Source organism: Sphingomonas sp. PP-CC-3A-396 (assembly GCF_004343105.1).
Classification (GTDB): Bacteria; Pseudomonadota; Alphaproteobacteria; order Sphingomonadales; family Sphingomonadaceae; genus Sphingomonas.
Genome location: NZ_SLYF01000005.1, coordinates 57,672 through 436,293 on the forward strand (window position 1 = coordinate 57,672; position 378,622 = coordinate 436,293).

The following is a 378,622-nucleotide window of genomic DNA, read 5'->3' on the forward strand; positions in this document are numbered from 1 at the left end:
TGCTCAGCCGAGCAAGGCCGCTCCGCGATCGACCACCGCGCCCTCGCTTTCGGCCTGACGGATCAGGATCATGACGTCCTCGATGATCGATCGGATCGTGGCGCTGGCGGAAGCCGCATCGCGCGCAGCGATCGCCTCGAGCACGGCCTTATGCGCGGGCAGGCTTGCGCTGCGCCCCTTGAACCGGTTGGTGAAGCGGATCGAGGTCCGTAGCGCCGTCGACACAAGATCCTCGAACTGTGCGAAGAATGGGTTGTCGCACGCTCGCAGGATCGCAACGTGGAACACGATGTCGGCCTCGAGCGCATCGTCATCGCCGCGCTCGGCCGCCTCCATGCGCGCATAGCCAGCAGCAATCATCGCGATGCCGGACGGCGTGGCGTGCAGTGCGGCGAGCTGCGCCGCCATCGGCTCGACTGCAAGGCGCAGCTCGTTGAAGCTGCGGAGTAGCGGCAAGGTAAACTGCCGTTCGAGTAGCCAACGCAGCACATCGGTGTCGAAGAGGTTCCAGGTCGAATTTGGCTGGATGATGGTACCCTGCCGCGGACGCGCGGAAAGCAAACCCTTCGCGGTCAGCATTTTGACCGCCTCGCGCGTCACCGACCGGCTCACGCCGTGCTCGATTGCCAGTTCCGCCTCGGTAGGAAAACGCTTTCCGTCGTAATGGCCGGTGACGATCGCGCGACCCACGGCGTCGAGCATACCGTAAGTCAGATTGCGGCCCAGCGCCGTGCGGACCTTCGTGGGCTTGAGTTCGGTCATAGGGCTTGGTCGCCCAAATTCGTGACCGCTACAAGCGTCCCTCTGCATATCGGACGACAGGTACTCACTTTTACGCTGCGAAGATCATGAGCGCGCCAATTGCCTCGCCGGGACTGTATCTCATCCACCCCACACATGGCCTCGGCATCGGCCGAATAGCGCGTCCCCATCACGCTTGTCGGAAGATCGGTGCCGCGCAGTGCTGGGCGATGAAATCCTCGTGCGTGGGCATCGCTTCGGCGGTCATGCCGATCATCTCTCGAATATGGGCCATGAACCGCGTCGCCTCGCCAAGCGGCAACCCGCCCGTCAACGGATCGAAGGACGCCGGCTGCACATTCTGGCCGAGCAACACCGCAATCCAGCTATCGGGGGTGAACAATTCGCCCTGCTCGCGAAACACCCGCGCCTTGCCTCGCCATAACGCGAGTTTGCCCTGCAGCGATTCCGGCAGCGCCATGGTCCGACAATGGTCCCAGAATGGCGAATCCGATCGTTCGGTCGCATGATAATGGAGGATGATGAAATCGCGGACCTGCTCGTATTCGCGGAGCATGACACGGTTGTACTCGTCAATTTCGACCGGATCGAAACCACGATCGGGGAAGAGGGTCATCAGCCGCGCAATCCCCGACTGGATCAAGTGGATGCTGGTCGACTCGAGCGGTTCGAGGAAACCGCCGGACAACCCGATCGCCACGCAATTCCGGTCCCAGAGCCGCTTGCGCCGCCCGGCCTCGAAACGCAACTGGCGGGGTTCGCCCAACGCCGCGCCATCAAGCCCCGCCAGCAGCGCCTGCTTGGCATCGTCGTCGTCGATATGCGCGCTGGAATAGACATAGCCGTTGCCGACCCGGTGCTGGAGCGGAATCCGCCAGCGCCATCCGGCGCTATCCGCGGTCGCCCGCGTATAGGGCGTCAGTGGCCCCTGTCGTTCGCTCGGCACCGCCCACGCCCGGTCGCAGGGCAGCCACTGCTTCCAGCTCGCAAACGGTACACCTAGCGTATCGCCGAGCAGCAGCGACCGGAAACCGCTGCAGTCGATGAACAATTCGCCCTCGATCCGGCGGTCGCCTTCGAGCCGCACCGCCTCGATGAACCCCGTTTCGGCATTCCGATCGACTGCGATCACGCGCCCCTCGACGCGGACCACGCCATCCTGCTCGGCGATGTCGCGCAGGAACGTCGCGTAGAGGCCTGCGTCGAAATGGAACGCGTACGACAAGGTCGACAGCACCGACTGCGGATTGGCGCTCGGCCGAGTGAACCGCCCGCGCCGAGCCGCCACGGAGGACAGGCAATAGTCGCCGATTGGTCCCGGATCGGCGTTGCCCGAGGCAGCCTGCCGGAGCCAGAGCTGGTGAAAGGAAACGCCGTCGATGTCGCGGCCGTGCGTGCCGAACGGGTGCAGATAGGAGTCGCCGAGCCGCGTCCAGTTGCGGAACTCGATCCCCAGCTTGAACGTCGCGCCGGTAGCGCGGACGAACGCGTCCTCGTCGATCCCGAGCATGCGGTTGTAATCGAGCAGCGACGGGATCGTCGCCTCGCCAACACCAACCGTGCCGATCTCCTCGGATTCGACCAAGGTGACCGAAACGCCGCTGGCGACCAGTCGCGACAGAGCCGCCGCGGTCATCCAGCCTGCCGTGCCGCCGCCGACGATCACGACCTTTGTGATCTTCCCGGGCCGGGTGACGGTCACGCTGCGGCCCGCGCGCCAAAGCTGTGGGACTGGGCGTAGGATACCAGATCGCGGTTCGACGGGAGGTTGGCGATCGCATAACGCGCCTGGCGCTGCACCTCCGCGAACGCCCGGCGTGCATCCTCACCGTAGCGAAGCGCGCCGGCCTTGGCGCTCAGGTCGGTCTTCCAGCCCATGCCGTACAGAACATATTGCCAGCTTGCCTCGGTGAAGATGTCGACCTGCCCGTCGATGTCGAGCTCGTTGGGCGGCCGGAACCGCCAGCGATCGAGCATCTCCAGCAGGCGGTCCGGCACCGATGCGTCGGCCACGTTGTCGCGCCAGAACGCGGTGTCGCGGCGTTCCGAGATACAATAATGCAGCTTGATGAAATCGAGCGCACGTTCGTAGCGGCGCAGCATGTTGGCGTTGAACTGGCGCGCGGACGTCTCGTAATCGCCGCCCCAAGGGAACAGGTTAGCGATCATACCGGCGGACACTTCGGCAAACGCTATTCCGGTCGCCTCTAATGGCTCGAAAAAGCCGCTCGACAGCCCGACCGCGACGCAGTTCTTGTACCAGTTCACCTCGCGATAGCCGGCCTCGAACTTGAAATGGCGTACGTCGGCGGTCTCGCCCGCCGCGCCCAGATAGCCGCGCAACACACGCTCGGCAGCATCGTCTTCGCTATGGTCGGACGAATAGACATGGCCGATGCCGCGGCGACGATCGAGCCCGATGTCCCAGATCCAGCCCGCCTCCTGCGCGGTTGAAATCGTGTACGAGGCGATCGGTTCGTCGGGCCGCGTATAGGGTAGTTGCGCGGCGATCGCGCGGTTGCAGAACAGCACGTCGCGGCACGACCGGAACGGGATCTTCATCGCCTTGCCGATCAGCTCAGCGCGAAAGCCGGTGCAGTCGATGTATAGATCGGCGTCGAGTATCCCGTTCCGCTCGGTCCGAACGCCACCGATCGCGCCGTCCGCATCAAGCAGCACTTCGCTCACGGTGTCGGTCAGGTGGCGGACGCCGTTCTTCACGCCCTGCTCGCGCAAAAGGCCGGCAAGCGCGACTGCGTCGAAATGGAAGGCATAGTTCAGCGGCCCGACATAATCGGGATGCGTCGGTAATTTGGGCGCGCGGTGCCGGTCGGCCGCCTTCTTCTGCGGGTTGGAGACCTCGTCCCAATTCTCCGTGCCACCGAGGCCCAGCAGCCAATAGGGCAGCAGGTCGAGACCGTCGCTCGCGTCCGCGACCTGGAAGGGGTGCGAATAATGATCGGTCGCCCCCTGCCCCGGCGCGTGGCGCCAGTGGACGAACTTGGCACCCTGCTTGAACGTCGCGCCGCAGCGTCGGATCAGATCGGCCTCGTCGATCCCGATCGTCGCCAATGTCCGCCGGATCGTCGGGAACGTCCCCTCGCCGACACCCAGAATCCCGATGTCACGCGATTCGACGAGCGTGATCGCGACGCCGCCCGGCAGATCAGCGCCGAGCCGCTTGGCGAGATAGCCTGCGGTCAGCCACCCGGCAGTGCCGCCGCCCACGATCAGGATCCGCTTGGTCATCACAGCCTCGCTTTGCCGCTCGCCGACACGGTGTCGACGAGCGGCGTATCATCGTCAGAAGGCGAGGTTGATACCAGTGCTGATACGACGATCGGCCTGGAACCAGCTACGCCCGACCAGCTTGCCGCCGGGATACCCGCCCATCAGCGTACGCTGCGTCGACGCGGTCAGGTTGGTCCCCTGCACGCCGAACGACAGATAGTCGGTCACCTTGAAGCGGACGCCGGCATCGATCGACCCGTAATTGCCGCCATAGATCGGCAGCGCGATCTGGGTGGAGGCATCGAGGCCGCCATCCTGATTGCTGACGACGCCTGGCGCGCTGTAATAGGGGTACGTGCCGTTCGTGCCGTTGCTGTTGGTCGACAGCAGATATTGCGAGCGCCACGAGTACGCGATCCGCAGCGAGATCGGATTGCGCTCATATAGCAGCGTCGCGTTCAGATTGTGCTTCGACAGACCCACCAGCGGCGCGTCGCTCTTCACCGCGCCGGTAATGTCGCGGTAGACGTCGCCCGGATTGCTGCTCTTGATGAACGTGTAGTTGCCCTCGAACCCGATCCCGGCAAGCGCACCCGGCAGCATGTCGAAGAAGAAGCGTCCGCCGACCTCGACGCCCTTGACGGTCGCCGCCTTGGTCGAGTTGCTGTAGTCGGTGGCCGACGCCGATACATTCTCCGTCGTTCCATCGGTAAACTGGACCGTCACCTGCCGGGTCGTCAGCGCGTAGATCGGCAGGTTGGTCAGCCGCTTGTAGAATGGGGCGATGTGGAACGACGTGCCCGCGCGTCCGTAATATTCGAGCGAGAGATCGAAATTGTTCGACAGCGTCGGCTTGAGCAACGGATTGCCGGTGTCCGCGGTAAAGTTGTTGAACGTCCCGATCCCGCCCGGAGTCTGACTGGGCGTCGTCGCCACGCCGATCGAACCCGAGGCGCGCAGTGCGTTGAAGGTCGGCAAATCCATCGTGATGTTATAGCCGCCGCGCACCTTGATCTTGTCGGTCGGCGCATATTCGAGATTGACCGACGGCAGGACGCGCGTGAAGTCGGCCTTGCCGCCGCGTGCGAGGAAGGTGTTCGCAAGCGTCACCTGAGCGCCATTGCGAATGAAGACGGTCCCGCCATTCTGCTGGATGAAGCCGCTGCCCTCGTTCTCGATGCGCACGACCCGCACGCCGATATTGCCGGAGATGCCGCGCGCGTCGCCCTCGGGGCCGAAACGCACCAGCGCATAGCCTGCGATATTCTTGGTGCGGTTCTCGACCTGATCGCCCGGCAAGACGAAGCCGACCGGCCTGATTGCCAGGGTGCCGTCCGGATTGAACTGGCCGCCATAGCCGGTGACCGGGAGAGGACCTGAGGCCGAACAATCGAACTCACGACCGGTGCAGAAGCCGGCAGGCGGCGCCGTTACCAGCCCGGTGCGGTTGGCGTTAAACCGGTCCGCCAGACTTTCCGACGCGAACATCAGGTTGCCGGGCAGCGTCGTGTTGCCGCGGAAGAAGTCCTTGAACGCGTGGCTGGCGACGTCGCCCGGCGCCGCGTTGGCGTAGGTTAGCTGCGGGTCGCCGTTCCAGCCGCGGCCGAGCGCGGTCCAGTTATAGCCGTTCGACAGGTCGCGCTCGGTCCGCTTGGCATAACGGCCACCAACCTTAACCGACCGGAAGAAGCTGTTGTCGAACTTGTATTCGGCATCGAGCTGCCCTGCGTCGAGACGGCCCTTGTTGCGTTCGTTGTGCGGCATCGACGCCGTCCAGAAATAATTCGCCGGATCCGCGAACGACGCCTGCGTCGCCGGGCTGACGGTGATCTGCGGCAGGTCGCCGGTCAGATCCATGCCGAAGCTCTGGCCGAAGCCGATGTCGCGAAAAATGTCGAGGCGATCGTAGATCTGACGCGAGTTGACGCGCTGCAACGAGCCCTTGAGCGACAAATGGCTATCAACGGGTGCCCAGGCGAACGACAGCGAGTAATCGCGTGTCCGCGTGTTACTCTCCACGAACCCCTTGTTGCCGCTGCTGTTGACCGCGCCGCCGGTGGGCAGGAACGTGGCCGTATCGCGATTGAAGAGCGCGTCGGTCTTCGTCAGCAGGCCGTTGCTGTCGAACGTGCTGCTCGCCGGATCGACCGCCAGCGTCTGCGAATCGAGCTGCGTACCGTAATCGCTCGACTGACTCTTGTAGCGCGACTGGAAGAAGCTGCCGGTGAAGGTCAGTGACTCTGCCGGCTGCCACTGCGCCGCGCCATAGATGCCGTAGCGCTTATACTGGAACGTCTCGTCACCATACGCGAAGCCGCTCGGGACGTACTTGCCGCTGCCATCGCTAAGCGTCGTCTTGAAATACGGGCTGACGCGAATGAACTGCGACAGCGAGCTGAACTGGCTGAACGCGACGTCGCCGAGCAGGCCGATCCGGCCGATCGGCGTATCGAACGAGTCGGTGATCAGCACCGAGCCCGACGGATCCGCCTTGTTCGCCATGTCGCCGAGCGCGAGTTCGCTGGTGCCCGCGATATGGAACTTGCCGTTGAAGTCGAACGGCAGCTTGGTGCGCAGATCGATCTGGCCGCCGGTGCCGCCCTCGATCAGGTCCGCTGTCGATGCCTTGTAGACGTCGACTGCTGACATCAGTTCGGGGGTCACGTCGCTCCACAGGATCGCGCGACCATTGTTCGCGCTGAAGATTTCGCGGCCGTTGAGGCGCGAAGCGACGCCGGTCAGGCCGCGCACCTGCACGCCCGAACCCTGGACCGAATAGTGATCGGGATCGCCGAGCGCGGCAAAGCGCACGATCGACACGCCCGAGACGCGCTGCAGAACTTCTGTGATCGAGTTGTCGGGCAGCTTGCCGGCATCGTCGGCGACGACCGAGTCGACGATCGTCTCGCTGCGCCGCTTGCGTTCGTCGGCAGCCTCGAGTGCGGCGCGGCGACCAGTGACGACGATGTCACCATCCGTCTGGTCCGCTGCGGGCTCGCCGACATTCTGCCCAGGCACGGCGGCCTGAGTCGTGTCGGGGGAGATGCTTTGTGTCTCAGCCTGCGCCCACGCCGTGCCGCTTACCCCAGCGGTCAGCAAAGCGACCAGGGATACACCGGTCCGCATTGCAGCAACGGCTCCGCGGCGCCGATCAACGTCAAGAATATGCGCGCTCATGAAATCCTCCCCCTTTTTTCCGCAGCAGGCTCTTGGCCGTCGCAGTCCCCAACCGGCACCTTATCAGCCTGGTGCTTCGTTCCGTGTTAGCCCTACCATTATTATACGACAATTAATTTCTTTGTCATATTTTACCATTCGAACGCGCGCCGGATGGCCGCCCGGAAACGCTCGGCATCGCTGCGGTCCGGACGGCGCCTTGATCGCGGTCAACACGTTGCTTGTCCGCGATCAACGCCCCAACTCTCCAGCGCAGATAGCCCGGCCGTATGGATTACAGGAGCCGGACCATGACGACGTCGATCAAGAGCCTCGCCCTCGCGGCATGCGCAGTGACTGCGGTCGCACCCCCCGCTTTCGCGCAGGCCGACGCAGCACCGCGACAAGGCATCGCCGCCGGCGACGTACTCGTCCGCGTCCGGGCGATCATGGTAGCGCCGAACGAGACCTCGGGCAGCGTCCTGCCCGCGTTTCCCGGCGAGCATGTACGCGTCAACGACAGCGTCATGCCCGAGGTCGACGTCACCTACATGGCGACCAACCATATCGGCTTCGAGCTGATTGCCGCGACCACCAAGCATCAAGCCGATGGCCGCACCGGCACGACCGGCTCGATCGGCAAGCTCGCCTCGACTTGGGTCCTGCCGCCAACGTTGACCGCACAATATCACCTGAACCCGATGGGCAAGATCCGGCCCTATGTCGGTGCCGGCTTGAACTACACGATCTTCTGGAACGAGAAGGCGTCGTCTGGGCTCGCCGCCGCGGTCGGACCGACCGACGTCCGCATGAAGGACAGTTTCGGCTGGGCGGCACAGGCGGGCGTCGACATCGACATCACGCCGAAGGTCTTCCTCAATCTCGACGTCAAATACATTGACATCGACACGACCGCACGGCTGCGGACGACCGCGGCCGGCACGCAGCGGGTCGCGATCAGCCTCGATCCGCTCGTGTTCGGCCTCGGGCTAGGCATTCGGTTGTGACGCCGCACGCGTTTTGCATCCAGTGCCTCGCATACAAGCCCCGGTTCGCATGACTGGCCACCATGAAGGTGCGCCACATGGAGCATCCTTTCCACGACGACACGGGTAATTTCGGGAGTACCAATTTTGCCTCGGACCGCGTGTTCGGGACGCTCTATCGGCGCGGCGAACGGCTGGTCAAAAACCCGACGGTGTTCAATCTCGGCTATACCGACGTGATCGCGGCCCGGCATCCGTGGGGCGCGCGACGATCGCATCCGAGGCCGGCGCGACCGCGAGTTGTTGATCGCACAGCGCGACCATCGCCGGACGGTGGCTGACCATGATCAGCCCCTGCCCGGTTCTTGCGAGCCGCACGGACAGGCGGTCGGCGACGCGTCGCTCGGTGGCGGTATCGAGTCCCTCGGTCGGTTCGTCGAGCAACAGCCACGGCACCTTGGCGAGATAGGCGCGGGCAAGCGAAAGCCGCCGCCTTTCGCCGCCCGACAAGCGTACGCCGTGCTCGCCGATCCAGCTGTCCAGACCGTTCGGCATGGCCTGGATCACGTCGGTTAGCGCAACGTCGGCGAGCACTGCCCACATCGCCGCATCCTCGGCCAAGGAATCGCCGAGCGCGAGCGTGGCGCGGATCGTGCCCGACAACAAGGCCGCGTCCTGCGGTGCCCAACCGAAGGTCGCGCGGCGGATGGCGAGTGGGATGCTGACAATGTCCTCGCCGTCGACGAACGCCATGCCCGACTCCGCCGAACGAAGACCGAGCAGACTTTCCACGAGCGTGGTCTTCCCCGACCCCGATGCGCCGACCAGCGCGACGCGCGTACCCGCCGGCAGGACCGCGCCGAGCAGAGCGATCGACGGCGCGGTTACGCTCGCGATCGCGGCGTCCGGCTCCACCGCAGCTGGCAGCAGATGATCTAGCCGCGCGACAGCCTCACGCACCGCGCTCCGCTGCGCAAGGCTGCGCAGCACTGGCCCCGCCGCGTCGATCGTCATGACTGCCGCCAGCGCACACAACGCGGCGATCGGTTCACCCGCAGGCGCGGCGAGCAGCAGCGCCGCGAGTCCTGCCATGCCAAGCGCGACCGCCTGGATGAACTCGAACCACCCCGCGACGCCAGCCTGCGCGCGTTGCGATGCCGCCAGACGCAGACTGCAGGCATCGATCGCGGCCATCGCGTTCGCCTCGATTCCGTAGCATCGGAGTTCGGCGGCGGCATCGGCCATGCCGGCAAACGCTTCCTTCAACGCTCCGCTCGCGCGCTGCACGTCGCGTCCCGGTCCTTCCAACCGTCTCGCTAGCGCGGTCGCGATCATCAACAAACCCACCAGGCACAGTACCAACGCCAGCGCAGGCCGCCACCCTCCCAAGGCACACAGGAGCAGGCCGCTCGCCAGCGCAGCGATCATGCCGGGTACCGCGGAGAACCGGACGAACTGCGCCTCGACCACGTTCACGTCCTGGACGATCCGTGCGGTCGCCTCGCCCTGGGTGAGCGCCAGCGCCTGATCCACAGGGCCGCGCGCCAGACCGAGGAACAGCGCGGGGCGAATGCGGGCGAGTGCGCCGAACGCTGCGTCGTGGCTGGCCAGCCGCTCGCCATAGCGCCCGGCGGTGCGCAGGATCGCAAGCAGACGGATGCCAGCACTCGGCAGCATATAGTTGAAGCCCTGCGCGGCGATCGGTCCGGCAAGCCCGGCGACCGCGGCGGCGGTGATGAACCAGCCCGACAGCCCGAGCAGCACGACCGACGCCATTGCGACAATCGCCGCATAACCGCTCGCTCGCCACAGCCCGCGTCGTTGCCGCCGTCGCTCGTCGGTGATCAGCGCTTCGAACGCGGTCACGCCTGCTCTCCCAGGTCGATCACGACATCGGCGATCGCGGCCAGCCGCGCGCTGTGCGTTGCGATGATCGTCGTTCGCCCGACACAAGCCCGCGCGATTGCCTCGATCAGGCGCTCTTCGGAGTCCGCATCCAGATGCGCGGTCGGCTCGTCGAGCAACAATACGGGCGCAGCTTTCAACAGCGCGCGGGCGAGCGCGACCCGGCGTCGTTCTCCCCCCGACAGCCCGCTGCCCCTTGCGTCGATCGCCGCACCCAACCCTCCACGCGCGAGCAGCACCGGCGACAGCCCGGCAATCCGTGCGACCTCCGCGATGCGCTCGGCCGAGGCGCTCGGATCGGCGAGCGCGATGTTCGAGCCGATCGTTCCGGGCAAGATCAAGGGCGATTGCCCCATCCACGCCGCGACGGGCGCGATGCTGCCGATCTCGGCAAGGCTAAGGTCGCCGATCCAAACGCGCCCCTCGGACAAGGGCGTGAGGCCGAGCAACAGATGCAGCAGGCTGCTCTTGCCGCTCCCCGAGGGACCGACCAGCGCCACGACCATGCCGGCCAGAACCTCGAACGAAACGCCCGATACCGCGGCGCGGTCTTGGCCGTCATAGCGGATCGCGACGGACTCGAAGCGGATCGTCGGCGTGGCACTGGACCAGACGGGAACGACCAGCGAAGGCGCCGTCTGGGCCTGCTCGACCGTCGCCAATCGCTCCGCCGCAGTCTCCGCCGCCTGTCGATCATGATAGGCGGCTGCCAGCCGCCGCATTGGCGCATAAAACTCCGGCGCGAGCGCTAGCACGAAGAACGCGCGGCCGATGTCGAATGTCTCGGGCACCGGAAACGGGAGCAGGCCCAACAGGTTGAACCCGGCATACACCGCGACCAGCGCGACCGACAGCGCGGCGAAGAACTCGAGCGCCCCCGACGACAGGAACGCGACGCGCAGCACGCGCATCGTCCGCCGCGCAAGATCCTCCGCAGCGTCGCCCAGCACCGCGGCCTCGCGCCCTTCGCCACGAAAGGCAAGGATGATCGGCAGCGCGCCGATCCGATCCGCGAACAGTCCCGACAACCTGGCGAGCGCCACGAACTGACGGCGCGACGCGTCCGCCGCGGCACCGCCTGCAAGAATCATCGCCGCGAGGAACGGAAAGACCGTCGCCACCAAAATCGCCGCCGCAATCGGGCTAGCGATGGCGGTCGCGGCAAGCACCAACAGCGGCGCGATCGATGCGGCCATCCGCGCGGGCAAGAAGCGCGACACATAGCCATCGATCGCATCGACCTCGTCCACCGCCGCGGTCATCAATGTACCGGTGGTCACGTCGGAGCCCGGCGTGCGGTGCAGCGCCGCGTCGACGATCCGCCGCCGCAACCGCGTCTTCGCCCGGTACGCACCGCTCGCGCCGACGCGCGCCGCCAGCATCGCGCACACGCCACGCCCGATCGCCGAGACACCGGCGAGCACCACCCAGGGCAGCATCGCCGCGACGCCCGCCGAAACCGCGACGACTCCACCCGCCAGCCCTGCCGCGAAGCCGATCGCCGCAACGCTGTCGAGTACCAACAGGCTGGCCGACCCGCGCGCGCCGCCGCCGTCCGCGACCACCGCGCTCAGATACGCTTTCGACGCACGCGCGCGCTGTTTCGAACCGTCGCGTTCGGTAAGGCTGTCCATGCCCGCCGCCATCGAGCCCCAGACCGCGCGCGTCTTTGACCGCGGTCAATGTTCGCGTCGCCGACCGCGGCTAGCCCGGGGTCCAGGCAGCGCCGTCGACGGCCTTGCGGGGAGCATCACCATGGACCTTGGGGTCATCGATCTGTCGCGGCTGCAATTCGCGTTGACCGCCCTGTACCATTTCCTGTTCGTGCCGCTGACGCTCGGGCTGTCGATGATGCTGGTCATCATGGAAGCCGTGTACGTGATGACGAACCGGCCGATCTGGCGCGTGATCACGCGGTTCTGGGGGCGCATTTTCGCGATCAACTTCGTGCTGGGCGTCGCCACCGGCCTGACGATGGAATTCCAGTTCGGTACCAACTGGTCGTATTTCTCGCATTATGTCGGCGACATCTTCGGCGCGCCGCTCGCGATCGAGGGGCTGATGGCGTTCTTCCTCGAGGCGACGTTCGTCGGGCTGATGTTCTTCGGGTGGGACCGCCTGTCGAAGCTTGGCCACCTCTTCGTCACGTTCATGGTCGCGCTCGGCACCAATTTATCGGCGCTGTGGATTCTCGTCGCGAACGGCTGGATGCAGAACCCGACCGGCGCCGAGTTCAACACCGACACGATGCGGATGGAAGTCAGCGATTTCGGCGCGGTGTGTTCAACCCGATCGCACAGGCCAAATTCGTTCACACCGTCAGCGCAGGCTATGTCTGCGCCTCGGTCGTGGTGCTCGGCATCTCCGCCTTCTGGCTGCTGAAAGGCCGATACACTGCAGTCGCTCGCCGATCGATGACGGTAGCCGCGGCGTTCGGTCTCGCCGGCTCGTTGTCGGTCGTCGTGCTTGGCGACGAGAGCGGCTATGCGCTGACCGACAACCAGAAGATGAAGCTCGCCGCGATCGAGGCGGCCTGGCACACCGCCCCTGCCCCCGCCGGCCTGACGCTGTTCGGGATACCCGACGTCGCCTTACGCAAGACCCGCTACGAAGTGCAGGTGCCTTGGGTGCTCGGCCTGATCGCGACGCGCAGCCTCGACAAGGAGGTGACGGGAATGTCCGAACTGGTGCTGAAGGCGCAGGAGCGGATCACCTCGGGAGTCATCGCCTATGACGCGGTTCAGCGCCTCAAGGTCGACAGGACCGATGTCGTCCAACGTGCTCGGTTCGAGGCGCATAAGTGCGACCTCGGCTATGCGCTGCTGCTGAAACGCCACGTCGCCGATCCGCGCATGGCGAGCCGACAGCTGATCGCGGCGACCGCGTGGGACGTCGTGCCGAACGTGCCGCTGATGTTCTGGAGCTTCCGGATCATGGCGTTCATCGGCTTCTTCATGATCGCGCTGTTCGGTGCCGCGTTCGTGCTGACCTCGCTCAGGCTGCACACCCAGACACGCTGGTTCCTCAAGCTCGCCGTCATCGCGATCCCGCTGCCATGGATCGCGATCGAGCTTGGCTGGATGCTGGCCGAGATCGGTCGCCAGCCCTGGGCGATCGAGGGGGTGCTGCCGACGTTCCTTGCCGCCTCGTCGCTGACCCCCGGGGTGCTGTGGGCGACGATCATCGGCTTCACCGCGATCTACGGCACGCTGGCGGTGATCGAGGTGCGGCTGATCCTCGCGACGATCCGCAAAGGGCCTTTCGAGCATGACGAGGATCCACAGCCGGTTTCGGGCCCGATCCTCGAAGCACCAACGCCACCCCTTCCCTTGGCTGCCTGACAGGAGACACGACGATGTTCGAGTATGAAACGCTGCGTCTGATCTGGTGGGCGCTGATGGGAATCCTGCTGATCGGGTTCGCGTTGACCGACGGCTTCGATCTCGGCGTCGCGGCGCTGCTCCCGTTCGTGGGGCGCACCGATGCAGAACGACGCATGGTGATCAATTCGATCGGGCCGACCTGGGAAGGCAACCAGGTGTGGTTTATCCTCGCGGGCGGCGCAATCTTCGCGGCGTGGCCGTTCGTCTACGCGATCAGCTTCTCGGGCTTCTACCTCGCGATGTTCCTTGTCTTGGCGGCGCTGATCCTGCGCCCGGTCGGGTTCAAATACCGCTCGAAACGGCCCGATGCGGCATGGCGCTCGCGCTGGGACTGGGCGTTGTTCGTCGGCGGGTTCGTGCCGGCGCTCGTGTTCGGCGTAGCGGTCGGCAACGTCCTGTCAGGCGCCCCCTTCCGCCTCGATAGCGACCTGCGCGCGTTCTTCGACGGAAGCTTCCTCGGCTTGTTTACGCCGTTCACGTTGCTGTGCGGGCTGCTTTCGGTCGCGATGCTGGTGCTGCACGGCAGCGCGTGGCTGGCGATCAAGGTCGAGCATGGCCCGGTACACGATCGTGCGCGCAAGTTCGGCACGGTCGCTGGAATCGCGTCGCTCGCACTGTTCGCAGCCGGCTGGGCGTTCGTGACCTATGGCGACATCGGCTACCGGATCGTCGGCGCGATCGATCCCTCGGGGCCTTCCAACCCGCTACGCACTACCAGTGAACTCGCGCGTGGTGGCTGGCTCGCCAATTACGGCCTCTACCCGTGGATGATGATCGCCCCCGTCCTCGGCTTCGGCGGCGCGGCGCTCGCGCTGTTCGGCATCCGGCGTGGATCGGAGGCCGCCGCGTTCGCTGGGTCGTCGGCGTCGGCGATAGGAATCATCGCGACGGTCGGGCTGTCGATGTTCCCGTTCATCCTGCCGTCGAGCATCGACTCGCATTCCAGTCTCACCGTCTGGAACGCGTCGTCGAGCGCCAAGACGCTCGGGATCATGCTGTTCGTCACCGCAGTACTGTTGCCGATCGTCGTCGCGTACACCGCCTGGGCGTACAAGGTCATGTTCGGCCGGGTGACCACGCAGGAGGTCGCGACCAACCCCGATTTCTACTGACCCTCGATCACCCAGGACATCTGATCATGTGGTATTTCACCTGGGTTCTCGGCCTTGGACTCGCGGTCGGCTTCGGCATTCTCAACGGCATCTGGCATGAGTTCCATTTGCCGATCGAAGACGATCTGGACGCTCCGGCGAACTCGTAACGGTCGCGTAAAGAATTCGCGCGGATATCGTGCGCCTTCATACTATACTCGATCAATGGCTCACCACGACATCTGCACAGATTGCGCGGTCCGCGACAAGGCGCTGTGCAGCAGCCTGAGCGACGTCGAGCTGGGCGCGCTGAATACGCTCGGCCGTCGTCGTAAGATCGCGCGCGGCCAGACGTTGATCTGGGCGGGCGACGAAAGCATCATATGCGCGAATCTGCTGTCGGGCGTGCTCAAGCTGGTCGCGGCGACGCCCAACGGCCGCGAACAGATCGTCGGACTGCTGTATCCCGCCGATTTCGTCGGCCAGCCCTATGCCGGCCACGCCGACTTCACGATCACCGCATTGACCGAGTCCGAGCTGTGCATCTTCCCGCGCGACGCCTTCGAACGCGTGCTGGAAGATCACGCGCGGATGGAGCGGCTCTTGTTGCAGCGTACGCTGGCGGCGCTCGGCGTCGCCCGGACGCGGATTCTGTCCCTCGCCCGACAGTCGGCGCAGGAGAAGATCGCCGGTTTTCTTCTCGACATGGCGACACGGGCCACGGCGACCGGCTGTCGCGCGACGCCGGACGGACCGATGACGTTCGACCTGCCGCTCACGCGCGGCCAGATCGCCGATCTGCTCGGGCTGACGATCGAGACGGTGAGCCGCCAGATGACCCGGTTGAAAGCTGCCGGCGTGATCGCTCTACCGGGGGGCCGCGCGATCACGATCTCCGACCCGGATGCACTGCAAGGACGCGCCGAGGCGGCCTAGACCACGCTGCGCTCGCAAAGCCCGCGTACCAGCATGCCGCGTGCGCCACGCGTCAGACGTCCGGCGCCGAGCATCAGGATGGCGAGCTGGGTGAAGTCCATCGCCTGCCGGGCCCCGTCGAAAAAGCTCCGCAAGATTATAGCCGAACGCTTCCGCGCAGGGCGTCGTAAAGCCGGACAGCGCGGCGAGAATGTCATCGGCCTGGATCGCCTCGCTCGCATGACGCGCCCGCACGCGCGCCATCACAGCCATCGTGAGGGGATCGCCCAAATCCCGCGCGAACAGCGCGTCGACCACCGCAGTCTCGTCACGCGGTTGGCTGATGACAACCGCGCGCAAGTCTCGGCAGATCGCCTTGGCTTCGGCATCGGACAGCCGCCCCGGCAACGCATCGGCGCACGCCTCCAGCCGATCGCACACGTCGCGCAGCCGGGCATGGGCAGCAACCAGCCCTGCCAGATCGAGCTCGTGGATGACATGCCAGCGCGCCGCGAACGGCACGACGCGCGCGGCAAACTCGTCATGCTCGGTCATCGCGGCTCTCCATGAGCCGCGGTCGCACGCCATTTCGCGCGCGACATTGACGACGGTCAATCAGGCCGTGCGATCCGCCACCTCACGCTCGCGAAGGCGGTCGCGAAACTCCGCCAGCCGCGCGCGATACCCATCGGCATCGCCATATTCGAGGAATGCGTAATAGCGGTGGAGCGGATCGCTGACGCGGAGCGCGTGCTTGATCGGGCACCAATATTGCTCGGTCCGGCTGCTGACCTCGCGGACGAACCCGATCAAGCCGTTGGCATAGGAGCAAAAGGCGCAGTTGAGCGCCTCGAGCCGGTTCAGATAACCGAGATGCGCGCGGTCGAACATGATGTAGTCGCGCCGCCGCACCCGCGCGATCCCGTAGGCGCGGAAGCAGATCGCCTGATACGCGGTGACCCAGAGGTCGACGATGACCAGCGGCACGATCAGCGAATAGATCACCGGCGCGGTGACGATCGAGACCAGGTCGGACCGCGCGACGAACCGCAGCACCGACACTTTCAGCCGCCGCTGCGCATCGAGCACGCCGTGTTCGAACCCGACGATCCGGCCGGTGAGTTCGACGCCGAGTGCCCGCCGCCTGTTCTCGATCTCGCGATCGAGTTCGCCCTGAAGCCGCACGATCTCGTGCGCCAGATCCTGCATCCGCTGGATATCGATCGTCATGCGGTCTCCTCGATGGGCGGAGATCGCCCTTGGGAGGCAGCCTAGCGCGCACCAACCGGCCCGGTAGCGTCGGAAACTACGTGTTTCCCGACGCTGCGGGGACGCGGGCTTTGCGGTTAGCACGACGTGCATCGCCATCGACGGCGCGCAATCGCAAAGGATTTCTCATGGTCGAACTCGTCAGCGAGCGTGCAGCCGCCCCGCGTACACTCCCGGCCCTGTGGTGGAGCGCCGACCTGACGACACGCGACGGTTGCGTCTTCCACGTCCGCCCCGCCTCGCCCGCCGACGAACCCGCGCTCGCGGAATTCTTCGAGCATGTCGACAAGGAGGACCTCCGCTTCCGCTTCCTCAGCGCGATCCACAAGGTCGGTCACGACCAGCTCCGCGCGCTCGTCACCGTCGACCACGAGCATATTGAGAACTTCCTCGCATTCGATCCTGCGACCGGGCGGATCGTCGCGACCGCGATGTTGGCGGCGGACGAGAGCCTGACCCGCGCCGAAGTCGCCGTCGCGATCCGCGCCGATTTCAAGCGCCGCGGGATCAGCTGGACTTTGCTCGATCACGTCGCGGCATTCGCCCGCGCGAAGGGGATCGCGACGCTCGAATCGATCGAGAGCCGCGACAATCACCAGGCAATCGAGCTGGAACGCGAACGCGGCTGGATCGCGTCCGCCTGCCCGGGCGATCCCGCATCGATGATGCTGCGGATGACGCTGTCAGCCTGACGCCGACATCGCCAACGCCTCGGCATACGTGGCGGTGCTGGTCATCGGCCCTAGCCGGCGCGGCCCAGCATCGCGGCCGGTTGCGCGGCCATGCCGCAGAGAATAACGCGCGTATGCGTCATCCCCGCCCGCCGCAGCAGCTCGGCGATCGCCGCGACGCCGCTCGCATCGAGCATCGGCACGCGTTCCAGCCGCAGGATCAGCACGCGCGGCACGCTGCCCAACCGGCGATAGGTATCCATTAATCCGGCCGCGACACCGAAGAAGAATGGCCCGTCGATCCGGAACATTTCGACGCCGGCAGGCAGCGCCGCGCGTTCGGTGGGCGCGTCGTCTTCGGGGCCAATGATCGCGACCGTCTCGCTCATTCGCGCCATGAACAGCAGCGCGGCTAGCGTCACGCCGACGCCGATCGCCACCGTCAGGTCAACCAGCACCGTCAGGCCAAACGTCAGCAGCAACACCGCGCGGTCGCCATTGGGCATCCGCAACAGGCCGACGAAGCGCTCCTGCTCGCTCATCCCCCAGGCGACGACGAACAGGATCGCCGCGAGCGCCGCCATCGGGACGAACGCCATCAGCCGCCCGCCGAACACCACGAACAGCAGGATAAACACCGCGTGGAGCATCCCCGCGACCGGGGTCCGCGCGCGCGCCTTGATCGCGGTCGCGGTGCGCGCGATCGCGCCGGTCGCGGGCAGCCCGCCGAACAGCGCCGACGCGATGTTGGCGATCCCTTGCGCGACCAGTTCCTGGTTCGACCGGTGCCGCGATCCGATCATCCCGTCCGCGACGACCGCGGAGAGCACCGCCTCAATACCGGCAAGAAACGCGATCGTGAACGCCGAGGGCAGCACCGCCTGAAGCTTCGCGAGCGTCCAGACGGGGAAAGCCGGCATCGCTATCCCGTTCGGCATCGCCGGAAAACGCGAGCCGATCGTTGCGACATACGCGCCGCTCGCGATGACGACGACTGAAGCAAGGACGACCGCGACCAGGAACCCCGGCACGCGCGGTGCGATCCGCTTGAGGATCAGGATGACGGCGAGCGCGCCCATGCCGATCGCGACGGTCGGCGCGTCGATGGTCCGGATCGCGCCCGCATAGGCCGCCCATCTCGGCACGAAGTCGGCGGGCACCGAGGCCATGGCCAGCCCGAGGAAGTCACGAACCTGGCTCGACGCGATGATCACCGCGATGCCTGCGGTAAAGCCCGTGACGACGGTATAGGGGATGAACCGGATCATCGCCCCCAACCGGGCATAGCCAGCGACGATCAGGATAATGCCGGCGAGCAACGTCGCCAGGACCAGGCCGTCATAACCGTGCCGCGCGATCACGGTGAACACCACGACCACGAACGCCCCGGTGGGGCCACCGATCTGGACGCGCGATCCGCCGAGCGCCGACACAAGGAAGCCTGCGACGATCGCGGTGATCAGCCCCTTGTCGGGTGAAGCGCCGCTCGCAATGCCAAGCGCCATCGCGAGCGGGAGCGCGACGACCGCGACCGTCGCGCCGGCGATCGCATCGGCGCGCAACGTGGCGAGCGAATAGCCTTCGCGCATCGCCGTGACGATCTTCGGGACGAAGGTGGTCACGCGCGGCGTTGCCATAGCGCAACCACCTGCTTGGTCACTTCGGTGACGACGATCGTCCCGAAGACCGCGACGACACAGAACCGCATCGTCGCAGCCGAGACCGGCGCCGTCCCGAGCACGCTACCGAGCGGCGGCCACAGCATCGCGGTCGCCTGCAACGCCAGCGCGATGCCGACACCGAGCAGCAGCCAGACGTTCGAGAACAGCGGCTCTCGGACAATCGAGCGGCGCTCGCTGCGCATGCACAGCACATAGGCGTTCTGGAACAGTACCGTCATCAGCAGCACAGCATTCTGGATCTCGGCGAGCGGTCGCCCCTCGCCGCGCATCTGCGCCACGAGATACAGCGCGAGCCCAGTCATCAGCAGCGCCGGCGGGATCATCAACGCGATCGCGCTTCGATCGAGGATCGGCGCGCTCGGCGGACGCGGTGGCTGGCGCAGTTCGTCGCCCTCGCCGCGACCAAAGCCCAGCATCACGTCCTGAGCGCCGTTGGTGACAAGGTTGAGCCACAATAGCTGCACCGCGGTCAGCGGCATCGGCAGACCGAGCATTACCGCGCCGATGAACATGCCGATCTCGGCGGCGCCCGTCGCGAGCAGGATAATGACGATTCGCCGGACGTTGGCATAGGTCACACGCCCCTCCTCGACGCCTGCGACGATCGACGCGAAATTGTCGTCGGCGAGCACCAGGTCGGCAGCGCCGCGCGCGACGTCGGTACCGGCGACGCCCATCGCCACGCCAATATGCGCGGCCTGAAGCGCGGGCGCGTCGTTGACGCCGTCGCCGGTGACCGCGACGAGTTCACCGCTGGCGGCCAGGATGCGGACGATCTCGAGCTTCTGCACCGGTTCGATCCGCGCGAACACGCGCCCGCCGAGCACGAGTGCGGCGAGCCGTTCGGGCTGGTTCCCGAGGTCAGTCATTTGCGCACCGGTGACAACCTGCTCGGCCGCGACCTCAAGCCCGAGCCCGCGGGCGATTGTCAACGCGGTGCCGGGATGATCGCCGGTAACCATTCGCACGCCGATCCCAGCCTCGGCACAGCGCGCGATCGCTGCGGGGACCTCGGGGCGAACCGGATCGATCAGCCCAATCCAGCCAAGCAGGACGAGATCGGTCGGCGAGGTCAGGTCGGTGGTCGTCGCACCGTCCGACGCAGCGACCGCGATCACGCGATAGCCTTCGCCGGCCATCGCGGTGGCGGCGGCGAACGCGGCGGGATCGATCGCGCGGCACATCTGCCGGATGATCTCGGGCGCTCCCTTGGCGAACACGCGGACGCCCTGCCCCTCGGACACCGCGACGGTCGAGAATTTGCGGACCGGTTCGTAAGGAAGCGCCGCGGTCCGCACCACCGCATGCAGCGCGGCAAGATCCTCGTCGCCCTCGCCCGCAAACCGCAGCAAAGCGACGTCGACCGAATCCCCAACCGGCACACCATCGGGTCCGATCGACGCCTCGTTGCAGAGCGCGACGGCACGACGCATCTCCGCCAGAGCATCCGCGCCCCAGTCGGCACCCCCGAAAGTTTGCCCGTCGGCGAGCAATATCCTTTCCACAGAGAGGATGTTCCGCGTCAGCGTGCCCGTCTTGTCGCTGGCGATGATCGTGCACGCACCGAGCCCCTCGACCGCAGGCAGCGAGCGGACGATCACGTTCCGCGCCGCCATCCGCCGCGTGCCCGCCGCCAGCGCAACGGTCACCGCGATCGACAGCCCTTCGGGGATCGCCGACACCGCCAGCGCGACGGCGAGCAGCAGGATCTGGTCGCCCGGCCGCCCCTGCACCAGCAGGACGAGCGCGAACGGGATGATCAGCGCAATCGTCGCGAGGCTGATCTGCCGCGCCAGCCGGTCGAGCCGGATCACGAGCGGTGGCGGCGTCGCCTTCGCGGTCCGTAACGACTCATCGATCGCCCCCAGCGCAGTATCCGCGCCGGTCGCGACGACGATGCCGCCACCACGCCCCTGCTCGATCATCGTCCCCGCCAGCACCATCGTCGTCCGCTCGCCCGGCGCGGTCCGCTCGGGCAACAGCGCCGCCTGGTCCTTGGCAACCGCGACGGACTCGCCGGTGAAAGTCGACTGGTCGACGCGCAGCGCGCTGCTCGACGAGAGGCGGATATCGGCGGGCACCGCCATGCCGCTCTCGAGCGCGACGACGTCACCGACAACGAGCGCGCGCGCGTCGACTACCGACACCGCACCGTCACGCAGCACGGTCGCGATCTGGCCGATCATCCGGCCGAGCGCGGCCAGACTGTCGGCCGCCTTGCTCTCCTGCACCGTGCCGATCGCCGCGTTGACGAGCAGAACGACGCCGATGAACCCCGCATCGGTGTGGTGGCCCAGCCCGAGCGAGATCGCCGCCGCCGCGATCAGCAGATAGATCAGCGGACTGTCGAACTGCCGCACGAACAGCCGCAGCATCGATGGGACGGGCGGTGGCGCGAGTGCGTTCGGACCATCATGGACCAGGCGTGCGGCCGCATCGCTCGCGCTCAAGCCGGTTGCACGGGTGTTCAGCAACGCCATCACGCGTGCTGCCGACGTCGCATGCCAGGGTCGCGGAATGAGCGTCGGCGTGTGCGGCTGGTCGATCGGGCGCTCGGCGATCACTGCCCGGTCGCCTCGACAATCGTCACGGGCGTACCGGTGCCCGCGCTCGCCAGCGTCTCGCGCGTCACCAGCAGCGTCGTGCCGGGCGTCGTCACGGTCGTCAATGCTATACGGAAGCGCTCCGGGAGATGCCCTTTGGCGCGGTCCTCGGCGGTCAGTTCGCCGGTTCTCGGATCGCCGGGCAGTGGCAGGCGCAGCCAATGCTCGCCGTCCGCATCGACCGATTGCAGCGTGAACGCCGAGGTCTGCGCGATCGGCGCATCGAACGCGATCGCGCTGGAGCCGATCTCGATACCGTTGCGCAGGACAACCACGCGCCTGTCACGCCCGCTGATCACGATCGAGACCGGCCCCTTGGGCGACAAGGCGGGGTTCCACGCGAAGTCCCCGCCCGCCGATCCCGCCGACGCCAGCATGCCCGGTGTGGCAGCCACCACCGGAACGGTCGCGTCGCGCGTAATGACGACGGTGATCCCAAGCCGGGTGATCCCGAACAGGAGTTTGGCGAACGCCGGCGGCAGGCGGATACAGCCATGCGACGCGGGATAGCCCGGTAGGTTGCCCGCATGCATCGCGATCCCGCCCCAAGTCAGCCGCTGCATGAACGGCATCTGCGCGTCCTTGTAGACGTTCGACACATGATCCGCGTCCTTCTGGAGCACGGTGAAGACCCCGGTCGGCGTCGCATGGCCATCGCTGCCGGTCGACACGGTCGAGACACCGATCGCCACGCCGTTGCGATAGGCATAGGCCTTTTGCGTGGCGAGGCTGACGATCACCGTGACGGGCCCGGCCGGGGCGATCTCGGGCGCCCAGAGATACTCGCCGGGTTTGAGCTGCTCGATCCGGCCGTCGATACTCGGCGGGGCCTGCGCTACCACGGGGCCCGCGAGCGTCATGGCAAGCGGCAGGACAAGTGACCGTGCGGGGCGGATACGGCGCGAGGTTCGGCACGGCATCATGATCTGGTCCGATCCAAAGGGCCTCGCCGAGGCGAGCATTCGACCCGCTGCTATCGATCGAAGTCGCCGGGCATCACCGTCGGAAACTACGCAATCGGGGGCGGATCACCCCGCACGCGCCCAGCTCGAGCATTACCCTCAGATCGGCTCAGGGCGGTGTTCGCCAGCTGCACCCGGCTCGGCGCGGCGATCATCGCGAGACCGTCCCGTTAATTGTGATGGCGCTATAACACGCTGACAATAATGGGTATCTCCGGCGTCGAGTATCACACGACCGGCGCTTCAACGTCGTAGCGGAGTTCGCCCATGCCTGATCGCCTTCACACCATTTGCCTGATGTCATCATCCCTCGACGGCGGTCTCCACGCCAGTCGGTGTACCAAGAGCCCCGACGGCACGTCGAAGGACTGGGCCATGCTCTACGAGGCTCTGCACGATCGGTTGGCGGGAGATGCCTGGCTCGTCGGGCGCGCGACGATGGCGGAAATGGCGAAGGGTGAGGCTAACCCGCTTGCGGCCGTCTCGACGGTCCAGCGGCCACGGCATTTCGCAAAGGGGATTGCCAAGCCGTTCGCGATCACAGTCGATACGCGCGGCGAACTGCACTTCGGTGAGCCGAAGATAGCCGGCGACGACGTCGTGGTGCTGCTCGGCAGAGACGTCTCGGACACGCATCTCGCGGAACTGGCAGCCAGCGGCGTATCTTACATTGTCTCTGCCGAAGAGCAGGTCGATCTCAAGGCAGCGCTTCGCTCCCTGCGCGATGATCTTGGCGTCACGCGTTTGCTGGTGGAGGGCGGTGCCGCAATCATCGGCAGCTTTCTGGCAGAGAGTCTGGTCGACGAATTGAACGTCATCGTCACGCCAACGCTCGACGCGCGTACGGACATGCAGGCATTCGTCTCATATGGCCGAGACGGACTTGCCGGCAAAACCAGTCTGTCGTTGAAAAGCTGCGATCGCCTCGATCACGGCGCCGTCCTGTTATGTTACGACGTCCGTTCGGTTGACGGGCGCTAGGCTCGGACGTTTCATCACCATGGCGCGCCGGCTGGGGACAGCGGTCATACTCTCCGGGCGGTCTGCCGCTGACCGCCCGGCGTAACATGGCGTCGCAACCAGCGTTGGGGAATTGGCAATGCAGAAAATCGGCTTTGGCGGTGGCTGCCACTGGTGCACCGAAGGGGTATTCCAAGCGTTGCTCGGCGTCGTCGAGGTTGAGCAGGGCTTCATTCAGTCTGACGCCCCGTGGGATGCTTGGTCAGAAGGTGTGCTGGTCCATTTCGACCCTGCGATCATCGATCTCGGAACACTCGCCGAGGTCCACCTGAGAACGCATTCGGCGAACGGAACCTACTCCCCCGGCGGACGGTATCGCAGCGCTATCTACGTTTTCGACGCGCATCAGCGTCAGACAGCGGTGCTGATGATTGACCATATCGCGACCGAGTCCGGAGCGCCGGCACGGACGATGGTGCTCCCGTTCGTCGCCTTCAAACCGTCCGAGGCGCGCTACCAGAATTACTACCGCAGCAACCCGGACCGGCCCTTTTGCCGCCGCTATATCGATCCCAAACTGGATTATATCCGGCGCAATTTCGCGGCCATCGCGCGGCCTTGAGAGGCGGGATATCGTACCGAGCGCGTATTGCGCATCGTGCCGTCAGGCGGTGCAGGAGGAATGCCGCAGACGCAGGTTTATGATGTGCGCCGTAGCAACCAGGACGCTACCGGCAACGGTCATGGCGATCTCGGCCGCTCCCTCCTGCAGCGCAAATGCGCCGATCGTCATCAGCACGATCCCGATCAGCCCGAGACCTAGCGGCAACGGGGCCTTGTGGCTGACGTTTCCACCTAGCAGAGCGACCACCGCGACCGGTGCCGCGAACAGCAGCACCCAGCGATGAAAGCTTTCGGGAATCGCGATGATCGCGGACAATGACGGTGCCGCAGCCAGGAGCAACGGCAGTGCCAGACAATGGATCATGCACGCCGCCGATCCCGTCACCGCCACCCGATCGAGCCAGTCTACACCGTAGATACGCGCACTCTTCATCTTGCCGACGTCACATACTTTAGGGTATGATACATCATCTCCTATATTGGGTAAAACACCGATGCACCATATGCGGTCGCAAGAAAGCTTCGACGTTGTTCGGACCAAAATATCGGATCCAGAGTCTCCACGAAGGGCTCCCGCTGCGGAGGCGCGGTGGCTTCGCGCGTTGGACTGTCCTCGAACATCAGACCCGTAATGGCGGGAAAACGGCCCCATGCAACGCAGCTGACACATTCGCGATCCATGATCGACACGTGTCAGCCGGGCTCATCTGTGGTCCGAGGCAGCAGGATGCTCACCCTATGACGCGTTTGATGGTGTCAGCGATGCAAGGCGACCCGGCGTTCACCGCCGATCTCGCCGCGGCCCGACACGAGATCGCGGCGCTCCGACAGGACGGCGGCGCGGCGAAACCCGACACGGCATTCTGCATACCCAACCTCTCTACTGACCGGACATCCATGACCGACACTAGCTCGCGCCTGCTTCTCGATCGCCGCACCCTGATCGGTGCCGCCGCAGCGATGATCGGCGCACCGGCGATCCTGCACGCACAACAGCTGTTCGGCGCCTACCCGTTTCGCCTGGGCATCGCGGCGGGCGATCCGGTCGCGGACGGCTTCGTCATCTGGACGCGGCTCGCCCCCGATCCGCTGGCCGAGCATGGCGGCATGCCGATGCAGCCGGTCGAGGTCGCGTGGCAGGTCGCGACCGATCCGCGCTTCGCGACGTTGGTCGCCGGCGGCAAGGCGCTGGCACGTCCAGAACTCGCGCATTCGGTCCATGTCGAGGTCGAAGGCCTGCTGCCCGATCGCCCCTATTGGTACCGGTTCAGCGTCGGCAGCGAGCGCTCGCCGGCAGGATGTGCCCGGACACTGCCGGTCGCCGGAGCGTCTGTCGAGCGGCTTCGCTTCGCGGTCGCCGGCTGCCAGAACTACGAGGATGGGCTCTATACCGCCTATCGTCACCTCGCGGCGGAAGAGCCGGCGTTCGTCTTCCACTATGGCGACTATATCTACGAAGGCCGAAGCGCGCCGATGCCGGTCGGGTATGACAGCAAGCCGCGACGGTTCGTTCGCGAGCACGCCGGGCAGAAGCTGTTCGACCTAGCCGATTATCGCCGCCGTTACGCCCAATACAAGACCGACCCGGACCTCCAGGCGGCGCATGCGGCGGCGGCGTGGTTCGTGAGTTCGACGATCACGAGGTCGAGAACAACTGGGTCGGCGAGATCGACCAGGAGCATGATCCGCCCGAAGTGTTCGCGCTGCGCCGGGCTGCGGCGTTCCAGGCCTATTACGAGCACATGCCGCTGCGCCGTTCGGCGTTTCCGGGACCGGCCGGCATGCAGATCTACCGTCGCGCGACGATCGGCAATTTGCTCGACCTGCACCTGCTCGACACCCGGCAATTTCGGACCGATCAGCCCTGCGACGATGGCTTCAAGACGCGTTGCAAGGGGTGGGCGGATCCGGCGGCGCAGGTCATGGGACGCGCGCAGGAAGCGTGGCTGGCGACCGCGCTGAAGCAGAAGAAGGCGCGCTGGAACGCGCTGGCGCAGCAGGTGATGATGATGCCGCTCGACCGGCGCACCGGTGACGAGCCTACGCCGATCCGCAATATGGACAGCTGGGGCGGCTATGATGCGCCGCGCGAACGCGTGCTGAAGATGGTCGAAGGACTCGGCAACACCGTCGTCCTGACCGGCGACGAGCATCAGAACTATGCAGGCGTGCTACGTACCGAGGCTGGCCAGGGGGACGCAGTCGCCGTCGAGTTCGTCGGCACGTCGATCACCTCGGGCGGCGATGGCGCGGACCGCCGCGTCGGAGAGGACCGCATCCGAGACCGCAACCCGTTCCTCGCCTGGACCAATGACCGGCGCGGTTACCTGCTCTGCGAGGTGACCGCCGACCAGTGGAAGACCGAGTTCCGCACCGTCGACAGCGTCACACGTCCCGATGCGCCGGTTAAGAGGGCTGGCACCGCGATCATCGAACACGGCCTCGCGGCGGTGACGATGACCGCCTCCGCCTGAAACCCGCGCGTATTGCGCCACGTCAATTTCAGTTTGCGACGACGATGCTAAACACCCTTTTGGACTGTGGCCTGGGGGGAATGACATGGGTATCCCGTGGAACGAGTTGGCGACGCTGATCCGGGTCACCGACCGTACGACCGAAACGGCGGCTAGCCGCGAGATGGTGCAGCAAGGCCCGCTGCACCGCGTGGTGGAGACGGTTGCCGCAATGCCGCCGGACGCGCGTCGCGGCCTGTCGGTATCATTACCCGATCGTCGCGTCCCGCCGCATACGTTCGACCGCCACGCGATCGACGCTCTCATCATCGATCTGCGCCGCACGCGACCGTGACACGTCGACGAACTTGTGCAAATTGATACCGATTCGACAACATCGGCGTTGCGAGGTGGCTGCGCCCGCCTAGCGCGTAACGCCGCACCCAAGAGAACCTGTCCATGACTCCAACCGTCATCACGCCCAGCGGCCCCGGCGCTATGGAAGCCGGCTTGGTCCTCGACGAGGAAGGCAGCCGCTTCGTCGTGCTCACGTTCAAGGAGCCGAACGGCGAGCCGACGCTCGTCACCTTTACGGTCCCGGTTTTCCAGAACTATGTCGAGCATCTGGTGCGGACCGCCAAGGCCGCCAAAGAGGATGCGAACTGGGGTATTCCCGGTTGAACCCTGACGCGGCTCTCACGTCTGCAAGGACGCCAATATGCTGGAGACCTTTGCGCGCAGTTCCGGCTCGCGTGTGATCTCCAGCATGGCACTCAGACTCTTGCGAGTGCCGGCGACGTCGCCGCCGATGAGTTCGAGACGCGCCCGCTCCCACCAGGCATGACCGGAGTCGGGCGCTACGAGAGTCATACGGTGGTAGAGGGTGAGCGCACGGCGCCCCTCCCCTGCCGCTTCCGCCCGCGTCGCCTCGTTCAGCAACAGGCGGACCAGAATCGCCCGGTTCGACATGGTGGCAACGTGGCTGGCCGCAGCGATCCGCCCGGGATCCATCGTTTGTAACAGTACGACGAGTTGATCGCGATCGACGGCCTCGCCTCCGCGAAACGGATCGATCATGACCGGAACCGCTTCTTCGCCGAGCAACACGAGCACATGGCCCGGAACGTCGAGCATGTTCGCCGTCCAACCCAGCCGCCGCGCCGCCGCGACGTAGAGGATCGACAGGCTCACCGGCAGCCCCCGACGGCGTTCGATAACGCGGATCATGTCGGTATTGGCGGGATCGTCATACGTCGTTCGATCGCCGACAAAACCGAACTCGTCGCCAAGGACATTGGCGAGAAGCCGGGCCTGCGACTTGGCGTCACGCGCCTCACCGCCGATTGCGGCCAGCCTGTCCGCGATCGACTGGAACACATTCAGCACGCGATCGGGATCGACATTGGGATGATCGGGCATCGCCAACGCCAGCGCCGCCTCGTCGAGAACGACGTCGTCGTCATTGATAAGGCCGAGACGGATCAAATCATCATGCATCCCGACAACATGGTAGCGCCGCCACCGTCCGCAACGCGTCCGGCACCATGAAACGAATATCTCTTCGCGCGGCGTCGTCCGCACAGTGCAGATTCGTTGGACGAATAGAGTAAGACTTCATGATTCTCGGGTGCGTAGACCGGTTGCGAACTGCGAAGCGGCGTGGCCGAGTTATTCGTACCGCAAGGCTCGCGCAGGCTCGCTGCGCGCGACCCGCCATGCCTGACCGAAGATCGTTGCCGTCGCGATACTCCCGGCAAACACGATTGTCCCCACGAACAGCCAGGGGGATAGCGCGACCCGATCGTCGAACCCGGCCAACCAGCGGGTCATCGCAAGGTATGACACCGGTACGGCGATCACTCCGGCAACGAAGACCGGAACTAGGAACTGCGCGATCAACAGCGTCAGGACGTCGCCGGTCGAGGCCCCGAGCGTCTTGCGGATACCGATCTCCTTGATCCTCCGCGCGGTGTCAAATGCGGCTAGGCCATAGAGACCGATACAGCCGATCGCGACGGCGAGCACTGCTCCGATCATGAACAGGTGCGACCGTTGCGCATCGGCGCGGTAATAGGTGTCGTATAATTGTCGATCCACCGGCAACGCGACAAAGGGTATGGCCGGCGCGATCCGCCGCCAAAGCGTCTCCATTGCAGCCGTCAACTGGCGACCATCGCCGGCATGACGGACGGCTAGGGCGGGGTTCGAAAGGGTCTGATCGCGTTGGTAATAGGCTTGCGGTTCGACCGGATCGCGGGGTGATTTGAACCGCATGTCATCAATGACCCCGACGACGGTGGCGCTATTTTCCGTGCCCGCGTTGCTGGCGTCGCGGACGGTACGGCCGATCGCCGCCTGTGGGGTGGCGAAACCGAGCATTCGCACCGCGGTCCGGTTCAGCACGATCGCGTTCGCACCGGGTACCTTGCGTAGCGCGTCGTCACCGCGATAGCGGTGCGCATCGAGAAATCGTCCGGCGAGCAGATGCGCGCCATAGGTCGCAAAGAACCCCTGCGCGACGTCGGCACGCACGATCATCGGCTCCGTGCCGGTTGCACCCTCGCGGTGCATCGCCGCGATTCCGAAGCTGCCACCGGTCGGTGCCACCGCCGATTGCGCCACCGCCATGACACCGGGTAGTCGCGCAACCGCGGCCATGAACGCCCGCCGCTGACTATCGTCGACGGCCTGGTCCCCGAACATGCGTAGAGCGATCAGCCCTCCACGATCGAATCCGACGTCCGAAGCCTGGAGATGGCGCGTTTGGGCTACCAGCACCGCGGTACCGATCATCAACCCGATCGCGACTCCAAATTGGCCGACTACCATCGCGCGACGCAGCAGCGTTCCCGCACGATGCCCACCCGGCGAACGGACCGACGCAAGCACCGCCGCCGGCTGGAACCGCGCCAGGATGAACGCGGGATAGATGCCGGCGACCAGCCCGACCGCGAGGATCAGTAGCATAAGCGGCGGCACGATCGATCCCGTGCCGATATACGTCATCGACAGCGTCGTACCGCCAGCGACATTGACCAGCGGCAACGCCAGTTCGGCAAGCGCCAGCCCGATCAGCCCAGCCATTGCCGCGGTCACCATCGCCTCGCCGACGAACTGCGCGACGAGCCCTTGGCGGGTCGCGCCGACAACCTTGCGGATTGCGACTTCGCGCGCACGCAACCCGGCGCGGGCGGTGGCCAGATTGACGTAGTTCACGATCGCGATCAGCAGCGCGAGGACGCCGACTGACCCCAAGGCACCGACGACGATCCGGTCGGTCGGGTTCGCCAGATGAACATCGGCTACCGGTACCAAGCTTTGCTTCAGCACGTCGCGCGGCAGGTCCGCGAAATTGAGACCGGGATGGCGGCGTAGGAATGCCGGAAACATCGCAGCCCTTCGCGCCCCGGCCTGTGCATCGGCAAAGCGGAGGAAGGTGACCACGCCCGACCCGCCTGCCAAGCCGACATCCACGCTTGGCAAGGCGATGTAAACGGAGTGGCGGTACGTCATCGCAGCCGGCGGTTCGGCGATCACCGCTCCGACCTGGAACGGCGTCGCCTTGCCATCGACTATCAGCATCAGCGTGCGTCCGATCGCAGGTCCCTTGCCGAAGTAGGTTTCGGCGATCCGCTGCGTGACCACCGCGCCATCGGGGGTCGCGAGTGTTGCATGGGGGTTTCCGGCGATCGCTGACAGGGGAAACAGTGTAAAATAGGCCGGGTCTACGCGGGCCACCTTTTCCTTGGTGAGCATAGTGCCGGTCTGCACCGGCATCGAGTCCTCCAGCAACCGCGCGCCGTCGACCTCTGGCCAGTCGCTCTCGATTTGGCCGAGCAGCGGCATCGGCGAGGGAATGGCCATTTCCGGAGACCCTGGAAACTGCATCGTCTGCTTGACGACGCGGACCCGCTCCCATCCCGGCAACACGCGGTCGTAGCCGGTTTCGAAGCGGACGAAGAGGAACAGCACCAGGAACACCGCGATGCCGAGCGCGAGCCCGCCGATGTTGAGCACCGCATATAGCCGATGCCGGGTAAGCGAACGGTACAGCGTCAGGAAGGCTGAGGACATCGATCTGCCCCTATTCGTGGCGCAGCGCGCGGGCGGGCTCGGCACGGGCGACGCGCCAGGCCTGCCCGAAGACCGTGCCGCTCGCGATCAGCACCGCGGCGAGCGAGGCACCGACGAAGAACAGCGGCGACAGCGCGATCCGGTCGTCGAACCCGCCGAGCCAGCGCTGCATCGCGACATAAGCGAGCGGCCACGCGACGAGGTTGGCGAGGATCACGGGTCGCAGGAACTGCCCGATCAGCAGCCGCAGCACCTCGGCGGTCGAAGCACCGAGCGTCTTGCGGATACCGATCTCCTTCACGCGCCGCGCAGTGTCGAACGCCGCCAGGCCGTAAAGCCCGATGCAACCGATCAGGACCGCCAGCACCGCGCCGATCGTGAACAGTCGAGAGCGTTGCGCGTCGGCCTTGTAATAGCGCTGGTACAGATTGTCCTCGACCGAGCGCGCCTCGAACGGAACGCCGGGAACGACGCGTTTCCACGCCGCCTCGAGCGCCGTCATCATCGTCTTCGCATCGCTGCCGGCATAGCGCACCGCCGCAAACGGCGAGAGGATATCGACCGTGTTGTAGGTGTAGGCGACCGGCGTGACGGCATCGCGCGGGCTCCTGAAGCGCAGGTCGTCGACCACGCCGATGATCGTCGCGTCCCGCTCGCCATCGTTGATCGCCTGTCCCAGTGCCGCGGCCGGCGACGCGAAGCCCAATGCGGTCACCGCGGTCCGGTTGATCACCACGTTGGGCCCTGCCCGCTTGCGTTCGGCCGTCGTCAACAGGCCGCGGTCGTCGGCATGCGCGGCGTCGAACAGGCGCCCCGCGACGAGACGCGCGCCGTACACGCGGAAATAGTCGCGACCGGTACCGACATCCATCAACGATATCTTGCCGCCGGACGTGCCTGCGCGGCTGTACCCCGAGAAATTGGTCGTGCTCTGGTCGCCCGGGGCATTGTTGGCGACGGTGACGCCGACGACGCCGGGCGCCGCCGCGAGGCTGCGCAGGATCGCAGCGCGCTGTGGGGAGTCGATCCCGCCGGTCATCAGCGAGCGGACGATCATCAAGCCGTCGCGACGAAAACCGAGATCGGCGTCACGGATATGCTCGGTCTGTTTGAGCATGACGCCGGTGGCGATGGCGAATGCGATCGCGATCGCGAACTGTACGACCACCAGCGCGCTTCGCAGCCTCGTGCCGCTACGCCCACCACCGGGCGCGCGCGTCGAGGCGAGCACCGCCGCCGGGCGAAACCCCGACAGTACGAACGCGGGATACAGCCCCGCGACCAGTGCTATGCCCAGGACCAGCAGGACCAGCGGCAGGACGACGCCGTCCCAACCGACGTAGCGGATCGCCAGCGACGTTCCGCCAAGCGCGTTGACGAACGGCAGCGCGATCTCGGCAAGCGCGAGCCCGATCAGCGCCGCCACCGCGACGGTCGCCAGCGCCTCGACCAGGAACTGGCGGATGAGCGACCGCCGCGTGCCGCCCAGCACCTTGCGCATCGCCACTTCGCGCGCGCGCAACCCGGCACGCGCGGTGGCCAGATTGACGTAGTTCACGATCGCGATCAGCAGCGTCAGCAGCCCGACCGCCCCCAAGGTCGTGACGATCGCGCGATCGCCCGGACTATACAGATGCATCGCGGTCAGCGGTCGCAGCGACTGGAAATACTCGCCTTTCTTGAGATTGTGGTCGGCATAGGCGTGGCGATCGAGAAAGGCTGGCAATTGCGCCTCGAACGCCCGCGCTGCCACCGCATCGGGAAACCGCAGGAATGTGGTGAGCGACGCGCTGCCCCAATGCTCCCACCATTCGTTACCGAAGCGAGTCCGTGAGATTTGCGCGAACATCTCGCTCTTGAAGGTTACGTCGTCGGGCATGTCGCGCAGCACCGCCCCGACCTTATAGGGATAGGTCGTCCCATCGATCGACAGTTGCAGCGTTCGGCCGATCGCCGACTGGCTCCCAAAATATTTCAGCGCGGTCTTCTGCGTAACCACCAGGCCGTTCGGATCGGCGAGCGTTGCTGCCGGATCGCCCTCGATCGCGGGAAAGCGCATGAGATCGAAGAAGTTCGGGTCGACCGTGCCCAAATCCTCGGCGGTCGCCTGCCCGCCCTGCTGCACCGTCGCCGCCATGTTCATGTAGCGCGTGCCGACCAGCTGCGGATAGTCCGCCTGCAGGATCTTGAGCTCGCTGCCCATCGTGTTCGGATTGGTGTCCGCCGGATAGCCCGGCATCACATAGCGTTCCTCCATCACCCACAACCGGTCTTGTTGCGGCAATACGCGGTCGTACCCGGTCTCGAATTGCACGAAGAGGAACAGGACGAGGAACGTCGCGATCCCGAGCGCGAGACCGCCAATGTTGAGCAGCGCGAACAACCGGTGATGCGCGAGCGAGCGATAGAGACTGGTGAGCGCGGACATGGCGGTTCCTTCAGGCGTCGCTTGCGGGCTTGGAGTTGGGCTTGCCCCCGGGCTTGGTCGCAGCGAGGTGGCGGACGAGGACCACCACGAGCAGCATCAGCACGATCATCTGGAGCGAGCGGCGCATCAGGCGGCGCGCCGTGCGGACGACAGGATGCGGCCGTCGAGCATGTGCACCGTCCGCTTGGCGATGTCGGCGTGCGACGGGCTGTGCGTGACCATCACGATCGTCGCGCCCTCCGCATTCAGCTGGCCGAGGATGTCCATCACCTGTGCGCCGTTCTCGGTATCCAGATTGCCGGTCGGCTCGTCGGCGAGGATCAGCCGCGGCTCGCCGACGATCGCGCGGGCGATCGCGGCGCGCTGTTGCTGGCCGCCCGACAATTGGTGCGGGTGGTGACGCTGGCGGTGGGCGATGCCGACCCGGTCCATCGCTGCCGCCACGCGGTCTTTCTTCTCGCGCGCGGGCATCGTCCGATAGGCGAGCCCCAGCGCGACGTTCTCGGCGATCGTCAGCTCGTCGATCAGGTTGAAGCTCTGGAACACGAAGCCCAGCCGGTCGCGGCGCAGGCGGGCGAGCTCGGCTTCGGGTGCGCGTGCGATATCGGCGCCTTCGAACAGATAGCGCCCGTCGGTCGGCCGGTCGATCGTGCCGATGATGTTGAGCAAGGTCGACTTGCCGCACCCCGACGGCCCCATGATCGCGACGAACTCCCCGGCCTCGACGAGCAGGTCGATACCGCCGAGCGCGGTCGTCTCGATCTCGTCCGAGGCATAGGTGCGGCTGAGGTCCTGTAGCTGGATCATATCGAATCCTATCGGATGAGGAGGGTCTGGAAGGGGGTGTAGGTGCCGAGCGCGGTGGTCACGATCCGCTCGCCGGGGGCGAGGCCGGAGACGATCTCGACCTGGTCGGGATTGCGCCGACCGGTGACGATCGCGCGCCTGACGGCCTTCTTGTCGCCGTCGAGCACGAACGCGGTGGTTCCGCCCGCATCGAGCCAGCCGCCAGAGGGCGCGACCACCGCGGGCCGGTCCGCGCCGAGCACGAGGCGGACGTCGAGCGTCTGGCCGCGGTTCAGTCCCGTGGGTGCAGCCCCACGAAAACCAAGCTCGACGCGAAACCGGCCTTCGGTCACCTGTGGCAGGATCTTGATGACGGACATCGGATAGCTGCGTCCGTCGATATCCGCGGTCGCCGCCAGCCCGGCCCGGACGCGTCCGAGGTAGAATTGATCGACATCGGCGGTCAGCTTCCACTGTCCTTCGGAGTCGATCTGCCCGACCGGGTCGCCGGCCTTGAGCGTCTGGCCGGGTTGCAACGTGAAGGCGGTCAGCCGTCCCGCGACCGGCGCACGCAGCACCAGCGCGGACAGGCTCGCGCGGACCATCGCCAGGCTTTCGCGCAACTGCCGCGCGGTCGCGGCGATCCCCGAGGACTGATCCGCCAGCGTCGCGCCCGCCTCGGCAGTCCCGCGATCGAGCGCCGAAACACGCGCCTGCTGATAGCCGACATCCTCGCGCACCGGATCAATCGCAGCGCGCGTGATGATCCCCCGATCGAACAGCACCTGCTTCTGCGCGAGCAACGTCCGCGCCTTGGACAGCGCGTTGCGTGCCTCGGCCAGATCGCGTGCGCCATCCTGCCTGGTGTTCTGGACCGACAGCCGCTGGCCGCTGATCGCGCTCAATTGCCCGACGATATCGGCCGAGCGGCTGGCGACGTCGAGTTCGAGCGATGGATTGGACAGGCGCGCGAGCGGCGTGCCGGCCGCGACCATCGCGCCGTCGCTTGCGGCGAGTTCGGCGACCTGTCCGCCCGAGATCGCGGTGACGAACACGGTCCGCAACGGCGCCACCTCGGCGCGGAGTGGCACGAAATCGCGGAACGGTGCGCGCACCACATCGCCGGTGCGGATCGCCGCGGCATCGACGGTCAGCGCATTGGCGCCGGGCATCAACACCCACAGCAGCACCGCCACAGCCAGCACGGCGAGTAGAAGCGCACCGCGCACGATCCGCTTGCGCCGCCGGGCGTGCGGACGCTCGATACGCCGGTCCATCGCGGCACCGGTTCCTGTAGGGGTCGTCTCCGTCATGCGGACAGTGTACGGGATCGAACGAAGCGAACCTAAACCGCTGTTATTAGGCAGCTTTCTTGAGGACAGCACCGGAGCAGTCACTGCTACTGTACCAACTGTCCGTTTCCGGACACTATGCCGGTCATGTCAACCGAATCGCATATCCTGGTCATTGACGACGATCCCGACATCGCCAAGGCGGCGCGGTTGTTGCTCGAGCGGCACGGGATGCGCGTGTCGACCGCGGCGAACCCGGAGGCGGCCTGGGTCTTGCTCACGGGCGAACCGATCGACGTCATCCTGCTCGATCTGAATTTCGCGCGCGGGCGGACCACCGGCGAAGAGGGCTTCACGATGCTCGACCGGCTGATCGCCGCGGACGCGCGCGCGGTCGTGATCGTCGTCACCGGGCATAGCGGGATCGCGGTGGCAGTGCGAGCGATGCGCAGCGGCGCGACCGATTTCGTGATCAAGCCCTGGAACAACGAACGGCTGCTGACCACGGTCGAGCGCGGTCTGGCGCTGCGCCGCGCGAGGCCGGAGACCGCCGCGACACCGCCTGTCCATGACGGCATCCTGCTCGGCGAAAGCGCCGGGATCGCGCGCGCGCGCGACCTGATCGCCCGCGTCGCGCCGACCACCGCGCCGATCCTCGTCCACGGCGCTGCGGGCACCGGCAAGACGCTGATCGCCCGGCTGATCCATCAGGCCTCGCCGCATGCCCATTTGCCGCTCGTCACACTGGATGCCGAGGCGGCGGACGCCGCGGCTATCGCCGAACGCACTGCGGCCGCAGCTGGTGGGATGCTGGTGATCGACCATATCGACCGACTGCCTCGCGCGCTCAACGGCGTTCTGCTGGCTGCGTTAGATGGCATTCGCGTCATAGCGACCGCGCGGCTGGATCGCATCGGGATCCGGGCGGCGATCGGCGAAGACGTGCTCGACCGGGTCGCCACGATCGAGATCCCGTTGTCCCCACTCGTCGATCGCGTCGGCGACGCGGTGGTGCTCGCCCGCCATTTCCTGGCGCTGTTCGCGTACCGCCATGGCCGGCCGACCATAGCGCTCGACGAAGATGCGGCGCGCGCGATCGCCGCGGATCGCTGGCCCGACAACGTCCGCGGTCTGCGCCAGACGATCGAACGCGCGGTACTGCTCGGCAATGGCGACCTCATGCTGTCACCCGCCACCGCCGAGCCCGCGGCGTTCGCACCCGACCTGTCGCTGGCACGTAACGAAGAGTCCCTGATCACCGCAGCGCTCGAACGCCATGCCTTCAACGTCAGCCGTGCCGCCGCCCAGCTCGGTCTGACGCGCGCCGCGTTGTATCGACGGATGGCGCGCTATGGCCTCTGACCAGGCGCGCGCGATGTTGCGCGCATTGGTGATCGCCGCGGCCGGTGCAGGCGGCGCGGTTGCCGCCATGCGCGGCCTGTACGCCACCGCATTGCTTGCCGCGCTGATCACGGTCTGGATCGCCGCGCTCGACCTGGTCGATCGCGGTCCTCGACGGCCGCCGGCACCCCCGCCCCCCGCGCCCGTTTTCCCCGGAGAAGAGGAACGGCGCCGCCTGAACGCCTATCTCGATCTGTCGCCCGCCCCCCTGGTCGCGCTTGACGACGGTCGGCTGCGCGTCGTCAACCGCGCCGCGCGGCGCTTGCTCGGCGCGAGCGATCTGGTCGCCGATCCACCCGAGGGGCTCGTCGCGGCGCTGTCGGAGACCCGCCCCGGACGGACCGTCACGATCGACATCGGCCAAGACGCCGACGTCCGCAGCTTCGCGCTCGCCACCGGCGATCTCGCGCTGACCGGCCGGATGACGCGGATCGGCGCGCTGATCGACATCGACGCCGAACTGAAGGCGGCCGAGGCTGCCGCATTGCGCGATCTCGTCCAGGTGCTGAGCCATGAGATCGTCAACGCGCTGACCCCGATCGCCTCGCTCGCCGAGACCGCGGTGGCGATGCTCGACGATCCCGAGCCCGCGCTGCCCAAAATCCGCGAGGCGATCGAGACGGTCGCGCGCCGCGCCGCCAGCCTGCATCGTTTCGGCGAAAGCTACCGTACGCTCGCAAAGCTGCCCTTGCCGATCCCCGCGCGGATCCCGCTCACGGGATTTGTGAACGACCTTACGGCGTTGTTCACGATCAGATGGCCCCACATCGCCTTCACCGCCGATCTTGAGGAGGCGCCGGCGTTTCTGCTGGCCGATCCCGATCAATTGACCGCCGCAATTTGGGCGGTGCTGCAAAACGCAGCGGAGGCGTTGGACGCCACGCCCACTCCTCACGTCACGCTGGCTGTCCAGGCCCGCGTCGGCGAAACGCGCATAACCATGACGGACAACGGACCCGGTATTCCTGCTGAGAACCTGAAGGACATCTTCCGACCCTTTTTCACGACGAAACAGGCGGGCAGCGGAATAGGGCTGGCCCTCGCTCGCCAGATCGTTCGCGGCCATAGCGGCGACCTTACGCTCACCCATTCCCTCGCGGGGCAAACCCGGTTTGAAGGCATCCTTCCGTCGGTCGTGGCGCCGTGATGGCAACGCCGTCGAAGCCGTTGTACCGCAATCACGCTTGGCTTGCGCTTGCGTGTTACCGCTCCCACTAATACTGCATGCGCAACGCTCGCCGGCCCCGACGTGATGATCCGGCGGGCATCGACTGACCTGGAGAATTGATATGGACGGCACCTTCCCGATCGGCGCGCGCGCCGTGAGCAGCGACGTCACCTTCCTCGCGATCGACCCGTCGACGGATGCGAAGATCGAGCCCGCGTTCGCCGTGTCGAGCGAGGCCGATGTCGCCGAGGCGTGCACGCTCGCCGCAGCCGCGTTCGACATTTTCCGCGAGATCGATCCCGAGGCTCGCGCGGTATTTCTCGAGACGATCGCCGACGAGATCGAGGAGATCCACGAGCCGCTCGTCGCGCGCGCGATCCAGGAAAGCGGCCTGCCCCGCCCACGTCTCGAGGGTGAGCGCGGTCGTACCACCGGCCAGCTTCGCCTGTTCGCCAAGCATCTGCGCGCCGGCACCTGGGCGTCGGTCGTAATCGACGAGGCACAGCCCGACCGCAAGCCGATGCCGCGGTCCGATCTGCGCCAGCGCCGGATCGCGGTCGGCCCAGTCGCTGTGTTCGGGGCGTCGAACTTCCCGCTCGCCTTCTCGGTCGCGGGTGGCGACACCGCGTCGGCACTCGCCGCCGGTTGCCCGGTCGTGGTCAAGGGTCACCCCGCGCATCCCGGCACGTCGGTGATGGTCGGCAAGGCGATCCAGGCCGCGGTCGCCAAGTGCGGCTTGCCCGAGGGCGTGTTCTCGCTGGTGCAGGGTCCGGCGAACGAACTCGGTGCGGCGCTCGTCACCGATCCGCGGATCAAGGCGGTCGGCTTTACCGGGTCGCGTGGCGGTGGCCTCGCGCTGGTCAAGCTCGCCGCAGCGCGTCCCGAGCCGATCCCGGTCTATGCCGAGATGAGCAGCATCAACCCGGTCATCCTGTTCCCCGCCGCGCTCGCGGCGCGCGGCGAGGCGCTCGGCAAGGCGTATGTCGGGTCGCTGACGATGGGGTCGGGTCAGTTCTGCACCAACCCCGGCATCGTCGTCGCGGTCGATAGCCCCGATCTCGACGTGTTCGTCGAGGCAGCGGCTGCCGCCCTGGGTGAGGCCGCGCCGCAAGTGATGCTCACGCCCGGCATCCATGCCAGCTACGAACAGGGCGTATCGGCGCTTGCCGGGCACGACTCGATCGAGACTCTCGCGCGTGGCACCGAGGCCGAGGGCGCAAACCGCGGTCGCGCCGCGCTGTTCTCGACCACGGGCAAGGCGTTCGTCGCCGATCCGGCGCTGTCGCACGAAGTGTTCGGGGCGGCCTCGATCATCGTCCGCTGCGCCGATCTCGCCGAGGTCCACAGCGTTCTCGAAAAGATCGAGGGTCAGCTGACAATCACGCTGCAGATCGACGAGGGCGACTATGCCGACGCCGCCGCGCTGGTGCCGGTGCTCGAGCGCAAGGCTGGGCGCATCCTCGCCAACGGTTGGCCGACGGGTGTCGAGGTTGCGCCGGCGATGGTGCATGGCGGCCCCTTCCCGGCGACGTCGGATCCGCGCACGACGTCGGTCGGCACCGCGGCGATCGAGCGCTTCCTGCGCCCGGTCTGCTATCAGGACCTGCCGGATGCGCTGCTGCCCAAGGCAGTCAAGCACGGCAACCCGCTGGGCCTGCCGCGCACCGAGGGCTGATCGACTCGAAGTGATAGGGAAGAGGGCGCTGCCGTACGGAAGCGCCCTCTTGGGTTCTGCCGGTGGTGCGGTGTCCGGCGGAAGCTGCTGCGCCCGACGCATTCAAACGCCGTCACCCCAGCGAAAGCTGGGGTATCAGGCTTGGCGCAAGGATCGCTCGTCACGGGGATACCCCAGCTTTCGCTGGGGTGACGGGTGTCTGGATACGGCGCATGCCACCCCCTAACCACGCGAATTCATTGACACGCGTGCGCCGCATACGCACTAGTCCGGCATGACAACCCCAGTCGCGTCGCGCACCATTTCCCTGCCAGACGACCTTGCAGGCTATATCGACGATCTCGCCGCCGCCGGCCACGGCGACGCCACCACGATTCTCCGCACCGCGCTCGAACGGATGCGCGACGGCGAAGCGACATCGTCGAGCGAAAGCCTGATCGGTGGCGGCGAATGCGGCATGCTGGTCCGCCAGCGCGACTGGAGCGCGACCTCGCTCGGCCCGATCGACTCATGGCCCGCCGAGCTCCGCGTCACGCTCGCCAACATCCTCAACTCGCCGGTCGCCAAGGTCGTGATGTGGGGTCCCGAGCACATCATGCTCTACAACGACAGCTACCGTGCCGTCGCCGGCGACCGCCATCCCGCCGCGCTCGGCAGCCCGGTCGCGACCGCGTTCCCCGAAGTCTGGGACTGGAACCGCGCCGTCCTCGAAGCCGGCTTTCGCGGCGAGACCGTCGCCTATCGTGACCAGCCGATCCTGTTCCAGCGCCACGACGGACCCGAGACGCTGACGCTCGACCTGTTCTACACGCCCGTCTACCGCCCGCATGCCGGCGTCGGCGGCGTGCTCTGCACGATGGTCGACAATACCGGCCGGGTCGAAGCCGAGCACCGTCTCGCCGCCAGCGAAGCCGAACTGCGCCGGATCACCGATGCGGTGCCCATGCTGATCTCGTACATCGACCGCGATCACGTCTACCGCCTGGCGAATGCGCAGTACGAGGAGTGGCTGGGCGCCAACCCCGAAGCCATGATCGGCAGACCCGTCCGCGACGTCCTCGGCGACGCGGTCTATCAGGATCGCCGCCCCTCATTCGACCGGGCGCTGGCCGGCGAAAGCTTCACCGCGCAGACCGTCTTTCCGCACCGCGACGGTCGCGCGCGCCGTGCCGAATTTCGTTACGTGCCACACATCGCGGCGGATGGCGCGATCCCTGGCATCTACGTGCTCGGCATCGACGTCGAGGAGCGCGCCGAGCGCGAAGCGGCGATCGGCATCAGCAACGGTCGCTTCCGCACCGCGATGGACGCGGTCCACGGCGTACTCTGGACCAACAGCCCGGATGGCCGGATGATCGGCGAACAGCCCGGTTGGGCGGCGCTGACCGGCCAGTCGATCGACGAATACCAGAATTTCGGCTGGGCCGACGCGATCCACCCGGACGATGTCGCGTCGACGATCAAGGCGTGGACTGCCGCCGTCCTCAGCAAGTCGATGTTCGTTTTCGAGCACCGCGTCCGTCGGCACTGCGGGACGTGGCGCACTTTCGCGGTACGCGGCCTGCCGATGTTCGACCACGCCGGCGAAATCCTCGAATGGGTCGGCGTCCACACCGACATCACGCATCAGCGCGCTGCCGAGGCCGCCTTGCGCGAACAGGCCGAGGCGCTCTCGCGGCAAGTCCGCCACCGCGAGCGCGCCGAGGATCAGCTCCGCCAGCTCAACGAGACGCTCGAAGCGCGCGTCATCCGCGAGATCGACGAACGTCGCCAGGCCGAAGCCAAGCTCGCCCAGTCGCAGAAGATGGAGACCGTCGGCAAGCTCACCGGCGGCGTCGCGCATGATTTCAACAACCTGCTCCAGGTCGTCTCGGGCAACCTCCAGCTGCTCGGCAAGAACCTCGCGGGCAACGCGCGCGCAGAGCGCTGGGTCGAGAACGCGATGGCCGGCGTCTCGCGCGGGTCGAAGCTCGCCGCGCAGCTGCTCGCGTTCGGGCGTCGCCAGGCGCTCGAGCCCAAGGTCGTCAACGTCACGCGGTTCGTGCGCGGGATGGACGACATGCTCCGTCGCGCGATCGGCGAAGGCATCGAGATCGAGACGGTGGTCGGCGGTGGCCTGTGGAACACCTTCATCGACCCCGCGCAGATCGAGAATGCGCTCCTCAACCTCGCGATCAACGCGCGCGACGCGATGGAGGGCCAGGGCAAGCTGACGATCGAGCTCGGCAACGCGCACCTCGACGACAGTTATGCACAGGGTCATGACGAGGTCGAGGCAGGACAATACGTCATGCTCGCCGTGTCCGACACCGGCACCGGCATGAGCCCGGAGATCATCGAAAAGGTCTTCGAACCGTTCTTCTCGACCAAGAGCGAGGGCAAGGGCTCCGGCCTCGGCCTGTCGATGGTCTATGGCTTCGTCAAACAGTCTGGCGGCCATGTGAAGATCTATTCCGAGGTCGGCGAAGGCACCACGATCAAGCTCTATCTGCCACGCGCGATGGAGAGCGAGGACGTCGAGGTCGTCGCCGATGCCAGCCCGATCTCCGGCGGCACCGAGACCGTGCTGGTGGTCGAGGATGACGACGAGGTGCGCGGCACCGTCGTCGAGCTGCTCACCGATCTCGGCTACAGCGTGCTGAAGGCAGTCGACGCGGCCAGCGCGCTGAACGTGGTCGAGAGCGGCGTGCCGATCGATATCCTGTTCACCGACGTCGTGATGCCCGGCACGCTGAAAAGTCCTGAACTCGCGCGGAAGGCCAAGGAACGCCTGCCCGATCTCGCGGTGCTGTTCACGTCTGGCTATACCGAGAACTCGATCGTTCATGGCGGCAAGCTCGATGCGGGTCTCGAGCTGTTGTCGAAGCCATACACGCGGGAAGCCCTTGCGCGGAAATTCCGCCAGGTGCTCGCCAATCGCCAGCGCTCGGGCAGCCCCGCCGCCAAGGCCGCGCGCGACGCACGGATCGAGGCCGATCGTCGGCTCGACACGCCTGCCCGCCGCACCGTGCTGCTGGTCGAGGACGACGCGCTGATCCGCGCCAACACCGCCGAGATGTTGCAGGGCAGCGGCTTCGTGGTGGTCGACGCGGCGAGCGCGGAGGACGCGATGACCGCGCTCCAGACCGTGCCGATCGATGCGCTGGTCACCGACGTAAACCTGCCGGGCGTGTCCGGACCGGACTTTGCACGGACCGCGCGGGCGTTGCGGCCGGGCGTCGGCATCGTCTTCGCGACGGGGGATACGGCGTCGGTCGCGGACGAAACCGATGCGATCATGCTGGAGAAGCCTTACGGCCTAGACGCGCTGGCGGCCGCGGTGCTGGCATCGCTCGGCGAAACGATCCTTGCGGATCCGCTCCAGGCCGCAACACCGACGGTTCGCCTGACCGACGCAGAATAGAACGCCAGTCGATCCTCCCCCGCCAGGGGGAGGATCGAGATGTTATCGGTCCGCGGTGACTCACATCAATTGCGCCCTCGCTCTCCCGCCCCATATTCTGGTCGAAGGTCGCGCCCAGCGACTGAAGGATGTGATTTGACCGAAGACCGCGGCAGCAAAGCCAGCGCAGGACGCGCGATCCCCAGTGGCCGTCTCGCCCGTATCGGGGTCTTCGGACGTCTCGCCGGTGGTGTCGCCGGCGGGGTCGTTGCCGAAGGTGCACGGCGGCTCGCCAGTGGCGAACGTCCGAGCATGGGCGACCTGCTGCTGACCCCCGCGAACGCCACGCGCGTCGCCGATCAGCTCTCGCACCTGCGCGGCGCGGCGATGAAGCTCGGTCAGATGATCTCGATGGACGCGGGCGACATGCTCCCGCCCGAACTCGCGACGATCCTCGCCAAGCTCCGCAACAATGCGCACCACATGCCGCCACAACAGCTCGACCGCGTGCTTGCCACCGAATGGGGCAAGGACTGGCGGCGTCGCTTCGCGCATTTCCAGGCGCACCCGGTCGCCGCCGCGTCGATCGGCCAGGTCCATCGCGCGCGCCTGCCCGACGGATCCGAACTGGCGATCAAGGTCCAGTATCCCGGCGTGAAGGACAGCATCGACGCCGATGTCGACAACGTCGCCACGCTGCTCCGCGTGTCGGGGCTGTTGCCCAAGTCGCTTGACATCGCCCCGCTGCTGAACGAGGCGAAGCGCCAGCTCCACGAGGAGGCCGACTATCTGCGCGAGGCGACGATGCTCGCGCGCTACGGCGAACTCCTGGCGGGCGAGAGCGCGTTTGTGGTGCCGTCGCTGGTCGCCGACCTGACGACACCGCGCGTGCTGGCGATGAGCTTCGTCACCGGCGTGCCTGTCGAGTCGCTCGAAACCGCCCCGCAGGCGGTGCGCGACCGGGTAATGCATGATCTGATCTCGCTGGTCCTTCGAGAATTGTTCGACTGGCGGTTGATGCAGACCGATCCGAACTTCGCCAATTACCGCTGGCAGCCCGATACCGAAAAGCTCGTCCTGCTCGATTTCGGTGCGGCGCGCCCGCTGCCTGCGGAAACCGGCGAAGGCTATCGCCGCCTGCTCGCCGCCGCACTGGCTGGCGACCGCGATGCGGTTCGCGAGGCCGCCATCGCTGCGGGTTTCCTCGGCGAGGCGGCGGTGGTCCGGCATCGAGCCTTGGTCGACCGGATGATCGACGTGATCCTCGGCGAGCTCGCCAAGCCCGGCCCGTTCGACTTTGGCGACCGCGCGTTCGTCGGCGTGCTCCGCGAGCAGGGCACCGAAATCGCGCGCGATCGCGAGACCTGGCACCTCCCGCCGATCGACACGCTGTTCGTCCAGCGCAAGATCAGCGGCACGGCGTTGTTGGCTGCTCGACTGAAGGCGAAGGTCGATATCCGGACGATGGTCGCCGCCTATTGCGGCGCACCGCCGGTCGACTGACTGGATCTACTCGACAAACGCCGACGTTGCGCGCTGAAGCGCAGCGGCAAGTTCGCCCATCGAATACGGCTTCCGCAACAAATCGAATCCGTGCGAGCCCTCGCGCGAAATGACCTCGCTATACCCGCTGGTCAGCAGGATCGCGGTCTCGGGATAGCGCCGGCGGATCTCACGCCCGAGCTCGATCCCGGTCATGCCCGGCATCATCACGTCTGAAAAAACGACATCGAACCTCGTGGTTTGCCCGTCGAGCACGTCGAGCGCTTCCTCGGCATCGCGCGCGAAAACGATGGCATGACCCAGATCGGCAAGCGCCGAGATCGCAAAATTGCCGACATCGGGATTGTCCTCGACCACGAGAATACGCAGCGAGACCTGCTCGGGACAGATGGCCGGCTCCGGATCGGTGATGATCGGGGTCATATTACGCTCGCGCGGGAGGTACAGCGCGAACGTCGCGCCTTCGCCCGGGACGCTGTCGACGATCACTTCACCGCCCGATTGCTTGACGAACCCGAAGACCTGGGACAGCCCAAGTCCGGTGCCGTGGCCGACCGCTTTGGACGTGAAGAACGGTTCGAAGATGTGCTCGATATGCGCAGGGTCGATGCCCGTGCCGGTATCGCGGATCGCGATCCTGACGAAATCCCCATCCTGTGCCGCGTGACCGCGGACCGCAGGAATACGCTGCGCGGCATCGACGTCGATCGTCAGGCGGCCGCGCTGGTGCATCGCATCCCGCGCATTGACCGCCAGGTTGACGATCGCGGTCTCGAGCTGGCTGGCGTCGGCGTTGACCAGGCAAGGCTCGTCGGGAAGCCGCATCGACACCTCGATAAAGGCGCCCGACAGCGTCGCGATCATGTCGGTCATCCCGTGCAGGATCGTCCGCGCATCGACGATGGTCGGCGTCAGCGACGATCGCCTGGCGAACGCGAGCAGCTGGTTCGTCAATTTGGTCGCGCGGTCGGCGGTATCGGCGATCGCGGCGATATAGCGCGTCCGGCGATCCTCGGTCAGGTCGGGGCGCTTGAGCAGATCGGCCGATCCGCGGATGACCGTCAGCAGGTTATTGAAATCATGCGCGATCCCGCCGGTCAGCTGGCCCAGCGTCTCCATTTTCTGGGCCTGGCGAAGCGCTTCGTGCGCCTCGGTCAACTCCAGCGTACGCTCGACGACGCGCTGCTCCAGCGTGTCGTTGACGTCCTGCACCGCCTTGAACAGCCGTGCATTGTCGATCGCGATCGCCGCCTGCGCCGCGACCCCGACCAGCAGCCGTTCGTGCCGCTCGGTGAACCGCCCAACCGCCGAATGCCCGAACAGCAATCCGCCGAGCACGGCCCCCGATCGCGACGTCACCGGCACCGACAGATAGCTGCGGACCGGCAGGTGCCCCTTCGGCATTCCGTAATGCGGCGCGCTGCGGCCATAGCGCGGATCGGCGAGAATATCGTCCGAGCGGATCACGCCTTCGTTGCGGAAGGTCGGGCCGAACACCGCGGTCGCCCGCGGGCGCCCGAGCGTTTCGAACGCCGCGCGCTCGGCGCCGGCCAGCGTGAACAGATGCAGCTTCTCGCCCGTCTCATCCATCAGGTTGTGGAAATAGGCACCGAACTGCGCACCGGTCAGCTTGACGCCCGCATCGGTCACCATCTGGATCAGCGGCTCGAGCTCCAGTTCGGCCGCCAGCGCCGCGCCGGTGAGGTTGAGCGTCTCGAGCGTGTGCGTCTCTCCCCGCAGCCCGCGCTCGGCGAGCACCGCGTCGGTCGTCTCGACGACGACGGCGAGCACCCCGCCGGGCACGCCGTCATGATCGAGCACCGGCGAGTAATTGAGATCGAGAAAGACCGCGTGATCGTGTGTCGGAAAATATTGCGACATCTCCTGTCGCGCGAACGACAGCGTTTCGCCGGCCAGGCAGACGCGCAGGACATGCTCGTTGAACGTCCGCGCCTCGGGCCATGCATCGTGGACCGTAGCCCCCAAACCCGCGGGGTGCCGGGCGCCGACGATGGCGGCATAGGCGTCGTTGTAGATCATGACGCCGTCGCTTCCCCACAGCAACGCCATCGGCACCGGCGCCCGCAGGATGATCGAGGTCGCGGTCTTGAGGTATTGCGGCCAGCCGTCGATCGGTCCGAGCGGGGTTGATGCCCAGTCCGTCTCGCCGATCAGCGTCGCCAGTCGCCCGCCGTCGCCCAAGAACGCGAATTCCTTCGACACCATTCCGCCTTTTCCACGCCGACCGCCCCGCGTCTCTGTCGGGGCCCGCTCAACAATACAAGATTGTTTTCCGCATGTTGGCGCGCGGGTAACTCAGGATCGGCACAACTACCCGCCGCCTAGCGACGTCTTTGAAACACAAGGATCGTGCTGTCTCGCCGCCCCTCAAATCCATCATACGCCACCGCGCCCGCGATAGCCCCTCAGTCTGAGCGCTTTACAACGGCAATACACTTGATAGGTTGCGCCTTCGAAACGAACGGGGATTCCACATGCTCGATCTGGTCAATGTCACGCATGTCTATGCCAATGGCACGCGCGCGCTGGATGATGTGACGCTGAGCATCCCCAATGGCATGTTCGGACTGCTGGGTCCCAATGGCGCGGGCAAGTCGACGCTGATGCGGACGGTGGCGACGTTGCAGACCCCCACCTCGGGGACGATCCGGTTCGGCGATATCGACGTAGTCGCCAACCCGGAGGCGTTGCGCGAGACGCTCGGCTATCTCCCGCAGGATTTTGGCGTGTATCCGCGCGTGTCGGCCTACGACATGCTCGATCACATGGCAGTGCTCAAAGGGATCGCCTCGGCGCGCGAACGCAAGGAGACGGTCGAGACGCTGCTCAACCAGACCAACCTCTGGTCCGTCCGCAAGAAGGCGATCGCCGGCTTCTCGGGCGGCATGCGCCAGCGTTTCGGAATCGCGCAGGCGCTGATCGGCAACCCCGGTCTCATCATCGTCGACGAACCGACCGCCGGGCTCGACCCGGAGGAACGCAACCGCTTCCTCAACCTGCTGGCCGAGATCGGCGAGAGCGTCGTGGTGATCCTGTCGACGCACATCGTCGAGGACGTCGCCGATCTGTGCCCGCGGATGGCAGTGCTGGCGGGCGGGCGGATCCAGCTCGAAGGCGCCCCCCTCGACCTGATCGAGCGGACCCGCGGCCAGGTCTGGGCGAAGACGATCGGCAGGGACGAACTCGACGAGGCCAAGCTGCGCTACGAGGTGATCTCGACACGGTTGTTCGCTGGCCGGACGATCATTCACATCCTGTCGCCCGACGATCCCGGCGAAGGCTTTGCCGCAGCACATGGCGGGCTCGAGGATGTCTATTTCTCGACGCTCGCTAGGTCGCGGCGAATACCGGCAGCAGCATCCGACCAGTTCGTCGCTGCCTGATGTTCGGCCAGATCGCCCGCTTCGAACTGCGCTATCAGCTGCGCAACCCGGTCTTCTGGACCGTCGCGATCCTGTTCTTCCTGCTCAGCTTCGGATCGATGACGATCGAGCAGATCCAGATCGGCAGCGGCGCCAACATCCACAAGAATGCACCGGTCGCGATCGCCCAGGTCCACCTGATCATGTCGCTGTTCTTCATGTTCGTGACGACCGCGTTCGTCGCCAACGTGATCGTCCGCGACGACGAGAGCGGGTTCGGGCCGATGGTCCGGTCGACGCGCGTCAGCAAGTTCGACTATCTGACCGCACGGTTCCTTGGCGCGTTCGGTGCCGCGGCATTGGCGTTCGTCGCGATCCCGTTGGCAATCTGGCTGGGGTCGATGATGCCATGGGTCGATGCCGAACGGCTCGGACCCAATCGTCTGGGCGACTATGCCTATGCCTATTTCCTGCTGGCGCTGCCGAGCGTGTTCATGACCTCCGCGATCTTCTTCGCGGTGGCGACGATGACGCGGTCGATGATGTACAGCTATCTCGGCGTGATCGTCTTCCTGGTCCTGTACCTGGCGATCAACGCGGTGCTGCGGGCGAAACCGGAATGGCGCGCGGTCGGCAGCTACCTCGAACCGTTCGGGCTTGGCGCCTTTGCGAGCACCACGCGCTATTTCACCGCCAGCGAGGCGAATGCCGGGCTGCCCGCCTTTACCGGCGTGCTGGTCTGGAACCGGCTGTTCGCGATCCTGATCGGCTTCGTCGCGATCGGCATCGCCTATGTCCGCTTTTCGTTCGCCGAGCGCGGCGTCTCGAAACGGGCGCTTCGCCGGCAACGCCGGACGACCGCAAAGCTCGCCGCCACCCCGCCGCTGCTGGTCGACCAGCTCCCCGCCGCGCGCCCCGCCGCCGCAGGCTGGACCCGCCTTCGCGAGCGCTGCCGGTTCGAGATGGCGCTCGTGTTCCGCAGTCCCGCATTTCTCGTGCTGATGCTGATCGGCATCTTCAACGCGCTGGCCGCGTTGCTCTCGTCCAACGAAATGTACGGTACCGCGATCCGCCCGCTGACCTTTGCGGTGATCGGGACGCTGGAGGGTGCGTTCAGCATCATCCCGCTGATCATCGCGATCTATTATTCGGGCGAACTCGTCTGGCGCGACCGCGAGCGCGGGATGCACGAGATCGTCGACGCCACCCCGCTCCCCAATTGGGCGTATCTCGTGCCGAAAGTCCTGGCGATCACCGGCGTGCTGTTCGCGACCTCCGTGGTGGCGGTCGTCACTGCGTGCGTCGTCCAGCTTTCGCGCGGCCAGACTGATCTGGCGCTCGGCCATTATATCGCGTGGTGGGTGCTGCCGATGACCGTCGATGCCGTGATCCTCGCGGTGCTGGCGGTATTCGTCCAGGCGCTCAGTCCGAACAAATATATCGGTTGGGCGATCATGGTCCTCTACCTCGTCGGCACGATCACGCTGACCAACATGGGCTTCGAACACCCACTCTACCAATATGGCACGGTCGGCACCGTCACGCTGTCGGACATGAACGGCGCACAGATCGGTGGCGCGCGGGCATGGTGGTTGCGGCTGTACTGGGGCGCGATTGCGCTGGGCCTGTGCGTGTTCGCGCATCTGCTCTGGCGGCGCGGCACCGAAACCCGGCTGCGGGTGCGGCTTGTGCAGGTGCCACGTCGTCTGATCGGCACGCCCGGCGCGGTCCTGGCCGGTGCGCTCATCATGGCCACTGCGACCGGCGTCTTCCTGTACTACCAGATGGACGTTCTGAGCGTCTATCGCACCAAGCAGGATGGCGAGGCGCGTCAGGCGCTCTACGAGAAAAAATATCTACGCTATCTCGGCGTAAAGCAGCCTTCGGTCACGGATATCCGGCTGAACGTCGCGCTCTATCCCGACCAACGCCGGCTCGAGACCGACGGCACCTACGCGTTCGTCAACGATAGCGGTGCGCCGGTACGCGACCTTCACGTTCGCCTGCCCGACGACAGGACCCGGCTGGGGGCGGTCTCCATTCCCGGCGCTGTGCTGGTGATGGACGATTCCGACCTGCAATACCGTATCTACCGGTTCGCAACTCCGCTTGCGCCCGGCGCGCATGGCACGCTGACGTTCCACACGACCCGCTGGCAACGCGGCCTCGTCGCTACGGGCGACGACACGCGCGTGGTGGCCAACGGTACGTTTCTGGAGAATCGCGAATTCGCGCCGCAGATCGGCATGAGCAAGGATGGCCTGCTCGAGGAGCGTTCGAAACGGCGCAAATACGGCCTGACGCCCGAACTCCGTCCTGCCAAGCTCGAGGATCGCACTGCACAGGACCGCAACCTGCTGGGCAACGCACCATGGGTTCGTTCCGACATCACCGTCTCGACGCTCGCCAGCCAGATCCCGATCGCGCCGGGTCGGAAAGTCTCGGACGCCATCGCTGGCGGGCGGCGCACTGCCCGGTTCGTGTCGACCGTTCCGATCCTCGCCTTCTTCTCGGTCCAGTCAGCGGCGTACGCGCAGAAAAACGGTACCGCCGACGGCACTGCACTGACGGTGTATTACGATCCGCAGCACGCCTTCAACGTCGATCGGATGCTCGACGCGATGCAGCGTTCGCTCCGCTATTACCGCACCAATTTCGGGCCTTATCAGTTCGATTATGCCCGCATCCTCGAATATCCGGGCTATGCGAGCTACGCGCAGGCGTTCGCTGGCACGATCCCTTATTCGGAACGGCTCGGCTTCATTGCCGACAACCGCGATCCGGCCAAGGTCGACTATATCAGCTACATCACCGCACACGAGCTAGGCCACCAATATTGGGGTCATCAACTGGTCAGCGCGGACATGCAGGGCGGCTCGATGCTGATCGAGACGATGGCACAATATTCGGCGCTGATGGTGATGAAACATCAATATGGCGACGACAAGATTCGCCGCTTCCTGAAGTATGAACTCGACAGCTATCTGCGTTCGCGTGGTAGCGAGGTCGTCGAAGAAGTCCCGCTCGACCGGGTCGAGGGCCAGGGGTACATCCACTACCGCAAGGGGTCGCTGGTGATGTATCTTCTCCAGGATCGGCTTGGCGAGGCGCGGGTCAACGCGATGCTGCGCGGCCTGCTTGCGCGGTATAGGTTCAAGGGCAAGCCATATCCGCGCTCGCTCGATCTGGTCGACGGGTTCCTGTCGTTGGCGCGAACCCCGGCGGAAAGAGAACTCGTGCTCGACCTGCTCGACCGGATCACCGTGTACGACCTCAAGACGACCGCGGCCGTTACGCGCAGGCGATCCGACGGCCGTTTCGAAACGCTGCTGACGATCAAAGCCACCAAGTCTCATGCAAATGGTGCAGGCGTCGAAACCGAAGCACCGTTGTCGGATATGATCGACGTCGGCGTGTTCGATCAGCGTCCCGGGCTTGGCAGCTTTGCGACAAAGGACGTCATCCTGAAGGAACGCCGCCCGATCCGCTCTGGCGAACAGGTCATCCGCATCGTCACGACGCGCAAGCCCGCATTCGCCGGGGTCGATCCCTATAATTTCTACGTAGACCGCAACGGCGACGACAATGTCGCCGCGGTGACCGGCGGATGACGGTCAGGACGGCCGGCAATGCGACGAGGTGGCGACGAGGTACCGGCACCGATCACGGCACTTGACAGGCTCCGTCCACGACCGATGCTGAGCGAATGAAAGCCGTCCTGCCCGCAGCCGCTCGCCCGCTCCTCGAACCCCATCTCCCCATGACGCTCGACGTCGCCTGGTTTTCGACGCCGGACGATGCGAAGGCGATGATCGCGGATGCCGACATCGCCTGGGTCGACATGCAGCCGACCCATCTCGTTGCCGAGGCGATTCGGGCGGCGGGGCCCCGATTGACGTGGGTATCGACGATCTATGCTGGGCTGGACGCGTTCCCCCTCGAACACCTCAAGGCCAATCACGTCACGCTGACCAACGGCGCGGGGATCAATGCGGTGACGGTGGCGGAATATGCCGTGATGGGCGTGCTGGTCGCGGCCAAGCGCTTCGATACGGTCTTGCGGGCGTACGACCGCCACGAATGGCTCAAGGACGCGCCGGGCAAGATCGAGCTCGAGGGGACGAAGGCGCTGGTCATCGGCTATGGCACGATCGGCCGGTTGATCGGCGACCGGCTTGCCGGGTTTGGCGTCGCGGTGACGGGCGTCTCGCGGACCGGCCGCGATGGCACGATCACGGCGGATGCCTGGCGCGACCGGCTCGGCGCGTTCGATTGGATCATTCTCGCCGCACCGTCGACCGGCGCGACGCAGGCGATGATCGGCCATGCCGAACTCCAGCAGATGAAAAGTTCGGCGTGGTTGATCAACATCGCCCGCGGCGACATGATTGACGACGAAGCCTTATGCAGTGCGCTGGCGGACGGAACGATCGGCGGCGCGTTTCTCGACCCTACCCAGCCCGAACCCCTGCCTGCTGGCCACCCACTCTGGTCCGCGCCGAATGCGATCGTGACGATGCACTTGTCGGGCAGGAGCCAGACGACGATGTTCCAACGCGGGGCGACGATGTTCCTCCAAAATCTTGCCGCGTTTCTCGCCGGTACACCGATGAAGAACGTCGCCGATCTCGACGAGGGCTATTGACCGTTCGAGCGGATGCTGAGGGGGTCGGTGCGTTGCTGGCGGTTGTAGCTCTTGACGCCGCGCCGACGCAGCTTGGTTGCGCGGCGACGACGGGCAAAGACCAACAGCATAGGCACGCCGACCACGATGACGCCGGCGATGATTGAAAACGCGATCATGACACGCAAAGGGATATCCATACGCGGCTAATGCCGAAGGGACAGCGGTTGCGCCATTCCCAATCGTCTCAGCTACGACAAAAATGGTCAAACCGGGCGCTTTCAAGGGCCTACCCTCTCTATGGTGGCCTAGCAACGGCACATGCTTGAGCCGCACAAGCTTTACTTCATTGCGCGAAAAGGCGTTTTCGCGCATGGCCAGCCGCACAATTCACCATCCGGACGACATGATATGGCCGCGAACTGGGCCCCCGACAGCTGGACGCGTCACGAAGCACGACAGCTCCCCACCTATCCCGACGCGGCTGCACTGACCGCCGCGACTGACCAGCTGGCGACCTTCCCGCCGCTCGTCTTTGCCGGCGAGGCCCGCAACCTGACCGCGTCGCTCGCCGAAGTCGCCGCCGGCAAGGCGTTTCTGCTCCAGGGCGGCGATTGCGCCGAGAGCTTTGCCGAGCATAACGCGAACAACATCCGCGACACGTTCCGCGTCATCCTGCAGATGGCGGTCGTCCTGACGTTCGCGTCGAAGCTCCCGGTGGTGAAGCTTGGCCGCATGGCGGGTCAGTTCGCCAAGCCGCGCTCGACCGATACCGAGACGATCGGCGGCGTCGAGCTGCCCTCGTACCGCGGCGACAACGTCAACGACATCGCCTTCACCGCTGAGGCACGCGCGCCCGATCCGCAGCGGATGATCCGTGCCTATTCGCAGTCGGCCGCGACGCTCAACCTGCTGCGGGCGTTCGCGCAAGGTGGCTACGCGAACCTCCACCAGGTCCACCGCTGGACGCACGACTTTATGGGCCGCAGCCCCTGGTCGAAGAAATACGCCGAGACCGCGGACCGGATCGGCGAGGCGCTCGAGTTCATGGCGGCGTGCGGGATCGATCCCGAGACAGTGCCGCAGCTAGCGCAGACGCATTTCTATACCAGCCACGAGGCATTGCTGCTCCAGTACGAGCAGGCGCTGACCCGCCAGGATTCGCTGACCGGCGACTGGTACGACACGAGCGCGCATTTCCTCTGGATCGGCGATCGCACGCGGTTCGAGGGCTCCAGCCACGTCGAATACCTGCGCGGCATCGGCAACCCGATCGGCATCAAATGCGGGCCTAGCTTGGAGCCCGATGCCCTGCTGAGGATGCTCGACACGCTTAACCCCGGCCGCGTGCCCGGCCGGATGACGCTGATCACGCGCTATGGGTATGACAAGATCGAGGCCAACCTGCCCCGCCTGGTCCGTGCCGTGACGCGCGAAGGCCACCCGGTGGTGTGGAGCTGCGACCCGATGCACGGCAACGTCGTCAAGGCCGCCAACGGCTACAAGACGCGGCCGTTCGACCGCATCCTCGCCGAAGTGCGCGGCTTCTTCGCGGTCCACCGCGCCGAGGGCACGCACGCCGGCGGCATCCACGCCGAGATGACCGGTCAGAACGTGACGGAGTGCACCGGCGGCGCGGTCGACGTGACCGAGCAGAGCCTCGCCGATCGCTATCACACGCACTGCGACCCGCGCCTCAACGCCAGCCAGAGCCTCGAGCTCGCATTCCTGCTGGCCGAGATGCTCAACGAGGAAATGGCCGAACGCAAGAAGGTCGCTGCCTGATAAAATACGCGGGCGTCGCAAGAATTGTCGGTAACCGTCTTGACGGCTACCGACCCATTCCGTAGACGCCCGCTTCTGCTACACGGCCCCTTCGTCTAGCGGTTAGGACGACGCCCTCTCACGGCGTAAGCACGAGTTCGATTCTCGTAGGGGTCACCATTCCCGACTAACCCTCGGAAATGCGCGGATTTACGCCTCTTTTACCCGTCATGTGTACAGAACATGGGTACAGAAGAACGTGAAGAAGACCAGCATGGCGTCCCCTTTCGCCGATCCCCGGACCGGGCAACTCTACTTCAGACGGGCGGTCCCGGAAGCGCTTCGCCCGGCCTTCGACGGCAAGGCCGTTATCAAGGTATCGCTCCGGACCAAGGACACCGCCGAAGCCAAGATCGGCTTTGCGCGCGAGAACGCCGAATTCGAGACGAAGCTCGCCGAAGCGCGCCGCCGGTTCGCGGAAGGAACGTTGGTCCCAACCCCCGGCGCCCTGGTGAGGCGCTGGTGCGAGGGTCCCGCTACCGGCACCGGGCTGTCCGGTCAGCAGCGTCTAATCGTGACCTTCATGGAACTGGACGCCGCCGCGGGCTCGCGGAAGTCGATCGGCGTGGACGACGTCTACCCCCCCGCCATCATGGGCCCGCCGTCCAACACCGCCTGGGACCTTGTCTGCGCGGACAAGAGCCGCTTCGAGGGGCTGGTTGCCGATGCCTATGGCGGGGACGCCGAGCAGACCGGTACGAACTGGATCCGGCTGCGTTGGCATCACGCCGAATCAATTTGGCGTCCCTGCCTCGCCGGTCCGGCCGCCCGACTAAGGGCGTTCGACCCGGGTGCCGCGCGCTTCTCGGATGATGAGATCGCCAAGGCGCTTCTGGAAGTCGTCGATGAGAAGCGCAACGGCGACGAGGAGCTCAACCGGGTACGCCTTACCCGTCACCGGCCGCGCGTTCCGAATTCGAGGCGGCGTCCGAACCTGCGTCTCAAGGCGCTATTTCGCGAATGGAAGGCCGGCAACGCCCCACGTCCCCAGACGGCTGGCGAGTACGAGGCCGCGATCGACGACTTCATCGATTTCGCAGGCGATCCGACCATATCGATGATCGACGCCGACATGCTGTACGACTTCCGCGACGAGGCCGCGAAGCTTCCCGCATCGATGCCGAGGGCGGATCGCGCCCTGCCCTTCACCGCCCGCGTCGCGAAGCACAAGGACGCCATCCCCAAGTGCGCGCCTCCTACGCTCAAGAAGCGCGTGGGCGCTCTCCAGGCGCTACTCACCTACGCATTCCATCAACGCTGGACCCCCGTGAACATCGGAAGCGGCATCAAGATCGTCGGCTACACCAAGAAACGACGCACGCGCCGCAGCTTCGAGGACCACGAGCTCGCGACCCTGTGCGCGAGCCCGCTTTTCGTTGATCCCGCGAACTGGGAAACCAGATCGCATATCAGCGACGTCACCGTCTTCTGGCTCTTCCTGCTTTCGATAACGACCGGTGCGCGGCTGGAGGAGGTCGGACAGGTCGCTCTCACGGACGTCTACTCCGATGGGGACATCGTGTATCTCGACATCGATGAATATGTCGAGGACGAGGACGGCGAGGACAAGAGCGTCAAGACGGACGACTCGATCAGACTCGTTCCGGTGCACGACAAGCTCGTCGAACTGGGGTTCTCCGACTACGTGGATGCGCTCACCGAGCTCGGCCATACGCAGCTCTTTCCCGACCTGAGGGAGAACAGCGTGGGCAAGCGCACGAAGGAGGCCAGCCAGAAGATAAACCGCATCATCGATCGTCACGTCTCCGACGACCGACGCCTGGTCTTCCACTCCCTCCGCCACGCGTTCAAGGCCAAGGGCAACGATGCGCGTCTAACCGATCGCACCCTGGATCAAATCTGCGGTCACGCACCCGTGAGCACGGGTAGCCGTTACGGGTCGGAGCCACGGATCAGGACGATCCACCGGGAACTTCACCAGATCGACTTCTCGTGCATCGACTGGGCACGGATCGCAATCGGCATCAAGAAGGTGAGCTGGAAGACACTCTTGAAGGCAGCGGACGCCTTCAAGTCCAAGAGACAGAACGAAAGCGCATCTTCGCTCGGACGATCCCGCGACCCCGGACATTGAGTGGCTTGGCCACGCGATCCGATTAATCAGGATCGTCGGAATCCTGAAGGACACGCGGCACGCAACGGGGCGAGGCCGTCAGTCGCCACCGCGAACGGTCGCAGGCGGAGCGTAGCCCCGCCTGCGTACGGCCGGTTTGTGATCGAGCCGATACGAGCGTCGCCTTCATAACGCACCGAGGCCGCAGCAACGGAACCGGAAGCTGTGGGACTATCGCAGTGCGATGATCGACGCGGTCTACTGCGCACCGGCGTGACCGTCTCGGCGGCTAAGACGGCTCGCGCAGGGCATGCGGCGACCAACCGCGTAGGCCTAGGGCCTCAGGGGCGCAGCAGTACTGGCGGTGCGAAAACGCGAAACCATCGACCGTATGGATGTGGCCACCCCAGCTCGCGTACCGGGACCGCACACTCATACGATTAGACCTGGATGGCGTGATCGCGCTCAATAAGGACGAACGCCCCGTCGGCGATCGCGCGCGCCCTCCACTCGACCATGGTCGGCCCGGCACACGCTTCGGCGGGAGAACCAGGTTTCTGGCTGGAGGTTCGCCGCATCCATCGGTCAGCAGCGATCTTGAGCATCTTTGATCGAAGATCATCAGGAAGGGGAAAACTTCTTGAAGGCTTCATCCATCGGAACCTCGCGCCCGCAGGGCGCAACGGAAGGACTCACCATGAGCAGCACATTCGACTCGCAAGGCATCAACGACGTGACCGTGGCCGTATGCCAAGAGATGACCTCGCGCAGCCGTCGCCGGAATTGCGACGTCGACACGGTCTTCCTGGGCGGCCCCCCGCCATCCCATGCCGACGAGGTCGAACTGGCGAAATTCGGTCGGAGCAAGAACTATCGAATGATCTTCGTATCATTCGACCCGTCCAAGCCCCACGATGGCCCCTGCGGGTTCCACGCGGTCTTGACCGACGGCCTTACGCAGGCGCTCGCAATCGGGGACGGTCGCCTTTGGAAGCGCGACAGCCGGAGCCCCGCGGTTCTGCTTTTCCCGGCGCTCAGAGCCATGCTGAAACTCGACTCTGAAGGTTGCCTGATCTTCCACGACATGGCCGGCGACTACCCGGAGTCGGGCTTCGACCTCGCGCGCACGGCCGTCCTCGCGCGGGCGGCACGCAACCCCGGCACGGCTCCCCTAGTGTCGCCGATCGGGGCGCTCATGACCGTGCTCGATGTCGACACGATGTCCGCCGTGCTCGCACAGGCCGGATAACCCCTCGGATCGGCAGCTCGAACCGGCTGCCGATCCGCCCCCGGTAACGAAATGTTAACATCCGGCTCGGTACAGGCGGAGCCGCGGGGCCGCAGCCCTCGCTATTTTCCCCTCTACCCTAACTTTCAAATCGCATATTCCAATCGGGAAGGCCGTTGCACGGCCTCCCGGACCGGCGTGAAATGTTTTCGGACATGCCGCTGTCCATTCGCACCTGGACGCTTGCGCGTGGAGGCGAGCGAGCAAACCTACGCGTTGATCGAGATGGTCGAGGCCGAGCACCCCGCTCGCTTGCGACGTACCGAGCCGACTCCCATCAAAAATCGAGCCATGCGCTGCGTCGGCTTCGGCCGGTTGAGCCCGACAAAGCTCGGGCAATAGACGCGAGCATCGTCCATCACACCACGAGAACACCAGCCGATCGCCGGGCAGCGCCAACGATCAGACGCGACGACGCCTGACATATCCAAGCGCGGCGCACGACGGCCTCGTCGGCGTCCTGCACCGGGGGCGCGCGCAAGTACGCGCGTCAAATCCCGCAAGCAGGCTGTCCTGGATCGCATCCTACGGCGATCCCCCGGGTCATTACCGACAGCCGACGCGGCATTCGCGTTCACCGATCCGAGATCGCAACCTGGAGATACCATGATCGAACTTATACTCGCAAGTACGCTCGCGTCACTCCCACTCCCCTTCGGCGACGCGTATCAATCAGCCGATGCTGTAGTACGCCTTCCGGGAGACCTCATGACGTTGCGCTGGTACTGGACGAGTGCCTCTCGAACCCTGATCTGGCTGAGACGCAAGGTACGGGCGACGTTCGACATCGACCCGGTCTCGACGAAGAGTTCGTGAACGGCGGCCTGTTGCGGCGTGATCAGCGATCTTTGCGGCTTCGCGTTCATAGCGGGCACGCGCAGTGCGGCAGTCCGGAGACGCCGCGCGTTCGACCTTCACCACTGCGGTGCGTCGGCAACGGTGGATGGTCGCGGAAACGGCCGACGTCCTGCCGTTCGCAAACAGCGCGGATCATGAGTTCGCCCGGCGCCTGATTGCCGATGATAGGCGACGGACCGGGAAACGGGACAAGGCTTGGTGATCGAGCGGACCGCCACTGCGGCGCATCAGGCGCATCGACCTCGACCCACACCGGAATGCCGATCGTCATGCCGCGATACACCTGAATCTATAGTCCAGTCCCTGACGCGACTCCGGCGGCTTCGCGTAGCGAGCCTTGGACGGCATTCGTCAGTGCCGCCCGCGGCCGGCACGAACCTTCGGGCTCGTAGCGGCGACCTCCCGATATGGAAGGAGGATCGCGAACGTCGTCCTCGCCGGCTCATAGACGCGCACGAACTGCCCCCGCAGAGCCGACACCATGTCAATCGCGCGCATCATCGCCGCGGTTGCGGAAGCCGACGCGACCGGATGGACGCCTCCATTCGCTACGAGACCCACGACCAGATGACTGCCGTCCACTCCAACCGCGAGCTGGAGGTCGACCGGACCCGCGTAAATTGCACCGCCTCCCGCGTGGTACATGAGTTCGCAAATAGCGACCGCCAGCCCGCGGCCAGCGAGCGGTGCGAGGTCCACCGCATGAATGCTCGTCTGGAGAACGTTCAGCGACGGGATGGCCATGTGCTGCAAACTGACCGCCCTGGTCAGGTAGGCGGCACAGTTGACGCTCGCTCCCAGGTCGCTCGTCAGCACGTCCTCAAGAATTTGGGAAGCCACCCGCTCCGGGTCGGACTCGTCGATCGCAGTCGGTCCGCACGATACCGCCGGCGACGGGATCGCCGAACGTCCCCGGCGCGCCACGCTCGCCTGGAAGAGCAGGCGCTCTATCCGCATCGCGTCGGTTTCTGGTCTTCCAGAATGTTCGTATCGCTTTTTCATGACGTTAGAACTATGCACATGTGCATATGTTCCGAGCATCGCTCTCGTCTGCCGCCGGAGCGCTTCGTTTCGCTACCGGCATCGATCCCACGCGGTATCCCAAACGCATCGGTGGCACCAATCACCAGCGGATAGAGTGCCTTCATTCATGGGATTCGACCACACGAAAACGCCATCGAACACGGCTGCAAAGGGGAAAATCATGACGGAAGAAACCGCATGAACCCCATTGCTCGCGTTATGCCGGTTCATCAATGGTGGCGTCTTCAAACGGTCGAGATCGCTTCATTGGCGATACGATCCGAGCGCTTTACAGTCCGATGGCGGCGAAACCTCGCGGCGTGGTCTGGTTTGCCATGGGATGGCATATCAACGCTTCCCACCGGGGACGACGTGGTGACGGGAGAGGACGTCCAAAAGCTACTTGCGCAACTGAAGTTGGCAACCGAGCGATTAGCTCTTCCTCGAGTGACGGCGCCTACACCAGCCGACGTTCGAGTGACTTCCGCCGGTCTAGCAGAACGAGAGACCCTGACGGTCGACTTCGATCTCATCGATTTCATACTGCCGATCGGCATTGAAACGAGCGCGATCGCCGGTGGTCCGGCAGCGTTCGCTTCAGCTGTCGAAGGTGTGATCAAACAGTTAGAGGCAGCCGTACGAAGTCGGAAAGCGATTGCACGACGCGAAGTAGCTTTACGTCGGGCCGTGGAGCAGACTTCGGCGCGGATCGGCAACGGATGTACACCGCTGTGGCTGCGCATGGACCCCGTCCCCGGTGCTGAACAACCGAGTCGTCTTCTTTCGCGTCACTACAAGGTCGTTACGACGCTCCTCGACGATTCGCTTTCAACCTCTCCAAGTCCGGCGGAGCCAGTCTGGACCGTCGCGGACGTAAGGGACCACGCGAGACTCCATCGCCAGACGCAACGGCAGAGGGCGGCAGCGCTGCTCGCGCACCTATCGGCCGGCTCGATCGGCGATTTCACGGAGGTCTCGCTGGCACTCATACGCGCCGCGAAGCTGGAGCCTTTCGCGACCCTGCAGGCGGCGCATGCGGCCCGTGTCGATGATCAGTGTGGCGATCTGCGATTCCGAATGTGGGGGTGTTTGAACATTCTAACCTGGATCGACGGGGTGCTTCGAACCTCCATCGAATTCGAACATGGCCGATATGATGACGGCCAACTGATCCTGACCGGCGACTATCCGGCATCGTTGGCTCTGGCGTCCAAGGGCCGACCGCTAGCCGCCATTCTGGACCATCCAGCGTTTCGGGCCATAGCCGTCACAGTTGCGAGCGGCGAATACTTCGACGACGCGTTAGGCCTCTATCACGAGAATAGAGTTATCCAGATGGAGCAGCGGCACCTCGTAGAGACAGCGCTAGCAAGAGTTCAGGCGAAAGACTGAACTCTGATGCGATTGCTAGACCAGCCGGCGACTTTGAGCTGACTTACCGCGCATAATCATGGACACCGCCACATCCGAGCGACGCTGCATGCGCACCGACATAGACTCCAGCAGCAGGGCCATTCCCTGCATTCTGCATCCGCCTTCGCCTCATGCCCCCTTCCCCGAACCTGACCTTGCGACGGTGCGCGATACGCCGCTGGCCCCGCAGGACCTTCGCACCAGGGAACTGTTGATTGAGCCAGTGCGCCTCGGCAGCCGAATACGCTTTCGCTCGGCATACCTTATCTCCTGGAAAACAATGACGCCCGAGGTGTCAGGATCGTTGATCAGGAGCAGGATCTGCCGCAGATCGTACCCGCTTTCCTCGCCCTCCGAATACAGCATCACCGGTCACCCCGTTGGATCAGCCGCGCGGCCTGACGGCGGCAAAGTACGCCGCTGTCGCCCCATCGAAAATCAACGAACGAATTCAACTTCGACGTGCGAGGTGACCAGCCGAGAACGACACCCTCGCTTATGCCCTCTTTTCGAGCGATCTGCACGTCCAAGGGAACACACAGTCCGCGCGAACACCCAACTTTGCGGCTCGTTCCCGAACGTGGTGCGTCAAGGCGACAAATAGCGGCTTTGGGCGCACCGGAACCAAACCACTTGCGTTATAGTATGCACATGTGCATACTTCAGCTAGGAGGTGTCCATGATCCGACAAGACTCAATCGAATGCCCGTGTGTCGAAGCCGTATACGCCAAGGAGCTTTCGCATCGTGCGGCAAATGCACTTCAGCAGGCTATCGCCGCGGTTCATCTCAGCAAGCGTGGAGCCGTCGATCTCGATGACGTCATGGTGCGCCTGCACGCGACCGCCGCCCTGCATCACGTCCTCCGCCGGTCCAGCGGCGGTCTTGTGAACGCCGCGGACGAGATCAATGACGTATGCGCGGCATCTGTTGCTGCGGCAGGCGCCGGCGACAACGTCACGATCGCAGTCGACCTCGATGCCGTACTAGCGGATAGGGCGGTTGTCCGCCCGGTCCTGATGATGGTCGCGGAATTGGTCTCCAATGCCGTCAGACACGCCTTCCCTAATAATACCGGAACGGTTTATCTCGAGATGCGACATTCCGGCATGACGACCTTCGTCGTGGTTGAGGACGACGGTGTGTGTGGCGGATGGCATCGCCCCGGCGGTCAAGGCGGCGACATCATCGACGGGCTGGCGCGCAGCGCGGGCGGCCGGGTCGTCCGATCCCTGACGCCCGGAGGGTCATCCCGGGTCGAAGTGATCCTGCCGAGTCTGGCCGTTGCCGCTGCGTCCCCCGTGGGCCACGCGTGACCCCGGTGACACCAGCGATTTCCGGCGCGATGATCCGTGACCTGCTGCTATGTGAGCGCAAGGCCGCACTCGACATTCACGGTGATCCCGTGCTGCGCGAAGCGGTGTCCGCCTTCACCCGAATGTTGTGGCGCGAAGGGCTCGCCCACGAGACGAAAGTATTGAGCGGCTTCGGCGAGGGTCTGGCCGATCTACGCGGCCTTACTCGATCGGAGCGGGAAAGCGGCACCCTCAGCACGATCGAAGCTCGGCTGCCCGTCATCCTCGGGGCCGTGATTCGGCACAACAACATGATCGGCATGCCGGATGTACTGCGGTGGACGCCGTCGGGATATGTGGCGTCGGAGGTGAGGAGCGGCGCGGCCCTCGAACGCGCCAAACGTAACTACAAGCAGGGTTATCTCGTTCAGGTTGCGCACTATGCCCACATTCTGGGGGCGTCGTGTCTGGAACGCACCGACGGCGCGGGCATCGTTGACCGCACAGGTTCCGAAACCCTTCATGATCTATCGCTCCCATTGGGACGCGAACGCATCTCGGGAACCGATCTGCGTCTGCGACTGCTGGACCGTGCCCGACAAGTGCGTGCGAATGCCGACGTGACGAGGGGTGCGCTCTCGGCGATCTGCTCGATGTGCGAATGGACGACCTTCTGCCGCAAGGAGCTTACCGCCGCCGACGTTCTCAAGCGCATCGCCGGCTTGGGGCGGGCGGTGCGTGGGTCCCTCGAGAAACTGGGCGATAGCGTCGGCGCTCTTGCGAACCTCGACACGACACTGCTCGACCCCCTTCCCGGCGTGGGCGCTGATCGACTGCAGCGCTTCCTCGAGCGCGCACGGTTCATCGCAGACCTCTGCGCCGGTCCCGTCGTACGTGCGCCTCTGGCCCTTACGAGGCCTGCGCATGCGATCGACTTCGACGTGGAGGCCGATCCGATCCGTGGACTGATCTATCTGCACGGGTTCTGGCACGTCATCGAGGGCAAGGAATGCTTCGTGCACTTCTTCGCGGAGACAGCGGACGAGGCTGGTGAGCGCGGGGCATTCGCCGAGGCGATCGATCACTTCCGTCAGTATCGGGACGCTCACTGGTTCCACTACTCGGCGTATGAACGGACCGCCTACCGAGGGCTGCAGCGCCGCCATCCCGAGGTCTGCGGCGAAGATAAGATCGATATCGTCTTTGCGCCCGAACGCTGCACCGACATCTATGCGATCATCGCGATAAAGAGCATCGCGAAAGCCTGCGGGTTTGGATGGGAGAATGTCGACCCCGGCGGTGCGAACAGCATCGAGTGGTACGACCGGTTCGTCGAAACAGGTGATAACAAACTACGAAACCGCATCGTGGCCTACAATCGCGACGACGTGATCGCCAGCCATATCGTCAGGGACGCGCTGGCCGAACTCGATACAACCGGCGTGATCGCGGCTTTCCGAAGGCCTGCCATATGACGGCCGCGCTGCGAGACTGGCTGCTCACGTGCCCCGAGGTCAAATGGATCTCCGCCGTGGCGCTTGAAGCCGCCGAAGCCGGCCTCTTCGACCTCCATTCAGAGATGGCGAAGGCGATCTCCGGCGGTGTTAGGATGGCCAGCCTGGGTGAGTCCCTACGCGTACAGCCCCGAGCTTACTATCAGCGTTCAGCGCGCATGCTGGCTCATCGGCGGAAAGGCTGCTCCCTCTCGCTCGTCTCGGACACGCTCGTTCTCACTGGTTCGATCTTTCAAGGCGTCGCAATATCGGAGTCGAGAGACTCTACGGTCCTCTATGTCCGTCAGGCGGTTCCGGAGATCGCCGCCATGGCATTGGTTGGACGAAACCTTGACGATCTGATTCGTATCGGCCGCTTCGAATTTTCAGGTTATCGGATCACCGAAGCGGAGCGGGACGAATGGGGGCTCGCCGTATGGTTCGACGTGCCACGCCTCGCCTTCAAGCACTTCATCTAACAATCGCTCCTTCATACGCGATTTCTGGGTTCGATGAGATCCGGATCTGGAACGATACCCAAAAGAAGCTCGTCCATCGTTACCCCGAGCGCGATCGCCAAGCGCGCCAGAGTCTCCACGGTCAGGTTCTGCCCGGTTTTCTCGATGCGGAACATCGAACTGACGTCGATGCCAGCACCGCGCGCGCATTCCGCCTGCCCGATGCCCAACCCCTTGCGAACCAAACGAATGCGTTGGCCCACGTCCGCGTGCAAAGTCTCCCTGGCACCGTGCGCAACGGCCTTACTGGGCCCCTTATCCCTGGTATCGTTCGATCGGCTCATCACAGTGATTGTATGATGGTGATCGCCATACCAGAAGCGACTTTTGTAAATTACATGGCGATGGTGAGAACTTTCACGGCTTACGACCGTGCGGATCGATATCCAGCCCTTGGGCCGCCACCATCTCGGACTGCCGGTAAAGCGGCAGATGATGGTCGAACTTCGAGACGACGACATGCGCCAACGTTGCAAATGTCGCCTTCCCACGGGCGACCGCCTTCACCGGGGCAGCCGCCTGGACGATTCTGTCACACGTCCGGCAGCTGTATTTCGGTCGGACGTTCCGCACCACGCGCCAGTGCACCGGCAGGACATCGAGCATTTCATGGGCGTCCTGCCCGAGGCGGCGTAGCGCACCGCCGCAGTCCGGGCGTGTGCAGGCGCCGGAGGCGGGTTCGTGGACGACCTCCTCGCGTGGCAGGTGGTCGGGCAACGCACGGACTGGTGCCGGTCGCCCGGGCGTGTCTGACAAGGCCGCGCCGATCTCCGGGACTGCGCTCTCGGTTTCCAGCTTCTCGAGCGCGAGTTCGAGCTGAGCGATCTCGCGCGTCAGCTTCTCGGAGGATACGCCGAACTGCATCCGCCGCATCCGGGCGATCTGCCCACGCAGTGTTTCGAAGAACAAGTCGCGGGCGGCGAGTGCTGCATTAGCTCGGGCGAGCGAGGCCTCCAGCACGGCGATCCGGGCCTCGGCATCAGATGGGGCAAGAGAGGCTTGCGACACCTCATTATCGTAGCAGTTCTCGCGCTCTCACACGAGCAAAAATGGCGGAAAAGCTCTGTTTTTAGCCTGCCAATGTTGGTGCTCATGTCCGCTCTGGACGTCGCCAGTCGATGCCCTCCAGAAGCATCGACATTTGCGCCGATGTCAGCGCCACAGTGCCGGTCGCGGTCGCCGGCCAGACGAAACGCCCCCGGTCCAGCGCATAGGCGTGAGCTGCGATCAGGAGCTCGTTGGCGCCGATCGGTTTGCCAGCGGCTTCAAGCTCAGCGCGGATCCCGCCATATTCGGCGTCGGCCGGGACATCGAGTGGAAGGATCTCGAGCCCGCCCAGAATGGCTTCGACTTGCCTCAATCGAATGGCATGGCCGAGGCGTTCGTTCGCACTCTCAAGCGCGATTATGCCCGTGTAAACCCCAGGCCGAATGCGCAGAGCGTGATCGACCAACTGCCCGGCTGGTTCGCCCATTATAACGAAGTGCATCCGCACCGCGCTTTGCGCTATCAATCACCCCGCGAGTTCATCGCGCAAACCTGCGAGGCCCTTTCAGGCCTTTAGGGGGCAACAACAGCGCCGGCCGCCTACCTTTACGAGGTGGGCTTTGGCGACCGGACGTAGGGGTGTGCCCCACGCACGATCTCAACAGCCTGCTCGATCGCCGCTAATTCAGCCGACTTGGCCTTCGGAGCGACCGTCCAATTCGATCGCGGATGCAAGACGATCGGGAGTGCAGTCACTGGACCGATAAGCTCTTTCCAGTGGCCCTCCGTTTTGCCGGCGACGTTCGCCAGGAAGTGCGCGAGCAGGCTTTGAATGTCATCGACACTCTTGGGCGCGTCGTGGTTTGTCAGGACGCTAATCCATTTTCCGCACAGCCGATCAACTGTCCGCCCGGCCGTAAGCCTCGCGGGGGTGGTCATGTGTTGGACCGGACGCGATCACAGCGGCGAAAAAGTCGGCCATCTGTTCGCTAGTCAACCTGACGGTATCAGACCAATCGTCAGGAAAATGTTCGCCTGGCTTAAACCCCTGATAAAAAAGGTCGGGTCGCACCTCCCAGAGCGTGAGCATTTTCTCCTTCGAGTTGTGCTTCACGAGATTGACCAGTCGACGAAGGTGATCGACCTCCGGTGTGACCACGATGTTGATTTCAGCCAAAGCGGCCCCGAGCTTAGTGTGGTTGTGCTTGGAAGATGTAAGCCCTGTTAGCTTTCTGACGACACGCTCCCAGGCATGGTAAAGCGCTATCATCATGCTCTTGCGCACCTCCATCTGGGTGCTCTCAATGTCCATGAAGTCGTAGTGATAGCCCTCGTTTGGATCGTTTAGAAGGTCACCGTCGGAATCGAACGTAGCTCCTTCAACCTCCCCGGCTGCAATCCTGCGATTGTTTTCTGCCATTTCGGCAGCGACGCGCTCCTCGTCCTCCTGCATCGCTCGCTCTGCAGCCTGCAAACCGCGCCGTACTAGGCCCACCGCAGTCTCGAGGTCATATGCGTAAGGGTTAAACTTCAGCCAGTTCATCGCTGGGTGATGCTTGACGGTCGACTGTTGGGTCAATCCGGCAACCGACAAAGTGGGTGAGATTCTGACAAAGGTGGTGAGACAGTCTCAGCCACTTTCCGCCGATTACCGTTTTACGATCGGATCGTAGGCACAGGCGTGATTGTGGCATGCCCCCGACGCCGGCAGCCCGTACACACGAGGCGCATGACTTTCTTTGCCACGTCACCCGCAAATCTGAATCGTTTGACAATCTTCTCCGAAGGGATGTTGATCGTCCGGCCGCACATGCAGACGATCCGCATATCGGACCGATCGCCGGCCCACTGCGCGAGCGTCACGTAACTCGTCTCTGCCTTGCCCGGCATTCAGCTTATGCTCGCTTGGCTGTTCATGGTGGTGTTACTTCCTCGTAGCAGCCTGCGCGCCGGAGCTGGCGGACAATCCCGTTGAACGCGGCAGTGACGCCCTGGGCGCGCCCTATCTCGTTCGTTTGCGACCCCGAATCCCAGTAGAGGGCCAACGGCCATTTCTCGGGGCAGTGCGGCAACAGACACCGCAACGCGAGCCGTACCTCCGGAACATCGACACGGGCGTCCGAGTATCGCGTGACGCCGGTGCGCAGGATATGCACGGACAGCGCGATTACGACGCGCTGATGTCGCGGCAGCTTCGACATGGATCAATGGAAGTCGTGCGACTTGAACCGCACAACCTCCTCCGGGTCCTTACCGTCCGCGTGGGGTGGCCAGTATTGATTGCGCGGCTCCGGTTGCCAGCCCTTGTCTCCGCGATCGGGCGAGCCCGGATGTTGCGCGGCATCGCCGCGTCCGGTCCGGTGCGGGAACGACATATCGCCAACGCGGTGGAGGAGGTCGCCGTGGTCGACGATCCGGCTGCAGATCACATGGATGATCTCGCCTTCCTTCTGCACCTGCCCCTTCATGCCGACCATCGACGCCGACATGATCGTTCGGCGTTGTGCCTCGAAACGATCGGGCCAGAGGATCCCATTAGCGATCCCAGTTTCGTCCTCGATCGTTATGAACAGCACGCCCTTGGCGGAACCGGGCTTCTGACGGACCAGGACAATGCCGGCGACCTCGACGTATCGGCCATCCCGAATGTTGGCGAGATCGGCGCATTTGGTGACGCCGCGCCTAGTCAACTCGTCGCGCACGAACGTCAGCGGATGCGCGCGAAGCGAGAGCTGCAGCGCCCGGTAATCTTCGATCACTTCTCGGCCGTCGGACAGCGGCCGCAGTGCGACGTCTGGCTCGAGGCCTTCCGCGCTGAAGGTTTCGGCCGATCGATCAGCTGCCGCGAAAAGCGGTAGCGGAGCCTCGCCGAGTCCCCTTACCTTCCAAAGTCCTTGCCGACGATCGACGCTGAAGCCGTGGAAGGCATCGCCGTCAGCCAGCTTTTCGATCGCGGCGCGCTGCACGCCAGACCGTCGCCAGACGTTCTCGACGCTCTCGAAGGGTGTGATCGTACGCGCGCCAACGATCTTCGCGCCATCAGCGTTCGACAGGCCGCGGATTTGGCGAAGGCCGAGCCGCACGGCAAGGTAGCGCCCGCCTGTCTTCTCCAGCGTGCAGTCCCAGCGGCTGGCGTTGACGCATGGCGGCCGCACCTCGACGCCGTGGTCGCGCGCGTCGCGCACGATTTGCGCCGGCGCGTAAAAGCCCATCGGCTGCGCGTTCATCAGCGCGGCGCAGAACACGTCGGGGTGATGATGCTTCATCCACGATGACGCGTAGGAGATCTTGGCGAATGAAGCAGCGTGGCTTTCGGGGAAGCCGTAGCTGCCGAAGCCCTCGAGCTGGCGGAACGTCCGCTCGGCGAACTCCCGCGGGTAGCCGCGTTCGACCATGCCCTCGATCAGCTTCTCGCTGAAGTGCGAGACACCTCCAGTGAACTTGAACGTCGCCATGGCGCGGCGCAGCTGGTCCGCCTCGGCCGCGGTAAAGCCCGCGCCGACGATCGCGACCTTCATCGCTTGTTCCTGGAAAAGAGGAACACCAAGCGTCTTCTCGAGCACCGCGCGCAGCTCTGGCCGGGGATATTCCGGCTTCTCGAGTCCCTCGCGCCGGCGAAGGTACGGATGGACCATGTCGCCTTGGATCGGTCCTGGCCGGACGATCGCCACCTGGATCACGAGGTCGTAGAAGCGCCGTGGTTTCATCCGTGGCAGCATCGACATCTGCGCGCGGCTTTCGATTTGGAAGGTCCCAAGCGTGTCCGCCTTCGAGATCATCGCATAGACGTCCGGGTCGTCGTCCTGCAGGTCCGCCAGCCCGACGCGTAGCCCCTTGTCCGCCTCGAGCATGTTGAAGGCGCGGTTCATGCAGCCGAGCATGCCCAGGCCGAGAACGTCGACCTTCATGAATTTCAGCGCATCGATGTCGTCCTTGTCCCATTCGATGATCTGCCGGTCTTCCATCGCGGCTGGCTCGATCGGCACCAGGTCATCAAGACGATCATGGGTCAGAACAAACCCGCCCGGGTGCTGGGACATGTGCCGCGGCACACCGATCAGTTTTCGGGCAAGCTCAAGCGTAAGGCGGAGCCGGCGATCGCCAATGTCGAGGTTGAGCTCCTCGACTTGCTTCTCGCCTACGCCGTCGGCCGACCAGCCCCAGACAAGCCCCGCCAATGACGAGGTAAGATCCTCCGGCAGACCAAGCACCTTGCCGACGTCCCGCACCGCACCCCGCGCGCGGTAGCGCGTCACGACGGCCGTCAGCGCGGAGTGGTTGCGACCGTAGGTTTCGTAGATCCACTGAATGATCTCTTCGCGGCGCTCATGCTCGAAGTCGACGTCGATGTCGGGTGGCTCGCGGCGCTCCCCTGACACAAACCTTTCGAACAGCAGCTCATGCTTGATCGGATCGATCGAGGTCACGCCAAGCACGAAACAGACGCACGAGTTGGCAGCCGATCCGCGCCCCTGACACAGGATCCCGCGCCGACGGGCTTCCCGCACAATCGCGTAGACGGTCAGGAAGTACGGCGCGTAGCCAAGCTCGCCAATCAGCCGCATTTCGTGCGTTATCTGGTCCGTATAAGCCTGCGGCACGTCGCCATCGAACATCCGCTCGACCGCTTCTGTGGCGAGCTTCTGGAGCGCTTCCTGGGCCGTCAGACCGTCGATCAGCTTCTCATGCGGGTACTGATACTGAAGCTCGCCAAGATTGAAGGTGCAGATCCGCGCGATGTCGACGCTGGCCTGCAACGCGTCGGGGTAGGCGCGGATCAACCGCGTCGAGCGGCTCTGTGTGCGGCGCCACCATTTGAAACTGCTCGAGCCCCATGCCGGGATCGATGCGCTCGATCCGCAGCTTCAGCAGCCGCAGGAGGTGAGAGACTTCCCGGGTTGGTCGAGACGTGCCCACCGCCACGATTTGCTCAGTGCCATCTACGCGCATTCCCGTCAGGCGGAGCGAACGTGCGCCAACGCCCTTCGCCTGCAGCAGCACGACGAGATCGCCCAAGAGGTCACCCATGACCTGTTCGATCGCCTCGGCCGTGCTGATCGGCTCCAGTAGCCGTCGTTCGACCGCCGGGACCTCGATGTCCTCCCGCGGTGTAATTGGCTCTGCGACACCGCCCAGGGCTTGATCCAAGCGCGTTATGGTTGGCAGTCCGAGCCGGCGCGCGAGGGGCCCGCGTGCGACCGGCAGGAGGTCCGCGATCCGCTCGAAGCCAAATTTGCGCGCAGCGGTCAACGCCGTGGGCGTCAGGCGCAGCGCGGCGATCGGCAACGGGCTGAGTGCCTCGACTGTGCCGTGCGGCTCGACGCGAGTAAGATCGGCTTTGCCGAAACGGGCCAGCGCGTGGGCGGCCCCCGGAGTATCGGCGACCGCGACGCGCGCGGTGAAGCCTGCACGACGGCAAAAGGCGAGCAGACGACGGCAGAACCGCTCTTCTCCACCGTGGAGGTGGTCGCAGCCAGCAAGATCAAGCCAAAGGCCATCAGCCGGAGTGACAGCCGCAATCGGCGACCAGCGCCGTACCGCCAGCAAAGCGAGGCGATCGAGGAGTGCTGCATTGGCTTCCGGCTCGAACGGACGAAAGTCGAGATCGGACACCAGCGCGCGGGCGTGGGTGGCGGCCATACCGGGATGGATGCCGAGCGCCTGCGCACCGGTGCAGGCAGCGACGACCTCCTCCCGCCGGCCGACCTTGCCGACGAGAGCAAGCGGCGCATGCTGGACTGGTACTACGATGGGTGGGACGACCAGCAGCGTGGGCATTTGCGCCTTGTACGGGTGGCTTGCCGCTTCCGATCGCCGGCCAAGCTCGCGCATGGGCGGCTTTGCGTGAACTGGAAGCGACGCGATCTGCGCCTCGACCTCTTCTCGCGACTGCGCGTTGGTCCGCGCCCACCTGGCACCAGGCCGCCAACCGCCGCCCCGCGGCACCGAACAGGCACCCGGGTCGTCGTCGACTGGCAGTTGCAAGGCGGGCCGCTCAGGCGGCCGCGTAGCGGGCCGTTCCAACCGTCTCAGCCGCTCGATGGCCAAGTTCGGCAGGAACAGCGAGACGACCCGTCTCATCGCTGCCCTCCAGTATAAGGGAAAAGCCCTCACCGCCGCGTTGCCGCGCTAGTTCGACCATCCATCTCGCGCGGCCTACACCCGCGACCTCCAGCCGCGCCGAAGGCGCGGAGCCGATCCGCCAGCGTGTCCACGCGGCGGATGGTTCCGAGAAAGGATCCTGGTTAAGGCCACGTCGGCGACGCAGCAAGAACACCGGCATATCGGCTTCCGCCGCCACTAGCTGCAGGCGGCGGGTTGCAACCATCGACACCTTGTTGGCTTCCGCCATGATCGCCGAGGGCGTCCCGTCTCGAACCGCGTCCTCGATTACGGCAAGTAACGCCGCGTCATCATAGGGCTGAGCATAGATGACATCTGATGAGGAAAGGCCTGCCTGAGCCAAAGCCGGTGCGTAGAGGTCGGTGCGGCACGTGGCCCACAAAACAGGACCGCTGGCATTGGCCGCCTCGCGCGCCGCAATACCGGCAAGGAACAGTGTCGTTGCGGCATCATCTACCAGTGATCCGCTACGCGCCGTCGCCTCGTGAAGCGCGCCAGCACGCAAGCCCCCGGCCGCAAGTCTTCTATCGATCTCGGTTACGCCAAACGGCAGCACGCGGTAGTCCGTGACCGGCGTGGCAATCGTCCGCAGATGGGCAAGGCTGGTTGCAAGGGACTCGGGGGCGGGGGAAATCATGGTCTAAGACTCTGCTCGTTCCCTTTATGTTCCGTTGCCAAGTCGTACATTGCAAGCACTTTGATCGTCCCGATCCGGGCTGATGACCTGCCTTCCCCCTCGGCGTACGAAGGGGAACAAAAAAAATACGAAGCGGCAACAAATGGCGAATTATTCGCTTTCGTTTGCCCGGTGGGTGACTCATAGAATCATCATGCCGATCCGCCCCGAGAACCGCTGGCTCTACCCGATCGACTGGCGGCAGCTGTCGCAGACGGTTCGGTTCGATCGCGCCGGGGCCAAGTGCGAGGGATGTGGTCGGCCGCATCTGCGCCGTGTGGTCCATCTCGGCGACGGACGCTGGTGGGATGCCGATGTCCGGTGCTGGCGGTCGGATCGCGGCAAGCGTATTTCCATGAAGACCGGGGTCGTGCTGGCGTCGATTCGGGTGACCTATGTCGTCCTGGCCTGCGCGCATCTCGATCACGATCCGGGCAACAGCGCCTCTTCGAACCTAAAGGCGCTATGTCAGCGCTGCCACATGATCCATGATGCAGCCGAGCATCGCTGGCAGCGCTGGTGGAATGTCTTTCGGCTCCGTGCGAGCCGCGATCTTTACGAGGATCCTCGCGTCACGCGCGAACGTGTCGCCAGCCACCAGAGATCGATGTTTCGGGCACGCATCGCTTCGGCTGCAAGGTCGGCGATCGGCCCCTGCCCTGAGGTGGCCTCATAGACTTCGGCTACATCGTGATCGGCAAGCTTATTCAGCATCAGCCGCACAGCCGCGACGCTGGCGTCATCCAGTACTGTCTTTTTCTCGTCGTTCGCCATGGCTAAGGTTCCGCCAATGTTTCCAATGGAGAACGATTAGCATGAACGTAAGTGACCTGGCCAAAGGCGTCGCGGAGGCGACCGGTTCGAACGAAGCCGATGCAAAGAAGGCGATCACCGCCGTATTCGACCAGATCGCAGCCGCCGCCGTGAAGGGCGAGGAAGTTTCGATTCCAGGGTTCGGCAAGTTCACGGTCAAGGACCGTCCGGAGCGCGAAGGCCGTAACCCCGGCACCGGTGAGGCGATCACGATCGCGGCTTCCAAGAAGGTTGCGTTCACAGCCGCCAAGGGGCTGAAGGACAAGCTGTAAGACGTGCGCGCCGACGAGTAACCTCGTCGGCGCCAACTTGAGGGATACGCTTCGTGTGCAACCGGTATCGTATGACGGCAAAAGACGTCGACCTCGCGGTCGCCTTCGGTATCCGGCCTCCATATGAAAAGGACGTGGAATACCCCGTCGGTGATATCTTCCCGACCGGCAAGAAGACCCCGTTCTACGGCAAGGTAATCGTGCAGGACGCCGCGGAACGTAAGCTCGAGCGGATGGAATGGGGTGTACCAACGCAGGTCCCCAGCGCGCGCGACCCTGCGGTTAAGTTAACGAAGTACGTGACGAACGTGCGGAACCTGAACTCCAGCTTCTGGCGATCGATGCTGACGACACCGGCGCGACGCTGTCTCGTCCCGGTCACCGCCTTTTCTGAATATGGGTTGGCACCTGGCGAGGACGGGAAGAAGCCCTTGCACTGGTTTGACGTGCCCAGCCGCCCAATCTTCGCCTTTGCTGGCATCTGGCGTCCGACCGAGCGCGGTGACGCCTATGGTTTCCTGACGACCGAGCCGAACGCGATCGTGGCGCCTATCCACCCCAAGGCCATGCCGGTCATCCTCCACGACGAGAATTACGAACGTTGGCTGACAGCGCCCTGGGATGAACTGAAGGAGCTTGTGGCACCGTACCCATCACAGCTCATGCGGTTGGACCGCGTTGCCCGATCACCTTAAGTCGCATGCTGGCTCAAATAAATGAACCGGTCCTCCCCTTGCTCACGTTGGTCACCCTATGCGCGTCTCAGGCCGCTCATTTGCTGATCGGGACTGTAGCGAGGTCGCGGTCGATCGCCGCCAGCACCGCGTCGGTGAACTGGGCTGGCAGGTACGTTTGCAACGCAAAAAGCGTCAGGCCTCGCGCCTTGCCCATCTGGGGGCTCAACAACACCGGCATGTGTTTCGAGAGGACCGCGCGAGCCTGTGCGTTGTCGAGCAGCTGCCCGATCGGAGTGGTCATCGTGGTGTAGTGCCCAGATGCCTTGGCTGCGGCTATCCTCTGACTCGCCTGCTCGATTTCCGCGCCCCACGGATCACGAGTAACCACCGTCCGTCCGTCCGTGGCAAAATCGGCGATCGTATCGTTGGCGTGAGTGTAGCGCGGCCATTGCGGTTGGCCGGAGCCGTTCGGATCACCGGCCTTCACGAAATTGGCCAGGTAGGTGCTGATCGCCTCGCCGGTCATCGCATCGCGTTTGGTTGTTTCTGCCCCGTACTTGATGCGGGTGTTGTCAAAGAAATACGGGATGTCGGCCGCATGCTGCGCGCCCGGCTCCTTCACCGACTCCGCGACATAGGAGAAGCGATAGCCCCAGATGGGCACGCCCTTCTCGGCGAGCAGCCCAGACGCCTCGCGCGCGCCAGCGATCATGAATCCGCTCTTGCCGCCGATGTCGGCGCTGGTCGCGCCTATTATCATCGGCATTCGGGCGAAACGGTTCTCCTCGTACGCCTTGCGGACGTCGACCACGACTTTGCCGTCAATGAACGGGCCGGAATTGGTCGGCGGCTCACCCGCGCGACCTTCCATGCCGGCCAAGCTGAGTCCGTCGGTCACCTCCTCAGCCGAGAGCGCGCGCAGCTGCTTCAGCGCTTCGGGAGCGCCAGGATCTATGCCCTTGGTGCGCGCGAAGTTTCCGCCGATCTTTTCGACGTCTTGAAGCGTGTTAGCGGTGTAAGTGCGAGCGTCGCCGCCCGACATTACCACGCCGCGGTTGAACAGACCTTTCGCCTGGGGCGAGGTTACGAGCGCGTGAACCGAAATCCCGCCCGCGCTTTCGCCGGCGACGGTGACGTTCGCTGGATCGCCGCCGAACGCGGCGATGTTGCGCTTCACCCATTGGAGGGCAGCGATCTGATCCATGATCCCGTAATTGCCCAACCGCCCTCCATCGGCGTTCGCTGCAGTCAACTGCGGTAGCGCGAAGGTGCCAAAGCGCCCGACGCGATAGTTGAAGCTCACGAACATGATGCCCTTTTTCGCGATGTTCGCACCCGCGTAGGTGGGCGGAGAGGCGCCGCCATTCACGAAGCCGCCGCCGTAGATCCACACCAGCACCGGCAGCTTCGCCTTCGCTCCCGCCGGTTTCCAGACGTTGACGTAGAGGCAATCCTCAGCGGGTGTGGTGCCGAGTGGCGCCGCATCGCTCGGGAACGGCTTCTGCATGCAGTCCGAACTATACTGCGAGGCATCGCGCACGCCGGTCCACTTGGTGGCGGGCTGCGGCGCACGCCAGCGTAGCGGGCCGATTGGCGGGGCGGCGAAGGGAATGCCCTTCCAACTATCGATCTTATCAGCGCTCCGCCCGCGCAGTGCGCCGGTATCGATATGGACTGTAGGTCCGGCCTTCTGGGCAACGGCGGGGGAACCGGCGGCGAGCGCAGCGGCAACGACGATAGTGCGGCGAATGATCATCGGGATCGGCTCCTTGGTGGCGGTCGATGCGGCAGGGTTGGGTGAAGGAAGCCTGGGAACGTGATGAATTGCTTTCGCAAGCACGCTGGCAAGAATGGTCAACGCAGTCGTCGCGGCACGGTGGACCGAGGGACTGCCTTGGTTATGGGCAGACGAGACTGGTATGGATCAGTATGGGGCGAAAGATCTCATCCGGTCGCCACAGAACCCGAACTGGCGCGGAAGATGGAGGCTACCTCGTTGCGTACCTGTTTGCCGCTCGAGAGCAGCGCTTCGCAGAGACGAAGTCCAGCCCCTGTCATCACGTGAGTGCCGCCAGCTTGCCAAACAGGGACCGCCCCACAGGGATCATCGTACCATGGTTCGCCCCGGCGGGAATCTGGATGCGGTCGGACACGTCGCGCCATGCCTGGCCGTCTCGAGACGCGACCGCCCCCCACTGCTTGTCTCTGTAGCGGTCGAAGAACATCCGCATTTCACCATCTACCTCAATTGCCGTTGGTCCCTCACTCCAGGCAGGCGTGATTGGCTCGGAAAGCGGCCCAAAACGCGGGATTGGGGATAGGGTGGCTTCGCACCATTGAATAACTTTTCGCAGCGGCTTGGTGCGTTCGTCTTTTACGAACATGATCGTGCGGCCATTGCGGGATAGGAAGGTCGCATCAATTACGCTGAAACCGGGATCGAAGAATTTGGTTGTTGGGGTGAACGACCGGAAATCGCGGGTTGTAGTGGCGTAGAGGCGATGATCGTTATACCCCACCGCGCCGACTGTACTTGCCCAGACGATGAGAAAGCAGCGTGCCGCATCGTTCCACGTCAGTTCCGGAGCCCAGCTGTTCTTGGTACCTGGAAACGCCGCCATCACTGGAACCGCTTGCTGTGCAGACCAGTGGACCAAGTCTCGCGACGAGGCATGCCCGATCGTCACTCCGGTCCAGCCCGTCGTCCACACCATGTGGTAGAGACCCGTCAACGGGTCGCGCGCGATCGACGGGTCACGCATAAGCTTGTTCTCCCCGACGGTCGGCACCAGCATGGGTAGGCCTCCACGCACTGGCCGAAACCGCCACCCATCATCGCTGATCGCCAAGCGCATCCCCGCGCCGCCATTGTCGGCGTTTTGGAAGTAGCTGAAAGCGAACCTGTCAGCAGATGATGCGGCGGGGGCTACGCGGGCCAGCGCTGGCATGGCCATGCTGGTCGCCAACGCAGCACAGAGATCGCGTCGGTTCATATTCTTAGCTCCTTCAACCTTTAATGGGGTAAGTCCAGGCCGCAAGTAGCCATCCGTACCGACGACGCGGGTCGGGACGTCTGTTAAACGACGGTCAGACGGGCCTTCTTCAAGTTAACCGTACTGTTACCCGCGAAAATCGTGAATGCGCCAGGTTCGACCGCCCACTTCATATCGGCGTTCCAAAAGGCAAGCGCGTCCGCATCCAGCTGGAAGGACAACGTCATCTTTTCGCCCTTCGCCAGTGAAACGCGCCGGAAAGCGCGAAGCTCTAACGTCGGTCGAGGAACGGACGAAACCATGTCGCGGATATATATCTGCACTACCTCATCCCCGTCGCGAGCTCCCGTGTTCGTGACGTCGACCTTGATGGTCACCGAATCGCCTACTTTGATACTGGCTGTATCGAGCCGAGGCTCCGATACCTCGAACGTCGTGTAGCTTAATCCGAACCCGAACGGGAAAAGCGGTGTCCGCTTACCTTCGACATACGGCACCTTGTCGGCCGACGGATGACGTCCGTACCAGCCTGGCAACTCGCCAGAGTTGCGGGGAAAGGCAACCGGAAGCTTGCCGCCAGGAGAGACCTTGCCGAACAAGGTCTGTGCGATGGCGTGACCTCCCTGTTCGCCGGGATACCACGCTTCGATCAGCGCATTGGCGCTGTCGGCCAGGCGAGTGACCGCAAGAGGACGCCCGTTGATGAGCACCGCAACGATTGGTTTTCCGCAGCTCAAAAGCGCCTCGACCAGAGCATCCTGATCACCGAACAGATTTAAAGTGCTCCGGTCGCCCGGCAGTGACGCCGCCACGGCCTCCCTTGTGACGCTCTCATTGTCGCCAACGCAAAGGACGATGACGTCCGATCTTGTAGCCAGCTCAACGGCCTGCGCGATGCGCTGACGATTGTCTGCAGCGGGAACTGACTTGATCGGCGTCACCTCGGGTCGCGTACCCACCGCCCCCGGCTGGGTGATCCAGGCACCATCTGCTTGCTCGATGACGACGTTTGGTCCCGCGGCCGCGCGCAGTCCCTCCAGAACGCCGACAGCCTTGATGGGCTCTCCTGCGTAGCCGCCACGCATCGGTTGAACACCATTGGGACCGATGACCGCCAGCCGCATCTCGCGCTGGGGATCCAGCGGCAGGATACCATCATTCTTTAGCAGTACGAGGCTCTTCACCGCGAGCGTTAGGGCTAGTGCAGAACCTGACGGCTCTTGCAGGACCCGAGCAGCTCTACGGGGATCGACGTAGGGATGTTCGAATAGACCGGCCTCGAACTTCAGTGCCAGTACACGCGAAACGGCCGCATCGACGACCGCCTGTTCGACCCTGCCGGCCCGAACCAGACCCACCAGTCTGGCGTAGGTGAAGCCTTCAGGCATATCGACGTCGACGCCTGCGTTAATCGCCAAAATCGCGGCTTCATCCTGATCAGCGGCCATCGCGTGGAGACTCGCGAGCTCTCCCACGCCGCCATAATCGCTGAAGTAGGCGCCCTTGAAGCCCAGCAAGTCGCGTCCCGATACCTGCAGAAGCTCCCGGTTGGCATGCGCTGGCACGCCCGCAACTTCGTTGTAGGAGGGCATCACGATCGCAGCTCCGGCTTGTATCGAGCGCTTGAACGATGGGAAGTAGACTTCGCGCAGCATCCGTTCGGACATATCCGACGGGCCTACGTTGAGGCCGTTTTGCGGCGTACCATGGATGAAGTGTTTCAACGTCGCAAAAATCCGATCGGGCGCGAGCGGTCTGCTACGGCCCTGTAGACCGCGCACCGCTGCGGCACCCATCTGCGAGACATGAAACGGATCCTCGCCGAAGAACTCCTCGCTGCGCCCCCAGCGCGGGTCACGGAGGACGTCGACAACGGGGCTCAGTCCGACGGTGATGCCGCGAATGCGCGCTTGCCGGGCAACAAGGGTAAAGGCCTCCTCGATCAGTTCCGGCTCCCAGGTGCTGCCGAGGGCTGTGGGAATCGGCAACATGGTTGCGCCTTTGATCGCTACGCCGTGCGCCGTCTCCTCATGAAACAGCAATGGTATGCCTAGCCGGATATGCTCGACAGCGAAGCGCTGCGCGTCGTTCATGAATTCGACCGCGTCTTCGGGCGATCGGAACGACTGGCTGCTGTACCTGCTCGTACCCGCCGTATCGGACGGCCGGGCTATCTGTCCGACGCCATTGGGGAACGCCGCTTTGGCCTTATCAATGGAAACGGCCCCCGTAGCGTTATCGATCAGCTTTCCCTTGGTGAACCAAATGCACTGAAGCTGCGCAACCTTCTCCTCGAGCGTCATTCGTGAGAGCAGATCGGCGACCCGCTTGCTGATGGGGACGTGCGCATCCCGATAGGTCGGCAGATTGGCTGCACGGAGCGGTGAGCAGAAGACTGAAAGTACCGACGCCGACGTCAGCAACGCGCGCCTAGACAATTGCATAACGTCTCTCCCAATGACACCATCGCCGCCACGTAATGAACTGATGACCTAGTGCCGCATCGTCAGGCGACCAGTCACACAAGAGCACCCGTAGCCGTCTGAAGGTTCTGCTGAGTACGGGTTGTTGACGTCCGGACAGAACCGCTTCGTTATTTTGCCGTTTGCGCTCGCGTCGACTTAAGAGCCTTCGATGGGCCGGACGGTCCCCTTTGTGATCCCACGTTCGTTCACGGCGTCGACGGCATAAAAGTAGCCGATCCCCTTTGTGAGACTCCCTACGTTCAGTTCGGTCCGACCATCGTAAACCTGATAGTTCTGGCTCAGAAGGTCAGGAGTGACGCCAATCCGGACAATATAGAATTGTGCATTGTCAGAGGGATTCCAACGTATCATCGCCCGACGCGGATCGCTCGTGTCACGAACCGCAGAAATTGGAGATGTGGTTCCCGGCAAAGGGTCGTCGCTTTGACCGAAAACCCTTAAATCGGACAGAGAAAACTTGCCGTTATCCGGCGAGTGCAGGTTCCGTATCTTAATGTACCGGACCCGATCCGCCTTCTTCAAGACCTGATAGTCATGTGGCGCATCGCGTCCCGTTCTATTTGCCGCCACAAGGCTATGCCACCGCTTGCCGTCGGCCGAACCTTCTACGACGTAACGGTATGCATCCGTACTGATACCTTTGCCTTCACTGTCCTGGTCCGCGAAGTTAATCTGCAGTGCCTCTACCCGCTTTACAGCCTCCAGATCGATCTGAAGCCATTCACCTGCGTCGCCAGTGCGCGCCGACCACCATGTACGGACCTCCTCGTCCACGGCGCGTTCTGGCAGCATTCCTTCCAGCGAAGAAGATGCCGTCACCGGTTTTCCGCGAGATAGCAGCATCCATCCGGTCAGGGCTCGGGTACCATTGACGTAGTGGGGATAGTCCCCGAGGTAGGTATCAGCAAAGATCTCGCCCCTCGAATTGAACCCGGCCGGGAACAAGCCGATCCGCCGCTCGTAGGGATGTCGACGCGCAATGCTCATCGTCGACACATGCCACCAATCCGGTCCCGACGCGTGTACCGTACTACCGTGCCCAGCGCCCGCTATGAAACCGGTCGGCTTGAACGAGAACGGGCTATAGGCTTGATAGACGAATGGACCCATAGGGTTGTCCGAGACTAAGACGCCGTCGGCGTAGGTCTTGTACTCGGTACCTGGAGCTGCATACTGCAGATAGTATCGCCCCTTGTACTTCGTCATCCAAGAGCCTTCGGTGTAGGTCGGCTTAGTTACGCGCTGATTATTATCACCCGTGACTTCCCAACCTCGTGTCTCCTTAGACTGCGCCTCTTTGATGAGGCTTTCACGTATTGGTAAGAACGTCTTTCGATCCAACTCAACGACCCGAAGTGGATTCGTCGCGCTGAGCCCTTCGTAGACATAGAGACGCCCGTCATCGTCCAGGAACAAGCAAGGGTCGCCATATCCCGATATATCCCCCGCCTCACGCCAGGTCCCCTTGATCGGATCTTCGGCTACCCATATCTTTTTAACGTTCTCACTCGTCGCTAGGTAAAGTTTACCATCCATCTCGAATACCGTCGGGGCATACTTATCGACGTCGAACCCGGTGGGTTGAACGAATGTCCAGTTCAAAAGATCGCGCGAGTACCAGTAGCCTTTCGAGTGCGACGCAAATAACCAGTATAGACCGTGGAAACGAATGAGTGTCGGATCGGCTGCTTCCCGATATGCTCGCTTCTGGGGCTGGTAGCGATACGGCAGGTTGACCGGGTTCGCATATGTTTGAAGACGACTGCCACCACTCAACGGGTCTTTCGCGATCGCCGTGCCCGATTGCGTCGAAGCCATACCCATCGCGAGTAGAAGAACGCTGTACTTCATCTGTATTTCTCCGGTCATCGGCTTATGTGGCCACCTGAAACCAAAAGGCAGCGCATGTACGAACTACTCGCGGGCTTGCCGGCTCTCCCCTGACCGTCGGCGATGTCACGAGGAGAGCCGTGCTAGCCATTAGCCAATCCTGCTCGGATGGCGCGATGGCGAGCGTACATTCAAGTCAAAGTGCAACTGACCACCAGCTAAGCCATCCCAACGAGAACCTACCTGCTGCCGAACGAGAACCGAACGCTGAGGCCCGCCTCGAATGGAGGCGTATAGGTCACCTCCGCATAGCCGCTGCTGCCAAATGTCGTTGCATTCTGCCCGCCATCCCCAATGTTTGCCGGCTCCCGGCTTAGCAGGACACCTGCATTGAGCAGGTTTCGTGCAAATATCCCGACGTCCCAAGCTGAATTTTCAGCTCGCAGTCCCGCGTAGAGGTTCACCAGCGTATAATTGGGCACTCTGTAGCCGATATTCCGTCGAGGGTTCTCCGGATAATATGAGGCCAGCCCTCTCAGGTACAGTTCAGACTGCCCCACGGGATAGCGTATCTCGGACTGTGCCGTTGCACTCCAGATAGGATCGCGTGAGACCGATTGTCTTGTTAAACACTGGGCGATGAATACGTTTGCTGCGCGGAACTGAGCGATAGTTGGCACACCGGTATCCGGTTTTCCATCAAAGTTGCTGTCGCGGCAGGGTACGAGGTCATTGTCCACCTTGCCGTCCGCGTAGCTCCCCGTCACACCGAAGCTCCACAATGGCGTGATCGCGAAATTGACGTCGGCGTCGAATCCCTTCACGACCGCATCCGCCGCGACGTTGATGGCCGCCGCCCCCACGTTGACGTTAGCAGCGCTGCTTGCCAGGTACGGTACAGCCTGCGTCAGGAAGTTAAGATTTTTGAACTTTTGATAAAAACCAGCGACATTCAACCGGAGCCGTCGGTCAAAGAAGTTGGTCTTTATACCCACCTCGTAGGAGGTGGAGGTCTCATTTGGCAAAAACAACAGTGCGTTGAGTGAGGGGGCGTTTTCGCCGTTCGTTATGAAGAAGTTATTACCGCCACGCCGCCATGAGCTACCAACTGTTGCGTAGGCTAGAATTTCGTCATTCAAGCGATGAGATAGCGATGCACTGTAAACAATTGGGGTGTTACGATCGCTACTTGCCCCGCCGCCCGCGGGCGTATTCAAGTTCAACGGAACGTTGCAGAAGCCTGCATAAGGAGAGCTTGCAAGGCCGGCCAGAGCGCAAGGCACCGGCACGGCCGCTGCTACGACCCCCGACGTCAGAAGCACACCGATGTTGGCGTCCTGCTTCGAAATGATATACCGAACGCCGCCCGTCAGCTCGGTTTTCGATCCGATCTTAAGAGTGGCATTTCCGTAAAAAGAGTCTTCGACATTCTTTGATCGACTCGTGAGCCCCACGCCGAGAATGTATGTCGGATCGAAAAGTTGAGGGTTTGGAGCGTCGGCCGGCGACCCGTAGGCCCCTGGCAGATAGGATCCGATCGTAGTCCCATTCAACCCAACCTTGCTGAACGAGTGAAAGTAACCGACGGCATAACTGAAGATTGAACTCTTGTTATCGGACGCCAGCCGTAATTCGTGTGATTGAACCTTGGAGATGGCAGGCAGGATCTGGAACGCGTCTCCCCTCACCAAGTTCTCAGAGTCGACAGTGTTGCGTGCCACGCCGTCAGTTTTGGAATAGCCGCCAATATAGGACAGCGTGTGACCGGGTAGAGACAGGTTCGCCCCACCCGTAATTTGGTGGGTGCGCTGATTGTTGAAGAAGGGAGTTTCGGCAGCACCTAAGCGATCGCCGCCTCGTATCACTGGACCGTTATAGCCTGCCGGAGCGGTTGGGACAAAGCCCCCAACGGCGCCATTACCGGCTGCCTGCAGATACTGCCGGCTGCTCGTATGCGTATACTGATAGACGACATTTGCATCGAATCCATCGAAGGGTGCGATCGCAACGCTTGCGCGACCGCTCTCAGTATTCCGGAATGGATCAACTCCGCTGTTGACGCTCTTAACAAAATTACCCGGTGATTGATCCACAACGCCCGAAAGACGAATCGCGAGGCGATCTGAGATAATGGGCACGTTTACAGCCGCTTGACCGTTTATCGCGCCTTTTTGCGTGCCCAGCATGCTGACATAGCCACCGACCTCATTTAGATCCGGCTTCAGGCTAGATAGCAGGATGGCTCCAGACGGAGCGGTTCGCCCGCGCGAGGTACCTTGCGGACCACGCAGAACCTCTACGCCCCCCACATCGTACAAAGCCTGAAATACCAGAGATGCGCTGGTCGGAACCTCATTAAAGTAGATATCGACCGTGGGTGATGGTGAAGATCCGGCATCGTAGCTGACGCCACGAATGGACGGAGCTGGTGCTCCTCCGCTATTATAGTTTCCGGTATTCAACGTGAGGCCAGGAACAACCGCAGCAACGTCTTGAAACTGCGTGAAGTTCAACTTCTTGATAGTATCACCGCTGATCGCCTGGACCGTTGCAGGAACGTTCTGCAGGCTTTCGTTCTGTCGCCGGGCCGTGACGACGATGTCGCCGGGAGCACCGTCGGTGACGCCTGTCGAGTCCGTTTGCGTGCCGCTGTCTTGACCGGGGGCCGACGGAGTTTGCGTCTGGTCAGAATTAGCTGCCGCTGCGGCGCTACCCGGCGCGGGGACCGCTTGCTGAGCCTCAGCGGCGCTTGCACCGACGATGGTCGCTGCACCGCAAAGCAAAGTATACATCAAGCGCTTCATTCTTACCCCTCCTGACACGGCCGAATTAATCTCGACAAGCCAATCGAACGCTGGCGTTCCTTTTGCTAAGCTAAATAGCACGCAGCCGTCAACGAATCTTTTCGTCATGGCTAGATAAGGGGCCTCGGGTCGCGGCTAGACCTACTATGAGGTCCTACCTCCACGGTAGCGGTGTCGCGTTGGACAGCAAAGCGCAGGCCTCGCCAATTGCACCGGCAAAGCATCCGCTGGGAATCATAGAGCAACCTGCAAAAACGCTTTGGACCGACCGACTCCGCCCAACGTCATCGATGATGGCCTGACCAGCGAGCAGGCATGTCTCTGCTCGCGGCTTCGCCAAAATGGGTTCATCAAGTGGGGGATGCCGAAGTCGGGCGGGCGCGTGCCTCACTAGAGCGGTTTCTGATCAGTCTGCATCGTAACCAGCGGCTGCGAAATAGTTCGAGCATTCCTGGGGCGAGTAGAGGTCGACGATACGGCCGATGGCATCCCACAGGCCGTGGATGGTCCGCTCGGCCGCTTTTCGCAGATGGGCCTTCAGCTTGGAGAAGGCCATCTCGATAGGGTTGAAGTCCGGGCTGTAGGGCGGAAGGAACAGGAGCCTGGCACCTGCCTTTTCGATGGCGGCGCGTACGGCTTGGGCTTTGTGGCTCGATAGATTGTCCATGATGACGATGTCGCCGGGTGACAGTTCAGGCACAAGGACGCGGGCGACGTAGGTGGTGAAGGCGTCCCCATTCATAGGCCCGTCAAGCACCCAGGGTGCGACCATGCCGGAGCGACGCAGCCCGGCTGTGAAGGTGGTGGCCTTCCAATGTCCGTGCGGCACGCCGGCGCGCAGCCGCTCGCCGCGTAGAGACCTGCCATAGCGACGCGCCATGTTGGTTGAGGCCCAGGTTTCGTCGATAAAGACCAGTCGTTCGGGATCGAGATCGAGCTGGCTGTCGAACCACTCCTCGCGCCGCTTCAGGATGTCGGGGCGGTCCTGCTCGGTCGCGTGCGCCGTCTTTTTTTACGCGTGATCCCGCGGCGCGCGAAGAACCGCCATATCGTGCCGAGCGCAACCTCGGTGCCGTGGTCGGCCAGCAGCGCCTGCAACTCTGCCAGTGTGATGTCGGGTGTCGTCTCGACCGTACCCAGGATCAGGTCCGCATGCGCCTCGATCTTACCCGAACGCCGATCGCCACCCTGCTGCTGAGGCTCCGGCGTCCCGTGCAGCATCACGCGCTGCTGCCAGCGGATCGCGCTTGCCGCGCTGACACCGAACCGATCCGCCGCCTGTCTGCGCGACAGGCCGCCCGCAATCGCCGCCACTACCCTGTTCCGAAGATCCGCTGATAATGCTCGTGCCATCCATGCTGGCCTCCAGCACCAGCAAGGATCGTGAATCAGAAAAGCGCCTCCGTGGGAATCCCCTACGATTCAGCAAGGTGAGAAACCGCTCTAGTGGTCGAAGAAATAAGCGCCAACAAGAGGTCTGCGGCCTTACCGTCCGATCGGGCGGGGCATCGTCCGTAATTGTTCTAGAACGCCGCCCGACCACCTGTGAGGACCGCGATTAGACGTGCTAAGTAGACTTCGCCGTCCTTTTTCGGGATGTCAGCATAGCCCAGATGAGCCCACCAGCCTGTAAGAGCGCTAACGAATATTAGCGCCGCGCCTCGAGCATCCGTCGTGGGCCATCCGCCTTCTTTGCTAAAACGCTCTATCTCATTGGTTAATTCGTCAACGAGCCTGTCGTGAGAGTCCTTTCGAAAGTCCTCTGCGAGTTCCGGAAAGTGGCGACTCTCACTGAAAAGGAGGTGCGAGAACGCTTGGACCTCTTTGTCTCGGAAGGCCTCGATAATCAGAGATCCGCGCCGGTAAAGAAGGTCGAAAAGATTGGCATCTGGCTGCTCGGCGATGCCAGGCGCCTTGTCCTCCCAAGCTTGCAGGCGCTCGGCAATGAGCTGGCGGAACAACTCATTCTTTGATGAGAAGCGGGTATAGAGCGTGCCTTTTGATATGCCAGCGTCAGTGGCTATCGCCTCCATTGACGTCATTGCATACCCCTCTGATAGAAAGCGGCGCTGGGCAGCACGCAAGATATGCTCTTGAATGGCTTTCGCCTGCGCAACAGACGGTCGCCCGATTTTGGGAATATAGCTCTGTTCGCCCCCCTGCGGGCGCGTTGTAATTGGCTTTCCGGGCACTCTGTCGGTTTCCTAATGCGATCGAATAAACGGCGTATAGCCGTTTAAACCCATCTCACCAGACGGCGGTGATACCGCGGAGCGCCTTCGCGCCCGATTGCCGCGTCGTTATAACGCGGCAATCGGGCCAACGCTTTACTTCTTGGACGGCAACTTCGCGAGATCGGCGTCGACGCTGGCCAGGAGCTGATCGGTCAGCGTGTCCGAGGCATAGGCCGAAACTTCCTTGAGCGTCATCGAGCGGGCTTGGTTGATCTGCTCGCTTTTGAACATCTCTGGGATATGCTTGTTCAGCACCGCCATCGATGCGGGATCGTCCATCAACGTACCCAAATCCGTGTCGGAGGTTGTGTAGTGCGTTGGCGCGACGGCCGACGGCGCCGGGGTCGCCGTCGGAGCGGTCTGCGCTGCGACTGGCGCGGCAACAGCTAGCAAAGAGCCGACAATAATAGCTTTGATCGTCATTTCGTTCATCCTCTCGAACGTTAAACCTACGCAGTTCTTAAGTCTATCAAACGATACTGCACCGTTCGATATATTGCGCCATTGGCTGGTGGTCAATGTTTGCCTTTAAAGTCGTGACTTACCCCGGCTGAACTAACGCTGAGCGAAGGTACCGGTTAGCGGCAGCACGCTGGATGAAGGACCGACTCGGACGCCGTATTGCCCCTTTGGCTGTTTCCATCGACGTGCCTTTTCGTCGTATACCGACAGCGCGAGCTTCTCGAAGGTAACCGTAACCGTCTTACTCTCGCGAGGTTTAAGCGGAACGGTCGCCCAACCGACAAGGCGGGCCGGTGACTTACCGGCACTTGGCGGCAAGGTCGCATAAACCTGGGCTGTTTCCGTCCCTGCACGCTCACCAGTATTTGTCACAGTGAACGTTGCACCGGCCCCCGTCACCTTCAGCGAACCGTACTCGTAACTGGTGTAGGAAAGGCCGTGCCCGAATGGGAAGAGCGGCACCTTCCCCTGATTCTGGTACCACTTGTAGCCGACTAAGGCACCTTCTGGATAGGGAATGTCAAAATCTGGTATGCTCCACCGGCGACGACCGTTCGGCAGAGTAGGATCCACCACCGGTATCATCTTGAGGCCGGCCCCACGTATCGCCGGGTTCGGCAGATCAGCTTCGGATTTTGGGAAAGAAAGCGGAAGCTTCCCTGAGAAGTTCACCTCCCCCAGCAGCAGACGTGCGATCGCCTCGCCCCCTCGAGCGCCCGGATACCAGGCAGCGATCACGCCGCCAACCTTGCCGATCCACGGCATCGTGACCGGGCCGCCTGTCTCGAGCACAACCACCGTTTTCTTCGCCGCTGATGCGACAGCATCAATCAGAGTATCCTGATTATGCGGCAGCGCGAGCGTTGGCCGATCGCTACCTTCGCTCGCGGGCTGAGCAGCGAAAACGATCGCGAAGTCCGCACCCGCAGCAACCTGCGCGGCGCGCCCGGGATCTGATCCATCGTCGTAGACGAAACGCGTATTTGGCGCAGCTGCCTTGAGAGCCTTGAAGGGAGACGAGGGGAACCACACCGCTTGCGACAGCGGATCGTCACTGATCTTTACCGCGCTGCCGCCCGGCGGATCGACTTGTCCAGACCCACCACCAGTCAGAACACCGGCATCGGCATAGCCGCCAATCACTGCCACCGTGCCGGTCTTAGCAAGAGGGAGAACATTATCATTCTTGAGGAGAACGATACCCGCCTCTGCAACGCGTTGGGCAGATTCCAATCCTGCAAAGACATCGGGCACCTGACGGCGGGGTGGGCTATCCACAATCCCGGTTGCGAACATCGTGTACAAGATCCGGCGCACTGCATCGTCCAGACGGGACTGCGGTACCGTGCCCGCTGCGATCGCATCGCGCAAAGGCCGGCCGAAAAACTTCTCGGGACCAGGCTCTTCGTGATCCAGTCCCGAGTTGATTGCGGCGACCGTACTATGAGTTGCTGCCCAATCGGAAACGACGAAGCCCTTGAAGCCCCATTCGTTCTTTAACGTGCGCTGCAACAATTCTGAATTCTCGCATGCGTGCTCGCCATTCACCTTGTTGTATGCACACATAACCATGCCGGGCTTGCCGTCACGAATACCGATCTCAAACGCAAGGAGGTCGCTTTCACGGGCCGCGCCATAGTTGATGACGACATTGCCATTATCGCGCCCGGTTTCCTGATCATTCAGAGCGTAATGTTTGATGTCCCCGATGACCTTCTGCGCTTGAAGCCCCGAAATTGCCTGCCCGACCATCTTCCCGCTTAGGACAGGGTCCTCGCCGCGGTATTCAAAGGTCCGTCCAGCGCGCGGCTCTCGTGTAAGGTTCACGCCACCAGCCAAGCTCGCATTGTACCCTTGCGCTCGCAGCTCTCGACCGATCAGCGCTCCGTACTCGTAAGCAAGTTCGGGTTGCCAGGTCGACGCCTCCGCAATCGTCGAGGGCATGAGGGTCGAGTAGCGGCTGCTCAGACCCCCGAGGGTCACACCTACCGTTGAGTCCGCCATGTCGATATTTGGAAGCCGCAGTCTCTTGATCCCGGGAACGAAGCCTGCGCCACCGCTTGAGCTGCCCCCGCGCGCCGGATCGCCAAGCATACCCGAACCGTGCACCAGTTGCAGCTTTTCGTCCTGCGTCATCTGCGCCAGCGCCAACGCCGCGCGCTCATCCGGGGTTCGCTTAGCGTCAAGCCAAGGAGTATCGGGTGAGGCAGCGGAGCCGCCCTTAGCCGACAGCGGCGCCACGGTGGGGGGAATTATCGCTTGCGCGGATGTCGGCGTTGGCAGAGCCAGCAATGGCCCGTGCGCTATTGCTGCAAGTACCAGCGTTCGGCGGATCGTCATGAAAGCCCCTCCTTTTGATCATCTTGTTTGGCCAAACGGTAATCGACTGCAAGGCGGAACGCAATAAATTAGGTCGGCATCGTTCTATTAAAGATGACTTGCAGCATTTTGTCGCCAATCCCTGCGACTGACAGCCGCACCCCGCATAAATCCGTGTGGAATCATGCAAAGCCATGCCCGGTGGTAGAATGCGTCGAAAGTCTGCGGGCGCACATTTGCAAAAGCCCTATGAAAGAGAACGAATGCGTTCTATTGAGGCGAAAATGCCGACATTAGTCGGTCAGTCGACCTGTGCGTCCATGTGGCAAAGCGGGCAATGGAGGGGAACAAGATGGATGCGCCAATATATTCGCCAGCTGCCGCTTTCGAACAGCCGAAGCCAGTTCCAACACCGCTTACGGTAAGCTCCGTTTCTCTTGCTGAGCTGATGTCGGCACCAGCGGCTTGGGCGGTCGTTTTGAAGCACGCGCCGGTTTTTAAGGTGATCGTCACCAGCAAGCAGATCCAACCCTTCATAACCAACATGATGATCGAAAGCTTCATCATTTACGGTGGGATTGTGACGCCTGCTCAAATCGCTGCCATTAACGCCGACCTTGCCAGCCTTCCCTCCAGCGAAGGGCCAAAAACATGAGCGCCTTGGTAATGAACATTGATCGACGGGGCTTTATCGCAGGCGCATCTGCTGCCCTGCTTTCTGTTCCTGCCTTCGCGGCAGATAAAGATACTCGTGCTCTGTCCGGGCGCAGCAGTCTATTCGATAACGGCTGGCGCTTCCGCAGAGGCGAAGGTGCGGGATACGAAAACGTTGGTTTCGACGACAGCAGCTGGCGATCCGTCGATCTGCCGCACGATTGGAGCATCGAAGACCTGCAGGTCGAAGCGAGCCAGAGTGGGGAGGCGTCAGCGGTCGTTGGGCCATTTAGCCGTAAGGCTGTTGGAGGCGTCGCCACTGGGTTCACAATGGGTGGCGAGGGGTGGTACCGGAAGACGTTCGCTGTCGAACCAGCACCTGACCAGCAGCTCGAAGTACTGTTCGACGGTATCTACGCGAACAGCGATATCTGGATAAACGGCCATCTTCTGGGTCATCATCCTAATGGCTATACGCCTGTATCTTTCGACCTTACCCCTCACCTATCGCCTACCGGCCGCAACGTATTAGCTGTGCGTGTCCGAAATCTCGGTGAGAACAGCCGGTGGTACTCGGGATCGGGCATCTATCGCCACGTCTGGCTTGATCGGAAGCCGAACGCATCGCGGATCGCGCGTTGGGGCATAGGCGTCACTACAAGGCGCTTGGAAGGTTCAAAGGCGAACCTCGAAATCGAGACGCGGCTCGAACACATGCTTGAGGACACCAGCATCAGCTCGCGGATCCGGGATGCGAACGGGCGTATCGTTTGGCAATCGGAGACCAGCGGCACGGCGACGGTGCGGCAGGAGGCCACTATTCCGGCCGTGCGCCCTTGGACGCCGGACGCTCCGTACCTCTACGTCTTGGAGACCACCGCTCGGCTGGGAGGACGGATCATCGACCGAACCGAAACGCCATTCGGTGTTCGTATCGTTGCTTTCGTTCCGGGTCACGGCTTGACGCTGAACGGCAAGTCGCTGAAGCTACGCGGTGGTTGCATACACCATGATAACGGCCTGCTCGGCGCGATGGCGTTTGACGCCGCGGAAGAACGCAAGGTTCGCATTATGAAGGCGCGGGGTTTCAATGCCGTTCGCGCTTCGCACAACCCGTTCAGCCCCGCGTTTCTCGACGCGTGTGATCGCCTCGGGCTTATGGTCATCGCAGAAGCGTTCGATATGTGGCGTTGGCCCAAGAACCCGCAGGACTATTCCGTGGATTTCGACGCCAATTGGCGTTCCGACCTCACGAAGATGGTGCTGTCGGAACGCAACCATCCAAGTGTAATCATGTGGAGTATCGGCAACGAGATTCCCCACCGCAACGAGCCCGCCGGGGTGAAGCTTCAGTGGGAATTGGCGAATGCTGTCCACGCGCTAGATCCCAGCCGACCCGTGACGGCCGCCATCAACGACTTCCAGGGCCGACAGGTCATTCCGTCGCAAGCAACGGCGCGAAGTGGTCGGGCCGGAAAGCCTGATCAAGCGAGCACGGTATTCCTGGACGTGGCGGGATACAACTACAAGGTCAGCATCTACGAGCGTGAGCATGCCGCTTATCCGGAGAGGATCATATACGGGTCGGAAAGCTTCTCGAAGGACATGTTCCAAACGTGGGAAATCGCTGATCGGTCGACTTGGTTGATTGGCGACTTCGTCTGGACGGCGATCGACTATTTGGGTGAGGCCGGGCTTGGCGGAAGTGCCTATGCGTCTGCCAAATACCCTAACGCTCCCGCCGCTCCGGCGGGCTGGCCCTGGGTGGTCGCGGCCTGCGGGGAAACCGACCTTATCGGACACCAGAAGGGAGCGTCGCTGGCGCGTGACGTCGTTTGGGGACTGAGCCCCGTTGAAATTGCCGTGCAGAAGCCCGTTCCGGCGGGCAAAGTCGAAGTACCGCGTTTGTGGGGCTGGCTTGATGAGCGAGCGAACTGGACGTGGGCGGGCGCGGAAGGAATGCCGCTCGGCGTTGCTGTCTATACTCGTGGTGATAGCGTCCAACTGCGCCTGAACGGTACGACGGTCGAACAAAAGGCCGTCCCGCGCGGAGCCACCCGGGTGGGATTCACCGTACCGTATGCGCCGGGGACCTTGGAAGCGGTCGCGTTCGCAGGCGGGCGGGAAATAGGACGTCGAAGCCTTACTAGCGCCGGCAAGCCGGCAGAAATCCGCATGGCCGCAGAACAAACGAAGCTTAGGGCTGATACTAGCGCCATTGCTTATTTTCCACTCGAGATCGTCGATGCCGGCGGTCGCCGAGTGGGCGATCTGCAAACCAAGGTGCAGATAAGCATAGATGGGCCAGCCGTGCTGATTGCGCTTGGAAGCGCAATCCCGACGGCCACTGGAAGCTTCCAGCAGCCGGCTGCGCAGACCTGGGATGGCCGGGCGCTCGCGATCATCCGGTCAACAGGTAAATCCGGCCTCATTCGCATCCGCGCAAACGGCGACGGCTTGCAAGCGGCCGTAGCCACGATCCGAGCGATCTGATTATGAGAACTGTTATGACGCACACGTTTGCGGGAAAATCGATCATCGTCACCGGTGCTGCTTCGGGCATCGGTCGTGCAACGGCGTTGCAGTTCGCGAAGAAAGGCGGCCTCGTAATCGCGATCGATCGCGATGCCGAGAAGCTAGCGATGTTGAAGCAGGATGCCGAAGATCACATCAAATTAATCCACGGGGACATCACAGAGCCGTCGTTTGCCGCCAGAGTTGTAGCTGATGCAGGCGGCCGGATTGACGTCCTTGCCAACGTCGCCGGTATCATGGACTTCTTTCTGCCATCTGCCGAAGTTGATGACGAACTCTGGGACCGGGTGATTGCGATCAATCTCACTGCCGCACAGCGTTTTATGAAAGCAGTGCTGCCCGGAATGATTGCCGCGGGGGGTGGAGCAATCATTAATGTAGCATCGGAGGCAGGCCTTCGCGGCGGCTGTGCCGGCGCAGCCTACACGGCGTCAAAGCACGGTTTGATCGGGCTAACCAAGAACACCGCTTTCATTTATGCGAAAAGCGGCATCCGGGCGAACGTCGTTGCGCCTGGACCAGTAGACACCGGCATCCAAGCGAGTTTTCAATCCACACTGGCGGCAGAGCGTGTCACTCCCTTTCTAACCGCTACGATCGGCGCAATCGGCCAACCTGGCGATCTCGCGTCTGCCATCCTTTGGCTTGCAGGCACCGAAAGCAGTTTTGTCAACGGCGCCGTGCTTGCGGTAGACGGCGGCTGGTCTGCAATTTGAGCTTTCAGATATCCAAACGGCGGGTATTCGGCGAACCATGATACAACTACTGTCTCGATACTCACACCAGATGTGACATATTGAACCGTTTAATCTATATTTGCTTGCTTGGACAGGCCAAGCGATGGCTGTGCAAGCAAATATCAACGATTTAGTAAAGTACCGCCTTAGGTATGATGCCGATATATAAGGGCTCGCCGATGCCCTTAACCTATGTCTGACAGACGTGGTAAGAGACTACGATAGCGTCGATGCCCAAAATACCTAGATCGGCGCGTGATCGGTTAAGTGAGACGCCTTGGCCAAGCACACGCTGCTGCCGGGGAGAAGGACGCTAGCCAGACTCTCGACAGGTGCCGTGCTACCGGCGTCAGGTCTCCAGTTTCTAGTGCTTATCACAGGCCTGTTTATCGGTCGCGGCCCAGGCGATCGCGTTTTCCAGCAGCGCGGCGTAGTGGGGATCATTATAGGTTTCGGGCAAGTGGCCAATCGCAGCGTAGAACATCCGACCCTTACCAAGGCAGTTGGTCCAGGCGATCGGGTGGTCGCCCATCCTTAGGTTCTGGCCCATAGGTCCGTCGGGTTTGTAAGAGCTCTCGTCGAGGCTCAGCACCACCTGCGCGCCAATAGTGCGAGGGTTGGTTCGGAAGGAGTACCACTCGTCCTTCATCGTCCATTCCGCGGGCAGCCCCCGGGCGAGCGGATGAGCGCCGTTGACCGCAATCCGCGCAGGCTGGAACTGTGGGTTCATCGGGTGGCCGATGAACCGCGCACCTAGCAAAGCGTCGGGGTACCAGTCCCAGAAATAGACTGGGTCGCCGGCTGAGCTGTGAACCCCGATGAAGGCTCCACCAGCGTTCAGCCAGCGCTGGAAGGCCCTGCGCTGGGACAGGGTCAGCACATCGCCCGACACGTTGTTCCAGATCACTGCGTCGAACTGGCGCAATGTGCGGGGGTTGAACGTTCCGGCGCTCTCGGTTGAGACGATCGCCCAACCATTGCGTTCGGCCATTGCTAGAATTGCGGCGTGGGCGGCATTGACCGAAGGGACGTCTTTGAAACCGTTGATTTTTTCGAAGAGCAAAAGGTGCGGCTTGCCGGCGGTCAAGGTGAATGCCGGCACGTCGTTGTCGTAGCGGGCACAGCGAGCTACGCGGTCCGCGGCGGTAACCGGCAGCTTGCGTAGTTCGACGTCGATCGCAGCGATCGCGTCGGGTTTTATGCCCGTGAAGTACGAGACTTCCTTCAAAGTCAGGATCGCCATGAAGGTTGGTGCTGTAGTGCCCGCGCTATTCGATGGCAAAGGGGCGCCCATCTTGCCTGGCATCGCCTTGGCCAGAACTGCGCTTGCGGCTGGGCTTAACATCAGATCGATCATCGGCGAGTTCGCGCTGAACGGCGTGTTGCGGTTAGGGCAATCGATGACTGGCTTGGCGACCGCGGCGAGCGGTGCGCAGGCGGCGGCTAGGGCCGCTGCAACAACGGTCAGCTTGTTCATTACGATAGCCTTCCTCGTGTGATTTCTCAGAATATTTGACCCGCACCAAACTGCCGGGCCGGACGACATTGCTCATCGCGTTATCGCTGTAGCTGAAGGTCGGCAGCGGCGTGGCACCGTCCTTCAAGCAGTCGCCTGCGATTCACCTCAAGTTCGAACAAGCCGCGCCTCGTCTTCCTCAATTGGTGCGTCGTCTTGGGCCGTGCGCGGCGTTATCAATCGGCCGAGCCTTGGCCGCAGCCATGCCTCGAACCCATCAACCAATTCGTAGACAACCGGCACAAGGAGCAGCGACAGCAGAGTCGAGCTCGCGAGGCCTCCAATGACTGCTATGGCCATCGGCTGACGGAAGGAAGACCCTTCGCCAATGCCGATTGCCGTTGGCAGCATGCCAGCTGCCATAGCGACCGTTGTCATAACGATCGGCCGCGCACGCTCACGGCAGGCGTTTAGTATTGCCTCCCGCCGCCCTTGCCCTGCACGTTCGTCCTCAATCGCGAACTCGACAATCAGGATCGAGTTCTTGGCAGCAAGCCCGAGCAACATTAACATTCCGATCAAAACCGGCAGAGTGATCGGTAGGCCACTGATTTTAAGGGCCATAAACGCTCCGAGGAACGTCAACGGCAGCGCTGAAAGAATCGTAATTGGTTTGAAAAAGCTTCGAAACAGCAGAACCATGACGAAATAGATCATCAGAATGCCTGATCCCATTGCCACGACAATACTCACCATCAAATCACCTAAAGCTTCTGAATCTCCCGTACGCGCTTCGTGGACACCAGGTGGCAATTTACGCATGATCGGTAGCGCCTCGATCTCCGCACGGGCCTGACCGAGGGTAGCGCCGGCGAGATCAGCCTGAACCGACACGCGTCGTTCGCGGTCGTAGCGAACGATTTGGCTAGGGCCCTCTTGGACCGACAGGCGCGCCACCGAAGTGAGAGGGGTTGTCTTGCCTTGCAACGTCGCAACCCGAAGATTGCCGATGCTCATGAGATCTGCGCGCGACGCGTCGTCGATGCGGACGCGGATTGGCAGCCGCTGGCGCCCGGCAGAGTATTTGGCAACGTTGGCATCGATGTCGCCGATTGTCGCCACGCGTACTGCACTCGCGATAGATTGCGTCGAGACGTTTAGACGAGCGGCGGCCTGCGGGTCGGGTTTAATAATGAGTTCTGGTGCCGACGGGGGCGGCGACAGACGAGGGTCTGACACAGTCGTGGCACCGCGCATCTGCTTTAGTAGCATTAGTTGTGCCTGCTCAAGTGCCCGAGCGTCGTCACCGGCAAGCACAACCTCGAAACCGGCTGCACCGAACGCGCCTTGGTTCGAAATGCGGACATTCGGCACCGCTCGCAGCATTGATCCAAGTGAACGCTGGAACTCATCGGTGGTTAATTCACGATCATGGCGCAGAACCACTGTGATAGTCCCGGATCCGACCGTTGATCCCCCACCACCTCCCAAACCGCCCCCACCAGTAGATCCGACTTGCGCAAACACTGTAGCAACGTCGCGCCTGGTAAGGAGATCGCGTGTTACCTGGCGTACGGCCCGTTCCATGTCCTCGCGTGCCGCGCCCGCGGTTCCTTGCATCTGCAGATACAGGGTGCCGGGATCCCCGGTGGGCTGGAACCCGATTGGAATGTTGGCCGCCACTAGGATCGCCGCGACGAGCGCTGCACCGCCCCCAGCGACGGAGAACCAGGGATGAGCCAGACACCAGTCGAGCGTGCGCGAGTACCGCCCCGAGCGTGAGGGCTCAGACTCTCTATGTGCCAGAGGTTTGAGAAAGTAGGCCGCTAGTAGGGGCGTGACCAAGCGAGCTATAACGAGCGAAAAGATAACCGCCATCGCTACCGTTAAGCCGAACTCGCGGAAGAACGGACCAATCTGTCCACCCATGAACGATACTGGCGTAAAAACCACAACGATCGTTGCCGTGGTTGCGATCACCGCGAGCCCGATAGCATCCGCACCGATGAGCGCCGCTCGGTAGGGCGTAGCGCCAGCTTCAATCCGTTTTTCGATGTTTTCGATCTCGACGATCGCGTCATCGACAAGGATGCCGATAACCAGCGTGAGACCCAGCAGCGTGATGGTATTCAGGCTGAACCCAAACATCTGCATGGCGGTGAAAGTTGGGATTAGCGACAAGGGCATCGCCAACGCTGCAATGAGAGTTGCGCGCCAGTTCCGAAGAAAGAGGAAGACTACCAACGCCGCCAGGACCATTCCCTCAACGAGGACATGCGTCGTCGCCTTGTAGCTTTCACGCGTCTCGGTGACCGTCGACACTATCTTGTCGATTCGGACGCCATTACCGCGGGCATTAAGTTGGGCCACTGCGGCGTCCACCGCTCGCTCGACGGTTACGTCGCTGGCGTTCGTGGTTTTACTGACCTGGAACGCGACCGCGGGCCTGCCGTTCAAACGTGCGAAACCGCGTTGTTCCCCGCGGCCGTCTGCCACCGTGGCGATGTCCGACAAGCGTATGTAGCGGCTCGCACTGACCGGGATGTTCAGGTCCCCCAACGCAGCAACCGTCTGCGCTGAGCCTAGAACGCGGATCGTCTGCTCACGCGCGCCAAGATCCGCGCGACCGCCACTGTCGTCTCGATTGAACGCAGCCAGTGCGGCGTTGACTGCGCTTGCGGTGACACCGTAGGCGTTCATCCGATTGGCATCGAGCAGTACGTTAATTTCGCGATCTACGCCGCCGATGCGGCTGACCTGCGCCACACCGGGCGCGGCCTGCACTGCGCGTGAGACGGTGTCATCCACATACCATGACAACTGGACTGCAGTCAGTCGGGGAGCGCTGACTGCATAGGTTATGATTGGCGCACTGGCGATATCAAGGCGACGTGTGCTGGGCGGATCGATGCCTTGCGGAAGGATGCTTCGCGTCTGCTCGACAGCCGTGCGTACGTCATCCACCGCTTTCTGCATGTCGGTGCCGATCTCGAACGTGGCACTTGTCGTTGAGGCACCAAGCGAGACGTCCGACTGCACATGCCGCAGGCCCGAGATGCCACTTAGGCTGTTCTCGATCGGACGAGTGATCTGCTCCTCCACCTCAGTCGGTGCCGCACCGTTCTGCGTCACTGTGACGATAACGATCGGAAACTCGACGTTGGGCAGCTGCTTTACTGGGAGCATGAGGTACGAAACGATACCCGCAAGGGTCAGCCCGACAACCAGCACGACAACTGGGATTGGATTGCGGATCGCCCATGCTGAAATGCGCATCCTACTTAGCCTCTGATTGGGCGGGCGTAGGACGCATCGGAACCGGCTGAACTTTGTCGCCAGGCAGTACAAAATCCTGCGATCCAGTAAGCACACGCGTGCCAGCGGGCGGGCCGGAAACAATCTCGGCCATGCCGCTCGCACGGCGACCGACCTTGACGGACACTTGTTTCACCCGATTTTCAGCGCCAATCGTAGTGACGAATGTCCCGTCGGCACTGTACGTAATTGCTGCATCCGGAAGCACTAAAACCGGCGCCCCGTCCCCAAGGAATGTCACTTCCGCAAAACCACCTGGACGAAGGTCCGAGCGTACGGGCAAGGTCACGCGAGCACGCCCCAGTCGCGTATCGGCATCAACTTGGGCCGATACTAAACGCACCCGACCCTCCACGACGGCGCCTGACGGCAAGGTGACACGCGCACCCTGCCCCACGTGGACAAGGCCCAGCCGCTGCTCTGGTATCTCGGCGTCAAGTTCTACAACTTGGCCCGCGGCAATGGTAAACATAATTGCGCTGGGCGAGGCCACATCGCCTGGACGGACCGTTCGAGTAAGGACACGCCCGTTCATCGGTGCACGGACAACCATAAGCGATTGGCGGACCGTCTGAGCTGTTAACTGGGCCCGCGCAGATCCAAGCTGGGCCCCCGCAGTGCGTGCAGCGAGACGCCGTTCGGCAATCGCTTCGTCGGACAAGACGCCAGTCTTGTCGAGTGAGGCGACACGCTCTGCTTCCTGGCCCGCGCGTTCGGAAGCGACCTGGGCCTGCACGAGATTAGCACGCTGCTGAGCGATATCCGCCCTGAGCAACGTATCGTCGAGCGTTGCCATGGGTTGACCGCGTTTAACGAGATCGCCCTGATCTACCAACACCTGCCTGACCTGGAAGCCCGAGAGTTGGCTGGCAACTGCCGCCTCTTCTCGAGAAACTAATCGTCCAGAAACGGTCAAGCCATTTCCCAAAGGACGGGAGACAATGCGTACATAGTCGACCGCGCGCGTTTCGTCTGGCTGTCGGGTAGAAACTTCTGATGACGAGCAACCGCTCGTCAGCGTTGCTATTATCAAAGAGCAATGAAATATTGATGACCGTCTTTTCATTGCGGTATTGTCCTCAAAGCTGACGAATCGTCCGAGTTCACATTTTTCGGAACCGCTTCGTTCGCCACTATCGTGCTAGCCCGCCATCCACCCCCAAGTGCGCGAAAGACATTTACAGCATCTATCAGGGCTGTTGCTCGTAAATCCGACAGGGTGGACAGGTTGGCACGCCAAATCCTCTCGGCCTGAAGCAGCGTGGTCAGGTCGACGACACCAGCGCGGTATCCAGCCCGTTGGGCTCCAAAAGCAAAACGGGCACGTTCTTCCGCTTGCTCGACTGATACCAACTGCCGCTGATCCGCGGCGTACTGAGCCAGCGTATTCTGCGCCTCGCCAAACGCTGTCTGCACAGTATTTTCATAGGCTATTACAGCTTGCTCGGTACGGGCCCGTTGACCTCGAACTTGTGCAAGCAAACGCCGACGATCGAATAGAGGAATCCCAATAGCTGGGCCAAACGACGAAGTTCGTGTCGTGTATCCACCAGCTCCGATGATTGGTACCAATCCCAAAGCAGCCGAGAGGTTGACCGAGGGCAATAAGGCAAGGGCATCTAACTTGAGGTTACCAGCGGCGGACCGCAATTGTGCCTCTGCCTGTCGGATATCTGGCCGCCGGACAAGCAAGGTAGCCGGTGTCGCGGGAGGCACAGGAGGTGGTCGACCCAAGTTCGGGGCGATTGGCAAAGCCTCCAACGCTTGCGTACCTCTGCCAAGCAGGACGAGTAAAGTTCTGCGTGCTACCTCAAGCTGGACCTCAAACGACTGTACCGCCGCCACTGCGCTCGCTTCGTCGGCCTGAAGGCTGGCCGCGTCGGCGCGGGAACCGATCCCGACCGATACACGTCGTTCGCCAACGCGAGCGAGTTCGGCCGATAATCGAAGTGTCTGGCGCGCCTGCACCAGCCGAAGAGCCACGCCTCTCGCCTCGAACAACGATGCAGCGACGTTGCTCGTCAAGCTCTGACGAGTGCCTTCATAGGCAAATCGCGCTGCATCGATGTCACCGTCAAGCGACCTCCGTAGAGCGGCGCTCCGACCGAATAGACCGAGTTCCCATGACGGTGAGAACGCGCCCGTGAATACACCCTGGGTCGTATCTGCCGTCCGCGATACGCTCGTATTTCGGGCATCCGCGCCAAGGCTCAAACCACCCTGCGGCTGATACTGAGTCGAAGCCGCGTCCCGCACAGCCCTTGCCTCATCGAGCACAGCAGCGGCAGTTTTCGCGGTAGGGGCATTGACCAAAGCTTCGGTAATAAGGCTGTTGAGTTGTTCGTCTCCAAACAAGACCCACCACTGTTCAAGCGCTGCATTGCTACCTACGGCTGGATAGGGCGTAAATGCTGTCGGCACCGCAAGCTCAGGTCGCCGGTAATCAGCCGATACGCACGACGATAGCGAGGCGACTAACGCCAGCGAGCTCAGCGCGCCGCTCAGTTTCCAACTCTCCATTCCCAACCTTATAGAACGATGTCGTTCGGTTTAAAGAAGTTTCTTATTGCTCGGTTTTGTAGAGAAACCCCTGCATGATCCGGGCCCAACGGAAGCGGAAACTGCCGCGCCTGAGTGTCGCCGACCACCCGGCAGCCATTCCGGCAGCGCCGGGCATAATGACGATTTTAATCCGCTTCCGCCCGGCATCGAAAGGGAGTTACCTTGAGCATCAGTTCGCCATTTCGGGTTCTAGTCCGCATACCAGCTAGCTGCCCCGACGTGACTGGTAACAATTACGTCGGGGACCGAGCTAGATCGTTAGAAAAGCCTTCGGACTATTCGCGGTACAAGTTATCGATCCGCAATTGCATGGTCAGCTCGAGTCCACTGCCGGTCTACCTGCTTCCGAACGCAAACCGCACACTAAGGCCCGCCTCGAATGGCGGCGTGTAACTAGCTTCGTTGTAACCGCTGTCTCCAAACGTCGTTGCGTTCTGACCACCCACACCAATACTTGCGGGCTCCCGACTGAGAAGAACACCCTTGTTAAAAAGGTTACGGGCGAACACCCCAACGTCCCATCTTGATGTCTCATCCCGCAGCCCGGCGTAGAGGTTAATGAGGGTATAGGCTGGCACACGATAGCCAATGCTTCGACGGGGGTTGGCTGGATTGTACGCGGCCAATCCACGTAGGTAGAGCTCCGACGAGCCGACAGGATACCGGACCTCGGACTGCGCTGTAGCACTCCAAATAGGATCCCGCGACACTGACTGGTTTGTTACGCACTGCGAAATATAAAGATTCGCTGCACGAAACTGGGCGATCGTCGGCGTTCCGGTATCAGGTTTGCCATCGAGATTACCATCCCGGCAGGGGACGAGATCGTTGTCTACCTTGCCGTCGGCGTAGCTCGCGGTGACACCAAGGCTCCATAATGGCGTGATTGCAAAGCTAGCGTCCGCATCGAAGCCCCTCACCGTCGCATCGGCCGCTACATTGTACGCCGCCGAACCTACGGAGACCGCAGCGGCATCAACGGATAAGTACGGTATCGACTGAGTAGTGAAGTTTAGATTTTTGAATTTCTGATAAAAGCCAGCTACATTCAATCGTAACCGCCGGTCAAAGAAGTTCGTCTTTAGTCCGGCTTCGTAAGAAGTAGAAGTTTCATTCTGTAGAAATGTTAACGCGTTCAGCGAGGGCGCGTTCTCACCATTTCGTGCAAAAAAGTTATTTCCACCGCGGCGCCATGAGCTTCCAACCGTCGCATAGGCTAGGATCGCATCGTTGAAACGATGTGACAGCGATGCGCTGTATACGATCGGAGTATCCCGTTCGTCACTTATTCCACCGCCAGCCGGAGCATTTAGATTAAGCTCGATGTTACAGTAGCCGGGATATGGTGCCGATGCGAGACCGGCTAGCGCGCAGGGCACAGGCACCGCGGCTGCTAACGTGCCAGACGTCACAACGACGTTAGTAATCGCGTTTTGCTTAGAAATAATGTAGCGGATACCACCCGTTAGCTCTGTGGTTGATCCCAGTTTAAGGGTGGCGGTCCCATAAAACGAGTCTTCCGTATACCTCCCACGGTTCTCGATCCCAACACCGAGGGTGTATGTTTGATTATAGAGTTGAGGATTCGGAATGCTATCCGGTGATCCGAAGGCACCTGGCAGATATGAGCCAATTGTCGTTCCATTTAGATTATTTTTGCTGAACGAGTGAAAATAACCAGCAGCATAACTGAGTATGGAATCTTTATTATCGGATGCCAGCCGTATCTCGTGAGATTGACTTTCGCCCTTGCCGGGCAAAACCTGGAAATAATCCCCCTTATAAGAATTATCAGCGTCGAGGGTGTTACGTGCCAGAGTGTTTGTTTTTACGTAGCCCCCGACGTAAGACAGCCTATGTCCAAGAATTGATAAATTGGCCGCGCCCGTAATCTGATGTGAGCGCTGATTGTTAAAGAAAGGAACCTCGCTCGCGCTCAATCGATCACCGCCCCGGATCACGGGTCCGTTATAACCCTTCGGGGCGGTCGCGACTAAGCCTCCCACGGCCCCATCTCCTGCAACTTGAAGATATTGGCGGCTCCGTGTGTTCGTATACTGATATACAATATTAGCGTCGAACCCGTCGAAAGGTGCAACCGCCAAGCTTGCGCGGGCACTCTCGGTGTTTCTGAAGGGGGAAACGCCACCGTTGGCACTCTTCACGAAGTTGCCTTGCCCCTGGTCTACGACACCGGAGAGCCGGATAGCCAGTCGATCTGCAATAAGCGGCACGTTCACGGCGGCCTGTCCGTTAATTGACCCTTTCTGAGTGCCGAGCATGCTAATATAACCCCCAGTATCGGCAAGATCTGGTTTGCGGCTAGAAATCAGAATAGCCCCAGAAGGCGCCGTTCGACCACGTGAAGTACCCTGCGGGCCGCGTAACACTTCGATTCCTCCAACGTCGTAAAGCGCCTGGAAAACCAGACTAGCGTTAGTTGGAATTTCGTTAAAATAAATATCAACTGTCGGCGATGGTGACGATACCGCGTCGTAACTTACGCCTCTGATCGACGGTGCGGGTGCACCGCCGCTAGCGTAGCTGCCATTGTTTAACGTCAGGCCAGGAACGACGGCTGCGATGTCTTGAAACTGAGTGAAGTTCAGCTTTTTGAGCGACTCTCCGCTAATCGCTTGAACCGTCGACGGCACATTCTGCAGGCTTTCGTTCTGACGACGCGCCGTAACGACAATGTCGGCCACGCTGGCAGAGGTGACACCTGTCGTGTCTGATTGGGTTACGTCATTTGGCACTGCGAGTATCGTATTCGACGTTGAGGCCGAAGAGGGAGGTTGCGAAACGCTACTGGGAGGGGGCGCAATCTGTCGAGCTTGAGCCGCCTGTGAGCCAACGAATGTGGCCGCACCGCAAAGCAAGGTATTCACCAAACGCTTCATTATTTCCCCCTCCAGACACGTGACGTTATTTTCAGTCCACCAATCGAACGTCGGCGTTCTTTTAGATATGTCAGGTTGAGTAATTTCGTCAATGAGTCATTTCGGTGGCGATCTGCTCTCCGCTTTTGAAGCCGTAAGAGTCGGAGCAACTTCTTCCATTTTGCCCTCTGAGAAGCGATTTCGGTGTCCCCCGGCATCGGCCATCATCGATACTCGTAGAATCTCTCTCTCTTACGACAGGTAGCCGTAAAAGCGGACACAGACTGACGTTAACTTTTCGAGTGAGGCTGCGTCCTAAATCGCGCGTATGGTTAACACAAAAGGGCTAATATAGCAGCTGGCGGGATATCTAGAACATTGGATCGTTTGTAGTAACTCTCGGGCCCGGCAGGTTCGTGATCGTTTCTCGACGTGCGACGTCATCTTTATTGGTGGATATGGTATGGATTATGGTCGGCGATTTAGTCATGCTTTTTTTTTGGAGGGGCGGGGCGGCACCCAAAATCGGTAGGGCTGGGTCGTGCATCTGCTCAATCTTCGAAAGCCTCGACAGTCTGGCGACGTCCGCGCAAATAAGCATCCGCAACGAGCTGCAGCGGCCGCACGTCCACCTCGCTAACCCGTCCGTCGATCAGCGCTGCGAACCGGGCATAGAGACCTGAATATTCCCTGTCCTCGGCATACAGTTCGCCTGTTGGGAGCGTCAGCACGGCACCGCCCTTGGAGAGGCTCAACGTACCCGCGGTGGTTTCGATAGCGATGTCCCAACTTTGCGGACCAGTCTGCCGCCAATCGAGGTCCATCGTGATCGGAGCACCCGTCGTGTCCCGAAAGCTTAGTTCGGCAGCGATCGGCGCTTTCCGGTTGGCAGGGGTCCAAAGCGTGGCCGCCGAAAGGAAGAACGCGTTCGGCAGGATCTCTGTAGCTATTGACAGTGCGTTGATGCCGGGATCGAACACGCCGAGCCCGCCCGGCTCCCAGATCCACGCCTGCCCTGGATGCCAAACGCGCACATCCTCGCGCCATACGATCGAAACCCGCTCGATCCGCTTGTCCGCCAGCCAAACTTTAGCTGGTGCAACGCCCGCCGCGAAGCGCGAATGCCACCCGGCGAACAACGTCGCACCATTCTCGGCCGCTGCCTGCTCTAGCAGGGCGACTTCGGTAAGCGTGGCGCCCGGCGGCTTCTCCAGGAAGACATGCAGACCACGTTCCAGCGCTGCGACCGCGAGGTCGAAACGCACCTGGGGCGGCGTACAGAGCGCGATTGCATCGACCTCAGGCCCGCTGGCCAGCAGCGCGCTCAAGGTCTGGTGATGCGTGATACCTGTCACGCCGTGATCGTCGGGGCTGACCGTCGCCGCGAGCTCGAACACCGGATCACTCTGGATGGCCGGCAGATGTTGGTCGCGTGCGATCTTACCCAGCCCGACGACGCCGACCCTGATAACGGTCATCGTCACAGTATCCGCACGGCAACGCTCGTGGCAGCCGCCTTCTCGAGCCGATTGCGAAGCGGCAATGTGAAGGGCGCTCCTTCGATCTCGAACACGTCACCCTCCTGCGTGGTCACGCCATCAGCGAACGACAACGTCGCTGTCCCGAAGAAATGCACGTGCACGTCTCCGGGACGACGGAAGACGTCGTATTTGAAATGATGAGCTTCGAGATTGGCTAGCGTGTGCGACATGTTCGCTTCGCCGGACAGGAAGGGCTTCTCCCAGAGCGTTGCGCCGTTTCGGATAATGCGGCTTACGCCCTCGATATGGTCGGGCGGGGTGCCGACCAAGAGTTCGGGGCCGATCGATGCCTGGCGGAGTTTCGAATGCGCGAGCCACAGGTAGTTGTGCCGCTCGGTCACGTGATCGCTGAATTCGTTGGCGAGGCATAACCCGATCCGGAACGGTGTGCCGTCGGGGCTAATCAAATATATGCCTGCAAGCTCGGGTTCCTCACCGCCGTCCTTGGCAAATTCAGGCATTGTCAGAGGCGCGCCCGGTGCGACGAGGCCTGACCCGTCACCCTTGTAGAACCATTCCGGCTGCTGCCCCACCTCGCCGGGGCCGGGCTTGCCGCCCTCGACGCCTTCGAGGAACATGCGCATTGAATCGGTCTGCTTCTCGGCAGCATCCGCTGCTGCACGGTGCATCTTGTCCCGCCCTTCGGCCGAGCCAAGATGCGTCAGGCCAGTACCCGTCATAATCAGATGCGCGTCGTCGCCATGATCGATCGGCGACAGGATCCGGCCCGCCGCAAGTTCGGCGGTAATATCAATCGCAGCACCCAGGCCACAGGCTGCAATGGCGGCCGCCAGATCGCTGCCGCTAGCGATCGCTTGGGAGGCCAGCGCACGGACGCTGTCTACACCCGCCACGATATTAGCTGCATTGGCGGTCGCAGCGATTACCGATCGCGTACCGTCAGGCGCACGATGCTGCAGGAGGCGCAAAGTCATGGGTCTTACTCCTTAGTGCCGACGCCGCTAGTACGGGTCGTCATCAATTGTCTTTTGTTAAACGGTGAAGACGCCGTCGATTAGCCGCGGGGCATCAGTGTCGTCCCGGATTACCGCTGGCAACAACGCTTCGCTTATATTCTGGTAGGATACCGGTCTCAGGAAACGGTTGATCGCCAAGCTGCCGACCGAAGTCGTGCGTCCGTCTGACGTTGCGGGGAATGGGCCACCATGCACCATCGCATGCGCCACTTCGACACCGGTTGGCCAGCCATTGGCAAGGATGCGTCCAGCTTTGCGCTCTAGCGTTGGGATCAATCGCGCGGCGAGATCAGTGTCGCCTCCATCCATGTGTATCGTCGCGGTCAGTTGCCCCTCAGCGGCGACGAGCACGGTGCGAAGTTCCGACTCGTTGCGGCAGCGCACAAGCAGCGAGGAGGCGCCGAACACCTCATCACCCAGCGCCGGGTCATTTAAAAACTGCGCCGCACTAGTTTCGAACAATGCCGCTTGCCCCTGCGCGATGCCTTCGCCGACCTTTCCCCGCGCAATGGTATTTACTGCGTCGTGGGAAGATAGCGAGGCGACGCCCCCTTCATACGCAGCGTGAATGCCACCGGTAAGCATTGTCGATGCATCGGCATCCGTCATTGCCTTCGCGGCGGACGCAACAAACGCGTTAAGCCCCTCGCCTTCAATTGCTAATACGAGACCCGGGTTGGTGCAAAACTGGCCCGCCCCCATGGTCAGCGAGGCAACGAATGCCGTGCCCAATGCGTCGGCGCGCGCCTTCAGCGCCTCCGGCAGCAGCAGCACGGGATTGATGCTCGACATCTCGGCATAGACGGGAATCGGCACTTTGCGGGCCTGCGCCAGCTTAATTAGCGCAAGACCACCCCTCCGAGATCCGGTGAACCCAACCGCCGCAATGCGCGTATCCTCGACAAGCGCCGCACCAAGCGCGTTGTCAGGACCGACCAAATGCCCGAACACACCGTCCGGCATACCCGAAACCCTTGCCGCAGTCAGGATAGCATTGGCCACTAGCGCCCCCGTCGCCGGATGCGCCGGGTGGCCCTTCACCACGACAGGGCACCCTGCCGCTAACGCCGATGCAGTGTCTCCACCGGCGGTCGAGAAGGCGAGCGGGAAGTTGCTCGCGCCGAACACCGCGACCGGGCCGAGCGGGACCATTCGTAAGCGCAGATCGGGACGCGGTAGCGGCGCCCGGTCCGGCTGCGCAGGATCGATCCGCACGCCCATCCATCCGCCACGGCGCACGACATCGGCGAACAGCTTCAACTGACCGACTGTGCGGCTGCGCTCGCCTTCTAGCCGCGCGCGCGGTAGGCCGCTCTCGCGCATTGCGGTGACGATCAACTCGTCGCCGATCGCGACGATCGCGTCCCCAATGGCCTCAAGAAATGAAGCACGTGCGTCGTTGTTAATCGCCCGATAAGCGTCGAATGCGGCTTCGGCTGAAGCACATGTCGCCTCAACGTCGGCAACGCTATGTACAGGGAAGACTTCGCCGCTTGGCTTACCGGTGCCAGCATCTATGGATCGAAACCCAGAAACACCCGAAAACTGATCGTAATTTTCTGCGTCAGTCATGACATTTGCTTCCTATTACTCAGACACATATATTTGGGCAAAGTTTGGCAATCTTGGTAGTTCTTCAATTGAGGAACGACCGTTACGCCTCTGCCTAGGAGTACGGACTATGAGCGACACGGAGATGAGCCCGGATACGATTCTACCGGAAACCGTTGAGCGTACGCCCCGCGGTACTGGGCGTCGTTTGCATGGCGCAATCGCGTACAAGCTCGGAACGGCGATCCTTTCAGGTAAATATGCCCCTGGCGATACGTTGTCAGGTGAAGTCGCATCTGCCGAGGCACTCGGTGTCTCGCGGAGTGCATATCGCGAGGCAGTGCAGGTACTTTCCGCAAAGGGATTGGTTGAAAGCCGACCGAAAGCCGGCACGCGTGTACTCCAACGCAACCGCTGGAATCTTCTCGACTCAGACGTTCTTTCTTGGGCATTTGTAAGCGAACCCGACATCATTTTTGTGCGCGGACTATTTGAATTGCGAGCCATCATCGAACCTGCTGCGGCAGCGCTTGCGGCGGAGCGTCATGATCGCGCCGCCCTTCAGATCATTAGAAATGCACTCGATGCGATGCGCCGCCATACGCTGGCGACCGAAGCAGGCCGTGCTGCAGACCGCGACTTTCACGGCGCTGTACTGAGCGCGACACGCAACGATACCCTTGTGGTATTGAGCGCGAGCATCGGCGCGGCAGTGAACTGGACAACGCAATTTAAACAGCGCGCCCGCACGCTGCCGCGCGATCCGATTCCCGATCATGTCCGTGTCTATGACGCGATCGCGTCGGGCGACCCTGCCGCCGCCAGAACTGCGATGAGCACCTTGGTAGATCTGGCATTCGAGGATACGCAAATCGCGATGCAGCATTAGCGCTTGTTACCCCTGACAAAGGCTGGCCTCCCACCAACCGGTTAAGTAGAAAGAAGTAGTCCTAACCAATACCGGGGTCCCAGCTTGAAACTTAAATTACATCTTGTTGCGGAAGCGCATTTGTTACCCGCGATCCCCAGAGCGCATAGAAAAGAACATAAAGCTCGCACGCTGCGGTGAGCAGGAACGACGTCTGCAACCCATAAGTATCGGCGAGCCACCCCTGCACGATTACAAGCGCACCGCCTGCGATCGCCATGATCAGCAACCCCGATCCCTCCTCGGTGAGCGGACCTAGACCGCGAATGCCAAGCGTGAAGATCGTGGGGAACATAATCGAGTGGAACAGGCCGACCGAAATCAGCGCCCACATCGCCACGTGACCGGTCGTGAACGTAGCTATGAGCATCACCAGACAGGCGCCGATACTGGCGAACGCCAGCACGCGCTCAGCGGGGATCGTGCGCATCACGACACTGCCAATCAAACGGCCTACCATCATGCCGCCCCAAAGGATGAATAGGTAATGTGATGCCTGTTCATGGCTGAGGTTGCCGATCTGGGGCTGGCTGACGAAGTTGATGAAGAGGTTCGCGACGCCGATCTCAGCAATCAGGTAGATAAATATTGCGGGAATGCCGAACACGAGGTTGCGGTGCGCCCAAAGCGACTGGCCCTTGCGTGCCTCCTTGGCAGAGCGCTGCGTCGCCGTGCCCATTGCGGGCAGAGGAAAACGCGCGATGACTATCGCGAGCACAACCAGCACGGCCGCGACAATCAGATAAGGTAGAACAACAGACTGCGCGTCGGCAATCCGCTCAGCCTGCGTCAGTACCGAAGTCGATCCAGCCGCGGCAGTACCGGAAGTCGAACGTCCCAGGATTAGGTAACCGCCGAACAAGGGCGCAAGCGTCGCCCCCGCGGAATTAAATGCTTGTACGAGGTTCAGGCGTGACGATGCAGTTTCGGGCGGCCCAACGACGGCCACGTAGGGGTTCGCCGCAACTTGTAGCAACGTTATGCCGCTCGCGATCACGAACAGCGCGAACAACGTGACGCCGTACGACGGCAACCGTGCAGCCGGCACCATTATCAATGCTCCGACCGCCATCAAGGCAAGGCCGAACACCATCGCACGCTGATAGCCCACCCGCTCAATCAACTTCGCCGACGGGATCGACGCGAAAAAGTAGGCGATGAACCAGACGCTCTCGATCAGCGTCGTCTGCGTATAACTTAGGTCGAATACGCTACGCAGATGTGGCAGCAGTGTGTTGTTGATTACGGTGATAAAGCCCCACATGAAGAAGAGGCTTGCGAGTAGCGTCAGCGCAGAGCGATAACTGCTCCCGCGGGCCGATGCGGCAGATCCAGTCGATAGATTGGTAGTCTGTATCGGCATTGGCATGCGGTCACCCTCTGTCCTCACAAGGCTTCGCAGTGCGAATGGTTTAAACCCCTATTCGCGCCGTTTGCCGGAATTCGTTTTGTCGGACTATATAGGGCCATAAAGCCCGTCAATGTTGGAATCCGTAAACCGAACGGATTCGTTCGAAAAGTGGAATCTTTTCTGTTACGGTTAGTCAGCCGAGACGCCGCGGCTTGGGTCAATCACGGTAAGTCCTATTTCTACCGCTTGATCGACCCGGGTTTCCGTCGCGCCCTAGCGTCGACCCTTATCTTCCAGAAAGCCTCGTATGACCGACATGCCCACGCTTCCCCAGCCACTTAGAAGCCGCGCGTGGTTCGACAACCCCGAGAACATCGACATGACCGCGCTCTATCTCGAGCGCTATCTGAACTTCGGGCTGTCTTTGGAGGAACTGCGCTCGGGCAAGCCGATCATCGGTATCGCCCAGACCGGCAGCGACCTGAGCCCGTGCAACCGCCATCACCTCGTCCTCGCCGAACGCTTGCGCGAAGGCATCCGTGAAGCCGGCGGCATCGCGCTCGAATTCCCGGTCCACCCGATTCAGGAAACCGGCAAGCGCCCGACCGCCGGGCTCGACCGCAACCTCGCCTATCTGGCGCTGGTCGAGGTGCTCTACGGCTATCCGCTCGACGGCGTCGTGCTGACGATCGGCTGCGACAAGACAACGCCCGCCTGCCTGATGGCGGCGGCGACCGTCAACATCCCGGCGATCGCGCTGTCGGTGGGCCCAATGCTCAACGGCTGGCACAAGGGCGAGCGGACTGGTTCGGGAACGATTGTCTGGAAGGCGCGCGAGCTGCTCGCGACCGGCGCGATCGACGACGAGGGCTTCATCAAGCTCGTCGCGTCGTCGGCGCCATCGACCGGCTATTGCAACACGATGGGCACCGCGACGACGATGAACAGCCTTGCCGAAGCGCTCGGCATGCAGTTGCCCGGGTCGGCCGCGATCCCCGCGCCGTATCGTGATCGCCAGGAGGTCGCGTACAAGACCGGCAAGCGGATCGTCGATATGGTGTCGGAAGATCTGAAGCCGTCCGACATCCTGACCAAGAAGGCGTTCCACAACGCGATCGTCGTCAATTCCGCAATCGGCGGCTCGACCAACGCACCAATTCATCTCGCCGCGATCGCGCGCCACATCGGTGTCGACCTGCCGATCGACGACTGGCAGACGCATGGCCACAAGGTGCCGCTGATGGTCAACCTCCAGCCCGCCGGCGAATATCTCGGCGAGGATTATTATCATGCGGGCGGCGTCCCCGCTGTGGTCGCCGAGCTGATGAAGCAGGGCCTGATCCACGAAGACGCGATGACCGCGAACGGCAAGTCGATCGGCGACAATTGCCGGACCGCGACGATCGAGGACGAGCGCGTCATCCGCCCGTTCGCGACGCCGTTGCTCGAGGATGCCGGCTTCATCGTGCTGCGCGGCAATTTGTTCGACTCGGCGATCATGAAAACCAGCGTCATCTCGCCGGAGTTCCGCGAGCGCTATCTGTCCAACCCGGACGATCTCGAAGCGTTCGAGGGTCCCGCGGTCGTGTTCGACGGTCCTGAGGATTATCACCACCGGATCGACGATCCTTCGCTCGGGATCACGACCGACACGTTGCTGTTCATGCGTGGCGCAGGGCCGATCGGCTATCCGGGTGCGGCCGAGGTCGTGAACATGCGGCCGCCGGCGTATCTGATCCGCGAGGGCGTCCACGCCCTCCCCTGCATCGGCGATGGTCGCCAGTCGGGCACGTCGGGCTCGCCCTCGATCCTGAACGCCTCCCCCGAAGCTGCGGCGATGGGTGGGCTTGCGTTGATCCGCACCGGCGACCGTGTCCGCATCGACCTTGCCAAGGGCAGCGCCAACGTCCTGATCTCGGACAAGGACCTCGCGGAGCGCCGCGGTGCGCTGACCGAGGCCGGGGGTTACGCCTATCCGCGTTCGCAGACGCCTTGGCAGGAAATCCAGCGGGCTACCGTCGGCCAGATGGAGACCGGTGCGATCCTCGAAGGTGCCGAGAAGTACCAGCGGATAGCACAAACGATGGGGCTCCCACGTGACAACCATTAACCCCCGGATCTGGGTGAACAAGTTGCAAGAGACTATGCCGCAGTAGACAGAAAGTCGTCGCGTCCAAGATCGTAAAACGATGGACGGCGGGTTTGGAGAGGAAAGTAATGATGTCGGACCATTCGGAGATATTTGTAAGTTCGTCCTACGTTGATACGGTGGCGAACTTTGACCTACGTAATGCCTTGTCATTGCTAGCCATGAATGAACTCGGTGGCATTAACGTTGCCGAGATCTGCTGCATGAGGCACATTAGGGACGATAACCGTATCGCGCTGCGTCATCGTTGCCCTGACGGTAGCACCCGCAATTGGACTTTCGCCGAACTCGACGACGCCTCGTCGTCTTTCGCAGCCGTACTTCACGATCTGGGAGTTGAGAAAGGCGACCGCGTAGCTGGCCTTCTTCCGCGGACGCCAGAACTACTTGTCACGGCTCTTGCGGCATGGCGCATTGGTGCAGTGTATCAGCCCCTTTTTACCGCTTTCGGCCCTAAGGCGATCGAGCACAGGCTGTCCCTTGGCGAGACGCGCGTCGTCGTAACCGACATGGCGAACCGGCTGAAGCTTGCTGAGACCAAGACCATCGCTTCGATCGTGACGGTCGGAGTAACGGCCGACAGCACAGACGTGGATTTCTGGCCGGAAATCCAACTTAAGTCTGCCACCGTCACGCCGGTTGCGCTGGGCCTCGACGATCCGTTCCTGATGATGTTCACGTCCGGCACCACGGGGCCCGCGAAGCCTCTGCTCGTCCCAAACCGGGCAATCGCTGGCTTTGTCGGCTATGTTCATCATGCCCTCGGTCTGCGATCAGGGGATCGGTTCTGGAACATTGCCGATCCAGGCTGGGCATACGGCCTCTATTTCGGCGTTGTCGGTCCGCTGGCGATGGGCGTCACCATAACCTTTCACGAAGGTGCCTTTGACATCGAGTCAACGTACGAAACGATCCTTGAGTACGGTATCGTTAATCTAGCAGGGTCGCCAACCGCTTACCGCCAGTTGGTAGCCGCAGGCCCTGAAAGGGCCGCACGTATAAAGGGTCAGCTTCGAGCAGTCAGCAGTGCCGGCGAGCCGCTCAATCCGGAAGTGATCCGCTGGTTCGCCCAGTATCTCGGTGTTACGATTCATGACCATTATGGGCAGACCGAACTGGGCATGTTCGTGTGCAATCACCACGGCCTGAAGCATCCGGTTCGCCTTGGATCGGCGGGTTATGCGGTGCCAGGCCACCGAGCCGTCGTTCTCTCTGCGGACAACCGTGAACTCGGCGTCGGCGTGCCAGGGGAACTGGCCATTGATCGGAGGCAGTCGCCACTCATGTGGTTCACCGGCTATCATAAGCGTGAAACCCCCTCACTTACCGACGCATACTTTCGTACGGGTGACACTGTGGAACTGAACGAGGATGGCAGCATCTCGTTCGTCGGCCGCGCGGATGACGTCATTACAACGTCGGGCTACCGCGTCGGGCCCTATGATGTAGAGAGCGCCCTTCTGGAGCACTCGGCCGTGATAGAGGCGGCAGCGATCGGCAAGCCGGACCCCGAACGTACGGAGATCATCAAGGCTTTCGTGGTACTCGCGCCGGGATACGACGCCAGCACCGCACTGGCCGAAGAATTGCGTCTGCATGTTCGTTCGCGGTTGTCGGCACATGCCTATCCGCGAGAGATTGCCTTCGTTATCGATCTTCCCAAGACGCCTAGCGGCAAGGTGCAGCGTTTCCTTCTACGCCAGCAGGAGGCATGCGCCGCGGATACGAACGCATGACCAAGGATCGGATCGATCAAGATCTGCACGTGTCGGCCTTCGACGCTGTCGCAGGGCGACGTTCGATCCGCCAATTTCTCCCAAACCCCGTTTCTAAGGCCACGATCGATCATGTTCTGAGCTCAGCGTCGCGGGCGCCGTCTGGTCAGAATATGCAGCCTTGGTCGATGCACGTCGTCACCGGCGCCACCCGCGCGCGGCTATGCGACGAGGTGGTTGCAGCAGTGCGCGCTGACGAGCGTAGCGACGAATATGCCTACTTCCCGACCGAGATACGTCCGCCCTACCGCGCGCGCCGACGCAAGGTGGGGTTCGACCTATTTGATATCTACGGCGTCGCTCAAGCCGATCCGGCGGGACGAATGGAGGCGCTACTCCGCAACTTCGACTTCTTCGGTGCCCCGGTTGGTCTGTTCTTCACCATGGAGCGGGACTGGGGGTACGGCGCATGGATCGACATTGGAAACGTCATGACGAACGTTATGACGCTGGCGCCGGCATTTGGACTCGCAACTTGTCCGCAGCAGGTGTGGGCCGAGTACGGCGCTGCAGTGCGCCGAGTCCTGCCGTTATCGGATAATCACGTGCTGGTTTCCGGCATGGCGCTGGGCACCCCCGATCCTCACGCCGCAGTCAATCGCCTAATAACCGAGCGCGTCTCAACGGACGATTTTGTCCAATACCATGACTAGACTAGTCCGCACCAAGTGCAACCTTGCGTCTTCAAGAACTCGATCCAGAAATCGGATCATGCGCATCAAAGGATCCTATTCGATGTTTAGACAGAAACACAAATTCATCGTTTGTACATCGATAGCGCGGGTGTCGCCGACGCAGGCCGTCTGCTAGGATGTCTAGACTCCTACAAGCTTACCGCAACCGACTCATGACGGCCGACGCTGCGGTTGCCGCCATCCCGAACGGCGCGCGTATCTGCATGGCTTTGGGCGTAGCCCAGCCCCCGGCGGTGCTCGATGCACTTGCGCGACGTGCCGCGGCCGGCGGTATCGACGGTGCAAGTCTCTACTATCTGCTATCCACCGCGATGGCGGGACAAAGCGTTTTGCGGCGGGAGCTCAGCACTCGATTGCGCCCGATGAGTTTGTTTCACAGTTCGATAGAGCGCACACTCGATCTGCAGTCGATCGAGGCAGGGCAAGCACCGGTCGACTTGATTCCGGTTTCCTTCAGCCGCGTACCAGGGGTCCTATGCAAAGACATTGGGATCGACACGCTTGTGACGCAGGTCGCTCCGCTCGACGCCAATGGCGAATTCAGCCTGGGAACCAATATCGACTATGCTCATGCAGCAGCGCGCCACTGCCAGCGCGTTATCGTCGAGGTGAACCATCATATGCCCCGGACGAGTGGACGAAACACAATTCCGTTGTCCGCAGTCACCGCGATCGTCGAGCATGATCGGCCACTTACCGAGGTACCGGCCATATCGCGCCGGGCCGCGGACGAAAGGATCGGCGCGATCATCGCCGGACTGATCGACGACGGTGCCTGCCTGCAAATGGGCATCGGTGCGGTACCCGAAGCGGTCTGCGCAGCGCTTCACGATCACCGAAGTCTTGGCATCCATACCGAACTGATGACACCGGGCCTGGCGGCGCTCATGCGTTCGGGGGTCGCCGATAATAGTCGCAAGACCATTCATCCCGGAAAGTCCGTGTTTACCTTCGCGATGGGCGATCGCGACTTTTACGACTTCATGGATGGGAATGCCGACCTCGAAGGCCATCCGGTAGAATACGTGAACGAGCCATCGGTGATCGCACGCAACGAGAAGATGGTCTCCGTGAACGCGACGCTCGAGATCGATCTGGAGGGCGCTTGCAACTCCGAGGCGATGCACGGCCGCCAGTACAGTGCAGCCGGCGGGCAACTGGATTTCGTCCGTGGTGCCTCGGCTTCATCGGGGGGAAAATCGATTATCGCTTGTCATTCCACGGCTGCCGGTGGCGGTGTCTCACGCATTGTTCACCGCTTGAGTGGACCTGTCACCACGCCGCGGAACGATGTTCACTTCGTCGTTACCGAACACGGCTTCGCCGACTTGCGCGGCAAGTCCATTGCAGAGCGTGCAAAAGCATTGATCGCGATAGCGGATCCTCGATTTCGCGAGGAGCTCGCAGTCCATTGCCGATGAGGACATGATCGGACCCAAGCCGCCATCAGACTAACCGGATTTCAATAGGTCGAGGTATTCGAAACCGAATTAATCGGCAAGAGGGCTAGGTCCAAGCACGATAAAATGGGCAGCAGAAACGTAGTTTTATAGATTTACGAAGCCGTTTGACGAGGCGGAGAAAACATTAGATTATCCGTTTCGACAAAGTATTCACGGCTAATGCACCGACCCGAAACCGGGTAAAGCACGCGTATACAGACTGAGCTTATAGAAAGATTAGTTTATTACAGATATCGAATCGGGTTGGATGCTGCTTCGTTCTGTAGCTTGAGGCAGCATCCAATTTACGGTGATGTGAGCATCGCAGCGGATAGCTCGATGACCTGGGCTAAGAGAGTAAGGCGGTACATTCCGCTTTCCAAGGATCACGTAATGCTACCCGGACATCAGAGTATGCCTGCCCGACGGCCCGTCTCACCGATCTTTAGCATGCGTCGATCCGAAGGTGGGCAGCTCCAATTCGCCGCATCCTTCACATCGCCACGGCCATTGTAGCGTGCCATTTCTGGGAACTTGCACAGCAGCTGGGTCCAGTTCGGATACTTGAGCGCACTGGCCTTGGCGAAGCCGGGCCAGAACTGGCGGTCCTTTACGCTTGTCCGCAAAGCATCCGGTGCCGTGCCCCTCTCGACCCAGTTCTCCAGCGCGCCGAGAGCATCGAAGCTGTTGGGCGCGATCCCGCTTGCGCTGCAATGCGTAGTTCCTGGTAGAAGGAACAAGCGAGCCTTGTCCTGAAGCTTCCTATAGCCACCATTGCGCGCCGCGAGCTGCTTATAGTAGTTGACAGACATATATGGTGAAAGCGCTTCGTCGCTAAGATTGTGCCACATGAGCAGCTTCGTCCGGCTCCGCATTAGACGGTCTGCGTTTTCGGGGAAGTGACCGATTCCTGTCCTGAGCGCGGCGCGCGCGAGCTGGACTTCCGTTGAAGGAACGACAGACCGGAACGCGGTGATCGGGCCGGGGCCGCCGGCGCGCAGTTGGTAAATGGATTTCAGGGAGAATGCTGGATCATTCCGGTGCACGAATACTTTTTGCACGGCCGCGCCGATGCCCGGTACGGGGGAAGTGGCACTAAGTTCGCTGACAGAATAACCCGGTTGGATTACAGTACCGCGGTCATCGGTCACAGCGCTAAGCATGACGCTGGCCGTCTCCACCTGGGCCTTGGTGAAACATTGTCCGCCGGTCTTATCGTTGGCGCACTTGGGCAGGTCGCCCTCCGGATTAAAGTGACACGCAGCGGGGTTCTGGATGATGCCATCCTTGACACCGTCGAGACCATCGCACTGGGCCTTGACCAGTCTGTCCATGGTCGACAGCAAGGCGGGAGAAAGAGACGCATTGGGTCTGCTTTGAGCGAGTTCGATGCCGGCGTTTTGGTACGCTAGACCGACCGGATTGTAGGCCGAGCCGGCTATGATCCCGTCAAATTCCTCAGGAAAATAGGATGCCGCAACAAGTGCGTCTCGTCCGCCGCCGGAGCAGCCGTTGAAATACGAGCGGGCGATAGCCCGGGAGGTTCCACTTGCTTTGGCGTAAAAAGCTACAGTCAGGTCTTTGCCCGCGCGAACCAACACACGATCGGCACGAAACAACCAATCGTCGATCGAATCCTGATCTACTGTGCCGTCGGGGCGTACCGCCCAAGAGGCGAACTCTGGGCCTTCATGGCCCTCATCCGTGGCGAAGTGAGCATAGCCTCGCTGGATGATGTCGCCCGGTTCGCCCTGCGCCGGTCCGCTAATCGTTGGGGCCGCAGGATTATTAATGATGAAAAAGCCGCAGTGGCCACCGCACCCGGACTGCAGGTACTTGCCGTTCCAGTTCGCCGGAAAGGTCGCAAGAAAATTGGCGGTCTTCCCTGTCTTGGGATTGGTTACGAAGGTACCGGTGAATTGGCAGAAAGCCGGCATTCTGTCGGTCGCAGCTACAAAGCTTGTTGCGGACTTGAAGGGGCCGTTGCCCACTGCCTTGACCACGATTCTGTTGGCAGGGAGCGACGAGGCGATCTGCTGAGCGCCGTCGGCCGTGCACATCGCCTGCAACTGGCCGCTTGTTACCTCTACGGAACGTGAGGTCTGAGCGATTCCACCTGTGGACGCAATTCCGACTATTATGGCGACTCCGCCCGTTGCGAGCCCGAGCTGCGCAAAATGCCGCATCTTAATTTTAATGTTCATACGATCCCCTCTTAGTCACGACATGGTAGGACCCTGCTCAGCCCGGCTCGAATGCCGTCGCAGGCATGGCACCCCGCGCTGCCGCACCAACCGCAAAGCAACTTTATGAGACGCTCGTCGCACAGGCGCTGCCTGTTCTCGTCTGCCAGCCCCTACTCACGAGCACCTCGACCCCCGTCAACGGGCGGAACTTCCGCCCGTTGTTCAGATGATTAGCGTACTCCCGCGCGCCGACCAGTTTCGCCGATCGTCAGCATACGTCGATCCGAAGGCGAGCAGCTCCAGTTTGCCGCATCCTTCACATCGCCGCGGCCGCTAAAGCGTGCCATCTCCGGGAACTTGCACAGCAGTTGCGTCGAGTTCGGATACTTGAGGGCGGCAGCCTTCGCCGCGCCGGGATAAGGTTGCAGGTCCATGACGCTGGCTCGCAGGGCGTCCGGTGCCGCACCGTGCTCCACCCAGTTCTCCATCGCGCCTAGACCATCTAAAAGGTTGGGTGCGATTCCGCTCGCGCTGCAATGCGTGGTTCCAGGAAGTAGGAACAGTCGCGCCTTGCTTTGTAGCTTGCCGTAGCCGCCATGACGCGCTGCTAGCTGCTTGTAGTAGTTGATGGACATGTACGGCGAGAGCGCCTCGTCGCTCAGATTATGCCACATAAGCAGCTTAGTCCGGCTCCGCATTAGACGGTCGGCATTCTCAGGAAAGTGGCCGGTTCCTGTACCAAGGGCGGCGCGAGCAAGGCGGACTTCCGCGGAGGGTACGACAGACCGGAATGCAGTGATGGCACCAGGGCCGCCGGCGCGCAGTTGATAGATGGAATTGGCCGAGAAGGCCGGGTCATTCCGGTGTACGAAAGCTTTCTGTATAGCCGCTCCGCTGCCTGGAAGAGGGAAGGCTGCACTTAGCTCACTGACCGAATAGCCCGGCTGAACCACATTGCCGCGTTCATCGGTCACGGCGCTGAGCATGACGCTGGCCGTCTCGACCTGTGCCTTGGTGAAACATTGTCCACCTGGTTTGTCGTCGGCACATTTCGGTAGGTCGCGCTCCGGATTGAAATTGCAGGCGGCTGGGTTCTGAATGATGCCATCCTTAACGCCGTCGAGGCCATCGCACTGAGCTTTGACCAGTCTGTCCATGTTCAACAGAAGGGCGGGGGAAAGCGATGCGTTGGGTCTGCTTTTTGCAAGCTCGATACCAGTGCTCTGGTATGTGAGACCGATCGGGTTGTAGGCAGAGCCGGCGATGATCCCGTCGAACTCTTCGGGGAAATAGGACGCGGCAACGAGTGCTTCGCGTCCGCCGCCAGAGCAGCCGGCGAAGTACGAGCGGGCGATCGGCCGCGGCGTTCCGCTAGCCTTCGCATAGAAAGCGACGGTCATTTCCTTGCCGGCGCGAACCAACACGCGGTCGGCACGAATCAGCCAATCGTTGATCGGATCTTGGTCGACTGTGCCGTCGGAGCGTATCGCCCAGGAGGTCATATCCATGCCTTCATGGCCCTGATCCGTGGCGAAGTGAGCATAGCCGCGTTCAATGATGCGTTCGGCCACGCCCCTGATGTACGGGTTGGCCGGATTGTTGGGGAGAAAATAGCCGCAGTGCCCGCCGCACCCTGATTGGAGATACTTGCCGTTCCAGTTCGCCGGAAAGGTTGCGAGGAAATTGGCAGTCTTCCCTGTTTTGGGGTTGGTCACAAAAGTGCCGGTAAATTGGCAAAAAGCTGGGATCTCTTTGTTCGCAGCGACGAAGCTCGTTGCGGCCTTAAACGGACCGTTGCCTACCGCCCTGACCGTAATCTTGGTTCCAGTCAGCGACGATGCGATCTGCTGAGCGGCGCCAGCCGTGCACATGCTCTGCAATTGCTCGCTCGAAACTTTTATAGGTCGGGCGTTCCGCGTAACTCCACTAGCTGAAGTCGCCACCGCCACCGCCACGCAGATTCCACCTGTAAGGAGCCCCAGCTTAGCAAAGCGCGAAATCATGATTCCGGTCTTCATATAATCCCCTCCTGCCCGCAAATCGGATCGTATTTATTTTTTGGAAGTGCTCATTCACGCTGACGAAGTCGTAAACCGCCGCTTTCATCGGCCAGTTCAGCGCGCTTTATAAAGCAGCGCTCGAACAGCCCTGAAATTAGAGTTTATTAACTCAGTAGCGCATAATAGAACGGACTAGTTCTGTTTTCAAACCCTTTTTTGGTAGCGTGGTCGTGGAGTTGCCCTTGGCATAACATGAGGCTGTGCGGGGGCTGTCGTAGATGGTAATCAAGAGGATGACGGGCCGTTCAAGGCTAAGCTTAAATGCCGGCATCATCAGATTTATCGCCCCATACCGATCAGATGATTTGAATCTGACATGAGGTAGCGGTACAGTGGCGGGCCGGTAAAGATGCGTCACGTCCAAACAAATCTGCTTCAACGGGCATTACTTCAGATCTCCTTATGAAACTAGCCATGACCTGAACAAACAAATACGCCGTTACACTCTTTATTTACTTCTCACTGCACGATGAACCTATTCTGAGCCGCTGCAGCAATTAAAGCCATAAAATACAGTAATATCCTTGGGCTGTGACCTTCACTATCGTTGCCGATATCGTTCGGTATTTAAGGAGAGCCAGTTTTGGATACTGGCACGCGAGCGCAATGCACCATCAAAAGAGGTTTGGGTTGTACTGTAGCTTCACCAAGATCGCGCCCGGCGCTTGACTGTTCCTCTGAGCGCGTCCGTGCCGAGAGGCATGAGATACTCCACCTCTCGCTTAGCTCGTCAAGTTGCTAATCAATCAGCGCAGCCAAAGCAGACTGCCTCGCTACTGTCGTATCGCAAAGAACCGAGCGCTAAGATGCCCTCATGCGAACCGCTCCGCGGCATGGTCGCGAAACGCCTCCTGATCGCGGACATATTCGCTGAGCATCTCGAGCGACTTGTGCCGGCTATGCTCCTTCATCTTGAACAGGTTGGCGCCCTGTCGCCCGGCTTCGGTCAGGAAGCCCGCGCGCAAACTGTGGCCGGCGAAGAGGGCGGGATCATAGCCCGCCACGGCTGCGCGCGCCTTGACGACCAGTGCCACGGTCTGGGGACTGAGGCCATGCGCGGTCAAACGACCATGCGGAGTCAGTCGTCGGAAGAGCGGCCCGCTGCTGATCCCCGCGGCCTCAAGCCAGGCGCGGTAATGCCGCACCGGCTCCATCCGCCGACCATCGAGAATGGCGACCGACTGCCCCCTGCCCTCCTGGTCGCCCTTCGACACCGGGATATGGATGATCAACCCGCGTGGATCCTCGCTGACATGCGCGACGTCGATCGCCACCAGCTCGGACCGCCGGAACGCCCCCATCATACCCAAACTGAGCAAGGCCCGGTCGCGATAATCCTGCAGACTGACGCCAGTGATCGTGCGAACCATATCGCGCAGGACATCGCCGTCGGCGGGTCGCTTCTTGGCGGGCCGCTCGCCGCGTTTGGTATTGCGGATACCGCGCATGACCTTCTCAAGCGCCGCAGCGCCAGCCTGTGTCGTGGGCGGTTCAACCCGCTGCTCACCGCGGAAGAGATTATGGCGATGCAACGGACCTACTTAGAACCCGTGGCCGGATGTTCGCAACGCCTTCCCGGATCCCTGACCGCCTCTCGCGCAGCTGTCGGCATGCGCGCTACACCCATGTGATGGAACCGATGGCGCGCCGTCCCCGCCTTGGATATAGCCGTGGGGATGAGCTCTTCCCCACGTGTGTTGCACCGTCTCGTTGTTGCCGTTGTCTTGCCGTTGCTGGCGGCACCGTTCCCTGTCAGCGGGGCAACGGTTCGTAAAGTGAGGCCGCGCGCCTCGGTGCCTGCGCCGGTTACGGCGAGCAATGCCATCATTGCACTGCCTTTGAATCCGGTAGTGCCAACGGGGCAGCGACTGTGTTCGGCACGGACGCCTTCCGGGCTGGGATATACGATGCTGCGCCCTGGATCTGGCGCGAAGCCCACCCAAGGTGATGTCGCGCTAGTGAATTACATCGGCTATCTGGCGACGACTGGGGCGGTGTTCGACCAGGGGATGCGGTCGCCGTTGCCTGTCAACGGCGTGATCCAGGGCTTCTCTCAAGGATTGCAGATGTTAGCCAAATCGGGCGTTGCGCGGTTCTGTATCCCCGCGACCATGGGCTATGGGTCGCAAGCGTCAGGCCCGATCCCTGCCAACTCTGATCTCGTGTTTCAAGTCGAGCTGGTAGACTTCAAGACGGCCGCTGAGGTGGAGGGCATGAACAGGGCGCAAGCAGCCGAACCGTCTGCACGGAAGGACGCCGCCCCACAGCCATAGAAGGACAGTTCGTTTGAAATCGATATGTTTGGCGCTGTTGAGTTCGCACCTTCGCTGAGCGGAGATTTGACTATCGCACAGCAGTAGGTGAAATGTTCGGCCGGCTACCGCGGCGATAGGAAGAATGATGGCAACCCAAACCTCAGGTGGCTCGATCGTCGCCTGCCCGGTCTGCGCCACCCTGAACCGCGTACCGCGTGACAAGCTGGGCACCGGCGGGACCTGTGGCAAATGCAAGAACGCCCTGTTCTCGGCCAGGCCGATCACCATCACGGCGGCCAACTTCGACGCGCACGCGTCACGATCCGACCTGCCACTGCTCGTCGATTTCTGGGCATCCTGGTGCGGCCCCTGCCGTCAGATGGCGCCGGCATTCGAAGCTGCGGCTAAACAGCTTGAGCCATGGGTCCGCCTGGGTAAGCTCGACACCGAGGCGGAGCGGGCGATTGCCGGACGCTATAATATCCGATCGATCCCGACGATGATCCTGTTTCGCAAGGGCCGCGAGATTGCGCGGCAGGCGGGCGCCATGCCGGAGCGCACGATCGTCGATTGGGCGCGCAGCGCAGCGCATTGACCTCGCGCCAGTGGCCATCCGGTGACGCTCGATGGCCGCTAGTTCGTAGTCCGCGGTCGCCTGTGGCGGATGGCGACCCCGGCGCGGGTGCAAGATCGCTAACGTCTGGTGCGCGATTTGATGCACCCGCGCCGCACCGTGGGTGACGCGTTAGCAGAGCATGAGAAGCGCGCACGCGAGCACGCAACATCCGACAGCTTTTCGGAAAGCCAATCCAAGCCGATTAATCGAGATAGCTTACCGTCCTGCCAATGTTGAGTTGACCCTGCTATCGATCGGCTATGCTCAAATCACGGATCAAGCGGCGTGCTGCCGTAGGCGAGCGCGCGGTCGATCGCCGCGCTGACATCGAGGCAGCGGTTGCTGCACTCGAGGACGAGGACCTCCTCGATCTGGCGGATATCTTCTCGGGCGACACGGTGACGCCCTTGAAGGAAATGGCGTCCACCGAAATGGCAAAACGGAACATCAGCCTGTGACCGTACGCCGCCAGGCGGAGGCGGCCAGCTATCGTGTAACGCCCGCCTTGTCTAACACGATGGCAGACATGGATAAGCTGGCGTCTGCTTTGGAACATATTGTCACCTGATGTTTACCAGCACTAAGTCGACATTGCTCGTTTATCGTCGCAATCCAGTGGTGACATCCGCGTCGACAATCCCGGGTTAGCTAACGCTCTTTGACCCACAAGACGACATTCAGCAGTCGTTATGCGCTTCCCAACTTCAGACATTCGTTCATCCCCGCGCGACCTGATATTGGCGAACGATCGTCCGTCAGGGATGTCGTGAATGGGAAGGAAAGCGGACCGGCGGCTATTGGGAATGCATGTGGCGTTAGCGGACGTCGCCTGACGGTGCGGCCTTTCGTGCCAAGGATCGGCTTTTGAGAATTTTCGGTGCCGGTGAATTAAGGGTCGTTGCAATCGGCCGGCCGTTAGGCCGGCAAGCACGTTTCATTGGGCTACGGCACTTGCCACCCCTTCTACGCCGGCCAAAAACGCAGGTGTAAGTTTCGGGGCGATGGCGACGAGATCATAGCGCAGCACGAGTTGTCGCCATGCCGCCGGTATTTCCTGAGCCGGGATGTCTCGAAGCTGCCGCAGGTCAAGTAGGATCCAATCGGATGAAGCCGCCTGTCTCGGCCGGCCAGCGAGCGCGCTGGCGAACCAAGGATAATCTCCGTCGGCGATCGGTGTGTAAGGTTCAACTTTAACCTGCCGACCAAACCCGTTGTAAGCGCCCAAGCTGCCTTCCTTGCCCATCACTAGTATATGCAGCGACGAGGCACCTCGCCCTTCGGCGTATTCGGTGACGAAGTTGCCAAGGTCGCGTTGCCTAAGGCTGTTGAAACCTTTGGCCACATGAACGTCACCGAACTTCACAAGCACGCGACTGTTGGCAGGTACGCCCCACAGGTAACTGCTCATCGTGCGCTTGATGAGCCGTGCTCGCCGGCCATTCGGGTCTCCGATACCGCTACTCGACGCCAGAAAGATTGCCCGCGTTTCGGCCAATTCGTCGAATAGTTGTAGAGCGCGACTGCCCCCGTCCTTGACGATTGCAGTTCGTGCCGCACTCATCTGCGCATCGCCGATCGTGTAGATCAGAAGCTTACCAGGTGATCCTGAACTCACCGCCCCGGCTGTGGACCGTCGATCAAGCTCTCTCAATCGTGCGATTGCCTCTTTCGCGGCAGGCCCTTGAGCGGCAGCGGCCATCTCTTCCAGCATAAATCCGCTGGCACCAAAGAACTCTTGATCCAATCCCCAAAGCTGGAACGCATCGCCAGCTTCACGTGCGCAATCGGCGGACATCGCGCTTTCCGCTATGTTGTTTTGGAATGCCATCGCATCCGGATGAGCTCGCATGAATGCTGACAGCCGGGATGTTCTGTCGGAACGGCGAAGGTCGTTGTTGAGGAGGCGAACGGCCTCAGGCCCTGTCTCCACCGCCATGGCACGAAGCCCCTTACGAGCCATCTGGTGGCACAAGGAGACGGTGAAACGCGGTATTTCCTGCGAAAAGTGTGCTTCGCCGACCAAGACATATTGTGCGCCGTCCATCGCGGCGCCGAGAATAGCCGCCCCTGGGCCTTGAAGCCCCGGCGAACCAAGTTGAAATACAGTTTCAGCCTGCATGACCCGAGCCGGGAAGTTAGTACTAGGTGAAGGTATCGCCTGCGCAATGGCGAGACTTGGAACGGCGCCAAGAAGCGCCAAAACCTGCCTGATCGTCAATTTCCACCCCCGTTTTGAACCCGTTGCATGACCGGTTCCAACCACGGGCGCAAGGGATCTACACCGGCCAAAATCTCGCTTTTTCACATGCCCGCCGACTAGGCTGCGAATCTCCGATTTTCGCTTATGAGACCCCATAGCGGGACAATAGCCCGCGCGTTCTCCGAGAGTTGATCCGGGCCTGCCCTTTCCCAAAAGTCTGCCGGTGAAAGCTCTTTCCCGAATTGGCGGACCAGAGACAAAAAAGGGGAAGGATCGTGCTTAACGAATGGCCGCTATCGGAAGCCCGGGTCTCCAGCATGAACGTCCGGGTGTGGGCGTGAGCGGAATGGCCGGAATGGGAAGGAAAGCAGACGGTCTGCTTACGGGACCGGGGGCGTCTTCCTTACTTGCTGGTCACCAAGGGCGTACCGTGGTACGTTCAAATCATCCCGTTCCGTATAATTTTGTTGTCAAAAATCCGTCCTGCCACATGGCCCGCAGGATTGGCTCATGATCTTCATCATATGGACAATCGTCATATCCCAATTTTTCGCTACTGGCGGCGTTAGCGCCAGCCGTTCGGGCTCTTTCGAATTTCGAAACGTGATCTGCCATATATACACCCCCTTGTATAAAAGGACTATATGACAACGACTTAGTCTCTGTTCTGATCCCACCTTTCCACTTTGATGAGCGAACTTCTGCAATCGGAAGCGGGGTGAAGACCTTTGAATGTCTAGGTTTGGGCAATCCCAGTCGTTGGCGACGATGATCATGGTTGCGTCCAAAGAGATCGACACTTTTCTAGTTTCGGCCGGAACGACGGTCACATGATATGCGCTTGGACTCAGCGCATAAGGAGTTAATTATGATAAAAAAGATTCTCATCGCTACGGTTTCAATCGCGGGCCTTGGTTCCCCCGCCTTTGCAGATATGCCAGGCAAAAACTGGATCAGCAGCGCCAAGGTGAAGGCCATGCTTTCCAAGCGAGGCTATCGGGTCACGAAGCTGGAAGCCGACGATGGCCATTGGGAAGGCGAAGCCCGCAAAGCCAGGGTAAACTACGAGTTTCACGTCGATCCGCATTCAGGTGCCATCACAAAAATGGAGCGTGATCACTCTTAGTCGTGCGGACACGACGCGCGCTACGCCCACGTTGGACTTGGCGCCTTCGTGTCATAATTCGACTATCAAAAGACCGCTGGTTTAAGCCGGTTTGTGTTTTACGAGCGGTGGACGATCGCCAAAGATCTAGGCGACGTTAGGTAGTTCCTGTGCAAACTTCATCAGCACCGCACGAAGTTCGCTATTTCTTAAACCTCCAATCGCTGTGTTGATGGGCATCCAGCATCGTTGTCGCTGGTGCATTTCCGGCCAGCTTTTGTTTTCCTGGCGAACCAGCATCGGAAACGCCTGAACAGCTACCATCTCTGCTTGGCCGTCGTCTTGAGTTTTCAACTGATGGTAGGTCCCAATAAATAGGGCGCTAATAGTGCCTGTAACGCGCGCTTCCTCAAACGCCTCACGAGCGGCAGCTCGGTGCGCTGGCATTCCCTGCTTTACCTTACCCCTGGGCAATACCCACCTTGCTAGCCACAACCCGATTAGAAGTAAATTGATGGCTAGCATTAGCGGTGAACCCTCGACCCATCATTCAAAGGTCGCAATGATGAAAACGGCCAGCATCAGTATTTTGGCGATTGCTCAAGCAGGCACATAAACCACCTCTTCGTCCTCATGCTTTGCTGAGACAGGACACCCTTCGACCTTTCCGCCAGCACGCTACCTACCGATATGTAAGATTAAATGGATGACCGGTCGTAGGCAGATTATAAGTCGCGCAGAGTGTCTGCAATCGGCGCTTTGAGCTATACGACTAGATCGAAATTTCGTATGTTGGCAGCCAGAATTCGGCCATCCGCATATAAAATCGGGGGCTTAATCATGTGCTTCTTCGATGTGAAGTAAAGAGGTCTCCAATCTGGTTGACACCAGACTGTAGGTTCATAAAGGTCTTCCCCAAGCCCAGGTGGCTCAAGCTGTCTCGCCTTCAATGGATAGAGCGTCAATCGCCACTGATATCCAGGCACCAACAACTTTGATTTCAAGATCATACGCAAGTTTCAAGGCCTGCTTAAGCTTGTCTTTTAAATTACCTAACGATTCATCCATGATTTATCTCTGTCTATTTCGGAGTTGTAGTGCCTGAATCGACGTCGGGATCATTTAGCCTCAGCGCATAACCCGGCGAAGGTTTGATCGAACTCGGCGCCACCGTCAGCTATGGCCCCCATCCTCGCGGTCTTCGCGTAAAAGAAGCGACGGAAGGCCTGCCCCGCCCCAGGCTGTACCTGTCCGCAAACAACCTGATGCCTAGAATTCGAGCCGATCACCTCACGCAATCGGGCATCCGCCGGCAAGGCAAGCGCGCGCAGTATGACGGGCCTGTCAGAGCCCATCCAATCAGACCGTGCTGGGCCTCGGGCGACAAGTCCGGCGGATACGTTGCTGCCTGAGGCATGACCGCCAACTGCCGGGACCGATACCACGCGTACACTGTCAGGCTGGAGCCCGACCGGGGGCGGCGAATAAAACACGAATACGGCGACGAGCAGTGCGGTACAGGTGCCAACAGCCAACAGGCCCCACCACAAATGACGCGACCGCGCCATCGTGAGATCATGCATCTTAGGGTCGCTGGATATTGCTGAGGACGCCGAGCCATCCGGGTGCCGCGTTGCTCAGTTCACCGTTTTTAGCGAACGCGGCCGGCCCATCGGCCGCTCCCTGCAACTTCCACATGAACCAGGCGGTGGGATATCCGAGCAAGGGATAAACACCGAGATTGCACGACGCCGGGATACCGCCGCTCGCGCAACCAGGATTGCCCTCGATCTCGGTATGCCCGCCCAGCGCGATCATCCCCATCGCCTTGTCGACCGCATCAGACGTCGGCCCGTAATAGCCCAGATTGGTCGGCAGGCTTGAGATCACATCGACGTCGCCACCGACATAGAAAATGGAACCACGGGTAACCTTTGACAGCGCGCCAAGGTCGATCGAGCAGTTCGCGACCACGCAGACCGCGCGTAGTGGGGTTTCGATCGGCACATAGGTCTTGAACGCAGGATCGTTCCGCGAGAACAGCAACGCCGCGGTCGCCGCACCCTGCGAATGGCCTGCCAGACCGATATTGTCGGCGTCCACCTTCCCGTAGAAGACACTCCCCGGATCGCGGGACTGAGCGAGTAGGAAGTCCTTCGCGTCGGTGACCGTTTCGCCCTGCCCCGTCGAGCCATCGCGCGATCGAATGACGATGAAGCCCCAGCTCGCGAGATGGCGCAGGAAATAGGCATTCTTCTCCGCCGGGACCGTATCCGCCGTGCCGTTGGCGAAGACAATCACAGGATGACGAAAGCCGCTGGTCCGCCCCTTGAGAGGGTTGGCGCCGAGGTCAGTCGGATACCAGATGTCGCAAACATTGCCCTCGCGGTCGCAGGCGTGGGGCGAGACGGTTGTCGTCGTGGCCCATGGACCGTCCGCCGCATAATGTCGTTCGATCGGTCCCTTGGCGTCATACGTCGCAGCCGTTGCCGGCTGCATGAGCAGCATCGCGCTTATTGCGCCGAATATTGACCAACGCATCGTTCCGTCTCCTCGAAGAGTAGCGATCAGCTTCCGGCAGTTCCTGCTATTTCGTCAGCCAGCCGTGCGCGCCGAGCCAGGTAAGCAGCGCGGTGCTCCAGCCAGTGCTGGTCGTGCCCGCCTTGCCGTCGAAGCCGAAGCCATGGCCGCCATGTTCGTAGACGTGCAGTTCGACCGGCCGCCCGGCGCGACGCCAGCTGTCGGGTAGTCCATAGCCCTGCTTGCCGAACAGCTCGTCGTCGCTCGCCACAGCAACGAACAGCGGTGGTGCACCTGCGGCGACGGTCGTTGGTGCCATCGACGGATAGATGGCGGCGAACAGATCAGGCGTGGTGCCCGGTGCTGCGGTCTTTACCAGATCCACCCCCATAATCGCGCCGGCGGAAAAGCCGAGATAGGCGACGCGGCGTGGATCGACGCCCCATTTCCCCGCACGTGCCCGCACCAGCTTCACTGCCGCCTGCGCATCGGCGAGCGCCGGTGCAGGCGCCGGGATCACGGCACCGCCCTTCGCTCCAGCCATTGCGGCAGCTGCGAAGCGCGCCAGCGCGGCCTGTTTGAACGCGTCCAGTGAAGCCGGTGTCGCATCGAGACGGTATTTGAGAACAAAGGCAGCGATGCCATGATCTGCAAGCCAGCGTGCCGGCTTCATCGCCTCGGCCTCCATCGACTCCATCAGGAAACCGCCGCCGGGCGCGATAATGACCGCAGCCCCCGTCGCCTTTGCCTTGTCGGGCAGCACCGGGAGAAGTGTTGCGGTCGCGACGTTGCGGACCGTGGGGCGACCGGCGAGCGTGAACCAGCTTTCCGCCGGCATGCCGGGCACACCGCCAGTGCCCAGTGCAATCGCACCGGTTTGCGGGGGTGTCGCGATCGGTTCGACCGGGATGCCCTGCGCCGTCACCGCCGTGGGGAGGGCAAAGGCAAGGGCAGTGACGAACAGGCTGAAGCGGTTCACGGGCATGCTCCTAGAGTGAATGGTCAGCGCCACTGGCGCGCTGGCAGGCTGACAGTGACGACAGGTCCAAGATCGGTTGCCGAGCGCCCGAGCGCGAAGCCATAGCGTCCTGCCGGCATCGTCCAGCGTCCACCTTTGCTGTCGGCAAGTATGCGAGGTTCGATTTGCACCGTGACGTTCGCCGCAGCCGCTGGCTGCACGGCGACCTTCGTAAAGCCAGCGAGACGCAGCGTGCGTCCGGCAGGCGTCGAGACGAGGTAGAGTTGCGCGACATCGCTACCCGCGCGCGTGCCGGTGTTGCGGATCGTTACCGTCGCCTTTGGCTGCGTGCCCCCAGTGACCTTCATCGGGCCGGACTGGAACTGGGTGTAGCTGAGCCCGAAGCCGAACGGGAACAACGGCGTAGCATTTTTGCGCGCGAACCACCGGTAGCCGACGTCTGCGCCCTCGATATCGTAATCGATCGGATAGCGCGTGCCGGCCGCGGTTCCGGCGGCAAAGTCCCGGTCGATCATCCCGGCGTAGGGCAGCGCCGGGCGTGGCAGCTGGTCGAGCGATGCGGGAAAAGTGACGGGTAACCGACCAGATGGATTGCTATCGCCAAACAACGTTGCGGCGATCGCATCGCCACCACGCACGCCGCCATACCACGCCTCCATCACCGCACCTGTGCGATTAAGCCATGGCATCAGGACCGGCCCACCGGTTTCAAGAACGACGATCGTCTTAGGATTAGCGTTGGTCACCGCAGCGATCAGCGCGTCCTGCCCACCCGGCAGCGACAGATCCGGGACGTCTGCGCCTTCGGCCATCCACTGCGTCGCAAAGACGATCGTCACGTCCGCCGTTTTTGCTGCCGCAACAGCCTCCGCCGCATAGCGCCCGTCATGGAATGTCACCTTGGCGTTTGGCGCCAGCGCACGGATCGCGGCGAGTGGCGCGGTGCCATGATAGGTCTGGTTATTGTATTTCGCGAGCGGCCCCTCGCCTCCCATCGGCAGCGAGACGGACGGGCCACCAAGCGGTTGCACCTGCGTCGATCCGCCGCCCGACAGCACGCCCGCATCAGCATACCCACCGATCACCGCGATCGAGCGCACGTCCTTCGACAGCGGCAGCAACGCATTGGAGTTCCGCAGCAACACGATCCCTTCGTCGGCAACGCTTCGGGCAATGCCGGCATTCGCCGCAAAATCGATGTCGGCCTTGACCGGCGGATGCGTACTAAGCCCGACCGCGTAGATCGAACGCAAGATGCGCCGGTTCATGTCGGCGACGCGCGCGGCATACGCCGGATCGCGACCGGCCGCCTCGGCGAGTGGCACGCCGAAGAAGATCTTCTTGTCGATCTGCGCACCCGATTGCTGGTCCAGCCCGGCAAGAGCAAAATCGAGGGCACCAACCGCACCCCAATCAGACATGACGAAGCCGGGGTAGCGCCAATCATGCTTCAACACGCGGTTGAGCAGGTAGTCGCTGCCGCAGGCCGGCGCACCGTTGACGCGGTTATAGGCGCACATCACCGAGCCGGGTTGCCCACGGTCGATCGCGATCTCGAAGGCGAGCAGATCGCTCATGCGGAATGCATCGTCGCCAAGTTTACCGTCGACCGCGTGACGCCCCGTCTCCTGCGCATTGAGCGCAAAATGCTTTACCGTCGACAGCACGTGCTGCGACTGGACGCCGTCGATCGCGGCACCGCCGAGAAGCCCCGAATGAAGCGGATCCTCGCCAAAATATTCAAACGTCCGCCCGTTACGGGGATCGCGCATCAGATTGATGCCACCGCCAAGCAGCACATTGAACCCTTTAGCGCGCGCCTCGCCCGCAATCATCGCATTGCCGCGGCGGATCAGGCCCGGGTTCCACGTCGATCCCATTGCGGTCGCCGACGGCAGCGCGGTCGCCCCGTCCTTACGAAGATTGGCGATGTACGAGACGCCGAGACTCGCATCGGTCTCAACCAGCGCTGGCACGCCGAGCCGGGGGATCCCAGTGACGTAGCCAGCGCCCAGTATCGCCTCGGCAGGAATGCGAACGTTAGGGATCAACGGAATCGCCCAAAGGCCATGCGTCAGCACGGTCCGCTCATCGCCTTGCATGGCGCGTTCGGTAGCGGCTGCCCGCGTATCTGCTGCAGTCGGCTGCGCTATACCGCGTGACGGCCGCTCCTGTGCGAAGACACCTGCAGCACAGGTCATCAGTACGCCACCGAGCAGTACACACCGATAGGGCATCCTCATCATCACTTCTCCCCAACGCAGCATTTTGACTTACGTGCGTGCTTGACAGTATGTTTCTAACAGACAATGATCGTTGTCAAGCGGCAGGGACCGCTGGACGGGTGAGGATAACGACGATGCGTGGATTGGCACTGCTGGTGGGCTCGAGCATTCTGGCTTGGGCGGGAACGGCTCAGGCACAGACCGGAACTCAGGCAACGCAGAGCGGAGGAAGCGAGGCTTCGCAGAGTTCAGATCCGACCGGCACCGCCGAAGGCGACATCGTCGTGACGGCGCAGCGACGGACCGAGAATCTCCGCGACGTGCCGATTGCCATCACCGTCGTGAACGGCCAGTCGCTTCGCGAGACGGGGGCCAATCAGCTTGCCGACATTACCCAGCGTGCGCCTAGTCTGAACTTCACGGCGACGCCTGGTGTGCCGAACTTTGCAATCCGCGGCGTCGGCACCAACTCGTTCGACTACGGCATCGAGTCGGCCGTCGGCATAGCGGTAGACGACGTCAACATCACGCTGCCGCGCTACGTCCCGCTCAACTCGCTCGCCGATGTCGAACGTGTCGAGGTGCTGCGCGGGCCACAAGGGCTGTTGTTCGGCAAGAACACGACTGCAGGCCTCATTTCGATCTCCACCACCAAACCACAACTTGGTGAGTTCAGCAGCAGCGGCCGGGTCCAGGCGGGCAGCCGTGACCAGGTCCAGACGCAGGCCGTCGTCAACGTACCTATTGGCGACACCGCAGCGTTGCGTGTCGTTGGCGGCTATCAATACCAGAAGCCGTCGACGCAGCTTGTTGGACCAGGTCGTCTCGATCCAGTCCGCCGGTACTTCGGCACGGCCAAGCTGCTGTGGGAACCGACCGACCGGCTTTCGCTGTACGGAATCGTCGATTACCAGAACAATAGCGGGATCGAAGCCTATTCCACCATCCGCAAGTTCGGCGGCAACGATGCGACGCCGATCCCCGCCGCCTTCCGACCCTTCGCACCCGCCAACTTCGTGTTCACGCAGAACAGCGCACTCGGCGTTGTCGCCTCGCCGACCAATAACAAGACTGCGATCGGGAGCACCGACGTGCTCCGCGACGAACATAGCCTCGGGGCGCAATTCTCAGCGAGCTACGATGCAGGGCCGCTGACCGTCACCTCGGTCACGGCGTATCGCAACCTGCGCGCGCGCGCGAATAACGATGTCGATCAGACGCCGGTCGCGTTCTTCGACACGAATATCGCCAACTCGCAATCCCACCAGTTCTCGGAAGAACTACGTGTTGCCAATAATGGCCACGGCTTCGTCGACTACACGGCCGGGCTGTATTTCTTTAAACAGCATATCGACGCACAAATCCTGCAGGCAGGCACGTTCGGCGTGTTCCCCGCAAGCACGCCGGTCCGACTGTCGCCAGTCAATGGCCAGTCGAACTTCGACTATGGGACGAAGAGCTATGCAGGCTTTGCGCAGCTCACGTTCAACGTGACGCCGTCGCTCCACCTGATCGCGGGCGGCCGGTATACGCGCGACGAGATCGACTCCACGACAACCGTTACTGCCGTCTCGGGAGTCTGCAATCTCGTCACATTCCTGCTGAGTGGCGGACGGCGCTGTGTCGGTACTCTTGCCGCGCCGATCGTCGCCAACCGGAATGCCAACGGATTTTCGGCACGCGGTGGCATCGAATATTCGATCACACCGACCGCGAACGTCTATGCGACCTATACTCGCGGCTATAAGGGACCGGCGGTCAGCTCGGCTGCGGGTGTCGCGTTCAATGTCGATCCCGAGAAGGTCGACGCCTATGAGATCGGCGCCAAGTTTGACCTCGCCGACCGCCGGGTCAGCCTCAATCTCGCGGGTTTCATCAACAACTTCCGGGATTTCCAGGCTCAGGTCTTCGACCCCACGCTGAACGGTGGCCTGGGTACCTTCCGAACCGGTAATGCCAGCACGTTGAAGACGCGCGGCGTCGAGGCGGAGGCTGTCGTGCGACCACTGCGTGGTGTCAGCCTGTCGGGCGGTGTTACCTATCTCGACACCGAATACGGCGACTACAACGTGGCCTGCTATTTCGGCCAGACCGCTGCGCAGGGCTGTTCGCTGCCCGGACCCAGCTTCAATGCGGCAGGGTCCCCGCTTGTTGGAGCGTCGAAGTGGACGACAAGCCTTGCCGCCAATGTCGACCAGCCCATCAGCAACGACCTGAAGGTCTTCCTCAACGCGGACTGGCGCTACCGCAGCCGCTTCTACTACGCGATCAACGATCCCAGCACGATCCAGAACGGTTACTCGCTGGTCAATGCGACGATCGGCATCGGCGATATCGGCGACCATGCGCGCTTCAGCGTATTCGTCCGCAACCTGTTCGATAAGCGCTACGCCGCGGCGATCTATCCGGGCAACTTCTCGGTCGGGCAATATGTCCAGACATTGCCGGACAATGCCTTCCGCCGGATCGGCGGTGCCTTCGAGTGGCGCTTCTGAACGCAGGACCGCGTGTCGCTTGTCGGCACGCGGTCGATAGGTCAGTAGGGGGGCAGGAGTGACGATGAGCGAGACCAAGGTTGTAAGGCGCACGCAGGAACAACGCACCGCGGAAACGCGCGGCGCGCTGTTCGAGGCAGCGGTGGGCGCAATCAGCCGGCTGGGCTATAGTCGCGCAAGTAATGCTGAAATCGCCGACGAGGCGGGCGTCAGCCGAGGCGCGATCACGCATCACTTCACGACCCGGGCCGCATTCATTGCGGAAGTCGTACGATGGGTCTTCCAACAGGAAGTGGTCGCCTACCAGGACTTGCAACGTGAATGGGGTACCGGATCACGCGTATCGGACTGGCCTCAGATCTCGTGGGAGGTGCTTTCGCGGCCCTCCGGCGTCGCGGTTCTGGAGATCTTCGTCGCTTCGCGAAGCGATCCCGAGCTCGCCGCGCTGATAAAGCCGGTCCAGGCCGAGATCGAGGAACTGGCGGTGACCGCTTTTCTGGATCGTCTCGGCGCCAAGGTCCGCGACACAACCGCCATCCGGCTGGTCGTCTGGGCGATGCACGGCATGTCGATAGGTCGTGATTTCATCGACGATCCCAACGCGATGCGAAATTCCGTGATTCTACTTTCGAACATGCTTGAGCGCCTCGCACCCAACGGCACGCTCGAGGAATTGCTGGGCTCCCCTCCCCCATCGTAACGCTCACAGGCAATCATCACGGTCCGCGTCCGAGCAGCCGCCAGTAAGCGACTGGCATGATCCGCTCGATCATCGCGACAATCTTTGCGTCCCGTCCGACCAGCACCCGGGCTCGCCGCTGCTCGATCCCGGTGACAATGATCTCGCCGGCCTGTTCGGGGCTGAGCTTCAGCGCCTTCGAAAAATGCGCTTGCTGCCGCTTACGCTCTTCGATCCCGACGGCAGCACCAGCGCGGGCGTTGGTGGCGATCCCGGTCTTCACACCGCCTGGATGCACCACGGTCACACCAACCGTCGAATGTGCTGCGATCAGTTCGTGGCGCAGAGCTTCCGAGAAGCCGCGTACGGCAAACTTCGCGGCGGCATAAGCGCTCTGTCCTGGTGGTGCGATGATTCCGAACAGGCTGGAAAGGTTGACCAGCTGTGCCTGCTCACGCTGCTGTAGCAGCGGCAGGAACGCGCGTGACATGCGGACGACGCCGTGCAGGTTGATGTCCAAGAGCCAGTCGAACTCCGCCTCGGTGAGCTGTGCGAAGGAACCACTCAGGGCGACACCAGCATTGTTGACGACCACGTCGACCTGCCCGTGCGCGGCCAGAACCATAGCCGGAAAGGCGGCGACAGCATCGCGGTCCGCAACATCGAGCCTGTGACGGCTGACGCGGACGCTGTTGCCGATCAATGCGGCGGTTTCAGCCAGCCCGTCCTCATTGACGTCGGCCAGCGCGACGTGACAGCCACGCACGGCCAACGATCGCGCGATCGCACGACCTATCCCACCCGCAGCACCGGTCACTACAGCGACCTTGCCGACAAGCTCCATCCGGGCGCTCATGCCGCTTTCTCTGTAGCCAAATCACGTCGCCCAAAGCGCAGAACACCGTCGTCGATACGGCCAGTACGAAACGCCAACAGGTCGCGGAGATAGTTCTGCTTCACCTTCCACGGCGCGCTCGCGCCTTGTCGAGGAAGGAGGTCTGCCGCCCGCTGCACATACCCGGAGCTCAGGTCGAGGATCGGTTCGTCGCCCGCAGTCGATGACGGTGCGACGGGCACGACGGTGTCCATCTTGCGCCGATCCATATGATCGAGCAGGCGGCGGACGAACTGCGACGTCAGGTCGCATTTGAGCGTCCAGGACGCATTGGTGTAGCCGATCGCGAAAGCGAGATTGGACACACCGTCTAGCATCGCCCCCTTGTAAAGCAGCCGCTTGCCCGGATCGACAAGGGTGCCATCGACGGTCAATCGTGCGCCGCCCATGAGCTGCACCTTGAGCCCCGTCGCGGTCACGACGATGTCGGCGGGGATGGCCTCGCCGCTCTTCAACTGGAGACCGTCACGCGTGAACTGCGCGATCTCGTCGGTCGCGATCGACGCCCGCCCGTTGCGCAGTACCTTGAACAGATCGCCGTCAGGGACGAGGCACAGCCGCTGGTCCCACGGGTGGTAGCGCGGCGTCAGGTGAGTGGCGATGTCGAAGTCCGGCCCCAGCATCGCGCGCTGCTGTTGCCTAATCTTCTGCTTCAAGACATGTGGTTTGCGCCGCGACACACCGTAGACGAAGATGCCGTAGCCGATATTCTTCCACCGCACCGCCGCCTCCGCCACCTTGCCAGGCAGCCAGCGGCGCAACGTCTCGGCGCGATCGTCGCGTGACGGTCGCGAGACGATATATGTCGGCGATCGCTGCAGCATCGTAACATGCGCGGCGCCCTGATCGACCATTGCCGGAACCAGCGTCACCGCGGTCGCACCAGAACCCACGACCACGACGTCCTTGCCTGCGACCGAAAGGTCGTCAGGCCAGAATTGCGGGTGGACGACCTGTCCCGCGAACGCCTCCATTCCCGGCCAGGTCGGCGCATGCCCCGCGGCATAGTCGTAATAGCCAGAACACAGGAACAGGAAGCGACAGGTCAGCTGGGCCGCGATGCCATCGACGGTATACGACACGATCCACAGCGCGTCCGCCGAGGACCAGTCTGCATTGGTCACCCGGTGACGCAGTCGCACCTTGGCGTCGATGTCGAACTCTGCCGCAGTGTCGCGGATATAGTCGCGGATGTCCTCGCCCGCGGCGATCGCTTTCTCACCTCGCCACGGACGGAATGGGAAGCCCAGCGTCGTCATGTCCGAATCCGAGCGAATGCCCGGATAGCGGAACAGATCCCACGTGCCGCCGATCGCATCGCGCCCCTCGAAAATCGCCCAGCTTCGCGTGGCATTGCCAGTCTTCAACCAGAACGCGGCGTCGATCCCCGACAGACCGGCGCCTACCACCAGCACGTCCAAGTGCTCCATACAGGCCATGTTCACTCCCACCATATTCACGAGCTAGAATGACAATGCTTGTTGTCATTGTCAATATCGCTACTCTGCTGGAATGACGGCAATAACGAAACGGTGGACCGGGCAGACGCTTGACGCTCGACGGGCTGAGCGGCGGACAATGCTAATACAAGCCGCTGTGCGCTTGTATGGCTCGCAGGGATTCCACAGCACGGGCGTCCGCGCGATCTGTCGCGAGGCAGGCCTTACCGAACGCTATTTTTACGAAAGTTTTGCGCATGGGGAGGCGCTGCTACTCGCCGCGTTCGATGAGGTGATCGCCGCAGTGTTGACGCAGATCGTTGCGGCCGACGATCCCACTCTACCGACTGAAGATCGTACCCGACGGATGCTAGGCGCATATTTCGCGACGCTACGCGCTAATCCCACCACGGCACGCGTGTTCCTTGTTGAAATCGTCGGCGTAGATCCGTTGATCGACGAGGCAATTCGCCGTTCGATGCATGACCTCTCCGAACCGCTCTTTGCGGCCCTCGATCCTGATGATCGCGGCCCCGTCAAAGTCAATGCGATGCTCCGACGCGGTGTCGAAGGAGGGCTGTTACACATTGCCCTCGCCTGGGGCGCCGAGAACTATAAGCGCCCATTGGAGGAGGTTGTCGCCGCGGCGTGGATACTATGCGTGACGGCACGGCCGAACGACTAACGTGCGCAGTTGAAAAACTACGATTTGACGATGAATTCAGCCACAACCGGACAAGCGCTGGTCATCACTCTTGGGGGCAATAGTGAAATGCAAATACGGGTAGCCGATCCAAAAGCAACATACGTCACGGATCTACTGGACCATCACCTGCGAGAGTTGCAGGGCGTAATGGCCGATCACGCCTTTGCACTTGATGCGTCCGGCCTTTCGGCAGCTAGCGTCACCTTCTGGACGGCATGGAACGACAAAACCCTGGTCGGGTTCGGCGCGCTAAAGGAACTGGACTGCGCACATGGCGAGCTGAAATCCATGCGGGTGGCCCCGGCCGCACGTGGCACAGGGGTAGGACGAGCGATGCTTGAGCATATTATCGCGGAAGCTCGCGGACGGGGCTACACACGGTTGAGCCTTGAAACTGGAACCGCCGCACTACACGCGCCGGCCATATCACTTTACCGTAGTGCCGGGTTCGCACCGTGCGGTGCGTTCGCTGATTATTCGGTCAGCCCCCACAATCAGTTCTTTCAGCTGGCTCTTCGTAGCGTAGCTCCTGATCTTTGAGCCAATGCGCCCTACCCTTCGGCTTCCGGAAGGACGACCCAGTTCCGGCCACGTCGCCCACCAAAGCGCTATTAAGAAGCGGACATCGACTCAACAGCCGACGCGAAGCAGTGTTACGCTCCATAATATGGTTCGATCTCATCCAACCGGAGCGTGAGCACTCTGCTGGGCAAATGAATATTTAGCCTCTGCCGTTCACCTTCGTTGAAACGAAGGGCCTTATTCAACAAGTCTCGGATGGCTCCGCGACCGACGACTCTGTCGCCGCCAAGCCAACCACTGCCGAGCGCAATCTCAGGTGCCAGGATGAGAAGGCCATAGTCGTCAGGTGCGAGATGCTCGGTTGTGACCATGGTGTCCCTTGGCGTGATCGCGGCTTGCTTCTTATACTGAGGATCAGTGCTTGGCGACTGGGCGGCGCTGATCCGGCTGCGGTCATTCACGGGCCTGAACCGGATCAACAGAGGGCACGCCTGTTTACAATCGAACAGGCGTGCCGCGTCAGTTTTTCATCACCAAGCTACCGTACCATCAGCGTCGAAGAAGCCACCGGTGGGTCCATCGTCAGGTAGAGTAGCTAGTCGAATACCGATCGCAGCTCCCTGCTCCGGAGTGCGCGAGCCTGTGTGCTGGTTCAGGTCGGTCGCGGTATAGCCCGGGCAGCCGGCATTAACCTTGAAGCCAAGCGGCGCGAGATCCTTGGCGAAAGCCACTGTCACCGCATTCAACGCCGACTTCGAGCTGTTGTAGCCGAGCAGATTGACCTCAGCCATCGGCGCGTCGAAGTCCGATGCCCAGGCAAGCGAGCCCAGGCTGCTGCTGATCATGACGATCCTCGGCTCGGACGCCTTCTTTAGCAAGGGTAGGAAAGCCTGCGTTGTTCGGATCACGCCAAAGACATTGACGTCGTAGATTGCATGAACATCCGTGATCCTCTCTTCGCTAGGCGGTCCCCAGCCAATTGAGATGCCAGCGTTGTTCACTAGAACGTCGAGCTGGTCGACTTCGCGTCCCAGAGTTTCTGCGGCCGCGGCGACGCTCCGATCGTCTGTTACGTCTAGCGGCAGGAAGCGGGCATCCAAGTCGTCGCGGCGTAGTGCCTCAGCAGCCGCCTCGCCGCGGCTCTCGTTCCGGCTACCGATCCAGACCGTGTAGCCAATCCTGCCGAGTCCGCGCGCTATCTCCAGGCCGATGCCCTTGTTTGCTCCTGTCACGAGTGCTGTTTTCTTGTGGGTCATGCCTATTCCTTTATCTGGTGCTCCCAAGATGGACGCCGCGGCTATCTGCGCATGCGTGATCGCCGCGAGTACTTGCCCGATCCGATCAAGGACGCTTGTCTGAAGCGACGTGACCGCTCATCTTCGTCGCATGCACGACACGCTTACAGAACTGCGCGGTATCGTCAGCCGCCATACACCTGGCCGATATCAGTCAACCGTGTTGCCACGAGTCGCGCTGTACAAGGACCGCGCCGCGCCACAGCCGGTATCAGGCGTTTACCAGCCGATGATGGCGTTGATCCTAAGCGGCGCAAAGGAGATCGCGATCGGCGACCGCCGGCTTCGGTATGATCCGGCCAGCTATTTTATCGCTACAGTCGAGCTACCCGCGTCCGGCTGCGTCAAACTCGATCAGCCAAACGAGCAGTATCTTGCAGTCAGCCTCGACCTCGACAGTGACCAGCTTGCATCCGTTCTTAGCGAGGCGGACGTGTCCTTGCCTACAGCCGAACCCGCGTTTGCAGTGAACCCGGTCACGTCGGAGCTGCTTGACGCGTGGCTACGTCTCTTACGGCTTCTCGATGCGCCAAAGGATATTGCCGTGTTGGCCCCGCTTTGCGAGCGAGAGATCCTCTATCGTCTACTTCAGGGTCCGCAGGGGGCAATCGTCCGGCAGATCGCGCGCGCTGACAGCCGGCTTTCGCAGGTACGCCGGGCGATTGCACTGATCCGCGATCAGTTCGATAGGCCGTTGCGCGTTGAGGCGCTGGCTGACGTGGCCGGCATGAGCCCGGCTTCGTTACACCGGCATTTTCGCACAGCAACGGCGATGAGCCCGCTGCAGTACCAGAAGAGCCTGCGGCTTCAGGAGGCTCGTCGGCTGATCCTGGCCGGCCGCGACGTCGCCGCAGCTGGCTTTGCGGTGGGCTACGAAAGCGCATCGCAATTTAGTCGGGAGTACGCCCGCCTGTTCGGCTCCCCGCCGTCCCGTGATGCAAAAAGCACTAAGCTAACGGGCGAAAGCAACCGAGCCCTAGCTGCCTAAACGATGACGACTTGACCCAGAACCGGACGTTCACGCCCCTTCCCTCGCTTCCCAACTTCAGACGTTGGTTCATCTTTGCGAATGACCGATTTTGAAGCCCGTCTATCCGCTCGCGAATGTCATGATGGGAAGGAAAGCGGACTGGCGGCTTTCGCGAGGGCGGGTGGCGATAGCCGACATTGGGCAGCTACCGCCTTTCCCCAAAAGGATCGAGTTTCAGGAATGTCCGGGCTTGGTGGTTAGAGGACGTCGGGGATAGAACGCCAATATGAACCGCTATTCCAAAATTAAACTCTCGCTTCTGCGCGACATCGGATGGAGGCTATGGGACCCGATAGGCTTGGGATTGCCGGGAGACGGTTGGCCGAAAGATTGCGTGGACGAATACGACAGTTACCTCCTCCATGTTGTCGGGATGCTAAATCAGGGGAGGTCCAATCAAGAAGCAGTAGCATATCTAGATTGGGCGGGAGCCGAGCATATGGGCATGGGGCCGTCCACGGTCACTGCACATCAAGCATGTATTGCGACGGTCGAAGCCATCGTTGCCTATCTCCAGACATTGCCAGAAGACCCTCTCAGCGTCCGCTAATGCGTGCTTTCCACCCTTCCTGATTAGGATGGTGTTTCAAGAATCTCAGGCTTCGCTGGCATAGGTGCTAGTAGCGAACCATCGGTGCATTGCGCATGACAAGAGAAAGGACGGCAATGCGCTACGCCTATAGAGAGGAAAATGTCGATTACGTCGCCGATCTGACATTTGACGCTCTCAGCTATGAGGAGAGTAACGACAAGAAGCTGTCGCGTCCTCCCAGCAGGGTGCGCCTCGGCTTGCGACAGAAACGCGCTGATTTTGCCAAGATCATCGAACTCGGTGACGTGTCCGTACCCGGTGCGCCGTGGTTCAATGCACGGATTATGGTACTGATGGATGAAACCCTGTTCGTAGGCGTCGATGACGGTCTGCTACTGATAGATGCCGCAACGGCCAACATTTTGAAGCGCATCCGAACTGGCAATACGGAAGTATCGGAGATCTTACCTGATTTTGATCGCCGCCGGGTCTATGTCGTCAATGAGTCGTACGGATTTGTTGCGGAGGACAACGCTTCAAATGTCGCAGCGTACGAACATAACGGCAGGCTCGCCTGGCGCGCACCGATGGCGGTTGAAGAGTGGTCGGACGCGAAAGGCTACTCCCAGATCATAGCGTTAGATCAGGCGGTGCTCGAAGTGACGACATGGACCGGGCGTTGCCACGTGAATGCCGAGGACGGTCGCGTGGTCAACTGCTGGTTCACGAAGGGAATGTAGGAGCTTCTCAGCGTTCCCAAAAACGAGCCGGACATGGGAACGGCGGGCAACAGTTGCGAGTGAACTGCCCCCGCCGCAAGCCGCTTTCCCAAAAACCGTTCTCAAAACGTTTTCTCGAAATGGCGTCATCTTGGCGGGGTTATGGGAATGACAGGTACGTTCTTTAGCCGGGCGAACTCGAACGGCGCTGACTGCTGGTTGGACGAGCGAGCAGGATACGGCGGAAGCTGAACGAACGACCGCTCTGGGGCAAGCGCTGCGCCCAGCTAACCGGCGACAGGTGGGCGCCAGCCGCCAGGCCGCTATCGGGCTGGCAAGACACATACCCCGCCATTCAAGCACCCTTGCCCGCTTCTCAACTTCAGACACTCGTTCATGTCCAAGGCGGAGGTAATCCTGAATACTCAGTGGTGCCTCCGCGTCGTCGCATTACAAGGCGATACCCGGTCCGAGGATCGCAACAAACGCTACCGTCCCGACGATAGCAGCCACGCGCAGCAACCAACTTGGCGAAAGCGTAATCGCCGATGCGGCAGCCGTTGGCTTAACGAACCGCCCCATGCTCAACAGGCCGGCATTACCGCCGAGTGCGACCCCAATCGACGCGCCGATCGTAGACCGCCAATCACTACCCGCTGCCAGCGCCGCAGCCAGCGAGATCACCCCTGTCGTCATCCACACAATGACCGCACACCGCCGTGCCTGCGCCGCCACACCTTCACTGTCGAGCACGCGCGACAGCATTCCCGCAGCGAGGCGGACGACGGCATAGTAACCTGCGATGCCGACGACCGCGAGCGCAACACGCGCGAGAACAGGATCGGTCACCCCCGCCATCACTCCGTGCCCGTTCCAATCACCGATGCCGAAGACTGCGGAGAAGACGAGATAGCCGAAGCTGGTCAATCCGTTGAGTGCGAACACGATCCAACCGGCGAGCCGCCCCCTCAGCGAGCCGCTTCCTCGCCAGACGAGCCAGCCAAGAGCGGCGAGGATGACGTTGACCGCGGTTCCAGCGCCTGCGACGATCCGCCCGCCCCACAGCGACATTGCTTGTGAATTGCATCCGAAGTGAAAGGTGCTCCAGTTCGTTGGATCGCCCCCCATTGCAGAGCACGTGAGGCCGTGCCCCATCCCCTCGTGTAGCGTGGCTGCCGCGACCCACGCCAGCGCCGCCAATGCGACGACGTCCGCGAGTGGCGCGCGCGGATCGGTAGACGACCGCGGCGTCATGCCCGCACCGTCGTAGCGGTCAGGCGTGTCCGCACTAGCCAGCCACCGGCGCCGAACAACGCGAGGTTCAACGCGATCATCAGGGGCCAGTGACTTCGCGGGTCGCTAATCCGGCTTATACCTAGCATTGGGTTGACCAGCAGTTCGGTGACGAACGCCATCCACAGGCCGACATAGTTCATTGCCATCCGTCGCTGGTGAGTGACAAGATCATCAGGCTCGCGCGTCCGGCGCCAACGACGTAGCGCAAGCAGCCCCATCGCCAACGTCGCGAGATTGACGAGCGCGATAACGTGTAAGACGTTGGGCCGCCCCGTGAGGTCGTACATCGACAATGCAGTACCGTTGATCGCGAGGATCGCGGCGGCATAGACTCTGCCAACGTGCTTGTGCCGCGCTGTCCCCTTAGGCACCATCAACACGACTGCGCCGCTGACTAACGCCACGCTTCCCATCGCGACATGCGCCGCGCCGATTGCCGATATCCCACCCATCGTCCGTTCCCTATCCCCGATACAGGACCGGTGATGGTTGGCGGATCGCGGTTCGGTAAGGTGTGATTGCGCCGGATAGGCACAGATTTCGCGAAACGGGTTTGGCGTTACGCGAGTTCGCCGCGCTCCAGCCAACCACGCGCTCGACACAGCGCGACGCTTGTCTCGCTGACGGGCACGCGCGACCCGTCGGCGAGGTGAAGCGACCAGCGCCGCCCGGTTCGCTCACTGCCCGTAATGGCGGAGTCTGCGACCCAAGCTCCCCGGTGGACCTGCGCACCCTGCACGTCGGCGAGGTCGCCGACTGCATCGCGGAAGCGATAGTGCACCAGCAACGTCCCCCCACCGCGCACTGCGAGGCGGCAGTAATGATCTTCGGCGCGAACCGACAGCAGGTCTGCCGGGTCTATGCCTGCGCGGGCTAGAATGCCGAAACTCGTGGTCGGCGTCGCTGGCGAGCAAGCACTGTCTTCTACGTCGCTGTCTTGCCTGGCCAGGGTATGCCGTGCCCGCGTGGCGCGGAGCAGGACCATGACGAAGCCCGTCACCAGCAGACCATAGACGAACGGTTTCCAGTCGACCGAGGCGTCGGCCCGCCCCATCAGGCGGTAGAGCAGCGGTACCTCGATCGCGAGCAGCAAGTTAAGGAGAAGGGCCCCCAGCGCCATCCGGCCGGGGTCGTCACGCTTGCCCGGCAGGGATCGTCGCCAGGCAAACCAGCCGAGCATGTTTACGCCGACAAGTGCGCCCCAGAAAGCGAGCGCGAGCACAGATCCGAACGCCGTAGAGACGCCAAAGGCGTCGACGATCGTAAGGATGATTGTGATGCCTAACCAGATCACCGGTGGCATTGCGCCCGGCGCCGCAACGGTCGCAAATCGTATCCTGCCGGAGCCTGTCACTATAATTCTACATCCCGGATGGCCTATGAACACCGTTTAGGTGGCCCATTCAGTTACGTCGATGGCCTCGCCACGCCCCCGGTTGGGCAGCAGGTCCAGTGTCCGGTAGGCGGGTTCCGGTAACAGGCTCCCTCCAATCCGGTCAGGTTGCTCTCTCCCGCATTGGGAGCCGCCAGCAACGCTTCCCTGACCGCCCTTGCTGTATTAGGTGAGTGTCACAGCTATACCGAAGGGTCAAAAATGCGTTGGTTGTCAAGGTTCCTAGTAACGATCGTGGCGGTATCAGGCGTGTCGGTCGCGGTGGCGCAGACGTACCGCCCCTTCGACACAAGCCGGTTGAAGGGACCGCGGTCTGGACCGCAGAACCAGCTGCTCGTGCTTGGGAGCACGCACCTTTCTGGCATGCCTGCAACGTTCCGACCTAAACAACTCGGTCCGGTCCTCGACAAACTGGCGGCGTGGCGTCCTCAGGCGATCGCCATCGAGGCGGTGTCTGGGTCTCAGTGCGATTTTATGCGGCACTACCCTGATCGCTACAAAGACAGCGTCGAAAGCTACTGCTGGGACCCGGTCCCCGCCGCTAAAGCTACTGGGCTGGACGTGCCAGCGGCAACGGCCGCCTGGAACCGGCTGCTCGCGACCTGGCCCGCAGCACCTTTGCCTGCCGATCGACGTCGCCTCGCCGCCGTGTTCCTTGCCGGCGGCGAGAGCGCCTGCGCGCTCGTTCAGTGGCTTCGCCTCCCTGAGAACGAGCGTCACGCCGGTGAGGGCCTTGATACTGTATTAGTCGCGAGGCTCGAACGCCTCCGCACTCGGAATGACGAGAGCCTGCTAATCGCAGCCGCCTTGGCTGCCCGGCTCGGGCTTGAGCGCGTGTACGCGATGGACGATCACACTGCCGACGCGCCGGTTGCCGACGAGAAAGGCTACGAAGCTGTCATCGCTAAAGCGTGGGACAACGCCGCCATGGCCAAGCGCAAGGCAAGAGATGCGGCGCTGACCGCCCGGCTCGGGCAGCCCGACGCGATGCTTGCTATGTACCGTGACTTCAATCGGGCTGACCAAGCGAAGCTCATATTCACTAGCGACTTCGGCGCTGCCTTAGCAGAGCCGTCGGCAGACCGTTTTGGCCGTGGCTATGTCGGCTATTGGGAAACACGCAACCTACGCATGGCCTCGAACATACGTGACATGTTTGCGATGCAACCAGGTGTCCGCGGCCTTGTCGTCGTTGGCGCCTCGCATAAACCATACCTTGAACGATACCTTGACCAAATGCACGACATGACGGTCATCGACGCCGAGGATGTGCTTCGCTGAACCGCGCGCCTTGATTGCTGGTAGGTGGCCGCAATACGAAAGGTCGCGAGGTCATGATCAACCTCAGGACCCATAAAGCGACATTCAGAGCGAGCTTACCCTCTCCCAACTCCGGTCCTTCGTTCACCTCGGCAAAGCAGATGGTGTGGGGGTTTTAGCTGAGTCGCCTGAACCGCACGGGGCGGTCGATCTCCGTTGTCCAATCTAGCGGCATCACACGGCTTTCGCCGGTCTCCAACTTGTCGAGCCGCTTGACGAATCAAGCTCTGATCGCGACGGAAGGACATGCCGTCCGAGACGACGTTGAATGCTAAGAACCTCGCCGCCCTTGGAGCCGAGCGCTTGGCGGAGCTGTTGCTCGATGTAACCGCCGGTGACGCGGTGGCCAAGCGCAGGTTGCGGCTCGAGCTGGCGAGCTGCGGAGGCGGTAACGTCACGAGCGAGATCCGCAAACGGCTGATCTCCATCGCTAAGTCGCGCTCGTTCGTCGACTGGCGCAAGGTTAAGGAACTCGCTCGCGACCTCGCGGCGCAGCGCGAGGCCATCGCAGTCCACGTCGCGGCGACGAACCCCGATCAGGCGTTCGACCTTCTTTGGCGCATGCTGGAGATGGCTCCCTCGCTCTACGAGCGGTGCGACGATAGCAACGGCACGATCGGCAGTATCATCGCAGATGCGCGGGAAGATCTCGGCGCTATCGCCGTTGAAGCCCGACAGCCAGTGGGCGCCTTGGCAGATCGGGTGTTCGCGGCTGTCTGCGCGAACGACTATGGCCAGTTTGACGAGCTGATCAGCCTGACAGCGCAGGCGCTTGGGGCTGATGGGCTGAGCCGGCTCAAGGCGCAGTTCGAGGAGCTGGAGGCGAACGCACCCACGGGCGCAGGCGGCGAACGCAGGGTAATCGGTTTGAGTACACGCGGGCTGATCTACCAAGACGATTACGAGCGCGGTTATCGTGGACGTCTCGTCCGCTCGGCGATGACCGAGATCGCCGATGCGCTCGGCGACGTCGATGGGTTCGTGAGCCGCTATTCGGAAGCAGAGCGGGCCAACCCCGCAATTGCGGCAGCGATTGCGGAGCGGCTGCTGGCCGCCGATCGCAGCCAGGAGGCACTAGTGACGCTTGACGAAGCGGACAGTGCCTTCCGACAGGGCGGCTACTGGCCCAACTGGCAGCGTGCGCGGATCGAGGTGCTCGACGCACTAGGGCGCTCCAGTGACGCCCAGGAAGAACGCTGGCAGGCGTTCGAGCGTGGTCTCGATGCGGGATACCTCCGGGCGCACCTCAAACGGCTGCCGGACTTCGACGACATAGAAGCAGAGGAGCGGGCGCTCGGCGTCGTCTCACGCCATCCATCCGTTCACCAAGCACTCGCCTTCCTGATCGACTGGCCCGCTCTCGACCGTGCCGCCAGCCTCATCGTGACGCGGATCGACGAACTTGATGGCAACGATTATGGTCTGCTAACCCCGGCAGCCGACGCGCTTGAGCAGCGACATCCGCTCGCTGCTACGCTTGTGCTCAGGGCGATGATCGATCTGTCGCTAGATGCCGCCAAGTACAAGCGCTACGGCCACGCCGCCCGCCATCTCCGGGCTTGCGAGCATCTTGCCCGGCGCATCGACAATTTTGCGGGGCATTCAACCCACGCTAATTATGTAGAAGACCTCAAACGGCGTCACCCACGAAAAAGCGGTTTCTGGGATGTATGACCGAACCGTGCAACGCGGCATGACGCCGCGCCAGCACGAACAAAAACTGACCAGGCCACGTTGACCCACAAGGAGACGTCCCCGCCCCCTTCCCAGCTTCGGCCGCTCGTTCATCCCGGCGTTACGACCGCTTTGGGAGCCTGACCCTGCGAAATCGAATGTCGTGACAGGGCAATAGTTTAAGGAGCAGGCTGTCCAGGTCGAAGTTTTGTGTGCGATGAGCTTCCGACGGCTTTTGCGAGAGGCTCACGCACGGGATGAGCGGCGACGCTACGTCGAACCGTAGGTGCCAATCCGGATTCCTCGTTCCACAGAACCAGGATTGTAGCGATCGGTGCGGCGGTGAGGATCAGCAGGAAAAGGCCCATCAGCCATTCGTTGGGCTGTAGCGGCTGCGAGAAGCCACCGCTGGGCTGCATCGACGGGCTAGGTCGCAACGGGCGCCTGCCGGCTTTCCTAGGGTGAAACGGGCGGTCCGCGGTCGCTCGGTGGGCAGACGGCCTGATCTGCGACCGATCATAGGCGGCGCGTGCTTCCTTCTTCCCCAAAACGGAATACGCCTCGTTGATCTCTTTCGCACGAGCAGAGACATCCGCACCATGATTGGCATCGGGGTGATATTGACGGAGAAGCGCTTTCCACGCGGCGTGAATAGTTTCGCGACTTGCCGTCGAGCGCACACCTAAAACAGAATAATAGTCGGGTGAGAGAGCCATCTAACTGTTACTTGCGGCGAAAACGCGAAAAAGGAAGGTCCGCCTAGGCAACTGCCAGCGGCTCAGGCGCTAACGTCGCGAAAAACAGGCGTTCAAGCCTTATAATTCCATCCTGGCTAAGCTGAATGTATCCCAAATTACTGACCGGGATTTCTACGAGGCCACGATGAACCAGAGCTTTTAACCATCGATCCATAGATTGTTCTGGAATATTAATTAATTTTGCGACTTGTGAAGCTGTCACCACACGACCTTCCGCCTCTGCCAGATACATGTGAAGTAGAATCAGGCCCACATGATCGCTAAAAAGATCTTTTCCTAACTCGATGAGCCGCGCGTCATAAACATGCTTGACCCGAAGGGCTGCTTTCCAAAGCCGTGACGGTGACGGTTCCTGCCTCCCGTCAATCCAAGACAATGTCGTTATCAAACGTCCTTCGTCGCCGAACTTGGATACCAACAGATCCGCTTTTATAAGGCTGCCATCGGGACGTACATATGCTTTGCGCAGATGGGTGGGAGCGGCCTTATCTATCAGCCCCGTAAGCATTTTACTGCTTCTGGAGAGATCAGCAGGAGCGGTAATAGCTTTGTATGATATACCAATTAACCGATCAGGCCTGCGCTGAACCAGTCGACAGAACCCGTCATCAAAATCTAGAATGATCCCTGCCATGCTGGATACACAATGAGCGACGGGCATTCAGCGCCTTTCGAATAATTTAAGTTAATTTTCTCAAGGTTTGCGAGATCGGCTTACTTCGTATGCTTGGCACGTGACTGCTGCTGGTTGTTACCCCCCCCATCTAGCACAACTAAAAGACGATCGAAAACGCACAAAGATGCTGGGGTTCGATGCTGTTGGCAATCGACCGCGGTGAGACCCTTTGCCGCTTGCGTCAAAGCGTGGGCGGAGGTGAACGCTCAGGTGCTCGGTAGCGTGAGAAACTCAGCGTTTGCCGTGAGCAAGCGACTGGTTTAACTACCACTCGCTGGGTCGGAGTTTCACGTGAGCCATATCAGTACGGCAGTCGAGTATGCACTCCATACCCTGCTCTACATCATTGACTTGCCTGACGACGCAGCGGCGCCAAGTTCCAAGGATCTGGCTACGCTGCGCGCACTGCCAGTGAAGTTCATGGCAGGCGTGACGACCAAGCTTAACAAGGCGGGGATAGTCGTCGCGACCGAGGGTATGCGGGGCGGCATTCGCCTCGCCCGATCGGCTGAAGAAATATCGTTTTATGACGTCGTGGTCGCAGTCGACGGCCAAAAAACGCTCTTCGACTGCCGCAATGTTAGGCATGCATGCCCCTTGTACGGTCAAACGCCCCCTGCCTGGGCGACGTCCGGCGTATGCGGGATCCACGCCGTGATGCTGGAAGCCGACGCGCGGATGAAGGATGTTCTGAAAGCGAGAACACTTCGCGACATGGCTGATCATGCCGCCACGCGGGTTCCCGCGGAGTTTCGGGAAGAAACCCGAATATGGCTGGAAAACAGATCTCAAACGAGGCGGCGAACATCGAGTTCGCCAGAGGGCATCGCGAAATCTGCTGAGATGACGGAGGTAAAAATATGCCAGAAGTGAAAGCCCGTTTGCAGCAGCTGGCCTTGATCGAGCAAGCCGCCCAGAACGCCGTTTATATTGCTGATCAATGCAATGAGCTTTTGATTGGTATTCGAGCGGATGAATGCCTTCAGACTGTTCGTGATCGCATCGCTGAAATTTCCGAGCAAGGCCGACTGTAGAGGCGTTCTGATGCTATCTTGGCTTGAAGACCCACAAGACGACATTCAGCAGTCGTTATGCGTTCCCCAACTTCAGACATTCGTTCATCCCCGCGCGACCTGATATTGGCGAACGATCGTCCGTCAGGGATGTCGTGAATGGGAAGGATAGCAGACTGACAGCTTCCGGCTAAGAGCCCGGCTTATAAGTGCTCTAACTCAGGAACAAGTTGGCTCCTTTGCATTATTTGAAGGTAGGTTAGCTTTGGCGTTTTGGTGCATCGAATGGCTTGAAGGTTGCTACGAGCAAACTGAGACAGGTGCCTTCTCATCGTTTTGAATACCAATGCCGGAGGTGTCACGATCATCTCTGACAGCGAACGACGCAATTTCTGAGATAGTCGCGGAGGGAGACCATAACGTCGATATTAGAGGTTGATAGATTACAGCCAACTCGACGAATATAACCGGTCCCGTGCTCGTCGCTGTCACTTTACCGTTCGGAGGACCCATTCCCTTGACAGCTGTACCAGATGAGCCATCCCCTTGATTACCGTAATGAGATGCAAAGACCATTTTTCCATAGCATCGCTGCCACTGTATCCACTGCCCGCCGCCCTTATTGACGGTAAGTCCGGACAGTATGACTTTGCCCTTGTTTTTAATATCCATATTTCCGCCTTGGAGGGAGGCGCCCACGAAGAGGTCGTTTATCTGCGCCTCGGTTATCGGCCTGTTCCGCAAGACCTCCTGAACCCCAATGCGGGAGGCATTATCGGCAACCTGTAAAGCAAGCTGACTAACTCGTTGTCGAGTAAGCGCGTAATTTGCTAATTCAGCTCCGTAAAAAATTAACGTAAGGAGGACAGGCAAGATGATCGCAAACTCTGCAAGAGCCAGCCCCTGCTGGTTCCGTAAGAAAGATTTACGCATAGCGCATTGAAACCACATCACGAACACGTTCTCATCGGTGCAGCTGCTTGATCGTTCGACGGTTGGTTCCGTAGCAGGGTGCTAGAGGTAACTCTCATGATTCCCAAGCTTTGCCCGTACGGTAAAAAGCTTGGATACGACACGTTTGCGGTTAGAAGTACTACATCCTTCGATCCACCTATACTATTTGATCCGCCTTTAACATCCCACGTACCGTTATTATTAGCGTCAACATAAGCCTCTCCGGCGTTACATTTCCCGTCATGATTGCTGTCAGTATATTCCTCGACGCGATTTTCAGCGTTTCTGTAATCGTGAAACGAACTGATCTCAAAATCAATTTTTGCATTGTTGATCACCTCGCGCACTTGCTTGCGAACTCGATCTTGGATCGCCCCCCTGCGAGCATCGCCCGCAGCATCCTCCAAGCTCATATCGCGGCCCGCCTTCTGCATCTCCCCGTCTAGGACAGATTTTACGTATAGGGTATGACCGATGCCCAAACCTCCAACGATCATCAAGAGAAGCACCGGCGCAACTATGGCAAACTCGATCATAGCGGCGCCCCGCGTGTCACGTAGAAATATGAGGTGCATCAGTGAGTGACCCGAAGCTGTGAGATGCGAGCGGCAATATCGGCGAAAGTCTGGTTCAGCTCCGCCGCATTGTTTGCTTGGTACGCCCGGTTTGGAGACGCGCAATTCGACAAAAGGGATGTTAGGTTTGTTCCAAACGCAATGACCCAAACCGTGATGTTCTTTTTTTCCTTGGCGATCGTACAGAGACGGGAAAGTCGATCCTCAACGATGCTATCTTGATCGGCTTTGGTCGGTAAGCTGCTAGCGTCTGTCCTCCGCCGATCCAGCGCCGCCAGTCCGTAGGCATCGTAATCCGCGATATTGGTTTCGGTGTCCCCATCGGTCATGAAAATTAGATTTCGAGAAATGTTGCTGCCGTTCGGCGCGGCAGCGTTTTCTGACGAGAACAAACCCTCTGCGGAGATGAGCCGCAGTCCCCATAGCATGCCTATGTCGTGATAAGTGCGCCCTCTAGGAACAAGAGAGTTTAAGTAGCTCGTCAAATTCGATTTGTCTGCAGACGACCTGATCTCTGTCAATTTACGAGCAATTGTCGGGCACGCGGCAAAGTCCGACTTGTACGATCCAGGTGTGATATAATTATTCGATACATGAAAAACGGTGTTAGCTTGCCACCCCGTTATTCCGGCCGATCCCGATGGATAATAATTTGTTACCGCGCGTGCCCAGATGAGATCGGGAAGAAATGGTCGCCACTGAGTGTCCGCGTTACCGGGCACTGGTACCATGTCGATGTCCATGTCGTAGGCCGTGCCATTCTCGTTTGGTCGAAGCGTCTTGCGCTCTTCGATGCAGGCACCCTGACTCGAGTTTCCCCAATTGATAGTTTTCGTCGTAAAACTGTTCCCCAGCATGGTATCAAAGCTACCACCGCCAATTAACCCCGAACCGGTCGAGCCCTTGAGTGACGATACAGGGAAGCTGATTTTTTTATAGTTCCAGTAATATACGCGATTACTATTATTTTGCTTGCCGGCGTTTGGATTTTCGCTGACCGTTTGTGTATAGTTTTGACTATACGAATTATATGTTGTTTTCGTAATAGTGCAGACGCCGCTACTGCTGCGTGATGCGCTATAGGTGCTGCCGTTTATAGTCCGCGTTGCCGTTCGTGATCGGGGTACCGCCGAACCTGATGGGTTCCAAGGTGTGTACGTCGTTGTGTCAGAATAATTCTCGTTCGCGGGCGCGACGCAGTCTTCTGACGAGCCCGGTTGCGTCGTTGCTGTTTTAGAGCCTGTCCATTCGGAATAGTTACTATTTGTTGTAATCGTTGATCCTTGCGTTCCACCCGACTGGTCAACATAGCCGTCGGGCTCACGCGACTGATAATCCCAGTTATCTACCATCCATTCGCGCTTAAGTAATAAGCCAACGTTTACCGTGGACGAATACGGTACAAATCCGTACCGTACTTGTGATGCAGCAGACTGAGCGTTGTTAAGAGTCGTGTAAAAGTCCGTAACGGACTGTCGTAGGGCCTGAATTTTGGATTGTGAATCGCCGGAGTTGGTTTCAGCCATCGACAAAGTCGTGTCCAGGACGAACATAATATCGCTGTTGGGCAGCTGAAGCTGCGCATCGCAAGCGGCCTGAAGCGGGATTTCGGTAAAGCCGAATATCTTCATGACAGACATAGGTACGGAAGCTGCTGCCTTGCCATGGACAATCATATCGTTGCCCACGTCATAAGCCATGCTCAGCGCGGTCACCCCGTACTGCCCTGGGGCAAAATTAAGGGAAAAAAACCGGTTTGCGGAATCTCGAGCAGAAGTGTCGAATGTGGATGCCGTCATCGCTCGCCGACCACCTAAAACAGCCGCGTCGCAGGCGTTTTGTAGCCGAGATTTGACTAGATAGGCGCGACTCATATCCAGCGCACCACCGATCATACCCATTAAAGGTAGAAGCGAGAACGCAAACAGCACGAGCGTATTTCCACGGACATCGCTCTTAAAAGCGGTCGCGCGCTTGAGAAGGTGCCCCAAATCGGCCTCCAATTGACAGAGTATGCAACCGATTTGGGGGTAATATGGTTTAAATTTCGTTCAGTATGACATTGGTTGTAACATAATGACATTCTAAGACAGAGATGTGAGAACGCCGAGCTTAACGAATGGCTGTTATCGGGCGCTAGGATCGCCAGCCCGAGCGTCCGGGTTTGGGCGTAAGCGGAATGGCCGACATGGGCAGGTGAGCGGTCTGACCGCTTTCAGTTCTACCCCTCCGCAACCCGGACATCGCGAAAACGGGATCTGACCGCCGCGATAGATCTTTCGTCAGAGGTTTCCACCTCAAAAAATGAGCTATCGATCGCTCGTATGGTCAGCCACTCTCGATGTGGATCGTCGGGCAGTACGGCTACGAAGTCGCCCCAGATCACCTGCACCGTGTCGTCTGCGATTGCTAGAAGTTCGTCGCCGGTGATCTGACTTGATACCTCTGCCAGCTCTTCAAGGCGAAATCCGCCCGCGCCTGTAGCTTCGAAGGGCTCGTCATCAGGCGTTGTGATCGTCCACCTTGCTTCCAAAGACGGTGGAACGAGAGCCCGGAGCAAGTCGCGCATGTCAAATGCCAGGATGCCGCGATCGTCTAAGTCATGGATGGTCAATCTTGCCACGCCGCTCTCTCGCAACTGCCTTCTCTCAAAGCTGAACGAAAGGCAGCTTGCGGGCAAGCACCGCTGCCCGCTTAACGGCGGTAGTTGGGCGAAGGCACCCTGCCCCCAGCTTCCGGCTAGACCCACTAGTGGACGTTCAGCCGGCCCTTTCCGCTCCCTTACTTCGGACGCTCGTTCATGCAGCGGATCAATAGGGTCCGCCAAAGCAAGGTTGCTCGCAAACGATGGCGATTTGGAATGGCGATCCCCGTCGGAAAGGCTACCTGCGCCTCCGATACCAAGACCGCATACCGGTAACGTCTTTAAGCCGCAGTGGCCCGAGAAACCCATCCTGGACGGCGTCCGAAGGGTTCTCGAGCTTCACACTGCTCAGAATTGTGCGTTCAATCGAATTTGCGCTCTACCTTTGGACCAACCCTTTCCGCGCCATCCTGCAGGCCACCCTTGCGCGGTGCAGGATCGGCCCGCAGCCCCAGCGTAATCAGGAGCGACGACGACACGTAGATTGACGAGTACGTCCCCACAACGATGCCTAGGATCATTGCCGCGGTGAACCCTCGCAGCACGTGCCCTCCCAGGATCAGCATGGCAACCAAGGCCAGCAGGATGGTCACCGATGTCATTACGGTGCGCGGCAGCGTCTCGTTCACTGACAGGTCGATAATATCGCGCATATCCATCTTCCGATAGCGGCGCATGTTTTCGCGGATACGATCGTCGATCACGATCTTGTCGTTGATCGAGTACGAGATGATCGTCAGCACCGCCGCGACGATGTTAAGGTCGACCTCAAAATCATTCCGCATGAGCGCGAAGAAGCCGAGTGTCATCAATAGATCGTGAACGATCGCGACGACGGTCGAGACGCCGAATTGCCACTCGAACCGCACCACCGTGAACAGCGCGATGCCTAGGATCGCAAGACCGACGGCCAGAACACCTCGGGTAATCAACTCATCGGAAACCTTGCCTGTAATCGTGTCATATTTGGAGAATGTCGCACCCGGAAATTTGATTGCCAGATCGTCTGACACCTTCTTTACGAGCCGGTTTGTCGCTTCCTCGTCGCCGCTATTCGGTAGCGGCAGACGGATCGACAGCGTTTTTGGATCACTGAACGACTGAATCGATGCTTCGCCAACCCCAAGGCTGTCGACTTCGGAACGGACGGCCTCGATCGATGGTGCAGTCTTGAAGTTCTCCTCCATCAGGACGCCCCCGACGAAATCGACGCCCATGTTAAGGCCCCGAAAGGTGACGAGGCCGACAGCGATAAGCGACAGCATGAGCGTTAATCCGAACGCCCATTTACGAAGCGAGACGAACTTCAGGTTGGTGTTGTCAGGTACAAGTTTCAGTAGGCGCATGATATTCTCCCGCCTCAGATATTGATTTTGGTGGGGCGGTTCTTCCGCAGCCACAGCGCGACCATCATCCGCGTGAACGTGACAGCGGTGAACACCGACGAGCAGATGCCGATCAGCAGCACGACCGCGAAGCCCTTCACCGGACCCGAGCCGAGTAGCAGCATGATCACGCCGGTAATGGCATGCGTCACGTTCGCCTCGAAGATGGTCCGGCTTGCCTCCTTGTAGCCCAGCTCGACCGACTGGATTACGCTACGCCCGCGTCGCCGCTCTTCACGAATGCGTTCGTTGATCAGCACGTTTGCATCAACCGCAGTGCCGATCGTCAGCACAAAGCCAGCGATGCCGGGCAAGGTCAGCGTCGCTTTTAGAAATGCCATTACCGCCAGGATAACGAAGACGTTGATGACTACGGCAATGTTCGCATACAAACCAAACCGACCGTACGTAGCGAGCATAAACAGGATTACGGCAACCGCCGCAACAACGCTTGCGATTACGCCTGCACGGACCGAGTCATGTCCCAGGTCGGGACTAACAGTGCTTTCAGCGACGATCTTCAAGTTCACTGCAAGTTTGCCAGATCGCAACGCGATCGCGAGGTCGTTCGCAGTCTGAACCGTGTAGTTGCCCGCGATCGATGCCCGGCCACCAAGAATCGGCTCGTTGATGTTGGCAACCGAGATTACCTTGTTATCGAGGATGATCGCGAACGGCTTGTTGACGTTTTCGGATGTCACCTTCGCAAATCGCCGGCCTCCCTCCGCGTCGAACGTGATCGCAATGTTGGGGGCATTGGTCTGTGGATCGAACTCCTGTCTCGCATCCGCAACCTGCTCGCCTGAGATCACCACCGGGCGCTTTAACGCTACAAAGGGCACACCTTGCGGATTGTCGGGATATGGCAGAACCTGGCTACCAACCGGGGCGATGCCCTTAGCGAGATCAGCGGGGTTCGCGGTTTGGTCGACCAGCTTGAACTCAAGCTTGGCAGTTGTCCCGACAAGCTTCTTTAGCGCCTGTGGGTCCTCCAAACCCGGAACCTGAACGACAATTCGTGTCGCGCCTTGGCGGACGATCGTCGGTTCCTTGGTCCCTAATTCATCGATGCGGCGACGAACGACTTCGGTCGCATCCTTCATGGCCGTGTCGATGGCCTGGGTTAGTCCGGCCTCCGTCGGCTTGAGCGAGAAGCGGTTTGTGCCGAGCACATTGACGTCCCACTGACTTTGACCGGTTATTCCAACTGCAGAGCCGGTAATCGTCGACAGACGCTGGCGAGCGAGGGCAATCTGAGATGGCTTGCTGACAGCGAAGGTGAGTTGCCCCCCACGCGTCGAAATGTCGCCGATTTCAATACGCGGCGTTCCGTTACGCATTGCGCCCGATACGCTGTCACGCATCGCCTCGATCCGCGTCTTCGCCAAATCAGCGGTATCACCTTCGAGGAGTAGATAACTCCCACCATTGAGATCAAGCCCGAGGTTCACATGAGATTGCGGATACCAGGCTGGCAGATGACCAGTTGGAATAAGGCTGGGGATCCCGAGCATGATGCCAATAAGGCACACGCACAGAACCGCCCCCGCCTTCAACCGGGAGAAATTGAGCATTTTCGACCCTCGTTCGTAGTCGTGAAGAAACAAGTGCGCCGGCACAGGCGCACTATCCGGCCGCGCGTTTCAGGCGCGGCAAGGCATCTTCAGGCTGCGGGAGGGCCTGTAGCGGGGTGAGCGCGGACCGAACGTTCCGCGAAGGCTAGTACAGCGAGCTGAATGGGGGAAAGGCGCGACGGTGTTGGATTTGCGGCACGCGCCAGCTCGGCGGGCGGTAATGCGTTACCACCGCTCTGCCGGGGGTCAGGGCGATCGGCTTCTTCGTTGAGGGCGATCGCGCGGTCACTGATCGTGAAAGGCCGCGCTGCAGCCTCGCGGACGGCCAGACCCTGCCCGCGCCCGTGAGTCGAGCCAGGATCGCCGAACGAGCTTAAGCTCAGCAACGCTGCGAATAGCGTTTGCAAAACAGCTACGAAGACGGACGGCGAAATCAGATCGGGGCACCCCTGTACGTGCGCTGATGTTATTACGGCGCACACCCGTCCGGAAAGATTTAAGCTATAGCCGCATTTCGCCGAAAACAAGAAGAACGTGTCAGACTTTTCATTGCTGGATGCCAGTTTAGCGTCTGAATTCTTGTCGGACGCAAGCGTGTTTTTTGGCCGATCTCGATCGGGAACGTCGGTCAGGACGATCAGCGAGTTCCCGGTATCGAACCTGTAGCGGTGCAGTCGTCAGGGTGCTCGCACCGAGATCCCTCCCAAGCAGGCACCCCATTTCGTAAAATCTCTTCCCTATTACTCTCTTCCGATATGGCCTGTCTGAGACGGAGAGACGGGAATACTCGCGCTTACATTGCAGTCATTGGGGCTTAGATCGTCACGCTAGACGTCAGAGAGTGTGTCTTCGAACGCGCCTCGCCCTACGGCTTCCGGGCCGACCCAGAGTCGGCCGTTCAATAGCCATCCGCCGATCCTCATTACCAGGCGTTCGTTAATGTTGGCGCTGAAGAGATCCCAACAATTTGCCCTACGACGAAACTCACGTAAGCTCTGACCGCGCGCCGTGTTGTCACCGCCTACCAAACCCTGGCGCTAAACGGCTTGACGATAGCGACAAAGGAATTCGAATGCGCGCCGGTGTCTGCCTGATTGCCCTTCTCCTGACCACCACGGCTTATGCTCAGACGCCTAACGACAGCGCTTATCATCGCGCGCCCGACGCGATCGCCAGGGCGCTGGAGACGCCGCCTACCCCCGGCGTCGCCGTCAGCCCCGATCACCGCACGCTCGCCATCCTTGGGCGTGAGAACTTGCCGTCGATCGCTAATCTGTCGAAACCGATCCTGCGGCTGGGCGGCTACCGCATCGATCCCGCCACCAACGGCCAAGCCGAAGTGCGCGTGCAATGGCTGAACGCGCTCAGCTTCAAGGACGTCGGCTCGGGGCGGACCGTGACGGTCAAGCTGCCCGCCGGCTTGCGCTTCGCCGCGCCCGATTGGTCGCCCGACGGCACTCGGCTCGCCTTCTACGCGCAAGAGGCCGACGGACTGTCGCTATGGATCGCCGAGCGCGACGGCAGCGCCCGCACAGTCGCCCGGGGACTGAACGGAACGTTCGCCACGCCCTTCGCCTGGATGCCGGACAGCAAGGCGCTCGTCGCCAATACCGTGCCCGCCGGTCGCGGGGCGGCACCCGTCGCGAGCAGCACCCCCACCGGCCCGGTGATACAGGAAAGCGCCGGCCGAACCTCGGCAGCGCGAACCTATGAGGATCTGCTCGGCGATGCGCATGACGAGGCGCTGTTCGACCATTACTTCACGGGCCAGCTCGTCCGGATCGATCTCGCCGGGGCTGCGCAGCCGATCGGAACACCGGGCGTGATCACCGATTTCAGCGTCTCCCCGGACGGTCGCTACCTGCTGACCGAGCGGCTCAAGCGGCCATATTCCTATCTGCTACCCGCGCGTTTCTTCCCGACCGAGATCGCCGTATCGACGATCGGCGGCCAATCGGTGAAGACGCTGGTCGATCGCCCGCTCGCCGACGATCTCCCGGTCGATTTCGACGCCACCGTCAAGGGCCCGCGCGAGGCGGTCTGGCGGTCGGATGCACCGGCGACGCTGGTTTGGGCGGAAGCGCTGGACGGCGGCAATCCGCGCACGAAGATCGCGTTCCACGACAAGGTGATGATGCAGGCCGCGCCGTTCTCTGCGGCCCCTGTAGAACTGGCGCAGACCCCGGCCCGCTATGCGGAGACCCTGTGGGGCGACGACGGCTTCGCGATAGTGGTCGACCGCGAATGGCGCACCCGCACCGAGAATCGCCTAGCCGTCGCGCCATCGCAACCCGGCCAGACGCGGACGATATCGACGCTCAACTATCAGGATCAATATAATGATCCCGGCGAGCCGATGGAGGAGGAGAATGCTGCCGGGAAACCGGTGATGCGCTTCACGCCGGCGCATGACGGCGTGTACGTCACCGGCGACGGCGCGACGAAAGCGGGGGCGTTCCCCTTCCTCGCCACGATGCCGCTGGCCGGGGGCGAACAGACGCGGCTGTGGACCGCCGAGGCACCCTATTACGAAACCGTCGTTGCCTTGCTCGACGAGCGTGGCCAGCGCATCCTGACGCGGCGCGAGAGCGCGAAGCTCGCACCCAACTACATGATCCGCGGCGTGAAGGGCGGCAGCGCCAAGGCTGTCACCGCGTTCGCCGATCCCGCCCCGGTCTTTGCCCGCGTCACGCAGCGGACGATCACCTATCCCCGCGCCGACGGCCTGCCGCTGTCGGGCTCGCTGTACCTGCCCGCCGGCTATGACGTGAAACGCGACGGACCGCTGCCGACGTTGCTGTGGGCGTACCCGGCGGAGTTCACCGACGCGAAGGTCGCCGGCCAGACGGTCGATCAAGGCAATCGGTTCGTCCGGCCGCGCGGCATCAGCCACCTGTTCCTGCTGACGCAGGGCTATGCGATCCTCGACAACCCGTCGATGCCGATCATCGGTGAGGGCGGCGTGGAGGCCAACGACACCTACGTCAAGCAGTTGCAGCAGGATGCGCAGGCCGCCGTCGATGCGGTCGTCAAGCTGGGCGTCGGCGACCGCAGCCGCATGGCCGTCGGCGGGCACAGCTACGGCGCGTTCATGACCGCCAATCTGCTCGCGCATACCGACCTGTTCCGCGCCGGCATCGCGCGGTCGGGCGCCTATAATCGCACGCTGACGCCGTTCGGCTTCCAGGCCGAGCAGCGCACCTACTGGCAGGCGACGCCGACCTATACCGAGATGAGTCCGTTCACCTATGCCGACCGGATAAAGGCACCGATCCTGCTGATCCATGGCGGTGCGGACGACAATAGCGGTACGTTCCCGATCCAGTCCGAGCGCATGTACGCAGCGCTCAAGGGCAACGGCGCGACGGTACGCTACGTCGTTCTGCCCAACGAACCCCACGGCTATCGTGCGCTGGAGTCGACCGAGGAGACGCTGTGGCAGATGACCGACTGGCTGGACCGCTACGTCAAGGCAAAGCAGCAGCCCGGATCGATAGTAGCGGCGGTAGCCACGGAAAAGTGATCGAAGTACCGATGACCGTCCAAAATTAGATAAGCAATTGACTCAGAAGCCGTCGTTCAAGTCACGAACTATGGTTCCGAACTCCGGTCGTCCGCTCATTCAATGCTCTTGGTGTTTGGAGACCTCGCGTGCATCAGGCCATTTCTGTGAGGAGGCAGAGCATGATCCCGTCCATCACTGCATCGGCGCGGTCACCCGACCGCGGCCGGGGACTGGCGGGGGACATCGCCGTGCGGCAGATGCGGACCAGCTAGGATTTCTGCTTGTTATCTCACGTTTGCAGGAGAGCCAGAGCACGCCGAGGGCTTCTGAGAGCCCCCGGCCTGCGGGGCTAAATCAGTTGTGATCGCGTTCCATCTTTGTGATCGCACCAGAACGTGGATCGACGTGGAACTCATAGTTGGCGTTGGCCTTGCGAGCTTCGCCTTCCCAATGGCCATCGTCAGCTTCCAACTTCGTCACGCGGTAGCCGCGCTTGGCCAGCATGTTCTTGACCTTTGCGCTGCTGATCCAACTTTTGCCGGGCCTGTCGGCATAGGCCGGAGCAGCGATAACGGTGGTTGCGACAGCGACGATGAGTAGCTTCTTGATCATGATCAACTCCTTTGGGGCGAGTTAATCGCATGATGGAGCCAGCTCGTTCCCGTTATGGATGGCGAGCCGTCATTCAAACACGTCGCGAGACGAGAATTCATTCTCGAACGATGCAAGGATCGAGCGCAAGGCGGTGTCGCGTACTTGTTCTACCGCGTCGCGTACTCTCATCCATTTACGACGTCGAACAGCCCGTTCCGGCCAATTCCTGAGTTCCTGGTTTACCAACATCGCGTAGGCGCAGACCCGAACATCTGTGGCTGCGCCATTAGCAGCTACCTTACGCTGACTATACGATCCAAGAGGAAGTCGCTCGATCAAGCCAACGACACCGGCCTCCTCAAAGGCCTCGCGTGCTGCCGATGTGTGAGGCAGCATCCCCTGTTTGACGTTACCCTTCGGCAGAACCCATCGCCCTTGCCGGCGCGATGTGACAAGCAGGACCTCAAGGCTGTTGTCGGCGGCTCGACGGTAGGGAATCGCTGCTGACTGCGCTCGTGTCATCCTTCTTTTATAGCCAGCCGATGATCGAGTTCTACCTTCACTTTCTATGACCGGGGTGCAGAACGCCCGCAATCGGGCGTTGGTCTACTCCTAGGATCGGCAGCCAAGACCCACAAGTGGACGTTCAGGCGCACTTCCCTGCCTCCCAACTTCGGACGCTGGTTCATCCTTGAGAATAACCGATTTTGAAGCCCGGCTACCCGCTCGCGAATGTCGTGATGGGGAAGGAAAGCCGCCCGTTCGTTTTCGGGCGCTCAGATGGCCTTAGCTACCCTGTTCGCTCGGGTTCAGATCCGCCCATCTTAGAAGAAGTCGAGGGGAACTGGCCGGGTCACCGGTGGACAACATCCGGTTTGCGGCATCCTCGACGCTTTGGACGAAATACTCGGTTTGCTGTGGCGCAAGCGCGAATGCGCCGCCTGAACGCCACGCGCTTTGGTATTCGATGGCTGCTTCCTGCTCAATCTCTGCCTCCACGCTGCAACCACTGCCGGTCAGAACGAATATGAGCGGGTTGGCCCACGGCTTGGGTAGAGCATTTCGATCGATACGGAGGTTGGCCATGGCGCATGATCGTCGGTTTTTCCTACGTCCGCAATTATGAAGCGAAGATGCTTGGTAAGTGACCGACTATGGGCGAACTGTTACCAATCATGCAGTTTGCCAGATCGGCCCCGACCTACATCTTGGACAACGCGATGCGGAAGTTGGGTTTCGAGCGGGGCTAGCTGGCGACCCGCGTCGTCGCCGCTCCGCGCCGCGCGACATAGCCATTGGCGATAGTCTCGGAGATCGCACCCGCTAAACATAAGCTTGGCAATGTTAAGGGCTGCGTACGATAAGAACGGCATGTAACGTGGAGACGATGGAATGGCGAAACATGCCCGTTTGATGATCGTCATTGGGTTATTAACGGGGACGCTGGGTGCACCATCGATCTCTAATGCCCAGACACCGCTGCAATTCGACTGTGACGCACCGGTCGACCAATTTAGTACGGAAGCACAGATCGTGGTGCTGCCTGTCACGGTTGTCGGCACGATCTCCGCACTCGTAATGGCGTCGAAAGACTATGTTCCGTCCGCCAGTGTAGCGATCATCAGCGCAGATGATAAGAACGGTGTGGGATTTCAGATGAATGCTCCGGCAGACGACGCGACGGCATTAGATGTTGATCATATCGAGATGCAACGCGGTATTCTTAAAGAGATAACTCAAGGTCGCGTACCCGCCACTGGAGCGATCCCCTTTTCCTTGACGGTTTCGAAACTGGGCGACGTCGCGGTTACTGTCGGCACCATAGTGTTCACCGCAAAGTTCGCGCCGGTTGCGCGTATGAAGGTGGCCGCAACCTGCACCAGCGGTCATTTCAAATATCTCGGCAGCCTATCAAATGCGGAAGCGGCGACCATATCCAGAACGCCGTAGAAGCGCGGGCTGGGCGAAACGGAATGGCCGGGATGGGGAGGTTATCTGCCATTCCGCTTTGAGAGGGCCGACCCGCGCATCACAGCCAGCCAAAACAGCGTGACCAGCGTATAAGGCAACCACCAAAGGCCGTGCCAGCCGGGCGGCGCGGCGAGCTCATCTATTAACGACGAAAGCCCAAAGCAGAACGGGATTGCGAAGCACAGCGTCACCATGGAGCTACGGATGGGTCGGGTTCCGTCCCACGCCAGCAGGCTGCCAGCATTATCGTTTCCACGGAGGCAGAGCCACGTTATCCCGCAAACGACGGGCACAAGCAGGGCAGCAAGGAAGATACTAGTCATCATCGGTATGATGATCGTGTCGGCCTCGGGCGAAAGTACCCCCGACTTTCCTACAGCGGGCAAGTAAATCCAGCTTGTCGCGGGAAGCCCGAGGATCACGAAGGTGGAGAGCACCCAGACGAGAGATTTGCCCAGAGGCAGGCGTACGCTGACCATCTGCGGGTTATGCCATGCGGCTGAACGACTGCAACTGGGCGGAAGCGGACTGGCGGGAATGGAAGGAAAGCGGACAGGCCGCTTATTGTTTGAAAGCCTGTCGTTTCGACACCCGAGCTACCAACCTCGATCTTTGTCGTTTCAGTACGTCAGGCATTTGACGGAGAAGGGCGGGCAGGCCGACGAGGATAAACAAAAGGAGTGACCACTTTTCGAGATGCCTGTCGCGTTCGGTTATCTCGACGCAGTAAGGTCCCGAATACACGCGCCCGCAAAGCCAATCGGCAGGAACGGCCGCGAAACGAGAGCCTACGGCCATCACCGGACGGGTTTCCATGAGATAGATGTTAGCCGCGAACGGCGCGAATATCATCGACGTACAAGTGGCTAAGATAAGTCGACGCTTCACGACAATCTCCCTGCGCCCCCGGGTGCGCGTCACCTGATATACGATCCAACGTCCGTTATCGGGAAGTTACAATTGCGGTGTCAACGTCCGCAAGTGGGCGAAGGCACCCTGCCCTACAGCTTCCGGCCAGACCCAGAAGCAGACGCTCACGCCCCTCCCCGGCTTTCCCAACTTCAGACGCTCGTTAATCTTAGCCAGACGGTCGCTTGATCGGCATCAAAGCCTTCCTCGGAGGGCAAAAAGTGGGACTTTCCTGCCGTTCCCTCGCGGCTTGTTGAGCGGCGGATCTGGCCAGAAGCTGACATAAAGCTTCTGCCCGACAGCCTATGCCGACGCGGTGAAGTCCGGGATCGAGAGCCATGGGCTGGCCGGCGTCTGCCAGGTCGCTGCCAAAGCGAAGTTCGGGCTGTGAGCGGGGAAGGCCTGCACCTAGTCCACCCAAGGCAGATCGTTTTCCCTCATGAAGGCAAGCCGGTTCTCGATCAGATCGCGACACAGCGTCGACAAGGGATCGACCACGTCTGCCATGAAACGCTCCAGTGCCCGCTGACGGACGAACGTCACCATGAACGATCCGGACAGCTTCGCCGACTTCAGCTCGCGCTCGAAGGAGACGTGGTCGACCGGCTCGGGCCGCGGCGCTTCAACACTCGCATCGATCAGGAAGAGATCCCCCGACGTGACGACAAGGGGGAAATACAGCCATATGTAGTGCCAATCCTCGGCTCGGGTCGGCTTGGGCCGCTCCTTTCGACGGGCGTTCAGGGCCTTCGCCATCGGATAAAAAATTGCATCGTAGAGTCCGCCGTGGTTCGCGTGCCAGCCCTTGCCCTGCCGATCGATCCGGCAGAACTGCACAGCCTTCCACGGCTTCACATGCGCGTCGAACACCTTGTCGAAGCCCAGATGGTTGAAAGGAGGGAGAGGTCGATAGGTGCTTCGTCCGCCACCCAGGTCTTTCGACATCTTGTATTCATAGGGAAAGACAAACTCCTCCGGCGTCCTCCGCCGATCGGCCTCGTTCTTCGGCCTCGCGATGAAGACGAACGGGTTTGCGGTGTTTTTGCACTCCACCAACAGCTCAACCAGCGCGCCGACCTTCTCGGTCTCGTCCACCGCCACCCGGGTAATCGCCGTCACGTCGATCTCCCGCGACTTCCCCTCCTCGGAATCCTCGAACGCCACGTTCGTTCGGACGTGCAAGCCGCGCCTCTCGAGCTGCGTAGCCACCTCCTGCTCCATGAGGTAGCCAGACGCCTCAATGGCGGCCATGATCTCTTCTTCGCTCGGACTTCCCGCCATCGGCACATTAAGCCTACGCGATCCACCATATGCAAGCGACGGCGTAGATCAGAACAGGTCGTGCTTCTTCGAGCGATGCCGATGCACAGCGTAATCAGTCGTGTCGAATGTTACACCGGTCACATGACGAACGATCAGCGTGTCCCTGTTCATCCTGAGATACGGCTCGCGTTCATCCACGTCAGGATCGAACCAGAACATCTCTGGTCGAGAATCCGTCATACTTCCCAAGGCAAAATCCGTGTCGGGCTCGGGTTCAGCCGGAGGCTCAGCCGCCGGGGGCATCTCTTCCATCACGGTGTAGTCCGGCTCTGGTCCATCGTCACTCGACTGAAACTGGTGCACCGAAACCTTCACATCCTCTGGTATCTCGATCGCCTCGACCCGCGAGGCGTGGTGGAACAGCACCACGTTCCGTTTTTCCCCCGGCCTCTGGACAGACTTGAATAAAATACCATCGAGACCTGGCGCCGGCCGTCGCGCGAGATAGTCGGCGATCATCTGCGTTATCAGATACTCCGTCGGCTCATCGTCCGGCATAACCGGGATCGTAATGCGGTCGCCCAGCCTGCCTAGGAAACGCGCCAGCGAGCGCTGCTCGGCATATGCCGAATCGAATACGCTCCCATCGAAATAGACCGCCTCCAGCGCCGACACGTCGAGCAGTCTGACCGTCCGGAGCAGCTCAAACTCGCCGACCAACGCTCTGCTGCCGACCGGCGGCCGAACCTCGGCAAGCGCAATATCCCGGTCGTCCGCGCCATAGAAGACCGCGATCCCATGCGCGTTCATGCGCCCAGCCTTTGCCCGGTTCGCGGGCGGGGGCCCGAGATGCAGATCCGGCCTGATCATCGCCTCGTCGAGTTCATGTGAATGATGGAAGGCCCGGGCACGGTTGAAACACCTGATCGCCAAGTCCGGCCCCGCCTCCACCACGACCGATCGACCATCATGGGTGAACAGCTTCTCCAGATCGTCGAACAGCCGCTTCAACAGGCTCTCAGCCTGTGGATTGAAATAGCGCGACCGCAGCTTCAACGACCGCTCCAGCCCATACCATTCGGCGGCGATTTCGCCCGAACTCGGCCGCTTCCATTCATAGTGGCTGTCCGGATCAAACTCGGTCTCTTCCCCCATCTGGGCCGACTCCCAGTCGCCATGTCGATCCGAAAGGATGTCGAGCACGTCCTGGGCAACCTCCTCCTCCACGACGGCCGCCTGTCCAATGACGTCGATCACCGGCTCGCCGTGGCGATCCCAGTCGTAGTCGATCTCTTTGTCGCGCAGCAGCATCGATTCATACATGTCGGGCTGATCCGAGGTGCGCTGGTAGTGTCGATCGAACGCCCCCTCGACGTGGTCAGCGAGGCCCTCAACCGAGATGCAGGCCTCCTCGTCGTCAGCGCAGTAGGAGCACTCGCCGACAGCGCCATCCTTCACAATCAACGCCTTGAGATGGCTGTCGCCGACGCACTGATGACAGATGCGCTTTCCGTCCTCGTCATCCGCCATTCGAAGCCCTCCCTAACATGCAGGGCCGACAATCGACGGTCTTATTTGCGGGCGCCACCATTAATTCAGGTCGGTTGAATTTGGCATGTGCCCGAAGCTGAAGCCAATCCAGGCCGACGGCAGGCGCTCAGAACATCGCCCAGGCGTAGCAACGCAATCGCCCGCACGGCCGTTCATAGCCACTGTAAAGCATGCCTCCAGCCCCGCCTGTTGATTTTATTGGGTATTAGTACTGCACGAATATCATTCCACCTTGACTTCATTCAGCACCCGTGCGGACTGTTACGCAATGCCGCTGTCTCCTAAAGCCCAGGCAGAAGTTGCGCAGGATTAATTTCAACTGAAAAGGAGAGCATCCATGGCACTTAAACCGGGTCCAAAGCCGATAGCAAAATCAACAGGGAAACTGGATCAGCGCCGCCGTGATAACAAAACCACACCAGGGAATAAACCGTCCCTCAAACCTAGCAAATCTAGCAAGCCCCCAACTAGAAGCGAAAGGGGGTATCGTTAATCCTCCCTGCTAACTCTGGAAGCCGATCACTTCTACGTTGGATGACGGGTATTGCGACGGAAAGGCCGGTTAGTTCCGACCAAGCCCAACCCTTCTCGGTTGAGGCTGCTTGGGCATGAGACCGCAAAGCGCCCGGCTTCCGCATGCTACAAGGGAAAGCTGCCGATCCGCTCCTGACGAGCCGAAATTGGCGGCTGAATGACTGAGATGGGTCGTTCATTGAAGGTGAACGTCGAATCGTGGGACAAAGGCGCCGTTCCCCGCATGTTTTCGGAACGGCAGCCTTTGCCGCGACCTGCCATTTGCAACCCTATTATGTCTCGATGATCAAACGCGCTATTTCTGGCAGCGGGTCGCCTGAGACATGTGCTTTTCGTTTAGTTGAGGTTGGGTCACCATCAACGACCGGCCGCAAAGCGGCCGTCGCTGCTTCTTTCATTGATAGGGAGTGGGCGGGTGCGAAACGTCATGCTAGCCCGCGTGCACGTTCCCTTTTCCGGCGTTTCCGCATGTCTTTCTACTTCCCACGTGTTCGCCCCGAGCTACATACCCAAGCGCTCTGGCAGCTCCGCGATATTTACGACGTGTGGCAAGCCGACAGAGATTCCTGGCACGAAGCTGACACGATCTGCCTGTGTATTATCCCAACGCTTCATCTCCTAAGCTTCCCCACCCGCTCCATCCGGCAAACGGTTCAACAGGTCCGGGATGAGGATGGCCTCGGCATGAGGCCGGATTTCAAGATCGGCTTCTATGGCAACGAGTTTGGCATTATCGAGGCGAAGAAGGTTTCGACGTGTCTGAACGCGCCGCATGGCTACGAACATTCCTACAGTCCCATCGACCAGACCTTGCGCTATTTTGACCGGTTGGGATCCAGGTACGCTATTGCGACCAACGGCCTCGAATGGATCGTATTCCGGCAGGCGAGCGCGTACGCCGAAGAGTTTTCCTGCAAGTACGAAGCCATTCGCATAAATCTTCAGTATACGATCAAGTACTACGATCCGGATCTGTTTGACGAGTTTCTATACAATTTTGATTATTTCCGACTCATGCGGGGTGGATGGCCCAGTTTTGGCAGCTCATTCCAAAAACGGGTTCAGTTCCAACGAAACAGCGGCTTGGTGGACGTACTGATGCAGGATTTCTCATGTGACAACGAGTATGTCTCATCCTGACCTCTAGGAAAATCTAAATATTATCGCGAACACTCCGCACCCTGTCCCTGCAGCGACTATCGTCTTATGGCTTAAATGTCGGAAGTGATACCCGAAAGTCATCGCGATCATCCGCGCCGCCTTGCGTCGCATACAAGTCGAGCTTAATGCCGTACTCCGTGATAGCGACCGCTGCGAGACTCTCAAGTCGTGATCGTTCGACGTCTAATTGCCCATTAACGGCAAGGATTGAACCGTGAGCGACTTCAGAGCGAAGCTTATACGTGTCCTCGACGAGCTTCTTTAGGGTCATCCCCGGCAGCACCTGTTGGGATGCTGGGATGTCATGCAAGCGGGCGACGAGTTCGACGATGCCTCTGTCCATCAGCCCACCGCAAAGCACGTCGAGCGAGATCACTAGCATAACCACAGCGGTGAAGTCGGCATCGGAGAGGCATGCACGTCCGAACCAATGGCAGGCGTTGAGCCAGCGCTCCGCGAGTTTCGGGCAAGGATGCGCGGAAGATATGTTTGTCGCCGCCTCTATGCAGCGCCCCGCAGCTTTGAAGAGCGAGGTATACGACGTGATGATTGTTTGCGCTAGGTGAGGCGCACCGCTTACGCCGGGTCGGTTCATCTGCCAACGTCGTGACACGTCAGCCCCCTGCAACTGACTGACCCCGTCGGCCGATAAAGGGGCGGCATCATCTGATGCAGTGCGGATCAGATGCCGGTGACCCTGCGCAAGGACAAGCCGGATGGTGTCGAGCGCTACACGCGTCGCGAGGAGGCCACGTTTATTTGAGGCGTCCCGGCCGAAGCCGATCACGTGCGCGCTAGCGATCCACTGGTCAGGGTGTGCGAAGCGGACCATGGAGCGGGCGTCTGAATTGCGCCGCGGCTCGGCAGCTTCGCTATGGAAGCGAAAGGTGCCCCGCCAGTTTGACCAAGTCAGCTGCCTTGCCACGAGCCCTTGCAGCAGCGCCTTCGCACCCGCGAGCCAGGAGCGTCCGTGCAGTCGTCGGCCAGCCCACAGTAAGGTCAGCGGCTCTCGCCACTCCGGCTCCGAACCGAGGCGAGCGCCGACTTCATCGGCCCAAGCATCTCGCGGGAAGAAGCGAACGGGGCCGATTGAGAAAGGCTCGAGTTCCTGACCGACGAACAGCCAGACTGCCGTGTAATGGACAAGATCCATACCGGCTTTGCCTCCGACCTCCTTGAGCCTGTCGCGCATCATTGACCATCTTTTCCTCGGGTCGGCCTCGTGCAGTAGCGCGTCTAGGTTGGCGCCGATGGCGTTCGAAACGGTCACGCGCCACTGGTCTCGCGTGACGGTCAGCTCGATGGTCTTGTCATTGATACGGAAGCGGTCGGCGATCTCGCAAACGGCGTCGAGTGCCGCGTCGGTGGTTGGGTATCCGAGCCCGAGAAATGCTCCGAGCGGCGGGTAATTGCCGGCGGCACGAGCTCTAAACTCTGGGGTGGTTTCGTCTTGGCAGGTAGCGGTGTCGGCCAAGACTTTGTCGAGGAGGTTGGAATAAGAGGCCATTGCCGAGTCTCGTATCCTACCGTCGGAGCGTAGGCGAGTGGCAGCTTTATACAGTACCGCCGTTCGCACCTGGACCATCAATCGGCGTCAGTTGGTCGACTGCCGCCAAAAGCGAGATCGACGCTTCTTGGAACAAAACTGTCGTTCCCACGTCACAGGCTGGGCATCAGCTCTTGTCAGAAACCGACATTCAGCTCTTGTCCGCACGGCTTGGCGACGGAGTGCCTCTTAATGCCTAGCGCGGATTTGCAGATAAGCATGGCAGGTCGATTTCATTGCCAGACGGTCCGGCCACGATATAACTAAGCACGGGCATGATCGTGCCGTGGGAGGGGTGATGGCATACCGGAACAAGACCTACATCGCTTTCGATGGCGACAAGGACATGCACTACTATCGCCTGATGACAGCGTGGTCAGCGCACGAGGGGTTCAACTTCGAAATCCATAACGCGCATGACCTCAACACCGCACGCGATTCTAGCCAAGAGGAAAGTATCAAGCGCCAGCTCCGCGAGCGGTTTGTGAATTCCAAGCTGTTTTTGGTGTTGATCGGCGAAAGCACCCGCTACCTGACGAAATTCGTGAGGTGGGAGATCGAGACAGCCATCAGGCTCGACCTGCCGATCGTTGCGATCAACATCAACGGAAGCAGGAGTCAGGACGAGCGTTGCCCGCCGTCAATGAAAGACGCGCTGGCAGTCTATGTGCCATTTAACGAAAAGATCATAACTTACGCCATGAATGATTGGCCATCGAGTCATGCCGCTCACCGCAGGGGCGGCAAATCAGGATGGTTCTATTACTACGACCATGTTTACAAATCACTCGGCCTGTAGCTAATGAAGTACTTCTTCAAGTCCATCGCGACATATTCTTTCTGGCGCTATGCCCTATTTTCAGGGGAAGCGCTCGCGAAGTTGCTGGCCACGGTTGGCGCTCTATATCTCTTCATGGAAATCCTAGACTTCCTAGGGATTTATAATAAGAATCAGTATAGCGCCTACGCGATCTTCCCGATGATTGCTTTTGCAATCATCTACGTTGTGGTCACCCGTCGCCCGATTACGCGCGTCTCTTACAAGGTGCCGGGCCGTGACTATGTCGTGGAGGTCCGCATCGGCGACATTTTCGCTGGCACCAATGATGTTGTCGTTAGCACCAACACGACCTTCGACACGAGCATGGCGAACGGGCTGATAGCGACGGACAGCTTGCAGGGGCAGGTTGCGACCCGCTTCTTTCAGTCCAACACAGACGAGATCGACAAGCAGCTACAGATCGATCTAGCCAACGCGAACGGAACACCGCGAGTGGACGCGCCCGGCAAGGGAATCGAATATGCCATCGGCACGGTCGCTCGGGTGAAGGGCCACGGCCGGACATTCTATTTTGTCGCCATGTCACGTCTGAATGCGCAAGGCACCGCAAGCACCACAATCCGGGAGGTGGAAGATGCGCTATCCTCTCTTTGGGCATTCATACTCACGCACGGGGAACTCAAGAACCTATCGGTCCCGCTGATGGGCACCGGCCGAGGGCGCACTGGATACCCGCGAAAGAAGATGTCCGAACGCATGGCGCAGTCGTTCGCGGACGGGTCGAAGGATCAGGTCTTCTCCAACCGGCTGTCAATCGTCATCCGCCCAGAGGACGCTGAGAACTTCGGCGTGAATCTCTATCAGATACGAGACTACCTCGTCCAAGGCCTCCACTGACCGCCTAGGTTGGGCTTATCGGTGTTCATGCGGCCCAAACGAAGCATGCTTTAGAGACACTTAGCTGTGGAGGCCATCAAGGCGCAAAGCCGACCGGTTTACGCGATCCGAATGGCGGCTTTTTGCAAAAGCCGGCGCTCACATTGACGACGCCGAATGTCTTGAACTGGTCGTGAGCTGCCGCGGCCGAACTGCCGAGGGCAGACCCAAAAACGGCCATCCGCGCAGCAATATTCGTATCTCGATTTCCGCCATTCGATCATGAGCAAATATCGTGGACGCAGCCCCATCTCCGCTGGCCGAAGGCGAGCGAGACATCGAACGTAGCTCGGGTTTGCGAAATGTCGCTCTTGTTCGTCGAGAGCGAACAAATGGCACGATCCGCAAACTAAAACGGCCTATGAATTAATAGCAGCCGCCTCCGTGGCTTGATAGTATATCTTATATTAAATCGATTAGTGAGATGCATTGATATTCACTGTGCACCGAATCTCGCGATTCTTTACGTCTCCCCTAAGACACAGCGGCTGAACCACGGGCGAGCGATAACGTGATTTCGGCACCGTCGAACTCTACATAATCGCATGTCTCGAGTGCGATGCGGCCATCGCGGAATATCGGCCACAAGGTCCAATCGCGCTCGTCGAGGACATCGACATAAAGGATATCGTAGGGCCGGTCGGGGCGAACATCGAGCAATTGATCGAGGCTTTGCGCTACCAGGATATGGTTCGACAGCGCGACGTCACGGTTCTCTAGTAGCAGGATGGTCTCGTCACCGTTGGCTCTACGCTCGGCAAGCTTCTCCAGTTTTTTCTCAAGGGTGATCGACAGCCGGGACGCCCGCATACCCTCGACGTCTAGTCCTGCATCGCGCTAGACGAAGAAGCGGCCAACATGCCGCGCGCTGTCGGAAAACGAAGCTCTCCGCGACATGGTCAACGGTATCCCGGCGATTATCGTTGAGCGTACACCTTCATGGTACGGCACGCCGCGACGCTCGACCGCCTCCGGGCCTGCCGCGTGAATTTCCTCGGCAGCCGCAAGGCACCAAGCCGCTATGTCTGCCTGGACGGCCGCGTGTCGGCGACGGTGCAGTCCGACACACGGTTCGATCGGGAACGTCAGATAATAGATACCCAGATGCGGAAGCCGGCCTTCGACTGCCTCCACGATCGGCGCCGCAAAATCGGAAAAGTCCTTCCCGCTGTTGATCTGCCGCTCGAACGCTTCAACGATGGTGTGCTCGATCGCAAAATGCCGCTCGCCGATTGAAAACAGGCAGTCCACCTGACGGTCGACGCCATCCTCTTCGGGGAAACGAACGTTCTCGCGGAGAGCACCGCATTCCGCTTCGTAGAAGCGGATGGTGGCCTCGCAGAGCTGCCGCTCATATTTGATTGGAGGCGGCATATCAGTGGAAGCTGAGCTTGGATTGGAAAGCATGGACCGCAGCGATATTCGCCTCGATGGTCTCGCCGTTCTGGGTCAGCACCGGACACGCGGACGCGAACGCCTTGCCAGCGAAGCGCACCTCGCTACCCTTTAACCCGGCGATGATTGTCGAGAGATTGTCATGCCGGTAAGCGGCCCAAGCACCGACGGGCACCCAACCGCTGTTGCTGACGCCGGCAGCAAGATATGCCAACGCGAAATAATACTCGAACGTGTCAAAGAGGAGCAAATAGTCCTCGTCATCGGCAACGAGCGGGTGGAACGTCGATCGCAACGTGTTGTGCAACCAATCGCTCATCGGCACGTGCCGCGGCTGACCGTTGAAGAGGCCGAAGAGCATCGGGCGATCAATGAGATGTGGCGGCGCGAGATGTCCGACTGCCAGCGCTTTCTTGTTGTTGATGGTCGGCGTTCGCGCGGTCAGTAGTCTTGAAAGCAATGCTGGGCGATCTGCCAGCAAACTTGCCATGCCCGCGGCGTAAAGCATGAGCGTCGCCGGATAACCGCGAAGGCTTGCCCAGGCGGTATATTGCGACCCGTCGTGGAGATTTTCTTTGCCTACTTCCCCGATCGCAGAAACAAGCAGATCATCCTGCTCGCCGCGCGACCAGCGAGCGATCGTGGCATTCAGGCCGATGATCGTCGTGGCGGCAGCGTCATACGCCTTCACGCGCTCAGCTGTCGTGTCGACACTCGGCACGACAGCGCCGTGCGCGGGAAATTTTGGTCCCCGCCAAACTGCGACCGCATCCTTCAGCACGTCCCGATAGAGGTCATGCAGGCGGATACGCTGGCTGTCGTCGGCAAGATACCGCTTGGCCGCACCGATCGCCGCTTGGACGCTCAGCGGATGCGGCCGATCAAACTCTTCGAGGCCGTGAACACGAGCGAGAAGGCCTTCGAAGAAGCCGTCGGCAGATGTAATCGCGACGGTCTCCGCCCGTCGGCTTGAGATGACGGCTTTCGCTTCCTGAGACGGCTCGCCGACAGAGGTCCAGAAGCAGGCATAGCGCCGGTTGGTTGCCCGCTCGATAACCGCTCGCAGTGCGGTATCCCAGGTTGCCGACCAGCCGCAAACGATCAGACCGAACTCGTCGATCACGCGTTCGACGAGTGATTCCATCGCGGGATCGTATGCGGAAAGTTCCTCGTCAGTGTTTAGGATCCGCGTGTCGAGATAGTCGCCGTGTACCTTGATGATGCAGTGCTTCTGGTGTGTTAGCGGGATCATCCCGGCCGCCTGATCTGCGCTCCCGATGACGACCGGCACGATCCCCCGCTGCTCAAGCGCCTGTTCGAGCAACCGGTCGAAGTTTGTCGTCACGACGACCCTCACCAAACCGGCTGCCATTAATTCCGCGATCGCGTGATGCGCAGCCGTCGGGAGTTTGAGACCCTGCTCGCGCTCCTCCTCAGTCGGCTCGAAATAGCCTTTGAGAAGCTGCTGGCGATCAGTTTGGCTGCGACACAGGGAGTCCAGGAGCTCCGAATAGTTGGCTTCCTTCCCGAAAGTCTCTGCGTACCAGCGATCGGGCGCGTCGCTTGGCGAGACATCCTGGGCAGCGGCAAGGCGCCGAATCAAATCGAGGACAACTTCCCAGCCGGTCGGAATTCCTGCCGCCCGAGAGATACCGGAACCCAGCATCAGGCCGTACACGCCCGGACTGGCGCGTAGGGAGAAAGCCAGAGAGACCAAGGGATCGAGAGTTTGAAACACGCTGCTTGAATCCCGTTTTGTTCTGATTGGCCGTAGCTTTCTCGGCTATGATAGGTTTCTCGCGTTTGTGGACAAGCAGTCTTGCGTGCTTTCGGAAGGCAAGGGTATCCGGTCCGAAAACCCCGGTTCGATAAGATTTCTCATGTTTAGACGGGAAATTGTCGGACATGGCTCCGCCACGGGGCGTGAGTGGCCTTAAGAATGTCAGTGAGGTAAAGTCGCTTGTCGCGATTTTTCGCGGACTCTTTTGCCGTCCGCTCCAATTCGTGGCGAGCAGCGTGCCAGATCGCCTTCTCTTCGCTCGGCAATCCGTCGCGCCCTCGAGCTTCAACCGCACGCTCAAGCAATTCAATAGCGCGATCGTCCGCACATGCCATGAATAAAAGCAGCGCGGAGAACGCTAAATCCGGATTATTCCCAGAAAGAAACTTCGTCCGCCAGTGTTCGGCCGAACGACTACGCTGATAAGCTTCTGACGAGATCCTGCGGACGTCGGCCAGCCAGCCCTCGAGCGGAAGCGCGTTGGCTGCCGCCCAAAATTCGTCGCCTGCGGGGCTGGGATCAAGAAACCGGCCGAGAGTGAGAGATCGACCGACCTCACCAGCTGTTTTCGCGAACAGTCCGCTATGCATGTGCCCTAAGAGCCAGTCGGTCCGTCCGCCGTCAGCTGCCCAGCCCGCCATCGACGCCAGCGCCGCGTCTGTCACCGCATCGGCGAGAATACGGTCACAGTGGGGCGTCAGGTCTGCGGCAGCGCTGTAGAAAGGAAGGCGCTCGAACTTCTCAAGACTACTCCAATTGCTGTCACGGTAGGCGGGATAAAGCACGTTCCAGATCCGCACGCCGTCTGCCGGACGGGTCTCCATCACCGCGCGAAGCGCACTTAGCACCGGAAAGCTACCAAACCCGAACGCATGCTCGGGACCTCTCTCCAGCAGGGCATCGAGCGCCGCGACAAGATTATCCCCCCGTTGTTCGGCTAGCACGCGCATCGCCACCTTGGAGTCGAACCACGACGGGACGGCGCCTACCGTCTCGGGGAAGCTTTGGGTCGCTATGCCTTCCAGAACGACCGCCTCGAAATGGTCAAGGGCGTCGCCGTCATCTGGTGCATCCTGCACTCGGGCGCCCCACGCCAGCGGATCGATCCGCTGCTCGAGATCTTGAACGGTGAGGTGCCTAGCCGCGACAATCATCGCCAGTGAACCATTAGCCCCTTCGCTACGCTCCATGTCGGGAGACCATGACCAGCCGCTGTTGACGATAGCTCGAAGCATCACGGGATTTTGATCATATCGTGCGAGCGCCAGAAGCCGCAGCCGCGTCGTCGGCGTGTCGGTGGCGATCGCTCCCATGAGCGCCTCGGCGAATGCAGGCGGCATGGCGCTACGGTCGACCGACAGCACATAACCGACCCAATGCTCGCGATGGTCCCCCGTGATTTCGCTTACGAGATCGCCGAAGTCGGTCGCTGTCGGAGTTGCAAAGACGGCAACCTCGTCGGTGTAGAAATTCGGGCCATGGGGATCGCTCTTAAAGATCGCTATCTGCTCGGCAGCGGTCTTGCCCGCCAATCGAGAGATCTGCGCATGCAGCCACCCGTCGCTTTTTCCGGCGCCGAACTCGCGACGAATGAACGGCGTCGCGACGCTGGCGAAAATCGCATGGGTCTCGGCATCGAGCAGCGGCCAGAATCGCTCAACTTCGCTTGCCAGGCGAAGCAACTTCCCTTCGTCCACGTTCCCGTTTTCATCCAGCCGCTGCGGGGCTGTCTCGAAGATGCGTCGGATCAACCGCGTCAAAGCGTCGGGCGCCCAACGGGCTAGCGCAGGCATGCTCTGTTCAAGGGCGAAGTCGCCAGATCCCTGGGACAATCCGGCCGAAAATACGTCGAGCGCGTCGGTGGAATCGGCGGCTTCGGCGAGCTGATCCTGCTGGTCGGGACCCAGCATCACATCTGGGCGATAGGCCAGATCCTTCAGAGCTGAATAGCGATAGAGCGGCTCATCGTCAGTTCGAGCGGCCCCATCTTCCGGCAGACGCACCAGCCCATCATCGCCGACAGTGGCAACGCGGCCAAAGATCCGTCGCCGTGGCGTGGCGTCTAGGCCCGCGACGACAGCAGCCGCCTCGGGTGTCGCGAGCGCCTCCAAGAGCAGATGCGCGGCCTCGACAGCGACCTCGGTGCCCGTGGCTAAAAGCGTATCCGCTACCTGCGATATTGCTGATGCAGTTGCTTCTCCGTCGATCGGATTGATCCGGAGAACCCAACCCATCCCGTCATGCGGTCCGAAGGATTGGCTGATCGCTCGGGACACCGCCCAGCTCATGATAGCATTCAGAAATGGAAGTCGCGGAAGCATCGAGAGGATGCCCATCGCGCGCCCAGCCAGAAATCCATATTCCCGTTCGATCCCCTCGGGCGTCTCTACCCGCGCAACCGTGGCCGTAAGCACGCCAGCGAGCCCGGGCTCGACCTGCTCCCAGCTGCTTCGACGGCCCTCGATCGCGGCATCGACGCTCTCGCGCGCTGCTTCGGGTGAAGCATTGCGCTCCGCCATCATGACGCGCTGGTGATCGGGCCAATAATAGCCGAGCCAGCGACAGAGCCGCGCCTCCAACGCTCGCCGAAAAGGAACAAATCGCGCGGCATCGGCGAATGCCGTGATGAACAGGTTCTCATCCCGCGCGGAGCGATTATGAACCAGCCAGATTCGCTCCGCCAGATCGAGAAACAGGTCGGGTTTCGCCGGGATCAGCCGCTCCAAGGCCTCATAGTCCGTTCGACCGAAATTCTGCTGGAAGAACCAGTCCTGTGCGAGCACCGCGAAGGTCTCTGAGGGGCCATGGTCGCGCAACATCGCCGCTGTGACCGCCCAACGCAGGATCGCGACACCCCGATCGGTCCCGCGCAAGGGCTCCATGAATTCGGCAAGCCGCTCGGCATGCCCGGACCCTGCGGCGTCGAGTTGGCTGTTGAGAGCCAGCGCCAAAGCAAACGGCATCCGATCCTTCTTGAGCCGAAACCTCGAAGTCGATCCCTCCACATGCTCGACCCAACGCCCAGAGATGATCTCGTCCAGTGCCGTTCTCAGTTCCGATCCTTGGGCGCCGCTCTCACGTCCGAGCGCTTCGGCAATCTGAGCCCTCGTGACAGACGCGGTGGCGTCGGTGTCATCGTCGATCGCTGCTCGAAGGCGCTCACCCTCGCCGATCAGAAACTGCTGAAAGTCGGCCTCCGTCGGGCCGAGGCTCGATCCGTGAAGCCTCAGCCGATGCCGCCAATCCTCGTAGATGAGGCGCTCGATGGTGATGTCGCCGCTTTCCTCCAGCTCGCGCCGACGCTGGATCGCCAGCTGACAATAACGGGGCACGCGCATCAGTTCGATGAGCGCGGTCGACAGTTGAGCCCGAGGCGCGTGATGACGCGCGAGCATCTCGTCGAGCTCGGTATCGCTGAAGTCGGGGACCAGCATCTCCGAGGCCCGCGGACTTAGGTTGGCGAGCCCCTTGAGGTCGACGTTCCAATAATGGGTTCGACAAGTGACAACCACCGCAACGTGCCCGTTCAACTCGGTGAGCAGCGGCTGCAGCAGGCGATGCCATTCGAGGAAGTTCACGTTCTGATTGAGTCCGTCGATCACCAGCAGGATCGACGGCTTTGCCGTTTTAAGACTCGTCCAAAGGCCGACTCGGCGCGTCCAGAAATCAACGTCACGCAGCCCGATCCGGTCGGCGAGCAAGCGCCCAAGGAGGCGGGCGGGGGGCTCGGAGGGAGAGGGCGCCAGGTCTCGAGCCGGCGCGACGATCGTCAGGGGCAACGCATCCGGCTGACCAGAAATCTCCTGCCACCATGCAAGCAGGCCCCAAGTCTTGCCGACACCTTCTTCTCCCAGGAGGGCCAACGGCGAAACGGGACCAGCTGACCACCAAGCGGAAACCGCGTCGATGACCGCCTGCCGTCGCACCCGCACATTTCCCGGCGCATCAAGGCCGCCATAACAGTGAAGACGTGAAACGGCGGTCTGATCGTCTTGGAAGGAGCGCCGCAGCCAGCCGGCAGCCTGTTCTTTCGCCGCGAAATAGCCGACATCCGGACGGTGGAAGGGCTCCAGCACCATCGCGCACCGATTTTCGAAGGTGGCTTCGGCCGCGACTGCAGCCAGATAATCCACGACCGGTGCCGCACTGCCCAGATGCTTTGCAACCGCTGCCGGCGCAGCAGCTGCGAGGATCGCGAGCGCGCTAGGCTTACCCTTTCCCTCAATCGCATCGAGGAGGCCAATAGCGATCCCGAGTTCCTGGCCGGTCTTCTGCAATTCGACGAGGTTCGTTTTGCTAAACTTGCCCGTCGTGGCCAACACCCACAAATCGAGCGTCGGGTGATGCTGGACGGCATCATAGATCTTACGACGAAGTTCGGCCAACGACACTGTCGTCGAACCGTATTTTTTCCCCTCAAAACCAATCGACAGCCGGTTTCCCGCTGGGTCGTTCATCCCATCCGAGCCGCCTTGATGCCCGGACTTCTGCAGTAGGAATCGCTGTTGAAGAACCTCCTGGAGGCAATCAGACACAAAACCCTCGAACCCATTGTCACCGGTATTCGGCAACGCTTTCATAGCGGCGACGAAAGGTTGGGCTGCAGGCAGCGCGGAATGGGAATGCGTAGCCATCAGGTTCCTAGTTTCGGTTCAGGCCCATCTCGCGGCTCTGGAGCTTCCGTTTCCAAAGCTGCTCGACGGCGATGATATCGTCGGAAGACGCGGCGCTACCGCTAACTTCGAGTATGCTCACTTGATAATCAGTGGGCTCGCTGCTTTTCAGCCCGAGATTTCCGCCATGGCCGTCCTGCGCATAATTCAGCCAGCGTCCCAAAAAGCCGGCCTCGCCCGTTGCCGAACCAACATATTGCTCCTTGGTTCGGGCGGACGTCAGCAGATAGACACCCCTCGCCGCCCGAAGAGCTGATAGCCAACCAGCCGGCAGGACAGGGACTTCCGACACGTTCGCCATGAAATGCGTGAAGCCGGGGAACTTCTCCTCCTCGAAAGCGCGTGTCAGCTGGACGATCTGCTTATTCTGGCGATCGGCCCTCTGGACCCAACTGCGCGCGCCTGGCCCCCAGTCGATCCATAAGCGACCGCTATAGTCATTCAGGTAACTCGTAAGCTCGGTCTGGTACTGATCCATCTGCGACGTCGTAAGGGCGATGCCGGGCACGCCGTGAAGTGGATCGATCCAGGCATCGTCGGCAGCGCCGACGATCTGGGTCGAATAGATACCGACAAACAATGTCCCGCCGGTCGGCGGTGCGACGAAGCTCGCCCAGAACGGCGATGCGAGTACCGCGCGGTTACCGATGGTCTGGACGCTCTGATAATCCTCGAAACAGGACCGTTGATCGCGCCACAAAACGTAGGGTGTCTTGCCGTTTGGTGCCTTCGTCTGGTGGCGCAGAAGGCGGACACCCGCAGGGTCCAACCCGGCTTTGGCAATCAGATCGGTGAACAAAAGCATCAGCTCTCCTCGCCGACCGGATTGTTCAGCCTGCGAAGGAAGGTTCGGGCGGTCACGAGCACGATATGCAGGCGGAATGTGGAGTGATCCTCGTCGGACAGCCCGGGATGCGAGCCGTCCGTATGGAGCATTTTGAAGAGACCATTGATGTAGCCCTTCGCATCGTGCGTCCATTCGTTGCGATCGACCGCGAGAAACCCAGTCTGAGCAAGGAGCTGGCGGCGATTTTCGGAGGTCGCAAGATGGGTCGCGCGCGCCGGCTCTCGCTGCAGCGCGATTGCATCGAACAAACTTTCGAGGAAGGTGCGCAGCTGTGCGTTGCACGCAGCCCAACCCCCGCGAGTGTGGGCTTCGATCGCCTGGTCGAGGTGCCCGGCCGACATATGAAACTGAAACGCGCGCAGCAGCTCGTGCACCTCGCTGTCGGTCCCAGGCAAGTCGACCTCTTCCGACAAGGCTGCGCGAAGGCGGGGGTGCTGGCCGCGCTCATCCTGTTCGATCACGAAGCCGTCACGCGCGAGACCGCGTAGCAATGCCGTTTGCGCGGGTGTCTTGAGACGCGGGTTGATGTGGTGCAGCGCTTCGCGGACGACAGCCTCTCCCAAAGTTACGCGGCCATCGACGGTATCCACCACATCCGAGGCACGCTGAATGACGATCCGCCCGAGCATGCCCACCTTCTTAGGCACGCTGAGCCCTGTTCCCTCCGGGATCACGTCTTCAAGACCCAGCCGGAGAGTCATCTGATCGAAGCCCGCCTGGGTGTAACGCTCATGGATCTCGGTGGCGGCGATAAGCGTGGGGCGGGTGAAGGGGGTCAAGCGCATCGGACGTCTTTCAGGGCAGAGTGGCAGCAAGATCCTCGAATGTCATGAAGCGGACGCCGTAGCTATTAGAGAGCCAAGCGCGATTGGCGGGGTCGAGCACCGAGTTGGTGGCATTGCTCCTCCCCACATCGGCCGAACAGAAAACGTCGATCCCATAAGCGATATGCGCAGCAAGGCTGTCGCCGTCCGCCCATTCGGCGAAGGCGCGCTCGACTTGCCGCCGCTGATGCACGTCCGCCGCCTTGTCCAAAGCCGCAAACCACGTCGCATCGGGTCCCGAGGCAAGGCTCACACCCAGCGTGCACAGCTGGCTGAACCCGAGCCCCCGCGCCTCGATCTCGCGCGAAACGGCAAAGGCGCTGTCGATCCAGGCCGACAGCGCCGCGCCTTCGCCCCTATCGAGATAATACTCCCCCGTTGGATCGGTCAGCCCAAACGCGCCGATACGCGGAACGTCATGCAGGACTCTCACGCCGAGCGCCTTGGCCGCCTGAATCCGGGCGACCACCTCAGGGTGCAAAGGCGGACGCTGCGGCTGGCCGGCCTGCAACGTGACCCCCGTAGTGATCACATCGAAGTCGCCGTCACCCAACATATCAGCGAGCTCCTTGGGAAGGTCGGACCGTTTTGTCATCTCGGTCGGATGGGCGGTGCTTGTAACCGTCGTTCCCGCAAACACGGCCGCGCGGTCCTTCTTCATAATCCCCTCGACTGTCAGCATCGTGACCGAGTAGAAACCCTCAATCGCCCCGCCCTTCAGAGCCGAATGAACCTTGGCCAATTCCGCTTGCCGCGGGTCCTTCGGGAATCTCTCCGGGCGGCATGCCAGGTCGAGAACATTGGTATCAAATGTGACGCGCAATTGGCTTTCGTCCTTCTGCCAGGGTCGATGCTACAAAAATTGTGCGCCCGCATGATCCTCGAACAACTCGCCCGCTGCTAGAACGTACGTCGCGGTTGCTAGGGATCACGCGAGCCCGTCGTTGATCCAGGCTCTCCTGCCATCTACTCTCGAGAGATTGGCAACATTTGAAAGTGTTTCATGCAGCGGCAGACCTATATCGTACACGGTCGGCTCGCGTCTCGTGAGATCCGTCTCGACGCCGCCCGCAACCGGCACCACGGCACCCAGGTAATGGCGTTCGAACAACTGGCGGCACGCCTCGCCGGAGGCTTCGCGCAGCCCATTGACGCCGAAACGCTCCGCGACGTGATCCAACGCGTGCTTCCCGATACCGATCTCGGCGAGCTCGACACCATCAAGCTCTTGCCCGGCATGGTCGGAGCCGCGGCCGACACGCTGCACAAGGTCTGGCGCACCGGCATCGATCTCTCGGCCCGAGCGGCAAGCCATCCCCGGCTTGCCGCTATGGCGACGCTCGAGGAGGTCGTGCTGGCGGCGCTGCCGCCTGCCATGCTCCGGCCTGTCGATCTGGCCTCTCAGGCGATGGACCGCCTCCAGCACGCGCCTGCGCTGTTCGGGGAGATCACTATTCAGGGCATCAGCGAGCTGTCGCCGTGTTCGCGCGACCTGTTGTTCGGCCTGGCGAAAGCGGTCCCAGTTCGCTGGCACGCCGGCCCGCGCGCGGTGCCCGCGTGGCTCGACGGCTCGCTTGTCGAGATCGTCCGATCAGCGCCGGCCACACCGCAGATCGAGGCGGTGAGCGCCGCTAACGGCTACCACGAAGCGATCGAGGCTCTGCGCTGGGCGCGTGAACTGATTGCGAGCGGCACGGCCAAACCGTCCGAGATCGCGATCGCGGCAGCGGCTCCTGCAGCCTACGATGATGAATTCATGGCACTGAGGGCCGACGCGAATATCGATCTACACTTCGTCCACAGCATCCGCGTCGTGACGACGCGTGACGGTCAGACGGCCGCCGCGCTCGCCGACATTCTGGTGCGGGGCGTGTCACAGCCGCATCTGCGACGTCTCGCGACGTTGCTGGCTGGAAAGGGACTGTTCAAGGCTCTGCCAGATGGTTGGCAGCGCGTGCTCCCACCCGATGCGCCGCTCTCCTCCACCGACGCATGGTCGCGGCTCCTTAGCGCGCTGACGCCCGATCACTGGCCGGACGGCACCGACCACGCACCGGCATTGCGCGCGATCGTCGACACGCTTTCGGGTGGCATCCCGCACGCAGAAGAGATCGGGCGCGCGTTCCTTTCGGGCGGTGCCCTGCGCATCTGGCGCAAGGCCTTGCTGGCCGGAAGCGCTGCAGCCATCGATGTCACCATCGACAGCCTTCGCCAGGAAGATGCCTGCGAAGCGTGCGTTTCGGTCGCCTGGATGCCGGCCTCGGCACTGGCGGCTTCGCCACGCAAATTCGTGCGCCTGCTCGGTCTCACCTCGACCGGCTGGCCGCGGCGGATCTCGGAGGACCGCCTGTTATCGGATCACATCGTTCCGACCAGCGAACTGGATCCGCTGCCGGTGACCGCCGCCGATCGTCGCGACTTCGAGACGATCCTTTGCACTACAGCAGCGCAGGTTGTGCTGTCCCGGCCGCGCCGCGACGGTGAGGGCCGCCTGCTCGGAAAGAGTCCGCTGCTGCGCGGCCAGCCCGAGGCCCGCTACGTCCGCCGCAACCGTCGACCCGCACACGCGATGAGCGAGACCGACCGCCTCGTCGCGCGTCCGGCCGATTTTGGCGCCGTTGCGCAGGCGCTGTCAGCGACGGCATGCTGGCAGGATTGGCAGCGCCCGACCGTGACCGCCCATGACGGCCTGGTGCGCGGCGACCACCCGGCGGTGCTAGCGGCACTTGAACGCCCACAGTCCGCGAGCTCGCTCGCCAAACTGCTGCGCAACCCGCTCGGCTTCACTTGGACCTACGCGCTTGGGATCAGGGCACCGGAGAGCGCGGAAGAGGCGTTGGTACTGGATGCCCGGCAGAGCGGCATCCTGCTCCACGACACGCTGGATCATGCCGTGCGGTTGCTCGAAGGCGAAGGAGGATTGGCGCGCGCGCGACCGGATCAGGTCGTCGCGGCGATCGAAGCTGGTGCCGCGACGGTTATGGCACGGTGGCAGGCCGAGCAGGCCACCCCGCCGATCGTAGTGTGGCGGCGGACACTCGAGGATGCCAAGCAGGCCGCGCTGAACGCGCTGCAGCATCCCGAACCACCGCTTGCAGATCAGAAAAGCTATACCGAGGTGCCCTTCGGCGGGCAGGCTGCGAAATCCGACGGCGCGGTTCCGTGGGATCCCGCCACACCGGTCGCGATCGCTGACACCGGGTTCCGGATCTCGGGCTATATAGATCGCCTCGACCTTTCGGGCGATGCCGCACGGGCGCGCGTGCTCGACTATAAGGGCGGCAAGCTGCCGCCAAAGCCGGTCGTCCTGCAGGGCGGCAAGGAGCTCCAGCGTTGCCTCTACGCTTATGCGGTCAAGGCGCTGCTCGGCGACGATATCGAGATCGATGCGGCCTTACTCTATCCGCGCGATACCGAGGCCCGCCATCTCGACGCGCCGGCCGACGTTCTGGAGGAGCTTGCCGGGCATCTGCGTGCGGCGCGCGCGAGCCTGCTCGCAGGGCGCGCGCTGATCGGCCCAGACAATGGCGGTGATTATGATGATCTGAGCTTCGCGCTGCCCGCAAACGCCCCCAACGGGTATTGCCTGCGCAAGCTCGAACCCGCGCGAGCCGCTCTCGGCGATGCGGCCATCGTGTGGGAGGCAATCTGATGACTGGTACGACACCCGCCCCGCGTGACGAGACCGCGCGTCTCGCTGCGATGACCGCCCATGATCGCTCCGTTCTAGTCGAAGCCGGAGCCGGTTCGGGCAAGACCGCTGTCATGGCCGGCCGCCTTGCCCTGCTGCTGGCCTGCGGTACCGCCCCCAAGGCGATCGCGGCAGTCACCTTCACCGAACTCGCCGCGAGCGAATTGCTCGCGCGCGTTCGCGACTTCGTGGATGAGCTGCTCGACGGTAGAGTGCCGCGCGAACTGGCTATTGCCTTGCCGGACGGTTTGTCGGCAGAACAGCAAGCGAGCCTTGAGGAGGCGGCTGCCGCGATCGACGAGATCACCTGCTCGACGATCCACGGCTTCTGCCAGCGGCTCATCAAGCCCTATCCGGTCGAGGCTAATATCGATCCGGGCGCGACGCTGATGGATCCGGCGCAGGCTGAGCTGGTGTTCGGAGACATCATCGATCGCTGGCTGCGCGACACGCTCAATGTCGGCGACGAAAGCCTCGTCGCGGAACTCGTCTTCCAGAACCCGGCGAAGGCAACGGAGCTGATCGCAACGGCCGCCGCGGCGCTGCGCGACAACCGGGTGCTCGTACCGCCGGCCTCCGGCCCGATCCAGCCGCTTTCGGCAGCGTTTCGCACCGCCACGGAGGCGTATCGCGCCTTCGTCGTTGGCGCGGCCGCGCAGGAAGAAGAAAGCATCGCCGGCGCGTCGGCCTTTATCGAGATGGCCACCGGTGTCGCGTTCGCCGAGACGGACGAGACGCCGTCGGCGCTCGTCGGGCTTCTGACGTCGCTCCCGCATTCTTCGCTCTGCACCGCCAAAGGGGCGTTCAGCGTCTACAAGAAAAAGGGGAAATGGGAGGCGGCGGCAAAGGCCGCGGGCCTCGCCAAGGCGGAAGGTGGCGTGCTGAATGCACGCGCCGAGGAGCTGCATCTCGCCTGCTGTGAGGCTTGGACACGTTTGCGGCAGGGCGCTGCGGCGCGCGTTCTGGCGGAGCTGATCAGCGCGATCCAGCCGATCGCGGATGGCTTTCGCGATTACAAGCGCTCGGCGGCCCTGCTCGATTTTGACGACCTGATCTTTGCCGCGCGCGATCTCCTGCGCGACCATGGCGATGTTCGGGACGCACTATCGCGCCGCTACACCCATGTGCTGGTCGACGAATTCCAGGATACTGATCCGTTGCAGACCGAGATCTTCTGGCGGCTGTGTGGCGATCCGACTCCCGGCGCGGATCCGCTCGACTGGGCCAGCTACCGGATCCGGCCAGGCGCGCTGTTTTTGGTCGGGGATCCCAAGCAGGCCATCTACCGATTTCGCGGTGCCGACGTCGCCGCCTATGTGAGAGCGCGCGAGGCCACCCGCGCGCTCAATCCGGGCGATCTGCTCTCGATCTCGACGAATTTCCGGTCCTGTGCCGCGATCCTCGCTTATGTGAACGAGCGCTTCGCGCCTCATCTTACAGAGGAGAAAGGGCAGCCCGGCTTCACCGCGCTCGACAGCTTTCATCCCGATCACGAGGAAGGACTGTGCGTCGCAGCGCTTCCCGTTGCCTGCGCAGACGAGGACGGCAAGGCCAAGGCGGGCGTGCAGCGCGACTGCGAGGCCGAAGCGGTCGCTGAGATGTGCAGCCGCCTGATCGGCAGCCAGATCATCGTGGATCGCAAGACCGATACGAAGAGGCCGTGCCGCCCCGGCGACATTGCATTGCTGGCCCCAGGCGGCACCGAATTGTGGCGCTACGAGGAAGCGCTCGAGAAGCGCGGAGTGCCGGTGGCGACTCAGGCAGGAAAAGGGTTCTATCGCCGCCAGGAGGTGCAGGACCTCATCGCGATCGCCCGCGTACTGGCCGATAGTCGTGACACGCTCGCGCTTGTCGCACTCCTGCGCGGGCCATTGGTCGGGTTGAGCGAAGAGCAGCTGCTGGACCTCGTCTGGAGCCAGCCGCGTGATCCCGAGCGCCCCGACACCCGACCAAGGCTTACGATCCATCTCGAGGCGAAGGCGATCGGGGACCCATATGCACGCGACATCGTCGAAAAGCTGCAGGCTCTGCGCCGCGGGATGAATGCGACGACCCCGCACCAGCTTCTCGCCGAAGCCGTCGACCTGCTCCGCGTGCGCCCCATTTTGCTCCAACGCCACGGCGGGCAGGCAGAGCGGCCATTGGCGAATGTTGATCTTTTCCTCAGTCTCGCGCAGCCCTATGGCGTGCGTGGCATCAGAGCGTTCGCCGACGCGATGACCGCTGCCTGGGAGGGGAAGGCACGCTCGGCGGAAGGCAGGCCCGACGCACAGGAAGAGGCGGTATCGCTGGTGACGATGCATGCGTCCAAAGGATTGGAATGGCCGATCGTCGTACCGATCAACACGATGACCTCGGGTAACGACGTGCGCGATCCGATCATCGACGGCGACACCAAGACAATCTTTCTGCCGATCTTCGGCGTCGCGCCCGCTGGATATGAGGACGCAAAGGCCGCAGAGGTCGCCGAGCGAGAGCGCGAGCGCCTGCGTCTCTGGTATGTCGCAGCGACCCGGGCGCGCGAGCTTCTCGTCTTGCCTAAACTCGACGTACCGCCGGCGCGAAGCAGCTGGAACGCCCTGATGGACTTCAACCTCGACGGATTGCCCTTGATCGCCATCGATCACCACCCACCGGGCTTCGAGACGGTCGATAGCGATCCGGAGAACAGCCAGACGCGCGAGACGTTCGCTACCGAAGCAGCTGCCGTAATGGCAGCGACGACGCGCCTTCGATGGATCGCACCGAGTCGTGACGAGGATCCGGAAGGACCTCTCGAGGTAGTATCCGAAGCGCAGATCGTCGTGGCCTCCGACGATGCGCCCTCGCCGGACACGGCGATTTCGGTGCAAGGCGGACGCGAGCGAGGCCTGGTAATCCATAAGCTGTTCGAAGAGGTGCTGACCGGGGAAACCGCGGACGATTTGTCCACACTTACCGCCCGGGCGGCGGACCTGGTGCGTGCGATCGGGGGCGAGCCAGCGACGGACGCGATGTCGGGTCTCTCTGCTGAGGAGATGGCCGGCACGGTCGCAAAGACCTTGAAGCTTCCGGAGATCGCCGCGCTTCGCCCCAGACTCCTGGCCGAACTCCCCATCTATGGCCTCAGCGAGGATGACGGCGTCGACCTCGCCACCTTCGGAATCGTTGATGCGTTGTGCGTTGACGAGGACGGAAAGCCGGAGCTTGTAATTGACTGGAAGAGCGACGTCAGCCCAACCACCTCAGCGTCGGATCACTACCGATCGCAGGTCCGCCGTTATTTGGAGGTTACCGGAATTCCGGAGGGTTTGGTCGTGTTCGTGACTACGGGCGACATGCTGAGGGTGTCCGCACCCGTCCTCACACTCTCGATGGCCCAGACTTGAGCCACCAACCTCGCCTTCACGTCGAGCCCGCAACGCTCATTGCGAACGATGCGCCAAAGGATCATGCGAAGGCGATCGCTGAAATAATCGCGGACGCCGACGAGATCATGATCGCGGTAGCTTTCCTCAAGCTTGGGGGTGCTGACTTTTTAGCGGGGAAACTGTCGAAACGTCTTAAAGCTGGCGCCGTTGTCGAGCTGTTTATCGGCACCGACTTCTACCTAACCCAACCCGCTGCTTTGCAGCGGCTCCTTGAGCTCAAGAACCAACATCCTGCCTGCAAAGTGAACGTTGCGGACCAGGCATCGGCAACTTTTCATCCAAAGGCGTACCTTACGCGGCGAGGGAAGTGCTACCAAACTCTCATCGGTTCGGCGAACCTCACTCAGGGCGGATTGAAGTCGAACGACGAATTGTCGATGTGCGTCACCCATACTACAGGAGACGAGTTTACACGCGCCCTGTTGGATACCTTTAATCGATATCGGGTGGGAGAGCGCTTCCAGGATCTAGATCCACTGGTCCTTCAGCAGTACGCCTCGAGGTTTGAGATAAATGAGCGCGAACGGAAGAAGTTTGAGAAGACGAGAGATGCCGCGCTTCCCGCTGGCTTCGACCTTCGCGTAATCGAAGCCTGGTACGCGCGATACCTTGCTGATCCACAGGCGGTTTTAGATCTCGCCGAACGGAAGAAGCGCCGATCGGAAGCTTTTAAAGTTCAGAGGCGCATTGCCGCGCTGAAAAATGGGCGGCTCGATCAAGCCGCGCGGACCGCCTTTCAGGATGGGCTTCGAGATCTAATGACCACCAAAGGAGGCCGACATCTATGGGGGTCGGGCGACATCCATCGGAGGGGCAGCGAGGCTCTAGCCCACCCGAAGCGGATGATCGATCTCTTCGCGTCAGCTCAGGCTGCCGCGCAACGGCCGCCCCGTGAGGGTTACGAATTGATCCGCAAGCTTGCCGACCCAATCCCAGGCGTAGGTCTCAACATGGCGACTGAGATCCTCTGCAACTTCGCGCCGGACCGTTACGCGATTTACAACGGCAACACGGTAGGGGCTTTAGGGGCTCTTGGCATTGCCGCTCCCCAGTTCGCCAATTTTCAGGCCATCGGGCCGGCGCGATATGAGGGACTTTGTGCCACCATTAAAGCCTTGGGCGCGCGACTTGGCGGCGCAAATTTTTCGGAATCAGACGCCTTCCTCAACTGGCTCTACTGGAAAACCAAAAAAGCTAAGCTCTCATGATCAGCATGTGCATCGGCGCAGCCAGCGAGACGCTCCGCGAGGGCAAGCTTTGGCTCCGCCTGCGCTTAAACATGGGGCGGTCTTCACTCGATTGATCTTCTCGATCAGGGCGTGTGAAACGAGAGAAGCGTTTGAGCGCCAAGGAATTCCTTGCCAACGCGCGTCCGGACCGCCATCTTGGGGTTAACCCCAAACCAAACGGGTAGTGCTCTGAACTTGAAATTGACACCCGGCCAAGTGCGTGAGGCGCTTCAACTCTCTCAGGACACGTTTCGCGGGTGGCGTAATGCGCTTGCACCGTTGAACGGGCGCAGCGGTTACACGCCATGTTTTTCGCTGGCGGATCTGCTTGCCTTGGCGATTGTCAAGACGATCGTCGACGGTGCTGGCGTTCGGATCGGCGCTTTGGGGCCTGTAGCCCCTGCTCTCTTCGACCTCACCAATCAGACCGCCTGGCCCTTGCTGGAGCGGTCGCTGCTCATCATGGATCTCCGCGCTGGTACATTGAGCTTGGTTGCCGAAACCCAGTCGCCCCGAACGGGTGTTGTTGATCTTCGAGTCGCTTGCCAGCCGATCTTGGCCAGTCTTGACGAATGGCTCCGCGGCGAGCAGCGCGGCGATGGCCAGCATGTTCTGCGCTTCCCGCTGACATCCATTGATCCCGAGCGTCGCTTAGCGGGAGGCGGATCCTGATGGAGCAGCTGATCCCTTTCAGGAAAGCATTTGAAAGTCTCGGCTTCGCGCCGGGCGTAATCTTTGATGATTACGTCTTCTCGGATGTACTCGACGTCGACCCCCGTGATCGCACGGTGCATCTCGCAGCATTCACGCAGACGCCGCCCTCATACCGCAACGCCGCGATGGCGGTGATCGATGTCGGCTCATCAGAAGTCGACGCCGTAGCCGACTACCGCGCACTTGGCGCGCCGCTGATCTTCTCGATCGCTGGGGACGAAGTAACCGCATGGCAAATGCGATCCGCCGCTCCACCGCGAATGATCGTCCGGGCGCCGCTATCCGAACTCGCCGCCCTGTTCGACCAGAACCGTGACACTTGGACTCCCCTCGCTATCCATCGCGCCAAGTCGATCGGCCACGTTGCCCCGGAATATCAGCTCGACTTTGTCGACGCAGGCTTGATGCCGGCGATCGAGGGGCAGATTCACGGGAAACTAGACCGCGCAATCGAAAGCGTTCTGAACGACGCGGTGACCGCCGCGGGCCTTGCGCCTGGCGATCGAAGCCACCGCGCCCTGTTCCAAGCGACCTTTCGGCTGCTTGCCGCGAAAATCTTGTCTGACCGCGGCCATGAGATTTCGCAGCGCTGGAATCCTGACGAGATCGCCTCGGTACTCGAAGTCATCTCAGCCTATTACAAGCTGCCATCGCTTGCTGAAGGCCCCCCGGGCCTCATGGTCGGCTTCGAGCAGGCGTGGCGCCGTTTACGCGATGGCTTGAGTTTCAGGAACATTTCCGCCGACGACTTGGCATTCGTTTACGAACAGACACTTGTCACACCCGAAACGCGCAAGCATTTCGGCACGCATAGCACACCCCGCCAAGTGGCCGAGCATGTCGTGGCCAGTTTGCAGCTGTGGAAGCACGATGTCGAAGATCTGCGGGTTTACGAGCCGTTTACAGGCGCCGGCGTTTTGCTCGTGGCGGCGCTGCGTCACGTACGCGATCTTTTGCCGGTGCACTGGTCAGACAAGGCAAAGCACCAGTTCCTGGTTCAACGCCTCGCCGGTGACGAGATCGATGCCTTCGCGGTCGAGGTGGCGACGCTATCACTCATTCTCGCCGATTACCCCAATGCCAACGGATGGAAGATTGGCCAGGCGGATCTGTTTGCGGACGACTATCTCGCTGCGCGATCGAAAACCTCGAACGTGATTATCTGCAATCCCCCGTTCGAGTCTTTTACAGCCGAAGAGCGGGTTCGCTATCCAGAGGCCCTTAAGCGTTCAGCGGCCAAGCCGATCGCGGTATTGAACGCCGTTCTTGATGCCAAGCCGCTCGCAATAGGTTTCGTCCTCCCCGAGCCATTCATCCGGGGCAAACAGTATGCCGCACAGCGGCGCAGAATTGAGCAGATGTACGCTGAGATCGAGCTCGTGTCGCTGCCCGACAGGACGTTCAATGCCTCGGTCATTCGATCGTCGTTGCTCATCGCGCGGGCGCCGCGCGACCCGGCAGCCGAGCCGGCTAGTACGAGCATCCGCTGCGCCGTTGTGAGCGAGCGCGAGCGCGACGCGTTCCTTTCAACCGGACAGCTGAACGTGGTGCGAGAGCAGACCCGCCCGTTCGCCGGAACCGGCGATCTTTGGATCGAAGAGCTGGCGGATGTCTGGTCGTATCTTCAGTCTGCGGGCACGTTGGGCGAAATCGCGGCGGTACATCGCGGCATCGAGTGGCGGTCAGACCAGGCTGCGGCGGTCCGTAGTAATGCGCAGCCCGGTTTCGTTCCCGGCATTCACGCGAGCGGGGCAATGCGAATGTTCGCCACGACGGGCGCGTCGGTATGGCTCGACGCCCGACCCGAGCGCCTGTTGTACAAGGCAATCGATCTCCCTTGGTCGGAACCCAAGATCCTCGCCAATGCTGCGCGCGTTAGCCGTGGCCCTTGGGCGCTGGCCGCAGCGATCGATCGGACTGGCAATGTCGCCTCGCAGCAACTGTTTGGGATCTGGAGGAAGCCCGGCGCGCCGTCCCTGCAAGCGCTTGCCGCGCTTCTCAATAGTCCACTCGGCGCAGCCTTCATCTCGAGTCATTCTCCTCCCGACAGAATTCGTGTTTCAGCGGTGCGCGCCGTTCCGATTCCACACAGCTTTCCGGTGGGACTTGACGATCTGGTCGATCGCTATTGCAAAGCTGCACAGTCACCATCGGGCTTATTCACGTCCGGCTCAGAGGCTGGCTTGCAAAGTTTGCTCGACGAGATCGATGGATTGGTGATGCAGGCCTTCGACCTTCCGCCCAAACTCGAACGGGCAGTGCTAGCCTATTTTCATGGCGCGCAACGGCCAACAATCCAGCCTTGGCAATCATGGCCAGCCGGCACGCTGGCGCTTGTCTCAACCCGCTCTAGCAAGGCGCAACTTTCGGCTTCGCGCGCGGGCGGAAATTGGATTTCCGATACATTCAGGCCGCTCCCCAAGGAAGAAGCTATACTTCTTAGGGAGGCGTTGGATGACGTCGAACCGCGTTGAAGGGGTATCTCTTCGAGACAAACACGTTGTCTGCACTGCTATCGACAGATCACACCCACCATGCGGCTGCAGTTGCCATAGTCCAGTCCTTGCCGGACGACGCCCTAAAGTTCGTATCATGCGTGGCTCTGGCTGAGTTGCAATTTGGCCGTGAACTGATTGTGGCGTTTACGGGTAAGGATCCCACTCAACTAACGCAAACGCTGACCCGCGCGTCGGCGGGCGCGGTGCTCGACGTTACGCGCCACACGGCCTCGAACTATGCTGAGCTGAAAGCCAACCTCGCGAAGACGTATCTCGCGAAGTGGATGCGTAGAGACAGGCCACGCTGGGTAGAGAATTGGATCGACAAGGCTACGGGCCAACATCTCCAGATTGACGAGAACGATCTTTGGATATGCGCCCAAGCGCGCGAGCATGACCTGATACTCGTCACGGCCGATCAAGGAATCCGCCGCATTGCACAGACCGATCCTGCGGTTCAGCTGCTGCTTATCTAGCGACATTTAATGGCAGCGACACGGCAGTGTTAATGTCCGTGCGATCTCTCGCTCCATTATCCTAATTTGGCCATGAGCCGCCCGGCCGCTCCCTGCTCTACCGCCAGGTTGCGGTTGTAGGCGCCCTGCCGACCGACAGGACCGCCTCAGGCGTCACGACAGCAGCTTCCTGCCCTTTTAAGGCGTTTCGGTGCTCACGACGCGCCTCGCTCCTTGGCGGGTTTTGTACCGTAATTTATAGAGAGAGGCAAATTCTCTGATGTGAAAGGTGCAATTATCGCATGATCTTTAACCGCTCGTGGTTATTATGGTTAATAATTGTTAATAGAAACATTTCTATGCCAGCACGTGTAATCTTCAATCCTGTGGACGATGTACTGTGTACGAATGTTATCGCGCAATCTATTGTACAATACATTCTTTCCACGTCGCACGTGGTGCCCGCAGCTTCCAAAGATACAGTTCCGGCTTTAATTATATATCAGTCGATCAGGCCCAATGCCCTGCAGTCTGAACGAACGGCAGCTTACTGTGATCACCACTCGAAAGCGGCCGTTCCGCTTTCCACCAGTTTTACCGTAAATGCGGACGGTCCGAATGAACCGTGATGGCGCCGATCACTCCTTGAAGCTGTGCGTTCCTGCCGCTTTGGGATCTGCTGCCAGAACGCGGTGCGGTTCTCCATTAGAGAAGCGTCTTCCGCCTGCAGATAGCGGGCATTTTTGGCCGAATGACCTCAGCCAACCGGCCGTAAATGTCCCTGCCGCCCCCACGACGTTTATGATAAGAGGCGGCATGCTCAAGACAAAAATGAAGCGGGTCGCCGATCGCGGCGATCACGCCGTGCGGCGCCTTGCCGAGATACAAGCCTCGATCGTGGACCTTTCCAACGAGGATCTGCTCGATTTGGCCGACATCTTTAAAGCCGAGCCCTGCTCACCAATCGGGGATATGGCATTCGTTGAAATGGCGCGGCGGAATATCAGTCTTTAGAGACCGGTCGGGAAAGGATTAGCAGGATTATGGGACTACCAAGGAGCATCGGCTGCCCCAAGGATCTCCCGCAATTTTGCATGATCATCAACGGAGCGACGACATAGCGATGGTAGCGATTGGTACCCGGATCAATGAGATAGGCACCTTGGTCCGCGAGGGCGGAGCCTTCTATCTTCGCCGCGATGTCGGTGGCCGCTACGAGCTGGAATTGCATCGAACCCCCGTAGATCTGGTAGAGAAGCGCGTCCGGCTCATCGGCACATTGGTTGGCCCGGATCTGGTGAACGCTGACGGCGTTGCGCCAGCTTAGTTGACTGTACATTTGTCCCGTTCGGTCGTCAGCCACTGGCCGCGATTCTGATTCAACCTGACTCATTGGCGTTGCGCACAAACCACGAGCGGGCATCATCCATGCCATGGAACAGCGGATCATTCATGCCTGCGGTCATGAGCAGGCTCATCATCTCACCGGCTTTGACAGCCAGCAGGAGCGAAAGGCCAATTGGCTCAAGACGACTACCTGTCGAGACTGCTTCGTTGCGGAGAAGCGGGCTGAAGAGGTCGCCGCGGCAGCGTTAAGCAGCGCAGCTGTCTCACACCTTGCTCTTCCACCTCTAACCGGCACCGATCGGCAAATCGGCTGGGCGTCGACGATCAGGACCAAGCGGCTCGCAGCGCTGACCAACTCAAACAGCGACGCCGACTGTAACGCATGCCTTCGGATCACTGACGCCAAATGGTGGATCGATTGCCGCGATCTGACTGACGTCGATCTGATGGCAGCCGCGAACCGAGCGTCAAACATTCAATGCGTGCCGACGCTTATGGCATCGACCACGAATCCCACGATTGCCCTCTAAAGGCATAGGCCGACCCCGCGATCCAAGCCGGTAAGCCAGACGCATCCCTATGTGTGCAAGCAGGGTCTACACCTCCCGAAAGAGGTGTTTAATTTCGCTGCTACCGACCCTGTTTGAACGGGATTTGTGTTCAAACCGTATGCTCACTCAGGGTATACCCTATTTGACAGATACGGGATGCCCATAACTTTGTCTGCCAATCATCGGTTTCGAGAATGCCCGCGGCGTCTCGCTGGCCGTTCCCTTTTGGGAATGGTGAAAGCGGACATCAAGCCAACGCGTCATGAGGTGACTCCGTCTCGTGATCTGTCCGCCAAGCCGAACAGGCGTAGAACCTTTCAGCCGCGGTTGGAGCGCCGTTTAGCCTGCTCAGTCTGGTAGGCGTCGCTTCGTGCGCATTCGACTTTCGCCTTTGATCGATATCTATCTTTTTTGCACCGAGTGGCGATGCTCTGGGAAGAGATGATGTTGAGCTTTCCACCCTCGGCAACGCTTCCTGGTTGGTCCAGCCGTTGGGATTGAGCGGGACCGGAAGCCATTCCGACGATCAACATCGCATAAGCGAGGTACACCTGACGCATCCAGCTCTCCTTCGTAACCGCTTAACTCGGTCGCGCTTATCTTTCACATAGTCGTGGTGTCCGCAATTAGGCGGAGCTGCCGATACCTCCCTTCCCGCAAAGGATCGATTCCGAGAACGCCTGCGACGTCTCGATCAGCGTTCCTTTTCGAGAAATTTGGTGTGCCGTCGCGCAGAGGGGGATGGGCACAGCATGAGCCCCGCCTCGACATGAACGAAGGGCCGAAGTTGGGCAGCAGAAATCACCCCGCGAATATCGACTTCTGGATCAATCTGCATGGCTCCCACCGACAGCGATAACTCCATCCTGATATGCCGGCCGCGCCCTGATCGCGATCGTACCGCGATCGGCATCATAAAGAACGTCATAGGCAAAATACGCCAGGAGACCCGATCGAATCCGCATGCCTTCCACTCGCGGATCGGCGACGGCATTGAACCTCGATGCCTGCATCCTGCGGCCCACGGTGAAACGGACTCCCATTGCCTCCGTATCGGTGCTGCCACCAAAAGTAAGCCGAGCTGTCGTGCCTTCGGTCCAGCCGTTATCGGCACGGTGGTTGACGAGTTCAATTCCCGGGGCGCCGCTATCGATCAACGTCGGCGCGCAGACGGGTTTTCCGTTGTTGTGCTGTAAACACGCACGCACTGCGTCATTCGATCGCGTTCGATGCGCGTCCGCCAAAAGAAGTGGCGTAAAACCGATGATCTGTTGCTCGCTCGGATTGAGGATTAGTTTCCCGATATGCGTCTCGCCTGGCCTGGGTAGTTCGACGATCCACCGGTGGGCGCCAATCTCTTGAAATGGGTTTGGCAAGTCGGCGCTTGCCAAACCCACACCGAGTATGGCGCGAAACCCCTCGCCGGCGAGGCCATTGCCCTGAATACCGAACTGGCGGCGATCGACGTGCAAAGCAGGGCAATCGGGACGGGCAGCACTACATCCGATTGCACGAATATCTTGCCAGCGGGCGCTTTTGTGAAGGTCACCGACCGAAACTTCTGTGCGGACCACGGGGCCCTCAAGGGTGGTGCCGACGCCATAGCCGTATCTTTGTACCGGTCCAACTTCCTTCGTGGTGGCAGAATCTATAACGCCTGGGAGTACGCGCAGCCCAACCGAGCCGGTATCGAGACCGGCGTCGATCGGATGCCCGTCGACTTTGATCGTTATCGCGTAGCGTCGCGTCCCGTCAGACAAATCGACCTCGCGGATGGGAACCTGAACGGAAGCCGATTGGGTTTGGGCACCGCCCGGAAGAGCTGCAACCTGGGTGCCGGCTGCAAGGCAAATTATGACGAACGATGTTTTATCTCGAATCATCGGGCGAGCCTTTGCACTGTATATTCCTTTTATCAGCAATCACGACGTACGCGATCATGCCGGCAGCGGCAGAGCTAAGTTGTGCGGTTCCCCGTACGTGAGCATCGGGGCGTGAATCAGACTGCATGATGAGCGTATAGACAGGGATAGCCGGGGAGGGCGCCGAACGAACCTATTTGGTTGTGCCGGGCAAAAAGTGCGTGATACCGTTGTTGCGCCTCCAGATATGAATGCTCGCTCGACGAGGGAGGCTATGCTGGAGATGATCCCGTCATAGTTTACCAACGAAGTGGCGACAGGTAACAACAGGAGTCGAGCCATGATCAAAACGTGTGTCACGGCCGCTTTCCTGTTTGGTTTGGCCACCGCGAGCGGTGCGGATGGCGCCGACCGATCAATAGCCACTGTCGCGCTTTCCGGTCCTTTTGCCACGCAGACGCCGTGGCGCTTGACGGTGACGCAAAGCGGGCATCCCGGTATATCCGGCACCGGAGATCCCGAACCCGGCGTGGTTATGCCGTGCCTCCGGCATGCGGGTTCTTTGACCTGCGATCCCGCCCTAGACGTTCGCCTTGACCCCAATAGGCAGATGAGTGACTTCGACCAACCGCATTACCTGCGTATGGCGCGCGTCGCGTATCGACAGGCGGGCGATCGGGAGCCGCTGCTGATTGTCGTTCTGGCCAGCATTCACGCGGGTAACGGTGGTCAACTTGTCGGCACCCAGGCTTTTGCCTATCACCGAGATACCGACCGTTTCGTTAGTCTGTTTACGCATACCACCGGCACCAACAACAATCAGGAGGTACGCTTCGTCCAAGCGGGGCTGCTGCGCGGCGCCTTCGTCACAGTCGAGCCGACCACCGACGCGCCTTTCGGCTACTGGGTCACGGTCGCACGATCGAGCGACCTGACTGCGCCGTACCGTACCGTGCTGCGCTATCGCAGCGCGACAGGCTATAACGACGGCAACGCGCTGCCGGTGATCGATTCAGAAATGCCGGAAATACTGCAGCGCCTTTCGTTGTGGCGACCCGGGCAGCGGCTGCCGCTACCAGCGTCCGGCTGCTCGAAACCGACACTCAAGAACGGCGCGTTGTGGTGCATGTAATCGTCAGTCGCCGAACAGCACTGCCAGCCCGCTCAGTTTCTCGATCAACGATCGAGAAACGGGAAAGCCTCTACGCCACAGCCGCGAGGCTTTCTGCGCGCTGTAAGTCCTTAGGCCGCCCAAAAGCGGCGAGCATGGCTTGTAGGTCCGCCTTCTCGGGGACGAAGACAACCAAGCCAGCAACCTCAACGCGTTGCCGCGTCGCTGGCAGTACCGGCAGCCACGTCTCCCCTGACCGGCGGTGGAAGTCTGCCATGAACTCCACCGGCAACGGCGTCGTTCCGGTCCAAGTGCCGAAGATCTTCGACCGAAATGCAGCATGTGCCGATCCTTGCCGAAGCTGGATGCCGATCGTTGGCAGAATGCGTTGCGCATCGGCAATGCTCAACAGTACGTCCACGTCAGCTACGTGGCCTGGATCAGCCCCGTGCAAGGCGACGGCTGCGCTCGCGATAATCCACTACGGATCACGCGCCTCGACCATGAGATTTCCGACCGCGCCTAACGACGCCAAGAGGGGTGGGCTGACCGTCATCCGCTTTCAATAGCGTCTATTATCCCGCTTGGGATGGCATTGCGGGAAAGCGGGTGAAGACGGGTAGTATGGGTTATATGGCTTCATAGGCAGAAGCCGTCCGGCAATAGAGGCAAGTCGTGGCGATCACGTTGAGGTTGCAGAGGGGGCGAAATGCGTGATTTTTGCATCCGAGCGCCTACCGGGAATGTCGAATTTGTCACTTTCAGGGTGCTCAACAACGTGCTCTGCTGGGCACAACCTATGGGAAGTATCCGCATGGTTGATGCCTTTCTCCGCATGCCGTTACGGTTCTGGCTTCGCGTCGGCACCGTATTTTCCGTGCTTTGGTTAGTAATTATAAGTTTGGTGCGGTGGTCATGGCTATCACGCGAGCATTTGAGAATATACTTTCACAACCTTGGATCGTGCCATTTGCACGCAGTTGATTCCGGTAGCGCCTGCGTCAAACTTGCCGAGCATCAACTAGAGGTCAGTAGTAATTCTGTCTTGCCGTTATCTATCGGAACAAGCATTTTTCAGCTAGCGCTTATTTGGGCTCTTGGTGCTGTAATCGTCGGCGGCTCAAGATGGGTAAGCCGAATAGCAATACGATGATGATCGATTTTAATAAACCGTCACATCCATAATATACAAATTACTGAGTTTGTAACACGTCTGCAACCGTACCGATTTTGGTGCCGCATGTTAAGTAAGACAACAACTGGCTGCAGATTCATTTTTGGTGGTATCAGTATCATACTTTTTGTGGCAATGATCTGGCTAAGGTCAAAGATTCCTTATAGCTCTGGTCTGTACAATATAATTTACAATCATTCGAGACCGCATAAGCCTGAGGATAACAATACATTTCTATTCATATTCCACTATTCTGCTGTCTTGCTACCGTAATTACTCCATTCTCTTTTAGTGGCAGTATTAAAAAAAGAGATGGCGCTGCACCCTATAATTATCCATTGTTCTTTATTGTATTCATCGCATTCGCGGTTGGTTGAATTGTTCGATTTAGTATCTTGGGGAAGTTTTATGGGATTTCAGGCTGAAAGGTTTATAGCACGTTGACCGAATCAGCCGACGAACCACACACCGTGATATACATAATAATCGCTAGGACTAGGCAAACTAAAAGTACCGCCAACAGCAAATATGGTGCTAACATTGATGGTTGGCGCATAAATGCTATCTCTGCGATAGGTTGGTCCCGCTCGATCCAACACTTGTGATTCTCTATCAGAGATTTATATGGGTTAATTTTTTTCATTTATAAGTTAGGAGGCATAAGCTTACCTTGTGATCTTAATCGTCACGGGCGACGAGATAGCCTTGGCATAGCGAGCCGGCGTTGCGCTAGGATCGAACAGAGAGACCATCGCCTGGACTTGGTAGATACCCGGCCCCGGGAAGATCGTTCGGGTCATTTCGTGGATGGCGACGCTAAAAGGGGCCTCTCCGCCGATAGAAGTCAGCTCGCCGGGCGCAAGCGGCGGTGGCGGCGGTGATCCTATCATTCTTTCTGCAGGCTCGACGAACTGGCCGGTCGACGATCTCACCAGAAAGACGATCCCGCGTGTCACCTGAACAAATGGGGAGATAGCGAGACCATCACTTGTTGCAGTAAGATCCACTGTAAACGTCGCCATGCCGCTCATCGGCGCTGCGCCGGCCTTCAACGCTATTTTGATAGGAGTCGCTGATCCCGACCACGTAGCCTGAGCGGGAGGATTCCATATCTCGCCCGCCTGTCCGGCGTCCTTCGCACGTGATGAAGGACGTAGCGATACGCCTTCTGGCGTCCTCCCATCGCTTATGGTCTTTTGCATAAATGCCATTCGTTCTTCCGGCGTCACCACACCATCGTGGTTCGTATCCTGAAGCGCAAAAGCACGCTTTGCCGCGGCGATCTCTTCAGCGAGAGATATCCGACCATCCTTGTCGGTGTCGCCTGCTTGGAAAAGTGCTGCTGACAACGGCGGTAGCGGATGGGCGGTATCGGTTCCCGGTATTGCCAAACCGTTCATAGACTTCGTGATGAACCGGGCCATCTCTGTTGGGGTGACGTCTCCATCACCGTTTGCATCCATCTTCCTATGAAGCGCAGTGGCGCTCGCCAGAGCCGTCGCTTCGGTGTCACGACCCAACAGATCGGGGCTCGATATCGCGCCGGAAGCGGCAGCCTGTGCCGCAAGAATCAGAAGGAAAGGCATCACCATTTGCCAGCCTAGCCCCGGATGACATTACACGTTGCTGACGCGAGGATTAAATCGACCCCCCTCGGATGATTTTTGCATCAAGAGTGGGCGGTTACTCCATAGGTCAGGCCATTCTCAAAATTCGATCGAGTTTTGAGAAGGGAAAGGAAGGCGGGCCTTACGCTTTAGTAAAACGCGCTAGATATATTCGGGAGGCGGAAGGAGAGCGGACAGGCGGCTCGCGAGATGGTAGAAATTGCAAAATCCGTTGAACGCTTTGCCGCTTAAATCCAAAATTGTATTGATCTCGCTCAATCCGATCCCTGCCTTCGGGCGTTACTAGCCAATGGAACCAGACGAACCATTGTTACGCGAAGCGTATGAAGCGGGCTTGAAAAGCGGTCAACGCGAAGGGGTTCCAGACCAATGCCCCTTTGAAATTCATGACAAAATGTCGGAGCGTTTCGCGTGGCTTTCCGGTTTCAGCGTTGGCAAAACTGTACGACTGTTGAAATAGTCGTTCCCCGTTTTCATCGACGCCGGGACGCCCTGCGACATGACATTAAACGCTAACAGAACTGTTCCATTTTGCGCGGATATCTACAACAATCGGACTCCCAAATCCCGTAATCGCGCCGCAACCGCGAAGGAACACAAGCCAACCCTTTCAAACCGCAGGCGGCAACCACGCGGTCTCGATCTCGCCGTAACGATCCATAAACCCGGTCGCCGCGACCAGCGCCGCTTCATCGACGATCCGCACCCGCCGCCCGGTCCGCTCGATCACGCCCGCCCTTTCCAACGCGCGGATCGTCCGGTTCACATGTACCTTGGTCAGCCCGAGCGCATCGCCGATATCGGTCTGCGTCAGCGGCAGGTCGAAGGAATCGACGATCCCCCCCGCCGTCACACGCAACCGCGCCATGATGTCGAGTAGCAGCGTGGAAAGCCGTTCGCTCGCCCCCATCCGCCCGATCGTCGTCAGCCGGTCGCTCATCGCGACGTTCTCGGCCGCTGCGATTGCATAGAGGAGCCCGGCGATCCGCGGTTGTGCGCGGAACAGCAGCCCGAGTTCAGTCTTCGGCAAATCGATCACGATGCAGTCCGAGATCGCGGTCAGTGTCGCCGCTGCCTGCGACCAAGCCATGCTCGACGTCCCGATCAGGTCGCCTGCGTAGTGGAAGCGCAGGATTTGCCGCCCACCGGTGACCAGCTTGGTCGACGAGTGCAACCACCCCTGTCGCACGACATACAGCGCGTGGCTTTCGCCGCCCTCCACGACCAGGACATCGCCCGCACGCAAGCGCCGCTCGCCGCGTTCGGCGTGTAGAATCGCCTCGCGTTCGGCGTCGGTGAGATCGAGATGCCGCCCCAGTCGGGCGATCAAACCGCTCAATTGCATGCCTTACCTCTTCCCGCCTGCGCTCGGCTGATGCCGCCCCGTCGCCAGATAACCGAACCCCGCTTTAAACCAAGCTTATTACTCTCCCATACTGTATTCACGCTAACCAAATGATGTCTTCAATAGACTAGAAGGTCTTAGCGGTAAGATCTAATTATTCCCAAGTTAATTAATATTTTATAGACGAATATACCACCAAATAGAAGCTCGATACGTATGGTAAAGCTGTGAAGTCAGTGACACAATTGTCTGATTTAAGATTCAACGCGAGCGTCTTTCGCGCGATATGCCTGTACGTCCAGCGCGGCTCCTAAGAGAAATGAATATACGCTCAGCCATAACCACGTCAACGCCACGATAATTGCGCTCAGAGATCCGTAGGTTGCCCCATAATCACCAAAGTTCGACACATAGATACTGAATGCTGAACTAGCGAGCAGCCATACAATAGTCGCAGCAACCGTTCCGGGCGTCGCCCAACGCAACCTCGCACGCGGGCGGTACGGTCCAAAGCGAAACAATAGCGACGCCCCGGTTATAACAATTATAGCCAGTAGCATATAGGTAACGAGTCTAATGAGTAATAGTACAACACCCGGAAACCACGGTACTAGAGTACCGGCAAATGCAGCTAGGGCACCTGATCCAATCGCAACAAAAACTAGCACAATTCCGCCCAGCACGACCGCAAACGAGGTGAGCGTCCAAACGATAAAATTCCGTTTATCTTTTACCTCATAGGCGACATTCAGGGCGGTCATCATCGATGTGGCAGCTTTGCTACCCCCGTACAGGGCGATGAGCAACGCCAACCCGAGTCCAAATCCTTTTTTACCTCGCGATCCTGAAACTACTGTGTCGAGTTGTTGGCCTATTAATACCGCGACATCCTTTGGCACAGTAGAGAATAGCTCGCGAATATTGCCTTGCACCGTCTGAGCATCGGCGAACAGGCCATAACTGAGCACAATTGCGGCCAGAATTGGTGCGATGGAAGCTATTATGTAGAAAGCCGCGCCAGCAGCGATCATTCCAAGATTGTCGTCGCTGGAGGAAGCCCATGCGCGCTTTGTTATTCCCCACCAATCTTTGTGGAACGATCGCCAGAGGTCGGACGAAGATAAATCTAGTTTCATTATCTAACTGAACGAAGAGAATGAACCAAAGCTCCCGAGTTTTAATTAACAAGCAATATCAGGTGTTTAGACGAACATCGAGAATTTTGGTCAAATAAAATTGCTTTGACACAGTAGTTGGAGGCTTACCGTCTTCTGGAGGCCAAATTTGGCTAATTCTCGACATACGTTCCTTCCGAAAGCCCAAGCTTCTGGAGCGGCGGAGCGGAAAGCGTTAGAGACCTGCGCGATGCAGAGAATGATGGTACGATAGGCGAGTGCTGAAAACATAAATGAAGCAGTATGCAGCGCAGAACGCTGATGCAAGAAAGAGTCTTACGCAGATTGAGACATCAATCACAGAACTTGGAAACTAAGACCTACTCGATCTTGCTGGCATTTCTAAGGAAAGATCCAAGCAGATTGCGCAGTATGGCTTCGCTGAAATGGCCCGACGTAAAATCAGTCTTTAAAACAATCAGCAACCATCGCAGCCGAGCGTCGCTCACGCTGTGGGTATTAGTCCTCTTCCAGTAACGCGCGAGGGCAGTGGAAAACAGCCGCAAGGCCTTCATCGGTGTAGTCGAGCCTGGCTTGCCGCGCACCTGCGATACCCATACCTATCAGCCGTGATCCGAAACCTGTCGCGGTAGAGGCACGCGCGGGTGGCCCGCCCTCCTCTTTCCATCTCAGGCAGAACGTCTCGTCTTCGACCCACCATTCGATCCGTACGAGGCCGTCTGGTACCGACAGCGATCCATACTTGACCGCGTTCGTCGCCAGCTCGTGCAGCAGCAACGATAGCGACAGCGCAGCCCGCGATCCGACGACCATGTCAGGGCCTGTAAGCAGGAAGCGGCGCCCTTCCGCCTCAAGCCTCAGTACACGCTCCATAAGCTCGCTGAGCGATGTCGAGGACCAGCTGGTCTGGATCAGCACCTCATGCGCACGGCTCAGCGCTGCCAGCCTGTTTTGTAGGGCCGTCGAAACTGATTGGTCGGTCCCACGCAACGTCTGGAAAGCAACGGATTGCACCATCGCAAAGGTGTTCTTCACCCGGTGCGACAGTTCATGCATAAGCAACTGACGCTGCTCATCGTGATCCTTGCGATCGGTGACATCGACCACTGTGCCAGAGAAGCGAACAGGTTGGCCCTGCTGATTGTAGATCATGCGGCCTTTGCACTCGACCCAGCGTAGTCGCTCGCCGGGAATGGCAAGCCGGTACTCAACCAGGAAGTCGGCGCCAGTATCGAACACCTGTCGTATCCTGGCGCGCAAAGGCGCTACATCCTCCTCGACTACATGGGTTTGATATTCCTCCATGGTCAGACCAGCTTTGGTCTGCGCTTTGTCCAGGCCATACAGGCGCGCGAAGTGGGCGTCGCCGTGCAGCAGGTCCGTATCAACGACCCAGTCCCACAGGCCGACAACACCGGAGGCGGCCAGCGCCATTTCCAGTCGCTCATCAGCGAGCCTCACTTCCGTGCGGTCGCGCAGCATCTTCACATAACCCTGCAGTTCGCCGTCCGGCCCTCGCAGCGGCATCATCTCGCCACTGGCCCAGAAGCGCTCGCCGCTCTTGCGAAGGTGCCAACGCTCGTCGATCCCTCGGCCGACGGTTCTGGCTCCTTCCATCTCCTTGTCAGAGATACCTGCCGCCCGGTCTTCTGGCGTAAAGAAGGCGTCGAGGTCCCGGCCGCAAATCTCCTCGGGCGTCCAGCCAAAGATTTGATGCGCCCCCTCGTTCCAGTCCGTGATCCTGCCATCCCGGTTCATGACAATGATCGCGTAATCGACCGCGCTGTTGAACACGGCTTCAAACCGCGAACGCTCACGTTGCAGATTGAGCAGCGTGACGACCTGGCGACCCAGCGCTGCCAAGGCTCCTGCCTGATTATCCGTAAGTCCGCCTGGACGGGGCTCACGGTCCATGATGCACAGCGTGCCAAGCGGCTTGTCATCGGAACCGACCAAGAAGACGCCGGCATAGAAGCGCAGCGCAGGATCAGCCGTGACCAGTGGATGGCATGCGGTGCGGAGGTCAGCGCTGAGATCAGGAATGACGAGGAGATCACGCTCGTTGATCGTGTGCTGGCAGATCACTTCGTTGAGCGGTGCCGTATTGGCAGTGATGCCGATGCTCGCTTTCGGGATTTGCTGCCCCGCCTCTATAACACTGACGAGCGCGACCGGTGCGCCACAAATTTGTGCTGCAAGTCGTACTACATCGTCAAATTGCCCACCCTCCAGATTGAGGCCGCTCCAGGACACGGCATCCAGGGTCTTTGTCGGGCTGGCAGATTGGGGCACGAAAGCAGAGATCCTGGCAGAAACGGTAGATAGCCCTGCATTAGCATGATCCTGAGGATCTGCTCTAGCTCCTCTTCGATCGTCGTCGGCAAAGTTCGGGATCCAGAGAGATACGACTTTACGATGTCATCGTAGCAGCCCTCGCCAGTGATGTGGGAGGTGGGAGCCTGATCGCCGCTCCTTCAGCGTCAGCTATTTGGGCTGCGGGCTTTGGCGCGATCAAGAACGCGCTCAACAGTGCCGCCTTGCACGATCACCGAGAACAGCACCACGATGTATGTGGCGGCCAGCGCGATAGATCGCGCCGGGCCATCTGGCAGGCCAAGGGCCAGCGCTACCGAAATTCCGCCACGTAGGCCGCCCCAGATCAGTGTTAACGGCGCGAGCCGTCCGAGCGACAGGATCGGTCGCAGGACCGCAAGCGGAGCGACGACCGCTATCCCGCGGGCCAGCAGTACGAGCGGCACCGCCGCGACACCAAGCGCGATCAGTCGCGGATCCCATGCAATGGTCACGACCTCAAGCCCGATGAGCAGGAACAGGACGGCGTTGAGGATGTCGTCGATCAACGCCCAGAACTTCAGCAGGTAATCGCGCGTGATGTCACTCATCGCATCGGCAACGCCCTTGTTGCCAATCAGCAGCCCGGCGACTGCCATGGCGACCGGACCGCTGATGTGGAGCTGCGCGGCAAGCGCGTAGCCCCCCATAACCACCGCCAGCGAGATCATCACCTCGACATTGTATTCGTCAATCGATCGCATCGCCCGGTAGCCGATCCAGCCTGCCGCCAACCCCAGAAGCACGCCTCCGCCCGCTTCCTGAAGGAACAGTGCCGCACCGTGACCGAGCGACAGCGGTTCAGTGCCCAGCGCGGCTTCGAGCAGGATAGCGAAGACGACTACCCCGACCCCGTCGTTGAACAGGCTTTCACCGGCCACCGTCGCTTTCAGTGTCGGCGAAACCTCCGCTCGACCGAGGATGCCCATGACGGCGACGGGGTCCGTCGGGCTGATGAGCGCGCCGAAGACGACCCTCCTCGCCCGTTAGCGTCGCCAGCAGTCTTTCGACCTTGCGCCACGTCTCGACGCACGATCCGCTTATGGGCAGACATCCGTCCTCATCGCCGCCCGCCATCGCGACGGCGGAATGTATCCGCTCGATCGCAGCGTCGGAGAGCACAACGCGCACGGGCATCAGCCGCCGTTCGGCGTGATCCCGAGGCAGACCCCGGCGATACTTCCAGGACATGTCGGTTGTCATATGCCCGGGAACCGTTCGGCTAACGATCTGGGACGTCCAACCCGGTATGCTTCAGACGACGTCGCTTCGAGCCCGTCGAATGCCTTCTGCCGTTCGTGGACTTCCTCGAAGGCGTCGATCCGCTTGCTGTACTCGACGGCCGACGCCAGCGCGTTCTTGCGGGTATGGTGGGCGGAATACCACGCCAGCATCTCCTCGTCGTCGCTCCACCCCATGTAGGCGGCAAGCCTTTTGCGCTCCACCGGCCACAGCTTCCTGTCCATGCGCTCGATCGCATCCATCCTCGAGTGGACGTACTCGTGCCGAAGCAGGTGGAAGGTGACGAAGCGTTTCACGCCCGTCTCGCGAAATTCTCGATCATTGCGGTACAGGTCCATCAGGACGGCCGCCGCCTTTCCCTGACGATAGAGCCGATCATAGGAAAGGCCTTCGTTCCCGCGTAGGGTGAAGAGCGGCATCGTCTTCAGATCCGACCGGTTCCTGCGGTCCGCCGCAGTGCGTCTGAGCTCGGCGAGGCCTAGCCCGCCGCGCAGCCGCCTGTCCCCGTCGACATAGACGAACAGCTTGTCCCACAGCTCGCGCGGCACGACGAGGGTCAGCACCCTCTCGCCGTCTGACCCCTTGTTGATCACGGGGATTTGGCGAGGCTCGGGACTGTCGACCAGCAGATCGTACATGGTGATTGCCGCGCCCTGACTAAAACGGTTCCCCGCGTTGCGTGCGAGGTCGTGGGCCAGGATGACCGCTTCGTCGGCACCGGTGCGCCGTAGCCCTTCCATCAGCCGGTCGAAGACCCGCGGGTCCTCCAGCCTCGGGGCGATGCCTGGGTCGCTTCGCATCCGCAGCCAGCGATCGGTGTCGGTGCGGCGCCTGGCGTTGTTGTTCCGCTGCCGGGTATGTTCAAGATCGACTCTGCTCGGGTCGCGCCCTTCGAAGAGCTGCGTCGCTAGAATACCGGTTACAGCGCAGACCGCCCCGAGCATCCGCGCGATCTCCGAATGTCGTCCTCGAGGGGGCGATACCCACTGCGATCCATTGCGGGTCTTCACCCGCGCGCCGACGCTCTTGAGGAACTGGTCCATCACCGCCCGGCACTCCGGCACGCCGAGCGTGAACCTTCGTGCCGGCTCGGCTCGCTCACGAGCGGAATTGTTTAGAAACGCCACGAAGCCTGCAGCCATGGTTCGGCCCGGAGGACCATGTCGTGCGGCAAGCGTGCTCACGGCCCAGGAAAGCATCCGATCCTGGCACCCCCGCCCGTCAACGATCCGAAGGGGAATCTCATGCGGCACATTGACTAGCCGGTATGCATCAGGAACGACGTTAGAAGCCATGATTGACACCTAGCATTCATATAAATGCTTTTCAACCATATTAGTCGGTGTCGATCGCCCTTCGCTAGCACCCGACCTGCACCGCAAGATATTTACACCTGTCGCAAGCCCGCCGCTGCGAAGTCTGCAGTGGATCGACGTTACTCCAGAAAACCCTATGTAAACCGGAGTTGGTCGGGCACCGTCCGTCCCTTGGCCGCCTGCTTTTTCACGTGTGTAAATGCGACCAACGGCAACGCCTTGCCACCCTGTTCTGGGACCACGCTCGCTCGGATCGAGCCGATATCAGACCGCGCTGTCCGGCCGGTGCGGCGAGTACAGATCTGCGCGCGAAAGTTCGTCAACAACAGTCATGACGGCGGGATCAACCCAATGTAAACTTGACCTGGTTGGGCACCGCCCATCCCCTTCCCCGCTGCGTTTCCGCATCGGTAAACCGGACCAACGGCAATGCCCTGCTGCGCCTGTGTTAGACCCTGCCCGCCCGATTTTAGTCGCTTTTAGATCACGCTGTCACGCTCGTCCGTCGGACATGAAGGCGCAGACGACGGTATCGCCAGAAGCAGTCAGAACGTCGGCATCGAGGAAGAGATCGAGCATGTCCCATGTGGGCTCGGCGGTGCCGTCCAGCGGATCAGCAGAGCTCCAAGGTAGTTCGCCGGGCGGCTTGCCGTCCGGAGGACGTCGCCACCCTTACGCGACGACCGATCCCGCACCGCCCATACAGCATCCTCTGCGATGACCAATGAGCCGTGGCTATCAACAGTGTCAATCACGCCCTGCCAAAGATGCTCGCGAGACTGCCCGCCACATGGACGGCGGTGGGAAGCGTGTCGCCCGGCAGCTCGGATCGCCGATCAGGATGCCACTACCCACTCATCGACGGCCGCTACGAAAGAACGCGCCAGCTGCGGCGCCATCGTATCCACGACCGCCGCGCCGAAACCGCGGATTAGGCGCATCGCATCCAAGACCAGCAACCGCCTGGATCCTCCATGACCGCCCAACCAGCGCCGGACGTCATCGCCGGTGGCGGCCACCGCAGTGCCGCCCCCGTCCCCGTCGTCGGCATCGACGCTCCTCATGCGCACCAGTATGGGCAGCGCGGCCGTGCGCGTCCCACGCTCGCTCCAGACTCCGGCCAGAGCAGCGCGGAGATCGGTCCAGGAAGCGTCGATCATGGCCGCAGCCGGCCCGGGAGGCACCATCGCGTCTAAAAGTTCATGAACAAGGACGAACCTCATCACGTCGTCGACGCCGAGACGCACCTTCAGACCACGCCCGGCCGTGACTGCGGGAGAGGGCCAGCCTTGCCGCATGAAGTACTTCACCCGAGAGTCGAGCACACGCGGCTCCCATGCCGGATGCATGTGGCTCAACACAGCGAGCAGCGCTTTCGTATCGATGTCCATGACTTCCACGATGCCCGCGTCGCGCCCGCCCGACAACCTGTACCTTCTGCGGATCAGTGGACCGTGCCCCAGGGGCCTCCTTGGGCCATGGCCCGGTTCATCGCAACGGTCGTGAGATGTGGTCTTCCCGTGGCCACGCTACGGAGGTACCTCGATAACGCTGGAAGACCGGCTCGCAGCGCGACGTCCGACCGCCGATTGCCGGCAAGAGCGTAGAGGAACAGAGCAGCCGTTCCTGCGACGTCCACTTCGCACTTCTCTACAGGGTACGGAAACGACGACGGTCCGATCCGCGTTGGTCCATGCAGAGCCATGCCGACGCTGGCGCAGGCGTCGACGAGAGTGGGCCATCGACCCTGTCCGGCCATGCTGAATTCCAGCATGACGTCGACATGGCGCCCTGCCGCCGCGGACCGCATCGCAGCGTCGTCGTCAACGAGCCACCACCTGAGGCGCCGTGAGCGCAGGACTGGAAGGTCGAAGGCAGCTCCGTTGAAGGTGATCAGGGTCCCGGCGTCGGCGCAGGCCGCCACCAAGTTCTCGACGTTCCGAATTATACCCAACTCGCCATGCGTCTCGATGTCGAAAGTGGACATGGTGAAATTCGACGGAACTCCCGATCCGTCCTCGTCGAAGCCGAGCACGGTGGCGACCCTTATCTCCCGTAGGCAGGAATCCGCGCCGACCTTCGACCGGCCGGCAAGCGACTGCGCATATCTGTCCGGCCCCGTCTCCAGATCGAGCACGCAGCACCGACCGCAGGGCAGAGACCAGTCCATGACCCGGCGATCGACGATCAAGTGCTCGTCCGGATGAGAAGGTCGCTCGTCAGGAAGACCGTACGCGCGGTGGGACGGGAGCATGGCGAAGGCCTTAGCCGCCCCTCTCCCGCTTACGAGATCCGGTCGCCGACCTGTCGTCGAGTTCGAGTGCATCATGGGACTTTCTCCAATTCGAATGGACTTCCATGGTTCGGCATGTGGCCGGAGTTCGCTGACCGCCGTAGGCGGACCTCGGCAAGAGCCGCCGCATGGTGCGCGAGTTGCGGTCCGCAGCAGATTGAGCGCGACTTCCGGCTGTCCTCGGCGCCAAGGGGGGCCTCGTGGTCGAAGACCGCGAAGCCCTGCTCATGCTCGACGGAGAGGTCGATGCCGCCGCTGACGATCTGGTTCCCGAGCGTGCTGCTACCGGACACTCGCGGTGGATCGTGCCATCACCGTCTCGCAATCTCAGCCCGGATCCGCTCACACGCGCCGAACACGTACGTCGTGGCGGGCTGGTTGACACCCATCCGCACTATCCGGGGCGAGTGGATCCTCGGACATCTATAGTCGCATTAGCCGTATCGTTCGTTGAAGTTGCGGACCTTTGGATCAGCATTGTCGTCTCCCGCCTCTGATGCATCGGTCCGGAGCGGCGACGGGTGGCGGACTAGAGACATATGTGGGACCGCTCAGTTAGTTCAATGGTTCGTGAACTAATCACCTTCATTGTATATTCGCCGGTTGGTACGCCGATGTATCGACAGATCATGGAAGCGCCCTTCCTCATCGACGCGCTGTCGGCTCTGGCCCAACCCCACCGGTTAAGGGCGTACGCGCTAATAGCGGCGTCCGGGACGGAAGGAATGTCGCCCGGTGCGCTCGCAGATGCGCTGGGCATGGAGAGGAACCACCTCATCGTGCACCTCGCGATACTCGTCGATGCCGGCCTAATCAGCCGAATCGATCATGGCAGAACGGCGACGCTGACTCGAAACGAGAAGGTGTCGGCCCGCTTGTCCGTCGATATCGATGCGTTGCTTGCAGGCGGCGTGGTGCCGGGATACCGATCCCTGTCGACCCATTCGGATCGGCACGCTGTTGGGATGTAATAGGATGACCCGGCATCCCCCATCGACGATGCCGAGCAGTTTCGATCGATCAGTCCGCACTCAGCTATCGTAGGCGGATCTTCGACATAGCCGCCATCAAGGATCTTGGTATCGAAGCTCCAGGGGTGGTCATGCGGGGTCGCATGCGGCTTTTCCATCTTGAACCGGTGCAGCGCGCGTCCGTCATCCAGATGATATTTGGTAAAAGCCCGCGACATGCGCTCGACACGGACGATCCGCGTGCCTTCAGGAACGCGAGCAATGGCTGCTCGCGGTAGTCGCATACTCACGGTTCGGTTACCTCTTCATAACAGCCAGCGCGCCTCAGTTGCCGGACAATCCCGTTGAACGCTGCGGTCACGCCCTGTGCCCTGCCGATCTCGTTCTCTTGGGCTGCGGCATCCCAGTAGAGCTCGAGTGGCCAGCGTTCCGGGCAGTGCGGCAACAGGCAGCGCAGCGCCAACCGGATCTCGACGACGTCGACGCGGGCGTCCGAGCAGCGCGCGACACCGCCGCGCAAGATATGCACCGACAGCGCGATGACAACGCGTTGATGACGGACGAGCTTGGCCATCAATGGAAGTCGTGAGATTTGAACTTCATGACAGCTTCCGGATCCATGCCGTCCGCATGGGGCGGCCAGTAAGAGTTGCGAGGGGCAGGGCTCCAGGGCGTATTGCACGTCGACGGGTGGCTGTTTCCCGGTCAGCACTATCTCAAGCCGCTCAGCACGCGGCAGATCTACCGGGTGGTGGTCGAGGCGGGGCAAGCAGCGGGCATCGACAAGCGGGTCGGACCGCACACGCTGCGACACTGTTTCGCCACGCACCTGCTCGAGGACGGAATCGACGTTCGCATCATTCAGACGCTGCTAGGGCACGCCAAGCTGGAGACCACCGCCTATTACACGCAGGTCGCCACCCGGGTGCTGCGCAACGTGACCAGTCCGTTCGACAGGCTGGCGATGACCGCTATGGAAGCGAGAGCGCCCAGCGGCTGAGCGAGGATGCGTGCCTCCGTCGAGGTCGCCGACATCTTTCGCACCGCTGGTTCTGCGTACCGGGCCGCCCGCGCCGGACACCTGAGCTTCGACCAACTCAAGGTCATGTCGGCGATAGAGACCTGCCGCACCGCGGTCATGGGCGGTCACGTCGAAGCCTGCACCGACTGCGGGCACTGGCGGGTTGCCTACAACTCCTGCCGGAACCGGCACTGCCCGCGATGCCAAGGCGCCGCGGCACGCACGTGGCTCGCCGAGCGCGAGGCCGACCTTCTGCCGGTCGGCTACTTCCATGTCGTCTTCACGCTGCCCGCCGAGGTTGCCGATGTCGCGTGGCAGAACAAAGCGGCGGTCTATGGCCTGCTGTTCCAGGCGGCGTCAGAGACGATGACGACCATCGCGGCCGACCCGAAGCATCTGGGTGCGCGCATCGGCATTACCGCGGTGCTCCACACCTGGGGTTCGGCAATGACCCACCATCCGCACATCCACATGATTGTCCCAGGCGGCGGACTTTCGCCCGACGGTAGTCGCTGGGTGTCATCACGACCCGCGTTCCTCCTGCCGGTACGCGTCCTGGGTAAGCTGTTTCGTCGCCTGTTCCTGACCCGGCTGATGTCGCTGCACGAAACTGGGCGCCTCGCGTTCTACGGCAGGCTCACGCACCTCGCCGACCGGCGTGCATTCCTGCGGCACCTGTCCCCGGTCAGGAAGAAGCGCTGGGTTGTCTACGCCAAGCCGCCGTTTGCCGGCCCCGAGACGGTGCTCTCCTATCTGTCGCGCTACACGCATCGCGTTGCGATCTCGAACAGCCGAATCCTGCACTTCGACCAGACCGGCGTTACCTTCCGCTATAAAGATTATCGCCGGGGTGGCGCCGACCGCCAGCAGATTATGACGCTGACCGCCGACGAGTTCATCCGCCGCTTCCTGCTCCACGTCCTGCCGAAGGGCTTCCACCGCATCCGCCACTATGGCCTGCTCGCAGGCGCCACCCGCAAGGCACATCTCGAACGAGCCCGCGAACTGCTCGGGGTCGCACCGCCCGCGGCGTCCGACGCACGAGCCGAACCGGACGACATCCGGCCGTCATGCCCGTGTTGCGGCGGGCGTATGGTAGTCATCGAGACCTTCCTTCGCCAGCGCCAGGCCCGCGCTCCACCGACGCCTGCGCTGTTATCCGGGATACAGGCGTCGTGACCCGGCACGGCCAAGGAGTTATCTATCTCGCAGGGCTCGTGCTCGCGGAGACGATGTTACCTGCGCCGATAGCCATCAGAGGGGCGGCAACATCGAGCAATGCCGCGCTGTCAGCGCTCGCGAACCCATCATGCCCACCGGAATCCAGACAGTCTGCTCCTAGGCTCGCGGCCACATGCGCCATGGCGCGGGCCACCAAAACCAGCCGGAAACCGAAAACCCCATAGCGCATCGCCTGCGGCCCGTGGGTTCGGGCTTCCAAGACTTTCGTACGCCTGCCGGCATCCGAAACTCTTCAGGATAACAGACCTTCCGATATTGGCAGGCGGGCGGCGGTAGCCGACATTGGAGGACGCAGTCCGTTTCCAGAAAAGGACGGTGATCCGAGAACTTGGTGCAACTATGCGGAGCAATCGCGAAGTCGGTGGACACCGTTTTGGGGAGCGTCCAAATCCGGCAGTATTCAACAATCATCATGGGACTGTAGATGACCCTTCGTTCGATAGCCGCGCTCGGATTTGCCATATTCTTAGGGTCGACGGTGCTGGCGAAGCCGGTGCCGATCGGGCCTGCGGCGGTGCCGTTCAGCATCGGCTCGGTGCGCGCCGTGGCGCTGCGCGACATGATCAACCGCGTTCCGAACGACGGCAGCGTGTTCGGCAAGAAGGAAGGTCCGGCAGCTGTCGCGGATCTACTGCGCAAAGCAGGCGCGCCAACCGACGCGTTATCGCTCGGCGTCGACGCGCTGCTGGTCCGCATGCCGGGCCGTATGGTCCTTATCGACACTGGCCTGGGCCCCAAGGTTGGTGGCGTCCTGATGCAGAGCCTGGCGCTTGCCAAAGTATCGCCGGCGGACATTACTGACGTCCTCATCACGCATTCGCACGGCGATCATGTCGGCGGGCTGTCGAGCGCGGACGGCAAACTGGCGTTTCCCAACGCGACGATCCGTATGACGCGCGCCGAATGGGCGTTCATGCAGAGCCAGCCCGACAATGCAGCGCTAATCGCGACGATCACGCCGAAGGTCACGCCATTTGATCCTGGCGCGGTGGTGATGCCGGGTATCCGCGCGGTCCCACTGTCGGGGCACACGCCCGGCCATAGCGGCTACGAAATTACGTCAGACAGCCAGAGGCTACTCGACATGGGCGACACTGCTCATAGCGCTATCGTGTCTCTCGCCAGGCCCGAATGGATCATCGGCTACGACACCGACGGCGAGCAGGGGCGCCAGCGGCGGACGGCCGAGTTGGCCAAGTTGGCAGCGAGCGGCGAACATGTGTTTAGCCCACACTTTCCGTTCCCAGGGCTCGGCCAGATCGTCAAGGCCGGCACGGCGTATCGCTGGCAACCGGTGAGACGCTGAGGAGGACGAGACGCCGTCTTCAAAGAACGCCGATGTTATGCAGCCACTGCTTAACCTGTCCCGGCCATTCCCTCGAAATCGGATCGACCGTGGGCCGCATTCCGAAAGCATGGCCGCCCTTGGCGTACAGGCGCATATCGACAGGCACGCCCGCATCACTGAGCGCCAAGGCATAGGCCATCGGCTGCCGAATGGGGTCCGTCGGGTCGTTCATGGCATGAAGGATCAGCGTCGGCGGTGCCTTGGGACTGATGGTCACCCATGGCTTGAGCTCAAGACTGTTCCGGCCCTTGCTGTTGTCCAGCATACGTGCCGTGTAGGCGACGATTGCAAAGTCCGGCCGGGGCGATTGGCGGTCAGCCGCGTCCGTGAGTGGATAGCTGCGCGCCACGGTGTTGCTCATGTTCGCTGCCAGAAATGCGCCCGCAGAAAAGCCGATGACGCCGATCTTGTGCGAGTCGATCCCGTAGGACGCAGCCTGCTGGCGCATCATCCCGATCGCTCGCTGCGCGTCTTCCAAGCCCAATAGCACCTTCGGCCGCTGGCCCTGCGGCCAGTCTTGCGGCACCCGATATTTCAGCACCGCACAGGTCATACCCTGCTGCACCACCCAATCGCAGATCTCCGTACCCTCAAGATCGGTCGCTATGACTTCAAACCCGCCGCCCGGCAGCACCAGCATGGCGGCTCCGCCATTGCGCCCCTTCGCACGATACAAGGTCATGGTCGGTCGGGTGACGTAGCTCGCCCAATGCCATTTTCGCCCGCCGACGAGCCCGGTCCCGTTCCCGGTGGCCTCCGGCCGATCACCCGAGTCGGGCTTTGCGAGAGGCGTGCTTGCTGGCCAGAGCGGGATCTGAACCCCATTTTTGGCAGGCAGCCAGGTGCCTGCCCGTTCATTCTTGGGGAGGACAACCCTCGGAGGCGAGTTGTCGTTCTTGCTGATCTGCCCATAGGCTGCGCTAGCGATGCCAATTGCAATGAGAGAGGGGACGACGAACCGGAACTGCGACAAACCGTATCTCCTGCTTTGAGGGCCCAACCTTCCTGCGGGATCAGGCGGATTGCAGAAACAGTGGTTAGCGGCCCAAGATCATCAGGCAACTGGTCGCTTCTCGCATAGGAACGGCCAAGGATATCTCGGCGTCGCGCTGCTTGGCGGCACCCGCAGGGCCGACGGACGTTCCGTAGACTATAACTAGGGGGATGCACGTGCGCGGTCTGGATTTCAGCTCTTGACAGAGCCTGCTCGCCACCATCCTCGGACTGACGCTGGTTACGCTTTTGGGGGTTGGCATCCGTCTGCTCACCCAAATGACGTTCCAGCAGCGCCGTGAACGGATGAACCGGCAGATCAATGAGCGCCTGAAGACGCTTATCGCTGCCTACAAGGTCCTTGGCGGCTCGTTCACCGGGGACCTAACCGTCGATCCGGCCCACCGGCGCGACCTGCGGCGGCGGGAGGAGCAGGGCGGTGTCGCAGAGGAACCGATGGCTGCGCTGGACCTCAGTGCGGCAGGCGCGGCGCGGTCGGACCGCACGCGCCGGATACGCGACGCGGTCGAGGCCGCGCTGTCTGACATCATCTTGCTCGGTACGGAGGAACATGTCCGGCTCGCGGACAGGGCGGTTCGCGAACTGGTTGCGGGCCACCCGGTCCACACGCACGAACTGGTTGTGTCGCTGCGTGCGTTCGTGCGCGATGCGCTCGATCTCGACCCGATCCCGGCCGATCTGATCATCGCTATGCAAGGACCCACGCGTCCGGCGTCGTCCGGCGGCGGCAGAGGTGGTGGCAACAAAGACGATGCTGGCCGGAGCGGCGGCGGTGGTGGTGGTATGGGCGGCGGCGGGGTTGGAGGCGGCGGCATGGGCAACAATGCCTTTGGCGACGATCCACACCATGTCGCGGCGCAGATCGCGGAGCGATAGGCTAAGCCTCCCCGGCTAAGTCTTGGCTGACCCATTTGTGGCCACTTCGGTGTCTTCGGTACAGCGAACCGCTGTCGTTATTGTCAGGCCGGCCCACGCATTCGACCGCGTCATCGGCGAGTTGGATAGGAAGCAATATCGCCGCCGTTGCTCGTCGCACTTGGCGCGCGTATCGCACTGGAATGACACGTAATCGACCCTGGCGAAAAGCCCTGATCGTGCTGCTCGTCGCAGTCCTAGCCTTCACTGGCTATCACGCGGTCCGGACGGTCAGCGACGCGATTTATTGGAACGCGCACCGCGATGAGCCGATCGAGCGGTGGATGACGATAGGCTATGTCGCACATTCGTATCACGTCCCGCCCCATGTCCTGCATCAGGCGTTGAACCTGCCGCCGACGCCGGACCGTCGGCCGCTCGGACGGATTGCGCGGGATAGCGGACGTTCGATGACGCAGATCGAGGCGAAACTGATGTATGCGATCGTCCACGCGCGGCCACCCTATCCGCCGCCCGGCCCACCGCCACGACCGTTCATGCGATCACCTACGTCGACGGCGTTGCCTGCCAAATGACCGATCAGCTGCTTGAACTGCTGACGACCTACGGGCTGCCTGCCCTGTTTGGTGCAATGATCCTCGCTGCGGCTGGCATGCCGTTCCCGAGCTCGCTGACGTTAGTCGCGATGGGTTCGTTCGTCGCGCAGGGGGAGCTCGCATTCTGGCCCGTGATCTTTGCAGGCGCCTCCGGCGCGATCGTCGGCGACCAGATCGGCTATGCCTTTGGACGATACGGCGGTCGGCCGCTGCTTTCAGCGGTTACGAAGCGGATCGGCGGGGCAGACAAGGTCGAGCAGGCCGAAGCCTATTCTCGCAAATGGGCGGGTTGGGGCATCTTCTTCAGCCGGTGGCTGATTGGGCCACTGGGACCATGGATCAACATCACCAGCGGGCTGACCGAATACCCATGGGTGCGGTTCATCGTCCTCGATGTTGCTGGCGAAGTGCTTTGGCTTTTGATCTACGTCTCGCTGGGCCGCGCCTTCAGCGACCAGGTTCAGACGATCGCAAGCCTGCTTGGCAACCTGACCTGGGTGATCGTTGGCTTGCTCGTCGCCGGGCTGCTGGGTTGGAAACTGTTCGGCCGTTCGAGCAAACTCTCAGATGATGCGGCATGATGAGCTGTCGCCGAGCAGTGCTTTCCGCTTAAGCTCGTCAGCCTCCAGGATCGACAGCCCAAGGCGCCGTCCACCTCGCCGTCTGCGCGATTCGTCGGACATCACTGGAGTCTTCGTCAGGCGCGCTGTTGAAGCGCGGTCCGGGTCTGTGCGCTCCAGGTCTGGCCGCCGCGCAAAAAGGCGTACCAGCCATAGATCGCACCCGCATGGCGCAACAGCTGGAAGCTGAACGGCTCGGCGATTGCGGCGATGATCGCGGGGCCAAGGTTCAAACCCTCGCGCTGCCCCGTCCAGCGCTTGTAGATGCGAAGCGACCAAAGGTGAAAGCTAAGGTCGATCGCGATCTTGGCGATCATCACGAGCAGGATCGGGAAGGCGAGCGTGTAGCGACCGGTGACGACGAGCCCGATCAGCACCGCAAAGGCAGCCAGCCCGTAGATCGGCTGCACCGTATCGAGCGCCTTCACCGAGAGCATCCGCGTACCCAGCCGCCCGTAGCGCGCGTTACCGACCATGTCCCGGTTCCAGTGCTGCGTCTGCAAGAAGCCGCCGAACCAGCGCTGTCGCTGCTTCAGGAAGGCGGGGATGCTGGCGGGCGCGTCGGTTCGGGCCAGCGCGCCACCGACGACGCGAACCGTCCAGTGCAGCCCGGCGTCGTGCGCATGGCGATGCAACCGATGAATCAGTTCGTAATCCTCCACCATGCAATCGGGATCGAACCCCCCGACCGTCAGCACCGCGTCGCGCCGGAACGCCGCGAAGGCGCCCGAGATCAGCAACAGACCGTCGATCCGCATCCACGCGTCGCGCGATAGGAAGTTGCGGACATATTCGTAGGACTGGAACCACTCGAATATCCGACCGCTCAGGCTTGGACCGCAGATCGGCGCCAGTACCCCGGTGGCCGCCACCAGCTCTGGCTCCGCTGCAAAGGCGGCACGCATAGCGGCGATCGAGCCGGACTCGATCAACGTGTCGGCATCCACGGTCAGAACCACGTCCGTCTCGATCCGCTCGAGCGCGGCATTGAGCGCGCGGGCCTTGCCGCCATGCGGCAGTCGTAGCCACTGAAGCCGTGTGTGCCCGACCTCGAGCTCGGCAAGTTCTCCGAGTGGTGGTGTCGCCAACGCATAGCCGTCCGCCATGGCAAACGGCGTATCGTCACTCGATCCGTCGTCAGCGATCAGGATCGCCTCGGGTGGCTGGTCCTGGGCAAGGAGCCGGTCGATCGCCAGCCGGATCACGCCTGCCTCGTTATGCGCGGCGACGATTACACCGAAGGTCGGCTGCACGCCGCTCGGGGCCGGCGTCGCGGTCTGCGCGAGGTTCCGGATCTGCCAAGCCGTAAACACGAGCAGCGCCGTGTCGTACAGGATGTACGCAATCCCGACCGACCATATGGCGAGTCCCTGGCGCAGAAACGCCTGCGCGATCAGCACGAGGAACACTAGCGGGGCGGCCAAGTTGATCACCCTGCTTGCCAGCGGGATCGACCGTGGCGAGAGACGCGGCGACTGCGCGGTAAAAATTGCCGAGAGGGATTGCATCGGCCAGCGCCTAACGCTGGCTTGCTGAACGCGCTATTGCGGAATGTGCCGAGAACCGGGAATCGGTAAAAGGTCGTGGAGCGGATTGCAGCGGATGATTACCAGATACACCGGCGTCGCCATCGCCTTCCATTGGCTGGTCGCGGTGGGGATCGTCATCAACATGACCCTGCCCTGGCTCTGGCCACATCTTGCCGACGACCGCGTGCGCCCCGCGATAGACCTGCACAAGTCGATCGGGATCACGATCCTCGGCCTGGCAACCATGCGCCTGCTCTGGCGGCTGACGCATCGGCCTCCCCCGATGCCGACCACCTATCAGAAATGGGAAATCGGCGCGGCCCATGTGACCCACTGGCTGTTGTACGCGCTGATCTTTGCCATGCCGCTGACCGGCTGGATCATGGACTCGGCGTACAAGGATGCGGCGACCCACCCGATGTTCCTGTTCGGACTGTTCGAATGGCCGCGGATCGGCACGATATTAAGCCTGCCGCCCGCCACGCGCGACGCCGTCCACGATGGTTTCGGCGCCTTGCACGTTTACCTGTCCTACCTGCTCTATACACTGGTCGCGCTTCACATCGGCGGCGCGCTCAAGCATGAATGGATCGATCGACACCGCGAATTAAGCCGCATGATGCCGGTTTGGCGCCGCCGTTGAGGGAAGTGAGCGACGCGGCTGCCGCTTAGAGAATGGACGGCTGTTCGGTACAGAAGCACGCCCGCCTGCAAGACCCACAAGCGGACGCTCAGTGTCCTTCTTGTGCTTCCCAAGTTCGGACATTCGTTCATGGTTCGGAACTGCCCAGCAACGCTAATAAATCGTCAAACTGACGGCATTGCTGCTTGGCTTAACGCAACCTCTCGAACGGCAGGTTCGCCGCAAACTAGCATCCGGTGTTCGTCTGGCCGACGACGCGTGATAGAACCCGGTGGCGCGATCAGGGGGTAACCTTAACCATGATCACCCCATGCGCTGGCACCAGTGTGGCGTAGCGGTCCGCAACCTTGCCTATCGACCGATGGCTCCACACGTCGCGTACGTCTGCACGGACCGAGCGGGTCAGACCTATCTCCGGCCAATTGACCTCGATCTTGGCAGGACTTTCGGAGCGGTTGAATAGTATCACGGCCCGGCTTCCATCGCTCAACGGCTTCGACCAGACCTCCAGATCGCCATCATCGCGTATACGACGACCCTGCTGACCCAGGGGGTCCTGGTTGACCGCGATTACCTCCTTGTTCAACAAAATGTCGCGCGTTGCTGCACTCATGTTGGTGATATCGTTGCCAGCAATCAGTGGTGAGGTCATCATCGCCCACAGACTGAAATGAGAGCGGTACTCGGTATCGGACATTCCGCCGTTGCCGACCTCGAGCATGTCGGCATCGTTCCAGTGCCCGGGCCCCGCATACGGATAAAGCGGCTCGTTTGCGTCAACGATGTCGACCATACCGATCGACCATTTGTCCCGCCCCTTCCAGGCATCGCGGATATCGCTGGTCGTGCGCCACGAGTTGCCGATCTTCTTCCCCCATTCCCACGGACGATTGTTGCCCCATTCGCACATCGCCAGAAGAACCGGCCGCCCCGTGGCTTTGAGGGCATCCGACATGAGCGCGTAGGCGCTCTCGGCATTCAACGTGCCAGTCGAGCACCAGTCATACTTTAGGTAGTCAACGCCCCACCGGGCGTATGTAAGCGCGTCCTGATATTCATGTCCCAAGCTGCCGGGTTTGCCGCCACAGGTCTTGGCGCCGGCATCGGAGTATATTCCGAATTTGAGTCCGCGAGCATGGACGTAGTCGGCAAGAGCCTTCATGCCCGACGGAAACTTCTCTTGACTTTCGGTAATGAAGCCGTTGGCATCGCGTTCACCGTGCCAGCAGTCGTCTATGACGACATACTCGTACCCTGTATCGCGCATGCCATTCGTTGCCATGGTGTCGGCGATGCGACGCACTGTCTTCTCATCGATGTTGCAGCCGAACTTGTTCCAGCTGTTCCATCCCATCTGCGGCGTTCGTGCCAACCCATTGGCCTTGCGGTTTGGGTCCAACGAAGGACGCAGCGTGTTCGGATCGATAAACTGATCCTGGGCGCGCGCTACGCCGACCGCGAACGGCAGAACGGCAAGTACAATTAGATGCGCCAGCTTTTTCAAAAGTACTTCCTCATTAAAGCAATACGTCGGATCATTCGCTTGTCTAAGCCGATTTCATCTTGATGAGTATCCCGTCCGACGGCAGGATGCGGTCGAGAAAAGGCAGGATTGCGGCGCCGATTGCCGGACTATCTCGGGAAAGACTTGCCCGAGCGATCGGCGCAATTATGGGAATATTGGGTGCTGCCGTTCGCAGTTTCCGGTAGGTATCCGTAGCAAGCTGATCGAGGATATCGTCCGGCAGCCGCCCTCCAACTAGCACAATCGCCGGATTAACCAGGCAGTTCACGGCCGTCAGCGCAGGCACGAGCGCGTCCGATGCGTCCTCAAGCCACCCGGCTACGTGCGGCTTGAACGCTGCTGGGAACGGTTGCGTCGGATCCATGCCCGCCGGGTCCAGTCCTGCAGTCTCCAGACGGCTCGACAACGCCGACAGGGAGACGACGTCCTGCAGCACCTTGGTCGGATCAGTGGCGAGCGGCAGAAAGCCGAGTTCCCCGCCGCGGGCGTTTGCGCCACGGTAATAAGCGCCGTCGATCACGACCCCGCCGCCTAGCCCCGCGCTGACGAGAATGTAGAAGAAGTTCGCATGGTGCCCGTCGCCGAACTGCGCCTCGCCGATGGCCGCTGCAGCGGCATCGTTGTCGATGTGGATCGACCAGGGAACGATGGGTGCGAGCATCGCCTGGATATCGACATCGCTCCACTGCTCGTACCCGGGCGGCCGATGCGGCAGGTCGACACGGCCGAGGTCGTCGGGAAGTGCCACACCCATCCCAAGCACTCGATCAAAACGGACCGCATCGGTACGAACGATTGTCGCGATCCCTCTTTCGACGACCCGTACGACGTCGTCGGGCGATGCGAATGCGATCTGTCGGGTGAACCGAGATCGCACCGTGCCCGCCAAATCGAGTGATACTAAAGTAACATGATCGCGATCGATGTTGAGGCCGATGGCATAGCCCCCTTCCGGATTGATCCGAAGGCGCGTCGCCGGCTGGCCTCGACTGCCCAAGCGTCGACCGGCATCGATCACCAGTTCGTTCTCGAATAATCGCCCTACGATGTTGGCGATCGTCGGCGCAGTCAAATTGGTCATCACCGCGATTTCGTTTCGCGTGATGTCGGGATTGCGTCGAATGATCTGCGTTACGACGCGCTGATTATAGTCACCTGCACGTTCCAGGTTCGTGCCTGACAGACTCGGCCCAAGCCTGACCGATCGGTCGTCTGCAGTAACGCTGGCGCTGGTCGCTTTTCCGGAAACGTTGAAATTGGAGGGCCTATCCATTCGCGGCAAAGTTCATCGACCGGGATGCGAGATTAGCTGACGCGGGGCAAAGGACTTGAGAAACGTCTCGTGCGGTTCGGCAAGCGCAACGGCGTCACGTATCGAACCCTTCATCCGTTCGAACGCCGCCTCGAGATCTGACAGGGAGAAATGATCCGCCAGCGGGTCGTGCGCCGCGGCATCGATGCCAAATCCGGCATACATGGAAAGCCAACTTGGGTCCTGAAACGATTCCCATTCGTAGCGCACAAGGTGCCCGCGAGCCTTGAACAACGTCAGCTTGCGCTCCAGCTGCTCGGGCAGCGCGGTGCCTCGGCAGCGATCCCACATCGGCTCACCCTGCCGGCCATTTGCAAAATAGTGCAGGACCAGGAAATCGCGGATACGCGCATATTCGAGGCCAGTGGTCCGATTATACTCATCCGCCAGCGCCGGATCGAAACTCCTATCAGGCAGCAAGGCGAGCAACTTCTCCAAGCCGGTCTGGATGAGCGTGATGCTCGTCGATTCCAGAGGTTCCATAAATCCCGCGGCAAGCCCGAGCGCGACACAGTTCCCTTGCCAGAATGCGGTCCGACGACCGGTACGGAAACGAATAATGTTAGGCTCGGCCAGCGCTTCGCCTTCGAGCCGACCTTTCAAAGTCGCAACGGCCTCGTCATCCGAAATATGGCGGCTCGCATAGACATAGCCGTTACCGACCCGGTGCTGCAGCGGAATCCGCCATTGCCATCCGGCAGTCAGTGCCGTGCTGCGCGTATATGGGGTAAGCGGTCCTGCTCGTTCGCACGGCATCGCGACCGCGCGATCGCACGGAAGCAGGTTCGTCCAATCCTCATACGGTACGCCCAGCGCGTCGCCGAGCAATAGCGATCGAAAGCCCGAGCAATCGATGAAAAGGTCGCCCGAGATCGTTTTGCCACACTGCGTATCGACGCTGGATATGAATCCCGTGGATTGATCGACCAAAACATCGGTGATCGTGGCGTCGATGTGTTTGACGCCCCATTCGCCCGCCTTTTTTGACAAAAACTTGGCAAACAGCCCTGCGTCGAAATGTACCGCCCAGTCGAAGAACAGCAGGTCGTGCACCGGACTGTCGGTCGGTCGCATGAAAAGGTTACGCTCGGCAAGCGCGGTTGCGAGACAGAAATCCGACAGCGGTGTAGTTTGCCCAGCAGCGTTTAGCTTGCGCCAGTAATGGTGGAACGCCACACCCCGCGATCGCATCCCGTAAAGGCCAAAGGGGTGGAAAAATCGCTCTCCCTCGCGCTTCCAGTCCACGAACTCTATACCGAGCTTCACCGTGCCCTGCGCACCCGCCATCACCTCCTGTTCGGAGACGCCGATTTCCCGGAAGAAATCGCGGATACCGGGCACGGTCGCCTCGCCGACCCCCACCGTTCGGATATCGCTGGATTCGACGACCGTGATGGTCACGGACTGACGATCAAGTTTGCGCGCGAGGAGCGTCGCCGCCATCCACCCCGCCGTGCCCCCGCCGACGATCACGATTGAGCGCAGTGGTCCTGAGTTACGCGTTGCTCCTGCTCCATCTGTCACGCTCAATTCCCCATCCCGTGCGTTGCTACGCAAACGCCCGCCACCCCGCAAAGAGGATGGCGGGCGCTTACAATCTCACCCGTAGATCAGAACTTGAAACGCGCGCCCGCCATGAACCGGCGTTCATAGATGTTGTTGTACGCTTTCTCATCCGGGAAGGTCAGATAGTATTTCTCATACTCGCCGGTCAGGTTCGAGCCTTGCGCGTACAGCGTCAGATTTGACGTGAAGTCGTAGCTGATCGATGCATCGATATAATTCGTCGGCTGCTGATACAGTTCGAGGCCCCGAATGCCGCCGAAATCCTGCTGGACTGCGCGCTTCGAACGGTAGTTCCAGGCGACGCGAGCCTGGAAATGATTGTCCTGGTAGAAGCCTGCCAGGTTGGTCTGGATCTTCGAATTGTCCTGGAACGGTATCGAGTCGCCCTTCAAATCTACAGCGCCCGAGTCGGACGGCGAATAGGTGATGTTCGCGTCGATGCCGAAGTTGGAGAGCACCGTCGGAATGAAGCCGAAGTCGTTGAACGACAGCTTTGCACCGGCTTCCACACCCTTGAGCGTACCGCCGTCACCCTGAACCGGGGTGCTGATCGACACGGTCCGGTTGCGAACCACGCCGTCATTGTCCGGCAGGTCGGTTCGCACGATGTTGCCAGACTGGATGAAGCTGGCGACGTCGATGTAGAAGGCACCCAAGCTCAGCAGGCTGCTGCGTCCGATATAATATTCGAGTGAGCCTTCGACGTTCGTGGCGCGCCAGGGATCGAGCTGCGGATTGCCGTTCGAACTGCCTCCGGTGACCCGGAAGACGGGCGATCCCGGGTTGCTCGTATCGATCGCGTAGTTCGGATTGAGTCCACCACCCCACTGGTTGAGATCAAGCAGTGTCATCGTCTTGGAATACGCGAGGCGCAGCTTCAGGTTGTCGGCGAAGTTGAACGCCAAGTTGAACGCCGGCAAAAAGTCGGTGAAGCTCCGCTTAGTCTCGACCGTGCCGTTGACCGTGTTTGCGACGCCGTAGGGGCGCGGCGAACCGGTCACGAACTGGGTGATGTCGAGTTTGGTGTTGATGACCTTTAGGCCCGCATTGCCGGATACGGGAATGCCAAACACGTCACCCTTGACGTTGAGTTGCGCATAGCCCGAGATTTGCTTCACGCCGACGTTGAACGAGGCGCCCGGGTTCTGAATCTCGACGTTGCCTGGGTAGAAACTGTTTTGGAATGCGAGCGCGTTGTCCATGACCTTTGGGTCGAGCACGTAGATCGGCGGCAAGCCGGCACCCGGCAGGTTGAACTGCTTGACCTGCCCGTTAAAAATCGGATCGCTCGCCTTGCGGACAACGCCAGAGGTGTAAGGCCTGAAATTTGCCGTCCCGAACGTGCCCGTACCCGCATAGCAGGACGCATCGTTCAACGGCACGTCGAATGCCTTCCACTTCACGAGGCAACCGCCCGGCTGCGACGCCTGCCCCGCATATAGCGGCGCGGCGCGATCGAATTCGAAGTCGTCGACCGAGCGCTCGCTGTACCGGCCACCGGCGCTCAGGCTTACATTGTCATTGGCCTCGTACGAAACGTCACCGCGAATGATCTTAAGGTCGCCTTTGCGGCGATAGTTACCCTCCGAAGACGTGGTCTTCATTGTGTAGCTGTCGATGTTGCCGAGCGCTGTTGTCAGCTGCGACGGCAAGGTGAAAACGGGCTGGTTACCCGTGAAATCGACCGTCGCTGGCAACGATGCCGATCCGGCGATCGTGTTGACGGCATAACCACCCGGATTGAACGCGACGTCGCCGGTCGGATAATGACCGATCCCGCCCGGCTGCCACTGCGCGCCGTTCGATGGGCTGAATTGCAGATAGCTCTGATCGTAGTTCGAATAGGCCTTGCCGTAGACGCCGCGCAGGCTTGCCTTGAACCGGCCTCCATTGTCGTACTTCAGCTCGGCATTGTAGTTCTGCGACTGAGACTTGAACTTGTCATTCTGCGCATATGAGTCAAAATTGCCAAGATCGTAATTATAGATCTGGGTCGTATTCAGATCATAATCGCGCGTCACGCCGCCATTGCTTAGCGACACGGTCGAGCCGGTGTTGCGCGACTGGCCCGGCACGAATTCGCCGGCCTGCCAGTTGACGTTCTGCATCTGGATGCCGGCGGTGCGATCATTCTCGTTCTGGCGCGTGAAGAATGCATCGGCATTCAGCGTCAGGGCGTCGCTGATCTCCCACTGCGCCGAGGCATTGATGCCGATCCGCTCGCGCTGGTTGACCTTGTCCCAGGCGGTGAAGCCCTGCGGTACGATGAAGGCATCGTTGGCATCGCCGTCACCATTCACGTCGCGGCCGGTGCCGACGACCGTACCCTTGGGACGATTTGCCGGTGAGAAGCCGTTGCTGAGATTGACGTCGCCAGTCGGGTTGGCCGCGGTATTGAACTGCTCGTTGTGCAGCGCAGCCCCGTAGCCTTCCTGGATCCCGTTGTGGGAGTTCGAAAGATGCAGGTTCGCATAAGCGCCCGACACCAAGAAGCCGAACTTCTCGCCCCGGAAGCCGAACAGCCCGTTCAGGTTCGGATCGAACTCCTTGGTCTTGTCGCCGTAAGCGCCCTCGGCAGCGGCAGCGACGGTGAAGCCCTTCTTGAGATCGAACGGACGGCGTGTGCGCAGGTTTACCGTGCCGGTGATGCCCGCGTTGAGCAGATCGGCCGTGCTCGACTTGATGACGTCCGCGCCAGCGAACAGCTGCGACGGGATATCGTTGAAGTTCGGCTGGATCGTCGTGATCGACTGAGCGCCGAGATAGGCCTCACCGTTGAGCAACGTCGTAACCTGCGGCAGGCCACGAATATTGATCGCCGCGCCCTCACCGGCATCACGGCGGATCTGCACGCCGGGGATACGCTGGAGCGAGTCCGAGATCGTCACATCGGGCAGCTTGCCGATGTCTTCGGCCGAGATGGAGTCGGTGACCGACGCGGCATCGCGCTTGAGGTTGACCGCACGCTGCTGCGATCCACGAATGCCGGTGACGACAATGTCCTGCGTTTCAGCAGCCGCGTCGCTCGCGGGCGTCGTCGGGTTCTGAGCTTCGCTCGTCTGGTCGGCAGCAGCAGCCGAGGGCGATGCGGCTTGATCGGTAGGTGCGTTCTGCAACACCCCCTGTGTTGTCGACGTTTGCTGGGCAAGTGCGGTGCCGCTGCTCACCAGCGCCGTAACTGACGCCGCGACCATCAACATATTCTTGGAACGTGCACGCAACATTTCGACCGTCTCCCTCAGCACCCGAAATCGCCAGGAACTGGCGAACGTTTTAGCATGCTAAGATCGAGCCGATCGGCGACTCATCGCCCCACCCTCTCCTGCCTGCCAGTCGCAACTTTCCGTTGTCTCGACATCGCGTGTTTAATCGTCCGGTGGATCCGGTCAATAACAAAATCAATTTGCGTTTATTACGATCGCTGGCATGCTTGGTTGACGATGACCGAGCAGCGGTCACGCCAGTAAAGAGGGGAGCATTGCCTTGCAAAACAGCGTCGCTGCTCGGGCTATCGAGCGGCAGCCAGCATCTGTACCGGCTTTAGGGATCGATTTTGGTGGCACCAAGATCGAAGCTGTCTTGCTAGGTGCAGACGGTGAGACGCTTTGGCAGCAGCGGGTTCCCAATCCCGGCACGTATGATACCGCGGTAGCTGCGATCGCCGAGTTCGTCGTGGCTGCCGACATCGCGGGGGGCACGGCATGTACCGTCGGCATCGGCGCACCCGGATCGCCGTCGCCACGTACCGGGGTGATGCGCAACAGCAACTCTCTTTACCTGAACGGTCGATCGTTCTCCGAAGACCTCACCTCTGTTCTTGGCCGACCGGTGCGGCTGGTAAATGACGCGAACTGCCTCGCGCTGTCCGAGGCCACTGATGGCGCAGCGACCGGTGCGCGCAGCGTGTTCGCGCTGGTGATCGGTACGGGCGTCGGAGGCGGTATCGTACTCTCGGGTGCGTGTCTCGATGGCGCCCACGGCATTGCCGGCGAGATTGGGCACTTACCTCTACCCTGGCCGCGCAGCGACGAACTGTCTCCGCCGCCATGCTGGTGCGGCCTGACGGGGTGTATCGAAAGCTGGGTTTCCGGCACGGGTTTCGCGCGTGCCGCCAGAGCAGAACATGGTCTGTCGCTCAGCGCCCCCGAGATCGTTGCAGCCGCCCGCGCCGGTAATCCCTCCGCCCGAGCTGCACTTGATGCGTATATCGACCGGCTGGGACGCGTACTAGCCATGGTCGCCAACCTGCTGGACCCCGAGGTCGTCGTATTTGGCGGAGGCATGTCGAACGTCGCCGAGATCTATGAAGAACTTCCGTCCATCGTCCGCCGCTATGCCTTCTCGGACCTATGGGAGGGTCGTATCGTGCCCGCGCGCTGGGGCGACGCGTCAGGCGTGCGCGGCGCTGCACGACTGTGGACTGGGGACGCCTGACCGACCCCAGGTCTGGCACGACGAACATAAGAACCAACCGGCCGGTAGAATATCGAGCCAGGAACTCAGGAGAGATCAATCCATGCGATCGTTGCCACTAACAGCCGCGCTGCTGCTCGGTGCCGCATTATCCTCTTCGCTGGCCGCTCAAGCCATGATGCCGACCATGCGGCCGACGATCGCGAATGCCGGCCCCTACAATGTTGCCATCCTAGAAGGCGGGACCGGGGTGGAACGTGATCTGTCGGGCGCCGACGCGGCTGTCCAAACCAATGCCCCCTGGACGCTGTCCACTTGGGTTCGCCCAAGCGAAGCCGGGGCGGACGGTTTGCTGCTGGCCATCGGTAATCCGCTGCAAACCTGTCGCTGCCTCGACCTTACCAATGGGCGTGCAACCGCCGTGGATGGAGCGACACGAATAACCGGCGGCCCCGCGTTGGCCGCCGGCAAGTGGACGCATGTCGCCGCTGTGGCGAACGGGCGGACACTGACCCTCTATGTCGATGGTCGCGTCGTCGCGTCCGTCGCGAACCACCCGAGCAAAGTCGTCGCCCGCCTCGCCGTTGCACCAGTGACGAACGGTGCTCAAGCGCCTCGCCATTTTGGCGGATCGCTGGTTACGGCGCAGTTCAACGGCGTGGCCCTGAGCGCTAGCGAGATCACGGCCGCTATCCGAGCGCGGCCGGATTTCGACCTCGTGCAATTCTGGCAGGTCGGCGTCGGCTGGCCGTTCCAGAAGCAGGCCAATATCGGCCTCACTCAGCAGCAGGATGCCTGGACCTTGCCGAAGGCCCGCGTGAGCGCGACTACGGCCCCGATCGTGCACTTGCCTCTGCCCCCGACAGGACTAGCGCGCGAAAGCGACGGCCGCTGGCTGGTCAACGGCTGGCAGCTCGCCGCAGCCCCCGACGTCCGCGAGGATGCCGCCACCCTGTCGCGTCCGGGACATGCCAGCGGCACGTGGCGCGCGGCGACCGTGCCGGGAACCGTCCTGACGACGCTGGTCGACCGCGGCGTCTATCCCGATCCATATTACGGGCTCAACAACCTCAAGATTCCCGAGAGCCTTGCACGGCAGGACTATTGGTACCGCACCAGCTTTACGGTGCCCGCCGCCGCCGCGGGCAAGCGCCTGACATTGGTGTTTGGCGGCATCAACTATGCCGCTGACGTCTGGGCAAACGGCCGCAAGCTGGGCGACACGCACGGCGCCTTCATCCGCGGCCAGTTCGATCTCGTGCCGGTCGCCGGCGAGAATGTCGTCGCGGTCCGCGTTTCGCCGCCACCGCATCCTGGCATCCCGCACGAGCAGTCGATCAGCGCAGGCGTGGGTGAGAACGGGGGCCAGCTCGCCATCGACGGCCCCACCTTCGTCGCAACCGAGGGCTGGGACTGGATCCCGGGCATTCGCGACCGTAACACGGGTCTGTGGCGGCCAGTCGAGCTGCTTGCGCATGGGACCATCCGGTTGCTTGATCCGCACGTAATCACCGACCTGCCCCTGCCGCGTACCGACAGCGCCGACGTCTATATCACCGTACCGGTCCAGAACGCAGGCGCAACCGCCGCCAGCGTTACCGTGCGCGCAGCGTTTGGCGGCGTCCGTGTCGAAAAGACGATAATTGCCCCCCCCGGCGAAACGAAAATCGTTTTCGCCCCGAAGGAATTCGCGCAACTCCACGTTGCCAATCCCAAATTATGGTGGCCGAACGGCTATGGTGAGCAGGCTCTTTACCAATTGTCGCTGGAAGCGCTTGCCGACGGCCAGCTTTCCGACACGCGAACCGACAAGTTCGGTATTCGCGAAGTCAGCTACGACCTGTCGCTGTTCGATGCGGCGGGTGCGCTGCGCCGGGTCAACCTCCAGTTCACCGACGGCAGCCTGCGCGGCGAGCGCCTGATCGACGTTCGCCATCAGGCCATCAAGCAGTCGCCCAATGGCTGGGCGGAATCGCTGACGCCGCAAGGCGAGCACTCCCCGGCGGTGACCCCGGTCAAGGCGACGATGCCAGAGCCGCATCTTACGATCCGCGTGAACGGTGTGGAGATCGCTGCGCGCGGCGGCAATTGGGGGATGGACGATGCGATGAAGCGCGTCGGACGCGCACGCCTCGCCCCCTATTTCCGTCTCCAGAAGGAGGCGCACATGAACGTCATCCGCAACTGGATGGGCAACAATACCGAAGAGGAGTTCTACGACCTAGCCGATGAAAACGGCATGATGATCCTCAATGACTTCTGGCAATCCACGCAGAATTTCCAGGTCGAGCCGGAAGATCCGGCGCTGTTCCTAAAGAACGCCGACGACGTGGTTCGCCGCTACCGCAACCATCCGTCGATCGTCCTGTGGTTCGGCCGCAACGAGGGGGTGCCTTACCCGGCATTGAACGAAGGCCTCGACGACCTGATCGCGCGCGAGGATGGCACGCGGTGGTTCACAGGCAGCTCCAATGTCGTCAACCTGCAGGGGTCGGGACCGTATAACTATCGTCCACCGGTCGGCTATTTCACTAGCCTCGCCACCGGTTTCTCGGTGGAGACGGGTACGCCGTCGCTCTCCACGCTCGAATCTGTACGCGCCAACATGCCCGACAGCGAAACCTGGCCGCTCAGCGACACGCTGGCCTATCATGATTGGCATTTTGCGGGGAACGGTGACACCAAGACGTTCATGTCCACGCTCGACACCATGTTCGGGCCGGGGACCAGCTTCGCCGATTTCGAGCGCAAGGCTCAGATGATGAACCTCGAGACGCACAAGGCGATGTACGAAGGGTTCCTGGGCCATTTGTGGACCAAGAACTCCGGTCGACTACTTTGGATGACGCATCCCTCCTGGCCGTCGAACACATGGCAGATCTACAGCTGGGACTATGACACCCAAGCCTCCTATTACGGTGCAAAGAAGGCCGCGGAACCGCTGCACGTTCAGCTTAACCTGCCGGGCAACGAGCTGGTCGTGCTCAACACGACTCGCGAAGCGCAGCCGGGATTGCGCGTCCGGACACGCGTCGTCGGGCTCGACAACGCCGAACTCTTCACGCGCGAAGACCGAGTCGATGCGGGTGCGAACATGGCGACGCCACTCGCAGCGGTGCCGCTCGATCGCCTGTTCGCGTCGAACCCGATGCTCCTGGTCAAGCTCGAACTGATCGATCGGGCGGGCAAGACGGTTGCCGACAATTTTTACTGGCGCGGGAAAGACGAAGCCGCCTACCGGATGCTGAACACGCTGCAGAGCGTCGCGCTGACCGGCTCCATTGTAGCGCAGGCGGTCGACGGCGCGGACAACGTCGTGACGGTGACGCTCGCCAATCGAACCGCGGTTCCGGCGCTGAACGCCAAGCTGACGCTGGTCGATGCACAGGGTAAACGCGTCCTGCCCGCATTCTACAGCGACAATTACGTCGCGCTCCTGCCCGGCGAGGAAAAGCGCATCGTCATCCGCTACCCCAAAGCCAAGGGCCAGACGGCGGCCGCGCTGACGCTGCGCGGATGGAACATCGCGCAGTCGGAGCGCTTCATCACGCTTGCACCCCAGACTGTCCGCATTGGGCGCGCGCAATAGCGAACTATCGGCGCAACTTCGGTTGCGCCGACTTCGCAGGCTGAGTCATCCTGTAGGCGCCCTCGCTGACGAAGCGCTTTAGCCGGGTTTGCGCGCCGCAGGCTCCGGCGGCGGACTTAGGGCGTCGGCGATCTGTGCCGTAAACCGGGCATTCCGCAGTTCGGACGGCGGCGCGAGCACGCCTAGCGCATGCGCCGGCAGGTGATTGCCGGCATCGGGTGCTGCGTCGTCGAACACATAATGTTCGAACCAGCGGCGCCATGCCAAGCGCTGGGCCGGCGCGAGATCGCGGATAGCGAGGACGGCATGGCTCAGCGCGCCCATCGGCGAAAGCGCATGCGGCTCGGCCCACCAGTAATTGACCATCACGTTGAACGCAGCGGTCGCCTTCACGCTATGCCACCAGATCGGCGGAATGAAGAGCGCATCGCCGGGGTCGAGATCGGCCACGAGCCCGTAGCCCATGGCGTCTGCGAATTTGGGATAGCGTTCAAGGTCCGGGTCCTCGAGATCCACCATGCTGACGGGCGGCCCTGCGATCGTGAAGTGGAACGGGCCGACATAAAGGTTGCCGACCTGTTCAGGCGGGAACAGCGTGAAACGCCGCCGGCCCGCCACGACTACCGCAACGTTGCTCGCCTCGTCGAAATGCGTCGCAACATGCGTGCGATTGCCGAGCCAAATCCGCGGCTTGGCACCCGGCAAATCGAACGACAGGGGATTGTCTGCGATCCAGGCGGACAGGTGATCGTCCGCGGCAGCAGCGCCGGCATATAACGCAACGGGCTCCTTTTCCCCACGGAGCGACAGCAGCTTGTCGAGCAGTCCGCTGAGCGAACCGAACCGCTTTTGGAAATTGCAGGCCTGCATCGACGCATCGTAAAAGAACCGACCATCGATCTCCGGCGGACCGATCAGGACTTCGGCCGGACGTCCGCGGTCCATCGCCTTCATGTAATCGACCAGGGTTTCGTCGGACCGGAGCCCTGCCGCAACGGCGGGCCACCGACTTGCCTGACCCCGCAATACGATAGGGCGGTCTCGCGTCGCGATCTCGTCGGCGAACCGCGCTGCATCAACCGGGCCGGTTTCATCGACCTTGGCGTGAATCGTCATAACCGGCTCTCCTCGCCGCCTTCTAGCGTCGGTTACCTTGAAGCTGAAGACCGTTCGCTGCGCCAATGCGCATGCCACGATTGCCGGAGTGCGGGGCCGCTGCCCTAGCATCGAGGCAGTTGCGAGTGCTGGCTGCATGGCCAACTGGTCAAGCGCTTCTTTGATGATATTCTGTGGCCACGACATCGCGACAGTCAACGCCGTCAGGGATAACGCCGATCATGAAGCTTCTGCTCTACACTGCCCTCCTCGTCGCCACCGCAGCGTCACCTGCGGCCGCACAGCTGAAGCTGCCGCGTCTGTTCAGCGACCACGGCGTGTTGCAGCGTGATCGGCCGCTGCATGTCTGGGGCTGGGCGCGTGCGGACGCGAACGTCGCTGTGTCGTTACATAACCAACGCGTAATGACAGTCGCCGACCGCCTCGGCCGATGGGACGCGTGGTTGAAACCCGAGGCGGCAGGCGGACCCTATGTCCTCGTCGTCGATGGAGGCACAGCAGAGGGTAAGGTCCAGGTACAGGATGTGATGCTCGGCGACGTTTGGTTCGCCTCGGGCCAGTCGAACATGGAGTTCCCGCTCAAGGGCTTCGACGGCGCGCCGCTAAAGAATGCCGCTGCGGAGATCGCGGCAGCGACCAACCCGCACGTTCGGCTTCTCCGCATCGAACACAAGAGCAGCCCCATCCCGCTACGCGACATCGATGCAAACTGGACGACCACCACGCCCGCGACCGCCACCGACTTCTCGGCGATCGGCTATTTCTTTGCGCGCGAGATCGCGGCGCGCGAGCACGTGACGGTAGGCATTATCGACTCGACATGGGGCGGCACACCTGCTGACAGCTGGGTGTCGACCGACGCGCTCGCGTCCGACGCAGCGCTGGCGCCGGCCATCGACGCGCGTGCTCGATTCCAGCAGGACCAGACCGACGCCGACCTCGCTACCATTGCCGAGGCACGCGAGGATGCTGCCATCGTTGCTTCGGGCGGCAAGCCTCCCCCACACCCTTGGCACCCCCCCGAGGATGCGTACCGGCCGTCATCGCTGTACAACGCAATGGTTGCGCCGTTCACCGACTATGGCATCAAGGGCGTCATCTGGTACCAGGGCGAGACGAACAGCAATGTCGCGCGGGCGCCATATTATGCCGACCTCTTCCGGGGACTGATCACCGACTGGCGACACAATTTCGCGCAAGGTGCTTTCCCATTCCTTTTTGCGCAAATCTCTTCATTTAACTCACCCGAGGAAGAATGGGGTTTGGTACGCGATGCGCAACGTCGTGCGCTTGTGCTGACCGACACCGCCATGGTGGTAACGACCGACGTCGGCGATCCCGGCAACGTCCATCCAGCCGACAAGCAGACAGTCGCCGCCCGACTTGCAGTCGCGGCCCGCAGCGTCGCGTATGGCGAGCGCGTCGCGTATCAGAGTCCGCTGTTCCGCCAAGCGAGTGGCGAACCGGGTGGAAAGCGCATCTGGTTCGATCATGCTGAAGGCCTGACGAGCCGGGGCGCAGCCATCGTCGGCTTCGAAATCGCCGGGCCCGATCGGAAATTTGTTCCGGCTACAGCGCGGATCGATGGCGAGAGCGTGGTCGTGACTGGTACGGTATCGAAGCCCAGCTACGTTCGCTACAATTGGAGCAACGTCGTACCCGGCAGCCTCTACAATGCCGCAGGTTTGCCTATGTCAACCTTCACCTCTGAAGAGCGCATCCGAGGTCATTTAACTTACCCTTAGAAGAACTCTTCGCCTTCCTGAACTAACACAACAACGTGAAATTACCCATGCCGCTTTTTGGTTGAACACCATGTCTCCGCCTACCTGTACTTTTAATTCGACAATTGTGTTAAATAACCAAGCGATAAATGACCACATATCATGTTCCTCGCACCAGAAAGGTATCGATTCCCAAGATTGCCGATCCTGTTCAAGCAGGTCCGAGCTACCAACTAGCGCGTTGGCTCACACAATCATCAACGCCGTGATGACGATGTTGCGATTGATCACACCGCGCCACTACACAATCGCGAGATTTCGCGAACCGTGTTCACAGCGACACGACCCACATTCCGACATTCAGGTTGCACCGTCGCGATCCCAGATTCCGCCATTCGTTCATCTCGACCGCTATCTACCGATGCCCTGATGGCAGGCGTATGCCGCCACGGACCTCTGCGACCACGACCGCTTCAAACGGCACGTCCGCATGCGCCGCACGGGCATGTCGCGCAGCACGATCTACTTTCGCTTCGAGCAAGGCCGGTTCCCGACCAAGATCGAGCTGGACGGCAACATCTCGCATGGCACTTGGGCGAACTGGCCGAGTGGCTCGCGAACTCTCGGTAGATCCCGCGCGCGGGCCGAAGGCCGGCCGGGGCTAAGCCGGCAACGCGCCCAGCGCGGCGGCTCGCTCGAACTCCTGCATCGTCATCGGCCGCTCGCCGTAGGCGTCCATCAGGTCGTTCCAGAACCGGCGCAGCAGCTCGCGCCGCTCGACGGGCGTCCACTCGTCCGACTTGCCCTCCGCTGCCGCATCCGTCCCGACCGCCTCAATGAATTGGGAGCGGTATTGGCTCGGCAGGACGGTGTCGCCGATGCCGACCGCACCGAGCCTGATCGCGATGGCGCCCGCGCCGCCCATCTCGCGAATGCCGGCGACGGCCCTGGCGAGGAAGTCCTCGAGCGATGCGAACGGAACCTGCGTCGAGAACCAGATCCGGCCAGCGTGATCGGCGAAGCTGTTGGTGTTGACGGCCCAGATCTCCCCGGTGTTGCGAAACCACTGCGTGGCGTTCCAAATCCTCGTCGCGCCGGCACCCTCGTCGAAGCGGCCCCAGATCGAAATCGCGCCTTCCGCGTTCACGCCCCAGTCCCCGTCCCGGCTGCGGATGGCCAGGCCCACCCGGTTCACCCGGGCCTCTAGGTCGCTTCGCGGCGGCGGGGTCCACTCCGCAGGGACGAGCCTTGCGAAGATCCGGACGCCTTCGGACAACCGCACGTCCTGCCGGGGCTGCTCGAGCGAGGCGTTGCGGAACCGCAGATCGCCCTCCGCTCCGGCCCAGATCGCGCGGTCGGACGCACTCGCAGCGTGCCAGACTACCTCGCGGGGTTCGGGCGTCGCTGGGGCCTGGGAAGCGAGGATCGGCTGGATGCAGGCCTTGAGGACCTGGGCGAACCGCTTCCGCTCGTCGGCGATCTCCCTGTTGGTGGCGCCGTCCGCGAGGAGGTAGGACTTCGCACCGCTCCGGTGCCGCCAGTCGAACGGCAGGGCCTCGGCGCCGGGATAATGCGCCCCGTTTGCCACGAGTATGATCTTGCCCTGGGTCAGCGCCCGCTCCGCGTAGCCCAGCTCCGACATCACATTCGGGTTCTGGAGGAACTTGGGTTCAGGCCGCTTCTCCTCCGGCGCGCTCGGCTGCAACGCTACGGGGTCGGTCATCCCGACCGGCGTCATGTCGGCGATGAACACGTTCGCCGACGCGATCTTCCCGAGGATCGTGCTGGTTATGTCGGGCGAGCCGTGGACGTCCTTCGTGTCATGGTCGACCTCGGGGCGCGTCGCCTCCTCGTAATCCGGATCACCCACGATCAGCTTGCAGGCGTCCTTGATAGCGTCTCGGACGAAGTAGTGGTGGAGCTTCGGATCCCGATCGCTCTGCCATGACCAGAATACCTTCATGCCGGACCTCCACCCATTCAAAACCTAACTTCGTCGCGCACGCCGGCGCCGGTCACCGCGACCGCGCATCCGATCAGCCTCGAAGCGGCAGGGCGCCGGGTTTGGCGAGGGCGCGACGCGGCCGCGAACCACCGGCTATCCATTTGCCCGTCCGCAGTCTACCTCCTGGGACATGACGAAGTCGAAGGAAGACAAACCCGTCCCACTCTGCCTGGTGTGTCGCGAGAGGCCCGCGATCCGGGCGCACCTGCTTCCCGAATCCTTCGTAAGGGAGGTTTTCCATGGACCGAAGGACGACGAGAAGCATATGATCGTCCATCCCGATACCGGGAGGAAGTTCCAGTCGAACACCGGCCGGTTCGAGAAGGACATTCTCTGTGCCGATTGCGACAACGTCCTCGGCGCATACGAGGATTCCGCGTTCAGGCTCCTCAAGCGCCTAAGGGCCGTCGAGGTCGGGACGAAGGAGGGGACCCGATCGGACGTCGCGGTCGGGACATACCGCTTCCGCGTCGACGTGGTCGACGAGTTCATCCGCTTCGCGTGCGGCATCCTCTGGAAATACGCGTCCACGCCGCCGGACGCGCCCGACCACATCGACATCGGCGAGTGCCGCGCGATGTTCGAGGACATCTGCTGGCGCGGCGCCCCCATCCCCGGATGGGTGGACGTGTTCATCGAGCGTGACCTGTTCGCGTTCGCGGCTTTCCCCGAACCGGAACAGGTCTACTACTACTGCAGCCCGTCCCTCGGACGCCGGGGCTACAGGACGGCGCACGACCTCGCCTGGTTCAGCGTCGGCGGATTCATCATCTACGTAAAGCTAAACCAGCCAGGCATCTCCGACTTCGCCCTGAGGAAGTGCTGGATGCGCGGAAGGACCGACTGCCACTTCATGGTGGCGATGCGCTCGGTCGAGGTGAACAACAGCATCCATGAATCGATCGGGATGACCCGGGAGGACCTGGCCAAGCTGAACAGGTCGATCCAGGAGAAATACCGGAGCGGTCAGATGTCGCCGACCAGAAGAGGCTCGCCTACCTAGGTCCCTGGCGTCTTGCTCGTCGCGAACGCCACGAACTCAGCGAGCGCGGAGCCGGTGCTGCCAATCAATCTGCGCGTCTCGTCGGACAGGGAGAGATGGGTGTCGATCCATCCCGACCTCTCAAGGGCCAGCATCACCGCGAAATCGCGAAGGCACTCGTAGCTCCGGTCGTCGACGCCGACGCCATGTCCACGTGCGATCTCGGGATGTAGAAACCCGTGCAGGTGATCCAGCGCCGCCAGGTATCGCCTCTTGTCCTGCCTGTCACGAAGCCGCGCGCCATATGACGCACCCGACGGCGCGTGCGCCCAGATCGTCTCGACGCCCGGCTTGCCGATCAAGTGCAGGTCGGATGGGCTCAGCGCGCGCTCATCCGGATGGGAGTGATGGTAGACGATCCCGGCCCCCGGCTGGGCATACATGGCCTCCAGCTCCGGCGGCGCGACTACGTGGTCCGGCATGCCGGACGCCTTCCATTCGCTCCCGTCCGCCGCGAAGGCTTGCAGATGCTCAAGCCCTTTCTCCGCCTGTTTACGGCGAAGTTCGTAGGCGATGTCCAAAATCCTTCCGTCGATGGGTAGCATTCGTTGACCTTCCAGGCTGGCGGCTGTCGTTCCCCCGCGGGAATAACGCTCGACGCGTCGGCGTCGCCCCACGGCGAGCGCGCCAGCGGGGTCGGCGCCGTCCATGATGAGATCGGCCCAGTCCTCTGCCAGCTCGCGCCGCCGCTCCATGTAGGCCGAGCGGTTGTAGACGAGCACCGTGTGCGACATGCCGCTAGGCGCGTGAACCAGCATCAGGTCCATCAGGAGTCGATCGATCAGCAGGCGTTCCGTACCCGGGTGCGTGCGCTCGACACGGCCGGCCAAGATCGTGCTGAAGACCTTCGCCTGCCGTGCGACACGTGGCGGCGCTTCCAGCGCACGCGATTGTGAAGATAAGCGCAAAAAGCACTGTCGGAAGGCCGGCGCCCCACAAGCCGACGTTCACGCTGCCTTTCCCCCTTCCTAACTTCGGCCGTTTTTTCATGTCGGCGCGAAGGCTGCGCTTGGCCTGCCGAACAGGTTAGGCAAGGCTCAGCGACCGACAGCGATCTCCGCGACCCGCTTTATGGCTGATCGAAGATCAAGCCGCGGGATGCGTTCCGAACGATCGGCATCTGGGCCAGAATGCACGACGAGCTGTTCCGTGATGCCCATCAATCCGCACGCTCGGAAGAAGCCGGGCCTCGCAGACTTGCTCGGACCGACCTTGCACTCGATCGCAATCTGGCGTCCCTGCTGGGTAGGAAATTGCAGGATCAGGTCAATTTCGTCCGCGCCCTGACCATCGCCGAACCGATAGTATCGTGCGCGGCATTCGGCGGTCCCTACCGCTGCGAGCAACGCCTCGATCGCATAACTCTCGAAGCTCGAACCAATCGCTTTGCTATGCTCTAAGTCATCGGTTGTGACGACACCAATCATGGCATGAAGTAGGCCGGTGTCACGGACGAACAGCTTGTCCTTGAAGTCCTTATCTGGGCGCACCGACATCGCCGCGTTGGCAAGGCGCCGAATGAGTCCTAGCTTTTCCAGTACAAAGATGCCGGACTTGAGCTCGTGGCGTTTCCCGAACTGAGTGACAGTCTCGTCCAACTCGTTGCTGTTGCGTCTAGCGAGCCAATCAAAAAGATTCCATAGTGGAAAGGCCGGGAGCACGTGCCATCGGGTATAGTCGCGCTCAAGGAGTGGCGCGAGCATCTGGTGACGCCGGGTGAAACTATCTTGATCGTCCGCGGCATACAGACTCTCCGGAAGGCCACCACGCACCCAGAGGCGGCGTGGATCGGTGACCGACACCAACTCGGCTGTCGGGCCAGCGGCCGCCACGACCGGCCCCATCGCCGCAGCTAAAGGCACTGCGCCGTCCTCGAGCTCATCGAGCCGTAGCGGCGCAACCTCAATCGCGTGGAAGAGCCCGGCCAGCTTGTCGCGAACGGCGAAGGTCGTCGCGAGATCGATCGGCGCGACCATGAAGCGCGTCCGAGCACCAGTTACCTCCGTCGCACGGACGGCGGCGACCAAGGCCGCGACGTTCGCTAAATCGAATTGGTCGAAAACGACGATGCCGCCCGCCACAATAGCCGCCGGATCTGTCTCGCGCCGGGCATCGGTCCGACGCTTAATCCATTCGTCGATCAGCTGGGTTCGCCCAACGCGAGGCAGTCCCTGCAGCAGCGTCACGGGACGCGACCCGACCGCCAAATCGAGCTGCGCCACGAGGGCGGGACGCCCGATCATGCCGGTCGGGTAAGATCGAGAACTATGATCGCGGTTCGTCCGTCCCCGGTGCTAGTGCTTAGGCTGGCAAGGGCGTCACGCAATTCTGACCCGCTCTGTGGGCGGGGCATCTCGCCGGGCGGCGCCTTGGGCGGCTTGGGCGCGGCGGTGCCGAACCACAACACGAGATAAATGCCGCGCTCGGCGCGATGATCGTTGGTATAAAGGCGATCAAGCTGTCGATCCGCGGCCGTCCAGACATCGCGGTGCCACTGACCCTTGATCTCGATCGGGATCACCATATCGCCGAGCACGCAGAGAATATCGCTCCGCTTGGCGTCGGCGAGATAGGCCTCGGGCTGCGCCTTGATGCCGAACGGCAGCGTGCCGAACATCTTGAGAATCGTGTCGCGGCAATGCTCTTCGGTCGCCGGTGCAGACCCAGTGAAGAAGTCTCGATACCAGTTAACTGAGCTTCCGGTGACGAGTGCCTGGACGGTGTTGAGTTCCTCTACCATCACGGCCAGGAACTGCGCCGCGGTGGTTGGGGTACGGTCGGTAATGGCAGCGACCACGGTGTTGAGAGCCGGTGCCTGCCACTCTGCCTCGACCCGCTTGCGCTTCTGCTCGGCGACCGCGACGCGCAGCAGATTCGTATAGCCGTCAGGGTCCTTATCGCGCAGCTGGACAAGCGCCTCCGTCGCGGCGGCCGACGCATCGTCTCCCAGCCGGTTGATCAAGGCGCTTAGATAATCGGTGGCATCCCATGGATTGGTATCGCCGGTGGTGACGGTATCGGGCCGGCGCACGACGGCGTAACGCGACCGGAAGGTCGCGATCGTCCAGGCGAGCTGGTCGACATCTAGATGTGTGTGGGGAAGACCGCTGCGTCGACCGCCAAGTCGCGCGCGCAAATGCCAGAACAGCTCGGACTCGACGCCGTTGGCCTCTACCGCCGCCACCGTCTGTGCAAAATCGACGATGATCCCGACTGCGTCCCAGGTGCGCCGCCGCTCATCGTCGAGGCCGGCGGCGCGGCGTTCGCGCACGATGCTGCGAAGCGCCGCGCGACCTTCGTCGCTGGCGAGCAAGCGATCGAGCAGTTCGGATTCGGCATTCCCCGACATCTCGGGAAAGCGAACGATCCAGTCGAGGGCAAGCGCATCGGCGAGCGCGGCGTCCTCGGCGCTGCGCATCAGCACGTAAAGGCCGTCGACGTGCTGCGCCCGGGCCTTGAGTTGCGGCTCAAAGAAGAGGCGCAGCGCCGCTTCATAGGCGCCGCGCGCCCGGAGACTATTGGTCAGCAGTGGGTCAAGGCCGGAGATACCGGCATGGTCGTCAAGCCTCGTATGACACAACTCGAACAGCCCGGCCATCAGTCGCTCGTCGCTAAGGTCATCAAACCCGCGACCGGTGCGCTGGCGCTCGGCCAGCGCACAGATGATGATATAGCCGGCCTGCCAACGTCGCCCCTCGGCGTAACTCTTGGCGATCTGAGTCGCGTTCGGCTCGGGCGGCTCTATCAATAGAAAGGCATCGAACCCGACCAGTGCTGCGTCGGCGATCTCGGAGCCGAGCCATTCGATGAGCCGCGCCGGGCCATCCTTCGCCTCGTCGCCCATGTCGTGGAAGAGCTTGAGATAGGCTTGGGCGGGGTTGATCACATAGCCGTAGACGCCCTGGCGAAGCTCCTCGAGATGAGCGGCAAATTCGGCCCGATGTGCCGTCCATGCTGCCGCACGCTCGGCCTCACGTTCGCGCGCGCGCTCCTCCTGTTCGATCTGCCATTCTGGCACGACCGGCTCGGCCAACCCGGCCAGCCATTGCGCAGCTTCGGAATCCCCAGCGACGAACCGGGCGGCGGCAGCACGAACCGAGGCGCCATGCTCAGGGCCATGGCGCGCGATGGTGACGACATCGCGCCAGCGCTCGTCGTCGTTCGATAGCGCGGCGAGCAGAGCACAAATATCATCCTCGGTTGGCTGAAGGCCACTCGACCGCTCGACCAATCGCCAGCAGCGCTGCCATGGGGTCTTCTCGCCGGGATCGTCGAGCAGGACTAGGCGCTGCACACCTCGCCGCAACCCATCGTCACCCTCAAAAATCCGAGCTACTGCCTGCTTGGTCTCGCGCTGGTAGCCCGAGCGCTCGTCGAAGGGCTTCAGCCATGTCCAAAGCTCGGCGGCACCGTTCAGCGGCAAGGCGAGACGTCGCACCAGCAACGCATAGACGAGATCGGTGATCTGACCGTCATCGGGGCGTTCATGCGGTCGGCCCATCGCGCTCGCGGTAGCGGCGAGGTCATTGAGCAACACGTCGAGGCGGTCGTTTGGCAATTTGCGCTCGAGCGACATAAAGACGCCGACCGTCCGCTCGCTGCGATCGAACTGCGCGCGCACCGTGTCGAGCAATAGCGCGTCGCTGAATTGCTCGTAGCCTAGCTCGTTCATCTGCTCGCTCACGAGGCGAACGCTGTTGTCGGTGTGTTCGTCAAGGAGCCGTTGGAAGATCGTTGGCCAATCGACCGCCGCCCCCGACTCCACCAGCCGGTCGGCGGCCTCGCTGCGGTTGGCGAACTCGACTTTCGGCGACAGCAAAATCGATTCTAGCTCGTCGCGCAGCTCGGCGATCAACGGCGAATTTGTGAGGGCCTGCAGCACGAGCAGGCGGAGACCGAACTCAACGCCAGGTCCAGTGAGGATATCGCGAATCTCGGGAAGAAGCTCCAACTGGACAAGACCGCCAGTGCGATAGTCAGCCCAATCCCGAAATCGCGGGTTCGCCTCGGCGAGATGGCGCAGCGCCGTGAACAGCACGCGCCCTTGCGGGGGCGTCAGCGCATCGGCGTCCCCATATTCGATGACACCCATCGGGTCTGCAGTGATCACCTCCTCTGCAAGATCGGCCGAATGCCAGGCCAGCCAAGCATGGAGGCCGCGCAGGCTAGCGGGTACCAGTGCTTGGCCGTTGAAGAGCTCGAGCAGGCGGCGGCGCTTCCGCAGACTATCGGCCTGGCGGGCGAGCCACCGCGCGCCGAGGAATTCGCCAATCGCGCGGTGATCGTAGCTGAAGCGTTCGTCGCCGGTACTGGAGAACAATCGCGTTCCGAGGATGTCGGGGATCACCCTGGCGCTAGGGAGGTGCGACGCTTCGGCGAGCGGGAGGTCGCTATCGTCGATGATTACCTTACGTGATATCGCTTCCCTGCCGGTCAGAATCATAGTCGCGAAGGCGGCGCCAGCAGCGTCGAGCACATCAGCTTCAGCGAGCGACGCAAGCGGAGTCCCCGCTTTCTCCTCGCGATGCTCCAGCCGCAGCAGTTTGGTCGCTTCGGTGAAGAGCGCCCCCTTTGTTTCCGGCAAGGTGCCGGCCGCTGCGACATCGGCAATCAGGTTCAGGGTCTGCGGGTTGCCCCAGAGCCCACCGAGCCCACGCGCTTCGAGATGCCCGATCGCGTCCTCGGCGCGGTCGGCACCGAGCCGGGCGGCCAGAAAGCTAGTAGCATCCTCGCAGGTCAACGGTTCGAGATGCACCTCGAGCGGCGCGCTCTCGTAAAATTCGGTGATGCCCTCGAGCGCGGTCGCCTTGCGCCAATCGGCCACCCGACACGACAGAATGAAGCGAGGGAGTTCCAGCTCGGCAAGGCGCCGCAACACCAGGTCGACGGCGTCACCGTCGAGTCGGGCAGACACCTCGTCGAGGGCGTCGACGACGAGTGTGGTTGCCCCGCCCATCAGCGCCCTGGGCTCCGGCGCGTTGATCAGCTTGCGCGCGGTACAGACGGCGAAATCGGGGACGCCGTTGAGCTGGAGGAGAAGCGTAGACTTGCCCATGCCGGCTTCGCCAAGCACGATCAGCGAACGGGAATCGGCACGAATAAAATCTTGATCAACGGTGATGGTTTCACGTCGATCCTGATACCATAAGAGACGCGGGATAAATTCGACCTGCATCCTCGCCATGTGCCCGAACTCGTCGAACACACACAAGAGCGGTTACGTTATGTCGGAGATTTCTCTCTGCCAGCAAGGCAGGACCCCAAACTGCAAACACTTGGGAATGAATGAGAACGGTTATCTTGTATGGCTTGGCTCTCCAAAGCGGCCATTCCGGTTTTCTCCAGCGACCAGTGATCGGGCGCCTTGCTCGAGCACATGAACGAATGAGCGTTTGCAGCGATTACCACCCGAAAGCGGCCATTCCGCTTTCCACCAGTTTCACCGTAAATGCGGACAGTCCGCATGCACCTTATTACGCCGTATACTGTGAAAGCAGTGCGTTCTTGCCGCTTCAGGATCCGCTGCCAGAACGTGGTGCGGTCCTCGATTGGAGAAGCTTTTTTCGCCTGTGGGTAGCGGGCGTCTTTGCCGAATAACCTCAACCAACCGGCCGCCAATGCCCCTGCCTCCGCCACGACGTTTATGATAGAAGGCCACATGCTCAAGACGAGAATGAAGCGGGTCGCCGGTCGCGGCGTTCACGCGGTGCCGTGCCTTGCCGAGATCGAACCTCGATCGCGAACCTTTCCAACGAGGATCTGCTCGATTTGGCTGACATCTTCAAAGCCGAGCCCCGCCCGCCAATCGGGGATATGGCGTTCGCGGAAATGGCGCGTCGGAATATCAGTCTCTGAGCGCCCGTCGGGAACGGAGTAGCAGAATCCTATGCCCCACCGAGGCACATTGGTTGCGCAGAGGATTTCCCGCAACTTTACACGATCATAATAAGGCGACGACGCAGCGATGGTAGCGATTGGCACCCGGATCAATGAGATAGGAAATCTGGTCCGCGATGGCGGGGCCTTCTATCTGCGCCGCGCTGTTGGTGGGCGCTACGAGCTGGAACTGCACCGCACCCCCGTAAATCTGGCAGAAAAACGCGTACGGCTCATCGGCACATTGGTTGGCCCAGATCTGGTAAACGCTGACGGCGTTGGGCCAGCTTAGTGAGCCAGACATTTGTCCTGTTCAGTCGTCAGCCACTTGCCGCAATTCCGATTCATCCTGACTCATTGCCGTTGCGCACAAACCACGAACAGCCATCATCCCAGCCATGGAACAGCGGATTATTCACGCCTGCGGTCATGAGCAGGGTCATTACCTCACGGGCTTCGACAGCCAGCAGGAACGCAAAGCCAAGTGGCTGAAGACGACGACCTGTCGAGACTGCTTCGTTGCGGAAAAGCGAGCAGCGGAAGCCGCTGCGGCAGCGTTGAGCAACGCTGCTGTCTCCCACCTCGATCTTCCCCTGTTAACCGGCAGCGATCGTCAAATCAGCTGGGCGTCGACAATTAGGACCAAGCGGCTCGCAGCACTAACCAACCCTAACAGCGACGCCGACTGTTCCGCTTGTCTTCAGGTAACTGACGCCAAATGGTGGATCGATCGCCGCGATCTGACGGACGTCGATCTGATGGCGGCAGCGGCGCAGGCACCAGACCTCCAAAGCGCCACCGTGGTCACGGCGTCGATTACGGATATGCCTCGGACAGCATGATCATTCCGCCGGCGCCATCGCGACGACCAACCTGGCGAAGACGTTGCCGTCGATAGCACGAACTCAAACGCGATATCGTTTACGTGCCCACTTCTCGAGCTTCTAGCCAGTGCGAACCGTACCTCTGACGGCTCAGTGCTTTTAGGGTATACCCCCAGTGGACCTCTTTAATCGGGTTCGTTTTACGTCAAAAGTTTACGCATAAAAATCTGGTCAAGCTGCTCGGTTGGTCCGGCTTAAGCCTTGACCAAGAAGGACCATACGGCACCCGTTCAAACGGCACCGCAGTAGGCATTGTACGTGGCATCAGGGGTTTCTGAACTTGATCGAACCAGAGCTAAATTCGTGCGTCTGGATTCTCAAAAAGGATGGTGGATCGAGAAACTGAGATAGAAGGGGAAAACCGGTCTAGCGCCATCCGCCGCCACCTACGACATTGTGCATCACTGATTGTGCTTCTAGATGCATCCAATGAAACGCCGGGCTCGCCCACTCTCCAAGATATTGCATTCTATGGCGTTTCTCGTCCTGGCGGTGATCTTGCTGGTCCGGCTTGGCCCGCTCTGCGAGACGATGGCGATGGCCGCGCCTCCGGCTGCATCCGCGATGGTGGACTGCGCCAGCAAATCAGCAGGCGCTCCCATCAAAAAGGCCCCTGCGTCGGCCTGCGCCATACCGTGCGTTGCTGTTGCCGGCGAAACCGTCGAGCATATCGAGCTGGTTCCGTCCTCCCGTCTATCGCCTTGGCCGGCTCCACAGACCGGCCTTTTGGGCATGGCATACGCTCCGGCCACGCCCCCTCCGCAAACCGTGTGACGTCAAACACCATCACACGTAAATTTCGGAGAATATCATGACCAAGTTCAAGCTCATCAGCGCTGCCTTCGCCCTCACCCTGTCGACTGGCGCATTCGCCGCTGTCGCCAATTGCTGCGCCGACATGGCGTGCTGCAAGGACGGTGCGGACTGCTGCAAGGATAGCGCAAAAGCCAAGGCTGCGGACTGCTGCGATAATGCCAAGGGCGGCATGAAGCACGGTTAAAAGCTGGATAGGGGCGGGCAACCGTCCCTATTTTCTAGTCTACGTCTACTCGGCGCGGCACGCCGTCCCGCCACGGTCGCTGCGACGAGCGAAGAGTTACCCTCAGGGTTGAGGCTCTTCCCCGAACCGCATCCATCGTTCGTCCCATCTCGCGCGCGATTACCGCCAGAGTCTGTTTGGCCCCGATACGCTGACGAAGCTCGGCGTCATCATCATCGGTCCAAGACGTTCCACGTCGAGCGGTCAGCCCAAAAACTCCTCGATCAGGAGCAATCCCAAAAACCCGATGAAAAACATCGCGCTGATAAGCGGGGTGTCTGGCTTCTCATGCGCTTCGACCAACAGCTCTTCCGTCACGAGGTAGAGCAGCGCCATCAGACCGAAACTGAGAAACCCGGCGATGACGACGGGCGGAAACGTTGCAACGGGAGTCGCTATCGCCGCACCGATCGGCAGCAACAACGCGATCCCCATCGTAATTCCGATGATCCGCGCCTTGGACTTGATCGTCTCGCCCAACTCGGTCGTCACGGTCAGTCCGAGAAACAGCACCTCCAACGTCAACGCGATCGTCAGCAACACGCCGGCCTTCCCGCCAGCGACGAACGCCAACCCGAGAACTAGCCCGTCGATCAGGATATCCACTGCGACCGCGCCCAACATAGCGATCGGTCCACTGGCGCGACCCTCAAGGGCTTTGAGTGACAGCATCACGACTATACCAAGCGCGCCGCCTGTGAATGTCGCGATCGGTGAACCTTCGTGCATCACTTGGGGCAGGATCTCGGCTGCCGCTGCGGCGAACACGACGCCTGCCGCCAAGTGCTGCATAGCGCTTACGAAGGCATCGCTTGGCCGTCTCGATACCGCGAATAGCGAGCCGATCAGTACGGCGACGACGGGAATGAGCGTGAAAGCAACGGCCTGCATAGCTTAAGCCCTCACGCTGTCATGAGCCGAAGGCGGCAGTTCGATGTGTTTCCCTGATGGAGCTGGCAACTCGCGCCGTCCGAAACGAGCGTAGAGCGTCGGCAGCACGAACAAGGTGAGCAACGTTGCGGATATCAGGCCACCAATGACGACGGTCGCCAACGGCTTTTGCACCTCGGCTCCAGCACCATGACCAAGTGCCATCGGAACGAAGCCAAGCGACGCAACGAGCGCCGTCATCGCAACCGGCCGGAGCCGCGCCAGAGCGCCTTGATGCGCCGCTACCGCACGATCAATGCCTTGCCGCATCAGATCATGGATGGACGACACCATGACCAGCCCGTTGAGAACCGCGACACCTGATAACGCGATGAAGCCGACTGCCGCTGAAATGGAAAACGGCATGCCTCTTAGCACCAGCGCAAGGATGCCTCCGACCAACGCCAGCGGAACGCCGGTAAACACGATCAACGCATCCCTGACGGAGCCTAGCGCGCCGTAGAGCAGGAACATGATGACCACGAAACAGATCGGCACCACAACGCTGAGCCGATCGCGGGCGGATGCAAGGTTCTCGAACTGACCGCCCCATTCGAGATACGTGCCGGGCGGCAATTTCACCTGAGCGTCGATGGCTGACCGGGCATCACCCACGACACCGGCCACGTCTCGATCGCGCACGTTGGCCTGCACCACGACACGCCGCTTGCCGTTCTCGCGACTGATCTGGTTGGGACCATCGACCACCGCGATATCCGCCACGGTCGATAGCGGTACGAAGCCGCCACTGCCGGTCGGCACCGGGACCTGAGCAACCGCCGTCAGATCGGATCTTGAGCTTTCCGCCATCCGGATCACGACGGGGAAGCGACGATCGCCTTCAAAGATCACACCAGCCTGTCGGCCGCCAATGGCTGTGGCAACCGTGTCCTGCACGTCACCCGCCGTTACCCCGACACGGGACATGGCGGTGCGGTTCGGCCGAATATCGAGCATCGGCAAACCTTCGGTTTGTTCAACCCGCACGTCTGCTGCACCCCGCGTCTTTCGAAGGATGCCGGCGATCCGATCTGCGGTCGCGTTCATCTCGCCAAAGTCATCGCCAAAGACCTTGATCGCGATGTCGCCGCGCACGCCCGCGATCAGCTCGTTGAACCGCATCTGGATCGGCTGCGTGATCTCATAGGCGTTGCCCGGCAGGGTGGAGAGACGCTTTTCCAGCCGCTCCACCAGCTCTCCCTTGGACAGGCCGGGGTCGGGCCACTCCTTCTTCGGCTTCAGGATGACGAAGGTGTCGGTCGCGTTAGGCGGCATTGGGTCCGATGCGATTTCGGACGTGCCGGAGCGAGAGAAGGCGAAACGGACCTCAGGGGCCTTGGCGAGTGCCTTTTCCACCTGGAATTGCATGGCCTGGCTCTGATCGACCGATGTGCCGGGGATGCGGACCGCCTGAACGAGAATGTTGCCCTCATCGAGCTGCGGCAAGAACTCCTGCCCCAATGTCGTGAAAGCAGCCCCGGCGAGTGCCAGCGCACCGATCGCGACGCCGATAGTGAGGGTGGGTCGGCGCATTGCCGCATCGAGTCCCGGCTCATAGCGCTGCCGTAGGAACGTGACGACGCGGCTTTCCTTTTCCTCAACCCGTTTGCTGAGCCAGATCGCAATCGCTGCCGGTATGAAGGTCAGCGACAGGATGAAGGCGAACACCAGAGCGATGATGACTGTCAGCGCCATCGGCTCGAACATCTTGCCTTCGACACCCGTGAAGGTGAGCAACGGCGCATAGACAAGGATGATGATAGCCTGCCCGTACACCGATGGCCGGATCATCTCGCGCGCCGATGCGGCGACAATCCCGAGACGTTGCTCGATCGTCAGCACGTCATCGCGACCATGCTGCGCCTCGCCCAAACGCCGTAATGCGTTCTCCACGATAATGACCGCGCCATCCACGATCAGACCAAAGTCGAGCGCGCCAAGGCTCATCAGATTGGCCGAAACACCCGCCTTCAACATGCCGATGCTGGTCAACAGCATCGTGATCGGAATGACGCAGGCCGCGATCAACGCCGCACGGAAATTGCCAAGCAGGGCAAACAGAACGACGATCACCAGCACCGCACCCTCGGCAAGGTTGCGGGCAACCGTGGCGATCGTGGAGTTCACCAGCTCGGTCCGGTTCATAACCGGCTTCACGACAACATCGACCGGTAACGAGCGGCCGATCTGCGTCAGCCGTTCGGCAACGCCCGTCGACACCGTGCGGCTATTCTCCCCGATCCGCATGACTGCGGTCCCAACGACGACCTCATGACCGTTTTCCGACGCCGATCCCATGCGTAGCGCCTGCCCGGTGCGAACGGTCGCGATCTGGTTGAGCAGTATTGGAACGCTCTCGCGGGTGGCAACGACGGTACGGGCCAGCTCGTCGGCGTTGCGGACACGCCCATCCGATCGAACCGCCAACCCTTCGCCGTTGCGGTTGACCACGCCAGCGCCCGCGCTGGTATTGCTGCGCTGTAGGGCGGTGGTGAGATCCTGAAGCGTTAGCCGCATTGCCGCCATGCGCTGTATGTCCGGAATAACGAGATATTCCTTGGTGTAGCCACCAAGGGAGTCGACGCCAGCAAGCCCGGCCGTGCTTTTGAGCTGCGGCGTGACGATCCAATCCTGCACGGTGCGCAGATATGTCGCCTTGTCGGCGTCGCTGACGAGGTGATCCCCCTCGGGGGTGATATAGCTGGCATCGCGTTGCAGGCCAGGTTCCCCGTTGCGATGATGGACCTGATCCAGCTCGCGGTATTCGACGGTCCACATGAAGATATCGCCAAGGCCCGTGGCGATCGGCCCCATCTCGGGGTTCACACCTTCGGGAAGGTCTTCCTCTGCGGTTCGCAGGCGTTCCGCGACCTGCGCCCGCGCAAAGTAGATATCGGTCTTTTCACCGAAAACTGCTGTGATCTGGGCAAAGCCATTGCGGCTTAGCGAGCGGGTATATTCAAGACCGGGAATGCCCGCGAGCGCGGTTTCGACCGTGAACGCAACCTGCTTCTCGATCTGATCGGGGGAGAGGGCAGGAGCAACGACGTTGATCTGCACCTGGTTGTTGGTGATGTCGGGTACGGCGTCGATCGGAAGCTGACGCAGCGCGCCAATCCCGAGCAATGCAGCCGCGATAGTGAGAAGCAGGACGAGCCAGCGCTTCTCGACGGAGAGGGTGACGATGCGACCGATCATGGCTCAGTCCTCATCCCCGCCCGCACCCTTGCCGAGTTCGGCTTTGAGCGTGAAGCTGTTGGTGGAAGCGATGCGCTCCGAGCCGGTAAGGCCTGCCGTTACGGTGACTTGCCCGCCATTAGTGCGGCCAAGCGTCACCGGAATTGCCCGGAAACCTGTCGCGGTGCGGACGAACACAAACGACTTGTCCTCGATCATCTGCACTGCGGCCGATGGTACAGCAACGGTACGGTCCCCGGTCGCAGGAACGAGGATCGATACGTTGACCGTCTCACCAACGCGCCATGTGCTGCCGGCGTTGTCGAGGGTGGCGATCACCGGCACCAATCGCGTCGTCTCGTCCAGAATGGGGGACACGAACGTAACACGCCCCTCCTGACGCCGCCCCGGTGCCGTTACTTCGACACGCACGCCGGGTTTCACCCGACCGGCATCGGTGGGGACGAGTGATGTGGTGACAGTGACCTTCGACAGATTGGCGACGCGGAACAGCTCTGCATCGGCCGCGACGGCTTGCCCGAGGGTGGCCGATCGCGCGATCACTTGGCCGGCGATCGGCGAACGAACCGCGATGCGGTTGAGCGCACCGCCTCCGCTGCCCGTCGCTGACAACTGCTGCTGCGCGAGGCGAAGGGCAATACTGGCCTCCGTCGCTGCCGTCCGCGCTGCAACCAGATCCTGCTCCGGCGAAACGCGTTCGGCAAACAGGCGCTGTTCGCGGCGAAGGTTCGATTGGGCGAGTGCGGAACGCGCGCGCGCGGCCTCTACCTCCGCTTTCAGTGATGCCGCTTCCCGGCTTTCGATGATAGCCAGCGGGTCTCCCCGGCTGACTGACTGCCCGAGATTGCGGGTGAGGGAAACGAGCCGACCGCCTACGGAGGTGGACACGACCTGCACGCCTTGAGGATCACCCTCGATCGTTGCCGATAGCTCGATCGCTCCGGCCACGCCGCCTACTGTAGGTCGCGTAACCTCTATCCCGGCATCCGCGATCTGCTGCGCGGACAGGGTGACGATATCCTTTGGACCCTCCTTGGCTTCGCCGGCCTCGGCACCTTCGGTCTTCTCGGCTCCGGCCTTCTCACCGGCCTCGCTGTTGCTACCCCCGCCGCACCCGGCAAGGAGGATAGCCAGGGTCACAGGCGCGAGCGCCCGTATGATGATCTTCGTCATTAATTGGTTTCCTCGGGCGAGGGCGCTGCGGCAACGAGCCGTTCGAGGCGTGCCTTGGCGTCGTGATAGGTGGCGAGCGCATCGATCGCGGCGGTTCGTGTTTCGGACAGGGTACGTTCGGCATCGAGCAAATCGAGCTGCCCAAACTTGCCCTCCCGGTAGCCTATCCGGGCAATACGAGCGGCTTCGCTTGCCGATGCCAATGCCGGCCCGCTGGCGTTACGAGCGGTCGTCGCGGCATTCGCGACGTTTGCCTGTGCGCTTGCGATATCCTGCGCGGTATCCAGCTCGGCGACGCGACGTAGCGCCTGCGCCTGATCGGTCTGCGCCCGCGCCTGCGCCACTGCCGCCTTGCCGTTGTTGAACAGCGGAAACGGGATCGACACCCCGAACACCGCTGCCACGTCGTTCGTAGCCTCAAGCCGGCGTGCGCTGGCGCTGAGTGTCACGTCGGGAATGCGTTGCGACCTGGCAAGCCGCACCTGTGCCTCTGCCGTTGTCACGTCTGCGCGGGTCGCTGCCAATGCCAACGTCCCTGCGGTCTCGATCGGCCGTGCCGGACCAAAGCCCTCGACGCGATTGAACCACGCCAAGTCCAACGGTCCCGTGAGGGGTTGGCTGATCCGTCGGGCAAGATTACTTTGCGCGACCTCGGCAAGCCGCTCTGCGCGCTCCACAGCCGTCTCCGCGTTGATCCGCAATACATCGGCGCGCTGCTGTTCGAGCGGTGATGCTCGCCCCGCTTGAACGCGGACGCCGGCTGCGCGCGATGCTTCGCGGGCGATACCGGCCTGCTCGCGCGCGGTCACCAGTCGGCGTTCCGCTGCGGTCGCCTCGATGTAGAGCTGCGTGATGGCAAGCCGTAGATCGGCCGCGGCCAACGCCGTGCCTATCCTCGCTCGATTACCAATCGCATCTGCGACAGCGATCCGTGCCGATCGTTTTCCACCCAGTTCGATCGGTAGTGCCAGACCTGCCGTTGTCTCGGCGCTGCGAAGGCCCCGATATTGACCGCTGCCGGCAATGTTCTCGGTCTCGGCGACGATCGACGGGTTAGGGCGGTAGCCGGCAACCGTGCGGCCTGCCTCTGCTGCCCGGACGCCTGCTGTGGCAGCCTCAAGGCTGGGGGCGGTCGCTCCGGCAAGTAAAAGCGCCTGATCAAGGGTGAGCGGGGGACTGGTCGATGTGGGATCGGCTGACTGCGCTTGCGCGATCGACGCGCACGACGCCACGGCCAATAAGGCCGCAATAAAACGGTGCATGGGTAATGGACTCCTGACGAACCTTGGGCGTCCGCACGGGCTTTCCCGACGGAATTAGGCGTTGGTCAGGCTTGGGGAGGACGTAGGGCTGGGTCCGACGCTGCCGGGGCCTTGGGCGCATTGCGCCACACCGATGCAGTCATACGAACGCTGCTGGCTGGTCCGGTTGAATCGGACGCGATCGGCACGCCGACATGATGGCCGTGGCAACCGCCATGATGGTGAGGATATGCCTTGTCCGCGTCTGCCGGCACTTGGTCGGCATCGCCGTCGCAATGATCGAGGGAGCTGACCGCTGTGGTATCAACGCACGTCACGCCTTCGGTCGCATGCGCGACTGATCCAAGCCCGAGCATAAGCACGAGCATGAAACTGAGGAACATGGCGGAAAGGCGGTGCATCGGCCCGCGCCTTAGCAGCTTACCGACTGCCATGTAACGACTGCTGGTAAGTAGCGGGGGCGGGTGAGGGCTCGCTACGCATTTCGGCGCGCGCCTGCCGCATGATCTGAAAACCGCCCGATATTCCCAACACCGCCATCAAGGCGGCGACGGCAAGATCAGGCCACGCACTGTTGAGGCCGAACACGCCGCCTGCGGCCAGTACGACGGCGATGTTGCCGATCGCGTCATTGCGCGAGCAAATCCATACCGACCTCATGTTCGCATCACCGCTTCGGAAGCGGTACAGCATGACCGCGACCACAAGGTTCGCGATCAGCGCGGCGATGCCGACTACGCCCATAATTTCGGCATGGGGCGTTGCGTCGTGGAGCGCACCCCATCCCGCTGCGAACAGGACATAGACGCCTAGCAAAGCAAGCGTCGCCCCCTTCAACATCGCAGCGCGTGCGCGCCAGGCTATCGCCATCCCGGCAACGCCAAGACTGATTGCGTAGTTCGCAGTATCCCCGAAAAAGTCGAGCGCGTCGGCTTGCAGGGCCTTCGATCCACCCGTGATGCCGGCCGCAATTTCGATAACGAACATGCCGCCATTGATGGCGAGCGCGATCCATAGCGCGCGCCGCCACTTGGGGTCGTTGAGAGTACCCGCCTTGTCGGACGCGCAGCTTGTGCAGGCCATGTTCGCCACCTCGATAGAATCGATCTGACAGCCTATATGCACCCTCTAGTCGCTAGAGGGTCAAGCGTTGTGTCTGAGAAACTTACGATCGGAAAACTGGCCGGTGCGACGGGCACGAAGGTCGAGACGATCCGCTACTATGAGCAGATTGGCTTACTGCCCGCACCTGCGCGATCGGCGAGTAACTATCGGACCTATGAGGGCGCGCATCTGCGCCGCCTGTCCTTCATTCGGCGTGCGCGGGATCTTGGCTTTTCAATCGATCAGGTACGCGAGCTTATGGGGCTGGCCGATCGGCGCGATCAGTCCTGCATCGCCGTCGATGTCGTTGCCAACCAACACCGCGACGCGATCAGGCGCAAAATCGTAGACCTCACCGCGCTTGCTGGTGAACTCGACGCGCTGATAGATTCCTGTAGCCGCAACACCGTCGCCGACTGCCGGATCATCGAGGCACTTGCTCCTTCTGCATAGTATCTCGCTGCTAACCCGATTTCCTGCAAAGGATCGTAGATCGTAGATCGGAGATACAGTGGGGATAATGCCAAGCCTTCTGTTCACTTAGTCCTAGTAAAATCCCCTCCGCCGTCCGGTGCGACAAGATGCCCGGATGCTTTGTCAATGACGTAAGCCGCGAGCCCTCCAGCGACTTGTAGCTGACCGTTTTTGTAGATCGCTGGCTGCTTATTGTTAGGATAGATGAATGGCTTTCCACCGCCTTGCGTGAGAACCCGAGTATTATTCAAAAGGAAGCTATCGCCGTTACGTTCGATCGTCATGGTATCCTTGACGACATTAACTTGAGCGCCGGAGAAGCCATTCTCGTGGCTTGTTTTGCCTCGTTCCCATTTGCCGACATATTCGCTGCCTGACTGTCCGCAGGCGGTCATTACCAACAGCACAGGTGAGATCATCCAACGCCGCTTCATTTTTCGTCTCCTCGGGAAGGATTCAACGCCGCAAGATAACGTCGTCTCCTGATATCGGCTATCGGCAATCGACATTACACCGTTGAGCGGCGCTGGCAGGCCATACAATCCCTGCCAAAAAGCCTCTCGGCAATCTGGGCTATCGAGACAATCTCATCAGTCACGAATGGCGGACTATTGAGGTTTGCGGCTAACACGGCGTTCTCGAAAAGGAAGGGCCAGTGAGAAAGCGGGCGTCGTTCAGTCGGCCCCGCCCTCATCTACGGCGCATTTCTCGAAATCTGTTCCCGAAATCATTTTCACGAAATGGTCTCGCGGAGATGGAGTTTCGGGAAAGCCAAGGTGGCTGCGATAGGTCCGCCGGGACACCCACGCTCGACAGCCCCCCTGCCCGCTCCGCGACAGACCGAGACATTGATCGATTTAGGGTCGGTGTTTTTCAGGTATACCCTCTGCGTTCCTACTCTGGCCGGTCCGATTTCCGCCAAAAAGGGACATTAAGAATTTAGCTCGGATTGGCCCTTTGGTCCGCCTGGAGTCCTAACCAAGGAGGACCAAACGGCACCCTACCAAACGGCACCGATGAAGCTTCATTGAGGGTTGAAGCTCTTCCTTCTGTCCGCTCGCAAGGCAGTGTCGGCGCGTTGCAGTTCACTGCTGGCGACCGTCCCACAAACGATGGTATTTCGGGATTATGGAAGGAGATCGGTTAGCCTGTTCCACCTGAGGCATCGGGAGCCGCCTTGGGGTCGGGATCCTGTGCCTTGCCTGTCGCGGGTGCCGCCTTGTGGCTCGGCATAGCGATGAGATAGGCGACGATCGCGTTGACGTCCTTCTCGGCCACCGGAGCCTTGTACACTTCGCGCATCTTGGTGACGGTCGCCTTCCACTGATCCGCCGATAGCGCAGGCTGGGTCAGCGCCATGCTGGCCGAGTGGCACGAAGTGCAGTTGGCGTTGATGACGTCGGCGTGCGGACCATCGGGGTAGGTAACGTCATCGACCGGCAGGTCGACGCTGGTCGAGGCGAGCGAAAAGCCGCGGGCTGAGACGCTGGTGGGCGGTGCCGGCTCGGATGTCTCGGAGATCGGGGCAGGCGCCTTGCGGCTGCTCGGCGCCCCGATCGAGACGAGGATAATACCGGTCAGGCCGATCAGGCCAGCGGCCATGATGCCGGTAGACGGGGTCTTCATGCTACTCGCTCCTCAGGCCGCGATGATGGTGGTGGTTTCGATGTTGCCGCGCATGAACCCGCCCGGGTTCCAGATCGGCTTCATCGGCTGGGCGACCCCATTGGTGTTCCAGCAGCGCACCATGATCGGGTTGGGACCGCGTCTCAGCGGCACGCGACCATCCCACCGACGGAAGCTGTACCTGCCCTCGTCCACTCCGAGCGTCGTCTTGTACCAAGTGCGCCCACCATCCGACGAGACATCGACCTTGGCGACGCCGCAATCGCCGCCCATCGCGATGCCGCCGACCGGGATCGACGCCTCATAGGCGATCGCCTGGCCATCGGGCAGGCTGGTCATCCAGCTGCGCGGGATCATGCGATTGATCGGCACGGTCGGGAAGTCCTTGGCACCGGGCGCGACATTCGCGCCGGGTGTCGCCGGTATCTTGTAGGCCTTGGCCATCCAATACTGGTCGTCAAGGCCGGGCAGTACCTCGATCGCGTTCAGCATCTTGACCCAGTAGGTCGAATACCAGCCCGGGACGATCAGCCGGCAGGGAAAGCCGTTGAGGAGCGGCAGCTGCTCGCCGTTCATGCCGAAGGCGATCATCACTTCGCCGTCGCGGGCATGGTCGATGTCGAGCGCCTTCTCGAAGTCAGGGGCGTCCGCCACAACCGGCTGATCGAGCGCGCCAAAGCGCACCTGTACCGCGCCTGCCTTGACCCCCGCGAGGTCCAGCACGTCGCGCAGGCGCACGCCGAGCCATTTGGCATTGCCCATCGCGCCGTTGCCCCATTGCGCGCCGGCGACCCGGGGCTGGAACAGCCCACGGCTGTTGCCCGAACACTGGTTGACCGCCGCCATCTCGACCCGCGGCAGGCGCAGCAGTTGGGCGAGGCTAATCGACAGCGGTCGGTTGACGTGGCCGAAGACGTTGAGGCGGAAGCTCTCGACGTCGATCGAGGTTGGAATGTCGGCCCAGTGCCAGCGAACGAAGAACTGGTCGTTGGGCGTGAACACCGACTTGTCGAACACGTCCATCGGCGTCTCCAACAGCGGAGGATGGATGCGTTGGAGGATCATGCTGCCCTTGCCAGGAAAGGCGCTGGTCATCGGCCGCTCGGCATTGCCGCCAGGCAGCTTCAGGTCGACGAGCTGCTGCGCCAGCGCAGGTGCTGCGGCAAGGCCGGCGGTGCCGAGCGCCGTACGCCTGAGAAAGCGGCGACGGCTGGTTTCACTCGCCAGCGCGGCGTCAAAATTGTCCATGACAAGGCTCTCCTGTGGCCAGCCACGCTGGCGGTTCGAAGCGGCGTTCTGCAAGTGATCGGACCGATTGATCCGATCATCAGGGTGGATCAGTTCGGGGTAGCGATGCAGGGCGAGACGAACAGGTTGCCGCGCCATGCTCCGGCGAGTGTCTTGGCACCGACCAGCAGCCACATCGCCGCGAGCGCGACCGTCAGCACTGTGCCGACAATACCGAAGAAGCCTAGGTTCAGCGTCGTACCGAGGCGGAAGGTGGCGACGGTGTAGACGCCGAGCGGGAAGGTATAGCCCCACCAGCCAAGGTTGAATGGGACGCCGGCGCGCCAGTAGCGGATGGTGATGAGCGTCGCGAGCGCCAGCCACCACAGGCCGAAACCCCACAGACAGAGCCCGGCGACGACGCCGATCCCTTGCGCGACGGTACCGACACCGACCAGCCCATGCGCCGCGAGGATCGCCGGCGCATCCGCCCCAAGCACCAGCATACCCAGCGCCCCGGTGCCGATCGGCCCCAGCGCAAGCCAAGAGGATGCCGCCATGCTCTCGTGCGGGAGCTTGTGGAGCGCCATGCGCAGGATCAGGATAGCGAGGATGCCAAACGCGACCGGCACCGAATAGGCCCACAGCACGTAGGAAGTGGCGAGCGTCACGATCTGCGCGTGAGGATCGGTCAGATGCGGCGCGAGCAGCCCGCCGCTGGCACCCGCCACTTCCGCTGCGACGACCGGCAGCAGCCATACCGCAGTCATGCCGTCCAGGCTGTGCTCGTGGCGGGTAAACATCAGGTAGGGGATCAACACGCCGCAGGCGAGCGACATGGCGACGTCGATCCACCACAGGACGTGTGCGACCGGCACGATGCCGTTACCGAACCGCGCGATCCCGAAGGCGAGGCATCCGTTGATGATCGTCGCCAAGCCCATCGGAATGGTCCCGATGAACATTGACACGGTGTTGTGGCCGAAGATGCGCCGTGCCTCATGCCCGAACATCGCCCAGCGCGCGCCATAGAGACCGGCGAACAGGATGAAGAGCGCGATGTTGAAGAACCACAACACCTCGCCAATCGGTTTGAGCGCGGGGCCGATATTGGGCACCTGCGGCAGCGCGAGAGCGAGGATGCCGGTGCCCATCGTCGCGGCGAACCAGTTGGGTGTGAACTGGCGGATCATCTCGCGCGGGTGATCGAGCCTGCTTAGCGGCTTGAGGCCGGTCAGGGCCGAAGGTGCGTCGGCAGTCATGCGACCTGCTCCTTGATGAGGTCCGTCAGCGCGTCGGCCGCGCGGGTGCGATAGCGTTCCTTGTGGCGCAGCGCGTGGAAGGCGCGATCGGGTAACCCAAGCGGCAACTCGACCAGATCGCCGGCCTTGAGCGCGCGTGCGACGACCAATCGCGACAACACAGCGACGCCGGCACCGGCCTCGACCGCGGTACGCACCGCCTCGTTGGACGGCAGCGTCATCGCTACTGTCAGCTGGGCCGGATCAAACCCGCGCGTTCGCAGCACGTCCTCGAAGGTCGAGCGCGTGCCCGAACCCTGCTCGCGGACGATCCAGCGTGCAGCGCGAAGCCAGTCCTCGTCGACGCGCCCGGCGTCCTCATGGCCGACCAGCACCATCGGGTCACGCCCGACATTCCAGAGGGCGAGCGCCGGTTCGTCCACCTCGCCCTCGACGAAACCGAGCTCCGCCGCGCCGCTCAGGATCTGCGCTGCTGCACCTTCGGTGTTGTCGATCGCCAGTTCGACCGCGATCTGCGGGTGGCGTTCGTAGAAGGAGGCGAGCTTTGCCGGCAACCAGTAGCTCGCGATCGTCTGGCTTGCGACGATCCGCAACGAACCACGGGCAAGCCCGGCATAGTCCGCCAGCATCGTCTCGGCATGCGCTGCCCGCCCCAGCACTGCGCGCGCTTCCTCCAGAAAGCCGCGGCCTGCTTCGGTCAGCTGGATGCCACGCCCGACACGGTGAAACAGAGGAACCCCGTAGCGCGCTTCGAGGGCCGCGACCGCGCCGGAGGCAGCGGACTGCGTGACGTTCAGCACCTCCGCTGCCTTGGTGACGTGTTCGCGCTCGGCGACACCGACGAATATTCTGAGTTGCTCCAGGGTCATGCAGCTTATATCGCGCAATCTTATCGATACGACCAACCGTTTGATCCGTTTATTTCAATCTGGATATCGGAACGATCGGTAATCCTTCGTCTGCGATAGTCTTGAAGATTTGAAGCGATCCGCGCGCTTGCGGCGTTGGTTCGTCCATGACTGATATGATCGAGCGCAAATCCGAGCCCTACAACGCCGAGCCGACGCCCGGCGCGCTGATCGAGCGGTTCCTGACGCCGCAGGCGCTGTTCTACGTGCGCAGCCATGGTGCGGTGCCTGATCTGCCTGCCGATCACCGGATCGAGGTCAGCGGGATGAGCATGGAAAGACGCTCCTTCTCGGTGGAGGAGTTGAAGAGCGCGTTGGCCACGCGGACGGTGACGGCAGTTCTCCAGTGCGCCGGCAACCGGCGCACGGATCTTCAGCAGTTCGCAAAAACGTCCGGCGACCCGTGGGACGTGGGCGCGATCGGCAATGCGGAGTGGACCGGCGTACGACTGTCCGACGTACTGGATGCCGTCGGTGCGCCGGATGCGTCCGACCTGTTCGTGGCGTTCACCGGAGCGGACGAGGTGGACGTCGAAGGCGAGGAAGCATTGTTCGGGGTCTCGATCGCCATGGACAAGGCGCGGCAACCCGACGTCCTCATTGCCTGGGCGATGAACGGCGAGCCGCTGACGCCCGAACACGGCGCACCGATCCGCATGGTGGTGCCGGGCTATGCCGGGGTGCGGAGCGCCAAATGGCTGACACGGATCGAGGTGCGCGAGACGCCATCCGACGCACCGATCCAGGCGCACGACTACAAGCTCTTTCCTGCCGATGTGACGAGCGACACCGTCGACTGGAGCCAGGGTCTGACCATCAATGCCATGCCGCTCAACGCCGCGATCTGCGTGCCCGGCTCTGGCGAAAGCTTGCCGGCCGGGGAGGTGCGGATCGAGGGCTATGCCATCGCCTATGATCGCCGCGTCTCTCGGGTCGAAGTGTCGGTAAACGGTGGTCGCGACTGGCAACAGGCGACGTTCACCGATGATCCGGAGGCGCACTGGGGTTGGCGGCGCTGGACCCTCGACGCCACGCTCGACAAGGGGCGCCAGCACCTTGTCGTGCGCGCCTTCGACGACACTGGACAGGGTCAGCCCGAGCGGCCGGATACGATGTGGAACTTCGCTGGCTATCTGTGCACCGCCTGGCATCATGTGCACGTGCTGGTCGAATGATCGAAGCGTCAGCGGCACCGGATCTCGGCTTTTGGATCGATGCGATCGGGCGGCTGGTGGTGGCGACCGCGGCTGGGATGGTGCTCGGCTGGGAACGCTCGCGCGAGAACCGGCAGATCATGGGCTTGCGGACGCTGGGCCTCGTCGGTCTGGCGAGCTGCATCGCCGTGCAGGCGATCGTACACAGTGGCTTGCCGAATGTGAACGCCGATGCCGCAGGACGGGCGATGCAGGGCATTCTGTCCGGCGTCGGCTTCATCGGTGCCGGCGCTGTGCTGCGGGTCGGCCAGGGTCAGGAAGTGCATGGATTGGCGACTGCCGCATGCATCTGGGTAACAGCCACGATCGGCGCGGCAGCAGGGTTGGCGGTGTGGCCGCTCATCATCGGCGGGTTGAGCCTTGCGATGCTCGTACTGTTCGTCGGCGCTCCACTCGAACGTCGCATTCGCGAACGGGCCAGGCTGACTCCGGCAGAGGCCGACCGGAACGATGCCGCGCGCAAGCCGTGATCCCGCTGGTCCGCCCAGTGCCTGTCGGCGCTGAGAACTGGCCAGGTGCTATCAGGACACAAGCGCCGCATCGGCCTGGCGCTGGACCTCGTTGGCGATCGGATGCAGCTCGGCAGCGGGGCGCTCCCCCACCACACTATAGCCGATCCCGTCGACCGCCCATGTGACCCGGCCCATGGTCCCGCTGGACGTGCTGGTCATGCTTGCGCTCTTGTCGATTTGCATGGGCCTCGTCAGCACCGCAAGCTTCGACGCTTGCGGTCCATCATAGAGGAGCAGCGCTGCAGGGCCGTGGGGCGTCGCGACCAATCGCCCCCCGCCATAGCGGTAACCCGCTGTGCTGAGGTCCGGGATGGTCACGCGCTCACCCAATCGGCTGGAGGTCCATCGGATCAGCATGGCGCGCTGGTCGGGGCCGATTTCCGCCGGTCGAATCCGGTCGGCGGCATAGACACGGAAATTGTCGCTCGCCTCATTGGCCAGCGCCGCGATGCCCGCGTGGGGTTCGCCGCTCCACCGCGCGCTCGACCAACCACCGCCAAATCCGACCGCCAGCAGAAGCGACGCGGCGATGGCGAGTTGCCAAGGCGGTTGGCGTTGCCGTCCCCTGATGGCTGCGACGCGCATCGTCGCCGGGATCGGTTCCTCCGCGATGGGAGCGAACAGGGACGCAAGAGCTCGCGCCTGCTCCGCCTGCTCCCGCAAACGGGCATGCACGTCCGGCTGGCCTTCAAGGTAAGCGTCGACCAGACGCTGCCGCTCGGGCGACAGCCTTCCATCGATCCACGCGGCCAGATCGTCCTCTCCGATCGGGCTGGTCATCGAATACTCCTTAATCGTGGCCGTTCACCCTCGCGGAGGAGCGTCGCCAGACGGTCGCGCGCCCGCGATATGCGCGACATCACCGTTCCCAGCGGCACGCCGACGACGGCAGCGACTTCCCCATATGACAGACCTTCGACGGAAATGAGGAGCAGCACCGTCCGCTGCTCCTCGGGCAACGCATCAAGTGCGCGCAACAGGTCTCGGTGGTGCAGGCCTACGTCCTGATCGGCCGGGCGGCCGAGCGCAGCGTCGTCGACGAGGTGGAGCGGAACCGCCGTACCTCGCCGACTGTGCTGCCGCTGATGGTCGACCAACAGATTGTGCAGGATCGCGTAGACCCATGGGCGAACCTCCGCACCCCGTCGCTGGCGCCAGCGCCCGACCGCGCGCTCAAGGCAATCCTGCACCACGTCATCCGCCATCGCCGGATCGCGCAACCACGACCGGGCATAGCGGCGCAGACCGGGGATCAGTGGCTCGATCGCGGCGGCAAGCGGGTCCATCTCAGTCGCGCTGCACCTGCACGATGCGGCCCGGAGCGCCGTTCACCACCTCGGCGACCGCCAGAAAACGCCGGGGTGCCGCGGTGCTGCCTTGAACGATCTGCCGGATCGGACCCGACGCGTTGACGATCGCCGCACCTGCCGGATTGCTCATGAAGTTCGCAAGCGGCTCTACCGCACCGCTGCCGTCCGCGTTGGCGGTGAGCACGAGCATGTAAGGCTTCTTGGGCTGCAAACCGGTAACGGCACTCTGCACGACCTGAATGATGCCCTGGTCGAAGAGGGTAATGCTGCTTGCAGCACCATTGCCGCGAACCGGCCCCATGTTCAGATGCACCGCCTTGCCTGCCGTACCGAGCGGTTGAAGATTGTCGGTGCCGAGGCCTGTCGGAATAGCGTTCGGCACATAGGCGATCGCCTGCGGTGCCTGTCCGACCGGCACGGTGGCAACGACCTTGTTGCCGGCGGTGTCGATCGCGGCAAGTTCATCAGCATTCTCCAGCCCGACATAGATGCGCCGGCCGTCGCCCGATGGCCAGACACCGTGCGGCATCTTGCCGACCGGGATGGTGGCGACAAGCGCGAAGTCGGACGTGCGGAACACCTTCACCGCGTTTTCCCCGCCTACCGTGACATAGGCGAACTGTCCCCTGACCGTGCGGGCGAAGTTGACGTGATTGGTGATCGGTCCGGTATCCAGCACCTTGAGGATCGCGAAAGGCGGCTTGGCATCGAATGCGACCGTCTTGCCGATGTCCTTCAGCGTGAACCACACCTGCTTGCCGTCCGGCGTCGCGGCGATGTTGGGACAGAACGGACTCGGCTGCGCCACCTGTCCGACCTGCGCGTGGGTCGAGACATCGAACACGGCCAGCACCGGATTGAACGAGGAACAGACATAGCCGTATCGGCCATCGGGAGAGAAGATCGTCATGCCCGGACCACCGGGCGTCTTGATGCGACCGGTCTCCTTGTACGTCTTGGGGTCGAGCACGGCGATGTAATCCTCGCCGCGTACCGTAACCCACACCTCCTTGCCGTCCGGCGTGAAGAACGCCTCATGCGGGCTGCGCCCGACATAGGTCGTGTGCTTGACGGTGTTGGTGGCGGTGTCGATCCACGACACGGCGTTGGATCCGATCGACACGACCGCCAGTGTTTTCCCGTCCGGCGAGAAGCCGAGGCCGTGAACCAGCACCTGCCCCTTGTAGAGCGGGGAAAAATTCATCGGCTGCGGATCGCCGAGCTTGATGACGCCGAGCAACCTGTTGTCGGCCGGGTCCGTCACCGACACCGTGTTGGAGAATTGTTCGGATGCATAGACGCGGTCGCGGTGGCTGACAGGCACGTCCTTGGCGTTCCACGGCGCCTGCTGGGCCATGGCAATGCCCGGTGCGGCGCTCATCAGCAAGGCGGCCGAGCGCAGGAAGGTCCGGATCATGTCAGTGCTCCATATGGCTGTGGTAGTCGCCGCCCTGCGTCGGGGCTGGCGTCGAAGGGGGTAGCGGCTGACCAATCGCCAACTTCATGGCGGCGATCTCCTGCTGCTGATCGATGATGATCTCCTGCGCAATGCGCTTGAGCTGCTCGTTATGACCGTAGCGCAGCTCTGCCACCGCCATATCAATGGCGCCCTGGTGATGCGGAAGCATCATTGCGACGAAGTCGCGGTCGACGTCGCCGGACGGCTTGACCATCATGCCCGCCATCATCCGGTCCATCGCGGCAGATACCATGCTGGCGTAGCCATCGGCGGGGGCGGCCGCGACTGCGCCGGTGAGCATGGCCGAAGCAGTCAGACCCAGCATCCAATTTCGTCTACGCATAAGCCTCCGGCGCATCAGTCTCGAAAGCGTAGACGACGCCCGTCGAGATTTATTCCATGGTTGAGCCAATTATTGATCCTCAGCAAAACAATGGTCTCATCGTGACCCTGCCGATGGTTGACCAGGTCGCCGTCGGACAGCATATGCTCGGCACGGCGATGGATTTCCGCCGGGCCATTCGGCCGAACCGCCCTCGCAAGGGTCGATGATTCCTACCAGGCGCCGCAAGGCAGCAAGGAGGAATCGTGCGCGCGACATTTCGCAATCTCTACGACCAGTTCAACATGGCAGCGTTCATTCGCGATCGCCGCACCCATGCCATGTCGGTGCTGCGATGGGCCTTGATCCTGGTCCCGATGGCCGCAATGGTGGGAACGCTCTGCGCGGCTTTCTTGTGGAGCCTCGATGCCGTGACCCGGCTTCGCTTTGCCTTTCCCTGGCTGCTCTACCTGCTGCCGATCGGCGGGTTCGTGGTCGGACTGCTTTACCATCTGACCGGCCGCTCGGTGGAGGGCGGCAACAACCTTATTGTCGAGCAGATCCACGAACCGGGCGGGGGGGTGCCACTGCGGATGGCACCGCTGATCTTCTTCGGCACGGTGGTGACCCATCTGTTTGGCGGTTCGGCCGGGCGCGAAGGCACCGCCGTCCAGTTGGGCGGCAGTCTCGCCAGCGGTTTCGGTCGCGCGCTCAAGCTCGATGCTGACGGCACCCGCATCCTGCTGATGGGGGGCATTGCGGCCGGGTTCGGCGCGGTGTTCGGCACGCCCATCGCAGGGGCGGTGTTCGCACTGGAGGTGTTGGCGATCGGGCGTGTCGAATATCGCGCGCTGGTGCCGTGCCTGGTCGCGGCACTGGTCGGCGACTGGACGTGCCTTGCCTGGGGCATCCATCACGGCGTCTACCGGATCGATGCGCTGGTGCCGGTCGATGCGCTGCTCGTCACCAAGGCGGGCGTCGCCGGGGTTGCGTTCGGGCTGGTCGGTCTCGCCTTCGCCGAAGCCAATCACACGCTCGGCGGGTGGCTCAAGCGCATCGTCTCCTATGGCCCGTTACGCCCCGCCATTGGCGGCATCGCGGTCATCGCGCTCGTCTACCTGTTCGGAACGCGCGACTATCTCGGACTCGGCACGTTGGCAGCGACGCCCGACAGCCTCACCATCGCCAGCTTCTTCGGACCGGACACGCATCCGTGGAGCTGGGCGATCAAGCTGCTGTTCACCGTCGTCACGCTCAGCGCCGGCTTCAAGGGTGGCGAGGTGACACCGCTGTTCTTCATCGGCGCGGCGCTCGGCAACGCACTCGCCCCCATGTTCGGCGTGCCCACCAGCGTATTCGCCGCGCTCGGCTTCGTCGCGCTGTTCGCGGGCGCGGCCAACACCCCGCTCGCCTGCACCTTCATGGGCATCGAACTGTTCGGCGCTGCCTATGCGGTGCCGATCGCGGTGGCCTGCTTCGTCGCCTACCTCTGCTCCGGTCATAACGGCATCTACCTGTCGCAGCGCGTCGCGGTGCCGAAGGTGCCGGCGACCGGCCTCACCCCGAACGCGACGCTTCGCGAGGCGCGGGCACACCGCGCCTCGCGAAGCCCACGCTCCTGATCCCCCCACCAATCGAGGGTTTGTCCATGCCCAATCGTTTCACCGTCCAGCATCGCGAAATCGGCATGCTGCGTATCTACATGAAACCGTCCGACCGAATTGGTGAGCGCAGCCTGCGTACGCTGTGGGCTGCCAAGCCGCTCTATCGCGAGCTAATCCAGACGGCATCATCAATGCCGTCGCGCAACACACGCACTATGGGTTCAGCAACCACGGCCAGATCCGCGAGAACGGATCGGAGGCGGCCGATCCCCATCTGACGATCTGCGTCGAACTCGTCGGCGAACGCGACCAGCTCGACCGGTTCTGCCGGCGACATGGCGACCTGCTCGGCGACAAGGTGATCGTCTACAAGCAGCTGGAACACTGGTCGGTCATGCCGCGGTTCGACCGATGACACCAATGATCGAATATGGGCTGCTGATCGTCGGTGCATTTGCGGCTGCTGCAATCTCGGGTTCGGCCGGGTTTGGCGGGGCACTGCTGTTGCTGCCGCTGCTGATTTAAGTCGTCGGCGTGACCGAAGCGGTGACGCTGCTGACGATCGTCCAGATCATCGGCAACGGTGCGCCGGCCGGGATGGGCTGGGCTGGCGCCAATCCGTTGGCGGCCCGTGTTGCTGTTCCTCTCCGCTGCCATACCGTTCTCGATGCTGGGCGCATTGTCGTTCGCGTCGCTACCGACGGCGCTCGTTGCGCGGATCGTGGGCGTGGCGATCCTGCTGTTCGTCATCCTGAAGGCCACGGGCATGATCGCGTTTAAACCCTCGCGCCGCGTGCTGGTGATCGGGGGCGGTGTGACCGGCCTGTTGTCCGGGCTAGTCGGGAGCGCCGGGCCGCTCGGCGCAGCGGTGTTCCTGAGCCTCGGTTTGCCACCGCTTGCCTATGTCGCGAGTGACGCGGTCGCCTCGATCGTGATGCACAGTGCCAAGACAATTGTTTACGGCGCGACGATCGACCTTGGACCAACCTTCTGGCCGCTGGCGATCGCGATGGGGCTGGCGATGATCGTTGGCACCTGGGCGGGGTGCTTGCTCATCAAGCGTCTGCCCGTTGAGCGCTTCCGCCAGCTCGTCATGGTCCTGCTCGCGCTGATCGCGACCGAGATGATCGTCATGGGTTAGTGGGAGGATTGTCGCGAATATCCTGAGTTTCGCTACACCAGCTCAAGCGTGGTCGGCTGACGGCGTAGCTGTCGCGAATGTCAGTCGAGGAATTACGCGACTTTCAACGCACATCTGCGACACGCTAACCTGTGCGTTAACGGTGTCGCTACGCAGGAGCCGGTGCCCGGCTCGTTCAGCTGAGCCGCAGCCAACCGCGCGGCCGGACGGCGGCTTTCAGGGAGCAGAAAAGTTGTCCTGAATGACTTACTATGGGTCGGAAGTCGCCCGGCAGCTTTCGCCGAAACGCCGCCCAACAGCGGACAGGCGGTTTTCCACCAGGATGCAGACCTTCCGCTTCCAGAGGATCGACAGGTGGTTGCCCCCTGCCCTTCCCGCCAAGTTCTAGCGGATCGTCACGACCTTGACCTCGACTGCATCCGCGATCTTCTTCCAGTTCTGGTCGCTGGTCCAAGCGGGCAATCCATCCCGTCGGGCTAGAGCCAGACAAAAGCGATCTCCAAGGCTAAGGCCCGCCTCGGCCGTCGCGGCGCGCAGCCGCCCGGCGATTTTCGCCAAGGCCTTGTCGGCCGGCACTACCGTCAGTGGCAGCGGATCAAGCATGGCATCAACTTCTCGCTCGGGCATTCCGGTATGAATGAAGTGGGTCACCACCTCAGCGTAGTTCACGCTGCTCACTCGCGCACCGGCGATACCGGCTGCAACCTTGGTAGATCCCTTTTCACCCTTGATCATTGCGATGAGAGCCGAGGCGTCGAGAACCACGCTCATTCGCCGCTATCTTCGCGACGCCGATTGAGGAATGCGTCAACAGAGGCGTCGGGATTACCGCCGGTATATTGCTCGGCCAGCGCCTGCGCCCTTGCCACCGCTTGGCTGGCGGTTCGCAGAACAACGCCATCTTCGGTTTCGTCGAGATATACCGCACCGCCACCCGTCAGGCCCAACCGCTTGCGAACGTCAGCGGGCAGGCTCATGCGCCCGTTTGGCGTTATGTTGATCTGTAGCGTCATGACGGCCTCTGTACCTCTGATCAGCATCGTCATCATCTTCTAGGGATATCCCGGCTTAGCAGCAACCCTCCCCACGGTATGCCAGCGAGCCTCGTTTGTACCACACCGTTTGGATTATGGCTCATCGACGTGAAGCTGCCCCACGTGCATAATCTCCGGTGCTTTTAACGTATACCTCTCAGAGACCAGTGTGCTGCCAGTGCTTTATGTATGCTTCGACAACGTAAAAAGGACTGAACCAATAAGCACCACGTATATCAGACTGCGCAGCAGTAGCGGAATCATCGCAAATCAAAAATCAAACAAAACGCATTCGCCGAATATTTCGCAATTACTGCATCACTTATCCAATCACCCTAATTAGACTACAAGGCGCATTTCTTGTCTGGCAGTCCGGCCACCCGGTCCCACTGCCATGCGCTCACTGTCTCGCCGCGTGGAAGATAGTTGATCGCAAAGATCTTCCCGTCCCTGCGAACTTTCAACATCAGACGTTCGGTTTGGTCGCCCTGAATTCGATCCTGGGGCACGGGATCAACAATGTCATCGCCGTTCCGTAGTCCTGCCGCAGCTGCGGCTGAACCGCCAACCAAACCCCGAACCGTGCGCTTCGGCTCCGCCAGTACGGCGGTATCGAACCCAAGCTCATAGCGTCGAAGTGGCTTGCTGATCCGGCGGAAACACGGACCAAACGCGCCGGAAGATGGTAGCGGCATGCGTCCGGCGAGAAACGCCCGGAAGTCGGCGACGGCCCCGGCTCCTATTTCGCGCGCCAGGATTGCTTCCCAGTCTGCGTAGCGCACGGCTTTACCAGCGGCCTGAAGAGCCAGCATCGCGAACATAGCATCGTCCATCGACCGCTTGCCACCCGACCGCAACCGGATCGCTTCGTCGACGGTCGCGAAATAAAACATCCCGCGGTCATAAGGAAGCGTCCGGATCCGCGTGTCTGCCCAGAACCGTGTCGGTATGACGGAGTTCGGCACTGTCGCCATGACATTCGTGTAGTAGCGGCCTGCGTAATAGTTGAGGTCGTCCAGAAACGCGGAAGGCGTGATCATGCCGTATCGGAGCGGCAAACGTCGTTGATAAAACGTCGCCAGGCCTTCGGTGAACCATGCCGATGCGAGGCCATCAGGATCGGTGATGCGCGGCTGGAATGTGTGGAACATCTCGTGCGCCAGCGTCATCCGCAGCTTCGCAACATCGCTTCCTGCCCCACTTCCGAACGTGACGACAAAAGACTGGTGCATGGCGACACCGCCGCCCGCATTGATAGGGTTGTACCGAAGAAAAACGCCGTACGGGGGCGGCGTTGCCTGCCTGAAAAGCCGGGAATAGTCTTTGTATAACGTGCCGGCCCACGCCATCAGCGGCTCCGCGTCGAAGGCGGGCTTTCCCTGCCATGCCGAGAAGAAACCAGTGCTAGGCGTCGGCTGAGGCCAGGTTGCAACGCGGCCCGCCATGAAGAAACTGGATGTCAGCTCTGCGGCGGTCATCGGCCCAGCGTCGACATGTCCGTTGCCCAACGAACTGATACCGCTGCTGCCAGATGGCAGCCGCGACAAATCCCAATCAACGGTCGTGCGATAGTGGTCGTCACCTGGCGGCATCAGCAAAAACACGCTGCCTGCTCCGGAGGCGCCGTAACCGTCATTCGAGAGGGCTACGGGCGGTGCGGGACCTCGGGGCGGAAGAGTCGCGTTGGCGGGCACTATGTATCGGACGACGACAGGCCCGGAAGTTTCGCGGTTTACCGCCCAGATCCGTGTTGGTCCGCCGCTATCTGCATCTCCCGTGCCCGGTGCAGTCCTTGTTTGTGCAGTGAGATCCAGGGCGCCGAGCGCATCTGCGGCAACCAGCCCGGTCAAGGTGGTCGCTACGCTGTCGACATTGCTCTCAACCAACGGCAACTGAACGAGCGTCTCTCCAACTCCTTTGGACAAGCCTCCGAAATTGAGTGTGATTGCAAAGGTTTCTATCTGCCCCTCGCTGTTGGCCGTGGGGGCAAGCGTGAGAGCGATAGACCGATCCTCCGCTGGGTTCGCATCCAGAGCCGTACCCTGAACCAACATCCCTAGGACCAGCGTTCGCCATTTCAAACGATTGGCGCGCAGCCACATCTCGCTGACTAGCAACCGGACATACCGTGATCGGATCGGAATGATGTCGAATTTCATCAGCAATCCATCGCACGCGTCTCAGGCAGCGGCAACAATCGTGCCTTCAGTGCAGCCGTCTAGGAAGGACCAGGCCGCAGGATCCACCGCGTCGCGAAAGCCTTGTCAGCTAAGACGTCAGGCGGCGCTTATTGAAGACAAACTGACGACCGGCGTAGAGCATATGTCGCTGCAGCTGCACCGGAGCCGTATTGTGTCGTTGATCGATCGAAGAACAGTGTTGGGGTCCCTTGGGCTCAGCCTCATTCCCCGCGGCGTCGCCTACGCTGCTAATCCCGCCCTGCCCGGCTGGTACGCCGATCCCGAAATTCGCATTTTCGGCGATCGATACTGGATCTATCCGACCTATTCGGCCGACGGGCCCGTCCCCGCCGCACCCAGCCGCTTCACGCCCTGGCAGGCCCATGAGCGCGCCTCGCCGAAGATCTGGAGCCCGTTTCTGAAACAGACGTTTCTAGACGCCTTCTCGTCGCCGGATCTGGTTTCCTGGACCCGTCATCCGCGCGTGCTCGACGTCAGGGACGTGAGTTGGGCCGCCTATGCGATGTGGGCGCCGTCAGCGATCGAGCAGGATGGTCGATACTTCCTGTTCTTCGGCGCGAACGACATCAAGACCGACCGGCAGCGCGGCGGGATCGGCGTGGCGGTTAGCGATCGCCCCGAAGGCCCGTTCCGCGACGCCATCGGCAAGCCGCTGATCGGCAACATCGTCAACGGTGCGCAGCCGATCGACCAGATGGCGTTCCGCGACGACGACGGCACCTGCTATCTGTATTATGGCGGCTGGAAACACTGCAACATCGTCCGCCTGTCGCGCGACCTGACCAGCCTTGCGCCGTTCGCGGATGGGAAGACCTACAAGGCGATCACGCCCTCGCCCGACTATGTCGAAGGGCCGTTCATGCTGAAGCGGCGCGGCATCTATTACCTGATGTGGTCGGAAGGGGAATGGACCGGACCGCTCTACAGCGTGGCCTATGCCACGGGCCCCAGCCCGCTCGGGCCGTTCACGCCGCGCGGCAGGATCCTCGAACAGGATGCCCGTGTCGCCCGCGGCGCCGGCCACCATTCCGCGATCTGCATCCCGGGGACGGACGACTGGTATATCGTCTATCACCGTCGCCCCCTCAGCGAAACGGACGGTAATCATCGCCAGGTCGCGATCGAGCAGATGCACTTCCGGAAGGACGGCAGTATCGCCCCGGTCGTGCTGACCGACGTCGGCGTTGCTCCGCGACGGCTACCGATAGGAGCCAGACCTTTGTCGGGCGCTTAGCGGGCGTTCGCCTGCATACCGGTAGGGCGTTCGCGTCGCCATCCTTGCCCTCAAACGGGATCGCTGTCAGTGTTCCGCGGGCGGAGTTCGAAGACGAGCAGCGTCGATGTCGCCGTGGCGCACAGTTGGCCCTTCTCGTTGATGAGCGTGGCCTCCGAAAACGCCGCGCGACCACCCATCGACACCAGGCGTCCGACCGCCCTGATCTTCCCGCTGGATTCGGTCAGCGCGCGCAGGAACGACACCTTCAACTCCAGCGTCGTATAGCCGAACCCCGGTTTCAGCCCGGTATGCGCGGCGATGCCGCACGCGCTGTCGAGGATCGCCGAGATATAGCCGCCGTGCACCGTGCCCATCGGATTGTACGACGTGCCGTCCGGTATGGCCTCGAAGACCGCGTGCCCGTATTCGACCTCGATCAGCGATATGCCCAGCTTCTCGCCGAGCGGGGGCTGCCGTCCGGTAGCCAGCATCGCCTGCACCTGCGCAAGCCCGTCGGGTTTGATCGGGACATCAGTCGTCATGGGTCGCTCTCACAGTTTGGCCATCGATACGGTAGCGGGACTAGCGGGATCCCATCCGCCGCCAAGCGCCCGGAACGACGCGACGGCACCACGACTGGCGGCTGCGCGTGCCTGGATCACCCCGTCCCGCGTTTCGAGCAGGCGCCGGTCCGCATCCAGAACCTCGATCAGGCTAGCGACTCCGCCCCTATAGGCCGCGAACGAGGCATCCCGGGCGCGGCTCAACGACGTCTCGCCCTGGCTCAGCATGGTGGACCGCGCTTCCTGTTGAACCAACGTCGAGAAGGCATCCTCGACATCCTGCGATGCGCGCAGGACGGCCAGACGATAGGCGCCAAGCGCTTCCGCGTTTCGTCCTCTGGCGCTCTTCACCTCGGCATCGACGCGGCCGAAGTCGAACAGGCGCCAGCGTAGGCCCAGCACGCCGTTCGCCTGTGTCGCATTGCCACCAAACAGGCCGCCAGCTGCCGTCGTCGCGGTGCCGAGCAGACCGCTCAGCGAGAATTTTGGGTAATATTCCGACATCGCGACGCCGATCCGTGCGTTCGACGCCGCCAGCGTTCGCTCGGCTGCGATGATGTCGGGACGACGGCGCAACAGGCTGGCGGGGCCACCCGCGGTCGCAAACGCCGGAGGAGACGGGATCGCGGTCACGACCAGGAATTCGGAGCGGGTAGCGCCCGGCTGGACCCCGATGAGAATGTCGAGCGCGGTCAGCGCCATGTCGAGCTGGTTCTGGATCGCCGGGACCGAGGCGCGAACCTGCGCCAGCGCACCTTCCGCCTGTCGAAGTTGCAGTTCGGCCGCCACGCCCTTGCGGTATTGCAGCGCGATCAGGTCGACGAGACGCGCCTGCGTATCGGCCTGCGCTCGGGCAACGCCGAGCCGCGCCTGCAAGGCCCGGATCGCGATGTACGTGTCCGCCGTCTGCGCCGCGACCGCAAGACGCACGGCCACTGCAGCGGCAGCGGACGCCTGCCAATCGGCCCGCGCCGCATCGCGCGCGGCATCACGCCCGCCGAAGACGTCAAGTTCCCAGCTAGCGCCCACGTTAACCTCGTAGGTTTCGGTCGCACGCTCGAACTGGGGAAACGCGCTGCCGATCCGTCCGATCGGTGTCTCCAGCGACTGATAGATCTCGCCCCCCTGCCCGCTGACCTGACCGGACGGAAGCAGGGCTGCGTTGGCGGTCTTCAGCGCGGCACGCGCCTGCGCCACGCGCGCACCGGCCTGTTGCAGGTCGAGATTCTGGGCCAGCGCGCGCTCGACGAAACTGGTGAGCAACGGATCGTGAAACCCGCGCCACCAGTCGACGAGATCGGCTTGTCCTGCATCCGCCGACCTCGTGTCGACGGCGCTGGCGCCGACAAAGGCGGCCGGTGCGAACGACGCCGGCACCGCGTAGCGCGGCGCGGTCGTGCAGCCACTCACCAACAGCAGCGTCGTGGCCAGGGTAGCAGCGGAGCGGAAATGGCGCATGATCGACCTTCGATGACTCAGGCTGTGACCAATGATGTATATAGTCATCGTTTGTCAACGGGGTGATGTCCGCCTATGACGCGGCAATGACTGACCCCGCTCCCCAATCCTCCCCGACGCGTGGCCCTGCCGAACATGCGGTCCGCGATCAGATCGTCGAAGCCGCAAACGACTGTTTCGCCCATTACGGATACAGCAAGACGACCGTCGCCGACCTTGCGCGCGAGATCGGGTTCTCCAAGGCTTATATCTACCGGTTCTTCGAATCGAAGCAGGCGATCGGCGAGGCGATCTGCGGCGCGCGCCTCGAACAGATCTTGACCGAAGCGCGCAACGCCGTCGACGCGGGCGGCAGCGCAACCGACCGGTTTCGCCGCATGTTCAGGAGCGTAAACACGCTGAGCGTCGCGCTGTTTTTCGAGGATCGCAAGATTTACGAGATCGCAGCCCTAGCCGCGTCGGAGCGCTGGGGATCAGCGCAGGCCTACACCCGATCGCTTCAGGACATGATCCAAGAGATCGTCAGACAGGGCCGGGAAAACGGCGAGTTCGAGCGCAAGACACCGCTCGATGAGACGGTCCGCTCGATCTATTACGCAATGACGCCGTTCATCGATCCGCTGCATTTGGAGCGTAATCTCGATCTGCTTCCCGATGCGCAGAACGAGGTCACCGGGCTCATCCTGCGAAGCCTCGCGCCGTAGATTTCGAACCATGACCAGTTGACAATATAGTCATAAGGAAACATTCGGGTCCCGCTTCTGTGGAGGATCCGTGTGTCGAACCGACTGTATATCGCCTTGGCCGTGCCGGTGCTGGCGTCCGCGACCTTGACGGCTTGCCATCGCGCGGAGCCCGATCCGCGCACACGACCGCCGCTGGTCCGAATCACCACGCCGGTCGCCGCCAACGCGGCAACGCGCGAGTTTACCGGGGTCGTCGCGGCGCGCATCCAGAGCGACCTGGGCTTTCGCGTGGGCGGCAAGGTCACGCAGCGATTGGTCGACACCGGCCAGATCGTGCGTCGTGGCCAGCCACTGATGCGGATCGACGGAACCGACCTGTCGCTGGCGACCCGCGCTTCGCAGGGAACGGTCGATGCAGCACGCGCCCACGCGGAGCAGACCGGCGCGGACGAGAAACGATATCGTGACCTGGTCGGCGCGGGCGCCGTCTCCGCGTCGGCCTATGATCAGGCGAAGGCCGCGGCAGATGCGGCGCGCGCGCAACTGAGCGCTGCGCAAGCGCAGGCTCGCGTCGCGCGCAACGAAACCAATTACACCGTCCTGCTCGCGGATGCCGACGGGACCGTGGTCGAGACGCTGGCCGAGCCGGGGCAGGTCGTTGCCGCGGGACAGATCGTCGTCCGTGTCGCGCGGTCGGGACCGCGCGAGGCGCTGGTGCAATTGCCGGAAACGCTGCGACCGCGCCTGGGCTCGACCGCACGTGCCCGTACTTTCGACGGTGCCACCGGGAGCGCAACGCTGCGGCAGCTGGCCGATTCCGCCAACGCGGCGTCGCGGACGTTCGAGGCCCGGTATGTCCTCGCCGAGGCGACCGCGCGTGCGCCGCTCGGCTCGACCGTGACCGTCACGCTGTCAGATCCCGGCGACGCGGTCGCGACCGAAGTACCGCTCGGCGCACTCCGCGATACCGGCCACGGGGCCGGTGTATGGATCGTCGGCGCCGGCGCGCAGCCAAGGATCATCTGGCGCCCGGTAAAGGTGGCTGCGATCGGGGAGGAAACCGCCACCGTGACCTCGGGGCTGAAGTCGGGTGACCGCTTCGTCGCGATGGGTGCGCATATGCTGCACCAGGACCAGATCGTCCGGGTTGCCGCACGATGAGTGGTGACGAGCAAAAGGCACCCGACCGCTTTAACCTGTCGGCGCTCGCGGTTCGCGAACGATCGGTCACGCTGTTCTTCCTGATCGCGATCATCATCGCCGGGGTTGTCGCCTTCACCAGACTGGGGCGCGCGGAAGATCCGAGCTTCACGATCAAGGTGATGACGGTCGTCACCGCCTGGCCCGGCGCAACGGCGCAGGAGATGCAGGACCAGGTCGCCGAGCCGCTCGAGAAGCGCCTGCAGGAACTACGCTGGTACGATCGCAGCGAGACGTTCACGCGGCCCGGCCTCGCCTTCACCACGTTGACGCTGCGCGATACGACTCCTCCCAAGCACGTGCCGGACCAGTTCTATCAGGCGCGCAAGAAGATGGGCGACGAGGCGCCGAGCCTTCCGCGCGGCGTGGTCGGGCCGTTCGTCAACGACGAATATGGCGACGTCACCTTCGCGCTCTACGCTTTGAAGGCGAAGGGCGAGCCGCAACGCTCGCTCGCTCGCGAGGCGGAGACGCTGCGTCAGCGGCTGCTGCATGTGCCCGGCGTCAACAAGATCAACATCGTCGGCGAGCGACCTGAACGCATCTACGTCGCATTCGCCGAGGAGCGACTGGCGACGCTGGGCGTCTCACCCCGCGACATCTTCGCCGCGCTTTCGAGGCAGAACCTCATCACGCCCGCGGGCTCGATCGAGACCAAGGGGCAGCAGGTCGTGGTCCGCCTCGACGGCGCGTTCGACGACCTGTCGAAGATCCGCGACCTGCCTATCGTAGCGAACGGCAACACGCTGCGGCTGTCCGAGATCGCCAAGGTCGAGCGCGGCTACGAGGATCCCGCGACCTTCCTCATACGCAGCCAGGGCGAACCCGCTCTGCTGCTCGGCGTCATCATGCGCGAGGGATGGAACGGGCTCGACCTCGGCAAGGCATTGAACGCCGAGGTCGCGAAGATCGGCGACGAACTGCCGCTCGGCATGAGCCTCACCCGCGTCACCGACCAGTCGGTCAACATCACCGACGCGGTCGACCAGTTCATGCACACCTTCCTCGAGGCACTCGCGATCGTGATGATCGTCAGCCTCGTCAGCCTCGGCTGGCGCGTGGGCATCGTCGTCGCCGCCGCCGTACCGCTGACGCTGGCGGTCGTGCTCGTCATCATGTGGGCGACCGGCCGCGTGCTAGACCGGATCACGCTCGGCGCGCTCATCCTCGCGCTCGGCCTGCTGGTCGACGACGCGATCATCGCGATCGAGATGATGGTGGTGAAGATGGAGGAGGGATACGACCGCATCCGCGCGTCGGCCTATGCCTGGAGCCATACCGCGGCGCCGATGCTGGCCGGCACGCTAGTGACCGTAATCGGGCTGATGCCGGTCGGCTTCGCGCAGTCGACCGCGGGCGAATATGCCGGCAACATCTTCTGGGTGGTCGGCTTTGCGCTGATCGCATCGTGGTTCGTCGCGGTGATCTTCACGCCGTACATGGGTGTGAAGATGCTGCCCGAGATCAAGCCGATCGAAGGCGGTCACGCGGCGATCTACCGGACGCCGCGCTACGAAAGGGTTCGCAGCGTCATCGCCTGGGCGGTGCGGCGCAAGTTGCTCGTCGCACTGGCAACGCTGGGTGCGTTCCTGATTGCAGGCGCGGGCATGGCGCTGGTCAACAAGCAGTTCTTTCCCGCCTCGGACCGGCCAGAGGTGCTGGTCGAGGTGCAGATGCCCAAGGGCACAGCGATCGCGCAGACCGGCCAGGCCGCAAAACTGGTCGAGACGTGGTTGCGCAAACAGCCCGAGGCCAAGGTCGTCACGACCTATGTCGGTCAGGGTGCACCGCGGTTCTTCATGTCGCTGTCGCCCGAGCTGCCCGACCCGTCCTTTGCCAAGATCATCGTCCTGACTGCCGACGAGGACGCGCGCGACGCCTTGAAGGTTCGGCTGCGTGAGGCCGCGGCGGAGGGGCTCGCCCCGCAGGCACGGGTTCGCGCGACGCAACTCGTGTTCGGCCCCTACTCCCCCTTCCCCGTCGCGTTCCGTGTCAGCGGTCCCGATCTCGCAACCGTCCGCGTAATCGCCGACAAGGTGCAGGGCGTGATGCAACGGGATCCGACGATGCGTACAGTCAACGCCGACTGGGGCGACCGTGCGCCCGCGTTGCACTTCGTGCTCGAGCAGGACCGGTTGCGCGCGCTCAGCCTGACATCGAGCGACGTGGCCGAGCAGCTTCAGTTCCTGTTGACCGGTACGACGGTCAGCCAGGCGCGCGAGGATATCCGGACGGTCGACGTTGTGGCGCGGTCCAGTGGCAGCGATCGGCTCGATCCGGCGCGCATCGGCGATTACATGCTGACCGGTGCCAATGGCCAGCGCGTGCCCGTCGGCCAGATCGGCAAGCTCGAAGTCCGCATGGAGGACCCGATCCTGCAACGCCGCGACCGGCTGACGACGATCACGGTTCGCGGCGACATCGCCGATGGATTGCAGCCGCCCGATGTATCGACCGCGATGCTCGAGAAGCTACAACCGATCATCAGGACGCTGCCGTCCGGCTACCAGATCGACATGGCCGGCTCGATCGAGGAGGCGGGCAAGGCGAATGCCGCGCTCGCGCCGATCTTCCCGATCATGATCGTGCTGATGATGATCGTGATCATCCTCCAGGTGCGCAGCTTGTCGGCGATGGCGATCGTTTTGCTGACCGCGCCGCTGGGGCTCATCGGCGTGGTGCCGACGCTGCTCGTCACCGGCCAGCCGTTCGGCTTCAACGCGATCCTCGGCCTGATCGCGCTGGCGGGGATCCTGATGCGCAACACGCTGATCCTGATCGGGCAGATTCACGATCACGAGCGGGAGGGGATGGATCCCTATGACGCGGTCGTCGAGGCGACCGTGCAGCGATCGCGGCCGGTGATCCTGACGGCAATGGCGGCCGTGCTCGCTTTCGTCCCGCTGATCAGTTCGGTGTTCTGGGGATCGATGGCGGTCACGCTGATCGGCGGGACGCTCGGCGGGACGGTCCTGACGCTGGTGTTCCTGCCTGCGCTCTACGCCCTGTGGTTCCGGATACGGCCGCCTGCGGACGATCGCCGGGAGCCGTCGCCTTCGTCACAACCCGTTTCGGCGTGATCGGCCGAGCGTGTTGTACTGTCCTATCCGCCACGATGACGCTTCAGTCCGGGTGCCGGACATATCCGTGGAGCATCGGCTTTCCGTGACCGAGCAGCAGGTGGTCCTGCTATCCTTGAAGGACTCGCTTGCGTCGGCATGCCGCCCGCGGCGCCTGTCACGTGCAATCAGCTATGTTTTCGGTATTCGGGACAACAACGCCCTGGCGGATCCAAGGCTCGAGGCACTCCGGGTCTTTTGCGTTCGCTACCGTTACGACGGCGCTACCGCTGGATCGGTCCGGCACGTCGACGTGGATCTCGACATCAAGACGCTGTCCAGTGCCGTTGAACTATTGGAGCGGCATATCGGCGCCGCAACGTGCCGTGATGCTCGCTATAGCGGGTGCTCGGTCGTGCTGACGCGTCGGTCACTGGACTCAGTATAGCGGCAGATATGCGACCTGATCGTGGTTCGGAGAGGACACCGCCTTCGCCCCCGCTGCGGTGATCAACGCCAGCGTTTCGGAACGCGGGGATACAAACAGCCAATCCGGGGACGGCGTATCCTTGCTCGGATCACCCGCCCCCTGCATGGCGTCGCGAAGAATAGGGAGCAACGCGTCGGATGCGATGCTCCAGACGGCGAACCCCTCGTTTTCCAACGCGGCGATCTTCATGCCGAGGGCGGTCGCCAACGACCGACGCATGCCGACCTCGCGCAGTCCCGCCGCACGGGCAGCAGCGATCGCCGTGTCGGTCACGACGTCCAGGATGCGCCCGTCTGCCGAGAGATACTCGGGTTGGCGATCATCCCATGCTTCGGGCGGGCATAATTTGCGGTCGCTCTTCAAGGCCAAGCCGGGAATGATCTCCGCAGGATAGATTCGGCAGGTGTTGGGCCGTTCGTCATATATCCCGCACCGCATGTCCGGCAGGAGGTTGGGACACGCGCCGTCGAACTGTGCGGCCAGGATGACCTGTACGCGGATCGCCAACCCGCCGCTTCGGGCCGGAAAACTTCGTGCACTCCTGTAAGCGACGACCGGGCTGAGGTCGTCCAGATCCGCCGCCGCATGGCAGAGTACCTGGACCTTGCCGCCGCGATGCAACCACTGGATCGCCTCCGCGACGCTGAGGGTCAGCCGCAAATCGTGGCAGCAACGACCGCAGGACGTGCAGGAGAAGCTGATCCCGGTCATCGTTCGGCTGGCCAACAGGCGATCAGTGCGCAGCGTCGAAGTCGGTCGAGCCCGACAGCTGCGCGAACTTCGCCGCCTGCTCCCGGCGCTCGGCGGTCATCGTCTCGATAATGCCGAGCACATCCTTGCCCACCGCTAGGATCCGCGGGGGTTCCGCCATGCCCGCGACCTGCACCATGACATCCCCGAACTTGGCCGGATCACCCGCCTGCGTTCCACTGACCGGCGCCCAGGCGTCGCGAGCAGGCGTCAGATGCGAATAATCGTCGATACTGGGGGCAGCATAGCGCACGGACGCGTCGCTCAGCAACTCGGTCCGAAACATGCCCGGTTCGACGAGCACGGTCCTGATGCCGAATTGCTCGACCTCCTGCGCCAGCGCTAGGGTCAGTCCCTCGACGGCGAATTTGGTCGCGCCGTACGCGGTGCTTTGCGCGAAACCCTGGATACCGCCGCCCGAGCTGATGTTCAGGATCGTCCCGGACCGCTGGCGCCGCATGACCGGCAAGACCGCGCGCAGCACGTGCATCACGCCGAAAACGTTGACGCGGTACTGCCACTCGATGTCGGCCCAGGCGAGTTCCTCGAAATTCCCGAACACGCCGCCGCCGGCATTGTTGAGCAGCACGTCGATCGTACCGAATTCAGCGATGCCGCGGTCGACGGCGGCTTGAACCTCATCGGGGTTCGTCACGTCGAGCGCGGTGACGACGAGGTCGTCGCCGGCATACTCCCGAAGGGTGTCGTTGATCTTCGCGACGTTTCGACCTGCTGCGATAACCCGGTCGCCACTCTGGAGTGCCGCGCGAGCGGTGCCGGCGCCCAAACCGCTACCGGCGCCCGTGATAAACCAGACCTTGCTCATGATGACCCCGCATTTGGATAGGCCGACGGTATCGGCGACGCTTCACCCAGCGGGACGAAGCGCGTCGATCGTCGCGACGCCTGCTTTTCCAGTAAAGGGCCAGCCTAGACAATCGGCCGGCCCTTCATCGACGGGATGAAATTCGCTCAGGTACCAATCACGGACCAGCCCGAGCGAGGATGGCGACCGCATCCTCGCTCGTGACCGACAATCCGCCGCCGACGACACCGGGTCGCGGGTAGAGCTCAGCCGCCCAGACCGACGGTCTGGCCGCCATCGACGACCATCGCATGGCCGACCATGAACGCGGCGGCGTCCGAGCACATGTAGAGAACGGCGGCGGCGATTTCCTCGGGCTTGCCCATGCGGCCGATCGGCTCCTGCGCGATCATCTTCTTCTGGCCTTCCTCGGTGCCGCCCGAAACGCGGTCGGTGATCATCGGCGTTTCGATGATGCCGGGGCAGATGACGTTCACGCGGATGTTGTCGCCGATATATTCGAGCGCGGCCGACTTGCTGAGCCCGATCACGCCGTGCTTGACCGCGACGTAGCCGGCCTGCCCGGCGATCCCGACGACGCCGGCGCCCGACGAGGTGTTGACGATCGCGCCGCCGCCGCGCTTCTGCATCAGCGGGATCTGGTACTTCATGCACAGAAAAACGCCGCGCAGATCGATCGCGGTCATGCGGTCGAAATCCTCCTCGCTGAGGTCCGCCAGCGGAATCTGCTGCTGCTCGATACCTGCATTGTTGAAGGCGATGTCGATGCCGCCAAATGCTTCGGCGGTCTTGTCGAGCGCGGTGCGGACGTCCTCGCTCTTCGAGACGTCGCAGGTGATGCCGAGCGCGCTGCCCCCCGCTGCCTCGATCGCCGCGACGACCTCCGCCACGCCGTCACCGTTCAGATCGGCGACGGCGACATGGGCACCGGCCTTGGCGAAGGCGATCGCGGTGGTGCGGCCGATGCCGTTGGCGGCGCCGGTGATGAAGGCGATCTTGCCTGCGTAGCTCTGGTTCTGGTCGGCCATCTTTATTTCCTTCACGCTGAGCAGCTTGTTCGCTGCGGACCCGGTCCAGAACGAAGCGGGTCGATGCCGCTTCCATGAAATCCCCTCACCGATCCGATGCAGCACCCTCATTGGACCGACAGGCCGACGCGGTCGTTCCTTACGGATAGCCTTGAAGCCAGTTTCAGGATTTCCGTACATGAAGCCGCATATCATCTGTCACATGGCCAGCAGCATCGACGGCAGGATCTTGCCCGAACGCTGGACGCCGAGCGGCGCGCATTCGCACGAGATGTACGAGGAACTACATGGTCGGCTTGGCGGCGGATCGTGGCTCGTCGGGCGTGTCACGGGCCAGGAATTCGCCAAGCGCGAGGCATACCCTGATAGCCCCGAAGCGAGTTTTCCCCGGACGGCGTGGCTGCCCAGGACCGATGCCGATGCGTATGGCGTCGTGCTCGATGCACGGGGCAAGATCGCCTGGGGACGCAACGACGTTGGTGGCGATCCGATCGTCGTCGTCCTGACCAAGGCCGTATCCGACGCGCATCTCGCGGGATTACGCGAGGACGGCGTCGGGTATGTGTTCGCCGGTAAGACCGACCTCGACCTGCACGAAGTTGTAGCGGTCCTCGCTGTCGAACTCGGGATCGACCACCTGCTGCTCGAAGGGGGTGGTCACCTCAATGGCGGCTTTCTGCGTGCCGGCCTCATCGACGAGATCAGCCTGATGCTCGTTCCCGCTATCGATGGCGCATCGGGTGCTCCGGCCGTTTTCGATGGCTCTGGCGTGCCGACTTCGGAGCGGTTGCCGATCGATACCCTGGCTTTGATCAGTCACGAAGTCATGGACGGCGGGATCGTCTGGCTTCGGTATCGGATCGCTCCAGCCTGACGACTTAGGGTTTTGCGAGCGCGTGCATGAGCAACGCTCACCAAGGCATCAACGTCTGGCCGAATTGTCGGTCGGTTCGTCTTCCGATAAATTACGATTCGTCGCAGCCAACCGTTCGTTCCCGAACCGGCAAGGCGCGAGCGCCCGGATCCGTCGTGATCCCTCCTCACCGACGGGTCCGGGCGCATTTGACACACTCAGGAGAGCCATCATGGCAAGTCCCATCGCCGCGGTTGCGGAAACCGATGCCGCGCGCATCGACGATCGGCCCGCCCGCTGGGGTGCGGTATACGCAATGGCGCTGTGCAGCTTCGTGCTTATCGCGTCCGAGTTCATGCCGGTCAGCCTGCTCAGCCCGATCGCGCAGACGCTGAACCTCAGCGAGGGCAAGGCCGGACAGGCGATTGCCGTATCCGGCCTGTTCGCAGTCATCACCAGCCTTTCGTTGTCCGCCGTTCTGGGCAGGATGGACCGCCGGATCGTGCTGCTCGTGCTGACCAGCATGCTCGTCCTGTCCGGCGCCATCGTCGCATTCGCGCCGACCTATCTGGTGTTCATGGCCGGGCGCGCTCTTCTCGGCGTTGCGATCGGCGGGTTCTGGTCCATGTCCGCCGCGGTCGCGATGCGGCTGGTGCCGAGCCAGTCGGTACCGAAGGCGCTTGCGGTCATCAGTGGCGGTAATGCGCTCGCCACCGTGCTCGCGGCACCACTTGGCAGCTTCGTCGGCAGCCTGATTGGGTGGCGCGGCGCATTCTTCTGCGTAGTCCCCGTCGCGGTCGCAGCGGTGATCTGGCAGGCCGTCACGCTGCCGAGCCTCCCCGTGTCGGAACGGCAGAGCGCCCGTGGCATGTTTGCGCTGCTCCGCCGGCCGCCCGTGGTGTTCGGCCTGCTGACCGTCGCCATGCTGTTCGTCGGGCAGTTCTCGCTGTTCACCTATCTCCGCCCGTTCCTCGAGCAGGTGACGCACGTCTCGCCGGCGTTGCTGTCCATCATGCTGCTAATTCTTGGTGTATCCGGGTTCATCGGCACGGTCCTGATCGGTCGTGTGCTGAACGCGGGACTGTTTCTCACAATCGCCGTGTTGCCGACGTTGATGGCGGCCACGGCGGTGGCGCTGACGGTCGTCGGGACGTCGGTCGTCGCGGTCGGGATCCTGCTCGCGGTCTGGGGCTTTGCGGGCACGTCCGCGCCGGTAGCATGGTGGACGTGGTTGGCGCGCACCGTGCCCGACGAGGCCGAGGCCGGCGGCGGGCTGATGGTCGCGATCGTGCAGCTTGCGATCACGCTCGGCGCGACGATGGGCGGCATCGTCTTCGATACGGCCGGACCGCGCGCCGAGTTCCTGGCTAGCGCCGGCCTCCTGGCAGTAGCCGCGGTCGCCGCCCTGGCGATCGGTCGCGCGCATCGTGGCGCAGCCGGGCATGCGCAGGCCGCGACTGCATGAAGCAGGCGCTGGCGATCCTTCACTTCCTGCGTGACTGTGCCGAGCGCGGGGAGCGGGCCGCGCTGGTGACGCTGACCGACGTCACCGGTAGCGCGGCGCGCGCGCCCGGCGAGCATATGGCGGTCGCCGAAAGCGGACGGTCGCTCGGATCGTTTTCCGGCAGGTGCGTCGAAGCCGCGGTGATCGCCGAAGCGCAGGAGGTGCTAGCCGAAGGGTGTGCGCGACACGTGCGCTATGGAGACGGCTCGCGCTATATCGACATTCGACTGCCCTGCGGCGGGGGCATCGACTTGCTGTTCACGCCGACGCCGGATCGCCGGCAGATCGATTGCGCGATTGCCGTTCTGGAGCGACGAGAGCCGCTCACGCTCCAGCTCACCCAGGACGGCGATCTAGTTGCCGCCCGCTCAGACGTAGACCATTGCACGCAATGGCGCGATACGGCGTTCATCGTGCGGCACGATCCGGTCCTGCGATTGGTCGTGACGGGACACGGCGCGGAACCCGCCGCGATGCTCGACATCGCCCGTGCCTACGGCGCCGAGGTTATGCTCTTGAGCCCGCAGAATTCGCTGGTGGAGGATGCACGGGAGAAGGGCATGTCCGCTGCGCTTCTCCGCTTCGTCGGCCGCGTCGACGGGTTGGTGATCGATCCCTGGACGGCCGTCATCACGCTGTTCCACGATCACGACTGGGAGACACCGCTGCTGCTCCAGGTCATGGAACAGCTCCCGTTCTTCGTCGGCGCGATGGGAAGCCTGCGTACACATCTCGAACGCCAGCGACGCCTGCTCGAAGCGGGCGCGATACCGGATGATATCGCGCGGGTCGTCGGACCGGTCGGTCTGATCAAGGCGACACGCGACCCGCAGACGCTGGCGCTCTCGATCATGGCACAGGTGGTACAAGCGTACGAAGCCGCGACGGCCTTCAACATACCGCGCCCCGCCCCTTCGACCATGAGCCATCCTCATGGTTTCATTGAACAACATGCACGCTCCGAACGCGGTGGCGGTGCGTTACAGTCCTCGACAATCGTTGATGTAAATCAGACCCTTACCGCGGACGCGCGGTTCGACAGGAAGGAAGACCAAGCCCATGCCCAGCGTATCTGAAGTGGAGTTTTCGCGGCGCGGGCTGCTCGCGGGAAGCGCAGCGACTGCCGTGATCGTCGCATCGCCGGTCGGTGCCGCTGTCACGACGCCGCCCAAGGCAGACGCCGCGCCGACCATGCCGGTGCGCTTCAAGGTCAATGGCGAGAAGCGCGAACTCAGCCTCGATCCGCGGACCACCCTGCTCGACGCGTTGCGCGAGCATCTCCACCTGACGGGGACCAAGAAGGGCTGTGATCACGGCCAGTGCGGCGCGTGTACCGTGATGGTCGACGGGGTCCGGATCAATTCCTGCCTCAGCCTCGCGGTGATGCATGAGGGCGACGAGATCACGACGATTGAGGGCCTCGGCACGCCCGACAAGCTGCACCCGATGCAGGCGGCCTTCATCAAGCATGACGGCTATCAGTGCGGTTATTGCACGCCGGGGCAGATCTGCTCGGCGGTCGCTGTCCTCGACGAGATCAAGCGTGGCATCCCGAGCCATGCGCAGGGCGACCTGATGACCAAGCCGACCGCGACGAACGTCGAGATGCGCGAGCGGATGAGCGGCAACATCTGCCGCTGCGGTGCCTATTCCAACATCGCCGAAGCCATGGCTGAAGTCGCGGGAGCAAAAGCATGAGAGCTTTCACTTATGAGCGCGCCAAGGACGCGAGCAGCGCAGCGCGTGCCGTTGCGGCAAACCCGGCCGCCAAGTTCATCGCGGGCGGCACCAACCTGCTCGACCTGATGAAGATCGAGGTCGAGACGCCGACGCATCTGGTCGACGTGCAGGATCTCGGCTTCGACAAGATCGAGGCGACGCGCGACGGCGGCCTGCGGATCGGCGCGCTGGTGACCAATACGAACCTCGCCGCCGACGAGCGCGTCCGCCGCGATTACGGCGTGCTGACCCGCGCGATCGTCGCCGGGGCTTCGGGCCAGTTGCGCAACAAGGCGTCGACCGCGGGCAATCTGCTCCAGCGGACGCGGTGCCCGTATTTCTACGACACCAATATGGCGTGCAACAAACGCAAGCCGGGTTCGGGTTGCGCCGCGATCGGTGGCTATTCGCGCCAGTTGGGCGTCATCGGCGTCAGCGATAGCTGCATCGCGACGTTCCCGGGCGACATGGCGGTCGCGATGCGCGTGCTCGACGCGGTGGTCGAGACCGTCGATGCGACCGGTCAGCGCCGCTCGATCCCGATCGCCGACTTCCACCGGTTGTGGGGTGATACGCCCCAGCAGGATACCGTGCTGAAGCAAGGCGAGCTGATCACCGCCGTCACTTTGCCGAAGCCGCTTGGCGGCAAGCATTTCTACGAGAAGGTGCGCGATCGTGCATCCTACGCCTATGCGCTGGTGTCGATCGCCGCGGTGATCCAGCCCGATGGCACCGGGCGCGTCGCGTTCGGTGGCGTGGCCCCCCGCCCCTGGCGTGTCGAGGCGGCGGATGCCTTGCTGCCACGCGGTGCCGCCGCAGTGACGGCGCGTGCGTTCCAGGGTGCGACGCCGACCAAGGACAACGCGTTCAAGCTGCCACTTGCCACCCGCGCGCTGGCCTCGGTCCTCGCCGAAGCGAAGGCATAAGCCCATGAAGTTCGAGACACCCGCCACTACCAACCCGATCGACCGCATGAAGGTCGTCGGGCGTGCGCAGACCCGCATCGACGGCCCGCTCAAGACCACCGGGCTGGCGCCCTACGCCTATGAACGTCACCGCGAGATCGAGAACGCCGCGTATGGCTATGTCGTCGGCGCGGCCGTTGCCAAGGGACGCATCAACGCGGTCGACACGGCCGCAGCCAAGGCCGCGCCCGGCGTCATCGCGATCGTCACCGCTGCCGACGTGGGCAAGCTCGGCAAGGGCAAGTTCAACACCGTCAAGCTGCTCGCCGGACCCGACGTCGATCATTACCACCAGGCCGTCGCTGTCGTCGTCGCCGAAACGTTCGAGCAGGCGCGCGCAGCCGCGGGTCTGGTTCGTGTCGATTACGCGCGGGGCAAGGGCCGGTTCGATCTCGACGCTGCGTTGAAGACGGCCCCACTGACCGATGCGGAAAAGCCCGGTAAGGGCGAGGACCGGGTCGGCAAGTTCGAGACGGCCTTCGCATCCGCGCCGGTCAAGCTGGACGCCGAATACACGACGCCCGATCACAGCCACGCGATGATGGAGCCGTTCGCCTCGATCGCCGCCTGGAACGGCGATGCACTGACGGTGTGGACGTCGAACCAGATGATCGACTGGGGACGTACCGATCTCGCCACCACGCTAAACATGCCGAAGGAGAAGGTTACCTTTCTGTCGCCTTATGTCGGTGGCGGCTTTGGCGGGAAGCTGTTTCTCCGCAGCGATGCGGTCCTGGCGGCGCTCGGCGCGAAGGCGGCGGGGCGCCCGGTCAAGCTCGCGATGAGTCGCCCGTTTATGGCCAACAACACGACGCACCGTCCCGCCACGCGCCAGCGCATCCGCATCGGTGCGACCAAGGACGGCACGATCACCGCGATTGCGCACGAGAGCGGCTCGGGCGACCAGCCTAACGGCAGCCCGGAGGCCGCCGTCCTGCAGACTAACCTGTTGTACGCCGGCGCGAACCGCCTGACGTCGATGCGGCTGGCCGTGCTCGATCTGCCCGAGGGCAACGCGATGCGCGCGCCGGGTGAAGCCCCGGGCCTGATGGCGCTCGAGGTCGCGATGGACGAGATGGCGGAAAAGCTCCGCATGGATCCGATCGCCTTCCGCGTGAAGAACGACACGCAGGTCGATCCGAAGGACCCCAAGCGCCGCTTCTCGCAGCGCCAGCTGGTGCGCTGCCTGACCGAAGGTGCGCAGCAGTTCGGCTGGTCGCGCCGCAACGCGCAGCCCGGCCAGGTCCGCGACGGTCGCTGGCTGGTTGGGATGGGCGTGGCGTCCGCGTTTCGCAACCACATGAACATGACGTCGGGCGCGCGCGTCCGGCTCGGCAAGGACGGCATCGTCACGGTCGAGACCGACATGACCGACATCGGCACCGGTAGCTACACCATCATCGCGCAGACCGCGGCGGAGATGATGGGCGTGCCGCTCGACACGGTCGTCGTGAGACTCGGCAGTTCCGCGTTCCCGGTCTCGGCCGGGTCGGGCGGCCAGTTCGGCGCCGCCAACTCTACCGCGGGCGTCTATGCCGCGTGCGTGAAGTTGCGCGAGGCGGTGGCGCAGCGTCTCGGTTATAATTCGGCTGACGTCGTGTTCGACAGTGGCAAGGTCACGAGCGGCAACCGTTCGGCGGACCTTCGCCAGGCGGCGTCGGCCGGCGAACTCGTAGCCGAGGACAAGATCGAATACGGCACTCTCGACAAGAGCTGGCAGATCTCGACCTTCGGTGCGCACTTCGTCGAGGTCGGCGTCGACACCTACACCGGTGCCACCCGCTTGCGCCGGATGCTCGCGGTTTGCGCGGCCGGACGGATCATCAATCCGACATCGGCACGCAGCCAGGTGATCGGTGCGATGACGATGGGCGTCGGCAGCGCACTCATGGAGGAACTGGCGGTCGACAAGCGCTTCGGCTTCTTCGTCAACCACGACCTCGCCAGCTACGAGGTGCCGGTCCATGCCGACATCCCGCACCAGGAGGTGATCTTCCTCGATGAGGCCGACGACAAGGCCAATCCGATGAAGGCCAAGGGCATCGGCGAGCTCGGCCTGTGCGGCGTCGGCGCGGCGGTCGCCAACGCGATGTACAACGCGACCGGCGTCCGCCTGCGCGACTATCCACTGACCCTCGACAAGCATCTCGACCGGTTGCCGACGGTGGCGTGAGCCACGCCGGTCGATCCGCGGCGGTTGCAACGAATGGGAGACAAGACGATGATACCCGAGAAGACCGCCCTGCTGCTGATCGAGTACCAGAACGACTTCGTGAGCGAAGGCGGTGCGCAGCATGATGCGGTGAAGGCGGTAATGGCCGACACCGACATGCTCGCGCACAGCCGGTCGGTCGTGGAACAGGCGCGTGCGCAGGGCGTGACCGTAATGCACGCGCCGATCGGCTTTGCGGACGGCTATCCCGAGATGCCGTCCGATCCCTACGGCATTCTGGCCGGCATCAAGAAGGCGCAGGCCTTTCGCAAGGGCAGCTGGGGCGCGGCGATCGCCGATGCGATGGCGCCGGTCGACGGCGACATCGTGATCGAGGGCAAACGCGGCCTCGACTGCTTCGCGAGCACCAATATCGATTTCATCCTGCGCCAGCGCGGCATCACCGATCTGGCGATCGCCGGCTTCCTCACCAATTGCTGCATCGAGTCGACCATGCGCTCGGCATACGAACGCGGCTTCCGCGTCGTCACGCTGACCGACTGCACGGCAACCTTGAGCCCCGAGGAACAGGAGGCGGCGGTCACGAAGAACTTTCCCATGTTCTCCAAGCCGATGACGCACGACCAGTTCCTGGCCGATCTGGAGACACCCGCATGAAGTTCGACACGCCTGCGAACACGACGCCGATCGACCGCCTGACCGTGGTCGGTCGCGCGCACACGCGCGTCGAGGGTCCCCTGAAGACGACCGGCACGGCGCGTTACGCGGCCGAGCATCACGACTTCGCGCCGGATGCGGCGCATGGCTACATCCTCGGCGCAGCGATCGGCAAGGGACGTATCGAACGCATTGATACCGCGGCGGCACGCGCCGCGCCTGGGGTCCATGCGATCGTCACGTATGAAAACTCCGGTCCGATCGGCAAGGGCGAGTTCTACACGCAGCGTATTCTGGCCGGGCCATTGGTCGATCATTATCATCAGGCGGTGGCAGTCGTCGTCGCCGATACGTTCGAACAGGCGCGCGCCGCGGCGGCACTGATCCGCGTGACCTATGCTCGCGGTAAGGGTCGCTTTGACCTGGCCGCGCAGAAGCCATCGTCCCCGATCGCACCGAAGGAAGCGTTCGGAGGCCCAAGCGAGCAGTCGGTCGGCGCCTTTGCGACCGCGTTCGCCGGTGCCCCGGTCAAGGTCGACGAGACCTACACCGTTCCCGATCAGGCGCATGCGATGATGGAGCCCCACGCATCCATCGCGCGCTGGGATGGCGACAAGCTGACGTGCTGGACGTCGATCCAGGCGATGAACTGGGGCTGTCGAGACTTGGGCCTCATCATCGGCACGCCGAAGGAAAACATCCGCCTGCACTCGCCCTTCATCGGCGGCGGTTTTGGCGGCAAGGGCACGACGCAGAGCGATCTTGCACTCGCGGCCATCGCCTCGCGCGTATCTGGTCGTCCGGTCAAGGTCGTGTTGCAGCGCCCGTTGATGTTCAACAATACCATTCACCGGCCCAAGACGATCCAGCGCATTCGATTGGGCGCCGGCAAGGACGGCCGTCTCGTTGCCATCGGTCACGATAGCTGGTCGGGCAACCTGGCCGGTGGCCGCACCGAGCCTACCACCCTTCCGACGCAGCTGATGTACGCGGGAAAGAACCGCCTGTTGCGACGCTATCTCGCCCCTCTCGATCTCGCCGAGGGCAACGCCATGCGCGCGCCGGGCGAGGCGCCGGGGATGATGGCGCTGGAAGTCGCGATGGACGAGCTTGCCGAAAAGCTCGGCATGGATCCGGTCGCACTGCGTATCGCAAACGACACGCAAATTGACCCCGCAAAACCCGAACGCCGTTTTTCCACCCGGCCGTTCGTACAGTGCTTGCGAGAGGGCGCGGACCGGTTCGGCTGGAACGCGCGGGTCGCAAAACCCGGCAGCCGGCGTGAAGGCAAGTGGCTGATCGGCATGGGTGTCGCCAGCGCGATCCGCGGCGCACCGATCATGAAGGCCGGCGCTCGCGTACGGCTGGGCAAGGACGGGCACGTCACGGTCGAGACCGACATGACCGACATCGGCCAGGGCAGCTACACGATCGTCGCGCAGACCGCCGCCGAGATGATGGGCGTTCCCTTAGACCGCGTGACCGCGAAGCTCGGGGACTCGACCTTTCCCGAGACACCCGGCTCGGGCGGTCAGGCCGGAGCAGCGTCGGCCACCGCCGGCGTCTACGCCGCATGCGCGAAGCTGCGCGACCTCGTTGCGCAGCGGATGGGATTCAACACGACCGATGTGACGTTCGCGGACGGACGCGTCAGTTCGGCGGGCCGTTCGGTCCCGCTTTCCGATGCAGCCAAGGACGGCGAGATCGTCGCCGAGGATTTCATGGAATATGGCAACCTCAGCAAGGAGTATGCGCAACAGACCGTCGGCGCGCATTTTGCAGAGGTCGCGGTGGACGCCTATACCGGCGCGGTCCGCGTGCGCCGTATGCTGGCGATCTGCGCCGCGGGACGCATCCTCAATCCGATCACCGCGCGCAGCCAGGTGATCGGTGGGATGACGATGGGCATCGGCGCCGCACTGATGGAGGAGATGGCGGTCGACACCCGGTTCGGCTTCTTCGTCAATCACGATCTCGCCGGTTACGAAGTGCCGGTTCACGCCGACGTGCCGCATCTCGAAGCGCATTTCATTAACGAGGTCGATGCGACCATGTCGCCACTGAAGGCAAAGGGGGTAGGCGAACTGGGCTTGGTCGGCGTCGCACCGGCAATCGCCAACGCGGTGTACAACGCGACCGGCGTGCGGGTGCGCGAGTATCCGTTGACGCTCGAGAAGCACCTTGCGGGCCTGCCTGAACTCGCATGATGCCTGTGCTCCAGCACTGCGTTGCGGCAGTGGCGGCTGCGGTGACCAGCGCGCCCGCCAGCGTGGTACCCCTCCCGCCAGGCGAGCGCGACCTTCCGGCAATCGTCGCGGATCGCCCGGTTCTGGTTCCCGGCGCGACGAAAGACCTCGAGGGCCCGGTCTTCCCGCCGGGCGGCGACCTCCTGTTCTCGGACGTGCAGGGAAGCCGCGTCCTGCGGCTGGACGCTCATGGTCGTATCGCGGAGGCATTCCGGCTTAAGGGGCTCAACCCCGGCGGGATGGCCCTCGGACCTGATGGCCGGCTCTACATCGCCGCCGCCAATGCGAAGGGCGGCGGCGCCGTGATCTCGGTACAGCTCGATGGTACGCAACAGCGCACGATCGTGCCGGAAAGCGCCGGGTTCGCGCCAAATGACGTCACCTTCGATGCGAAGGGCGGCTTCTATTTCAGCGACGCCCGCGGATCGATCGGCGAGGCGACCGGCGGCGTCTGGTATGTCGGCCCGGGCGGCGCGCCGCCGAAACCGGTAGTCCGCAACCTGGCCGTCGCCAACGGCATCGCGCTCAGCCCCGACGGGAAGCAGTTGTGGGTCGGCGAATTTGCGCTGGGTCGCCTGTACCGTATCACGCTAAAAGATGCGACGACGCCGGCCCCCTTCGGCGCGACGACCGCCTATCATTTCACCGGACCGGCGCCGGATTCGATGCGCGTCGATGCGTCCGGTCAGCTTTACGTGGCGATGTACGGTCAGGGTCGCATCCTGGTATTCTCTCCCTCGGGGCTTCCGATTGGCCAGATCCTGCTGCCCGGCCGCGATGCCGGGCGGAACCTGAACCTGACGAGCATGGCGATCCGGCCCGGCACGCGTGAGATGACGATCGTGACGAGCGACGGCACACGAGGCGGCAACGCAACCGTCTTCCACGCCCGCACGATCGAGCGCTAAACCTTATCGACGTTCGGTGCGAGCACCCGCCTTGAACCCGTTGCCCGACGAGGCGTAGGCGACCACGAAGGCGATGCCCAGCAGGACCAGCATCGCCGGGAAGAACGCCTGAATGCCGGCGCTGCGATAGATCAGCGCACCGATCGCGCCGCCGCACGCGATGCTCACGTTCCAGATCGTGGTCAGCATTGCGCCGACGATATCGACCCCGTCGCCCGCGGCGTCGGACGCTGCCGTCTGAATCGAGGTGGCAGCACCCCCAAAGGTCAGGCCCCAGAGCACGACACCGACCAGGATCACCCCATTGCTGTGTGGCAGAAAGCCGAGCACCATTGTCGCACCCGCGAATACCGCCAGGCTGGCCAGGACGTGAAGGCGCAGATGGCGGTCCACTGCGGCACCGGCGATCCAGATCCCCGCCAGCGCCGCACAGCCGAACACCAGCAGCAACAGGCTGACCCGGTCACCGTCGCCTGCCCATTCCGCGTAGGGCGCGAGATAGGTGTAAAGGATGTAATGCGCCGTCACCCACCCAAACGCGGTGGCGAGGATCATCGCGACGCCCGGCATCCGCAGCACGGCAAGGTTCGACAGCTTGCGCTCGGGCGGCTGTCCGGCGCTGTCCGGCATCTTCCACGCGACCGCGCCAGCGAGGCACAATGCCAGCGCAGCCAGCACGAGGAACGCGGTTCGCCAGCCGATCGCCCCACCCGCGAACGTGCCCAGCGGCACGCCGACCGACAGCGCGAGCGGCGTGCCGATCATCGCCAGCGCGAGCGCCTGGCCCTTCAACCGATCGACGACGAGCCGACGGGCATAGCCCCCGAGAATGCCCCAGCCGAGCCCGGCGGCAACGCCCGCCGCAAACCGCGCGACGAGGGTCACCGCAAAGCTGTGTGACAAGGCTGTCACGACATCGAACACCAGCAGGCCGAGGATCGCCGCAAGCAACAGCGGTTTGCGCGCATAGCTCTGCGTGAAACTGACCAGCGGGATGGCTGCCACCACCGACCCCACGGCGTATACCGTCACCATCTGACCTGCGAGTGCACGCGAAATGGACAGGTCATCAGCAACCTGCGGCAGGAGGCCAGCCGGCAGCGTTTCGGTCACGATCGCGGTAAACCCGGTCAGGGCCAGTAGGATGAGCGCGCCGACGGGGAGCGTATCGCGCTCGGACTGCGCAGGGGGTTCGCTATGCAAGGAAATACCTTCGTTGCGACCGCCGGGCGATCGACGTGCGGGAATGGGGGACAACAATAGTACGAACCGGTCGCACGATCGTGTCATGGCGGTTGCTCAACGCCTAGATGAGCGGAGCACAAGGTGAACGCCGCTCATCGCATCATCAACGCGCAGCCGCGTTGTCCACGGTCGGATCGGCGATTATCTCAACGATCGGCAGAGGCCGGGGGAGGAAACGATCATGACGCATCATGCGACACAGTCGGCAACTGGCTGACTATGGCCCGAACGAACACGATGGAATCTACGCGGATCGGCCATGACGATGTCCACGATCTCAAGGCAGCGCTGCGTGACGGGGGTATGCCCGTGCTCGATGCGGCCATCGCCGATGCGCTGTCGAACAAGTCGCGCCACCATGGCTTCCGGATCAGCGCAGGCGATGCTCCAGCAACACCGTGCCACATGAGCGTAACAGGAGGATGACGATGCGCACTATCGTGGCCGGACGGCCTTTCCTTTGTCTGTTGGCAATGCTGGCGGCATGCGGCCAACCTGCCGCGACAGCGACTACGACCGCGACGGCGACCAACACGGTGGACTCCAGCAAGACCAGCGCGAGCGAGGTACGAACAATGACGACGATCGAGATTGAGGCCGGGACCCGCAAGTGGACCGCGCAGATCGCGGACAACCCCTCCGCCCGCGATTTCCTCGCGCAGCTCCCGCTCGACCTGACGCTGACCGATTATGCGGCGACGGAAAAAATCGCCACCCTGCCCCGCCCGCTGACCCGTGACGGCGCGCCGGCCGCGGTCACGCCGCGTGCCGGAGAAATCGGCTATTACGCACCCTGGGGCAACATCGCGTTGTATCACAAGGATGGCCCGCACTCGCCGGGCCTGGTGATCCTCGGTCGGATCGACGAGCATTATGCCGACCTCGCCACTCCGGGCGCCGTGAAGGTCACGATCCGACGGCGCAACGCCGCGCCACCGACAAGCCGCCCGCCCGAGTGATGAACGTTCCTCACCTCTTCGTTGCACCCAGGTAATGCATATCGTGCTTAATCAAGACGTTGAGGTCTTACGTCTGCGATGGGCGGGGGGAGTTTCAGCACGATGGCGACGACGGAGCGCAAGCAGGGCCTGATCGCCCGATCGATACGATACGGGGTAACGGCGGCCTTTGGCATTGCCGGACTGGCTTTGCTCGTCGGTGGCATCATCCTCGTCGCCGATCATGGCTCGCTCTATTACCCGATCGCCGGATTGGCATTGCTGGCAACCGGGTGGCTGGCGTTCCGATGCGATCGTCGCGCGCGCATCGTATACGGCGTGCTCATCGCCGGGACGTTGGCCTGGAGCCTGTGGGAAGTCGGCATCGATGGCTGGCAGCTCGTGCCCCGATTGCTCGCGCCGCTGGCTCTCGGACTGCTCCTGTTCCTACCGCCCGTTCGCGGATCGCGGACAGGTCACCGCAGCGCACGTCGTACCCTGTCGATCGCCGGAGCGGGCATTGCACTCGCGATCGTCGCGGGTCTCGCACTGCATGCGATGGGACCGGACGATCCCCAGCCGGGATGGCTGCGTCGTGGCGTCCAGCCGTCTGCGCCCGGACTGCTCGCCAGCCCGCTCGCGAGCATCGGTCGCGGTGACTGGACCGCGTTCGGCAACGATCAGGGCGGTACCCGTTTCAGCCCGCTGGCACAGATCAACGCGGCCAACGTGCGTGATCTGAAGGTCGCCTGGACCGTCGATGCGGGGCCGGTCGGTCCGGGACCGAAGAAAGGTCTGGAAACCGTACCGATCATGATCGGCGACACTCTGTACGCGTGCAGCGGCAACAACCGGATCCTCGCCTATGACGCGGAGGACGGCCGCACGCGTTGGGTCCACGACATGGCGCCCGGCATCCCGTCCGCCGGCAAGCCCTGCCGCGGCGTATCCTATTACCGCGTGCCCGGCGCGACCGGACTGTGCGCGGAACGGATCTACGGCGCGAGCCAGGTGCCGACGCTCGTCGCGGTCGATGCGCGCACCGGCCGCATCTGCCCCGGGTTCGGCACGGCCGGCGCGATCGACCTGAACGCCAACATCAGCCGCTATCCCAAGGGGCAATATTACGTCAGCTCCGCGCCGCAGATCATCCGTGGCAAAGTGGTCGTCGGGGGCGGCATTCCGGACAACCAGTTCTGGCATGGCCCGTCGGGCGTGATCCGCGCCTACGACGCGGTCACCGGCCAACTCGCCTGGGCGTTCGATCCCGGGCACCCGAACCGCATCGGCGCTCCGCCCGCCGGCCAGACCTACACGCCGTCGTCGCCCAACAGCTGGGCACCGATCAGCGCGGACGAGGCGCTAGGCCTGGTCTACGTGCCGATGGGCGGATCGACTCCCGACAATTACGGCGGCCAGCGTCGGCCGTTCGACGATGCGCTGGGCGATGCGGTCGTGGCGCTGGACGCGGAAACCGGGCGACTGCGCTGGCGTTTCCAGACGACGCATCACGACATCTGGGACTATGACGTTCCTGCCCAGCCGACGCTGGTGAACCTGCCGGTGGCAGGCGGCACCCGGCCGGCGCTGATCCAGGCGACCAAGCGCGGCGAGGTGTTCGTGCTCGACCGTCGAACCGGGCGTCCGATCCTGCCGGTCGTGGAACGGCCGGTGCCACAGGACAGCGTCACGCCGGGCGACCGTCTGTCCGCGACGCAGCCCTTCTCGCCCGGCCTTCCCGCCTTCCGAGGCGGTGCGTTCCGCGAAAAGGACATGTGGGGCACGACGCCGATCGACCAGATGCTGTGCCGGATCCAGTTCCGCCGCTCGCGCTATGCCGGTCACATGACGCCGTCCGCGCTCGACAAGCCGACGCTGTTCGATCCCGGATCGGCCGGCGGCGTCAACTGGGGCGGCGTATCGATCGACGTCGATCACGGGATCATGGTGGTGACATGGATGCGGACCGCCGACCGGGTCGAGGTCGTGACCCGCGCCGAGGCCGAACGCCGCAAGTTAAAGCTCAACGACGGCAAGACCCCCGGCGGCGATGCGCAGCGGCCGATGCTGAACACGCCCTATGGGGCCTATGGCACGCCATTCCTGTCGCCGCTGGGCGTCCCGTGCACGACGCCGCCCTGGGGATTCATCGGTGCGGTAGACCTGACGAGTGGCAAGCTGATCTGGTCGAAGCCGCTCGGCTCTGCGCGTGATACCGGACCGCTCGGCATCCCGTCGATGCTGCCGATCACGATCGGCACGCCGCTCACCGGCGGATCGGTCACGACCCGCGGCGGGCTGGTGTTCGTCGGCGCGGCCGCGGAGAACACGCTGCGCGCACTCGATGTGCGGACCGGCCGCGAGCTGTGGCAGGCGCGCCTGCCTGGCGGGGCCAATGCGTCGCCGATGACGTACACGAGCCCCAGGAGCGGGCGTCAGTTCGTGGTGATCGCCGCCGGTGGCAACAAGTCGCTCAAGACGAAGCTTGCGAACAAGATCGTCGCCTTTGCGCTCCCGCCGCGTTGATCTCCCCAGTTTGCTTGCGAGGCGACGCTACAGAGCGCAAGATACCCCATGCCGACCAGTCGATCCGATCTTGCCGACCTCACCTATTTCCTCGCAATCTCCCGGCATCGAAGCTTCAGGCTTGCCGGGCTCGAACTGGGGGTCAGCGCGTCCGCACTCAGTCACGCGCTGAAGGGGCTTGAGGCCCGGCTCGGCGTCCGCCTGCTGCACCGCACCAACCGCAGCGTCACGCTGACTGCGGCCGGCGAGGAGTTGCGCGACAAGGTAGCCGAACCGTTCGGCACGATCGATCAGGCGGTCGAGGGCCTCAATCGCTATCGCGATGCGCCGACCGGGCGGGTTCGTCTCAACGTCGCCGCCGAAGCCGCACCGCTACTGCTGGCGCCGATCATGCCGGTTTTCATCGAGCGGTATCCCGATATCGAGATCGACATCGCCGCGCTGGATCAGATGACCGACGTGATCGACGACGGTTTCGACGCCGGAATCCGATACGGCGGAACGGTACCCGAGGACATGGTGGCGCAGCGGCTGTCGGGCGAGCTTCGCTGGGTAGTCGTCGCGTCTCCCGCCTATCTCGATAAATTCGGCGTTCCGCAGCATCCGTCCGATCTGGAACAGCATCACTGCCTCGGGATTCGTCTCGGCAACGCGCATATCTATCGGTGGGAGTTCGAAGGTCCCGAGGGCGAGTTCTCCGTCCCCGTACCGAGCAAGATCCTCGTCAACGGCGGGCGGGCCATGCTCGCCATGGCACTTGCAGGGACCGGCCTCATGTACGGGATGGAGGCTTCCTTCGCCCCCCATCTCGCGCGGGGAGAGTTGCGGCTGGTGCTCGAGGACTGGGCGACGATGGGCCCCGGCTACCACGTCTATTATTCGAGCCGTCGCCAGGTGCCGACCGGTCTCAGGCTGTTGATCGAACTCATCCGGGAGATGCGTCCGCTGGGGCTTTAGCACCTTCCCCCGACGGTGAGGGCTGTTTCACGCAGCAATGAGCATGACGCCCGTCGCATGAGGTGAGCCCGCCCCTAAATAAGATGATGGCCTCAACATCACCGTCCAGCGACGGAGCAACGCCAGAACGGGCAACGCCAGACCGCGCGACGCCGCCCTCGTTTGCAAAAACCGTCGCTATCCTCAGTGCGCTGATGGCATTCGCATCGATCTCCACGGATCTGTATCTGCCTGCCATGCCCACGTTGGGCCAGTCGCTTGGCGGCAGCCAGGGGAGCGTCGAACTGACGTTGTCGAGCTTTCTGATCGGCTTCAGCCTGGGACAGCTCTTCTGGGGACCTATCGGCGATCGCTACGGACGCCGCGCGCCCATCCTGTTCGGGCTCGTCCTGTTCATGATCGGCTCGGCCGGGTGCGCGCTCGCGGGCAGCGTCGGGCAACTGATCGTGTGGCGGATCGTGCAGGCGGCCGGCGCCTGTGCCGGTCCCGTCCTCGCCCGCGCGATGGCACGCGACCTGTATGGGCGCGACCGGGCCGCGCAATTGCTGTCCACCTTGATGCTGGTCATGGGCGTCGCCCCGTTGCTCGGCCCGCTGATCGGCGGTCAAGTGCTGCTGATCGGATCGTGGCGGCTGATCTTCTGGCTGTTGGTTGTGCTCGGCATCGCGATCTTCGCGGCCGTGCTGCGGCTGCCGGAAAGCCTGCCGCGCGAACGACGCTCGACGATCGGCCTAAGCGCGGTGCTCGGCAATTACTGGCTGATGGCGAAAAGCCGCACGATCATGGGCTATGCGATCGCCAGCGGTTGCTATTACGGCGGCATCTACGCCTATCTCGCCGGCACGCCGACCGCGTATATCAGCTATTATCACGTGGCACCGCAGGCCTATGGTCTGCTGTTCGGCCTCGGCATCATCGGCCAGATGCTGCTCAACCTCCTCAACACGCGCTTTGTCGTCCGGATGGGGAGCGATTACATGCTGCGCTGGGGTGCGACGCTGGTCGGTGTGTCAGGAGTCTGGGCGGGCGTTGCGACGACGACCGGGATCGGCGGTCTGTGGGGCCTGGTCCTGCCGCTGTTCTTCTTCCTGTCCGCAAACGGCCTATTCGTCGCCAACGCGATGGCCGGCGCGCTCGCCGTCAATCCGGACCGCTCGGGGGCGATATCGGCGTTCGTCGGCGCGATCCAGTTCGGCAGCGGCATCTTCGGTTCGGCGCTGGTCGGCTGGTTCGCCGACGGCACGCCTCGGCCGATGGGTCTCGTGATCGCGGTGCTGGGCACCGCGAGCTTCATCGTCACGCTGCGCACGATCCGGCAACCGCGCGGTTCAGGCGACATCATTGAGGTGGCTTCACTGCCGCATCAAGCGACACCGGTCTAATCGGGGACGGGGTCGCTGCCCATCTCGTGCCTGGACATCAGGAGAGACAGCATGAACCCCCGTTATGATTTTACCGAACAGGTCGCGTTCGTCACCGGTGCAGGCCAGGGCATGGGCCGCGCCACCGCCGAGGCTTTCGCCGCGGCCGGCGCGGCGGTCGTATTGATCGACGTCCGCGCCGACACCGCCGAGGCTGCGGCCGCCGGCATCGTCGCGGCAGGCGGTCGTGCGATCGGTTTTGCCTGCGACGTGACGGACGAGGATCAGGTCGCGGCGGCGATCGCGCGCACGGTCGAAACCTATGGCAGGCTCGACATGGCCTTCAACAACGCAGGCATCCAGGCGCCCGCGGTCGACCTCGCCGATCAGTCGGCGGACGATTTCGATCAGGTTGCGGCGATCAATCTGCGCGGCACCTGGGCGTGCATGAAGCACGAGCTGCGACAGATGCGGACGCAAGGGCACGGTGCGATCGTCAACAACGCGTCGGCCGGCGGTCTCGTCGCGCAGGCCGATCTGGCGGCATACAACGCCACCAAGTTCGGCATCGTCGGCCTGACCAAGAGCGCCGCGCTGCGCTATGCCGCTCGCGACGTGCGGATCAACTGCGTCTGCCCCAGTGCAATCGACACGCCGATGGTGGCGAACATGAAGACCACCCAGCCGGAAGCAATGGAAGAAATCTTCCGTCTCCAGGTGATCGGTCGCCTCGGCCGTGCCGAGGAAGTCGCCGCCGCCGTGCTCTGGCTGGCGAGCCCCGGTGCCAGCTTCGTTCACGGCGTCGCACTGCCGGTGGATGGCGGCTTCACGGCCAACTGACACGGACGGTCCATCCGGCGTCCCGAAACGGCGGGATGGACGTTCCGGTACGCGCGCCTGCTGCGATCTAGCTGCCGGGCGCGTCCAGCTTGCGCAGCGCGGCGACGCCCGAGAACGCCCTCGGCCAACCGGCATAGAATGCGAGATGCGCCATTGCTTCGCCGAGTTGGGCGCGGGTCAGCCCATTCTCGATCCCGTGCGTGAGATGAAAGCCAAGCTGGTCGGCATCGCCGTTCGCGGTCAATGCCACGATCGTCACGAAACTCCGGTCGCGCGGACGCAGGTCGGTCCGTCGCCAGAGATCCTGAAACAGCGGCCCGTTGGTCAGCTGCGCCAGCGATGGCGATATCGGCGTCACGGTACCGGTCACGGTTGCCGCCCGCGCCGCATCGCTATCCGGGACCGGCAGCAACGCAGTGAGCGCCGGCTGACGCGCGGTTGCCGCAATGCCGCGCTTGGCGAACACCCGATCGGCGACCTCGCACGCCGACACCGCGTTCGGCCAGCCCGTGTAGAAGGCCAGATGGGTAATCAGCCCGCCGATCTCGACCGGCGTCAGCCCGTTGTCGAGCCCCAGCTCCAGGTGGCTCGCCAGCTGTTCGGTCTTGCCGGTCGCGATCAGCGCGCTGATCGTCACAAGACTGCGATCGCGCGGCGATAGCGCGGGCCGTTTCCAGACGTCGCCGAACAACAGCCGGTCGGTATACTGAGCCAGCGCCGGCGCAACCCGCCGCATCGTTTCCGGCGCCTTCGGCTGTGCCGCACGCGCTGTCTGCGCAGTTGCGGGCGTCTGCGCCATCGTGGCAACCAGGGCGAGTACGGCGATCCACATGCGTTTATCCTTCTACGATTGTGGCGCGAGCGGGCCGTAGCCTGGCCGCTTGAACAGCAGATCTTCGTGGGCCACGATCTCCGGCTCGTAGACCGCGGCCATCCAGTCGTTCGCCGGAACTTCCCGGATCGCCACCGATACCTCATCCACCTCGCTATCGAGCGTGTCGGTAACGGCAGCGACGATCCGTGCCGTGAGCGCCTGTCGGGCGGCGAGGGGATGCCCCGCCACCACGCTTACCAGGACATGCGGCATGGCTCAGTTGTCCTTGAAGACGTCGCGCGCTGCCTGGATCGCGGTCATCGCGGTCGGCCAGCCCGCATAGAAGGCGGTGTGCGTGATCGCGGCAATGATCTCGTCCTGCGTCAGGCCGTTCTCGATCCCCTTCTTGAGATGGAAGCCAAGCTCGTTGTGCCGGTACAGCGCCGCCAGATTGACGATCGTGACGAGGCTGCGGTCGCGCGGCGACAGCGTGTCGTCCGCCCAGACGTCGCCAAACAGGACCTTGTCGGTAATTTCTGCGAGCTTCGGTGCGATATCGCCGAAGGTGTCACGTGCGTTGGTCGGTTCGTCTGCCATGTGGTCTTCTCCTCTTCACAGATATTGAAGTCAGCGAGCGGTCGAAACACGGCGCGCTGTCGATAGTCAGATAATGCCGCCGCATCCCCCTGATTACCGGCCCTCGCGTACATGCCCCGATGAAGCTGGCTCATTGAACGACGGGATCGTCAGCCGAGGGGCCGTAGTTCCCGGATCAGGTCGAGCAACAGCCGGAGCGGGACCGGCACCTGCCGCCGGCTGGAATAATAGAGATGGAAACCGGGGCCGGTCGTCGACCAATCCTCCAGCACGAGCCGCAGGCTGCCTTGGACGATGTGGGGGGCGAAGGCGGGTTCGATCCCGTACATCATGCCGGCGCCGTTGATCGCCATCGCCTGCATCGTCGGCGTTTCGTTCACCGTGACGCGGCTGGGCAGCGCGACTGCGAACTCTCCTTCGGGGCCTTCGAACTCCCACTGATAGATGCGGTCGTCCCCCAGCCGGACGCCGAGGCAGCGGTGATCGAGCAGGTCCTCCGGGCGCGCTGGTACGCCGAACCGATCGAGATAGCCGGGTGACGCGGCGACGACCCAGCGCAGGTCCGGCGACAGTCGCTGCACGATCATGTCCTCGGGTACCGTGCCGCCATAGCGGATCCCGGCATCGAACCCCTCGCCGACCACGTCGACCAGACGGTTGCTGGCAACGATGTCGACCGCGATATCGGGATAGCGATCGAGAAACACCGGCATCACGGGGCCGAGCAGCAGCGTGGCCGCATCCGCCACAACGTTCAGGCGGATGTGCCCGGCCGGCTTGTCCCGGAACCGGGCGAGGTTCTCGACAGCCTCGCCGATCGCGGCGAACGGGGCGTCGATCGCTGCGAGCAGCTCTTCACCAGCGGCGGTCAAGGTGACTGAGCGGTTCGTACGGTTAAACAACCGTACGCCTAGACGACCTTCCAGCGCTTTGAGCGAGTGGCTCAGAGCCGATGCGCTGACGCCCATATCAAGCCCGGCAAGTCGGAAGTTCCGGTGTCGGGCGATCGCCAGCACATACGCGAAGTCGGCAAGATCGGCTCTGCTGGCCATTGTGGTCCCAGCTTCTCCGTGACGTTCGATTTTGCTCAGCGTCGAGGCCCCTTGAACTGGGTATCAGTGACGGGCTCGAGCCAGTTTACGTTCTTGCCATCGAGCGTCTCGCTGATCGCCAGATGGCTCATTCCGGTCGTCGTCGTCGATCCATGCCAATGGCGGACTCCCGGCTTCACGTAAACTGTGTCGCCCCGACAGATGAGAGCGACGGGTCCGCCCCACTCCTGCGTCCACCCGCAACCACGCATGACGTGAAGCGTCTGCCCCGCAGGATGCGTATGCCAGTTGCTCCGCGCTCCAGGTGCGAAGGTTACTAACGCCGTTCCGGCCTGCCCAGGAGGCGTGGCGCTGGTCAATCTTCGTACGGTTACTCGACCAGTGAAGGTGGCAGCCGGACCTGGCTTAGCCACGATGGCATTATATTTAACAATCGTCTGAGCTTGCCCAACCGCCGGCACGGCCAGCAGCGTCATCGCCACGAGCGTCGATTGCAGCATACCATATTGATTAGGTCGCATACTGGTCCTCCGTGACCGCATCGAGCCAATCGACGTTCTTGCCGTCGACCGTCTCTGTGATCGCAATATGGCTCATTCCCGTCGTTGCGGTAGCGCCGTGCCAATGCCGTTCGCCCGCATCGAAGAACACGGTATCGCCCGGACCGACGTCTTCACGCGCTTCACCCTCGCGCTGAACCCAGCCTCTTCCGGCGGTGATGATGATCGTTTGGCCTGCTGGGTGAGTGTGCCATACCGTGCGGGCTCCCGGTGAAAAGGTCACGACCGCGGTGGACGCACGCCCGGGCGGGCTGGGCTGAGCCATGTTGTCGATGCGGACAGTACCCGAGAAATTGCTAGGTACATTCCCCTTCCTCGACGGTGCCGAACCATTTCGAGTGATTTTCATGATAATCTCCATGATGGAGGAATGAGGCACCGCTATAACGCTCCAGCAGACCAAGAGGTCATTGAGCTTAGCTCATTGCAACGTTGAATCGTTCGGACGACAGCATCGGCTTATCAGCTAACAATTAGCCCGTTATGTTTGGCGCCGGCTCCCCGTCGGCAGCTGCCCGTGCTTTCACAAATACTTTGGCGAAGCGGGCCGTCGGGAGGACTAAGCAACTAGAAACTCGCCTTGCTCAGTAGTGAAGCGCCATCGAGAAACCGCGTCGATTATTCGCGCGGTCATCGCAATCCGATATCGTTTGCGAAGACCCAACGATCACAGGCCAGCTCCAGAGCTGCCGGTCTTGACGAAAAACAAGAATGACAGATTTTTCACGTACGCGGTGGCACGAGGCCGCGCCCACGCGTTGTCGCCGTTCCTCAACGAATGGGATACCATGCCGAAAACATTGACTATTATTGGCATGGGCGCCTGCGGCGTCGCTGCATTCGCCGAAGCGGTTACTCGGCTATGCTATGATCCAGGCGACGGGTGGAACGTCCACCAGGAAACGGCCGATTAGCCCCCCTGCCCCATCAAATGAACGAACGTCTGTTTACCCCAATCGCCGCCCGAAAACAGCCGGTCCGCTTTCCACCAGTTTTGCCGTAAATGCGGACGGTCCGCATATACTGGGAACGCGCCGATTTCGCGGCGCAAGCCGTACGTTTCTACCCCTCGACGCATGCCAGAGAGCGGTGCGGTCTCCATTGGAAACCTTCTTTCGAATGCAGGTAGCGAACGTCTTTGCCGAATGACCTTAACCAACTCGCCGCTAATGCCCCTGCCGCCCCCGCGACGTTTATGATAAGAGGCGGCATGCTTAAGACTAGAATGAAGCGGGTCGCCGATCGCGGCGATCAAGCCGTGCGGCGGCTTGCCGAGGTCGAAGCCGCGATCGCGGTCCTTTCCAACGAGGATCTGCTCGATTTGGCCGACATCTTTAAAGCCGAGCCCCCCTCACCAATCGGGGATATGGCATTCGTTGAAATGGCGCGGCGGAATATCAGTCTTTAGAGACCGGTCGGGAACGAGTTAGCAGGATCATTGGACCATCAAGGAGCATCGGCTGCCCCAAGGATCTCCCGCAATTTTGCATGATCATCAACGGAGCGACGACATAGCGATGGTAGCGATTGGTACCCGGATCAATGAGATAGGCACTCTGGTCCGCGATGGCGGCGCCTTCTATCTGCGCCGCGATGTCGGTGGCCGCTACGAGCTGGAATTGCATCGAACGCCCGTAGATCTGGTAGAGAAGCGCGTCCGGCTCATCGGCACATTGGTTGGCCCAGATCTGGTGAACGCTGACGGCGTTGCGCCAGCTTAGTTGGCTGGACATTTGTCCCGTGCAGTCATCAGCCACTGGCCGCGATTCTGATTCAACCTGACTCATTGGTGTTGCGCACAAACCACGAGCGGGCATCATCCATGCCATGGAACAGCGGATCATTCATGCCTGCGGTCATGAGCAGGCTCATCATCTCACCGGCTATGACAGCCAGCAGGAACGTAAGGCCAAGTGGCTGAAGACGACTACCTGTCGTGACTGCTTCGTTGCGGAGAAGCGGGCTAAGGAGGTCGCTGCGGCAGCGTTAAGCAGCGCCGCTGTCTCACACCTTGTTCTTCCGCCGCTGACTGGGACGGATCGGCAAATCAGCTGGGCATCGACGATCAGGAACAAGCGGCTCGCAGCGCTAACCAACTCAAACAGCGACGCCGACTGTAACGCATGCCTTCGGGTCACTGACGCCAAATGGTGGATCGATTGCCGCGATGTAGGTGACGTTGATCTGATGGCAGCCGCGAACCGAGCGTCAAACATGCAATGCGTGCCGACGCTCATTCCATCGACTACAGATCCCACGATCGCCCTCTGAAGGCATAGGCCGACCTCGCGATCCACGCCGGTAAGCAAGACGCCTATGTGTGCAAGCAGGGTTTAGAACTCCAGAATGAGGTGTTCAATTTCGCTGTTACCGACCCTGTTTGAACGGGATTTGTGTTCAAATCACATGCTCACTGTAAGCGAGGTCTGAAGGCCGCCTTGCGGTTGGAGCGTTCGACGGGTTGATAGCGGCTCTTTGAACGGGGCCGTGATGTCGGACGAGACTATCGAACCAGCTGCAGATTTAGCGAGTAGTCATACGACCGGTCGTATGAGCGGTCGTATCGAGATTGTCGGACGGGTATCCGGACGGCGCCGCTGGACGGTCGATCAGAAGCTGGCGATCCTACGCGATGCGTTTGGGCCGGATGGGTCGGTCCGGGCGGCGGTCGAGCGTCACGAGGTCGGCAGCGGCGCGACCTACACCTGGCGGCGTCAAACTATGTCGGGTGCACTGAGCGGCGTGCCGGTCCGGCCGCAGACCGCATTTGCCGAAGTCCGGATCAGCGAGCCGCCCGTGATGCTGCCGACGCGGCGGGTCGAGGCGCCAGCGGACGCCCGGACCACGGGGCAGATCGGCATCGAGCTGCCTTCGGGTGTGCGACTGACCGTCGACGGCACGGTCAACGCCGAGGCGCTATCGCGAAGCCTGTCAAACGCATTCGGGCTATCCCCGCACAGACTTTTGGATCCGGCCACTTCTCGCCAGCGGTCGGGCCCGATCAGATCAATAGAATGATCGCGAGGCTCCTGAACCTCTTCGAGAGCTGAGCGTCTAAACCTTCGTCGATGAGGCGGCCCCTTCGCCTTCTCCAATACCATGCAGAGTTCGAACGTGGGTGGAAGTCGGCAACTTTCAGAGCGCTATGGCGTAGGTGACGAATACCTGGGCTCTGGTCTCTATTGGCGTCGGCTTCAGATCTAGTACCACCGGTGACACTCGTGTTGCCGACGGAGCCGCGGAGGCGTTCGCGCCAAGCGACGCTCTTGTCACCGTCATGTCGTAGCTTCCCTGATCACGCACCGTGACGATCGGACCCAGTTGGAGACCAGCACCACTGGCCAACGCTGCCGCTCGCCGCGCAGCGACGGCGATTGCGGCCGTATTGGCCCTGGCTTGCGCCACTTCAGGGTTGGACAACTCGTATCCCTGCAGCCGCGCGTCACTGGCGCCCAGCCGGGAGGCCAACCCGGCGGCGGTGGCCGCTTTCTCGACCGCTCGCGTACGGACACGCGTCTGCATCGTCGCAATGAAGCCCGTCACGGCGCAAACGCCCGTGCTGAGACGTGGCTGGCTGCCATACCCCTGCGCGTCTGTGCACGTACCACTCCGTGCCTCGATGAGTGTGACGCTGCTAGCGGCAAGCTCGTTATTCGGCCCCAAGAACGCTTTGAGTCCCTCGGCTACCGCCTTTTGCTTCGCCGCGATGGCATTCGTGGCCGCGTCCGAGGTAGCTCCCTCACCTCGAAGATATATGTCGATCAAGGCGATGTCCGGCACCGTCTGGACGGTAGCCGTACCGGTTACTTGCAGTGTGCGCTCGGGAGCGATTTGGGCAAGCGCCACATTAGGGCTCAGCATCGTGACAACTGTAAGCAGATACTTCACGGTTCTATCCTTTTCATTACCCCACGCATCCTCCAAACGGCTAGCTGCGGCAAGAGAGGTGATCGTCGTAGGAGCTCCGGATCTTCAACCATCAGGTAAGCCTTCATCGGTCGAAGCTACCGGATTTGATGCAGCAGCCAGCGATATCAGATCGACCAACGTCCCGATTACAGATCGATCAAGGGTTACATATGACTGAGCGCGCTCACGTTGATTTCTATGATACCGTGCTGAAGCCCGATCCTTCCCGAACCGTGGTCCGTCCGTTCGAGCCGGGCTATCCTCGCGGGTTCGATCAAGGTCGCACTCGGACCGAAGAGACCGTCGCACTCGTCGTAGGACTTAATGAGGACGAACTTGCACGGCAATTGGAGGGCGTGACGGCCTCGCTCGACGAGAATCATCGTGACGTCGATGCGACCTTGAGGCGCCGTTTCAACGAGCTGGCGGACTGCATTCCGTCGGCAGCCAGCCTGTCGAAAGATCAGCGCCGACTGATCGGCGCGTATTTCAGCCAAGAGTACGCCTATGAGGCGGCCGCACTCTTCAACCCCAGCGCCGTGCCGCATCCGAACCAAGTGGATGTCGCGGACGGAGCCATGCGCTTCGTCCTGGCATTGCGCGGGGTCGGCGAAGGCCATGTCTCATCGGTTACCTTCCGTACTGGCGTGTGGGCGCCCGGTGGAAATCTTACGATCGACGATCCCGGGGCGACGTCGGTGCCGCCGGTCATCGTGCCGCGAGACGACTCGCCGGGAGCGGTCCATCTCGACTGCGGTGGGTCGCGGGGCATATCGGAGACCGTATTGTTTCCGATACTGCCCAGCCAACGTCAGGGCATCGAGGACATGCGTCTGGTGCGCTTCACTGATGATGATGGGACCGTCAGCTATTACGGCACGTACACCGCGTTCAGCGGCGCGGAAGCACGATCCGAACTTCTGACGACGACCGACTTCAAGGCGTTCGAGATGGAGGCATTCACGGGAGACGTTGCGTGCGCGAAGGGAATGGCCCTGTTTCCTAGGCGCATCGACGGACGCTTTGTGACGCTTGGCCGGCAGGACAACAGAAGCATCTGGTTGAACGTGTCGGACGACCTCCTGCATTGGGACGGCGGGACAAAGCTCGTCGAACCACGCTACCCGTGGGAGTTCGTACAAATGGGCAACTGCGGCTCTCCGATCGAGCTCGACGAGGGTTGGCTCGTCATGACGCACGGCGTCGGTACCGTACGCAACTACTGCATTGGCGCTTGCCTTCTCGACAAGAACGATCCTTCGAAGCTTCTCGCGCGGACGCCGCGCCCCGTTCTGGCGCCGAGCCCGCACGAACGCGACGGATACGTGCCGAACGTCGTATACAGCTGCGGCGCGCTCGTCAGTGGACGCACAATGCTGCTTCCCTACGCCGTAGCCGACAGCTTTTCCGCCTTCGGATCGCTGTCGATCGACAATCTGCTGACATGCATGGAGTGACGCTTTCCTGCTCGCCGACTCGCACACGCGATCAGCGATTCTCCTTGGGCCGCGTTCAAGCTCTTAGTGCGCGGCCTCCCTCGGCGATGTGGAGCACCCTCTGGGTCGCTTCGCCTGTCAGGCATGAGTGACGACGGGCTCGACGGCGGGTTGTGCGGACCGCACCGAGCGTTTTGGTGACAGCGGCGGAGAAACCTTCAGAAGCTCTTTCCCGCCGCGATCGTAAGCAGATGGCCGATCAGCGGCATCGCCGCTCTGATCCCGGTTGGGATCAACGTGAGTACGGTTATATCCGGGGCTTGCGGATGGAGCTTGTATGAACGTAGCCGGGGCAGGCACGACTGTCGCAAGCACCGGCAGCCGATCGACCGAGGACTTTCGCAAAATCATTCGTGGGCCCCAAAATTGGTTGCTCCGTAGCCGACGTCAGTTCCCAGCCCGAGACGACGAACGCAATAAGGGCGACGGCTGCAGCGACAGGTGGCCGGCGCGACGAGGGCTGCTCAACCTTTCGATCCATTCGCGTACCCCTGACCGCGGCTGCGCGTACGAGCGAGAAATGGGCTTCTGATATGAGCATTGGTCATCGTTTCATGTTGTCGCGCCAAGCGGTTAACGCCCGTCCGCGGAGGGAGATTTCGACCGGAATACTGAGTTGCCGGGGTACCACGCGCGGCATCGACGTCTGCCGGAACCCAACGACGCGTCTTGCTGGAAGTACGCGCTTCGTGTTCTTTCTGGGCGCCCGTACCTCGATCTAGGTGACGGATGGCATATCTCGTGCGGGCCCGAGATGAGTGATGACCGCAAGTCGAATGCTCGGGTCGCATTCTAAGATGTCTTCCGGGTCAATAATGGCATCCGACGTACAGCGCGCCCGAAACTACGATGCTTTGAGTTTTTTCTCACTGGCTAAGTTCGGAACGAAGAGCAACTCGACTGCGAGTGACAGGATGGCAATCAGTTTCAACCTTGGTAGCGGGCGTTGCATCTGTGCATTCCTTCCGGGGTCTGGCTTCATGACAGACGGAGCCAGCTCTGCACGGACTGTGCCATTTGCCTCGCGCCGTGATGGATCGACGAAGCCGGGGCAGAGAAGAGCTTTCTGGGCCCAAGCCTTGATCTCGGCACGGCTCCCGTGTCCGCTCGCGGACACTCTAGTGTCCACGAGCGGACACCAGCGCGTTGTCTGTCAGCTACGCCGATAAGCGGCGTTACGGGAATGGCGCAGCGTGAGACGGCATGACGACCACCGTGAACCGCTGTTCTGGTCTACCCACCTCCATGCCGACGCCATCACTGCTGCCGGGCCTCATTCAGCAGCAGACGCCTATGCGGGAACGCGTGACGACGCACTCTGCTGGGAGATCTTTTTAACTTTGGCACGCGACTTGCTCAGGCCTTTTCGTCGTCACTGCTTCGATCCAGCAAGACATTCTAAGTGCCGACCTCGGTCATTATCGCCTTCCGGAATGCGCATTTTCTAACAGCGGTGCGCGCATCCTGAAAGCCGAACGAAGTTCTCTCACGTACTTCTTCGCCATCAGAAAAAGGGTCGGTGACCAAGCGGATCGAGAACGGATCAACTCATGATCCGGCCTGCCAGCTGGGGACGGCTCCCCGTGCAACGAAGGAAAGACCATGGACGTCACGCGAAGAACCCTCATTGCAACCGGCGCCATCGGAACGGCTGCGTTGTCGAATGGACCCATCTTCGCTGCGGGTGCGATCGCTGATGTCGTCATCGTCGGTGGCGGCTCAGCCGGCGCAGTTCTGGCTACCCGGCTGAGTGCCGACCCCCGCCGTCGCGTTGTGCTGTTGGAGGCCGGACCGAGCTTCGCGCCAGACCGCTACCCCAACGCCCTCACCAATCCCGGCATAGTCGGAACGCCCGATTTCGACTGGGGCTACAGCAGTGACGACAAGGCTCGGCTGGGCCATGACATTCCGCTGCCCCGCGGAAGGGTGCTCGGCGGCAGTTCGGCGGTCAACGGAACCGTAGCGATGCGCGCCAGGCCATCGGACTTCGCGCGCTGGACCGCGCGCGGCATCGCGGGCTGGTCCTGGGACGATGTTTTGCCCGCCTTCCAGGCGATGGAGAACACGCCGACGGGTGACAGCGGCTGGCATGGACGCACCGGTCCCTTTCCGATCCGCCAGCGTTCGCTTGAAGAACTCACACCGTCGTCACGCGCCTTCGTGGCTGCTGCGCGGGCGACCGGGCTGTCGACCGTCAACGACTTCAACAGCGATAGCGTCGATGGCGCGGGTCCGTATTCGCTGAACGTCGTCGATGGCGTCCGGATGAACACCGGCATGGCCTACCTGACAGCGGAGGTCCGCGCCCGACCGAATCTGACCATTCGCGGCGATGCCGAAGTCGATCGCATTATCTTCTCCGGCAAACGCGCCACCGGCGTGCGCCTTGTATCCGGAGAGATCGTCGACGGCGGCGACGTCATACTGTCTGGCGGAACCTTCGGGAGTCCCGCGATCCTGATGCGTTCCGGGATCGGGCCCGCCGCCCAGCTTCGCGCGCTCGGCATCCCGGTGATCGCCGACCTTCCGGTCGGACGGCGGCTCCAGGATCATCCGTTCTTCTACAACGTCTACGCGCTGAAGATTGCGGACAAGGGCATGTTGCCCGCCGCAGGGGCGCTGGCATGGACCAGCTCATCCGGTGCCGTTCGAGGCGATCTGGATCTCCAGGTATCCGCAACTCATTTCATCGATCCGAAGGCGAGTCCGACTGGTGGTGCGATCGTGCTTGCGGCAGCGGTGACCCTGCCGAAATCGATTGGATCGTTCGAACTCGCTTCGCGGGATCCGAAGGTGCCGCCGCATATCCGCTACAATTTCTTCAGCGACCCCAGCGATCTCGATCGGATGATCGAAGCGGTTCATCTGTCGCGAGAGATCGGGCGAACGGCACCCTTTGCCGGGATGGTAGATCACGAAATGGCACCAGGGGCGGCCGTGAACAGCGATGTCGCGCTGCGGCAGAACATTGTCGCCAACATAGCCGCCTACCAGCATCCGACGTCGACCGTTCCGATGGGGGCAGACGGCGATCCGACTGCGGTCGTGGACGCCTGGGGTTCGGCACGAGACGTGCTCGGGTTGCGCGTCGTTGACGCTTCGATCCTCCCTGACATCCCCTCGGTGCCGACCAACGTCACCACCATCATGGTTGCCGAGCGGATCGCGCAACGGATCAACTCCTGATCCGATCTGCCGTCCGGTACTCCCCCCACTTTTTTTATCACAAGCAAACAAAGGAATCGCAATGACACAGGCAACCACCAAGAACTGGCTGATCACTGGCGTTTCATCCGGCCTAGGCCGAACTCTGGCCGAGGCGGCGCTGGCGCAAGGCGACAACGTCGTGGGCACCGTCCGCAAGACCATCGACGTCCGCGCGTTCGAAGCGCTTGCTCCCGGACGTGCCATGGCCATCGTGCTCGACGTCACTCACGCCGATACTGTGGATGCAGGCGTCGAGAAGGCGGTATCCATGGTGGGCCGCATCGACGTGCTGGTGAACAATGCCGGGTTCGGCCTTCTGGGTGCGGTCGAGGAGACCAGCGATGCCGAAGCCCGCAACGTGTTCGACGCCAATCTGTTCGGCCAGCTGAACGTACTGCGTGCCGTCCTGCCAGTCATGCGTGCTCAGGGGTCGGGGCACATCGTCGCCGCCTCCGCCGTCGGCGGCTTCACAGGCTTCGCCGGTCTCGGCGTCTACTCCGCCGCCAAGGCGGCCGTCGATATCATGAACGAAGCGCTGGCTCAGGAGGTTGCCCCGTTCGGCATCAAAGTGACCATCCTCACGCTCGGCATCTTCCGCACCAACTTCGCATCGTCCTCACTGAAGCAGACCGCGTCACTGATGGATGCGTACGAGAATACGGCTGTCGGCAAGTTCCGCGGCTTCATGGGGCAGCTCGCCGGCAAACAGCCCAACGATCCGGTGCGTGGTGCCGAAGCGATCCTCAAGCTCGTGGCGTCCGACACGCCGCCGTTGCATCTCGCGTTGGGCCAGGACGCCGTGGGTGTGATGGAGCGCAAGATCGCCGGTCTCCAAGCCGACCTCGCCGCCTGGCGCGACGTGAGCACCTCGGTCGTTTTCCCGCAGTAACCATGCCCGGCGACCGACCGGATCGGTCGCCCCTTTTTTCGGAGAGACGCAATGACTTCCATGAAGAACAAGGTTGCGCTGATCACCGGCGCTTCGCGCGGTATCGGTCGCGCGATCGGCGAAGCCCTGGGCCGCGAAGGCGCGACCGTGGCGATAAACTACCGCAGCCGCCCGGAGGAGGCTGCCGAAGCCGTACGCGCGGTCGAACAGGCCGGCGGTACCGCACGCGCGTTTCAAGGCGATGTGGCCGAACTGGCGGACATCGAGCGGTTGTTCGACGAGGTTACGTCAGCGTTCGGGGGGATGGACGTCGTCATCGCCAATGCCGGCTTGCCGTTCATCGGCGTACCCGTCGCAGATGTCAGCGAAGCCGATTTCGACCGTATCTTCGGGCTGAACGCGAAGGGCTCGTTCTTCGTGATGCAGCAAGCGGCACGGCGCATCCGCGACCACGGTCGGATCATAGACATTTCCACATCGACGACCATGTTCGCCGGCGCCGGCATGGGGCTCCACTCGGCGTCCAAGGCCGGGTCGAAACTGATCGTCGAAGTGTTGGCGCTCGAACTGGGGCATCGCGGCGTCACTGTGAATTCGGTGATGCCGGGCGCGACCAACACCGAGTTCTTGAAGGATGCCCCGCAGAGCGAACGCCAGCGCATCGCAGCCGGCTCTCCACTGGGCCGGATAGGCGAAGCCGATGAGGTCGCCGACGTGGTCGCGTTCCTGGCGTCCGACCAGGCGCGTTGGGTCACGGGGCAGCATATCCTTGCAAACGGCGGTGCTCGGGTGTGACGCAGTCCCATGGGGAAGTCCGCTTCGCAGCGGAGATCGCAGCGGATGCGAACCGCATCTGGTCGAAGATTCGGGACTTTGGACGCGTCGCGGACTGGAATCCCATCGCCAGCAGCAGTCACCTAGTCGTCGGTTCCGACATAAAGCCGGGAATAGAGCGCGAATTGCTTACCACCGATGGTTCGTCGGTTCTGGAACGGCTGACCGGACTGGACGATCGGGCCCGCCGCCTGGACTATGAAATGCTTAGCTTTCCGATACCCGTGACGGAACAGCGCAACGAAATTAGGGTGGATCCGGCAGAGGCGGGGTGGTCGCTCGTTACATTCGTATCCCGGTACGTTCCCGCTGAGGGAGTGGCCGGCGAGGATATCGCTGACATCAACCGGAATGCGTTCGTCGCAGCGGCTGCTGGCCTCGGCCGGTTGCTGGAGGCAGAGGTTCGTCTTTCAGCCGGTTCGAAGGAACGAAATCCATCCCTGCCGATATCCAGCAGATCCTGATCTGCGGAGCTGCTTCCCGATCACCGTAAACGTCGGCGTGAGTGCCATCGCAGTGGTGGTTCAGACCCGACGGTCCGTTTCGGCGAGATAACCGAAATGCGCTCGATACCAAGACATCAAGTCACAATGGTAACTTCGACCAAGCCTGCGTTGGCCAGTGGAGGCGACGGTTCTCACAACGCCCCATCGGACCAAGTCCGACCTCTTTTAAACGAAAGACGAATATGAAAATCCTCCACATCGATTCCAGCATTCTGGGCGACCATTCCGTCAGCCGAATGCTGTCAGGCGAGACGGTCGCACGACTCCAAGCGGAGGGTGATGACGTGACGGTTACGTACCGCGATTTGTCAGCTGACCCGATCATGCATCTGTCTGGGGCCTATCTCAGCGCTCAGCACGTCGAGGACGCCCAGCACGACGAAGCGATGCGCGACGATCTTGCTACCGGAGCTGCGGTACTCGAGGAATTCCTCGCCGCCGACACGATCGTGATCGGCGTTGCTTTCTACAATTTCACGGTGCCGTCGCAGCTGAAGTCATGGATCGACCGTATTTTGATTGCCCACCGAACATTCCGTTACACGACTGAGGGGAAGGTCGAAGGTCTTGCTGGCGGCAAGCGCGTTGTCCTGACGGTTGCGCGCGGTGGTTTCTACGGCGTTGAAAGCCCGTCGGCCAGCAACGAGCACGGGGAGTCCTACATGCGCGCCGCACTCGGCTTCATTGGTATTCACGATCCGGAAGTCATCATCGCCGAGGGCGTGGCGACCGGTGCTGCTGCCCGCGCTGCCGCGATCCAAGACGCCAAGGAAAAGATCAGCATGTTGAGGGCGTGAGTCCTAGGCAAAGATTATACTCGGAAGCGACTGCCGATCACGAAGATCGCCGGACCGATGAGATGGGTGGAAATCCCTGTGTGGGAAGACGGCTACACAGGCATCTATTTGCAGCGGTGCGAATCCCGGCTCGAATTCGCCGCACCTCGTACTGGTCGGACATGGCCAATGACGCAGGTTAGACCGGCATATCCGAAGCCACCCTGTTCGGACCCCGCGATGGCGCGCGCCATAACACATCAATCTGAGGACTGCTCATGTCACGCTACTCCGTTTTTGCTCGCCTAGCGGCCGTAGCGCCGTTGCTCGTGGGGGCGGTATCGCAAGCGCACGACACGATCAGTGAGACGCTCATGGCCAATCGATCAGCGACGACGCCGCAGGGCTGCATCTGGAAAGGCACGCTGGAGCAGGACCTCGTCTCGGTCGGCCCTGATGCACCGACGAGCATCCGTTCCGTGGTCGATCAGAGGACGGGTCGGCATGCCGTCTGGCAATCGACCGAACCGATGCGAAGCGGTGAAGGATTCGATGGCCAAGTTGCCTGGCAACAAGATGTTTCCGGCACCGTGCGCCTTCAAGGCGGGGGGGAAATGCCCGCGCTGGCGGTTAGCCAAGCGTATCGCGACGCAAACAGGTGGTGGCCCGACGATAGGTACGGTGCAACGATCTCTGATGCCGGATCAGCCGTCGACGCAGGCCAGCGCTACGCACGCCTGACCGTTACCCCGTTGCACGGACAAACCTTCACGGCTTGGTTCGACGTCGGCACGCATCTGCTAGCGCGGATCACCGAGAAGATCGGAGCTGCCACGACGACGACCGTATTCCGCGATTATCGCACGGTAGGGGGCTGCCGGTACGCAGGTACGATCGTGACAGACGGCGGCGATGGCGAACAGTATAGGCAGACCTTCTCCGTGATCCGGACGAGGTCGACCCGAACTCTGCCGAGAGGTTACTTCTCGCCCCCGGTGGCCAACCCGAAGGATTTCGACTTCGGTCCGTCCGGGAGCACCAGCGTGCCTTTCCGGCTTGAAGGCAACCACGTTCTGTTCGACGCGAGCATTAACGGCAAAGGTCCGTTCACAATGATCCTCAACACCGGCGGACAGACTCTCCTGACGGTACCCACCGCAAAGACGCTGGCACTTGAGGCCACTGGCAAAATGGCCATCGGCGGCGTGGGGGATGGAGTTGAACGCACGGGATACGCGCATGGTCTCGACATAAAGATCGGCGGCTTCACGCTTCACGGCCAGACCGCCATGGTCGCAGACCTTCCGAATGCGCCTCCCCCTGCCCGCGCCATGCAAGGCATGTTGGGTTACGAATTGCTGCGTCGCGTGATCGTCAAAATCGATTACCAGACGAACACCCTGACGCTATCGGTTTCGAAAACGTTCGACCGCAAGCGCGCGGGCACGGCCGTTCCGTTCAAATATTCGGACCACATGCCCGAGGTTGCGGGATCATTCGAAGGTATAAGGGGTCGGTTCCGGGTCGACACCGGATCGGGATCGGAACTCGTCATCAGTTCCCCGGCCGTGACACAATACGGACTACGGGAGCGTCATCCCGTCGGTGTGCGAAGAACTTCCGGAGGAGGTATCGGCGGTACCACTACCGGCTATATGACGCGATCCGATGATCTCAAACTCGGCACGATCGAGTTCGATCATTTCGTGACCAACCTTTCGTCTCAGAAGGCGGGCGCCTTTGCGGACCCGAGCTACATCGGCAACGTCGGAGGCGGCCTCCTGAAGCGATATGTCGTGACCTTCGATTATCCAAGACAGACGATCTACTTCAGGCAACGCTCGAACGTTATCGACGATACCGGAACCTATGACCGTTCGGGCATCTCGTTCCAACCCATCTTGGGCGGACTTCTGATCGGCGAAGTCGTCCCAGGCGGGCCTGCCGAGTTAGCAGGTCTGCAAGCTGGGGACGTGCTGTCTGCCGTGGACGGGACGAAGAAGGCAGCTACCGACATGTTGGAATTGCGGTATAGGTTGCGGAACGCGCCGGTTGGGACCGCTGTCACGTTCGATGTGATACGCTCCGGCGTCAAACTCTCAAAGACGGTCATTCTGAAGGATCTGATCTGATCGAGGGCCTGCTGCATCAAGCCTGCTTCCATGGCATCACACGGTCATTGGTGCGCTTTGCCCGGCTGTGAAGGGTTGCAGGATTGCTGCAGCAAGCTGACCTCCGCGGCAGCGTCGCGACCGGATCGCCGCCACCCCGCTGCGCACGGCCGGTCAACACCGCGTGCGTGCTCACGGACGTTGAGCAGTCTTGGCGCTCTGTAGTCTAGTCAGCAATCCGGTCTCTCCGATACTCGGCGAGATTGAGCGTCTTTGCCGGACGTCTCGCGAGAAGTGTTTTAAGGCGATGCGGGCGTGCATCGCGCTATCTGCTCGATCGTTCCCTTCGGAGGAATGCGACGAGTACGTTGCAACCTCGTCCGAACCTGGACGTAGTTTGTTCAGAATCCGGAAGCGCTAGGTCTACGTCCAGCGGGAATGACATGGGCTAGTCCCAGTCAGGCGCTAGGCCGTGAGGCGAGATGATCCTGCCGCCCGGAGTCGCCAACTCGCCGATCGTCAGCATCTCGCTGTCCGACAGGGCAAAGTCGAAGATGGCGAAGTTCTCATCCACCCGCGTCAACTTGACGGTCTTCGACAGGGTGATGACGTCCTTCTGCTGGACCAACCAGCGCAGCGCCACCTGCGCAGCAGATTTGCGGTGCCTTGCCCCGATCTCGCGAAGGACGGGATCGGTCGCCGACCGTCCGTCCGCCATTGCGTAGTAGGCGGTGAGCGACATGCCCAGCCCGCGCGCAGCGGCGAGAAGGCGATCCTGGGACAGGAAGGGGTGGTATTCGACCTGATTCGTTACCAGCGGCGCTGCGCTGAGCGTCGCGGCTTCGTGCATCTGCGCAATCGAGTAGTTCGAGATGCCTATGTGGCGGGTCATCCCCTTGTCGAACACGCTGTTCAGTTCGGATATCTGTACCTCGCGAGACACGTCGCTTCCGTTCGGCCAGTGCAGCAGGAGCAGGTCGACATGGTCCGTCTGCAACTTTCGCAGGCTCTCCTCGACGGAGCGGGCGAACGAACGAAGCGAAAAGTTGGCCACCCACACTTTGGTGGTCAGGAAGATCTCGTTCCGCGGAACTCCCGAGGACCGAATGGCTGCACCGACTGCGCCCTCGTTGTCATAGATCTGCGCCGTATCGACGTGGCGGAAACCGGTTCTCAGCGCGGCGGGGAGAACGGCTGCAACGGTGGGCTCGCTCATGCGAAAGGTGCCGAAGCCGAGGGAAGGAATCTGAGCGCCGTTTGCACTGACGATGGTCATGGTGTGTCTTTCCTAAGGGGAATCATCGAGGTTGCCGCAAAGATCCCCCGTCCGAGCCTGTCGGTCGTCAGCTTCGCTGTCCGCCGCGTCGGGCTCTGCTTCCGGGGCGGGCGCTCGCCCCGGAGAGACCATTGCCAGGCGCCGCTTACGCCGTCAGCTGACCGAGTCTTGGCAGGAGCTCCAACGCCTTTCCGCGATCGACCATCGAACGCTCAGCGGTCGTGAACCCGCCGAAGGCGTCCAACTTCTCCGTAAACCGCGATGCGACGTGCGCCGGCGCGTAGGGGAAGTCACTACCGAAGAGAATGCGGTCTCCCGCAAATGCCTTCAGCGTCGGAAACACCGCCTCGCCCGACGATAGTGCCGTGTCGAAGTAGAAGGATTGCAGCCCCTTCAGCAGCGCCGCTGGATCGTCGAGTTCGGGGCGAAAGACCTGCGCCAACTCGGCGAAGCGATGAGAGGCGTAGGGCAGGAAACCACCGGCATGGGCCAGGATGATGGAAACGTTGGGATATCGGTCGACCACGCCATTGAGCACCAGTTGCACCGCAGCCCGAGTGGTATCGAAGGGATAGTCGACCAGCGGCCCGGCTACGCCGTGGATCGTCTGCAACGGTGGCTGGCCAGGATGGATGAAGACCAGGGTCCCGCGCCGGTCGAGTTCGGCCCACAGGGGTTCGAACGCTGGATCGCCGAGATACTGGCCGCCCACGTTAGCGAGCAGGATCACGCCATCTGCGTGAAGGGTATCGAGCGCATAGTCGAGTTCGAGCAACGCCCCCTCGACATCGGGCAGGGGTAGCGTCGCGAAGTTGCCGAACCGGGCGGGGCGTGCCGACACGACATCGGCCGTGTATTCGTTGACGCGGCGCGCCATCTCGCGCCGCTCGGTCGTCGGCCATTGCACGACGCCTGGGGCCGTGAGCGACAGGATTCCCGTCGCGATCTGCTGCGAGTCCATGAACGCGATGGCCTTTTCCGGCGACCAGTCCGGCGCGACGGTGCCGGATGGATCGCCGCCATGCGCGGGTAGAGCCTCGGCCCAGAAGGGAGGAACGATATGCTGGTGGACATCAATACGCGATGCATATGTCATCATTGGATTCCTTGGGTTTGGGCCGGATAGCGCTTCAACGCTACCCGGCCTTGTGATCAGAACGGGTAGGCAGGGACGGCCGTTCGCGTCGTGACCCACTGCCATTCGGTAAACTGGTCGGCGTTGGTCAGCGTCGAGTGAGCAAAGCCGTTGCCGGACGAACCGACGCCGCCGATCGGTCCGTAGACTTCGTGAAGCACCGTCTGATCGTTGATGTGCACGACGCCGGAATGCAGGGCGTCCGCAATGCGCTGAGCACGAGCCAGATCGGGCGATACGACGGCTGCGACGAGGCCGTATTCCGAGACGTTGGCGAGCGCGATCGCCTGTTCGTCCGAGGAGAAGGTGGTGATCGGCGCGACCGGGCCGAAGATCTCCTCGTCGAACGCCGCCATACCGGGCGTGACGCCAGTGATGACGGTAGGCTCGAAGAACAGCCCGTTCCGAGCGCCGCCTGCGACCAGCTTGCCGCCCTTGGCCAGCGTCTCGCGCACGATGCGATCGACGTTCGTCGCCTGTCGCTCGTTGACAATCGGACCGATCTGGACGGCGGGATCAACCGGGTCGCCGACGACCAGAGCCCTGGCGTGGCGGACAAGCGCTTCCGCGTAGCGATCGGCTACGCTCTCGTGGACGATGTGCCGCCCAGCCGTGAGACATATCTGTCCCTGATGGAAGAAGGCGCCCCAGGCTCCCGCGCTGGCGGCTGCTTCGATGTCGGCATCCTCCAGCACGATGAAGGGATTGTTGCCTCCAAGCTCGAGCGATACGCGCTTGAGCATGCCGCCGGCGACCGAACCGATCTGGCGCCCGACCTTCGTCGATCCGGTGAAGCTGATCATGTTGATCAGCGGTTCGGCAACGATCGCCGCACCGGTCTCCGCAGCGCCCGGCAGCACATGGAAGACGCCCTTGGGAAGGCCAGCCAGCTCGAGGAGATGCGCGAAGATGAAGCCGCCTACGAACGGAGTCTGAATGTCCGGTTTGAGGATCACGGTGTTGCCGACCGCGAGCGCCGGGCCGATCGCACGGGCTGCGAGGATGAAGGGCGAGTTCCAGGGCGTGATGATTCCGACCACGCCAACCGGGATGCGGCGTGCGACGCTCGTGCGGCCGGGTTCCGCGGTGGCGTTGAGAACGCCGTAGGGCTGACTGCCGAGCGAGGCCGCTTCGAGGATCTCGCGTGCGACGACCCCGACTTCCCACTGTGCCTTAAGCCGGATCGAGCCGGTTTCACGAACCAACTGCTCTTCGATCCAGTCGCCATGCACGAGAATGAGGCGCGACAACTCGCGAAGCACGTTGCCGCGCGCCGGTCCGGTCCATGCGCTCCAGGCCTGCTGCGCATCGTGCGCCGCGCTTGCAGCGATCCTGACATCCTCGGCCGACCCGACACCGCTGCTACCAAGCACCGCGCCGGTGGCCTTTTCGATGACTGGCTCGGTTCCGCCCTTGCTCGTCGTCCAACCGGAACTGAAGATCTTTCCGGCCCAAGCGTCTAGCGACGGGGCGTCCGTTGGGTTGGTCATGGTAACTCCTGTAGGTTCGGCTCGGTCGAGCCTCGAGGCAACGGCACGCGGTACGAATGCCGGTTCGATGGTTTGATAGGTAGGCTAGTGCTGGTCGGGCGATTAGCCGGTAGGATCAGGACTGTTCGTCCAAGGGTTCGGACGATGGTTGAAGCGGCATCTTCGTCTTGGTCATTCGTCCCGAGGACTTGGCGCCATGGCGAACGCCCTGCCGTCCAACCGGCCGGTGGCGCGAAGCAGCAAGGCTTGCGCGATGAGCAGGTCGCTTCGGTTGCGCGCGAGCGCGAGCTCCGCGCCGCGCAGACTCTCGTCCGCCACCAGAATGTCGAGGGTGGATCGGAGCGCGAAGGCATATTCCGCTCGGACCCCTTTCAGCGCGGTCTCGGCGGCGGCCACACTTTCGGCGTTCGCCGCTGCTTGCGCCTGTCGGCTGATGGACAGCGCCCATGCGGCGTCGGTCGCGCGCGTCGCTTCCCGACCCGCGGCTTCGGCATCGAACTGCGCGGCTCGGAAATCAGCGCGAGACTGACGGACTTGGGCACCGACCAGTCCACCGGTTAGGATCGGCACATGTATTGTCAGCCCGCCGGTCGCTGCGCGGTTGTAGCTGCCGCCGCTTCCAAGCCGGGCCGCATATCCGTAGTTCCCGCCCAACGAGACGCTCGGCGCGCCATTGGACCGTGCCACGTCGATACGGGCTGCGGCACCCCGTGCGGCGATCCGGGCCTGCTGGTAGAGCGGATTGCCGATCAGCGTACGGGCGTGCGCCTGATCGAGCGTCGTGGGCAGGCCTTCCAACGTCTCGACCGGATCGGCGAGCACGCCTGGGGCGTGCCCGACGGTCGCTAGGTAGGTTGCGCTGTCGATCGCAAGATTTGCCATCGCGTCGGCGCGCGTCGCTCGGGCGGAGGCGACCTGCGCCTCGAGCCGGGCAACGTCCGTGCGCGTCGAACTGCCGAGCGCGAAGCGCGCGTCTGCCTCTGCGACCTGGTTATCCAGCAGAGCGATGTCGGCCTCGACGATCTTGACCGCCTGCTGGTCGTACAGCAGGTCGGCGAACACGGTGACCACGCTTTCCAGCACGGCCGCCCGAGTGTCCCGCAGCGCTTGTTCGCCAGCTGAGACGTCGCCCTGCGCCGCGAGCACGGCGTTGCGGACGCGACCGCCGGTCCAGATTGGCAGGTCAGCGGATACCGCGGCCCCGCCCCCCTTGCCGTAATCGAACCGGTCATAGCCGGCCGAGACATCGGCTCCCAAAGCGAGCCGTCCGCCGGCTCGGGCCTGATCGACGGTCTGAGCGAGCCCGGCCTGCCGCGCCGCTGCAGCCGCCAACGTCGGATTGCTGGCGTAGGCAGCGCGGACCGCATCACCGAGGGTCTCCGCCGAGGCGGGCGTCGCGATCAGACAAGCTCCACCGAGCAGCAAGAGCGCCTTAATCATGGCGCAGCGCCCAGGCTGGTGCCGCCCGCGAGGCGCGTAGCGACTGCGTCAGCACAGTGAACACCGCGATCGTCACCGCCAACATGCTCGCCGCGCCGAAGTAGAGCGGCGACAGCGCGATCCGATCGTCGAATCCCGCCAGCCAGGTCCGCATCGCGAAGAACGCCAGCGGCCAAGCGAACAGGTTGGCGATCAGCACGGGGCGGAGGAACTGGCCGACCAGCAGCCGCACGATATCGGTCGAGGAGGCGCCCAGGGTTTTCCGGATGCCGATCTCCTTGACCCGTCGTGCGGTGTTGAACGACGCCAGTCCCCACAGTCCGATGCAGCCGATCGCCACTGCCAGCACGGCACCGATCGTGAATAGCCGGGCGGCGCGGTCGTCCCTTGCATAGAACCGATCAAGCGACTGTACCGCTGTCCTGGCTCTGAACGGCACCTGCGGGGCCGTCTCACGCCAGATGCGCCGTACGACGTCGGTCGTTACCTGCGGATCGCCCGTAAAGCGCAACATCGCGAAACCCATGACCGGGTCGCGAAGCTGGAATTCGTACAGCGTCGGCGGAACGGCGCTGCGAGCGGACCCGAAGCGCATGTCCTTGACTACGCCTATCACGGTCTTCGGGTTGTCGCCGCCAAAGGTCTTGCCGATCGCCGCTTGGGGGGATGCGTATCGCAGCGCGGCTACCGCGCTGCGATTAAGCACGACATTGACTGGCGTCGAGCCAGGCGGCATTTCGCCTGTTGCCGAGGTCGCCTTGGCATCGCCTGGGCGCGCTGCGTCGAACACGCGCCCTGCAACGAGCTTCGCTTCCAGCAACCTGAAATATCCGGGCGTCGTTTGAAACGATTGCAGTTGAGGCCCGGGACCGGAATTGCCCGGGACCTTGAAGTTGGCTGCCGTAACCAACAGTCCGCCTCCCGGAACCGAGTTGCCGACGGCAACCCCGGACACGCCCGGTGCGGAAGCGAAGCGATGGAGCAACGTCGCGCGCTGCGCCGTATCCAGGCTACTGCTGGCCAGCGACGGGACGATGAGGATGTCCTGTCGATCGTATCCCGGATCGGCGCTGCGGACGTGGCGAGTCTGTGCGACCAGGACCAGCGTACCGACGACGAACGCGATCGCGATGGTAAACTGCAGTACCACGAGCGCCTCGCGGATCCGTGTCCCCGTGCGGCCGCCTCCTGGCGACCGTGCCGAAGCGAGCACCGCAGCTGCAGGAAAGCGGGAAAGCACCAACGCTGGATAGATGCCGGCGACGTTGCCTACGACGAGAACAAGGACGACCATGGGAAGAAGCACACCGTTCCAACCGAGATATTCGATGTGCAGCGTCAAGCCGGCGGCGGCGTTGATCAGCGGCACGCTGCATTCCGCCAAAATTAGCCCGATGAACGCCGCGATCGCGGTCGTCGCGATGGCCTCACCGACATAATGGCGTGCGAGGGTCGCGCTGTCGGCGCCCAAGACTTTGCGCATCGCGACCTCCCGCGCTCGCAGCCCCGCCCGCGCCGTCGCCAGGTTTACGTAGTTCACGATCGCGATGAGCAGCGTGAGCAGGCCGACGATGCCTAGCGTGGTGACGGTCAGTTCCGACCCTGGGGCCTCGAAATGCATCCCGGTCAATCGCTGTAGCTTAAAGTCTATCGCAGACAGGTCACCTCCCGGCGTCTCGCTCCGTGCATGCCGCGCGACAACTCCGGTGAGGTCGCCGCTAAAACGACGCATCGCGTCGGCATCGGGGAGCCGAACGAAGGTGCGCAGAGAACCGTAGTTCCAGTTGTGGTCGGCAGCGTAGGCCGGATTTGCGGAATCGTTCGTCACCGTCAGCGGTACGATCAAGTCGAAGTCGAGCTCGGTATTTCTGGGCAGGTCGGCGATCACGGCAGAGACGCGGTAGAGATGCTCTTCGCCCCCGAACGCGAGCGTCATGGTCTTCCCGAGGGCGGAGGCGGCGCCGAAGTATTTGATCGCCGTGCGCTGCGTGACGACGATGTCGGATGGACTGGCAAGCGCGGTGCGAAGATCCCCTTTAACCGCCGGCAGGTCCATGACCGAAAAGAACTTCGGATCGACGCGAGCGAGGTTCTCATTGATCCCGATGCCGTCCTGAATCACGGTGGCGGTGGGCGTGTCCAATCGCGTGCCCACGATGGCGGGCAGATCACGGCTGATCGCGGACCAGAGCGCAACCGGCGTACTAAGGCCGGCGCCATAGTTGGGATCGTCCTCCAACACGGTTTCGATCACGTAGATCTGGTCATGATGCGGTAGCCAATTCTCGTAACTGGTCTCGAACCGGACATAGAGGCCGAGCACTACGAAGACGGCGATGCCGATCGCCAGCCCACCGATGTTGAGGCTAGCGAACATCTTGTGACGGGTGAGCGACCGGTAGAAACCAAGCCAGACTATATGATTCATGATCCTGTCCTCAAAGCGCGCGAAGCACGGACGAGATGATACGGCCATCGAGCATGTCGATGCGGCGGCGGGCGATGTCGGCATGTGCGGGCGAATGCGTGACCATGATGATCGTCGCTCCTTCCGCATTCAGGCTGGTCAGGATGTCCATCACCTGCTCGCCGTTCTGAGTGTCCAGGTTGCCGGTCGGTTCGTCGGCCAGGATCAGCTTTGGATCGCCGACGATGGCGCGCGCGATCGCAGCACGCTGCTGTTGACCGCCGGACAACTGGTGCGGGAAATGCCGGGCCCGGTGCGAGATGCCGACGCGGTCCATCGCCGCGCCGGTCCGAGCCTTGCGGTCGCTCGCTGGGACATTGCGGTAGGCCAGACCCAGCTCGATGTTCTCTTGGATCGTCAGTTCGTCGATCAGGTTGAAGCTCTGGAACACGAAGCCCAACGTCTCGCCGCGCAACCGTGCCAGCGCAGCTTCGCCAAGCGTCGCGAGATCGCGGTCACCGAACATGTACTGCCCGGCAGTGGGCCGATCGACAGTGCCCAGAATGTTGAGCAGGGTCGACTTGCCGCAGCCCGAGGGGCCCATGATCGCGAGAAATTCACCGGCAGCAACGTCGAGATTGATGTCGGCCAGCGCCGTTGTCTCGACTTCGTCGGACGCATAACGGCGTTGAATGGATGCGAGCTTGATCATCGATACTTCCTGCTAGCGGATGTTGAGGATGTCGCCCTTGATGGACGCGGTGCTGGAGGTGACGATGCGATCGCCGACCGAAAGTCCGGAAAGGATCTCGATCTGTTCTGGACTGCGGCGGCCCACGGTGACAGCACGGCGCCGCGCATGAAGCCCGTCGGCGTCCACGACGAAGGCGAAGGCACCGCCGCCGCTCTCGAGCCACCCGCCAATCGGCGCCACCATCGCCTTCCGCGTCGCCCCCAAAGTCACGCGCACGTCAATCGCCTGGCCGCGATTAAGCCCGGCGGGTGGTGGGCCCCGGAAGGTGAGCTCGATCCGGAAATGTCCGTTGGTGACTGCGGGCAGCACCTTGCTCACGACGAGTTGGGCCTCGTTGCCGCCCACCGTCTGGCCGACGCGCACCCTGCCAAGGTAGTATTCGTCTACATCGGCCACGAGTTTCCAGGATCCCTCGCTGTCGACCTGACCCGCCGGGTCACCGGCCTTCAGCATCTGACCGGGCTGGATCGTGAAGTTGGTGAGACGCCCGCCGACCGGCGTGCGGATCACCAATGCATCAAGGCTCGCCTGCACCGCCGCCAGATTGCCTGACAGCCGCGCACGGGTATCGGCCAGACGCTGTGTCTGCGTACCGGAGATCCGGCGCTCCGACGTCTCGCCCGACTGCAGCTGGCCGAGCCGCTTCCGGTGATATCGCGCTTGTTCGATGTAGCTCTCGACGCCCGCATCCGAGACGAACCCCTGGTCATGGAGTCGCTGCTGCACTGACAGGTCGCGCTTGGCCTTGATGTAGTCGTACTCTGCCGAGGCCGTTTGCGTCGCACGGTCAAGCCGGCCCCGCTCGAGCTGCAGGTCGTCACCCGACACCGTGCCGAGCTGGCTCGCGATGGTCGCTTCTCGAGTGAGCACGTCGAGCTTCAGTGTCGGGTTCGCGAGTGTCGCGATCGGCTGACGCGCGACGACCATGCTGCCATCCTGCGCCAGCACCGTCTCGACCTGCCCCCCCGAAAGGGCGCCGACGAGCGTCGTGACGGCAGGCGCGACGTTGGCGCGCACCGGTAAATAGTCCGCGAACGGAGCACGCGAGACCCCGCCGATGTCGACATCGCCAACTGCGATGTCGGTCGAGCCGGTCGATGGCGTGAGACGCCAGGCCAGCAAGGCCAACGCAATCAGGGCGGCTGCCACTGCGAAGCGCCGCCATCGCGAAGGGGGAGGACGTTCGACACGCCGATCCATGTGCGCGCCGGTGACGGCCGCCGCCAGCATCAGGGGAATTTGCGCTTCCGCTATCAACATCAGATCACCATTTCCATGTCGGTCGCCTCGACGGCCAAGAGTGTCCGCTCGCGGACCGCTCCGCGTGCGGGAAGTGCCTCGAACGACGCTCAGCGCGATCCGACTTGCGCTGCGGTGAACTCTACGCCCTGAGCAGCAATGTCACGACGGGCCTGTGCCGCGGCCTGGCTCGTGCAGCTCTGATCCCGGACTCGGCTCCCGGTACCGGGCGCGCAGACCTTCTCTACGGCGGCGCCAATACGCCGATCGAGTGCCCGCCGCCCCTTCCGGGTCGCTAGATCATCCTGCGTGACGCGTACCGCGCTTTGCTGGAGGCCCTGAGTCTCCGCGCTGACAGCGTCGGCAGAGCCGACAAGCGCAAGAAGTCCGACCATGACGGGCAAAACGGCCGCCAGTTTCGACAGTGTTGCAGAGATAGACATGGGACGATTCCTTCACCACACGTTCGGCACCACGCCGGATACGTTCCACGTTGCAGACACCGTGCCAGTTCGAAAAAAGCGGCGGCACGGAGCAGTTTGACGACACTGCCGGGTCTGGACTTTCGTGCTGTGTCCGCTAGCGGACAGGTGGTGTCCGGCGGCGGACACCGTGACGCACCTTTCAAGAACATATCCAGACAGAGTCGCTAGATCGCCAGGAGCCGACCCATGCCGCGTGCGCAGACCCCCGAAGACTTCTCTTTCGACCTTTGTCTGGTCGTCGACGACGACGCCGATATCCTGCTCGCCGCCAGGCTCGTGATGCGCCAAATGTTTGCCGAAGTGGTGATCACTACGTCCCCCGTCGAGGCGCTCGAGATCATTCGCACGCGAAGCCCCGACGTCATCCTGCTCGACGCAAACTTCGCGCGGGGGGCGACCGACGGCGCGGAGGGTTTCGCTTGGCTCGGGCGGATGCTGTCGCTCGACCCGCGGGCAGCGATCGTGCTGATCACCGCACACGGAGGCGTGCAGATCGCGGTGGAGGCGATGAAGCGCGGCGCGACCGACTTCGTATCCAAGCCGTGGACCAACGAACGGCTGCTCGCAACAGTGCGAAGCGCCGCCGCGTTACGCCGATCGCGGTTGGAGACGGGCGTGGAACGGGTCAATACCCGCGCCGCCGCGCTGGCTCCGCCAGGTGCAGAGCTGCTTGGAGATTCGCCTGCGATGGCTAGGGTCCAATCCTTGATAGACAAGGCAGCGCCGACTGACGCCAACGTTCTCATCTTGGGCGAGAACGGCACCGGCAAGGAACTGGTGGCGCGCGCTTTGCACCGTCAATCGCGGCGCGCCGACGCCATCATGCTGTCAGTCGATCTCGGCGCAATCGCAGAGAGCCTGTTCGATTCCGAACTGTTCGGCCATGCGAAGGGAGCATTCACGGACGCCCGCACCGACCGCATTGGTCGGATGCAAGCGGCCGAGGGCGGAACCGTATTCTTGGACGAGGTCGGCAACCTGCCGCTCCATCTGCAACCCAAGCTGCTCACTGCGCTGGAGCAGCGCAAGGTGACACCGGTCGGCGCGAACAAGGCAGTGCCGATAGACGTCCGGATCATTTCGGCGACAAATCTTCCAACGCGGGCATTGGCCGACGAACGCAGGTTCCGTCAGGATCTGCTGTTCCGGCTGAACACCGTAGAGATTGAGCTACCGTCCCTACGTGACCGACGCGAAGACATTCCTCTGCTGATGACGCATTTCCTGACGATCTATGCGGGTAAGTACGGTAAGCCTGTACCCTTGGTGCCCGAGACCGTGATGGCTACGCTGAAGACCCATGACTGGCCGGGGAACATCCGTGCGCTGCGCCACGCTGCCGAACGGGCGGTGATCCTGTCTGAAGGCCAGACACTTACCTTTAGCGACTTTCCGCTGCCGCGCGCCTTGGCTGCGCCAGCGCCAGCCATCACGCCGGAGGGACGCGACCTCAATCTCGATCGTGCCGAAAAGGACCTCATCGAAGCTGCGTTGAAGAAGCACGGCTACAACATCTCCTACGCGGCCACCGACCTGGGTCTGACACGCGGAACGTTGTATCGGCGGATGGAGAAATATGCGCTCTAAACGCCGTTTCGTCGTCGAGTCCGGTGTCTGCCTGGCCGCCGTCGTCGCCACCTTCGTACTGCTCGCTTGGCTGCTGCAGCTACCAGAACTCTATGCGACCAAAGCGTTCGTCTCGATGTCCGCTGCAACGCTAGTCTGGATGCTCTGGCGTCAGGTTCAACGCACCAACCTTGCGGTCGCCAGCTTCGTCGCTGCACTCGATCGGGGCGATCTGGCGCAGGAGTTTCAGCGATCGGGCCAAGGCACCGGGTTCGATGCCCTTGGCGCTGCATTCGACTCAGCTCTTCGCCACCGGCGAGAGCAACGGGCCATTGATGCGGCCGACTACCGCTTTGCCACGGCTCTGGTCGACGAGGCGCCGACGCCGCTGCTGGCGATCGACCCGTGCGGCGTGGTGCAGCTGTCGAACAAGCAGGCCCGGAGGATGTTCGGGGGAGCGGAGGGACGCCGCATCGCAGAGTTCGGTCGTTACGGCGAAGGCTTCGCGACAGCGCTGGCGGGGCTTGCGCCCGGCGAGCGACGGATGTGCCGGATCACGGTTGGTGAACGGAGCGAACGCGCCACGGTATCCTGCACGGGGTTCGACCGAAACGGCGCAGCCTGGCGGCTGGTATCGGTACAGGTGATCCAAAGCGAACTCGATGCCGCCGAGATCGCGACGCAATCCGACCTGGTGCGCGTCCTGACGCACGAGATCATGAATTCGGTGACCCCGGTAACGTCTTTGGCCGCCAGTGCCGCACATCTGATGGCAGCGATCGACGACGGTAGCGATGCGACCGTCACGGACGCGCGGATGGCGGTTGAGGCGCTGTCACGCCGAGCCGCCGGCATCATGCACTTTGTAGAGTCCTATCGTCAGTTCAGTACGGTGCCCTCGATCACCGTCGAGCGCTTCGCGGCACGACCTTGGCTCGATGAACTGGCACGGTTGCATGCGGCTACCCCGCGAGGGGCTGCGACGACATTGACCACAGACGTGCGGCCCGATCTGCTGGAAATCTCGGCCGACCGGGACCTCATCTCGCAAGTGCTTCTAAATCTGCTTAAGAACGGTGCTGAAGCGGCGATGGCGGCGCAGGCGACACCGCTGATCGCGGTTGCGATAGAAGGCGCTGCAGCGGGACGAACTCGAATCGTCGTCGACGACAATGGTCCGGGGATCCCCGAAAAGGTCGCACGGGACATTTTCTTGCCCTTCTTCACGACCAAGGCCGATGGCAACGGCGTCGGCCTCAGCTTCGCGCGCCAGATAGTGCTGCTTCACGACGGCGCCATAGAGGTAGGACGCAACGAAGCAGGCGGTGCCCGCTTCGAGATGATCATTTGATCGCCTCCAGATCCTCGCAGCGAACGCAGCGCAGCTGCCCCATCCACTGACGTTGTAGTCGATGACATGTCGGCGGCAGAGCGCGGAACCGACGGCCGCTGACCGCTCGCAATCGAAGTTCCGTAGCCCGCGTGATGATCGCCCTTTAGCCCGTACGCTGATCCGGGTAGTGACGCGCCATCGAAGCGGGTCTTGGATGCCCTTCTGATCAAGGGATGTTGCGTGCTTGACCTGAACGATTTCAGATATTTTGTCGGCGTGGTCGACGCAGGCGGGCTGACGGCCGCCAGCCGCACGATGAACGTGCCTAAATCGACCCTCAGCCACCGTTTGCAGCAGCTCGAAACCGAGCTTGGCGTGCGTCTGGTGAACCGGACATCGCGAAGCCAGAGCATGACCGATGCCGGATCGCTATTCTATCGGCATGCCGTCGACATGCTCGAGCACGCCGATCTGGCGGAGAACGGCGTGCGCCAGCGGCTCGTCGAGCCTACCGGAGTCATCAAGTTCACCACCGGGGTTGCCCCTTCCCTCTTCGCTATGCGGCATATCGTACCGGGCTTCGCCCGAGATCACCCCAAGATACGTTTCGAGCAGCATACCAGCGACGACCAGGTCGACATCATCGGCGGTGGATTTGATCTGGCGATCCGGTCGCACACCGGCGCGCTTTCCGATTCCAGCCTCGTGCAGCGAGTGCTCGCGTTGGCGCCCTGGTACCTGTTCGCGTCCCCCGCCTATGTCGGCCTGCACGGTCTACCCAATGCGCCGGAGGATTTGGCGAACCACGACACGCTGGCCATGTTGCGCCCGGGTCACGCTCAGGCATGGAAGCTCAACCACACGCAACTCGGCGAGCGGATAGTACCCGTAAAACCCAAGTTCACGGGGAACGACCTACTCATGCTGAAGCAGTTTGCCGAAGAAGGTATCGGAGTCGTGGCATTGCCGAGCTGGATCTGCCGTACCGAAGAACGAAGCGGTGCCCTGATCCGCGTCATGCCCGACTGGATTGCGGGAAAAGCCGCCATCTCCGCCGTCGTTCCGGTCCGTGACGGCATAATGCCCGCGGTTCGGCTGTTCCTTGACCATCTGTCCCGTGAATTTCCCAAGATCGTCAACGATTAGCTCGGCCGTATCCGCGCTTCGTCTTCGCGAACATGTATCGAAAGTCTGTGAGATGGGACTTTATGTTGTGAGATGATCGGGTTCTGGGAATGAAGCTAGCAAACTAGATGTCCTTTCAGAGCCAACGGCGTCTCCCACGCCTGCTCAGGAAAGATCATGATGCTATCAACGCTCGCAACGCCCTTGCCCAAGTCAGCCATCTCGGACCGCCGTATCGTCCATATCACGCGTGGGCGCGGCCACGGCGACATCGTCCGATTGATGAGCCCTTCCGATCTGGGCGAGCGCCTCAAGCCCTTCGTCTTCCTCGACCTGTTCCACATCAACGGCCAGACGATGGGCGGGATGCCGGTGCATCCGCATTCCGGCATCGCGACGGTCACCGTGCTCGTGGAAGGCGATCTGAGGTACGACGATCCGGAGCAGGGACAAGGCACCATTGCCTATGGCGCCGTCGAATGGATGCGTGCAGGCGGCGGCGTATGGCATGGCCAGGAATTGTCGCGCGGCGAGTCGAGCCAGGTCCGTGGCTTCCAGTTGTGGATCGCTTTGCCGCCCGAGCTTGAGAACGGCCCCGTCGAGACTGCCTATATCGAAACGAAGGCGATGCCGCAGGTTGGACCCGCCAAGGTGATCCTGGGCACGCTGCACGGTGCGCGCAGCCCGGTGAATGCGCCTGACGGCATCAACTATCTTCTGGTCACGCTGCAGGCGAACGAGGAATGGACGTACCAGCCCCCGGTCGGACACAGCGCAGCGTTCGTAGCGGTTGCAAGCGGCACCGTAGACGTTGGCTCGACGCTGCACGCGGGCGACATGGGCATCTTCGACCAGCGTGGCGCGATGCATTTCCAGGCCGATGAGGCAGGGCCATCGACCTTCGTCGTCGGATCCGCGATCCCGCATCCGCATGATCTCGTGCTCGGCTACTATTCGGTCCATTCCAGCGAAGATGCGCTGATCCGCGGCGAAGCCAGGATCGCCGAACTGGGGGCGCTCCTGCCTCAGGCCGATGTCACGGGCCGGTCAGTGCCGGTCTTCAAGGGCGCCTGACGATTATGCAGCCGAGATCTGAACCCTCGTCGGCGGCTTCCCTCCCTCGCCCCGGTCTCCCGAGAACGACACCGCGTGCGTCCGATCCCCACAGATACGAAGGTCTTCGTAATGCCTACCATGGATTTAAACGCCAAAGCCGTATGGACGCCCCGATTACTGGCTCTTTTCCGCGTCGTATTCGCGCTCCTGTTCTTTGCCCACGGGCTCGCGAAAATGACCGGTTTTCCCACCGGGGCTCAGCCGGGGCAGGTCGCCATACTTAGCCTGTTCGGCGCTGCCGGCGTGTTCGAATTCATCGGCGGCGCATTCCTCGTCGTTGGGCTGTTTACCCGCCCGGTGGCGATCCTTCTATCCGGGGAGATGGCGGTCGGCTATTTCCTCGTACATGCCCCACAGGGGTTCTTTCCGTCCCTGAACGGCGGCGAACTGGCGATCCTGTACTGCTTCGCCTTCCTCTATCTGGGCATCGCAGGCGCCGGAGCTTGGAGCATCGATGCTGCACGTACGCGCGCGCTCCCCAGCTGAACCGGCTCGTACGTCCCGCGAACGCCGCGGAAGGCGCTCTTCCGCAACGGGGGCAGCTGCTCCGGCATGACCCATCCCGCTCGTCCCGGACGCTTGGCAAAACAAGGATCTCCCATGACCACGCTTCCACGCATCGGCATCATTCTCGGCAGCCTGCAGGACCATGGCGTCTCGAGAAGGATCACAACCGCACTGCAGGACATCCTGGCACGCCGGCTGGCGCTCGATGCCGCTGTACAACCCCGAGCGCGACGGAGAGGGCGTACCGGCATGGGACGCATTCCGTCGCGCGATCGCGCCATCCTTTTCGTGACGCCCGAATACAACCGGTCGGTCCCCGCCGCGTTGAAGAATGCGATCGACGTCGGATCGCGGCCGCATGTGCGAGCGCCTGGGCGTCGAAACCAGCCAGCATCGTCTCGCACTCCCCAGGGATGATCGAGGGTTTCGGCGCCAACCATCATCTGCGCCAATCGCTGGTGTTTCTCGAAATGCCCACGATGCAGCAGTCTGAAACCTATCTCGGTAACTCGCCGATGCTGTTCGATGACAGCGGTGCGTTGATCGATGGTCCGGGCAAGACAATACTGACCGCGTTTGCAGACGCGCTCGTGGCATGGGTCGCTTTTCACCGCCCCGCCGCGGCCTAGAGGCAGGTGACGGCTGCGAAGGTTATGCCTTTGCAGCCGTCGCGCGTTCTTCAGCCCACCTTTCAGACCCCCCGCAGGAAGCGTGATGTCGTGCCGATCACCTCGCGAGGGTATTCGATGTGCGCCATGTGCGAGGCGTTCTTGAAGACCGACAGCCTGGCGTTGGGCATCAATTTGACGATTTTGTTGCCGACCCACGCCGGCACTTCGTCGAACTCGCCGCAAGTAACGAGGGTCGGCACCGGGATGCTTGCGAGAGTCAGGCTTATATCAAGATCCTTCAGCGTCCCCGAGAAGTCGATTTCGCTGGGACCGTTAAGATGGATATAGACCGGATTGGCCACCAGCGCCTCGCCACCCTCATTGAAGAAGGCGGGCCAAGGATCGATGCGCAGCATGTGACGCTGGTAATAGGCGATCATCAGCGCATCATAGGCAGGATCCGATCGTTCCGGATCGGCTGCATGACGGGCCACAGTGGCAACGGCCGACGCTCCGAACTCCCTCATCCAACGATGGGAGGCTTCGGTGAAATCCTGCGTGGACGTCGCCGAACCTGCCAGGACGAGCGCCTTGACGCGTTTGGGGTAGGCGGTCGCGTACAACGGGCCGAGGAACCCGCCCCAGCTGTGGCCGAGCAGCGCCATCTGCGAAAACCCCAAGTGATCGCGCAGCATCTCCAGTTCGGAAACGTAGCTGTCCGGGGTATACATGGTCAGGTCTTTCGGGCGCGCGGACCGACCGCAGCCCGTCTGGTCGTACAGAACGACTTGGCGGTCGGTTGCGAGACCGGCATACGGACGCATGTAGATCTCGCCGGCGGCGGGGCCGCCATGCAGCACGACGACCGGGATGCCGCCCGGTTTGCCGTAAACCCGGTAGTAGACGGCGCCGTTCGGGCCGGGCGCCATGCCTTCGCGCTCGGGCGGCGTATCGGTGTGCCATTGGGCCATATCGGGATAGGGCGACGCAGCTTTTGCGCGGGCAAAAGCTGGAACTGCGGCGGCGGCGAGCATGCCCATGGTAAGGGTACGACGATCGACGATCATGGTCGGAACTCAACTTTTCGCGATAGGAGGACCTGGTTCGCGGCGTGGCCGCACAGCGCGCTCAGTTCGGACCGGCGGGCCCTTCTAGGATCGTGATCCCGAACTCCTCCGCCAGCATTAGGAGATGTCCCATCTCGACGTCGGTAGGCGGCTTGCCGGCAGGTATGCTGTCGGTATCGGACATCGGGATGCCCGCTTGCGCGATGAAGCGATCGAACCCGCCGGGCGTGGTTACGACCAGGCCGCGTGCCGGCCGATCGGTGCGGTTGTACAAACCATGCGGAACGTTTCGGGGCGCGAAATACGTCTCTCCGGCGCGCAAGACGAAGGTCTCGCCGCCGATTGTCACGTCGAGTTCACCTTCCAGAAGATGCATCGTTTCATCTTCGAACGCATGGACGTGAAGGACTCCGCCGCCCCCCGGGGGCACGATCCCCTGAATGAGCGAGAATTGCCCCCCGTTTTCGGTCGACGAAGAGAGTATTCGCATATCCACTCCACTGAAGATAAAGCGGCGGGGACGAGAATTGTGGATCATGATTTTTTACTCGGACGGGAGAACTGATGGATTCGAACAGTCTGGATCTGCGTCACACTTGGACTTTTAGCGGCTCGTATGTCTGCCGATACCGTCGCGGCCCGATCACCGGGAGCAGTGCATTGCGGATCAGGTTCGGCAGCTTGGCGGCTCTAGACATGGCGTCCGTCAAACGCTGCACATGCGCGACCCGCTTCCATCGCTGGTGCTGGTAGTCCGACAGCGCCGTCGCGATATCGAGGTGCTCGCCTACCGATCGGGCAAGGACGATCGCGTCTTCCAGCGCGAGCGCGGCACCCTGTGCCCACACCGGAGCCGTCGCGTGCGCCGCGTCGCCGACAAGCACCGCACGACCGCGATGCCAAGTCGGCAGGCGCACCTCTTCCATCGGGGAATGATAGAGACTGCCCTCCTGCGAGAGCGCGTGTCGCAAGGCGCGCCGAACCCGTTCCGGAAAGCCGTGTTCCATCCGCGCGATTGGATTGGTTGGACTGCCCGCCGGATGCGGCCGCGTCGTGGCCACCCATCCGTACACGGCATCGCCGTCCACTGGGACCAGCAGGACCATCCCGTCGGCGCCCGTCCACAGGCTCCAGCAATCCACGCCCGGATTGGGCGCCATGAAGCGCCAACTCGACTGCGCCATCAACGCGCCCGTCACGCCGCTCTGGCCAACAAAGGTTTGCGCGCGTATCGTCGAATGAACGCCGTCCGCGCCAACGACGAGCCGCGCGCTCAGGCTTGCACCATTGGTCAACGTGACTTCGGCATGCCTCGCATGCGACACCATCGCGGCGACGCCGGCATCGTGCCAGACAGAGTGGTGCGGCAGCCCGTCCGCCAACATGGCGAGCAGGGCCGAACGGCGTACGCAGCACGGACGGCACGTCGGCCCCCAGAAGGCATCCTCGTCGATCTCGCAGAGCAGCCGGTCATTCGCAGCGCGATACTGCCGTCGACCAATCGGATGACCGATCGCTTCGATCTGTTCCCGGAGCCCGAGCGTGGCGAGCGCCTGCATTGCATTCCCTGGCAAGACGATGGCCAACCCTCCGTCGGTCGGCACCAAACGGCGCTCGACGACTGAAAACGGCACTGACCGTTCCTGCAGCGCCCGCGCCACGGCGAGCCCCGCTATCCCTGCGCCAACGATGAGTATCTCTCCGGATGCTGACTGCACGACGGTTCCTTATATAATGATGTCTTGGCGAGACCCGGCCGTCAGTACGGCATGTGGAAATGCCAAAACCGCTCCATCTTCGACCGGCTGGGCAAGCGATCACGTGGCTTCGACGACGACGAGGCGGGCAGCTTTCCGCCCAGGGCTCACAGCTCTCTTGCGTAGATGTTGTAGACCTTGTTGACCTTGCTGTTGATCGTCTCTGCGATCGAACGCATTCCCTTGTTGTCTTCAAGTATCCAGCCGATTTCGCTCCGCATCGCACCGTAGTTGGCCACGCCTGCGGATCGGATGTTCTCGATCATCATGAAGGCAAGTTGGCTGGCCATTCGCGAAGCCTGAAGCTCCTTGATCACGCCCATCAGGGGCACACGTATCGTTCGAACCTTTGGTCGGCGCAGCCACCAGAGCAGCTTGGCCCAGCCGAATGGTAGCAACGCGCCGTTCAGGGGTTTGATTGCCTCGTTCAGATCCGGAAGCGCGATCATGAACGCCACTGGCCTTCCGTCCACCTCGGCTATGCTGATCAGATCATTGAACACGATGGGTTTGAGCTTGGTCCCGACGTCGTCGATCTCGGGTTGCGTCAGGGGAACGAAGCCCCACTTGTCCGACCAGGCATCGTTGAGGATGGCCAATATGAGCGCCGCCTCTTCCTTGAACCTGGATTTGTTCACCTGCCGTATGCGGATCCGCGGGTTCGCCTGGCCCGACGCGATGATCCGCTGAACGATTTTCGGAAAGCCCATGGTGATATCGAGGTCGTAGGTCAGCAATTGCTTGACCTGCTGGTACCCGGCGTGCTCGATCCATTCTCGATATTCGGGCTTGGCATGGCCCATCATGATCGTCGGCGGGTGGTCGAATCCGCTTACGAGTAAGCCGGGCTCTTCCCAGATCGACATGCTGATCGGGCCCAGCGCGCGCGTCATGCCCTTGCGGCGGAGCCAATCCTCGGCTTCCGCGAGCAGCGCTAGGAACACGTCTTCGCGTTCGGCCTCCATCAAGCCCCATTGGCCTACCCCCGGACCGAACCCCTGCTCCGCCGGCATGGTAAGCGCCAGCGTATCGATGTGCGCCGAAATCCGCCCGACCACCCGTCCGCGCTCATACGCCAGGAACAACTGTGCCTCGGCATGACTGAACCAACCGTTCTTTTCGGGTGTTATCAAACCCAGGGCCTCCCTCTTAAGCGGCGGGACCCAGGACAAATCGTCTCGGTACAGACGAAACGGTAGATCGACGAACAGCTTCCGGTCGTAGTTGTTCGTGACGAGGTCGATGCTTATTTCGGTCAAAATCTAAACTCGGTATGATAAGGTCGGCGCATCATCGCCGAATTACGGCTGCTGGATCGTCGCGGCATGGACCGAGCAAGACCTGGAACGATCTTCGTCTACTCAATGACTTCGGTTCGCGAGCTTTAGTGATGGCATTAGATTGGTACTACGCAAAAACGGTTACTTATGTAACCTAAGGGCACGATGCCGGCTTCGAATGCAGGATGTTCGGTGCGGTCAGTCAAGTCGGACGTCGATATCGAAAAGATAGCCTACCCCGCGCTCGGATCGGATCAGCTTCTTGTTCGTCGCCCCGTCGTCCAACTTGCGACGAAGCCGCAGCACTTGCACATCAATGCTGCGGTCGGAGATGTCATCGTGCCGCCGCGTAACCCGTAGAAGATGCTCCCGCGACAGCGCCTTTCCTGAGGCAACCACGAACGCGCTGAGCAGCGCGAATTCGGTGTTGGTCAACGGTTGCTCGGTACCGTCGATGCGCTCGAGCCGCCGCTCGCGCTGGTCGAACAGCCAATCGGCAAAACGGTATCGGCGATATCTGCTTCTCGGCTTCTGCGTGTAATCGATATCGCGGCGACGTATGACGGCGCGCGTACGCGCAAGCAGTTCACGCAGGGCTAACGGCCTTGAAAGATAATCGTCGGCGCCCGTTTCCAGTCCGATTACGCGGTCGCCCTCGTCCGCCGCACCGCCGCCGACAAGAATGACGGGAACAGCGCTCTTCGTGCGTATGGCCGGCAGCAGATCCAGGCTCTCGACAGATCCGAAACGCTTCTCAAGGATCACGACATCGGGGTCATGGAGATCGATGCTTCGAAACAGATCCGACCGCGCTGCAACTGTCGTAGTTTGAATGCCGTTATCCTCCAGATAAGATACTACTTCGCTTCGATTCGGGCCGTCCTCGTCGGCCACGATCACATGCATTGACGAAGCGTCATTCATATGTTCTGTACGAGCGCTGAAGGCAACGAGCAGTTTTCCGTGCAAGTCTATTTCTTGCGCGCCAGCTATCATTGATGATCATCTTGTTTTACCACTAGACTTGTTAGATTTAATATTACGATGCGATATTGGAACTTATTCCGGCCATGCAGAGCCGAACATTCCGATCGCTGATCATCTATTTAGGACCATTCCATTCGCCCCAACACCCTCGCCTCGGCAAACACAGCATCCCAACCATTGGACGAAGACCATCGGGATTCGTTGGAAAAGATGTGGCAACTGCGCGCAGACCATCTCTACCGCGGCGCTGATATGCCGATTAAGTGCCCGACGCCCTTTCGGGATCTCAAGATCATCGTGCGCATAATGCACTGCGCGTTGCTGGAAGTCCTGCGTCTCCGCGCTGGCAACGCTGGATAGCGCGAGAAGCCCGATCATTACCGGCAGGACGGCTGCCCGTTCCGATAGTGTTGCAGATAGGCATAGGACCAGTCCTTACGCTGACGTTCGGCGCGACGCCGGATACGTCCCAGACTGCAGACACCGTGCCAGTTTTAGAAAGTCGGCAACACAGAGCGGTTTGACGACGCTGCCGGGTCTGGACTTTCACGCGGTGTCCGCCATCGGACAGCTGGTGTCCGCCGGCGGACACCAATGCACCTCCAAGAACATATCCCGACCGAGTCGCTAGATCGCCAGGAGCCGACCCATGCCGTGTGCGCAGACCCTCGAAGACTTTTCCTTCGATCTTTGTCTGGTCGTCGACGGCGACGCCGATATCCTGCTCGCCCGCAAGGCCCGTGACGCGCCAGATGTTCGCCGAGGTCGTGACCACTACGTCCCCCGTCAATACGCTGCAGATCATGCGCACGCGGATCCCGACGTCATATTCCTCGACGCCAATTTCGCTCACGGGGCGACCGGCGGCGCTGAGGGTTTCGATTGGCTCGGGCGGATGCTGTCGGTCGATCCGCGGGCAGCGATCGTGCTGATCACCACACGCGGCGGCGTGCAGATCGCGGTGATAGCGATGAAGCGCGGCGCGACCGACTTTGTATCCAAGCCATGGACCAACGGACGGCTGCTCGCGACCGTACGAAGCGCCGCCGCGTTACGCCGATCGCGGCTGAAGACGGGCGTGGAAGGGGGCTCGGCGCGGAGAGCTGCCTTCGACACCTCGATCAATATGCTGATCGCAGGTTGCACGATGCTGTTCAGGCCGCTTGGCCGTGCCGGCGCTCCACAGCCATCATGATGAAATCGTGCAATTGCCGGAGTTTTGTGCGCAGCGCATATGGCGCGGCTGCTTGGTTCAGCGCTTCGGCGTCAGCTGCGGCAGACAGGCCGATGATCTGCCGCTAAGCCAGAATCAACGAAGGACCATTCGCGTAGGTCGTGCGTGACCGTTCGCACGTGGGCGCACCTCCAGTCCCAACAGCGAAATCGAACGCAGCATCGCCGCGTTATCGTGCCCTGCAGAACTCATCTGGAAGGTTAGGCGATCGATCCCGCCGATGTCACGATCGGCGCGCAGGATCTTGGCCGCGACCGTCTCCGGGTCTCCAACGAGAAAGGCGCCGTTCGGTGCGACGAGTTCGTCAAACTGCGGACGGGTCGCAGGAGGCCAACCCCGCTCGCGGCCGATCTTCGTGAACATTCTCTGCCAGCCTGGGAAGAAGCGATCCTGGGCCTCGCGCGTCGTATCGGCGACGAACCCCATGGCATGTATCCCGACCTTCAGCGTCTTCGCCTCATGACCGGCGCTTGCTCCAGCCTGCCGGTACAGATCGATCAACGGACGGAAGCGCGCGATTTCGCCTCCAATGATCGCAACCATCAACGGCAACCCGAGAGTACCGGCGCGCACGAATGATTGCGGCGTGCCGCCGACACCAAGCCAGATCGGCAAGGATGCCTGATGCGGGCGGGGGTAGATGCCTTGGCCCTTCAACGGCGCTCGGAAGCGCCCCGTCCATTCGACATGCGCACTGTCCCGCACCTTCATCAGCAGATCGAGCTTCTCGGCGAACAACGCGTCGTAATCCTTGAGATCATAACCGAACAACGGGTACGCCTCGACCGAAGAGCCTCGCCCGACAACGATTTCCGCGCGGCCTCGCGATATCAGGTCGAGTGTCGCGAACTCTTGAAAGACACGTACGGGATCCGCTGCGCTCAGTACCGATACCGCGCTGGTCAGCCGAATGTTCGTGGTGCGTGCCGCCGCGGCCGCGAGGATCACTGCTGGAGCGCTGTCGAGATAGTCGCTTCGATGATGTTCGCCGATACCGAACACGTCGAGCCCGGCACGATCTGCTGCCTCGATCTCGTCGAGCAGGAACGCCATCCGATCAGCGTCGCCAACAGGATGTTCGCCTCCCAGTATTTGGGACGTTGCGGCAAAGCTATCGATTCCGATTTCCATGTGAGAACCTTTCAAAGAAGATCAGGCATCCGGCGACGGTCAGCGACGGTTCCCCGGTGCTGCGCTACTCACAACCAGGAGCCAAAGGGCCACGATCAGCGTCAGGATAACCGAAACCAGAAGGTCATCGAATACGTAGATGAATTCGTCGCAGAGGGCGATCGCACCTAACGAGGCGGCGGCGCCATACGCAACGGGACCAACGACGTGTTTGGGTTCAACCACCCCTGCCCTCGATAATGTCGCAGCGCCCGGTCCCAAGGGACTGATCGATTGCCGGCCCCGACCGACAGGTCGGCCATCATCGATAAGGTCTGGATCATGCAAATTCGTCGTCGACAAAAAACCCACGCCGATTTCTGACTGGCCGTGTCCAAGCGCTTCAGCTGCGGATCGAACGCCTTCGAAGGAGAAAGGTAACGCTGGTCGGGCGACTGTGTGCTGCTTCGTCATGCGAACCATATGAGCCAATACTCATGCTCTGATTAGCCGGCGTTCGTCAGATCCTGTGTCTCGTCCATTGGACGATTTGCATCATCGGCCTCATACTTATCCGGACACTTGGCGAACTTGGCCCGTGGCTCATTTGTTGGCTGGCCAGGAAGGCCCGTGCTACGCGAACGCATGTCCTCCTTTCTTCTTCCGATACTCGTTCTCGGCGTAGTAGCGGTTGGCCTGCTGGCCGTACGCCAACGAGCCGCGCCAATCAGAGCTGTCTTCTTCCTGACGTTGACTGCCATCCTGGGCTTTGTCCTCTACCGGTACGATACCTCGCCCCTGCTTGCCGGTCGCAAGGTACCCTTGGGGCCTGATGGGCATTTTCTGCGTGCGGTGGCGATGGCATGGTGGTTCGCGGCTGCAAACCTCGCGGCGTTGATCGCCGATCGCATATTGGGCCACGACCAGGCGTCCCGCGAAGCACGGATCACGTCCGACCTGGTGTCGGGCGCGATCTACATAGCCGCGACGTTGATCGTGCTGAACTTCGTCCTGCTTCTACCGGTCAACGGCCTGTTGGCGACGTCGGGCATCATAGCGGTGGTCGTCGGGCTTGCGTTGCAGAACACCTTGTCAGACGTCTTCTCAGGGATAGCAGTTGGCATCGAGCATCCGTTTAGGATCGGCCATCGCATAACGCTTGGTGACGGCGTCGAAGGCGTCGTGGCTCAGGCCAACTGGAGATCCATCAGAATCCTCACCGACGGCGGGGACATAGCGACCATACCGAACAGCGTCATTGCAAAGACGCAGATCGTGAACCGGAGCTTCCCAACCGAGAGGCGCTCGACACGGCTTCAGCTGATCAGGCCCTCCGACGAGCCAGTCGATCACGTCATCCGCATTCTCAATGACGCGACGCTGCTGTGTCCTGATGTCCTCCTGTCACCGCCTTCGTCGGCAACGATATTGCGTCTTGGCATTCGGACAAACACGTATGCGATCGACTTCTTCGTGTCAGCGACGTCGGAGATCGCGCGCGCGAAGAGCATGCTGCTCACCCGAATCGCGCTCGAACTGCGATACGCCGTGATTGTTGCCGATGATGCCACGACCGCCGAAGCGCTGATCAACCAACTTCCTTTGTTCGGGCCCCTGGGTAGGAACAAACGGTCGGACTTGGCAAGCCAGATGCGGCCGCGCTCGCTGGATCAAGGCGATACGCTCTTTCGGGAAGGTGCCAAAGACGACCGCCTATACGTCATCGCGTCCGGCGTTCTCGAGATCACGCGTGGCGCGGAGCACGGTGCCACTACGCTGGTAGGAAGGATCGGTGCCGGCGAGTATATCGGCGAAATCAGCATGCTGACCGACGCCCCCCACGCGGCCGGGGCCACGGCGTTGACGACAAGCGTCGTCTACGAAGTCTCCCGTGCCGCGCTGGCCCCACTTCTACAGGGTGATCCCGATCTCGTTCGGGAATTCGAGCGGTCGGTTCAACGCGGTCTTGGCTTGGTGGAAAGGGCGATTGCGGCGCAGGCGGGCGCCCCAGCGCCGGAGCAAAGCGCCTTGTTGAACCGCATTCGCAAGCTTTTTGGAGCTTAATCCGGCAGGCGCACGTTCGTAGGATTCGCCACTTCACCAAGGAATGCACGCATCGCTTCGGTGACCAGGAGTGCCGTCAGTTCCCCCGCCGGAAGAGGTCTCGCCAGCGCCACGGCTTCCCCCGCCCAGAACGGAGTGAAGTCGCCGTCCCCCTGCCGCGCCGCCTCAAACGCCAATTGCCGCATTGCGGTCATGGCTGACGGAAAGGCCGGAGCAAGTGACGAGATCGGCCCGAGGTCGCGCACCACACGGTTCACGATCGAGCGGGCGGCACGCCCGGTAAAGACGTTCGTGACGACCGTGCTGCCGCTCTCGGCAACTTCCAGAGCACGTCTATACGATGACGAGATCTCCGCTTCCGGACATCTCAGATATCCCGTGCCGATCTGTACGCCATCCGCTCCCAAAGCGAATGCCGCAGCAATCCCACGCCCATCGGCGATACCTCCTGCGGCGACGACCGGTATGCTCACCGCGTCGGCGACTTGTGGAACCAAGGCGAACGTCCCGATGTCGCCTCCTGCGCTCCAGATAGGATCGCGCGGCAGAAAAGTGCCTCGATGCCCTCCTGCCTCCACGCCTTGCGCGATGACGATGTCCGCGCCGTTGGCTTCCAGCCAGCGCGCTTCTTCGACGGTGGTCGCAGACGACATCACCGGACACCCGAGCGCTTTCAACCGGTGGACCAGATGCCGGGCAGGCAAGCCGAAATGAAAACTCACCACTGCCGGTGGTGCGCGCTCGAGGACGTCGCACATCGCATCGTCGAACGGCGTGATCGTGAGCCAGTCCTTCGACGGCTCGAACGGGATGTCCCACGCGCGATAATAAGGTCGCATCGCATCATTCCAGACTCTTTCCGCCGCAAGATCGGCTGCGACCTGGGCATGACAGAAGAAGTTGACTGCGAACGGCCCGTCGGTGGACGCATGCATGGTGGCTATCTCGCGAGCGGCAGCGTCAGGGGTACTTAATGCGCAACCGATCGAGCCGAGTCCGCCGGCCGCACATACGGCGAGCGCCAGACTTGGGGAGCCTCCAAGGGGCATGGGCGACAGTATGATCGGATGCTCGACCTTCAGCAGGTCCATCAACCGACGACTTGGCCAAGCGGGCGTTGTCCCTCGATCGGGCGTCAAGATCGGTCCTCGGCATCGCTCGGCACCAGGGACGTTGATTCCTCGGTGACGAACCTGACGGTGGGAATGTAGTACGGGAGACGCCCGTATTCATACAACTCCGGATCGCGCGCGAGCCTTCGTTGATCGGTGGCACCGGGGTAGATCTCAGGAGCGTACGGCGGGAAGGCCATCGTGCCCTTAACCTGTGCGCTGGCCGAATCGTTGCAGGCCGCGCACCGGGCTGGCGCGCCCCATCCAACCGCCAGCAGACCGCCGGCCAAGACCGTGACCGCAGGCGGTTCTGCGTTCTCCGGAAAGGTGCTCATTCCCATGAGGTGATCGGGACAGCGGTACTTCATCAGCGGTGCTTCTCGTTTGTTCATGACTGGAACACTGCGGCGTAGCCCGCGCGCGTAAGACGCGGGATCCAGCTGTTTCTACAGTGATAGTTCGCAACTGCCTGTATCACCCACCATGGAGGGTGTTCTGCGCACTCCAGCTAACTAGCGCTGATTGACGCTCCGATAAGTGCGCCATTTCAAAATAACGGTTACATATGTAGCAATTATCTTCGGCAAAATGCATCAAGACAGTGCTATACTGACTTGATAACACGAAACCTACCGGATGAAATCTAAGTCCGATCAGGATTGAACAGTGCTCCTTTCGCTCGGGATCTTCACTTATTCGCTGGCTTACTTAATGTGTCCGCTTCATAGCCCTCCCTGCCGTTCGATTGTTACCTGAAGAAGCAACCTCGGTCCTCGAACACAAAGCAGAGTTCTCACGGGATAGAAAGCATGACGCTGTCACCACAGAGCGCCGCAATGACACGCCGCGGACTCCTGACGATGGGCGGACTAGGTACCGTGGCGATGGCCTCGGTTACCTCAGGCGCCGTCGCGGGCTCTACCGACCTGATCGTCCACAACGCACGGATCACGACGTTGAGCGACGACCCCGCCGCTTCGAGCGCGATCTACGTCAGCGGCGAGATGATCAAGGCCGTCGGAAGTGACGCGGACATCCTCCGGCATCGCACCGAACGTACGATCGTCATCGATGCCCGCGGTCGCCGTCTGATCCCCGGCCTCAACGACAACCATCTGCACGGAATACGCGGCGGCCTGCAGTTCAATGGGGAGCTTCGCTGGGACGGCGTGAGATCCCTTGCTGATGGTCTTCGGATGATCCGCGAGCAGGCCGCACGCACGCCACCGGACCAGTGGGTCAGGGTGATGGGCGGATGGTCGCCATTCCAGTTCGCAGAACGCCGTCTGCCCACCGTAGCCGAACTGAACGCGGCCGGCGGCGGCGCCAAGGTGCTGGTCCTGTTCGCCTACAGCAAAGCCGTCGTCAACGCAGCCGGACGTGCTGCCATGGGCCTGACGTCTGCAAGCAGATCAAACGCCGGAGGCGGATACGACTTCCACGACGGCGGGGTGATCGTGAGCGGGACGCCGACGATCTACACGGCGCTGGCGATGCTGCCGCCGCTCGCACGCGCCGACCAACTCAACTCCACTCGCCATTTCCTCCGCGAATTGAACCGGTTCGGCCTGACCAGCTTCGTCGACGCAGGGGCGACGGGGGTCGTCTACCCCGGAGACTACTCCTCAATCGCCGAACTGGCTTCGCTACCGGGTTTCCCGGTCCGCATCTCCGGTTTCGTCTTCGTACAGAAGAAGGGCAGCGAGTTGTTGTCCTTCCGAGAATGGACAAAGCGGGACCGGATCGGGGTCAACATGGCCCGTGGAAGGGTCGCTGGCTATGTCCTCGAAGGTGGCGGAGAGATATTGGCATGGGACGCGAGCGACTATGAGGATTTCATGCGTCCGCGTCCGGAATGGCCGTCCGGTGCCACCGAGTCCTTGAAAGACGTCGTACGCGTGCTGGCCGGGAGCAAATGGCCGATCCGCGTTCACGCGTCCTACGACGAGACGATCTCGCATATCCTCGACGTGTTCGAGCCGACTTTCAGATCTGCCGAATACACGCAGCGTTGGGTCATCGACCATGCGGAGACGATCACGCCGCGCAACATTGACCGGATCAAGGCCTTGGGCGGCGGCATCGCCGTGCAGAACAGACTGGCATTCTCAGGAGAGTATTTCATCGAACGCTACGGCGAGAAGGCGGCTGCGAAAGCACAGCCTTTGCGAGCGATGATCGAAGCGGGCGTGCCGATCAGCGGTGGAACGGACGCGACGCGCGTGAGCAGCTACAACCCTTGGCCGTCGCTCTACTGGTTCACCACGCGCCGCACTCTCGGCGGCAAGCAATTCGGCGGCAATGAGAACATCCTGACTCGCGAAGAGGCACTCCGCATCTACACGACGGGCAGCGCTTGGATCAGCAACGACGACGAGGTTAAAGGGCGGATCGCGCCGGGCTTCTACGCCGATTTCGCGCTGCTCTCCGCAGACTACATGACCGTAGCGGCGGAGGAGATACTGGCGATCGAGTCCGTGCTGACCGTCACGGGCGGCGACATCGTCTACGCGGCGGATCCGTTTACGGCGCTTGCCCCTCCACCAATCCCGACGCCGACGCCCGCCTGGTCGCCGGTTGCTGCCTTCGAAACCTACAGGTCACACGCTCGATGAAGAAGGAACACAACTTGGCTGACAGCGGAAACCCTGACGTTGCGAACCACGCGAGCGGAGACGGCCGACCGCACGGCGCATTCGCTGCGACGCGTAGGGAAGCCCTGGGCGGTGTCGCCGCCCTGACGGCCGGTGCTCTGGTGCCGAACACCGGCATAGCTCGACCTGCGCCCATTCAACCTGCCGCTACGCCCTTTGCCAAGGTGTCTGGACTGAAGACTACTGTCAGACCGACGATCAATGGGCATGCGATGCGTGTGGAAATCGACACCCGCACTTCGTTGCTGGATCTGCTGCGCGAGCGGATCGACCTCACAGGCGCGAAGAAGGGCTGCGACCATGGGCAGTGCGGTGCGTGCACGGTCCATGTCGACGGGCGACGCGTGCTCTCGTGCCTGACGTTGGCGGCCAAGGTCGACGGACGTGCCGTCACCACGATCGAGGGATTGTCGGACGGCAAGACGCTGCACCCCATGCAACAGGCGTTCATCGATCACGACGCGCTGCAGTGCGGGTATTGCACACCGGGACAGATCATGGCGGCTGTCGCCTGCGTGCGGGAAGGCAATGCCACCTCGCACAACGACATCCGCAGATTCATGAGCGGCAACATCTGTCGGTGCGGTGCCTACGCCGGGATCGTCGCGGCGATCGAAGACGTCGTGGCGAAGGGGGAGCAGGTCTGATGCGCGCGTTCAGCTATGTTCGCCCTCAGACCGCCGCTGCAGCGATAGAGGCGTTCGCCGCCGCGGGCGCGGGCGCGCGGTACATCGCCGGCGGAACCACGCTCTACGACCTGATGAAGCTCGACATCGAGCAACCGAAGCATCTGATCGACGTGACGGCGGTGCAAGGGATGGATGCGATTGAGATCCGCGGTGATCAGCTTCGCTTCGGGGCATTGGTCCCGATGAGCGCGATCGCGGCGGACCCGGGTGTGCTGCGCGAGTATCCCGTGCTGGCGGAATCGCTCGCCAGGGCGGCGTCGCAGCAGTTGCGGAACATGGCGACGGTCGGCGGCAACCTGCTGCAGCGTACGCGCTGTCTGTATTTCAGGAACGGCGCGGGCGGGACCTCCGCCGGCAACACCTATCCGTGCAACAAGCGGGATCCGGGATCCGGTTGTGCGGCGATCGGCGGTGCGGACCGCGGCCAGGCCGTGCTCGGACAGAGCGCGTCCTGCACCGCCGTTTCACCCGGCGATTGGCCGGTCGCCCTTGTGGCGCTCGACGCTCATGTCGAAGTGCTCGGCCAGAGCGGCGCGCGCTCCATAGCGGTAGCCGATCTCTATCGGTTGCCCGGTAAGACGCCGCACCGCGAATTCGAGTTGAAACAGGGCGAGATGATCACCGCGATCGTCGTGCCGAAAACGCCCGCAGGCGCTTGCTCGACCTATTACAAGATCTGCGACCGCGAGAGCTACGCGTTCGCGCTTGCCTCCGCGGCCGTGGCGCTCGAGATGGATGGAGGCGTCGTGAAGCAAGCACGGATTGCACTCGGCGGTGTCGCGACCGTGCCTTGGCGTGCGACCGCAGCCGAAGCGTCGTTGGCGGGCCGAACACTGACGCCGGAGCTCGCGCTCGCAGCAGGACACGTCGCCTTCGCGGACGCGAAGCCAGGCCGTGACAATGGTTACAAGATCGAACTCGGAGCGCGCACGGTGGCCGACGCGCTCATGATCGCCGCAGGAAGGAACGCCGCTTGAGCAACGCCCTTTTCCCAAATCGTCCACGTGTCGACGCCCGTGAAAAGGTGCTGGGCACCGCGAAGTATGGTGCCGACTTCGCGATCGGCGACATGCTCTACGCCATGCAGGTTCCCGCTACCGTCGCCAAAGGGCAGGTCACCACGTTGTCTATCGCGGACGCGATGCGCGTTCCCGGGGTCGTGCGCGTTCTCACCGCGACCGACTTCCCGCCGCCGCCGCCTGCGGTTCCCGGCGCGTCACCCCCGCCTCCGATGATCGTCACCGACATCACCTATCGCGGCCAGCCTGTCGCGCTGGTCGTGGCGGAGTCGATCGAAGCCGCGATCGAAGGCGCTGAGGCGATCCACCCGGTCTATGCCAGCGTCGGGTTTTCATCGGTGGTCGATGCTGCCGGCGTCGCGAACGAACGCGCCAAGGACGTGGTGGCGGGCGATGCCAACGCAAAGATGGCAAATGCCACGATGCGTCACAAGGCCGAGTACGTAAGCCCGGCGCAACACCACAATCCGATGGAGCTGCTGTCGACCACGGCGCATTGGCAAGGCGGCGTGTTGACGGTTTACGAAGGGACGCAGAGCACGAACCTCGTCAAGGGCGTGCTCATGAGCAATCTGCGGCTCGATCCCGAGCAGGTCGTGGTCAAGAGTCCGCAGATCGGCGGCGGATTCGGTCAGAAGGGTTCGGTCCAGCGCCAGACCACGCTGATCGCGCGCGCCGCCATGCTGCTCGGTCGCCCCGTCAAGATGGTAGTGCCGCGTGGTCAGGTGTTCCACAACGCGACGTTCCGACCCAAGAGCCGGCACAGGATCGAACTCGGCTCGGACGCCTCGGGCAGGATCAGCGCGATCCGATACGACGTCGATCATCAGGCATCGCGAAGCGGTCAGTTCGGCCCCGACTATCATGAGCATGTGCCGCAAATGTACGGCGTTGCCGACTATCTCGGTACCAGCGCCGACATTCGGCTGGATACGCAGGATCCAGGCTACATGCGCTGCCCGTATCCGCACCCTGCGGCGTTCGCCTTCGAAAGCGCGGTGGACGAACTGGCGTTCAAACTGGGTGAAGATCCGGTCGAGTTCCGGCTCAAGCATAAAGCCGAGGTCGATCCCCTCAATGGCAAGCCGCTGTCATCCACCTTCCTCAACGATTGCATCAGAGAGGGCGCGCGACGCTTCGGTTGGGACAAGCGCAAGTCTGCACCGGGTTCGATGCGTCTGCCCGACGGCACGCAGATCGGCTGGGGCATGGGATGCGGTGCCTATCCGGTGATCACGCATCCCAGCATCGCGACGCTGCGCGTACGTGCGGATGGGACATCGCGCTTCGCCGTTGCCGGGCACGAGATGGGGCAAGGTATACGGTCGATGCTGGAACAGGTGCTGATCCGTGATCTGGCGATCGATCCTGCAGGACTCCAGCTCGCGATCGGGGACACGTCGGCCGCTCCGCAGCATACGACGGCTGGCTCCTGGGGTACGGCGAGCGGCGCACCGGTCGCGGCCGAGGCCGCCGCCAAGCTCAACCTCGCCATGGTCGATCTCATGGCAGGTCGAAGGATCGTCGGTAATCTCCACCAACAGCTTGCCGCTATCCGCCGTCCGTACATCGAGATCGAAGTGTCGCACGTCGGACCGGGACAGGGGTCGAAGGAACTCGCGACGTTGCGCGCAGGTGGGTACGCGATCGCCGGGCCGGAATACCCGGCGTTCACGACCTTCAGCTACATTGCGCACTTCGTCGAAGTGCATGTCGAGCCGCGTACGCGCCGGGTTCGAGTCCCGCGCGTCGTGTCGGTGGTCGATTGCGGTCGTGTGGTGTCGCCGCGAACCGCCGAAAGTCAGGTTCGTGGCGGCGTGGTCTGGGGCATCAGCGCGGCGTTGCGCGAGGCGACCGATGTCGACCCTCGATATGGCGGTTGGCTTAACAACGATCTCGCCGACTACTACGTCGCAGTAAACGCCGACATCGGTGAGATCGACGTTGGCATGATCGACAAGCCCGATCCATTGGTGAATCCGCTAGGCGTCAAGGGACTGGGTGAGGTGGCGATGTCCGGCGTATCGGGCGCCGTTGCGAACGCGATCTTCCACGCGACGGGCAAAAGGCTGCGTGAGATGCCCTTCCGTATCGAGGACCTTCTGTAGTGCTGAAAACGGTGTAGAGCGGGAGGAGATAGCCACACGGATCTGCTGCGAGCGTCTATCACGCGGAACGTTACGTCTTGGATCACCTGTCTAATCTCTGCACATGCTTCGGCGCATACGGTTGACATGACACAGCGACCCGCGCCCACTCGCCCGCCCCTCTTCACCCCTCTGGAAGAGGCCGCACTGAGCATTGGTCGACAGGACAGTGTCGGCGGTTTCGGTACGGGCACGATGCTGGGCCTACGACGCTTGTTCGGCATACCAACGGCAAACCGGTTGGCCGATGACCGCTTGGAAGCGCTGAGACAAGTCGCGGTCCTTGAACGGTCGTCTCCGAGCCGTGCTATCGGAATGGCGGCCGATCTGGCGCAGCGAGGATTCAGCGTTCGGCAGATCGAAGCTCTGATGCCGCCGCCAGGCCCCGTCGCGGCGCGGCGGCTGCGCCTCGACCTTCAGACGGCCATCCTGCTGCCGATGGCGTCCATCCTAATGATGCTGACGACGCATGATCAGATCTGGGCTCGGCTGCTCGCGACTTGGCTACAGTTGCCGACCATATCCGCCAGATAATGGCATCATACGGGTCATCCGTCAGAACTGGGTTCCCACATTGAACGTAATAAGCTTCGGGTCGTCGCCCTTCTGGGTGAGCAAGGCCTTGGCGAGATCGATACGGAGTGGACCGAACGGCGAGTTCCAGTTGACCCCGACGCCGACCGAAAGACGCGGGCTGGCAGAATTGCCAAGAAAGCTTTCGACGAACGGCGTCTGCTCGTTCAAGGCACGGGGATTGGCATTCGTCCCGATGCATGTGCCCGCTGCGTTCGGTGAGCCCGCCGGGCAGAGTGTACTGGCGGTTATAGGCGCCCCGGTCGTGTCGGCCGTCGTGTAGGTGAACAGCGGCGCCCCGGAAACGTCGACGGCAGGCGTGAAGTTCGACCCGACATATCCCTTACCCGTGGTCGGATCGATCAGCGTCCGGAACGTTGCCGACGGCAACGGCTTCTCGATCCCGAACAGACTGCCGACCTGCGCGTAGATCGAAGGCCGTAAGCCGAGCTCACGAGCCCCTGAGCCCAATGGAATTTCGATTTCAGCGCGCGCGAGATAATAGGCTCGGCCACCAAGAGCATCGTCTAGGATCGAATTCCGATCGGTCGCAAGAACTTGGGTGGGCGTTCCGTTGCTGTAATTGGCGCGAAGAATGCGGGGACCGACGCCGCGGATGTCGAAACCGCGGAACTGGGGTTCACCCAGATAGAAGCGATCGGTAATCCGGACCGCGTCCGACCCCTCCCTGGCCGCCTTTTGAAGCGGATGGATATAGCCGCCTTCCGCGATGATTGAGCCGATGAACCCGCTGCCGAGATTCTGGTACTTCGACCCTTCGAAACGGGTCCGGATATATTTCACGTCGCCACCGAGACCGGCAAAGTCCTGGCTGAACGAGAAACGCGAACCGGCAGTCGGGCGCAAGCGGCTGTTTAGAGTGTCGCGGCTGAGCGAATAGCCGACCGAGGACGTCCAGCGATTACCGATCGCGTCACACAGATAGCGTGTCGCCTTCAGATAATCGCACTTTCCATTGGTGAAATAGGTATTCTCGCGGACCCCGACCTCATCATAGGACAGCCCGTAACGTGCCGACAGCGACCAGAATTCGGTCAGTGGCACTCCGGTACGAAGCTGGAAGCCCGTCGATACCTGGGTGTAGGTGGTCTGACGGTCGTTACCATTGTAGCTGAAAGAGTTGTAATCGCGACGGAAGATATCGCCGCCCAGCGCGATGTTCTTGTCGAACAGATACGGCTCAGTGAAGCCCAGCTCGATCGACTTCGAATAGCTCGAATAGTTCACGCCGGCGCGCAGTTCCTGGCCCTTGCCGCGGAAGTTACGCTGCGTGATGTTCGCCTGGATGATGAAGCGTTCGAGGCTTGAATAGCCGGCCGACAGCTGGAGCTCACCGGTCGACTTCTCTTCGAGGTTGGTCTCGAGGATGACGCGGTCAGGCGCCGATCCCGGCAACTGCTTGATCTCCATCTTGTCGGCGAAATAGCCGAGCGAGTTGATGCGGTCCTGCGAGCGCTTGACCTGGAAGCTGTTGAACGCGTCGCCTTCGGCAAGACGGATCTCGCGCCGCACGACCTTGTCCTGCGTCTGCGTGTTGCCGTTGATCTCGATCCGCTCGACATAGGTGCGCTTGGCTTCGGCGATGTTGAAATTAATCCCCATCGTCAGCGTCTCGGCGTCCTTCTGGAACTCCGGATTCACCTCGGTGAACGCATAGCCGAACAGGCCCGCGGTCTGGCTGAGGTTGTCGACCGAATCCTCAACGAGCTTGGCGTTGTACCAGTCGCCCTTCTTGAGCGGCAGCGAGGCGGCGAGCTTGGTATTGTCGAAGTCGCGGATCTGGCTGTCGACGGTGACGTCGCCGAATTTGTAGCGCTTACCCTCCTCCACCACGTACGTGATGATGAAGTCCTTCTTGTCCGGCGTCAGCTCGGCGACCGCCGAGGTCACGCGGAAATCGGCATAGCCCTGCGTCAGGTAGAACTGGCGGAGCTTCTGCTGGTCGTACGACAGGCGATCCTGATCGTAGCTGGTCGCCGACGACAGCAGGCGGAACAGCCGCGACTGCTTGGTCGCCATCTGGCCGCGGATCTGGTCGTCCGAAAACACCTCGTTGCCGAGGATGTTGATCTGGCGGACCTTCGACTTCGGGCCTTCGCTGATCTCGAACACCACGTCGACGCGGTTCTGGTCGAGATTGACCATCTTGGGATCGATCACCGCAGCGAAACGGCCTTGGCGGCGATACAGCTCGATGATCCGCGAAATGTCCTGACGGACCGCGGTGCGCGTGAAGATCTGGCGCGGCGCGAGCTTGATCTCTTTGGTGATCTTGTCGGTCTTGAGCGCCTTGTTGCCCTCGATGATCACCCGGTTGATGATCGGGTTTTCGCGGACGCGCAGCACGATGTTGCCGGTCTCGACGCCCGCGATCGAGTAATCCGCGAACAGATCGCTCGCCTGAAGGTCCTTCAGCGCCTGATCGAGCGTCTCGGCCGTGTAGGGGATGCCGACGCGCAGCTTGGTATAGCTGAGCACCGTCTCGCCCTCGATCCGCTGCGATCCCTCGACACGCAAAGTCCTGATCGTACTACCAACCGAATGCTTCTCGGAAGTCGCCGGCACACTCGCGACCGGGGCCGTTGAGCCCCCCTTCTGGACCGGCAATTCCGTTGCGGGTGTTACAGGAAGGCGCTGCGCGATTGCGGGCATTCCCGTCAGAGCCGTCCCGGCAAACAGCAGAACGCCGTTTCGCGCGGAATTGTAACGTCTTACTGAATTCACCAAAGCCGTCCCAATTAGTTTTCACACGCAGAATTTATCGGCACCAGTCTGCGCTAATTGGATTAACGCAACCAACGATCTTATAGAACTTGACCCGTTATCTGTGATGATTATCAACAAGTTACGGAGTAACATATATCGCGCAATTACGACCGATTTGTCGTCCTCGAACCAAACCTGAAAGTATGATGGCGTCGTATCATCAACTAACATCCATCTAGTACGTCAAATTACCGATAGCGCTAGCGATATTACCCGCTTCTAAGTTCCTTCAAACGATCGAATGGAATCTCCGGCAACCGTCATGTTTTCAAAGAATGAGTCGTGGGGATGGCTTCGATCAATATTACTTTGGTGGCAGTCGTCTTCAGGTACCAGCATGGCCGACCCAACCTGTACATCGGAGCGCTACCTTCCGGTCGACCTTCCTGCAACGATATGACGAGAGTAGTGTTACATCTGAAGCCAACTAACCTCACCGAAGCCGCTGCGGAAACGGTGATCGAGACCAAGAGGGTGGGCATTGCACGACGGCGCCACCTGCTCACGGGGCGCCCACAGATGCTGAACCAGTATTCTCGGGCAAGAGGGTGCACGACCCTACGCGCCTCACGCCCTCGGGACTGCGCGAATTAGCTCATCCGGTTCGCGCACGGTTCACGCTCCTACCAGCGTTGCAACGGCCGGAACACCGACCCTCCGGTAGTTAGCACGGTAGGCAGTGTTGCCGCTCTCGGATCGGCAATCGTTTGACCCGGCTGTCCGGTTTCCCAAGCGACCGGTCGTGGGCTGTATCCCGCAGTTCTGACCTACCGCCTAACGGTACGGACTCAGCAGGACTCTTCGCCAGTCCTTGATCGTTAGCCGGCAGAACGACATCCGTCCTGTAAGTGCGGTCCTTGCGCGTCTGGCCGTCGATCTCCCGAACCGTTCGCTTTGACCCACGGTGCTCATGCCGATCCATAACGGGGGGACCCGGCCCGACTACGCATCAGGCCTTCGAGGCGATTGCGCCCATCTCCTCCAGATCAAGGTCGTGCTCCAGATCCCGCATGGTCTCGTCGTCGATTAGATTCGCCCGGTGTAGCCGGACGAGTGCGGACCTCCCCGCCCTGACTGCTTCGATGATGACGTCGAAGTGCGAAGCTATCGCGGCGATACGCTCCTCTTGAGTGCCGATGAAGTCGATGCCCACCTTCGCTCGCGCCGTGTATCGACGCAACAGTTGCGGGTGGACGACCTGGCCCTGCTCATCACGCGCGAGTTGCTCGACGACGGCCAGCTGCGCGTGCATCATCTCCTGCTCAGCCGCGAACAGGTCCATCGGCGGCTCGTCATCCTCCGCGCGTCGAACGCCGAGCCAGCGGATCAGGACGCCCAAGGTCGAGCCCTGCACCAGAACCGTGACCAGGATGGTAGCAAAGGCGACCAATAGGATCACGTCGCGGCCCGGAAACTCGGTCGGCAGCGTCAATGCCGCCGCCAGCGTCACGACGCCGCGCATGCCCGCCCAACCCATGATTGTCGCACACCGCACTCCTATCGGATCCTCGCGCCCGATGCCCACCCGGCGAAGCATCAGCACAACCGCGTCGGACGCGAACACCCAGACGAAGCGTGCGACGATTAGCGCACCGACGATGGCGACGATCGCCCACGCGCGGCCGTCGGGAAGCCCTTCCAAGCCCCCTCCCCGTGACAGCACGTCGCGAAGTGAGAAGCCGATTAAAACGAATACCGACGCCTCCATCAGGAACACCAGCACCTGCCAGAGCGAGGTGGCACGGACGCGCACCGCGGCGGTCAGCAGCACATGTTGCCGCCAGCTCATCATCAGCCCGGATGTGATGACGGCGATCACGCCAGAAACATCGATCGCCTCTGCGGCGATGTACGCCGTCCAACATATCAATACGGACGCCACGACGAGTAGAAGCTCGTTACGCAGGTGACGCGCGAGCCATGCCCAGGCCGCCCCTACGGCGAACCCAACGACGCAGCCTCCGATCACGAGAGCGGCGAACCTTCCGATGGCCGCCCCGGGCGTCACGGCGCCGCCGGCTGCAGCTGCCACCGCGAAACGAAAGACGACGAGGCCCGTCGCGTCGTTCAGGAGGCTTTCCCCTTCGAGCAGGGCGTTCAGCCGGCGGGGCAGTCGCACTCGCGCCAATACGGCGCGCGCCGAGATCGCATCGGGGGGCGACACGATCGCGCCCAGGGCTGCGCAGGCGGCCCATGGCAACTCCGGCAGCAGCCAATGCGTCAGCAGCGCGACGACGACCGTGGAGAAGAGCACCGCACCGACTGCTAGCGACAGGATGCCGATCATGTGACGCCGGAACCGGGCTATTTCGGTGAACCACGCGCCGTCGCTCAACAGCGGAGGCAGGAACAGCACGAGGACCAGTTCCGGATCGAGCTGCACCGGTGGGATTCCCGGCACGAAGGCAAGCGCGGCACCGCCAATAAGCAACGTTGCCGATGGTGGCCAGCCCATGCGCTCGGCGACCCAGTACAGGGCGGAGACGGCGATCAGTGTCGCCACGATCAGGTCGAACAGTAGAACAGCATGCATGTCCCGGTCATACCGAGACCTGTCGGAGCTGCCGAGTATTATAACTCCAGGTAGGAAATACCCCGTCTAGGCTGCCGGCACTTCTCGCCACGCAGCGAGAATTGTCGGGTGCGGGTGATCTTGGATGCCAACCGACGTTATCGTCATTGCGCGGCGAACGCGATCGGACATGCAGCGTCATTGGCCAACTGCTAGGTGTTAACGAATTTGGGAAACTCGCGGGACAAATGTTCCAGAAACAGGCGCACCGCAGGCATCATACCGTCGCGGACCGGATATACGGCGGTGATGGCCGCTTTTCCGGCAATCCAGTCGGGCATCAAGCGGACAAGGGTCCCGCTGCGTTCTTCGGTTCGGCAGATCCAGCCTGGCAATGCGACGACGCCGATACTGTCCTGTGCAAATTGCTTGAGCATCGGCAAATCGTTGCCCGTGAACCGCGGTTTCACGGGAACGATGCGCTCGCCGACCTCCGCATGGCTGAGCTTCCACGTCGTGGCATGCCCGGGCCGCAGAATCGCAAGCAAATCGTGGTTGGCCAGATCTTCCGGTGCATTCGGGAGTCCATGCCGTTCGATGTAGGTCGGAGACGCGAACAGATGCCAAGGCGCATGGGCAAGCACCCGTTGCACGAGGTTTGAGTCGGTCATCGCGCCGACGTGCGATCGGATCGCGAGGTCATAACCACCGCCTACGATATCGATCTGATCGTCGCTGGTATGCTGCTCAAACTCGATCTTGGGGTGAGCCTGGGCAAAGCTCGGCATGATGTGGCGCATTGCAAACAGGGAGGGTACGACACCGATCGTGAATTTGACGACCCCGATCGGTTCCGCAAGCCGCTGGCGCACGCCATTTTCTGCCAGGTCCGCATGCTGGAGCATGTCGATGGCATGTCGGTAGAACAGGGATCCCGCATCGGTTATGCTTTGGCTACGCGACGTACGGTTGAGCAGACGCACGCCCAGCGCGCCCTCCAGTTGCTGGAGTCTGTGGCTGATGGTGGACTTGGGCGCGTTCAAAGTGCGACTGGCCGCCGTCAGTCCGCCGGCGTCGACGACGCCGACGAAATATCGGAAGTCATTCAGATCGAGCACGCCGGATTCCGGTGGAAGAAATGATCGATCGACGGCAGCCGAGCGTGGCCGTATCCCCAAGACTCGGCTCGAACAGCGATCATCACGTTAGTCCGCGAACATCTGCGTCGAGCAATCCCTTGATGCCGCCCGCTGTCCGGCCGGGGCGGGACGAAACGTCGGTGATCCGTGCGGCGATCCGCTCGGCCACCATAATAGTGGTGACGTTGGTCGGCACCGACGGGATGTCTGGCAGGATAGAGGCATCGACAACCCGCAGGCCCTTCATGCCTCGCACGATTCCCCACGCATCTACGACGGCGGTCGGATCTGCGTCGGCGCCCATCGGGACTGTCGACGTCGGGTGCTGATACGAGGCGATGTTCGCGACGATGTTCGCGCGCAGTGCGGCATCGCTCGTCACCACGGCACCCGGCGCCATCTCATGATCGACCATGTCGGCGAAGGGCGCTGTCCGTCCTATCTCCCGCGACAGCTTCACGGCCTCGACCATCCGGTCGAGATCGCTTGGATCGTCGAAGAAATTGTAGCGGATTCGTGGCGCGATTCGCGGATCCCGCGAGACGAGCCCGAACGAACCGACCGACTTTGGCAGTGTTACTGCTGCCGCGAGTACGATCGCGCCGCCGGTGGGACTGGCGGTCGGTTCAATGAAATGCGTAGCGGTAACCTGGAGGTCGAGATCGCCGTTCGTAGCGCCTCTCGAGCGTGTCCAGGCCATCGACCCCGCTGCTGGGAGCATGGATTTGTAAGGCGTCTTCAACGCGTAGATGTTGAAGAAGAACGGATGATCCTGAAGCCGCAGGCCGACCGGGAGATCTGCGACGACCGGTATGCCCAGCTTCCGGAGATGTGCAGCTGGACCAATCCCGGATCGCAATAGGATCGCAGGGCTTCCGAACGCGCCACCCGCCAGAATGACTTCGCCTCCCATGACGGATTCTCCTGACACGAGCCGCACGCCGTTGGCCCGGTGCCCCGAAAGGATCAGACGATCGACCTCGGCGTTGCCGCGGATAGTCAGGTTCGGGCGAGCACGGACTTCGGCGGTCAGATAGACGATGCCGGTGTTCATCCGAACACCGTCGACGACGTTCAGCGAATGCGCGCAGGCGCCATCGACGACTTCGCCGTTGAAGTCATCGACGCTGCCGAGGCCGGTCGCGCGAGCGGCTTCTACGAAAGCGCGCGTCGACGGCGACAGTTCGGCCATTGTGCGCTGGCGGATCGGGAATGGGCCAGACCGGCCATGCCACGCGTCGGCGCCGGTCGGCGTGTTTTCGAGCGCCTTGAAGGCGGGAAGCACGTCGTCCCAAGACCAGCCCGCGATGCCGCGTGCCGTCCAACGGGCAAAATCGGCCGGGCGAGCGCGTATCGCTATAGCGGCGTTGATCGCCGAACTTCCACCAAGCACCTTGCCGCGCGGCAGAGGAATGGCATGTCCCAACTTCGCCGCGTCGTCGCTCTTGTAGTTCCAGTTGAAATCGGGCGTGCCGACAGTGCCAGGATCTGTCAACGGCTTGGGATAGGCGTCAGGCGCGAACACCGGCCCTGCCTCCAGCAGAACAACACGGCGGCGCGGGTCCGCGCTCAGCCGTGCGGCCAACACCGCACCTGCTGATCCACCACCGACGACGATGACGTCGGCGGTCGAGTGTGCGGCTAGGCCCCTGCCGCTGGTGAGCGCCGTCGCGCCAATAGCGCCCGCCGCCAAAACGCTTCTTCGTGTCATGCTCATGGTTCGTTCCTTTAGCGGTGTCCGGTACCAAGCAAGCAGACGGTGATGCGTCGGACCGTGAGGACTGGATGGCTCATCAGTAGCGCCGTGACGACAGGAACATCATGAGGCTACGGATCGCCGTTTCGTATTCGATCGGTAAGAGGACGATCGCCGTCGCTACGAAGCTTGCCAAGCCGGCCACCCAGGGCTGGTCGCCGTAGCGGAGTAGGTGCGAAGTGGATCCATGCCGCTGCCCGTCAAGCGGTACGTCGAATACTGGTAGGCCCGTGTACTCGCTGGGTGGACGAACGAACAGGAATTGCATCACGGGTCTCCGGAGTGGGAAGAATGCGATCGTTGACGGCAAGCCAGGCCGCGAGGGTCGGCTGACGGCCGGATTAGGGCCGTCAGCCGTGCGCCCTCGGCGTCCGATCCCGTCCGGGTCGCACGCCGGCCGCTTCGACGTCAGCGGGCGATGAAGCCGCCGTTGATGAGAAGCGTCTGCGCGGTCACCCAGCTGCCGCCTGGGCCTACCAGGAATTCGATCAAAGGCGTGATCTCGTCGATCTCGCCCAGACGGTTCTGCGGGGCCATTTGCGACAGGAACGCCTTCGACTCTGCAGTCTCTACCGGGTAGAAGAAGGACGTGTTGAGCGGCCCAGGCGCGACGGTGTTGACCGTGATGCCGCGATCGCCAATTTCCTTGGCCAGCGCGCGCGTGAAGTGCTCAAGTGGCGCCTTGGACCCGGCATAGACCGCGTAGAGCCCGGTCGTTGCCGCCTGCAGCGTCGTTCCGATTGTGATGATGCGGCCGTTGTCCTCGATCCGCTTCGCCGCCTCCTGCATGCAGAAGAAGGCGGCCTTGCTATTGATCGCGAAGCTCTGGTCGAAATCGACCTCTGTGATTTCGACGAATGGCTTCTTCACCACCTTGCCGACTGTGTTCACCACGATGTTCAGCTGACCGAATCTCTGCTCGACGGCGTCGAACAGCGTCACCACCTCGCTGACGTGGGTCAGGTCTGCGCTGACCAGAAGCGGCTCGGCACCGAGATGGGCGATCTCGGCAGCGGTCTCTTCCGCCTCGCCCCGCGACATCTCACCGTGATAATGGACAGCCACCCCGCGGCAGCCGTTGCGTGCGAGCATGACGGCATATGCTCGCCCCTGATTACGTGTCGCGCCCATCACTACCGCGATTTGCCCGTCTAGGTTCCTGCTGAAGTCGTCCGTGGTCATCGCTGGTCTCCTGGCTGATGGCCATGAAGTAGCTGGCGGCTTTCCACACGGCTTTCAGGATACGCGCATCGCTGGTAGAAAATCCGCAAGCGAAGTGGATATTGCTGATAAAACGATATCAGGTGCTAGTGTTGATTCCGCAGTGTCAGGACAGGAGGAACCAGCGAAGAATTGCAAGGGGCACAAACGCCGGTGCTGCGAAGGAGATGGGGGTTGCCGCGGTGTCCCCCGGCAGCTCTGGCCGGAACAGTCCAGGAAGTAAGCGCGGACGGCACGCGATCAGCCCCCAAAACGTAGAATAGTTTCCTGATGCCGTTTCGGACACGCCAAAGTCGTAAAGGACCGCTGATTGTACCAGGTATCTGGCCTCGATCAGCTTCTTAGAGCACCAGGGGTCAGACCATCTTCTCGGCGCATTATGGCCGTCAGGTGACTTTGGCTCGAGAAGCCGCATTCGACTGCGATCTCAGCCAAGGCCAGCGGCCCATCGACAATCATCGTGCGAGCCTGATCGAGGCGTAGACGCATCAGATACTGATGCGGGCTTGTGCCCGTGGAACGGCGAAACGAACGCATCATCTGGCTTGACGAGAGACCGATCAGACTGGCGACCTCTTCAAGCTTCACACCGTCGGTGATGTGCGCCGTCATGAAATCGCGCACCTTACCAAGTTGCCGGTCCGACAGCCCCCCCAGATCCCTCTGGGGCCGGATGTCGCCATATTGCCTGATGAGGTGAATGCCCACCAAGTTGAGGAGCGAGTCAAGCTCAAGGGTGCCCATCGTCGCACGTGGGCCTGCACGAAGCTCCTCGCGGACCATTGCGCCCAGCAACGCCACGCGGCGGTCTACGATAGGCAGTGCGTCCGAGTTTACCGTAGCGCCGGGCAGGTCGAGGTCGGATTGTGCCAGACGATCAAGCCAGGCCTGGGATAGCGAGAACGCCGCAACCTCCTTGGGCTCATGCCAGCGCGCCCAATGGTCTGCTCCCGCCGGGATGATTTCGCACGCTCCACTCGCTGCGGACGCAGTGCGAAGCCGTGTTCCGCCAAGTCGTGACTCGCGGTTCTTGATAGGTTTGAACGATAGAAGCACGATATGATGAGGGATCGTCTGACTGATCTCGTCAGCGTCTCGCCGGTTCCACGAAGCGGTGCCGAATTCAGATATCACCTGCCGCCCCCAATTCGGAACCGGCGTGTCCGCAGTAGCGATATGTGGCGTTCCGGTAGGGCGAGGATCTGACATGATGAACTAGAGCTTACTTGGTAATTTCCATTCGCGATACAAAAATTAACGAACGCCACCCAAACTGCGTTCGGCTACATCTCGGCTATCGGACAGTAAAAGCAAGATGGCTCGCCCAATACCGATGATAAATCATCAAGATGTGCTGTCGTTCAATTTTGGCAGACCTGTTGAACCGCCCTTGGTACTTTCGGTCGTCCAAGCGGGCATTCGAGATTTTCGCGGTCCCAGCCGCCGAGATCGGCAGCGGCCTCATAGGCGGATCGGCAGAAGGATAAAAGCGCGTCGTCGGGGTCCGACGCGATGCGTACCGCATCGTAAGGCAGGATGAATTCGCCGAGCGCAGTGTCATAGCGTGCCGCATCGGGCGAAATGCGAGCCTCGGCATAGCCGGACGGTGCCGGCCAAGCATAAGCGTAGAAGGCGGCATGCGGATACGCGTCGCTTCCCGGCCAGAACCCAAGACTCGCCTCCTGATCGCTATAGGCCTCGACGGCTACGGCGTCAGGAAGACCGGGAACGCCCCCCGGATGACGAGGCGCGCCGCGCCCGGAGAACCGCGTTGAGGCGAGATCAAAACTTCCCCAGAAGAAATGGGTCGGGCTGGCCTTCCCAAGAAAGCCGGTACGGAAATCGTCGAACACGCGCGTCGCCTGGATCAACGCGCGCCAGAAGTCTCGCACCGCGTCTCCGTCGTACGGACGTTCGGCGTGGTCCCCGGCGAACGGAACCGCGCCGGGCATTTCGCTGGGATTGCCGTCCACCGTGACGGCGATGTCCAAGTCGGCCAGCACCGTGAGAACCGCCGTATGGAAATCGGATGTCCGGCCTGCTGCGAGAGGAATGCGACGCTCCTCACCGTCGCTGGTCGAGAATCTAAGAGTATCGGCGAGGAAGTCGAACTCGATCTCTAGGATGCGCGCGTGCAACCGGATCGGCGACGTCGTCAGCCCCCTAGCCGAGACGTAGAGCGGCACGTGCCAACTGTGATTGAGCCATGGCGTCAGCGCGAGCCGGACCTTGCCGACGATCTGCGTGCGCAGCTGCAAGGCGATCGCGGTCTCGCGCCAGCGCGACCATTCGATTTCGGGCCAGACTTCAGGCATAGGGCAGCTCCGATGGAAAACTTGCGCCTTGCATAGGCGCAATCGCCAAGGGTGTCCCCTTCGATTGCCCCCCCCCTCCAGCGCTGGATCGACAATCAGCCCACGCCAGATCGCGTCGCAATCGGCGGTCGCGCAATGCCTTGCGCATGCCCAAGGAGAAGGGCGGTCGTCATATCGCGATTGACCGCGGGCGAGAAGATGTACCCCTGTCCTAACGTACAACCGATCGCGCGAAGCTGTTCGACTTGTTCTTCAGTTTCTATCCCCTCGGCGACGATCCTGATGCCCATCTTTTTCGCGGTATGGATCAGGCCTTCGACGATGGTCACGCTGACACCGTCGGGTTCCAGGTGGTCAACGAACAGTTTGTCGATCTTGATGACATCGACGGGGACCGTGAGCAGGTGCGTCAGCGACGCAAAGCCCGTTCCGAAATCGTCCAGCGCAACCCGTATGCCGTCAGCGCGAAGTGCCCTGATCGCTCGCTGTATCGCTTGGTCACCGCGGCCCATGTACACCGTCTCGGTTACCTCGAGGATGACGTGAGTGAGAGGGACCCGTTCGCGCTCGAGCGCTGCGGCTAGAACCTGTCCTACGGCACCGCCACTCAAATCCGCAGACGAGACGTTGATACCGACGTGTTGAAACGGGATGCCCAAATCCAGCCATCGGCGCAGGTCGGCCGCGACAAGAGTCATTATCCTAGCAGTGAGCGAGGTCGCAACCTGGGCGTCGGCAGTCGCCTCGTGAAAAGAGGCAGCCGAGACCAGATTGTCGCCGATACGCATACGGCAAAGCGCTTCCAGCCCAACGATCTCCCGCGTGTCGAGACGGAAGATCGGCTGATAATGCGCCTCGATCCGGTCCTCCCGCAAAGCCGCGCTCAGGTCCCTGATCGCGCCTAGACGCCGCGTCATGTTCGAGCGCAGCCCTGCCCAGTATCGTACGAAGCCGCCACGACCGGTTTCCTTGGCGTGGTAGAGAGCAAAGTCGGCATTTTGCCGCACACTCCCCACCCCGGCGTCGTCCAACGAGAACGTAGCGCCTCCGATGGTAGCGCGGGGGACGATGCTATGCCCGCCGCAGTCGGCAGCAACCGAAAGCGCGCTTAGAACCTCATCCGCGATCTTCTCCAGGTCACGAAGGGCATCGGTAGCCTGGAGAATGACAGCAAACTCGTCGCCCCCGACGCGAAACGTTCGTCCGGGGCTGACTGCTGCTGAGATCCTGTCGCTGGCAATCTGAAGAAGCTCGTCACCCGCATGATGCCCGAACGTGTCGTTCACGACCTTGAGATTATCAAGATCCAGCACGAACAGCGCCCAACTACCGACCGCAGCGCCTTCAAGTTTGGAAAGTGCGGCATGATACGCAGCCCGATTGGGGCAACCCGTCAAGGCGTCGGTAAAGGCCCGGCGCTGGTGCTCGAGGACACGCTCATGTCGCTCGATAGCAATTTGCGTGAGGTGAACGCAGTTAGCCACCACCTCGCGTTCGAAGGCCGTCGGCCCTCGGGCGCTGCGATAGTAAAAAGCAAATGTCGCGATCGCGCGACCGTCTGCATCACATATCGGACTGGACCAGCAGGCGCGCAGCCCGTGCGGAAGTGCAAGGTGTTTGAACGGCGCCCAGCGGGCATCGGTCTCGATATCAACGACCGCAATATCTGTTTTCAGATAGGCAGCGGTGCCACAGGAGCCGGCTAACGGTCCGACGGCCAGGCCATCCAGGGCTTGGGAATATGCTTCCGGAAGGCTCGGGCCAGCGAGCGGATGAAGCAGGCCTGCCACGTCGACCGTTAAAACCGAACAGATTACGTCAGGGAGGATCCGCTCTACTTCTGCACACAGCGTGGTGCACGTTGATGCAAGCCCGGCACCCTTGGCAATCATTTTCAAAATGGCGTTCTGAAGATGAAGCAGTACAGTTACTGTATCATCGCCTCCATGATATGGATCGGTTTCAGAAAGCCCCATGAAAACAGAGCCTATCGCAACACCGCTTTATATTTCTTTAAAGCATAAATAAAACTCGCATATCAATACATCCGTTTTGAATGTTGTTTCCGGCTTCCGGAATTTGATCCGACAATCCGGCGAGAACCCGATTGATGATTACATAGTTGATATTCAAACCGCTTGCTGATGGAATCGACGATAGGCGTTCAATCGCGTTACTACGTTGCCAAGCTGATCACATGCCGATGCGACCGTCGGTTCCACACCTTCAGCTTCTGATGCGAGAGAGTACACGCGCCGCAACATTGCTCCTGGCTGCAAGCTTCCGTCCATAGCGTAGCGCGGTCGACGGTGAAGACCAGCGCAGCGCCTGTGCAATGCCAACGCCGTCCTCCCCGGCCGCAAACAGATCCTGCGTCAGCCCTACCCGCAGCGAGTGGCTCGACAGGGCACGCGCCGCCTCCTCAACTTTTGCGATCGGCATCTCGACCAGCCCCTGGTCGAACGCGCTCAGTGCCACGCGCCGATAGATCCCGTTGACACCCTGCCGGCTCAGTGAGGCCGTGCCAACGGTATAGACCGTCCGCGCCGGTTCGGCCTTCTTGCCCTTGAGCTTCTCCTGCCAGTGCCGCGTGTGCCCCGGGATCGCCTCGTACGCCATCGGCGGAACCGCCGCGCGCAGCCGACGCCGATCGACCCCGACGCGGCGGAAGACTGGCCCCTCGGTAATCGCACTCGCTACCAGCCAGGCACCGACCCGGCGCATCGTGTCAGCGGACAGCCAGCCCCAGGCCCCCTGCCCTTCCTGATCGGTCTTGGATGATGGGATGAACAGGAGCGCCGAACCATCGCTGTTCGGATCGATGTGCGCAACGGTGACGGCGACGAGCTCGCTGACGCGCAATCCCGCATCGTAACCGAGCGACAGCAGGGCAGCATCGCGCAACCCCTGCAGCTCGCCGCCACAGGCGCCTAGCAGCGCCGTCAGCGTAAACCCCTTGGTATGCGGATCAAGGGAGGCCCCGAAGCGTAACGGGGCCGCCTGGCGTTGGGCCGCGCCACGACGCCGGCGCAGGCCCTTGAGCGCGGCGCGGACCATGACGTGGCTGGTGGGCGCATGCCCCCTCTCCTGCATCCCTGACAGGCCGTGTGCGGTGGCGAGACTGGCAACCCGCCGGGCGACTGTGGCGGGCTTGGCGCCCCGCGCCTCGAGCATGGCAATGTACCGGACCAGGTTTTCAGGCTCTGCGGGCAGCGGGGCGACACGGATGTTCTCACACCAACGCAGATAGCAGGCCAGGTCCGACGCCAGCGCCGCCTTGCTCGCCGCTGCCATGGCGCCGAGCTGCGCGGCAAAGCCGATCTCGCTGACAGGGCCGGCATCAGCGGGCAGCGCAAGACCTAGCAACCGGGTGACGCGGACATCGATCGGCTCGACCAGCCCACGCCGCGCGCGCACCGGCAGCCCCTCCCCGTCGGTGCGATGGACGACGATCTCGCTCATGCGGCACCTGCCCGCTGGTCAAATTTACCCTGCATTCCGCCCACGTAACACATGGCTGTAGTTACCATAATGTCCGACTATGGTAAGTGCGTTCCCCGTCCGAGACCACAACGAAGAAACTTGACGTTTATGACGATGCAACCTCGGAAATTTTAGTAAATACCGAAATGAATTCGCCCTTCCCCATGAGGCTGACGAGAACTACATCACGCAAATCATCAACCGCTGGTACAGCAGACTGGTACAGCGTGGCTAACTCAGCGGGTTAAAAACGACGGAAATTCGTTGCTTCGACCCAGTCGGCTCCCCTCTCGTAGGGGTCACCATTCTCGACTAACCCTCGGAAATGCGCGGATTTACGTCTCTTTTACCCGTCATGTGTACAGAACATGGGTACAGAAGAACGTGAAGAAGACCAGCATGGCGTCCCCTTTCGCCGATCCCCGAACAGGCCAACTCTACTTCAGACGAGCGGTCCCCGAGGCACTCCGGTCGGCCTTCGAGGGCAAGGCCGTGGTGAAGGTTTCGCTGCGGACCAAGGATCCCGCCGAGGCGAAATTAGGGTTCGCGCGCGAGAACGCGGAATTCGAGACGAAGCTCGCCGAGGCACGGCGCCGGTTCGCCGAGGGAACATTGGTCCCGACCCCCGGCGCCCTGGTGCGACGCTGGTGCGAGGCCCCGGCGACGGGCACCGGCCTTTCGGGTCCGCAACGGCTCGTGTTGACCTTCATGGCCGGGACTCCGCATCGCGTCGCCCGCAGCGGTTCGGACCGCGACCACAAATTCGGCGCGGACGCCGAAGGCAATGATCGCGCAGGCGCAACGGGACGGATAGACGAGTCTGAAGCACTTACGTCCGTGGCGCTATGATCGTCGCAAGCTCCGCCGGGCTCACCGCATGCGTCATCTGGTCCATGAGACACGTGTTCGGCGCCTTGTCCGGCCGCCATCTCGGCAGCCTCGCGCCATGCCGGAATCGGTCACCCGTTACCTGATCGTAGGGTACTTCGACGACGAGTTCGTGTCTGAGCGGTTCCCACTCGTTTTCCTTGCCGCTGCGCTAAACGTCTGGTTCGCAGACGATTTGGCACGGTTTTTCGCAAAGCGCCTTGCCGCCCGCCTGCTGCGAACATCACGCATGGAAGTCATTCCCGTCGTAGACGAGATGCTGACGCGTTCCGTTGGCGTAGGTCACGACGTGGCCCACCGCCCAGCTGGTCAGCGGCCCTCGTGCGTACGCCAGGTCGGTGGCGCAGACTCCGGCGCAGTACACCCCTCCCCGCGTTGCCGGTCGGTGAGTGTGCCCAACGGTCGCGAGAATTCCCATTCTCTCGAAGAAGCGTACGTCACCCAAACGCCCGTCAGCTGCCATGTGACCGTGGATCGCCGCCTCGATACCGGCGATCTCCAGGCTTTCGCCGGTCCGGAGAAATCGCACGTTGCGCAGCCCATCATGCGAAAGATGACGCATCGTACGTTCGAAGAGATCAGCTGGGGACTGGCCGGCGGCGATACGTCGGTGAAGTGCGAGCGCCGTCTCGAGGAAGAAGATCGCATTGGTCGGATCGTCCCGAAAGTCCGCCTCCCGCAGCCAGCGCAGCAGAGCCTGGTCATGGTTGCTGCCGACCACGACGCTTCGTGACCAACTCCGTCGTACCTTCTCGAGGAAGCGCGCCGCAGCCCGCAGTTCGCCCTCCACCTCGCCGCCGCCGAGGGCAAACTGGCCAAAGCGCTTGAGGTGATCGCGCGCATCGTGGCTACTTCTGGCATCGAAGTCGACCACGTCGTGGAACACCATGAAGCGGGGCCGGAGACGATCGACCAGCGATGTCCCGGTTCCTTGACCGAGTCCCCATGTCGCCGACGAAACGCGCGGATCCATGCCGGCGAAGTGAATGTCTCCGAACGTCAAAGCCTCGACCCGCCTGCCACGATGACACACGCCATCGGCTACCTTGATGTCCAAATCCTGAAAGGAGCCATCTCCGCCGGCGGGTGACAGGAGATGGCGACAATACACGCCTCCATGAGGCGCCACCTCGGCGATCACGGCGCCGAGTTCGGAAGGCCGGTTCAGATGCTCGTCCATCTGGTTCGACATCGAACCCGTCGTGATCTGAGCCTTCAGCCCCTTCATCCGTATCCGCGCCAAGGTCTCCAGCGCCACCACGCTGCTGGGCACGATCGTCCACCGCGCATGGGCGCGTTGGCGGGTTCTCTCCAGCGGCTTGGACAGGCGCGGCGGCAGGACGACGTCGGACGCGACGTCCACGAGACCGTGAAAGTCTACGGGCAGATCCGAAACATGCGATTGGTAGTCTGCGGTCAGGTCCGACTGCTTGCACGTGTTGCCCAAACGAACCACGATCAGACCGGCGTTCCGAACAGCGGCATAGGCCTTGAGATTGCGCCAAAACCCGGGGTGGACGTTTCCCCCCGGCTCGACCGCGGTGACGATCAGTCGCCTGACGATCTTGGGCGATGCAGGTACGCTGGACCCGCTGGATCTGATGACCGTCTCGGGTCTAGTGATCGTCACGTGCTTCGCCGGACGCCCGTAGAGCTCCTCGCGGGGCACGCCGAACCGGGTGGTCACGTCCCCCTTGAGCATCTCCTTGAGCAACGGCGGCACGACTCCGGCGTCCCGAAGACGGTTCCGCTCGTACTGGACCAGTGCCTCTCGAACGCGGATCTGACTGAGGCCGAGCAACCTCGCCACCGCTGACATCGAGCGGTGCTCGACGAACAGCGCATGCACCTTCGCCTGCTGTCCGGTGACGAACGTGGAACGCTTGGCGGACAACCATCCGCGATGCCTATCGCCTAGGTAAGCACATGCTGTTCGCAGACGATCGCAATCCGGCAGACGACCTCATTCAGTTACTCCCAGGCATTAAGGCGCGGGGGAACACGATTGCCTCGTTCATGCAGGAGCCTTTTGGCCTCTGACCGCCACGAGATCGAAGGTCGGTAAATTTCACTCGAGATCACATGAACCTCGTCTGCCCGATGCTATATCAGGCATGCGAAGGGTAGTGATGAGCGACCGACAGACGCGTTTCGAGACCGGCGACCGCGTGTTCTTCTGGTCGGGCCGCGGATCGCAGGGCTACGGCACCATCCGCGAGATCCGGGACGGACGCGCGTTCCTCGATCCCGAGCCCGACGCCGTTAAAGGCACCGACTACCGCGTGTTCCGACAGCCCGCCAAACGCTACGACAGTTGGGCGCCACGAGATTACGGCCTCCGCTTCAGCCAACTGAACACACCCGCGAAGCCGTGGTTCGAGAACAACTGACGCTCTGCCCGGCACAGATCACTTTGCGCAAAGAGGTTGGATTGAACGGCGAAAGATACCAGATCGCTGCGTCCCCCCTGACTGATCCCGTCGATGAGCGCGATCCCGGCCGAACAACTCTGGGGGAGGTGCTGGTCGCGGCCGTCGTTCCGACCTGAGCCTCCGACCCGCTCGCCTCGATATACCGCCGCAACAACGAGGAGTGCGGCCGCCATGTCCGACCGAGCAATGATGACCATAAACGAATTCACCGACTGGGGCTGTGTCAGCCGCACTCGAACTTACGAGCTGAGGGGCCCGTCGCCGTCGTGGACGCGCGTCACCGTGCACGAGAACGTCGGCGTCGGCGTCGGCGTCGGGGCAACTGCAGCAAGGGCCAGAATCAAGATCAGCACTGCCTAGATCGCCATCCAGTCGCTCTCAGCGTCATCGATCGCCGCGAACGCGTCGCCGTCAGCCTGCTGCTTGCGCAGGTGGGCACGTACCGCCTCTGGATCACCGTTCTTTGGGAATGTGCGGTCTGCGCGGGCTGCGTCAGCGATCCCGTCCACCCAGTCGCCGCGGTCGCGTTGCGCCAGCAGCCACTTGCCGAACGGCGGCTTGGGCTCCTGCTGGTCGTCATCGTAGTCGGCCATGATCGTGTCCTTCGAATCGTTAGCTCGCTCATCGCATCAGATTGATGTTCCCGCAATGTTCTTGCGAATCAACGGGGATCGCGCCTAGCTAGGGACAGGCCACAACCGGCGACTCGATACTGACGGAGCAACGAAATGCAGCACGATCTGCGGCTGAGAGCGGCTGCCCGCGTGATATACGACAACGTCTATCCACCTGTTGATGCGGTGCAATTCAGCTTCGACGAGGCCGAGCGGTTTGGAACTGAGGAGTATCGGCAGGCAGTGGGCGCTGCCCAAGACGCACGGTCGGTTCTGGCTGACCAGCACGACCAGCTCCTCTTCGCCGCGATCCTGTAGGTCATGCGCTCGACCAACCTGGGCCGCCCGGTCGTCGTCCCGCTGAACCGTCGTGACGATGCGCTACGGCTTCACGACTTGCCGTTCGAACTGGTGCCGTGCGAAGTGCCGTTCTTCCTCGTCCACACTCAGGCCGGTTTCCCGTCGCCTGCTCAGGACGACATGCAGGAACCGATCGACCTGGGCGCGTGGCTCGTCGAGCATCCGGCTGCGAGCTACATCATGCGCGTGGATGGCCGGTCCATGTCCGGTGCCGGGATCAACGACGGTGATCTGATCGTCGTGAACCGAGCCAAGAAGCCCAAGGCCGGCGCGATTGTCGTGGCGCTGGTGCATGGCGACCGGACCCTGAAGCGTCTGCGCTACGTCGACGGCCGTCATTGGCTCGTTCCCGAGGCTGAAGGGTTCGCGGACATACTGGTCGATGAGCATGTCGAGATATGGGGCACGGTCGTCGGCGTGGCGCGCAAGATGACATGAGCACGCCGATCGCCCTGATCGACTGCAACAACTACTACGTCTCCTGCGAGCGCGCCTTCGACGCCAGCCTGGTCGGGGTCCCGGTGATCGTCCTGTCGAATAACGACGGCTGTGCGATCGCACGATCGGCGGAAGCCAAGGCGCTCGGGATCAAGATGGGCGATCCGATCCACCATCTGCGCGACAAGGTGAAGCAGCACGGCATCCAGGTCCGGTCGTCGAACTATGCGCTGTACGGTGACATGCAGCGCCGGGTGATCGCCGCGTGCGAGTCCTTCGCCCGCGACTTCGAGATATACTCGATCGACGAGACGTTCCTCGATCTCGCCGGCTTCGAGGGGCGCGATCTCGTGGCGCACGCGAACGCGATGCGTGCCCAGGTCCAGCTCTGGACGACGATACCCACGTGCGTCGGCATCGCGGAGACCAAGACGCTGGCGAAGCTAGCGAACGCGGCAGCTAAGAAGAACCCGGAGTTCGGCGGGGTGGCCGATCTTCGTGACGACGACGTGCGGCGCGATGTCATGCACGCCTTGGCAGTCGGTGACGTGTGGGGCGTCGGTGGTGCGACCGCACGCAAACTGATCCATCTGGGCATTCACACCGCTGGCGCCCTGCGAGATATGCCTATGAAGCAGGCGCGCGCCGTCGGAACCGTCGTGCTTGAGCGGCTGGTGGCCGAGCTGCGTGGGGTCCCGTCCAACGCCGTTGAGGCGGTGGAGCCACGGCGGAAGGGCATGGCTGTCACTCGGTCGTTCGGAACGCCAATCGGCGACTTCGAGCGGATGATGGGCGCGCTGTCGCAATACGCGCTGCGGGCTGGCGAGAAGCTGCGATCGCACGGGTTGGTCGCGGCGCGCCTGACGGCGTTCTTCCACACGAACAAGCACAAGCCCGACCGGCCCCAGTATGGCGCGTCACGCATGGTGACGCTGCATCCGATGACGAACGACAGCCTCGAGCTGATCGCGGCAGCCAGGCGCGGAGCGGAGAAGGCGTGGCGCGACGGCTACGCCTACACGAAGGCTGGCATCATGCTCGACGATCTACTTCCCGAGGACGAGCGGCCGCGTACGCTGTTCGAAGCGGATACGGCAAAACGCGACCGACTGATGGGTGCGCTCGATGCGATCAATGGCAAGTTCGGCACCTGGACAGCGGTCACGGCCACGCAGGGGTTCAAGCGCGAGTGGAAGATGCGGTCTGAAATGCGGTCGCCTGCATGGACGACCGACATCGCTCAGGTGCCGAAGGTCCGTGCAGGATAGTGGCGAAGGTCTGAGGTCTTGCGTTCGCCAAGGTTCAGGACGAGGAAGCGCCCATGAGCCATGCCAGCAACATCGTTCTCTGCGATGGACCCGACAGCCCGCACGCGTTCGACGTCGTGCCGCTTCAGCCACGCAATGGCAGCCTCGATGCCATGTGCCCGGTCTGCAAAGGCCGCGGGCAGTGGAATACCGAGATCGATCTCGTCAGCTTCCGGTGCAAGCGAACGGCATGCGATCGTTGCCACGGTGCCGGATGGGTCGAAACCGGAACCGATCCGATCGGCCTGCCCGACATCGAAGTTTCGCCGGAAGGGTATCCCCGTTGGACGATCCGCTTCGAACCCGGCGACACGGAGGTGGAGGTCGATCCGGCCCAACCTGGTCTGGCCAAAATTTAAGCCGGACCAAGCTGGCCGTGCTCAGATCAACCGAGGCGTCGGCGGGCGTGTCGGAAAAACTGGCCCGCGTACCGTCATCCGGTCGGCCGAATATGGCCGCTGCAACGACAGGACGTCGTCATAGCTACCGGTCAGCCACCGCTCGTGATCGTCCGGTCGCAGGATCGTGATCATTGCCTTGGGGTGGATCGGCGCCACCAGTTCGTTCGCGTCGCAAGTGACCATCGCGAAGTAGCGCTGTTCGCCGACCTGCCGCCAGAAACCCGCAATCGCAAACATGGGCTGGTCGGTCACCCCGAACCACATCTCCCCCTTGATCGGCTTCTTGCCGTCGCCGAGGTCGGTGGGCTCGCGAGCCCATTCGCAGAACTCCGTCAGCGGAATCAGGCAGCGGTTCGCCGGGTCGGTGACGAGCGAGCGCCATTGCGGGAGATGAAGGGTGCGGACGTTAGTCTGCGCGACCTTGCGACCGGCCTGCTTCGCCTGTCCAGCCAGGACGTCCCACTCCATCACGTCGAGCCCGCGACGGTCGGCTTCGTTCCGCACGACGTACGCCCGTCCGAACGGGCGCAGCTCCTTGGGATCGAACCGGTTGTCCATCGGCTTGTCGGCAAGCCACTCGGCGCCGAACCGCTCGGTGATGGTCTCAGGCTCGCCGTCGAACCGGGCGCGATTACACATTATAGATTCACCCGACCAACGAAGGCGCCGACCGCGATCACGGCGACAATGATCGCCCAACCCTCCCAGGTCCGCGGTGTCCAGCCGATGCCCACGACTTTGGGCTGAAACCATTCTCGGGGGTGGTTCATCACGGCTCCATATGAAGGGCGTTGCTCAATCACCGGAACAGGCGCTCGCTTTCAAAAGTCAGGTAAAATCTCTTTTGCTCACGGCAACGCCCCAGTTCGATGCCGCCCGGTTCGCCGACGTGCTGGTCACACTCCAGATCTTTCCAGCATACTCGCCCGTCGCCTTCCATCGTCCCGGTTCAATTTCCTCGACATACACTTCTGTGCGTTGCCCATGGACCGACACCTGCCGCTTCATGAATCGCTTCTACCTCCGCCGGATTTGATCATTCGGCCACGGGTAGCCTCCAGATTGGCGATTGTCTCCAGTCACGTACTTCGAAACCGCCACTGACGATGCCGTCGGTAACGGCTCGCCCTGACAAGGGAGAGAGGGCGAGCCGGCCAGTCACTTTCCGGGCACCTGGCTGAACGAAAACGCAAAAGCATGCGTGAGGTTCACTGGTAAACGGCTCGCCCCTGGCGGAATCCAAGGACGAGCCGACCAGGGTATGTTGGGGTTACACTGGCCGGATAGATACGCGCCTACGAGCGGGTTCGCTTCACATAGGAAGGAACGCACAATCATACCGGGCCTGCGTGGAGCACTGGCGCGCCGTCGTTCAGTTTAAAAACGGCCCGCCCAAAGGTCACAAAGGGCGAGCCGGCCGGAACGTGCATTTGGGAGGATCCATCCCGGCGCTCCAGATACGAACTCACAAGAGCTACGGTTTCACCATAATAACGTCCCGCCTCAAGCGCCCGTGTAAACGCGAGGCGGGCCGGCTGGTTCGGCTGGAGTAATCCGCACCAGCCATGAGCAAACCGACGAGGCGCACAAACGCCCCATCCTATGATAAAGGTAACATGACGAGGCACCGGTGCCAGCGATCGGCGCTAGACGTCCGGTCATCAAACTGACCCCGCCGAGACCGGAACACAGCATTAGGTTGTCGCAACGGCCTGATCTATGTTCCCGCAATGAAGCCCAGCAAAGTTCAGCCGTACCTAGAACGTACCTTTGGTCGACCTTTGACGGTAGATGAGTTGGCCGCGATGAACGCCGCACGCGCAGCGAGCTTGGGCGGGGGCAACGCGGTGCGGGCGATGCGCGCCGCAGTTCGCGCCGCAGTCAGCGATCGGTTACGAGCACTAAATCCTTGAACCAGGCAGTATGCATCGTTGCGCCTCGACCGTTTAGGATTTGAATAGAGGTGGCGAAGCAGAGCCTACCAGATAGAATTTCAGCTGCCATAATTTCTCGGGCACCCGCAGTGGCTACTCGAATGGCGTCGTTCAGGTCCACTGCTAAGAACCCTTCATCGTCGGCTATCCGGGAACCCGGCTCGTTCAGATATAGGAAATATCGTTCCATCTCGTCCGTATGAGGAACCGAGCCGCCGACGTCCTGAACCGGGGATAGGATAAGCAGGAATAACACCGATCAACCAAGCGCCTGAATAGCCCTCCGTCGATCCGAAATGCACTCCCTTCGGGCGTCGGAACGCAGCCGTTGACGAGCGGCCTAGGACGCCGCAGTTTCAAGATGCCCGGTCCTCGGGCAGGAGAATGCCAGATGCGTAAACTGCTGTTCGCTGCCGCCTCGCTGTCCTTGCTCGTCGGGGCGCCTTCGATGGCTGCGCCGTGCAAGGACGCCAAGGGGCGCTTCACCAAGTGTCCGAAGGCACCGGCCAAAACGGTCCGGTGCAAGAGCGCGAATGGTAAATTCGCGAAGTGTGGCACGGCTGGCGCCAAGCCAGTCTGACCATGAAGGCGCGGGTCTCGTACCCGCGCCCAAGGGCACACCAATCGGCGTTACTGCGTAGCCGTCGCTTGGGCTTGCGGGCTGATGTATCCCGTTAGAATATCGCCCGCTTTGAAGTGTGCGTTGCCGCCCTTCATGAGCAGGCCGAGAAGCCCGAAGCTGAACACGCCAATCACGACGCCTGCGGTATTGGCTTTGCCCTCGGTTCCTTGCGAGCCTGAGATAGCCAAGGGACCGCCGGGCAGATCGATATACAGCAGCTTGGCAGCAAGCCGGCCCTTGTTCCCGGCCGCCCCGGTCCCGTTCACGTAGGTCACCTCGCCCCACGCAGTTGCGCCCACAGGGACAACGACGATGCCATTGGCAACGACGGGAGAGTTGACGCGCAACTTGAACCGGTCGCCTTCCTTGGCGCTTCGGCTATCGACTTCTTTGGTGACCATCAGTTCGACCGGAGTACCGCCCAGGACAGGGGCTGGGCTCCCCGGCAATGTCGTCTGGGCTATAGCCGCCGATCCGCCGATCACGGGCGCAACGCTAACGGCGACAGTCACCAACCAAGCGATTGACCGACTAATCACGGCTTGGCGATAGCCGGTGCGATCTCACCTGGCGCCAGAAACTTGATCGCGGTCCCGGTCGCGTTTGCCTTACCCCAGCTCACGGCTGTTACATGGGCGTCGCCATAGCTTGCCTTGATCACGGCATCGGCGCCGAGCTTCTGACCGCGCTCCCACAGTTCGCGGTAAATCTTGGCCTGCGACGGCGACTTGCTGAACATCGTCGCCTTGCGCACCCCGGCCTTCACCTCTCCGAGCACTCTGTAGGGCCGGTCGGTTATATCGTAGGGAAACACAGGTACACCGACGTCATCGTTCATCACGATCGGGGTTTTCGATTGTGGGCCCTGCGCCATCGCCGGAACACCAATCATCAACGCGCTGGTCAGCGCGAATATAGCCAGTTTCATATCATCCCCTCTTGATTCGGCCTCCCCAGGCCGTTGATCGAAGCGTGTCGCCCAAGCCTTTCGGGGTCAACGACAAATACGCATTCAGAATGGACGCAATTGCGGTCGATGACTGCGACGATCACCTGCAGCGTCGCGTTATCTCGGCGAGCAGAGCACTGCGGACGCCAACCGCGCAAGCCTGCGTCAGACAAGTGCCGTAAGCCGTAGCGCCTATACAAACAGGGAGCGCATCAGCCGGCCTAGCCGCCGCTCCTCGTTCTGGTCCAGCACGCCGCACCGTTCGAGCCGGCGACAGAGCCGAGCTCGGAGTGCACCCAGCTACAACTATGGCGGCGGCTCCTGCCCGTGCTCCGGGCGCAACATCTGCGTCGGGCCGCGTGGTGGACGGTATTGCATCACGAGCGGCGGCAACAAGCGGTACGGGGTCTGAGCACGTGCCGAAAAGCGTTAGGAGACACCTGCTTGCGATTCGTGCCGGGTCCTTAGAAGATGCTCTTCATCGAGCCAATGAGGTCGAGTGACGCGCCTTGGGTTTTGGCCGTGCTCGCAGCAGTGATCCCGCCAAACCCAGTTGGAAGGAACGCGGATGCTGCTTGGTCGAGCACGCCGCCGATGTTGTTCCAGTTGGCCGCGTTAATGCCGCCCTTAGTCAGGTAGTTCGCCGAGCAGGCGGTGAGCAACCAGGTCCTCGACCTCGGCCTGCTCGCGCAGACCGCGACAGCGGCAATGGAAGCGCTTGGCGTCGAGCGGATC

Annotated in this window: 306 protein-coding genes, 1 tRNA gene, 6 pseudogenes and 1 riboswitch; of the genes and pseudogenes, 142 read left to right on the forward strand and 171 right to left on the reverse strand. The window is 62.1% G+C overall.

Features of this window, described 5'->3' with window-relative positions; all coding sequences use genetic code 11:
* Positions 1-3: 3 nt before the first annotated feature.
* The 4 genes from C8J40_RS10875 to C8J40_RS10890 all read right to left on the reverse strand — a co-directional run bounded on the left by C8J40_RS10875 (position 4) and on the right by C8J40_RS10890 (position 7,170).
* Positions 4-762 carry an FCD domain-containing protein gene (locus tag C8J40_RS10875; RefSeq protein WP_132897056.1) on the reverse strand — a complete coding sequence of 253 codons (759 nt, stop codon included), beginning with the start codon at positions 760-762 and terminating at the stop codon, positions 4-6.
* A 169-nt stretch (positions 763-931) separates the two neighbouring features.
* On the reverse strand, positions 932-2,464 hold the full coding sequence (locus tag C8J40_RS10880) for a tryptophan halogenase family protein (protein ID WP_243693332.1): 1,533 nt from the start codon (positions 2,462-2,464) through the stop codon (positions 932-934).
* The gene (locus tag C8J40_RS10885) at positions 2,461-4,011 is read right to left on the reverse strand and encodes a tryptophan halogenase family protein (protein WP_132897057.1); all 1,551 of its coding nucleotides are present in this window, start codon (positions 4,009-4,011) and stop codon (positions 2,461-2,463) included. The genes C8J40_RS10880 and C8J40_RS10885 overlap by 4 nt, the downstream gene beginning before the upstream one ends.
* Positions 4,012-4,065: 54 nt before the next feature.
* The gene (locus tag C8J40_RS10890) at positions 4,066-7,170 is read right to left on the reverse strand and encodes a TonB-dependent receptor (RefSeq protein ID WP_132897058.1); all 3,105 of its coding nucleotides are present in this window, start codon (positions 7,168-7,170) and stop codon (positions 4,066-4,068) included.
* Positions 7,171-7,460: 290 nt separating this feature from the next.
* Here C8J40_RS10890 and C8J40_RS10895 point away from each other — a divergent pair, with 290 nt between their 5' ends.
* Complete coding sequence (locus C8J40_RS10895) at positions 7,461-8,156, forward strand: OmpW family outer membrane protein (protein ID WP_132897059.1); 696 nt, start codon at positions 7,461-7,463, stop codon at positions 8,154-8,156.
* Positions 8,157-8,351: 195 nt separating this feature from the next.
* Here C8J40_RS10895 and C8J40_RS10900 read toward each other — a convergent pair whose 3' ends face one another.
* Together C8J40_RS10900 and cydD are read right to left on the reverse strand one after the other, a co-directional pair.
* Complete coding sequence (locus tag C8J40_RS10900) at positions 8,352-10,001, reverse strand: ATP-binding cassette domain-containing protein (protein ID WP_243693333.1); 1,650 nt, start codon at positions 9,999-10,001, stop codon at positions 8,352-8,354.
* On the reverse strand, positions 9,998-11,674 hold the full coding sequence (cydD, locus tag C8J40_RS10905; protein ID WP_132897060.1) for a thiol reductant ABC exporter subunit CydD: 1,677 nt from the start codon (positions 11,672-11,674) through the stop codon (positions 9,998-10,000). Before cydD ends, C8J40_RS10900 begins: the two co-directional genes overlap by 4 nt.
* Positions 11,675-11,795: 121 nt before the next feature.
* Between cydD and C8J40_RS10910 the strand changes: the two are divergent.
* The 5 genes and pseudogenes from C8J40_RS10910 to C8J40_RS10930 all read left to right on the forward strand — a co-directional run bounded on the left by C8J40_RS10910 (position 11,796) and on the right by C8J40_RS10930 (position 15,999).
* Positions 11,796-13,381, forward strand: a pseudogene (locus tag C8J40_RS10910) (cytochrome ubiquinol oxidase subunit I).
* Positions 13,382-13,395: 14 nt separating this feature from the next.
* A complete protein-coding gene (gene cydB, locus C8J40_RS10915; protein WP_132897061.1) occupies positions 13,396-14,535 on the forward strand; it encodes a cytochrome d ubiquinol oxidase subunit II in 1,140 nt (379 codons plus the stop codon).
* Between the two features lie 26 nt (positions 14,536-14,561).
* Positions 14,562-14,684 (forward strand): cytochrome bd-I oxidase subunit CydX, encoded by a 123-nt coding sequence (gene cydX / locus C8J40_RS10920; protein WP_132897062.1) that lies wholly within the window; start codon positions 14,562-14,564, stop codon positions 14,682-14,684.
* Positions 14,685-14,739: 55 nt separating this feature from the next.
* Entirely contained in the window at positions 14,740-15,450 is a 711-nt protein-coding gene (locus C8J40_RS10925; RefSeq protein ID WP_132897063.1) for a Crp/Fnr family transcriptional regulator, read from the forward strand.
* A gap of 90 nt (positions 15,451-15,540) precedes the next feature.
* The gene (locus C8J40_RS10930) at positions 15,541-15,999 is read left to right on the forward strand and encodes a hypothetical protein (RefSeq protein WP_132897064.1); all 459 of its coding nucleotides are present in this window, start codon (positions 15,541-15,543) and stop codon (positions 15,997-15,999) included.
* 45 nt (positions 16,000-16,044) lie between these two features.
* On the opposite strand, the gene C8J40_RS10935 is transcribed toward C8J40_RS10930, so the two are convergent.
* The gene (locus tag C8J40_RS10935) at positions 16,045-16,659 is read right to left on the reverse strand and encodes a hypothetical protein (protein ID WP_207901201.1); all 615 of its coding nucleotides are present in this window, start codon (positions 16,657-16,659) and stop codon (positions 16,045-16,047) included.
* A gap of 167 nt (positions 16,660-16,826) precedes the next feature.
* On the opposite strand from C8J40_RS10935, the gene C8J40_RS10940 reads away from it, so the two are divergent.
* Positions 16,827-17,390 (forward strand): GNAT family N-acetyltransferase, encoded by a 564-nt coding sequence (locus tag C8J40_RS10940; RefSeq protein ID WP_132897065.1) that lies wholly within the window; start codon positions 16,827-16,829, stop codon positions 17,388-17,390.
* Positions 17,391-17,440: 50 nt separating this feature from the next.
* On the opposite strand, the gene C8J40_RS10945 is transcribed toward C8J40_RS10940, so the two are convergent.
* Genes C8J40_RS10945 through C8J40_RS10955 form a run of 3 tightly spaced genes read right to left on the reverse strand, consistent with a single transcriptional unit; the run spans position 17,441 to position 22,577 of the window.
* Positions 17,441-18,991 carry a SulP family inorganic anion transporter gene (locus C8J40_RS10945; RefSeq protein ID WP_243693334.1) on the reverse strand — a complete coding sequence of 517 codons (1,551 nt, stop codon included), beginning with the start codon at positions 18,989-18,991 and terminating at the stop codon, positions 17,441-17,443.
* Complete coding sequence (locus tag C8J40_RS10950; protein ID WP_132897067.1) at positions 18,988-21,615, reverse strand: HAD-IC family P-type ATPase; 2,628 nt, start codon at positions 21,613-21,615, stop codon at positions 18,988-18,990. The genes C8J40_RS10945 and C8J40_RS10950 overlap by 4 nt, the downstream gene beginning before the upstream one ends.
* On the reverse strand, positions 21,612-22,577 hold the full coding sequence (locus C8J40_RS10955; RefSeq protein ID WP_243693335.1) for a L,D-transpeptidase: 966 nt from the start codon (positions 22,575-22,577) through the stop codon (positions 21,612-21,614). Before C8J40_RS10955 ends, C8J40_RS10950 begins: the two co-directional genes overlap by 4 nt.
* A 336-nt stretch (positions 22,578-22,913) precedes the next feature.
* Here C8J40_RS10955 and C8J40_RS10960 point away from each other — a divergent pair, with 336 nt between their 5' ends.
* Positions 22,914-23,597 (forward strand): dihydrofolate reductase family protein, encoded by a 684-nt coding sequence (locus tag C8J40_RS10960; RefSeq protein ID WP_243693336.1) that lies wholly within the window; start codon positions 22,914-22,916, stop codon positions 23,595-23,597.
* A gap of 118 nt (positions 23,598-23,715) precedes the next feature.
* On the forward strand, positions 23,716-24,198 hold the full coding sequence (locus C8J40_RS10965) for a peptide-methionine (S)-S-oxide reductase (protein WP_132897069.1): 483 nt from the start codon (positions 23,716-23,718) through the stop codon (positions 24,196-24,198).
* Positions 24,199-24,240: 42 nt separating this feature from the next.
* Here the strand turns inward: C8J40_RS10965 and C8J40_RS20285 are convergent, their stop codons facing one another.
* On the reverse strand, positions 24,241-24,633 hold the full coding sequence (locus C8J40_RS20285; RefSeq protein ID WP_165886614.1) for a MerC domain-containing protein: 393 nt from the start codon (positions 24,631-24,633) through the stop codon (positions 24,241-24,243).
* A 527-nt stretch (positions 24,634-25,160) separates the two neighbouring features.
* On the opposite strand from C8J40_RS20285, the pseudogene C8J40_RS10975 reads away from it, so the two are divergent.
* The 3 genes and pseudogenes from C8J40_RS10975 (at position 25,161) to C8J40_RS10985 (ending at position 27,334) form a co-directional block, all read left to right on the forward strand.
* Positions 25,161-26,674, forward strand: a pseudogene (locus tag C8J40_RS10975) (alkaline phosphatase D family protein).
* 85 nt (positions 26,675-26,759) lie between these two features.
* Positions 26,760-27,008 (forward strand): hypothetical protein, encoded by a 249-nt coding sequence (locus C8J40_RS10980; RefSeq protein WP_132741813.1) that lies wholly within the window; start codon positions 26,760-26,762, stop codon positions 27,006-27,008.
* Positions 27,009-27,112: 104 nt separating this feature from the next.
* Positions 27,113-27,334, forward strand: a complete 222-nt coding sequence (locus tag C8J40_RS10985; RefSeq protein WP_132897071.1) for a hypothetical protein — start codon at positions 27,113-27,115, stop codon at positions 27,332-27,334.
* 15 nt (positions 27,335-27,349) lie between these two features.
* Here the strand turns inward: C8J40_RS10985 and C8J40_RS10990 are convergent, their stop codons facing one another.
* The 5 genes from C8J40_RS10990 to C8J40_RS11010 all read right to left on the reverse strand — a co-directional run bounded on the left by C8J40_RS10990 (position 27,350) and on the right by C8J40_RS11010 (position 35,254).
* The gene (locus C8J40_RS10990) at positions 27,350-28,150 is read right to left on the reverse strand and encodes a transglutaminase-like domain-containing protein (RefSeq protein ID WP_132897072.1); all 801 of its coding nucleotides are present in this window, start codon (positions 28,148-28,150) and stop codon (positions 27,350-27,352) included.
* A gap of 171 nt (positions 28,151-28,321) precedes the next feature.
* On the reverse strand, positions 28,322-30,727 hold the full coding sequence (locus C8J40_RS10995) for an ABC transporter permease (RefSeq protein ID WP_132897073.1): 2,406 nt from the start codon (positions 30,725-30,727) through the stop codon (positions 28,322-28,324).
* A gap of 10 nt (positions 30,728-30,737) precedes the next feature.
* On the reverse strand, positions 30,738-33,155 hold the full coding sequence (locus C8J40_RS11000; protein WP_132897074.1) for an ABC transporter permease: 2,418 nt from the start codon (positions 33,153-33,155) through the stop codon (positions 30,738-30,740).
* Between the two features lie 126 nt (positions 33,156-33,281).
* Positions 33,282-33,962: an ABC transporter ATP-binding protein gene (locus C8J40_RS11005; protein ID WP_132897075.1), complete on the reverse strand. Its 681-nt coding sequence runs from the start codon at positions 33,960-33,962 to the stop codon at positions 33,282-33,284.
* A gap of 8 nt (positions 33,963-33,970) precedes the next feature.
* Complete coding sequence (locus tag C8J40_RS11010) at positions 33,971-35,254, reverse strand: HlyD family efflux transporter periplasmic adaptor subunit (RefSeq protein WP_243693337.1); 1,284 nt, start codon at positions 35,252-35,254, stop codon at positions 33,971-33,973.
* 126 nt (positions 35,255-35,380) lie between these two features.
* Between C8J40_RS11010 and C8J40_RS11015 the strand changes: the two genes are divergently transcribed.
* From C8J40_RS11015 to C8J40_RS11035, 5 genes are all read left to right on the forward strand, one after another.
* Entirely contained in the window at positions 35,381-36,595 is a 1,215-nt protein-coding gene (locus tag C8J40_RS11015) for a response regulator (protein ID WP_132897077.1), read from the forward strand.
* Positions 36,585-37,781, forward strand: coding sequence for an ATP-binding protein (locus C8J40_RS11020; protein ID WP_132897078.1), 1,197 nt, complete (start codon positions 36,585-36,587; stop codon positions 37,779-37,781). Before C8J40_RS11015 ends, C8J40_RS11020 begins: the two co-directional genes overlap by 11 nt.
* A 142-nt stretch (positions 37,782-37,923) precedes the next feature.
* A complete protein-coding gene (locus C8J40_RS11025; RefSeq protein WP_132897079.1) occupies positions 37,924-39,477 on the forward strand; it encodes an aldehyde dehydrogenase (NADP(+)) in 1,554 nt (517 codons plus the stop codon).
* A 274-nt stretch (positions 39,478-39,751) separates the two neighbouring features.
* Positions 39,752-42,880, forward strand: coding sequence for a PAS domain-containing protein (locus C8J40_RS11030; protein ID WP_132897080.1), 3,129 nt, complete (start codon positions 39,752-39,754; stop codon positions 42,878-42,880).
* Positions 42,881-43,015: 135 nt separating this feature from the next.
* Positions 43,016-44,362: an AarF/ABC1/UbiB kinase family protein gene (locus C8J40_RS11035; RefSeq protein WP_132897081.1), complete on the forward strand. Its 1,347-nt coding sequence runs from the start codon at positions 43,016-43,018 to the stop codon at positions 44,360-44,362.
* A gap of 6 nt (positions 44,363-44,368) precedes the next feature.
* On the opposite strand, the gene C8J40_RS11040 is transcribed toward C8J40_RS11035, so the two are convergent.
* Complete coding sequence (locus tag C8J40_RS11040; RefSeq protein WP_207901202.1) at positions 44,369-46,585, reverse strand: ATP-binding protein; 2,217 nt, start codon at positions 46,583-46,585, stop codon at positions 44,369-44,371.
* Between the two features lie 272 nt (positions 46,586-46,857).
* Between C8J40_RS11040 and C8J40_RS11045 the strand changes: the two genes are divergently transcribed.
* The 3 genes from C8J40_RS11045 (at position 46,858) to C8J40_RS11055 (ending at position 52,390) form a co-directional block, all read left to right on the forward strand.
* Complete coding sequence (locus C8J40_RS11045) at positions 46,858-47,766, forward strand: ABC transporter ATP-binding protein (RefSeq protein ID WP_132897083.1); 909 nt, start codon at positions 46,858-46,860, stop codon at positions 47,764-47,766.
* Complete coding sequence (locus tag C8J40_RS11050) at positions 47,766-51,356, forward strand: M1 family aminopeptidase (protein WP_132897084.1); 3,591 nt, start codon at positions 47,766-47,768, stop codon at positions 51,354-51,356. The genes C8J40_RS11045 and C8J40_RS11050 overlap by 1 nt, the downstream gene beginning before the upstream one ends.
* 95 nt (positions 51,357-51,451) lie before the next feature.
* On the forward strand, positions 51,452-52,390 hold the full coding sequence (locus tag C8J40_RS11055; RefSeq protein ID WP_132897085.1) for a D-2-hydroxyacid dehydrogenase: 939 nt from the start codon (positions 51,452-51,454) through the stop codon (positions 52,388-52,390).
* Here the strand turns inward: C8J40_RS11055 and C8J40_RS20290 are convergent.
* Positions 52,384-52,548, reverse strand: a complete 165-nt coding sequence (locus C8J40_RS20290; RefSeq protein WP_165911420.1) for a hypothetical protein — start codon at positions 52,546-52,548, stop codon at positions 52,384-52,386. The genes C8J40_RS11055 and C8J40_RS20290 overlap by 7 nt on opposite strands.
* A gap of 232 nt (positions 52,549-52,780) precedes the next feature.
* Here C8J40_RS20290 and C8J40_RS11060 point away from each other — a divergent pair, with 232 nt between their 5' ends.
* The 3 genes from C8J40_RS11060 (at position 52,781) to C8J40_RS11070 (ending at position 56,288) form a co-directional block, all read left to right on the forward strand.
* The gene (locus C8J40_RS11060) at positions 52,781-54,154 is read left to right on the forward strand and encodes a 3-deoxy-7-phosphoheptulonate synthase class II (RefSeq protein WP_132897086.1); all 1,374 of its coding nucleotides are present in this window, start codon (positions 52,781-52,783) and stop codon (positions 54,152-54,154) included.
* Positions 54,155-54,238: 84 nt separating this feature from the next.
* Positions 54,239-54,313 (forward strand) — tRNA-Glu (locus tag C8J40_RS11065).
* 79 nt (positions 54,314-54,392) lie between these two features.
* Positions 54,393-56,288 (forward strand): site-specific integrase, encoded by a 1,896-nt coding sequence (locus C8J40_RS11070; protein WP_132897087.1) that lies wholly within the window; start codon positions 54,393-54,395, stop codon positions 56,286-56,288.
* 419 nt (positions 56,289-56,707) lie between these two features.
* On the opposite strand, the gene C8J40_RS20295 is transcribed toward C8J40_RS11070, so the two are convergent.
* A complete protein-coding gene (locus tag C8J40_RS20295) occupies positions 56,708-56,872 on the reverse strand; it encodes a hypothetical protein (RefSeq protein ID WP_165911421.1) in 165 nt (54 codons plus the stop codon).
* Between the two features lie 2 nt (positions 56,873-56,874).
* Between C8J40_RS20295 and C8J40_RS11075 the strand changes: the two genes are divergently transcribed.
* Positions 56,875-57,516 carry a hypothetical protein gene (locus tag C8J40_RS11075; RefSeq protein WP_132897088.1) on the forward strand — a complete coding sequence of 214 codons (642 nt, stop codon included), beginning with the start codon at positions 56,875-56,877 and terminating at the stop codon, positions 57,514-57,516.
* A gap of 901 nt (positions 57,517-58,417) precedes the next feature.
* Here the strand turns inward: C8J40_RS11075 and C8J40_RS11080 are convergent.
* Positions 58,418-58,684, reverse strand: a complete 267-nt coding sequence (locus C8J40_RS11080; RefSeq protein ID WP_132897089.1) for a hypothetical protein — start codon at positions 58,682-58,684, stop codon at positions 58,418-58,420.
* A gap of 80 nt (positions 58,685-58,764) precedes the next feature.
* Positions 58,765-59,415 carry a hypothetical protein gene (locus tag C8J40_RS11085; RefSeq protein WP_132897090.1) on the reverse strand — a complete coding sequence of 217 codons (651 nt, stop codon included), beginning with the start codon at positions 59,413-59,415 and terminating at the stop codon, positions 58,765-58,767.
* A gap of 219 nt (positions 59,416-59,634) precedes the next feature.
* On the opposite strand from C8J40_RS11085, the gene C8J40_RS11090 reads away from it, so the two are divergent.
* From C8J40_RS11090 to C8J40_RS11100, 4 genes are all read left to right on the forward strand, one after another.
* Complete coding sequence (locus C8J40_RS11090; protein ID WP_132897091.1) at positions 59,635-60,828, forward strand: hypothetical protein; 1,194 nt, start codon at positions 59,635-59,637, stop codon at positions 60,826-60,828.
* 700 nt (positions 60,829-61,528) lie between these two features.
* Positions 61,529-62,164, forward strand: a complete 636-nt coding sequence (locus tag C8J40_RS20300) for a sensor histidine kinase (RefSeq protein ID WP_165911422.1) — start codon at positions 61,529-61,531, stop codon at positions 62,162-62,164.
* Positions 62,165-62,193: 29 nt separating this feature from the next.
* Positions 62,194-63,618 carry a TM0106 family RecB-like putative nuclease gene (locus tag C8J40_RS11095; protein ID WP_165911423.1) on the forward strand — a complete coding sequence of 475 codons (1,425 nt, stop codon included), beginning with the start codon at positions 62,194-62,196 and terminating at the stop codon, positions 63,616-63,618.
* Positions 63,615-64,115 carry a hypothetical protein gene (locus C8J40_RS11100; protein ID WP_132897093.1) on the forward strand — a complete coding sequence of 167 codons (501 nt, stop codon included), beginning with the start codon at positions 63,615-63,617 and terminating at the stop codon, positions 64,113-64,115. The genes C8J40_RS11095 and C8J40_RS11100 overlap by 4 nt, the downstream gene beginning before the upstream one ends.
* 11 nt (positions 64,116-64,126) lie before the next feature.
* Here the strand turns inward: C8J40_RS11100 and C8J40_RS20305 are convergent, their stop codons facing one another.
* From C8J40_RS20305 to tnpB, 3 genes are all read right to left on the reverse strand, one after another.
* The gene (locus tag C8J40_RS20305; protein WP_207901203.1) at positions 64,127-64,438 is read right to left on the reverse strand and encodes a helix-turn-helix transcriptional regulator; all 312 of its coding nucleotides are present in this window, start codon (positions 64,436-64,438) and stop codon (positions 64,127-64,129) included.
* Positions 64,439-64,511: 73 nt separating this feature from the next.
* Positions 64,512-65,162 carry an IS66 family transposase zinc-finger binding domain-containing protein gene (locus C8J40_RS11110; RefSeq protein WP_347812464.1) on the reverse strand — a complete coding sequence of 217 codons (651 nt, stop codon included), beginning with the start codon at positions 65,160-65,162 and terminating at the stop codon, positions 64,512-64,514.
* Between the two features lie 82 nt (positions 65,163-65,244).
* Positions 65,245-65,562 (reverse strand): IS66 family insertion sequence element accessory protein TnpB, encoded by a 318-nt coding sequence (gene tnpB, locus C8J40_RS20735; RefSeq protein WP_243693362.1) that lies wholly within the window; start codon positions 65,560-65,562, stop codon positions 65,245-65,247.
* On the opposite strand from tnpB, the pseudogene C8J40_RS11120 reads away from it, so the two are divergent.
* Positions 65,509-65,718, forward strand: a pseudogene (locus tag C8J40_RS11120) (integrase core domain-containing protein); the annotation flags it as partial. The gene tnpB and the pseudogene C8J40_RS11120 overlap by 54 nt on opposite strands.
* A gap of 321 nt (positions 65,719-66,039) precedes the next feature.
* On the opposite strand, the gene C8J40_RS11125 reads toward C8J40_RS11120, so the two are convergent.
* The 5 genes and pseudogenes from C8J40_RS11125 to C8J40_RS11145 all read right to left on the reverse strand — a co-directional run bounded on the left by C8J40_RS11125 (position 66,040) and on the right by C8J40_RS11145 (position 71,901).
* Positions 66,040-66,684 (reverse strand): hypothetical protein, encoded by a 645-nt coding sequence (locus C8J40_RS11125; protein WP_132897096.1) that lies wholly within the window; start codon positions 66,682-66,684, stop codon positions 66,040-66,042.
* A gap of 370 nt (positions 66,685-67,054) precedes the next feature.
* On the reverse strand, positions 67,055-67,342 hold the full coding sequence (locus C8J40_RS11130) for a hypothetical protein (RefSeq protein WP_132897097.1): 288 nt from the start codon (positions 67,340-67,342) through the stop codon (positions 67,055-67,057).
* 3 nt (positions 67,343-67,345) lie between these two features.
* Positions 67,346-69,913: pseudogene (locus C8J40_RS11135) on the reverse strand (error-prone DNA polymerase); the annotation flags it as partial.
* Entirely contained in the window at positions 69,825-71,222 is a 1,398-nt protein-coding gene (locus C8J40_RS11140) for a DNA polymerase Y family protein (protein ID WP_347812465.1), read from the reverse strand. The pseudogene C8J40_RS11135 and the gene C8J40_RS11140, both read right to left, overlap by 89 nt.
* The gene (locus tag C8J40_RS11145) at positions 71,137-71,901 is read right to left on the reverse strand and encodes a protein ImuA (RefSeq protein WP_207901204.1); all 765 of its coding nucleotides are present in this window, start codon (positions 71,899-71,901) and stop codon (positions 71,137-71,139) included. The genes C8J40_RS11140 and C8J40_RS11145 overlap by 86 nt, the downstream gene beginning before the upstream one ends.
* Positions 71,902-72,094: 193 nt before the next feature.
* Here C8J40_RS11145 and C8J40_RS11150 point away from each other — a divergent pair, with 193 nt between their 5' ends.
* The 3 genes from C8J40_RS11150 to C8J40_RS11160 all read left to right on the forward strand — a co-directional run bounded on the left by C8J40_RS11150 (position 72,095) and on the right by C8J40_RS11160 (position 73,720).
* The gene (locus tag C8J40_RS11150) at positions 72,095-72,616 is read left to right on the forward strand and encodes a hypothetical protein (protein ID WP_243693339.1); all 522 of its coding nucleotides are present in this window, start codon (positions 72,095-72,097) and stop codon (positions 72,614-72,616) included.
* 139 nt (positions 72,617-72,755) lie between these two features.
* A complete protein-coding gene (locus C8J40_RS11155) occupies positions 72,756-73,025 on the forward strand; it encodes an HU family DNA-binding protein (protein WP_132897098.1) in 270 nt (89 codons plus the stop codon).
* Positions 73,026-73,078: 53 nt separating this feature from the next.
* Entirely contained in the window at positions 73,079-73,720 is a 642-nt protein-coding gene (locus C8J40_RS11160) for an SOS response-associated peptidase family protein (protein ID WP_279432590.1), read from the forward strand.
* Positions 73,721-73,796: 76 nt separating this feature from the next.
* Here the strand turns inward: C8J40_RS11160 and C8J40_RS11165 are convergent, their stop codons facing one another.
* From C8J40_RS11165 to C8J40_RS11205, 9 genes are all read right to left on the reverse strand, one after another.
* Positions 73,797-75,458: a carboxylesterase family protein gene (locus C8J40_RS11165; RefSeq protein WP_132897100.1), complete on the reverse strand. Its 1,662-nt coding sequence runs from the start codon at positions 75,456-75,458 to the stop codon at positions 73,797-73,799.
* A 301-nt stretch (positions 75,459-75,759) separates the two neighbouring features.
* Positions 75,760-76,695, reverse strand: coding sequence for a glycoside hydrolase family 43 protein (locus C8J40_RS11170; protein WP_132897101.1), 936 nt, complete (start codon positions 76,693-76,695; stop codon positions 75,760-75,762).
* A gap of 83 nt (positions 76,696-76,778) precedes the next feature.
* A complete protein-coding gene (locus C8J40_RS11175; RefSeq protein WP_243693340.1) occupies positions 76,779-78,998 on the reverse strand; it encodes a glycoside hydrolase family 3 N-terminal domain-containing protein in 2,220 nt (739 codons plus the stop codon).
* 318 nt (positions 78,999-79,316) lie between these two features.
* Positions 79,317-81,032 (reverse strand): family 43 glycosylhydrolase, encoded by a 1,716-nt coding sequence (locus tag C8J40_RS11180; protein ID WP_165911425.1) that lies wholly within the window; start codon positions 81,030-81,032, stop codon positions 79,317-79,319.
* Positions 81,033-81,250: 218 nt separating this feature from the next.
* Positions 81,251-83,815 (reverse strand): TonB-dependent receptor, encoded by a 2,565-nt coding sequence (locus C8J40_RS11185; protein ID WP_132897104.1) that lies wholly within the window; start codon positions 83,813-83,815, stop codon positions 81,251-81,253.
* Between the two features lie 406 nt (positions 83,816-84,221).
* A protein-coding gene (locus tag C8J40_RS11190) for an IS630 family transposase (protein ID WP_132897105.1) occupies positions 84,222-85,168 on the reverse strand; the annotation gives its coding sequence in 2 pieces (ribosomal slippage) (positions 84,222-84,829 and positions 84,829-85,168; 948 coding nt in all).
* Between the two features lie 170 nt (positions 85,169-85,338).
* The gene (locus C8J40_RS11195; protein WP_132897106.1) at positions 85,339-86,007 is read right to left on the reverse strand and encodes a TetR/AcrR family transcriptional regulator; all 669 of its coding nucleotides are present in this window, start codon (positions 86,005-86,007) and stop codon (positions 85,339-85,341) included.
* Between the two features lie 135 nt (positions 86,008-86,142).
* On the reverse strand, positions 86,143-86,472 hold the full coding sequence (locus tag C8J40_RS11200) for a hypothetical protein (protein ID WP_132897107.1): 330 nt from the start codon (positions 86,470-86,472) through the stop codon (positions 86,143-86,145).
* A gap of 132 nt (positions 86,473-86,604) precedes the next feature.
* On the reverse strand, positions 86,605-88,851 hold the full coding sequence (locus C8J40_RS11205) for a glycoside hydrolase family 3 C-terminal domain-containing protein (protein ID WP_207901205.1): 2,247 nt from the start codon (positions 88,849-88,851) through the stop codon (positions 86,605-86,607).
* A gap of 331 nt (positions 88,852-89,182) precedes the next feature.
* Between C8J40_RS11205 and C8J40_RS11210 the strand changes: the two genes are divergently transcribed.
* From C8J40_RS11210 to C8J40_RS11220, 3 genes are read left to right on the forward strand one after another with little or no spacing between them, the layout of a single operon-like run.
* Positions 89,183-89,485 carry a hypothetical protein gene (locus C8J40_RS11210; RefSeq protein WP_132897108.1) on the forward strand — a complete coding sequence of 101 codons (303 nt, stop codon included), beginning with the start codon at positions 89,183-89,185 and terminating at the stop codon, positions 89,483-89,485.
* Positions 89,482-91,977, forward strand: coding sequence for a glycoside hydrolase family 2 TIM barrel-domain containing protein (locus C8J40_RS11215; RefSeq protein WP_132897109.1), 2,496 nt, complete (start codon positions 89,482-89,484; stop codon positions 91,975-91,977). Before C8J40_RS11210 ends, C8J40_RS11215 begins: the two co-directional genes overlap by 4 nt.
* Before the next feature lie 14 nt (positions 91,978-91,991).
* The gene (locus C8J40_RS11220; RefSeq protein WP_243693341.1) at positions 91,992-92,735 is read left to right on the forward strand and encodes an SDR family NAD(P)-dependent oxidoreductase; all 744 of its coding nucleotides are present in this window, start codon (positions 91,992-91,994) and stop codon (positions 92,733-92,735) included.
* 385 nt (positions 92,736-93,120) lie between these two features.
* Here the strand turns inward: C8J40_RS11220 and C8J40_RS11225 are convergent, their stop codons facing one another.
* The 8 genes from C8J40_RS11225 to C8J40_RS11260 form a co-directional block, all read right to left on the reverse strand.
* On the reverse strand, positions 93,121-94,233 hold the full coding sequence (locus C8J40_RS11225; protein WP_132897111.1) for a ThuA domain-containing protein: 1,113 nt from the start codon (positions 94,231-94,233) through the stop codon (positions 93,121-93,123).
* Between the two features lie 147 nt (positions 94,234-94,380).
* Positions 94,381-97,488, reverse strand: a complete 3,108-nt coding sequence (locus C8J40_RS11230; RefSeq protein WP_132897112.1) for an efflux RND transporter permease subunit — start codon at positions 97,486-97,488, stop codon at positions 94,381-94,383.
* 1 nt (position 97,489) lies between these two features.
* A complete protein-coding gene (locus C8J40_RS11235) occupies positions 97,490-98,593 on the reverse strand; it encodes an efflux RND transporter periplasmic adaptor subunit (protein WP_132897113.1) in 1,104 nt (367 codons plus the stop codon).
* Positions 98,590-100,047, reverse strand: coding sequence for a TolC family protein (locus C8J40_RS11240; RefSeq protein ID WP_132897114.1), 1,458 nt, complete (start codon positions 100,045-100,047; stop codon positions 98,590-98,592). The genes C8J40_RS11235 and C8J40_RS11240 overlap by 4 nt, the downstream gene beginning before the upstream one ends.
* Positions 100,048-100,424: 377 nt before the next feature.
* Positions 100,425-102,794 (reverse strand): TonB-dependent receptor, encoded by a 2,370-nt coding sequence (locus C8J40_RS11245; RefSeq protein ID WP_165911426.1) that lies wholly within the window; start codon positions 102,792-102,794, stop codon positions 100,425-100,427.
* Positions 102,795-103,519: 725 nt separating this feature from the next.
* Entirely contained in the window at positions 103,520-104,446 is a 927-nt protein-coding gene (locus C8J40_RS11250; protein ID WP_132897116.1) for a Gfo/Idh/MocA family oxidoreductase, read from the reverse strand.
* A 2-nt stretch (positions 104,447-104,448) separates the two neighbouring features.
* A complete protein-coding gene (gene araD1, locus C8J40_RS11255) occupies positions 104,449-105,444 on the reverse strand; it encodes an AraD1 family protein (protein ID WP_132897117.1) in 996 nt (331 codons plus the stop codon).
* Positions 105,445-105,501: 57 nt separating this feature from the next.
* On the reverse strand, positions 105,502-107,058 hold the full coding sequence (locus C8J40_RS11260; protein ID WP_132897118.1) for an aldehyde dehydrogenase (NADP(+)): 1,557 nt from the start codon (positions 107,056-107,058) through the stop codon (positions 105,502-105,504).
* Between the two features lie 109 nt (positions 107,059-107,167).
* Between C8J40_RS11260 and C8J40_RS11265 the strand changes: the two genes are divergently transcribed.
* Positions 107,168-107,926: a FadR/GntR family transcriptional regulator gene (locus tag C8J40_RS11265; protein WP_132897119.1), complete on the forward strand. Its 759-nt coding sequence runs from the start codon at positions 107,168-107,170 to the stop codon at positions 107,924-107,926.
* Positions 107,927-108,017: 91 nt separating this feature from the next.
* Here C8J40_RS11265 and C8J40_RS11270 read toward each other — a convergent pair whose 3' ends face one another.
* On the reverse strand, positions 108,018-109,328 hold the full coding sequence (locus tag C8J40_RS11270; RefSeq protein ID WP_132897273.1) for a sugar MFS transporter: 1,311 nt from the start codon (positions 109,326-109,328) through the stop codon (positions 108,018-108,020).
* Between the two features lie 295 nt (positions 109,329-109,623).
* Here C8J40_RS11270 and C8J40_RS11275 point away from each other — a divergent pair, with 295 nt between their 5' ends.
* The 4 genes from C8J40_RS11275 to C8J40_RS11290 all read left to right on the forward strand — a co-directional run bounded on the left by C8J40_RS11275 (position 109,624) and on the right by C8J40_RS11290 (position 115,356).
* Positions 109,624-111,426, forward strand: a complete 1,803-nt coding sequence (locus tag C8J40_RS11275; RefSeq protein WP_132897120.1) for an IlvD/Edd family dehydratase — start codon at positions 109,624-109,626, stop codon at positions 111,424-111,426.
* A gap of 107 nt (positions 111,427-111,533) precedes the next feature.
* Positions 111,534-113,201, forward strand: a complete 1,668-nt coding sequence (locus C8J40_RS11280; RefSeq protein WP_207901206.1) for an AMP-binding protein — start codon at positions 111,534-111,536, stop codon at positions 113,199-113,201.
* Positions 113,198-113,893 carry a nitroreductase gene (locus C8J40_RS11285; protein ID WP_132897121.1) on the forward strand — a complete coding sequence of 232 codons (696 nt, stop codon included), beginning with the start codon at positions 113,198-113,200 and terminating at the stop codon, positions 113,891-113,893. Before C8J40_RS11280 ends, C8J40_RS11285 begins: the two co-directional genes overlap by 4 nt.
* Before the next feature lie 194 nt (positions 113,894-114,087).
* Complete coding sequence (locus tag C8J40_RS11290; protein WP_279432591.1) at positions 114,088-115,356, forward strand: acetyl-CoA hydrolase/transferase C-terminal domain-containing protein; 1,269 nt, start codon at positions 114,088-114,090, stop codon at positions 115,354-115,356.
* A 428-nt stretch (positions 115,357-115,784) separates the two neighbouring features.
* On the opposite strand, the gene C8J40_RS11295 is transcribed toward C8J40_RS11290, so the two are convergent.
* The 3 genes from C8J40_RS11295 to C8J40_RS11305 all read right to left on the reverse strand — a co-directional run bounded on the left by C8J40_RS11295 (position 115,785) and on the right by C8J40_RS11305 (position 121,155).
* On the reverse strand, positions 115,785-117,581 hold the full coding sequence (locus C8J40_RS11295) for a tannase/feruloyl esterase family alpha/beta hydrolase (protein WP_132897123.1): 1,797 nt from the start codon (positions 117,579-117,581) through the stop codon (positions 115,785-115,787).
* Positions 117,582-117,793: 212 nt separating this feature from the next.
* Complete coding sequence (locus C8J40_RS11300; RefSeq protein WP_243693342.1) at positions 117,794-119,581, reverse strand: tannase/feruloyl esterase family alpha/beta hydrolase; 1,788 nt, start codon at positions 119,579-119,581, stop codon at positions 117,794-117,796.
* An 854-nt stretch (positions 119,582-120,435) separates the two neighbouring features.
* Positions 120,436-121,155 carry a site-specific integrase gene (locus C8J40_RS11305; RefSeq protein ID WP_243693343.1) on the reverse strand — a complete coding sequence of 240 codons (720 nt, stop codon included), beginning with the start codon at positions 121,153-121,155 and terminating at the stop codon, positions 120,436-120,438.
* A 375-nt stretch (positions 121,156-121,530) separates the two neighbouring features.
* On the opposite strand from C8J40_RS11305, the gene C8J40_RS20740 reads away from it, so the two are divergent.
* The 3 genes from C8J40_RS20740 (at position 121,531) to C8J40_RS11320 (ending at position 122,952) form a co-directional block, all read left to right on the forward strand.
* Positions 121,531-121,896, forward strand: a complete 366-nt coding sequence (locus tag C8J40_RS20740) for an FKBP-type peptidyl-prolyl cis-trans isomerase (RefSeq protein ID WP_243693344.1) — start codon at positions 121,531-121,533, stop codon at positions 121,894-121,896.
* 124 nt (positions 121,897-122,020) lie between these two features.
* Positions 122,021-122,473, forward strand: coding sequence for a thioredoxin TrxC (gene trxC / locus C8J40_RS11315; protein ID WP_279432592.1), 453 nt, complete (start codon positions 122,021-122,023; stop codon positions 122,471-122,473).
* Between the two features lie 281 nt (positions 122,474-122,754).
* A complete protein-coding gene (locus tag C8J40_RS11320; RefSeq protein WP_132897127.1) occupies positions 122,755-122,952 on the forward strand; it encodes a hypothetical protein in 198 nt (65 codons plus the stop codon).
* 476 nt (positions 122,953-123,428) lie between these two features.
* On the opposite strand, the gene C8J40_RS11325 is transcribed toward C8J40_RS11320, so the two are convergent.
* The gene (locus tag C8J40_RS11325) at positions 123,429-124,613 is read right to left on the reverse strand and encodes a hypothetical protein (protein WP_132897128.1); all 1,185 of its coding nucleotides are present in this window, start codon (positions 124,611-124,613) and stop codon (positions 123,429-123,431) included.
* A 949-nt stretch (positions 124,614-125,562) separates the two neighbouring features.
* Between C8J40_RS11325 and C8J40_RS11330 the strand changes: the two genes are divergently transcribed.
* Positions 125,563-125,820 carry a PepSY domain-containing protein gene (locus C8J40_RS11330; protein WP_132742312.1) on the forward strand — a complete coding sequence of 86 codons (258 nt, stop codon included), beginning with the start codon at positions 125,563-125,565 and terminating at the stop codon, positions 125,818-125,820.
* Between the two features lie 126 nt (positions 125,821-125,946).
* Here the strand turns inward: C8J40_RS11330 and C8J40_RS11335 are convergent, their stop codons facing one another.
* The 5 genes from C8J40_RS11335 to C8J40_RS11350 all read right to left on the reverse strand — a co-directional run bounded on the left by C8J40_RS11335 (position 125,947) and on the right by C8J40_RS11350 (position 131,544).
* Entirely contained in the window at positions 125,947-126,324 is a 378-nt protein-coding gene (locus C8J40_RS11335) for an NUDIX domain-containing protein (protein ID WP_132897129.1), read from the reverse strand.
* A 405-nt stretch (positions 126,325-126,729) separates the two neighbouring features.
* Complete coding sequence (locus tag C8J40_RS20310; RefSeq protein ID WP_165911427.1) at positions 126,730-126,867, reverse strand: hypothetical protein; 138 nt, start codon at positions 126,865-126,867, stop codon at positions 126,730-126,732.
* Positions 126,868-127,383: 516 nt separating this feature from the next.
* Positions 127,384-128,340, reverse strand: a complete 957-nt coding sequence (locus C8J40_RS11340) for a hypothetical protein (RefSeq protein ID WP_132897130.1) — start codon at positions 128,338-128,340, stop codon at positions 127,384-127,386.
* Positions 128,341-128,386: 46 nt separating this feature from the next.
* Positions 128,387-129,298 carry a dienelactone hydrolase family protein gene (locus tag C8J40_RS11345; protein ID WP_165911428.1) on the reverse strand — a complete coding sequence of 304 codons (912 nt, stop codon included), beginning with the start codon at positions 129,296-129,298 and terminating at the stop codon, positions 128,387-128,389.
* Between the two features lie 23 nt (positions 129,299-129,321).
* Positions 129,322-131,544, reverse strand: a complete 2,223-nt coding sequence (locus C8J40_RS11350; RefSeq protein ID WP_243693345.1) for a beta-glucosidase — start codon at positions 131,542-131,544, stop codon at positions 129,322-129,324.
* 113 nt (positions 131,545-131,657) lie between these two features.
* Here C8J40_RS11350 and C8J40_RS11355 point away from each other — a divergent pair, with 113 nt between their 5' ends.
* Together C8J40_RS11355 and C8J40_RS11360 are read left to right on the forward strand one after the other, a co-directional pair.
* Positions 131,658-134,018, forward strand: coding sequence for a TonB-dependent receptor (locus C8J40_RS11355; protein ID WP_165911429.1), 2,361 nt, complete (start codon positions 131,658-131,660; stop codon positions 134,016-134,018).
* A 64-nt stretch (positions 134,019-134,082) separates the two neighbouring features.
* Positions 134,083-134,718, forward strand: a complete 636-nt coding sequence (locus tag C8J40_RS11360; protein ID WP_132897133.1) for a TetR/AcrR family transcriptional regulator — start codon at positions 134,083-134,085, stop codon at positions 134,716-134,718.
* 16 nt (positions 134,719-134,734) lie between these two features.
* Here the strand turns inward: C8J40_RS11360 and C8J40_RS11365 are convergent, their stop codons facing one another.
* Positions 134,735-135,553, reverse strand: coding sequence for an SDR family NAD(P)-dependent oxidoreductase (locus C8J40_RS11365; protein ID WP_347812466.1), 819 nt, complete (start codon positions 135,551-135,553; stop codon positions 134,735-134,737).
* Positions 135,550-137,031 carry an NAD(P)/FAD-dependent oxidoreductase gene (locus C8J40_RS11370; protein ID WP_279432593.1) on the reverse strand — a complete coding sequence of 494 codons (1,482 nt, stop codon included), beginning with the start codon at positions 137,029-137,031 and terminating at the stop codon, positions 135,550-135,552. Before C8J40_RS11370 ends, C8J40_RS11365 begins: the two co-directional genes overlap by 4 nt.
* 73 nt (positions 137,032-137,104) lie before the next feature.
* Between C8J40_RS11370 and C8J40_RS11375 the strand changes: the two genes are divergently transcribed.
* Both C8J40_RS11375 and C8J40_RS11380 read left to right on the forward strand, forming a co-directional pair.
* On the forward strand, positions 137,105-137,716 hold the full coding sequence (locus C8J40_RS11375; protein ID WP_132742319.1) for a TetR/AcrR family transcriptional regulator: 612 nt from the start codon (positions 137,105-137,107) through the stop codon (positions 137,714-137,716).
* A 9-nt stretch (positions 137,717-137,725) separates the two neighbouring features.
* The gene (locus C8J40_RS11380; RefSeq protein WP_347342880.1) at positions 137,726-138,277 is read left to right on the forward strand and encodes a GNAT family N-acetyltransferase; all 552 of its coding nucleotides are present in this window, start codon (positions 137,726-137,728) and stop codon (positions 138,275-138,277) included.
* Positions 138,278-138,789: 512 nt separating this feature from the next.
* Here the strand turns inward: C8J40_RS11380 and C8J40_RS11385 are convergent.
* Positions 138,790-139,515 (reverse strand): SDR family oxidoreductase, encoded by a 726-nt coding sequence (locus tag C8J40_RS11385; protein WP_132897135.1) that lies wholly within the window; start codon positions 139,513-139,515, stop codon positions 138,790-138,792.
* A 130-nt stretch (positions 139,516-139,645) separates the two neighbouring features.
* Between C8J40_RS11385 and C8J40_RS11390 the strand changes: the two genes are divergently transcribed.
* The 3 genes from C8J40_RS11390 (at position 139,646) to C8J40_RS11400 (ending at position 141,856) form a co-directional block, all read left to right on the forward strand.
* On the forward strand, positions 139,646-140,542 hold the full coding sequence (locus C8J40_RS11390; RefSeq protein ID WP_132897279.1) for an AraC family transcriptional regulator: 897 nt from the start codon (positions 139,646-139,648) through the stop codon (positions 140,540-140,542).
* Between the two features lie 268 nt (positions 140,543-140,810).
* Complete coding sequence (locus C8J40_RS11395; protein ID WP_132897136.1) at positions 140,811-141,134, forward strand: hypothetical protein; 324 nt, start codon at positions 140,811-140,813, stop codon at positions 141,132-141,134.
* 116 nt (positions 141,135-141,250) lie between these two features.
* Positions 141,251-141,856: a hypothetical protein gene (locus C8J40_RS11400; RefSeq protein ID WP_132897137.1), complete on the forward strand. Its 606-nt coding sequence runs from the start codon at positions 141,251-141,253 to the stop codon at positions 141,854-141,856.
* Positions 141,857-142,285: 429 nt separating this feature from the next.
* Here the strand turns inward: C8J40_RS11400 and C8J40_RS11405 are convergent, their stop codons facing one another.
* The 3 genes from C8J40_RS11405 to C8J40_RS11415 form a co-directional block, all read right to left on the reverse strand.
* Positions 142,286-143,089 (reverse strand): hypothetical protein, encoded by an 804-nt coding sequence (locus C8J40_RS11405; protein ID WP_132897138.1) that lies wholly within the window; start codon positions 143,087-143,089, stop codon positions 142,286-142,288.
* Positions 143,086-143,583, reverse strand: coding sequence for a DUF2306 domain-containing protein (locus C8J40_RS11410; protein WP_132897139.1), 498 nt, complete (start codon positions 143,581-143,583; stop codon positions 143,086-143,088). The genes C8J40_RS11405 and C8J40_RS11410 overlap by 4 nt, the downstream gene beginning before the upstream one ends.
* Before the next feature lie 107 nt (positions 143,584-143,690).
* Positions 143,691-144,425: a LytTR family DNA-binding domain-containing protein gene (locus tag C8J40_RS11415; protein WP_165911430.1), complete on the reverse strand. Its 735-nt coding sequence runs from the start codon at positions 144,423-144,425 to the stop codon at positions 143,691-143,693.
* A 462-nt stretch (positions 144,426-144,887) separates the two neighbouring features.
* On the opposite strand from C8J40_RS11415, the gene C8J40_RS11420 reads away from it, so the two are divergent.
* Positions 144,888-145,805 (forward strand): DUF5694 domain-containing protein, encoded by a 918-nt coding sequence (locus C8J40_RS11420; protein ID WP_243693346.1) that lies wholly within the window; start codon positions 144,888-144,890, stop codon positions 145,803-145,805.
* 285 nt (positions 145,806-146,090) lie between these two features.
* Positions 146,091-147,518, forward strand: coding sequence for a DUF6880 family protein (locus tag C8J40_RS11425; RefSeq protein WP_132897142.1), 1,428 nt, complete (start codon positions 146,091-146,093; stop codon positions 147,516-147,518).
* Between the two features lie 759 nt (positions 147,519-148,277).
* Here the strand turns inward: C8J40_RS11425 and C8J40_RS11435 are convergent.
* On the reverse strand, positions 148,278-148,937 hold the full coding sequence (locus C8J40_RS11435) for a PAS domain S-box protein (protein WP_165911431.1): 660 nt from the start codon (positions 148,935-148,937) through the stop codon (positions 148,278-148,280).
* A gap of 306 nt (positions 148,938-149,243) precedes the next feature.
* Between C8J40_RS11435 and C8J40_RS11440 the strand changes: the two genes are divergently transcribed.
* Together C8J40_RS11440 and C8J40_RS20315 are read left to right on the forward strand one after the other, a co-directional pair.
* Positions 149,244-149,825 carry an Rrf2 family transcriptional regulator gene (locus tag C8J40_RS11440; protein WP_132897145.1) on the forward strand — a complete coding sequence of 194 codons (582 nt, stop codon included), beginning with the start codon at positions 149,244-149,246 and terminating at the stop codon, positions 149,823-149,825.
* Positions 149,813-149,986 (forward strand): hypothetical protein, encoded by a 174-nt coding sequence (locus tag C8J40_RS20315; RefSeq protein WP_165886618.1) that lies wholly within the window; start codon positions 149,813-149,815, stop codon positions 149,984-149,986. The genes C8J40_RS11440 and C8J40_RS20315 overlap by 13 nt, the downstream gene beginning before the upstream one ends.
* Before the next feature lie 279 nt (positions 149,987-150,265).
* On the opposite strand, the gene C8J40_RS11445 is transcribed toward C8J40_RS20315, so the two are convergent.
* From C8J40_RS11445 to secD, 6 genes are all read right to left on the reverse strand, one after another.
* Positions 150,266-150,898, reverse strand: coding sequence for a TadE/TadG family type IV pilus assembly protein (locus tag C8J40_RS11445; protein WP_165911432.1), 633 nt, complete (start codon positions 150,896-150,898; stop codon positions 150,266-150,268).
* A 17-nt stretch (positions 150,899-150,915) separates the two neighbouring features.
* Entirely contained in the window at positions 150,916-151,455 is a 540-nt protein-coding gene (locus tag C8J40_RS11450; RefSeq protein ID WP_165911433.1) for a TadE/TadG family type IV pilus assembly protein, read from the reverse strand.
* Positions 151,456-151,493: 38 nt separating this feature from the next.
* Positions 151,494-153,485, reverse strand: a complete 1,992-nt coding sequence (locus C8J40_RS11455) for a Tad domain-containing protein (protein WP_243693347.1) — start codon at positions 153,483-153,485, stop codon at positions 151,494-151,496.
* Between the two features lie 230 nt (positions 153,486-153,715).
* Positions 153,716-154,117 carry a hypothetical protein gene (locus tag C8J40_RS11460; RefSeq protein ID WP_132897148.1) on the reverse strand — a complete coding sequence of 134 codons (402 nt, stop codon included), beginning with the start codon at positions 154,115-154,117 and terminating at the stop codon, positions 153,716-153,718.
* Between the two features lie 383 nt (positions 154,118-154,500).
* Positions 154,501-155,484: a protein translocase subunit SecF gene (gene secF, locus C8J40_RS11465; RefSeq protein ID WP_132897149.1), complete on the reverse strand. Its 984-nt coding sequence runs from the start codon at positions 155,482-155,484 to the stop codon at positions 154,501-154,503.
* Between the two features lie 14 nt (positions 155,485-155,498).
* A complete protein-coding gene (gene secD, locus C8J40_RS11470; RefSeq protein WP_132897150.1) occupies positions 155,499-157,097 on the reverse strand; it encodes a protein translocase subunit SecD in 1,599 nt (532 codons plus the stop codon).
* Positions 157,098-158,169: 1,072 nt separating this feature from the next.
* On the opposite strand from secD, the gene C8J40_RS11475 reads away from it, so the two are divergent.
* On the forward strand, positions 158,170-160,620 hold the full coding sequence (locus C8J40_RS11475) for a prolyl oligopeptidase family serine peptidase (protein WP_132897151.1): 2,451 nt from the start codon (positions 158,170-158,172) through the stop codon (positions 160,618-160,620).
* 336 nt (positions 160,621-160,956) lie between these two features.
* On the opposite strand, the gene C8J40_RS11485 is transcribed toward C8J40_RS11475, so the two are convergent.
* The 3 genes from C8J40_RS11485 to C8J40_RS11495 all read right to left on the reverse strand — a co-directional run bounded on the left by C8J40_RS11485 (position 160,957) and on the right by C8J40_RS11495 (position 162,282).
* On the reverse strand, positions 160,957-161,214 hold the full coding sequence (locus tag C8J40_RS11485) for a PepSY domain-containing protein (RefSeq protein WP_132897152.1): 258 nt from the start codon (positions 161,212-161,214) through the stop codon (positions 160,957-160,959).
* Positions 161,215-161,283: 69 nt separating this feature from the next.
* Complete coding sequence (locus C8J40_RS11490; RefSeq protein WP_132897153.1) at positions 161,284-161,718, reverse strand: NUDIX hydrolase; 435 nt, start codon at positions 161,716-161,718, stop codon at positions 161,284-161,286.
* 264 nt (positions 161,719-161,982) lie between these two features.
* Positions 161,983-162,282 carry a hypothetical protein gene (locus C8J40_RS11495; protein ID WP_132897154.1) on the reverse strand — a complete coding sequence of 100 codons (300 nt, stop codon included), beginning with the start codon at positions 162,280-162,282 and terminating at the stop codon, positions 161,983-161,985.
* 306 nt (positions 162,283-162,588) lie between these two features.
* Between C8J40_RS11495 and C8J40_RS11500 the strand changes: the two genes are divergently transcribed.
* Complete coding sequence (locus C8J40_RS11500; protein WP_132897155.1) at positions 162,589-163,146, forward strand: hypothetical protein; 558 nt, start codon at positions 162,589-162,591, stop codon at positions 163,144-163,146.
* A 41-nt stretch (positions 163,147-163,187) separates the two neighbouring features.
* Here the strand turns inward: C8J40_RS11500 and C8J40_RS20320 are convergent, their stop codons facing one another.
* The 3 genes from C8J40_RS20320 to C8J40_RS11510 all read right to left on the reverse strand — a co-directional run bounded on the left by C8J40_RS20320 (position 163,188) and on the right by C8J40_RS11510 (position 166,869).
* Positions 163,188-163,646 carry a hypothetical protein gene (locus C8J40_RS20320; RefSeq protein WP_165911434.1) on the reverse strand — a complete coding sequence of 153 codons (459 nt, stop codon included), beginning with the start codon at positions 163,644-163,646 and terminating at the stop codon, positions 163,188-163,190.
* Between the two features lie 838 nt (positions 163,647-164,484).
* Positions 164,485-165,327 (reverse strand): hypothetical protein, encoded by an 843-nt coding sequence (locus C8J40_RS11505; RefSeq protein WP_132897156.1) that lies wholly within the window; start codon positions 165,325-165,327, stop codon positions 164,485-164,487.
* 78 nt (positions 165,328-165,405) lie between these two features.
* A complete protein-coding gene (locus C8J40_RS11510; RefSeq protein ID WP_132897157.1) occupies positions 165,406-166,869 on the reverse strand; it encodes an RES family NAD+ phosphorylase in 1,464 nt (487 codons plus the stop codon).
* Between the two features lie 837 nt (positions 166,870-167,706).
* On the opposite strand from C8J40_RS11510, the gene C8J40_RS11515 reads away from it, so the two are divergent.
* A complete protein-coding gene (locus tag C8J40_RS11515; RefSeq protein WP_165911435.1) occupies positions 167,707-168,564 on the forward strand; it encodes a hypothetical protein in 858 nt (285 codons plus the stop codon).
* 64 nt (positions 168,565-168,628) lie between these two features.
* Here C8J40_RS11515 and C8J40_RS11520 read toward each other — a convergent pair whose 3' ends face one another.
* The gene (locus C8J40_RS11520) at positions 168,629-170,092 is read right to left on the reverse strand and encodes a HEPN domain-containing protein (protein WP_132897159.1); all 1,464 of its coding nucleotides are present in this window, start codon (positions 170,090-170,092) and stop codon (positions 168,629-168,631) included.
* Between the two features lie 337 nt (positions 170,093-170,429).
* On the opposite strand from C8J40_RS11520, the gene C8J40_RS11525 reads away from it, so the two are divergent.
* Entirely contained in the window at positions 170,430-170,930 is a 501-nt protein-coding gene (locus C8J40_RS11525; RefSeq protein WP_132897160.1) for a TIR domain-containing protein, read from the forward strand.
* Between the two features lie 3 nt (positions 170,931-170,933).
* Complete coding sequence (locus C8J40_RS11530; protein ID WP_132897161.1) at positions 170,934-171,809, forward strand: macro domain-containing protein; 876 nt, start codon at positions 170,934-170,936, stop codon at positions 171,807-171,809.
* A 513-nt stretch (positions 171,810-172,322) separates the two neighbouring features.
* Here C8J40_RS11530 and C8J40_RS11535 read toward each other — a convergent pair.
* The 7 genes from C8J40_RS11535 to C8J40_RS11565 all read right to left on the reverse strand — a co-directional run bounded on the left by C8J40_RS11535 (position 172,323) and on the right by C8J40_RS11565 (position 182,190).
* Positions 172,323-172,658 carry a hypothetical protein gene (locus C8J40_RS11535; protein ID WP_132897162.1) on the reverse strand — a complete coding sequence of 112 codons (336 nt, stop codon included), beginning with the start codon at positions 172,656-172,658 and terminating at the stop codon, positions 172,323-172,325.
* 27 nt (positions 172,659-172,685) lie between these two features.
* Positions 172,686-173,255 (reverse strand): hypothetical protein, encoded by a 570-nt coding sequence (locus C8J40_RS11540; RefSeq protein ID WP_132897163.1) that lies wholly within the window; start codon positions 173,253-173,255, stop codon positions 172,686-172,688.
* Positions 173,224-174,981, reverse strand: coding sequence for an SIR2 family protein (locus C8J40_RS11545; RefSeq protein WP_132897164.1), 1,758 nt, complete (start codon positions 174,979-174,981; stop codon positions 173,224-173,226). Before C8J40_RS11545 ends, C8J40_RS11540 begins: the two co-directional genes overlap by 32 nt.
* 146 nt (positions 174,982-175,127) lie before the next feature.
* Complete coding sequence (locus tag C8J40_RS11550) at positions 175,128-179,657, reverse strand: NACHT domain-containing protein (protein ID WP_243693348.1); 4,530 nt, start codon at positions 179,655-179,657, stop codon at positions 175,128-175,130.
* A gap of 7 nt (positions 179,658-179,664) precedes the next feature.
* Entirely contained in the window at positions 179,665-180,501 is an 837-nt protein-coding gene (locus C8J40_RS11555; protein WP_132897165.1) for a GIY-YIG nuclease family protein, read from the reverse strand.
* On the reverse strand, positions 180,501-181,328 hold the full coding sequence (locus tag C8J40_RS11560) for a hypothetical protein (RefSeq protein ID WP_132897166.1): 828 nt from the start codon (positions 181,326-181,328) through the stop codon (positions 180,501-180,503). The genes C8J40_RS11555 and C8J40_RS11560 overlap by 1 nt, the downstream gene beginning before the upstream one ends.
* Positions 181,329-181,338: 10 nt before the next feature.
* The gene (locus C8J40_RS11565) at positions 181,339-182,190 is read right to left on the reverse strand and encodes a hypothetical protein (RefSeq protein ID WP_132897167.1); all 852 of its coding nucleotides are present in this window, start codon (positions 182,188-182,190) and stop codon (positions 181,339-181,341) included.
* Between the two features lie 180 nt (positions 182,191-182,370).
* Here C8J40_RS11565 and C8J40_RS11570 point away from each other — a divergent pair, with 180 nt between their 5' ends.
* The 9 genes from C8J40_RS11570 to C8J40_RS11610 all read left to right on the forward strand — a co-directional run bounded on the left by C8J40_RS11570 (position 182,371) and on the right by C8J40_RS11610 (position 195,241).
* Complete coding sequence (locus C8J40_RS11570; RefSeq protein ID WP_132897168.1) at positions 182,371-185,019, forward strand: PD-(D/E)XK nuclease family protein; 2,649 nt, start codon at positions 182,371-182,373, stop codon at positions 185,017-185,019.
* On the forward strand, positions 185,019-188,426 hold the full coding sequence (locus C8J40_RS11575; RefSeq protein WP_132897169.1) for a UvrD-helicase domain-containing protein: 3,408 nt from the start codon (positions 185,019-185,021) through the stop codon (positions 188,424-188,426). The genes C8J40_RS11570 and C8J40_RS11575 overlap by 1 nt, the downstream gene beginning before the upstream one ends.
* Entirely contained in the window at positions 188,423-189,676 is a 1,254-nt protein-coding gene (locus C8J40_RS11580; protein WP_132897170.1) for a phospholipase D-like domain-containing protein, read from the forward strand. The genes C8J40_RS11575 and C8J40_RS11580 overlap by 4 nt, the downstream gene beginning before the upstream one ends.
* 216 nt (positions 189,677-189,892) lie before the next feature.
* Complete coding sequence (locus C8J40_RS11585) at positions 189,893-190,369, forward strand: hypothetical protein (protein WP_132897171.1); 477 nt, start codon at positions 189,893-189,895, stop codon at positions 190,367-190,369.
* On the forward strand, positions 190,369-192,885 hold the full coding sequence (locus tag C8J40_RS11590) for an N-6 DNA methylase (RefSeq protein ID WP_132897172.1): 2,517 nt from the start codon (positions 190,369-190,371) through the stop codon (positions 192,883-192,885). Before C8J40_RS11585 ends, C8J40_RS11590 begins: the two co-directional genes overlap by 1 nt.
* The gene (locus C8J40_RS11595) at positions 192,882-193,385 is read left to right on the forward strand and encodes a PIN domain-containing protein (RefSeq protein WP_132897173.1); all 504 of its coding nucleotides are present in this window, start codon (positions 192,882-192,884) and stop codon (positions 193,383-193,385) included. The genes C8J40_RS11590 and C8J40_RS11595 overlap by 4 nt, the downstream gene beginning before the upstream one ends.
* Before the next feature lie 795 nt (positions 193,386-194,180).
* On the forward strand, positions 194,181-194,378 hold the full coding sequence (locus C8J40_RS11600) for a hypothetical protein (protein WP_165911437.1): 198 nt from the start codon (positions 194,181-194,183) through the stop codon (positions 194,376-194,378).
* Positions 194,379-194,487: 109 nt separating this feature from the next.
* Positions 194,488-194,691 carry a DUF5818 domain-containing protein gene (locus tag C8J40_RS20745; protein ID WP_132897174.1) on the forward strand — a complete coding sequence of 68 codons (204 nt, stop codon included), beginning with the start codon at positions 194,488-194,490 and terminating at the stop codon, positions 194,689-194,691.
* A gap of 106 nt (positions 194,692-194,797) precedes the next feature.
* On the forward strand, positions 194,798-195,241 hold the full coding sequence (locus tag C8J40_RS11610) for a hypothetical protein (protein WP_132897175.1): 444 nt from the start codon (positions 194,798-194,800) through the stop codon (positions 195,239-195,241).
* Between the two features lie 338 nt (positions 195,242-195,579).
* On the opposite strand, the gene C8J40_RS11615 is transcribed toward C8J40_RS11610, so the two are convergent.
* On the reverse strand, positions 195,580-195,822 hold the full coding sequence (locus C8J40_RS11615) for a hypothetical protein (protein WP_132897176.1): 243 nt from the start codon (positions 195,820-195,822) through the stop codon (positions 195,580-195,582).
* A 267-nt stretch (positions 195,823-196,089) separates the two neighbouring features.
* A complete protein-coding gene (locus C8J40_RS11620) occupies positions 196,090-197,145 on the reverse strand; it encodes a hypothetical protein (RefSeq protein WP_132897177.1) in 1,056 nt (351 codons plus the stop codon).
* A gap of 319 nt (positions 197,146-197,464) precedes the next feature.
* On the opposite strand from C8J40_RS11620, the gene C8J40_RS11625 reads away from it, so the two are divergent.
* Positions 197,465-198,256 carry a hypothetical protein gene (locus tag C8J40_RS11625; RefSeq protein WP_132897178.1) on the forward strand — a complete coding sequence of 264 codons (792 nt, stop codon included), beginning with the start codon at positions 197,465-197,467 and terminating at the stop codon, positions 198,254-198,256.
* Between the two features lie 70 nt (positions 198,257-198,326).
* On the opposite strand, the gene C8J40_RS11630 is transcribed toward C8J40_RS11625, so the two are convergent.
* From C8J40_RS11630 to C8J40_RS20330, 10 genes and pseudogenes are all read right to left on the reverse strand, one after another.
* The gene (locus C8J40_RS11630) at positions 198,327-198,644 is read right to left on the reverse strand and encodes a hypothetical protein (protein ID WP_132897179.1); all 318 of its coding nucleotides are present in this window, start codon (positions 198,642-198,644) and stop codon (positions 198,327-198,329) included.
* Positions 198,645-200,074: 1,430 nt separating this feature from the next.
* Positions 200,075-201,001, reverse strand: coding sequence for an EF-hand domain-containing protein (locus C8J40_RS11635; RefSeq protein ID WP_132897180.1), 927 nt, complete (start codon positions 200,999-201,001; stop codon positions 200,075-200,077).
* 646 nt (positions 201,002-201,647) lie between these two features.
* Positions 201,648-202,376, reverse strand: coding sequence for a Crp/Fnr family transcriptional regulator (locus C8J40_RS11640; RefSeq protein WP_165911439.1), 729 nt, complete (start codon positions 202,374-202,376; stop codon positions 201,648-201,650).
* A 260-nt stretch (positions 202,377-202,636) separates the two neighbouring features.
* Positions 202,637-203,518 carry a YihY/virulence factor BrkB family protein gene (locus C8J40_RS11645; RefSeq protein ID WP_132897182.1) on the reverse strand — a complete coding sequence of 294 codons (882 nt, stop codon included), beginning with the start codon at positions 203,516-203,518 and terminating at the stop codon, positions 202,637-202,639.
* Between the two features lie 498 nt (positions 203,519-204,016).
* On the reverse strand, positions 204,017-205,771 hold the full coding sequence (locus C8J40_RS11650; RefSeq protein WP_132897183.1) for a PAS domain S-box protein: 1,755 nt from the start codon (positions 205,769-205,771) through the stop codon (positions 204,017-204,019).
* Positions 205,772-205,998: 227 nt separating this feature from the next.
* Positions 205,999-206,832, reverse strand: a pseudogene (locus tag C8J40_RS11655) (sodium:proton antiporter); the annotation flags it as partial.
* A gap of 237 nt (positions 206,833-207,069) precedes the next feature.
* Positions 207,070-208,254 carry a hypothetical protein gene (locus tag C8J40_RS11660; RefSeq protein ID WP_132742189.1) on the reverse strand — a complete coding sequence of 395 codons (1,185 nt, stop codon included), beginning with the start codon at positions 208,252-208,254 and terminating at the stop codon, positions 207,070-207,072.
* 1,010 nt (positions 208,255-209,264) lie between these two features.
* Entirely contained in the window at positions 209,265-209,819 is a 555-nt protein-coding gene (locus tag C8J40_RS11665) for a hypothetical protein (protein ID WP_132742190.1), read from the reverse strand.
* Between the two features lie 53 nt (positions 209,820-209,872).
* On the reverse strand, positions 209,873-210,757 hold the full coding sequence (locus tag C8J40_RS11670) for a hypothetical protein (RefSeq protein WP_132742191.1): 885 nt from the start codon (positions 210,755-210,757) through the stop codon (positions 209,873-209,875).
* Positions 210,754-211,014, reverse strand: coding sequence for a hypothetical protein (locus tag C8J40_RS20330; protein WP_165886653.1), 261 nt, complete (start codon positions 211,012-211,014; stop codon positions 210,754-210,756). The genes C8J40_RS11670 and C8J40_RS20330 overlap by 4 nt, the downstream gene beginning before the upstream one ends.
* A 336-nt stretch (positions 211,015-211,350) precedes the next feature.
* Here C8J40_RS20330 and C8J40_RS11675 point away from each other — a divergent pair, with 336 nt between their 5' ends.
* The gene (locus tag C8J40_RS11675; protein WP_207901209.1) at positions 211,351-211,692 is read left to right on the forward strand and encodes a helix-turn-helix domain-containing protein; all 342 of its coding nucleotides are present in this window, start codon (positions 211,351-211,353) and stop codon (positions 211,690-211,692) included.
* 286 nt (positions 211,693-211,978) lie between these two features.
* Here C8J40_RS11675 and C8J40_RS11680 read toward each other — a convergent pair whose 3' ends face one another.
* Positions 211,979-212,266 (reverse strand): hypothetical protein, encoded by a 288-nt coding sequence (locus C8J40_RS11680; RefSeq protein WP_056056312.1) that lies wholly within the window; start codon positions 212,264-212,266, stop codon positions 211,979-211,981.
* A 93-nt stretch (positions 212,267-212,359) separates the two neighbouring features.
* On the opposite strand from C8J40_RS11680, the pseudogene C8J40_RS11685 reads away from it, so the two are divergent.
* From C8J40_RS11685 to C8J40_RS11695, 3 genes and pseudogenes are all read left to right on the forward strand, one after another.
* Positions 212,360-212,692 (forward strand): annotated as a pseudogene (locus C8J40_RS11685) (tyrosine-type recombinase/integrase); the annotation flags it as partial.
* Between the two features lie 6 nt (positions 212,693-212,698).
* Positions 212,699-213,892 (forward strand): IS91 family transposase, encoded by a 1,194-nt coding sequence (locus tag C8J40_RS11690; RefSeq protein ID WP_132897186.1) that lies wholly within the window; start codon positions 212,699-212,701, stop codon positions 213,890-213,892.
* Positions 213,893-214,379: 487 nt separating this feature from the next.
* The gene (locus C8J40_RS11695) at positions 214,380-215,261 is read left to right on the forward strand and encodes an MBL fold metallo-hydrolase (protein ID WP_165886655.1); all 882 of its coding nucleotides are present in this window, start codon (positions 214,380-214,382) and stop codon (positions 215,259-215,261) included.
* 19 nt (positions 215,262-215,280) lie between these two features.
* Here the strand turns inward: C8J40_RS11695 and C8J40_RS11700 are convergent, their stop codons facing one another.
* Positions 215,281-216,276, reverse strand: a complete 996-nt coding sequence (locus C8J40_RS11700; RefSeq protein ID WP_132742204.1) for an alpha/beta hydrolase — start codon at positions 216,274-216,276, stop codon at positions 215,281-215,283.
* A 299-nt stretch (positions 216,277-216,575) separates the two neighbouring features.
* On the opposite strand from C8J40_RS11700, the gene C8J40_RS11705 reads away from it, so the two are divergent.
* The 3 genes from C8J40_RS11705 (at position 216,576) to C8J40_RS11715 (ending at position 218,370) form a co-directional block, all read left to right on the forward strand.
* A complete protein-coding gene (locus tag C8J40_RS11705) occupies positions 216,576-217,193 on the forward strand; it encodes a hypothetical protein (protein WP_243693349.1) in 618 nt (205 codons plus the stop codon).
* Positions 217,194-217,375: 182 nt separating this feature from the next.
* Positions 217,376-217,768, forward strand: a complete 393-nt coding sequence (locus C8J40_RS11710; RefSeq protein ID WP_132742206.1) for a hypothetical protein — start codon at positions 217,376-217,378, stop codon at positions 217,766-217,768.
* Positions 217,765-218,370 (forward strand): DedA family protein, encoded by a 606-nt coding sequence (locus tag C8J40_RS11715; RefSeq protein WP_132742207.1) that lies wholly within the window; start codon positions 217,765-217,767, stop codon positions 218,368-218,370. Before C8J40_RS11710 ends, C8J40_RS11715 begins: the two co-directional genes overlap by 4 nt.
* A gap of 116 nt (positions 218,371-218,486) precedes the next feature.
* Here the strand turns inward: C8J40_RS11715 and C8J40_RS11720 are convergent, their stop codons facing one another.
* A complete protein-coding gene (locus tag C8J40_RS11720) occupies positions 218,487-219,917 on the reverse strand; it encodes a glycosyltransferase family 2 protein (RefSeq protein ID WP_132897187.1) in 1,431 nt (476 codons plus the stop codon).
* 94 nt (positions 219,918-220,011) lie between these two features.
* Here C8J40_RS11720 and C8J40_RS11725 point away from each other — a divergent pair, with 94 nt between their 5' ends.
* Positions 220,012-220,581, forward strand: coding sequence for a cytochrome b (locus C8J40_RS11725; RefSeq protein ID WP_132742209.1), 570 nt, complete (start codon positions 220,012-220,014; stop codon positions 220,579-220,581).
* Positions 220,582-220,861: 280 nt separating this feature from the next.
* Here the strand turns inward: C8J40_RS11725 and C8J40_RS11730 are convergent, their stop codons facing one another.
* The 4 genes from C8J40_RS11730 to C8J40_RS11745 form a co-directional block, all read right to left on the reverse strand.
* Complete coding sequence (locus tag C8J40_RS11730) at positions 220,862-222,085, reverse strand: alpha-galactosidase (RefSeq protein ID WP_243693350.1); 1,224 nt, start codon at positions 222,083-222,085, stop codon at positions 220,862-220,864.
* A gap of 43 nt (positions 222,086-222,128) precedes the next feature.
* On the reverse strand, positions 222,129-223,379 hold the full coding sequence (locus C8J40_RS11735) for an ROK family transcriptional regulator (protein WP_132897188.1): 1,251 nt from the start codon (positions 223,377-223,379) through the stop codon (positions 222,129-222,131).
* Between the two features lie 12 nt (positions 223,380-223,391).
* Positions 223,392-224,942, reverse strand: coding sequence for a tryptophan 7-halogenase (locus C8J40_RS11740; RefSeq protein WP_279432597.1), 1,551 nt, complete (start codon positions 224,940-224,942; stop codon positions 223,392-223,394).
* Between the two features lie 86 nt (positions 224,943-225,028).
* On the reverse strand, positions 225,029-228,208 hold the full coding sequence (locus C8J40_RS11745) for a TonB-dependent receptor (protein WP_207901210.1): 3,180 nt from the start codon (positions 228,206-228,208) through the stop codon (positions 225,029-225,031).
* A gap of 259 nt (positions 228,209-228,467) precedes the next feature.
* Here C8J40_RS11745 and C8J40_RS11750 point away from each other — a divergent pair, with 259 nt between their 5' ends.
* Both C8J40_RS11750 and C8J40_RS11755 read left to right on the forward strand, forming a co-directional pair.
* Positions 228,468-229,418 (forward strand): ROK family protein, encoded by a 951-nt coding sequence (locus tag C8J40_RS11750; RefSeq protein ID WP_279432594.1) that lies wholly within the window; start codon positions 228,468-228,470, stop codon positions 229,416-229,418.
* A gap of 82 nt (positions 229,419-229,500) precedes the next feature.
* A complete protein-coding gene (locus C8J40_RS11755) occupies positions 229,501-232,986 on the forward strand; it encodes a LamG-like jellyroll fold domain-containing protein (RefSeq protein WP_132897190.1) in 3,486 nt (1,161 codons plus the stop codon).
* A gap of 78 nt (positions 232,987-233,064) precedes the next feature.
* Here C8J40_RS11755 and C8J40_RS11760 read toward each other — a convergent pair whose 3' ends face one another.
* Positions 233,065-234,102 carry a cupin-like domain-containing protein gene (locus C8J40_RS11760; RefSeq protein ID WP_165911441.1) on the reverse strand — a complete coding sequence of 346 codons (1,038 nt, stop codon included), beginning with the start codon at positions 234,100-234,102 and terminating at the stop codon, positions 233,065-233,067.
* Positions 234,103-234,323: 221 nt separating this feature from the next.
* Here C8J40_RS11760 and C8J40_RS11765 point away from each other — a divergent pair, with 221 nt between their 5' ends.
* A complete protein-coding gene (locus C8J40_RS11765) occupies positions 234,324-235,847 on the forward strand; it encodes a sialate O-acetylesterase (RefSeq protein ID WP_132897192.1) in 1,524 nt (507 codons plus the stop codon).
* Between the two features lie 640 nt (positions 235,848-236,487).
* On the opposite strand, the gene C8J40_RS20750 is transcribed toward C8J40_RS11765, so the two are convergent.
* Positions 236,488-237,789, reverse strand: coding sequence for a hypothetical protein (locus C8J40_RS20750; RefSeq protein ID WP_243693352.1), 1,302 nt, complete (start codon positions 237,787-237,789; stop codon positions 236,488-236,490).
* A 172-nt stretch (positions 237,790-237,961) separates the two neighbouring features.
* Here C8J40_RS20750 and C8J40_RS11775 point away from each other — a divergent pair, with 172 nt between their 5' ends.
* The gene (locus C8J40_RS11775; RefSeq protein ID WP_132897193.1) at positions 237,962-238,834 is read left to right on the forward strand and encodes a hypothetical protein; all 873 of its coding nucleotides are present in this window, start codon (positions 237,962-237,964) and stop codon (positions 238,832-238,834) included.
* Here C8J40_RS11775 and C8J40_RS11780 read toward each other — a convergent pair.
* The 3 genes from C8J40_RS11780 to C8J40_RS11790 all read right to left on the reverse strand — a co-directional run bounded on the left by C8J40_RS11780 (position 238,831) and on the right by C8J40_RS11790 (position 244,928).
* Positions 238,831-239,640, reverse strand: coding sequence for a hypothetical protein (locus tag C8J40_RS11780; protein WP_132897194.1), 810 nt, complete (start codon positions 239,638-239,640; stop codon positions 238,831-238,833). The two genes, C8J40_RS11775 and C8J40_RS11780, sit on opposite strands and share 4 nt — an antisense overlap.
* A 270-nt stretch (positions 239,641-239,910) precedes the next feature.
* Positions 239,911-241,116: a DUF4143 domain-containing protein gene (locus tag C8J40_RS11785; RefSeq protein ID WP_132897195.1), complete on the reverse strand. Its 1,206-nt coding sequence runs from the start codon at positions 241,114-241,116 to the stop codon at positions 239,911-239,913.
* A complete protein-coding gene (locus C8J40_RS11790) occupies positions 241,113-244,928 on the reverse strand; it encodes a hypothetical protein (RefSeq protein WP_207901211.1) in 3,816 nt (1,271 codons plus the stop codon). The genes C8J40_RS11785 and C8J40_RS11790 overlap by 4 nt, the downstream gene beginning before the upstream one ends.
* 909 nt (positions 244,929-245,837) lie before the next feature.
* On the opposite strand from C8J40_RS11790, the gene C8J40_RS20755 reads away from it, so the two are divergent.
* The 3 genes from C8J40_RS20755 (at position 245,838) to C8J40_RS11810 (ending at position 247,633) form a co-directional block, all read left to right on the forward strand.
* On the forward strand, positions 245,838-246,041 hold the full coding sequence (locus tag C8J40_RS20755; protein ID WP_132742233.1) for a DUF5818 domain-containing protein: 204 nt from the start codon (positions 245,838-245,840) through the stop codon (positions 246,039-246,041).
* Between the two features lie 106 nt (positions 246,042-246,147).
* Positions 246,148-246,591, forward strand: coding sequence for a hypothetical protein (locus C8J40_RS11805; RefSeq protein ID WP_132742234.1), 444 nt, complete (start codon positions 246,148-246,150; stop codon positions 246,589-246,591).
* A gap of 853 nt (positions 246,592-247,444) precedes the next feature.
* Positions 247,445-247,633, forward strand: coding sequence for a hypothetical protein (locus tag C8J40_RS11810; RefSeq protein ID WP_132742235.1), 189 nt, complete (start codon positions 247,445-247,447; stop codon positions 247,631-247,633).
* A gap of 243 nt (positions 247,634-247,876) precedes the next feature.
* On the opposite strand, the gene C8J40_RS11815 is transcribed toward C8J40_RS11810, so the two are convergent.
* The 6 genes from C8J40_RS11815 to C8J40_RS11840 all read right to left on the reverse strand — a co-directional run bounded on the left by C8J40_RS11815 (position 247,877) and on the right by C8J40_RS11840 (position 255,318).
* Positions 247,877-248,563: a transporter gene (locus C8J40_RS11815; RefSeq protein ID WP_132742236.1), complete on the reverse strand. Its 687-nt coding sequence runs from the start codon at positions 248,561-248,563 to the stop codon at positions 247,877-247,879.
* Positions 248,564-248,566: 3 nt separating this feature from the next.
* The gene (locus C8J40_RS11820) at positions 248,567-251,800 is read right to left on the reverse strand and encodes a CusA/CzcA family heavy metal efflux RND transporter (RefSeq protein WP_132897197.1); all 3,234 of its coding nucleotides are present in this window, start codon (positions 251,798-251,800) and stop codon (positions 248,567-248,569) included.
* Between the two features lie 3 nt (positions 251,801-251,803).
* A complete protein-coding gene (locus tag C8J40_RS11825; protein WP_132742238.1) occupies positions 251,804-252,973 on the reverse strand; it encodes an efflux RND transporter periplasmic adaptor subunit in 1,170 nt (389 codons plus the stop codon).
* Complete coding sequence (locus tag C8J40_RS11830; RefSeq protein WP_132742239.1) at positions 252,973-254,235, reverse strand: TolC family protein; 1,263 nt, start codon at positions 254,233-254,235, stop codon at positions 252,973-252,975. The genes C8J40_RS11825 and C8J40_RS11830 overlap by 1 nt, the downstream gene beginning before the upstream one ends.
* A 65-nt stretch (positions 254,236-254,300) precedes the next feature.
* Positions 254,301-254,636, reverse strand: a complete 336-nt coding sequence (locus C8J40_RS11835) for a hypothetical protein (protein WP_132742240.1) — start codon at positions 254,634-254,636, stop codon at positions 254,301-254,303.
* Positions 254,637-254,655: 19 nt separating this feature from the next.
* Positions 254,656-255,318, reverse strand: a complete 663-nt coding sequence (locus C8J40_RS11840; protein ID WP_132742241.1) for a cation transporter — start codon at positions 255,316-255,318, stop codon at positions 254,656-254,658.
* A 36-nt stretch (positions 255,319-255,354) separates the two neighbouring features.
* Between C8J40_RS11840 and C8J40_RS11845 the strand changes: the two genes are divergently transcribed.
* Complete coding sequence (locus tag C8J40_RS11845; RefSeq protein ID WP_132742242.1) at positions 255,355-255,792, forward strand: helix-turn-helix domain-containing protein; 438 nt, start codon at positions 255,355-255,357, stop codon at positions 255,790-255,792.
* Positions 255,793-255,875: 83 nt separating this feature from the next.
* Here C8J40_RS11845 and C8J40_RS11850 read toward each other — a convergent pair whose 3' ends face one another.
* The 5 genes from C8J40_RS11850 to C8J40_RS11870 form a co-directional block, all read right to left on the reverse strand.
* A complete protein-coding gene (locus tag C8J40_RS11850) occupies positions 255,876-256,247 on the reverse strand; it encodes a hypothetical protein (protein ID WP_132897198.1) in 372 nt (123 codons plus the stop codon).
* A gap of 709 nt (positions 256,248-256,956) precedes the next feature.
* Positions 256,957-257,439, reverse strand: coding sequence for a cytochrome c (locus C8J40_RS11855; protein ID WP_055817270.1), 483 nt, complete (start codon positions 257,437-257,439; stop codon positions 256,957-256,959).
* A gap of 12 nt (positions 257,440-257,451) precedes the next feature.
* Positions 257,452-258,687, reverse strand: a complete 1,236-nt coding sequence (locus C8J40_RS11860; protein ID WP_056637869.1) for a molybdopterin-dependent oxidoreductase — start codon at positions 258,685-258,687, stop codon at positions 257,452-257,454.
* 89 nt (positions 258,688-258,776) lie between these two features.
* Entirely contained in the window at positions 258,777-259,928 is a 1,152-nt protein-coding gene (locus C8J40_RS11865; protein WP_056626653.1) for a TDT family transporter, read from the reverse strand.
* Complete coding sequence (locus C8J40_RS11870; protein WP_056626652.1) at positions 259,925-260,797, reverse strand: LysR family transcriptional regulator; 873 nt, start codon at positions 260,795-260,797, stop codon at positions 259,925-259,927. Before C8J40_RS11870 ends, C8J40_RS11865 begins: the two co-directional genes overlap by 4 nt.
* Positions 260,798-260,943: 146 nt before the next feature.
* Here C8J40_RS11870 and C8J40_RS11875 point away from each other — a divergent pair, with 146 nt between their 5' ends.
* Both C8J40_RS11875 and C8J40_RS11880 read left to right on the forward strand, forming a co-directional pair.
* Complete coding sequence (locus C8J40_RS11875; RefSeq protein WP_055817283.1) at positions 260,944-262,011, forward strand: sulfite oxidase; 1,068 nt, start codon at positions 260,944-260,946, stop codon at positions 262,009-262,011.
* Positions 262,008-262,520 carry an MgtC/SapB family protein gene (locus C8J40_RS11880; RefSeq protein WP_056626649.1) on the forward strand — a complete coding sequence of 171 codons (513 nt, stop codon included), beginning with the start codon at positions 262,008-262,010 and terminating at the stop codon, positions 262,518-262,520. Before C8J40_RS11875 ends, C8J40_RS11880 begins: the two co-directional genes overlap by 4 nt.
* Before the next feature lie 51 nt (positions 262,521-262,571).
* On the opposite strand, the gene C8J40_RS11885 is transcribed toward C8J40_RS11880, so the two are convergent.
* From C8J40_RS11885 to C8J40_RS11900, 4 genes are read right to left on the reverse strand one after another with little or no spacing between them, the layout of a single operon-like run.
* Complete coding sequence (locus C8J40_RS11885; protein WP_055817290.1) at positions 262,572-263,342, reverse strand: anti-sigma factor; 771 nt, start codon at positions 263,340-263,342, stop codon at positions 262,572-262,574.
* Entirely contained in the window at positions 263,339-263,848 is a 510-nt protein-coding gene (locus C8J40_RS11890) for an RNA polymerase sigma factor (protein ID WP_055817293.1), read from the reverse strand. The genes C8J40_RS11885 and C8J40_RS11890 overlap by 4 nt, the downstream gene beginning before the upstream one ends.
* Before the next feature lies 1 nt (position 263,849).
* A complete protein-coding gene (locus tag C8J40_RS11895) occupies positions 263,850-265,289 on the reverse strand; it encodes a YncE family protein (protein WP_055817296.1) in 1,440 nt (479 codons plus the stop codon).
* A 1-nt stretch (position 265,290) separates the two neighbouring features.
* A complete protein-coding gene (locus C8J40_RS11900) occupies positions 265,291-265,656 on the reverse strand; it encodes a DUF305 domain-containing protein (RefSeq protein ID WP_235528336.1) in 366 nt (121 codons plus the stop codon).
* A gap of 163 nt (positions 265,657-265,819) precedes the next feature.
* Positions 265,820-265,896: riboswitch (Fluoride riboswitch) on the forward strand.
* Between the two features lie 23 nt (positions 265,897-265,919).
* Here C8J40_RS11900 and C8J40_RS11905 point away from each other — a divergent pair.
* The 3 genes from C8J40_RS11905 to C8J40_RS11915 all read left to right on the forward strand — a co-directional run bounded on the left by C8J40_RS11905 (position 265,920) and on the right by C8J40_RS11915 (position 268,398).
* The gene (locus tag C8J40_RS11905; RefSeq protein ID WP_055817299.1) at positions 265,920-267,275 is read left to right on the forward strand and encodes a voltage-gated chloride channel family protein; all 1,356 of its coding nucleotides are present in this window, start codon (positions 265,920-265,922) and stop codon (positions 267,273-267,275) included.
* Between the two features lie 124 nt (positions 267,276-267,399).
* Positions 267,400-267,672, forward strand: a complete 273-nt coding sequence (locus tag C8J40_RS11910; RefSeq protein ID WP_235513449.1) for a DUF190 domain-containing protein — start codon at positions 267,400-267,402, stop codon at positions 267,670-267,672.
* Between the two features lie 168 nt (positions 267,673-267,840).
* On the forward strand, positions 267,841-268,398 hold the full coding sequence (locus C8J40_RS11915) for a sulfite exporter TauE/SafE family protein (protein WP_200918847.1): 558 nt from the start codon (positions 267,841-267,843) through the stop codon (positions 268,396-268,398).
* Between the two features lie 384 nt (positions 268,399-268,782).
* On the opposite strand, the gene C8J40_RS11920 is transcribed toward C8J40_RS11915, so the two are convergent.
* The 3 genes from C8J40_RS11920 to C8J40_RS11930 form a co-directional block, all read right to left on the reverse strand.
* On the reverse strand, positions 268,783-269,169 hold the full coding sequence (locus tag C8J40_RS11920; protein WP_055817303.1) for a type II toxin-antitoxin system VapC family toxin: 387 nt from the start codon (positions 269,167-269,169) through the stop codon (positions 268,783-268,785).
* Positions 269,166-269,411, reverse strand: a complete 246-nt coding sequence (locus tag C8J40_RS11925) for an AbrB/MazE/SpoVT family DNA-binding domain-containing protein (protein WP_055818096.1) — start codon at positions 269,409-269,411, stop codon at positions 269,166-269,168. The genes C8J40_RS11920 and C8J40_RS11925 overlap by 4 nt, the downstream gene beginning before the upstream one ends.
* A gap of 365 nt (positions 269,412-269,776) precedes the next feature.
* A complete protein-coding gene (locus tag C8J40_RS11930) occupies positions 269,777-271,591 on the reverse strand; it encodes a peptidase M61 (protein ID WP_243643516.1) in 1,815 nt (604 codons plus the stop codon).
* 217 nt (positions 271,592-271,808) lie between these two features.
* Here C8J40_RS11930 and C8J40_RS11935 point away from each other — a divergent pair, with 217 nt between their 5' ends.
* Complete coding sequence (locus tag C8J40_RS11935; RefSeq protein WP_243693353.1) at positions 271,809-272,867, forward strand: glycoside hydrolase family 43 protein; 1,059 nt, start codon at positions 271,809-271,811, stop codon at positions 272,865-272,867.
* Between the two features lie 50 nt (positions 272,868-272,917).
* Here the strand turns inward: C8J40_RS11935 and C8J40_RS11940 are convergent, their stop codons facing one another.
* Together C8J40_RS11940 and C8J40_RS11945 are read right to left on the reverse strand one after the other, a co-directional pair.
* Positions 272,918-273,391, reverse strand: a complete 474-nt coding sequence (locus tag C8J40_RS11940) for a PaaI family thioesterase (RefSeq protein ID WP_132742245.1) — start codon at positions 273,389-273,391, stop codon at positions 272,918-272,920.
* A 9-nt stretch (positions 273,392-273,400) separates the two neighbouring features.
* A complete protein-coding gene (locus C8J40_RS11945; protein ID WP_132897200.1) occupies positions 273,401-274,870 on the reverse strand; it encodes a TolC family protein in 1,470 nt (489 codons plus the stop codon).
* Positions 274,871-274,956: 86 nt separating this feature from the next.
* Between C8J40_RS11945 and C8J40_RS11950 the strand changes: the two genes are divergently transcribed.
* From C8J40_RS11950 to C8J40_RS11960, 3 genes are all read left to right on the forward strand, one after another.
* Complete coding sequence (locus tag C8J40_RS11950; protein WP_132742247.1) at positions 274,957-275,574, forward strand: TetR/AcrR family transcriptional regulator; 618 nt, start codon at positions 274,957-274,959, stop codon at positions 275,572-275,574.
* A gap of 72 nt (positions 275,575-275,646) precedes the next feature.
* A complete protein-coding gene (locus C8J40_RS11955) occupies positions 275,647-276,717 on the forward strand; it encodes an efflux RND transporter periplasmic adaptor subunit (RefSeq protein ID WP_132897201.1) in 1,071 nt (356 codons plus the stop codon).
* The gene (locus tag C8J40_RS11960) at positions 276,714-279,836 is read left to right on the forward strand and encodes an efflux RND transporter permease subunit (RefSeq protein ID WP_132742249.1); all 3,123 of its coding nucleotides are present in this window, start codon (positions 276,714-276,716) and stop codon (positions 279,834-279,836) included. Before C8J40_RS11955 ends, C8J40_RS11960 begins: the two co-directional genes overlap by 4 nt.
* A gap of 418 nt (positions 279,837-280,254) precedes the next feature.
* Here C8J40_RS11960 and C8J40_RS11965 read toward each other — a convergent pair whose 3' ends face one another.
* The 3 genes from C8J40_RS11965 to C8J40_RS11975 form a co-directional block, all read right to left on the reverse strand.
* Entirely contained in the window at positions 280,255-281,016 is a 762-nt protein-coding gene (locus C8J40_RS11965) for a YkgJ family cysteine cluster protein (protein WP_132742250.1), read from the reverse strand.
* Between the two features lie 22 nt (positions 281,017-281,038).
* Positions 281,039-281,881, reverse strand: coding sequence for an SDR family NAD(P)-dependent oxidoreductase (locus tag C8J40_RS11970; protein WP_132897203.1), 843 nt, complete (start codon positions 281,879-281,881; stop codon positions 281,039-281,041).
* Positions 281,882-282,126: 245 nt separating this feature from the next.
* Positions 282,127-282,909, reverse strand: a complete 783-nt coding sequence (locus C8J40_RS11975; RefSeq protein WP_132742253.1) for a glucose 1-dehydrogenase — start codon at positions 282,907-282,909, stop codon at positions 282,127-282,129.
* 178 nt (positions 282,910-283,087) lie between these two features.
* Here C8J40_RS11975 and C8J40_RS11980 point away from each other — a divergent pair, with 178 nt between their 5' ends.
* From C8J40_RS11980 to C8J40_RS12020, 9 genes are all read left to right on the forward strand, one after another.
* Positions 283,088-283,783 carry a RibD family protein gene (locus C8J40_RS11980; protein ID WP_132742254.1) on the forward strand — a complete coding sequence of 232 codons (696 nt, stop codon included), beginning with the start codon at positions 283,088-283,090 and terminating at the stop codon, positions 283,781-283,783.
* Between the two features lie 211 nt (positions 283,784-283,994).
* Positions 283,995-285,227 (forward strand): MFS transporter, encoded by a 1,233-nt coding sequence (locus C8J40_RS11985; RefSeq protein ID WP_132897204.1) that lies wholly within the window; start codon positions 283,995-283,997, stop codon positions 285,225-285,227.
* Positions 285,224-286,342, forward strand: a complete 1,119-nt coding sequence (locus tag C8J40_RS11990) for an XdhC family protein (protein WP_132742256.1) — start codon at positions 285,224-285,226, stop codon at positions 286,340-286,342. The genes C8J40_RS11985 and C8J40_RS11990 overlap by 4 nt, the downstream gene beginning before the upstream one ends.
* A complete protein-coding gene (gene paoA, locus C8J40_RS11995; RefSeq protein ID WP_132742257.1) occupies positions 286,326-286,964 on the forward strand; it encodes an aldehyde dehydrogenase iron-sulfur subunit PaoA in 639 nt (212 codons plus the stop codon). The genes C8J40_RS11990 and paoA overlap by 17 nt, the downstream gene beginning before the upstream one ends.
* Positions 286,961-287,911 carry a xanthine dehydrogenase family protein subunit M gene (locus tag C8J40_RS12000; RefSeq protein WP_132742258.1) on the forward strand — a complete coding sequence of 317 codons (951 nt, stop codon included), beginning with the start codon at positions 286,961-286,963 and terminating at the stop codon, positions 287,909-287,911. The genes paoA and C8J40_RS12000 overlap by 4 nt, the downstream gene beginning before the upstream one ends.
* Before the next feature lie 4 nt (positions 287,912-287,915).
* The gene (gene paoC, locus C8J40_RS12005) at positions 287,916-290,123 is read left to right on the forward strand and encodes an aldehyde oxidoreductase molybdenum-binding subunit PaoC (RefSeq protein WP_132742259.1); all 2,208 of its coding nucleotides are present in this window, start codon (positions 287,916-287,918) and stop codon (positions 290,121-290,123) included.
* Positions 290,124-290,171: 48 nt separating this feature from the next.
* A complete protein-coding gene (locus C8J40_RS12010) occupies positions 290,172-290,780 on the forward strand; it encodes a cysteine hydrolase (protein WP_132742260.1) in 609 nt (202 codons plus the stop codon).
* Complete coding sequence (gene paoC / locus C8J40_RS12015) at positions 290,777-292,987, forward strand: aldehyde oxidoreductase molybdenum-binding subunit PaoC (RefSeq protein WP_132742261.1); 2,211 nt, start codon at positions 290,777-290,779, stop codon at positions 292,985-292,987. The genes C8J40_RS12010 and paoC (C8J40_RS12015) overlap by 4 nt, the downstream gene beginning before the upstream one ends.
* On the forward strand, positions 292,984-293,934 hold the full coding sequence (locus tag C8J40_RS12020; RefSeq protein ID WP_132742262.1) for an SMP-30/gluconolactonase/LRE family protein: 951 nt from the start codon (positions 292,984-292,986) through the stop codon (positions 293,932-293,934). Before paoC (C8J40_RS12015) ends, C8J40_RS12020 begins: the two co-directional genes overlap by 4 nt.
* Before the next feature lie 3 nt (positions 293,935-293,937).
* Here the strand turns inward: C8J40_RS12020 and C8J40_RS12025 are convergent, their stop codons facing one another.
* Positions 293,938-295,137: an MFS transporter gene (locus C8J40_RS12025; protein ID WP_243643518.1), complete on the reverse strand. Its 1,200-nt coding sequence runs from the start codon at positions 295,135-295,137 to the stop codon at positions 293,938-293,940.
* A 279-nt stretch (positions 295,138-295,416) separates the two neighbouring features.
* On the opposite strand from C8J40_RS12025, the gene C8J40_RS12030 reads away from it, so the two are divergent.
* From C8J40_RS12030 to C8J40_RS12055, 6 genes are all read left to right on the forward strand, one after another.
* Positions 295,417-295,605 carry a hypothetical protein gene (locus C8J40_RS12030; RefSeq protein WP_132742264.1) on the forward strand — a complete coding sequence of 63 codons (189 nt, stop codon included), beginning with the start codon at positions 295,417-295,419 and terminating at the stop codon, positions 295,603-295,605.
* A 2-nt stretch (positions 295,606-295,607) separates the two neighbouring features.
* Complete coding sequence (locus C8J40_RS12035) at positions 295,608-296,138, forward strand: cyclophilin-like fold protein (RefSeq protein WP_132742265.1); 531 nt, start codon at positions 295,608-295,610, stop codon at positions 296,136-296,138.
* A 102-nt stretch (positions 296,139-296,240) separates the two neighbouring features.
* The gene (locus tag C8J40_RS12040) at positions 296,241-298,643 is read left to right on the forward strand and encodes a membrane-bound PQQ-dependent dehydrogenase, glucose/quinate/shikimate family (RefSeq protein WP_207901212.1); all 2,403 of its coding nucleotides are present in this window, start codon (positions 296,241-296,243) and stop codon (positions 298,641-298,643) included.
* Between the two features lie 48 nt (positions 298,644-298,691).
* Positions 298,692-299,600 carry a LysR family transcriptional regulator gene (locus tag C8J40_RS12045; RefSeq protein ID WP_132742267.1) on the forward strand — a complete coding sequence of 303 codons (909 nt, stop codon included), beginning with the start codon at positions 298,692-298,694 and terminating at the stop codon, positions 299,598-299,600.
* Between the two features lie 86 nt (positions 299,601-299,686).
* Positions 299,687-300,982, forward strand: a complete 1,296-nt coding sequence (locus tag C8J40_RS12050; RefSeq protein ID WP_207894237.1) for a multidrug effflux MFS transporter — start codon at positions 299,687-299,689, stop codon at positions 300,980-300,982.
* Positions 300,983-301,033: 51 nt separating this feature from the next.
* Positions 301,034-301,801, forward strand: coding sequence for a glucose 1-dehydrogenase (locus C8J40_RS12055; RefSeq protein ID WP_132742269.1), 768 nt, complete (start codon positions 301,034-301,036; stop codon positions 301,799-301,801).
* 67 nt (positions 301,802-301,868) lie between these two features.
* On the opposite strand, the gene C8J40_RS12060 is transcribed toward C8J40_RS12055, so the two are convergent.
* The 6 genes from C8J40_RS12060 to C8J40_RS12085 form a co-directional block, all read right to left on the reverse strand.
* Positions 301,869-302,633: a carboxymuconolactone decarboxylase family protein gene (locus C8J40_RS12060; RefSeq protein ID WP_132742270.1), complete on the reverse strand. Its 765-nt coding sequence runs from the start codon at positions 302,631-302,633 to the stop codon at positions 301,869-301,871.
* Positions 302,634-302,645: 12 nt separating this feature from the next.
* Positions 302,646-302,888 carry a tautomerase family protein gene (locus tag C8J40_RS12065; protein ID WP_132742271.1) on the reverse strand — a complete coding sequence of 81 codons (243 nt, stop codon included), beginning with the start codon at positions 302,886-302,888 and terminating at the stop codon, positions 302,646-302,648.
* Positions 302,889-302,891: 3 nt separating this feature from the next.
* Positions 302,892-303,212: a carboxymuconolactone decarboxylase family protein gene (locus C8J40_RS12070; protein WP_120301630.1), complete on the reverse strand. Its 321-nt coding sequence runs from the start codon at positions 303,210-303,212 to the stop codon at positions 302,892-302,894.
* Between the two features lie 149 nt (positions 303,213-303,361).
* Positions 303,362-304,264 (reverse strand): LysR family transcriptional regulator, encoded by a 903-nt coding sequence (locus C8J40_RS12075; RefSeq protein WP_132742272.1) that lies wholly within the window; start codon positions 304,262-304,264, stop codon positions 303,362-303,364.
* A gap of 35 nt (positions 304,265-304,299) precedes the next feature.
* On the reverse strand, positions 304,300-304,806 hold the full coding sequence (locus tag C8J40_RS20765; RefSeq protein WP_347812389.1) for a cupin domain-containing protein: 507 nt from the start codon (positions 304,804-304,806) through the stop codon (positions 304,300-304,302).
* Positions 304,775-305,173 carry a cupin domain-containing protein gene (locus C8J40_RS12085; RefSeq protein ID WP_132742273.1) on the reverse strand — a complete coding sequence of 133 codons (399 nt, stop codon included), beginning with the start codon at positions 305,171-305,173 and terminating at the stop codon, positions 304,775-304,777. Before C8J40_RS12085 ends, C8J40_RS20765 begins: the two co-directional genes overlap by 32 nt.
* Positions 305,174-306,049: 876 nt before the next feature.
* Here C8J40_RS12085 and C8J40_RS12090 point away from each other — a divergent pair.
* From C8J40_RS12090 to C8J40_RS12105, 4 genes are all read left to right on the forward strand, one after another.
* Complete coding sequence (locus C8J40_RS12090) at positions 306,050-306,232, forward strand: hypothetical protein (RefSeq protein ID WP_243693354.1); 183 nt, start codon at positions 306,050-306,052, stop codon at positions 306,230-306,232.
* A 109-nt stretch (positions 306,233-306,341) separates the two neighbouring features.
* Complete coding sequence (locus C8J40_RS20770; RefSeq protein WP_132833749.1) at positions 306,342-306,545, forward strand: DUF5818 domain-containing protein; 204 nt, start codon at positions 306,342-306,344, stop codon at positions 306,543-306,545.
* A 106-nt stretch (positions 306,546-306,651) separates the two neighbouring features.
* Positions 306,652-307,095, forward strand: coding sequence for a hypothetical protein (locus tag C8J40_RS12100; RefSeq protein ID WP_132897206.1), 444 nt, complete (start codon positions 306,652-306,654; stop codon positions 307,093-307,095).
* Between the two features lie 279 nt (positions 307,096-307,374).
* Positions 307,375-307,842 (forward strand): transposase, encoded by a 468-nt coding sequence (locus C8J40_RS12105; protein WP_243693355.1) that lies wholly within the window; start codon positions 307,375-307,377, stop codon positions 307,840-307,842.
* Between the two features lie 117 nt (positions 307,843-307,959).
* On the opposite strand, the gene C8J40_RS12110 is transcribed toward C8J40_RS12105, so the two are convergent.
* Entirely contained in the window at positions 307,960-308,712 is a 753-nt protein-coding gene (locus C8J40_RS12110; protein WP_132897207.1) for an SIMPL domain-containing protein, read from the reverse strand.
* 191 nt (positions 308,713-308,903) lie between these two features.
* On the opposite strand from C8J40_RS12110, the gene C8J40_RS12115 reads away from it, so the two are divergent.
* The 7 genes from C8J40_RS12115 to C8J40_RS12145 all read left to right on the forward strand — a co-directional run bounded on the left by C8J40_RS12115 (position 308,904) and on the right by C8J40_RS12145 (position 318,573).
* Positions 308,904-310,190, forward strand: coding sequence for a glycoside hydrolase family 130 protein (locus tag C8J40_RS12115; RefSeq protein ID WP_132897208.1), 1,287 nt, complete (start codon positions 308,904-308,906; stop codon positions 310,188-310,190).
* Positions 310,191-311,885: 1,695 nt separating this feature from the next.
* Positions 311,886-313,415 carry a GMC family oxidoreductase N-terminal domain-containing protein gene (locus C8J40_RS12120; RefSeq protein WP_207901214.1) on the forward strand — a complete coding sequence of 510 codons (1,530 nt, stop codon included), beginning with the start codon at positions 311,886-311,888 and terminating at the stop codon, positions 313,413-313,415.
* 61 nt (positions 313,416-313,476) lie between these two features.
* Entirely contained in the window at positions 313,477-314,325 is an 849-nt protein-coding gene (locus tag C8J40_RS12125) for an oxidoreductase (protein ID WP_132897210.1), read from the forward strand.
* A 51-nt stretch (positions 314,326-314,376) separates the two neighbouring features.
* Positions 314,377-315,120 (forward strand): SDR family oxidoreductase, encoded by a 744-nt coding sequence (locus tag C8J40_RS12130; RefSeq protein WP_132897211.1) that lies wholly within the window; start codon positions 314,377-314,379, stop codon positions 315,118-315,120.
* On the forward strand, positions 315,117-315,623 hold the full coding sequence (locus C8J40_RS12135) for an SRPBCC family protein (RefSeq protein WP_165911443.1): 507 nt from the start codon (positions 315,117-315,119) through the stop codon (positions 315,621-315,623). The genes C8J40_RS12130 and C8J40_RS12135 overlap by 4 nt, the downstream gene beginning before the upstream one ends.
* Positions 315,624-315,847: 224 nt before the next feature.
* Positions 315,848-316,462, forward strand: coding sequence for an NAD(P)H-dependent oxidoreductase (locus C8J40_RS12140; RefSeq protein WP_132897213.1), 615 nt, complete (start codon positions 315,848-315,850; stop codon positions 316,460-316,462).
* Between the two features lie 257 nt (positions 316,463-316,719).
* Entirely contained in the window at positions 316,720-318,573 is a 1,854-nt protein-coding gene (locus tag C8J40_RS12145; protein ID WP_132897214.1) for an aspartyl protease family protein, read from the forward strand.
* 427 nt (positions 318,574-319,000) lie between these two features.
* Here C8J40_RS12145 and C8J40_RS12150 read toward each other — a convergent pair whose 3' ends face one another.
* The 8 genes from C8J40_RS12150 to C8J40_RS12185 form a co-directional block, all read right to left on the reverse strand.
* A complete protein-coding gene (locus C8J40_RS12150; RefSeq protein WP_132897215.1) occupies positions 319,001-319,828 on the reverse strand; it encodes an aldo/keto reductase in 828 nt (275 codons plus the stop codon).
* Between the two features lie 145 nt (positions 319,829-319,973).
* Entirely contained in the window at positions 319,974-320,924 is a 951-nt protein-coding gene (locus C8J40_RS12155) for an amidohydrolase family protein (protein WP_132897288.1), read from the reverse strand.
* Positions 320,925-320,980: 56 nt separating this feature from the next.
* The gene (locus tag C8J40_RS12160; RefSeq protein ID WP_132897216.1) at positions 320,981-322,453 is read right to left on the reverse strand and encodes a benzaldehyde dehydrogenase; all 1,473 of its coding nucleotides are present in this window, start codon (positions 322,451-322,453) and stop codon (positions 320,981-320,983) included.
* 171 nt (positions 322,454-322,624) lie between these two features.
* Entirely contained in the window at positions 322,625-323,893 is a 1,269-nt protein-coding gene (locus C8J40_RS12165) for a TolC family protein (protein WP_132897217.1), read from the reverse strand.
* Positions 323,886-326,321 (reverse strand): FtsX-like permease family protein, encoded by a 2,436-nt coding sequence (locus tag C8J40_RS12170; RefSeq protein WP_132897218.1) that lies wholly within the window; start codon positions 326,319-326,321, stop codon positions 323,886-323,888. Before C8J40_RS12170 ends, C8J40_RS12165 begins: the two co-directional genes overlap by 8 nt.
* A 10-nt stretch (positions 326,322-326,331) precedes the next feature.
* Positions 326,332-327,012 carry an ABC transporter ATP-binding protein gene (locus C8J40_RS12175; protein ID WP_132897219.1) on the reverse strand — a complete coding sequence of 227 codons (681 nt, stop codon included), beginning with the start codon at positions 327,010-327,012 and terminating at the stop codon, positions 326,332-326,334.
* A 12-nt stretch (positions 327,013-327,024) separates the two neighbouring features.
* Positions 327,025-328,314, reverse strand: coding sequence for an HlyD family efflux transporter periplasmic adaptor subunit (locus tag C8J40_RS12180; protein ID WP_243693356.1), 1,290 nt, complete (start codon positions 328,312-328,314; stop codon positions 327,025-327,027).
* Positions 328,315-328,403: 89 nt separating this feature from the next.
* Positions 328,404-328,736: a UrcA family protein gene (locus C8J40_RS12185; protein ID WP_132897220.1), complete on the reverse strand. Its 333-nt coding sequence runs from the start codon at positions 328,734-328,736 to the stop codon at positions 328,404-328,406.
* 228 nt (positions 328,737-328,964) lie between these two features.
* On the opposite strand from C8J40_RS12185, the gene C8J40_RS12190 reads away from it, so the two are divergent.
* From C8J40_RS12190 to C8J40_RS20915, 7 genes are all read left to right on the forward strand, one after another.
* Positions 328,965-330,365: a sigma-54 dependent transcriptional regulator gene (locus tag C8J40_RS12190; RefSeq protein WP_132897221.1), complete on the forward strand. Its 1,401-nt coding sequence runs from the start codon at positions 328,965-328,967 to the stop codon at positions 330,363-330,365.
* The gene (locus tag C8J40_RS12195) at positions 330,355-331,695 is read left to right on the forward strand and encodes an ATP-binding protein (RefSeq protein WP_132897222.1); all 1,341 of its coding nucleotides are present in this window, start codon (positions 330,355-330,357) and stop codon (positions 331,693-331,695) included. Before C8J40_RS12190 ends, C8J40_RS12195 begins: the two co-directional genes overlap by 11 nt.
* A gap of 192 nt (positions 331,696-331,887) precedes the next feature.
* On the forward strand, positions 331,888-332,823 hold the full coding sequence (locus tag C8J40_RS12200; RefSeq protein ID WP_207901215.1) for a LysR substrate-binding domain-containing protein: 936 nt from the start codon (positions 331,888-331,890) through the stop codon (positions 332,821-332,823).
* A 156-nt stretch (positions 332,824-332,979) separates the two neighbouring features.
* Positions 332,980-333,876, forward strand: coding sequence for a pirin family protein (locus C8J40_RS12205; protein WP_207901216.1), 897 nt, complete (start codon positions 332,980-332,982; stop codon positions 333,874-333,876).
* A gap of 120 nt (positions 333,877-333,996) precedes the next feature.
* The gene (locus tag C8J40_RS12210) at positions 333,997-334,404 is read left to right on the forward strand and encodes a DoxX family protein (RefSeq protein WP_132897292.1); all 408 of its coding nucleotides are present in this window, start codon (positions 333,997-333,999) and stop codon (positions 334,402-334,404) included.
* Positions 334,405-334,518: 114 nt separating this feature from the next.
* Positions 334,519-334,842 carry an NAD(P)H-dependent oxidoreductase gene (locus tag C8J40_RS20910; protein ID WP_279432595.1) on the forward strand — a complete coding sequence of 108 codons (324 nt, stop codon included), beginning with the start codon at positions 334,519-334,521 and terminating at the stop codon, positions 334,840-334,842.
* Entirely contained in the window at positions 334,839-335,054 is a 216-nt protein-coding gene (locus tag C8J40_RS20915; RefSeq protein WP_279432596.1) for a hypothetical protein, read from the forward strand. Before C8J40_RS20910 ends, C8J40_RS20915 begins: the two co-directional genes overlap by 4 nt.
* Positions 335,055-335,116: 62 nt before the next feature.
* On the opposite strand, the gene C8J40_RS12220 is transcribed toward C8J40_RS20915, so the two are convergent.
* The 5 genes from C8J40_RS12220 to C8J40_RS12240 all read right to left on the reverse strand — a co-directional run bounded on the left by C8J40_RS12220 (position 335,117) and on the right by C8J40_RS12240 (position 340,136).
* Positions 335,117-336,103: a proline iminopeptidase-family hydrolase gene (locus C8J40_RS12220; protein WP_132897223.1), complete on the reverse strand. Its 987-nt coding sequence runs from the start codon at positions 336,101-336,103 to the stop codon at positions 335,117-335,119.
* Positions 336,104-336,164: 61 nt separating this feature from the next.
* Positions 336,165-336,641, reverse strand: coding sequence for a cupin domain-containing protein (locus tag C8J40_RS12225; protein ID WP_132897224.1), 477 nt, complete (start codon positions 336,639-336,641; stop codon positions 336,165-336,167).
* Between the two features lie 52 nt (positions 336,642-336,693).
* Complete coding sequence (locus C8J40_RS12230) at positions 336,694-337,821, reverse strand: FAD-dependent monooxygenase (protein ID WP_132897225.1); 1,128 nt, start codon at positions 337,819-337,821, stop codon at positions 336,694-336,696.
* Positions 337,822-337,967: 146 nt separating this feature from the next.
* Complete coding sequence (locus C8J40_RS12235; protein ID WP_132897226.1) at positions 337,968-339,122, reverse strand: N-acetyltransferase; 1,155 nt, start codon at positions 339,120-339,122, stop codon at positions 337,968-337,970.
* A gap of 216 nt (positions 339,123-339,338) precedes the next feature.
* Positions 339,339-340,136, reverse strand: a complete 798-nt coding sequence (locus C8J40_RS12240; RefSeq protein WP_132897227.1) for a winged helix-turn-helix domain-containing protein — start codon at positions 340,134-340,136, stop codon at positions 339,339-339,341.
* 640 nt (positions 340,137-340,776) lie between these two features.
* Here C8J40_RS12240 and C8J40_RS12250 point away from each other — a divergent pair.
* Complete coding sequence (locus tag C8J40_RS12250; protein WP_243693359.1) at positions 340,777-341,322, forward strand: response regulator; 546 nt, start codon at positions 340,777-340,779, stop codon at positions 341,320-341,322.
* Positions 341,323-341,436: 114 nt separating this feature from the next.
* Here the strand turns inward: C8J40_RS12250 and C8J40_RS12255 are convergent, their stop codons facing one another.
* Together C8J40_RS12255 and C8J40_RS20350 are read right to left on the reverse strand one after the other, a co-directional pair.
* Positions 341,437-342,492 carry an Atu2307/SP_0267 family LLM class monooxygenase gene (locus C8J40_RS12255; protein ID WP_132897229.1) on the reverse strand — a complete coding sequence of 352 codons (1,056 nt, stop codon included), beginning with the start codon at positions 342,490-342,492 and terminating at the stop codon, positions 341,437-341,439.
* Positions 342,493-342,531: 39 nt separating this feature from the next.
* Positions 342,532-342,945: a hypothetical protein gene (locus tag C8J40_RS20350; protein ID WP_165911445.1), complete on the reverse strand. Its 414-nt coding sequence runs from the start codon at positions 342,943-342,945 to the stop codon at positions 342,532-342,534.
* A gap of 156 nt (positions 342,946-343,101) precedes the next feature.
* Here C8J40_RS20350 and C8J40_RS12260 point away from each other — a divergent pair, with 156 nt between their 5' ends.
* Positions 343,102-344,535, forward strand: a complete 1,434-nt coding sequence (locus C8J40_RS12260) for a mechanosensitive ion channel family protein (RefSeq protein WP_207901217.1) — start codon at positions 343,102-343,104, stop codon at positions 344,533-344,535.
* Here the strand turns inward: C8J40_RS12260 and C8J40_RS12265 are convergent.
* Entirely contained in the window at positions 344,532-345,626 is a 1,095-nt protein-coding gene (locus C8J40_RS12265) for a nitronate monooxygenase (protein WP_132897231.1), read from the reverse strand. The two genes, C8J40_RS12260 and C8J40_RS12265, sit on opposite strands and share 4 nt — an antisense overlap.
* A 44-nt stretch (positions 345,627-345,670) precedes the next feature.
* Entirely contained in the window at positions 345,671-346,015 is a 345-nt protein-coding gene (locus C8J40_RS12270; RefSeq protein WP_132897232.1) for a hypothetical protein, read from the reverse strand.
* A 588-nt stretch (positions 346,016-346,603) separates the two neighbouring features.
* Here C8J40_RS12270 and C8J40_RS12275 point away from each other — a divergent pair.
* The 5 genes from C8J40_RS12275 to C8J40_RS12295 all read left to right on the forward strand — a co-directional run bounded on the left by C8J40_RS12275 (position 346,604) and on the right by C8J40_RS12295 (position 352,690).
* Positions 346,604-348,262, forward strand: coding sequence for an amidohydrolase (locus C8J40_RS12275; RefSeq protein WP_165911447.1), 1,659 nt, complete (start codon positions 346,604-346,606; stop codon positions 348,260-348,262).
* A complete protein-coding gene (locus tag C8J40_RS12280) occupies positions 348,259-348,948 on the forward strand; it encodes a (2Fe-2S)-binding protein (RefSeq protein WP_207901218.1) in 690 nt (229 codons plus the stop codon). Before C8J40_RS12275 ends, C8J40_RS12280 begins: the two co-directional genes overlap by 4 nt.
* Positions 348,948-349,967 (forward strand): FAD binding domain-containing protein, encoded by a 1,020-nt coding sequence (locus tag C8J40_RS12285; RefSeq protein ID WP_132897234.1) that lies wholly within the window; start codon positions 348,948-348,950, stop codon positions 349,965-349,967. Before C8J40_RS12280 ends, C8J40_RS12285 begins: the two co-directional genes overlap by 1 nt.
* A complete protein-coding gene (locus C8J40_RS12290) occupies positions 349,964-352,117 on the forward strand; it encodes a xanthine dehydrogenase family protein molybdopterin-binding subunit (protein WP_132897235.1) in 2,154 nt (717 codons plus the stop codon). Before C8J40_RS12285 ends, C8J40_RS12290 begins: the two co-directional genes overlap by 4 nt.
* Positions 352,118-352,471: 354 nt before the next feature.
* Positions 352,472-352,690: a hypothetical protein gene (locus C8J40_RS12295; protein WP_132897236.1), complete on the forward strand. Its 219-nt coding sequence runs from the start codon at positions 352,472-352,474 to the stop codon at positions 352,688-352,690.
* A gap of 21 nt (positions 352,691-352,711) precedes the next feature.
* Here C8J40_RS12295 and bamA read toward each other — a convergent pair whose 3' ends face one another.
* The 9 genes from bamA to C8J40_RS12340 form a co-directional block, all read right to left on the reverse strand.
* Positions 352,712-355,402, reverse strand: coding sequence for an outer membrane protein assembly factor BamA (gene bamA / locus C8J40_RS12300; protein WP_132897237.1), 2,691 nt, complete (start codon positions 355,400-355,402; stop codon positions 352,712-352,714).
* A gap of 1,063 nt (positions 355,403-356,465) precedes the next feature.
* Positions 356,466-358,049, reverse strand: coding sequence for a Na+/H+ antiporter (locus C8J40_RS12305; protein ID WP_132897238.1), 1,584 nt, complete (start codon positions 358,047-358,049; stop codon positions 356,466-356,468).
* Positions 358,050-358,240: 191 nt separating this feature from the next.
* The gene (locus C8J40_RS12310) at positions 358,241-359,146 is read right to left on the reverse strand and encodes a LysR substrate-binding domain-containing protein (RefSeq protein WP_132897239.1); all 906 of its coding nucleotides are present in this window, start codon (positions 359,144-359,146) and stop codon (positions 358,241-358,243) included.
* A gap of 82 nt (positions 359,147-359,228) precedes the next feature.
* Positions 359,229-360,884 (reverse strand): GMC family oxidoreductase N-terminal domain-containing protein, encoded by a 1,656-nt coding sequence (locus C8J40_RS12315; protein WP_132897240.1) that lies wholly within the window; start codon positions 360,882-360,884, stop codon positions 359,229-359,231.
* Positions 360,885-361,331: 447 nt separating this feature from the next.
* Complete coding sequence (locus C8J40_RS12320; RefSeq protein ID WP_132897241.1) at positions 361,332-362,105, reverse strand: SDR family oxidoreductase; 774 nt, start codon at positions 362,103-362,105, stop codon at positions 361,332-361,334.
* Between the two features lie 372 nt (positions 362,106-362,477).
* The gene (locus C8J40_RS12325) at positions 362,478-363,278 is read right to left on the reverse strand and encodes an AraC family transcriptional regulator (RefSeq protein WP_165911448.1); all 801 of its coding nucleotides are present in this window, start codon (positions 363,276-363,278) and stop codon (positions 362,478-362,480) included.
* Positions 363,279-363,505: 227 nt separating this feature from the next.
* Positions 363,506-364,459 carry a DUF5996 family protein gene (locus C8J40_RS12330; RefSeq protein WP_132897243.1) on the reverse strand — a complete coding sequence of 318 codons (954 nt, stop codon included), beginning with the start codon at positions 364,457-364,459 and terminating at the stop codon, positions 363,506-363,508.
* Positions 364,460-364,554: 95 nt separating this feature from the next.
* A complete protein-coding gene (locus tag C8J40_RS12335; protein WP_132897244.1) occupies positions 364,555-366,435 on the reverse strand; it encodes an EAL domain-containing protein in 1,881 nt (626 codons plus the stop codon).
* A gap of 250 nt (positions 366,436-366,685) precedes the next feature.
* The gene (locus C8J40_RS12340) at positions 366,686-367,921 is read right to left on the reverse strand and encodes an integrase (protein WP_132897245.1); all 1,236 of its coding nucleotides are present in this window, start codon (positions 367,919-367,921) and stop codon (positions 366,686-366,688) included.
* A gap of 405 nt (positions 367,922-368,326) precedes the next feature.
* On the opposite strand from C8J40_RS12340, the gene C8J40_RS12345 reads away from it, so the two are divergent.
* Complete coding sequence (locus tag C8J40_RS12345; RefSeq protein ID WP_132897246.1) at positions 368,327-368,791, forward strand: DUF6538 domain-containing protein; 465 nt, start codon at positions 368,327-368,329, stop codon at positions 368,789-368,791.
* A gap of 262 nt (positions 368,792-369,053) precedes the next feature.
* Here C8J40_RS12345 and C8J40_RS12355 read toward each other — a convergent pair whose 3' ends face one another.
* Positions 369,054-370,724, reverse strand: coding sequence for a hypothetical protein (locus C8J40_RS12355; protein ID WP_132897247.1), 1,671 nt, complete (start codon positions 370,722-370,724; stop codon positions 369,054-369,056).
* 235 nt (positions 370,725-370,959) lie between these two features.
* Between C8J40_RS12355 and C8J40_RS12360 the strand changes: the two genes are divergently transcribed.
* Positions 370,960-371,220 (forward strand): hypothetical protein, encoded by a 261-nt coding sequence (locus C8J40_RS12360; RefSeq protein WP_132897248.1) that lies wholly within the window; start codon positions 370,960-370,962, stop codon positions 371,218-371,220.
* A gap of 398 nt (positions 371,221-371,618) precedes the next feature.
* Here C8J40_RS12360 and C8J40_RS12365 read toward each other — a convergent pair whose 3' ends face one another.
* Positions 371,619-371,855, reverse strand: coding sequence for a hypothetical protein (locus tag C8J40_RS12365; protein WP_132897249.1), 237 nt, complete (start codon positions 371,853-371,855; stop codon positions 371,619-371,621).
* A gap of 135 nt (positions 371,856-371,990) precedes the next feature.
* Between C8J40_RS12365 and C8J40_RS12370 the strand changes: the two genes are divergently transcribed.
* Genes C8J40_RS12370 through C8J40_RS12385 form a run of 4 tightly spaced genes read left to right on the forward strand, consistent with a single transcriptional unit; the run spans position 371,991 to position 374,340 of the window.
* Positions 371,991-372,194, forward strand: a complete 204-nt coding sequence (locus C8J40_RS12370) for a hypothetical protein (RefSeq protein WP_132897250.1) — start codon at positions 371,991-371,993, stop codon at positions 372,192-372,194.
* A 3-nt stretch (positions 372,195-372,197) separates the two neighbouring features.
* Entirely contained in the window at positions 372,198-372,674 is a 477-nt protein-coding gene (gene umuD / locus C8J40_RS12375) for a translesion error-prone DNA polymerase V autoproteolytic subunit (protein WP_132897251.1), read from the forward strand.
* Positions 372,671-373,942 (forward strand): Y-family DNA polymerase, encoded by a 1,272-nt coding sequence (locus C8J40_RS12380; protein WP_132897252.1) that lies wholly within the window; start codon positions 372,671-372,673, stop codon positions 373,940-373,942. Before umuD ends, C8J40_RS12380 begins: the two co-directional genes overlap by 4 nt.
* A gap of 53 nt (positions 373,943-373,995) precedes the next feature.
* Positions 373,996-374,340 carry a hypothetical protein gene (locus C8J40_RS12385; protein WP_132897253.1) on the forward strand — a complete coding sequence of 115 codons (345 nt, stop codon included), beginning with the start codon at positions 373,996-373,998 and terminating at the stop codon, positions 374,338-374,340.
* Positions 374,341-374,361: 21 nt separating this feature from the next.
* Here the strand turns inward: C8J40_RS12385 and C8J40_RS12390 are convergent, their stop codons facing one another.
* Both C8J40_RS12390 and C8J40_RS12395 read right to left on the reverse strand, forming a co-directional pair.
* Entirely contained in the window at positions 374,362-375,021 is a 660-nt protein-coding gene (locus C8J40_RS12390) for an SOS response-associated peptidase family protein (RefSeq protein WP_132897254.1), read from the reverse strand.
* Between the two features lie 189 nt (positions 375,022-375,210).
* Positions 375,211-375,390: a hypothetical protein gene (locus C8J40_RS12395; RefSeq protein ID WP_132897255.1), complete on the reverse strand. Its 180-nt coding sequence runs from the start codon at positions 375,388-375,390 to the stop codon at positions 375,211-375,213.
* 1,317 nt (positions 375,391-376,707) lie between these two features.
* Between C8J40_RS12395 and C8J40_RS12400 the strand changes: the two genes are divergently transcribed.
* Entirely contained in the window at positions 376,708-376,896 is a 189-nt protein-coding gene (locus C8J40_RS12400; RefSeq protein WP_132897256.1) for a hypothetical protein, read from the forward strand.
* Positions 376,897-376,946: 50 nt separating this feature from the next.
* Here the strand turns inward: C8J40_RS12400 and C8J40_RS12405 are convergent, their stop codons facing one another.
* The 3 genes from C8J40_RS12405 to C8J40_RS12420 form a co-directional block, all read right to left on the reverse strand.
* Positions 376,947-377,339 carry a hypothetical protein gene (locus tag C8J40_RS12405; RefSeq protein WP_132897257.1) on the reverse strand — a complete coding sequence of 131 codons (393 nt, stop codon included), beginning with the start codon at positions 377,337-377,339 and terminating at the stop codon, positions 376,947-376,949.
* Between the two features lie 134 nt (positions 377,340-377,473).
* Positions 377,474-377,830, reverse strand: a complete 357-nt coding sequence (locus C8J40_RS12410; RefSeq protein WP_132897294.1) for a hypothetical protein — start codon at positions 377,828-377,830, stop codon at positions 377,474-377,476.
* 521 nt (positions 377,831-378,351) lie between these two features.
* Complete coding sequence (locus C8J40_RS12420) at positions 378,352-378,549, reverse strand: hypothetical protein (protein WP_132897258.1); 198 nt, start codon at positions 378,547-378,549, stop codon at positions 378,352-378,354.
* Positions 378,550-378,622 lie beyond the last annotated feature (73 nt).

Bases quoted from the DNA above. Each gene is read 5' to 3' on its own strand.
- C8J40_RS10890 (WP_132897058.1), bottom strand. From the start codon at position 7,170: ATGAGCGCGCATATTCTTGACGTTGATCGGCGCCGCGGAGCCGTTGCT.
- C8J40_RS11365 (WP_347812466.1), bottom strand. From the start codon at position 135,553: ATGAGCGCCCGGATGGAGCTTGTCGGCAAGGTCGCTGTAGTGACCGGT.
- C8J40_RS11865 (WP_056626653.1), bottom strand. From the start codon at position 259,928: ATGACTGCCGACGCACCTTCGGCCCTGACCGGCCTCAAGCCGCTAAGC.
- C8J40_RS12280 (WP_207901218.1), top strand. From the start codon at position 348,259: ATGAAGAAGGAACACAACTTGGCTGACAGCGGAAACCCTGACGTTGCG.
- C8J40_RS11050 (WP_132897084.1), top strand. From the start codon at position 47,766: ATGTTCGGCCAGATCGCCCGCTTCGAACTGCGCTATCAGCTGCGCAAC.
- C8J40_RS11265 (WP_132897119.1), top strand. From the start codon at position 107,168: ATGAGCGACACGGAGATGAGCCCGGATACGATTCTACCGGAAACCGTT.
- C8J40_RS11080 (WP_132897089.1), bottom strand. From the start codon at position 58,684: ATGACGATCGGCATTCCGGTGTGGGTCGAGGTCGATGCGCCTGATGCG.
- C8J40_RS12340 (WP_132897245.1), bottom strand. From the start codon at position 367,921: ATGAGCGAGATCGTCGTCCATCGCACCGACGGGGAGGGGCTGCCGGTG.
- C8J40_RS11885 (WP_055817290.1), bottom strand. From the start codon at position 263,342: ATGACCAGCCCGATCGGAGAGGACGATCTGGCCGCGTGGATCGATGGA.
- C8J40_RS12185 (WP_132897220.1), bottom strand. From the start codon at position 328,736: ATGTCTATCTCTGCAACACTGTCGAAACTGGCGGCCGTTTTGCCCGTC.
- C8J40_RS12060 (WP_132742270.1), bottom strand. From the start codon at position 302,633: ATGTGGATCGCCGTACTCGCCCTGGTTGCCACGATGGCGCAGACGCCC.
- C8J40_RS11790 (WP_207901211.1), bottom strand. From the start codon at position 244,928: ATGGGCAAGTCTACGCTTCTCCTCCAGCTCAACGGCGTCCCCGATTTC.
- C8J40_RS12035 (WP_132742265.1), top strand. From the start codon at position 295,608: ATGCGCACTATCGTGGCCGGACGGCCTTTCCTTTGTCTGTTGGCAATG.
- C8J40_RS11530 (WP_132897161.1), top strand. From the start codon at position 170,934: ATGAAGTACTTCTTCAAGTCCATCGCGACATATTCTTTCTGGCGCTAT.
- C8J40_RS12050 (WP_207894237.1), top strand. From the start codon at position 299,687: ATGGCCTCAACATCACCGTCCAGCGACGGAGCAACGCCAGAACGGGCA.
- C8J40_RS11200 (WP_132897107.1), bottom strand. From the start codon at position 86,472: ATGACGATCAAAGCTATTATTGTCGGCTCTTTGCTAGCTGTTGCCGCG.
- secF (WP_132897149.1), bottom strand. From the start codon at position 155,484: ATGCGCCTACTGAAACTTGTACCTGACAACACCAACCTGAAGTTCGTC.
- C8J40_RS11400 (WP_132897137.1), top strand. From the start codon at position 141,251: ATGCGCTACGCCTATAGAGAGGAAAATGTCGATTACGTCGCCGATCTG.
- C8J40_RS12130 (WP_132897211.1), top strand. From the start codon at position 314,377: ATGACTTCCATGAAGAACAAGGTTGCGCTGATCACCGGCGCTTCGCGC.
- C8J40_RS11270 (WP_132897273.1), bottom strand. From the start codon at position 109,328: ATGCCGATACAGACTACCAATCTATCGACTGGATCTGCCGCATCGGCC.
- C8J40_RS12190 (WP_132897221.1), top strand. From the start codon at position 328,965: ATGCCGCGTGCGCAGACCCCCGAAGACTTCTCTTTCGACCTTTGTCTG.
- C8J40_RS11620 (WP_132897177.1), bottom strand. From the start codon at position 197,145: ATGATTCGAGATAAAACATCGTTCGTCATAATTTGCCTTGCAGCCGGC.
- C8J40_RS12065 (WP_132742271.1), bottom strand. From the start codon at position 302,888: ATGCCGCATGTCCTGGTAAGCGTGGTGGCGGGGCATCCCCTCGCCGCC.
- C8J40_RS11100 (WP_132897093.1), top strand. From the start codon at position 63,615: ATGACGGCCGCGCTGCGAGACTGGCTGCTCACGTGCCCCGAGGTCAAA.
- C8J40_RS11755 (WP_132897190.1), top strand. From the start codon at position 229,501: ATGCGATCGTTGCCACTAACAGCCGCGCTGCTGCTCGGTGCCGCATTA.
- cydB (WP_132897061.1), top strand. From the start codon at position 13,396: ATGTTCGAGTATGAAACGCTGCGTCTGATCTGGTGGGCGCTGATGGGA.
- C8J40_RS20740 (WP_243693344.1), top strand. From the start codon at position 121,531: ATGCTGCGCCCTGGATCTGGCGCGAAGCCCACCCAAGGTGATGTCGCG.
- C8J40_RS12030 (WP_132742264.1), top strand. From the start codon at position 295,417: ATGGAATCTACGCGGATCGGCCATGACGATGTCCACGATCTCAAGGCA.
- C8J40_RS12075 (WP_132742272.1), bottom strand. From the start codon at position 304,264: ATGGCCAGCAGAGCCGATCTTGCCGACTTCGCGTATGTGCTGGCGATC.
- C8J40_RS11805 (WP_132742234.1), top strand. From the start codon at position 246,148: ATGGAACAGCGGATTATTCACGCCTGCGGTCATGAGCAGGGTCATTAC.
- C8J40_RS11445 (WP_165911432.1), bottom strand. From the start codon at position 150,898: ATGCGTAAATCTTTCTTACGGAACCAGCAGGGGCTGGCTCTTGCAGAG.
- C8J40_RS11895 (WP_055817296.1), bottom strand. From the start codon at position 265,289: ATGATCCGGACCTTCCTGCGCTCGGCCGCCTTGCTGATGAGCGCCGCA.
- C8J40_RS11560 (WP_132897166.1), bottom strand. From the start codon at position 181,328: ATGCGCTTGACCCCCTTCACCCGCCCCACGCTTATCGCCGCCACCGAG.
- C8J40_RS11320 (WP_132897127.1), top strand. From the start codon at position 122,755: ATGCTCAAATCACGGATCAAGCGGCGTGCTGCCGTAGGCGAGCGCGCG.
- C8J40_RS10985 (WP_132897071.1), top strand. From the start codon at position 27,113: ATGACTCCAACCGTCATCACGCCCAGCGGCCCCGGCGCTATGGAAGCC.
- C8J40_RS11940 (WP_132742245.1), bottom strand. From the start codon at position 273,391: ATGACGACTGATGTCCCGATCAAACCCGACGGGCTTGCGCAGGTGCAG.
- C8J40_RS12090 (WP_243693354.1), top strand. From the start codon at position 306,050: ATGAAGCGGGTCGCCGATCGCGGCGATCAAGCCGTGCGGCGGCTTGCC.
- C8J40_RS11435 (WP_165911431.1), bottom strand. From the start codon at position 148,937: ATGCCCGTCGCTCATTGTGTATCCAGCATGGCAGGGATCATTCTAGAT.
- C8J40_RS12165 (WP_132897217.1), bottom strand. From the start codon at position 323,893: ATGATTAAGGCGCTCTTGCTGCTCGGTGGAGCTTGTCTGATCGCGACG.
- C8J40_RS11390 (WP_132897279.1), top strand. From the start codon at position 139,646: ATGCACGACACGCTTACAGAACTGCGCGGTATCGTCAGCCGCCATACA.
- C8J40_RS12285 (WP_132897234.1), top strand. From the start codon at position 348,948: ATGCGCGCGTTCAGCTATGTTCGCCCTCAGACCGCCGCTGCAGCGATA.
- C8J40_RS12250 (WP_243693359.1), top strand. From the start codon at position 340,777: ATGCCGTGTGCGCAGACCCTCGAAGACTTTTCCTTCGATCTTTGTCTG.
- C8J40_RS11690 (WP_132897186.1), top strand. From the start codon at position 212,699: ATGCGTGCCTCCGTCGAGGTCGCCGACATCTTTCGCACCGCTGGTTCT.
- C8J40_RS20915 (WP_279432596.1), top strand. From the start codon at position 334,839: ATGATCGAGGGTTTCGGCGCCAACCATCATCTGCGCCAATCGCTGGTG.
- C8J40_RS20350 (WP_165911445.1), bottom strand. From the start codon at position 342,945: ATGACGAAGCAGCACACAGTCGCCCGACCAGCGTTACCTTTCTCCTTC.
- C8J40_RS11525 (WP_132897160.1), top strand. From the start codon at position 170,430: ATGGCATACCGGAACAAGACCTACATCGCTTTCGATGGCGACAAGGAC.
- C8J40_RS12405 (WP_132897257.1), bottom strand. From the start codon at position 377,339: ATGGTCACCAAAGAAGTCGATAGCCGAAGCGCCAAGGAAGGCGACCGG.
- araD1 (WP_132897117.1), bottom strand. From the start codon at position 105,444: ATGACTTTGCGCCTCCTGCAGCATCGTGCGCCTGACGGTACGCGATCG.
- C8J40_RS11240 (WP_132897114.1), bottom strand. From the start codon at position 100,047: ATGGAGAGTTGGAAACTGAGCGGCGCGCTGAGCTCGCTGGCGTTAGTC.
- C8J40_RS20285 (WP_165886614.1), bottom strand. From the start codon at position 24,633: ATGAAGAGTGCGCGTATCTACGGTGTAGACTGGCTCGATCGGGTGGCG.
- C8J40_RS12270 (WP_132897232.1), bottom strand. From the start codon at position 346,015: ATGAAGTACCGCTGTCCCGATCACCTCATGGGAATGAGCACCTTTCCG.
- C8J40_RS11025 (WP_132897079.1), top strand. From the start codon at position 37,924: ATGGACGGCACCTTCCCGATCGGCGCGCGCGCCGTGAGCAGCGACGTC.
- C8J40_RS20770 (WP_132833749.1), top strand. From the start codon at position 306,342: ATGGTAGCGATTGGTACCCGGATCAATGAGATAGGCACTCTGGTCCGC.
- C8J40_RS11945 (WP_132897200.1), bottom strand. From the start codon at position 274,870: ATGCGCCATTTCCGCTCCGCTGCTACCCTGGCCACGACGCTGCTGTTG.
- C8J40_RS11490 (WP_132897153.1), bottom strand. From the start codon at position 161,718: ATGACACGAGCGCAGTCAGCAGCGATTCCCTACCGTCGAGCCGCCGAC.
- C8J40_RS11060 (WP_132897086.1), top strand. From the start codon at position 52,781: ATGGCCGCGAACTGGGCCCCCGACAGCTGGACGCGTCACGAAGCACGA.
- C8J40_RS20765 (WP_347812389.1), bottom strand. From the start codon at position 304,806: ATGCGGTCACGGAGGACCAGTATGCGACCTAATCAATATGGTATGCTG.
- C8J40_RS12145 (WP_132897214.1), top strand. From the start codon at position 316,720: ATGTCACGCTACTCCGTTTTTGCTCGCCTAGCGGCCGTAGCGCCGTTG.
- C8J40_RS12365 (WP_132897249.1), bottom strand. From the start codon at position 371,855: ATGGCCGACTACGATGACGACCAGCAGGAGCCCAAGCCGCCGTTCGGC.
- C8J40_RS11875 (WP_055817283.1), top strand. From the start codon at position 260,944: ATGACTGATATGATCGAGCGCAAATCCGAGCCCTACAACGCCGAGCCG.
- C8J40_RS11610 (WP_132897175.1), top strand. From the start codon at position 194,798: ATGGAACAGCGGATCATTCATGCCTGCGGTCATGAGCAGGCTCATCAT.
- C8J40_RS20910 (WP_279432595.1), top strand. From the start codon at position 334,519: ATGACCACGCTTCCACGCATCGGCATCATTCTCGGCAGCCTGCAGGAC.
- C8J40_RS11820 (WP_132897197.1), bottom strand. From the start codon at position 251,800: ATGATCGGTCGCATCGTCACCCTCTCCGTCGAGAAGCGCTGGCTCGTC.
- C8J40_RS10990 (WP_132897072.1), bottom strand. From the start codon at position 28,150: ATGCATGATGATTTGATCCGTCTCGGCCTTATCAATGACGACGACGTC.
- C8J40_RS12220 (WP_132897223.1), bottom strand. From the start codon at position 336,103: ATGATCGTCGATCGTCGTACCCTTACCATGGGCATGCTCGCCGCCGCC.
- C8J40_RS10925 (WP_132897063.1), top strand. From the start codon at position 14,740: ATGGCTCACCACGACATCTGCACAGATTGCGCGGTCCGCGACAAGGCG.
- C8J40_RS11150 (WP_243693339.1), top strand. From the start codon at position 72,095: ATGCCGATCCGCCCCGAGAACCGCTGGCTCTACCCGATCGACTGGCGG.
- C8J40_RS12055 (WP_132742269.1), top strand. From the start codon at position 301,034: ATGAACCCCCGTTATGATTTTACCGAACAGGTCGCGTTCGTCACCGGT.
- C8J40_RS11665 (WP_132742190.1), bottom strand. From the start codon at position 209,819: ATGGACATCGATACGAAAGCGCTGCTCGCTGTGTTGAGCCACATGCAT.
- C8J40_RS10895 (WP_132897059.1), top strand. From the start codon at position 7,461: ATGACGACGTCGATCAAGAGCCTCGCCCTCGCGGCATGCGCAGTGACT.
- C8J40_RS12240 (WP_132897227.1), bottom strand. From the start codon at position 340,136: ATGATAGCTGGCGCGCAAGAAATAGACTTGCACGGAAAACTGCTCGTT.
- C8J40_RS20295 (WP_165911421.1), bottom strand. From the start codon at position 56,872: ATGCTCAAGATCGCTGCTGACCGATGGATGCGGCGAACCTCCAGCCAG.
- C8J40_RS12210 (WP_132897292.1), top strand. From the start codon at position 333,997: ATGGATTTAAACGCCAAAGCCGTATGGACGCCCCGATTACTGGCTCTT.
- paoC (WP_132742261.1), top strand. From the start codon at position 290,777: ATGAAGTTCGACACGCCTGCGAACACGACGCCGATCGACCGCCTGACC.
- C8J40_RS10935 (WP_207901201.1), bottom strand. From the start codon at position 16,659: ATGACGATCGATATCCAGCGGATGCAGGATCTGGCGCACGAGATCGTG.
- C8J40_RS11370 (WP_279432593.1), bottom strand. From the start codon at position 137,031: ATGGCCTGTATGGAGCACTTGGACGTGCTGGTGGTAGGCGCCGGTCTG.
- C8J40_RS12160 (WP_132897216.1), bottom strand. From the start codon at position 322,453: ATGACCAACCCAACGGACGCCCCGTCGCTAGACGCTTGGGCCGGAAAG.
- C8J40_RS20750 (WP_243693352.1), bottom strand. From the start codon at position 237,789: ATGAAGGTATTCTGGTCATGGCAGAGCGATCGGGATCCGAAGCTCCAC.
- C8J40_RS12305 (WP_132897238.1), bottom strand. From the start codon at position 358,049: ATGCATGCTGTTCTACTGTTCGACCTGATCGTGGCGACACTGATCGCC.
- C8J40_RS12315 (WP_132897240.1), bottom strand. From the start codon at position 360,884: ATGAGCATGACACGAAGAAGCGTTTTGGCGGCGGGCGCTATTGGCGCG.
- C8J40_RS11980 (WP_132742254.1), top strand. From the start codon at position 283,088: ATGAAGCCGCATATCATCTGTCACATGGCCAGCAGCATCGACGGCAGG.
- C8J40_RS12205 (WP_207901216.1), top strand. From the start codon at position 332,980: ATGATGCTATCAACGCTCGCAACGCCCTTGCCCAAGTCAGCCATCTCG.
- C8J40_RS11395 (WP_132897136.1), top strand. From the start codon at position 140,811: ATGAACCGCTATTCCAAAATTAAACTCTCGCTTCTGCGCGACATCGGA.
- C8J40_RS11635 (WP_132897180.1), bottom strand. From the start codon at position 201,001: ATGGTGATGCCTTTCCTTCTGATTCTTGCGGCACAGGCTGCCGCTTCC.
- umuD (WP_132897251.1), top strand. From the start codon at position 372,198: ATGCGCTCGACCAACCTGGGCCGCCCGGTCGTCGTCCCGCTGAACCGT.
- C8J40_RS12100 (WP_132897206.1), top strand. From the start codon at position 306,652: ATGGAACAGCGGATCATTCATGCCTGCGGTCATGAGCAGGCTCATCAT.
- C8J40_RS11375 (WP_132742319.1), top strand. From the start codon at position 137,105: ATGACGGCAATAACGAAACGGTGGACCGGGCAGACGCTTGACGCTCGA.
- cydX (WP_132897062.1), top strand. From the start codon at position 14,562: ATGTGGTATTTCACCTGGGTTCTCGGCCTTGGACTCGCGGTCGGCTTC.
- C8J40_RS11260 (WP_132897118.1), bottom strand. From the start codon at position 107,058: ATGACTGACGCAGAAAATTACGATCAGTTTTCGGGTGTTTCTGGGTTT.
- C8J40_RS20315 (WP_165886618.1), top strand. From the start codon at position 149,813: ATGCCAGAAGTGAAAGCCCGTTTGCAGCAGCTGGCCTTGATCGAGCAA.
- C8J40_RS11225 (WP_132897111.1), bottom strand. From the start codon at position 94,233: ATGAACAAGCTGACCGTTGTTGCAGCGGCCCTAGCCGCCGCCTGCGCA.
- C8J40_RS11045 (WP_132897083.1), top strand. From the start codon at position 46,858: ATGCTCGATCTGGTCAATGTCACGCATGTCTATGCCAATGGCACGCGC.
- C8J40_RS11505 (WP_132897156.1), bottom strand. From the start codon at position 165,327: ATGGCCGCCATTGAGGCGTCTGGCTACCTCATGGAGCAGGAGGTGGCT.
- C8J40_RS11550 (WP_243693348.1), bottom strand. From the start codon at position 179,657: ATGGCTACGCATTCCCATTCCGCGCTGCCTGCAGCCCAACCTTTCGTC.
- C8J40_RS12385 (WP_132897253.1), top strand. From the start codon at position 373,996: ATGAGCCATGCCAGCAACATCGTTCTCTGCGATGGACCCGACAGCCCG.
- C8J40_RS11930 (WP_243643516.1), bottom strand. From the start codon at position 271,591: ATGAAATTCGACATCATTCCGATCCGATCACGGTATGTCCGGTTGCTA.
- C8J40_RS11975 (WP_132742253.1), bottom strand. From the start codon at position 282,909: ATGGCCGACCAGAACCAGAGCTACGCAGGCAAGATCGCCTTCATCACC.
- C8J40_RS12170 (WP_132897218.1), bottom strand. From the start codon at position 326,321: ATGAATCATATAGTCTGGCTTGGTTTCTACCGGTCGCTCACCCGTCAC.
- C8J40_RS12395 (WP_132897255.1), bottom strand. From the start codon at position 375,390: ATGAAGCGGCAGGTGTCGGTCCATGGGCAACGCACAGAAGTGTATGTC.
- C8J40_RS11840 (WP_132742241.1), bottom strand. From the start codon at position 255,318: ATGGCCTGCACAAGCTGCGCGTCCGACAAGGCGGGTACTCTCAACGAC.
- C8J40_RS20745 (WP_132897174.1), top strand. From the start codon at position 194,488: ATGGTAGCGATTGGTACCCGGATCAATGAGATAGGCACCTTGGTCCGC.
- C8J40_RS11850 (WP_132897198.1), bottom strand. From the start codon at position 256,247: ATGAAGCGGCGTTGGATGATCTCACCTGTGCTGTTGGTAATGACCGCC.
- C8J40_RS12175 (WP_132897219.1), bottom strand. From the start codon at position 327,012: ATGATCAAGCTCGCATCCATTCAACGCCGTTATGCGTCCGACGAAGTC.
- C8J40_RS11710 (WP_132742206.1), top strand. From the start codon at position 217,376: ATGACACGTAATCGACCCTGGCGAAAAGCCCTGATCGTGCTGCTCGTC.
- C8J40_RS11450 (WP_165911433.1), bottom strand. From the start codon at position 151,455: ATGATCGAGTTTGCCATAGTTGCGCCGGTGCTTCTCTTGATGATCGTT.
- C8J40_RS11325 (WP_132897128.1), bottom strand. From the start codon at position 124,613: ATGCAGGCTGAAACTGTATTTCAACTTGGTTCGCCGGGGCTTCAAGGC.
- C8J40_RS11515 (WP_165911435.1), top strand. From the start codon at position 167,707: ATGATCAAACGCGCTATTTCTGGCAGCGGGTCGCCTGAGACATGTGCT.
- C8J40_RS12150 (WP_132897215.1), bottom strand. From the start codon at position 319,828: ATGACCATCGTCAGTGCAAACGGCGCTCAGATTCCTTCCCTCGGCTTC.
- C8J40_RS10955 (WP_243693335.1), bottom strand. From the start codon at position 22,577: ATGATGCCGTGCCGAACCTCGCGCCGTATCCGCCCCGCACGGTCACTT.
- C8J40_RS11125 (WP_132897096.1), bottom strand. From the start codon at position 66,684: ATGAACTGGCTGAAGTTTAACCCTTACGCATATGACCTCGAGACTGCG.
- C8J40_RS10960 (WP_243693336.1), top strand. From the start codon at position 22,914: ATGTCATCATCCCTCGACGGCGGTCTCCACGCCAGTCGGTGTACCAAG.
- C8J40_RS11870 (WP_056626652.1), bottom strand. From the start codon at position 260,797: ATGACCCTGGAGCAACTCAGAATATTCGTCGGTGTCGCCGAGCGCGAA.
- C8J40_RS11275 (WP_132897120.1), top strand. From the start codon at position 109,624: ATGACCGACATGCCCACGCTTCCCCAGCCACTTAGAAGCCGCGCGTGG.
- C8J40_RS11540 (WP_132897163.1), bottom strand. From the start codon at position 173,255: ATGCTTTCCAATCCAAGCTCAGCTTCCACTGATATGCCGCCTCCAATC.
- C8J40_RS11845 (WP_132742242.1), top strand. From the start codon at position 255,355: ATGCACCCTCTAGTCGCTAGAGGGTCAAGCGTTGTGTCTGAGAAACTT.
- C8J40_RS11830 (WP_132742239.1), bottom strand. From the start codon at position 254,235: ATGCACCGTTTTATTGCGGCCTTATTGGCCGTGGCGTCGTGCGCGTCG.
- C8J40_RS11780 (WP_132897194.1), bottom strand. From the start codon at position 239,640: ATGGACCTGATGCTGGTTCACGCGCCTAGCGGCATGTCGCACACGGTG.
- C8J40_RS12180 (WP_243693356.1), bottom strand. From the start codon at position 328,314: ATGTTGATAGCGGAAGCGCAAATTCCCCTGATGCTGGCGGCGGCCGTC.
- C8J40_RS11725 (WP_132742209.1), top strand. From the start codon at position 220,012: ATGATTACCAGATACACCGGCGTCGCCATCGCCTTCCATTGGCTGGTC.
- C8J40_RS11785 (WP_132897195.1), bottom strand. From the start codon at position 241,116: ATGATCGGGCGTCCCGCCCTCGTGGCGCAGCTCGATTTGGCGGTCGGG.
- C8J40_RS11085 (WP_132897090.1), bottom strand. From the start codon at position 59,415: ATGAAAAAGCGATACGAACATTCTGGAAGACCAGAAACCGACGCGATG.
- C8J40_RS10980 (WP_132741813.1), top strand. From the start codon at position 26,760: ATGGGTATCCCGTGGAACGAGTTGGCGACGCTGATCCGGGTCACCGAC.
- C8J40_RS12370 (WP_132897250.1), top strand. From the start codon at position 371,991: ATGCAGCACGATCTGCGGCTGAGAGCGGCTGCCCGCGTGATATACGAC.
- C8J40_RS12335 (WP_132897244.1), bottom strand. From the start codon at position 366,435: ATGGGGCTTTCTGAAACCGATCCATATCATGGAGGCGATGATACAGTA.
- C8J40_RS11600 (WP_165911437.1), top strand. From the start codon at position 194,181: ATGCTCAAGACAAAAATGAAGCGGGTCGCCGATCGCGGCGATCACGCC.
- C8J40_RS11360 (WP_132897133.1), top strand. From the start codon at position 134,083: ATGAGCGAGACCAAGGTTGTAAGGCGCACGCAGGAACAACGCACCGCG.
- C8J40_RS11660 (WP_132742189.1), bottom strand. From the start codon at position 208,254: ATGGCTGCAGGCTTCGTGGCGTTTCTAAACAATTCCGCTCGTGAGCGA.
- C8J40_RS12360 (WP_132897248.1), top strand. From the start codon at position 370,960: ATGAGCGACCGACAGACGCGTTTCGAGACCGGCGACCGCGTGTTCTTC.
- C8J40_RS12085 (WP_132742273.1), bottom strand. From the start codon at position 305,173: ATGAAAATCACTCGAAATGGTTCGGCACCGTCGAGGAAGGGGAATGTA.
- C8J40_RS11140 (WP_347812465.1), bottom strand. From the start codon at position 71,222: ATGAGACGGGTCGTCTCGCTGTTCCTGCCGAACTTGGCCATCGAGCGG.
- C8J40_RS20290 (WP_165911420.1), bottom strand. From the start codon at position 52,548: ATGATCGCGTTTTCAATCATCGCCGGCGTCATCGTGGTCGGCGTGCCT.
- C8J40_RS11645 (WP_132897182.1), bottom strand. From the start codon at position 203,518: ATGAAACTAGATTTATCTTCGTCCGACCTCTGGCGATCGTTCCACAAA.
- paoA (WP_132742257.1), top strand. From the start codon at position 286,326: ATGCCCAGCGTATCTGAAGTGGAGTTTTCGCGGCGCGGGCTGCTCGCG.
- C8J40_RS11990 (WP_132742256.1), top strand. From the start codon at position 285,224: ATGAAGCAGGCGCTGGCGATCCTTCACTTCCTGCGTGACTGTGCCGAG.
- trxC (WP_279432592.1), top strand. From the start codon at position 122,021: ATGATGGCAACCCAAACCTCAGGTGGCTCGATCGTCGCCTGCCCGGTC.
- paoC (WP_132742259.1), top strand. From the start codon at position 287,916: ATGAAGTTCGAGACACCCGCCACTACCAACCCGATCGACCGCATGAAG.
- C8J40_RS11425 (WP_132897142.1), top strand. From the start codon at position 146,091: ATGCCGTCCGAGACGACGTTGAATGCTAAGAACCTCGCCGCCCTTGGA.
- secD (WP_132897150.1), bottom strand. From the start codon at position 157,097: ATGCTCAATTTCTCCCGGTTGAAGGCGGGGGCGGTTCTGTGCGTGTGC.
- C8J40_RS20310 (WP_165911427.1), bottom strand. From the start codon at position 126,867: ATGGATGAATCGTTAGGTAATTTAAAAGACAAGCTTAAGCAGGCCTTG.
- C8J40_RS12255 (WP_132897229.1), bottom strand. From the start codon at position 342,492: ATGGAAATCGGAATCGATAGCTTTGCCGCAACGTCCCAAATACTGGGA.
- C8J40_RS11475 (WP_132897151.1), top strand. From the start codon at position 158,170: ATGCGCGCCGGTGTCTGCCTGATTGCCCTTCTCCTGACCACCACGGCT.
- C8J40_RS11590 (WP_132897172.1), top strand. From the start codon at position 190,369: ATGGAGCAGCTGATCCCTTTCAGGAAAGCATTTGAAAGTCTCGGCTTC.
- C8J40_RS11615 (WP_132897176.1), bottom strand. From the start codon at position 195,822: ATGCGTCAGGTGTACCTCGCTTATGCGATGTTGATCGTCGGAATGGCT.
- C8J40_RS11170 (WP_132897101.1), bottom strand. From the start codon at position 76,695: ATGAACCGACGCGATCTCTGTGCTGCGTTGGCGACCAGCATGGCCATG.
- C8J40_RS11950 (WP_132742247.1), top strand. From the start codon at position 274,957: ATGACTGACCCCGCTCCCCAATCCTCCCCGACGCGTGGCCCTGCCGAA.
- C8J40_RS11330 (WP_132742312.1), top strand. From the start codon at position 125,563: ATGATAAAAAAGATTCTCATCGCTACGGTTTCAATCGCGGGCCTTGGT.
- C8J40_RS12070 (WP_120301630.1), bottom strand. From the start codon at position 303,212: ATGGCAGACGAACCGACCAACGCACGTGACACCTTCGGCGATATCGCA.
- C8J40_RS12295 (WP_132897236.1), top strand. From the start codon at position 352,472: ATGGCGGCCGATCTGGCGCAGCGAGGATTCAGCGTTCGGCAGATCGAA.
- C8J40_RS11410 (WP_132897139.1), bottom strand. From the start codon at position 143,583: ATGGGTGGGATATCGGCAATCGGCGCGGCGCATGTCGCGATGGGAAGC.
- C8J40_RS11735 (WP_132897188.1), bottom strand. From the start codon at position 223,379: ATGGATAGGCCCTCCAATTTCAACGTTTCCGGAAAAGCGACCAGCGCC.
- C8J40_RS11625 (WP_132897178.1), top strand. From the start codon at position 197,465: ATGATCAAAACGTGTGTCACGGCCGCTTTCCTGTTTGGTTTGGCCACC.
- C8J40_RS20300 (WP_165911422.1), top strand. From the start codon at position 61,529: ATGATCCGACAAGACTCAATCGAATGCCCGTGTGTCGAAGCCGTATAC.
- C8J40_RS12040 (WP_207901212.1), top strand. From the start codon at position 296,241: ATGGCGACGACGGAGCGCAAGCAGGGCCTGATCGCCCGATCGATACGA.
- C8J40_RS11680 (WP_056056312.1), bottom strand. From the start codon at position 212,266: ATGGCCAAGCTCGTCCGTCATCAACGCGTTGTCATCGCGCTGTCGGTG.
- C8J40_RS11230 (WP_132897112.1), bottom strand. From the start codon at position 97,488: ATGCGCATTTCAGCATGGGCGATCCGCAATCCAATCCCAGTTGTCGTG.
- C8J40_RS11285 (WP_132897121.1), top strand. From the start codon at position 113,198: ATGACCAAGGATCGGATCGATCAAGATCTGCACGTGTCGGCCTTCGAC.
- C8J40_RS11815 (WP_132742236.1), bottom strand. From the start codon at position 248,563: ATGCAGGCCGTTGCTTTCACGCTCATTCCCGTCGTCGCCGTACTGATC.
- C8J40_RS12320 (WP_132897241.1), bottom strand. From the start codon at position 362,105: ATGACCACGGACGACTTCAGCAGGAACCTAGACGGGCAAATCGCGGTA.
- C8J40_RS11715 (WP_132742207.1), top strand. From the start codon at position 217,765: ATGACCGATCAGCTGCTTGAACTGCTGACGACCTACGGGCTGCCTGCC.
- C8J40_RS11925 (WP_055818096.1), bottom strand. From the start codon at position 269,411: ATGACGCTACAGATCAACATAACGCCAAACGGGCGCATGAGCCTGCCC.
- C8J40_RS12265 (WP_132897231.1), bottom strand. From the start codon at position 345,626: ATGGACCTGCTGAAGGTCGAGCATCCGATCATACTGTCGCCCATGCCC.
- C8J40_RS11280 (WP_207901206.1), top strand. From the start codon at position 111,534: ATGATGTCGGACCATTCGGAGATATTTGTAAGTTCGTCCTACGTTGAT.
- C8J40_RS11010 (WP_243693337.1), bottom strand. From the start codon at position 35,254: ATGACGGAGACGACCCCTACAGGAACCGGTGCCGCGATGGACCGGCGT.
- C8J40_RS12115 (WP_132897208.1), top strand. From the start codon at position 308,904: ATGACTGAGCGCGCTCACGTTGATTTCTATGATACCGTGCTGAAGCCC.
- C8J40_RS11055 (WP_132897085.1), top strand. From the start codon at position 51,452: ATGAAAGCCGTCCTGCCCGCAGCCGCTCGCCCGCTCCTCGAACCCCAT.
- C8J40_RS11705 (WP_243693349.1), top strand. From the start codon at position 216,576: ATGACGTTCCAGCAGCGCCGTGAACGGATGAACCGGCAGATCAATGAG.
- C8J40_RS12410 (WP_132897294.1), bottom strand. From the start codon at position 377,830: ATGATTGGTGTTCCGGCGATGGCGCAGGGCCCACAATCGAAAACCCCG.
- C8J40_RS10995 (WP_132897073.1), bottom strand. From the start codon at position 30,727: ATGTCCTCAGCCTTCCTGACGCTGTACCGTTCGCTTACCCGGCATCGG.
- C8J40_RS11985 (WP_132897204.1), top strand. From the start codon at position 283,995: ATGGCAAGTCCCATCGCCGCGGTTGCGGAAACCGATGCCGCGCGCATC.
- C8J40_RS11130 (WP_132897097.1), bottom strand. From the start codon at position 67,342: ATGTCGAAGCTGCCGCGACATCAGCGCGTCGTAATCGCGCTGTCCGTG.
- C8J40_RS11760 (WP_165911441.1), bottom strand. From the start codon at position 234,102: ATGACGATTCACGCCAAGGTCGATGAAACCGGCCCGGTTGATGCAGCG.
- C8J40_RS11215 (WP_132897109.1), top strand. From the start codon at position 89,482: ATGAGCGCCTTGGTAATGAACATTGATCGACGGGGCTTTATCGCAGGC.
- C8J40_RS12390 (WP_132897254.1), bottom strand. From the start codon at position 375,021: ATGTGTAATCGCGCCCGGTTCGACGGCGAGCCTGAGACCATCACCGAG.
- C8J40_RS11220 (WP_243693341.1), top strand. From the start codon at position 91,992: ATGACGCACACGTTTGCGGGAAAATCGATCATCGTCACCGGTGCTGCT.
- bamA (WP_132897237.1), bottom strand. From the start codon at position 355,402: ATGCCCGCAATCGCGCAGCGCCTTCCTGTAACACCCGCAACGGAATTG.
- C8J40_RS11960 (WP_132742249.1), top strand. From the start codon at position 276,714: ATGAGTGGTGACGAGCAAAAGGCACCCGACCGCTTTAACCTGTCGGCG.
- C8J40_RS12020 (WP_132742262.1), top strand. From the start codon at position 292,984: ATGATGCCTGTGCTCCAGCACTGCGTTGCGGCAGTGGCGGCTGCGGTG.
- C8J40_RS11015 (WP_132897077.1), top strand. From the start codon at position 35,381: ATGTCAACCGAATCGCATATCCTGGTCATTGACGACGATCCCGACATC.
- C8J40_RS11720 (WP_132897187.1), bottom strand. From the start codon at position 219,917: ATGCAATCCCTCTCGGCAATTTTTACCGCGCAGTCGCCGCGTCTCTCG.
- C8J40_RS11300 (WP_243693342.1), bottom strand. From the start codon at position 119,581: ATGAAGACCGGAATCATGATTTCGCGCTTTGCTAAGCTGGGGCTCCTT.
- C8J40_RS11880 (WP_056626649.1), top strand. From the start codon at position 262,008: ATGATCGAAGCGTCAGCGGCACCGGATCTCGGCTTTTGGATCGATGCG.
- C8J40_RS12000 (WP_132742258.1), top strand. From the start codon at position 286,961: ATGAGAGCTTTCACTTATGAGCGCGCCAAGGACGCGAGCAGCGCAGCG.
- C8J40_RS12010 (WP_132742260.1), top strand. From the start codon at position 290,172: ATGATACCCGAGAAGACCGCCCTGCTGCTGATCGAGTACCAGAACGAC.
- C8J40_RS12105 (WP_243693355.1), top strand. From the start codon at position 307,375: ATGAGCGGTCGTATCGAGATTGTCGGACGGGTATCCGGACGGCGCCGC.
- C8J40_RS11405 (WP_132897138.1), bottom strand. From the start codon at position 143,089: ATGACGCCGCGGTCGTCTACCGATCCGCGCGCGCCACTCGCGGACGTC.
- C8J40_RS11235 (WP_132897113.1), bottom strand. From the start codon at position 98,593: ATGAAAAGACGGTCATCAATATTTCATTGCTCTTTGATAATAGCAACG.
- cydD (WP_132897060.1), bottom strand. From the start codon at position 11,674: ATGGACAGCCTTACCGAACGCGACGGTTCGAAACAGCGCGCGCGTGCG.
- C8J40_RS11485 (WP_132897152.1), bottom strand. From the start codon at position 161,214: ATGATCAAGAAGCTACTCATCGTCGCTGTCGCAACCACCGTTATCGCT.
- C8J40_RS11350 (WP_243693345.1), bottom strand. From the start codon at position 131,544: ATGATGAGGATGCCCTATCGGTGTGTACTGCTCGGTGGCGTACTGATG.
- C8J40_RS11295 (WP_132897123.1), bottom strand. From the start codon at position 117,581: ATGAACATTAAAATTAAGATGCGGCATTTTGCGCAGCTCGGGCTCGCA.
- C8J40_RS11165 (WP_132897100.1), bottom strand. From the start codon at position 75,458: ATGATCATTCGCCGCACTATCGTCGTTGCCGCTGCGCTCGCCGCCGGT.
- C8J40_RS20755 (WP_132742233.1), top strand. From the start codon at position 245,838: ATGGTAGCGATTGGCACCCGGATCAATGAGATAGGAAATCTGGTCCGC.
- C8J40_RS11095 (WP_165911423.1), top strand. From the start codon at position 62,194: ATGATCCGTGACCTGCTGCTATGTGAGCGCAAGGCCGCACTCGACATT.
- C8J40_RS11965 (WP_132742250.1), bottom strand. From the start codon at position 281,016: ATGACCGGGATCAGCTTCTCCTGCACGTCCTGCGGTCGTTGCTGCCAC.
- C8J40_RS12225 (WP_132897224.1), bottom strand. From the start codon at position 336,641: ATGATCCACAATTCTCGTCCCCGCCGCTTTATCTTCAGTGGAGTGGAT.
- C8J40_RS10875 (WP_132897056.1), bottom strand. From the start codon at position 762: ATGACCGAACTCAAGCCCACGAAGGTCCGCACGGCGCTGGGCCGCAAT.
- C8J40_RS20320 (WP_165911434.1), bottom strand. From the start codon at position 163,646: ATGGTCAGCGTACGCCTGCCTCTGGGCAAATCTCTCGTCTGGGTGCTC.
- C8J40_RS11535 (WP_132897162.1), bottom strand. From the start codon at position 172,658: ATGCGGGCGTCCCGGCTGTCGATCACCCTTGAGAAAAAACTGGAGAAG.
- C8J40_RS11920 (WP_055817303.1), bottom strand. From the start codon at position 269,169: ATGAGCGTGGTTCTCGACGCCTCGGCTCTCATCGCAATGATCAAGGGT.
- C8J40_RS11205 (WP_207901205.1), bottom strand. From the start codon at position 88,851: ATGACGATCCGCCGAACGCTGGTACTTGCAGCAATAGCGCACGGGCCA.
- C8J40_RS11670 (WP_132742191.1), bottom strand. From the start codon at position 210,757: ATGATGCACTCGAACTCGACGACAGGTCGGCGACCGGATCTCGTAAGC.
- C8J40_RS11340 (WP_132897130.1), bottom strand. From the start codon at position 128,340: ATGCGTTGGTCAATATTCGGCGCAATAAGCGCGATGCTGCTCATGCAG.
- C8J40_RS11180 (WP_165911425.1), bottom strand. From the start codon at position 81,032: ATGAAGTACAGCGTTCTTCTACTCGCGATGGGTATGGCTTCGACGCAA.
- C8J40_RS12330 (WP_132897243.1), bottom strand. From the start codon at position 364,459: ATGCCTGAAGTCTGGCCCGAAATCGAATGGTCGCGCTGGCGCGAGACC.
- C8J40_RS12400 (WP_132897256.1), top strand. From the start codon at position 376,708: ATGCGTAAACTGCTGTTCGCTGCCGCCTCGCTGTCCTTGCTCGTCGGG.
- C8J40_RS11020 (WP_132897078.1), top strand. From the start codon at position 36,585: ATGGCCTCTGACCAGGCGCGCGCGATGTTGCGCGCATTGGTGATCGCC.
- C8J40_RS11890 (WP_055817293.1), bottom strand. From the start codon at position 263,848: ATGGACCCGCTTGCCGCCGCGATCGAGCCACTGATCCCCGGTCTGCGC.
- C8J40_RS11825 (WP_132742238.1), bottom strand. From the start codon at position 252,973: ATGACGAAGATCATCATACGGGCGCTCGCGCCTGTGACCCTGGCTATC.
- C8J40_RS11675 (WP_207901209.1), top strand. From the start codon at position 211,351: ATGGAAGCGCCCTTCCTCATCGACGCGCTGTCGGCTCTGGCCCAACCC.
- C8J40_RS12380 (WP_132897252.1), top strand. From the start codon at position 372,671: ATGAGCACGCCGATCGCCCTGATCGACTGCAACAACTACTACGTCTCC.
- C8J40_RS10965 (WP_132897069.1), top strand. From the start codon at position 23,716: ATGCAGAAAATCGGCTTTGGCGGTGGCTGCCACTGGTGCACCGAAGGG.
- C8J40_RS12125 (WP_132897210.1), top strand. From the start codon at position 313,477: ATGACACAGGCAACCACCAAGAACTGGCTGATCACTGGCGTTTCATCC.
- C8J40_RS11810 (WP_132742235.1), top strand. From the start codon at position 247,445: ATGACCAAGTTCAAGCTCATCAGCGCTGCCTTCGCCCTCACCCTGTCG.
- C8J40_RS12045 (WP_132742267.1), top strand. From the start codon at position 298,692: ATGCCGACCAGTCGATCCGATCTTGCCGACCTCACCTATTTCCTCGCA.
- C8J40_RS11745 (WP_207901210.1), bottom strand. From the start codon at position 228,208: ATGTTGCGTGCACGTTCCAAGAATATGTTGATGGTCGCGGCGTCAGTT.
- C8J40_RS20305 (WP_207901203.1), bottom strand. From the start codon at position 64,438: ATGAGCCGATCGAACGATACCAGGGATAAGGGGCCCAGTAAGGCCGTT.
- C8J40_RS11290 (WP_279432591.1), top strand. From the start codon at position 114,088: ATGACGGCCGACGCTGCGGTTGCCGCCATCCCGAACGGCGCGCGTATC.
- C8J40_RS11185 (WP_132897104.1), bottom strand. From the start codon at position 83,815: ATGAAGCGCTTGATGTATACTTTGCTTTGCGGTGCAGCGACCATCGTC.
- C8J40_RS11835 (WP_132742240.1), bottom strand. From the start codon at position 254,636: ATGCACCGCCTTTCCGCCATGTTCCTCAGTTTCATGCTCGTGCTTATG.
- C8J40_RS11855 (WP_055817270.1), bottom strand. From the start codon at position 257,439: ATGAAGACCCCGTCTACCGGCATCATGGCCGCTGGCCTGATCGGCCTG.
- C8J40_RS11175 (WP_243693340.1), bottom strand. From the start codon at position 78,998: ATGACGCTCGAGGAGAAGGTTGCGCAGCTTCAGTGCATTTGGTTCACC.
- C8J40_RS11765 (WP_132897192.1), top strand. From the start codon at position 234,324: ATGAAGCTTCTGCTCTACACTGCCCTCCTCGTCGCCACCGCAGCGTCA.
- C8J40_RS11030 (WP_132897080.1), top strand. From the start codon at position 39,752: ATGACAACCCCAGTCGCGTCGCGCACCATTTCCCTGCCAGACGACCTT.
- C8J40_RS11555 (WP_132897165.1), bottom strand. From the start codon at position 180,501: ATGCTTTTGTTCACCGATCTGATTGCCAAAGCCGGGTTGGACCCTGCG.
- C8J40_RS11695 (WP_165886655.1), top strand. From the start codon at position 214,380: ATGACCCTTCGTTCGATAGCCGCGCTCGGATTTGCCATATTCTTAGGG.
- C8J40_RS10885 (WP_132897057.1), bottom strand. From the start codon at position 4,011: ATGACCAAGCGGATCCTGATCGTGGGCGGCGGCACTGCCGGGTGGCTG.
- C8J40_RS11420 (WP_243693346.1), top strand. From the start codon at position 144,888: ATGCCTGCAACGTTCCGACCTAAACAACTCGGTCCGGTCCTCGACAAA.
- C8J40_RS11970 (WP_132897203.1), bottom strand. From the start codon at position 281,881: ATGAGCAAGGTCTGGTTTATCACGGGCGCCGGTAGCGGTTTGGGCGCC.
- C8J40_RS11575 (WP_132897169.1), top strand. From the start codon at position 185,019: ATGACTGGTACGACACCCGCCCCGCGTGACGAGACCGCGCGTCTCGCT.
- C8J40_RS11090 (WP_132897091.1), top strand. From the start codon at position 59,635: ATGAACCCCATTGCTCGCGTTATGCCGGTTCATCAATGGTGGCGTCTT.
- C8J40_RS11570 (WP_132897168.1), top strand. From the start codon at position 182,371: ATGCAGCGGCAGACCTATATCGTACACGGTCGGCTCGCGTCTCGTGAG.
- C8J40_RS11005 (WP_132897075.1), bottom strand. From the start codon at position 33,962: ATGATCCAGCTACAGGACCTCAGCCGCACCTATGCCTCGGACGAGATC.
- C8J40_RS11860 (WP_056637869.1), bottom strand. From the start codon at position 258,687: ATGGACAATTTTGACGCCGCGCTGGCGAGTGAAACCAGCCGTCGCCGC.
- C8J40_RS11250 (WP_132897116.1), bottom strand. From the start codon at position 104,446: ATGACCGTTATCAGGGTCGGCGTCGTCGGGCTGGGTAAGATCGCACGC.
- C8J40_RS12140 (WP_132897213.1), top strand. From the start codon at position 315,848: ATGAAAATCCTCCACATCGATTCCAGCATTCTGGGCGACCATTCCGTC.
- C8J40_RS11210 (WP_132897108.1), top strand. From the start codon at position 89,183: ATGGATGCGCCAATATATTCGCCAGCTGCCGCTTTCGAACAGCCGAAG.
- C8J40_RS11520 (WP_132897159.1), bottom strand. From the start codon at position 170,092: ATGGCCTCTTATTCCAACCTCCTCGACAAAGTCTTGGCCGACACCGCT.
- C8J40_RS11900 (WP_235528336.1), bottom strand. From the start codon at position 265,656: ATGCTGGGTCTGACTGCTTCGGCCATGCTCACCGGCGCAGTCGCGGCC.
- C8J40_RS11355 (WP_165911429.1), top strand. From the start codon at position 131,658: ATGCGTGGATTGGCACTGCTGGTGGGCTCGAGCATTCTGGCTTGGGCG.
- C8J40_RS11145 (WP_207901204.1), bottom strand. From the start codon at position 71,901: ATGATTTCCCCCGCCCCCGAGTCCCTTGCAACCAGCCTTGCCCATCTG.
- C8J40_RS11495 (WP_132897154.1), bottom strand. From the start codon at position 162,282: ATGGCCAACCTCCGTATCGATCGAAATGCTCTACCCAAGCCGTGGGCC.
- C8J40_RS11335 (WP_132897129.1), bottom strand. From the start codon at position 126,324: ATGCTAGCCATCAATTTACTTCTAATCGGGTTGTGGCTAGCAAGGTGG.
- C8J40_RS11500 (WP_132897155.1), top strand. From the start codon at position 162,589: ATGGCGAAACATGCCCGTTTGATGATCGTCATTGGGTTATTAACGGGG.
- C8J40_RS10940 (WP_132897065.1), top strand. From the start codon at position 16,827: ATGGTCGAACTCGTCAGCGAGCGTGCAGCCGCCCCGCGTACACTCCCG.
- C8J40_RS11000 (WP_132897074.1), bottom strand. From the start codon at position 33,155: ATGTCCGCGCTCACCAGTCTCTATCGCTCGCTCGCGCATCACCGGTTG.
- C8J40_RS11155 (WP_132897098.1), top strand. From the start codon at position 72,756: ATGAACGTAAGTGACCTGGCCAAAGGCGTCGCGGAGGCGACCGGTTCG.
- C8J40_RS11775 (WP_132897193.1), top strand. From the start codon at position 237,962: ATGACGAAGTCGAAGGAAGACAAACCCGTCCCACTCTGCCTGGTGTGT.
- C8J40_RS11510 (WP_132897157.1), bottom strand. From the start codon at position 166,869: ATGGCGGATGACGAGGACGGAAAGCGCATCTGTCATCAGTGCGTCGGC.
- C8J40_RS12195 (WP_132897222.1), top strand. From the start codon at position 330,355: ATGCGCTCTAAACGCCGTTTCGTCGTCGAGTCCGGTGTCTGCCTGGCC.
- C8J40_RS12155 (WP_132897288.1), bottom strand. From the start codon at position 320,924: ATGACATATGCATCGCGTATTGATGTCCACCAGCATATCGTTCCTCCC.
- C8J40_RS11385 (WP_132897135.1), bottom strand. From the start codon at position 139,515: ATGACCCACAAGAAAACAGCACTCGTGACAGGAGCAAACAAGGGCATC.